The organism is Rhodoferax koreense (assembly GCF_001955695.1).
Taxonomy (GTDB): Bacteria; Pseudomonadota; Gammaproteobacteria; order Burkholderiales; family Burkholderiaceae_C; genus Rhodoferax_B; species Rhodoferax_B koreensis.
This window is the reverse complement of the sequence record NZ_CP019236.1, coordinates 731,960-1,186,592: the sequence shown is the minus strand read 5'-3', so window position 1 is coordinate 1,186,592 and position 454,633 is coordinate 731,960. Positions and strand designations below refer to the sequence as shown.

Sequence of the window (454,633 nt, the reverse complement as noted above, 5' to 3'; positions counted from 1 at the left end):
TCGCCATCCACGGCCACGGGCAGCTCGCCGATGTGGTCGAGCTGGGCCAGCAGCTCGGCGTCGTTGCGGTATTTGTCGGGCGTCTTGATGCGGCGCGCCAGGGTTTCGATGTCGCCGACCGGGCCGGTGCCGAACTCCCAGTGGTAATACACGGGCAGGTCCATCGCGCTTGGCGCGTCACGGTGCCAGGCCGGGCCGAGCCGGGCGTCGGCGGCCACCGGCAGACCCAGGCCGCGCTGCACGCCCACATCGAAGGCCGGCACCACGCAGGCGATATAGGCGGTGCGCGGCTCCAGGCGGCGCGGGCAGACCAGGCGCGAGATGTTGCGCTCGGGCGATTGGCGCAGCTCCAGCGCAAGGCCGGCCACGTCGCCCACGCCGCGGGTGGTGAGCGCCTGCGCGTGGGCCCACAGGGCCGCGTCCTGGAGGTCCGGCAGTTCGCTACCGACCTGCGCCGCCGTGAGCGACAAGGCCGGCAAAGGCGCGCCGGGCAGCAGGCGCGGCAAGGCCACCGCATCGCGCCGCAGCACCACCAGCGCGAGCCAGGGGCGCAGGCGCTGGGCCGCATCGGCACGCGCCGGCGTCATCATCCAGGGGAAGTCCGGCGGATCGAAATCGATGACCGCCAGGTAGTTGGGCTCGAAGTTGCGGACGTTGGCCGGCGGATCGGTGCGCACCACCAGGCGCGGGTCGATGCCGATCACGTCGCCCGGGCCATAGACGCTCAGGTCGATGCCGCCCGCCACGGCCGCGGCGGGCACGCCGTCCTGCCGCGCCTGCAGCGTGAGGCCGACCGTGATGCGCGCCCGCGCGGGCAGCGGCCCCGCGCCGTCGGCGGCCTGGTGCGCACGCGCGAGGCCGCGCCGGGCCCAGGGCAGGAACTGGTAGGCAATGGTCATGTTGCGCTCCCTTCAGCCGAGTTCGGCCAGCTCGACCACTTGCAGTTGTTGACCGGCGACGTTGGTCATGCCGGCAAGGCCCTGCGCCGCCTGCCACACGCTGTGCTGCACGCCGGCAGCCGTCACCGGCGCGAGGCTGCTCTTGTCGGCCACCGTGACCGGCGCCGGTTTCACCGCCAGCGGCGCCTTGAGCGCTGGTTGCGCCAGCGCCTTGTCGCGCAGCCTGGAGCGGCCGGCCGCGCCGAACTGCAGCATGGGGCCCTGGGTGCCTTCCAGGTAGCTCGCCAGGCCGCGGTGGCGCAGCTTGCGCCGCACGGGTTCGTCGGCACCGAGATCGGCCTCCTCGTACTGCAGCGGCTGGGCTACGGCGGCACCGAATGCGTAGTCGCTGTCGCGCAGCGCATAACCCGCGTCGAAGGCCTCGAACGAAGGCTTGGCCAGACGGTCCGCCTCCGACATCTCCAGGAACTGCGCCGCGGCAAAGAAGTCCTGCCGCGGCTGCACCTCCTGCCCTGCAGGCTCGGCCTCCGCGCCCTGGGACAACACCAGCGCCGGCCCGAAGTATTCGTTCGCGCCCGCGATCCGGCTGCCGCTGACCTTGGCCAGCCGCAGCTCGAGCGGTACCAGCTTCTGCTGGAACACCAGCGTGCCCAGCGGATGCGCCAGCAGGCCGGCCACGCCCTCGATCTTCGCCACCGTGACGCAGGCCTCGCCGCCCTGCGGCAGTTGCGCGCTCCAGTTGCCGGCGGCACCGATCTCGGCCGCCAGCTTTTCCGCCAACGGAATGGTGACGACGGGCGTGTTGCGGTCCGTGCCCCAGGCTTCGTCGATGTGGATGTCCACGTCGGGCAGCAGCGGCAGCTCCACCACGCCGCGGCCAGCAATGCGCCAGCGGCCCGGGCCGGCGAGCGAGCCTTCGATGCGGATCGCTGCGAAGTCCATGCCGAACACATGCACCTCAAGGTAGGCGCGCAGGTCGACTTCGAAGTAGAAACGCGGCTGCAGGTAGCAGATGGCGTCGAAGCCCCAGCCGCCCTCGATGCTGGCCACGCCGAGGTCGGCCCAGACCTTGAGTTCCGAGCCGGCCTGCACGGTGGCCGAGGTGATGGCGAAGTAACCCTTGAACGATACGCCGATGATGCCGATGTCGAAGGCCGCGCCCACGCGCTCGAAAGGCGCAGGAATGTCGGACGGCACTTCCTTGAAGCGCGGGTGGAAGCCGCCGGCGCTGATGAGGAAGGTCGGCTGGTCGCCGAAGCGCGCGCGGAACGCGAACTGCCCGGTCAGCGTGATGAACACCACGCGCGAATCGCGCAGCTTGGCGTCGAAGGCGATGGCCAGCGGACTCAGCACCACCGAGCCCACGAAGTCGAGCTGCAGCCGCAGCAGCGCCAGGCCGGCGTCGACCAGCGGCGGCAGCTGCACGATGACCTGGCCCAGGATCACGATCGCGCCTTCGGTGGGCGCGATCAACAGCCCCATGCGCACCGTGACCAGGCTCGGCGTGCCCCAGCCGAGCTCCAGCATCGGGCCGATGACGAAGCCGCCCTTCTTCACCGGGAACAGCGTGCGCAGCGTGGCAATGATCTTCGGCGCATCGCCCACCGGATTCGCCGGGAACAGGATGGCGTCGAGCGAGCCGTTGCCCAGGCCCCGCGACAAGGCCTGCGTGTCCACCGTGTGCTGCACGCCGATGAGACCGCCGACACCGGTGAGCGTGAAGCCGAACGACAGCTGGATGGCCGGGAACTGGCCGTAGATCAGCAGCAGCAGCGAGAAGCCGGCCTCGGTCTTGGTGCTGAGGATGGCGATGGCCTTGACGCCGATGGCCATGAGCTTCAGTTCGAGCACGCCCGCGTATTCGCCGCGCGCCGGGTCCACGTACAGGTAGCCGCCGCCCTGGACGATGCCCGCGTCCAGGCTCAGGCCGATGCCGCTGGGCGGCTTGAACGCGAAGGCCAGTGATGGCGCACCCGCGCTGAAGTCCAGTTCGACCAGCAGACCGAGCCGGTCGATCGCCGCCTGGAACGGCCCCAGGTCCACGCCGAACGAGGCCGAGAGTTCGGTGTTGAGGTGCAGGAAGCTGCCGCCCACCGGCTCGAGGCCGAGATTGATGAGCTGCAGCTTGAACGGCCCCGTGGGCAGCGTGGGCACGGGCAGGCTGGCACGCAGGCCTGAGCCGTTCTTCAGACGCAGCTTGCCGAACTGGTCGGCCTGGGCCTCGATGGCAAAGTCGAGCGCGATGCCTTCGCCGAGCACGAGCTTCAGGAACGCGTCTTCGGGTACGAGCTGGGCCCGGCCCTTGCGCGCGAAGAAGTTCAGGCTCGGCGCGCCGTTCTTCAGCACCAGGCCGATGCCGATCTCGCCGATCTTCAGGCTCGCACCATGGAAGGGGCCGAGCACGAGTGCACCGGCCTCCTTCTTGCGCGAGAGGTCGATGCCGAACTCGAAGTCGCCGCTGACCTGCACCCGCCCGGGTGGCAGCACCGGCAGGAAGCTGGTGACACCGGCGCTGGCCTTGAGCGCAAGCACGAAATCCTGGCCGTCGATCGACTGACTCTTGTCGAAGCCGAGTGCGAGCTGCGCCTGCACGCCGATCGGTGCGCTGGTGTTGAACGCCAGGTCGATGCCCGCGCCCGGCGGCAGGCCAGGCGCCTTGAACGGCAACACGACATGGGGCAACACAGGCAACGGCGGCAATGCGCCGACCACCATCGCCGTGGCGGTGTCGGCCGAAGGCGCGGTGAAGGAGCGGTCGATCATGCAGCCCACCAGCAGCGCGAGCCAGCCGAGCGCCGCCTGGGTGTCGTCGATGTCGGCCGCGCTGGCCGCGCCGAGCAACCGCGCGAGCTGCTCGGCCTTTTGGCCCGCGGCCGGGTTCTCCACCTGGGCATCACCACTCAGCGTGAGCAGCATCTTGCCAAGGCTGAAGGCGCTGGGGTAACGGCTGCCGGCGACGCCCTGGCTCAGCCGCTGCACCTGCTGGAACACCGGCACCACCACCGCCAGCGCGGCACCCGGGTTGCCGCCCTGCAGGCCGTCCACGGCCTTTTTCACGAGTTCGAGTGCGGCCAGCACCTCGGCCACGATCTGCGCGGCCACGGCCAGCGATTCGGCCGCGCCACCCGCGTCCTTGAAGGCTTCGAGGTCGGGGTCGTCGGGTGGCGGCTGGTCGGACTGCAACAAGCCCAGCATCTGCCAGAGCAACTGTTCGGCCTGCGCCTGCTGCGCCGCGGGCAGGCCGGCCACGGCCTTGGTCACCGCGCCACGGTACCAGTCGTAGGCCTGCCTGAAGACCTTGTCGGGTTTGGTCATGCGCTCCTCCCGGTTGCCTCGCGCATCTTTCGCTGTCTTGTTCCGGCCTGGTTCGGGCTGTCGGTCGTCCGCGAGGGGCTCGATCCTTGAGCAGCGCGCACGGCATGTCAACGCGTGGTGGCAAATTGAAACAATTTCGTGCATCGGCGACGCGGACGATCCCCCATCCTGGGGATATGCGGGATTACGCGAGGTGCAGTCTGGCACGGTGGATGCTTATCATCCGGAATGAATGCCATGACGCAAGTCCATACCGAGCTGCTGCCAGCCCCCACGGTGCTGGACGTGGAAGCATCGGGCTTCGGTCGGCACAGTTATCCGATCGAAGTGGGTTATGTGCTGCCCGACGGCAAGACCTACTGCACGCTGATCCGCCCCGAGCCCGGCTGGACCCACTGGGACCCCGAGGCCGAACACCTGCACCACATCTCGCGCGAGGCCGCCATCAACAAGGGGCGCTCGGCCAGCGAAGTCGCGCAATGGCTCAACGAACACCTGCGCGGCCAGACCGTCTACACCGATGGCTGGGCCAATGACTACAGCTGGGTCGGCGCACTGTTCGACGTCGCCGATCTCTCGCCGGGCTTCAGGCTCGAAAACCTGCATGCGCTGCTGCAGGAAGGCGAAGCCGACCGCTGGCACGACATGAAGCAGCAGGTCCGCCAGGAGATCGGCGGCCCGCGCCACCGCGCAAGCACCGACGCGCGGGTGCTCCAGCTCACGCTGATGCGGCTGCGCGGCCAGCGCGGCCCGGACGGACCGAAAGGCCCGGCCGGCGACTGCGCTTACTGAGCGCCTGTGGCAAGCCAGGCGCCGATGCGTGCCTCGTCGGTCTCGGTGCGCAGTGCGAGATAGGCCGCTTCGGCCTCCGGATAACGCCGACGCAGGAAATTGAGCCACTGCTTGAGCCGGCCCGCGCGTTGTTTGGGCTCGAGCCGCGCGCACACCAGTCGCCAGAAATCACGGACGAGTGGCAGCAGGCCGGGCCAGGCGACGACGGGCTCCGCAGGCGCCAGGCCGAGGTCGTCGTGCCGCCGGATCGCCAGGGCCAGCCCCGGGTCGGCCACCATGCCGCGGCCGATCATCAACTGGCTGCTGCCCGATGCGGCGCGGCACCGCAGCGCGTCGTCCACCGTCCAGATCTCGCCATTGGCCACCACCGGCACCGCCACGGCGGCGCGGATCTCGCGGATGCGCTCCCAATAGGCGGGCGGGCGGTAGCCGTCGGCCTTGGTGCGCGCATGCACCACCAACTCCTCGGCGCCGTTGCCGGCCATGGCCAGCGCGCATTCCACGGCCCGGCTGCCGTCGTTGAAGCCGAGCCGCATCTTGGCCGACACCGGCATGCCGGCGGGCACGGCGCGGCGCACCGCGGCGACGATGCGCGCCACGAGTTCGGGCTCGTCGAGCAAGGCCGCGCCGCCGCCGTGGCGGTTCACCACCTTGGCCGGGCAGCCGAAATTGAGGTCGATGCCGGCCGGCCCGAGCCGGGCCAGGCGCGCCGCGTTCTCCGCCAGCCAACCGGGATCGGAGCCGAGCAGTTGCGCGCGCACCGGCACGCCCGCGAAGGTGCGGCCGCCATGTTCGAGCTCGGGGATGACCCGTGTGAACACGCGGTCGGGCAGCAGCGTGTTGGTGACGCGGATGAACTCCGACACGCAGCGGTCGATGCCACCGACCCGCGTCAGGATGTCGCGCAGCACGAAGTCGAGCAGGCCCTCCATCGGGGCCAGCAAAAGACCTTTCGGCGGCAGTGCGGCGTCCGGGGGAGAAAGCATGGAGCGATCAGTAAGTGCCCACGTAGTCCTTCTTGCCGATTTCCACGCCGTTGTGGCGCAGGATGTCGTAGGCCGTGGTCACATGGAAGAAGAAATGCGGCAGGCCATAGTTCAGCAGGTAGGACTGGCCGGTGAAGATCTTTTCCTTCGGCGTGCCGGCCTGGGTCATGACCTGACGGTCGCTGGCGACGTCGATGTCGGCCGCGGCGAGGCCGCCGATGAAGGCCAGGGTCTTGGCGATGCGTGCCTGCAGGTCGGCGAACGTGAGCTCGCTGTCTTCCATCCTCGGCACGTCGACACCGGCCAGACGGGCCGACACGCTCTTGGCGAAATCGGCCGCCACCTGCACCTGTCGCAGCAGCGGGAACATGTCGGGGTAGAGCCGGGCCTGCAGCAGCGCATTCGGATCGATCTTGCGTTCGGCGGCGTGGGCTTCGGCCTTGCGCAGCACGGCGCTCAAACCGCCCAGCATCTGTTTGAAAACGGGCACCGAAGCGGCGTACATGGAAATGGTCATTGGGGGCTCCGGGGATAGGAAGAACGGACAAGCCGATGAGTTTAGGGCCTGGCGCCCATGCTAGGATTTGCATATCGGGAAAACAGCCTCCCGGCCTGCGCCACCTGCGCGCAGGTAGACGGTGTCCCGTCCAAGTGCTGGCCATTCAACCGGAATTTCCCGTGGACACCGTCACGCCCGTCAACACCACCACACCACCCCCGGCCGTTTCCTTTTCCGAGGCCTTTCTCTTCTGGCTCAAGCTGGGTTTCATCAGCTTCGGCGGCCCGGCCGGCCAGATCGCCATCATGCACACCGAACTCGTGGAGCGTCGGCGCTGGATCAGCGAAAAGCGTTTCCTGCACGCGCTCAACTACTGCATGCTGCTGCCCGGGCCGGAGGCCCAGCAGCTGGCCACCTACATCGGCTGGCTGATGCACCGCACGCGCGGTGGCATCGTCGCCGGGGCGTTGTTCGTGCTGCCTTCGCTGGCGATCCTGATCGCCCTGTCCTGGGTCTACCTGCGTTTCGGCGACGTGCCGCTGATCGCGGGCATCTTCTATGGCATCAAACCCGCGGTCACGGCGCTGGTGATCCACGCCGCGCACCGCATCGGCAGCCGGGCGCTGAAGAACCGGTGGATGTGGGGCATCGCGGCGGCGTCGTTCGTGGCCATCTTTGCGTTCGACGTGCCTTTTCCGGCGCTGGTGTTGGCCGCCGGTCTCATCGGGCACTTCGGCGCGAAATGGGCGCCGGGCGTGTTCGCGCTCGGCGGCGGGCATGGCCGCCAACAGCAACACTACGGCGCGGCCCTCATCTACGACGACACGCCGCCGCCCGCGCATGCACGCTTCTCGCGCGGCCACCTGCTGAAAGTGCTGGGCACCGGCCTGCTGCTGTGGCTGGCCGCGATGGCGGCCCTGGTGATGACCCGTGGGCTGGCCGACACGCTCACGCAGATGGGCTGGTTCTTCACCAAGGCCGCGCTGCTGACTTTCGGCGGCGCCTATGCGGTGCTGCCCTATGTGTACCAGGGCGCGGTGGAGCAGCACCACTGGCTCACGGGCGCGCAGATGATCGACGGCCTGGCGCTCGGCGAAACCACGCCCGGCCCGCTGATCATGGTGGTGGCCTTCGTGGCCTTCGTCGGCGGCTGGCTGCACCAGGTGCTCGGCCCGGCTTCGCTGCTCGCCGGCGGCGCGCTGGCGGCGGCGGTGGTGACCTGGTTCACGTTCTTGCCCTCGTTCATCTTCATCCTGGCCGGCGGCCCGCTCATCGAGGCCACGCACGGCAAGCTCGGCTTCACCGCGCCACTGTCGGCCATCACCGCCGCGGTGGTGGGCGTGATCCTGAACCTGGCGATGTTCTTCGCGTACCACACGTTCTGGCCGCAGGGCTTCGGCGGGCATTTCGATGTGGTGTCGGCACTTCTCGCCATCGGCGCGGCGATTGCGCTGTTCAGGTTCAAGCTCGGGGTGATGCCGCTGCTGGGCATTTGCGCCGTGATCGGAATCGTGGCCAAAACCTAGGGGCTGCAGGGCTTTTGAATCTATCAGCCCCTGGCCGCCGTATTGAAGGCAGCTGCCACTTTGCAGCTTTCTGATTACGCCAAGGAGCTTCATATGATCTCGATCAAGACCCCGAAATTCGCCTCGATCACCGCCGCCATCGTATTGGCAGCCGCGTCCACCGCTGCTATGGCACAGGTGATGGTCGGCGGTGCACCGATGCTGGCTTCCAAGGACATCATCGACAACGCCGTCAACTCCAAGGACCACACCACCCTGGTCGCCGCCGTCAAGGCCGCTGGCCTGGTGGAGACGCTCAAGAGCCCAGGACCGTTCACCGTGTTCGCGCCGACCAATGCCGCCTTCGCAGCGCTGCCGGCGGGCACGGTCGATACCTTGCTCAAGCCCGAAAACAAGAAGATGCTGACCACCATCCTCACCTACCACGTGGTAGCGGGCAAGTTCGATGCAGCGGCAATCAGCAAGATGATCATGGACGGCAAAGGCATGGCCACCATCAAGACCGTGAGCGGCGGTACGCTGACGGCCAAGGCCTCGGGTTCGACGGTGATGCTGACCGATGAAAAGGGTGGCACGGCCAACGTCACCATCGCCGACGTCTACCAGTCCAACGGCGTGATCCACGTCATCGACAAGGTGCTGCTGCCGAAATAAGGCGCCGCCTACGAACCCGCCTTGCGGAACGTGAGGTTGATGCGCTGGCTGCCGAGCAGCGGATGCGGCTGGTCCTTCATCGGCAACACGCCATGGAAACGCAGCCGGTCCACGCCGCCCCAGACCACCACGTCGCCATGGACCAGCGGGATGCGCGCGGCGCGGTCGCTGCGCGCCAGGCCGCCGAACAGGAACACCGCGGGCATGCCCAGCGAGACCGAAACGATGGGTGCGCCGTAGTCCCGCTCGTTGCGGTCCTGGTGCAATGAAAGCCTGCTGCCCGGCAGGTAACGGTTCACCAGGCAAGCATCGGGCCGGAAGCCCACGAAGCCGGCAGCCGCTGCGGCTTCAGTGGCCAGCCGCGCGAACGACGCGGGCAGCGCAGGCCAGGGCCGACCGCTCAGCGGGTCGATCTCGGTATAGCTGTAGCCGCGCCGGTTCGTGACCCAGCCCAAGGGGCCGAAGTTGGACATGGCCACCGACATGGTGAAGCCGCTCGGCGTTTCCATGTTCCGCCAACCGGCCTCGGCCTGCAGGGCTTCGATACCAGCCAGCAACAGCGCGACCTCCGGCAAGGCGAAGCCGCGCAACACGCAGGCCTCGGCGCCGATGGCCTCGATAGCCGGGGCCGGTTCGCCTGGAAAAAGATCGAGCGTCATGGGTTCAACGCCAGCGGCGACCAAGTCACCCCTTACTTCGCCACGGCCGACGCCGGCTCGAGTTGCTGATACACCGTCTGCGCGAGCTGCAGCAAGGCTTCACGTGGCAGCGGCCCGGCCAGCGCATAACCGAAACCCTGGTCGACCCAATAGAAGCCGGGCACCGGGCCGTCGCTCACGAAACTGAAAGCGGTTTCCTTGGCCATCGCAGATGGCGCCGCCGAGCCCGGCGTATTGATCGCACCGAGGTAAAGCGTGATGCGTTCGTTGGCAGCGTTCTGGTACATGAATTGCGCACGGGCTCCCGTGTCGCCGGGCAGCAAGCGACCGCCGACGAGTTCATAACCCTGGGCGCTGAGCTGCGGCAGCTTCAGCGGGCGGCCCAGGCGCTTGGACAACCACTGCACCAGGTGTTCCTGCTGGGCCGCGGCCACTTCCACGGGATGCCGCACCTCGGGTGCGTAGACCGCATGCGCCACCACGGCCTGGTGCGCAAAACGGCCCGCACCACCGGCCTGCACAAGCACCTGGCCGGGCCGCGCGGCAGCCGGCGCCAGGCCGCGCGAGAACCACCCCAGGCCGAAGGCGAGCAGCACGCCCGCGGCCAGGCCGCCCCAACGCCACCATTGGTCGACCTGGCGCCGCGCCGCCTGCGCGCGCTGCACGGCGTCGAGCAGGGTCTGTGGCACGGGCTCGCTGCGCAGTTGCGGATACAGCCCGCGCAGCAGGCCGCGTTGCGACTGCCAGGCCGCACGGGTGGCGGCCGCCGCCGGATCGTCGATCAGCCGCGCCTCGATGGCGGCCGCTTCCGCGGCGTTGCATCGGCCATCGACCAGCCGGTGCAGGTCGTCCTGCGCCACGGCATTCGGCGGTGATCCGGGGCGGTCCATGGTTTGCGGGGTGGCTTTCATTTGAGTCGTCTCAGGACCGGGGGTCCGTTGGTTGCCGCGGTTGGCACCGGCGCGGCGTCCGAACCGTCCATCAACTCGCGCAGACGGCTGCGCGCACGCGACAGGCGCGACATCACCGTGCCGACCGGTGCACCGGTGATCTTCGCCACCTCGGCATAGGAAAGGTCTTCGAGGCAGACCAGCAGTAGCACGGCCCGCTGGTCCTGCGGCAGGCGCAGCAGGCAGCGTTGCAGGTCGATGGCGAGCTCGAGCCCGGACTCGGGGCTGCTCGGGGCCTCGGCACCATCGTCGAGGTCGTCGATGTCCACCATCGAGGCGCCGCCAGGACGGCGCGCCTGGTAACGCACCTGGTTGGCGAACAGGTTGTGCATCAGCGTGAACAGCCAGGCACGCAGGTCGCTGCCCACCAGCCACCGCCGCCACTTGCTGCAGGCGCGCTCCAGCGTGTCCTGCACCAGATCGTCGGCCGCCCAGGCACTGCCCGTGAGCGCCCGCGCATAGCGGCGCAGGCTCGGGATGTGGTCGACCAGCGGCTGGCGGTTCACGCGGGAGCGATTACTGCTTGATGACGTGCCAGTTACCGCCGACGCCGTCGCCGGTCTTGTCCCCGGCCTTGGTGTCCTTGGCCCAGTAGTACAGCGGCTTGCCCTTCATGGCCCATTGCTTCTTGCCGTCGTCGCGGGTGATGACGGTGTAGTCGCCGGCATCCTTGTCGCTGTCGGCGGCCATCAGCGGCGGCCAGTTGGTGGCGCATTGCGCGTTGCAGACGGATTTGCCGGCCGTGTCCTTGTCGAAGGTGTACAGGGTCATGCCATTGGGGCCGACCAGGACGCCATCGGCGGCCATCGCGGGTGCGGCCGAGGCCATGGAGGCGCTGACGAGCAGGGCGGCGGAAACTGCCAGGGTGGCGAGAAATTTCATGGAATGCTCCTTCGTTGGTGGTTGGTGCAGCAAGTGCCTGCATCCCATGAACACCGCGGGAGCCCGGATTATTCCATCGCGTCGCAAATAAAAACCGAATGCCTTCAGCGACCCAGATGCTTCAGGAGACCGGGCTCGACGATCTCGATCCAGTAGCCGTCCGGGTCCTTGATGAAGGCCACGTCCTTCATCTTGCCCTGGTCGGGCCGTTTGACGAAGGCCACCTGGTTCTGGTCGAACCACCGTACCGCCGCCGCCAGGTCGGGCACCGAAAAGCAGATGTGGCCGAAACCCTGGGGTTGGGCGTTGCCATCGTGGTATTTGAAGCCGGCATCGTCTTCCGTACCCCAGTTGTGCGTGAGCTCCAGCAGTCCGCGCTGCGCGAAGGTCCAGGCGGTACGCTCGCCCACGTCCTCGGGCACCGCTTCGCCCTCCACGGACCGGTGCAGGAAATACAGCGAGAACTTCATCTCCGGAAAATCGAGCTTGCGCAGCAGCCGCATGCCCAGCACGCGGGTGTAGAAGTCGAGCGCCACCTGCGGGTCCTTGACGCGCAGCATGGCATGGTTGAGCACGAAGCCACGCGTGGCCTCGGCGACGCCAGCGCTGACGCCGGGCTGGGTTTCGGTGGTGAAGGGCATGGATGTTGATCCTTTCGAAAGCGGCAAGCCGTGCAGGGCGATCACCTGCGCACCGCGACCAAGGGTGCGACCAGGGGTTTCGGGACTTGCCCAGGCACGCCCCCCATCCGGACGACCTCTCCAGCGGGCTGGGGGAGCTGTTTCTCCAGGTTCATCAGACATCGCCTGAGGTAGCGCATGCTCGTCACCCGCAGGAAGGAGGCGAAGTTGGGCACCTCGCCACGGTGCGCCAGGATCTCGTCATGGAACTTGGCGATCAGCGCATTGGTGGTGCAGCCCTCCTCCTCGGCCATCTCGGCCAGGATGTCCCAGACCATGTTCTCCAGGCGGATGCTGGTCAATACGTTGCGGATGCGCACGGTGCGCGAGCGCTGCTCGTACTGGATCGGGTCGGCCTTGACGAAGTATTCACACATGGCGGTTCCTGGTGCGGGTTCGGTTTCAGATGGCGCGCGCCGTCATCTGCTGCGCGATGTAGTCGGCCTGGCGGATCGCCAGCGTGACGATGGTCAGCGTCGGGTTCTCGGCGCCGCCGGTGGTGAACTGGCTGCCGTCGCTGATGAACAGGTTGGCGATGTCGTGCGTCTGCCCCCACTTGTTGACCACGCCCTCCTGCGGCCGCGCGCTCATGCGGCTGGTGCCCATGTTGTGCGTGGACGGGTACGGCGGCGTGCGGAAGGTCTTGATGGCGCCGGCCGCCTGGTGCACGCGCTCGGCCTGGGTGAAGGCATGGTTGCGCATGGCGATGTCGTTGTCGTGGTCGTCGAAATGCACGTTGGGCGCATAGTTGCCCCATTGGTCCTTCACGTCGGTATTGAGCGTGACGCGGTTGGTCTCGCGGGGCATGTCTTCGCCCACCAGCCACATGCCGGCCAGGTTCGTGTAGTGGTCCATCCACCAGGCGAACTCGGGGCCCCAGCCACCGGGGTTCAGGAAAGCCGCCATGAACGGGATGCCGAGCGACAGCGTCTCCATCTCGTAGCCACCCACGAAGCCGCGGTTCGGGTTGTTCTTGGCCTCGTCGCGCACGATGCCGGCCATGGTCGTGCCCTTGTACATGTGCACCGGGTTCTTGAAGGCGGAGTAGACCGAACCCGTCATGTGGCGCATGTAGTTGCGCCCGACCTGGCCCGACGAATTGGCCAGGCCGTCCTTGTACAGGTTCGAGGCTGACAACAAGAGCAGCCGCGGCGTCTCGATCGAATTGCCGGCCACACACACGATGCGGGCCTTCTGGCGCTGCTCCTTGCCGTCCTTGTCGAAATAGATCACGCCAGTGACCTTGCCGGCGGCGTTGTGTTCGATGCGCGACACATGCGACTGCGGCCGGATCTCGAAGTTGCCGGTGGCTTCAGCCTTGGGAATCTCGGTGTAGAGCGTGGACCACTTGGCGCCGCTCTTACAGCCCTGGAAGCAGAAGCCGAGCTGCATGCAGCGCCCACGGCCGTCACGCGGCTCGCTGTTGATGGCCATGTTGCCGGTGTGCACCTCCTTGTAGCCGAGCTTGGTCGCGCCGGCATGCATCACCTTGAAGTTGTTGTTGCCCGGCAGGCCCGGGATGCCATGGGTGCGCGTCACGCCCATCTTGTTTTCGGCCTTGGCGTAATACGGCTCGAGGTCCTGCAGCGTGATCGGCCAGTCGAGCAAGTTCGCACCCTTGATCTCGCCATAGACGCTGCGGACGCGGAACTCGTGTTCCTGGAAGCGCAGCGAGGCGCCGGCCCAATGCGTGGTGGTGCCGCCCACGGTCTTGCAGATCCAGGCCGGCAGGCCAGCGAAATCCTTCGCCACGCGCCAGCTGCCCGAGGTCGTGCGTTTGTCCAGCCAGGCCAATTGGCTGAAGGACTTCCACTCGTCGTTGATGAACGTGGCGTTGGACTGCGTCGCGCCCGCCTCCAGCACCACCACCTTGATGCCCTTCTGGCACAGTTCGTTGGCCAGGGTGCCACCGCCCGCGCCGGACCCGATGACCAGCACCACCGAATCGTCCTCGAAATCGAATTGAGCCATGTCTGTCTCCGTGAGGTTTTGTATTTTTTTGAAGCAAGCGCAGTGCGTCGGTCAACCCATGTAGGGCGGTGGGCTGGCCTCCTTCGAAGGCGCCGGCAGCCACTTCAGGTCCTGGAAGCCACGCGTGATGTAGCCGCCCTTTTCCCAGGCCGAACCGGGGTAGCCGAAGACGGCGAAGGCCATGTCGTTGTCATAGAGCGAGGTGACGCACTGGCCGCGCACCGCGGCGAAGAAGGCTGTGCCTTCCATGCTGCGCACGATCTCTTCCCTGCGGGTGGCGCTGGCCTTGGCGAAGCTGCCACCGGCCGAGGTGTCGAGCCAGGCGACGCCGTCCTGCAGCAGCTTGGCCGCGCCGGCGTCGGCGGCCGCCTTGGCGTCCAGGTCCTTGGCCAGCAGCGCATACACCGCATCGGGCAGCTTCTGGTGCGGATACAGCACCCGGCCCATGGCCATCAGCGTGGTGCCGTCGGCACTGGACAGCTTCTGCAGCTCCAGCGCCCAGGCGCTCGACGGCGCCAGGCCGGCCAGCAGGCTGCCGGTGGCCAGCGTGCCGAACAACAGGCCGGAGCCCTTGAGGAATTCGCGCCGCGCCAGCGGCACGGCGAGCTTCGGAACCGGCCCGCCCTCGTCGGCGCAGTCCCCGTGCGTGGGGCTCTGCTCTGCAATGGATATGACCCGCATGTTTGTCTCCGATGTATTTGTGAAATCAGTATTTCACCGAAACATCGTTGACGGGTGATAGCAGGGTACTTACAGGGCAAACCCTCGAAAGATCGGGCTTTACACGGCGGCCTGTCCTATTTGCGCAGACGCTGGACGACGGTGACCAGCCCCAGCACAACGGCACCGGCCACGATGCCGACCACCGCGTTGGCCAGCATCGGCACCAGCCATTGCAGGGCGCCGGCCTTCGCGGCGAAACCTTCGATGGCATGGCCGACGGCCGGCACGCCATGCGTGAGGATGCCGCCGCCGACCAGGAACATGGCCGCCGTACCGGCCACCGACAGGGCCTTCATGAGCCAGGGCGCGAGCCACAGGATGCCGCGGCCCAGGCGCTGCTGCGCGGCACTCGCGCGCTGCGTGAGCCACAGGCCCGCATCGTCGAGCTTGACGATGCCGGCCACCAGGCCGTAGACGCCGATGGTCATGATCAGCGCGATGCCGGCCAGCACGGTGAGCTGCGTGGCAAACGGGCTCTGCTGCACCGTGCCGAGCGTGATGGCGATGATCTCGGCCGAAAGGATGAAGTCGGTGCGCACCGCCCCTTTGATCTTGTCCTTTTCCAGCGCCACCAGATCCACGGCCGGGTCGGCCAGCGCCTGCACCCGTTGGGCCTTCTCCGCTTCCTGTTCGGCACGACTGTGCAAGAACCTGTGCGCGACTTTCTCGAAACCCTCGAAACACAGGAAGGCGCCGCCCAACATCAGCAGCGGCGTCACGGCCCACGGCGCGAAGGCGCTGATGGCCAGTGCCGCCGGCACGAGGATGGCCTTGTTGAGCAGCGAGCCCTTGCACACGGCCCAGACCACGGGCAGTTCGCGGTCGGCCTTGACGCCGGTCACCTGCTGGGCGTTGAGCGCCAGGTCGTCGCCGAGCACGCCGGCGGTCTTCTTGGCGGCGACCTTGGTCAGCACCGACACGTCGTCGAGGATGGAGGCGATGTCGTCGAGCAAGGCAAGGAGGCTGGAGGCCATGGAGAGCGCTTTCTGTTTCAGTGGTCGAGTGTCGAGTGATGCGGTTGCCGCGAACCCGTCTTCGCTAACGAAGCGCCGAGCCGGTGATCTGGCCGAGCTGGCTCGCCAAGGCGTCCACCAGCGCCCGCCGCCCGGCAGGCTCGGCGCTGCGGTCGCCCGGTTCGCGTGCCCAGCGAGCATGGCTGCGTGCGGGCTGCACCAGCGTGACGACTTGCCGCAAGGCGGCGTCGGACGCCACGCCTTTGTCGCCCGCGCCGTGGTCGGCGCCGGCCACGATCTTCTGCGCCGCCGCGTGGCCGCGCTGCTCGAGCGCACGCTGCACGTCGAGCAGGTGCGCGGCCGCAACCAGCAGCAGTTCGTTTTCCAGGCTCAGTTCCTGCACACCGCGCAGCTTGTTCACGAGCTTGTTGCCGAACTGGCGCCAACCTTGCGTGACCAGGCCGCCGACGGCGCCGCCCACCACCGCGCCCGCGCCCAGCGAGACGCCGGCCACGGCGATGTCGGCGATCAGCCCGAGCGAGGCGCCGATCGCCGCGCCCTGCCCCAGGCGTTTGCCGGCCTGCTTCAGGGTCTCGGGGTTGAACAGGTCGTCCTGCCAGCGGCCGTCGAGCCAGGGCAGCACGGCCAGGTCGGCGTCTTCGCGGCGGAATCCGTAGACCTGTAGCACGGTGTCCATGCAGCGCCGCACGCGAGCCAACGCCAGCGCCTGGAAGTCGGCCACGAAACGATGGCGCTGCACCGGGTCGGCAAAGGACTCGGGTGCAATTTCGCGGCGCAACGCGGCCAGATCGACCAGCCCATCGGCGATGGCGCGGCAGGCCGCGGCACGGCGCTCGGCGAATTCGCGGTCCAGATGCCGCACCACGCCGGCCAGGGTTTCGCGCTGGCGCGGCAGCAGCGTGGCCAGGTCCTGGTAAAGCTGCTGCTCGGAACCGATGAACGGCGCCACCGCGTCGAAGCGCACCTGCGCATGCAGGCCACTGGCCGACAGCACGGCCTGCCATTCCGCCTCGCGGCTGGCGCGGCCATCCGCGCTCGGACGCACGAAGTTCAGCACCGGCATCACCGGCCGCGCACACGAGGCCAGGATCTCGATCTCGCAGCGAAACTTCGGCAGCACCGGTTCACGGCAGTCGATGACATACAGCGCCGCGTCCACCTCGAGCATCTGGCGCAGCACCTTGGCCTCCTGCTCGAAACTCTGCCGCGCCTCCGGTCCCTGGAGAAAGGCCTGCACCCGTTCGAGCCGCGTGGCATGGCCACCGAGCTCGCGGCCCAGGGCCTGCAGGTGGTCGAGCAGCGCCGTCGAATCCTCCAGCCCCGGCGTGTCGAAAAACAGCACCGGGCTGGCGCCGCCCACCCCATCCATGCGCAGCGCGATGCGTTCCACGTGCCGCGTGGTGCCGGGCCGGTCCGCCACCTCGCCGAAGGCCGCCTGGCGCGTGAGCGTGCGCAGGAGCGAGGTCTTGCCGGCATTGGTGTGGCCGACCACGGCGATCCGGATCGGTGGGGTGTCAGCCATGCGTCGCTCCTTCGAGCCAGGCCCTGCCGTCGGCCTCGTCGGTCAGGAGGGCGATGCCTTCGAGCCGGGCGGCACCCAGCCAGTCGGTCCAGCGCGCGGCGTCCTGCGGCGACACCGCCGCGCCGGCCAGCAGCAACGAGGCGGCCGAGGCATGCTCCGCCGCCTCGCGCACGAAGCGGGCCGTGCCGCGGTCGGGCGACGAAGCGGCATGGCACACGAGCAGCAGCCGCGCGGGCGCGAACGCTCGCAGGGCTTCGAGCACCTCGCTGCGCTCGGCGCTGGTGCCGCTGATGCGGCGTGACCACACATCGCCGGCCACCGACAACACGGCCAGTTCCGGCGGCAGTTCGAAGCCGACCACGGCAGCGCCCTTCCCCGGCACCGGCGCATGCCCGGGTCGCGCGGCCTGCCAGGGCTGCTCGGCATCGACCACGGCCGCCGGCTGCAGCGCGTCGCGCCGCGCCAGCAGGCCGCGGTAGTAGGGATCGGCCGTGTCCAGCCGCAGCGCCGCGGCGCGCCGGCGCCACCACGCCGCGCAGAAGACGGCGAGCAATGCACGTGGCAACAGGCCGTAGATGGCCACGCAGCCGATCAGCCACCAGGCCCAGGCGCGCTGATCGGCGCTGGCCGCGCCCGGGGCCAGCAGCGTGGCCGTGTCCGGCACGGGAAAGCCCAGGGCGCCCGGCAGCCAGCCGGTGGCCCGTACAAAAGTGACGAAGAAATCGGGGCTCAGGATGGTGGTCTCCCAGGTCAGCCGGTAGGCCTGGAACGAAAACGCGAAACCCAGCGCCGCCAGCATCACCACGAAGGACAGCGCCCACACCGTGTGACTGACGCAGCCGAACAGCCAGGGCGCGAGGCGTTCGCGGCGCAGCAGGTTCACACTGGCCTGCAGCAGGTTGGCGGCGTTCGCCTTGCGGCCGTTCGACAGGCGCGCCACCAGCTCGAGCCAGAGCCGACCCAACGCGCCGCCGCTGGACGGCCAGGGCGCGACCAGGCCGACCAGCCAGAGCGCGAGCGTGACGGCGTGCAGGCCGAGCAGGCTGAATAGGGCGGCCACTGCGTTCACCGTGCGGCCGCTGTGCACCACGCTGCCCGCCGCGCCGAGCGCGCCCAGCAGCACCAGGCCCACCAGCGCCAGCAAGGCCGCGCCCGCCATCGACTGCCAGCGCTGCAGCTGTTGGTCGAGACCCAGACGCCGGCCGAGTTGCCAGGCACGCGACATCAGCCAGCCCGACTGGCCGCCGTCCGCCCCCGTGGCCACGAGTGCGCGCAGCACCTGCGCGTCGTCGAGCGGGCCCTGCGACTCGACCAGCCGCACCGTCTCGGCCATCAACACCTTTTTCGCGTGTGAAACCTGGCTGCTTGCTTCTTCGTTCAATGCGGATCTTTCATGGACGGAACATGGGACATGGCGGGCAGTGGACCGGGTTGGCCGGGGATGGCATCATCCATGCCCCAGGCGCGGCCGAACGATTATCGCCACCGGCCTGCCTCACCCAGGAGCCGCTGACGATGGCCGTCGCACCGACCGATACCGCACCCGAAGACATGCCCTACACCGCGGCCCCGTTGCCGCACAACGAAGCCCAACGATTGGCCGCACTCAAGCGCTTCGAGGTGCTCGACACCGAAAGCGAACAATGCTATGACGACATGACGACCATCGCCGCGGCGATCTGCGACGTGCCGACTTCGGTGATTTCGCTGATCGACGAGCACCGCCAGTGGTTCAAGTCGCGCCACGGCTTGGAGGCGACGCAAACGCCGCGCGACCAGGCCTTCTGCGCCCACGCCATCCTGCGGCCTGACGAGGTCATGGTGGTGCCCGATTCGACCCGGGACAAACGCTTCGCCGGCAATCCACTGGTCACCGGCGGGCCGGGCATCCGCTTCTATGCGGGTGCGCCCCTGCTCACCGCCGAGGGTGCGGCCATCGGCACCATCTGTGTGCTCGACCAGAAACCGCGCGAACTCACGCCGATGCAGCGCAGTGGGTTGGCCGCGCTGTCGCGCCGCGTCGTGGAACAACTCGAACTGCGCCAACTCGTCTCCAGGCTCGAGCTGCAAAGCATGAGCGACGGCCTGACCGGCATTTGGAACCGCCGCGCCTTCGACCGGCGGCTGCGCGAGGAATGGTCGCGCCATGGCCGCCACCACCAGCCGCTGGGCCTGCTGATGTTCGACGTCGACAAGTTCAAATCCTTCAACGACACATTCGGCCACCCGCAGGGCGACCAGGCCTTGAAGCAGGTGGCAAGCACCGCGCAGGCAAGCTTGCGCGACACCGACTTCCTGGCGCGCTACGGCGGCGAGGAATTCGCGGTACTGCTGCCCAACTTGGGCAACGACGGTGCGCAGAAGGCGGCCGAGCGCCTGCGTGCCGCCGTGGAACGCGCCGACTGGCCGGCCCGCGCCGTGACGGTGAGCGTGGGCGTGGCCGCGCTGGTGCCCGAGGGCGACTTCAGCGGCAACACCCTGGTCGCGCGCGCCGACCAAGCTCTCTACGAGGCCAAGCACGCCGGCCGCAACCGCACGATGCGCTTCGTGGACTGGCCTGTCCATGCGTGAAGACCTGCGCCCCGCGCCGGGCCTGCGCGACATCTTCACGGTTTTCTCCAAGATCGGCCTCACCAGCTTCGGCGGTGGCCTCAGCGGCTGGATCCTGCGCGAGGTGGTGCAGCGCCGGGGCTGGCTCGGCGAACAGGAATTTCTGAGCGGCCTGGCCCTGGCCCAGGCGTTTCCGGGCGTGAACGTGGTCAACCTGGCGATCTGGATCGGTTACCGGCTGCGCGGCGGATGGGGCGCGTTCGCCGCGGCCGCCGGTATCGTGGTGCCGCCGATGGCGGTGGCCATCCTGCTGGCGGCGGCCTTCTCCGAGGTCGGCCATTCGCAACGTGTGCACGTCGCACTGGGCGGCATCGCCGCCGCGGCCGTCGGCCTGTCGCTGCAGACCGGCCTGCGTGCCGCACGCCATGCCGCACGCGGCCTGCCGCGCCTGCTGATCCTGGCCACCACCTTCGCCGCGATCTTCTTCTGGCGCCTGCCGCTGCTGTGGGTCGTGGGCGTGATGGCGCCGCTGTCGATCGGACTGGCCTGGCTGCGCATCCGCAACGAGGCCCCGCTGCCATGAACCTGCGGCTGCTGGGCGACCTGCTGGCGGTGTTTGCGCCGCTGTCCTTCCTGACTGTCGGTGGCGGCCAGAGCGTGGTGGCCGACATCCACCGCCAATCGGTCGGGGTGCACCGCTGGATGAGCGACGCGCAATTCCTCGACCTGTTCGCGCTCTCTCGCATCACGCCCGGGCCGGGCTCGCTCCTGGTCACGTTGGTGGGCTGGCAGGTGGCCGGGCTGTGGGGTGCGCTGGCCGCGTCCGCGGCGATCTTCCTGCCGAGTTCGGTGCTGGTGTATGGACTGGCGCGGGTCTGGTCGCGCTACAGCGGCCGGCCATTGATCCGGGCCATCGAGTCGGGCCTGGCGCCGGTGGCCGCGGGCATGATCCTCGCCGCCTCCTGCACGGTGCTGCGCGCGGCCGAGGGCGGCGTCTGGGCCTGGTCGGTCGCGGCGTTGTCGACCCTGGTGCTGATGTGGACGCGGGTCAACCCGCTGCTGATGCTGGCGCTGGGCGGCGCGGTCTTCCTGGCGGTGATCTGACCCCGGCGGCGATCAGGTCGACCAGCGCTTCTGCGGCTTCTGCGTGGTCTTGATGTCCACCGATTTCTTCACCACCGGGCGTCCGGTCTGTGGGTCGGTGTCGACCATGTCCTCGAGCCCGATGTCCTTGACGTCGTCGCCGGTTTCCTTTTCCAGGTTCTCGAGCACCGCGCCGACTTTCTTTTCCGCCTCTTTCACTTCGGATTTTTCATGGTTCATCGACAACTCCGGCTATTCTGTGGTCGACCGATTCTCCACATCGCCGGGCGGTCGGCTGTCAGGGTCGAAGACCAAGCCGGTGTCGTCAAAGACGCCGTGTCGTCGCGCTGCCGCGGGGCAGCAACCCGGCCGTTGCCCGGTTTCACATCCTCGAAGGAGCCATCATGAGAAAGACGTCCCTCGCCGGCCTGGCCGCAGCCGCGGCCATCGTGCCTGCCATGCTGTTTTTCGCCACGCCCTCGGCCAATTCGCAGGGCCCGTCGCTGCGCGCGAATCCGAGCTTTCAGGTGATCGGCGCCTCGGCCAGCGGCAACGCCAGCACGGCATGGTTCCACGATCCGTCGACCGGCCGCGCGATTGCCTGCCAGACGGTGGTCACCGCCGCGAGCGGCCTCACCGGCATGCAGTGCGTTGCAGCCAAGCTCCCTCAAGAAACACCGTGATGCTATCTTTTGAATAGCACACAACGCCGATGGAGAGCGCGCGTGCGCCCCAAAACGTTCAAACCGACATCTTGAACCGCGCCGCCAGCGCATCGGCCGCGGCCACCAGCAAGTGCAGATCGCTACCCACGCCGACCATGGTCGCGCCCTGTTCCAGGTAAGGCTCGCCCTTGCCGTCCACCGTGAGGATGCCGACCGCCTTGCCCGCGGCCTTGCCGATGGCGATGGCCTTGCTGATCGCCGCCTGCACCACCGGATGGCCGGGCTGGCCGCGGTGGCCCAGGCTGGCCGCCAGGTCCGACGGGCCGATGAACACCGCGTCCACGCCAGGCACGCGGCAGATGGCGTCGAGTTCTTCCAGCGCCTCCCTGGATTCGATCTGCAGCACGAGGGCGATCTCGTCGTTGGCACGCGCCATGTAGTCCTTGTAGCGCGTGTAACCACCGCCGCGTGTGCTGCCGGCCACGCCGCGCAGGCCTTCGGGGGCGAAACGCGTGTACGACACGGCCTCGGCCGCCTCGGCCGCGCTGCGGATGTTGGGGATCATCAGGTTCGTGGTGCCGGCGTCGAGCAGGCGCTTGACGTCCGCCATGTCGTTCGACGGCACGCGCACCACGGCGGCGCTCGGCGTGCCGCGCAGGGCCAGCAACTGGGTGCTGATGGTGTCGAGGTTGCTCTGGGTGTGCTCCATGTCGAGCAGCAGCCAGTCGAAGCCCGCATGGGCCAGCGCCTCGACAGTGGGCAGGAAGGCGAAGTTGCACCACAGGCCGATCAGCGGGCGGTTGGCGGCGAGGGCTTGTTTGAAGGTGTTGGTGGGGAGCGAGGTCATGGTGGTCTCTTTGTTCTTGGCCATTCATCAGGGCATCAACTGGCCGCCGTTGACTTCGAGAATCTGTCCGGTGACGTAACCCGCCAAGGTCTCATCCGCCAGGAACAGGTAAGCCCCGACACAGTCGTCTGGCGTACCGGTACGGCCCATCGGAATGCTCTTGCGTGCGCCTTCGAGTTGTTCGGGGCTGGAGTTGCGCACATGGAAATCGGTGAGGATCACGCCGGGCGCAACGCCGTTCACGCGCACGCCGTGCGGCGCCATCTCGCGCGCGAGGACGCGGGTCATGGTGCTGACGAAGGCCTTGGCCGAGCCGTACAGGCCCACACCTTCACCGCCGCCGGTGCGGGCCGCGATCGAGGTGGTGTTGATCATGCAGCCGGATTTGGCCGTGCGCATCACCGGCGCGGCAGCGCGGCAGATGGCGAAGGCGGCGTGCACGTTCAGGCCCATCACGCGGTCGTAGTCTTCGTCGCTGGCCTGCTCCAGCGCGCGCCGACCGAACATGTCGCCCGCGTTGTTGACCAGCACGTCGAGGCCGCCGAACGCTTCCGCGGTCTTCGCAATCAGCGGATTGGCCACGCTGCGGTCCTGCAGATCGCCGCCGAGCGTGATGGCCGTGCCGCCGGCGCTGCGGATGGCCGCGGCTACCGTCTCGGCACCGTCGCGGTTGTGGGCGTAGTGCACGGCCACCCTGGCGCCGAGGCTGCCGAAGGCCACGGCCACGGCCGCACCGATGCCCGAGCCGGCGCCCGTGACCAGCACGCGCTTGCCCTCGAACCGAAGTGTTTTTGAAAAGTCCGTCATGCCGATGTCTCCGATGTTGTGGTGGATGAATTCTTCGTGCGGCGCAGGCCTTCGACCAGCGTCATCGCGTAGTTGGCGGCGTCGACCATGCTGTCGGCGCTGGCGATGCCCTTGCCAGCGATGTCGAAGGCCGTGCCATGGTCCACCGAAGTGCGCAGGATCGGCAGGCCGAGCGTGATGTTCACGCCGCTGACCGCATTCCAGGCGCCGGTGGCCGGGTCGATGGAAAAGCCAAGCAGCTTCACCGGGATGTGGCCCTGGTCGTGGAACATGGCGATCACCGCGTCGAACTGGCCGGCGCGCAGCTTGATGAACACGGTGTCGCCGGCCCACGGCCCCGTGACCGCATGGCCGGCGGCCGCATATTCGGCGACGATGGGCGCGATGATCTCGCCGTCTTCCTTGCCGAGGATGCCGCCCTCGCCCGCATGCGGATTGAGGCCAGCCACGGCGATGCGCGGGCGCTCGATGCCGAGGGCGCGCAGGGCGTCCAGCGTCACGTCGAGCACGCGGCGCAGCCGCACCGGCGTGAGCCGCTTGGGCACTTCGGACAGCGGGCAATGCGTGGACACGTGGCTCACGCGCATGCCGCCGTGGGCCAGCATCATCACGCCATCGCGCATGCCGGTGAGGTGGGCCAGCATCTCGGTATGGCCTTCGAACGGGTAACCGGCCAGGTGCAGCGCCTCCTTGCACAGCGGCGCGGTCACGATGGCGTCGATCTGGCCGGCCTGCGTCATCTGCACGGCGCGTTCCACGGCCAGGTAGGACCACTTGCCGGCCGCGGCCGTGACCTGGCCCACGGGCATGTCGCCCTCGACCGGGCCGACGTCGATCATGGTCAGCGGCGCCGCGTCGAGCTTCAACAGCTCGGTGGCGCGTTGCAACGCCGCACCGCTGCCGAACACCTGCAGTTCGACACGGCCCTGCTGCACCAGATCGCGCATCTGGTGCGCGGCCTTGACGATGATCTCGGGGCCGATGCCGGCCGGGTCGCCCATGGTCAGGGCCAGGCGGATGGGTTGCTTCATGCGGTGTGTTCCTTCTCGGTCGAGGTGACCGTCAGCGTTGCCAGTAGTGCGGAGAGATCGTCCGGCGCGCCAAAGGCCCCCGAACGCGAATAACAGGTCACGCCATGCCACACGCCGCCCTGCAGCCGCGCCGCGCCCCAGCCGCCGCGCGGGCCGGGGCCGGCCTGCAGGCCTTGCACACCGGCGGCACGGCACAACGCGAGCAGCGTGTCGCCGCCGACCACGACCAGGTTGTCGGGACGCGGCAGGGTGGCGACCAGGCGACGCGTGTGTTCGCGCAGCGCGGCCTCGGCCGCCTCGGCGGGGAGCGGGTGTGGGCTGGCCAGGTCCTCGCAGCGCACGCCGGTGGCTTCGAGCCTCTGCAACTGGCCGCGCAGCACCGGATGTCGGCTGGCGGTGACGAGGTGGGTCAGGCCGGGGCTGGAACCGCCTCCCGCGAGCGGCGCGTGTTCCGCCTGCCGTGCGAGCGCCCAGGCCAGGCCGGCGCTGCCGCACCACAACCAGCGGTCGGCATCGATGGCGCTGGCCAAGGACGCGAGCCGGGCCAGATCGGCATCGCTGGTCACGTCCGGCATCAACACGCCGCCGGAGGGCAGGCCATCCGGCGGCTGGCAGAGGTGCACAGCAAGCCCCAGGCTGGCAAAAGCATCCGGCAGGCGAATGGCATCGGTCGGCACGCCCGGTGCGTGCGGCTGGCCCACCCAGTGGTGTCCGTTGCGCGTGAAGCGGCCCTGCGCGGGAAAAGCCGGCGCGAAGACCACACCGTCGAAGCCGCCATGGCGCAGCAGCCAGGCGACCTCGGCCAGGCTGTTGCCGCGCAACAGGCTGTCGACCTTCTTGAACGCGCGATGGCCGGGCCCGGTGAACCATGGCAGGCAGGCCTGCAGCATGGCCGCCATGCCCCCGAGCGCCAAGTCGCGCGTGCCGGTGGCCACGGCCTCGACCGGCCCGACGCCGAACACGGAAGGCGGCGCGAGGTACACCGGCACATCGCCCCGGCCACAAAAGGCGGCGGCCGTGTCGAGCGCACCGGTGAGGTCGTCGGCGAGGATGCGCCAGCGCCGATCGGAAAAGCTCATGCCACCGAGACCTGCGTGACCTGGATGCCGGCCTGCACCAGGTTTTCGAGCGCGGGCGCGGGGATGCCGCTGTCGGTGATCACCTCGCCGAATTCCCCCAGCGCACAGATCGTCATGAAGGCGCGCGGGCGGAACTTGGAAGCGTCCACCAGCAGCCGCCGCGTGGTGGCGGCCTGCATCAGCGCGCGCTTCACGGCGGCGACCTCCGGGTCGGTCTCGGACAACACGCCGTCGGTCACCGCGTGGGCGCCCATCAGCAACACGTCGGCGCGGATCTGGCGCGCGCCGCTCAGCACCTCGTCGCCCATCAGCGTATTGCTGCCCTTGCGCAGCATGCCGCCGAGCACGTGCACGCGGATCAGCGCGCTGGTGCCGAGCAACTGCGCCACGGCCAAGTCGTTCGTCACGGCCACGAGTTCGATGCGGCGTTCGAGTGCGGCGCGAGCGGCTTCCATCACCGTGCTGCCGCTGTCGAAGATCACGCTCTGCCCCGGCGCCAATCCGGCCGCGGCGGCATAGCCGATGGCGCGCTTCTCGCGCGGCGACAACTCGGCGGCCGCCGCCGGGTCGGGCTCGAAGGTGCTGTAGTGCTGCTGGCGGAGCAGCGCGCCGCCGTGGGTGCGGTCGAGCACGCCATCGGCCTCGAGCACGTCGAGGTCGCGGCGCAGCGTGGAGACCGAGGCGTCCATGGCCTGCGCGAGCTGCTGCAGCGTGACCGCACCATGCCGGCGCAGGAAGTCGACGATGCGGTCGCGGCGCTGTGCAGGCAGCAGCGACACCACGGCAAGCTGAGGTGATGGGGCAGAAACTGTCATGACGGATGGTAGATCTTGCTAGGGTATTCACGGATGAACACCCCAATCTAGCAAATATGTGTTGATTGATTTTGGTAGATTGTGGAAGAATTTGGACAAGGTTGCAAGATTCGATTTCGCAACCCCGCAACGCCGACCGTACGGGCTGGCGTCCAAAAACGAAAACACCATCAGGAGACCCGGTTCATGGCGACACATCGCACCCCTTCCCTCACAGGCCGCCGCGGCATCATCGGCGCGCTGGCTTTGGCCGCCGCCGCAGCCAGCCTGCCGGCCCTGGCGCAAGCCCCGGCCTACCCCAGCAAGCCCGTCACGCTGATCGTGCCCTACCCCGCCGGCGGCGCCAACGACGCGGTCGGCCGCCTCGTGGGGCAAAAGCTCGCCGAGACGCTGGGCCAGCCGGTGATCATCGACAACCGGCCCGGTGCCGGCACCACCATCGGCGCGGCCATGGCCGCACGCGCACCGGCCGACGGCTACACGCTGGTCCTCGGCTCGCTGGCCAGCAACGCGGTGAGCCCGCACCTGATGCCCAACCCGGGCTACGACGCGCTCAAGGATTTCGCCCCGATCGGCCTGATCGGCGTGGCGCCCATCGTGGCCACGGTGAACAAGGATTCGCCCTACACCTCGCTCAAGTCACTCGTCGATGACGCCAAGAAGCGCCCCGGCGACGTGATGTACGGCTCGGCCGGCAATGGCTCGCCGCTGCACCTGGCCGGTGAACTGTTCAACCAGGCCGCGGGCATCAACATGACGCACGTACCGTACAAGGGCGGCAACGCCCACACCATGGATTTGATCGGCGGCCGTCTGTCGGTGATCTTCGACACCACCACCGCGGCCATGCCGATGATCAAGGGTGACAAGATCCGCGCCATCGCCGTGTCCTCGCCCACGCGCCTGCCCGACCTGCCCAATGTGCCGACCTTCGCCGAAGCCGGCTTCACCACTTTCGAAGTGCAGGGCTGGTACGCGCTCTACGCGCCGGCCAAGACGCCGGCCGACATCATCGCGCGCCTGAGTGCCGACCTGGGCAAGATCATGCAGATGCCCGAGGTGGACAGCAAGCTCAAGGCGCTGGCCGTGAAGCCCTCCTACGGCACGCCGCAGGAACTGGGCGCATTCACAGTGGCGGAATTCAATAAATACGGCGCGGTGATCAAGGCAGCGAACATCAAGGCGGAGTGACGGCTACCGCTGACCCCAACCGCGCGAAAGCATGCACTGGCTAAGCGATGAGGCCGACCATCAGGACAACCGTCAAAGAGCGTGGCGTGAACAGCAAATGACGCGTGAACGGCAGGTAGCGCCAACCACCGCCTTCACACATGCTGCGCAAATGGGCCCTCATCGCCTTTGCGCGCTTGCCGTCGGCCAGCAGCGAGCACGCCGAGTCGTGCCAGAATGCGCTGCGCTTGCGCCGGATCAGGTGGCGAATGTGCTTGGGCACATCCGCCGCCATCATGCGGTTGTACAGATCAAGATACGCTTTCTCGTACGCTTTCGACTTTGACAGGGAGTCGGGCGTGTCGTGAATTCTGAAGGTCCGTAGCCGCGTTGCATGGATCGTCTTCCCTTGCTGCGCCAGCCGAAATGCAAGCCAGGTCCACTCCCCATACGGTTGGCTGTCCGAAAAGAAATCCACCCCGATCGAAGCGGTCCGATAAAGGGCGTTTGCGCTGTTGAGCCAGCCAAAGTTCATCAAGGTCTCGAAGGGGTCGAGGTCGACCCGGGTGAAGCGCCAGAAGAACAGGCTGTCCGTCCCGTCGTCGTGACGGCGATAGCCGTTGGTGACAATGACGTCTTCGCCCGACGCCTCGAGCAGGAAACGCTTTGCGTCGGTCCCGCCCGGCAGGTATTCGTCGTCATCGTCCAGAAACGAGAAGTAAGGCGTCTCGACGAGTTCGCGGCCTCGCCGTATCGCCTCGGTGAGGGATGGCGCGGGCAGACAGTCGACGATCACGTCCGGCTGCTCGAACAACCAGCGCACCGTCGCAGGGTCCTTGCGCTGCCCGTTGATCACGACAATGATGTTGACCGGCAACGCCGAAGATGTGCGTATCGACGCCACCGCGCGACGCAGCGATGCTGCCCGGTTCGGTGCCGCCATGGTGGCAATGATGACCGTGACCGCCGGCGTTTTGTCTCCGTCTTGATGGGCGAACTCCATGAGGTTCCTCTTTTTTCGGGGTTGTATCCATCGGTATATGGACGCTACTGTCCCAGAGGTCCATCGGCAGGGGAAGCGACATTACCCTTAGTCGCCGGACAAGACGGGCTTGCAACCGCTCTACTGCAGATGCGCATGCCGCGCAAACAACTCAGCCGCCCAATCCACGAAAGAGCGCACCTTCGCACTCAAATGCCGGTTCGGCGGATACACCACGTAGATCGGCACCGGCTTGGTGGTCCACTCCGGCAGCAGCTGCACCAGGGCACCGGTTTCCAGATGCGGCGCGGCCATGAAGGTGACGAGTTGCGTCACGCCGAGCCCGGCCAGCGCGGCTGCCATGTAAGCGTTGCTGTCGTTGACCGCAATGCGGTGCTGACCGTCGAGCGACACGGTCTCGTCGCCCTTCTCGAATTCGTTGGGGAACATGCGGCCCGTGCGCGGCGAGAAGAAGTTGACCATGCGGTGCTCGCCGCCTTCCAGGTCGTGCGGGTGCTGCGGCGTGCCGAAGCGGCGCAGGTAGTCGGGCGAGGCCACGGTGACGAAGGGCAGGTTGCCGATGCGCCGCGCCACGAGTGACTGGTCGGTGAGCTCGCCGCCGCGGATCACGCAGTCCACGTTGTCGCCGATCAGGTCCACCGGCCGGTCGCTCACCCCCATGTCGAGCTGGATGTCGGGGTAACGCGCGAAAAAGGTGGAAAGCGCCGGGATGATCAGCAGGCTGGCGACCGACGAGCCGACGTCCACGCGCAGCCGGCCCTGTGGGTTGGTCTGCGCGTTGCCCATGCTGGCTTCCAGCTCGTCCAGATCGGCCAGCAGCCGCGCCGTGCGTTCGTAATAGGCCGCGCCGTCGGCCGTGACCGTGACGCGCCGCGTCGTGCGGTTGAGCAACTTCACGCGCAGACGCGCTTCCAGGTGCTGGATCTGCTTGGTGACGGTGGCCTTGGGCAGGGCCAGCGAATCGGCCGCGCGCGTGAAGCTGCCTGCCTCCACCACCCTGGCGAACACACGCATGGTCAGAATCTGGTCCATGGAACTTTCCTTGTTTTCTTTCGCTCACGCCGCCCACGCGGAAGGGTCCGGGCCTCCCGCCAGGACGAAGCGAATGTTCTCATGCAAAAGCCGATCGATTGTTGGCAAATTGGAAACAGAGAACTCGCGGAGTTGCTCTTTATCGCGACGATCAGGCCCTCTACATTTCAATACACCGTAGGACCAATGGAAAACCCCATGTCACCCCGCTCCGCCTCAGCCACATCGCCCCTCGTCATCGAAGAAAAGAACGCGTGCATTGCCGTGGGCAAACGCGCGCCGATGGACGTGCGCATGTACGGCAAGAAGCTGCCTGGCGGCAACAAGCCGCTGGTGGTGCATTTCCACGGCGGCGCCTTCGTCAAGGGCGACCTGGACAGTGGCAGCACCGTGGCCCGCATGTTGGCCGACGCAGGTGCGGTGGTCGTCTCCCTGGCCTATCCACTGGCACCGAAGAACCCCTTCCCCGATGGCGTGGAAGCCGGCTACGACGTGTTGGAGTGGGCCTACAAGAACCGGGTGAAGCTCGCCGGCCAAGGCGCGCGCGTGTTCCTGGCCGGTGAGGAAGCCGGTGGCAACATCGCCGCGGCCGTGGCCGTGATGTCGCGGGACCGCGGCCATCCGCCGCTGGCCGGGCAGATCCTGCTGTCGCCGATGCTCGACCCGTGCGTGGGCACGCCCTCGTTGCGCAACGCCATGGCCGACGCCACGAGCTGCAAATGGTCCGAAGGCTGGCAGCAATACCTGCGCTGCCCGATGGACGCAGAACATCCCTACGCCGTGCCCGGCGGTTCGCGCCGCCTGGCCAACATCGCGCCGACGCTGGTCTTGAGCGGCCCCGACGATCCGCTGCGGGACGAGGCCAAGGCCTATGCCGAACGCCTGCGCGGCGCCGGCATCGACGTGACCTACAACGTGTTGTCCACCGCCCAGAACTGGCCCGAAGCACTGACCGAGCCCGTGGTCGGCGAATGCGCCTGCGGCGTGGCGGTGAAACAGCAGTTCCGCGAATTCTTCGCAGTCACAGGCCAACCAGTCGAGCCCGCAGAGCCCGACGGCCCGGCACCCGCCAGAGCGGCCCCATTCCCAGGTACAGCCCGAGACAAGGGGAAGGCCGGCAGCCGCGACCGTCCGGACGACGGCCGGCCAGGCAGCTCATAGCCGGCCCGCACGCCCTCCTCCACCGCCGCTGAAAGCCCGCCAACGCCTGTCGACTGGCCGGGCCAGGCCGCCGCATTGCCCGAATCCTTCCGTTTTATTTCTCGACCTTCAAGGAAACACCATGACCTCCCATCTTTCCATCACCTCCCGCGGCGCGCTATGGACCACCGCCGCCGCCGTCACCGCCGTTGCGGCGGCCATCACCATCGTGTTCGGCATGCAGAGCACGGCAGCCGTTGCCAGCCTGGCGCCGGCCGCACCGCCGGCGATTCCCGTCTCCGTGGCCACTGTGGCCGAGAGCCAGGTCAACGCGTGGGACGAGTTCTCGGGCCGGCTCGAAGCCGTGGAGCGTGTCGACGTGCGCTCCCGCGTGGCCGGCGCCGTGCAGGCCGTGCATTTCCGCGAAGGCGCGCTGGTGAAGAAGGGCGACCTGCTGATCACCATCGACCCAGCTCCCTATGCGGCCGACGTGGACCGCGCCGAAGCCCAACTGGCCGCCGCCCAGGCCCGCGCCACCTACTCCGCGAGCGAGCATGAGCGCGCCAAGCGCCTGTGGGACGAACGTGCGATCGCCCAGCGCGAACTCGACGACCGCGTGAACACCCTGCGCGAGGCCGAAGCCAACCTGCGCGCCGCGCAGGCCGCGCTGCAGACGACCCGGCTGAGCCTGGGCTACACGCAGGTGCGCGCACCGGTGTCGGGCCGCGTCGGCAAGCTCGAGGTCACCGTGGGCAACCTCGTATCGGCCGGCCCCGGCGCACCGGTGCTGACCACGCTGGTGTCGGTCAGCCCGATCTACGCGAGCTTCGACGCCGACGAAGGCGTGGTGGCGCGCGCATTGAAGAACACGCAAGGCAGGGATGGCAACGACATGCATGCGCTGGAAAAGATCCCGGTGCAGATGGGCACCTCGGCCAGCAGCGACACGCCATTCACCGGGAAGCTGCAGTTGGTGGACAACCAGGTCGACGCCAAGAGCGGCACGGTACGCGTGCGCGCCGTGTTCGACAACAAGGACGGCAGCCTGATGCCGGGCCAGTTCGCGCGGCTGCGCATGGGCCAGGCCAAGGCCGAACCCGCGCTGCTGGTGAGCGAACGCGCCATCGGCACCGACCAGGACAAGAAGTTCGTGATGGTGGTGGGCGCGGACAACACGGTCGCCTACCGCGAGGTGCAGCTCGGCGCCTCGGTGGGCGGGCTGCGCGTCATCAACAAGGGCCTGAAGGCGGGCGAGAAGCTGGTGGTCAACGGCCTGCAGCGCGTGCGGCCCGGTGCGTTGATCGCGCCGCAGGAAGTGCCGATGGACTTGAAGGCACAGGCGGCGACCACCGCCGTGGCGAAGTCTTGATCGGGCTTGCAACACACTGCACCCACGTCGCTCCGTTGCCCCGAATCAGCCGTTAACCCCCGTTCGCCCTGAGCCTGTCGAAGGGCCTTGTCCGGCCAGCCCGCGCTGGTCGAAGAAGGAGGCTTCGACAGGCTCAGCCCGAACGGATTTCCGGCCACCGGTTTTCGGGCCGACCAGCCGTATGGACTCCTGAGGAAACACTATGAATCTCTCCAAATTCTTCATCGACCGCCCGATCTTCGCGGGTGTGCTGTCGCTGCTGATCCTGATCTCGGGTCTGCTGGCGCTGCGCGCCCTGCCGATCTCGGAATACCCCGAAGTCGCGCCGCCGCAGGTGGTGGTGCGCGCCACCTATCCCGGTGCCAACCCCAAGGTGATCGCCGAGACGGTGGCCACGCCGCTGGAGGAACAGATCAACGGCGTCGAAGGCATGCTCTACATGGGCAGCCAGGCCACGACCGACGGCGTGATGACGCTGACCGTGACCTTCAAGCTCGGCACCGACCCCGACAAGGCGCAGCAACTGGTGCAGAACCGTGTCTCGCAGGCCGAGCCGCGCCTGCCCGAGGAAGTGCGCCGCCTGGGCATCACCACCATCAAGAGTTCGCCCGACCTGACCATGGTGGTGCACCTGGTGTCGCCCAACAACCGCTACGACATGACCTACCTGCGCAACTACGCGGTGCTCAACGTCAAGGACAGCCTGGCACGCATCCAGGGCGTGGGCCAGGTGCAGATCTTCGGCGGCGGCGACTACGCGATGCGCGTCTGGCTCGATCCGCAGAAGGTGGCGCAGCGGGGCCTCTCGGCCAGCGACGTGGTGGCGGCGATCCGCGGCCAGAACATCCAGGCCGCCGCGGGTGTGGTCGGTGCTTCGCCCGGCCTGGCTGGCGTGGACATGCAGCTTTCGATCAACGCCCAGGGCCGCCTGCAGAGCGAGGAAGAGTTCGGCGACATCATCGTCAAGACCAGCCCAGACGGCGCCGTGACCCGGCTGCGCGACATCGGCCGCCTGGAAATGGGCGCGGCCGACTACTCGCTGCGCTCGCTGCTGAACAACGACTCCGCCGTGGGCATGGGCGTGTTCCAGTCGCCCGGCTCGAACGCACTCGACATCTCCTCGAACGTGCGCAAGACCATGGCCGAACTCGGCAAGAACATGCCTGAGGGCGTGGAGTTCCGCATCGCCTACGATCCGACGCAGTTCGTGCGCGCCTCCATCGAATCCGTGGTCCACACCCTGCTCGAAGCCATCGCCCTGGTGGTGCTGGTGGTGATCCTGTTCCTGCAGACCTGGCGCGCTTCCATCATCCCGTTGTTGGCCGTGCCGGTGTCGGTGGTGGGCACCTTCGCCGTGCTGCACATCCTCGGCTTCTCGATCAACGCGCTCTCCCTGTTCGGCCTGGTGCTGGCCATCGGCATCGTGGTGGACGACGCCATCGTGGTGGTGGAGAACGTGGAGCGCAACATCGAGGCCGGGCTTTCCCCGCGCGAGGCCACCTACCGCGCCATGCGCGAGGTATCGGGCCCGATCATCGCCATCGCCCTGGTGCTGGTGGCGGTATTCGTGCCGCTGGCCTTCATCAGCGGCTTGACCGGCCAGTTCTACAAGCAGTTCGCCGTCACCATCGCCATCTCCACGGTGATCTCGGCCATCAACTCGCTGACGCTGTCGCCCGCGCTGGCCGCCCTGCTGCTGCGCGGCCACGATGCGCCCAAGGACGCACTGACGCGCTTCATGGACAAGACGCTGGGCTGGCTGTTCCGCGGCTTCAACAAGCTGTTCAGCCGCGGCTCCGAAGCCTACAGCGGCGGCGTGAAACGCGTCATCGGCCGCAAGGCGCTGATGATGGTGATCTACCTTGCGCTGATCGGCGTGACCTTCGGCCTGTTCAAGGCCGTGCCCAGCGGCTTCGTGCCGGCGCAGGACAAGCAATACCTGATCGGCTTTGCGCAGTTACCCGACGGCGCCACGCTGGACCGCACCGAGGACGTGATCAAGCGCATGGGCGACATCGTCAAGAAGAACCCGAACGTGGAAGACGCCATCGCCTTCCCCGGCCTGTCGATCAACGGCTTCACCAACAGTTCGAACTCGGGCATCGTGTTCGCCACGCTCAAGCCCTTCGCCGAGCGCAAGCGCGCCGACCAGAGCGGCGGCGCCGTGGCCGGCCAGTTGAACCAGGCCTTCGGCAGCATCCAGGACGCCTTCATCGTGATGTTCCCGCCGCCACCCGTGGCCGGCCTGGGCACGACCGGCGGCTTCAAGCTGCAACTCGAAGACCGCGGCGGCCTGGGCTACGACGAGATGGACAAGGCCGTGAAAGCCTTCATGGCCAAGGCCTACCAGACGCCCGAGCTGGCCGGCATGTTCACCAGCTGGCAGGTCAACGTGCCGCAGCTGTACGCCGACATCGACCGCACCAAGGCGCGCCAGCTCGGCGTGCCGGTGACCGACATCTTCGACACCATGCAGATCTACCTCGGCAGCCTGTACGCCAACGACTTCAACAAGTTCGGCCGGACCTACAGCGTGCGTGTGCAAGCCGACGCGCCCTACCGCGCCCGCGCCGAAGACGTGGGCCTGCTCAAGGTGCGCTCGAGCTCGGGCGAGATGGTGCCGCTGTCGGCGCTGATGAAGGTCAACGCCAGCTTCGGCCCGGAACGCGCCATGCGCTACAACGGCTACCTCGCCGCCGACATCAATGGTGGCCCGGCGCCGGGTTTCTCCTCGGGCCAGGCCCAGGACGCGATCAACCGCATCGCGGCCGAGACGCTGCCCAAGGGCATGAGCTACGAGTGGACCGAACTCACCTACCAGGAAATCCTGGCCGGCAATTCCGCGTTCCTGGTGTTCCCGCTGGCGATCCTGCTGGTGTTCCTGGTGCTGGCCGCGCAGTATGAAAGCCTGACGCTGCCGCTGGCCATCATCCTGATCGTGCCGATGGGCATCCTGGCGGCGATGACCGGTGTGTGGCTCCACGGCGGGGACAACAACGTGTTCACGCAGATCGGGCTCATCGTGCTGGTCGGGCTGAGTGCGAAGAACGCGATCCTGATCGTGGAATTCGCCCGCGAGCTCGAGTTCGCAGGTCGCACGCCGATCCAGGCGGCCATCGAGGCCAGCCGGCTGCGTTTGCGCCCGATCCTGATGACCTCGCTGGCCTTCATCATGGGGGTGCTGCCCCTGGTGCTGTCCACCGGCGCCGGCGCGGAGATGCGCTCGGCCATGGGTGTGGCGGTGTTCGCCGGGATGATCGGCGTGACGGCCTTCGGCCTGTTCCTGACACCGGTGTTCTACGTGCTGATGCGCCGCCTGGCGGGCAACCGTGCGCTGAAGCTGCACGGCACCGAGCCGCACACCGAAGAGGCTTTTGTGTCGGCGCATCCAGTCGTGCACGGCGGCGGCGGTGGTTCGACCCACCCGCTGCCCGCGGCACCGCTGAAGGCGCTGGAATAGAGCCAGCCCATCGAATCCCCCGTTCGCCCTGAGCCGGTCGAAGGGCCATGCCAACCAACCACAACCGTTCGGGCTGAGCCCGTCGAAGCCGCCTCGCCCCTCGCGCGCAGGCCCTTCGACAGGCTCAGGGCGAACGGAGATGGGGCCCGCAACCCACGGCTCAGACAACAACCGCTTCCGGAGAACCAAAATGCATCTCTTCTCGAAAATCTACCGCCCCGCGCTCGCGCCGTTGCTCGCCGCTCTGGTGCTGGCCGGCTGCGCCACGGCCCCCGCCGTCGATCCGGTGGCCATCGCCGCCGCGCCCGCCGCCTTCAAGGAAAACCCCGCGACGAACCCGGCGCAATGGGTGCAGTCAGCACCCGCCGAAGCCCGCGACCGCGGCACCTGGTGGCGCGTGTTCAACGATCCCACGCTTGACGCCCTGATCGAGCGCGCCAGCCAGCAAAACACCAGCATCGCCGAAGCCGCATCACGCCTGCGCCAGGCCCAGGCGCTGGTGAAGAACAGCGAGGCCGATCGTTCGGTGCAGCTCGGCCTCGGTGCTGGCGCACAGCGCCAGGCTGGCGCCAACACCACCAATGGCAGCACGCCGGCCAAGCTGTTCACGGCCGAAGCGCAACTGTCGTATGAAGTCGACCTGTTCGGCCGTCTCGCCAAGGCCACCGACGCCGCAAGCCTCGACGCACAAGCCAGCGCCGCGCTGCTGCAAAGCACGCGCCTGCTGGTGCAGGCCAATGTGGCGCAGACCTATCTCGCGCTACGCGCCACCGACGCCGAACGCGCGCTGGTGCGTGAAACCGTGGCCGCCTACCGTGACACGCTGAACCTCACCCAGCGCCGCTTCAACGCGGGCGACGTGGCCGAGTTCGACGTGGCGCGGGTCACCACCGAGGTCGCGTCCACCGAATCCGACGCGCTGGCGCTCGACCGACAACGTGCCACGCTGGAACACGCGCTCGCCGTGCTGGTCGGCGATTCGGCCTCGCAGTTCAGCCTGGACAACCTGGACAACGCCGAATGGCGCGCCACGCTGCCGACCATCCCGGCCGGAGTGCCGGCCACGGTGCTCACGCGCCGCCCCGACGTGGCCGCCGCGCAGAGCAGCCTGCTGGCCGCGCAGGCCCGCGTCGGCGTGGCCCAGGCCGCATGGTTCCCGAGCGTGTCCCTCACCGCGGCCGGCGGCTTCGCCTCGCCCGACATCGGCGACGTGTTCAAGTGGTCGGCCCGTGCCTGGGGCATCGGTGCGCTGCTGTCGCTGCCCATCCTCGACGGCGGCCGGCGCGAGGCCGGCGTGCAGTCGGCCAGCGCGCAGCTCGATGGCGCCACCGCCGCCTACCGCGGCCAGGTGCTCACCGCGTTCCAGGAAGTCGAAGACCAGCTCGCCTCGCTGCGCCTGCTGGCCCAGCAGACCCAGGCGCAGGACCAGGCCGTCGAATCGGCCACCCGTGCCACCCGGCTCTCGGACGCCCGCTACCGCAACGGCTACATCAGCCAGCTCGATCTGCTGGACGCGCGCAGGAGCGAGCTGCGCAACCGGCGCCAGGCGCTGGGCGTGCGGTCGGCGCAGTACCAGTCGACGGTGGTGTTGATCCGCGCGCTCGGCGGGGGTTGGGACGCGGGGATGAAGACGGGTGCGGAGACCGGGACCGGAGCGGTCGCGGTAGCTCAGACCAACACGCGGTAATAGAGCACCGTGTCGCACAAACCACCTTCCGGCCACAACGCATAGCCCGGAATGGTGCCGCAGCGCTGCCAGCCGCTGCGCTGGTACAACCGCTCGGCGTCGTCGCTGGCGGTGTCGAGCACCAGCAGGGTCTTGCCGCATTCGAGGGCGAGGCTTTCGGCGGCCTTCATCAGCCGCTCGCCCAGGCCGTGGCGGCGGGCGCGGCGGTGCACCAGCATCTTCGACAGGTCGGCGCGGTGCGGCTGGTTCTCGGGTTGGGCCAGCACCAGGTGCACGGTGCCGACGATGGCACCGCACGCGTCCTCGGCCACCAGCAGCGCGCGCGCTCCGTTGGCGGCGTCTTCGGCGACACCGCGCCAGAAGGCCACGGCCTTGGCCATCGACAGCGGCCGCATGAAGCTCACCGAGGCCCCGCCTTCGACGGCGTCGATCAGCAGCTCGGCGAGGGACTGCAGCTGAGGCTCGGTGACCATGGTCAGGCGACGGACCGTGGGATGCGGAGAAGGGTTGGACATGGCTGATGCGAAGGGCCGCTGACCGCCGTATCGTACCTGTGCCGCGGCGCGCCGAACGAGGCCCTTCGACGGGCTCAGGGCGAACGGCGTGGTATCAGAACGCTGCCGGCCGCCATTTCAGCAGGCGCTTCTCCACCCGGCTCAGCAGGTAGTCCGCGGCCAGCGCCACCACGGCCAGCACGATCATCGCGGCGAACACGCCACTGGCGTTGAACGCGCCCTGGGCCGTGGCGATCAAGAGGCCGATGCCTTCCTTCGCGCCGAGGAACTCGCCCACCACCGCGCCGACCAGGGCAAAGCCGAAGCTCACATGCAGGCTGGCCAGGATCCACGACATGGCGGACGGGATCACCACTGCGGTGGTCAGCTGGCGGGGCGAGGCGCCGAGGATCTGCGCGTTGGCGATCATGTATTTGTCGGCCTCGCGCACCCCCTGGAAAGCATTGCCGAACACCACGAAGAACACCATCACCACGGCCAGCGCGACCTTGGAGGCCATGCCCAGGCCGAGCGCGATGACGAACACCGAACCCAGCACCACGCGCGGGATCGAGTTGGCGATCTGGATGTAGAGGCTGAACACGTCCGACAGCAGCTTGTTGCGCCCCAGCAGGATGCCGCAGATCACACCGGCGATGGAGCCGATCAGGAAGCCGAGCACGGTCTCCTCCAGCGTCACCAGCACCTGCTGCCACAGCGGACCCTGCGAGGTGCCGTCCTGCACCCATTCGACGATCTGCGCCCAGATCATCGACGGCATGGAATAGAAGAACGGGTCGATGACCTTGTAGCGCGCGGCCAGCTCCCAGCCGCCGAGCACGACCACCAGCACGACGAGGCGCAGCGCGATGATCATGTGGCGGCGGCGGCGGATGGCGGCCTGCGCGATTTCGGATTCGCGGGCCAGGGCTTCGTCGCTGAGCGAGGCGGGCAAGGCGGCGTTGAGAGGGATGGTGGTGGTAGCAGTCATGCGATTCTTTCTATGAGGTGCCAAATCCCCTCCGTTCGTCCTGAGCTTGTCGAAGGACTCACTTCAGGCCCTTCGACAGGCTCAGGGCGAACGGGTAGGGAGAAATGGCAAGATGCTCAGTTTTTCAGGTCGTCCCAGATGTGCTTCGAGAGCTCGACAAAGCGCGGCTCGTAGCGCACTTCCGACATCACGCGCGGGCGCGGCATGTCGATCTCGTACACGCGTTTCAGCGTGCCGGGCCTGGCCGACAGCACGAACACCCGGTCGGCCAGGGCGATGGCTTCTTCCAGGTCGTGGGTGATGAACACCACCGAGCCGCCCGTCCCACCCCAGAGCTGCAGCAACTCGTCCTGCATGATGGTGCGGGTCTGCATGTCGAGCGCCGAGAAGGGCTCGTCCATCAGCAGGATCTCGGGCTGGTTGATGAAGGTCTGCGCCAGCCCGACGCGCTTGCGCATGCCGCCCGAGAGCTGGTGCGGGTAGTGCTTGCCGAACTTGCCCAGGCCCACGCGGTCGATCCAGTCCTGCGCCATGGCCATGGCTTCCTTCTTGGGCTTGCCGCGGAACAGCGGGCCGGCGGCCACGTTGTCTTCCACGTTGCGCCAGGGGAACACGGCGTCGGCCTGGAACACGAAGCCGATGCGCGGGTCGATGCCGGTCACGGGCTTACCCATCACCTTGACGGTGCCCACCGTCGGCTTGAGCAGGCCGGTGATCATGTTCAGCGTGGTCGACTTGCCGCAGCCCGTGGGGCCGACAATGGCGACGAACTCGCCGCGCGCCACCGCCATGCTGAAGTTGCGCAGCGCCACGGTGGCCTGGCCGTCCTGCGAGATGAAGCGCAGCGAGACATCCTGGAATTCGATGGCCGGCGTGGCCAGGGCATCGGCGGCTTCCCCGGCGCCGGCGGGCAGATCGTTTTTCATGGCTTGGCCGTCAGGAAAGCGTTGGTGTAGGTCTTGCTCAGGTCGATGTTCTTGCTCTTGACCTGCGGCTTGTAGGCGGCCAGCACCTTGAGCACGGTTTCCGGGCCGCCGGCGGGCATCTTGCCGTCGGCGGTGAACATCGGCAGCGAGGCCTTCAGCGCCTCCACATACAGCGCCTTGTCGCTGCCGTAGTAGTCGCGCGGCACGAGTTCGGTGATCTGCTCGGCACTGTGCGTCTGGATGTAGGCCATGGTGCGCGCGAAGGCGTGGGCCAGCTTGGCGGCCTGCTCCTTGTGCGCGTTGGCCCATTCGTTCTGCACGTAGAGGCTGGCCGCCGGGTACAGGCCGCCGATGGCCGCCTGCGTGCCGGATTCGGTGCGCAGGTCGACCAGCACCTTGGCGTCGCCGGTCTTGAGCATCTGCGACACGGTGGGCTCGGTGGTCATGCCGCCCTGGATGCGGTCCTGCTTCATGGCCGCGACGAAGGTGTTGCCGGCGCCCACGGGCAGCAGCGAATAGTCCTTGGAGGCGATGCCGGCGCGGTCGGCCAGGTAACGCGTGAGGAATTCGGTGGACGAGCCCAGGCCGGTCACGCCCAGCGTCATGCCCTTGGCGTTGGCCATGCTCTTGAAGGTGGCCGAGGCCTTGGTGGAGACCAGTTCCACCTCGCCCGGCACCTTGCAGAACACGGCGATGGCTTCGATCTCCTTGCCCTTGCTCTGCAGGTCGATGGTGTGGTCGTAGAAGCCCACCACGCCCTGCACGGCGCCGGCGATGAGCTGGTTCTCGGCGTCCACGCCCGCGGGCTGCGACTGCAGTTCGACGTTCAGGCCTTCGTCCTTGAAGTAACCCAGCGCCTCCGTGAGCTTGGCTGGCAGGTAGATGATCTTGTTGATGCCGCCGACCATGATGGTGATCGGGGCGTCGGCGGCCTGCGCCAGCGGTGCGGCCACGGCAAAAGCGGTGGACAGGGCGGCGGCCAGCAGGGTGCGGCGTGAAGCGAACATGAAGTCTCCTGACGGGTGAAGATGACCCGTGCGCAGGATGCGGCGGGTTGAAGGCAGTTTAGAAATCGGCATCCTTCGGCCAGCTTTCGCTGCAGTGCAACATTTCTAGAGGTAAACCCTGATCCTTAGAATCGTCCGACGCCGCACACCATGAAACTCCTGCTCATCGAAGACAACCCCGAACTCGCCCACTGGCTGGCCAGCCTGCTGCGCGAGCAGGACTTCGTGGTCGACCACGTGGAAGACGGCGATGCAGCCGACCGTCTGCTGCAGCAGGCCGGCTACGACGTGGTGCTGCTCGACCTGAACCTGCCGCAGCTCTCCGGCAAGGGCGTGCTGCGCCGGCTGCGCGAACGCGGCGACACGGTGCCGGTGATCATCCTCACCGCTTCGGCCTCGCTCGACCAGAAGGTGCTGTGCCTGGAGATCGGCGCCGACGACTACCTGGTGAAGCCCTTCGAGGCGCGCGAGCTGGTGGCGCGCATCAAGGCCCTGGTGCGCCGGCAGATGCCGGGCAAGGCCAACGATCTCGCCTGCGGCGACCTGCGCTACGACCTGCGCACGCGCCAGTTCACGCTGGCCGGCGTGCAATTGCCGCTGCCGCCGCGCGAGCGCACGCTGCTGGAGACGCTGATCCTCAAGGCCGGCAGCACGGTCTCGAAGCAGGTGCTGATCGACAGCGTGTTCGGCCTCGACGAAGAGGCCAGCGCCGATGCGGTGGACATCTATTTGCACCGGCTGCGCAAGAAGCTCGAAGCGAGCCAGGCCACCATCATCACGCTGCGCGGCGTGGGATACCTGCTGCGCACCCGCGAGGAATGAGCACAGCACCGCCCGCGAGAGGCGGCATGGCCTCCAGTCTTCGCTTGAGGCTTGCCCTGTGGCTGCTGTTGCCGCTTTCGGTGTTCGTTGCCATCTGCGGCTACCTCAGCTGGCGCAACGCTGCGGCGGTGGCCGACTACGTGCAGGACCACGACCTGCTGTCCTCGGCCAAGGTCCTGTCCGACCGGCTGATCTGGGAAGGCGACAACGTGCAGGCCAGCGTGCCGCCGTCGGCGCTGAGCCTGTTCACCTCGCCCGAGCGCGACCGCGTCTTCCTCAGCGTGACCGACGCCGCCGGCGACGTGCTGGCCGGCTCGCCCGGCTTCCCGCTGCCCAGGGAACGCCGGCCGCAGGGCACCGACCGCGCCCAGTGGTTCGACACCGTGTTCGACGGCCTGCCGCTGCGCGCGGTGCTGACCACACGCTCGATGTACGACGTGGCCGGCGCGCGCGAGATCACCATCGCCGTCGGCAAGACCACCGGCAGCCGCGACCACATGCTGCGCAGCCTGTGGTGGCCGACCATGGAATACCTGCTGATCGCGCTGCTGCTGGCCGTGGCGCTGACCACGCTGGCCCTCACGCTCGAGTTGCGCCCGGTGGTGCGGCTGAGCCGGCAACTGGCCGGGCACGATCCGCTGCATCTGGACCTGGCGCTGGACGCGCGCGGCCTGCACACCGAGCTGCGGCCCATCGCCGACACCGTGAACCGCTTCGCACAGCAGATCAAGGCGCATTCGGAAGCCCAGCGCCGCTTCATCGCCGACGCAGCGCACCAGTTGCGCACGCCGCTGGCGCTGCAGGCCTCGCAGATCGAATACGCGCGCTACACGCGGCAGCACCGCGGCGACTGGGCGACCCGGCGCGCCGACATGGACGCGATGTGGCTGGACATGCAGACCAGCAACCGCCGCCTGGTCGACGTGACCAACAAGCTGCTGCTGCTCGCGCAGGCCGAGCACAGCGACGCCCACACCGGCCTGGAGGCGGTGGACCTGGCGGCCGTGGCGTTGCGCTGCGTGGAGCAACTCGCCGCGCTGGCCGACCGCCGCCACATCGACCTGGGCCTGGACATCGCGGCCGATGCCACGCCAGCCACGGTGCAGGCGCAGCCGGCCCTGCTCGACGCACTGGTCGCCAACCTGCTCGACAACGCGCTGCGCTACACACCCGAGGGGGGCCGCGTCACCCTGGGCGTGCGGCGCGTGCGCGGCGCCATCGAGCTCACGGTGGAGGACGACGGCCCGGGCATTCCCGAAGCGGTGCGGCCCCGCGTGTTCGAGCGCTTCTACCGCGCGTCGCACGACACCGAAGGCACCGGCCTCGGCCTGGCCATCGTGCAGCAGATCGCGCGGGCTTTCGGCGCAACACTCACGCTCGGGCCGAATCCGCATGAGGCCGGCCGCGCCGATGGCCGCGAAGGCCTGCTGGTGACGGTGCGCTTCGCTGATGCCGCTGGGCATCAGTCGTAGCGGATGCGGGTGGGCTCGATCTCGTAGCGCCAGCTGCCGGCCTCTTCACGGCGCACCGTCTCGGCGACGAAATCCACGATGTCGTCGCGCCGGACCAGCGGCGTCCGGGTGGCGGATTCCCACGCGGCCTCGTCGGGCAGTTCGATGAAGAAGCGGCAGCACCGCCCGCCATGCGCGTGGCGGAAATCGATGCGCAGCGCACCTTCGACGTAGGTGATGACGCCAGCGCGGAAACTGCCGCGGTATTCGAGCCGGCAACCCGCACCCCGCGCCAGGAAATCGGATTCGAGCGAGGTGCCGCCGCGGCCGTTGGCATAGGTCGGGGCGGCCGTGCCGCCGTTCCCGCCCGGCATCAGGCGCCGGCTGGCAGGCCGGCGCGCCTGCGCATCGAGGGACGCCCACGCGGGCATGCGGAAGTGAGGCATCGACGCGGGATTTTCATCGGTCCGGAAACACGGTCGGGGCTTCGCATCTTCGTTGCGGCAGGTATCGCCCGCGTTGCGCCGGTGCGCCGGAGTTGTTTCATTTGTTGCAGCCAGACGGGTCGGGTGCCGGGTTCGCAACGATCCTGATTTGATAGCAATAAACGCATATCCAGATTGTGAAGAAGGCATTTTCGACGTGTATCATTTCCGTGGCAAAATCGCGGAAACCGGCGAGTCTGTTATGGTTTACCCACATGCAGTCCCTGCCCCGTCTCACCCAACCCGCCGCCTTGTTCCTCGATTTCGACGGGACCCTCGTCGATCTGGCCGACCAGCCCGAGCTGGTGCACGTGCCGTCGGAACTCGTGCCCTTGCTGACCGCCCTGCAGGCACGCTTCGACGGCGCGCTGGCCGTGGTGTCGGGGCGGCGCATCGTGGACATCGACACGTTTCTCGCGCCCCTGGAACTGCCGGCCGCCGGCGAACATGGCGCGCGGCGCCGCGATGCCGCCGGTACCTTGTTCGAAGCCGAGCCGCACGACCTGCAGCGTGTCATCGACGCCGTGCTGCCGCTGGCCGAAAAACACCCGGGCCTGCGGCTCGAACGCAAGGAAGCCGCGGTGGCGTTGCACTACCGACACGCCCCGTCGCTGGAAGCGCTGTGCCGCGATACGTTGGTGGAGGTGCTGCGCAACGAGCCGGCCCTGACGCTGCTGCACGGCAAGTTCGTGTTCGAGGCCAAGCCGCTGGGCGTGAGCAAGGGCAGCGCCATCGAAGCCTTCATGCGCGAGGCGCCGTTCACGGGCCGCCAGCCGGTGTTCGCCGGCGACGACGTGACCGACGAAGCCGGCTTCGAGGCCGTGCGCCGGCTGGGCGGCCTGGGCATCAAGATCGGCCTGGGTCCGACCATGGCCCAGCACCGCTGCGCCAGCCCTGCGGAGTTGCTGAGCTGGATGACGTCGCTGCTCGAAGCACACTGACCGCGCCCGGCCACCGCGCGTGCCGGCCACCGGCGCGCTGACCACTGTTGAAGAAGGAAGTCCGAATGAGCCGATTGGTCGTAGTTTCCAACCGCATTGCCGACCCACGCAAGACCGCCGCCGGCGGCCTGGCCGTGGCCCTGGGCGAAGCCCTGAAGACCACCGGCGGGATGTGGTTCGGCTGGAGCGGCACGGTGGTCGAAGCCGGCACGCCGGGCGAAGGCGAAATGCACACGCAGCAGGCAGGCAACGTGACGCTGGCCACGGTGGACCTGTGCAAGGAAGACCACGACAGCTTCTACCTGGGCTACAGCAACGGCGTGTTGTGGCCGGTGTTCCACTATCGGCTCGACCTGGCCGATTTCGACGCGGGTTATATCGCCGGCTACCGCCGCGTGAACCAGATGTTCGCCAAGAAGCTGATGCCGCTACTCAAGCCGGACGACATCATCTGGGTGCACGACTACCACCTGATCCCGCTGGCGGCCGAGCTGCGCGCCATGGGCTGCACCAACCGCATCGGCTTCTTCCTGCACATCCCGCTGCCGCCGCCGCTGATCCTGGCCGCGATCCCGCAGCACGAATGGCTGATCCGCTCGCTGTTCGCCTACGACCTCGTGGGCTTCCAGGCCGAGGCCGACGTGCAGCATTTCGCGCGCTATGTCGGCGAGGAGGCCGGGGCGGAAGCGCTCGACCCGCACCACTTCCGCGCCTTCAACCGCACCGTTCGCGCCCAGGCCTTCCCGATCGGCATCGACGTGAACGAGTTCCAGGCCCTGACGCGCGCGCGCGAATCGATGGACATGTTCGAGCGCATGCGCGAGGAATACGCCCGCCGGCGGCTGCTGGTGGGCATCGACCGGCTCGATTACTCCAAGGGCCTGCCGCACCGCATCAAGGCCTTCCGCCACCTGCTGACCAACTACCCGGAAAACCGCAACAGCGCGACGCTGATCCAGATCGCCTCGCCATCGCGCGAATCGGTGGACGCCTATGCCGACATCCGCCAGCAGCTCGAAGGCCTGTGCGGCGCGGTGAACGGCGACTTCGGCGAACTCGACTGGATGCCGGTGCGCTACATCCACCGCACAGTGGCACGCAAGCGGATTCCCGGGCTGTGCCGGGCCGCGCGCGTCGGCCTGGTGACGCCGCTGCGCGACGGCATGAACCTGGTGGCCAAGGAATTCGTGGTGGCACAGGATGCGGCCGACCCCGGGGTGCTGGTGCTGTCCCGCTTCGCGGGCGCGGCCGAACAGCTCAAGGAAGCCTTGTTGGTGAACCCGTACGACACGCATGGCACGGCCGAGGTGATTCAGCAGGCGCTGCAAATGCCATTGGAAGAACGCCAGCGCCGGCACCAGAAACTGCTGGAGCGGATTCGCGAATTCGACGTGCACTGGTGGCGCAAGGCCTTTTTGCAGGCATTATCGGAAACCGAACCTGGCGGTTGAAACCGCGAGACATGTACGGGCGGCCCCGTACCGCGACGCCCGCGAAAAGCAGAAAGCCGGCAATGCCGGCTTTCTTTTTGCTTTCAATCCCGGGATAAACCCCTGGGAAACCCGGTTTCGCCGATCAGGCGATCAGGAATTGCGCGCGGTCCTGGTCCTGAATCCAGCGCGGTGGCTTGCCACGGCCGGTCCAGGTATCGCCGGTGGCCGGATTACGGTATTTGGGCGCCACCTTGGTCTTGCCGCCGGATTTATCTGCCGCGGCCTTGGGGCCACGGGTCTTGCCAGTAGGGAATACGTCTTCCGGCGTCAATTCGAAATCGGCCACCAGGGCTCGCACCTGGGCCAGGGCTTGCGCATTTTCGCGCTGGCGAGCCTCGCTGATTTGACGTTCCAGGGCTTCGCGTTGCTGAAGGAGCTCTTTATAGGTGGTCATATTGGTTCTGATGAAAAATGGAATCGAGAACCTTGATTATATTCATCAGAACCGATTATGCGAATCGGCTCCCGCTTTCATTCACACAAAATTTACAAAGGAATCATTAATTCCAGCCGTATTCCACTCCAAAACCCTTGGCATGCCATTGGCGGGTACCGAATGGCAAGGCGAGCAGCCAATTAAGCCCCGTGCGACAGCAGGGCCAAAGCGGCGTAATCGCCCACCTTGTCCGCCAGTCCGGCTGGGACACAACGCATGCCCGCGGTTAATGAAGGCAGGCGGCCGTCAATATGCGATTGCAGGCGCGGCAGCAGTAAATCGCGGTTGTGCCAGAAAACGCTGCCGCCCAGGCTGATGGCCTGCAGGTCGAGCGTGACCACCAGGTTGTACAGCGTGCGACCCATCACGAGGCACAGGCCATCGACGATGGCCAGCGCGTCAGCATCGCCGGCACCCGCCGCCTTGAACAAAGGCGCGGCTTCCTGGCCGAAGCGGCGCGCGATGGCATTGCCCGCGATCAGGCCTTCCACGTCGCCGATGTTGCCGCAGCCGCACAGCGCGTCGTTGTTGTCCGAGACGAACATGTGGCCCGCGTGGCCGGCATTGCCGTTCTTGCCGCGCAGGATGTGGCCGTCCACGCACAGGCCCATGCCGATGCCGGTGCTCCAGGTCACGTACGCGCAGTGGTCCAGCCCCTGCAGCGCGCCCCAGCGGCGTTCGGCCTCGAGTGCGGCGATGCAGTCGTTCTCCACCCGCACCCGTTGGCCGAAGCGCGCGCGCAGCGGGGCTTCGAGCAGGGCGGAATGCCAGTCGTTGGGCAGGCCGCGCGCCGGGCCGGCCAGGCCGCCGCAGATGTTGGGCGCGGCCAATTCGACCAGGCCGTCGGTGAGCACGAACGGCCCGCAGGACGACACCCCGACCTCGTCGACCGTGGACGCCTGCACGCCGACTTCGGCGCAGGCCTCCTCGACCATGCGGATGATCTGCACGGCCAACGCGTCGTTGGCACCGGTCTTGGCCGTGGGCTCGGCGCGGCGCGCCTGCAGGCTGGGGGTGGTGCCCTGGTTGTCGGTCAGGCTGACGGCGACCTTGGTGCCGCCGATGTCTACACATGCTTTCATGGGAATAGCTCGAAAAACTAGAGGATTTTTGAAATGACGCTGGCCAAGGCGCTCAGCACGATGGTGGTGGTGAATGGCAGAAACCACTCACGCCCGAACAGTTTGAATCTCACGTCGCCCGGCAGTTTGCCGAAGCCCAATTTGCCGAGCAAGGGTGTAAACCAGCTGATGAAAATCAGCGCCACGAAAATGACAAGCAGCCAGCGGATCATGATGTCAAAGCGTGTGGCTGCGATCGCCGTTTTTGAAACCGATTGCATCCCAGGCAGTCCCCTTGGCGAAGCCGACCACCTTGAACAGTTCACCCATTTCGTGCTCCTGGATCAGCTTAATGGCCCGCGCGCGGTCCATGACGTCGCCCTGTTCCATCCGTGCGAGCAGGCCGCAGTTCATCAGGAAACGCGCCTGGTTGGCATAACCCAGCACCTCCAGCCCCGCGTCCTGGCCGGCCAGCGCGATGGCGGTGAAATTGACGTGGGCGGTGATGTCCTTCAGGCCGACGTCGGCCAGCGGATCGGGATCGGCCCGGTGCGCCCGGTGGCACATCACCGTGCCGCCGCTGCGCTGCGGATGGTAGTACTCGCCCTCGGGAAAGCCGTAGTCGAGGAAGAACGCCGCGCCGCGCTGCAGCCGTTCGGCCAGGGTGTGGATGAAGGCCACGCCCTGCGCATGGATCTCGGTGAGGTAGTCGTGCGGGCCTTCGATGTCGACCGGCGGGCGCAAATCGGTGGTACGGTCCTGCCAGGCCCATGGGGCATCGCCTTCCCCCTCGGCCACGCCGCGCTCGAACCATTCGCCGTCGACGCGCGCCAATAGCTGCACCGGCATGGCGTCGAGCACCTCGTTGCCGACGACCACGCCGTGCATGGCCTCGGGCAGTGCATCGACCCAGACGACCTTGCCTTCGAACGCCGCCAGCGCCGCCTGCTGGCGCCCGCGCAGCACGCCGGAGAGGTCGACGATGGTGTAGCGGTCGATCCGGTCGCCGAGGGCCTCGAGCAGCTGCAGCGCGAGCGCGCCCGAACCCGCGCCAAATTCCCAGACTTCACGGGTGCCGGTGGCCTCGAGCGCCTCGGCGATCTGCGCGGCCAGCGCACGGCCGAATAGCGGCGACATCTCGGGCGCGGTGACGAAATCGCTGCCGGTGACGCGCTGTCCGTCTTCCATGACGGTGGGCATGGTGCCGAACTTGAGGCTGGTGTTGGCGTAGTAGCCCAGGCCCGGCGTGTACAGCGCCATGGCCATGAAACGGTCGAAGCCGATCCAGCCGCCGGCGGTGCGGATGGCGGCGGAAATCTCGCCCTGGAGGGCGGTCGTTAAACTGTGGGGACTTGTGATCACCCCTGGATTGTCCCCGAATGCCGCCCCTGCCCGATTCCGCCTCCGAAGCCGTACCCGCCGCGCGCACCGTGCTGGTCACCGGCGCGGCCAAGCGGCTGGGCCGCGAGATCGCGCTGGCGCTGGCCTCGGCGGGCTGGCAGGTGGCGGTCCATTACCGAAGCTCCGAACAGGACGCTAGCAAAACTGTAGCTGACTGCGCCGATTTATCCAGGGACAGCGGCACTTTTCATGCGAAATTCCAGGCCGACCTGGCCGACGAGGCCGCGGTGCGCGCGCTGCTGCCGCGGGTGGTGGCGCATTTCGGCGCGGTGGACGCCGTGGTCAACAGCGCCTCGACCTTCGAGAACGACGGCGCCGAGAGTTTCAGCTTCGCATCGATGGAGCGGCACTGGCGCGCCAACACCGGCGCCCCGGTGCTGCTGGCACAGGCGTTGCATGCGCACCTGGCCGAGCGGCCCGATCGGCCAGGCACGGCCCGGGTGGCAGGGGTGGTGGTCAACCTGCTCGACCAGAAGTTATGGAACCTGAACCCGGATTTTTTCAGCTACACCCTGTCCAAGGCCGCGCTCGAGGCCGCCGGCACCATGCTGGCGCTGGCGCTGGCGCCGCGCGTGCGCGTCGTGGGCGTGGCGCCCGGGCTCACGCTCACCAGCCACCTGCTGGACGACGCGGCCTTCGCCGAGCGCCACCGGCTGGCACCGCTGGGCCGCTCGTCCACGCCGGCCGACGTGGCGGCCACGGTCAAGTTCGCGCTGGACAACCAGTCGCTCACCGGCACCACGCTGGTGGTCGACGGCGGCCAGCACCTGATGAAGTTCGACCGCGATTTTTCGCTGATGTCCTAGTGGACGAAAACCCCATGCCCAACACCGCCGGCAGCCAGACGCTGCACCTCACAGGCCTGCGTTTCGATGCCAACGTCGGCATCTTCGATTTCGAAAAGACCGATCCGCAGCCGATCCAGGTCGATGCCTCGCTGAACCTCGGCACGCAGCCGCTGCATCCGCGCGACGACGACATCCACCACGTGCTCGACTACCGCAAGGTGCGCCAGATCATCATCGACGAATGCACGGCCGAACACGTGAACCTGCTGGAGAGCCTGATCGGCAAGCTCGCCGCGCGGCTGATGTTGCTGCCCGGCGTGCTCGGCGTGCGCGTGAAGATCGCCAAGCTGGAGATCTTCGACGACTGCGAGGTCGCGATCCGCATGGAAACCGGGCAGTGGTGAGGCCATGCGCGAACCCGGCCTGCTGAGTCCCGCGCGCCGCCTGCTGCTGTGCGGCTTGCTGCTGCCCGCGCTGCCGGCCTTCGCCACCGACACGGTGAAAATCCTCACCGAGGAATATCCGCCGTACAACTACACGGACAACGGCGTCATCACCGGCCTCGGGACCGAGGTGGTGCAGGCGGTGCTCCGGGAGATCAACGTCGAGGGCCAGTTCCAGTCGATGCCCTGGGCGCGCGCCTACGAGACCGCACAGCGCGCCGACAGCGTGTTGATCTATTCGATGAACCGCTCCAAGGAACGCGAGAACCTCTTCAAATGGGTGGGCCAGATCACGCCGACCGACTTCTACCTGTTCTCGCTGAAGAGCCGCAACATCCGCATCAACGAGCTGTCCGAGGCCCGCAACCTGCAGATCGGCACCGTGAACCAGGACGTCGGCGAGCAGTTCCTCGTCCAGCAGGGCTTCGTGGTGGGACGCAACCTGCAGTCGAGCAACCGCTACGAGCTCAACTACGAGAAGCTCAAGCGCGGACGCATCGACCTGTGGATCATGAACGAACTCGGCGCGTACTACATGGCGCGCCAGGCCGGTGACGATCCCGCCGCGACGCTGCAGAAGAACCTGCGCGTCGCCGAACTCAGCGGCGGCGGCAACTACATGGCCTTCGGCCTGAAGACGCCCGACGCACTGGTCGAACGCTTCCGCAAGGGCCTGGAAGCCATCAAGAAAAACGGCACCTACGACGCCTTGCAGCGCAAGTGGCTTTGACCGTCGATCCATCTCCCTCGCCGGCGCCTACCACGACGGCGGCCCCGACGCTGCGGCGCAACTCGCTCGGCGGGCGCCTGGTGCTGGCCACGCTGGCGTTCTGCCTGCTGTTCACCGTCGTCGTGGCGGCGCTGCGGACCTGGTCGGCCTGGCAGAACAACGTGGCCGCCATGTCGGGCGAGCTCCAGCTGATCGCCCAGGTGTACCAGCGCACGCTGTCCAAGTCGATCTGGGACATGGACCGGGAATCGCTGCAGGCCCACCTGACCAGCGCGGCCAACGTGGCTTCGGTCGGCCAAGTGGTGGTCAGCCTGCAGTCGAGCAACCGTGCGCCCGAGGTGTTCCAGCGCCGGCGTGAGGGCTGGCGGCCGTCCACCCTGGCGCCCGTCCTCCACGTGAAGCTCGACTACGAGGCCTTTCCCGGCTCCAGGGAGGCGGTGGGGGAATTCTCGCTCTATGGCGACGAACGCGTCCTGTGGCAAAGGCTGCGCGCCGAGATGGTGGCCATCGTCGCCACCCAGGTGGCGCAGTCGCTGCTGCTGGCCAGCCTGATCATGCTGATGTTCAGCCGACTGGTGACGGTGCACGTGCGTCGCATCGCCCAGCACCTGAGCCAGCTCACACCGCTCAACCTGGACACCAAGCTCACGCTCGAGCGGGACCGCCGGCGACAGGACGAGCTGTCCCTGCTGGTCAGCGGCGTGAACCAGTTGCAGGGCAATTTGTCGGATTACCTCGAACGCCAGCAGCGCGACGAGAAGGAGCTCATCGCCCATCGCGACAACCTGGCCGCGCTGGTGCGCGAACGCACGCTGGAGCTCGAGAAAACCAACGACCGGCTGGAGAGCGCCAACGCCATGCTCGACGGCCTGGCCCGCACCGATCCGCTGACCGGCCTGGCCAACCGGCGGCACTTCGACGAGACCAAGGAGATCGAATTCCGCCGCGCGCAGCGCAATGGCCAGCCGTTGTCCCTGCTGGTGTGCGACATCGACGAATTCAAACGCTACAACGATGCCTATGGCCATGCCAAGGGCGACCAGTGCCTGCGCGCCGTGGCCCGTGCGATCGAGTCGACCTGCGCACGCGCCGGCGAACTCGTTTCGCGCATCGGCGGCGAGGAATTCGCCGTGCTGCTGCCCGGCACCGACGCCCAGACCGGCACGCTGCTGGCCACGCAACTGCTGCAGGCCGTGGCCGAACTCGGCATCGCGCACCGCGATTCCGGCACGGCGCCGTTCATTACCGTGAGCATCGGCCTGGCGCAATTCGACGCCGAGCGGATGCAAAGTTTCGACGCCCTGTTCGAGCAGGCCGATACCGCGCTGTACCTGGCCAAGAGCCGCGGCCGCAACCAGGTGGCGGTGGCCGAGCCGCAAAAATCCTTGGACGACAAATGGAGCTGACCATGAAATCTGCCTTGCTGATCTTGCTGACAGGCATCGCGGCGCTGTCGCCGATCGCGGCCTCGGCCGAGAGCGTTCGGGCGGTCACGGAAGCCTCGCCCTACGTCACCCTGCAGGGCAATCAGGTGGCCGGCCCGGCCACCGAGGTGCTGGAGAAGACGCTGGCCACCGCCGGCATCAAGGACTTCAAGGTCAACATCTATCCCTGGGCCCGCGCCTACGACATGGCACTGAGCGAGCCCAACGTGCTGATCTACCTGATCGCCCGCACGCCAGAGCGCGAAAAGCAGTTCCACTGGGTCGGCGAATTCATCCAGGTGCGCTACTTCCTCTACAGGCTCAAGGAGCGCGCCGACATCGCGGTGCAGAACCTGGACGCGGCGCGCAACTACGTGATCGGCGTGATGCGCGACGACACCCGCCACCAGTATCTGACCAGGCAGGGCTTCTCGCGGCTGGTCGTGTCCGCCCAGGTGGCGGAAAACTTCGCGCAGTTGCTCAACCGCAAGGTCGACATGGTGCCGCTGAGCGAAAACGGCGCGTCCACCCAGTGCCGGCAGGCCAACTTCGACTGCGCCTCGCTCGAAAAGGTATTGCCGCTCGAAGAACTCAACACCGGCCTGTACATGGCCTACAGCCTGAGCACGCCGCCCGAACTCGTGGCCCGCACGAAGGCCGCGTTCGAGCAGCTGCGGGGCAACGGCACGGTGCGCCGCATCATGGAAGCCAGGACGGTGGCGCCGAACGGGAAATAGCACCCGAAAAGCCTCGAAAACCACCGGGCTGGGATAATCGCGGTTTTCCCGGAACCGAGAACCACACCATGAGCGCCCTATGGACCGCCGACGAGGCCGCGCCCGTCACCCCCGGCTTGCCCGACTTCAGGATCGAGCGTGAAACGCACAAGCTGGAAAAGCGCTTGTGCCGCGAAACCGGCCGCGCCATCGTCGACTACAACATGATCGAGGAAGGCGACAAGGTCATGGTGTGCATGAGCGGCGGCAAGGACAGCTACGCCATGCTCGACATCCTGCTCAAGCTCAAGGCCCGCGCGCCCATCCATTTCGACCTGATCGCCGTCAACCTCGACCAGAAGCAGCCCGGCTTTCCCGAGGAAGTGCTGCCGAGCTACCTGAGCGCGCTGGGCGTGCCGTTCCACATCGAGAACCAGGACACCTACAGCATCGTCAAGCGCGTGATCCCAGAGGGCAAGACCACCTGCGGCCTGTGCAGCCGGCTGCGCCGCGGCATCCTGTACCGCGTGGCCGATGAACTCGGCGCGACCAAGATCGCGCTCGGCCATCACCGCGACGACATGCTGCAGACCTTCTTCCTCAACATGTTCTTCGGCGGCAAGCTGAAAGGCATGCCACCCAAGCTGGTGAGCGACGACGGCCGGCACATCGTGATCCGCCCGCTGGCCTACGTGGCCGAGAAGGACCTGGTCCGCTGGGCCGCGCACAAGCAGTTCCCGATCATCCCTTGCACGCTGTGCGGCAGCCAGGAAAACCTGCAGCGCAAACAGGTGGCCGAGATGCTGCGCGAATGGGAAAAGAAGTTCCCCGGACGCATCGAAAGCATGTTCGGCGCGCTGCAGAACGTCGTGCCCTCCCATCTGATGGACGGAACCCGCTACGACTTCAAGGGTCTGAAGACCACCGGCGTGCCCAGCGAAGAGGGCGACAAGGCCTTCGACGCCGAGTCGTTCCCCACGCCCGTCACCGGCTTGCCCGGCCTGCAGGTAGTGCGCCTGTAGACCGGCTGGCGCGGCGCGCCGCCCTTGGAGTCCACATGAAACTTCTGCCGTCCCTGCGTTCCTCGTTCGCCGCGGTGTGCGCGATCACCGCCGCCATCGCCCTCTCGGGCTGCGCCACGGCCTGGCGCGTCGACAGCGATGTGCAGACCTTCTCCAGCCTGCCCGCCACCGCCACCACGCCGGCCGGCGCCGCCGCGCCGAGCCCGGCCACCTTCCGGTTCGAGCGGTTGCCGCTGCAGCAGGCCACGCCCGCCCAGCAGGCCGCACAGACCCGTCTCGAAGCCATGGCGCTGCCCGCCCTGACCCAGGTCGGCATGGTGCAGGACGATGCCCACGCGCGCTACAACGTGCAAGTTTCGGCGCAACTCCAGCAGGTGCTGCCGGACTACTGGGATCGGCCGGCACCCGGCTACTGGTGGCCGCGCACCTCCATCTACTACGGCCGCGGCGGTGGTGGCGCCTGGTGGCCCTACTACGGCGGCGGCTTCGGCTACGGCTTCTATTCGGGCTGGGACGAACGCGCCTACCGGCGCGAGGTGAGCGTGGTGATGCGCGACGCCGCGACCGGCCAGGTCGTCTACGAAACCCGCGCGGCCAACCTCGGCCGCTGGCCGGTGGACCGCGACGTGTTGCCGCTGATGTTCTCGGCCGCGCTCAGCGGCTTTCCCCAGCCCCCGGCCGGCTTGCGCCGCGTCAACATCACCGTGGCGCGTTGAGATGAACACCCCCGATGCGCCTGCGGCGCTTCCCCCTCCAGGGGGCGATACCAGCGGCCTGGCAGGGCCTGTCCCGAGTTCAGTCGAAGGACCAGTTCCGCGGTATCGCTGGCATGGCTGAAGCGCGTCCCGACAGCCTGATCTGCGACGGCTGCGACGCGGTCTACCGCCGGGTGCCGCTAAGGCCGCGCGAGGTGGCGCGCTGCCCGCGCTGCGCCACCGAACTCGAGCGCCACACCGGCACGCAGCACCGCCGCATCCTGCCGCTGGCGCTGGCCAGCCTGGTGATGTTCGCCATTGCCAATCTGTTTCCCATCGCCGAGATCGAACTGCGCGGGCTGCGCAGCCAGACCACCCTTGTGGGCGCCGTGGCGGCGCTGGGCGGCGAGGGCATGTCGCTGGTGGCCTTGCTGGTGCTGGCCACCACGCTGCTGTTCCCGCTGGTGCAACTGCTCATCCTGCTGTGGCTGCTGGTGCCGCTGCAATGGCACCGGCGCCGCGTGGCAGGCTTCGCACCGCTGGTGCGGCTGATGCAGATGCTGCGGCCCTGGGGCATGGTCGAGGTGTTCATGCTCGGCGTGCTGGTGGCCATCGTCAAGCTCACCAGCCTGGCCACGGTGCTGCCCGGCCCGGCGCTGTGGGCCTTCGTCGCGCTGACGGTGCTGCTGACGGTGGTGATGTCGTTCGATCCCCGCGGATTCTGGGAAATGGCCGAAGGCGCGCTGGAAGAGGCGCCGATCGCGCCTTCGCCAGCCGTGAGGGGCCAGCGCACATGACCGAACGCGCCATCACCTCCGGCCTGATCGGCTGCCGCCATTGCGGCACGGCCTGGTCGAACGCGGCCGACGGCGAGGCCTGCGCACGCTGCGGCACGCGGCTGCACCTGCGCAAGCCCGACAGCCTGAACCGCACCTGGGCGCTGCTGATCGCGGCCTGCATCATGTACCTGCCGGCCAACCTGCTGCCGGTGATGATCACCACCACGCTGTTCGGCACGCAGCAGGACACCATCCTCAGCGGCGTGATCTACTTCTGGGTCAGCGGCGCCTACGGCCTGGCCGCCATCGTGTTCGTCGCGAGCTTCCTGGTGCCGCTGTTCAAGCTCGCCGCGCTGTTCGTGCTGGTGGTGTCCGCGCAGCGGCGCAGCCACTGGCGACGCGCCGAACGCGCCAGGCTCTACCACGTGGTCGAATTCATCGGCCGCTGGTCGATGCTCGACGTGTTCGTGGTGGCGCTGCTGGCCGGACTGGTGCGCATCCAGGGCTTCGCCGAAATCACCGCCGGCATCGGCATCGCGGCCTTCGGCTCGGTGGTGGTGCTGACCATGCTGGCCTCGCTGAGTTTCGATCCCAAACTGACCTGGGACGGTGACGACATCCCCGATCAAGGAAAACGAATTGACCACCCCTGAGAACACTGCACCGGCCTCGGCTCCGGCCCCGAAGATCGAGCGCCGCCGCGACTGGCTGCCGTCGCTGATCTGGCTGATCCCGATCGTGGCGGCCATCGTCGGCATCACCCTCGTGGTGCATGTCCTCATGGGCCGCGGCCCGCAGATCGAGCTGCGCTTCAAGACCGCCGAAGGCCTGGAGGCCCACAAGACCGCTGTGAAGTACAAGGACGTGCAGATCGGCATCGTCGAGGGCCTGCGCCTCGCACCGGACCGCAGCCACGTGCGCGTGATGGTGCAGCTCAACAAGGACGCCGAGGCCTTCACCACGCGCGACACGCGTTTCTGGGTGGTGCGGCCGCGTTTCGACATGTCCGGCGTGTCGGGCCTGGGCACGCTGCTGTCGGGCGCCTACATCGGGGCCGATGCCGGCACCGACAAGGAAACCGCCAGCGAGTTCGCCGGACTGGAGGCGCCGCCCACCGTCACGCGCGACGCCTCCGGCCGGCAGTTTGTGCTGCATGCCAACGACATCGGCTCGCTCGACGTGGGCTCGCCGATCTACTACCGGCGCATCAAGGTCGGTCAGGTGGCGGCATTCGAACTGAACCCCGACGGCAACGGCGTGACGCTGCGCATCTTCGTCAACACGCCGTACGACAAATTCATCGGCGCGAACACGCGCTTCTGGCAGGCCAGCGGGCTCGACATGCAGCTCAATGCGAGCGGCCTCACGCTGCGCACCCAGTCGCTGGCCACCATCCTGCTCGGCGGCATCACCTTCGGCGCACCGGACAACCAGGCCGGCCCGGCGGCGCAGGAGAACACCGACTTCGCGCTGGCCGCCGACGAGGCCACGGCCATGAAGCAGCCCGACGGCCCGGTGCAGAACGTGCTGGTCTACTTCAACCAGTCGCTGCGCGGGCTGGCGCCGGGCGCGCCGATCGATTTCCGCGGCGTGGTGATCGGCGAGGTGAAGTCCATCGGCATCGACTTCGACCGCAGCGCGCACGAGTTCCGCATGCCGGTGCTGCTGCAGATCTACCCCGACCGCCTGCGTCGGCGCGATGTCAACCGCGAAAAGGGCGACCAGCTCACCCAGCGGCAGGGCATCCAGTTCCTCGTCGACCAGGGCCTGCGCGCGCAGCTGCGCACCGGCAACCTGCTCACCAGTCAGCTGTATGTCGCGCTCGACTTCTTCCCCAAGGCGCCCAAGGCCAAGGTCGACTTCAGCAAGAATCCGCTGGAGCTGCCGGTGATGGCCAACAGCCTGGACGAGTTGCAGTCGCAGGTGCAGGAGATCGCGGCCAAGATCAACAAGGTGCCGTTCGAGCAGATCGGCAAGGACCTGCGCACCACGCTGGCCACGCTCGACAAGACCCTGAACGGCGCCGAACAGCTGGTGAACTCGCTGAAGAACGACGTCTCCCCGGAAATCACCGCGGCCGTGAAGGACGCGCGCAAGACCATCGACAGCGCCGGCCGCACGCTGGCCGAAGACGCGCCGCTGCAGCAAGACATGCGCCAGACGCTGCAGGAGCTCACCCGCACCGCCGCCTCGGTGCGCGTGCTCACCGACTACCTCGAGCGCCATCCCGAATCGCTGCTGCGCGGCAAACCCGACGACAAGAAATGAAACACGCCCCGCTCCGCTCTTCTCCGCTGCGCGCCAGCGCCGGCCTGTTTGGGGCCGCGGCCCTGGTCCTGGCCGGCTGCGCGAGCCAGCCCGACCGCTACTACACGCTGGCTTCGCCCACCGCCCCGGCACCGGTGGTCACCGCCGGCGCGGCGCCCGTCTTCATCGAGCTCGCACCCGTCGCCATGCCGGAGCGCCTGGCCCGGCCGCAGATGCTGGTGCGCCGCGCCGGCACGACCGGCGCCGAGGTGCAACTGCTCGAGCAACACCGCTGGACCTCATCTTTGGAGAACGAAATGCGCGACGCGCTGGCCAGCGGCATCGCGACCAGGCTGGGCGCCATCGACGTGACCAAGGGTGGCCGGCAACTGCCCACGCCCGCGTGGCGCATCGCGGTGCAGCTCCGGCAATTGGATGCCGTGGAGGACAGCCGCGTCGACGCCGCCTTCAGCTGGACCGTGCGCCGCGCCGACACCGAACGCAGCGCGGCCTGCCAATGGTCCGCCAGCACGCCCGTGGGACAGGGCATCGCGGCGCTGGCCCAGGGCGCGCAGATCGCCACGGCCGACGCGGCACAGGCCATCGCGCGCCATGTCGCGGCCTTGCAAGCCAACCCGTTGGCCGGCTGCCCCAACTCCTAGAATGGCGCCGATGCAAGCCACCCGCCTCATTGCCATCCGCCACGGCGAAACCGCCTGGAACGTCGACACCCGCATCCAGGGCCATCTCGACATCCCGCTCAACGCCATGGGCCGCTGGCAGGCGCAGCGGGCGGCCCAGGCGCTGGCCGGTGAAGCCATCACCGCCGTCTATGCCAGCGACCTGTCGCGCGCCTTCGAGACGGCCGGCGCGGTGGCTGCGGTGGCCGGGGTCGAGGTCATCCCCGAGCCCGGCCTGCGCGAACGCCACTTCGGGGTGTTCCAGGGCCGCACCTTCGCCGAGATCGAGGCCGAGTCGCCCGAACAGGCGCTGCGCTGGCGCAAGCGCGACCCCGATTACGCCTCCGAAGGCGGTGAATCGCTGAACATCTTCCGCGACCGCGTGGTCGGCACCGTGGCCCGGCTCGCGGCCCGCCACCCGGACGAATTGATCGTGCTGGTGGCGCACGGCGGCGTGATGGACGTGTTGTACCGCGCCGCCACCGGCCAGGGCCTGCAGGCGCCGCGCACCTGGCTGCTCGGCAACGCCGCGATCAACCGGCTGCTGTGGACGCCCGACGCCCTGACGCTGATCGGCTGGTCGGATACCGGTCACCTGGACAACGCGGCCATCGACGAATCGACCGCCTGATGATCGACGTCGGCGCGTCCGTGCAAGCCATCGACACGCCCGCGCTGGTGGTCGACCTCGACGCCATGGAGCGCAACATCGCGCGCATGGCGGCTTTCGCCGCCGCCCACGGCGTGCACTGGCGGCCCCACGCCAAGATGCACAAAAGCGCCGCCCTGGCCCTGCAGATGATGGCTGCGGGCGCGGTCGGCGTGTGTGTGCAGAAAACCGCCGAGGCCGAGGCCATGCTGGCCGGCGGGGTCGGCAACATCTACATCAGCAACGAAGTCGTTTCGCTATCGAAATTGCAGCGCGTCGCGCAGATGGCAGCTGCGCTGAAGGCCAAAAACACATCAGACCGACTGGCCATCGCGGTGGACAGCGCCGAGGGCGTGCAGCGCCTGGCCGAGGCCATCGGCCGGGTGGCCGGCGATACACGTGACGTGATCGACGTGTTCGTGGAGATCGACGTCGGCCAGGGCCGCTGTGGCGTGGCACCCGGCCCGGCCGCCGTGGCGCTGGCGCGGCAGGTCGCGCAACATCCCCAACTGCGCTTCAAGGGCCTGCAGGCCTACCACGGCGGCGCGCAGCACCGGCGCCGCCATGCCGAACGGCAGCAGGCCATCGCCGAGGTGCTGCGCCAGGTGCAGGCCACGCGGGCCTTGATTGAAGCCGCGGGGCTGAAGGTCGAGCTCGTCACCGGTGCCGGCACCGGCACCATGGCGCTGGAGGCCGCCAGCGGCGTCTATGGCGAGTTGCAGTCCGGCTCCTTCCTGTTCATGGACGCCGACTACGCCGCCAACGAGGCCGACCCGGCGCGGCCGGCCTTCGAACACGCGCTGTTCGTGAAGACGCAGGTCGTCAGCACCAGTGCCGCGCACGCGGTCTGCGACGCCGGCCACAAGAGCCATGCGATCGACTCCGGCCTGCCGCGGGTGTTCCGCCCGGACGGCGGCCCGGCGCTGGCCTACTTCAACGGGGGCGACGAACACGGCATCCTGCGCACCGCCGAGCCCGGCCAGCCCCTGCCCGCGCTCGGCGACGTGCTGTGGCTGATCCCCGGCCATTGCGATCCGACGGTGAACCTGCACGACCACATGGTCGGCGTGCGCGGCGGGCTGTCGGCAGGCCGGGTGGAGCGGCTGCTGCGCGTGGATGCGCGCGGCGCCCTGACCTGAGCCTGCGCGCTTACGGCGACTCCAGCACCAGCCGCATCCCCACCAGCGGATACCGCGTCTGCGCCGTGTTCCAGTTGCGGTAGGACGAGCGGGCATAGAAGGCCCAGGTGTGCCAGGAGCCGCCGCGGCGCACGTGCACGTTGGCGTCCGGCGGGCCTTGCGGATCGTCGACGGGGGAATGCGCGTAGTAGTCCTCGGCGTACCAGTCGGACACCCATTCCCAGGCATTGCCGTGCATGTCGTACAGGCCGAAGGCGTTCGGCGCGAAGCTGCCCACGGGCGCGGTGAAGGCAAAGCCGTCGCTGCCGGCCAGCGCCTGCTTCTGCCAGCGCGGCCAGTTCACGGCCGACGTGCGGTCGAAGGTGTTGGCCACTGCCACCAGGGCCTCGGGGTCGTCGCCATTCTGGTAACGCGTGCGGGTGCCGGCGCGGCAGGCGTATTCCCATTCGGCCTCGGTGGGCAGGCGGTAGCGCCGGCCCTCGGTACGGCTCAGCCAGGCGGCCAGGGCCTGGGCGTCGTTCCAACTCACGTTGACGACCGGGTGTGCGTCGGTCTGCGCGAAGCCCGGGTTCTGCCAGGAGTAACGTTTGTCGCGGCCCTCGAAGGCGTCGCCGGAGGCCGAGGTTTCACCGTCGTAGGCCGGGTTGTAGCCGTAGCCGCCGGTGCCGTCGGCCACGGATTCGGGCACGTAGCCCGAGGCCTGCAGGAAGCGGCGGAACTGCCCCACCGTCACCTCGAACCGGCCCATGTAGAACGCGCGCGTGATGCGCACCCTGTGCACCGGCGCCTCGTCGGCCAGGTCGAGGAAGCGCTGGTTCTCGAGTTGCGGGTAACTGCGCGCCAAGGCGGCCGGCGTCTCGTCGCTGCCCATCAGGAACTCCCCGGCCGGCACGCGGACGAAAGCCATGCCGAGGCTGTTCTCGACGGCCGGCGGCGGACCGAGCGAGGCGCAGCCGGCCACCAGCGCGAGACCGAAGACGAGCAGCAGCCGGGTGCAAGGCTTGAGAAGGGAGTTGAAGGTGTGATGCATGGTTCAGCGTGGGGGTATGGCATCGGCACGCCACTGCAGCGCGCTGGTGGCCAGTGGGTCGAAACCCGGATCGCGGTTGAGCCGGAGCCGGCCGCCCTTGGTGCGCCACTGCACCGCGGGTTGCGCCGCGGTTTTGGCGTCGATGGCTTCGGGCGCGCCGAGCTGGGCCATGGCCTGGCGCAGCGCGGCATGGTGCGCCCACCACGGCAGGTCGATGGCCACGTACGCCAGGCGGCCCCGGTTGAAGTACGCCGCGAACTGCATGGCGGGCACGGCATCCACCCGCGCGATGTCGGCCCAGCAGACGCGGTCGCCCAGCGTCTGCCGTTCGCGGGTTTCGCTGATGCAGCGCAGCGGCACGCCGGCCAGGTGCCTTTGCAGCGCCGCTTCGTCCATGGCCGACGACAGTTCGTCGAAACGCGGGCTGGCCGCGGGCTGCGCCTGCAGGAAATGCCGCCGGTAGGCATCGGCATCGCCCCGGTGGCGCCAGGCCAGGCCGGCGGCCAGCAACAGCAGGATCAGCAGGATGAACCCCAGCATTTGGGACAGCCGGCGCCGCGCCGAAGAAGTGGGCCCGGTGCGCATCATCGTCCCTGCGGCGCAGCGGGCGACTGGCGCGCTATGCCGTTCAGGCGCCGGGCCAGGCCGGTCATCTCGTCCGCAAGCACACGCATGCGCGCGTCGAGATCGGCCGGCGCATAGGCCCCTTCGCGCGCCTTGCGCAGCTCCAGGCCGATGGATTCGGCCATGATCTCGCACATGCGCCGGTACAACTGCACCGCCTGGCCCGTGTTGTCCCATTGCGGCACGCGCAGCTGGCGCAACCGGGCGGCGATGCGCTGGCATTGCGGCGCGGCCACCTGCTCGGCGTAAGCCAGGTACTGGCGGCGGTTGATCTGCCCCTGCTGGCGTCGCTGGCCCGCGAGCTCCAGCCCCTGGAACACCGCATGGAACTGCGGCGTGATCACGCGCAGCGATTCCTGCGCCTCGTAGATGGCACCGGGCCAGACCTGCGGCACCGGCGTCGTCATCACGCCGAAGACCACGGCCGCCGCGGTGCCCGCCATCGCCAGCCCCGCGTAGGCCGGGCGCTGGCCAGCCGCGGCGAGGTCGAAACGCCCCTTCAGCAGCAGGCCGAGCAGCAGGCCGGCGACCAGGCCACCGACATGGGCCGCGTTGTCCACGTTCGACTGGGTGAAACCGTAGGCCAGCGAATACACCACGAACAGCCCGAGCCCGGCCCACAGCCGCCGGCTGTCGTGCGGCGGCAGCCGGTGCCGGTACTGCAGGCTTGCGGCAAGCAGCGCGCCGAGCACGCCGAACACCGCACCCGAAGCGCCGACCGACACCGAGGACTGCCCCGCCGAATGCAGGCTGGCCACGCTGCCGCACAGCGCGGTGGCCAGGTAGACCAGCCCGAACTGGGCGTTGCCGAGCAGCCGGCTGAGTTGCCGGCCCGCGGCCCACAATGCCAGCATGTTGAAACCGAGATGGCTGGCCCCGCCATGCAGGAAGGGTGCGGTCAGCAGCCGCCAGTACTCGCGGTCGAGCAGCACCGCGGCCGCGGAATTGGCACCCCACTGGTGCAGTTGCGCAGGCTTGGGCGTGGTGGGGCTGATGCCGTCGGCCAACTGCAGCCCCCACACCGCCACGTTGGTGGCCACCACCAGGTACAGGGCCCAGGTGTGCGGCGTGAGCCGGTCGAGTTCGTGCTCGAACTGCGCCGTGGCCCGCGCCTGCACCAGGCTGGCGGCTTCGCCCAGGCCAGCCGCGGCGCGCAGCGGCGCCAGCCGCCGGTGGATCGCATCGAAGGCCTCATCCTGCTGCTCGGGGGTGAGCATGTGCAGGTTGATCACCGGCCGGGCCGGATTGCGCCCGCTCAGGAAATGCCGGCGGTCGGGCCGCGCGGGGTCGGGTCGCAGCACCAGGCGCAACTGGCCGCCGTGGGCCCGGTCGAGCTCCGCGTCTTCGAGCCAGTCCCAGGCCAGGGGGTTGGTGGCGGCCGGCAGCTGGGTCGAGCCAATGCCCCGCGCATCGAGGCGCAGCACGGGTTGGCGGCCGATCGCCTGATGCACGAGTCTGGCCGCCAGCCACAGCGTCACCAGCGCCGCGCAGCCGGCGGCGACGCCGAGCCACTGGCTGCCGGTGCCGCGCATGGCTTCCACCAGGGACTGGCTCAGCAGCCCGCCGAATAGGGCGGTCAGCACCGCCAGCAGCAGGCTCTGGCGCCGCAGCGTGGGCAGGAACACCACCGTGGCTGCGGCCGGACCGGACACCGGCGATGGGTTCAGCACCATGCAGGCAACATGTCGCCGGCTCAGGCGGCGCCGAACAGGTCGTTGTCGGCCTTCGGCGGTGTCACGCCGAGGTGCCGGTAGGCCGCCAGCGTGGCGATGCGGCCGCGCGGCGTGCGCTGCAGAAAGCCCTGCTGGATCAGGTACGGCTCGATCACGTCTTCGATGGTGCCTGCTTCTTCGCCGATGCTGGCGGCAATGTTGTCCAGCCCCACCGGGCCGCCGTCGAAGCGCAGGATCACCGCTTCGAGCAGCTTCCTGTCCATCACGTCGAAGCCTTGCGGGTCGACGTCGAGCAGGGCCAGCGCGCGGTTGGCGATGTCCAGCGTGATGGTGCCCGTGCCCTTCACGTCGGCGTAGTCGCGCACGCGGCGCAGCAGCCGGTTGGCGATGCGCGGCGTGCCGCGCGAACGGCGCGCGATTTCGAAGCCGCCATCCACTTCAATCGGTGCGTTCAGCAGGCCGGCGCTGCGCCGCACGATGCGCGCCAGCTCGTCGGGCGTGTAGAACTCGAGCCGGGCGACGATGCCGAAGCGGTCGCGCAGCGGGTTGGTCAGCATGCCCGCGCGCGTGGTGGCGCCCACCAGCGTGAACGGCTGCAGGTCGAGCTTGATGCTGCGCGCGGCCGGGCCTTCGCCGATCATGATGTCGATCTGGTAGTCCTCGAGCGCGGGGTACAGGATTTCCTCGACGACCGGGCTCAGCCGGTGGATCTCGTCGATGAACAGCACGTCGTTCTTCTCGAGGTTGGTCAGCAGCGCGGCCAGGTCCTTCGGCTTCTCCAGCACCGGGCCGCTGGTCTGGCGCAGGTTCACGCCGAGTTCGTGGGCGATGATGTGCGACAGCGTGGTCTTGCCCAGCCCCGGCGGGCCGAACAGCAGCACGTGGTCGAGCGCCTCGTTGCGCTTCTTGGCCGCGCCGATGAAGATCTCGAGCTGCTCGCGCGCCTTGGCCTGACCCACGTAGTCGTCGAACAGTTTGGGCCGCAGCGCGCGTTCGATGGCCTCCTCGGCGGGCGAAGCCGGTGCGGCGGACACCACGCGTTTGGACGGCGGCACGGCGAAATCGTCAGTCTGGATGGACACGGAAAGACCCGGGACTCGGAAGCAGGAAAAAAGCCGGTGGCGGCACCGGCGGGATGCTGCCACTATAGCCGCTGGCGCGCACGTCCCCGCCGCACGCCACGGCTCAAGTGCCAGGTCAGAATGCCGATAAAGCAGGGAACCACAGCGCTTGCGCACAGCCTCCCGCCCGCATGAATCTCCCACTGCCGTACCGCCCCCAACCGTCATTGCCGACCAGCCTCCGCCGCTGGTGCGGCTGGTCTTGCCTGTGGCTGGCCATCCTCGGTGCGACCGGTGCCGCCAGCGCGGCCGATGTGGCCATACCGGCCCACCCCGGCGTGCCGGCGCTGAAAATCCCGCTGCCCGGCCGGCCGGTGAACCAGTCCGCCGCACCAGCGCAGTCCAAACAGGACGAACCCGCCAAAACCGACACCACGGCCCGCGGCGAACAGCTGCGCGAGGCCATCGAAAAGGCCAACAGCAGCGAGAAGCCGGCCAGCGCGGCCCGGCCGGGCGCGGCACGCAAACCTGCCGCGGCGACACCGCAGTTCACCTTTACCGTACCCGCCGAAAAGAAGCCGGCCCAGCCCGCCACCGCGGCAGCCAAGGCCGAAGCCTTGGCACCGCGCCGCGCCGAACCGACGGCCAGCGACGACGAGGTCAACCGCCAGTACCTGCGCGCACGCGCCGCGGCCCTGGGCGCCTTCGCCGCTACGCCGCAGGCCGCCGCGGCCGTGGGCCAGCGCCCGGCGCCGCGCGGGGGCAGCGCCGCCAACAACAGCAAAACCGCACCGGGTGCGCCGCTGCCGTGGTCGTACGAAGGCGCGGCCGGGCCGTTGTCCTGGGGCCAGCTCAAGCCCGAGTTCGCCACCTGCGCCACCGGCCAGCGCCAGTCGCCGATCGCCATCGACGACAACAACGCGCTGCAAGGCCCGGCCGAACCCCTGTCCGTCGACTACAAGCCCAGCACCGGCTCGGTGACGCACACCGGCCGGCTGCTGCAGGTGGACGTGCTCGGCGAGAACACGCTCACCGTGCGCGGCACGCGGTACCGGCTGGAGCGCGTGGAGTTCCACCACCCCGCCGAGGAACGCATCAACGGCAAGGGCTTCGCCATGTCGGCCCACCTGCAGCACCGCAGCGCCGACGGCCAGTTGGCCACGGTGGCGGTGCTGCTGGAGGCCGGCGCGGCCAGCCCGGCGGTCGACCAGATCGTGACCTACCTGCCGCTGGCCGTGGACGACCGCGTCGGCCTGCCACCGGCCGGGCTCGACCTGGCCGCGTTGCTGCCGCAGGACCCGCGCTACTACCAGTTCCTCGGCTCGCTGACCACGCCGCCCTGCACCGAGGACGTGCTGTGGATCATCTTCAAGCAGCCGATGACCGTGAGCGCGGCCCAGCTCAAGCTGTTCGGCCAGCTGTTCCCGAACAATGCACGGCCGCTGCAGCCGGTCAACGGCCGCGTGGTGCGCGCCGCCCAGTAAGGGGTTGTCGGCTCACTGGTAACCGTGCAGCGCTTCGTCCGGGAAGCGCCGCGCCTTCACATCGGCCACATAGGCCTGGACCGCGGCCTGCACCGTGGGCTGTCCTTCCATGAAGTTGCGCACGAACTTCGCCAGCCGGCCCGCCGTGAGGTTGAGCATGTCGTGCAGCACCAGCACCTGGCCGCTGCAGTCCAGGCCCGCGCCGATGCCGATCACCGGGATCGGCAGGCTGGCCGTGATCTCGCGCGCCAGCACGGACGGCACCAGTTCCAGCACCAGCATCGCCGCGCCGGCTTCGGCCAGTGCCAAAGCGTGACGCTTCAGCGTCGCCGCGGCTTCGTCGCCCCGGCCCTGGATGCGGTAGCCGCCCAGCGCGTGCACCGACTGCGGCGTGAGGCCGAGGTGGCCGCACACCGGAATGCCGCGCTCGACAAGGAAGCGCACCGTCTCGGTGGTCCAGCCGCCGCCTTCGAGCTTGACCATCTGCGCGCCAGCCTGCATCAGCGCGGTGGCGCTGGCCACCGCCTGCTCCTTCGAAACCTGGTAGCTGCCGAACGGCAGGTCGCCGATGAGCCAGGCCCCGCGGTTGCCCCGCGCCACGCATTGCGTGTGATAGACCATCTGCTCCAGCGTCACCGGCACCGTGCTGGGCTGGCCCTGCAGCACCATGCCCAGCGAGTCGCCCACCAGCAGGCAGTCCACGCCGGCGGTGTCGAGCAGCGTGGCGAAGGTGGCGTCGTAACAGGTCAGCATGCTGATCTTCTCGCCGGCGGCGTGCATCTCGCGCAGCCGGTGCAGCGTGACGGGTTTGCGTTCGTTCATGGGGATGTCTCCAATTCAGCGTCGATCCAGCCGCGCAGGCTGTTGATGAAGGCCAGGCCTTCGGCCCGCCGCAAGTCGTCCAGCCGCAGCACGGCTTCGCTCAGCCGGCCTTCGCGCAGCCAGTGGTCACGGCCCACGCCGGCCAGCAGGCCGCAGTGCAACGCCGGCGTGAGCCAGCGGCCCCCCTGCAGCACGGCGATGTTACCGCGCGTGCATTCGGTGATTTCGCCATGGCGGTTCCACAGCAAGGTGTCGAACACGCCGGGCGCGGTGGGCGCCAGCGCGTCGTAATGCGCGCGCCGCGTGGTCTTGAAACGCACGAATTCGCTGTCGGCGGCCTCGAAGGCGCTGGGCGCCAGTTGCAGCCGCACACGCGCGGGCGCGGCGGGCATGGCGAAAGCCTGGGCCGTGGCCTGGCCCTGCGCCGTCAGCAACAGGCGCACGCGCCACAGGCCGGCCGGGTGCTGCCGAACCAATTGATTCAGTGTGTCGTCGATGTGCCGCTCGTCCCACGCATAACCGAAGTGGGCCGCGGCCTGCCGCATGCGCGCCCGATGCGCATCGGCATGGCGCAGCACGCCGTCGGCCAGGGCCAGCGTTTCCAGCAGTTCGAAAGGCTGGCTCGCGCGGTCGAGAAAAGCGCGTTTGTGGCGCCATTCCTGCCATTCGTCGGCGGCAGTCGCCCCCGAGGTGATGCCGCTGCCGATGCCGCAGCGCGCCGCGTGGCCGCGCAGCGTGACGGTGCGGATCGGCACGTTGAAGGTGGCCGCGCCGCCTGGCTGCAGCACGCCGACCGCGCCGCAGTAGACGCCCCGCGGCGCCGGCTCCAGTGCGCGGATGAGGCGCATCGCGCTGACCTTGGGCGCGCCGGTCACCGAACCGCACGGGAACAGCGCGGCGAATACGTCGGCCAGCGTCGTGCCTTCGCGCGTCAAGGCTTCCACGTCGGACGTCATCTGCCACACGCTGGGCAGCGATTGCAGCTGGAACAGCCGCGGCACGCGCACCGAGAAAGGCCGGGCCACGCGCGACAGGTCGTTGCGGATCAGGTCCACGATCATCACGTTTTCGGCCCGCTCCTTGGCCGAGGCGGCCAGGGCGGCGGCCAACGCCTGGTCCTGTTCCGGCGTGGCGCCCCGCGGCGCCGTGCCCTTCATCGGGCGCGTGAGCATGCGGTCATCGCGCCAGTCGAAGAACAGCTCTGGCGACACCGACAACACGTGCTCTTCACCGGTGTCGATGCACGCGGCGAAACCGCCGGGCTGCGCGCGCAGCAGGGCCAGGAAAAGATCATGGGCGCTGCCTTGCACCCTGCCCTGCAGCGGCGCCGTGTAGTTGACCTGGTAGACCTCGCCATCGGCGATCGCACGGTGGATCTCGGTCAGGCTGCGTTCGAATTCGGCCTGGGCGATGCCCGCCTGCCAATCGACGCGCACCTCCGCTTCCGGCGCCGGCTCGGGCCAGGGCAACATCTCGTGATAAACCCCGAACCAGGCCAGCGGCCCCTCCGACGCATCTGCTGCATTCGCCGCATGCACGGACAGGCTGGCATCGAAGGCCGGCGCTGCCTCGTAGCGCACGTAGCCCACGCACCAATGGCCCTGCTGCGCCAGCGCCTGCGCGGCGTCGAGCACCGGGCGCACTGCGTCCAGCGTCTGGGCAGCCAGTACCTGGCGCGGCGCGCCGAAAGCCCCGCGCAGCCGGATGGAACCCGCCGCGCCGGTGGACGCGAAATCGATCAGCGTGCGCAAGGGTTCACCGCGGAACTGCGGGGGGACGGTGTCGTTCATGTTTTTGTTCGGGCACGGATCTGGCGTAAGGGCAGCGCACGGCTTTGAAGCGGCGGGAGCCTGATGGTAAAGCGTGTCCGCGCTTGTGATGTGAGAGGCTGGACTCGGGGCAACGACCAACCGCAGTCACTTCGATCAACCGGTCCGGCCGCGCAAGGGCCAGCATCGATGTTGGCTGTACGCCTACCGGCTCACAGTCGAAGCCAGTCCCCGCGACTCACCACATGGGTCGCATTCATTTCGCCGTACCAAGTCTCGAGCCCGCGGTATCGCATGCCCAACCGGTCCATCACCCGGGCCGAGGCAAGGTTGTCGGGGTGGCGCACGGCGATGAGCTCCGGTGCAGCGAGATTGTCGAAGGCGAAGTCGGCCATGCACAGGGCCGCCTCGCTGGCAAGTCCCTGGCGCCAGAAATCGGGATGCAAGCGCCAGCCGATTTCGAGTGGGTTGCACCGCAAGCTGTCCAGATCGGCAGGAAGTTCGTCTTCCCGGCGCGCGTACTTGACACAACCCGCCCCAGCAGCACGTCCACTGGTCGGCTCGATGAAGGCCCACCAGCTGGTGCCCCATGCTGCCCAACAGCGCTGCGCGTCAGCAATCCACGCCGCGGTCTGTTCGAACGTCTCGGGCTGGCCGCCGATGTAACGCATCACCTCAGGGAGCTGGTTCATCGCGTGGATGCCGTCGAGGTGCTGGTCCGTGATGGGCTCCAGGCGCAGGCGTGGTGTGTGCAAGATGGTCAAGTCTTCTCCATTAAGTCATTTCCAAAGCTTAACGTTGGAATTCAGCAGCCGCCGGAGGTGGTCCGCTGGAATGACGGGTTAGCCATCAGTGCACCGATGAGGTCCGCGTGGTGACGCTTCAGCGTTTGAAATGTCTCTATCGCTTGCACTTCAAAATCTTCAGGCCAGTTAATCTTCGAGTGCCAGCTATACGTGACCTGCTGCTCTTTCCACCTACGATGATTGACGGCCCAGGAATTGCAATGGTCGAGGAACTTTACGTAGCTTTCTGGAAACTCCCCCCCGTAAATTAAGTGCGCTTTGGTCTTGAGGAGCGTCTTGACATATTCGTTCCTTGGAAGGAACTCGGATTCCGCCCAGAACAACCAAGTGCGAAGTTCGTCTTCTGGAAGTTCGCCATTCGGAGGGAACACGTAGTTCCGACCAAGGCTTTCAAGAAGGTCGCGGAATGTTCTCCGCCCCTCATAGAGAGCGGCGGCGAGCGGTCCGTACAGTTCTTCAATCTGTCGTTCGACGAACTTGAGTTGCGCTTCTAGCCTGCGTCGGCCTTCTTCTCTACGTACGGCGAGCCAGTGGTTGACGAACCAGCCAACTGCCGCGCCTCCCGCTGCGATGAGCGCTACCCAAACAGGCTGCATAGAAGTGACCATCTTTAGTGATCGCTAATGCCAAAGCTCAGCGGGCGGCGAAGCCATCCGCTGGAGCGAATTGTTAAGCCTCATGGAATGCCCACTCCGCGATTTGCTGCGCTCGCGAAACCGAAATGCCATGAACTTGATCTACAACCAGCGGATCGTCCTCAGGGTCTCCCCGGTGAAGCACCACTTTCGGCCGCTGACCGCCAAGCTGTACAACAACATCGGCGGCGCGTGAGCCATCGTAAGGGTAGGCAGGAATTGCGTTGCAAACCCACCCAAAGAAGCCGTCGCCTTCAACAGGGGAATCGTAGGTTTCAACGTAACGATTAAAGCTCCTTTCACTCAAGGAAACCCACACGCCCCACAGATACGGCTCTTCGACGCCATGAATCGGCACTTCTAGAACAGCACGAATGAAGTAGTCCGTACCCTCTTCATGTTTAATGGTGCAGAAGTCGCTACTTATTTTCCCCATCGATGCCCGCTGCTCTTCATTAAGGCAGGTGTATTGATCGGGCATTCGATATCCAACGCTCGGCGATCCTTCGTGGATATCACCGCAGCAAGTGCATTTGAAGGCGAAGATGGCGGCCATGGTAGCTGGTGAGGCTTAACGTGATTTCGTTTTCACTTCCGAAATATATCCGTTAAAACGTGCACGCCAGCCTCTCGCCGTCGGTGACGTATGCACCTTGCAAACACGGGCCCTGACTCGTTGTACTGTTTTTTAAATACAGCATGACCATCATTCCCACGTCGCCACCCTCTCGTTTGCTCGATCAGTTGCTCGATCAGTTGCTCGAGCGGCTACGTTACCGACATTACAGCCTGTCCACCGAGAAGTTGTATGTCTATCGGGTCCGGTTTTTCATCCGCTTCATGGGCTGCGCCACCCTCATGAAATGAGTGGGCCGGAAATTGAGGCGTTCCTGACGCACTTGGCCGTCGTGCGCAATGTATCGCCACACAAGCAGGCGCTGTCGGCACTGCTGTTTCTCTACAGAGAGGTGCCGCAGCAGGAGGTGGCTTGGATGCAAGACATCGGGCGCTCGCGCGGCCACCCCCATTTGCCCGTGATGTTTATCTTGCCCGAGGCAGCACACATTCGCGCTGCTAGATGCAAAGCAGCCGGTCTAGGGCCTGATGGGGACAGCCTGCATGCAGCCACACCCGGCGCCGGTCTGGCGCTGACCAACGTCGATGCGCTGCAGGCTTGAATCGCTAGCAACCGCTTTGCGCTACGCCTTCGACAACGCCTTCAACGCCAGCTTGATCCCCTCCGTCACGCCCACATCCGCCGGCAGCGCCTTCAGCGCCAGCGCAGCTTCCTTGTCGCTGTAACCCAGCGCGATCAGCGCCTGCAGGATGTCGGCCTGGGCGTCGCTGGTCACGCCGGTGTGCGGGCCGATGTCGGCGCCGAGTTTGCCCTTGAGTTCGAGCAGCAGGCGTTCGGCGGTCTTCTTGCCGATGCCGGGCACCTTGATCAGCCGGCCCGGCTCCTGCAGCGTGATGGCCTGGGCCAGGTCGGCCACGCCCATGCCCGAGAGCACGCTGAGCGCCGTGCGCGGGCCGACGCCCGAGATCTTGATGAGCTGGCGGAAGGCCTCGCGTTCGGCCGGCGTGGCGAAGCCGTAGAGGATCTGCGCGTCCTCGCGCACCACGAAGTGCGTGAGCAGCGTGACCTTCTCACCCAGCCCCGGCAGGTTGTAGAAGGTGCTCATCGGCACATCGACGAGATAGCCCACGCCGTGGCAGTCGATCAGCAGTTGCGGTGGGTTCTTCTCGGCCAGAAGGCCCTGGAGTCGTCCGATCATGGGATCCCTGTTCTTGCAAAACCCGGATTGTCCATGACCCGGCGGCGGCACTCACATGTCGCGCTGCCGCTCGCGGGCTGGCCGCGGGTGAAGTTGCGCCTGCACGGCCTGCAGCAGTTCGGCGCGGCGGTAGGGTTTGACCAGGTGGGCGTCGGCGCCGAGGCTCAGGCCCATTTCGGCGTCCTGCTGTTCGGCCCGGGCGGTGAGCACGATGATCGGGATGCCGGCCGTGGCCGGCTCCGCGCGCAGCAGCCGGATCAGGCCGTAGCCGTCGAGCACCGGCATCATCACGTCGGTCAGCACCAGGTCGGGCGGCTCGCGCAGCGCCTGGGCAAAGGCCTCCTGGCCGTCTGCGGCCAGTTGCACCGCATAGCCCTCCAGTTCCAGCATCAACTGCAGGTTCTCGCGCAGCGAGGGCTCGTCTTCGGCGATCAGGATCTTCATGCGGCCTCTCCGGAAGCGGCGATGTCGGGGCCAGCATGCGCGGGCGGGTGCGGCAGCAGCGGCAGCGTCACGACGAAACGGCTGCCCTTGCCGACGGCGCTCGCCACGCTGATGCGGCCGCGGTGGCTGTCCACGGCATCGCGCACGATGGACAGGCCCAGGCCGGTGCCGACGATCGGCCCGACGTTGCTGGCGCGGTAAAAACTCTTGAACAGGCTGGCCTGGTCCTGCTCGGGGATGCCGATGCCCTGGTCGGCCACGGTGATCACCAACTGATCGCCGGCCTCGGCCACGGAGAAAACCAGCTCGCCGCCGTCCGGCGAATACTTGACGGCGTTGGACAGCAGGTTGCCGACGATCTTGCGCAGCAGCGCTTCGTCGAGCCAGCAGGCCCGGCCCGCGGGCGGCAGCGTGACCGACCAGGCCACGCGGTCGCAGGCCGCGCCCATGAGGCTCTTCAGCTCCTCGAGCAGCAAGCCGCAGAACGCGGCCACGTCGACCGCGGCGGGCCGGCATTCGAGCGGCCCGCCCTCGGCGTGGCCGATTTCATGCACGTTTTCCAGCATGCGCGTCATACGGTCCACCGCGTCTTCGATCTTCTGCCAGCTCTGGCGCTTCTTGTCCAGCGGCAACCGGTCCTCGTAGTGCCGCAGCAGTTCCACCGAGCCATGGATGATGGCCAGCGGCGTGCGGAATTCGTGCGAGGTCATGGCGATGAAGCGCGATTTGGTGTCGTTGAGCTCGACCTGCTTCTGCAGCGTGACGCGCTGGGCCTGCTCGGCCTGCACGCGCGCCGAGGCATCCACCACGAACAGCAGTGTGGCGTCGGCCTCGCCCCATTCGATCTTCACCGCCGACAGGTCGAGCCAGCGCACCTCGCCCTGCTGCGTGATGACGCGGAAGCTGAAATGCGGCTCCACCGGCTCGCCGCGCAGCCGGCGCCGATGGCGCTCGATCATGGCCGGCGCGTCGTCCGGGTGCAGCGTGGCGTCGAAGGGCTGAGAGAGCAGGTAGTCGAGCGGATGGCCGACGATGCTGGCAAGCTTGGGGTTGCCGAACACCATGCGCTCGTTCTGCACCACGACGACGCCGACGCCTGCGTTCTCGATCACGGTGCGGTAGCGGTGCTCGGACTTGTGCAGCGCGTCGATGGCCTGGTAACGCTCGATGGCGCTGCTGAAGTGGTTGGCCACGAAGGCCAGCACGTCGGCATCGGACTCGGTGTAGTGCACGCCGGCCTCATAGCTCTGGATCACCAGCGCGCCGGCCACCGCGCCGCGCATCTGCATGGGCACGCCGAGCCAGGTGGTGAAGCTCAGGTCGCCCGTGGCCTCGGTGACTTCACCCAGCGCCTGCAGCCGCAGGAAGCGCCGGGCGTCGATGAGCTGCGGCCGTTCGGTGCGCAGCACGAATTCGGTGAGGCCGCGGCGCAGCGGCACGTCGTCGGTCTGCATGGTGTCGCCGTCGCGCTCGTCCACGTAATAGGGGAAGTTGAGCGTCTGCCGCTCGGCGTTGTAGAGGCAGATGTAGCAATTCCTGGCGTACAGCAATTCGCCGAGCAGGCGGTGCCCGGTCTGCAGGAAATCGTAGAACGACAGGCCGGCCGCGGCGCGTTCGGCGATGCGGTAGAACACGCGCTGCAGGGTTTCGGCCTTTTTCTGCTCGGCGGCTTCGGCTTCGAGTTCGCGCGTGCGCTGGTGCAGCCATGCCTCGGTCGACGCCTGCTGCGCCTGGTGGCGCGCCTGCAGCAGTTCGTGCTGCTGCAGCAGGGCCCGGTGCTCGCGCTGGAGATCGGCCAGTTGTGCGCGCAGGTCGAGATCGCTTTCGACGCCGTGAACGTTGTGCTGGCGGGGATTCATGCCGATGCCTGTGCTCCAAGAGATGCGGGCCACGATGCCCCGCGACGTTAACACCACCGGCGCGCGCGGCGGCCTTCCGGCGCAAAAAATCCCGCGGCGCCCAAACCACAGACAATAGGGCCATGATCGTTCGCCACACCTTCTCGCCCCCCAACAACACCCGGCTCGACCACCTGTGCGGCCCGATGGACAGCCATCTGCGCAGCATCGAGGCCGCGCTCGAGGTGAACATCGCCCACCGGCACGAGCAATTCAAGGTCGACGGCCCCAAGCCGAGGGCGCAGAAGGCGATGGAGATGCTGCAGGCGCTGTACGAGATCGCCGCCCGGCCGATCACCCCGGACACGGTGCAGCTCATGCTCGCCGGCGACGACAGCATGGTCGGCAACGACGGCGATCCGGCGCTGCAGACCCGCCGTGGCGACCTGCGCGCCCGCACGCCGAACCAGGCGGCCTACCTGGAAGCCATCCAGAACCACGACATCAGCTTCGGCATCGGCCCGGCCGGCACCGGCAAGACCTACCTGGCCGTGGCCTGCGCCGTGGACGCGCTGGAGCGCAGCGCGGTGCAGCGCATCGTGCTCACGCGGCCGGCGGTGGAAGCCGGCGAGCGGCTCGGCTTCCTGCCGGGCGACCTGAACCAGAAGATCGACCCCTACCTGCGCCCGCTGTACGACGCGCTCTACGACCTGATGGGCGCCGACAAGGTGCAGAAGGCCTTCGAACGCAATGCGCTCGAAGTCGCGCCGCTGGCCTTCATGCGCGGGCGCACGCTGAACAACGCCTTCGTCATTCTCGACGAGGCGCAGAACACCACGCCCGAGCAGATGAAGATGTTCCTCACCCGCATCGGCTTCGGCGCCAAGGCCGTGGTCACCGGCGACGTGAGCCAGATCGACCTGCCGAAAAGCCAGCTCAGCGGCCTGATCGACGCCGAACGTGTGTTGAAGCGCACCAAGGGCATCGCCATCTGCCGCTTCACCAGCGCCGACGTGGTGCGCCATCCGCTGGTGGCGCGCATCGTGGACGCCTACGACACGCGCGGCCGCTCCGACCTCGAAGGCAGCGACCGCGTGGCCGCCTTCGAAGGCGCGGTGGCGGTGGCCAGGCCGCGCGCCCGCAAGAAGGCCTAGCATATGAAAAAGATAGCAATCCACGCAGTTCAGATCTGCCTTGGAGGCCGATTTGGCGCTTAAGAATCTGCAGCTCTCCCTGCAATTCGGCCAACTGGCCGATGCCGCGCCGCACCGCGCCGCCCTGCCGCGCGCACAGGTGGCACGCTGGATTCGCCATGCGCTCGCGCTCGACGCCGAGATCACCGTGCGCATCGTCGACGCCGAAGAGGGCCGCACGCTGAACCGCGACTACCGCCAGAAAGACTACGCCACCAATGTGCTGACCTTCGACTACACGCAGGAACCGGTGGTCACGGCCGACCTGGTGTTGTGCGCGCCGGTGGTAGCCAAGGAAGCGCTGGACAACGGCAAAAGCCTGCGCGACCACTACGCCCACCTGCTGGTGCACGGCACGCTGCACGCCCAGGGCTGGGACCACGAGACCAGCGAAGCGGACGCCGACGCCATGGAGGCGCGCGAGATCGAAATCCTCGCCGGGCTCGGCTTCGCCAATCCCTACGCCTGAAAACACCGCTGCGACGAAGTTTCACCTTTTATTGCCCGGCTTACTTCCCGACGCAAGGCACCGCCTGCGAAAATGCGAGCCCATGAAGATCACCGCCCTGCCCCTCACGCTCGCCCTGTGTTTCGCCACCGCGCCGCTGGCGGGCCTGGCCGCCGATGCGTCCGCCGCGCCGCCCGCCGCCCCGGCTGAAGGCAGCGCCACGCCCGCCAAGTCGGGCACCATGAAGCAGGTCAACGGCGCGGTCAGCGTGGTCGATGCCCAGGGCGTGCGGCGCGCGCTCAAGCCCGGCGACGCCGTGGCCGTGGCCGACCAGGTCGTCACCGGCCCGAACGGCGCGGCCAGCCTGGTGCTGCGCGACGGCACCACCCTGATGCTCGGCCCGGACAGCCAGCTCGAGATCAAGGGCTTCACCTACGATGCCGCGCGCCAGGAGGGCAATGTGTTCCTGTCGATGCTGCGCGGCACGATGCGCATGATCACCGGCCTGATCGGCAAGGCCCATCCCGAAGCCGTCAAGATCAACACCCCGACCTCGCTGATCGGGGTGCTCGGCACCGATTTCATCGTGCAGGCGCAGGGCACACCATGACGGCGATTCGGCGCCTGGGCTGGAGCGTCCCGCTGTTGGCCGCTCTATTGGCCGGCTGCGCCGCGCCGCGCGTCGAAGTCGTGCTGCTGCCGCAGGAAGACGGCAGTCCCTCGGCGGTGCAGGTGTCCTCGGGCAATGCAACGGAAAAGCTGTCGCGCCCCTATGAGCGCTTCGTGGCCACGCCGGGCCGGCCGCCGCTGGTCGACCAGGCCGATCCGGCTGCGATCGCTAGGGATTTCGAATCCCTGTTCGCCATGCGCCCGGCCAAGCCGCAGCGCTTCGTGCTGTATTTCGAAGCCGGCGACGCCACGCTCAGCGACGCCTCCCAGGCCACCATCGGCCAGATCTTCGAGGCCGCCGGCCAGCGCCCCGGCGCCGACATCCTGGTCGTGGGCCACACCGACACCCGCGGCAGCACGGACGCCAACGACCAGCTGTCGCTGCAGCGCGCGCAGCAGGTGCGCACCACGCTGATGCAGCGCCAGCTTTTCGTGCTGCACCAGGTGCCCGTCGAACGCATCGAGGCCATCGGTCGCGGTGAACGCGAGCTGGCCGTTCCCACCGCGGACGAGGTCGACGAGCCGCGGAATCGGCGCGTGGAAATCTGGGTGCGCTGAAGACCGCCTGAAGGCCGGCGGCCTTGGGCCGTCAGCCGCCCGGCGGAACCGACAGCGGGATCGTCACCGGCCCGTCGTTCACCAGGTGCACCTGCATGTCGGCCCCGAACTCGCCGGTCTGCACCACGGGATGCGCGGTCCGGGCCTGGGCCACGAAGTGCGCGTAGAGCCGGCGGCCGTCGTCGGGCGCGGCGGCACCGGTGAAGCTGGGGCGGTTGCCGCCCGTGGTGTCCGCGGCCAGCGTGAACTGGCTCACGATCAGCAGGCCGCCAGCGATGTCCTGCACACTCAGGTTCATCTTGCCCGCGGCGTCGCTGAAGATGCGCAGCTTCAGCAGCTTGGCGAGCAGCTTGTCGGCCTGGGCTTCCGTGTCGCCACGCTCGGCGCAGACCAGCACCAGCAGACCGGCGCCGATTTCGCCCACGGTCCTGCCAGCGATCACCACGCGCGCCTCGGCCACGCGTTGCAGCAATGCTTTCATGGGCTGAGTATCAATCGGTGATGCCGGCGGCCACGAACAGCGGCTTGCCGACCGGGCCGGCCAGGAAACTCACGAAGGCCTGGGCCGCGTCTTTCTGCTGGCCCATGACCAGCGGCGCCGCGGCGTAGGTCGTGTAGTTCTGCACCTCTTCCGGCACCGGGCCGACGAAAGTCAGGCCCTTGCTTCTGTAGAGCAGGATCTCGGTGATGGCGCCGAAGCCGATCTCCCGGCCCTTGCCCTGGATCACGTGCTCCATCACGGCCGCGCCGTCGGGATACCGCGTCGTCTTGCCCTCGACCTGCGCGTACACGTCCATCTTCTTCAGCAGGCCTTCGAGGTACATGCCGGTGGAAGCCCGGTTGAACACCAGGGTGTCGGCCGCCAGCACCGACTGCTTGAGCGACTCGGCGCTCGCGATGTCCGGCACGGGCGCACCTTCGCGCACCGCCACACCCATGCCGACGCGGCCCACGATGGCGCGGGTCTCGGCGAGTTTGTTGGCACCCGCGAACTCGCCGATGGCCGCGCGCGGCGCGATCACCACGTCGAAGGCCTCGTTGCCGTCCATGCGCTTCTTGAGTTCGGGCGCGGTGTTGAAGGTGATGCTGACCTTGTGGCCGGTCTGCTGCTCGAAGGCGCTGGCGGCGGCCTTCAGGCCGGGCTCGATGGCGCCGGCGCTGAGCACGGCCAGTTCCGCCGCATGGACCCAGCCGCTGCCGACCAGCAGCACGGGCAGCAAACATCGGGCGACAAATGGAAAACGCATCATGGAAACTCCTATCAAGGGGGTGAATCGGGGTGAAGTGGAAGGTGTCATCCGGCCTTCGCCTCGGTGACTGGCAGGCCCGCGCCGTCGTCCAGCACGGGCTCGACATCGACCGGCAGCAGCTGGATGCTCGCCCGCAGGCCCGGCACGGCGGCGATCAGCGCCTGCTCGATGTCGCTGCGCAGCCCGGCGGCCTCGCCGAGCGTCATGTTGGCCGGCAGGTGCATGTGCAGGTCGATGAAACGCCGCTGGCCCGAGCGGCGCGTGATCACATGGTCGAAGCGCAGGATGGCGCGGTCGAAGCGCGCCAGGGTCTGCTGGATGGTTTCCTGCAGTTCGGGCTCTAGCGCCTCGTCCATCAGCCCTTGCGAGGAGCGCCACAGCAGCGCGAAGCCTTCCTTCAGGATGTTCAGCGCCACGCCGATGGCCACCAGCGGATCGAGCCAGAGCCAGCCCGTCCAGGCCACGGCGCCGATGCCGACCACCACGCCCGCCGAAGTCCACACGTCGGTGACCAGGTGCTTCGCATCCGCCTCGAGCGCGATGGAGCGGTGCGTGCGCGCCGCGCGGAACATCACCCAGGCCAGCAGGCCGTTGAGCGCGGAGCTCACGACCGACAGCGCCAGCCCCCAGCCGATGGCTTGCACCGGCCGCGGATTGAAGATGCGGTGGCTCGCCGCCCAGACGATGCCCAGCGCCGCCGCGATGATCAAGATGCCTTCGAAGCCGGAAGAAAAATACTCGGCCTTGTGGTGGCCGTAGGGGTGGTCTTCATCGGCCGGGCGCTGGGCGATGGTGACCATCACCAGGGCGAAGATGGCGCTGGCCAGGTTGACGAAGGACTCCATCGCATCGGACAGCAGGCCCACCGAATCCGTGAGCAGCCAGGCCAGGGTCTTGAGCGCGATGGTGACGACGGCCACCACGACGGAAGCCCAGAGCAGGCGTTGCGGCGTCAGCAGGTCGGCGCGCGGGGTGGGGAAAGCGGTCATCGGCCGATTGTGGCGCACCGCGAAAGCCGCAGCGGACCCATGCACAATGCGCCCCATGTGGAAAGCGCTGCGGCAACGTGGAGGATGGCTGCTGGCCTGGTGTGCACTCGCCACGCTCGGCGGCGTGGCGCTGGCCCGCCAGGAACTCACACGCCAGCGGGAAGCCTTCGAGGCCGACGCGCGCATCGCCCACCGGCTGTTGAGCCAGCGCGCCGCGCAGCAGGACGCGGTGCTGGCCACGCTGGCGCTGCTGCAGCCGGGCGGCACGCCGGGCCCGACGGCGCAGCCCGAGCAGCGGCTGTCCTCCGTCTACCCGCAGATCCTGGACGTGCAGCATCGCGGGCCGGGCGAGGCCTGGCCGGTGGACATCCCGGCCGCACGCGCCGCCCTGGCCGAAGCAGAGGCCGTGTCGCGCCGGGCCGGCCGCGTGGCGCTGGCGGTGTCGCACCTGGCCGCCGGCCGCTACCGGCTCGTCCTGGGCGCCGACCCGAACAGCTATGCGCTGCAGATCGACCTGGCCGCGATGGTGCCGTGGAACGAATGGCCGATGCCGCGCGAGACCACGCCGGTGCGGCTCACGCTGGAGCAGGACGGCCAGGTCTTCGTGGTGCAGCCGGGCCGCCTGCGCAGCACCGGACTCGACGGCTGGCGCTTCGAATTCCACAAGCACCTGGCCACCGCCAGCCAGCCGTTCGACGTGTTCGCCGTGCGCCAGGTCGGCTGGGCCGAACTGCCCTGGGCCTGGATGCTGGCCTGGGCCGCCGCCACGGCCGTGCTGCTGGCCGCGCTGCAGACCGCGCTGAGCCAGCGCGCCGCTCGCCGCCGCGCCGAGGAACTGCTGCGCCTGGGCCAGGTGGCGCGGCTCAACACCCTGGGCGAGCTGGCCGCCGGCATGGCGCATGAACTCAACCAGCCACTCACGGCCGTGCTGGCCAACGCCCAGGCCGCGCGCCGGCTGCTCGATGAAGATCCGCCCGAGATCGACACGGCCCGCGGCGCGATGACCCAGGCCGCCGAGCAGGCCCGGCGCGCGTCCAGCGTGGTCGGCCGGTTGCGCCGCGCGGTGGAGCGGCCCGATCTCGCGGGCCAGCCCGGCCCGGTGAAGCTGGAGGACGCGGTGCGCGAAGTGCTTTACCTGCTCGAGCCCGAGAGCACGCGCCGCGGTGTGCAGCCCGTGGTGCAAAGCCCGGCGCGGGACGTGACGGTGCTGGCCGACCGCGTGGCCCTCGAGCAGATCATCCACAACCTGGTGATGAATGCGCTGCAGGCACTGGAGCAGGTGCCGCCAGATCAACGCCGGCTCACGCTGACCATCGCGGCCGACCCGCAACGCGGCACCCTGACCGTGCAGGACAGCGGCCCCGGCATCCCGGCCGAGGTGCTGCCGCGCATCTTCGAGCCTTTCTTCTCCACGCGCCAAGGCGGGCTCGGCCTGGGCCTGAACCTGTGCGAAAGCCTGGCCGGCGGCATGGGCGGCGAACTTTCGGCGAGCAATGTGCCGCCGCATGGCGCGGCGCTGCGCCTGGCCCTTCCCCTGCCCCGTCCTCTGCGCCCATGAACACCACCCTGTCTCCGCTGATCCACCTCATCGACGACGACGCCGCCGTGCGCGACAGCCTCGCGCTCTTGATCGGCACCGTCGGCCTGCGCGTGATGACCTGGGAAGACCCGCAGGCCTTCCTCGCGCAGTTCGAACGCAACGGCATCGGTGCCATCGTGCTTGACGTGCGCATGCCCGGCATCAGCGGCCTCGCCGTGCTCGACACGCTGGTCGCGCAAGGCGTGGACCAGCCAGTGATCATGCTCACCGGCCACGGCACGGTGGACATGTGCCGCCGCGCGTTCAAGGCCGGCGCGGCCGAGTTCCTGGAAAAGCCGGTGGACGACGAAGCGCTGATCGAAGCGCTACAGAACGCCGTGCGCCAACACGTGCGCTCGCGCGAACGGCATCAGGCCGACCGGCAGGCGCGCGAACGGTACGCACAGTTGTCGGAGCGCGAACGCGAGGTGCTGGGGTTGATCGTCTCGGGCCTGACCAACAAGGAGATCGGCCGCGCACTGGCCGTGTCACCGCGTACGGTGGAGACGCACCGGGCTAATTTGTTTGCGAAGCTGGAGGCTGAATCGCTGGCGCAGTTGATTCGCAGCTACGCGGCTTTGGCGGATTCTGGGGGCTGAGACCAAGGGCAATGGATGGGTGTCTGGGACCGTTGCTTGCAAGGACTGAGCGAGCGACCGCTGCCGTTATTGCGGCTGATGCCGGGTAATACTTGAAGTTAGCGGCTATCGAAGGCGATCCACTGGAATGAGCTAGCCACCAACAGCTTTTATCCCAACGACTTTGAAATGACGAACATCCACCACCGAAGTCTGATCACCATCTCCAAGATATAGCGGTGTCAGTATTTGGACTGACGTTGTCGCCGGTATCAACGTCTGGATCGTCAAAGTCTTTGGAATGCCTTCTTCAATAGGCACAGCATCGGTGGCGCCAAGTAACTGCCCTTTCGACTGCACCACCAGAGCAACTGTACTCGGCACACTTATCCCCTGCGCTCGAACGGTAACCGAGAAAGTAACCTGCTCACCACCCACCAGCGCAGCGTCCTCAGCAGGAGTCACAGATTGAATTGACACGACTGGCACTGATCCAGATTTGCCACACCCCACAAAAACTGCGCTTCCCAGCGTCACGAGTAGGGCAGAAAGGATTCGCGTAGTGCGCATGGTTAAAGTTTGAGGTGACCGAAGGGTTAGGCCGCATTCTCGATATAGGTGGTGAGCCCATCGATCAAGCACTTAAGCTCGGAGGGGAAGTACTGAACTACGGCTTCGTTGTTGGGTGCGCCCAGGGCGATCCATAGCTCGCCCAGCGCCGTTTGCTCCTTCAGGCTGTAGTTCTCGTACAACTCGTAGTGATAGCGAGCGCGCTCGAAGACGAACTGAAACCAGTCCAGCTTCTCTTCGAGGTTCGTCAGGTCGGCATGTCCGGGCATTCGTTCTGATGCGACTTTCAAGACTTCCCTCCGCACGTGTCCGGGCAGGCCGAGCCACAGCTTCTTATAGTTGTGAGAGTTCTTCGGTTCTTGACCTGAGAGAAGCAGGGCGCACTTCAAGAGTATTTCGAATCCAAGGATTCGAATGATCGCCTGTGAGTCGGAACGCGTGTCGAGCGAACGCGCAAGAATGTCGGCGTCGTGTAGCCGGTCCTGGGCTTCATGAAACATGCGAACAACGCGATCGTTCATATGCGGCCTAACGCAATGTATCCCGCAACACCTGCGGGATAAGCTGGACCTTGCGGGATATTCTGGAAACGACACCCTCCTGAAAGTGGCTTGTGGCTTGGTTTTTCGGCATATGGACTGTTCAAACGACCCGGTAAAAAACCTTCATGAAACCCGGCCACCGTTATTGCATCCCGCACCGCGACTGAAAGTTCCAGCAGCGTGTGCAAGGTTTCACTATAGCCTCAACATTGGGCCGCGGCGCCTGCATCAGGCAAACCTTCAGTCGCCCACTCCGTAGTTCTACGGAGCCGCGGGCGTAGCCGTACGCATGGTCGAAACAGGCCCGGCTTTTTACAGTTCCCCCACGGTTGATCGAACCGGATTGAACTGAAAAAGCCACCTGAAGCACCGCATGAACAAGACCCTTACATTCGCCGCCATCGCCCTGACTTGCATCGCCAGCGCCGCCAACGCCCAGGCCGTGCGGACCGAGCGCAACATGTCGCTGGAACTCGCCAACCAGATCGCCGCCTCGGCCGTGGCCACCTGCGCCACCAACGGGTATGCCGTGTCGGCCACGGTGGTCGACCGCGCCGGCGGCGTGCGCGCCGTGCAGCGTGCCGACAACGCCGGCCCGCACACGCTGGACGCGAGCCGAGCCAAGGCCTTTACCTCGGCCTCGGCCAAGAACGCCACGCTGGCCATCATGGAGATCAGCCAGAAGAACCCCGGCGCGGCCAACCTGGTAAACATCCCCGGCTACCTGCTGCTGGGTGGCGGCGTGCCGGTGAAGGTGGGCAACGAGGTCATCGGCGCCGTGGGCGTGGGCGGCGCGCCGGCCGGCAACCTGGATGAGGTGTGCGCGCTGGCCGCACTGGACCACGTGAAAGACTTGCTTAAATAAGCATCAAAACTCCTGATGCGAGCTTCAAGCTCATGCAAATCCGTTCGTCCTGAGCCTGTCGAAGGACTCTGCATCAGGCCCTTCGACAGGCTCAGGGCGAACGGGTCGTAGCCGATCTCCGTTGATCTTGTCCGAGGCGGCCAACTCATCAGCTAAAACCACCTCCAGCCTAGGAAAAACATGCACATGCCGCTACGAAATTTGATGCTCACCGCCTGCCTGCTGGCCGGCGCGGCTTCGGCGCAGGTGGCGCCGAGCACCGCGCAGATGGCGCAGTACAAGGGCCTGCACGCGGCAGCGCAGCGCGGCGACCTGGCCAAGACCGAGAAGCTGATCGCGCAGAAGGCGGACCTGAACGCACGCGACGAACAGGGCCGCACGCCGCTGCACGTCGCCACCTTCGCCAGGCAGGTGCCGGTGATCCGCGCGCTGGCGCAGGCCGGCGCCGACCTGTCGCTGCTGGAAAACGACCGCTACGACGCGGTGACCATCGCCGCCGTGGCCGACGACAAGGCCACGCTGGCGGCGCTGCTCGCGGCCGGCGCCAGCGCGAAACTCACCACCAGCCGCTACGACGGCACGGCGCTGATCGCCGCGGCGCACCTGGGCCACGACGGTGTGGTGCGGCAGTTGATCGCTGCCGGCGCGCCGCTCGACCACGTGAACAACCTGCACTGGACGGCGGTGATCGAGTCCATCGTGCTCGGCGACGGCGGCCCGCGCCATCAGCGTACGCTGCGCGCGCTGATCGACGCCGGCGCCAATCTGCAGCTGACCGACCGCCACGGCAACACGCCGCTGCAGCTCGCCCGCAGCCGGGGTTATGCGGAGATGGTGGCCATGCTGGAGAAAGCCGGCCGCTGAGGGTTGATACCGGGGCGGCGCCTGGTGTGCCGGCCCTAGGATGCTCCTCCAAAACACAACGAGGAGACTCCATGAAATTGCGTCAATCCGTCACCGCCATGGCCCTTACCGGCCTGTCGATCAGCTTGTCGATCGGCCTGCTGGCCATGGGCACCAGCCCCGCCTTCGCCCAGGCTTCGGGCCTGACCCGCACCATGGTCGGCAAGGCCGATGTGTCGGTGCCGGGCCGCGAGGCCGTGGTGGCGCGCGTCGAAGTGGCCGCGGGCGCCAAGGCCGGACGCCACACGCATCCGGGCGACGAGATCAGCTACGTGATGGACGGCGAGGTGACGCTGCTGGTCGACGGCCAGGCGCCACGCATCCTCAAGGCCGGCGAGTCCTTCGTGGTGCCCGCGGGTGTGGTGCACGACGCGCACAACGACAGCGCCGCACCGGTCAAGTTGCTCGGCGTGTACGTGGTGGAAAAGGGCAAGCCGCTCGCCTCGCCCGCGCCCTGAAAACTAGCCCAGCGTGACCTTGGCGAATTTGCGTTTGCCGACCTGCACGACGTAGGTACCGGCTTCGAGCTTCAGGCCCTTGTCGCTGACCACGCTGGAGTCGACACGCACGCCGCCGCCGTCGATCAGGCGGTTGCCTTCGGAGGTGGATGCGGCCAGGCCGGCCTGCTTCAGCAATTGGGCGATGCCCAGCGGCGCACCGGCCAGGCTCACTTCGGCGATGTCGTCCGGCACGCCGCCCTTGCTGCGGTTGATGAAGTCCTGCTCGGCCGCATCGGCCTCCGCCGCCGAGTGGAAACGCGCGGTGATCTCCTTGGCGAGCGCGACCTTGGCATCCTTCGGGTTGCGGCCGGCGTCGACCTCGGCCTTGAGCGCCGCGATCTCGGCTTCGGTCTTGAACGACAGCAGCGTGTACCAGCGCCACATCAGCACGTCGGAAATGCTCAGCACCTTGGCGAACATGCTGTTGGGCGCTTCGCTGATGCCGATGTAGTTGTTCTTCGACTTGGACATCTTCTCCACGCCGTCCAGGCCTTCGAGCAGCGGCATGGTCAGGATGCACTGCGGCTCCTGGCCGTATTCGGCCTGCAGGTGGCGACCCATCAGCAGGTTGAACTTCTGGTCGGTGCCGCCGAGTTCCAGGTCGCTCTTGAGCGCCACCGAGTCGTAGCCCTGCATCAGCGGGTAAAGGAATTCATGCACCGCGATCGACTGGCCGCCATGGAAGCGGTCGTGGAAGTCGTTGCGCTCCATCATGCGGGCCACGGTGTAGCGCGAGGCCAGCTGGATCATGCCGCGCGCACCCAGCGGGTCGCTCCACTCGCTGTTGTAACGAATCTCGGTCTTGCTGGGGTCGAGCACCAGGCTGGCCTGCTTGTAATAGGTCTCGGCGTTGACCTTGATCTGCTCGGCGGTGAGCGGCGGGCGGGTGCTGTTGCGGCCGGAAGGGTCGCCGATCATGCTGGTGAAGTCGCCGATGAGGAAGATCACCGTGTGGCCGAGGTCCTGCAGCTGGCGCATCTTGTTGAGCACCACGGTATGGCCGATGTGGATGTCGGGCGCGGTCGGGTCCAGGCCGAGCTTGATGCGCAGCGGCACGCCGGTGGCCTCCGAGCGGGCCAGCTTCTTCAGCCAGTCTTCCTGGGGGATCAGTTCGTCGCACCCCCGAAGTGAAACAGCCATCGCGTTTTGTACACGATCGGTTACCGGAGAAACGAGACCGGTTTGAGCGCTATCTGATTGATTCATATGGTTTTTCGGTTGTCGGACGAGTGGTGCGTCGTTATACTCGCCGCTTCGCCTTAGGCGCTGATTTTAAGAGCCGCTGTCAGACGAGACGCCGACCCGCTGAAATCACCCGGATAGCCGGCTTCTCCTCTCTTCTCTCGTTTATTGCTGGGAAAACCATTTGAACAACGGTCTGAATACCGCCGGCGATCGTCTTGTCTCCCTTTTGCAGCGTCATCCCAAGCGCATCAGCGCCCTGGTGGCTGCATTGCTCCTCGGCGGTGGCGGCGGCGCCTACGCCGTGGCATCGCTGGGCCCTGACGTCGCCGACATGCCAGTACACGAGGTCATCGAACCCGTCGCCACCCTGCCGCTGCAGGCCCAGGCCGACGCCCTCGAAGTCCACTCCTTCAACCTCTTCCGCTCCGAGACGACGCGCTCGAGCGACACCGCCAAATCGCTGCTGACCCGCCTGGGCATCGACGATGCCGATGCCGTGGCCTTCATGCGCACCGATCCGCGCACGAGCCAGGTCATCCTGGGCCGCGCCGGCCGCATGGTCACCGCCGAAGCCAGCGACAACCACGCGCTGCTGCAACTCAGCGCGCGCTGGAGCCCGAACAACGACGGCAACTTCCAGCGCCTGGTGATCGAGAAGACGCCGCAGGGTTTTGCCTCGCGCGTTGAAGCCGCCACGCTGGTGGCGTCGAGCAAGCTGGCCAGCGGCACGATCCGCTCGTCGCTGTTCGCCGCGACGGACGAAGCCAACATCCCCGACCCCGTGGCCTCCCAGCTCGCCGAGATCTTCTCCGGCGACATCGACTTCCACCGCGCGCTGCGCAAGGGCGACCGGTTCTCCGTGGTCTACGAGACCATGGAAGCCGACGGCGAAACCCTGCGCACGGGCCGCGTGCTCAGCGCCGAATTCGTGAACGACGGCAAGACCTACCAGGCCATGTGGTTCGCCGAGCCGGGCCAGAAGGGCAGCTACTACACCCTCGACGGCCAGAGCCTGCACCGCGCCTTCCTCACCTCGCCGGTGGAGTTCTCGCGCGTGACCAGCGGCTTCACGATGCGCATGCATCCGATCCTGCAACAGTGGCGCGCCCACCTCGGCGTCGACTATGCGGCGCCGATGGGCACCTCGGTGCGCGCGGTCGGCGACGGCGTGGTCGAATTCGCCGGCGTGCAGAACGGCTTCGGCAACGTCATCATGGTGAAACACCGCAACGAGAACACCACGGTGTACGCCCACCTGAGCCGCATCGACGTGCGCAAGGGCCAGGTGGTGGCACAGGGCGACCACATCGGCAATGTCGGCATGACCGGCTGGGCCACCGGTCCGCACCTGCACTTCGAGTTCCGCGTGAACGGCGTGCACCACGACCCGGCCACCCTCGCCAAGCAGAACGACAGCCGGCCGGTCTCGACCGCCGCGCGGCCGGCGTTCAACCAGTTGGCCTCCGTGATGCGCCAGCAGCTCACGGCTGCGGCCACCATCCAGCAAGCCAGCGCCCAGTAAGGCGCAGGACCGTGATGCCCGCGCCTGAGTTGTATATCGGGCTGATGTCGGGCACGTCGCTCGACGGGGTCGACGGCGTGCTGGCCGACTTCAACGGCAGCCGCCCGCGCGTGATCTGCCATGCCGCGGCCCCGTTTCCGCGCGAGCTTCGCGCGGAACTGCTGGCGCTGAACACCGCCGGCGACAATGAATTGCACCGCGCCGCGCTGGCCGCCAATGCGCTGGTCCGCGTGTATGCCGCGGTGGTCGGCGGCCTGCTGCGCACGGCCAACCTGCCGGCGGCGCAAATCACGGCCATCGGCGCGCATGGCCAGACGGTGCGTCATCGCCCGCAGGAATTCGACGCCCAGCCCGCGCAGGGCATTGCCGGCGGCTACACGCTGCAGCTGAACAACCCGGCCTTGCTGGCCGAACTGACCGGCATCGACGTCGTCGCCGACTTTCGCACGCGTGACGTGGCGGCCGGCGGCCAAGGCGCACCGCTCGTGCCGGCGTTCCACCGTGAGGTGTTCGGCGAGTCCAAGGAAGGGATGGGCGAGGCGCTGGCGGTGCTCAACATCGGCGGCATTTCGAACCTCAGCGTGCTCGGCGCGGGTGCGGCCGACCCGCTGCTGGGCTTCGACTGTGGCCCTGGCAATGCGCTGATGGACCACTGGTGCCAGCAGCACACGGGCCAGCCGTTCGACCGCGACGGCGCCTGGGCTGCGCAAGGCCAAGTCGAGCAGGCATTGCTGGCCAGCCTGCTGGCCGACCCCTACCTTGCCAAGGCACCGCCGAAGAGCACCGGCCGCGACCTGTTCAATCCAGCCTGGCTGGCGCACCAACTCGCGCCATGGGCAGGGCTGGCGCCAGTCGACGTGCAGGCCACCTTGACCGAATTCACTGCCAGCGCTTGTGCAACCTGCGTCTCCAGCTACGGGAAAGATAGCAAATCGCTGATCGTCTGTGGTGGCGGCGCACTCAACGGCCATCTGATGCGGCGCCTGCAGGCGTTGCTGCCGGCCGTGGCCGTGCGCTCTTCGGCAGCACACGGCCTGCCGCCGCTCGAGGTGGAAGCCGCGGCCTTCGCCTGGCTCGCGCGCCAGGCCGTACTGCGGCGGCCGGGCAACCTGGCCAGCGTGACGGGCGCCAGGGGCGAGCGCGTGCTCGGCGCCATCTATCCGGCCTGACGGGCCTCAGGCGACGTCGATCGCCTCTTCCTTCGGCTTGGCGGTCACCTGGGTGCCGGGCGGCAATTGCCAGAAGATCCAGGCCGATGCGACCGTCATCAGGCCCATGGTGGCAAAGGTGGCATGGAAGGCGCGCAGCGTCTGCTCCGGCCCGGCCGGGGTGAAATAAGCGGTATAGGCCGACAACACCGCGCCCGCAGCCGCCACCCCCATGCCCATGGCCAACATCTGCACCATCGACAGCAGGCCATTGCCGCTGCTGGCGAGCGGGCCGTCGAGGTCTTTCAGCGTCACCGTATTCATCGCCGTGAACTGCAATGAATTGACCATGCCGAAACAGGCCAGCTGCACCAGCTGGAGCCACACCGGCTGGCCCACGTAGACCAGCGCGAAACTGGTCATGAGCAGGCCGACCAGCACGGTGTTGCCGACCAGCACCTGCCGGTAACCCAGGCGCTTGATCAGCGGCGTGGCGAAGGACTTGGTGAACATGCCCGCAATGGCCACCGGCAACATCATCATGCCGGCCTCGGACGGCGGGTAGCCCATGCTGACCTGCAGCAGCAGCGGCACCAGAAACGGCATGCAGCTGCTGCCCAGCCGTGAAAACAGATTGCCCAGCAGGCCGATGCTCAGCGTCGGGATCGAAAACAGGTGGGGCGAGAACAGCGGATCAGGGCGGCGCGCGGCGCGCAGCCAGTAGGCCACCAGGCTGGCCATGCCGAACACCAGCAACACCAGCACCGAGGCCTGGCGCAGCCCGAGCTCCGACAGCCCGTCGAGCGACAGCGAGATGCTGACCATGCCGAACGCGAGCAGCAGGTAGCCGCCGAGGTCGAACGGCTTCACGTCGGCAATGCGGCCCTCGGGCATGAATTTCAACGTGGCGAAGAAGCCGACCAGGCCCACCGGCAGGTTGATCAGGAAGATCCAGTGCCAGGTGGCGTACTCCACCAGCCAGCCGCCGAGGGTCGGGCCGATCAACGGACCGATCAACCCTGGAATGGCCACGAAGCTCATGGCCTGCAGGAATTGATCCTTGGGAAATGCACGCAGAACCGCGAGCCGACCGACCGGCAGCAACATCGCGCCACCCATGCCCTGCAAGACCCGCGAAGCCACGAGCTGCGGCAGGCTGTGCGACATGGCGCAGCACAAGGAGCCCAGCGTGAACAGGCCGATGGCGGCGACGAAGAGCTTTTGCGTACCGAAGCGGTCGGCCATCCAGCCCGAAGCCGGAATCAGCATGGCCATGGTCAGCGAATACGCCACCAGCACCGACTGCATGCGCAGCGGGCTTTCGCCGAGGCTCTTGGCCATGGCGGGCAGCGCGGTGTTAACGATGGTCGCGTCCAGCGTCTGCATGAAGAAGCCGATGGCCACGAGCCACAACAACAATTTGTTCGATTTTTCGTCTTGCATGGGCAATTTAGCGTTCAGCGGCTGAAATCAGGCAAAGAAAAAGCCGCCCGTGGGCGGCTTTCGGCTGGGAGCCGAGGGTTCCAATCAGGCGGAGAAGCTGGAGCCGCAACCGCAGGTGCTGGTGGCGTTCGGGTTCTTGATCACGAACTGCGCACCTTGCAGATCTTCCTTGTAGTCGATTTCGGCGCCGACCAGGTACTGGTAGCTCATGGCGTCGATCAGCAGGGACACACCGTTCTTGGTCATGGTGGTGTCGTCTTCATTGGTAATCTCGTCGAAGGTGAAGCCGTACTGGAAGCCGGAGCAGCCACCGCCCTGCACGAACACGCGCAGCTTCAGGTCGTTGTTGCCTTCCTCGGCGATCAGGTCGGCCACCTTGGCGGCAGCGCTGTCGGTGAAGACGATCGGTGCGGGCATTTCGGTCTGGATGTTTTCGGCAACTGCGCTCATGGTGGGTACTCCGTTAATAGGTTGATGCTACTGCAATTAGTCGAGCAAAGCTTGGGGCTTTAGATTTGTCGTTGCTGCAAGTGCGGTCTTTGCAGTGCGCTGCAAAGCCTGGAATGCAAAAACCGCCCGGAGGCGGTTTTTGCAACATTCCCGAAGCTTAACGCTTGGAGAACTGCTTGCGGCGGCGTGCAGAGTGCAGACCGACCTTCTTACGTTCGACCTCACGTGCATCACGTGTGACGAAACCAGCCTGGCTCAGCGCCGGCTTCAGGGTCGCGTCGTAGTCGATCAGCGCACGGGTGATGCCGTGGCGCGTTGCGCCGGCCTGGCCGGACTCACCACCACCGTGCACGTTGACCTGGATGTCGAAGGTTTCGACATGGTTGGTCAGCACCAGGGGCTGCTTGGCAATCATGATCGAGGTTTCGCGGCCAAAGAAATTCTGGATGTCCTTGCCGTTGACCGTGATCTTGCCGGTACCTTTTTTGATGAACACGCGGGCGACGCTCGATTTGCGACGGCCGGTGCCATTGTTCCATTCACCAATCATCAGAATGCTCCTTAGAGTTCCAGCACTTTAGGCTGTTGGGCGGTGTGCGGATGCTCGGCACCGCCGTAGACCTTGAGCTTCTTGATCATGGCGTAACCCAGCGGGCCCTTGGGCAGCATGCCCTTGACGGCCTTTTCCAGGGCGCGGCCTGGGTGCTTGGCTTGCATGTCACGGAAGTTGGTGGCCGTGATGCCGCCTGGGTAACCGGAGTGACGGTAGTAAATCTTGTCGAGCGGCTTGGCGCCGGTGACACGCAACTGGGCTGCGTTGATGATGACGATGAAGTCACCGGTATCGACGTGAGGCGTGTAAATGGCCTTGTGTTTGCCGCGCAAACGGAGAGCAACTTCGCTGGCTACTCGTCCGAGGACCTTGTCGGTCGCGTCAATCACAAACCACTCGTGCACCACGTCAGCGGGTTTGGCGCTGAAGGTCTTGGTCATGAGTTTCTCTTTGAAAGAAGTGGTTTGGCCAATCTATAGAGATTGGCGTCCTGGCAGCCCTTTTCCACGGTCGGTGTTTCTCTGAAGGAAACCTCTTAGGTGGGAAGTAAAATTTCGCCGCGGGGCCAGCCGAACGCTGCGAAACCACGTATTATACAATTTTCCGCTACGTCGGGAGCAAAGTTGTTCGCTTGCTCGCCCGCCACGTCCAGACGGGCGGGCTCGTCGTCAGTGATCAGAACGCATGCCGGATGCCGACACCGTACTTGGTGGTCACGGTTTCGGCCACGACATTGTTGGGATGGGTGCTGGCATCCACCATGGCCGCATAGAGGCGCGTCCTCTTCGAGATGTCGTAGGAGCCGATCACGGCAAAGCCTTTGCCGACGCTGGTCAAGGCCCCCGCCTTGCTCTTCGAGTGGGTATAGCCGAGCGATACAGCATAGGCCGGCCCGAATGGGACGATGGCGCCGATCTGGTATTCCTTGTCCTTCGTCATGTCGTTCCTCGCCGGGTTGTAGCTGGCCATGAGTTTGGCGAAACCGAAGTCGTAGAGCGCACCGAACAACTGGTATTTGTTGGCGTCGCCGTTGGCCTGCTTCTCCTGCTGGTAGGCGTACCCGACGGTGAACGGCCCGTCGACGTACTTCAGCGCCACGGCCTCGGCGTCGGTGGATTTATTGCCAACGGTCGGCAGGTTCTTGTTCTCCCCAAAGCTCTGCAGCACCTTGGCACTGAAACCACCGATGAGCGGCGTCGTGTAGGCCACCGCGTTGTTCAACCGATACGAATAGTCGGGAATGCCGTTGTTTGCGGTCAGGCTGTCGGATTCAAAGGTGAAGGCGCTGTAGTTCTGCCGGAAGTTGATGAAAAGCTCGTCATAGGGGCTGTACAGGCGGCCAGCTTGCACGCTGCCCCATGACCCCTGCAGGCCGACATAGGCTTGCCGACCGAAAAGCAGACCGCCTTGGCCCGGCACGCCCGTCGAGAGATCGAAGCCGTTTTCAAGAACGAATGATGCCAACAAACCACCACCCAAGTCCTCGACACCGCGCACCCCAAACCGGGAACCACTGATACCTGAGGTGTCCACCACGTTCTGGCGTGTACCACTTGCCCCGGTCTTGACTTGGCTTGTCCCCATCCACAAATCAGCGATGCCATAAAGCGTCAGCGTTTGCGCGGAGGCCATCCCGCAAGCCACATAGAAACCCAAAGCCGCAAGTCTGCTCTTCATTTAGATCTATCTCCAGTTGTAAATTTGAACAACATCAAGATGTTGTCACACTTTTTAACGACAATAATGTCGGCCTGGATTGTGGGATGATTTTGATGAATGTTGACAGGTAAAAACCCTAGTGGGACCCTGTCCTGAGATAGCCCCTGCCAGCCGTACCAACCTAATGGCAGCGAAGTCCGTCAACCTGGAGAATGACGGCCATGAGAAAGAGCAGATACACCGAAGAGCAGATCATCAGCTTCATCAAGCAGGCCGAGACCGGTCTGCCGATCAAGGAGGTGTGCCGCAAAGGCGGTTTCAGCGACGCCACCTTCTACAAGTGGCGAGCCAAGTACGGCGGGATGGACGTGCCCGACGCCAAACGCTTGCGTGAGCTCGAGGCCGAGAACGACAAGCTGAAGAAACTGCTGGCCGAAGCCCATCTCGACATCCATGCGCTGAACACCGCCTTCGGGGTAAAGCGCTAGCTGTGAAGTTCCAATAGGTTGTTGCGGGTGTTCACCCGGAGAGGTTCTGAGAGACTGGAAATCGCCAAACCCCCAGTCAACTCAAATTACCAAACCGAATGAACACTCATAAGAATGCCCGATTGACCTACCTGCGTCGCTTGGAGATGGTCCAAGACCTCACAAAACGTGGCATGAGCGCATCAGATGCGGGCGCCAAGCATGGCGTCAGTGCCGTGACGGCACGCAAATGGCTGGCTCGCTACCTGGCAGACAGTGCCAATGGTCTGCTGGACAAGTCCTCGCGTCCCGAGAAGTCACCGCGCGCCATCGAGCCGCATGTCGCGCTGGCCATCGTGAAGCTGCGCCGCAAGCTGTGCCTGCAAGCCTATATCGCCTCGTACATGGGCGTGTCCAAGGCGACGGTCAGCCGTGTCCTGCGCCGAGCCGGGCTGTCGCGGCTAAGCGATCTGCGGCTCAACGAGCCTGTGCAACGGTACGAGCGCGAGAACCCCGGTGAGCTGCTGCACATCGACATCAAGAAGCTGGGGCGCTTCGAGCAGGTCGGCCACCGCATCACCGGGGACCGGACCCAGCGCGCCCGCAATGTCGGCTGGGAATACATCTTCGTGGCCGTGGACGACCACAGCCGGCTGGCCTTCACGCAGGTCTACCCCGACGAGACGAAGATCAGTGCCGGGGCGTTCCTGCGGGCCGCAGTCGCCTACTTCGCCGGCTTGCGCGTACCCATCCAACGCGTGCTCACTGACAACGGCATGTCGTTCCGATCGGCGCTGTTCGCTGAGGCGTGCCTGGAACTGGGCATCACCCAGAAGTTCACACGGGCCTATCGTCCGCAGACCAACGGCAAGGCCGAGAGGTTCATCCAGTCTGCCCTGCGCGAGTGGGCCTATGGGCACACGTACGAGAACTCACAACAGCGCTGTGCGGCCTTGCCAATTTGGACTCATTTCTATAACTGGCACCGACCGCACCACGGCATTGATCTCGTGGCACCCATCTCTCGCCTCTCCATGTCTCGAAACAACCTCTTGACACTTCACAGCTAGCCCCGCCAGCCAGGCGCGCCGCAGTGCTGGTGATGATCGAACAATGCGATCTGTCCGAGCGACGCGCGTGCCGGCTGGTGGGGCTCTCCCGCGACAGCTACCGCCACCCACCCGAGGTTGACGCCATGACCCAGGCACTCAGCGGCAAGATCATCGAGATCGCCCATGCGCGTCGGCGCTTCGGTTACCGGCGCATCCACGGCTTGCTGCGCCCGGACTTCCCAGAGGTGAACCACAAGAAGGTGTACCGGCTGTACAGTGCGGCCAACCTGGCGGGCAAGCGCAAGAAGGTCAAACGGGCGGCCAGCGAACGCGTGCCGCTGCAACTAGCACAGGGCGTCAATGAGGTGTGGAGCATGGACTTTGTCAGTGACAGCCTGAGCACCGGGCGGCGCATCAAATGCTTGACCGTGGCCGACGACTTCAGCCATGAGTGTGTGAGCATTGCCGTGGACTGGGGCATCTCGGGGCAGTACGTCACCCGGCTGCTGGACCAGGCCGCGCTCTTCAGGGGCTACCCGCAGGCGGTACGCACCGACAACGGCCCGGAGTTCACCAGCCGGGCCTTCATGGCTTGGGCCAGCACGCATGGCATCCGGCACATCCTGATCGAGCCGGGCCGCCCCATGCAGAACGGCTACATCGAAAGCTTCAATGGCAAATTCAGGGACGAGTGCCTGAATGAACAGTGGTTCCAGACGCTGAACCAGGCCCGGACCACCATCGCCGCATGGCGACAGGACTACAACGAGGTCAGGCCGCACAGCAGTTGCCAGCGGATGGCGCCGGCCAAGTTCGCCGCGTTGCATCGCCAGCGCGCTGGCGATGCAACGCGATCCTGCGCCACCACCGAAATCCATTAACCTTGCAACTAGGACTTCCGCTTTATGGGTGGTACGGCGGAAGGGGGCAGGTCAATCTGGCAACCCTACGGCACCGTCGCATAGCGCCTTTGCATCACCGGAGCAAGAGCTGCACAGCGTGTGTTCGCTGTCCCCTTACTTCAGGACAGGCGTGGAGGTAGTTGATTTGCGCAAAGCAAAACGCCCAGCCTGTTGAGGGGCTGGGCGGTTTGGGCTGTAGGAGCCTGACGATGACCTACTTTCACACGGGAACCCGCACTATCATCGGCGCGGAGTCGTTTCACTGTCCTGTTCGGGATGGGAAGGAGTGGGACCAACTCGCTATGGTCATCAGGCATAACTTGGTGCTTTGTTGATTTTGTGGTCAACAAGGCGAATTCATAGAGATTTAATCAGTACCGGGGTAGCTTTTGTGGCGTACCGGTTGTTATTTTGAATGCGTCTACTTGGCATAACTAATTCTTTGAATCACGGGATGGTGATCAAAGTTATAGGGTCAAGCCGCACGAGCAATTAGTATCAGTTAGCTTAACGCATTACTGCGCTTCCACACCTGACCTATCAACGTCCTGGTCTTGAACGACTCTTTAGGGGGCTCAAGGCCCCGGCAGATCTCATCTTGAAACGAGTTTCCCGCTTAGATGCTTTCAGCGGTTATCTCTTCCACACTTAGCTACTCGGCAATGCCACTGGCGTGACAACCGATACACCAGAGGTGTGTCCACTCCGGTCCTCTCGTACTAGGAGCAGGCTTCCTCAAATCTGCAGCGCCCACGGAAGATAGGGACCAAACTGTCTCACGACGTTTTAAACCCAGCTCACGTACCTCTTTAAATGGCGAACAGCCATACCCTTGGGACCGGCTACAGCCCCAGGATGAGATGAGCCGACATCGAGGTGCCAAACACCGCCGTCGATATGAACTCTTGGGCGGTATCAGCCTGTTATCCCCAGAGTACCTTTTATCCGTTGAGCGATGGCCCTTCCATACAGAACCACCGGATCACTATGTCCTGCTTTCGCATCTGCTCGACTTGTCAGTCTCGCAGTTAAGCACGCTTATGCCATTGCACTATCGTCACGATGTCCGACCGTAACTAGCGTACCTTCGAACTCCTCCGTTACGCTTTGGGAGGAGACCGCCCCAGTCAAACTGCCTACCATGCACTGTCCCCGATCCAGATAATGGACCTAGGTTAGAACCTCAAACACACCAGGGTGGTATTTCAACGTTGGCTCCACAAGATCTAGCGACCCTGCTTCAAAGCCTCCCACCTATCCTACACAGATCTGTTCAAAGTCCAATACAAAGCTACAGTAAAGGTTCATGGGGTCTTTCCGTCTTTCCGCGGGGAGATTGCATCATCACAAACATTTCAACTTCGCTGAGTCTCAGGAGGAGACAGTGTGGCCATCGTTACGCCATTCGTGCAGGTCGGAACTTACCCGACAAGGAATTTCGCTACCTTAGGACCGTTATAGTTACGGCCGCCGTTTACTGGGACTTCAATCAAGAGCTTGCACCCCATCATTTAATCTTCCAGCACCGGGCAGGCGTCACACCCTATACGTCCACTTTCGTGTTTGCAGAGTGCTGTGTTTTTAATAAACAGTCGCAGCCACCGATTTTTTGCAACCTCATTGGGCTCCGGGAGTAAATCCCTTCACCTACTAAAGGCACACCTTCTTCCGAAGTTACGGTGTCAATTTGCCGAGTTCCTTCTCCTGAGTTCTCTCAAGCGCCTTAGAATACTCATCTCGCGCACCAGTGTCGGTTTGCGGTACGGTCGTGTGTAGCTGAAGCTTAGTGGCTTTTCCTGGAAGCAGGGTATCACTCACTTCGGCTGCAAGCAGCCTCGTTATCACCCCTCATCTAAGCCCGGCGGATTTACCTACCAGGCACGACTACAGGCTTGAACCAACATATCCAACAGTTGGCTGAGCTAACCTTCTCCGTCCCCACATCGCACTACACATCGGTACAGGAATATTGACCTGTTTCCCATCAACTACGCATCTCTGCCTCGCCTTAGGGGCCGACTCACTCTACGCCGATGAACGTTGCGTAGAAAACCTTGCGCTTACGGCGAGGGGGCTTTTCACCCCCTTTAACGCTACTCATGTCAGCATTCGCACTTCTGATACCTCCAGCACGCTTTACAACGCACCTTCACAGGCTTACAGAACGCTCTCCTACCACTTGCAATAAATTGCAAATCCGCAGCTTCGGTAACTGGCTTAGCCCCGTTACATCTTCCGCGCAGGACGACTCGATCAGTGAGCTATTACGCTTTCTTTAAATGATGGCTGCTTCTAAGCCAACATCCTGACTGTTTTAGCCTTCCCACTTCGTTTCCCACTTAGCCAATTTTAGGGACCTTAGCTGGCGGTCTGGGTTGTTTCCCTCTTGAGTCCGGACGTTAGCACCCGGTGCTCTGTCTCCCAAGCTGTACTCGTCGGTATTCGGAGTTTGCATTGGTTTGGTAAGTCGCCATGACCCCCTAGCCAAAACAGTGCTCTACCCCCGACGGTAATACTTGAGGCACTACCTAAATAGTTTTCGGAGAGAACCAGCTATTTCCAAGTTTGTTTAGCCTTTCACCCCTATCCACAGCTCATCCGCTAGTTTTGCAACACTAGTCGGTTCGGACCTCCAGTACCTGTTACGGCACCTTCATCCTGGCCATGGATAGATCACTTGGTTTCGGGTCTACACCCAGCGACTGAGACGCCCTATTCGGACTCGGTTTCCCTACGCCTTCCCTATTCGGTTAAGCTTGCCACTGAATGTAAGTCGCTGACCCATTATACAAAAGGTACGCAGTCACCCTTGCGGGCTCCTACTTTTTGTAAGCATGCGGTTTCAGGATCTATTTCACTCCCCTCCCGGGGTTCTTTTCGCCTTTCCCTCACGGTACTAGTTCACTATCGGTCAATGATGAGTATTTAGCCTTGGAGGATGGTCCCCCCATATTCAGACAGGATTTCTCGTGTCCCGCCCTACTTGTCGCAAGCTCAGTACCACACAGGTCATTTCACGTACGGGGCTATCACCCGCTATGGCCAGCCTTTCCAAGCTGTTCCGTTATGTCTTGTGCTATCACTTGCAGGCTTCTCCGATTTCGCTCGCCACTACTTTCGGAATCTCGGTTGATGTCTTTTCCTCGAGCTACTGAGATGTTTCAGTTCACCCGGTTCGCCTCGCATGACTATGTATTCATCATGCGATACCTTTCGGTGGGTTTCCCCATTCAGAAATCTCCGGATCAAAGCTAATTTGCCAGCTCCCCGAAGCTTATCGCAGGCTATCACGTCTTTCGTCGCCTATCATTGCCAAGGCATCCACCACATGCTCTTATTCACTTGACCCTATAACTTTGATTTCTCTTATCGAGATTTCTCCGTTGTTTCAAGGAATGTCTGTCAGGTCTTGCACCTGACGCGTTATGCCGTAAACGACTCTAGCTCTTTCGAGCCATCATCGTTAATTTTGAATTTCAAACCTAAGTCTGAATATTCGTTTTGACGCAATCAAAAATTTGTCGCTAACCACCACCACCAGGCACGGTCTGCACTAAACCTTTACGAATGTGCAGTTTCCCAGAGGCAGCTAAACGGTTAGCAACACTGATTAAACTCTATGAATTTTTAATGAACAGCCGATTGACCAGGAGATCCTGATCAACAACAAAGTAGCCTCGTTAAAAGCCACTTTGGTGTTGATTTTTTTGTTGTCGAGAAAGAATTGGTGGAGGTGACAGGACTCGAACCCGCTACCTACTGCTTGCAAAGCAGCCGCTCTCCCAGCTGAGCTACACCCCCAAAGCACTAGGTATTGAAGGAATGGTGGGTCTGGTTGGTCTCGAACCAACGACCCCCGCCTTATCAAGACGGTGCTCTAACCAACTGAGCTACAGACCCGAGTCGGTCACCAGCAACCAGTCTCCAGCAAAGCCAGAGCCTCAGTCGTCAGCGACTACCTTCCAACAACCGATAAGTGTGGGCGTTCAAATTTGATTGCAGTTTCCAGAAAGGAGGTGATCCAGCCGCACCTTCCGATACGGCTACCTTGTTACGACTTCACCCCAGTCACGAACCCTGCCGTGGTAATCGCCCTCCTTGCGGTTAGGCTAACTACTTCTGGCAGAACCCGCTCCCATGGTGTGACGGGCGGTGTGTACAAGACCCGGGAACGTATTCACCGTGACATTCTGATCCACGATTACTAGCGATTCCGACTTCACGCAGTCGAGTTGCAGACTGCGATCCGGACTACGACTGGTTTTATGGGATTGGCTCCCCCTCGCGGGTTGGCAACCCTTTGTACCAGCCATTGTATGACGTGTGTAGCCCCACCTATAAGGGCCATGAGGACTTGACGTCATCCCCACCTTCCTCCGGTTTGTCACCGGCAGTCTCATTAGAGTGCCCAACTGAATGTAGCAACTAATGACAAGGGTTGCGCTCGTTGCGGGACTTAACCCAACATCTCACGACACGAGCTGACGACAGCCATGCAGCACCTGTGTTACGGCTCTCTTTCGAGCACTAAGCCATCTCTGGCAAATTCCGTACATGTCAAAGGTGGGTAAGGTTTTTCGCGTTGCATCGAATTAAACCACATCATCCACCGCTTGTGCGGGTCCCCGTCAATTCCTTTGAGTTTCAACCTTGCGGCCGTACTCCCCAGGCGGTCAACTTCACGCGTTAGCTTCGTTACTGAGTCAGTGAAGACCCAACAACCAGTTGACATCGTTTAGGGCGTGGACTACCAGGGTATCTAATCCTGTTTGCTCCCCACGCTTTCGTGCATGAGCGTCAGTACAGGCCCAGGGGATTGCCTTCGCCATCGGTGTTCCTCCGCATATCTACGCATTTCACTGCTACACGCGGAATTCCATCCCCCTCTGCCGTACTCTAGCGATGCAGTCACAAATGCAGGTCCCAGGTTGAGCCCGGGGATTTCACATCTGTCTTACATCACCGCCTGCGCACGCTTTACGCCCAGTAATTCCGATTAACGCTCGCACCCTACGTATTACCGCGGCTGCTGGCACGTAGTTAGCCGGTGCTTATTCTTACGGTACCGTCATGAGCCGTCTTTATTAGAGACAACCTTTTCGTTCCGTACAAAAGCAGTTTACAACCCGAAGGCCTTCATCCTGCACGCGGCATTGCTGGATCAGGCTTGCGCCCATTGTCCAAAATTCCCCACTGCTGCCTCCCGTAGGAGTCTGGACCGTGTCTCAGTTCCAGTGTGGCTGGTCGTCCTCTCAGACCAGCTACAGATCGTCGCCTTGGTGGGCCTTTACCCCGCCAACTAGCTAATCTGATATCGGCCGCTCCAATCGCGCGAGGCCCGAAGGTCCCCCGCTTTCATCCAGAGATCGTATGCGGTATTAGCACAGCTTTCGCTGCGTTATCCCCCACGACTGGGCACGTTCCGATATATTACTCACCCGTTCGCCACTCGCCACCAGGATTGCTCCCGTGCTGCCGTTCGACTTGCATGTGTAAGGCATGCCGCCAGCGTTCAATCTGAGCCAGGATCAAACTCTATAGTTCGATCTTGATTTTTTTGCCACCGACTATTACCACCGGTGGCCACTCAAAGAATTGAAGGAAATTCACAAGTGAATCTCTCTTCTATTTCATGAGCGTTTGATAGTGACAAGCACTAGTTCCGAAGAACTTGGCAATCGCACTCAAACGCCCACGCTTATCGGCTGTATGTTTTTAAGGAACCCGAAGAACTCAACCAGCCTCGCAGCCCGTCAACCTCTTCTTTTATCAGCGCGCTGTGATCAGCGCAGCCTTGAATTATAGCATGCTTTTTAGCCTACTTAACGCTGTTGCGTTTTCTTCAGAGCTATCTTGGATAACTCTGAAGAAAACGCCCCCCTCGAATGAGGGGGGCGTTTTGCTCGCTGTAGGAGCCTGACGATGACCTACTTTCACACGGGAACCCGCACTATCATCGGCGCGGAGTCGTTTCACTGTCCTGTTCGGGATGGGAAGGAGTGGGACCAACTCGCTATGGTCATCAGGCATAACTTGGTGCTTTGTTGATTTTGTGGTCAACAAGGCGAATTCATAGAGATTTAATCAGTACCGGGGTAGCTTTTGTGGCGTACCGGTTGTTATTTTGAATGCGTCTACTTGGCATAACTAATTCTTTGAATCACGGGATGGTGATCAAAGTTATAGGGTCAAGCCGCACGAGCAATTAGTATCAGTTAGCTTAACGCATTACTGCGCTTCCACACCTGACCTATCAACGTCCTGGTCTTGAACGACTCTTTAGGGGGCTCAAGGCCCCGGCAGATCTCATCTTGAAACGAGTTTCCCGCTTAGATGCTTTCAGCGGTTATCTCTTCCACACTTAGCTACTCGGCAATGCCACTGGCGTGACAACCGATACACCAGAGGTGTGTCCACTCCGGTCCTCTCGTACTAGGAGCAGGCTTCCTCAAATCTGCAGCGCCCACGGAAGATAGGGACCAAACTGTCTCACGACGTTTTAAACCCAGCTCACGTACCTCTTTAAATGGCGAACAGCCATACCCTTGGGACCGGCTACAGCCCCAGGATGAGATGAGCCGACATCGAGGTGCCAAACACCGCCGTCGATATGAACTCTTGGGCGGTATCAGCCTGTTATCCCCAGAGTACCTTTTATCCGTTGAGCGATGGCCCTTCCATACAGAACCACCGGATCACTATGTCCTGCTTTCGCATCTGCTCGACTTGTCAGTCTCGCAGTTAAGCACGCTTATGCCATTGCACTATCGTCACGATGTCCGACCGTAACTAGCGTACCTTCGAACTCCTCCGTTACGCTTTGGGAGGAGACCGCCCCAGTCAAACTGCCTACCATGCACTGTCCCCGATCCAGATAATGGACCTAGGTTAGAACCTCAAACACACCAGGGTGGTATTTCAACGTTGGCTCCACAAGATCTAGCGACCCTGCTTCAAAGCCTCCCACCTATCCTACACAGATCTGTTCAAAGTCCAATACAAAGCTACAGTAAAGGTTCATGGGGTCTTTCCGTCTTTCCGCGGGGAGATTGCATCATCACAAACATTTCAACTTCGCTGAGTCTCAGGAGGAGACAGTGTGGCCATCGTTACGCCATTCGTGCAGGTCGGAACTTACCCGACAAGGAATTTCGCTACCTTAGGACCGTTATAGTTACGGCCGCCGTTTACTGGGACTTCAATCAAGAGCTTGCACCCCATCATTTAATCTTCCAGCACCGGGCAGGCGTCACACCCTATACGTCCACTTTCGTGTTTGCAGAGTGCTGTGTTTTTAATAAACAGTCGCAGCCACCGATTTTTTGCAACCTCATTGGGCTCCGGGAGTAAATCCCTTCACCTACTAAAGGCACACCTTCTTCCGAAGTTACGGTGTCAATTTGCCGAGTTCCTTCTCCTGAGTTCTCTCAAGCGCCTTAGAATACTCATCTCGCGCACCAGTGTCGGTTTGCGGTACGGTCGTGTGTAGCTGAAGCTTAGTGGCTTTTCCTGGAAGCAGGGTATCACTCACTTCGGCTGCAAGCAGCCTCGTTATCACCCCTCATCTAAGCCCGGCGGATTTACCTACCAGGCACGACTACAGGCTTGAACCAACATATCCAACAGTTGGCTGAGCTAACCTTCTCCGTCCCCACATCGCACTACACATCGGTACAGGAATATTGACCTGTTTCCCATCAACTACGCATCTCTGCCTCGCCTTAGGGGCCGACTCACTCTACGCCGATGAACGTTGCGTAGAAAACCTTGCGCTTACGGCGAGGGGGCTTTTCACCCCCTTTAACGCTACTCATGTCAGCATTCGCACTTCTGATACCTCCAGCACGCTTTACAACGCACCTTCACAGGCTTACAGAACGCTCTCCTACCACTTGCAATAAATTGCAAATCCGCAGCTTCGGTAACTGGCTTAGCCCCGTTACATCTTCCGCGCAGGACGACTCGATCAGTGAGCTATTACGCTTTCTTTAAATGATGGCTGCTTCTAAGCCAACATCCTGACTGTTTTAGCCTTCCCACTTCGTTTCCCACTTAGCCAATTTTAGGGACCTTAGCTGGCGGTCTGGGTTGTTTCCCTCTTGAGTCCGGACGTTAGCACCCGGTGCTCTGTCTCCCAAGCTGTACTCGTCGGTATTCGGAGTTTGCATTGGTTTGGTAAGTCGCCATGACCCCCTAGCCAAAACAGTGCTCTACCCCCGACGGTAATACTTGAGGCACTACCTAAATAGTTTTCGGAGAGAACCAGCTATTTCCAAGTTTGTTTAGCCTTTCACCCCTATCCACAGCTCATCCGCTAGTTTTGCAACACTAGTCGGTTCGGACCTCCAGTACCTGTTACGGCACCTTCATCCTGGCCATGGATAGATCACTTGGTTTCGGGTCTACACCCAGCGACTGAGACGCCCTATTCGGACTCGGTTTCCCTACGCCTTCCCTATTCGGTTAAGCTTGCCACTGAATGTAAGTCGCTGACCCATTATACAAAAGGTACGCAGTCACCCTTGCGGGCTCCTACTTTTTGTAAGCATGCGGTTTCAGGATCTATTTCACTCCCCTCCCGGGGTTCTTTTCGCCTTTCCCTCACGGTACTAGTTCACTATCGGTCAATGATGAGTATTTAGCCTTGGAGGATGGTCCCCCCATATTCAGACAGGATTTCTCGTGTCCCGCCCTACTTGTCGCAAGCTCAGTACCACACAGGTCATTTCACGTACGGGGCTATCACCCGCTATGGCCAGCCTTTCCAAGCTGTTCCGTTATGTCTTGTGCTATCACTTGCAGGCTTCTCCGATTTCGCTCGCCACTACTTTCGGAATCTCGGTTGATGTCTTTTCCTCGAGCTACTGAGATGTTTCAGTTCACCCGGTTCGCCTCGCATGACTATGTATTCATCATGCGATACCTTTCGGTGGGTTTCCCCATTCAGAAATCTCCGGATCAAAGCTAATTTGCCAGCTCCCCGAAGCTTATCGCAGGCTATCACGTCTTTCGTCGCCTATCATTGCCAAGGCATCCACCACATGCTCTTATTCACTTGACCCTATAACTTTGATTTCTCTTATCGAGATTTCTCCGTTGTTTCAAGGAATGTCTGTCAGGTCTTGCACCTGACGCGTTATGCCGTAAACGACTCTAGCTCTTTCGAGCCATCATCGTTAATTTTGAATTTCAAACCTAAGTCTGAATATTCGTTTTGACGCAATCAAAAATTTGTCGCTAACCACCACCACCAGGCACGGTCTGCACTAAACCTTTACGAATGTGCAGTTTCCCAGAGGCAGCTAAACGGTTAGCAACACTGATTAAACTCTATGAATTTTTAATGAACAGCCGATTGACCAGGAGATCCTGATCAACAACAAAGTAGCCTCGTTAAAAGCCACTTTGGTGTTGATTTTTTTGTTGTCGAGAAAGAATTGGTGGAGGTGACAGGACTCGAACCCGCTACCTACTGCTTGCAAAGCAGCCGCTCTCCCAGCTGAGCTACACCCCCAAAGCACTAGGTATTGAAGGAATGGTGGGTCTGGTTGGTCTCGAACCAACGACCCCCGCCTTATCAAGACGGTGCTCTAACCAACTGAGCTACAGACCCGAGTCGGTCACCAGCAACCAGTCTCCAGCAAAGCCAGAGCCTCAGTCGTCAGCGACTACCTTCCAACAACCGATAAGTGTGGGCGTTCAAATTTGATTGCAGTTTCCAGAAAGGAGGTGATCCAGCCGCACCTTCCGATACGGCTACCTTGTTACGACTTCACCCCAGTCACGAACCCTGCCGTGGTAATCGCCCTCCTTGCGGTTAGGCTAACTACTTCTGGCAGAACCCGCTCCCATGGTGTGACGGGCGGTGTGTACAAGACCCGGGAACGTATTCACCGTGACATTCTGATCCACGATTACTAGCGATTCCGACTTCACGCAGTCGAGTTGCAGACTGCGATCCGGACTACGACTGGTTTTATGGGATTGGCTCCCCCTCGCGGGTTGGCAACCCTTTGTACCAGCCATTGTATGACGTGTGTAGCCCCACCTATAAGGGCCATGAGGACTTGACGTCATCCCCACCTTCCTCCGGTTTGTCACCGGCAGTCTCATTAGAGTGCCCAACTGAATGTAGCAACTAATGACAAGGGTTGCGCTCGTTGCGGGACTTAACCCAACATCTCACGACACGAGCTGACGACAGCCATGCAGCACCTGTGTTACGGCTCTCTTTCGAGCACTAAGCCATCTCTGGCAAATTCCGTACATGTCAAAGGTGGGTAAGGTTTTTCGCGTTGCATCGAATTAAACCACATCATCCACCGCTTGTGCGGGTCCCCGTCAATTCCTTTGAGTTTCAACCTTGCGGCCGTACTCCCCAGGCGGTCAACTTCACGCGTTAGCTTCGTTACTGAGTCAGTGAAGACCCAACAACCAGTTGACATCGTTTAGGGCGTGGACTACCAGGGTATCTAATCCTGTTTGCTCCCCACGCTTTCGTGCATGAGCGTCAGTACAGGCCCAGGGGATTGCCTTCGCCATCGGTGTTCCTCCGCATATCTACGCATTTCACTGCTACACGCGGAATTCCATCCCCCTCTGCCGTACTCTAGCGATGCAGTCACAAATGCAGGTCCCAGGTTGAGCCCGGGGATTTCACATCTGTCTTACATCACCGCCTGCGCACGCTTTACGCCCAGTAATTCCGATTAACGCTCGCACCCTACGTATTACCGCGGCTGCTGGCACGTAGTTAGCCGGTGCTTATTCTTACGGTACCGTCATGAGCCGTCTTTATTAGAGACAACCTTTTCGTTCCGTACAAAAGCAGTTTACAACCCGAAGGCCTTCATCCTGCACGCGGCATTGCTGGATCAGGCTTGCGCCCATTGTCCAAAATTCCCCACTGCTGCCTCCCGTAGGAGTCTGGACCGTGTCTCAGTTCCAGTGTGGCTGGTCGTCCTCTCAGACCAGCTACAGATCGTCGCCTTGGTGGGCCTTTACCCCGCCAACTAGCTAATCTGATATCGGCCGCTCCAATCGCGCGAGGCCCGAAGGTCCCCCGCTTTCATCCAGAGATCGTATGCGGTATTAGCACAGCTTTCGCTGCGTTATCCCCCACGACTGGGCACGTTCCGATATATTACTCACCCGTTCGCCACTCGCCACCAGGATTGCTCCCGTGCTGCCGTTCGACTTGCATGTGTAAGGCATGCCGCCAGCGTTCAATCTGAGCCAGGATCAAACTCTATAGTTCGATCTTGATTTTTTTGCCACCGACTATTACCACCGGTGGCCACTCAAAGAATTGAAGGAAATTCACAAGTGAATCTCTCTTCTATTTCATGAGCGTTTGATAGTGACAAGCACTAGTTCCGAAGAACTTGGCAATCGCACTCAAACGCCCACGCTTATCGGCTGTATGTTTTTAAGGAACCCGAAGAACTCAACCAGCCTCGCAGCCCGTCAACCTCTTCTTTTATCAGCGCGCTGTGATCAGCGCAGCCTTGAATTATATACCGAATTTTTTGCTACTTTCAAAAGTTTCGAAAAACTTTTTTTACTTGCAACCCACTCGACCTACTCTTCGCCTCGACCGATCTGAACAAGTCCATCATCAGCCGAGCCCTCGACTATAGCACCGTTTTGACACGCTTGGCAAGACCCGTGTGAAAAAGACAGAACAACCAAAGAAAAGAAGGGACAGGGTGGCCCGGCTGACGCCGGGCCACCCTGTCCCTTCTTCCTTATAAGCGCGAGGGAAAGCGGGCAGAGCAGCCTCCGCCGGATAATCGGCAGCAAATGTCACTCATCACCCTACTCGACGCCCAACTGGCTTTTGGACACGTCGCCCTTCTCGACAAGGCCAACTTCTCTCTGGAAACCACGGAGCGTGTAGGCCTGATCGGCCGCAACGGTGCCGGCAAGTCTTCCCTGCTGAAGATTCTGGGGGGCATGGAAAAGCCCGACGACGGCTCCATGCATGTCCAGCAGAACCTGCGCATTGCGTATGTGGCGCAGGAGCCCACGCTCGACCCGGCCGCGACCGTGTTCGTCGCCGCCAGCGCGGGCCTGGCCGCTGTGATCGCCATCCGTGATCTCTATCTGTCTGGCGCGGACGGCGTGGACCTGGACAAGCTGCAGTCGCAGATCGAGGCCTATGACGCCTGGAACTGGGAGCAGCGCGTCGAGGAAACCTTGCATCGCCTGCACCTGGACCCCGACGCCATCGTCGGCAACCTGTCTGGCGGCACCAAGAAACGTGTGGCACTGGCCCAGGCGCTGGTGGCCAAGCCCGACGTTCTGCTGCTCGACGAGCCGACCAACCACTTGGACCTGGACTCCATCGAATGGCTGGAAGACCTCCTGGTGGACTTCAAGGGCAGCATCATCACCATCACCCACGATCGCAGCTTCCTGAACCGCGTCGCCACCCGTATCGTCGAGCTGGATCGCGGCAAGCTCACCTCCTACCCTGGCAACTTCGAACAATATGTGCTGCAGAAGGAAGAGCAACTGGCCCAGGAAGCCGTGATCTCCGCCAAGGCCGACAAGCTCCTCGCTCAAGAGGAAATCTGGATCCGCAAAGGCGTGGAGGCGCGCCGCACGCGCAGCCAGAGCCGCATCGGCCGGCTTGAAGCGTTGCGCGCCAGCCGCGCCGCACGCCGTGAAGCCCAGGGTAGCGTGAACCTGGATGTGGCCTCAGGCCAATCCAGCGGCAAGATCGTGGCCGAGCTCACCGACGTGAGCAAAGCGTTCGGCGACAAAATCATTGTGAAGGGCTTCAGCGACGTCATCCTGCGTGGCGACAAAGTGGGCCTGCTCGGCGCCAACGGCGCGGGCAAAACGACCCTTCTCAAACTGATCCTCGGCGAAATCCAACCCGACAGCGGCAAGGTGCGCCAGGGTGCGAACCTGCAGGTCGCGTATTTTGACCAGATGCGCAACGCGCTCGATCTCGACGCCACGCTTGAAGACTTCATCAGCCCCGGCAGCGAATGGATCGAGATCGGCAACCAGCGAAAACACGTCAAGAGCTACCTGGGCGACTTCCTGTTCTCGCCGGCCCGCGCCAACTCCCCGGTCCGCTCACTGTCGGGCGGCGAACGCAACCGCCTGCTGCTGGCGCGGCTGTTCGCACGGCCGGCCAACGTGCTGGTGCTCGACGAACCGACTAACGACCTCGACATCGATACGCTGGAATTGCTCGAAGACCTGCTGCAGAACTACGACGGCACCGTCTTCCTGGTGAGCCATGACCGCGCCTTCCTCGACAACGTGGTCACCAGCATCATCGCGCATGAGCCCGAGGAACGCCCCGGCTTCTGGCGCGAATACGAGGGCAGCGTTCAGGACTGGCTGGTCCAGAGCAAACGCGCCAAGGCGATCGCCGACGCCGCGGCCAAAACCACACCCGCGCGCATGGAGGAGAAACGCAGTGCCCCGGCTGCGCCAGTAGCCGCCGCTCCTTCTTCAGCCCCCGCGCCGAAGGCACGCAAGCTCAGCTACAAAGAGCAGCGCGAACTCGATGCCCTACCCCAGCAGATCGCGGCACTGGAACAGGAACAACAAGCCATTGCGGCGGAGATGGCCGACGGCAGCCTCTACATGCGCGATGCGGCACGAGCCGCCAGCCTGGGTCAGCGCAATGCGGAGATCGACGACCTGCTGCTGCAGGCTCTCGAACGCTGGGAAGCGCTGGGCGCCTGAGCCCGAGGCCGCCCGCCATTGCCGAAATGGTTGCGCGCCTACAGCCAGGCTCGTGGCGCTGCAGTAGAGTGGCCGCACCATGCACCCCGCCCCCCGACTGCTTCGCCGGCCCAGCGCCCTGAGCCTTCATTTTCCCACGCCGGCGTGGCTCGCCAGTCTGCTGATCGCGGCCATCATGGCCGGCCTCGGCGGCTGCGCGAGCCTGCCGAGCAATGTCGACCGACCCGTCAGTACGGCGCTTGCGCAGCCTGAAACGACGTCGCTGGGCCGGCTGGTGCAAACCCAGTCCGCCGCAGCCGGCGCGGGTCAGCGGTCCGGCTTCCGACTGCTCAGCGGTGCCGACCGGGCCTACACCAGCCGGCTCGCACTGGTGGAAGCTGCGGAGAAAACCCTCGACCTTCAGTACTACGCGATCCATGCCGACGCCAGCACCGACCTGATCGTCGCCCGCCTGCGTGAGGCGGCGAAGCGCGGCGTCCGCGTGCGGATCCTGCTCGACGACCTCCACACTGTCGGCCCGGACGCGCAGGTGCTGCAACTCGCTTTCGAGCCCAATATCGACATCCGCCTGTTCAATCCCGTGCCGGGCTCGCGCGGCTCGATGCTGGGCCGGCTGGTCGGCGCACTCGGCGACCCCGCGCAGGCACAACGACGCATGCACAACAAGCTGTTCATTGCCGACAACGCGCTCGGCATCGCCGGCGGACGCAACCTCGGGGATGCCTATTTTGGCCAGGGCCAGGACAGCAACTTCGTCGACCTTGACGTGCTGGCCGCCGGGCCGATCGTGCGGGACCTGTCCAGGAGCTTCGACAGCTACTGGAACAACCCACTTGCCTACCCGGTGCAGACCTTGCTCACATCGGAAGAAGTCGCCGCGCTGAAGAAAGTACCGACAGCTGCCGCATCCCAGGCGGCTACGGACTCGACAGAGTCCAAGGCCAACGCCGTACTGGCCAACGCGCCGTCGGCGCCCCCGCCCGGCGGCGCCACGGCCAGCACCAGTGAAGCCATGGCCGCCTCGCCGCTCGGCGCACTGGCCGTGCCATCGCTGCTCGACATGCAGCGCCTACCGCTGACCTGGGCGCCGGCCATCATGCTCGCCGACCAGCCCAGCAAGATCGAAGGCGACGAGGGCGACGCCGAACCCACGGTCGTCGATGGCCTGCTCGGCCTGATGCAACGCGCCCAGAAAGACATGCTGGTGATCTCGCCCTACTTCGTGCCGGGCGAGCGCATGCTCGACGTGATGAAGACGATGCGTGAGCGCGGCGTACGGATCCGCGTGCTGACCAACTCCCTGGCGTCCAACGATGCACCGCTGGCCCATGCGGGTTATGCACGCTACCGCGAGCGACTCCTGGACATCGGCGTGGAACTCTATGAAATGCGCACCGAGCAGGGCGGTGAACGTTCGGCGTTCGGCTCCAGCATGTCGGGCAGCGGCAACGGCGGCGGGCGCGCGTCGCTGGCCGGCTCCGGTGACGGCAGTCTGGTGGGCGGCTCGCGTGCCAGCCTGCATTCCAAGGCCCTGGTCATCGACGAGCGACTGGTGATCATCGGATCCATGAACCTGGACTTGCGCTCCAAGCTGCAGAACAGCGAAATTGCCTTGCTGATGCGCAGTCCGGATCTGGCGCAGCGGTCGATGCGCTTGATCGAACCCACGATGTTGACCGGCGCCTACCGCGTCGAGTCGAAAGATGGTCGGCTGGTTTGGCATGCGCCGCAAGGCTCTGGCCTGCCCGACAGCACGACCGAACCCGACGCCAGCCTGAGCCTGCGCCTGCTGCTCAAGATCGTTGGCCCCCTCGCGCCCGAGGAGCTGCTCTAGCCGCCGCGCTCAGATGCGGTTGTGCAGCCGGTCGCCGCTGGCTCCTAGCTTGGCCAGCAGCGCGCCAGCGATCTTGTCCAATGGCAGCACTTCGTCGGCCGCACCATGGGCGATGGCTTCTCTCGGCATGCCGAAGACCACACAGCTGGCCTCGTCCTGCACGAAGTTGTAGCTACCTTTGTCGCGCATCTCGCGCATCGCGCGGGCGCCGTCGTTGCCCATGCCGGTCAGCATGATGCCGTAGGCGTTGCGACCGACCACCGCGGCCGCGGACAGGAACAGGACCTCCACCGATGGCTTGTGGCGGTTCACCGGCTCGGTGTCCTCCACCACCGCCACATAGTTGGCGCCGCTGCGGTCCACACGGAACTGTTTGCCACCCGGAGCGATGTAGGCATGGCCCGGCAGGATGCGTTCGCCATGCGCGGCTTCCTTGACCGTGATCTGGCACAGACCGTTGAGCCGCGCGGCAAAGCTGGTGGTGAAACCGGGCGGCATGTGCTGTGTGATGACAATGGCCGGCGAGTCGGCAGGCATATGCACCAGAATTTCCTTCACGGCCTCGGTGCCGCCCGTGGAGGCGCCGATGCAGATCATCTTTTCGGTCGAGATGCGGCCGATCAGGGTGTTCGCCGGGCGCGGCGCCGTCTGCGCAATCCCGGGAGCGGCGGCGACTGGCACCGGCGGACGGCGGAACTTGGCCACGGCAGCCACTCGCACCTTATCGACAATCTGCGAAGCCAGCTCGTTCAGCCCATTGGCCAAACCGATGCGCGGCTTGGCCACGAAATCGACCGCACCGAGCTCGAGCGCGCGCATCGTGACTTCGGCGCCCTTGTCGGTCAGCGTGGAGATCATCACCACCGGCATCGGACGCAGCCGCATCAACCGACCGAGGAAATCGATGCCGTCCATGCGGGGCATCTCCACGTCAAGCGTGATCACGTCCGGATCCAGCTCGCGGATCATCTCGCGTGCCACCAGCGGGTCGTTGGCCGCGCCAACGCACACCATGTCGGGCTGCCTGTTGATGATTTCGGTGAGCAAGCTGCGCACCAGCGCAGAGTCATCCACCACCACCACCCGTATCTTCTTCGTGGCCACGCTGATTACCTTCAAACTTAAAACAGATCGACCGAGCCGCCCGACGTGGTCTGCGCCACGGCCACCGCGTTGCCGCGGCGCTCGTTGACGATTTGCTCGGGATGGGCATGGGCCAGGCGCTTGACCATGGCCTTGCCGGTGACCGGAAAGAAACACACCTTGCGCGGATAGATGTCGAGCACATCCTGCGACAGCAGCGGGATGCGCTCGGTCTGCAGGTAATCGATGACGAAGTCGGTGTTGCGCTCCCCCACGTTCATGGTGGTGAAGTTGCTCATCACCTGGGCGCCGCCGAAGATCTTGGCCTGCAGGGATTCGCGCCGCGCACCGCTCTTGAGCATCTCATTGATCAGCAACTCCATCGCATACGAACCGTAGCGACCGAAGCCACTGCCGTCATCGCCGTCGGGCAGCATGAAATGATTCATGCCCCCGATCTGCGCACGCGAATCCCACAGGCAAGCGGCGATGCAGGAGCCAAGCACGGTCATGATCACCAGGTTTTCGTCCGACACGAAATACTCCCCAGGCAACACCTTCACGGCGTTGTACTGGAAGTGATGGTCGGTGTAGAAGAACGAGGCCTCGCCGGGCTTACGCTTCTGGCTCTTCAACTCTTCGATCGAGGAAGTGTGGGCCACATGCGGCGCGCCCGGCGTGAATGAATTGATGCGAGGGCCGCTGCGGCGCTCGGGCACCGGACCGTTGGTCAGCACGCCTGCGGCCATCCGCTGTGCCAGCGTCGGTCCGGTGGTTCTTGGAATGTCCATCTTTCAGCGCCCCACGATTGGATTACCGACGCTCATAGACCGTCTTGCCGCGCAAGGTGAAGAGGTCACGCGATTCGCTGAAGTTCTCGGCATGACCGACGAACAACATGCCACCCGGCTTCATCACGCGGTGGATGCGCTCGAGCACGCCTCGCTGTGTCGGGGCGTCGAAATAGATCATCACATTGCGGCAGAACACCACGTCGAACGGCTCGCGAAACGGCCAGTCGTCACGGATCAGGTTCACACTCAGGAACTCGATGAAGCGCCGCATCTCGGGTTTGGCGCGCACCAGGCCCGCATTCGAATCCTTGCCTCGCAGGAAGAAGCGTTGCATGCGCTCCGGGCTCAGGCCCTTCAGGTTGTCCAGCTTGTAGATGCCCTGTGCGGCCGAGGCCAGCACCTTGGAATCGATGTCGCTGGCCATGAGCTTGAAGGCGGCGTTCGCCCCCAGCGATTCGAGCGCCGTCATGACGATCGAATATGGCTCCTCGCCGGTGGATGCCGCATTGCACCACACGCGCCAAGGTACACCGGCGGGCTTGGACTTGAGCAGGTCGGCAAAAATCTCGAAGTGGTGCTGCTCTCGAAAAAACGCCGTCAGGTTGGTGGTGAGCGCGTTGACGAACTCCTGCCATTCCGGACCATCGTGGTTCTCCAACCAGCCCAGGTACTCCCGAAAGCTGCTGTGGCCGGTATCGCGCAAGCGCCGCGACAGGCGGCTATAGACCATGGCGTGTTTGCCGTCGTGCAGGTTGATGCCCGCCCGCTGGTAGATCAGCTTCTGGACTCTTTCGAAGTCGGCGTCGGTCCAGACGAACTCGCGCCCCTCCATCACCGGGCCGGTGGCTTGGCCGAAAGGCTGCGTGGTGGCACCCATGACCGACCTAGCTGGCCACCAGCCCCATGTCCACGCCCGACATGAGGCGCTCGATGTCGAGCAGGATCAGCATGCGCTCGCCCACCGAGCCCAGACCCAGGATGCAGCCGGCGTCGATGATGCTCTCGATGTCCGGTGCCGCCTTGATGCTTTCGGGTGGCAACTCCAGAACGTCGCTCACCGAATCGACCACGATGCCGACGATGCGGTTGCGCAAATTCAGGATGATGACGACGGTGAAGCTGTTGTATTCCGCTTCCGAGCAGTTGAACTTCAACCGCATATCGATGATCGGCACAATGGTGCCACGCAGGTTGACCACGCCCTTGATGAACGCCGGTGAATTGGCGATGCGCGTGGGCGGCTCATAGCCGCGGATCTCCTGCACCTTCAGGATGTCGATGCCATACTCTTCCTGGCTCAGCCGGAATGTCAGGTACTCGCGGGCGGTCGTACTCAATTCACCGATTTTTTCTGCTGCTCCCATGGGGCTCTCCTTCAAATCTTGGGGTCGTTCGATGCAATGCGGCTCAGCGCTTCGACGCCCGGCTCAATGCCGGGAGCGCCGCACCAGCGCACCGATGTCGAGAATCAGGGCGACCTTGCCGTCGCCCATGATGGTGGCGCCGGACACGTTCGGCACCTTGCGGTAGTTGGATTCGAGGTTCTTCACCACGACCTGGTGCTGGCCCAGCAATTCGTTGACCAGCAGGGCCACGCGGCTGCCTTCGGACTCGACGACGACCATGATGCTGTTCGACTTCTCGAAGTCGAAACGCGGCACCTGAAAGACCTTTTCGAGCTCGATCACCGGCATGTATTCCTCGCGCACCTTCACCAGTTGCGAACCTTGCGCCACGGTGCTGACGGCCTCGTCGTTCACCTGGAAGGACTCCACCACCGAGGACAGCGGCAGGATGTAGACCTCGTCGCCGACACTGACCGACATGCCGTCCATGATGGCCAGCGTCAACGGCAGCCGCACCGACACCTTCATGCCGTAGCCTTCGGAGGAGTCGATGTCCACCGTGCCATTGAGCGCGGCGATGTTGCGCTTGACCACGTCCATGCCGACGCCACGGCCCGACACATCGGTCACGGTTTCGGCGGTGGAGAAGCCTGGCGCGAAGATCAATTGCCAGACTTCGGCGTCGCTCATGGCATTGCTGACCTCGATGCCGCGCTCGCGGGCCTTGGCGAGGATCTTCTCGCGCGACATGCCGCGGCCGTCGTCGCGCACCTCGATCACGATCGAGCCGCCCTGGTGCGAGGCCGACAAGGTGATCGTGCCGTGTTCCGACTTGCCGGCAGCCAGACGGTCCTTCGGCATTTCGATGCCGTGGTCGCAGCTGTTGCGCACCAGGTGGGTCAGCGGGTCGGTGATCTTCTCGACCAGGCCCTTGTCGAGCTCGGTGGCTTCGCCCTGGGTGACGAACTCCACCTTCTTGCCCAGCTTGTTGGCGAGGTCGCGCAGCATCCGCGGGAACCGGCTGAACACGATGGACATCGGGATCATGCGGATCGACATCACCGACTCCTGCAGGTCGCGCGTGTTGCGATCCAGGTCGGCCAGGCCGGCGAACAGTTGCTGGTGCAGCGCCGGGTCCAGGCCCTGGCTGTTCTGCGCGAGCATGGCCTGGGTGATGACGAGTTCACCGACCAGGTTGATGAGTTGATCGACCTTCTTGATGTCGACACGGATGGTGGTGGCTTCGAGCGGCGCCGGGATCGGCGCCTTTCCGGCGGCGTCGGCCTTGCCTGCCCCAGCTGGTGCCGCCGCGGCGGTGGCCGGTGTCACCGCCGCTGGCGTGGCGACCGGCGCCGGCGCTTCCTCGGGCACGCCGGGCGCACCGGCGAAAAAGCCGAAATCCTCTTCGTCCACCGTCGTGGCCACCGGCGAGTCGGCTGCGGCGGATCCCGCACCGGCGGGTTCGGCCACGCCGGCTTCTGCCAGGTCGCGGATCACCACCAGTTCTTTCGAGACATGGAAGATGAACAGGTCGAGCAGATCGCCATCGGACGAGCTGGTATGCACTTCATAGACACGGGTGTCGGTGCGGTCGCTGGGCAGCGCCGTCATGGTGCCGAGCCCGGGAATGTCGCGGAACAGTTCCTGCAGCGCATCGGCCTGCTCGGGCTTGTCCATCGGGCCGATTCGAATTTCAAGCACACGGCTGCCATCGGCTTTTTTGGGCATCTGTGCCGCAGCCGCCGCAACCGGTGCCGGCGCGGGCGCTGGGGCGACCACGGGAGCAGGGGCAGGCGCAGGGGCGGCCGGCACCTCGCCCGCGGCCAGCGCGCTGATGCGCTGAACCAGGTCGGAGGTCGACACCGCCGCCCCCTCGCCGCCAGCTTGATGCCGCGCCAACAGGCTGCGCGATGCATCTGCCGACTCCAGCAACGCATCCACCATCGGCGAGATCAACTGCAGTTCATGGCGGCGCAGCTTGTCGAGCAGCGACTCCATCTGGTGTGTGAGTTCGGCCACGTCGGAAAACCCGAACGTGGCCGCGCCGCCCTTGATCGAATGGGCGCAACGGAAGATGCCGTTGAGCTCCTCGTCGTCGGTCTTGGCCAGGTCCAGATCGAGCAGCATCTGCTCCATCTGGTCGAGGTTCTCGCCGGCCTCCTCGAAGAAAATCTGATAGAACTGGGTGAGATCGAAATCGGCCCCGCCCGATGGTTCCTGATGCATTTCAGCCATGCTGACTCCTGTTTCTTTTTCTGAACGCGCCGCCCGACGGGCTCAACGCATGACCTTCTGGATGACTTCGATCAGCCGCGCGGGATCGAAGGGCTTGACCAGCCAGCCCGTCGCCCCGGCCGTGCGCCCGGCCTGTTTCATCTGATCGCTTGACTCCGTGGTCAGCATCAGGATCGGCGTGGTCTTGAAATTGGGATGCTGGCGCAACAGCCGGGTCAGACCCAGGCCATCGAGCCGCGGCATGTTCTGGTCGGCAAGCACCAGATCGATCGCGTGGGTCTGCGCCTTCTCGTACGCATCCTGGCCGTCGACCGCCTCCACGACGTGGTAACCCGCCCCGGTCAACGTGAAAGACACCATCTTCCGCATGGAAGGAGAGTCATCGACGGCTAGTATCGAATACATGGAAAACTCCAGCTAAATAGGTGCTTGTTCTGCGAACAAAGGAATAGGTCAAAAAAGCTCGATGGAGCCGGCGTCCATCTCGCTCTGCGTCACGGGGTTCGGGCGGTCGGGCACCATCTCCACGAAAGGCGCCGCTTCCTCGCCCTCTTCCTGGCCCATCGACTCCGAGGCCAGCCGAAACGCACAGGCCTGCAACACCTTCGTGGTGTGTACGATCAACTGCGAGGCCATGTCCTGGAACTGTAGTTCCGTGACGGCCGAGCGCAGCGTGCTGCGCACCTCGTCGAGTGCGGGAAGGTCGGGCAGCGAGGCGTTGGAGAGCTCCTTGTTGGCGGCATCGAAGCGCAGCATTAAATTGTCCATGGTGTGGCTCAGCAAGCCGTCCAGGCGGCTCAGGTCGTGCATGACCACCATCAATGAGTCCTGCAATTCCGCCACAACCATCACTGGCAACTGGACTGCGGGTCCGGGAGAGGCTGAAGGCTCTGTTTGCATGTATTCTCCGTTGCAGCAGTCAAGCCATGGCTGAATTTCCAGGTACGGGCACTGATATTAAATCGATTTGACAATTTGTTACCTGCATCTTTTGTATTTTCGGCTGGAAATGGCTCTGCTTAAGACTTTCTCGCCACACGTGTTTTCCCGAGCACCTTTGTCACCCCATCGCCCAACCGCCCACTGCGCGACGCTGTCCCCATGACCCAGATGGCCTCCACACGTCCCATCCAGCTGTTACACCTCGAAGACTCCGAGGTCGACCATCAACTGGTGCGCCGTGCCCTGCGCCGCCAGGGTACGGAGTTCGAGATGGTACGCGTCGAGACCCTGGAGGAATTCCAGCAGCAGGTGCACGGTAGGCCTTTCGACCTGATCCTGGCGGACTACCACCTGCCGGGCTTCACCGCCATCGACGCCTGGCAGGCCCTTCAACGGGAAAAATGCCAGCCGCCCTTCGTGCTGCTCTCAGGTGCGATCGGCGAGGCTGCGGCGGTGGATGCCATCCACCTCGGCTTCAGCGACTACCTCCTCAAGGACGACATCAACAGGCTGGCCCATGTGATCGACCGGGCGATCGAGGTCCATCAGATCCGTCTGGCCAAAGAGCGCGCCGACGCCGAGCTCGCCGCCTCCGAACGTCGGCTGGCCGAACTCGCCGAGCACCTGCAGATCTCGATCGAGCGCGAACGCGCGGCCATCGCACGCGAAATCCACGACGACATTGGCGGCTCGCTGGCCGCAGTGAATCTCGATCTGGCCTGGCTGGCCCGCCGCCACAAGGAGGACAGCACCGCAGCCCACATTGCCGCTGCCTCCGAGATGCTGCAACACGCGCTGGGCGCCAGCCAGCGCATCATGATGAACCTGCGCCCACCCATCCTCGACCAGGGCCTGGTCGCGGCGGTGCAGTGGCTGGCCCAAAGCTTCCAGAAGCGCACCGGCATCGCCACGGCCTTTCGCACCACGCAGGAGAAGATCGACGTGAGCAAGGAAGTGCGGCTGGTGGCCTACCGCACGGCGCAGGAGGCGCTGACCAACATCTCGAAATACGCCGAATGCAGCGCGGTCAGCATCGACCTGTCCGACGGCGAAGGCGTGCTCACGCTCGAAGTGACCGACAATGGCCGCGGCCTGGACAGGACCGCGCTCGACAAACCCAAGGCCTTCGGCCTGCGCGGCCTCGCCGAACGCGCCAAGACCGTCGAAGGCTGGCTCGACATCAGCAGCCGTGGCGGCGTGGGCACGTCCATCATCCTGTCGGTGCCGCTGCAGCACGACGCCATCGACTCAACCTCCGGAACCTCGCCATGATCCATGTCGTTTTGTGTGATGACCATGCGGTGGTGCGGCGCGGCGTGCGCGACATGCTGTCCGAAGCCGGCGACATCGAAGTCACCGGCGAGGCGGCGAGCTACGCCGAGGTGCGCGACGTATTGCGCAAGGTCAAGTGCGACGTGCTGGTGCTCGACCTCAACATGCCCGGGCGTGGCGGCATGGAGGTGCTGGCCAGCCTGCGCGAAACCGCCTCGCCGATCAAGGTATTGATCGTCTCGATGTTCCCCGAGGACCAGTACGCCATCCGCTGCCTGCGCGCGGGTGCCCAGGGGTACCTCAACAAGGCCGGCAACCCCCAGGAACTGGTGTCTGCGGTGCACACGCTGATGCAGGGCCGCAAATACGTCACACCCGAAGTGGCGCAGATGCTGGTGGAAAGCCTCTCCAAACCCGAGCTCGAAGTGCCGCACGCCTCCTTGTCGGAGCGCGAGCTGCAGACCCTGCTGAAGATCGCCTCGGGCAAACGCCTGTCCGACATCGCCGAGGAACTCATGCTCAGTCCGAAGACGGTGAGCGTCTACCGCACGCGGGTACTCGAAAAACTCAAGCTGACCAACAACGCCGAACTCACCGTCTACGCGATCCGCAACAACCTCGTTTGAGGCTTGGGCACGCTAGCGCGTCGCGGCAAACAGGTCGATGGTGCGCTGCATCAGCGCCATCACGGGCTGGTCGAGCATCGGCAGCGTGGCGGTGATGCCGATCAGCCCCATGGCCAGGGTGATCGGGAAACCAATGGCGTAGATGTTCATCTGCGGCGCCACGCGCGAGATGATGCCCAGCGTCAGGTTGACGAACAGCAGCATGCCGATCATCGGCAAGGCGATCCACAAGGCGCTCGCGAACAGGTCGGCACCCAGCGCGTACAGCTTGATCTGCTGCAGCACCACGAGGAAATTGCCATCCACCGGAAAGCTGTCGAAGCTCTTGATCACCGCCATCAGCACCATCAGGTGCCCGTTGATCACCACGAACAGCAAAGTCGACATGTGGCCGAGGAAACGCGACACCGCGCTCACCTGGGCATTGCTCGAGGGATCGAAGAACGCCGCGAAGTTCAGCCCCATCTGCAGTCCGACGAGTTCACCGGCCAACTCCACCGCGGCGAACACCAGCCGTACCGCGAAGCCGATCGACATGCCCACCCCCACTTGCTGCACCACGGCACCCAGCGCCTGCGGGCTGTTGATGCTGATCACCGGCTGGTTGACCAGCGTGGCCTGCGCCGACAGCGCGATCAGGAAGGCCAGGCCGATCTTGGCCCGCAACGGAATGGCGCGCAGCGAGAACACCGGCGCCACGCTGAACAACGCAAGCACGCGCAGGAACGGCCAGAGGATCGGTGACAGCCAGGCAACCAGCTGCGCTTCGGAAAAGGTGATCACACGGCCGGCTCTAGCGGATTGCAGCGGGCTGTAGCGGGCTGTAGCGGGCTGTAGCGGCTTAAAGCACCATCGTCGGAATCGACTCGATGGTGCGCCGGATGTAGTCCACCAGCGTGCTCAGCATCCACGGGCCGGCCAGCGCGAACACCAGCATGGCGGCGATGAGTTTGGGCACGAAGGACAGCGTGGCCTCGTTGATCTGGGTGATGGCCTGGAACACGCTCACCACCAGGCCCACCACCAGCACCGTGGCCAGGATCGGGGCCGACACCATCAGCAGCAGGGTGAGCGCTTCCTGGCCCATGGTCAGCACGGTTTGCGAATTCATGGCGACTTTCCTCTGGTTGGGGTCAGGTGGCGAAACTCGCCGCCAGCGAGCCGATGAGCAGGTTCCAGCCATCGGCGAGCACGAACAGCATCAGCTTGAAGGGCAACGCCACAAGCACCGGCGACAGCATCATCATGCCTAGGGACATCAGCACACTGGCCACCACGATGTCGATCACCAGGAACGGGATGAAGATCATGAAGCCGATCTGGAAGGCCGACTTGAGCTCACTCGTCACGAACGCCGGCACCAGCACGCGGATCGGCGCAGTCTCGGCCGTGACCGACGGATCGAGCTTGGCCAGCCGCGCGAACAGCGCGAAATCGGACTGCCGCGTCTGCTTCAGCATGAACTGGCGCACCGGCGCCTCGCCGCGGCTCAACGCCTGCTCGAAGCTGATGGCATTGGTGGTGTAGGGCACATAGGCGTCCTGGTAGACGCGGTCCAGCGTCGGCCCCATCACGAAGAACGTGAGGAACAGCGACAACCCGATGACCACCTGGTTGGGCGGTGCCGACTGCGTGCCCAAGGCCTGCCGCAGCAGCGACAGCACGATCACGATGCGCGTGAAGCCGGTCATCATGAGCAGGATCGCCGGCAGGAAGGACAGCGCGGTGAAGAACAGCAGGGTCTGGATCGGCACCGAATAATTCGTGCCGCCCGCGCCCGTGCCGATCAGCACGGGCAGCGTGCCCGGCGTCGCGGCGGCGCCCCCAGTCTGTGCCCAGGCCGAGCCCTGCAGCAACAGCAGGGCCGACAACGCCGCGCCGCCGCAAAGCCAGCGCGAAACCTGGGCGGAGCGCCGTGGTTCAGCCACGTGGCGCCCCTTCGACGACAAACGCCTCGGGCAGCACACGGCTCGGTGCAGGCATGGCGCCGCCATGCGCCGCCTCCACCGGCTGGGTGAACAGGCAGTTGATGTTCTGCGCGGTGACACCGAGCACCAGCCAGGTGCGTGCGCCTTCCGGGCCGACCTCGACGGTGACCACGCGCTGCTGCGGCCCCACGGCCACGGCCGAGATCACACGCGAATTCGCACCGGCGAGGTTGTGGGCACCGGCCGCGCGACGCTGTATCCATTTGATGGCCCAGGGCACCATGGCCAGAAGGGCCACGAACGCCACCACCATCAGCAAGGTCTGGCTCAGCATGCAGGCTCAGCCCCGGCTCACCCGGCGCAGCCGTTCCGACGGCGTGACCACGTCGGTCAGCCGGATGCCGAACTTGTCGTTCACCACCACCACCTCGCCCTGCGCGATCAGATAGCCGTTGACCAGCACGTCCATCGGCTCGCCGGCCAGCGCGTCGAGTTCCACCACCGAGCCCTGCGCAAGCTGCAGGATGTATTTGATCGGCACCTTGGTGCGGCCCAGCTCCACCGACAGGGTGACCGGAATGTCCAGCACCATGTTGATGTCCTGCATGGTGCCGTCCTTGTTCGGCGTCGCGAACGGGCGAATGCCTTCGCCCGACAACGGGCCGCCCTGGTCGGGATCGACGGCGTCGGCAACCTTCTGCTCCTCCAGGGCCTCGGCCCAGGCCGCCATCGGATCGTCGACCGCATCCTTCTTGTCATCAGTTGACATTCATATCCCCTTGAAATTGCGTGTCGTTGCCACGCAGGCATTGCTCGACGCGGATCGCATATTTGGCGTTGTGGGTGCCGTACTGGCATTCGAAGATCGGCACCCCGCCGATGGACGCGGTGATGCGCGGCTCGCGCTCGAGTTCGATGAAATCGCCCGGCTTCATCGCCAGCAATTGTTCGACGGTGGCATTGGCCTGCGCCAGTTCAGCCACCAGCGTGACCTCGGCGGACTGGATCTCGCGGCTCAGCACCGTGACCCAGCGGCGGTCGACCTCGACCGAATCCCCTTGCGTGGCCGAATACAGCACGTCGCGGATCGGCTCCAGCGTCGAATACGGCATGCAGATGTGGATCGCGCCGGCAATGTCGCCGATCTCGAGCTGGAAGGAGGTCGAGACCACGATTTCGCTCGGCGTGGCGATGTTGGCGAACTGCGGCTGCATTTCTGAGCGCTGGTAGTCGAGCTCCAGCGGATAGATGCCGTGCCAGGCTTTCTTGTATTCCTCGCAGATCACCCCGACCAGCCGGTCGATCACGCGCTGTTCGGTCAGCGAGAACTCGCGGCCCTCGATGCGGGTCGGGAATTTGCCCGCACCGCCGTACAGGGTGTCGATCACGCCGAACACCAGCGCCGGCTCGCACACCACCAGGCCGCTGCCGCGCAGCGGGCGGATCGCCATGATGTTGAAGTTGGTGGGCACGGCCAGTTCGCGCAGGAAGGCGCTGTAGCGCTGCACGGCCACGGTGCCAACGGAAATCTCGGGGCTGCGGCGGATGAAGTTGAACAGGCCGATACGGAAATTGCGCGCGAAACGCTCGTTGACCACCTCCATCGTCGGCATGCGGCCACGGACGATGCGCTCCTGGCTGGAGATGTCGTAGTTGCGGATCTCGCCGGACTCGAAGACCTCTTCCGCGTCCTTCTGGCTCTCGCCGGTGACGCCCTCCAGCAGGGCATCGACCTCTTCTTGCGACAGGAATGATTCACTCATGCGGCGACTCCATGGCAGTCATCACTGGATGATGAAACTCGAGAACAGGATGCCCGTCACCGGGTTGGGCGCAGCACGCGCCTTCTTGCGCGCCGGCTTTTCGCTCTTCTTCTTGGGTGCCTCATCCACGGCGTCATCGTCTTCGACGGTGTAGCCCAGGGGCCGCGAAACCTCGCGCAGCACGTCGCGCGCGAGTTTTTCCTTGCCGTCCTTGCTGAGCAGTTCCTCGGAGGTGCGCTGCGAGATCAGCATCAGCACGCTGCTGCGGATGTTGGGCAGGTAACCCTTGACGGCGTCCGAAGTCTTCTGGTCGGTGGTCTCGATGGTGATGCCGATCTGCGCGAACTTCTCGCCGCCTGGATCGGCCAGGTTGACGACCATGTTTTCCATCGGCAGGTAGACCGGCGGGGCATTGTGTTTCTCGGCCACGTGCTCGACCGGCGCATCCTCGCCGTCTTCCGACGCCGCCTTGCGGCCGAAGACGAACCAGCCGCCGCCGGCAGCCACCAGCAACAGCACGACCGCAATGATGATCACGAGCATTTTCTTGCCCTTGGGCTTGGGCGCGGGCACGGCATCGGTTGCAGACACGTTGACTTCCTCCGGAGATGGCTTGAGGGGACGCGCGGCATGGCAGCGGCGCGTTGCCCGACTCGAGCGGACAGTTCATTATCGAACCGGGCTGTTTTGATAATAGCCAGATTAACGGGGCAAAACCGCAGCAATCGAAGAGCTTTGATCCGGCCCCGGAGGCCAGGTCGCCGACTCAAACGAAGAGATCGAGCGCGCCGGCCGGCGACGAGGCCGCGGCGGGGCGTGCCGCCGACACGGCCTGCGGCGCCAGGGAAGCTTCGCGCGCGGGGCCACGTTCCCCGCGGGGGCGGCTTTGCTGCTGCTGGCCACCTGCAAGATCGGCGCCGGCATGCCCCACCGTCACACCCGACAGCACCACGCCCTGGCCGCTGAGCAGATCCCTCAGCTGCGATGCCGTGCCCGCCAGCATTTCGCGCGTGGCCGGCTGGTCCGAGCGGAACTCCACGTGCGCCTCGTTGCCGGACATGGAAATCTTGACCTCGACGCGTTCGGCATTGGCCCCGTCCAGGGTGAGCTCGGCGCTGTGGATGCCTTGCGACACCCATTGGCTCACCTGGTCGGCCACGGCATCGCCCGCCGCCGGGCCGGACACCGTCGTCGCCGGGCCCGTCGTGCCGTCGAACTGCACCGTGGAGGTGAAGCTCTGCTGGCCCGGCGCGCCGTCGGGGGTGGTGCCGGCGCTGTCACGCGGCGCTTCGCCGCGGAACCGGTCGATCGCCTTCAGCGCCTCGCCGGCTTCCAAGGAGAGGCTGGCCAGCTTGGTCGTTTCCGAACCGACGGCCTGGCCCATGCCTGACCCGGCCTGCAGCGCATTCATGAGCTTGTCCGTGCGTGTGTTCTGCAACGCCACGCCGGATGCGGCCTTGGCGGCAGCGGCGCCCGGATCGGCGCCGGTGCCGGGCAGAGCCCTGTCGGCGCCCGACACATCGCCCTTCTCACCTTTGGCGAGCCGGCTTTGCAGTTGTTCCAGCACCGATGCGTAACTCGCCAGCTTGGCCACACCAGACTGGCCATCGGCGAGCGCCGCGCGCGCGGCATCCGCGGCGGGGCCCGCAGCCGGGGCACGACCCGTACCGTCGGCCAACCAAGCATCGGCACCGGCTGTCTGTCCATCGGCGGCGCCATCCACACCGGCCACGGCCTTGCCGTCGGCGGCTGTCTTCACCGCCGCCACGACCTTGGCCGCAGCCGGCCCGAGCAGTCCCGCAGTGGCCAGCGCCAGCGCTGCCGCGGCGGCCTGCGCGCTGGCTGCCGCGTCCTGGTCACTCGAAGCGGCATCGTCCTCGTCTTGGTCCTCGTTCGCCGATTCGGCCACTTTTTCGGACTTTTCAGACTTCTCAGTCCTTTCGCCTTCGGCGCGCCGGGCTTGCGCCGGCCGCTGCGCCTCTGGCGCCTTCGGTTTCTCCGGCGCGCGCGGCGCGGCCTCGGCCCGCATTACCGCTGCAAAGGCGCCTGGCGGCTTCTCCGCGTCGCTCGGACTTCTGTTCCTGTTCGGCTGCGGCTCACCCGCCTTCAACAACGATGGTGCCTGACTGCGCTCGACGCTCATTTAAATGCCCTCCCCGAATTGCCTATCGATCGATTTGCCGAAACGCAGCGCCGCGAACTCGTCCATCTGCTTCTGCTCCCTGCGGTTGTGCAGCCGATCGGCTTCCTTCTGCTTGTTGGTCAACACCTGCCGCAGCGTGGCCACCCGGATGTCGGCATCGAGCAACCCTTTGCGCGCCACCTCGACCCAATGCGTTTGTTCGGCCAGGATCTGCTTCTGCATCTGCACCGCCTGGTTCAGCCGCTCCATGAACTGGTAGTGGTGGCGCATCAACTCGGGCAGCGCGCAGACCTGGGCCTGCGAAGCCCAGCGGGCCTCGGTCTCGTTGGCATAGGTCTCCAGCTGGGTCAACTGGTTCTGCGCGGCGATCTGGCGTTGCTGCGCCTGGCCCAACGCCTGGCTGGCCGCGTCCCGCTTGCGGCTGGCCACGTCGATCGCAACGCCCAGGGTTCTCAGAAGGGACATGGCATCGCCCCGTATCCGTGTGAGGGATCAATCCGGTTCATCTTGCCCCCGCCGCCTTGGAGATGACGCGCGTCATCGCACGCAGGCTGTCGTCCAGCGGCGCGGCATCGAACATGCCCTGCTGCAGGAACGCGGTCATGCCGTCGTTGAGGCGGATGGCTTCGTCCAGCGCTGGGTCGGCCCCCATGGCATAGGCGCCGATCTGGATCAGGTCGCGGCCTTTCTGGTAGCGCGAGTTGATGGCCCGGAAGCGCCGCGCCACCTCGAAATGCTCGGGCGACACCACGTTGTGCATCACGCGCGAGGCCGACTGCTCGATGTCGATCGCCGGAAAATGCCCGGCCTCGGCCAGCGCGCGCGACAGCACGATGTGGCCATCGAGGATGGCCCGCGCCGCATCGGCGATAGGGTCCTGCTGGTCGTCGCCCTCGGACAGCACGGTGTAAAACGCGGTGATCGAACCCACGCCGTTCAGGCCGTTGCCGCTGCGCTCCACCAGTTGCGGCAGCTTGGCAAAGCACGATGGCGGATAGCCCTTGGTGGCCGGCGGCTCGCCGATGGCCAGCGCAATCTCGCGCTGCGCCATGGCGTAGCGCGTGAGCGAATCCATGAGCAGCAGCACATGCTGGCCATTGTCGCGGAAATGCTCGGCCACCGCGGTCGCATAGGCCGCCCCCTGCAGCCGCAGCAGCGGCGGTGCATCGGCCGGCGCGGCCACCACCACGGAGCGTGCACGGCCATCCTCGCCGAGGATGTCTTCCACGAATTCCTTGACTTCGCGGCCCCGCTCGCCGATCAGGCCGACCACCACCACGTCGGCCCGGGTGTAGCGTGCCATCATGCCGAGCAGCACGCTCTTGCCCACGCCCGAACCCGCGAACAGGCCGATGCGCTGGCCCCGGCCCACGGTCAACATGCCGTTGATGGCGCGCACGCCGGTGTCCAGCGGCTCGCGCACCGGCGATCGGTCCATGGCATTGATCGGCTGACGGTCCAGCGGCTCGGCCACCACGTCGGTGATCGGTCCGCCATGGTCCATCGGGATGCCCTGTGCATCGACGATGCGGCCGAGCAGACCGTCGCCCAGCGGCAGGCGCAGCACGCCCACGCGCGCGTCGCCCGCATCCCGCGGTGGATCGCCCAGACGCGGCACCGGCACGTAGGGGGCAGCGGGCGTCACGCTGGCGCCGCTGACCAGGCCGTGCACGTCGCCGGCCGGCATCAGGTAGGCGCGGTCGTTCGAGAAACCCACCACTTCAACCAGCACCGGCGCCTGTCCGGCCATCGCCACCTTGCACTGGGAGCCGACCGGCGCCCGGATGCCCGCGGCCTCCAGCACCAGGCCGGCGAGCCGCGTCAGCGTACCGCGCACCTCGAGCGGCGTGCCCGCGGCGGTGCGCTGCAGCGCATCGTCCATGAAACGCGTCCACTCGGTCTCGGCCGCTGGCTCCGGCCGGTCGATGGTGTCGGCGTTCATGGGGCTTCTTCCTCCCCGGGCGCCCAGGCGTCGTCCAACCCGAGCTTGGCCACGGCGCGCTCCCAGCGGCGCGCAATGCGGCCGTCGATCACGCTGCCGCCCGACTCGACCAGGCAGTCGCCGCGCGCCACGGCCGCATCCGCCACCCAATGCAGGGCAGGCGAGGGAAACTCATCGCGCAACGGCGCCTGCAGCAGGGCGAGGTCTTCCGCATGCAGCTTAACGACGGCGGGCTTGCCGTCCATCACCAGCATGCCCAGGGCTTCGCGCACCACAGGCAGCACCGCTTCCGGATCGGACGCCAGTTCGCGCCGCACCACCTGGCGCGCCAGGTCGCAGGCCAGGCGCAGGACCTGGCGGGCGATGTCCTGTTCGGCCTGCCGGAGGCGACCGTCGAGCCCGATCGCCAACGCCGCGAGATGCCTGGCGGCTTCCACCCCTTGGTTCTGCACGAAATCGTCGAGCCGTCGGTTGCCTTCCTCGGTGGCCTGGGCCTCGCCCTGGGCGAAACCCGCGGCGTAACCCTCGTCCCAGGCGCGGGCTAGGCGTGCTTCGACCGGCTCCTCGGGTTCGGGCTCGATGTCGGCGGTCAACTCCGGCACCGACGCGGCCCGCAGGGGATCGCCCACCAGACCGAACTGCCACTGCGAGACCGTGCCCACTTCTTCGCTCGGGATGAACCGGGCGAAGTTGCGCGGGTTAGACGAAACTGTCATCGCCGCCGCCTCCGATCACGATCTGGCCTTCGTCGGCCAGGCGACGCACCACCTTGAGCACTTCCTTCTGCTGGGCCTCGACTTCGGACAGCCGCATCGGGCCGCGCGATTCCAGATCTTCGCGCAGAGTTTCGGCCGCGCGGCTGGACATGTTGTTGAGGATCTTCTCCTTGAGCTCCGGCGAAGCACCCTTGAGCGCGACGATCAGCGTGTCGGACGCCACTTCCTTGAGCACCATCTGGATCGACTTGTCGTCGAGCTTGTTCACGTCGTCGAACACGAACATCTTGTCCATGATCTTCTGCGCCAGGTCGGGATCGAAGCCCTTGATCGACTCGATCACCGTGCCCTCGATGTTGGCGCCCAGCAGGTTGATGATCTCGGCCGCCGCCTTGACGCCGCCCAGCGAGGTCTTGCGGATCTTGTCGCCGCCGGCCAGCACCTTGAACAGCACCTCGTTGAGGTCCTTCAGCGCGGTCGGCTGAATGCCTTCGAGTGTGGCCACGCGCAGCAGCACTTCGTTGCGCTGGCGCTCGGTGAGCTGCTTGAGCACACCGGCGGCCTGCTCGAAGTCCAGATGCACCAGGATCGCGGCCACGATCTGCGGATGCTCGTTGCGCAGCAGCTCGGCCACCGACAGCGGGTCCATCCACTTCAGGCTTTCGATGCCCGACACGTCGCCGCCCTGCAGGATGCGGTCGATCAGCAGCGAGGCCTTGTCGTCGCCGAGCGCACGGCGCAACACGGCCTTCACGTAGTTGCTGGTGTCCGAGACCAGCAGGCTCTGCGCGGCCGCCGCATTGGTGAACTTCACCAGCACCGCGTCGACCTTGTCGCGCGTCACGGCACGCGTCTTGGCGATGGTTTCTCCCAACCGCTGCACCTCCTTGGGCGACAGGTGTTTGAACACCTCGGCGGCTTCCTCCTCACCAAGCGACATCAGAAAAATGGCGGCGTCGGTCAAACCTTGTTCATCCATGGTGGCTTATCCAGGTTGCTTGTGATGCGGTGAATGACCTGCGGTCAAGCCGCATCTTCGCCGTTGATCCAGTTTTTGACAATGTTGGCCACCGCCACCGGATTGCTGCGGGCCAGCGCGCGCGCGTCGTCGAGGCGCACCTGGTGCTCCGTCGGCGCCAGGGTTTCGACGCCGTCCGGCCCGGTAAGGGCCGGCCGCTGCGCGTCGTCGGCCACCAGCGCGTCGAGTTGGCCGCCTGCGCCGCCGGCACCGTCGGCCCCAGGCTCGACCGGCACCACCTTCGGCGCGTTCATGGCCTTGAAGCCGGGCCGGATCAGGCCGAACAAGACCAGCAGGGCCAACAGCACGGTGCCGACGGGCCAGGCCAGGCTGCGCGCCATCTCCAGGGTTTGCGGTTGCTTCCACAACGGCGTGTCGTCGACCACGGCCGCTTCCACCATGAAGGGCGTGTTCATCAGGTTCACCGAATCGCCGCGTTCCTTGTTGAAGCCGATGGATTCGCGCACCAGGGCGGTCATCTGTTCGATCTGCTGGTCGGTCAGCGCCTTGGTGATCGGCTTGCCCTTGTCGTCCACGATCGTCTGGTGGTTCACCACCACCGCCGCGCTCAGGCGTTTGATTGCGCCGGAACCGCCGCGCACCACGCGCACGGTCTTGTCGACCTCGTAGTTGGTCACCGATTCGCGCTTCACGCCGGCCGCGGCTGCGGCTGCGCTGGCGCCACCGGCGGCCTGCAGCGCCTGCGGCGTGCCGTTGACCGGTGCCGTCGAGGCCACAGGCGGCTGGTTCGAGGTGGCGCCGGGAATGCCGGACGGGCCGGCGTTGCCCGATCCGTTGGTGGTCTCGACGATCTGCTGGCTGCGCACCGCACTGGCGTCGTTGGCCAGATTGGGCCGGTGCTGCTCCGAAGTCGATTCGGTCTGGGAAAAATCGATTTCCGCCGTGACCTGGGCCTTGACGTTCTGCCGGCCGACGATCGGCGCCAGCATGTCCACGATGCGTTGCGTGTACTGCTGCTCGAGCCGCTGCGCATACTGGAGCTGCTCCGCATCCACGCCACCGGCGCCGGCCCCGCCCGCGCCGTCGGGCAACTGGGACAGCAGCTTGCCGGTGTCGTCGAGCACGGTCACGGCCGAGGGGCTCATCTCGGGCACGCTGGAGGCCACCAGGTGGATGATGCCCGCGAGCTGGGTACGGTCGAGCGTCTGGCCGCCGTGCAGACTCACCAGCACCGAGGCAGACGGCTTCTGCTGCTCGCGGAAAAAGCCGTTCTGGTTTGGCAAGGCCAGGTGCACACGCGCACTCGACACCGAGGACAGGGCCTGGATCGAACGCGTCAGCTCACCCTCCAGGCCGCGCTGGAAGGTCAGACGCTCCTGGAATTGCGTCATGCCGAAGCGGTTCGACTCCATCAGCTCGAAACCGGTGACGGAACCCTTGGGCAGCCCGAGCGAGGCCAGACGCAGGCGCACGTCGTAGACGCGGTCGGCGGGCACGAGCAAGGCGCCGCCGCCCTCGGTGTACTTGTAGGGCACGTTCATTTGCGACAGCTGGGCGATGACGGCGCCGCCGTCCTTCTCGGTCAGGTTGGCGTACAACACGCGGTATTCGGTCTGCCGGCTCAGCACCAGTGCCACGATGCCGGCCACCACCAGAATGGCAACGCCCAGCCCGAGGCGCAGGCGCTGGGCGCGGTCCAGGCTGGACAGCTTCTGGACGAGCGGGGAACTAGCGGGTATTTCGGCGACGGCTGAGGACATCATGCATTCCAGGTCGGTTGGCGGTCCAAGAATGAGGTCGATTATTCGTGGATGGGGCCAAAGCGTCGGGTCGATAAGCCCTGGCTTTGGCCATCATTTCCCCATATCGGGCCCCATGCGCGCCTTTAGCATTCACCCATCGCTTTTCCCAGGGATGAACCGTCATGGATCTCCGCTTGTCACCCGTTTCCAGCCCGATCACCAACCCTTACGCCGCCAAGATCGGCGCCGCGCTCAAAGCCAAGGCCGAGCCCAAGGCGGAAGCTGTCGAGCAGGCCGGGTTTTCGACGGCGCTGAAAGGCGCGCTGAGTTCCGTGAGCGCGGCGCAGAACCAGGCGACGGACCTGCAGCGCGAGGTGCAGATGGAGAACCCGAGCGTGAGCCTGGAAGAGACCATGGTGGCGATCCAGAAGGCGCAGATCGGCTTCCAGGCGACGATGCACGTGCGCAACCGCATGGTGCAGGCGTACAGCGACATCATGAACATGCAGGTGTGAGGGCTTGGATTCCGCCTCGACAATCACGTCCCACAATTGAAAAGGCCCTCGTTGCGAGGGCCTTTTTCGTTCAGTGCAGCAGCTGCGGCTGGCCGGCGAACTGGCTGTCGAACTGCTCGAGCCAGGGCTCGGCCAGGCAGCGGATCTGGGCGTCGTTGCGCAGGATGCGCTGCATGATGCGGGTTTTTTCGGACCGATGCTCGGGTGAGAGCTTCTCGGCACGCGCCTTGTGGCGCAGCTGTTCGATCAGCACTGCGCAGGCGCCTTCGTAGCGCACCACGCCATCCCAGTCTTCGACCTTGGCGGCTTCCAGCATCTTGTGGCTGCTGTCTTCGATGGCTTTGTAGTAGTCGATCAGGATTTGCGACATATTCTGAGTCCGGCGATGGGTGGGTTCAAGCATGGGCGACAGGGGTTGCGATGCTCTTCCAAGCCTCGAAAACGGTCTTGATCAGTTCGCTGACTTCGCCGATCAGCGCTGCGTCGTTCTTCACATTGGCCATGGTCAAGCGCGAGATGCTGTAGTTGTAGACGCCCAGCAGGTTCACCGCGAGTTCGCCGCCCTGCTCCTTGTTCAGCCCGTCCTTCAGGCCTTCTTCCAGGATGCGCACGGCCCGGCTGATTTCCTTGCCCTTGAGCTCCATGTCGTTGCGCTCCAGCGCGCCGCGGGCCTTGGCCAGCGACAGCAGCAACGCGTCGAACAGCAGGCAGATCAACTGGTGCGGGCTGGCGCCGTCGATGCTGGTTTCAACACCGACCCTTTTGTAGGCCGATGCAGACCGTGTGCTGACTGGGGTGAACATGGCGGGTTCCATTGGTTGTACTTGGTATTTGAATTATCGGCAGATGCCCCGTGAACTCAAGGCCTTTGTGAGAGCGAAAGCCGGCTCTTTTTATCTGTTCGTCCCAGCGCCCGCGCGCCGCCATTTCCTTCAACTCTTCGTGTTGTTCCAGGTGGTGACCTGCTGGTTCACATAGGTGCTGAGCGCGGTCAGGCTGGCCATCTGCGTGTCGAGCGCCGTGTACTGCGCCTTGAGCCTTTTTTCGACCAGCGCCGCGCGGGCATTCACCTTGTCCTGCTCGGCCGTATTGCGCTTGGTGGCCGCGTCGAACGAATCGGTCTTGGTGTTGAGCGTGCCATCGAGCGCGAGCAGGCCGGTCATGAAGGACTTGAGCTTCACCGCGACACCGGAGGTTTGCAGCGTGCCCGTGTCGGAGGCGAACAGCGCCTTGACGTTCTCGGGTGTCTTCAGCGCCGTGTCGAGCTTGGCGCTGTCCACCTGCAGACCACCGCCGCGCTGGATGCTGATGCCGAGGTCGGACAAGTATTTGTAGGTGCCGCCCGAAGTCGTCGAGCCGAGCATGGCACGCAGCTGGTTCTGCAGGCCCAGCGCAGTGGCGTCGCCCTGCAGCAGGCCGGCGCTCTTGGTTTCGGAATCGTACTTGGTGGCGTCGCCGAGAAACTTGCTGACCGCGTTGTACGCGTCGACGAAGTCCTGGATGTTCTTCTTCATCGTCGCCGTGTCGGTGCTGGCGGTGATGAGGGCATCCGAGGTCGTGACCTGCGACAGCTGGATCGTCAGCCCGGGAATCGTATCGGTCAGGCTGTTGGTGGGGGAAGACACGCTGACGCCGTTGATGGTGGCCTGGGCGTTCTGCCCGGCCTGCGAGCGCGTCGTCGTGGTGGCCGTGGTGCCCGGATCGAAGGCGAGTTGCGCCAGCCCCGTGCTGGCGTCGCTGCCGGCCTTGATCTGGAAGCCCGCCGCCTCGCCCGTATCCTTGGAGCGGATCATCAGGCGTTCGCCGGAAGCGTCCTTGATCACCGTGGCCGTGACGCCCGCGTTCGCATCGTTGATCCGGCTGGCCACCGCGGCCAGCGAGGTCGTGCCGGGCGTCATGGTGATCGACACCGCGGAACTCAGGCCTGGCGTGAACCCGGTCAGGCCCGAATTCCAGGTACCGAGCTGGATGGTCAGCGTGCCGCCGAGGTCCGTGCCGGTGGGCACCACAGCCGAGGCCGTGGACTGCGCCTGCGCCAGCTTCTGCACACCCACGCTGAGCGTGGAGGCGCTGGCGATGCCGGTGACCGTGGCGTTGACGGCCGAGGTGTTGGTGGAGGCGATGGTCAGGCCGTTCCAGGCACTGTCGCGGGTGAGCTTGGCGGCCGCGTCGGAAAAGGTGGAGATCAGCGATTTCACCTGCCCATAGGCCGAGACCTTGGCCTGAATGGTGGCCGCGTCCGCCTTGAGCGTGGTCAGAGGCTGCTTTTCAACGTCGGTCAGCTTCGAGATGATGCTGTTGACGTCGAGTCCGCTACCAATGCCGATGGATGAAATAGCCATTTGAACCTCCTCGGGGCCAGCCCCTGTTCAGCACATTCTCACGCGATTCCTGAAAGTCAAACGGCGGAGAAAGGCCGTACCTTTCCCCGCCCCGCTTCCATCGCCACCCTTGACGGCGGCGCCTGGCCCCTGCTTACTGCAGCAGGGACAACACGCCCTGCGGCAGCTTGTTCGCCTGGGCCACCATGGCGGTACCGGCCTGCTGCAGGATCTGGGTACGCGACAGGTTGGCGGTTTCCTTGGCGAAGTCGGCATCCACGATGCGGCCGCGGGACGCGGACAGATTCTCCACCTGGATGTCGATGTTGGCCGCCGAGTTCTCAAAGCGGCTTTGCAGCGCACCCAGGTCGGCACGGGCCGAGTTGACCTGGTCGATGGCCGAGTCGATCTTCTTCAGTGCCACCCACGAGCTGGCCTGGGTGTCGACGGTCAGGGTGTCGATGCCGAGCGCGTCGGTGGTGGTGTTGGTGGCATCGATGGTCGAAGCCAGCGCCGCACCCGCACGGCCGGAGTTGCCGGTGGTGAAGCCACTGCCGAGCGTGACGACCGCCGCGTTGCCGGCGGAATCCAGCTTGGACGACATCATGTCGATGGTGTAGGTGCCGTCATCCGCCGCCGTCAGGAAAGCCGTGAGACCGGTGTCGGCCGACTTGCGGTTGATCGCTTCGACCATCTGGCCCATGCGCTCCGTGCCGGAGCTGGCTTCCTTGATGGCGCCAAGGTCGTAACTCGTCGTGGCGCCGTTGGCAGCCACCGTGATCTGCAGCGCCGAGGTGCTGGTGATGGCGGACAGGTCGGTCACGCTGGAGGCCGCGATACCGGTGGTCTTGTCGTAGGCGTATGACACATTGGCCAAGCCCTTGGCCGTGCTGTCGGTCAACGCGCCCACGGTGATGTTGTCACCGGCGTTGGCGCCGACCTGGAACACCGCGCCGGAGAAGCTGCCGTCAAGGATCTTCTGGCCGTTGAAGCTGGTCTGCTTGGCCACGCGGTCCACTTCGTCGGCGAGCTGCTTGACTTCGGCCTGCAGCGCCTTGCGGTCGGCCGCGCTGTTGGTCGAGTTGCCGGACTGGACAGCCAGTTCACGCATGCGCTGCAGCATGTCGCCGACCTTGCCGAGCGAGCCTTCCGCCGTCTGCGCCAGGGAGATGCCGTCGTTGGCGTTGCGGGCGCCGACCGTCAGGCCGCGCACCTGGGTGTTCATGCGTTCGGAAATCGCCAGGCCGGCGGCATCGTCCTTGGCGCTGTTCACACGCAGGCCGGAAGACAGGCGTTGCATGGAAGTGGCCAGCGAGCCTTGCGACATGCCCAGGTTGCGCTGCGCGGTCAGCGAATTGATGTTGGTGTTGATGGTGGAAGCCATGGTGAAAACTCCTTGATAGCTTAAAAAAACTGGCAAAACGCCGATCACAACGCTGGCATGACACCAGCCGCCCTGACCGGTGGTTGCAGGACAAAACGCCCGTTTCCGAAGCTTTTCACCCCTGCCACTTTGCCGGCCTACAAGCCCTCAACAGGCCCTGTTGGTTAGGTTTTCGGGCCCCTGGCGGAAAACTTGAGGCCCGGCGCCAAACAAAAAAAGAAAAGGCCCTGGTTTGCGACGCTTATCCGGCCTATGGGAAACAGCGGTCTTCCCAATAATTCCTTCACACCTCACGGTATGCACGTCAGCTCGGGTGCTGACATCGCCGCCGGTGGCAACGCCGGTCCAGATTCATCAAGTTACCTAGGAGCTCCACCATGGCCTCTACCATCAACACCAACATCAATTCGCTGAATGCCCAGCGGAACCTGAATACCTCGCAGATGTCGCTTTCGACATCGATGCAGCGCCTGTCCTCCGGCCTGCGTGTCAACAGCGCCAAGGACGACGCCGCCGGTCTGGCGATTTCCGAACGCATGAACACCCAGGTGCGCGGGCTGACCGTGGGTGCGCGCAACTCCAACGACGGCATCTCCCTGGCGCAGACGGCGGAAGGCTCGCTCGGCAAGGTCGGCGACATGCTGCAGCGCATGCGTGAACTGGCCGTGCAGGCCGGCAATGCCACCAACAGCGCGGCCGACCGCAAGGCGCTGCAGGCCGAAGTCAAGCAGCTCTCGGACGAAGTCGACCGTGTGGCCAAGCAGACCACCTTCAACGGCCAGAAGATCCTCGACGGCACCTTTGCCGGCGCGGTGTTTCAGGTTGGTGCCAATTCCGGCGACAACATCACCGTGGGTGCGCTGGTGAACACCACCGCGTCCGGTCTGGCCAACATCGCCTATGCCTACGACCATGCCACCGGCATTTCCGCCGCCACCGTGACCGATCTGGCGGCCATCACCGCCAACTCGGCCCTGCAGATCAGCGACGGCACCACTTCGTGGGATCTCGGCCCCATCAAGGAGGCGAGTTCCGGCACGGAGCGCATGGGCCAGATGATGGAGGCGATCAACCGCCGCTCGGCCGACACCGGCGTCACGGCCTTCCTCTCGCCCGCCGCCGACGGCAGCTACACCATCGACCTGCAATCGGCCAAGCTGACCTCCGCCGGCGACGCCCAGCCCATGACGTTGAGCGGCTTCACCGCCACCAACTTCGGTTACGCGCCCGCCGCCATCGGTACCGGCACCTTCGGCACCACGGTGGACGCCACCAACACCACCACCGACGCGCTCGGCATCGATACCCTGACGGTGGACACCCAGGCTTCCGCCTGGGTCGCCCTGAAGAAGATCGACAGCGCGCTCGACCAGGTCAACAACGCCCGTGCCGACCTGGGCGCCCTGCAGAGCCGCTTCGAGAGTTCGGTGTCTAACATCGACATCCAGGTGGAAAATCTCGCGGCCTCGCGCGGGCGCATCGTGGACGCCGACTTCGCGAAGGAAACCGCCAACCTGTCGCGCACGCAGATCCTGCAGCAGGCCGGCACCGCCATGGTGGCCCAAGCCAACAAGCTGCCGCAGGGTGTGCTGTCGCTGCTCCAGCAGTAAGAATCTCCCGATTCAACGCAAAAAGGTCGCCTCGGCGACCTTTTTCTTTTGGAGCGGGGCCCGAGCCCCGCCCGGATCAGTCGCGCTTCAGAAAGCCTTCGGGCGCCACCGTCACCATCAGGCGCGACTCCATCGCCGGATCGACCTTGAAGTCCGGATGCGACTTCAGCCATTGGCGTGTGGCCGTCTTCGGGTTGTTGCCCACGTCCCAGGGCCGGTCGGCGAAAAACTTCGGCGGCATGTCGTCGACGAAGGTGTCGAACACCACGCAGTAGCTGCCCTTGCTGACCAGCGGCGCGTAGGCGTCGAGTTCGCCGAGCACATGGTCGTGGGTGTGCATGGAATCCAGGAACACCATCACTTTCTGGTAGCCCTTGGCGGCGTCATGCACCTGTTTCACCACCTCCGCGCCGATGGACGAGCCCTGGAACATCTGGATGCGGCTGGCCATGGGATGGGCCTCGATGGCCGCGCGGTTGTGTTCGCGGATGTCGATGTCGATGCCGATCACCTTGCGGCTGGACTGGCGCGGATCGATCGTGGTGCCGGCCTCGATGGCGTCGCACATGTCCAGCATGGCCAGCATCGAGGCGCTGAGGATCAGCGAGCCGCCGTGGGCGATGCCGGTTTCGATGATGAGGTCGGGCCGCACCGTCCACACCAGTTCCTGGATCGCGACCATGTCCTGCGGGTACTGGATGATGGGCCGGCCGAGCCAGTCGTAGTTGTAGACGTATTTCTTGTGCATCGACTGCTGCAGCCACTGGCGCGACAGGTCCTTGAACTCGGTGTCCTGGGCATAGGCGGCCAGGCGTTCCTGGCGTTCGGCGGCGAATTGTTCCTGGGGGGTCATGGAATGCTCCTCGGTTGAAATGTTGGGGTGTTCGGGGTTGGCTCTTCAAGGCTGTGCGGCGACCTGGGCGGCCAGCCCCTGGGCCAGCGTCTGCGTGGGCCGCCAACCCGTGGCCAGCAGCCGGGTGTTGTCGCCGACCAGCATGGGCGGGTCGCCCGCGCGGGCGGAGGCCAGGGCCAGCACGGGATTCGGGTCGGCATCGCACAGGCGGGCCAGGGTGCGCACCACGTCTTCGATGGACGCGGGCTGGCCCGAACAGATGTTGAAGCGGCCACTGACGCCATTCGAGCCTTCGGCCAGCAGATGGACGAAGGCCTCGGCGGCGTCGGGGACGGGCAACATGCCGCGGAAGGCGCTGGTATTGACGCCGAAAGCCGGTGCTCGGCCGCGGAACACCTCGATCAGCGACGGCAGCATGCGCTTTGGCGCCTCGCCGGGGCCGAACGGGTAGAACACATGGCCCCAGGCCAGCGACACGCCCTGCGCGGCGCACAGCGCGGTGGCCAGCCGGCGCGCGGCGTCCTTGGCCGTGCCGTACAGGCCCTGTGGCAGCAACGGGGTGTTTTCCTCGCGCAGGTAGCCGTAAGACCAGTCGTACTCGGCACAGGTGCCGGCCGCGAAGGCATGTTTGCCGCCGGTCTCGCCGAAGGCCTGCAGCAGGCGCAGCGTGGCGTCCACCCAGCGCAGGTTCAGCGGCGATGCCCAGTATTTGCCGTATTCGGCGTACCAGGCCAGGTGCAGCAGGTGGGAAGCCCCGGCCTCCTTCAGCAGCGGGGCGAAATCTTGCGTCGCCAGCAGGTCGGCCTGCACCAGTTCCAGGTCCTCGAAACCTTCCGGCAGGCGGCGGCCGAGCACCGCCACCTCGGCGCCGCGCAGCCGCAGGCGCTGCAGCACGTGCCGCCCGAGGTAGCCGCTGGCGCCGGTGACGAGCACCTTCAAGGCAGGATCTCCAGCCGGGGCACGGCAGTGACGAAACGGCCGCCCCATTCGCGGATGTAGTCCAGCTGCGCCATGACCTCGTCCTTCAGGTTCCAAGGCAGGATCAGCACGTGGCTGGGCCGGTGCGCGCGCAGATGGGCCTCGTCGACGATGGGAATGCGGCTGCCCGGCATGAACTTGCCCTGCTTGGCCGGGTTCCTGTCGACCACGTACGGCAGCAGGTGCGGGCGCACGCCGGCGAAGTTGCACAGCGTGTTGCCCTTGGCCGCGGCCCCGTAGGCGGCGACACGACCATCTTCTTCGGCCATTTTTATCAAAAAAGAGAGCAGCTCACGCGCGATCCGCTTGGGCTGCAGGTCGAATTGGCTGTAAAAATTCGTCGTCAACATGCCGGCGGCGACTTCCGCCGCCAGCACCTGCTGCACGGCCGGGGTGACGGCCTGACCGCCCGTGTCGGCACGCTGGGCGAAGACGCGCAGGCTGCCGCCGTGGGTGGAAAGCTCCTGCACGTCGAACACTTTCAGCCCATTCGCCTCGAAGATACGCTGCACCGCGGTGAGCGACAGGTAGGAGTAGTGCTCGTGGTAGGCCGTGTCGAACTGGCAGGACTGCACCATGCGCATCAGGTGCGGAAACTCGAAGGTGGCCACACCCTGCGGCTTGAGCAATGCGGTGAAGCCGCCGACGAAGTCGTTGATGTCGGGCACATGCGCCAGCACGTTGTTGGCGGCGGTGAGGTCGGCGCTCTGGCCGGCCGCTGCGAGTTCCCGGCCAAGCGCCACGCCGAAGAAGCGCTCGTCGATGGCCAAGCCCTTTTCGCGCGCGGCGGCGGCGGTGCTGGCGGTCGGCTCCACACCCAGGCAGGGAATGCCGGCCTGCTGGACGTATTGCAGCAGGTAGCCGTCGTTGGCGGCCACTTCGACCACATGGCTTTGCGCGCCCAGCTTGAAGCGCTGCACCATGTCGCCCACATAGGCCTTGGCGTGGGCGAGCCAGGAACTCGAGAACGAGCTGAAGTAAGCGTAGTCCTCGGTGAACAGGGCCTCGCGGCCCGCGTGGTCCTCGGTCTGCACCAGCCAGCAATGGCTGCAGGCCAGCACACGCAACGGGTACCAGGCTTCCGGCGCGTTCAGCGTGGTGGCGCTCAGGTAGGCGTTGCTCGGCGGGGCGCTGCCCAGGTCGAGGAACGGCAGGGTCAACTCGGTGTTGCAATGGCGGCACTTCACAGCCGTACTCCTTCAAATTGGGCATCGATCATCGGATGGCCGGCGTCGCGCGGCGAAAGGCCTTGCACGGCCAGCGGCCAGGCCACGGCCACGCGCGGGTCCTGCGGGTTCAGCCCGGCCTCGGCCGCGGGGGCGTAGAAACTCGAATGGCAGTAGAGCATTTCGACATCGTCGCTCTGCGTCTGGAAGCCGTGAGCGAAACCTTCGGGAATCAGCAAGGCCCGGTGGTTCTCGGCCGAGAGGATTTCCGCGTGCCATTGCAGGTAGGTGGGCGAGCCGGCGCGCAGGTCCACTGCGACGTCCCACACCGCGCCGCGTAGGCAGCTCACCAGTTTCATCTCGGCATGCGGCGGCAACTGGTAATGCAGGCCACGCACCGTGCCGCGGGCGGCCGTGAAGGTGTGGTTGATCTGGGCGATCGGCACACGCCAGCCGGCGGCGGACAGCTCCTCGGCGCAGAACAGGCGCGAAAGGAAGCCGCGCGCATCGCCGAGCGGATGGCGTTCGATCAGCTTCAGACCGATGCGCGGCGTGTCGGAGATGGTGAACCGGGTCATGACACCGCACTTTCAAACGCTTCGATGTCGGCCAGGCACAGGCTACGCGCATCCGCGCCGCCCCCCTGCCGACGGTACCAATCCAGCGTGCGCTGCACCGAGGTGGTCAGGCTCCAGCGCGGCGCCACGCCGAGCGCGGTGCGGGCCTTGGCCACTTCGAGCGCAAGCCAGCCGGCCTCGTGCGGGCCTTGGCTGCCGTCGCCCCAGAGGACCTCGCCCTGCGGAAAAACCGTTTGCGCCTGCTGCACCACGGTGCGCACCGTCGCCGCCTCGTGCGTGGCCGGGCCGAAGTTGTAGGCCCCGGCCAGTTCCGGCGCGCGCCACAGCCTTTCGGCCAGCACCAGGTAGGCGGCCAGCGGCTCGAGCACGTGCTGCCAGGGGCGGATCGCCTCGGGCCGGCGGATTTCCAACGGCCGGCCGGCCAACCAGGCGCGCACCGCGTCGGGGACCAGCCGGTCCTCGGCCCAATCGCCGCCGCCGATCACGTTGCCGGCGCGCGCCGTCGCCACGGCCACGCCCTGCGCTTGCAGGAAAGACGCGCGGTAGCTCGCCACGACCAGTTCCGCCGCGGCCTTGCTGGCGCTGTAGGGGTCGTGGCCGCCGAGCGCGTCGTCCTCGCGGTACGGGTAGGTCCACTCGTTGTTGCGGTAGACCTTGTCGGTGGTCACCACCACCACCGAACGCACGCTGTCCAAGCCGCGCAGCGCGTCGAGCAGGTGCGCCGTGCCCATCACGTTCGTGGCGAAAGTGTCGACCGGTTCGCGGTAACCCGCGCGCACCAGGGCCTGGGCCGCAAGGTGCAGCACCACCTCGGGCCGGGCCTCCTCGACTTGTTTCTTCAGCGCGGCGGCGTCGCGGATGTCGCAGACGCCGTGGTCGATCGAATTGCCCACCTGCGCCAGATCGAACAGGTTCGGTGCGGTGGCTGGGGGCAGCGACAGGCCCACGACCTGCGCACCCAGCCGATGCAGCCATAACGCGAGCCAGCTGCCCTTGAAGCCGGTATGGCCCGTGAGCAGCACGCGTTTGCCGCGCCAGAAGTCTTGGTCAGGCAAAACCATCACCAGACTTTCCAAGGTGCCTTGCCGGACAACCAGAGTTCTTCGAGCATGTTCTTCTCGCGCAGCGTGTCCATCGGCTGCCAGAAGCCGGTGTGTTCATACGCCATCAATTGGCCATCGGCAGCCAGGCCGGACAGAGGCTCCGACTCCCAGCTGGTGGCATCCCCGGCGATGCGTTCGAGGCAGGCCGGCGACAACACGAAGAAGCCGCCGTTGATCAGACCGCCGTCGCCGCGCGGCTTCTCGGTGAAACCCTGCACCACCTCGCCCTGCAACTGCAGCGCGCCGTAACGCCCGGGCGGCTGCACGGCCGTTACTGTGGCAAGTTTGCCGTGTTGCCGATGGAAGGCGATGGCGCGGCCGATGTCCACGTCGGAGACGCCGTCGCCGTAGGTGAAGCAGAACGCCTCTTCGCCCTGCACGTAGTCGGCCACGCGGCGCAGGCGGCCGCCGGTCATGGTGTCGTCGCCGGTGTCCACCAGGGTCACGCGCCAGGGCTCGGCGTGCTTGTGGTGCACTTCCATCTTGTTGTGGGCCATGTCGAAGGTGACGTCGGACATGTGCAGGAAGTAGTTGGCGAAGTACTCCTTGATGATGTAGCCCTTGTAGCCGCAGCAGATGACGAAGTCGTTCACGCCATGCGCCGAATACATCTTGAGGATGTGCCAGAGGATGGGCTTGCCGCCGATCTCGATCATCGGCTTGGGTTTGAGATGCGTCTCTTCGGAAATGCGGGTGCCCAGGCCCCCGGCGAGGATCACGGCTTTCATGGGTTGTCTCCACACCATTGGTTGAACATCTGCCGGTACGCGTCTTCCACGTTCCGGGTGAAGGCGGCCTCGTCCATCAGTGCGCTGGCCTGCATCGCGGGCCGCAGGCCGGCGCGGATCTGCGCCAGCCGCGCGGTGTCGCCGGCCAGGGCCGCGGCGCGGGCGATGTAGTCCTCCTCGGTCTGCGCGATCCATTCCGGATGGCCGATGCCTTGCAGGATGGAACTGCCGAGGCAGCCGACGCTCGGTCGATCGGCCAGCGTCACGTAGGGAATGCCCATGTACAAGGTCTCGAACAAGGTGGTGCCGGAATTGTGCGGGAAACAATCCAGCCCGATGTCGATGCCGCGCAGCACGTCCCACGGCGGGCTGTGGCAGCCGATCAGCAGGCGTTCGCGGGCGATACCCTGCGCCACGAAGCGCTGGGCGAGTTCTTCCTGCGTCTCGGCGTCCTGGTAGCTGCGGCTGTCGATCACCAGGCGCGAATCGGCCACCCGCTTGAGCAACTCGGCCCAGACGCGCACGGTGCGGTGGTTCACCCGCACGGCACGCGTGAGCGTGCCGAAGGTGACGAAGCCGTTGCGCAACGCTGGCAAGGCGCTGACCTCGCCCATCTGCGCGGCCCCGGCCGGCCGGTAGGCCCAGCCGACAGGCAGGCGCCACGGCCGCTCGGCAAAAAAACGCTCGCTGCCGTGCGGCGCGCTGGCTTCGTCGGTGAGGAAATAGTCGATCGCCGAGAGGCCGGTGGTGCAGCCGTAGCCCATCCAACTCAGGGACACCGGTGCCGGCTTGCGCGCAAACACGCCCAGGCGGTTGCCGCCGGTGTGGCCGGCCAGGTCGACCAGGATGTCGATGCCGTCGGCGCGGATGCGTTCGGCCAGCGCGGCGTCGCTCATGCCGCGGGTGGGCACCCAGTGGTCCACATACGACTTGTAGCGCGCCGTGGCCGCGTCCTCGCGCAGCAGCTCGGCATAGGCGTAGATGCGCACCTGGCGCTTGTCGTGCCGCGACAGCAGCGGTTCGAGGAAGTTGGCGCAGGAATGGCTGCGGAAATCGGGCGACACGTAGCCGACCCGGAGCACGCGTGCCGGGTCCTTCGTATTGGCGTGCGACCGCCACTCGGCACGGTGCTGTACGCAGAAATTCTCGTCATAGGCGCGGTACTCGGCGAAGACCTCATCGCCGGTCTTATCCGGGTGGTAGTTCAGCACGAACAGCAGGTTGCCGTGCGCGGTCGCATCGGCTGGGTTCAGCGCCAGCGCGCGGCGCATGCTGTCTTCGGCCTCGTGCAGCCGGCCCTGGTTCTGCAGCACGATGCCCAGGTTGCCGTGGGCCGGGGCGAGTTCCGGCTCCAGCGCGATGGCCTTGCGGAAGCCCTGCTCGGCCTCGACCAGGCGCTGCGTGGCGTTGAAGACTTCGGCCAGGTTGTTCCAGCCGACGGCCGAGGTCGGATCGATATCGATCGCGCGGCGGCAGCTTTGTTCAGCCTCGTCGAAGCGGCCCAGGTCCTTCAGCACCGATCCCACCTGGAAGTTCAGCGCCACGCTGTCAGGCGCGATCTCCAGCGCGCGGCGCAGGCAGGCCAGCGCTTCGCCCGCGCGTTGCTGGCGGCGCAACACCTGGCTCAGGCTCACGTAGCCGGTCAGGAAATCGGGCTTGGCCCGCAGGGCGTCGCGCCAGTAGACCTCGGCATCGATCCAGCGGCCCTGGTCCTGCAGCACGCGGTCCAGGTTCAGCATGGCCGGCATGAAGTCTGGACGCAGCTCGAGTGCCGTGCGGAAACGGTCTTCGGCCTCCTTCAACTGGCCTTGCGCCTTGAGATTCGTACCGAGGTTGTAATGGGCATTGGCCGACTCGGGCTTGAGCGCCATGGCCTGGCGGAACGCGGGCTCGGCCTCGACCAGCCGGCCCTGCTGCTGCAGCACAAGCGCCAGGTTGCTGTGGGCCTCCGCGAATTCGGGCAGCAGCGCCAGCGCCTGGCGGAAGCTGGCCTCGGCTTCAGCCAGCAGGCCCTGGTCGTGCTGCGCATTGCCCTGGTTGTAGAAGGCATGGGCCTGTTGCACCAGGGCTTCAAGCGCGTCGGGGTTGCGCTGGCGCCAGGCGTCGAACATCTGCCCGTAGGCGTTTTCGACCTGGTGCGCAAAGCCGTCTTCGTCCATCAGGATGCTGGCCTGCATCTGGCCGCGCAGGCCCTGGCGTACGGCGGCGAGCGCGGGCAGGTCGTGCGCCAGCGCGACGACCTTCTCGATGTAATCGGCTTCGGTGGCGGCGATCCACTCGGCATGGCCGGCAGCCTGCAGGATCGAGCTGCCGAGCCGGCCCACGCTGGCGCGGCCGGCCAGCGTCACATACGGCACGCCCATGTACAGCGACTCGAACAGCGTGGTGCCCGAATTGTGCGGAAAGCAGTCCAGCCCGATGTCGATGCCGCGCAGCACGTCCCACGGCGGGCTGTGGTAGCCGATGTGCAGGCGCTCGGCGTCGATCCCGTGTTCGGCGAAGCGCGCGGCCAGCGCCGCCTGCGCGGCCGGATCGACGAAACTGCTGCTGTCGACCACCAGGTGCGCACCGGGCAGGCGCTGCAGGATCTGCGACCACACCCGGATGGTGTGGTGGTTGATGCGCACGCTGCGTGTCAGCGTGCCCAGCGTGAGATGCCCCTTGCGCAGCGCTGGCAGCGGGCCTGGCTCGCCCATGCCTTCGGCCGGCCGGAAGGCCCAGCCGGCCGGCAGCCGCCAGGGCTGCTCGGCGAACAGCGCTTCGCAGCCGGCGGGAGCGCTGGCCTCGTCGGTCAGGTAGTAGTCGATGGCGGCGAGGCCGGTGGTGTAGCCGAAGCCGAGCCACGACAGCGACACCGGCGCGGGCTTGCGCGCGAACACGCCCAGGCGGTTGCCCACGGTGTGGCCGGCCACATCGACCAGGATGTCGATGCCGTCGGCGCGGATGCGTTCGGCCAGCGCGGCGTCGCTCATCCCGCGCGTGGGCACCCAGTGATCCACATAAGTCCTGTACCTCGCCGTGGCCTCGTCTTCGCGCGCCAGTTCGGCATAGGCATAGGTCTCGACCACGCCATGGTGGTGCGCGGCCAGCAGCGGCTCGAGGAAGCGGCAGCAGGCGTGGTTGCGAAAGTCGGGCGACACGTAGCCCACCTTCAGCACGCGGCCGGCCTGGCGCGGATTGGCGTGCGGCGTCCACAGCCCGCGCAGCGGCAGGCCGTAGCGGCGGTCGTATTCGCGGTAGAGCGTGAAGATGTCTTCGGCGCTGCGGTCGGGGTGGTAGTTGGCAGTGAACAGCAGGTTGCTGTAGATGTCTTCCTGCGCGGGGTCGATGGCCAGCGCGCGGTGGAAGTGGTCGAGCGATGCGTCGAGCCGGCCCTGCTTCTGGTAGGTGATGCCCAGGTTGTTGTGCGCCTCCATGTAGTCCGGCTTGAGCTTCAGCGCGCGATGCAGCGCGGCCTCGGCCTCGGCGAGGCGGCCCTGGTCCTGCAGCACATGGCCGAGATTGCAATGCGCCTCGGCGTCGTCCGGCATCAACTCGGCGGCGCGGCGCTTGGCGGCCAGCACCTCCTCGGTGCGGCCCTGCGGCTGGAGCATGACACCGAGCGCCTTCCAGGCGAAGCCGCTGGCCGGGTAGCGCGCGATCAACGTGCGGGCCAGAGCTTCGCCTTCCTGGTAGCGGCGCTGCTGGAACAGCTGCACCACGGCGTCGGCCTCCTGCTGGCTCGGGACGGCGGCGGCGGCCGGCGGCGCCACGGCCGTTTTCCGCGCGGCGGACTTCGATGCGGAAGGCCAGTGAATGCCGGGGCGCGTGGGCACGACGGGTTTCGCCATGGTCTTTTCCGGCGTGCTCGCGGCCCACAGCGCGAACATCTCGCGGTACGCGGACTCGACGCCGCGCGCGAAAGCCGCTTCGTCCATCAGCGCGCTGACCTGCATCTGCGGGCGCAGCATCATGCGCAGCAGGGCCAGGCGGGTCGGGTCCTGCGCCAGCGCCACGACCTTGTCGATGTATTCGGCCTCGGTCGCGGCAATCCACTCGGGCCGGCCGAGGCCGTGCAGGATCGCGCTACCGATGCGGCCCACGCTGGGCCGGCCGGCCAGGGTGACGACCGGCACACCCATGTAGAGTGTTTCGAAGAGCGTCGTGCCGGAATTGTGCGGAAAGCAGTCCAGCCCGATGTCGATGCCGCGCAGCACGTCCCACGGCGGCGTGTGGAAACCGATCTGCAGCCGCTCGGCGCCGACGCCGAGCGCTTCGAACCGGGCGGCGAGGTCGCGGCAGGTGGCGGGATCGGCGAAGTTGCGGCTGTCGACGACCAGCCGCGCATCGGGCAGGCGGTGCATGATCTGCGCCCACACCCGCAGCGTGTGCGCGTTGATGCGGATGCTGCGCGACAGGGTGCCGAGCGTGACGAAGCCGCGCTGCAGCACCGGCGGCGTGCCCACCTCGCCCATGTCGGGCGACGGCCGGTACACGGCGTACGGCAGGTTGGGCAGGCGCCAGGGCTTTTCCGAGAACACATGCTCGGCCCCCACGGGCACGCTGGCCTCGTCGGTCAGGTAGTAGTCGATGGCCGTCAGGCCGGTGGTGTAGCCGTAGCCCATCCACGACAACGACACCGGCGCCGGCTTGCGGGCGAACACGCCGAGCCGGTCGCCCTTGGTGTGGCCTGCCAGGTCGACCAGGATGTCGATGCCGTCGGCACGGATGCGTTCGGCCAGCGCGTCGTCGTTCAGGCCATGCGTCGGCACCCAGTGGTCGACATAGGTCTTGTAGCGTGCGGTGGCCGCGTCTTCCTGCTGGAGGTCAGCATAGGCGAACACCTCGACCACGGCCTTGTCGTGCGCGGCCAGCAGCGGCTCCAGGAAGCGGCCCACGGCGTGGTTGCAGAAGTCGGGCGACACGTAACCCACCCTGAGCACGCGCGCGGTCTGGCGCGGGTTGCCATGCGGCGCCCAGGCGGCGCGGTGCGGCAGGCCGAAGCGGCGTTCATATTCTCGGTAGGCCTCGTAGATTTCCTCGGCGCTCTGGTCGGGGTGGTAGTTCAGCAGGAACAGCAGGTTGTCGAACAGGTGCGCGGAATCCAGGCCGAGCGCGAGCGCCCGCCGGTAGCAGGCCACGGCTTCCACCAGTTCGCCGCTGTGCTGCAGCACGTTGCCCAGGTTGTGCAGCGCCAGCGCGTAATCGGGCCGGGCCGCGAGCGCGGCACGGTAGGCGGCCTCGGCCTCGGCCATGCGGCCCCGGTCCTGCAGCACCAGACCGAGGTTGCAATGGGCCTGGGCGTAGGCCGGCTGCAGGGCCAACGCCTGGCGGTAGATTGCTTCGGCCTCGTCCAGGCGGCCCTGGTCGTGCAGCTGGTTGGCCTGGTTGTAGGCCAGCTCGGCCTGCAGCGCGGCCAGGCTCATGTCGGCGGGGGGTGTTTCCGGCCCTGCGGCAGGCTGGGGATGGGCGTCGGCCCACAGCGCGAACATCTCGCGGTAGGCCTGCTCGACGCGCTCCACGAAGTTCGCCTCGTCCATCAGCGGGCTGGCCTGCATCAGCGGGCGCAGCATCTGGCGCAGCAGCGCCAGGCGGGGCAGGTCCTGCGCGAGCTCGACCACCTTGTCGACGTATTCGGCTTCGCTGCGCGCGATCCATTCCGGACGGCCCAACCCCTGCAGGATGGCGCTGCCGATGCGGCCCACGCTCGGCCGGTCGGCCAGCGTGACGAAGGGGATGCCCATGTAGAGCGTTTCGAACAGCGTGGTACCGGAGTTGTGCGGGAAGCAGTCCAGCCCGATGTCGATGCCGCGCAGCACGTCCCACGGCGGGCTGTGGCAGCCGATCTGCAGCTGTTCGGGCGCCACGCCATGGGCCAGGAAGCGCTCGGCCAGCGCCGACTGCACGGCGGTGTCTTCGAAGGATTTGCTGTCAATCACCAGCCGGACGCCGTCGATGCGCCGCAGGATCTGCGCCCAGACGCGCACGGTGCGCTCGTTGATGCGCACGCCGCGCGTGAGCGTGCCGATGGTGATGTAGCCGCGGGACAGCGCCGGCAAGGCATTGACTTCGCCCATGCCCGGGCCCGGCCGATAGACGGCGTAAGGGGTGTCGGGAAGGCGCCAGGGGGCTTCGGAAAACAGGTGTTCGCTGCCGGCCGGTGCGCTGGCCTCGTCCGTCAGGTAGTAGTCGATGGCCTTCAGGCCGGTGGTGCAGCCGAAACCCATCCACGACAGCGACACCGGCGCGGGCTTTCGGGCGAAGGTGCCCAGGCGGTTGCCCCTGGTGTGGCCGGCCAGGTCGACCAGGATGTCGATGCCGTCGGCGCGGATGCGTTCGGCCAGCGCCTCGTCGCCGAGCTCGCGCGTCGGCACCCAGTGGTCGGCATAGGCCTTGTAGCGCGCGGTGGCGGCGTCCTCGTCGCCGCGCAGCTCGGCGTAGGCGAACACTTCGAAGTTCGCCTTGTCATGCCCGCCCAGCAGCGGCTCCATGAAGAAGGTGCAGGCGTGGTGGCGAAAATCCGGCGACACATAGCCGACGCGCAGGCGGCGGCCTTCGCCGCGCGGGTTGGCGTGCACCGGCCAGGCCGCGCGCAGCGGCGCGCCGAACTGCCGTTCGTAGGCGGCATAGGCTTCGTAGATGTCCTCCGCACTCTTGGACGGGTGGTAGTTCAGCACGAACAGCAGGTTGTCGTAGGCGATGCGGTAATCGGGCTTGGTCGCGACCGCCCGGCGCAAGGCCCGCACCGCCTCGTCGATCAGGCCCTGCGCGGTATAGATGCCGCTCAGGTTGTTCCAGGCTTCGGCGAAATCGGGCTTGTGGGCCACCGCGCGTTCGAAGCAGCGGTGCGCCTCGCTCACCTGGCCCTGGGCATTGAGCGCCAGGCCGAGGTTGTTGTGCGCCTCCGCATGGTCAGGCTTCAGGGCGATAGCCGCGCGCAGCGCCGTGACGGCTTCGGCCGGACGTTCGAGCTCGAAGTAGGAACGGCCGAGGTTGCACAGGGCTTCCACGTCACACGGCAGCAATTCGGCGGCACGGATCTTCGCGGCCAGCGCCTCTTCCTTGCGGCCCTGTGGCTGCAGCATGGTGCCCAGCGCCTTCCAGAGGAAGCCGTCCTGGGGATGCCGCGCGATCAGTTCACGCGCCAGCGCCTCGCCGCGCTGGTGGTCGCCTGCGCGAAACAGTGCCACCAGGGCATGCTTGTCGGCGTCGGCCAGCGCCTGCGGGGCCACGGCCACGGCCGCGGCCGCGGGTGCGGGTGCGGGTGCGGGCGTAACGATGGCGGCCGGTGCCGGATTGTCCGGCACGCCCAGGCGGTCGGCCAGCGCGTTCGCCATCGACGGCTGCAGGCCATGGGCTTGCGCCAGCGGCAAAAGTTGCGCGGCCAGGCCGTGCTGGCCGGCGCGGATCAGCGCATCGATGTAGCTGAACCAGTGCTGTGCGCTCGCACTGTCGGCATTCAGCGCGGCCTCGAAGAAGGGCAGCGCGGTGGCCGGCTCGGCGCGCTGGATGGCGAACAGCACGCCGAGGTTGTGGTTGGCATCGGGATGGTCCGGCTGCAGCCGCAGCAGGCTGCGGTACAGGGCCTCCGCGCCGTCGAAATCCCAGTCCTGGTGGCAGGCGATGGCGCGCGCCAACAGCGCGTCCGGGTCGGACGCATCGGGATCGTTCAGGCGGCTGGCATCAAGCATTTCGTTCATGGCGGCGCGCCGGCATCAGCAGGAGGCTGAAACCGGCTCGCCGCAAGGATAAGGCGCTCCCCGCGCCGGCAAGCGCCGAATTGGCGCGGTTTGGCGCCGCAGTTCGCATATTCAGGCGCGGTGGTTCTGACTATCCTTGAACCGAACCGGAAATGTTCCGACCGGCGCATGGCGTGGTCGATGTTCGCTTTTAACGACGGTTTGGGCGTTGCCTTGCGCTTTTTGGCGACTCCACCCCGCCCCGACCGGTGTTTTGGATTTAACCTAAGCCCCGCCACATCCGATACATTTATACACAAGCCCTTAACATGCGCCGGAACCCGCCAACCTGCAACAGGCATACCCCTGACACCTTCTCATGATCGTCCTCATCGGCTATGCCGTCTCCATGGGTTGCATCTTTGGTGTGTACATCTTTCACGGTGGCAACATCAGTGTGATCCTGCACGCCCTGCCTTTCGAGTTGATCACCATCTTCGGCGGCGCACTCGGTGCCTTCGCGGTGAACAACCAGCCCAAGGTGCTGAAAGCCACCATCAAGCTGCTGCCGCAGGCGCTCAAGGGCTCCAAGTACACCAAGGCGCGGTACATGGAGTTGATGGCGCTGCTCTACGACATCCTGCAGAAGGCGCGCAAGGAAGGGCTCATGGCGATCGAGAAGGACGTGGAGACGCCGCACGACTCCGAGATCTTCAAGAAGTACCCCACCGTGGGCCACGACCACCACGTGGTCGAATTCATGACCGACTACCTGCGCATGATGGTTTCGGGCAACCTGAACGCGCATGAAATCGAGTCGCTGATGGACAGCGAGATCGACACCCACCACGCCGAGGCCCACGCGCCGATCGCGGCCATCGCGCGCCTGGCGGGTGCGCTGCCGGCCTTCGGCATCGTGGCCGCCGTGCTGGGCGTGGTCAACACCATGGGCTCGGTGGGGCAGCCCCCCTCGGTCCTCGGCGGCATGATCGCGTCCGCCCTGGTGGGTACCTTCCTCGGGATTCTGCTGGCCTACGGTGTGGTCGAGCCCTTGGGCGGCCTGCTCGAACAGAAGAACGAGGATGCCGCCAAGGAATTCCAGTGCATCAAGACCACGCTGTTGGCCAGCATGCAGGGCTACAACCCATCGACAGCCATCGAATTTGGCCGCAAAGTGCTGTTCTCGACAGAGCGCCCGAGCTTTGCAGAACTCGAGGGCCATGTCCGTGGAAAGAAGTGACTTTCCGCTAGGAAACTGAAATGGCAGGCGAAGGCAAGAAACTCCAGCCGATCATCGTCAAGAAGATCAAGAAAGGCGGCCACGCCGTGCATGGCGGCGCGTGGAAGATCGCCTACGCCGACTTCGTGACCGCCATGATGGCGTTTTTCCTGCTGATGTGGCTGCTCGGCTCGACCTCCGAGGGCGACAAGAAGGGCCTGTCCGACTACTTCAGCGCGCCGCTCAAGGTGGCGATGCAGGGGGGCAGCGGCGCGGGGGCGAGCAACAGCATCCTGTCGGGCGGCGGCACCGACCTCACCAAGAAGACCGGCCAGGCCAACCGCGGCCAGGGCGACGACCCGCTCAAAAAGAAGATGACCGAGGAGGCCGCCAAGGCCGAACTCGCCAAGCAGGACGCCAAACGCATCGCCACGCTGCGCGCGAAGATCGACGCGCTGATCACCAACAACCCCAAGCTCAACGAATATCGCTCGCAGATCCGCATGGAGACCACGCCCGACGGGCTGCAGATTCAGATCGTCGACGACCAGAACCGTCCAATGTTCGACAGCGGCAGCGCGCTGGTCAAGCCCTACATGCGCGACATCCTGCGCGAGATCGGCATGGCGCTCAATGGCGTGGAAAACCGCGTGAGCCTGGCCGGCCACACCGACCGCACACCCTACGGCAACGGCGAGCGCGGCTACAGCAACTGGGAACTCTCGGCCGACCGCGCCAACGCTTCCCGCCGCGAACTGGTGGCCTCGGGCATGCCCGACGACAAGCTCGCGCGCGTCGTGGGCCTGGCCTCCAGCAGCCTGATGGACACGCAGAACCCCCTGGCCCCGGTGAACCGGCGCATCAGCATCACGGTGATGACCCGAGAGGCCGAAGCGCGGCTGATCGGCAGCAATGCCACAATACCGGCTTCCACGGGACCTCCCGCCGAGAGCGAAACCAGGCCCGCCACGGCAGCCCCCGAACCAAAATCATGAGAATCTCGAGAAACACCCCGATGCGCCTTCCTACAGCAACCTCTTTTCGAAAGGGTCACACGTGGCAAACGACCTGCGTTTTCTGATCGTTGACGATTTCTCAACGATGCGGCGCATCGTGCGCAACCTGCTCAAGGAAAGCGGGTACACCGATGCCGAGGAAGCCGAGGACGGCGTCGTGGCGCTGAACAAGCTGCGCAACGGCCGCTTCGACTTCGTCGTGAGTGACATCAACATGCCCAACATGAACGGCTTCGAACTGCTCACGCAGATCAAGGCTGACGAAAAGCTCAAGCACCTGCCCGTGCTGATGGTGACGGCCGAGGCACGCAAGGAAGACATCGTCGCCGCGGCCCAGGGCGGCGCTGCCGGCTACATCGTGAAGCCGTTCACCAAGGCCACGCTCGAGGAAAAGGTGGCGCACATCCTGAAGAAGCTGGGAATGCTGCCGGTATGACGGCCAACCCACCGCCATCCGCCCTGGAGGCGGACGCCACGGCGCCCGACGTTCACCAGAAAATCGGGCTGTTGACGCGCCAGCTGCACGACACGCTGAATCAGCTCGGTTATGCGGACAAGCTCAAGGGCAGCGTGAGCGAACTGCCGGACGCGCAAAGCCGCCTCTCGTACATCGCACGGCTGACGGGCGAGGCGGCGGAAAAGGTGCTGAGCCGGGTGGAACTGGCCAAGACCCAGCACGACTATATCGCCGCGGAAACCCGCCGCCTGGCCGCGCTGATCGTGAAGGACCCGGTGGCTGCGGTCGCCACGGGCCAGGTCTACAACTTCGTGGCCGACGTGGAGCAGGTCACCAGGGACATCGACATTCACCTCACCGAGATCATGATGGCCCAGGATTTCCACGACCTCACCGGCCAGGTGATCGCGCGCGTGGTCAACCTGGCCGCCACGATCGAGGAACAACTGGTGCAGTTGCTGATCCAGACCGCGCCCACGGCACCGCCCGTGGTCGAAAAGCCCAAACTGGCCGGTCCAGTGGTCGATGCCAGCACGGCCGGCGACGTGGTTACCGACCAATCCCAGGTGGACGACCTGCTCGCCAGCCTGGGCTTTTAGACGGCAAATTAGCCTAGCCATGGGCGGTCTTATCGGGCTTTAGAAAAGCGGGTCGCTGCAGACAATGGGGAACCTCAATTCCCCATTGCCATGGACTCCTCCAGCCAAGACAAGAACCTCCCGGCCACCGAGCGCAAGCTGCAGCAAGCGCGCAAGGACGGCCAGGCGTCACGCTCCAGGGATCTTTCGCACCTGGCCGTGCTGGGAACCGGCATGTTCACGCTGCTGGTGCTCGGCCCCACGTTGTTCGAGCGCCTCAAGCTCGCCCTGAGCCAGCAACTCTCCTTCAACCTCTCGACACTGGCCACCAACGGCAGCATGCTCGACCGCCTGCAGGACATGGTGGCCATCGGCCTGGTCGCGGCCTCGGTGTTCGCCGCCATCGTGCTGGCCGCCGCCATCGGCAGCGCGGTGGCCGCCGGCGGCTGGATCGCCAGCCTCAAGCCCATCATGCCGGACCCGAGCCGGCTCAACCCCTTCTCCGGCGTGGGCCGGCTGTTCTCCAAGCAGCAGGTCACCGAGGTGGCCAAGCTGATCGTCATCACCACGGTGCTGATCGCCGTAGCATGGAGCTTCATGGCCGGCAGCCTGCAGTCGGTGGCCTCGCTGGTGATGCAGCCCTCCACGGCCGCGCTGCGCCACCTGGTGAGCTGGATCACCTCGGGCATGTCGCTGCTGCTGCTAGTGGTGTTTGCCGTGGCCATGATCGACGTGCCGCTGCAGGCCTTCCTGATGAAGTCGCGGCTCAAGATGTCGCACCAGGAGGTGAAGCAGGAACACAAGGAGTCCGACGGCAACCCGCAGATGAAGGGCAAGATGCGCGCCCGCGCCCGCGAGATCGCCCAGCGCAGCAGCGTGGCCAACGTGCCCAAGGCCGACTTCGTGCTGATGAACCCGACCCACTTCGCCGTGGCGATCCGGTACGACGAGAAAACCATGGCCGCGCCGCAGGTCATCTCCAAGGGCGCGGATCTGCTGGCCATGAAGATCCGCGAGATTGCCGGCCACCACAAGGTGCCGGTGTTCGAGTCGCCGAGACTGGCGCGGGCGCTGTACGCCCATGCCGAGCTCGACAAGGAAATTCCCTCGTCGCTCTACACCGCGGTGGCGCAGGTGCTGGCCTACGTTTACCGCCTGAAAGCGGCGATGCGCGGCGAAGGGCCGATGCCCGACGTGTTCCCGCAGCCCTTCGTCCCGCCTGAACTCGATCCGCTGAGCAAGACCGTACTCGCCGAGGATGCGCCATGAATCCGCAGATGAAATCCTTCCAGCGCTGGGTCACCACCAACGCGGCCCTGATGACCGGCGTGTCGGCGCCGATCCTGGTCGTCGCCATCCTGGCGATGATGGTGCTGCCGATGCCGGCCTGGCTGCTCGACACCTTCTTCACCGTCAACATCGCGGTGGCGCTGATGGTGATGATGGTGGCGGCCTACATGACCCGGCCCCTGGACTTCGCGGCCTTCCCCTCGGTGCTACTGCTGACCACGTTGATGCGGCTTTCGCTGAACGTGGCCTCCACGCGGGTGGTGCTGCTCGAAGGCCATACCGGCCCGGGCGCGGCCGGCGCGGTGATCGAGGCCTTCGGCCACTTCCTGATCGGCGGCAATTTCGCGGTCGGGCTGATCGTGTTCGCGATCCTGGTGGTGATCAACTTCGTGGTGGTGACCAAGGGTTCGGAGCGCATCGCCGAGGTCTCGGCGCGCTTCACGCTGGACGCCATGCCCGGCAAGCAGATGGCGGTGGATGCCGACCTCAACGCCGGCCTGATCGACGAGAAAGAGGCCAAGCGCCGGCGCGCCGAGGTGGCCGAGGAAGCCGACTTCTTCGGCTCCATGGACGGCGCCAGCAAGTTCGTGCGCGGTGACGCGATCGCCGGCATCCTGATCCTGATCATCAACATCGTCGGCGGCTTCACCGTCGGCGTGCTGCAGCACGACCTGACGGCCGGCAAGGCCGCCGACACCTACATCCTGCTGGCCGTCGGCGATGCGCTGGTGGCGCAGATCCCGGGCCTCCTGATCTCCATCGCCTCGGCCATGGTGGTCTCGCGCGTGGGCAAGGACGACGACATCGGCAAGCAGATCGTGCAGCAGCTGTTCACCTCGCCACGCGTGCTGGGCATCACCGCCGGCATCCTGGCCATGCTCGGCCTGGTGCCGAACATGCCGCACGTGGTGTTCCTGAGCATGGCCGCCGTGCTGGGCTACGGTGCCTGGGTGATCGCACGGCGTCCACCACCGCCGGACATGACGGCCATCGCGCCGCCGCCGCCCTCCGACGGCGAAGCCACCTGGGACGACCTGCAGCCGGTCGACCTGCTCGGCCTGGAGCTCGGCTACCGGCTCATCTCCCTGGTCGACAAGAACCGCCAGGGTGACCTGCTCACCCGCATCAAGGGCGTGCGACGCAAGTTCGCGCAGGAGGTCGGCTTCCTGCCGCCGGCCGTGCATGTGCGCGACAACCTCGAACTCAAGCCCAGCGCCTACCGCATCACGCTGCGCGGGGTGGTGGTGGGCGACGGCGAGGCCTTCCCCGGCATGTACCTGGCGATCAACCCCGGCGGCATCACCACGCCGCTGATCGGCACGGCCACCACCGACCCGGCCTTCGGCCTGCCCGCGCACTGGATCGACGAGCGCCAGAAGGAACCGGCGCAAATGGCGGGTTTTACCGTGGTTGATTCGGAAACCGTGATGGCCACGCATTTGTCACACTTGATGCAAGTCCAGGCGGCCCGGCTCTTGAGCCGCACCGAGACCCAGCAACTCGTCGAACACGTGAGCAGACAGGCCCCCAAATTGATCGAAGAAGTGGTCCCCAAGATGGTCTCGATTGCCACCTTCCAGAAAGTCCTGCAGCTGCTGCTGGAAGAGTCGGTGCACATCCGCGACATCCGCACCATCGTCGAGTCGCTGGCCGAGCATGCCGGCAGCACCACCGACCCGGTGGAGCTCGCCCGCCGCGTGCGCATCGCCCTGGCGCCGGCCATCGTGCAGCAGATCTACGGCGCCGTGCGCGAGCTCAATGTGATCGCCATCGAACCCGGCCTGGAACGCATGCTGGTGCAGGCCCTGGGCAACAACACTGGGCCGGCGCTGGATCCTGGCGTGGCCGAGATGCTGACCAAGAGCGCCGCCGACGTCGCGCTCAAGCAGGAAGAACTCGGCGTGCCGGCCTGCCTGCTGGTGCCCGACTCGATCCGCAACGCCATCGCCCGCCTGGTCAAGCGCGTGGCGCCGCGCCTGCAGGTGCTGGCGCACAGCGAAATTCCTGAAACCCACACCATCCGCATTGGCCCCATCCTCCGAGGTGCACTCACATGAACATCAAACGCTTCCACGCCGCCACGTCCCGCGAAGCCCTGGCCAAGGCCCGGATGGCATTCGGCGAAGGCACGCTGATCCTGTCGAACCGCCCCACGCCGACCGGCGTCGAGGTGGTGGCCACCGCGGAGGACAGCCTGTCCGCGCTCGACACCTCGCACGAGGCGATGCTGGCCTCGGCGCAGCCGAAGCCGCAGGCCCGGCCACAGCCACCGGCCCTGCCCCGCGCGGAAATCCGCACGCCGGCCCGCCCTGTGGCCAAGGCCGTGCCGGTCGAAGCCGATCCGGTCGAAGAAGACACGACCCAGCTCGCGATGAGCACGCTGTCGTTCCAGGACTATGTACGCGAACGCATGCTGCGCCGCCGCCACGAGGCCACCAACGGCCAGATGGACGAGACCCAGAGCGGCGCACCGCTGTTCGAAGCCCGGCCCGCCCCGGCGCCCGCCCCCGTGCCGGCCCCTCGTGCCAGCCATGCCGCGCCGTTCGCCGCGCCCGCCGCCCGCCCCCGCGCCGCTCCGTCGGCACCGGCCGCCGCGCAGGCCGCGAACAAGGGCATCGTCGACGAACTGCAGGCGATGAAGGAAATGATCGAGGAGCGCTTCAGCACCATGGCCTGGCTGGGCCAGGCCAAGCAGGACCCGATCCAGTCGAACCTGATGCTCAAGCTGATCCGCGCCGGTTATTCGCCGGCCCTGGCCCGCGCCGTGCTGGAACGCCTGCCCGAGGAACTCGGTGCGGCCGAAGCCGTGCGTTGGCTCATGGACGTGCTCGAACGCAACCTCAAGACCGACGTGCGCGCGCCGTCGCTGTTCGACCAGGGCGGCATCTACGCGCTGGTGGGGGCCACCGGCGTGGGCAAGACCACCACTGCGGCCAAGCTCGCCGCGCATTGCGTACGCGTACACGGCGCCAACAGCGTCGGCCTGATCACGCTCGACACCTACCGCGTCGCGGCCCACGAGCAGCTGCGCGCCTATGGCCGCATGCTCGGTGTGGTGGCGCATCTGGCGCACGACCGCGCCGCGCTGCAGGACCTGCTGGGCCTGCTGGGCAACAAGAAGATGGTGCTGATCGACACCACCGGCATCGCCCCGCGCGACCCGCGCAAGCGCGACATGCTCGATGTGCTCGACCTGCCCAAGGTCAACCGGATGCTGGTGCTCAACGCCGGCGGCCACGGCGACACGCTGGACGATGTGCTGACCTCGTTCAAGACCAGCGGCGTGCAGCAGGCCATCCTGTCCAAGGTGGACGAAGCCGTGAAACTCGGCCCGTCGCTGGACGCCATCATCCGCCACCAGCTGGTGCTGCGCGGCGTCTGCAACGGCCAGCGCGTGCCCGAGGACTGGGAGGCCGCCGACCCCAAGAAGCTGATCGGCACCTCGATGCGATCGAGTTCGAAGTCGGCGTTCGACCCGAAGGCGGCCGATCTGAGCTTCTTCTTCTCGCCCTCCGAGCCCATCGAATACAAGGAACGTGCCCATGCTTGACGCGGCGGCCCGTGCGACGGACGCGGCGGTGCTCGATCAGAGCGAAGGCCTGCGCCACTGGCTGCCACAGGCGCCAAGCCATGGCACGCGCGTGATCGCCATGGTCAGCCGCGGCGAGTCGCGCACCGAGCAGCCCCTGCTCTGGCAGATCTGCACCTCGCTCGAGGGGCTGGGCCACAGCGTGGCCGTGCTGGATGGCACGACCGCAGAATCGGAGCACAATCCGGGTCTGCAACAATTGCTGGACCATGCACACTGGCTGGACCACCCGCACGAGGACGCCAACTGGCAGATCGTGCCATCCAGGCTGGGGCTGGCCCGGCTGGCCTCTCGAGACATGGAGGACGACATGGGCCTTCCGCCCTTGGGAAATCTTGGAAATTTGGGACCACTGTTCAAGGATTTCAACATCGTGCTGCTGTATGCGCGCGCCGACGCATTGATGTCGCTGCTGTCCGGCACGGGCGTACGTCCGTTGCTGGCCATCGCGCCATCGAGAAACTCCATCGTCGGCGGCTACCAGACGTTGAAGCAACTGCTGCAACGGGCGCAACGCCTGCCGATCCTCGTGTCGCTGGTGACCGGCCCGCTCAAGGCCGCGGAAAACCGCGCCACGGTGGCCGCGCGCTCGCTGCGGCAGTGTGCGGCCACCTACCTCGGCTGCGACACGGAAGTGCTCAGCATCCGGTCATTCCCTCAGCAGGACCTCCCCTGCGAAGACACGCCTCGGCTGGTGCTGCGCCTCCTGGAAAGTGCCGCCACGGTTGGCGGCGGCTGGCCGAGCAGCTTCGCCCCTGCCGGTTTCGGGTCCGGCGCCGTTGTCCATCCCGTCCGGAGCCAGTGATGTACACCGCCAAAGGTCAGATGGACCGTGAACACATGATCCGCCAGTATGTGCCGCTGGTGCGGCGCCTGGCGCACCACATGATCGCCAAGCTGCCGCCCAACGTCGAACTCGACGACCTGATCCAGGTCGGCATGATCGGCCTGTCGGAGGCGTTGACGCGGTACGAGGTGAGCCAGGGCGTGCAGTTCGAGACCTTCGCCACGCAGCGCATCCGCGGCGCGATGATCGATGAACTCCGCGAGGGCGACTGGATGTCGCGCAGCTCGCGCAAGAGCCAGAAGGACATCGAACGCGCGGTGCGCAAGCTCGAGCAGAAGCTCGGTCGCAGCCCGCTCGAATCTGAAATCGCCGTGGAGCTGGAGATGACCCTGCCCGACTACCAGGAGCTGCTCGGCAAGGTGCGCGGCACCCAGCTCGTCTACCTGGAAGACATGTCCAGCGGCCCGGACGACGAGGCCGGCTTCCTCGACCACCACGTGGCCGACGACAGCGCCGACCCGATGCAGATGCTGCGCGACCACCGACTGCGCCAGGCCCTGGTCGACGCCATCAAGACGCTGCCCGAGCGCGAGCAGCACATCATGAGCATGTACTACGAGAACGACCTGAACCTCAAGGAAATCGCCGCTGTGCTCGGCGTGACCGAGTCGCGCGTGTGCCAGCTGCACAGCCAGTCGATCGCGCGGCTGCGGGCGAAGATGCGGAGCCACTGAGAACACGCGGCTTGCCGCCCATGTGTCGACCCCATGAAAAATGGCCCCGCAAGAGGGCCATTTTTCATGGAAATGAGCGTTTCAGGTCGCCGCGTTGGCGTAGATGCGCGCCGCACTGTTGCGGTAAGCCGGTGCGCCACGGCCCGCATACGTGGCGGCGTCGGACTGCGGCAGAACAGTGGCCAGCGCGCGGTTCACCACCACGGCGCGGCGGGCCAAGCCTTCGCGCTGCTGCGCCAGCCGCGTCGATACCGCGGCCACACGGTGTTGCATGGTGGGGTTGGCGAACAACACGGCCTTTTGCGAAGCGGCCATGCTGGAGAGCGCCAGCATTGCATCACGCAGCGATTGGCTATGGGCTTCCAGCGCGCGCGCGTCGCCGGCCAGCAACGATGCCGAGACCTGGTCCAGCAGTTGCTCGACTTCGGTCAGGCTGGAATCGAACTGGATCGGCTGGGCCATGGGGAGACTCCGGAAAAATCTGAAACGGTCAATAACCGCGCGTCACGTTGAGCATTTCGCTGGCGTTGGACAAGAGTTTGTCGGCAATGGCTTCGGGATTCACCTTGTAGCTGCCGTCCTCGATGGCCGAACGGATGGCCTCGACCTTCTTGCTGTCGAAGTCGCCGCCCACAGCCCGGTCGGTCGGGTCCAGTGCCCGTGCCAGCTTCGAAACCGAGACGGACGCCCCAGCGGTCGACGCGCGCACACCTTCCTTGGCCAGGCTTGCGGGCGCAGTCTGTTGCTCCGGCCCCGCCTTTTTGGGGGGCGCCGGTGTGCCGGCAACCGGCAATTCGGGGGTCTGTCCAATCTTCATCGCTCTCTCCATCCGCCCTGAAACCGGGGCATCGTAGCAATGCTTTCGACCAATTTCGTCCCAACTTTAATCCTAATTGCGGTAACAGCGTTGTTTCAATCACATTTCCAGCCGGACGGTGCGTGCATCCAACACCGTGCCCGACATCACCCGGCCGTTGTCCATGCGCACCCGCGCCGGCTGTCCGATCACACCGGCCGTCATGGCCTGGCCGTCGGAGGCGACCTGGAAACCTGGCCCTTCCGCCAGCACGCGGATCTGCGCGCCGGCCTGGAACACCGTGGCGGCCTTCACCATCGATTGGCGGATCGTCTGGCCCGGCGCCCAGTTGCGCGCGGCCATCTGCCCCACCCAGATATCGGCATTGGCCAGCACGGGTGAAGCTTCTTCGGCCCAGTCGACCTCGGCCTGCGCGGCATCGTCCGGCCCCAGCACCGCACCGGCGGCCACCGGCGCGCGCGCGACCCATGCCGGTCCGAAGGCCTTGACCGTGACCGGCAGGAACACGCTCCAGCGCGTCGCGCCGTCGACGCAGCGCAGGCCGATGCGGCTGCGGCCCCAGAGCCGCGTGCCGGGCGGCAGGAAGGGCTCGACGCGCGCACACGGCGCCAGGCGCAGGCGGGAATCCAGCGCGCCGACGCTCACCTCCATGCGCAGCGGGTTGTTGCTGCCGGCGGTGGCGTTGGCCACCGTGTCGTCCAGCCATTTCCGGGCGGAATCGGCATAGGCCTGGCTGGGATCGACCTGCGCCTGGGCGGCGCAAGCCAGCACCGCCAGGGAGACCAGGAGACGGCTAGGGGCGAATCGGATCTGCATAAAACCTCCAGGTTCGCCCAGGAAGGCCGATGGGGCACGGGCCCCGTCCTGCACGATGCCGCAACTATAGGCAGCCAGCCCGGCCGCGAACGACGGAACTGCGTGGTGATCACCCGTTTCTTCGCCACATCGCCAGGCTTCAGTTTTTTCATAATTTGCGCACCACCCGGGCCGTCCTGGCTCCCGTGGCCACTCATCGGAAAGCGAGGTGTCGCATGTTGGACAAAATGGTCGGAGGCCTGGACTTCCAGAGCAAGGCCCTGGTGCTGCGCGCCGAGCGCCAGCGCGCCATCGCCAGCAACATCGCCAACGTCGACACCCCCGGCTACGTGGCGCGCGACTTCAACTTCAAGGACGCGATGGGCGCGGCGCTCAATCGCGACGCCGGCATGGCCACGAACAAGACCGACAGCCGGCACATGGACGTGCCGAGCCCGAACCTGTCGGGCAGCGGCTCGCAGCAGCTCGGCTACAGCGTGCAGAGCCAGCCCAACCTGGACAACAACACGGTGGACCTGGACCGCGAACGCGCCAACTTCGTCGACAACGCCGTGCGTTACGAAGCCACGCTGCGCTTCATCAATGGACAAGCCAAGACGATGTTGTCCGCCATCCAAGGGCAATAAGGAATCACCATGTCCATGTTCTCCATCTTCGGCGTCTCCGGCAGCGCCATCAGCGCGCAGTCGCAGCGCCTCAACGTGGTCGCCTCCAACCTGGCCAACGTGGACGCGGTGGCCGGGCCGGACGGCAAGGCCTACAAGGCGCGCCAGGTCGTGTTCCAGACCGAACTCATGGGTGCCGAAAGCTCGGCCGGCGTGCGCGTGAAGGCCATCACCGAAAGCGACCTGCCCGGGCGCAAGGTGCTGGACCCGAACCATCCCAATGCCGACGCCGAGGGTTACGTCACGCATTCGAACGTCAACGCGGTGGATGAGATGGTCAACATGATCTCGGCCTCGCGCTCGTACCAGAACAACGTCGAGGTGATGAACACGGCCAAGACGCTGCTGCTCAAGACCCTGCAGATGGGCCAGTAAGCCCATTCCGCCTCAAGAACCGCTTTCAAGGACTACACCATGGCAATCACCGGCGTCAACGGCTCCTGGGGTGCGACCTCCGCCACGACCAACAATTCGACCTCCGACCCGGCCGCCGCGCAGGACCGCTTCCTCAAGCTGCTGGTCGCGCAGCTCAACAACCAGGACCCGATGAATCCGCTGGACAACGCCGAGATGACCTCCCAGATCGCGCAGATCAACACCGTCACCGGCATCCAGCAGCTCAACACCACGATCAAGGGCATGTCCGACCAGTTCACCTCGCTGCAGGTGATGCAGGGCGGCGCGATGGTCGGGCGCAGCGTGCTGACCGAAGGCAACACCCTGACGGTGGACAGCACCACCAAGACCGGCACCGGCTCGTTCGACCTGGCGGGCAACGCGGCCGACGTGAATGTGCAGGTGTCCACCACCGGCGGCACGGTGCTCGGCACGGTCAAGCTCGGCTCGCTCGATGCGGGCCGGCACAGCTTCGAATACGACACCACGGGCTACACCGGCACCGGTGCCTTGAACTTCAAGGTGATCGCCAACAACGCCACGGCCGCGGTCGATGCCACCGCGCTGACGCAGGACAAAGTGGTTTCCGTGGGCGCAGAAAACGGCGCGCTCAAGCTGCAGCTCGAAAAAGGCGGATCGGTGGCCTACAGCGCCATCAAGGCCATTCTCTAAACATCACCCCAGGAGTTCACATGAGTTTTCAACAAGGCCTCTCCGGCTTGAATGCATCCAGCAAGAACCTGGACGTGATCGGCCACAACATCGCCAACGCCAACACCACGGGCTTCAAGTCCTCACGCGCCGAATTCGCGGAAATGGTGGCCTCCAACCTGGGCACCTCGGGCAGCAAGAACGCCGGCATCGGCGTCGAGGTGGCCGCCATCTCCCAGCAGTTCACCCAGGCCAACTTCGCCATCACCGGCAACAGCCTGGACGTGGCCATCAACGGCAATGGTTTCTTCAAGCTGCAGCAGACCGATGGCACGCCGGCCTACACCCGCGCCGGCAACTTCAAGCTCGACAAGGACGGCGCGCTGATCACCAACAACGCCGACAGCGTGATGGGCTATCCGATCGACCCCGACACCGGCCTGCGCACCTCCACCGACCCGATTCCGCTGGTGTTCCCCACGGCCCAGCCGATCCCCGCCAAGCAGACCACCAAGATCACGGCTTCGCTGAACCTCGATGCGCGCACCACCGACGCCGCCGGCAACCCGAGCGCCACCCCGCCGGTCGCAGCCACGCCGCGCGGCACCTACGGCACCTCGCTCAACGTCTACGACAGCCAGGGCGTGGCCAAGCCGGTCAGCCTGTATTTCCAGAAGACGGCCACCGCCAACACCTGGGACGTGTACGACACGCTGGACGACCCGAACGCCGTGCCGCCCGTCGTCGCCAGCCCGATCGGCTCCCTGGCCTTCGACAACAACGGCGCGCCGGTGGCCGGATCCGCCCTCTCGCTCACGGTCAACCCCACGCCGCCCAACCCGAACAACCTGCCGGCGTTTCCGGTGACGATCGACCTGTCCAAGATCACGCAGTACGGCACCAAGTTCGCCGTCTCCGATCTCACGCAGGACGGCTACACCGCGGGCGAGCTGACAGGCATCAACATCGAAGCCAACGGGATGATCCAGACCCGTTATTCGAACGGCGTGACGCGCGCAGAAGGCCAGGTGGCGCTGGCCAATTTCCGCAACACGCAGGGCCTGGCACCGATCGGCGGCAACAACTGGATCGAGACCTTCGAGTCCGGCCAGGCCGTGCTCGGCACGCCCACCGACGGCAACTTCGGCGAACTGCGCTCGGGCGCGCTGGAGGACTCCAACGTCGACCTGACCGCCGAACTGGTGAACATGATGACCGCGCAGCGCGCCTACCAGGCGAACGCGCAGACCATCAAGACGCAAGACCAGGTGATGTCCACCCTGGTCAATCTGCGCTGATGCCCACGCGCTGACGTCAGCCCTCTAGGAACAACACGCCATGGACCACCTCATCTACACCTCGATGACCGGTGCCAACGCGGCCATGCACCGGCAGGACGTGTTGTCCAACAACCTGGCCAACGTCTCCACCAACGGCTTCCGCGCCGAGCTGGCGACGTTCCGCTCGGTGCCGCTGAACGGGCCGGGTGCGAGCACCCGTGTGTTCGCCCTCGAAGCCACGGCCGGCTACCTGGAACGCTCCGGTCCGGTGCAGCGCACCGACCGTGCGCTCGATGCCATGGCCCAGGGCAATGCCTGGTTCGCGGTGCAGGGGCTGGATGGCGTCGAGGCCTACACCCGCAACGGCAGCTTCGAGGTCTCGGCCACCGGCCAGCTGGTCAACGCCAGCGGCCTGCCGGTGCTCTCCGACGGCGGCGCGCCGATCGACGTGCCGCAGGGCGCGCAGGTGTCCTTCGGTTACGACGGCAGCGTCAACGCCACCATCGAAGGCCAGCGGCCGACGCGCCTGGGCCGGCTGAAGATGGTCACGCCGAATGCCGACCAGACGCTGAAACGCGGCGACGACGCCCTGTTTCGCAGCACCACCGGCGACGCCCTGCCGCAGGACGCCAACGCCAAGATGCTGCCCGGCGCGATCGAAGGCTCGAACGTGAACGCGGTGGAAACCATGGTCGGCATGATCCAGGTCGCACGCCAGTTCGAGACGCAGATGAAGCTGCTGCAGACCGCAGAAAGCAATGACAAGACCGCGAGCCAGTTGCTCGGCGTGCAAGGATAAAGGAAGCACATCATGATCAATTCCCTCTGGATCGCCAAGACCGGCATGGAAGCCCAGCAGACGCAGCTGGACGTCATCTCGCACAACCTGGCCAACGTATCCACCACGGGCTACAAGCGGGCCAACGCGGTGTTCGAGGACCTGATCTACCAGAACCTGCGCCAGGTGGGCGCCGACACCTCCGAACAGTCGCAACTGCCCACCGGCCTGCACCTGGGCCTGGGCGTGCGCACCGTGGCCACCAGCCGTTCGTTCGCGCAGGGCAGCCTGCAGCAGTCGGGCAATTCGCTGGACGTGGCGATCAAGGGCAACGGCTTCTTCCAGATCAACCAGCCCGACGGCAGCATCGCCTACACCCGCGACGGCTCGTTCGAGGTCGACTCGCAGGGCCGGCTGGTCACCTCCAGCGGCATGACGGTGGCCAACGGCATCACCATCCCGATCACGGCGCAGAGCGTGAGCATCAGCAGCTCGGGCGCGGTGAGCGTGGTGCTGCCGGGCAACTCGGCGCCGCAGCCGGTGGGCAACATCGCGCTGGCCAACTTCATCAACCCGGCCGGCCTGGAGCCCACCGGCCAGAACCTGTTCATCGAGACCGCTGCCTCCGGCCAGCCGCAGACCGGCACGCCCGGCACCAACGGCATGGGCACGGTGATGCAGTCCTTCCTGGAAACCTCGAACGTCAACGTGGTGCAGGAACTGGTCACCATGATCCAGACCCAGCGCGCCTACGAGATGAATTCCAAGGCTGTGCAGACTTCCGACCAGATGCTGCAGAAGCTGGCGCAGCTCTGATACCGGCGCCAGTGATTGGAGACACCATGACCGCCCTCGCCTCCGTTTACTGCCGGCTGTGTTCGGCCACGCTGCTGGCATCCGCCCTGCTGCTGACCGGCTGCGAGACGCTGCAGAAGGCGCCCCAGGTCGACTTCGCCGAGTCCACGCTGCCGCGCGCCTTGCCGATCGCGCCATCGCAAGCCGCCAGCACACCGCCCAGCGGCAGCCTGTTCGCCTCGGCCAAGTACCGGCCGGCCTTCGAAGACCGGCGTCCGCGCCTGGTCGGCGACAGCCTGACCATCCAGATCGTCGAGAACGTGAGCGCGAGCCAGAAATCGACTTCCACCATCGACCGCACGGCGGCCAACGAAGCCAACATCACCGCGTTTCCGTTCCTGTCGGCGGCACAGGTGGGCAAGGTCGGGCTGGGCGCCTCGTCGAGCAATGCGTTCTCGGGCAAGGGCGGCACGGAAAGCGCCAACACCTTCTCCGGCGCGATCACCACCACCGTGGTGGAAGTCCTGCCCAACGGGCATCTGGTGGTGGCCGGCGAGAAGCAGATCGGCGTGAACCAGAACGTGGACGTGCTGCGTTTCACCGGCACGGTGGACCCGCGCGCGATCCAGGCCAACAGCGTGGTGAGCTCGACCCAGGTGGCCAACGTGCGCGTCGAATCCAAGGGCCGCGGCGCGCAGAACGAGGCCCAGACAATTGGCTGGTTGTCGCGGTTCTTTTTGACGCTTCTGCCGTTCTGAGGCCGCGCAGAATCAAGGTCTGCCCCTGCCACTTCCAAAGCCGCCGACCATGACCGCCCACACCAATGTTTCAAGCAAAAAGGCCTGGATGCGGTTGATTCATCTGGGCGTGGCGCTCTCATTTTTGATAACCCTGCCGGCGCATGCGCTGCGCATCAAGGAAATCGCCGGCGTGCAGGGCGTGCGCAGCAACCAGTTGACCGGCTACGGCCTGGTGGTGGGCCTGGACGGCACCGGCGACCAGACCACGCAGATGCCCTACACCACGCAAAGCCTGGCCAACTACCTCCAGCAGATGGGTGTGCAGCTGCCGGCCAGCGTGGCGTCGTCGCTGCAACTGAAGAACGTGGCCGCGGTGATCGTCACCGCCCAACTCCCGGCCTTCGCCCAGCCCGGCCAGATGATCGACGTCAACGTCTCCTCGATGGGCAATGCCAAGTCGCTCAAGGGCGGCACGCTGATCGTGACGCCGCTGCGCGGCGCCGACGGCGAGATCTACGCCATGGCCCAGGGCAACATGGTGGTGGCCGGCGCGGGTGCGGCGGCTGGCGGCAGCAAGGTACAGATCAACCACCTGAGCGCCGGCCGCATTCCCGAAGGCGCGCAGGTCGAACGTGCCGTGCCCACGCCGCTGCAGGAAGGCGAATTCATCAGCCTCGGGCTCAATTCCTCCGACTACCAGACCGCGCGGCGCGTGGCCAACGTGATCAACACCAAGCTCGGCAGCGGGCTGGCCAATGCCATCGACGGCCGCACGGTGCAGGTGCGTGCGCCGCGCGATCCGAACGCGCGGGTCAACTTCCTGGCCGATCTGGAGGAACTGCCGCTCGAAGCCACGATCCCTGCGGCCAAGGTGGTGATCAATTCACGCACCGGCTCGGTGGTGCTGAACCAGGCCGTGACGCTCGGCCCCTGCGCCATCGCGCATGGCAACCTGTCGATCAGCATCAGCTCCACCCCCGTGATCAGCCAGCCGAATGCACTCTCCGGCGGGCAGACCGTGGTGGCGCAGAAGAGCGACATCGAGATCAAGAACGAGCCGGGCAAGGTCATCCAGATGCAGGCCTCGCCGCAACTGACCGACGTGGTGCGGGCGCTGAACACGCTGGGCGCGACGCCGCAGGACCTGCTGGCGATCCTGCAGGCGATCAAATCGGCAGGGGCACTCAACGCAGAACTGGAGGTGATCTAAATGGCGCTCTCTCCCGTCACCTCCAATGCACTCGCGGCCGACAGCAAGTCGCTCAATGCGCTGAAGTTCCAGGCCGGGCAGGACACGCCCGCGGCGATCAAGGAAACCGCCAAGCAACTCGAATCGTTGTTCATGCGCGAACTCATCAAGAGCATGCGCGAGGCCACGCAGAAGTCGGGCCTGCTCGACAGCAGCGCGGGCGACATGAGCACCGACCTGCTCGACCAGCAACTGTCGGTCACGATGTCGGGCCAACCCGGCGGCCTCTCCGCCGCCATCGAGCGCCAGCTGTCGCGCCAGATCACCCGGGCCGACGGCACGACCGTGGGCGGCCTCGAAGCCGGTGCGAAGAGCGCGCCGTCGTCGGCCCCGGCAGTTCCGGTGAAGCCCGGTACGCCGTCGCAGACCAGCTTCATCCAGCGCCACAACGAAGCCGCCACCAATGTCGAGAAAACCAGCGGCATCCCGGCCAGCTTCATGCTCGGCCAAGCGGGCCACGAGACCGGCTGGGGCCGGAGCGAAATCCGCAACAAGGACGGCAGCACCTCGTTCAACCTGTTCGGCATCAAGGCGGGCGCGGGCTGGACCGGCAAGACCACCACGGTCACCACCACCGAATACGTCAACGGCGAGGCGCGCAAGGTCAGCGCCAAGTTCCGCGCCTACGATTCCTACGAGGAATCGTTCCAGGACTACGCCAAGCTGATCAACGAGAACCCGCGCTACGCCGAAGCCAGCAAGAAGACCGGTTCGTCGCTGGCCTTTGCCTCCGAGCTCAAGCGCGCGGGTTACGCCACCGACCCCAATTACGCCAGCAAGCTCAGCCGCGCGATCGACCGCACCGAACAGCTGCGGCGGGCGTATGCGTAAACACCCCTGCATGACCGGGAGGGAAGCATGAGCGGCCTTCTCAACCTCGGCACGCGCGCGCTGCTGGCCAACCAGGCGGCGCTGTCCACGGCCGGCCACAACATCGCCAACGTGAACACCGTGGGCTACAGCCGCCAGTCGGTGGTGCTCGAAGCCACGCCCGGCCAGTTCAGCGGTGGCGGCTACATCGGCAAGGGTGTGGACATCGTCACCGTGCAGCGTACCTACAACCAGTTCCTGACCCGGCAGGCGGCGCTGACGCAGGCCATCCAGGCCGGCGACACGGCCCGCTCCGACAAGCTCACGCAGCTGCAGGACATCTTCCAGAGCGGCAAGACCGGCCTGGGCGCGGCGGTGAACGACATGCTCAACGCGTTCTCCGACGTGTCGAGCGCACCCACCGACCTCACCGCACGCAACGTGGTGCTGACCCGCGCCAACGAACTCACGGCGCGCTTTCGCAGCACGAGCAACCAGCTCGACGAAATCAAGTCCGGCGTGACCCAGCAACTGCAGCAGGCCACCGCCAACATCAACAGCCTGACCTCGCGCATCGCCGCGCTCAACGAGCAGATCGCGCGCGCCACCGGCACCGGCCAGGCTCCCAACGACCTGCTCGACCAGCGCGACCAGCTGATCAACGAGCTGAACAAATCCGCCCAGACCACCACCGCCGCGGCCAGCGACGGCACCCTCAGCGTGTTCATCGGCAACCAGGCGGTGGTGCTGGGCAGCAGCGCATCTTCCGTCAAGCTGGTCGCCGACGACTACGGGGTGCCGGACCGTAAACTGGCCGTGCAGCTCGGCAACACCACCAACGTGCTCGACGAAAACACCATCGGCGGCGGCGAAGTGGCCGGCCTGCTGCGCTTCCAGAACAACGACCTGGTGGAAGCCGGCAACCTGCTCGGCCGCATGGCGCTGGCCATCACCAACCAGGTCAACGACCAGCACAAGCTCGGCCTCGACCTCGACGGCCAGCAGGGCGGCAACCTGTTCACGCCCCTGGCGCTGGCCGACGGCAAGCCGCAGGCGCTCAACAGCGTGACCCACCTGCCGATCACCGCCACCGTGGGCGTGACGGTCAAGGACGCGACCAAGATGGTGGCCTCGGACTACGAGCTGCGCATGACGGGCGCGGGCACCGGCAGCATCGTGCGCCTGTCGGACGGTCAGACCACGGCCGTCACCTCGGTGCCGGTGGACATCGACGGCCTGACCTTCACCGTCGGCGCGGGTGCGGCCAATGGCGACACCTTCCTGATCCAGCCTTTCGCCAACGCAGCCTCGGGCATGAACACGGCGATCGCCTCGGCGCGCGACCTGGCCGCGGCCAGCGTCATCGAGCCGCAGATCGGCACGGCCAACAAGGGCAACGTGGCGGTGGTGAGCCTGGCCGCCAAGCCGGCGGGCTTTGTGATGCCGCCGGCCGGCGGCGTGACGCTGGACTTCACCGCGGGCAGCCCACCGACCTTCACGTTGACCGGCAACGCCAGCGCCCCCGTCGACACCGCCACCGGCAACGCCATCGCCGGCCCGCCCTACACCTACACCTCCGGCCAGACCATCACGGTGGACGGCTGGCAGCTCAAGTTGCAGGGCACGCCGGCCACCGGCGACTCGATCAAGGTGCAGGACGCCACGCCGACCAATGGCGGCACCGGCTACTTCAACCTGAACGCCGGCAACTCCGATGCGCTGATGGGCCTGCGCGACGTCGCCACCTTCGACGGCGCCAACATGGCCGACGGTTACGCGGGCCTGATCGCGCAGATCGGCGTGCGCACCCAGAGCGCGCAATACGCCTCCAGCGTGTCGCAGGCGATCGCGGCCAATGCCGAGTCGGACCGCACGGCCGTCACGGGCGTGAACCTCGACGAGGAAGCGGCCAAGCTGATCCAGTACCAGCAGGCTTACCAGGCCTCGTCGAAGATGATCCAGATCGCGCAGACGATTTTCGACACGCTGATCCAGAACATGGCGCGGTAACAGGAGAACCACATGGCCACCACCTTCGCCCGCCTGGGAAGCTACAACGCCTTCGACACCGCCACGCGCAACCTCACCACGCGGCAGAACACGCTGTCCTCGCTGCAGGAGCACATCACCGCCGGCAAGCGTGTGCTGCGCCCGAGCGATGACCCGACCGCCGCGGCCCAGGCCGAACGCGCGCAGACCCGCATCGCCCGCGTCGACACCGACCAGCGCGCCCTGGCCATGCAGAAGAACTCGATCACCGAGGCCGAGTCCACCCTGGGTGAGGCCAACGACGCCATGCAGGCCTTCCGCGAGAAGCTCGTGGCCGCGGGCAACGGCGCCTACAACGCCACCGACCGCAACTCGATCGTGCAGGAGCTGACCTCGCTGCGCGAACAGATCTTCACCTATTCGAACCGCACCGACAGCAACGGCATTCCGCTGTTCAGCGGCCTTGGCAGCGCCGCCCCCCCCTTCGTGGACGCCACCACCGGTGTGCAGTACGCGGCGATTCCGGGCCAGCGGCCCAACGGCGAAGTCTCGGTCACGCCCACGCTGGACGGCGAAGCCGCCTGGATGAGCGTGCCCACCGGCAACGGCGTGTTCGCCGTGGATTTCGGCGCGGCCAACACCGGCACGGCCTGGTCGGACCTCGGCCAGGTGACCAACCCCTCGGCGGTCACCGGCAACAACTACAGCATCCAGTTCAGCGTGAACGCGGCCGGCGTCACCACCTACGACGTCACCAACACCACCACCGGCACCGCGGTGGCGACCGGCCAGCCCTACACTTCGGGCCAGGCCATCGCCTTCGACGGCATGTCGATGGTGATCAAGGGCGCGCCCAAGACGGGCGACAGCTTTGCCGTCACGCCGAGCGTGAAGACCGACGTATTCGCCGTGCTCGACAAGGCCATCGCCGGTTTGAAGAACGCCGGCCCCAACGTCGGCACGCTGACCCACGGCATCACCCAGGCGCTCACCCAGATCGACGCCGGCATGACGCGGCTGCAGGCCTCGCGCGGCCTGGCCGGCGACCTGCTGAACCGGGTCGACCGCGTCGACGCCAGCCAGCAGACGCGCGCCGTGCAGCTCGAAGGCGACCGCTCGAGAGCGGAAGATCTCGATATGATCAAGGCCCTGTCCGATCAGGCCAACCAGCAGACCGGGTACCAGGCCGCGCTGCAGTCCTATGCCCAGATCCAGAAACTGTCGCTGTTCAACTATCTGAGTTAATCGAGCTGATTTCATGACCTCTTCCGTCCTCGGCAGCGTCACCCTCGGGTACCGCCCGCTCTGGAACCAGCGCCGCGACCTGGCCGGGGTACAGCTTTTCGTCGAGGCCGGACAGCAGGGTGCGATCGACGCGGTCCACCTGCTCGACGCGCTGGCCGAACTCGACACCCTGACCACGCCGCCGCTGCTGCTGTCGATGCAGTCGCGCCAGCTGCTGTGCGACATGCTCGACCACGCGCCGGCCAACGACGGCACGCACTGGATCGAAGTGCGCCAGGAGTGGCTCACCGACGCGGCCATGGCACAACGCGTGCGCGCCGCCCACCAGCGCGGGCTGCGCCTGGTCTGGCGCGGCCCGGCCGAACAGCCGCCCGAGGCCGACCTGGCACGCTGTTTCGTCAGGAGCCTGATCACGCTGTCGCCGCAGGGCGCGCTGGCCGCGCTGCAGGCCGGCGCGGCGCAACGCGATGTCTCCAGCCTTACTTCGGCCGCCGCCACCCGCAGCCCGGTGCTGGCCGGCCAGATCTACGAGGGCGTGGCCAGCCGCGCGCTGATGGCGCACTGCCTGGACCAGCAGAACGCCTATGCCCTGCTCGGCTGGCCCGACGAGGACATCCTGCACAGCCACCGCCACCAGGCCATCGCGCCCGAGCACCGCACCATGATGCGCGTGATCAAGGCCGTGGAGGCCGACCAGTCGATGGAGCAGATCGAAGCCGTGCTGAGCGAGGAACCGGTGCTGGCCTACCGCTTCCTGGCCTATGTGAACTCGGCCGGCGTCGGCGTGCGCACCGGCGTCGAATCGCTGCGCCACGGGCTGATGATGCTGGGCTACGCGTCGCTCGCCAAATGGCTCGTGGCCCAGTTGCCGCAGGCCTCCGAAGACAACAACCTGCACCCGGTGAAGGCCGCCATGGTGCTGCGTGCGCGGCTCATGGAACACCTGCTCGACGCCGGCACCGAAGACGCGCTGCGCCGCGACATCTACCTCTGCGGCCTGTTTTCCCAACTCGACCTGCTGCTCGGCGAGCCGCTGGGCACGGTGCTGCGCCGCATCCCGCTGTCCGACCGGATCTACGACGCCACGGTGAAGCATGCCGGCCCCTATGCCTCGTCGCTCGAGATCGCCTGCGCCCAGGCCACGGACGACACCAAGGCCATCCGCGCGCTGTGCCGCAAGCACAACCTGCCGATCGACGACGCGAACCGGGCGTTGTTGCGGACGCTGGTGACTTTGAAGGTCCAACCTGCTTCTCGGTAGGCGCTGCTGGCCGGGTCTCGCCCCGGCGGGCGACCTACTTTTCTTTGCTTCGCCAAAGAAACGTAGGCAAAAGAAAGGCGACCCTGGTGTCTGCGTCCCTTCGCTGCGCTACGGGCAACCTGCGGTGCTCAGTTCCAGCGGGGTCCCGCTCGAACTCGCCTTCGGCTCAAACAGTCGCGGGCCCTGATCCGCTGGCCCTTCCGCTCCTCGGCGCATACACAAGGGCGGGGGTCCGGGATACCGGACGCTTCGCTGCGCTCGCTACCGTCACGGCTCGCTGCGCATCGCCGGTATTTGGCTGTTTTGTCCCCGCCGAGCGCAGCGAAGGCTGAATCCGGCTTTCCCCTTGTGTATGCGCCTGCGCTGGGAGGTGGCGGCGGGATCAGGGCTTGCGACTGTTTGAGCGCAGCGAGTTCGAGCAAGACCCCCGCCGACGCCTTTCAGCGCAGGTTGCCCGCAGCGCCAGCGCAGGGTCGCAGACACCAGGGGCGCTTTCTTTTGGTACCTTTTCTTGTGCGCACAAGAAAAGGTACTCGCCCGCCGGGGCGAGACCCGGCCAGCAGCGCCAACTACATCCCCCGGCGCACCCGCTCGAACACCTTCCAGAACCCCGGCTCCTGCGTCGTCGCGAAGTTGATGCGCATCAGCGTGCTCGGCCGCCGCTGCGCGTGGAACAAGGCCCCGGGCGCAATCAAATGGCCTTCATCCAGCAGCCGCTGGCCCAGTGCATCCGTGTCCACCCCGGTCTCGACCCAGCCGAACAGCCCCGCCGGCTCCGCCGCGAAGCTGCAGCCCGCGGCCACCGCCAGTTTCACGCTGCGTGTGCGCGCCTGGTCGAGCCGGACGCGTACACGTTCCGCGTGCCGGCGCAACTGGCCCTGGTCGATGCACCAGGCCAGCGCCTTTTCCAGCAGCGCGGGCGTGGACAGCGTGGCCACGAGCTTGGTGTCGAGCAGCCGCTCCACCAGTGCCGGCGGCGCGGCCAGGTAGCCGATGCGCCAACCCGGCGCGAGGATCTTGGAGAAGCCGCTGGCGTAGATGGTGCGCTGCAGGCCGTCGAGCACACACAGGCGCGTGGCGTGTTCGGGCGCGAGGTGGGCATAGGTGTCGTCCTCGACGATGTGGAAGTCGTGCTGGTTGGCCAGCGTCAGCACCCGGTGCGCGCTGCCGGGCGTGAGGCAGTAACCCGTCGGGTTGTGGAACACGCTCACGCTCACGAACAGCTTGGGTTTGTGCAATTCGCAGTAGCGCGCCATCACCGCCAGGTCGGGCCCGTCGGCGCGGCGCGGCACCGGCAGGATGCGCATGCCCAGCGCGTCGAGCCGTGCGAATTCCACGGCCCAGCCCGGCTCCTCGACCATCACGTAGTCGCCCGCGCGCAGCAGGCTGCGGCTCACCACATCGAGCGCATGCGTGGCGCCGACGGTGGTGATGATGTGCTCCGGCGCGGCGTGGATGTTCAGCCCCACCAATTTCTTCGACAACGTCTGGCGCAGGCCGAGGTCGCCGGCCGGTTCGCCGTATTGCAAGGAGAACTCGGCCTTGCCCGCAGCGATGCGCCGCACAGCCGCCGGCATAAAGCTGTTGGCCAGCCAATCGGCAGGAAACACGCCCACGCCGGGATGGGGCTTGCTGCTCATGCCGTGGAACATGCCGCGCATCAGCGCCGCGGCGTTGATCGGCGGATGGATCAGCGGCGCCGCCTCCGCTCTTGAATCGATAGCACCTCTCGCAGAATGGTCCTGTGCCGAGGCCACTTCTCGTACAAAAAATCCGCGGTTCTTGCGCGCCTCCACCAGGCCCTGCGCCAGCAGCCGGTCGTAGGCCGCCACCACGGTCGATGGGCTGACCTGGTGCTGCTCGGCACATTGCCGCACCGAAGGCAGACGCGCCCCGCCGGCCAGCAGGTAGTTGCGGATGCGGTCGGCGAAATGCGCGGCGAGCTGCTCGGCCAGGGTCTGCGAATTGGCCTTCATCAACATGACGGAACTCCTCTGCTTGGAACGGTGTATCGGCAGGTCAGCCGATACAGATCGGCGAGTGACGCGATCAAGTGTATTGGTCGTGTGCTGGTCCCGAGAATAAAGTGTGCCTTGCCATCTGGCAAGCCCTCCCCCGTCCACCGCATGAACCCCACCGAATTCACGGCCCTGCTGGCGCTGGCCACCGCGATGAGTTTTTCGCCCGGCCCGAACACCACGCTGTCCACCGCGCTCGCGGCCAACCACGGCCTGCGCCGGGCCATGCCCTTCGTCTGCGCGGTGCCGTTCGGCTGGGGTGTGGTACTCGGCCTGTGCGCGCTCGGCCTGGGGGCGCTGCTGGTGGCGGTGCCGCTGCTCGGGCTGATGGTGAAGATCGTCGGCGTGGCCTACCTGCTGTGGCTGGCCTGGAAACTCGCGCGCTCGTCGCGGCTGGCCGAGGCCGACGCCTCGCGGCTGTCCGTCGGCTTCTGGCAGGGCGCGGCGCTGCAGTTCGTCAACATCAAGGCGTGGATGCTGGCGCTGGCCATCGTGGCCGGCTGGATCGCCGGGCGCGAGGACGCACTGCAACGTTTTGCCACCGTTCTGCCGGTGATGCTGGCCTATGCTTTCTTCAGCAACCTCGCCTATGCGCTGCTCGGCTCGCTGCTGCGCGCGTGGCTGGCCCAGGGCAACCGGTTGTTGTGGTTCAACCGCGCCATGGCGCTGGTGCTCTTCGTCACCGCCTTGTGGATCATGAAGCTATGAGCGCCCATCCCGCCCTGCCCCTGCCACCGTCCGCCATGCAGAGCCGCAACGAAAGCCTGGGCCTGTGGCTCGGCCTGCTCGGCGTGGTGATCTTCGCGCTGACCCTGCCGATGACGCGCCTGGCCGTGGGCACACCAGCCGATCCGCAGATGTCTGGGCTGTTCATCGCGCTCGGCCGCGCCGCGGCGGCGGGCGGGTTGTCGGTGCTGTTCCTGCTGTCCACCCGAGCGCCGCTGCCCAAGCGTGCAGACTGGCTGCCGCTGGCGCTCACCGCCGCTGGTGTGGTGTTCGGTTTTCCGCTGTTGACTTCGGTGGCGATGCGCCATGTCGAGGCGGTGCACGCGAGCGTGATCGTCGGCGTGTTGCCGCTGGCCACGGCCGGTGTAGGCGCGCTGCTGCACCGGCAGCGGCCGTCCACGGGCTTCTGGCTGTGCGCCGCGCTCGGCAGCGCACTGGTGGTGGCCTTCGCCATGCTGCGGTCGGGTGACGGGCTGCGCATTTCCGCGGCCGACGGGTTGCTGCTGTTGGCCATGCTGTTCGGCGCCATGGGGTATGGCTACGGCGGTCGGCTGTCGCAGCACATGCGCGCGGAACACGTGATCTGCTGGGCGCTGGTGATTTCGCTGCCGGCCACGCTGCCCGCGGCCTGGTTCAGCTGGCCCACCGTGCCGGTGCGCACCACGGCCTGGTGGGGCTTTGCCTATGTGGCGGTGTTCTCGATGTGGCTGGGCTTTTTCGCCTGGTACCGCGGCCTGGCGCTGGGCGGCACGGTGCGGGTGAGCCAGGTGCAGCTGGTGCAGCCGTTCCTCAGCATGCTGTTCGCCGTGCCGCTGCTCGGCGAATCGCTGGACCTGGTCACCGTGGGCTTCGGCCTGGCGGTGATCGCCATCGTGTTCGTCGGCAAATCGCAGGCCACCACGGCGACGGCCGTCCAGCAAAAGGCGAAGCCATGAGCGCCGAGAACTGGCTGGCTTTCTGCCTCTTCGCCCTGGTCAGCTCGATCACGCCCGGCCCCAACAACACCATGATGCTGGCCTCGGGGGTGAACTTCGGCTGGATCCGCTCGCTGCGCCACATGGTCGGCATCACCTCGGGTTTCTGTTTCATGGTGCTGCTCATGGGCCTGGGGCTCGGCCAGCTGTTCCTGCAGCTGCCCTGGCTGTACACCGTGCTGCGTTACCTCGGCGGCGCCTACATGCTGTTCCTGGCGTGGAAGATCCTGCACAGCGGCGCGCCGGCAGCACAGGCGGGCGGCACCGCAGGCGTCGGTGCCAGGCCCATGGGCTTCTTCGCCGCGGCCGCGTTCCAGTGGGTCAATCCCAAGGCCTGGGTGATGGCGCTGGGCGCGGTCACCACCTACCTGCCGGCCGACCACTCGGTGTGGCAGTTGCTGCTGCTCACGCTGGTGATGGGCCTGATCAACCTGCCCAGCACCGGCTCCTGGGCCGTGTTCGGCAGCGCCATGCGCCGCTATCTGCGCGAGCCGCGGTTTCTGCGCGTTTTCAACACCGTGGCGGCACTGGCGCTGGTCGCCTCGCTGATCCCGTTGTTCAAGGCCTGAGACAATCCATGACCGAACGATTTTTAACAAGGGCCTCGCTGGCCGCTATCGGAGAAAAAGCATGAGTACGACGACCCCGTGGAAGCTGGCCGGCCGCGCCGAGAAGATGAACCCTTCCGTGATCCGCGAAATCCTGAAGGTCACGGAAAAGCCCGGCATCATCAGCTTTGCCGGCGGCCTGCCATCGCCCAAGACCTTCCCGATCGAGCCGTTCCGCACCGCCTGCGACAAGGTGCTGCGCGAAGACGGCCAGGCTGCGCTGCAGTACGCCGCGAGCGAAGGCTACGCGCCGCTGCGCCAGGCCGTGGCCGACCTGCTGCCCTGGGAAGTCGATCCGGCGCAAGTGCTGATCACCACCGGTTCGCAGCAGGCGCTCGACCTGATCGGCAAGGTGCTGATCGACAAGGACAGCAAGATCCTGGTGGAGACCCCGACCTACCTCGGCGCGATCCAGGCCTTTGCGCCGATGGAGCCGAACGTGGTGGGCGTGGCCTGCGACGACGAAGGCGTGGACATCGACGACCTCGTCCGCAAAGCCGAGGGCGCGCGTTTCCTCTACGTGTTGCCCAACTTCCAGAACCCGACCGGCCGCACCATGAGCGAAGCCCGCCGCGCCGCCTTGTCCCAACGCGCGGCGGAGCTGAATCTGCCGCTGGTCGAAGACAACCCCTACGGCGACCTGTGGTTCGACACGCCGCCCGCGCCGTCGCTGACCTCGCGCAACCCCGAGGGCTGCCTCTACATGGGTTCGTTCTCCAAGGTGCTGGCCCCGGGCCTGCGCCTGGGCTACATCGTCGCGCCCAAGGCCATCATGCCCAAACTGCTGCAGGCCAAGCAGGCGGCCGACCTGCACACGCCGGGCTTCAACCAGCGCATCGTCGCCGAAGTCATGAAGGGCCATTTCCTGGACCGCCACGTGCCGACCATCCGTTCGCTGTACAAGACCCAGCGCGACGCCATGCTGGCCGCACTCAAGCGCGAAATGCCCGAAGGCACCGCCTGGAACTCGCCCGACGGCGGCATGTTCATCTGGGCGCGTCTGCCCGAAGGCCTGGAAGCCATCAGCCTGCTACCCAAGGCCGTGGAAAAGAACGTGGCCTTCGTGCCCGGTGCGGCGTTTTATGCCGACAACGCCGATCAGCGCACGCTGCGCCTGTCCTTCGTCACGGCCAGCGTCGAGCAGATCAACACCGGCATCAAGGCGCTGGCCGAAGCCATCCGTGAACACCAGCCGGCGAAGGAAATCGCCCCGCTGGAAATCTAAGGAATGTCGGAAATGTTGCATCTCTGGGGGCGCATGAGCTCCATCAATGTCCGCAAAGTGGTCTGGACCGTGCAGGAGCTCGGCCTGACCATGCAGCGCACCGACGCGGGTGGTCATTTCGGCATCGTGCTCGAGCCCGAATTCATGGCCAAGAACCCGAACGCCATGGTGCCGCTGCTCGAGGACGGCGAGGTCACGCTGTGGGAATCGAACGTGATCGTGCGTTACCTGTGCGCGAAATATTCGCCAGGCAACTTCTACCCTGAGTCGCTGGGCGAGCGCTTCGTGGCCGAGCAATGGATGGATTGGCAGCAGACCACGCTCAACCCCGCCGGCCGGCACGCCTTCGTGCAGCTGGTGCGGGTCGCCCCCGAACAGCGCCACCAGGACTGGATCGACGCCTCGAACGCCGAGACCGAACCGCTGATGGCCATCCTGGACGCCCACCTCGGCCGCCAGGCCTACCTCGCCGGCGACCGTTTCACCATGGCCGACATCCCTGTCGCCTGCGAAATCCACCGCTGGACCAACCTGCCCCAGCCCCAGGTGCCGCGCCCGAACATCGCGCGCTGGTACGCCGAGATCCTGGCGCGCCCCGGCGCGCTGGGTGTGCTGGACCAAGCGTTGAGCTGATCCCTATCCACTCCCGTTCGCGCTGAGCTTGTCGAAGCGCAAATTGACACAATGGACTCCTCCACCCCACCCCGCCAACGTCCCTTCAAGCAGGTCGACGTTTTCTCCGGCCAAGCCTACTTCGGCAATCCGCTGGCGGTGGTGCTCGACGGCGAGGGCCTGAGCGATGCGCAGATGCTGCGCTTCGCCAACTGGACCAACCTGTCGGAAACCACCTTCCTGCTGCCGCCCACGCCCGAGGGCCGGGCCGGCGGCGCCGACTACCGCGTGCGCATCTTCACGCCCGGCGGCGAGATGCGCTTCGCCGGCCATCCCACGCTCGGCAGTTGCCACGCCTGGCTGCAGGCCGGCGGCCGGCCGCGGGCAACGCAACGGGTGGTGCAGGAATGTGCGGTGGGGCTGGTGGCGGTTCGGCGCAACGACACCCGGCTTTCGTTCGCCGCACCGCCCCTGAAACGTACGGCCCCGGGTGCCATGCAACTGGCGCAGATCGCGGCGGCGCTGGGCTTGAAATCGCAGCAGATCATCGCCGCGCAGATGCTCGACAACGGCACGGCCTGGCTCGGCCTGCTGCTCGACGATCCACACACCGTGCTGCAGCTCAAGCCGAACCAGCTCGAACTGAAGAGCCTTGGCCTGAAAGTCGGCGTCGCAGCGTTCTACGCGGATGAGCAGGGCTCGGCGCTGATCAGCCGGTCGAACCGCGAGGCTCGCGCGTTCGGCAACAGCCCCTCGCCAGCGCCCGCCGCCGATGACGAAGCCGCGCCGAACCTCGAAGTGCGCGCTTTCGCCGCGCCGGTGGGCATCCTCGAAGACCCGGTGACCGGCAGCCTCAACGCCAGCCTGGCCCAGTGGTTGATCGCAGAGGGCCACGCGCCGGCGAACTACCTCGCCGCGCAGGGCACCTGCCTGGAACGCGCCGGCCGGGTGTTCGTCACCACCGACGCACAAGGCCAGGTGTGGGTGGGCGGCGAATCCGTCACCTGCATCGACGGCACGGTGCTGCTGTAGCCAGCCCGGCCATGCCCGCGTCGCAGCACCTGCCGCGCCGATTTCAGCAGGTCGACGTGTTTGCCAGCGCCGCCTACCGCGGCAATCCGCTGGCGGTGGTGCTCGACGGCGAAGGGCTGAGCCAGGCGCAGATGCAGCGCTTCGCCAACTGGACCCATCTTTCAGAAACCACCTTCGTTCTGCCTCCGAGCGAGGCCGGGCGGGAGGCCGGTGCCGATTACCGGGTGCGCATCTTCGACCCTTTGAGCGAACTGCGCTTTGCCGGCCATCCCACCCTGGGCAGCTGCCACGCCTGGCTGCGAGCCGGCGGCCAGCCCCGGACACCGGGCGTCGTGGTGCAGGAATGCGAGGTAGGCCTGGTGAAGGTCCGGCAGACCGGCGGGCGGCTGTTTTTTGCGGCACCGCCCCTGCAGCGCAATACCCCCGATGGGGGCGTGCTGGCCCAGGTAGCCGAAGCCTTGGGGCTCGAAGCCCGGCACCTCGTCGCCGCGCAAACCCTGGACAACGGCCTGCCCTGGCTCGGCCTGCTGCTGGACAGCGCCGAGACCGTGCTGCGCATCGAGCCGGATCATGCGGCGCTGAAACGCATCGGCGTCACCGTCGGTGTGGCCGGCCCGCATGGCGCCAGCCCGGCGCCGGACGCACCGCAGTTCGAAGTGCGCGCCTTCGCCGCGGCCGTGGACGTGCCCGAAGACCCGGTGACGGGCAGCCTGAACGCGAGCCTTGCGCAGTGGCTCATCCATGACGGCCATGCGCCCGCCCACTATCTCGCCGCACAGGGCACGCGCCTGGGCCGGTCGGGCCGCGTCTTCATCAGCAGCGACGCCACGGGCCAGGTCTGGGTGGGCGGCGAGTCGGTCACCTGCATCGACGGCACCGTGCTGCTGTAGCGGCCGACGCGCAGGCCAGGGCGCCGCCGCCGTGTCGGCCAGACCCGCAAGCCGGGCATCCGGGCTTCGGTCGAACATCGGGCCTCTTGCAATGTGCATTCACCGCCCTCATGCCTAGTGCATGAACGGAAGAACGCGGCACACATCCTGCTTCGGTTCAAAGCATCACGTCAGGCGGTGCCGGGGGCGTCCCGCGGCACCGCCTGACGGTGTGGTTTCGCCGCACAACCTGGAAGCGTCAACATGCCCAATGTACCGAATACGGCCTCGAAGCTCGACCATCTGGTGATCCTCGCCGCGAGCCTGGACGAAGGCGTGGCCTGGTGCGAAGCCACGCTCGGCATCATTCCCGGCCCCGGCGGCGCGCACGCGCTGATGGGCACGCACAACCGGCTGGTCAAGGTCGCCAGCCCGGCCTTCCCGCGCGCCTATGTCGAAATAATTGCCATCGACCCTGCGGCGACGCCGAGCCGGGGGCGCGGCCTGCGCCGCTGGTTCGACATGGACGATCCCGCGCTGCGTGAGAAAGTCACACAAAACGGCCCGCAGTTGGTCCATTGGGTGGCAAGCGTGCCCGACGCCTCGAACGCCAGCGCCGCCTGGCGCATGCTCGGCCTGGACCGCGGCCCGGTGCTCACGGCCTCGCGCCTGACGCAGGACGGCCTTCTGCAGTGGCAGATCACGGTGCGCGACGACGGCCAGCGCCTGCTCGACGGCACGCTGCCGACGCTGATCCAGTGGGGCGAGATCCATCCCGCCGACAACATGCCCGACAGCGGGGTAAGCCTGCAGGCCTTCCAGTTGCAACACCCGCAGGGCGCGTTGCTGCAGGCCGCGCTGCAGGGTGTGGGCCTGTCGCGCTTCGAGGTGCACACCGGGCCGGCGCAACTCGTCGCGGTGCTGCAGACGCCGAAAGGCCGCGTCACGCTGTGCTCTTCACCTTGCGCTCAACGCCCCGACCACCAGTAGACCAACCCCACCGCGCCGGCCAGCCAGGCCGCCATGACCAGCCATAGGCCCGCCCGGCTGGCGGGTTGGCCGTGCCGCTGCGCCAGCCAGGCCTCGGCTTCGGCCCGGCTGCGCGTGACCACGGCGGCCGGCAGCATGCGCAGCGCCAGCCAGATCAGCCCGGGCAACAACAAGGCGTCGTCCACGAAACCCAGCACCGGGATGAAATCCGGGATCAGGTCGATCGGGCTCAGCGCATAGGCCACGACGAACCAGCACAGCGCCTTCGGCAGCCATGGCGTGGCCGGGTCGCGGTAGGCGAACCACAGCGTCACCGCGTCGCGCTTGATGCGGCGGGCCCAGCTTTTGATTTTTTGCAGCATGGGATGGATTAGAGCGGAAGTCCCGGTCACCCAAGAGACCGCATCGCCGCGCGCGCGCGCCCAGAATCGGCCCCATGGGAACCCTCTACCTCGTGCGCCACGGCCAGGCCTCGTTTGGCGCGGAAGCCTACGACCAGTTGAGCGAGCAGGGCCTGCGGCAGAGCCGGCGGCTCGGCGAGTACCTCGCGCACAAGGGCATCGTGTTCGAAGCCGCGCTGGCCGGTACGCTGCGCCGCCACGCCCAGACACATGCGGGCATCTGCGATGGCATGGGCATCGACCTGCCGGCGCTGGCCTGGCCCGGGCTCAACGAATACGACAGTGCGGCGGTGATCGCCACCGTGCATCCCGAACCGCTGGCCAAGCCCGATACACCCGAGCTGTACCGCCACCATTTCCGGCTGTTGCGCGACGGGCTGACGCAGTGGATGAACGGCGTGGTGAGCCCGCGCGGCATGCCGAGCTACACGGACTTCCGCGAGGGCGTGGTGGCCGCGCTGGACCATGTGCGCACGCGCCACACGGGCAATGTGCTGCTGGTGTCCAGCGGCGGGCCGATCGCCACCGCGGTGGGCCATGTCCTCGGCACGACGCCCGAGACGACGATCGAGCTCAACCTGCGCATCCGCAACAGCGCGGTGACCGAATTCGCGTTCACGCCGAAGCGGCACATGCTCGAGACCTTCAACACGCTGCCCCATCTGGACCACCCGGACCACGCCGGCTGGATCACCTACGCCTGAGGTTTACTTGCCAGTCAACTGCCGGCGCAGGTCCACGCCCACGCCCTTGTTGACGAACTGCGTGGTGATGGCTTGCGTGGGGTCGATCTCGCCGGCCTTGTAGAGCCCGGCCTTGACCATCTTGTCGAAGAAGTCCTTCACGCGCGCCGGGTTCATCGCGCCGATGCCCTGGGTCTGCGCCTCGCCGCTGTCGACGATGCCCATCTGCTTCATCAGCGCGATCGAGCCGGCGATGTTGGCGTCGCTCATGTCCGGGTTGGCCTTCTTGATGAGTTCGTTGGCCGCCTGGTTGTTGCCGTACAGGTAGTTGTTCCAGCCGATGATGCTGGCATCGACGAATTTCTGCACCAGTTCCGGTTTGTTGCGAACCATGTCGGCGCGCGTTTCCACGGTGGTGCTGTAGGTGGAAAAGCCGTTGTCGGCCAGCAGGAACACCAGCGGATCGAATCCGGCCTTGGCCTTGATGGTGAGCGGCTCCTCGATCGCGTAGCCCTGCTGCACCGACTTCTTGTCGGCGAGGAAGGGGCCGATGTTGTAGGTGTAGGGTTTGAGCTGCTCGTCGCGGAAGCCGTATTCCGATTTCATCCACTGCCAGAAGCTGAACTGCCCGTCCTTGCCGATCAGGGCCACCGGCGCCTTGGCCAGGTCCTTGAAGCTCGCATAACCCTGGCCCGGATGCGCAAAGATGGCCTGCGGGTCTTTCTGGAAGGCCGACATCACCGCCACCGTCGGCACCTTGTTCTTGAGGTTGTCGAAGGAATGCAGCAGGTTGCCGGTCATGAGGAAATCGATCTTGCCGGCAGGCAGCAGCGGCCGGTTGTTGACCATCGGCCCGCCCTGCACGATCTCCACGTCGAGGCCGTATTTCTTGTAGGTGCCGTCGGCCAGCGCCTGGTAGAAGCCGCCTTGCGCGGCCTGGGCTTTCCAGTTGGTGGCGAACACCACTTTTTCCTGACCAAAAACCCCTGTAGCGCACACCAGCATTGCGGTGGCAGCTATCCATTTGGAAGCAAAGGAAGTGGACTGAACTGAACGCGCCGGATCAAACATCGCAAATCATCCCTGTGAGAATTGCAGCAATCTTTGCACAAATCCAGCGGCGCGCGGCGCTGTTTGCTCCGGAAAATTTCGCACGCGGTTGCACGCGCCGGCCAACCTGGCAACTCAGCGCTCGCGCCGCGCTTCCGACTCATGCCAGCGGCCCAGCGCCAGCCGCGCCACGAGGTTGAACGCCAGGTGGATGGCGATGCCGGTCAACGACACCAGCAGCAGCGCGGCGAACATCTTCGGGATCTCGGTGCGGAAGCTCGCCTCCAGGATCCGCGACGCCAGCCCGGTTTCCTTGCCGGCCGCGCCGGCGGTGAACTCCGCCACCACGGCGCCGATCAGGCTCAGGCCGCCGGCCACCTTCAGCCCGGCGATGAAATACGGCATGGCCGAGGGCACGAGCAGCAGGCGCAGCGTCTGCCAGGGGCTGGCGCGGTACAGGCGGAACAGGTCGCGCAGGTTCAGGTCGGCGCTGCGCAGACCGGTCACGGTGTTCGACAGGATGGGGAAGAACGCCACGATCCAGGCGCACAGCAGCAACGCCGCCGTGGTGCTGTCGATGAAGATGAGGATCAGCGGGGCGATTGCCACGATGGGCGTGACCTGCAGCACCACGGCCAGCGGGAACAGGCTCAGCTCCACCCACTTCGACACCGCGAACAGCACCGCCAGCAACACACCGCCGACCGCGGCCAGCAGCAGCGCGCCGAAGGTGATCTTCATGGTGAACAGCCAGCTCTGCATCAGCGAGCCGAGGTTGTCCCACAGCGTCTGCAAGATGAGCGAGGGCGCAGGCAGGATGTAGCTCGGCACGGCATAGGCGCGCACCGTCACCTCCCAGGCGAGCAGCAGCGCGGCGAAGACCAGCACCGGCACCCCGGTGCGCAGCCAGCGGCGCTCCACCAGCGGCAATTCGGCCGGCTCAGCCATGCGGATCATCCGCCGCGTGCAGCGCCGCCGACACCTCGGCACACCAGGCGCCAAACCGCGCGCTGTGGCGAAAAGCCTCGGGGCGTGGATAGGGCTCGTCGATGGCGATCTCGGCCAGCACACGGCCGGGCCGCGCGGCCATGACCACGATGCGCCGGCTCAGGAACACCGCTTCGAACACGCTGTGCGTCACGAAGAGGGTGGTGAAGCCATGCTGCTGCCAGAGCTGCAGCGTGTCGTGGTTGAGCCTGGAGCGCGTGATCTCGTCGAGCGCGCCGAAGGGTTCGTCCATCAGCAGCAGCTTCGGCCGGGTGATGAGTGCGCGCGCGATCGACACCCGCATCTTCATGCCGCCCGAGAGTTCGCGCGGCAACGCCGCGGCGAATTCGTGCAGCCCCACGGCTTGCAGCGCTTCCTCGACGCGCGCCTGCGCCGACGCACGGCTCACCCCCCGCAGGCGCAGCGGCAGCCAGACGTTGTCGAACACGCTGGCCCAGGGCATCAGCGTCGGTTCCTGGAACACGAAGCCGATATCCTGCGCGGATGCGGCGGTGCCCGCCTGCCAGGTGATGCGACCCGACGTGACCGGCAGCAGACCGGCCACCATCTTCAGCACCGTGCTCTTGCCGCAGCCCGAGGGCCCGAGCAGGCTCACGAAATCGTGGGCGCCGACCTCGAGCGACATGTCCTGCAGCGCGAGCGTGCCACGACCGCCGCCATACCGTTTCTCGAGATGGGCCAGGCTCAGCAAGGCCGTGTTCAGCCGGGAAGATCGTTCGGGAAGGCCGGCCCGTCCACGAGCGTGGACAAGGGCAGGTCGGCAATCTCCTGCAGCATCAACGCCAGCTGCTCGCCCGCGGCCCGCAGCACAGCCTGGCCTTTCTCGGCGGTGGCTGCGGCGGCGTTGCCGGCAGCGCCCATCGGGTTGTAGTCCTGCATCTGCCAGCCGAGCTTGGCGCTCTTGCCGTTGCCGAGGATGCGGTACTTGGCCGCACGTTCCTGCGAAGTGGACTTGAAGTCGCGCGCCTGCGCCATCTCGACGAATTGCGGCCGCAGGGCCAGCATCATCGAGGTTTCGATGTCGCCTGCGTGGATGCCGAAGCGGTGTTCCTCGGGCGGAAACAGCCCGTCCACCGCCTCGCCCAGCGGCAGCGTGAACCAGTTGCAGCCGAACACGATGAGCTCGCAACGCGTGCGCAGGTCGCGCGCCACGATGTCCATCAGGCTGACCTGGCCACCGTGGGAATTGAACAACACGAGTTTCTTGACGCCGGCACGCGCCACCGATTCGCCGATCTCGGTCCAGACGCGGATCAGGGTCTCGGCCGAAAGGGTCAGCGTGCCGGGAAAGCGTTGGTGCTCGTTGCTCTTGCCGACCTGCTGCGTGGGCAGGAACAGCACCGGCAGGTCGGCGGGCAACAGCGGCAGCGCCACGGCGATGACACCATCAACCAGGGAAGTGTCCACGCTCAGCGGCAGGTGCGGGCCGTGCTGCTCGATCGCCGCCACTGGCAGCACCGCGACGGTGCCGGCCGCCGCCCCCGACTGCTGGAGGTGGGCGAAGTCGAGGGTGGTGAGGTCGGCCCAGAAGCGGGACTTGCCCTGCGGACTGGCTTGGTAACGGGATTGCATCGGCCTATCTTAGGGCCTCGCAAGCCACTTTGCCGGGATCGTGGCTTCAGTCGTCTCGACCGCCGTGGCGGCCACGATCGCGGTCGTGTTTGTCGTGGCCACGGCCGTGCTTGTCCTTGTCGTGACCATAGGCATGGCCAGGAGGGCCCCGGCGATCGTCCCAGCGGTCGTTGCGCCCGCCCGGACGCCAGCCCGGATGGGCCTGCACGTACCGGTCACGCACCCACTGTTCCTGCACGAAATACACCGGCTGGTTGCAGGCGCTGTAGTTGTTGCAGTAACGGCCCCAGTTCTGCTGCTGCGCCGGCGGCACATAAAGGTAAATCGGCTGGCGCGGCAGGCGCTGCGGCGGCTGCTGGATGATGACGGGCTGCGGGTACACCAGCATCGGCGGCGGCGCATTGCCGATGTCGATGCGGCCATACACGCCGGGCTGGTTCACGCCGATGGAGATGCCGACGTTCTGCGCCAGCGCGGGCACCGCTGCGGCCGCCGCCAACGCGGCACCGACGATGATTTTGTTCAAGTTCTTCATTTCTTCTCCTGGGATGGGCTTTGGACCCGATGCCGCCTTCAACGTTCGGGCATCCATACCCGACGACCGCGGTGACCTTTTATTACCCCTCTTCACGGGCGCGACCACTGTAGGCGGGCGGCGCGATCGCCGGTGGGCGGCCCTCGGAATGGTCCCGATCGGCCAGATTCCCGAGCCGTTCGGCGATGAAATCCACGAACGCCCGTACCCGGCCGGGCACGAAGCGGTTGCTCGGCAGCACCGCGTACAGCGGATAGGACTCGCCCGTCCACTGCGGCAGAAGGCGTACCAGCGCGCCAGACAACAGGTCGCATCGCAGGTCGAGTTCGGCCTTGTAGGTAATGCCCACGCCGGCCAGCGCCCACTGGTGCGCAATGGCGGCATCGTTGGCGCCACGGTCGCTCGGCATGGCCACCTCGACCCATTCGCCTTCCCGGCCGAAGCGCCAAGTGGCGTAGGCCTTGCCCGCGATGTGGAAGGTGACGCCGTTGTGCCGAGCCAGGTCGGCCGGTGTTTCGGGGGTGCCGTGCCGCGCGAGGTAACTCGGCGCCGCACACAGCACCCGCCGCGTGTGGCACAGGAGCCGTGCGACCAGGCCCGCCCCGGCCTTGGCGTCGCTGATGTCGCCGTAGCGCAGCGCCACGTCCACCTGGTCGCGCAGCACATCCTGCACCCGGTCGCTCACCGACAGCGCCAGCCGGATGCCGGGATGCGTCACCAGGAATTCGTCGAACCACGGCAGCAGCAGGCTGCGCGTGAGGTCCGAAGGCGCGGCCACCCGCAGCGTGCCCACCAGCGCCCGGTTGGCCGGGACGACCTGCGCTTCGCCCTCCTCCAGCAATTCGAGCGCGCGCACCGCGTAGTCGAGCAGGGTCTGGCCCGCGTCGGTGAGGCGCATGGCGCGCGTCGACCGTTCGAACAGCCGCACACCGAGCTGCACCTCGAGCCGCTTGAGCATGGCGCTGGCCGCGGCGGGCGTGATGCCCAGCACTCTGGACGCCGCGGTGAGGCTGCCGCCGCGCGAAGTCTCCACCAGCACCCGCAGGTCTTCGATATTTTCAATTTTCATTTGAAAGAAATTCTTGAATTGGCGGTCTTATCAAATTTCCTTTGACATCTTAAAGTCTGCGCATGTTCAACTTCTCGAAGTCTTGCCCATGAAAGCCGTTGCCTATTTCAATCCTCTGCCCATCACCGACGAAGCCTCGCTCCAGGACGTGGACCTGCCGACGCCCACGGTCGGCGCACGCGACCTGCTCGTGCGCGTGGCCGCTGTGTCGGTGAACCCGGTGGACACCAAGGTCCGCGCCAGCGCCAGGCCCGAGGCCGGCCAGGCCAAGGTGCTGGGTTGGGACGCGGTGGGCACGGTCGAGGCGGTGGGTGCCGCGGTGTCGTTCTTCAAACCCGGCGACCGCGTGTACTACGCGGGCTCGATCACCCGGCCCGGCACCAATGCCGAATTACACGCGGTGGACGAACGCATCGTCGGCCTCGCCCCCACGCGCCTGAGCGACACCGAGGCCGCCGCCCTGCCGCTCACCGCCATCACGGCCTGGGAGCTGTTGTTCGACCGGCTGCAGGTGCCGCAGCGCGCGCCGGATGCCGCGCACGGCAGCGGCCAGACGCTGCTGGTGATCGGCGGCGCCGGCGGCGTGGGCTCGATCCTGCTGCAGCTGGCGCGCCAGCGCACCGACCTGAAGATCATCGCCACCGCCTCCCGACCGGAAACCCGCCAGTGGTGCCTGGACCTGGGCGCGCACCTTGTGATCGACCACAGCCAGCCTTTGGCCGCGCAGTTGCTGGCGCTGGGCATCCCGGCGGTGGACATGGTGGCCAGCCTCACCCAGACCGACCAGCATTTCGCCGCCGCGGTGGAGGTGCTGCGGCCGCAGGGGCGCCTGGCCCTGATCGACGATCCGAAACACCTCGACGTCACCCTGCTCAAGCGCAAGTGCATCTCGCTGCACTGGGAATTCATGTTTGCGCGCGCCATGTTCGAGACCCCCGACATGGGCCGGCAGCGCGAGCTGCTGAACGCCGTGGCGGCGCTCGTGGATGCCGGCGTGCTCAAGACCACGGTGCAGGCCGACCTGGGCACCATCAACGCGGCCAACCTGCGCCGCGCGCATGCGCTCATTGAAAGCGGACGGACGCAGGGCAAGCTGGTGCTCAAGGGCTTCTGATTTGACACTGGCCGCTGTCCTACAGCACGGCGTTGGCACGGCCGACACCCCTGCCGCGCGCGCCGGCTTATCGTTGCGGCAGACAGGTACCGGCCTGCGCTTCCCTGGTTGAGGCACATCCGGAAAGCCGAGTCGGAATAACGCAGTCCCCACCTGTGCACCAACCTCAAGGAACCACCATGACCACCAATCCTCCCAGCTTTGGCCAGACCCCCCTGTCCGACGTCCAGACCCTGCGCGCCCGCGCCCGCCAGCACATCGAAGAAGGTGCCGTGACCGAAGGTTATGCCGCCGACCGCGACAAGGTGGTGGAGATGCTGAATGAGGCGCTCGCCACCGAGCTGGTGTGCGTGCTGCGCTACAAGCGCCACTATTTCATGGCTTCGGGCATCCACTCGGCCGCGGTCGCCGCGGAATTCCTCGAACACGCCGAGCAGGAAATGGAACACGCCGACCAATTGGCCAAGCGCATCGTCGAGTTGAAGGGCGAACCCAACTTCTCGCCGACCGGACTGGCCGAGCGCAGCCATGCCGAATACGTGGAAGGCAAGACGCTGCACGAAATGATCAAGGAAGACCTGGTGGCGGAACGTGTCGCCATTGAGAGTTACCGCGAAATGATTGCCTACCTCGGCACCAGCGACCCGACCACCCAGATGCTGCTCAAGGGCATCCTGGCGGTGGAAGAAGAGCACGCCGACGACCTGTCGTCCTTCCTGGAAAGCATGAAGGACTGACGACGGTATCCGCCGCCCTCGGGTGGCGCGAATCCAACATGCGGCCTCATCGGCCGCTTTTTTTTGGGCGATTTTCGGGCATGTGCGCCTGTTCAGGTGCACAGTTTGGTGTACAGTTTTGGTTTCATGCTACGCTCCGCGTCTGCATCAAAGTGTTACTTCGCCCTACAGGAGCCCGACCATGCCATCCTTCCTCTCCAACCTATCGGTCGCCAAACGCCTGGGGTTGGGCTTCGCTCTCCTGCTCGCGTTGTCGATGGCTGTGATCCTGGTCGGCATCTCTCGCCTGAACGACGTGGCCGCGCGGGCCCAGGAAATGGTCGCCAGCCCCATCAAGACCGAGCGACTGGTCAGCGACTGGTACCGCAACATCTACACCGGCGTGCGCCGCACCGGCGCCATCGCCAAGAGCAACGACCCGAGCCTGGTGCAATTCTTCGCGGAAGACCAGGCCGCATCGACCAAGGCCTCGAGCGAATACCAGAAGGCCGTCGAGCCGATGATGGAAACCGAAAAAGAGAAAGCCCTCTTCGCGCAGATCGGCGAAGAACGCAAGAACTACATCCTGGTGCGCGATGCCGTGGTGGCCACCCGGGCGCAGGGCAAGGCCGAGGAAGCCAACCAGATGCTGGACCAGAAATTCGTGCCGGCCTCCAAGACCTACATGGGCAAGATGGAAGAGTTGCTGAACTTCCAGCGCCAGGAAATCGACGACTCGGCGCGGCGCATCGAAGCCAGCTACGCGGCCAGCCGCAACCTGATGATCCTGCTCGGGATCGTCAGCCTGTTGCTCAGCGCCGTGATCGCCTGGCTGCTGTCGGGCAGCATCACCCGGCCGCTGGCCGAAGCCAGCGCCATGGCCAAGCGCGTCGCGGCGGGCGACCTGACCGGCCGCATCGAGAACAATCGCACCGACGAACTGGGCCAGTTGCTCACGAGCCTGCAGGACATGCAGGCCAGCCTGGTCGGCGTGGTCTCCAACGTGCGCTCGGGCTCCGAGTCGGTAGCCACCGCCAGCGCGCAGATATCTCAGGGCAACAACGACCTCTCCGCCCGCACCGAAAGCCAGGCCAGTGCACTGCAGCAGACGGCCGCCTCGATGGAGGAGCTCAGTTCGACCGTGCGCCAGAACGCCGACAACGCGCGCCAGGCGAACCAGCTCGCGATGAGCGCTTCCACCGTGGCGATCCAGGGCGGTGAAGTGGTGGGCCAGGTGGTGGAGACCATGAAGGGCATCAACGACAGTTCGAAGAAGATTTCCGACATCATCAGCGTGATCGACGGCATCGCCTTCCAGACCAACATCCTGGCGCTGAACGCGGCGGTGGAAGCGGCCCGCGCGGGCGAGCAGGGCCGCGGCTTCGCCGTGGTGGCCAGCGAGGTGCGCAGCCTGGCCGGGCGGTCGGCGGACGCCGCCAAGGAAATCAAGAATCTGATCAACGCCAGCGTGGAACGCGTCGGCCAGGGCACGGCGCTGGTGGACCGCGCCGGCACCACCATGACCGAGGTGGTGAACTCCATCCGCCGCGTGACCGACATCATGGGCGAGATCAGCGCGGCCAGCACCGAGCAGAGCCAGGGCGTGGCCCAGGTCGGCGAAGCGGTCACGCAGATGGACCAGGCCACGCAGCAGAACGCTGCGCTGGTCGAAGAGATGGCCGCCGCCGCCAGCAGCCTGCGCACCCAGGCGCAGGACCTGGTGCAGGTGGTGGCGGTGTTCAAGCTGGGGCAGGGCGAGGGCCGCGGCCTTTCTCTTTCTTCTTCTGGTGTGTTGGCAATACGCTAGCCCGCACCCGCCGGCCCGGCAGGGGGGCCGTGTTTCTCAGACTTGCGAAAGAACTGCGGATGACCCCGTGCCGACGCCGTCGGCCCAGTACAGCAGCGTATTGGCTTGACTGCCCCTTTGCCATTTGCTGAACCACTCTTCCCACAATTTCTGGATATCGCCAGTGATCAGGTTATGGCCACGCCCGTAGCATTGCCCCCAGACAAACAGCGGCAGGCCGTTTCTGGTCCACGTGTAGGTTCTGTAGCGGTTGGCCGTTGCGGTAGGTTTGAGAATGAGGTTGATCGAGGTGTTCTGGGGAACCAGACTGGCCGAAATGCCGTCCCTCAACGCATAGGTGGGCAAGGCCAACTCCTGGGTCAATGTCTTGCCGATCAAGCGGTTCAACCAGTAATCCTGGGCGTTTGCCGATAACGCATATTGCCCACCCTGCGAGCCGCGGAAATCTCCGGCGGCCAGCGGGCCGAACTTCATCGGCCAATAGTCGTATTCACCGTAGATGGCATAGAAGGGCAGAAGCTTCGTGGAGGAGCCCGCAGGTGCGGTGCTGAAGGTTCCCGAAGTGATGCCGAAGGCCGCAAACGTGCCCACCAGCGTCTCATCCCGCGCAAAACCGGTGGTCGCGCCGCCGCCGGCCGACTGGCCGTAGACATAGAGGCGGCTGGCGTCCGCCGCCACCCCGAGGCTCAGACAGTCCTGCTTGACCAGCGCCACCAGGTCCGTCAGGTAGGCGGTGGTGGTCGTGTCGTAGGTCACCGCAATAAAGCCGTATTTGTTGGCCAGCTCCTTGACGTCGGTGGCTTCCATGAACACAAAGGCCGTCTGTCCGGCGCCGTGGGTGCAGAACACGACCGGCGCGGGCTTGCTCGCGCTGTAATTCTTTTTGACGCTGTCCGGCACATAGACGATATAGGTCTGCTGGGTGGTGCTGCCGCTCCACATGTGATCCTTGTAGACCATGTTGCCGGCTGCAATGGCCTTTTTGTAGTCCAGCCGTTTGGTGATGAAGTGGCCGTAGACCGAGTTGTTGTCGTAACCGCTGTACTGGGTCAGGAAGCCGTAGATGTTCTTCGTGACCGCCGGGTTGTCGAACCTGCCGATGCTCGCGTCTGTCGCGACCTGCGATTTGACATCACTGCCGGCTGTGGCAATGGCATTCGAAATCTCTTTTTCCTGCCAGAAAATTTGTCCGAAATTGGTATCGGCGATGGACACGACGCTGCAATCATTGACACCCGCCCAATAGGAGAGCAGCGAAGGCGCGGTATTTCCCACAAACCAGGTGGGAATGGGAACGTCCCTGTAATATTGGGCGGCAAACGTGCGCTGCTGGGTCACCGGATTGCCATTGATGTCCACATAACCCACGAAATCCATATGGTTCGGCTGCAAGGTCGCGCCGACTTGCGTATTGCCCGCGGCCGTCAGCAGCGCGTTATAAGTGGCATTCGTGCTCGCCTCCAGATAAACCTGGCTGATCATCGACAACGGCGTATTCGCCGCATAAAGCTGGAGCGGTGCGGCGCCCGCGCCATAACCGACCACATAATGGTAGGTCATCGCCGAATAATGCGTGCCGCTGCTCACCAACGTGGCCATCGCCGCGCTGACATAGGCGAGTTCCGCCGTCACATCGCCCCAGGTGCCACCGCTGCCCGGCTTCATGATCAGCAGGCATGCCAGGTTCTGGTCGGCAATGTCGAACCAGCCGGCATCGCCCAGGAACTTGTTGCTCTGCACGCCGTCCGGCAGGGTGATGCCAATCCAGTATTCGCGCTGCCGCGCGCCCTTGGGGATATAGATTTCCACTTCACGGCTGGCGCCGCTTGCGGTGACCGACCAGGTGAAATAACCTGTCTTGCGCTGATAGCTGCCGATCGTGGCGGGCTGTGCGGCGGTGTTATCAATCGGTGTCGCAACCGGATAAACCTTGGGCGGATCACTGTCCCCGCCTCCGCCGCCACATGCGGCCAGCGGCAGGGTGGATAACAGCAGCATGTGCGAGCCCAGCAATTTTCCGAAATCGCGGCGCGGAAGGCTGCCGCTCAATAACCCGCCTTTCTTTGCGGTTTTCATTTCTTTTCGCGATTCCATATTTCCCTCGAATTTCTCCGTCATGGCTTCCTCTGCTTTTAATTTGTCAAACAAAAGATGTCTCCCCCACCGGGGTTTTTCGTCGTTCCGCCGTTTCAATTAACACAGTTGTTAAATTCATTTTAGGAATGCATGAGGGTCGGTTCTTTAGGACAAACACCTAGAAATTTCATTCATTTGTTTTTGAAATGCGCCTTCGCATTCACTCTTGCGCGTGCGATCATCGCGCGTCGGGCACATTCGAGCCCGTAATCCAGCGGACAGCGCCACGCGCAAGCACGTGCACCGCAACAGCACTGAATGTCGATGTCAGAAAAGAAGGCTTTGGTGGCACCTCAACCCGGCAGTCCAGCGGGCACGGACGCCGAACGTATTCGTGCCGCCTTGTTGGCCATCGCCGCGGCCGAGTTCGCCAGCCATGGCTACGCCGGTGCAAGGCTGGAGTCGATCGCCGCGGAAGCGGGGATCACGCGGGCGATGATTTACTACTATTTCGGCGGTCGCGAGGGTTTGTACGTGGCCGTTCTCGAGGACGCCTACAACGCCATCTGGCAGGCGGAACAGTGTTTGATCGTCGATTCGCTTTCGCCCGAGGAAGCCCTGCGGCGACTGGTCGAGTTCCGGGTGAATTACTACATCCAGAATCCGGTCTTCGTGGCCCTGGTCTCCATCGAGAACCAGCAGCAGGCGCAGCACTTGAAACGCTCCGAGACGGTGACCTCCTCCGCGGCGCCATCGCTGGCGCACACGGCCTCCGTCCTGAAGAAGGGGCAGGCTTCCGGGGTGTTCCGCGAGGACATCAATGTCGTCGATCTCTACCAGGTCATCGTTTCGCTCGGCTTCTTCAACGTCGCGAACCGGCACACCTTCGGCGCCATCTTTCGCCGTGATGCTTCAGATGCTTCACACGTCTGCGAATTCGTCACCGACGTGGTGCTTCGGTATGTCGCCCGGCATCCCAAGCCGTAGGCATGCGGGGCCGGCTTTGCGCCCGGCTGATCAGCGCAACGCGTGCCGCACGGCCTGCACGATGCTGGCCGCGTCCACGCCGAAGAAGCTGCGTAGCGCGGCACGCGTATCGCTGCGGCCGAAGCCGTCGGTGCCGAGTGTGAGGTAGTCGCGGCCACGGGGCAGGTAGGCGCGGATGCTTTCGGGCACGGCGCGCACATAGTCGGTGGCCGCAATGATCGGGCCGGCACTTTCGGCCAGCTGGCGCGCGACGAAGCTCGGCTCGCCAGGCAGCAACGCGCCGACTTCGCCAAGCGCCACGCGTTGGCCGTCACGCGCGAGTTCGCTCCAGCTGGTGACGCTGAACACGTCGACCTCCACGCCTTCATCAACCAGCAGTTCGGCGGCCTGGATGACTTCGGTGAGGATGGCACCCGAGCCCAGCAGCGTCACTTTTTCAAGCTTTTCATGGCTCTGGCGCTCATCCTTTCTGCGCGAGTAGCTCCCAAATTTATAGCAACCTCGAATCACGTCCTCGGCCACGCCATCGGGCAGGCTGGGCTGGGCGTAGTTCTCGTTCATCAGCGTGACGTAGTAGAAAACGTCCTGCTGCTCGACCACCATCTCGCGCATGCCGCGGTCGATGATGACGGCCATCTCGCCGGCGAAGGCCGGGTCGTAGGCCTTGCAGTTGGGGATGGTCGCGGCCACGAGATGGCTGCTGCCGTCCTGGTGCTGCAGGCCTTCGCCGCCGAGTGTGGTGCGGCCCGAGGTGGCGCCGAGCAGGAAACCGCGCGCGCGTTGGTCGGCCGCGGCCCAGATGGCGTCGCCCACGCGCTGGAAGCCGAACATCGAGTAATAGATGTAGAACGGCAGCATGGCCAGGCCGTGCACGCTGTAGCTGGTGGCGGCGGCGGTCCAGCTGGCGATGGCGCCGGCCTCGCTGATGCCTTCCTCCAGGATCTGGCCTTCGAGTGCCTCGCGGTAGCTGAGCACCGAGCCGATGTCTTCCGGTGCGTATTTCTGGCCCACGCTGGAATAGATGCCGACCTGCTTGAACAGGTTGGCCATGCCGAACGTGCGCGCCTCGTCGGCCACGATGGGCACGATGCGCGGGCCGAGTTCGGCGTGTTTCAGCAGGTTGCCGAGCAGGCGCACGAAGGCCATGGTGGTGCTCATCTCCTTGCCTTCGGCGGCCAGCGCGAACTGCGCATACGACGCAATTTCGGGCACGGGCAAGACCTCGCAGGCCGTCTCGCGTTTCGGCAGGTAGCCGCCCAAGGCCTGCCGCCTGGCGTGCAGGTACTGCATCTCGGGGCTGTCTTCAGCCGGCTTGTAGAAAGTGAGCGAAGTCACCTGTTCGTCGGTCAGCGGCAGGTTGAAGCGGTTGCGGAACGCGATGAGGTCGGTCTCGTCGAACTTCTTGTGGCTGTGCGTGGTCATCTTGCCCTGGCCGGCCGCGCCCATGCCGTAACCCTTCTTGGTGTGGGCGAGGATCACCGTCGGCTGGCCGCGGTGTCGCGCCGCGGCGGCATAGGCGGCGTGGATCTTCACCACGTCGTGGCCGCCGCGCTTGAGCCGGTCGATCTGCTCGTCGGTCATGCCCTGGGCCAGGCGCTGCAGTTCCTCGTTCTGGCCGAAGAAGTGTTCGCGGTTGTAGCGGCCGTCCTTGGCGGCGAAGGTCTGCATCTGGCCGTCCACGGTCTGCGCGAAGGCGCGCGTCAGGGCGCCGGTGGTGTCGCGTGCGAACAGGCCGTCCCAGTCCGAGCCCCAGACGAGCTTGATCACGTTCCAGCCCGCGCCGGCGAAGAGTTTTTCGAGCTCGTCGATGATGCGGCCGTTGCCGCGCACCGGGCCGTCCAGGCGCTGCAGGTTGCAGTTGACGACCCACACCAGGTTGTCCAGCCCTTCGCGCGCGGCGAGCGTCAGCGCACTCATGGATTCGGGCTCGTCCATCTCGCCATCGCCGAACACGCCCCAGACCTTGCGGCCCGCGCAGTCGAGGAGTCGGCGGTCGCTGAGGTAGCGCATGAAACGCGCGTGGTAGATCGAGCTGATCGGCCCGATGCCCATCGAGCCCGTGGGGAACTGCCAGAAGTCGGGCATCAGGTAGGGATGCGGATAACTCGACAGGCCACGAGCCCCCTGCGCCGGCGCACTCAGTTCCTGGCGGTAGAAGGTCAGGTCGCGCTCCTCGAGCCGGCCTTCGAGGAAGGCGCGCGCATACACACCGGGCGCGCTGTGCGGCTGGAAGAACACCAGATCGCCCTTGCTCTGTTCACTGCGTGCGTTGAAGAAATGGTTGAAGCCGACTTCGAACAGATCGGCCGCACTCGCATAACTCGCAATGTGCCCGCCGAGTTCACCATAGGCCTCGTTGGCCCGCACCACCATGGCCAGGGCGTTCCAGCGCATCAGCGAGCCGAGCCGTTCCTCGATGGCCAGGTCGCCCGGAAACACCGGCTGCTGCTCGACGCGGATGGTGTTGAAGTACGGCGTGCTCAGTTCCGGTTGCCAGCCGATGCGCTGCGCGCGTGCGACGCGGGCTAGCTCGTCGAGGATCTGGCGCGCGCGCGCCGGGCCCTGGGTGGCCACCAGCGCGGCGAAGGCATCGTGCCATTCCGCGGTTTCCTGGGGATCGATGTCGGTTTCATCGCGGGAAGTCAGCAGCGCGTGGGGCGTGGAAGCGTTCATGGGTCTCGGGCCTTTGGATCGATGAAGCATCGTAGATCGAAGCCCGGCGCAGGTGTTGCCATAGACGGCCGATGCGGCCGTCAACAGCAGCATAATCTGCTGCATTCTCAAAAATTCCCGGCAGAAAAATGAAACTTGACGCGGTCGACCTGCGCATCCTCGCCGAACTTCAACACGACGGCAGCCTTTCCAACGTGGAACTCGCCCGCCGCGTCCACCTGTCGCCCTCGCCCTGCCTGGCGCGTGTGAAGGCGCTCGAGGCCAGTGGGGTGATCGACCGCTACGTGGCGCTGGCCAGCGCCAAGGCGCTCGGGCTGGGGCTGAATGTGTTCATCTCGATCAGCCTCAAGACGCAGAGCAAGGAAGCGCTGGCCCTGTTCGAGCACCGCATCGCGCTGCACGACGAGGTGATGGAGTGCTATTTGATGACCGGCGACTCCGACTACCTGATCCGCGTGGCCGTGGCCGACATGGCGGCGCTGGAGAAATTCATCGTGGAGCAGCTCACGCCGATCCCGGGCATCGAGAAGATCCGGTCGAGTTTTGCGTTGAAGCAGGTGCGGTACAAGACGGCGCTGCCGTTGCCGCAATAGGCGGCTGCATGTCGTGCTTCGACGGGCTCGGCACGCACGGCGGTGGTTACCGTTCGCCCCGAGCTTGTCGAAGGGCCTGCTTCAAATCCCCGGCTCCGCCTCCAGCATCCGGATGCGCGCGTTCTCCACATGCCCGCGCATGCGCCGCCGCGCGGCTTCGGCGTCCTGGCTCTTGATCAGCTCGAAGATCGCCCGGTGCTCGTCCAGCGCATCCTGCGTGCGGCGCCAGGGTTTCATGTGCGCCAGGTGACGCCACAGGTTGACGGCGTGGCTCACGTCGTATTCCAGGGTCTTCAGCACCTGGACCATGCGCGGGTTGCCCGTCGCCTGGGCGATGGTCTCGTGGAAGCCGTAGTCGAAGTGGTGGGCCACGTCGCCGCTGGCTGCGGCGCGCTCGAAACCGTCGAGCATCTCCTTCATGCGCGCCAGGTCCTTCGGCTTGCGGCGCAACGCGGCCAGGTAGGCGCATTCGGGCTCGATCACCAGGCGCAGTTCCAGGCCGTGGAAGATGTGGCTCATGTCGGCCGGTGACCGCGCCTGCGGCACGGCGGGCGCCGGGCTCGGGTCGGCCGAGACATAGGTGCCCGAACCGCGGATCGATTCGACGAGCCGGTCGTTGCGCAGCCGGTCCAGCGCCTGCCGCACCACCGGGCGCGACACGGCAAACATCGCCGCGAGTTCGACTTCGGACGGCAGCCGCGCGCGCGGGGCGAGCTTGCCGGTCATGATCGAATGGAACAGGTGGTCGTACACGCGCTCGGCGAAGCGTTCGTGGCGCACCGGCTCCAATCCCTGGTGCAAGGGCTCGGCGGCGGTTTTCGGTACGGCGTGCAAGTTGCGCATCTCGGAATTATCTGCGCGGTGGCTTCATCGCCGGTCAGGGTTTGGCAGGATAGGTTTACAACTTTCTCACCACCTGATCCCTACAGTTATCTACGGAATGCCATCGGCGCACCGACTACAAGTAAACCTTGTTGACAACTTTTGAACCACGTCCCATGATGCCCCACACACACGCTGCCAGGTTTCGGGGGACAAGCGCCCCGCCTCGCAGCGCCAAAAACGGAGACAACGTGAAGCAACATTTCATCGCCAACCGCTGGGTGGCCGGCGCCTCGGGCGAAGCCATTCCCGTCATCGACCCCTCCACCGGCGAGACCTTCGACGCCCTGGCGCGCGGCAACAACGCGGACATCGACGCCGCCGTGCAGGCCGCCCGCACGGCCTATGAGGGCGACTGGGGCCGGCTCACCGCCGCCGAGCGTGGCCGGTTGCTGTACAAGCTCGGGCAGAAGATGCAGGACAAGGCGGAAGAGCTGGCACAGATCGAAGCCCGCGACTGCGGCAAGCCGCTGAAGCAGGCGCGCGCCGACGCCGCCGCCGTGGTCCGCTACTTCGAGTTCTATGCCGGCGCAGCCGACAAGCTGCACGGCGACACCATCCCCTACCAGAACGGCTACACCGTGCTGTCGGTGCGCGAGCCGCATGGCGTGACCGGCCACATCATTCCCTGGAACTACCCGCTGCAGATCTTCGGCCGCAGCGTGGGCGGCGCACTGGCCGCGGGCAACGCCTGCGTGGTCAAGCCGGCCGAGGACGCCTGCCTGTCGCTGCTGCGCGTGGCCGAACTCGCGGCCGAGGTCGGCTTTCCGCCGGGCGCGCTCAACATCGTCACCGGCTACGGCCATGAAGTGGGCGACGCGCTGGTGAAGCACCGCGGCATCGACCATGTTTCGTTCACCGGCTCGCCGGCCATCGGCAAGGTGGTGGTGCGCGCCGCCGCCGAAAACCACACCCCGGTGACGCTGGAGCTCGGCGGCAAGTCGCCGCAGATCGTGTTCGCCGACGCCGACTTCGACGCCATGCTGCCGGTGGTGGTGAACGCCATCGTGCAGAACGCGGGCCAGACCTGTTCGGCCGGCAGCCGGCTGCTGGTGGAACGCAGCGCCTACGAGAAGGTGATCGACCGGCTCTCCACCGCGTTCAGTCAGCTGCGTGTCGGCCCCTCGCAGATGGATCTGGACTGCGGCCCGTTGATTCGCCACACGCAACTGCAACGTGTCAGCGCGTTCCTCGACGAAGTGCGGCGCGACGGCCTGGGCATCGCCGCGCAGAGCCAGATCGTGCCCGAGGCGCCGAAGGGCGGCTTCTACCAGGCGCCGACGCTGGTGCGCGATGTGCCGGCCCGGCACCGGCTGGCGCAGGAAGAAGTCTTCGGACCCGTGATCGCCGCGATGCCGTTCGATGACGAGGCCGATGCGGTGCGGCTGGCCAACGGCACGGACTACGGCCTGGTGGCGAGCGTCTGGACACGCGACGGCGGCCGGCAGATGCGCATCGCGAAGAAGGTGCGCTCTGGCCAGGTGTTCATCAACAACTACGGGGCCGGTGGCGGCATCGAGTTGCCGTTCGGTGGAGTGAAGGCCAGCGGGTATGGGCGCGAAAAAGGATTCGAAGCGCTGTATGGCTTCACCGTTTTGAAGACCATTTCGATCAAACACGATTAAGGCACGGCTCATCCGCACCAGGCCCTTCGACAGGCTCAGGGCGAACGGTTACCAACATCCGTTCGCGCTGAGCACGTCGAAGCACCTTGTCCGAACCAGCCCCGTCGACAAGCGCAGGGCGAACAGGGAAACGGATACACCCATTCGAATCAGTCCACCCCGTTCGTGCTGAGTCCACCCCGTTCGTGCTGAGCCTGTCGAAGCACTTGGTCAGAACCAGGTCCTGCGAAAGGCTCAGGGCGAACGGTCACCAACATCCGTTCGTGCTGAGCCCGTCGAAGCACCCCGAGCACCTTTTCAATCATCATCAGGAGACATTCCCATGCGCCTCGCAAACAAAGTCATCATCGTCACCGGCGCCGGTGGCGGCATCGGCGAAGGCATCGCCAAGCGGCTCGCGGCCGAGGGCGCCAAGGTCGTGGTCAACGACATCCACACCGCGCACGGCGAGAAGGTCGTCGGCGAGATCGTCGCGGCCGGCGGTACGGCCTCCTTCTTCGCCGCCGACGTCACCAAGACGGACGACGTGAAGGGCTTGGTCGATACGGCCCTTAAACGTTACGGCCGGCTCGACGTGATGGTCAACAACGCCGGCTGGACGCACCGCAACCGGCCTGCGCTCGAAGTGCCCGAGGCCGAATTCGACAAGTGTTTCGACGTCAACGTGAAGAGCATCTACCTGGCCACGATCCACGCCGTGCCGGTGTTCCGCGCGGCCGGCGGCGGCAGCTTCATCAACATCGCCTCCACCGCCGGCCTGCGCCCGCGCCCGGGCCTGACCTGGTACAACGCCTCCAAGGGCGCGGCCATCACGGTCAGCAAGTCGCTGGCCGCCGAACTCGGGCCGGACAACATCCGCGTGAACTGCCTGAACCCGGTGTTCAACCCCGACACCGGCCTGTCGGCCGAGTTCGCCGGCGGCCCGGTGGACGAGGCACGGCGCGCCAAGTTCCTGGCGACGATCCCGCTGGGGCGTTTCTCGACGGCGCTGGACGTGGCGAATGCCGCGCTGTACCTCGCCAGCGACGAAGCCGCGTTCATCAGCGGCGTGTGCATCGAAGTGGACGGCGCCAGGTGTGTCTGAGCGCCGCCTGCAACAGAGGCTGAAGCGCTAAAGCGGCAGATCCGCCTTCTTCAAGGTGCGCAGCACGAAGCTCGACTTGCTGTGCCGGATGCCCTTGATCTTGTACAGCCGCTCGCGCAGCAGCCGCTCGTAGTCCTTGGTGTCCTTCACCGCCACGCGCAGCAGGTAGTCGTAGTCGCCGGAGACGAGGTAGGCCTCGATCACCTCCGGAATGCCGGCCAGCGTCTCGCCGAATTTCTCCAGCGTGTTGTCGGAATGGCTGTCGAGCGTGACCTGCACCAGCACCGTGTCGCCGAGATCGAGCGCCTGCGCATTCAGGCGGATGGTGTAGCCCTCGATCACGCCGGACTCTTCCATCTTCTTGATGCGGCCCCAGCATGGCGTGGCGCTCAGGCCGACCGCCTGGCTGATCTCCTGCAGGCTGGCGCGTGCGTTGGCCTGCAGAACTTGAAGGATTTTTCTGTCGATCTTATCCATGAAGATAAATTATCTACCCAAACCCATAAATAAGAAATTTTGTCTTAATTTTCTTGAATTCATCGAATAACAAGAAAGACTTTCCGGCGCTGCCGCGAGACACTTGTCTCCACTGCCAGCGCACTTACCGGTGTACCTGGCATGACAAGCCACCAGCGGGTTACCGCCCGCTGGGGAGCTTGGCCCCGCTGGCCCCACGAGATCCACCAGCGACCGGGCAAGCCATGCGGCCGGAGCGCGGACAATCGGCGGTTTACCGCCACAGCACGCCGTCGCCATGACCCAAGACCTCTTCCGCCAGGACGCCTACCTCACCGAGACCGCCGCCACCGTCACCGCCGTCACCGAGCAGGGCGTGGTGCTCGACCGCACCGTGTTCTACCCCCTCGGCGGTGGCCAGGCCGGCGACAGCGGCGTGCTGGCGCTGGCCGATGGCTCGGTGCTGGCCATCGCCGACACCCGCAAGGGCAAGGACGCCGAGGGCCAACCGACGGCCGACATCGTGCATGTGCCGGCCAACGACCAGGGGGAAGTGCTGGCGCGAATCCAGCCGGGCGACGCCGTCATCGCCCGCATCGACTGGCAGCGCCGGCATCGGCTCATGCGCTTTCACACCACCACCCACCTGCTGTGCCACCTGGTGCCGCAACTGGTGAACGGCTGCTCGATCACGCCCGACTACGCACGGCTCGACTTCAGCATGACCGACCCGCTGGACAAGGACGCCCTGACTGCCGGCATCGCCCGCCTGGTGGCGGCGGCGCATCCGCTCACCGTGGGCGAGATTTCCGACGAAGAACTCGACGCGAACCCGGCCCTGGTCAAGAGCATGTCGGTGCAGCCACCGCGCGGCAGCGGGCGCATCCGCACCATCCGCATCGGCGGCGACGCATTGATCGACCTGCAGCCCTGCGGCGGCACGCATGTGGCCAACACCTCGGAGATCGGCGCCGTCGTCGTCACCAAGATCGAGAAGAAATCCGCCACGACACGCCGCGTCGTGCTCGGCTTCGCACCGGCCTGAGCCGGGCAGGAACTTCGCCCTCGCGTCCGTGCTCCGACAAGCTTCCATGATCCATCGCTCCTCCTCCCACCTGCGGTTACTGTTTGCTATTTTTTTGATAGCTATCGGCGCGCTTTCCACCAGCGCCGAAGCCCAAAACAGTCTCAAAAACACGGTGACCACGCCGCAGGTGCGGGCCGAGTTGATGGCCCACGCGCCGAATGGCATCGCACCGCGCGAACCGGTCTGGGTCGGGTTGCAGCTCACGCACCAGCCCGAGTGGCACACTTACTGGAAGAATTCGGGCGACTCCGGCCTGCCGACGCAGCTCGAATGGACCTTGCCGCCGGGCGTGATGGCCGGCGACATCGCCTGGCCGATCCCGAAAAAGATCCCGATCGGCAACTTGGCCAACTACGGTTATGAACACACGGTGCTGCTGCCGGTGCCGCTGACCATCACGCCCGACTTCAAGCCTTCGCTGCTGGCCAGCGAACTCGAGGTCCGGCTCAAGGCCGTCTGGCTGGTGTGCCGCAAGGAATGCATTCCCGAGGAAGGCGAGTTCGCATTAAAAATCCCGGTGCGGGGCTCCACCGGCATCAACGGCGCGGCGTTCGAAGCGGCGCAGAAGGCCCAGCCGCAAGACCTGCCGCCGGGCAGCAGCTTGGCTGTGGACGGCCAGACGCTACAGGTCAGCGTGCCGGGTCTGCCGGCGGCGCTGCGCGGCAGAACGCTGGAGTTCTTCCCCGAGACCGGCGAAGTCATCGAGACCGCGGCGCCGTACAGCCAGGCCTGGGTGGGCGATGTGTGGACGGCCCGCGTGCCGCTGTCGGCGCAGCGCAGCCAGGGCCCGGCGTCGATGCCCGTCGTGCTGGTCGGCGGCGAGGAAGGGGCGCGCCAGGGGTATCGCGCCGAAGCCCGGGTGACCACGCCCTGGCCCCCCGCAGCGGCCCGCGCCGAGGTGTCGCCGGCCTTGCAGGCGGCCTTGGCCGGCAATGCGGCCAACACAGCAGACACAGCAACCGGGCCGAACCTGTCGCTGATCGCGGCGCTCCTCGGTGCCCTGCTCGGCGGGCTGATCCTGAACCTGATGCCCTGCGTGTTTCCCATTCTCGCCATCAAGGTCGTGGGCTTCGCGCGGCACGCGCAAGACCGGCAAGCGCGCCGGGTCGGCGGCCTGGCGTATGCCGCCGGCGTTATCGTCTCGTTCCTCGCGCTCGGCGCGCTGATGCTGGCGCTGCGCGCGGCCGGCGCGCAGCTGGGCTGGGGCTTCCAGTTGCAGTCGCCGGCCATGGTCGCGGCGCTGGCCCTGCTGTTCACGGTGATCGGGCTGAACCTGGCGGGGCTGTTCGAATTCGGCCAGTTCCTGCCGGGTCGGCTTGCCGCCATGGAGGCGCGCCACCCGGCGGCGAACGCGTTTCTCTCCGGCATGCTCGCCGTGGCCGTTGCCTCGCCCTGCACCGCGCCGTTCATGGGGGCCTCGCTGGGGCTGGCCGTGGCGCTGCCCACGGCGCAGGCGCTGGCGGTGTTCGCGGCCATCGGCCTGGGCATGGCCCTGCCCTACCTGCTGGCGAGCTGGCTGCCGGCCGTGGCCCGCTGGCTACCCCGGCCCGGCGCCTGGATGGACACGCTGCGCCGTTTCATGGCTTTTCCGATGTTCGCCACCGTGGCCTGGCTGGTCTGGGTGCTGGGCCAGCAAAGCGGCATCGACGGCGCGGGCGCGCTACTGGCGCTGCTGGTGGCGGTGAGCGCGGTGCTGTGGTCGCTCACGCTGGCCGGCCGCACGCGGCTGGTGGTGGCGGCCTTGTCGATCGCGGCGCTGGCACTGCTGGCCGGCACCATCGGCGGTACCGTGGTGGCCGCCGCCCCCGCCGGCACCACGGCGGCGGCGGCGGGCGAACGCTGGCAGGCCTGGGCACCCGAACGCGTGGACCAGGCCCTGGCGGCCGGCCAGCCGGTGATGGTGGACTTCACCGCCGCCTGGTGCGTCACCTGCCAGTACAACAAGAAGACCACGCTCGCCAACGCCTCGGTGCTGGCCGACCTCGCCGCCAAGAACGTGCAGTTGCTGCGGGCGGACTGGACCCGGCGCGACCCGGCCATCACCGCGGCGCTGGCCCGGCTCGGCCGCAGCGGCGTGCCGGTGTATGTGCTCTACAAGAGCGGGCGCGCACCCGTGGTGTTGTCCGAGGTGCTGGGCGTGGACGAGTTGCGCTCGGCGATCGCCCGTCTGTAGGGCGCTGCCGGGCTGCCCGCGGTGGACGGTGGAAAAGCGGCTCTCGAACAGTTTTCACGATTTTGGCGCTTGCGAAATTCGCAAGTGCGCATGAAATGCCTTTCTTTATAAGGATAAGCATGCGTTCATATCAGGAAATAATGGTGTATACCTTTTTCACCGAGTATTTCAAGAAATGGACGTCATCCACCGGCTCCTCTCTGGCGTGGGCGATTCGCCCCTGCGGTTCCAGGCCGGTCACGATTTCTGGCTGGCCGCTGTCGCGCTGGTCGTGGCACTGCTGGCGTCCACCCTCGCCCTGCATCTGGCTGCCCGCGCGCAAGCCGGCGAACTGCGCCTGCCACGGCTGATCACCATCCTGGCGGGCGCACTGGCATTGGCCGGTGCGATCTGGTCCACCTCGTTCATCGGACTGCTGTCGCTCCTGCTGCATCAGCCGCTGCAGTTCTGGCACCCGGCCACGCTGCTGTCGCTGCTGCCCGGTTTCTTCGGTGCCGCCGCCGCACTCTGGATGTTCATGCGGACCGAAGTCACGGCCTTGTGGCAGGCGCTGGCCGGGCTGCTGCTCGGCGCAGGCATCGTAGGCACCCACTACGTCGGGATGATGGCCGTGCCCGCGCCTTACGCGGCGCGGAGCGCGCCCTGGTCGGTGGCCGCCGCACTGTGTGTCAGCGTGGTGCTGGCCACCATGGCCCTGCGCCTGCGCTTTGGCGGCGACCGCAAGCTGCCCGGCGCAGCGACGCGTGCCGTGACGGCATCGGACGCGCCAGCTGGCAATCCCTCGCCGTTGCAGACCATGTGGTTCAGCGGCGCGGTGCTGGGACTGGCCATCGCCATCGCGCACCATCTCGCGCTGGCCGGAACGACTTGGACCGCCGCGCCGCGCCTGGCGCTCGACCTCATGGCACAGCGATCCGAGGGGGGCGCCACGGCCACGGTGCTCGCCGTGAGCCTGGGCACGCTGCTGCTGTTGATCCTGATGGCGAGCGCCAACGGCGTGCTGCACTACCGCCATCTCCTGCAGCAAGGCAAGGCCGCCGAGGCACGTTTGCTCGCCATCGTCGACACCGTGGCCGACGGCCTGTTGATGCTCGACGAGGCCGGCCTGATCCAGCGGGCCAACCCGGCCGCGGAGCGGCTGTTCGGCTGGTCCGCCGCCGAATTGTCGGGCCGCCATGCCAGCCTGCTGTTGCCGGAGATCCATGGGCCCAACCCCGACACTTCCGAACGCGGCGTCGAGAGCGCCCCCGAACAAGATTTCGCAGACCGCTTGCGCGCCGACGCCGCCGAGGGCATCGGCCGCGAGATGCTGGCCCGGCACCGCGACGGCAGCCTGCGCCCGGTACGGCTGGCCCTGGGCACGGCACGCTCGGGCCGGCGGCCGTGGTACGTGGCGCTGGTCACCGACGTGAGCGAACGCCGCGCCATGGAGCAGGCGCTGCACGACAGCGAGGCGCAATACCGCTCGCTGCTGCACAACAGCCCCGGCATGGCCTACCGCCGGCTGCTCGACGACGACCGGCCGGTGTTCGTGAGCGAAGGCGCGAAGGCGCTGACCGGCTGGCCCGCCGCCGAGTTCCTCGAAGGCCGCCAACAGGTCATCCACCTCGTGCATCCCGCCGATCGCGCGCTCTTCGAACGCGACACGCTGCAGGCGCTGCGCGAAGGCGGCCACTACGAGACCGAGTTCCGGCTTCTGCACCGGCATCGGCACACCGTCTGGGTGTTGTCGCGCGGCGGCGTGGTGCGCGACGCCGAGGGCCAGCCGCTGTGGCTCGACGGCCTGCTGATCGACATCAGCGAACGCAAGGCCGCCGAGCAGGCGCTGCGCGACGGCGAGGAGCAGTTCCGCTCGTTGATCGCCAACCTGCCCGGCATCGCCTTTCGCAGCGAGCCCGGCCGTGCGATCCGTTTCGTCTTCCTCAACGACGCCATGCGCACCGTGACCGGCTGGCCGGCGCACCTGTTCACGCAGCGGGCCAAGGAGTACGCCGACCTGATCCATCCGGACGACCTGGAGCGCACGCTCTCCGAGCGCATGCAGGCCATCGCCGCCGGGCACCCCTTCTCGATCGAATACCGCATCCGGCACCGCGACGGCCACTGGCTCTGGGTCTGGGCCCGCGGCGGCGCGGTCTACGGCGAAGACGGCGCACCGCGCTGGATCGACGGCGTGATCATCGACATCAGCGAGCGCAAGGCCATGGAGCAGGCCCTGCGCGACAGCGAACACGCCTACCGCTCGTTGATCGCCAACGTCCCCGGCGTGACCTTCCGGCTGAAGATCGCCGACTGGAGCACGCTTTTCGTGAGCGCCGCCATTGAGTCCATCACCGGCTGGACCGCCGAGGATTTCCTGCGGCACGGCCGCCACCTGCGCGGGCACGTGCATCGCTCCGACGAACTGCGCGTGGTGGCGGAAGTCGAGCTGGCCATCAAGGAACGCCGCAACTTCGTCGTCGAGCTGCGCATGGTGCACCGCGACCGGCGTGTCTTCTGGATGTCGGCCCGCTGCAGCATCACCTATGACGAGGCCGGCCTGCCGGTGTGGGTCGAAGGCGTGATGTTCGACACCACCGACCGCAGGACCGCGGAACAGGCGCTGCGCGCGAGCGAGCAGCTCACCCGCTCGCTGATGAACAACGCGCCCGGCGCCGTGATCCGTTTCCTGCCGAACTGGGCCACGGTCTTCGTCAGCGACGCCATCGAAAACATCCTCGGCTGGACCCCTGCGGACTTCAGCGAAGGACGGGTCGACTTCGAGAAGATCTTCCACCCGGACGATCTGCCGCAGACACTGAAGGTGGCCAACGATGCGGTGGCGACCAGGCAAAACTGCTCCATCGAAGGCCGCGTGGTGCACCGCGACGGCCGTGTCGTGTGGATCTGGTTCCAGGGCTCGCCCCTGCTGGACGACCAGGGCCAGGTGCAATGGGTGGACGGCATGCTGATCGACGTCACCGAGCGCCACGAAATGGAGCGCGCACTGCGGGAGCGCGAGGCGCAGATCAGCTCGCTCGTCGACAACCTGCCCGGCGTCGCGTTCCGCTCGCTGGTGGACGAGCACTGGACCACGGAATTCGTCAGCGCCGCCATCGAGACTTTCACCGGCTGGGAGGCCGACGAATTCATGCACAAGGGCCGCAGGATGAGCCAGCATGTGCATCCGGACGACCGGGCGTCGCTGTACGCGGAGATCCGATCGGCGCTGACCGAGCACAGGGGCTATGTGTGCGAGTTCCGGCTCCTGCACCGCAACGGCGATGTGCACTGGGTCTCGGTGCGCGGGCGCGCCACGCGCAACGCGCAAGGGGTTCCGATGTGGGTCGACGGCGTGCTGCTGGACATCAGCGACCGCAAGGCCGTCGAGGAAGCCCTCCTGGACAGCGAGCGCTTCACGCGGTCGCTGATCAGCAACATGCCTGGCACCACGTTGCGTGTCACCCCCGATTGGGCACCCCTGTTCGTGAGTGACGGGGTCCATCGCATGCTGGGCTGGAGTGCAGACGACTTCATGGCCGGGCGCGTCGACTTCAAGGACCTGCTGCATCCGGACGACGTAGCCAAGGCCGTGGCCGTGGCCAACGCGGCGATCGCCGAGCGGCGCAGCTACACCAACGACCATCGCATGTTCCACCGTGACGGCCGCGTCGTGCACACGATGTTCCACGGCACGCCGATCGTCGGGGACGACGACGTGGTGATCTCAGTCGACGGCATCCTCATCGACATCACCGAACGCAAGGCCATCGAACTGGCGCTGCGCGAGAGCGAGCAACTCACGCGTTCGCTCATCGGCAACACGCCCGGCGCCTCGATCCGCACGCTACTGGACTGGCGCACGGCGTTCATCAGCGATGCGATCCATGCCATCGTCGGCTGGAGCGCCGAAGACTTCATGCAGGGCCGCATCCACCTCCATGCCTTGCTGGCGCCCGATGACCTGGCGGACGTGCAGAAGATGGTGCGCCAGTCGATTGCGCAGCGCAGCGGCTACTCGGTCGAAAAGCCGATGCGGCACCGCGACGGCGGCACCGTCTGGGTGTGGTATCAGGGTGCGCCGGTCCTCGACGAGAACCGGCGCGTGAAGTGGTTCGACGGCATCCTCATGGACATCACCGCCCGCAAGACCATGGAGGAGGCGCTGCGCACCGCCAAGGACCAGGCCGAACAGGCGGCCGCAGCCAAGACCACCTTCCTGGCCAACATGAGCCACGAGATACGCACGCCGATGAACGCCGTCATCGGCTTCAGCGAGCTGCTGCTGGGCACCGCCCTCGACACCCAGCAGCGCCGACACGTCGGCACCGTGCGCAACAGCGCGCGTTCGCTGCTGGGCCTGCTGAACAACATCCTCGACACGGCCAAGCTCGAGCGCGGCGCCTTCGAGTTGGAGCAGCGCGACTTCTCGCTGCGAGAGCTGAGCCAGCAGGTGGTCGATTCGCTCGAACTCGGCGCGGCCAGCAAGGGCCTGTCCCTGTGGCTGGACTACGCCGAGGATGTGCCCGAGTACTTCAACGGTGACGCGCTGCGCATCCAGCAGGTGCTGACGAATCTCGTCGGCAATGCCGTCAAGTTCACGCTGCAGGGCGAGGTGCGGCTCGAGGTGGGCCCAGCCACCGACCCGACGCGCAACATCCGGCTGGTCGTGCGCGACACCGGCATCGGCATCGCCCCGGAACGGCTGGACGGCATCTTCGACCCGTTCGCCCAGGCCGACGCGTCGATGAGCCGCCGCTTCGGCGGCACCGGGCTGGGCACCACCATCGCGCGCCAGCTCGTCGAACTCATGGGCGGACGGCTCTCGGTGCAGAGTGCGCTGGGTGTGGGCAGCGTCTTCTGCGTCGAACTGCCGCTGGCCGAGGGCCGGCCGGTGAGCGCCGACACCGATGTGCTGCTGTATGAGTTCGCGTCGCTGCACATCCTGGCCGCGGACGACGTGCCGCAGAACCTGGAACTGCTCTCGCTGATCCTGGCCGAGGCTGGCCACCACGTCACCACCGCCACCGACGGCGAGACCGCGGTCACCGCCTACCTGTCCGGCGAGTTCGACCTGGTGCTGATGGACGTCCAGATGCCCGGCACCGACGGCCTGGAAGCCGCGCGCCGCATCCGCGCCGCGGAGCAGGCCGGCGGGCGGCGCCACACGCCGATCATCGCGCTCACCGCCAGCGTGCTGATCGCCGACCGGCAGGCCGCCGTCGACGCCGGCATGGACGGTTTCGCCACCAAGCCCATCGACCGCGCGGCGCTGATGAACGAGATGGCGCGGGTGCTCAAGCTGCCCAGCCTCGCACCACCGCCGGAGCCCGCCGCCAGATCCGCACCATCTGCTCCGGCGCTCGCGCCCGGAGCGCTGGCGCCACCCACCATCGATTGGACGGCCGCCCGCTTGCTGTGGGGCGGCAGCCGGGCCCACGCCAACGCAATCACACGCTTTCTGCAGGAACACGCCACGTTCTGCGATGCGCTCGCCAGCCTGCTCGCGCAGGGGAGTGTCGAAGCCGCGCGGCAGGCCGTGCACCGCGTGCGCGGTGCGGCCGCCAACCTGTGCCTGGCCGCCCTGGCCCAGGCGGCCGCGGCCATGGAAAAGGTACTGCAGGTCGAACCGGTGGACCTGTTGCGCGCCGCCGCGATGCTGCCCGCGCTGCGCCAGGCCTGGCGCGCCATCGAACTGCAGCGCGGCCAGATCGACGCACACGCCGCGCACGCTGACAACCCGGACCCGCCGTCCACGGTGCACCAGCGCGCTGGTGCGACCGCAGCCACCGAACCTGGACCGCCTTCAGCGGCCACGCCGGTGCCCACGGAAACGCTGGCGCTGGCGCGCGGTGCCATCACCAGCCTGCAGCGCGGCGAGCTCGATGAAGCCAGCCTGCAGGCCGTCGGCGCGGCCATGCGTGGCGGCGGCGACGCCGCCGTGGCCGACATGTTCGAAGCGGCGCTGGGCGATTTCGAACTCACCCGTGCCGAGCAGCTGCTGCGCGCCTGGCGCGACCAATTCCCACCCCTTGCCGATGAAAGGCCCTCCCATGCTTCCCGCTGATTCGCGCCCCCGCATCCTGATTGCCGACGACGAGCCCACCAACCTCCAGGTGCTGCGGCACATGCTGCAGGACGACTACCGCCTGCTGTTCGCCAAGGACGGCGAACGCGCACTGGAACTGGCCCGCACCGAACAACCCGACCTGGTACTCCTGGACGTCATGATGCCGGGCATGACCGGCTTCGCCACCTGCATCGCGCTCAAGAAGGACGGCCGCACCAGCAGCATTCCCGTGATCTTCGTGACCACCCTCAGCGACACCGAGGACGAGGCGCGAGGCTTCGAGGTCGGCGGCGTGGATTACCTGACCAAGCCGGTGAACCCGAGCATCGCCCGCGCCCGCATCCGCACCCACCTGTCGCTGGTCCAGGTCGATGAACTGCGCCAGACCCGGCTGGAGATCATCCAGCGCCTGGGCATGGCCGCGGAGTACAAGGACAACGAAACCGGCCTGCACGTGATCCGCATGAGCCACTACGCGCGCATCCTGGCGCTGGCCATCGGCTACAGCCCGGCCCAGGCCGACGAGTTGTTCAACGCCGCGCCGATGCACGACGTGGGCAAGATCGGCACGCCCGACGCGATCCTGCAGAAAAAGGGGCCGCTCACACCCGAGGAATGGGTGGTGATGCGCAGCCACGCCCGGATCGGCGCCGAGATCCTGGGCGAACATCCGCCCGGCATGCTGCGCCTGGCCAGCAGCGTGGCGCTGACCCACCACGAGAAATGGGACGGCAGCGGCTACCCGCGCGGACTCAAGGGCACGCAGATTCCGATCGAAGGCCGCATCATCGCCATCGCCGACGTGTTCGACGCCCTCACCAGCGAGCGCCCGTACAAGAAGGCCTGGACGGTGGAGGCCGCGGTGGAACTGCTGCAGCGCGAGAGCGGCAAGCACTTCGATCCGGAGCTGGTCACGGCGTTCCTGGCCCGGATGCCTGCACTGCTGGAAGTCAAGGAGCGCTGGGCCGAAACGGAAGCCTCGCTCGCGGCCATCGCGCCGGCGGCCTGAGCACCGCGTGACCGTGGGCCCGTATCGAGGCCCCGTTCCCTCTCTACAATCCCGGAGCCGAGCTTTCGCGGCATGCCCGCCTCCATCCGTTGTCCACTCCCGCCACCGTCACCTCCATGCGCGCGCCCCATGTCCATGGCTGGTGTCCGGGCGCCCTGCGCCCCATGGCGTCGGGCGACGGACTGGTGGTGCGCGTCCGCCCGCCGGGCGGGCGCCTGACCCGGGACCAGGCGCAGGGCCTGGCGGCCCTGGCCACCCGACACGCCTGGCCCGTCATCGAGCTGACCAGCCGCGCCAACCTGCAATTGCGCGGCGTGGCCGAAGCCGACCACCCTTCACTCCTGTCCGGTCTGCAGTCGCTGGGCCTGCTGGACGCCGATAGCGCCGCGGAATCGCGCCGCAACCTGCTGGTCACACCGTTCTGGCAGCCGGGGGATGGCACCAGCGCGCTGGCCCACCGCCTGAGCGAAGCCCTGGCCTCGCCACGGGCGCCCGACCTGCCCGGCAAGTTCGGCTTCGCGCTGGACTGCGCCGAGCGGCCGGTGCTGCGCCAGGCCTCGGCCGACGTCCGCATCGAGCGCGGCGAGCGCGGCTACCTGGTCTGCGCCGATGGCAGCCCCACGGGCGCGCCGGCCACGCTCGACGAAGTGGTCCCGATGGCACTGGCGCTCGCGCAATGGTTCGCGGACGCAGGCCGATCGGCAGGCGGGGCGGCTTCAGCGTCGAGGCCAACGCGCATGGCGGCGCTGCTGGCCACGACGAAGCTGCCGGCGCCGTTTGAGGCTGCGACCCGAGTCAGCTTCGCGCCTTCACCCGCGCCAGCCCTGCTGGGCCTGGTGCCGCAGGGGTGCATGGTCGGCTTCGAATTCGGCCAGCTGTCCGCCGACAACCTGGCCGCGCTGGGCACACTCGGGCCCTTGCGCGTCACGCCGTGGCGCCGCCTGCTGGTGGAGGGCCTGCACGCGCCGCCGGCCCTCGAAGGCCTGATCGACCGGAGCGACGACATTCGCCTGCGCGTGGCCGCCTGCACCGGCGCGCCGGGCTGTCCGCAGGCCTTCGCGGCCACGCGCGACCTGGCCCGCCAGTTGGCGCCGCTGGTGCCGGCAGACCGTTTGCTGCATGTCTCCGGCTGCGCCAAGGGCTGTGCCCACCCCGCCGCCACGCTGACGCTGGTGGCCACGGCCGCCGGCTTCGACCTGATCCATCACGGCACTGCCGCCTCCGTGCCCGACCGCGTGGCCCTGGACGCGACGGCGGTCGCCTCCCACCTGCAGAAACTGTTGCATGCGCCACACCTATGAAACCGATGGCGCCGCCATCTACCGCCAGTCGTTTGCGACCATCCGCGCCGAGGCCGACCTGGCGCGCTTCGGCGCCGCCGAGGAGATGGCGGTGGTGCGCATGATCCACGCCACCGGCATGGTCGGGCTCGAGGCCCAGGTGTTCTTCACGCCGGGCATGGCCGAGGCGACGCGCGCGGCGCTGGAAGCCGGCGCGCCCATCCTGTGCGACGCGAGCATGGTCAGCGAAGGCATCACCCGTTCGCGCCTGCCGGCGGGCAATGCGGTGGTCTGCACCCTGAAACACGCCAGCGTGCCGCAGCTTGCGCAGGCGCTCGGCACGACCCGCAGCGCCGCCGCGCTCGAACTGTGGCGGCCGCATCTGGCCGGTGCCGTGGTGGCCATCGGCAATGCGCCGACCGCGCTGTTCCATCTGCTGAACATGCTGCAGGAGCCGGACTGCCCCCGCCCGGCGGCCATCATCGGCTGCCCGGTGGGCTTCGTCGGGGCGGCCGAATCCAAGGCCGCGCTGTGGGCCGCGCCGCCGGCGCCCTCCATGGTGGTGCAGGGCCGGCTGGGTGGCTCGGCCATGACGGTGGCCGCCGTCAATGCGCTGGCCAGCCGGAGGGAGATCTGATGGGCCGCATCCTCTGCGCGGGCCTCGGCCCGGGCGACCCTGACCTCATGAGCGTGCGCGCCGACCGCGCGATCCGCAGCGCCCGCCACGTGGCCTACTTCCGCAAGAAGGGCCGGCCCGGCCAGGCGCGGCGCATCGTCGAACACCTGCTCGCGCCCGGCGTGGCCGAATACGCGATGGAGTACCCGGTGACGACCGAACTGGCCTTCGACAGCCCCGCCTACATCCAGCAGCTGGCGGCGTTCTACGACGACTGGGCCGCGCGGCTGGCCGCGCTCGCGCGCGAAGCGGATGTCGTGGTGCTGTGCGAAGGCGATCCGTTTTTCTACGGCTCTTTCATGCATCTGCACACGCGGCTGCAGGGCCGGCCGGGCGTCGAGGTGGAGGTAATCCCGGGCATGCCCGGCATGGTGGGCTGCTGGTCCGCCACGCAAACGCCCTTCACCTGGGGCGACGACGTGCTGGTGGTGCTGATGGGCACGCTGCCCGAGGCTGACCTCGTGCGCCACATGCGCACCGCCGACGCCCTGGTGATCATGAAGACCGGGCGCAACCTGCCGCGCGTGCGCAGCGCGCTCAGCGCCACCGGCCGGCTGGGCCAGGCCTGGCTTGTCGAGCGCGGCACCATGCCCGGCCAACGCGTGGTGCCGCTGGCCGAGGTGGACGGCAGCGACTGCCCCTACTTCGCCATCGTGCTGGTGCATGGCCAGGGCCGCCGGCCGGAGGTGCCGGCGTGACGGAAGCACACGGCTGGCTCTGCGTCGCGGGCCTGGGCCCGGGGGACGCCCGGCTCATCACGCCCGAAGCCGGCGAAGCCCTGGCGCAGGCCACCGACGTGGTCGGCTACCAGCCCTACGTGGCCCGCATCGCTGCGCGCAACGGCCTCACGCTGCATGCGTCGGACAACCGCGTCGAACTCGACCGCGCGCGCACGGCGCTGGCGATGGCCGCCTCGGGGCGCCGCGTGGTCATCGTGTCCTCCGGCGACCCGGGGGTGTTCGCCATGGCCGCGGCGGTGATGGAAGCGCTGGAAGGCGCGCCGCTGTGGCAGCGGCTGGACATCCGCATCCTGCCCGGCATCACCGCCATGCTGGCCGCCGCGGCGAAGGCCGGCGCGCCGCTGGGCCACGACTTCTGCGCCATCAACCTGAGCGACAACCTCAAGCCCGCGAGCCTCATCGAGGCGCGGGTGCGCGCCGCCGCTGGCGCCGACTTCGCCATGGCGTTCTACAACCCCCGCTCGGCCAGCCGGCCCGACACCTTCGGCCGCGTGCTCGCGCTGCTGCGCGAAGTCTGCGGCCCGCAGCGGCTGATCATCTTTGCGCGCGCCGTGTCCACACCCGATGAGCGCATCCACACGCTGACGCTGGCCGAGGCCACGGCCGTGATGGCCGACATGCGCACGTTGGTGATCGTGGGCAGCTCGGCGACACGCCGCGTGGGTCCGTTCGTCTACACACCGAGGTCGGCCCCATGCGCCGAATGATCGCAGCCGAGCCACCGCATCACCTCGGCCACGCTGCCCACCGTGTGCCGCGCGGGCAAGGCGGGCCGGTCGATCAGGATCACCGGCAGGCCCAGCGCGCGCGCGGCCTGCAGCTTGGCTTCGGCCCCCGTTCCGCCGGCGTTCTTAGCGACCACCTGGGTGATGCCATGGGCCTGCATCAGCGCCTGGTCGCCCGCCGCGGTGAACGGCCCGCGCGCCAGCAGGATCTCGCCATGGAGTCCCGCCAGCTCGGGCGCCGGATCCACCAGCCGCAACAGATACCAGTGCTGGCCGCGCGCCAGGAACGGCGCGACCTGCTGGCGCCCGATGGCCAGGAAGACACGGGCAGGCTGCGTCGGCAAGGCCGCCACCGCGGCATCGGTATCGGCCACGTGCCGCCACCGGTCACCGGGCTGTGCCGCCCAGGCGGGCCGTTCGAGCGCGAGCAATGCAACCCCTGCGGCGGCACAGGCGTCCACCGCGTTGCGGCTCATCCCGGCCGCGAAGGGATGCGTGGCGTCCACCACGTGGGTGATGCGTTCGGCCTCGAGCCAGGCCCGCAGGCCCGCCGGGCCGCCGAAACCGCCGACCCGCGTGGGAATCGGTTGCGGCAAAGGCGAGGCGACCCGCCCCGCATAGGAAAACACCGCGGCCACGCCGGCCTCGGCCAGCGCATGCGCGAGCTGGCTGGCCTCGCTGGTGCCGCCCAACACGAGCACACGCGGCATGGTTGAACCCTGGTTGTCGATCATCGGTATCGGAGAAGACGGTCTGGCCGGTCTCTCCGATGGTAGCCGCCACGCGCTGGCCCGCGCGCAACACGTGTTCGGTGCGCCGCGCCATCTGGCGCTGGCCGAGGCGGGGGAACGCGGCCGGTGCTGGCCCGTGCCTTTCGACGTGACGCCGGTGCTGGCCCTGCGCGGCACCCCGGGGCAAGCCGTGGCCGTGCTGGCCTCGGGCGATCCGTTCTGGTTCGGCGCGGGCGGCAGCCTGTGTGCGCAGTTGTCGCCGGGCGAATGGACGGCCTGGCCCGCGCCCTCCACGTTTGCGCTGGCCGCTGCGCGCCTGGGCTGGCGGCTGGAGGCCACGCAGTGCTTCGGCCTGCATGCCACGGCGTTTGCGCACAGCCGCGCGGCGCTGCATCCCGGCCAGCGGCTGATCTGCCTGTTGCGCGACAGTGCGGCCGTGGGCGACTACGCGCGCTGGCTCGCGGCGCTGGGTTTCGGCCCGAGCAGGCTCTGGGTGCTGGAGGCGCTGGGCGGCCCGAAAGAACGCGTCCGCGCGACCACGGCGCAGGGCTGCGCATGGACCGACGTGCAGGCCCCGGTCGCCGTCGCCGTGGAGGTGGACGGCGCGCCGGGCCTGCCGCGCAGCGCGGGCCTGCCCGATGCGGACTTCGCCCATGATGGCCAGATCACCAAATCGCCGGTGCGTGCGCTCGCGCTGTCGGCGCTGGCGCCACGGCCGGGCGAGCGGCTGTGGGACATCGGCGCGGGCTCGGGCTCGGTCTCGGTGGAGTGGTGCCTGGCCGGCGGCCTGTCGACCGCCATCGAGCAGCAGCCGCAACGCGTGGCCAACATCCAGGCCAACGTGCAGGGATTCGGCCTGTCGCATGCGCTGACGGTGGTGCACGGCCACGCGCCCGAGGCCCTGGCAGGCCTGCCGCCGCCGCAGGCCATCTTCGTGGGCGGTGGCTTCGACATGGCGCTGGCCGCCGTGTTGCCCGGCCTCGCACCGCGCGGCTGCCGCCTGGTCGTCAACGCGGTCACGCTGGAGACCGAGGCGGCGCTGCTGCAATGCCACGCCGTGCACGGCGGCGAACTGCTGCGCATCGAACTGGCCCATGCCGCGCCGCTGGGCCGCATGCGCGGCTGGCAGCCGAGCCGGCCGGTGGTGCAGTGGCGCACGGTGCTGTGAAGGCCCCGCCGCGCCGTGTCGCCGGCCTGGGGTTTCGCGGCGCAGCGACGGCGGCGTCGCTGCGTTCGGCCCTGGACAAGGCTTTGCAGGTGGCCTCGTGCCAGTGCGGCGAACCCGTGCCGCTGGCGGCGCTGGCCACGGCCTGCGACAAGGCCGCTGCGCCTGCCTTCACGGAATTGGCAGCCATGTTGAAGCTGCCGGTGCTGGCCGTCGCCTTGGACAGGCTGCAGTTGCAGGACGCCGCCGCCAGCGCCGCCGTGCCTGCGCGCTACGGCCGGCGCAGCCTCGCCGAGGCCGCCGCGCTCGCGGGCGCCGGGCCGGGCGCGCAGTTGCTGGCCGCACGCTGCGTGGGCGACGATGGCTTGGCGACCTGCGCCATCGCCGCCATCGCGGAAAATGCCGGGCCATGACCGTCCACTTCATCGGCGCCGGCCCCGGCGCCCCCGATCTCCTGACCCTGCGCGGCCGCGACCTGATCGCCGCCAGCCCCGTCTGCCTGTATGCGGGCTCCCTCGTGCCAGAAGGTGTGCTCGCGCACTGTCCCGCCGGCGCCCGCAAGGTCAACACGGCTTCTCTGTCGCTGGCGCAGATCATGGCCGAGATGGCGGCCGCCCATGGGCGGGGCCAGGACGTGGCGCGGCTGCATTCGGGTGACCTGTCGGTGTGGTCGGCCATGGGCGAGCAACTGCGCGGCCTGCGCGAGGCCGGCATCCCGTACACCGTGACGCCGGGCGTGCCTTCCTTTGCCGCAGCGGCCGCCACGCTCGGCGCCGAACTCACCCTGCCGGGGCTCGCGCAATCGGTGGTGCTCACGCGCACCTCGGGCCGCGCCTCGGCCATGCCCGCCGCGGAATCACTGGCCAACTTCGCGGCCACGGGTGCGGTGCTGGCCATCCACCTGTCGATCCACGTGCTGCCGCGCGTGGTGGCCGAACTCGGCCCGCACTACGGCATGGACTGCCCGGTCGCCGTGGTCTGGCGCGCAAGCTGGCCCGACGAACGGGTGGTGCGCGCCAAGCTGGCCACCATCGAGGCGGCGGTCGGCGACAGCATGGAGCGCACGGCGCTGATCCTCGTCGGCCACACGCTCGGGGCGGAGGACTTCGCCAAAAGCCGCCTGTATGCGGAGGACTACGACCGGCGCTACCGCCCGGTCGGCACGGCGCCGCGCTTCCCCGAGGAACGGGAAGGCCCCGCGGCGTGATTGCGTTGAGCCTGGTCGGCATCGGCACCGGCAACCCGGACCACCTGACGCGCCAGGGCGAGGCCGCGCTGAATGCGGCCGACCTGATCCTGATCCCGCGCAAGCGCGGCGACAAGGCCGACCTGGCCGAACTGCGCCAGGCCCTGTGCGCGGCCGTGGTCACCAACCCGGGCACGCGCGTGGTGGCGTTCGACATGCCACAGCGCGACAGCGCCGACCCCGACTACCTCGGCGGTGTGCACCGCTGGCACGACGCCATCGCCGCCGTCTGGCATGCCCACATCGCCAAGCACCTGCCGGCCGGCGGGCGGCTCGCCCTGCTGGTCTGGGGCGATCCCTCGCTCTACGACAGCACGCTGCGCATCGCCGATCGCCTGGCGCGGCGGCTGCCGCTGCGTGTGTCCGTCGTGCCCGGCATCACCGCGCTCCAGGCCCTCACCGCCGCCCATGCGATCCCGCTGAACGAACTCAACGCGCCGGTGATCATCACCACCGGCCGACGGCTGCGCGAACACGGCTGGCCGGATGGCGTGGACACGCTGGCCGTGATGCTCGACGGCGACTGCGCGTTCGCCACGCTCGATCCGGCCGGCATCTCGATCTGGTGGGGCGCCTACCTCGGCATGCCCGGGCAGCTGTGCATCGCCGGCCCGCTGGCCGAGGTCGGCGCGCAAATCATCCAGCAACGTGCAGCGGCACGTGCCGCCCACGGCTGGATCATGGACACCTACCTGCTGCGCCGGGGCGGCTGACGCCCACGGCCCGGCCGGGCCGGGTCAGCGCGCCGGCATGCGGACGGTGAAACGCGTGCCGCCGCGCGCCGAAACGTCGGCGGCGATGCTGCCGCCCTGGCGCACCACCAGCGCGGAGACGATCGACAGGCCCAGGCCGGACCCGCTTTTCGGGCTGGGCATGCCATTGGCGGTGCGCGCGCGAGAGAAGCGCTGGAACAAGGTCTTGCGCACATCCTCGGGCAGGCCCGGGCCGGCATCGCTCACGGTCAGCACGACGCTGTCGTCGGCCTCATCGAGCGCCACGCCGATCTCCAGCCAGCCGCCCTCGCTCGCGTGGCGCAGCGCGTTGTCGATCAGGTTCGACACCACCTGGCGCATGCGGTCCGGGTCGGCGTGGATCCGGGCTGCCTCGGTGTGCAGCCGCAACTCGGGATTGATGCCGCATTGCGCCAGCAGGTCGGCATGGCGTGCCAATGCGTCGGCCACCAGTGGCACCAGGTCCAGCTCGACGCTTTGCAGCGAAAGCCGGCCGGCATCGGCCATCGACAGGGTGTGCAGGTCGTCGACCAGCCGGCCCATGTGCTCCACCTGGTCCAGCAGGGTGCGGAACTCGGCCGGATCGGGCGCGATCACGCCGTCGCACACCGCATGCAGCCGCGCGCGCAGCACGGCCAGCGGCGTGCGCAACTCGTGCGAGACGGCCGCCGCTGTCGCCTTGCGTTCGCTCTCCAGCTGCTGCAGCGCATCGGTCATGTGGTTGAAATCGCGCACCATGTCGGCCATCTCGCCGCGCTTGCGGCCGGGCTCGGCGCGCACGGTGAAGTCGCCCAGCGCGATGCGCTTGGCGGCTTCGGCCATCGAGTACAGCGGCTGGGTCACCAGGCGCGACACCCAGAAGCCGGTGGCCAGGCCGAACGGCAGGCACACCAGCAGGCCGATGAGCAAGGCCCAGCGCTCGCTTTCGCCGAACAGCAGGTCGCCGTCCCAGTACTCCGAATAGATTTCGACGGCGCGCGGGCTCTCGTCCTGGTCTTCCATGCGCAACAGGTCGATTTCCCGGCGCACCTTGTCGGGCAGGCTGTTGTAGAAACTCTTGTACTGGTAATGGGCGAAGACCGCCACACTCGCGCCGAGGATGCCGATGGTGACCAGCACCGTGGCCGCGATCCACAGCCCGAAGCGGACCCAGATGCGATTCAGCAGACGATTCATGCGCCAGGCCAGAGCCTGTAGCCGATGCTGCGCACGGTTTCGATGAGTTCGCCGTGGCCGGCGTTCTGCAGCTTGCGGCGGAGCTTGCTCAGGTGCGAATCGATCACGCGGTCGAGCGCGTCGCTTTCGGGCAGGCAGGTCTCGATCAGGTGGCTGCGCGAGAAACAGCGGCGCGGCTGCGCCGCCAGGCAGGCCAGCAGGCGGAACTCGGTCAGCGTCAGCGGCAGCGGCTGCAGTTGGCCGTCTTCGTCCACGGTGGAAGCGCCATGGGCCTCCATGTCCACCACCAGGCGGCCGACCCGAATCGGCGCACTGCGCGAGGCTGCGGGCTTGGAGCCAGTGCGGCGCAGCACGGCGCGCACCCGGGCCACCACCTCGGCAGGGCTGAACGGCTTGACGACATAGTCGTCCGCCCCCAGCCGCAGGCTCAGCAGCTTGTCCACATCGTCGGCCAGTGCGGTGACCATGATCACCGGGGTCTCGCTGCCACTGCGGATGTTCTTCAGCACGTCCACGCCGTCCATGCCGGGCAGGTGGATGTCCAGCAGCACCAGGTCCGGACGCAACTGATTGAACAGCCGCAGCGCGGTCTGGCCGTCGCCCGCCAGTTGCGCCCGCATGCCGTCGCGCTGGAGGTAAGCGACCAGGATGTCGGCGATGCCGGGCTCGTCCTCGACCACCAGCACCAGCGGGCCGGGCTCGGCGGATGCACTGCGGTCTGAAACGGCGGACATGTTCACGGGATGGCGGCGATGCGGGGGTGGAACGGGATGGCCATTATCCACAGCGCCGGTGAGCCTCGCGGGCGCAAGGGTTTGCGGCCCGCCAGCCCTCCCCGTCTCCACGCGTTCTCCACACAAGCTGCAAAGCCGCGCAAAGTTGACGCGGTCCAATGCGGGGCCCTCTCCACCAATCGTCCGCCTTGCCCCGCGCCCCCTTCTTCCGTTCTGCCTCCCGAGGTTTCATCGCCACGCTGCTGCCGGCCATCGTCGCCGGCTGCGCTGCGCCGGCCTTGCCGACCTTGCCGGTGGCCGCGCCCGCGCAATGGCGTCAGGCGCCCGGACAGACCGTGGCGGCCCCCGCACCCGATCTGCAGAGCTGGTGGAAGGCACTTGGCGACCCGCAGCTCGATGCGCTGGTGGAGCAGGCCCTGGCGCAGAACCTGACGCTCGCCCAGGCCAGGAGCCGCCTGCGCCAGGCCCGCATCCTCGCCGGACGCGACAACATGGCGTACCGGCCCTCCGTTTCCGCCGGCGCCCGCACCCTGCAGGACGTCTCGGCCACCGACACCTATTTCCAGGCCAGCCTGGACGCCGTGTGGGAACTGGGCCTGTTCGGTGCGCGCGAATCGATCCAGCGCGCAGGCCAGGCCCGGCTCGACACGGCGGCCGCGAGTACCCAGGCCGCGCGTGTCTCGCTGGTCGCCGAGGTGGTGCGCAGCTATGCCGATCTGCGCGCGGCGCAGGTGCAGCAGGACCTGCTGCAACACATGGCCGATCTCGACGCCCAGAGCCTTGCCCTGTTCAGCGTGCAGCGCCAGCAGCGCCTGGGCGCGCCCGAAGAAAGAGCCCAGGCCGAAATCCGCATCGCCCAGACCCGCGCGCAACAAAGCCAGCCGCGGCAGATCGCCGAGCACGCGGCGCAGGGCCTGGCCGTGCTGCTCGGCCAGGCCACGCCGGACGCCGCCTGGCGCACGGCGTCGAGCTGGCCACCGCGGTCGCAGCCCGGCCTGCGCGACTTCCGTCTGCAACAGGTGCCCACCGACCTGCTGCGCTACCGCCCCGAGATCCGCAGCGCCGAAGCCGATGTGCTGAAGTCCGCCGCCGAACTCGGCAGTGCCACCTCCGAGCTATATCCGCGCATCACGCTCGGCGCCTCGCTGCTGTACGCGCACAACATCACCCAGAACCGGCGCACCAACACCGACAACGTGCCCGCGCTCGGCCCGCTGATCGACATTCCGCTGTTCGACTGGGGCCGCCGGCGCGCCGCGGTGGATGCGCAGAAGGAAGCGCTCGACGCTTCGCTGCTGGCCTACCGCCAGGCGGTGCTCGAAGGCGTATCCGAAACCGAGTCGGCGCTCAGCGCGCTGCAACTGAGCGGCGAACGGCGCCAGCAGCTACAGACCGCGCGCGACCTGCTCGCACGCCGCGTGGACGACCAGGCCACGCTGGCACGCCTGGGCCTGGCAAGCCGGCTCGACGGCCTGGGTGCCGAACGCGCGGCGCTGCAGGCGTCCATGGAAGTCGCCGCGGCCGAGGCCGCCCACACCCAGGCCTTCGTGGCGCTGTACAAGGCCCTCGGCGGGGCCCCCATCCCGGCGGACGAGGCCGACGGCCTGGCGTCCCGAACGGCCCAGGCGGCCCCATGATCGCGCTGGCCCGCAAGACCATGGTCCACGAATGGCGGCGCTTCGTGCCCGCCGTGTTCGCCGTGGGTTTCTCGGGCGTGCTGCTGGCGGTGCAGGCCGGCCTGGTGCTGGGCATCTTCGGCAGTGCCGCGGTCTACGTGACGGCATCCTCGGCCGACCTCTGGGCGGGCTACCCCGGCACCCAGAGCGTCAACTTCGGCCGCGACGTCGGCCCCGACGTGGAGATGCGGCTGCGCATGGACCCGGCCGTGGCCGACGTCGAGCCCTACCTCTGGGTCGAAGGCGACTGGCGCAACAACGAACGCACCGGCGGCGGCGTGCCGGTGTTCGTCTCGGGCATCCGCACCGGCACCGATGCCATGATGTTCTCCCGGCTGCTGCCGCCGCGCACGCGCCAGCTGCTGCGCGAACCCGGCGCGGTGATCGTGGACCGCTCCGACCTCGCCCAACTGGGCACGGCCGTGGGCAGCGGCGCCTGGGTCAACGGCCAGCGCGTCAACGTGGTGGCCGCGCTCGGCGGGCTGCGGGCGCTCGGCGGCGTCAACGTGCTGGCCTCGCAGGACACGGCGCGCCGGCTGCAGGCCGGCGAAGCCACCGACGGCGCACCCGGCTCGACCTATTTCGTGGCCCGGCTGCGCGACCCGGCGCAGGCGGCGGCGGCGCAGTCGCGGCTGGCCGCCGAAACGCGCTCGTTCGGCCCGTTCTCGGTCTGGCGTGCCGGCGAATTCGCGCGGCGTTCCCAGCTGTACTGGATGTTCGACACCGGCGCCGGCATCGCGGTGCTGTTCATGGCGGCCATCGTCTGCCTGGTCGGCGCGGTGGTCACCAGCCAGTCGCTGATGGCCGTGGTGGCGGCATCGGCGCGCGAATACGCCATGCTCAACGCCCTGGGCGCCAGCCTGCTGTCGCTGAGCCGCGTGGTGCTGGAACAAGCCTGCTGGATCGGCGGGCTGGGCCTCGTGGTCGGCGGCCTGGCCAGTGCCTTGCTGCTGCGCCTGGCAGCGTGGTACGACGTGCCCGTCGACATGAACCTGCCGGTGGCGCTGGCCTGCGCCGCGCTGGTGGTGGGCCTGGCGCTGGCCTCGGGCCTGATCGCGGTGCGGGGCCTGTCGCGCGCCGAACCCGCCATGCTGCTCCGATGAAGACACCGGACATCCATGCTTCGGACGCCAGCCTGGAGGCGCGCCAGGTCAGCAAGTCCTTCATGTCCGGCGCGGTGCGGGTGCACGTGCTGCAGGGCCTGTCGATCGCCATCTACCGGGGCGAACTCACGCTGATCTCCGGCCCGTCGGGCTGCGGCAAGAGCACGCTGCTGTCGCTGCTCAGCGGACTGCAGTCGCCCGACCAGGGCCAGGCCTGGGCGCTCGGCGAAGACCTGGGCCGCATGAACAAGCGCCAACTCGAACGCTTCCGGCTGCAGCACACCGGCTTCGTGTTCCAGGGCTTCAACCTGTTCCCGGCGCTGACCGCGCGCGAGCAGGTTCAACTGCCGCTGGGCTACCTCGGCCTGTCGAACCGCGACACGGGTGAACGCGCTTTGCGCGCCCTCGACGAGGTCGGCATGGCGCACCGGGCCGACGCCCGACCAGCCCAACTCTCGGGCGGCGAGAAACAACGCGTGGCCATTGCGCGGGCACTGGCCAAGGAACCGCAACTGCTGTTCGCCGACGAGCCGACCAGCGCGCTGGACGCCGACAACGGCCAGAAGATCATCGACATCCTGCATCGCATTGCACGCTCGCACGGCACCACGGTGCTGTGCGTCAGCCACGACCCGCGCCTGGTGCGCCACGCCGACCGCGTATTGACCATGGAAGACGGCCTGATCAAGAACGACTGGCAGCCTCAAGCTCTGGAAATCCCCGCATGACGACGAATCCGACCTGGCCGGCATGGCCTTTCAAGCTGGCAGCCCTCGGCCTGGCAGGGCTGCTCGGCGCCTGCTCCGGCCACGACACCCCCGGCATGGCGAAAGCCAACGCCGCTACGCCGGCCAGCGCCCCGAACGCCCCGGCCGGCCCGCGCGAACTGGCCATGGCGCGCGGCAAGATCGAGGTGCAGGGCGGCCTGCTCGAGGTGATGGCCCCGCTGGACGGCACCGTCGAAAGCCTGGCTGTGAAGGAAGGCGACAGCGTGCGGCGCGGCCAGGTGCTGCTCAAGCTCGCCCCGGAGCAGGCGCGCTTGGACGTGGCGCTGGCCCAGGCCGAGCTCAAGCTGGTGCAGGCCCGCCAGCGGGCCCAGGCTGCGCGGCTGCCGGCGGCGCGCCAGTTCGCGCAACGCACTGGCGAGGCCGCACGGGCCGGGGCGCTCGATCCGCAACGCGCCGAAGAGGCGTTGCAGGCGCAGCGCGACATCGAATCCGCCGCCGCGGTCTTCGAGGCCGAAGCCGCGGTGTCGCGGCAGAAGCTGGCGCAGGCCCAGTTGGCGGTACAACGTCAGACACTCAGCGCCGCCGTCGATGCCAGCGTGCTGCGGCTCAACGTGCAGCCCGGCACCCGCGTCTCGACCCAGGCCGCGAAGCCGGTGATGGTGCTGTTGCCCCGCCGGCCACTGATCGTGCGCGCCGAGCTCAACGAAAGCTACCTGGCGGCCATCAGGCCCGGCACGCGTGCCAGCGTGAGCGTCGACATCGATGGCGCGAACGGCAAGCCGCCCGCGCCGCTGGAAGCCCACGTCGTACGGCTGGCCGAAGCCTACGGCGCGAGCCGGCTCGACGACGACGTGGCCGCGCGCGGCAATCTCCGCGTCGTCGATTGCTTCCTCGAATTCGACGCGGCACCGGCAGGCATACGCCTGAGCCAGAACGTGAGGGTCAGTTTCCATGAATAGCCACAAGGGTGATGCCATGCACGCTTCCAGACCAAAGGTCTTCGCCATCCGCCCCGCCGCCGCGCCGTCGCGCCCACCGGGCTGGATGGTGCAATGCGATTTCGACGGCACCATCAGCATCGACGACGTGACCGACACGCTGTTGCAGCGGTTCGGCCGCCCCGGCTGGCAGGCGCTCGAGAACGCCTGGGAGGCCGGTGAGATCGGCTCGCGCGAATGCATGAAGGGCCAGGTCGCGCTGCTCGACATGAGTGCGGCCGAACTCGACGCCCACCTCGACAGCCTGCCGATCGACCCCCATTTCGCTGCCTTCGCCGCCGCCGCGCAGCGCCAGGGCATGCCGGTGCAGGTGGTCAGCGATGGCATCGACCATGCCATCCGCCGGGTGCTTGGCCGACACGGCCTGGGCCACCTGCCGGTGCTGGCCAACCACTTGGTGCAGACCGGCGAACGCGGCTGGCAACTGCAGTCGCCACATGCCAGCGCCGCCTGCGTGCGTGCCAGCGGCAACTGCAAATGCGAACGCCTGGCCGAGCAGCAGGCCCAGCACGGCAAGGTGCTTTTCGTGGGCGATGGCAGTTCGGACTTCTGCGTCTCGGGCAAGGCCGATTTCGTACTGGCCAAGGCCAGGCTGATCGGCTACTGCGAAGACAGGCAGATCGCGCATGCGCCATTCGTCGATTTTCGCGATGCCTTGGCGCTGATGGCAGAGATCACCGCGCCGATGCCGATGCTGGCGGGTCTGTCGGCATGATCTGCAGGACCATGCCATGAGCCTCGAAGTCTGCGTCACCCGCAATGAGTTCCTGCTGCCCGGCCACGGCCCGCATGCGCGCACCGGCGTGTTGCTGTTGCACGGCCTCACCGGCACGCCCAATGAGATGCGCCTGCTCGGCAAGGGCCTGCAGCGCGCGGGCTTCACCGTCTACGCGGTACAGCTCGCCGGCCACTGCGGCAGCCAAGACGACCTGCTGGACACCCGCTGGCAGGACTGGGCCGAGACGGTGCACGCCGGCGCCCAGCGGCTGCGCGGCGAGGTCGACCGGATGCTGGTGATGGGCCTGTCGATGGGCGCGGTGCTGGCCCTGGAGCTGGCCATCGCGCGGCCCGATCTCGTCGACGGTGTGGGCGCCCTGTCCACCATGTTCCGCTACGACGGCTGGAGCATGCCGTTCTACACCCGGCTGTCTTTTCTGCTGCGGCCGTTCCGCTGGCTCGGCATCGGCCGGCGCAGGCTGTTCCTGGAGCAGCCGCCCTACGGCATCAAGGACGAAGCGTTGCGCAAGCGGGTCGTGGCGCAGATGCTGTCGGGCGACAGCGCGGCCGCCGGCCTGCCGGGCAATCCCTGGTATGCCGTGATCGAGATGCGTGCGCTGGCCGACCATGTGATGCGCCGGCTGGATCGGATCACCGCGCCCTGCCTGGTGGTGCATGCGAGCGAAGACGACGTGTCGAGCCCGGCCAATGCGGAACTGGTGGCGCGCCGGGTGAGCGGGCCGGTGGAGATGGTCTTGCTGCACGACAGCTACCACATGATCACCATCGATCGCGAGCGCCGGGTGGTGACTTCGCGTGCCGTCGAATTCGCCGCGCGGATCGCCGATTCGGCGGACGCCGTCGCACCGCGCGCCAACGCCATCCACACCGCAAGAGCCACGGCACCGAATGCCCGGCCTTCGACCGACTCCCTCATGGCATGACCGGCAGCGAACTCACGCCCCTGGTGGCCACCCTGTGGGTGCTGAATGTGCTCGTCGACAGCGGTGGCCAGCTCGCGTTCAAGGCCGCGGCCGGCGACCCGCGCGCCGGCGACGGCCTGGCGCGCTGGGTGTGGATGGCGCGCCGGCCATGGTTGTGGATCGGCGTGGGTTGCTACGTGGCCGAGTTCCTGCTGTGGTTGGCGTTCCTGTCGCTGGTGCCGCTGTCCGAAGGCGTGCTGCTCGGCTCGATCAACATCGTGGCCATCATGCTCGCTGGTCGCTACCTGTTCGCCGAAAGGCTCTCGCCGCTGCGTGTCGCCGGCATCCTGCTGATCTCGGTCGGCGTGGCCATCGTGGGCTGGCAGGGATGAAGCGTTTCTATGCAATCGGCTTCCTGTTGCTGATGGCCTTCGACACACTGGCCCAGCTGAGCTTCAAGTTCGCGGGCGCGCAGGCGCTGCCGCTCGAATTCAGCCCGGCCTGGCTATTGCGGGTGTTCGGCCAGCCCTGGATCTACGGCGCCTTCGTGGGTTACATGGGCGCGTTCTTCACCTGGATGACGCTGCTCAAGCACGCACCGATCGGCCCGGCGTTCGCGGCCTCGCACCTGGAAATCATCTCGGTGCTGCTGCTGTCGTCCTGGCTGTTCGGCGAACACATCGGCTGGGCGCAGGCGCTGGGCGGCCTGTTCATCCTCGCCGGCATCGTCTGCCTGGCCTTCAGCGAGGAAGAGGCGCCCGGCGCCGCGGAACCCACGCTGCGCACGGCGGCAATGGCCGATGAGCCGGCCCGGTAGGCACCGCTTCGAGGTGCCGCCGACCGCCGGCCTGCCGCTGCGGCTGGCCGACCTGGCTTGGCCACGTGGAGCGGCCGATGCGGACCTCGGCGCGGCGCTGGCGCAATTCATCGGTGTGGAAGCGGTGCAGATCGAGTGTTCGGGCACGGCTGCGTTGACGGTGGCACTGACGGCCCTCCAGCGCCTCGCACCCGAACGTACCGAAGTCGTGGTGCCGGCCTACACCTGCCCGCTGGTGGCCCTGGCCGTGGCGCGCTGCGGACTGCAGTTGCGCCTGTGCGACCTGATGCCGGAGGCTCTGGACCTTGATACGGGTCATCTCGCCCGGCTGTGCCATGCGCGAACGCTGGCCGTCATGCCCACCCATCTCGGTGGCCGGGTCGTGGATGTCACCGGGCCCCAGGCCTGTGCCCGCGCCGTCGGCGCCTGGACCATCGAGGATGCGGCCCAGGCGCTGGGCGCACGCACCGGCGCGGGCGCTGCCGCCGTCAGCGTGGGCACCCGCGCCGACATCGGTTTCTTCAGCCTGGCCGCGGGCAAGGGACTGAGCATCTTCGAAGGCGGCGCGCTGCTGGTGCGCGATGCGGCACTGCGCGAAGCCTGCCGCGCGGCCAGTGCCAAAGTGGCGCCCAGGCACATCGGCTGGGAACTGCGGCGCTCAGCCGAACTGCTGGGTTACGCCCTGTTCTATCGGCGTGGTGGCCTGGGCCTGGTCTACGGACGGCCCCTGCGGCAGGCCTTGCGCCGTGGTGACCTGGTGGCTGCGGCCGGCGACGATTTCGCACGGCCGTATCCCCTGCACCGCCCTGGCCGATGGCGCCAGGCGGTGGGCGTGAAGGCCTTGGCGCGGTTGCCGGATTTTCTGGCCGAGGGCAATACACGTGCAGCACAGCGGCGTGTACGGCTGGCCGGCATCCCAGGTCTTCAGGTGCTGACCGACAGCGTGGCGGTGCCGGGTGCCGACGGTACTTGGCCTGTGTTGATGGTGCTGATGCCGACCGCCGCGCAACGCGATGCCGCCTTGCAGGCCCTATGGGGTGCAGGGCTGGGCGTCAGCCTGCCATTCGTGCAGTCATTGCCCGACTACCCGCAATATGCCGACGTCGTCCCCAGCGCCGCGCCGCAGACCCTGCCGAACGCGCGATCGCTGGCCAGCCGTGTGCTGGCGGTGAGCAACAGCCCGTGGCTGGAAGACGAACGGTTCGAGGAAATTCTCCGTGTGCTCGCCGCCCGTTGAGGCTTCGAGGCTTCAAGCCCCTCGTTGGGGCTGAGCCCGTCGAAGCCCTTGGCTACCTCCGCAGACACTCCAACAAACTCAGTGCGAACGGGAGGCGTTGCCGCAGCCTGCGTAAAACGACCCGTTCAGTGCGGATGAAGATGCAGACCATCAAGAGGACTGCTGCGTGGCCAGGAAGACCAGCGTGGATCGCCCCGTCACCAGGTAGGTGTCCTCGCAGGAGAACACCGGCGCTTGCGCTTCTTCCTGGTCATCCCAGTCGGCCGTGTCGACCAACCGGGTCCAGGCCATCCCTTCGTCGCACTTGGGCAAGGCGAATTCCACGGCGTCGTGGTAGGCATTGAACACGAGCAGCACGGTGGCGTCGGAGCCGCGGCGCACGATGCCCGAAGTCTGCGCACGGCCGTCCAGCAGCACGCCGAAACACAGGGTACGCGGATCGTCCCAGTGTTCGGGCATCATCTCGCCGCCGCCGGGGTTGAGCCAGCTCACGTCCTTCACCCCGAGTTCCTCGTTCCAGGCGCCGATGAGGAAGCGGTGGCGGCGCAGGATCGGCTGCTGCTTGCGCAAGCTGGTGAGCTTCTGCACGAAACGCGTCAGCGACCGGCCGGCCTCGTCGATCTGGTCCCAGTTCACCCAGGAGATCTCGTTGTCCTGGCAATAGGCGTTGTTGTTGCCGTGTTGCGTGCGGCCGAATTCGTCGCCGGCAAGCAGCATCGGCGTGCCCTGCGACAGCAGCAGCGTGGCCAGCAGATTGCGCTGCTGCCGGGCGCGCAGCGCCAGGATCTCCGGGTCGTCGGTCGGGCCCTCGACACCGCAGTTCCACGACCGGTTGTGCGAATGGCCGTCACGGTTGTCCTCTCCGTTGGCGGCATTGCTCTTCTCGTTGTAACTCACCAGGTCGGCCAGGCAGAAGCCGTCGTGCGCGGTGATGAAGTTGACACTGGCCCAGGGCCTGCGGCCGCGGTGGTTGAACTTGTCGCCGCTACCGGTAAGACGTTGTGCCAGTGACGCGGCCGTGCCTTCTTCACCCTTCCAGAAGTCGCGCACGTCGTCGCGGAAGCGGTCGTTCCACTCGGCCCAGCCCGGCGGAAAGCCGCCGACCTGGTAGCCACCTGGGCCGATGTCCCAGGGCTCGGCGATGAGCTTCACGCTGGACAGCAGCGGGTCCTGCCGGCAGCTGTCGAGGAAGCCGCCACCTTCGTCGAAGCCATGCGCCTCGCGTGCAAGGATGGTGGCCAGGTCGAAGCGGAAGCCGTCGACGTGCATCTCCGCCACCCAGTAGCGCAGGCTGTCGGTCACCATCTGCAGCACCCGTGGATGGCTCAGGTTCAGGGTGTTGCCAGTACCGGTGTCGTTGATGTAGTAGCGCTTGTCGTCCGGCATGAGCCGGTAGTAGCTCGCGTTGTCGATGCCCTTGAAGGACAGCGTCGGCCCCATCTCGTTGCCTTCGGGCGTGTGGTTGTAGACCACGTCGAGGATCACCTCCAAGCCCGCATCGTGGAAGCTGTCCACCATGGACTTGAACTCGTCGATGTTCGGCTCCGCGAAATAGCGCGGGTCGGCCGCGAAGAAGCCGATGGTGTCGTAGCCCCAGTAGTTGGTCAGGCCTTTCTCGGTGAGGAAAGGCTGGTTCAGAAAGGTCTGGATCGGCAGCAGTTCGACACTGCTCACGCCCAGGGCCTTGATGTGCTGGATCACCTCCGGATGCGCCAGGCCGGCGAAGGTGCCACGCTGGTTTTCCGGCACCGCGGGGTGCTTCTTGGTGAACCCGCGCACATGGGTTTCATAGAACACCGTCTGGTCCCAGGGCACACGCACACCGAGAGGTTGCTTCCATTCGAAGCGGGAATCCACGACGACGCATTTGGGCACGAAGGCCGCGCTGTCGCGTTCGTCGAAGCTCAGGTCGCCATCCTCATGCCCCACGGTGTAGCCGAAGATCTCGTCGCACCACACGAGTTCGCCGACGTGAGCCTTGGCGTAGGGGTCGAGCAGCAGCTTGTTGGGGTTGAAGCGATGGCCCTGCGCGGGCTCGTACGGTCCGTGCGCACGGTAGCCGTAACGCGTGCCCGGCTTCAGGTCGGGCAGGAAACCGTGCCAGACCTCGTCGGTGTATTCGGGCAAGGCCACGCGGCCGATTTCCGTCTTGCCCTCTTCGTCGAACAGGCAGACTTCGATCTTGGTGGCATGCGCCGAAAAAATGGCGAAGTTGATGCCGCGGCCGGTGTAGGTGGCGCCTCTCGGATAGGGCGTGCCCTCCTCGATGCGGCTTGTGTCGATGGTGGTGCTGGTCATGGCTGCCGTTCTTTAGATGGAAAGGGGGACGTCAATCGGTCTTGACGGGAGCGGCTTCAATGGTCTGCACGGGCTGGGCGGCCGGCGCAGAAGGCGCGGAGGATTGCGACTGCGACTGCGACTGAGATTGCGACGGCGCGGGTGCGGCCTGCGTCGGTGCCTCGGGCACCACGCCGGTGCTGGCCGAGCGGATAACCTCGTGGATGAAATGCAGCTTGCCGATGGCCTCACGCGGCAGCACGAAGGGGTAGTAATCAGGCTGGCCCATGCTGCGCGTCAACTCGTTGAGCACCGAGGTCAGCAACACCCACGAGTTCAGGAACCGCAGGAAGTGCTCGGCGTTCGGATCGTCCGGCTTCCACAGGTCATCGAGCGTGTAGGGGTCGCTCTCGATGTCCACGCTGTTCGCGTCCAGGCCGAAACTCACGGCGGTGTCCACGGTGTCGGCCATATGCAGGTAATGGGCCCAGGTCTCCGCCCAGTCCTCCCAAGGGTGGGTGGTGGCGTAGGACGTCACATAGTGCAGCGGCCAGTCCGCCGGCGGGCCTTCCTTGTAGTGGCGCTGCAGCGACTCGGCATAGTCCACCGTTTCGTCGCCGAACAATTCGCGGCAGGGCGCCAGCCAAGCCGTGTCCTTCACCAGCCGGTCCCAGTAGTAGTGGCCGATCTCGTGGCGGTAGTGACCCAGCAGCGTGCGGTAGGACTCGTGCATGGCGGCGCGGATCTTCTCGCGCTCGGCATCGTCGGCCTCGGCGATGTTGAGCGTGATCAGGCCTTCGTCGTGGCCGGTCAGCACCGCAGGACCGCCCGGCACGTTCTCCAGCAGATCGAAAGCCAGGCCGTTGGGCCGCTCCAGCCGGGTCTCCACCGGCAGGGCCAGCGACAGCAGCTGCGAGAGCAGCCGGCGCTTGGCGATCTCCAGCTTGCGCCACAGTTCCTGGTTGACGGGGCTGCTCATGTCCGGAATGGTGCGAGTCAGCGTGCACGCCAGGCAGAACCCGGGTGTGAGATTCTCGGGCGCGTGCGGGTGTTCGGCCGTGCCCGCGGGGATGAGCCAATTGCAATTGGACGCCGTGGCGAAATTGGCGCAACGCTGGAACAGCGGCGTGGTCGGCTCGGCGGCGACAGCGGCGTCGCGTGCGAGCACCCAACGTTCAGGCTGGGGCGCGGGTTCGATGGCCAGCATCGTCCGGCCCTCGACGTGATAGCCCAGTTGGCGGGCGCAATTCAGGCACTGCGTGTTGCGCAGGAAGATGGCTTTGTTGCAGGCGCAACGGTAAGAGCGGCTCGTGGTGGGGCCGAGGGCGGTGGCCAGTTCGTCGTTCATGTTGGGGTCAGCGCAAAATGAACGAAGTATGTTGGTGGACCGTGGATGGCGCCGTCAGCCGCCGAGCGCAGCACGCGTAAGACATGGCCGATAGGTGCCGCCCATCCGCAGCTTGGGCACTTTTCAGCCAACGGCGTGGAGGAACTCCATCTCGAAATACGCGCCCCTGTCTTCGTCCAGCGCCACCCGGGCCGCACCGACATGGGCGAGGCGCTCCATGGTCAGCAGCCGCGCCATGCTGGCAGCCTCGCGCCAGCGCCTGCCGGCCTCGGACCGGGGCGCGTCGACCCATGCGCAATGGTGGCGAAACAGCGCGTCGGCACCGCCGAGCCGTTGCCGCATGGCTTCGCCGAAGATGTCCTCGGCCAGGCTGCGTTCGCGGGCACTCAATTGCGGCGCATCGCGCAGCACGGCCCGGCAGACCACGCCGGCGCGTGCGGTGTCGACGGCGGCCGCGGCACCGAACATGCGGGCAATGTCGGCGTAACGTTCGTCGGCCGAGACAGGGCGGTGCAGCACGTCCAGGCATCGGCTGGCCACCAGCTGCATGAAGCCGACCATCTGCGGCGTGGCGTGGCCGAAGCTGCTGATCAGCCCTGCTCGCCTGGCCAGATCATCGGCGAGCGCCTGGATGGAGGGCTTTGGCATGGAATGCATGGAAACTCCCTCATCGTGTTGTGTTGGAGGTCTGCGCGCTCGGCGCGCTCTGCCCGTTTTTCGCCAATATGCCTCAAAGCCGAAGATCGGAAAAGTAGGCGAGGGCCGCGCCTGGGCGTGGGCCTGGCCCGTGCACCTGGCGCTGGGCGTTCAGGAGTGCGCCGAGTCCAGCCGGCGAAGCAGCCGCAGGTTCAAAGCGTGCTGGCCATCCTGCCAGAGCGCGAGTTGCGCCGGGTCAATCGCCGTGTCCTGCCCGTCCTGTGCGCTGAGCCAGCGTTTCCAGGCCGTGTGGTAGCGGTAGGCAGACACCTCGCCCGTCACATCGCTGCCGACCAGTTGGCCGCGCAGCGCGTCGATCACCGCCATGGCCTGGGCCTCCAACAGGCCGCCCTGGTCCCAATTGGTGCGCACCACCTCGGGCGCGAACACATCCTTGTCGATCGACAGGTAGGTGGCCTGCCTCTCGCGCTGAAGCAGCGCCACCAGGGCATCGGTGAGCGACTGTGCGTCGGCGAAGTTGCGGAATGCGCGCGCGAGCCCGAGCCAGCGCGCCCAGCCTGTGTCGACGCCCACGCTCCAGTAGCTGAGCTTGCCCGCAAGGAGCGGTGCGAGCTGGTTCTCCCAGGCGTGCCGCCAGCCGATGTCGCCCGAACAGATGCCGGCGACGATCACCTCGCGAACCTCGGGCATCAGCGCCACGCGGCGCACCCAGGAGCCGCAATGCACACCGAACGGGAAGCGCATGTTGTCGGGATGGTTGTCGAGCACCACCACCCGCAAGGGCAGGTCCGACGCGCGAGCGCGCACATGGTGGGCGATCAGCGGCCAGCTCAGGTGGTGAAAGTCGCCACTGCCCATGAACACCGTGCCGTGTTGCGCAGGGAGATGCAGGTCGAGCCAGTCCTTCAGCGACTGGATCGCACCCAGGCCGCAGCCGAAGCGCAGCGCCTCCTGCCGGTCCTGCAGGGCCAGGCGTTGGGCACCGGGCAGTGCCCCCACGGCGCCATCGAGGTCGAGCACGACAGGTGTGTTCACACCGAGGCTTCCTGCCAGGCCCGGTCGCCCTCGAAATGGCCGGCAAAGCGCCTGGCCAGTCGGCGCAAAACGGGGTTGCGCACATACACGGCATGCCGCGTGAAGGTGAAACTCGCGCCGAGCTGGGCCTTGACCTCGGGATCGGTCCAGCCGGCCACGTAGTGCGTTAGCCGGCGTTCGATCGCGTATTCGAGGTTGACCATCCAGCTCACGAAATACAGGTTGCAGGCGCGCGCCTCGGGGTAGCGAAAGCCGATGTATTTGTCGACGAGCTTGCCGCCGGCTTCGAAACAAAGGTTCCATCCCACGAGCACGCCGGCCTGCCGGTATTCGAAGACCACGCCGCCGCTGGCGCCATCGCGCAGCACGGCGGCGAAGAAATCGCGCGTGAGCTGGTCGAAATGGATGTCGCTCTGTGCGAAGACCGCGCCGTACAACGCGTAATAGGCATCGACCACGGCATCGTCGGCGAAGCAGGCACTGCCCGTGGGCAGCCGGGTGATCTGCAGAGCGGCACGGCTGCGTAGCTTGCGCCGCAGGTTCTGCCGGCGGCTCGCGGACAGGCGGCGCAGGTAGGTGTCGACGTCTTCGAAGTCGATGGCCACATAGGCCAGCGCCTGGCCTTCGACCAGCACGAAGCCCGCGTCCATGCAGGCCCGCAGCAGGGCCTCGGCGCGCGCGTTGTCGGCCGCGCCCAGCAGCGGCGACACGCCAGGCAGATCCTTCACGATCAGCAGGCGGAAGTCACCGCCCCAGCGGCGCAGCAGGCTCTGCACCTGGGCCGTGGCCGAACCGGTGTGCGGCAACAGCGCGTATTCCGACACCGTGGTGCCGACGAAGGCGGTCCGGATGCGCAGCCAGCGCGACCAGTAGCGAAACAGCGGCAGCGCCGCCGCACGCCGCTTCAACGCCGGCTCGGCCGTGGTCAGCAGGTCGAAGGCGGCGCTGAATGCCGGCGCCGCGGCACCGGCCGGTCCTCCGCCTTCGAGCAGGGCGAAGCCCTCGGGCGGATGCACGGCGAAGGCCTTGATCAGCCCGTCCGGCTCAAGCTGGCATGCGAACAGCACCGCCGTCTGACGGCTTAGCTGCGCTTGGCTCGCGTGATGAGCTGGTCCAGCAGGACCATGGCTTCATCGATCTCGGGGCGCGAGATTTCGAGCGACGGCGCGAAGGTGATGACGTTCTTGTAGTAGCCACCCACGTCGAGCACCAGGCCGGCCTTGTGGCCCTTGTATTCGAGGTCGCCGGACAGGCCGATGTCGACCATCTTGTCCAGCAGCGCGCGGTTCGGTGTGAAGCCGTCTTCCGTGCAGATCTCCGCGCGCAGCGCGAGGCCCATGCCGTCGACGTCGCCGATTTCCTTGTGGCGCTTCTGCAGCTCCTTGAGGCCTTCAAGGAAGTAGGCGCCGCTGTTGCGCACCTTGGCGCCGTAGTCGATCTCGGCCGTCATCTTCAGCACCTCGAGGCCCAGCGCCGTGCCCAGCGGGTTGGCCGCAAAGGTCGAATGCGTGGAACCCGGCGGGAAGATCTGCGGGTTGATCAACTCTTCGCGCGCCCACAGGCCGCTCAGCGCGTTCAGGCCGTTGGTCAGCGCCTTGGCGAACACCAGCACGTCCGGCTGCACGCCGAAGTTCTCGATGGCCCAAAGCTTGCCGGTGCGCCAGAAACCCATCTGGATCTCGTCGACCACGAGCAGGATGCCGTGTTCGTCCAGCACCTTCTTCAAGCCCTTGTAGAAGTTGGCCGGCGGTACGACATAGCCGCCCGTGCCCTGGATCGGCTCCACGTAGAAGGCCGCGTATTCGCACTGGCCGGTCTTCGGGTCCCAGACGGCGTGGTATTCGTTTTCGAACTTGCGCGCGAATTCCCGCACGATGGAATCGGAATATTCCTCGGCCGTCATGCCCTTCGGGCGGCGGAAGGGATAAGGAAAGGGGATGAACTGCGCGCGGTCGCCGAAGTGGCCGAAGCGGCGGCGGTACCGGTAGCTCGAGGTGATGCTCGAAGCACCCAGCGTGCGGCCGTGGTAGCCGCCTTCGAAGGCGAACATCAGGCTCTTGCCGTTGCTGGCGTTGCGCACCACCTTCAGCGAATCCTCGATGGCCTGCGCGCCGCCCACGTTGAAGTGCACCCGCCCCGGCCGGCCCCACTTGGCCTCGGCGTCCTGCGCGATCCACTTGGCGAGTTCGATCTTGGTCGGGTGCAGGTACTGGCTGGCGATCTGGGGCAGGGTCTCGAGCTGGCGTTTCATCACGTCTTCGAGACGCTTGTTCTTGTAGCCGAAGTTGACCGCCGAATACCACATCTGCAGATCGAGATAAGGCGTGCCTTCGGCATCGAACATGTAGCTGCCATCGCAGCCGGCAAAGATCTTGGGCGGGTTCACATAGTGCACCGTATCGCCAAAGGAACAATATTTCGCCTCGTCGGCCAGCAGCTCAGCAGTCATGGAAGGACAACTCCAAATTTCAAGACTTCGGAGTGTGCGCCGGCAACCTTGATCGCGTGTCGAGCGTTTGTGTGGGCTTCGTGGAGAGACGCCGACCCGGCCGATCGGCCGGCACCGAAAGGCGCCTGCTGCACCGCTTAGAAAAGCGGCTGCCCGTTGTCCAGTTGCACCCAGGCGGTGAGCGACTTGGTCGACAGGCCGGCATAGTTGGAGATGAAAGCGACATCGGCCGCGTCCCGGCCATAGGCCACGACGATGCGCCCGCCCCTGGGCTGGTCCTGCGTCGCGTCAAAGGTGTACCAGCGGCCATCGATGTACGCCTCGAACCAGGCGTGCAGGTCCATGGGGTCGAGTTGGTACAGGTAGCCCACCACCATGCGCGCGGGTATGTGCAGCGCCCTGCAGAAGGAAATGCCGATATGGGAAAAATCGCGGCACACGCCCGCGCCTGCCTCCAGCGTGTCCATGGCATCGGTCGTGGCCTCGCTCACGCCGTAGCGGTACGCGATGTGCTGGTGCACCCAGGCCCGGATCGCCTCGACCTGGGCGTAGCCCGCAGGCAGGTGACCGGCGATCTGCTGAGCCTGCTCGCTCATCTTGTCGCTGGGGCAGTAGCGGCTTTGCAGCAGGAACTGCAGTACGTCCGACGGCATGTCGCTGACAGGCGTGGCCGGCGCATTCGGCTCGACGGCGATGAATTCGTCGGTCTCGACGATGGCACTCCAGCGAATGCGCATCGGCCCCGGCGCGATCTCGAACCGCTGGCACAGGTTGCCGTAGGTGTCCACATACTCGGTGGGCCGCACGGGCGGGTCAAATTGGTAGCTCTCACTGGCCAACCACTGCGCCAGGCCGCTGCGGGGGCGCAGCATGGCCACGGTGGGGCAAGGCTCGGAGGCTTCCAGGGTGAGGTCGCAGCCGGCAAATAAACGCATGGATTTTTCCTGGAAAGAAGAAGGATGGCAGGTCGGGACCGGGCCCTTGGCCTGCATTGTGTTGGCCGCCCCCGGACAGCCATGTAGGCGAAGGCCCCGTCCGGGGCTCTTTAGAATTCGCAGGATTTGCACCGACCACTGCCCACCATGTTCAATGTTGCTCTCCAGTCCCCGCGCCAACCCTTTCAGGCGGCCATCGTCGATCTGGACGGCACCATGGTCGACACGCTCGGCGACTTCTCGGCGGCGCTGAACCTCATGCTGCAGGATCTGTCGCTGCCGCCGGTGGCCGCGTCCAAGGTCGAGACCATGGTCGGCAAAGGGTCCGAACACCTGATCCGCGCCGTGCTGCACCACGTGCAGGCCATCGCGCCACAGAGGCAGGCACCGGCAGGCTCGGAAAGCCTGTACGACGCAGCGTGGGCCAGTTACCAGCGGCACTACCTGGCCATCAACGGCCAGTTCTCCAGTGTCTACCCGGGCGTGACCGAGGGTCTGGAAGCCCTGCAGGCGCGCGGCTGGCGCCTCGCCTGCCTGACCAACAAGCCGAGCGATTTCGCCCGTCCCCTGCTGGCCGCCAAGGGCCTGGCCGGCTACTTCAGCCAGGTCTTCGGTGGCGATGCCTTCGAGCGCAAGAAGCCCGATCCGCTGCCGCTGCTCAAGACCTGCGCGGCGCTGGGCGTGGCGCCGCCGCAGACGCTGATGGTCGGTGATTCGGCCAACGACGCGCAGGCCGCGCGCGCGGCGGGCTGCCCGGTGGTGCTGGTGACCTATGGCTACAACCATGGCGAGCCGGTGCGCGGGGTGGATGCCGACGCCTATCTGGACAGCCTGGCCATGCTCGCCGACCTGCCCTGAGCACCCACGGCGCTCGACGGCGCGCACGGCGTCAGCATCATCCTACCGGCATCCCCTGGCCTGTCCCACAGACTGCGGCATCGTCGGGCTACGTGGCCTCTGCCCGCCCCCTCCTACGCTTGGCGAAAGCCGTGAATCGACCGCGGCGCATTCAATTTCGCAACTGAGGGGAAAACCATGGACTGGATCGTGTGGATGGTGGCGGGTGGCGTGGGTGTGACGGCCCTGGTGATGGTGGTCAACGCCATCGAATGCTGCGTCGACGTGTCCTGACCGCATCGCGAAGGAACTTCATGCCCCTCCCGAAAAATGGCCGCGGCGGCAATGGCGCGCGCGGCAAGGCCACCGACGGTGCACTCGACAAGGAGAAGCAGATGGCCGCTTCGTCGGCCGACGCCGCCACCGTGCTGACGACCAACCAGGGCCTGCAGATCCCTGACAACCACAATTCACTGAAGGCAGGTCCGCGCGGGCCGACGCTGCTCGAAGACTTCATCCTGCGCGAGAAGATCACGCATTTCGACCACGAGCGCATTCCCGAGCGTGTGGTGCATGCGCGCGGCTCGGCGGCGCACGGCGTGTTCCAGGTCTACAAGTCGCTCTCGCGCTACACGCGCGCCGATTTCCTGCAGAACCCGGATGCGCGCACCCCCGTCTTCGTGCGCTTCTCCACCGTGGCCGGTGCACGCGGCTCGGCCGACACCGTGCGCGACGTGCGCGGCTTCGCCGTCAAGTTCTACACGCAGGAAGGCAATTACGACCTGGTGGGCAACAACATGCCGGTGTTCTTCGTGCAGGACGCGATGAAGTTCCCCGACCTGATCCACGCCGTCAAGCCCGAGCCGCACCACGAGATGCCTCAGGCCGCCAGCGCACACGACAGCTTCTGGGACTTCGCCTCGCTGATGCCCGAGACCACCCACATGCTGATGTGGGCCATGAGCGACCGCGCCATCCCGCGCAGCCTGCGCATGATGGAAGGCTTCGGTGTGCACACCTTCCGCCTGATCAACGCGCGCGGCGAAGCGCACTTCGTCAAGTTCCACTGGAAACCCAAGCTCGGCCTGCACAGCCTGGTGTGGGACGAGGCGCAGAAGATCGCCGGCAAGGACGCAGACTTCCACCGCCGCGACCTGTGGGAAGCGATCGAGGCGGGCAACTTCCCCGAATGGGAACTCGGCATGCAGGTCATCGAGGAAGGCAAGGAACAGAGCCTGGGCTTCGACATCCTCGACGCAACCAAACTCATCCCCGAGGAGATGGTGCCGGTGGAGATCGTCGGCAAGCTCACGCTCAACCGCAACCCCGACAACTTCTTTGCCGAAACTGAGCAGGTGGCCTTCCACCCGGGCCACCTGGTGCCCGGCATCGATTTCAGCAACGACCCGCTGCTGCAGGGCCGGCTGTTCTCGTACACCGACACGCAGATCTCGCGCCTGGGTGGTGCGAACTTCCACGAGATTCCCATCAACAAGGCGGTCTGCCCGTTCCACAACTTCCAGCGCGACGGCATGCACCGCCAGACCGTGGACCGTGGACGCGCGAACTACGAGCCGAATACGCTGGGCGCGGGCGGCGCGGAGTTCCGCGTGGACGGCGGCAGCAACGGCTTCCAGGTGCATCCGGAACCGATGGAATCCCCGAAGTTCCGCGGACGCAGCCCTTCGTTCGACGACCACTTTTCGCAGGCCGCCCTGTTCTGGCACAGCCAGAGCGCGGCCGAGAAGGAACACATCGTGGCGGCGTTCCGCTTCGAGTTGTCCAAGGTGGACACCCCGGCCATCCGCCAGCGCGTGGTGGACAACCTCGCGCACGTGGACGCCATGCTGGCCAAGAAAGTGGCCGCGCCACTGGGTATCGATGCGCCCGACGCACGCGCCGCGGCGGGCCGCGCCGGCTTTCGCGATGTCCGCATCCAGCTGCCCATCGAGGAATCGTCCGCACTGGCGATGGCGCGGCCTCCGGGAAAGGGCATCCCGACGCGCAAGGTGGCGGTGCTGGTGGCCGACGGCGTGGAGATGCTGGGCCTGCGGCCCCTTCTTCAATCGCTCAAGGACGCGGGTGCCATCGTCAAGACCGTGGCGCCGCAACTGGGTCAGGTGGCCACGGCCACGGGACGGCAATTGCCCGTGGACTTCACGCTGGCCAATGCGCCTTCGATCATGTTCGACGCGGTGCTGGTTGCGGGCGGGCCCGACAGCGTGGCCACCCTGGCTGGCATGGGTGACGCCGTGCACTACGTGCTGGAGGCCTACAAGCACTTCAAGCCCGTGTGTGCCCTCGGCGACGGCGTGCGGCTACTGCAGGGCCTGGGCATTGCCGCGGGCGCCGACGCCAAGGCGCTGGCCGTGCATCCGGGCGTGGTGCTGGGCGCCGGCTCGGCCGACAGTGCGCCAGAGACCGCCCAGGCGTTCATTCAGGCCATCGCCGCCCACCGGCATTGGGATCGGCCCGGTGCGGCCGCAGTCCCTGCCTGAGCCGATTCAGTTCAGGAAACTCAATCTGCGAACGCCAGCGCCGCCACCGGTGCCAGGTCGTTGGACACGCAATGCCAGTGCTCGCCCGCGTCGCCGCTGAGCCAGAGCCCACCGGTGGTCGATGCCATCGCCAGGGTCCGGCCGTCTGCGGCGACCTCAAGGGCATGGCGGTAGACCAGCTGGAACGCGTGTTGTTGCGGCAGGCCAGCGCCGAACGCCCTGAAAGTTTTGCCGCCATCGTCCGTGCGTGTGACCACCATGCGGCCATCGACCGGAATACGGCAGGCGTCGACCTTGGCCGGCACGAACCAGGCCCGGTCCGGATCGCGGGGGTCGCAGGCCACCGCGAAGCCGAAGCCCGAGGGTACGGGTGCGGCAATGGCCTGCCAGCTGCGTGCGCCGTCGGTGGATCGGTAGATGCCGCAATGGTGCTGCACCCAGAGGTGGTCGGGTGCGGCGGCGCACTGCACCATGCGGTGCGGGTCCTGCGCGTTCTGGTCGTCCGCGCTGTCGGCAGGCATGTAGTCGGCGCGCATGCCGGCGGCGCTGAGCACCCAGCTCGCGCCACCGTCGCGGGTCTGCCACACGCCGCCGCAGGAGATCGCCACCGTGATGTGCCGCGCATCGCGTGGATCCACCACCACGCTGTGCATGCCCGCCTGGTCGTAGCCGCCGCCCATCCACTGGCGCCGGCCGGGCTGCTGCCACAAGGCTTCGTTCAGCACCCAGCTCGTGCCACCATCCTCCGACTTGAACAGCCCGGCGGGCAGGCAGCCGGCCCACAGTGTGCCGGGCTCGTCCGCGCCACCGGCGGCCAGCGACCAGACCATGTCCACGCTCCAGGGCGTGGGATCGTCGGCCAGCGGGCCGCTATCGGGTTTTGGCGGGAAAGCGGGCGCGGCGATCTCCGTCCAACTCGCACCCCGGTCCAGGCTCTTGTGCAGCTTTACGCCGAAATGACCGAGCCGCAACGCGGCATACCAGGCGCCGTCGCGCGGATCGGCGAGTACCTGGCTGACCGGCTCACCCGGGAAGAACAGCGCATCGATGGACCAGGCATTCCCGTCCTGCCGGACGGTCAACAAACCCTTGCGGGTGGCGACGAGTAAGGTGGTCATGGCAAGCTCCTTGAGAGTCGGCAAAGCATCGCCCCCGCGGGGGCAGCGATACGCGAAGCGTTGGGCATGGGGGCCGCATCCTAGCCGCCGGTGAGCGCCTGGATCACCAGCACCCGGTCGCCGGGCACCAGCGGCTGATCGAGCCGGACACGGTCGCGCAACATCTCGCGGTTGACGAAAACCGCCACGTGCTGGCGGATGTGACGCTGGTCGTCGAAGACATAGGCGCCCAGCTGGGGTGCGGCCTGCAGCGCGGTCTCGAGCACGGCGCGCAGCGGGCCGGCCGCCACCTGCTGCGGCGCGCAGTCCACGTGCCGGCGCAGGCTGGCGGCGAATTCCACGGTGACGGTGGCCTCGCCCATCATGGTTCTTCCCCATCGCCCAGCGCTTGCGCGCGCGCCAGCATCAGCTCGCGCTCACGTGTGTTATGGGCCAGTGCGGCAGCCCGCTCGAACGCGGCACGCGCCTCCCCCACGCGGCCGAGGCGGGCCAGCAGATCGCCGTGTACCGCGGCAAGCCACTGGTAGGACTGCAGCGACTTGTCGCCACGCAGCGCGTCGACGATGTCCAGCGCCGCTGCCGGTCCCTGCGCCATGCCGACGGCCACGGCCCGATTGAGTTCGACCACCGGGGATGGCGCCAGCCGCGCCAGCCGTTCGTACAGGCCGACGATGCGCGGCCAGTCGGTGTCGGCGGCCACGCGTGCGCGCGCGTGGCAGGCGGCAATGGCGGCCTGCAGCGCATAGCTGCCGTCGCCATGGCCCAGCGCCTCGGCACGCGCGAGTGCGGCCAGGCCGCGGCGGATCAGCAAAGGGTCCCAACGGTTACGGTCCTGCTCGAGCAGAAGCACCGGCCGTCCCGCGGTGTCGGTGCGGGCCGCGGCGCGCGAGGCCTGCAGCTCCATCAGTGCCACCAGGCCGTGCACCTCGCTGGCCTCGGGCGCCAGTTCGGCCAGCATGCGCCCCAGGCGCAGCGCCTCCTGAGTCAGCTCGGGCCGCATCCAGTCGTCACCCGCGGTGGCGGTGTAGCCCTCGTTGAAGATCAGGTAGACGACTTCCAGCACCGAGCCCAGCCTTTCGCCCAGCGCATCGCCGCGCGGGAGTTCGAACGGCACGCCGGCCTCGCCGAGCGTGCGTTTGGCGCGCACGATGCGCTGCGCCACGGTCGGCTCCGCCACCAGGAAGGCGCGTGCGATCTCGTGGGTGCTCAGTCCGCCGAGCAGCTTGAGCGTGAGCGCCACGCGCGCCTCGGTGGACAGCACCGGATGGCAGGCGGTGAAGATCAGCCGCAGCAGGTCGTCGCCGATCTCGTCGGCACGCGCGGCATCGAGGGCATCGACGAAATCGGGCACGGTGAGCGCCTCCTGGGCTTCGAGGTCCTGGCCGATCTGCGCGAGCTTGCCCTGCAGCACCTTCTGGCGACGCAGGTGGTCGAGTGCGCGGTTCTTCGCCGTGGCCATCAGCCAGGCGCCGGCGTTGTCGGGTACACCCCGCGTGGGCCAGTATTCGAGTGCCGCCACCAGCGCATCCTGCGCCAGCTCTTCGGCCAGGCCGATGTCTCGCACGAGGTGGGCCACGCCGGCCACGATGCGCGCGGACTCGATGCGCCAGACCGCGTTGATCGCCTGGTGGGTGGCCGAAGTCATGACGCGTCGTCTGGCGCTTCGACAGGCTCGGCGCGAACGGGTTCGCGGGCAATCAGAACGCGGACGCCCATCATCAGGGCGTCGGCGGAACCGCCGCCATATCCATGTAGGCCAGTTCCCAGACGTGGCCGTCGAGATCCTCGAAACCATGGCCGTACATGAAGCCGTGGTCCTGCGGATCGTTCGGCACCGTGCCGCCCGCGGCCCGCGCCTTGGCCACGAGTTCGTCGACCTCGGCGCGGCTTTCGCACGACAGGCAGACCAGCACCTCGGTGGCCTTGGTCGCGTCGGAGATCGGCTTCTTGATGAAGGTCTGGAAGAAAGGTTCGACCAGCAGCATCACGAAGATGTCGTCGCTGACGACCATGCAGGCGCCCTGGTCGTTGGTGAACTGCGGGTTGAAGCCGAAGCCCAGGCTGGTGAAGAAGGCCTTGGACTTGGCCATGTCCTTGATGGGCAGGTTGACGAAGATCTTGCGTGGCATGGGGGCTCCTCAGGAACGGGCGGGTTGGTCGGGGGAATCGGTTGTCACGGTGGTCCGGGCTGGCGGAAAGTCTTCCATCTCGTAGAGCTGGCGCACCTCGATTTCGGCCGGGCGGCCTTCGCCCACGGGGTTGGGGTAACGGCGGCTCCATTCCAGCGCCTCCTCGCGCGAGCGCACCTGGATCAAGGTGTAGCCGGCGATGAGTTCCTTGCTCTCGGCATAAGGGCCGTCGGTCACGCTGCGGCCGCGCGCGTCATAGCGGATGCGCCAGCCCTTGCGGCTGGGCTGCAGGCCCGCGGCGTCGAGCAATACGCCCGCCTTGGCCAGGGCCTCGTGGTAGGCGGCCATCTCGGCCAGCAGCTTTTCGTCGGGCACGGGCGTCGGCTCGGCCTCGAATTCGGGCACGGACCGCACGATGATCATGAAACGCATGGGTGCTTCTCCTGGGTCTTCGGGTTGCCAAGCCGAAGTTGCTTCAGCTTGTACTTCCACGACGAAGAAGATCCGGCGAAATCGACAGCCGGTCCGAAAAAAATTGGCGCTAGGCGAAACAGGGGCCGAGGGAGCGCACCTCGACCGTGGCCCACTGCGCCGCCGGGCATTCGCGCGCGATGGCAATGGCCTCTTCGCGGGTCACGCCGTCGAGCAGGAAGAAGCCGCCGATCATTTCCTTGGCTTCGGTGAAGGGGCCGTCGAGCATCTGGCTGCGGCCGGCGCCGGTGCGTACACGCACGGCATCGGTATCGGCACGCAGCGATTCGGCCGCCTTCAACAGGCCTCGCGCCTTGAGGCCGGCGGCGAATGCCAGCATGCTGTCATAGGCGGCACGGCCCTCGGCCTCGGTGCGGGCCGCACGCTGGCCATGGGGTTCGAGGATCAACAGCATGTGCGACATGGGGTCTCCTGAAAAGCGTCGGCCGCATCATACGCAGCCCGAGGCGGCTGCCTGTAACTCAAAGCTTCGAGAAATCCGGCCGACGTTTTTCCATGAACGCGCCGAAGGCTTCCTTGGCCGCTGGCGCCTGCAGCATGCGGCCGAAGCTCGCGGCCTCCTCGGCGATCTGCTGCGCGACCTGCGCGGCCTGGCCCTTCTTCATGAGGCGCTTGGTCTCGATGAGGGAAGTGAGCGGCTTGGCCGCGAGCTTGCGCGCCTGCGCCAGCGCCAGGCCGTTGGCCTCGGTCGGCGGCACGATGCGGTTGACCAGGCCGACTTCGAGCGCGGCCTCGGCCATGAAGGGTTCGCCCATCAGCAGCGCCTCGGCCGCGCGGTGGTAGCCCATCATCTGCGGCACGAGCAGGCTGGACGCGGCCTCGGGGCACAGGCCGAGGTTCACGAAAGGCATGGAGAACGCCGCGTTGTCGCCCGCATAGACCAGGTCGCAATGCAGCAGCATGGTGGTGCCGATGCCCACGGCCGGCCCGCAGACGGCCGCGATCATCGGCTTCGGGAAGGTGCTGATGGCGGCCAGGAAACGCATCACCGGCGTGTCCAGCGCGGCCGAGCTGTTGCTCAGGAAATCACCGATGTCGTTGCCGGCGCTGAAGATGGTTTCATGGCCCTGGAACACCACCACGCGCACGCCGGCATCGGCCGAGGCGTGGTCGAGCGCGTCGGACAGCTCGGTGTACATGGCGCCGGTGATGGAGTTCTTCTTGTCCAGGCGGTTGAAGGTGATGGTCATCACACCGGCTTCGGTGTGGGTGAGGATGTCGCTCATGGTGAGTCTCCGCTGCGCTGAGGATGAAGTTCGGAATCGTCGATTGTGGAGGAATGCCGGTCATTCCTTGTAGTAGACGATCTGGTGCGATGTCGCCAGCAGCGCACCCGCCTGGTTCCACAGCTGCGCCGACTGGTCGAAGAAGCCGTTGCGGAATGCCTGGGCCCGCGCCTGCGCCAGCAAGTGACCGTCGCCCGTGGCGTCGAGCAAGGCGCTGTCGGCATGGAAATACACGGTGAACGACACCGTGCCCGCCGGCACGAGCTTGGGGCGGCGCAGCCAGGCGCGCGGGTAGAACACATCGGCCATGGCGGCAAGCGCGGGGAAATCGATGGGCCGCGGGGGCTCGTCGCGCACCCACAGACGGGTGAGGCTGGCCTCGGCTGGATCGGCCTGGCTTTCGGTCTCGTTCCATTGCGTGGGCACGTCGCCCAGAATGGCGCGCATGTCGTAGCGCCGCGGCCACTCGACGCGAAAGTCGAGCTTGCTCGATTCGACCTCGTGCGGCAGCGGCGCGGACGGCATCGGCATGTCGCTCACGCCCCAGGTGTCGCGTCGCGCGGCGGTGACGGCCGTGGCGGTAGTGACGAGTTGCGGCGCACCCTCGGCATCGGCCTGGCTGAGGTCGATGCGCCAGTGTTGCGTCGAGCGGTTGGTGCGCACGGCGCGCGCCGTCACCGTGAACGCGCCCGGACCCAGCGCCGCGCCGTAGTTCACCGTGAGCGCGATCGGCTCGCCCAGGCGCTTGGGGTGCTGCATCACCGCCTGCAGCACGGTGGCGGCCGTGGTGCCGCCGAAAGGGCCGACCATGTTCCAGTAGGCCGGGCTGGCCGTGCCGGTGTAGTGGTCTGCGTCGGCTGGCGCCGCCTCGAGCTTGAGCGCCTGGTCCAGGAAATGCGTGGTGCCCATGGCCGCCCGCCTAGACGCGTTCGAAGATGCCTGCGGCGCCCTGCCCCATGCCGACGCACATGGTGACCATGCCGTACTTCAGGTTCTTGCGCTGCAGTGCGTGCACCACCGTCGCGGCGCGGATCGCGCCGGTGGCGCCCAGCGGATGGCCCAGCGCGATGGCGCCGCCCATGGGGTTGACCTTGGCCGGATCCAGGCCCAACGTGCGCATCACGGCCAACGATTGCGCGGCGAAGGCTTCGTTGAGTTCGATCCAGTCGATGTCGTCCTGCTTCAGTCCGGCGTAGCGCAGCGCGGCCGGGATGGCCTCCACCGGGCCGATGCCCATGATCTGCGGCGGCACGCCACGCGCCGCATAACTCACGAAACGCGCCAAAGGCTTCAGGCCGAAACGCTTCACCGCGGCTTCGCTGGCCAGGATCAGCGCACCCGCGCCGTCTGAAGTCTGCGAGCTGTTGCCCGCCGTGACCGAGCCGCGTGCGGAGAACACCGTGCGGAGCTTGCCCAGGCCTTCGACACTGGTGTCGGGCCGCGCGCCTTCGTCCAGGCGCACGGTGCGCGTCTGGATGCCGACCTCGGCCGAGTCCAGATCGAGCGAGCGCTCCTCCACGTCGACCGGTGTGATCTCATCGCCGAACTCGCCGGCCTTCATCGCCGCCAGGGCCTTCATGTGCGACTGGTAGGCGAACGCGTCCTGGTCGTCGCGGCTGACCTTCCACTGCTGCGCCACCTTCTCGGCCGTCAGGCCCATGCCGTAGGCGATGCCGTAGCTTTCGATGTCGTCGGGATTGGCGAAGATGGCCGGCGACAGCGACGGCGAATTGCCCATCATCGGCACCATGCTCATGCTCTCGGTGCCGGCGGCGATCATCACCTCGGCCTCACCGACGCCGATGCGGTCGGCCGCCATCTGAACCGCCGACAGGCCCGAGGCGCAGAAACGGTTCACCGTGATGCCGCCCACGCTCTTGGGCAGCCCGGCCAGCACCGCGCCGATGCGCGCCACGTTCAGGCCCTGCGCACCCTCGGGAATGGCGCAGCCGCAGATGATGTCCTCGATGGCCGCCGGATCGAGCCCCGGCACCTGGGCGACGGCGGCGCGCAGCACCGTGGCGAGCAGGTCGTCCGGCCGGGTGTTGCGGAAGAAACCGCGGTGCGAACGACCGATGGGCGTGCGTGTGGCGGCGACGATGTAGGCGTCTTGAATTTGCTTGCTCATGATTAGTTCCTCAGCGGCTTGCCGGTGGACAACATGCCCATGATGCGTTCCTGGGTCTTCGGGTGCGTGAGCAGCGCGCAGAACGCACGCCGCTCCAGCGTCATCAGGTATTCCTCGGTCACCAGGGTGTTCGCGTCCACGTCGCCGCCCGTCACCACGCCGGCGATCAGGCTGGCAATGTGGAAATCGTGCTGGCTGATGAAGCCACCGTCGCGCATGTTGACCAGTTGCCCCTGGATCGTGGCCTTGGCCGAGCGTCCCGCCACCGGGAAGGGGCGGCGCAGCGGCGCGCGGTAGCCGGCGGTGAACATGGCGCGGGCCTCGTTCAGCGCAACGAACAGCAACTCGTCCTTGTTCGGGACAACGATGTCACTGTCCAGCAGGTAGCCGAGCTGGCGCGACTCGAGCGCACTCGTGCCGACCTTGGCCATGGCCGCGGCGGTGAAGCCTTCGGTGAGGAATTTCAGGATGTCCTTGTCGGTCGAGCTGGCCGCATTCTCGGCGGCACGGCGCGCGATGTAGGCCAGGCCACCGGCACCGGGCACGAGGCCCACGCCGACTTCCACCAGGCCGATGTAGCTCTCCATCGCCACCACGCGGCGCGCCGAATGCACGGCCATCTCGCAGCCCCCGCCCAGGGCCAGGCCACGGATGGCGGAGATCACCGGCACGCTGGCATAGCGCAGCTTGAGCATGGTCTGCTGCAAGTGGTGTTCGGCCTCGTCGATGGCGGAGACGCCCACGGCCATGAATGCTGGCAGCATGGCCTGCAGGTCGGCGCCGGCGCTGAAGGGTTCGTCGCCCGACCAGATCACCAGCCCCTGGTAGCTTTGCTCGGCGAGGTCCACGGCTTGCTGGAGGCCTTCGGCGACTTCAGGGCTGATGGCGTGCATCTTGGTCTTGAGGCTGGCGATGAGCACGTCGCCATCCAGGCTCCACAGGCGGATGCCCTTGTCCTCGTACACCGTCTTGCCCGCGGTCTCGAAACCCTGCGCCTGGCTGCCGAGCACGGCCTCGGGGAACAGTTGCCGCGCATGCACGGGCAGGACGCGGCGCGGCTCGAAGGCCTGGGTCGTCGGGTTGAACGAACCCTCGGCCGTGTGCACGCCGCCCGCGCCCACGACCTTGCCGCTGAACACCCAGTCGGGCAGCGGCGCGTCGGAAATCGTCTTGCCGGCGGCGATGTCGGCCTTGATCCATTCGGCCACCTGCAGCCAACCGGCTTCCTGCCACAACTCGAACGGGCCCTGCTTCATGCCGAAGCCCCAGCGCATCGCGAAATCCACGTCGCGCGCGGTGTCGGCGATGTCGGCCAGGTGCACGGCCGCATAGTGGAAGCTGTTGCGCAGAATGGCCCACAGGAATTGGCCTTGCGGGCCTTCGCTCTCGCGCAACAGCTGGAGGCGCTCCGCCGCGGGCTTCCTGAGCATGCGCGCGTAGACCTCGTCGGACTTCTGGCCGCCTGCCACGTAGTCCTTGCTGGCCAGATCGAACCGCAGCACGTCGCGCCCGACCTTCTTGTAGAAGCCGGCCTTGCTCTTCTGGCCCAGGTTCTTCATCTCCAGCAGGGTCTTCAATACCTCGGGCGTGCCGTAGCTGGCGTAGAACGGGTCGGTGTCTGCACTCAGGTTGTCCTGCAGCGTCTTCACCACGTGGGCCATGGTGTCCAGCCCCACCACGTCGGCGGTGCGGAAGGTGCCCGAACTCGCCCGGCCGAGCTTCTTGCCGGTGAGGTCGTCGACCACGTCGTAGGTCAGGCCGAAGTTTTCCGCCTCCTGCATCGTGGCCAGCATGCCGGCGATGCCGACGCGGTTGGCGATGAAGTTCGGCGTGTCCTTGGCGCGCACCACGCCCTTGCCCAGGCCGCTGGTGACGAAGGTTTCCAGGTCGTCGAGGATCTTCGGCTGTGTCGTGGGCGTGGCGATCAACTCCACCAAATACATATAGCGCGGCGGGTTGAAGAAATGGATGCCGCAGAAACGCGGTTGGATGTCTTCGGGCAGGGCCTCGCTGAGCTTGGTGATGCTCAGGCCGGACGTGTTCGAGGCCACGATCGCATGGGCTGCAACGAAAGGTGCGATCTTCTTGTACAGATCGAGCTTCCAGTCCATGCGTTCGGCGATGGCTTCGATCACCAGGTCGCAGTCCTTCAGCAGGTCGAGGTGTTCCTCGTAGTTGGCGGCCTGGATCAGCGCCGCATCATCGGCCACGGCCAACGGCGCGGGTTTGAGTTTCTTCAATCCATCGATGGCTCTGGTCACGATGCCGTTCTTCGGGCCTTCCTTCGCCGGGAGGTCGAACAGGATCACCGGCACCTTGACGTTCACGAGGTGCGCCGCGATCTGCGCGCCCATCACGCCTGCGCCGAGCACGGCGACTTTCTTGACTTGGAATCGAGACATGTCTGTTCCTGAAAATTAAGGGACGCGGGTCCAGGTCTGGTTACGGAAGAACGGACCGATATAGCCGCGCACTTCGAGCTTCTTGCCGCCTTCGATCGGCGTGAGACGCAGCGTGTAGGTCTTGCCGTTTTCGGGATCGAGGATCTTGCCGTCTTCCCACACGTCCTTCCCCTCGGCCTTCTTCGCGCCGCGGATGATCTCGAGCCCGAGCATCGGCTTGTCCTTGCGGTCGTCGCTGCATTCCACACAGACCGCGTCCTGCTTCGCCTCCTTGCGCAACAGCTTGTCGATGCGGCCGGTCAATACGCCGCCGGCCTCGGCAATGTGGATCTGCGACTTGAGCTCGCCGGTTTTCTCGTCGGTGGTCTGCCAGTCGCCCACGGGCGACATCTGGGCCTGGCTCGCCGCCGAAGTCGCTCCCAAAATAATAGCTATCAGCGCTTTATGCATCTGCGTCTCCATGTGTTTTTATCTCAAGGCTCAGGCCAGCGCAGCATCGGTGTTCATCAGCGCGGCGCTGCCGGCACGCGCGGTGCGCATCAGCGTGGCGGTCTCGGGGAACAGCTTGGCGAAGTAGAACCGCGCGGTCTGCACCTTGGCCTGGTAGAACGGGTCGGTGTTGCCATTGGCGATTTCGCGCAGCGCCACCTGGGCCATGCGCGCCCAGAAGTAGCCGAACACCAGGTGGCCGGCCACGCGCAGGTAGTCCACGGCCGCGGCGCCGACTTCGTCGGGATTCTGGAAGCCCTTGAAGCCGAGCTCCGTGGTGAACTTCGTCATCTGGTCGCCCAGGTAGGCCAGCGGGTTGATGAACTCGGCCATCTTCTCGTTCACGCCTTCTTCTTCCACCAGCGCGCCGACGAGTTTGCCGAACTTCTTCAGCGTGGCGCCGTTGTTGCCCAGCACCTTGCGGCCCAGCAGGTCGAGCGACTGGATGGTGTTGGTGCCCTCGTAGATCATGTTGATGCGGTTGTCGCGCACGAACTGCTCCATGCCCCATTCCTTGATGAAGCCGTGGCCGCCGAAGACCTGCATGCAGGCGTTGGTGGCGATGTGGCCGTTGTCGGTGATGAAGGCCTTCACGATCGGCGTGAGCAGCGCGACCATTTCCTCGGCGTCCTTGCGCACCTTGGCGTCGGGGTGGTGCAGTTCGCGGTCGATCAGCATCGCGCAGTACAGGCTCAGCGCGCGGCCGCCTTCGGCATACGCCTTGGCGGTGAGCAGCATCTTGCGCACGTCGGGGTGGTGGATGATGCTGTCAGCCGGCTTGGTCTTGTCCTTCGGCCCGGTGAGCGAACGCCCCTGGATGCGGTCCTTGGCATAGGCCAGCGCGTTCTGGTAGGCGACTTCGGTCAGGCCGAGCGACTGCATGCCCACGCCGATGCGCGCGGCGTTCATCATCACGAACATCGCCTGCAGGCCCTTGTTGGGCTGGCCGACCATGGTGCCGATGGCGCCGTCGAGCACGATCTGCGCCGTGGCATTGCCGTGGATGCCCATCTTGTGCTCCAGCCCGCCGCAGTACACGCCGTTGCGCTCGCCCAGCGAGCCATCGGCCTTGACGCTGAACTTGGGCACGATGAACAGGCTGATGCCCTTGCTACCCTGGGGCGCATCCGGCAGGCGGGCCAGCACCAGGTGCACGATGTTGCTCACCAGGTCGTGTTCGCCCGCGCTGATGAAGATCTTGTTGCCGGTGATCTTGTAGCTGCCGTCGGCCTGGGGTTCGGCCTTGGTGCGCAGCAGGCCCAGGTCGGTGCCGCAGTGCGGCTCGGTCAGGCACATGGTGCCGGTCCATTCGCCACTGGTGAGCTTGGGCAAATAGGTCTTCTTCTGCGCTTCGGTGCCGTGCGCATGCAGGGCCTCGTAGGCGCCGTGAGTCAGGCCGGGGTACATGGTCCAGGCCTGGTTGGCCGAGTTCAGCATCTCGTAGAAGCACTGGTTCACCACGATCGGCAGGCCCTGGCCGCCGTATTCCGGATCGCACGCCAGCGCCGGCCAGCCGCCTTCGGCGTATTGCTTGAACGCCTGCTTGAAGCCATTGGGCGTGGTGACTTCGTGCGTGGTCTTGTCGAGCACGCAGCCTTCTTCATCGCCGCTGATGTTGAGCGGGAAGATCACGTCCACCGCGAACTTGCTGCCCTCCTCGAGCACGGCATTGATGGTGTCCACGTCGACTTCCGCATGGCGCGGCATGGCCTTGAATTCGTCGGTGACGTGCAGCACCTCGTGCATCACGAATTGCATGTCGCGCAGGGGCGGCGTGTAGGTCGGCATGGTCTTACTCCTTGGGGCTCGATGGGGTTGGAATGGATTTGCTAACACGGCGCGGGGCCGTCTTCTTCGGAATGGATGGCACGGGGGACAACGCCTCTTCGGACGCGCCATGGCGCGCCAGGATGCTGGCGAAGCCCACGTTCGCGCGTTCGACCGCACCGGGGTGCTTCAGGAAGCGGGCTTCGTAGTGCAGCGCCAGGATCAGGCCGTGGATCTCGAAGGCAATCTGCCGCTCGTCGGCATCGGCGCGCAGTTCGCCGAGTTCCTGGGCCTGCACGACGGCGCGGTTCATCGCCGCCAGCCAGGTGCTGACCGAGCCCACCAGCGCATCGCGCACGATGCCGGGCCGGTCGTCGAACTCCACCGCGCCGCTGATGAAGATGCAGCCCGACTGCAGCTCGATGGCCACCTGCTTCATCCAGTTGGCGAACAGCGCGCGCACGCGCGGCAGGCCACGCCGGGCACGCATGGCCGGGTAGAACACCTCGGCCTCGAAACGGCGGAAATACTCGCGGATGACGGAGATCTGCAGCTCCTCGCGCGAACCGAAATGCGCGAAGACGCCGGATTTGCTCATCTGCGTGACCTCGGCCAGCGCGCCGATGCTCAGGCCCTCGAGCCCGATGTGGCTGGCCAGGGCGAGCGCCGCGTCGATGATCGCCGCCTTGGTCTGCCGGCCCTTGAGCAGGGCGCGGTTGTCCACGCCGCCGGCCTCGGCACGGGGCGGCTTGGCGGGGGATGCGGACAAGGCGGAGGCAGACATGGGAGGGTTAGCAAAATAAAACGAACGGTCGTGCTATTTTGCAGCAAATCCGCTTGCGTGGGTGAATGTGGCGCACGCCAGAAGCGAGAAAGCCTTCGGAATCAGTGAAAACCCTGATGCCGACGCGCGCCAGAGGCCCTGCCTCAGGCCGCGTTGGCGGCGTCCTGGATCCAGCTCGCCGAGCGGCCGATGCTGCCGATCAGGTGCTGCGTGAACGCCCGCGTTCTCGAGTTCGCGCGCGGCGCGGCGCGCAGGAGGTAGATGCCCGACTCGGGCTGGGGCGGTGCGCCCGCGAGGTCGAGCGCCACCAGCCGGCCGGCCGCCAGGTCTTCGCCGATCGCCCAGTTCGGCATCAGCGCGATGCCCAGCCCCTGCGCGGCCGACAGCCGGCGCGCATCGCAGTCGTCGCATTCGAGCGCGAACTGGGACGGCTGCCAGGCGCCGTCGCCTTCGATCTCGCGCCAGCCACGCATGCTGGTGCTGTGCTGCCGATCGATGAGCCGGTGGCGCGACAGTTCATGGAAATGGGTCGGCCGGCCGTACCGCTCGAGGTAGGCCGGCGAAGCGCCGATGATGTAGCGCTGGCTGCCGATGCGCCGGCTCACCAGGCTGCTGTCGGGCTGCTCGCCAACACGGATGACGACGTCGAAGCGCTCCACCACGGCATCGACCGCACGCTCGGTCAACTCGAGCTCGACGCTCAGGCCGGGATGTTTGGCGAACAGGCTGCCCAGGTGCGGCACCACGTGGCGCCGCCCAAAAGCCGGCACGCAGGCGACGCGCAGCAGGCCCTGCACGCTGCGGTCGAGCGACGCCACTTCGCTGCGCACATCGCTCATGGCGTGCAGGATCTTCACGGCGCGGGCCAACAGCAGCTCGCCGGCGTCGGTCGTCACCAGCGCGCGCGTCGAGCGGGTGAACAGCACCACCTTGAGATCGGACTCCAGCGCGTCGATCTGGCGCGCCACCGAAGACGCCACCAGGCCCTTGCGCCGCGCCACGGCGGAGAAGCTGCCGGCCTGCGCCACGTCGACGAACATGGCAAGGTTTTCGGCAAATTTGATCGATTCCATTTGTGCATCCCATGCAAAAGCATTTGGCAGGCGCCAGCGTCTCCAGGCCGGCGCGCAGCGCATAGTATCGGCCTCTCAGCGAACCACATGGATCCGACGATGCATCCACAGGACACAATACCAAGCCCACGCGCACCCTTCCATCGGGCCCTGGCACCGCTGCTGCGTCGGCTGGCGCTGGGTGCGGTGTCGGGCGCGGGGCTGCTGGCGGCCGCGCTGGCGCAGACCCATCCGTCCAAAGCCGTCACGCTGGTGGTGCCGTGCGCCGCCGGCCGCACGGTCGACAAGGTGGCCCGGCAGATCCAGGAGCCGCTGATCATCGACAACCGGGGCGGTGCGGGCGGCACCATCGGCATGGCGTCGGTGGTCCGCAGCTCGCCCGACGGCTACACGCTGGCGATGGTGTTCGATTCGTATGCCACCGAGCAGCACATCTACCCCAAGCTGCCCGCCGTGACGCTGCGCGAGGCGGGTTGACCACCATGCACGCCTTCACCTTCGAAAGCCAGCCGCAGCGTGTGCTGTTCGGCGCCGGCACGCTGCACAAGACCGCCGCCGAGCTCGATGCGATGGGCGTTCGCAACGCCATCGTGCTGTGCACGCCGCACCAGCGCCCCCAGGCGGAACAGGTGGCCGGCCTGCTGGGCCACCGGGCGGCGGGCATCTTCGACGCCGCAGTGATGCACGTGCCCATCGAGACCGCCCGGGCCGCGCGCCGCTTCGCCGCCCAGTACGGCGCCGACTGCGCGGTGGCCATCGGCGGCGGCTCCACCATCGGCCTGGGCAAGGCCATCGCCTTCGATTCGGGTCTGCCGATCCTGGCCATACCCACCACCTACGCCGGCTCGGAGATGACGCCGATCTACGGCTTCACCGAAGACGGCATCAAGCGCACCGGGCGCGACCCGCGCGTGTTGCCACGCACCGTGGTCTACGACCCCCTGCTCTCGCTGGGCCTGCCGGTGGGGCTGTCGGTGGTCAGCGGCATCAATGCGATCGCCCATGCGGCCGAAGGCCTGTACGCGCCGAACGGCAACCCGGTGGCCAGCCTGCTGGCCGAGGAAGGCATCGCGGCGCTGGGCCGCGCGCTGCCGGCCATCCGGCGGGCACCCGGCGACCTGCAGGCGCGTGCCGACGCGCTCTACGGCACTTGGCTGTGCGGCAAGGTGCTGGGCAGCGTCGGCATGGGGCTGCACCACAAGCTGTGCCACACGCTGGGCGGCAGCTTCAACCTGCCGCACGCCGAGACCCACACCATCGTGCTGCCGCATGTGCTGGCCTACAACGCCGCAGCGGCAGACGGGGCCATGCAGCGCATCGCGCGTGCCCTGGGCGGCACGGACGCCGCGCAGGCCGTTTTTGCGCTGGCCCGCGACAACGGCGCGCCGCTGGCCTTGAAGGACATTGGCCTGCGCGCCGAGGACCTCGACCGGGCCTGCGCCATCGCGGTCGAGAACGAGTACCCGAATCCGCGCCCCGTGGAGGCCCGGGCACTGCGGCAGCTGCTGCAGAACGCTTACGACGGCGTGGCGCCAACCACCTGAGCCCGTCATCCATGCGACACAAGCACCAATGAAAACCGCCCCGCACTCTCGCGAGTGCGGGGCGGTCTGGCTTGTGCGCGAGGACCGGCTTACAGCTTGAACGGCACGACGGTCTGCGACTGGTCGCCCAGGCCCTGGATGCCGAGCGTCATCACGTCGCCCTTCTTCAGGTACAGCGGCGGCTTCATGCCCAGGCCCACGCCGGGTGGCGTGCCGGTGGTGATCACGTCACCGGGCATCAGCGTCATGAACTGGCTGACATAGCTCACGATCTTGGCCACGCTGAAGATCATGGTCCTGGTGTTGCCGGTCTGCACGCGCTTGCCGTTCAGGTCGAGCCACATGTCGAGCTTCTGCGGATTCGGCACTTCGTCGCGCGTGACCAGCCACGGGCCGATCGGGCCGAAGGTGTCGCAACCCTTGCCCTTGTCCCAGGTGCCGCCGCGTTCGATCTGGTATTCGCGCTCGCTCACGTCGTTGATGGTGCAGTAGCCGGCGACGAAGTTCAGCGCCTCCTTCTGCGACACATAACGCGCCTTGGTGCCGATGACCACGCCGAGCTCGACTTCCCAGTCGCTCTTGACCGAGCCCTTGGGCAGCATGACCGGGTCGTTCGGGCCCTGGATGCAGGTGGTGGCCTTCATGAACACGATGGGCTCGGGCGGGATCGGCAGGCCGGACTCGGCCGCATGGTCGGCGTAGTTCAGGCCGATGGCGATGAACTTGCCCACACCCGTCAGCGGGCAACCCATGCGGGGCTTGCCGCGCACCAGCGGCAGCTTGTCGGTCTTGACCTTGGCGATCTTGGCCAACGCCGCGTCGCTCAGCTGCTCGGGGCCGATGTCCTTGACGATGGCGCTCAAGTCGCGCAGCTTGCCTTCGGCATCGATCAGGCCGGGCTTTTCCTTGCCGGGGTTGCCATAACGCACGAGTTTCATCAGTTTCCTTTCGGTTGGGGGATCAGAATTCCGTTATCAATTAGAACATTGGCGCTCAATACGTCGAGCGGCCGCCGGAGAGGTCGAAAACCGCGCCGGTGGAGAACGAGCAGTCCTCGGTGCTGAGCCAGCCCACCATCGCCGCCACTTCCTCGGTCGCGCCGAAGCGGCCCATCGGGATCTTGGACAACATGAAGGCAATGTGCTCGGGCGACATCTGGTCGAAGATCGGCGTCTTCACCGCGGCCGGCGTCACGCAGTTCACGCGGATGCCGGTGTCGGCCAATTCCTTGCCGAGCGACTTGGTCAGGCCGATCACGCCGGCCTTGCTGGCGCTGTAGGCGCTGGCGTTCGGGTTGCCGTCCTTGCCGGCCACCGAGGCGATGTTGACGATGCGGCCGTAGTTGCGCGAGCGCATCAGCGGCACGATCTCGCGGCAGCAGAAGAACAGGCCGTTCAGGTTGACCTGCTGCACTTGCATCCAGGCTTCGGGCGGGTAGTCCCAGAGCTTGACGTTGGGGCCGGTGATGCCGGCGGAGTTGACGAGGATGTCAACCGCCGGGTTGGCCGCCACGGTCTGTCGCACGGCCTCGACCACGCTGGCGTGCTGGCTCACATCGACCACCACGGTGTTCACTTTGTCACCGAGCGCCGACTTGGCCTTTTCCAGTGCCTGCGGATTCATGTCCCACAACGTGACGCTGCCGCCCGAGGCCAGCATGCGCTGGGCGATGGCGTAGCCCAGGCCGACCGCGCCACCGGTGATGACCGCGTGGCGGCCCTGCAGGTCGAGCTGGTTCATATGGTCATGCCGCCGTCGACGGAATAGACCTGGCCCGTGGCGAACGCGGATTCGTCGCCGGCCAGATAGACCACGATGGGCACGATCTCGTGCGCCTGCGCCAGGCGCCCCATGGGCTGGCGTGCGACGAAGGCGGCACGCGCGGCGACCGGGTCGGCGTTGGCGTTGATGCGGTCGTGCAGCGAAGGCGTGTCCACGGTGCCGGGTGCGATGGCGTTGCAGCGGATGCCGCGGGCCACGTAGTCGGCGGCCACGCTCTTGGTGAGGCCGACCACGGCCGCCTTGGTCGTGCCGTAGACGCAGCGGTTCGGCAGGCCCTTGAGGCTGCCACAGACGCTGGCCATGTTGATGATGCTGCCCCAGCCCTGGCTGCCGGTCGGGCTGGTGTTGGTCAGCATGCGCGGCAGCGCGGCCTGGATGGCCCAGAACTGCGCGCGCACGTTGAGGTTGAAGGCGAAATCGAGGTCGTCGTCGGTGGCGGCCTCGATGCTGCCGTTGTGCACCACGCCCGCGCAGTTGAACAACACGTCGATCTGCGGCATGCCGGCGATCAACGCCTGGATGGCGGCCTTGTCGAGCACGTTCAGCGGCAAGGCCTTGACGTTGGCCACACCCTCATAGGCCGCCAGCAGTTTTTCGTTCACGTCGGTGGCCCAGACCTGGGCCCCCTCGGCCGCCAGCGCCATCACGGCGGCTTGGCCGATCCCCTGTCCAGCCGCCGTGACCAGCGCGGTTTTACCTTTAAGCCTCATAACACTCCAAAGTGGTTGTGGCCCATCCGGAATGGGGCCCGTGATTCAGGGTTTTGCCGGATGTTGCCGTGATGGGAATGTGGGATTATGAATTGGCCTTACCACTTGGCCAATTAAGGCTTACCCTTAATGGCCGCACACGTCACAAGGCGCCACGCCACCCATGCCCCTGCAGACCCTCGAACCCCAACGCCTGTACCGCCAGATCGCCGAGCAATTGCGCGCGCTGATCGAGGCCGGCGAGTTCGCCGTGGGCGCCCGCCTGCCCGCCGAGCGCGAACTGGCGCAGCAACTCGGCGTGAGCCGCCCCTCGGTGCGCGAGGCGCTGATCGCCATGGAAGTCGAAGGCTGGGTCGAGGTGCGCACCGGCTCGGGCGTGTATGTGCTCGACCGCAGCACCCGGGCCGGCGATGCCGGCGCGAGCCGCGACGTGCAGGTGCCGCCGACCGAATGGGGGCCGCTCGAATTGATCCGCGCCCGCCGCGTGGTCGAAGGCGAGATCGCCGCACTCGCCGCCGTGCAGGCGCGCCCGCGCGACCTCAAGGCCATGGACCAGGCCATGGCCTCGATGCGCCGCGACACGGCGCTCGGCGTGCTGCCGCTGGAGGGCGACCGCGCCTTCCACCTGGCCGTCGTGCAAGCCTGCGGCAACACGGTGCTGACCGAGACCGTGCAGACCTTCTGGGATTCACGCCGCGGCCCGCTGTTCACGCGGCTCGGCGGCTACTTCGAGACCGTGGAATCCTGGCGCGCGGCGATCGACGAACACGAGGCCATCGTCGCCGCCGTGCGCGCGCACGACGGCCCCGCAGCACGCACCGCGATGCAGGCCCACATGGACAAATCGCACATCCGCTTCAGCGTGAGCTGGCGGCGTGTCAAACCCAGCTGAAATTCCCCTCACACCACCAGACACCAACCACGATGACCACCACCACCGCCACCCCTCCTTTCATCCGGCTCCACCCCCAGGACGACGTGCTGATCTCGCGCCAGCAACTGCTCGGCGGTGCGGTGGTCGAAGGCATCGCCGTGCGCGGCATCATTCCGCCGGGCCACAAGATCGCCACCCACGCCATCGCCACCGGCGAGCCGGTGCGGCGCTACAACCAGATCATCGGCTTCGCCTCGCGCCCGATCGGCCCGGGTGAACACGTGCACACGCACAACCTGAACATGGGACCGGACAAGGGTGACTTTGCACGCGACTACGCCTTCGGCGCCGACGTGAAGCCAGACGCGCCCCGCCTGGAGGCCACGTTCATGGGCATCAAGCGGCCCGACGGCCGCGTGGCCACGCGCAACTACATCGGCATCCTCTCCAGCGTGAACTGCTCGGCCACCGCGGCCAAGGCCATCGCGGCGCACTTCTCGCGCCAGACCAATCCGTCGGCACTGGCCGACTTCCCCAACATCGACGGCGTGGTGGCACTGACCCACGGCACGGGCTGCGGCATGGACACCGAAGGCCTGGGCATGCAGCTGCTGGAGCGCACCCTCACCGGTTACGCCACGCATGCCAACTTTGGCGGCGTGATCGCGATCGGCCTGGGTTGCGAGGCCGCGCAGATCACCGCCTGGCTGGCCCATGCCTCGCTGAAGGAGGGCGAGAACTTCCGCACCTTCAACATCCAGGACACCGGCGGCACGCAGAAGACCGTGAAGAAAGGCATCGAGCTGATCACCGAGATGCTGCCGCGCGTGAACGACGTAAAGCGCGAGCCCTGCAGCGCGTCCCACATCACCATCGGCCTGCAATGCGGCGGCTCGGACGGGTATTCGGGCATCAGCGCGAACCCGGCGCTCGGCGCGGCGGTGGACCTGCTGGTGGCGCATGGCGGCACGGCCATCCTCAGCGAAACGCCCGAGGTGTATGGCGCCGAGCATCTGCTCACGCGCCGCGCCGTCAAGCCCGAGATCGCCGAGAAGCTGGTGAACCGCATCAAGTGGTGGGAGCACTACACCGAGATCAACGGCGGCGAGATGAACAACAACCCATCGCCGGGCAACAAGGCCGGCGGGCTAACCACCATCCTCGAGAAATCGCTCGGCGCCGTGGCCAAGGGCGGCACGACCAACCTGGAGGGCGTGTACGAATACGCCGAGCCGGTAACGGCGCATGGCTTCGTCTTCATGGACACCCCCGGCTACGACCCGGTGAGCGCCACGGGCCAGGTGGCCGGCGGCGCCAACGTGATCTGCTTCACCACCGGCCGCGGCAGCGCCTACGGCTGCGCGCCATCGCCTTCGCTCAAGCTGGCCACCAACTCCGCACTGTGGCAGCGGCAGGAGGAGGACATGGACATCAACTGCGGCGAGATCATCGACGGCGGCAGCTCGGTGCAGGAGATGGGCCGGCGCATCTTCGAGCTGGTGCTGGCGACCGCCTCGGGCGAGCGCAGCAAGAGCGAGAAGCATGGCTATGGGCAGAACGAGTTCGTGCCATGGCAGGTCGGCGCCGTCATGTGATCCTCACCCCCCGATCATCCTGAGCCTGTCGAAGGACTTCACCCTCCCCCGTTCGGGCTGAGCCCGTCGAAGCCTCTGCAACAGGCCCTTCGACAAGCTCAGCGCGAACGGTAACCCTGACCCTGAATCCCAACAAAGCCTCTTTTCACATGTCAAAAACCATTCCAGCGCACGACCTACAAGCGCAAGTAGCTACGATTCTGATAGCAGCCGGCAGCAGCCGCGAAGAGGCCGACCAAGTCGCGGCCAACCTGGTGCTGGCCAACCTCAGCGGCCACGATTCACACGGCGTGGGCATGGTGCCGCGCTACGTCGACGCCGTGCTCGAGAAAGGCCTGAGCCCCAACGCGGCGGTCAAGGTCAACCTCGACATCGGCACCATGCTGTCGCTCGACGGACAACGCGGCTACGGCCAGATCGTGGGCGTGCAGGCGATGGAGCTCGGCATGGCGCGCGCCAAGCAGCACGGCAGCTGCATCATGACCCTGGGCAACGCGCACCACCTGGGCCGCATCGGCCACTTCGCCGAGATGGCGGTGGCGCAGGGCCTGGTGTCCATCCACTTCGTCAATGTGATGTCGCGGCCGGTGGTGGCGCCCTGGGGCGGCGCGGACGGCCGCTTTGGCACCAACCCTTGCTGCATCGGCGTGCCGCTGGAAGGCCGCGAGCCCTTCGTGCTCGACTTCGCCACCAGCCGCGTGGCCCAGGGCAAGATGCGGGTGGCGCACAACAAGGGCATCCAGGTCGAGGCGGGCACCCTGATCGACGAGAAAGGCAACCCGACCACCGATCCCGGCGTGGTGGTGGTGCCGCAGAGCAACGGTCTGTTCGGCGCGCTCATGACCTTCGGCGAACACAAGGGCTACGGCATGGCGGTGGCGTGTGAACTGCTCGGCGGCGCGCTCAGCGGCGGCGGCACCTGGCACCACCCCACCACGGCGGCGCGCGCCGTGGTCAACGGCATGCTGACCATCCTCATCGACCCGGCCAAGCTCGGCACCCAGGCCAGCTTCGCGCGGGAGGCCGATGCCTTCGTGGACTGGCTCAAGAAGGGTCCGGTGGCGCCAGGCTTCGACGCGGTGAAGATTGCCGGCGACCCCGAACGCGCCACCCGCGTGGCCCGGCGCGAGGAAGGCATCACCGTGGACGACCAGACCTGGCAGGAGATTCTGGATGCGGGGGCGAAGGTGGGCGTGGCGGTTTGAGCGGCAAACCCCCTCTCCGTTCAACTGATCTCGGCCGCTAGGCCAGCAAGCGCGCCAGGCTGGCTTCCAGGTATTCCGACGGCAGCCGCTTGAACCCCGAGCGGGCGAAACGCTGCAGCCGCCCGACCACGAAGGCGGTCAGCAGCGAGGCCTGCACCTGGGCGTCCACCGTTGGCGTGGCGCCATCGGAAGGGCGCAGGCACTGCCGCAAGGTGGCCTCGATCTTGTCGAAGAACAGGTTCATGCGTTGCTGCAGCCGTTCGTTCTCGAACACCAGCGCGTCGCCGACCATGACACGCGTCATGCCAGGGTTTTTTTCCGCAAACTGGAGCAGCATCACCACCAACCGACCCGCCTGGCGCGGACCGGCGGTGGCATCGGGCACGGCTGCAGCTTCCACGGCCAGGGCGTGGCGCGCGACGATCTGGTTGATCAGCGAGAACACCGATTGCTCGATGAACTCGATCAGCCCCTCGAACATCTGTGCCTTGCTGGCGAAGTGCCGGTACAGCGCGGCCTCGCTCACCTCGAGCCTGGCGGCCAGCGCCGCCGTGGTGATGCGCTCGGCACCGGGTTGCTCCAGCATCGCGGCCAGGGCCTGCAGGATCTGCACGCGGCGCTCGCCGGGCTTGGGGCGCTTGCGGACGACCGGCGGGGCCGCCACCGGCGCCAGCGCTGGGGCGGATTCGAGGGCGTCGGCGTCAGGCATGGCGGAAGGCGCCCTGTCCGACTAGTGCGACCGGATCATCGTGCCATACGCCTGATCGGTCAGGATCTCCAGCAGCATGGCGTGCGGCACGCGGCCGTCGATGATGTGCACGGCGTTCACGCCGCTCTTGGCCGCATCCAGCGCGCCAGCGATCTTGGGCAGCATGCCGCCGGAGATCGTGCCGTCGGCGAACAGCTCGTCGATCTCGCGCGCGGTCAGGTCGGTCAAGAGCTTGCCAGCCTTGTCGAGCACGCCGGGCGTGTTGGTCAGCAGCACGAGCTTCTCAGCCTTGAGCACCGTGGCCAGCTTGCCGGCGACCACGTCGGCATTGATGTTGTAGCTTTCGTTCTGCTCGCCGAAGCCGATCGGGCTGATGACGGGAATGAACGCGTCGTCCTGCAGCGCCTTGACCACGCTCGGGTCGATCGCAACGATGTCGCCGACCGAGCCCACGTCGTGTTCCTTGGTGGGATCGGTGTTGTCGACCATCTTGAGCTTCTGCGCGCGGATCAGCCCGCCGTCACGGCCCGTCAGGCCCACGGCCTTGCCACCGGCCTGGTTGATCAGGCCCACGATGTCCTGCTGCACCTCGCCGGCCAGCACCCATTCGACCACTTCCATGGTCTCTTCGTCGGTGACGCGCATGCCCTGGATGAAATGCCCGGTCTTGCCCAGCCGCTTGAGCGCTGTCTCGATCTGCGGCCCGCCGCCATGCACCACCACCGGGTTCATGCCCACCAGCTTCAGCAGCACCACGTCTTCGGCGAAGTCGGCCTGCAGCGCAGGATCGGTCATGGCGTTGCCGCCGTACTTGATGACCAGCGTCTTGCCGTGGAACTTGCGGATGTACGGCAAGGCCTGCGCCAGGATTTCGGCTTTCTCGCGCGGGGCGATTTTGGACAGGTCAGGATCGGCAGGGTTGGACATGGTGCGGTTCCAGAAGAAAGAAAACTGCCGGATTGTAGGAGAGGACTGTGAAAGGGCGCATGCGCCCTTCGGCCTCTACCGCCGCAGCCAGCGCGGCACCTTGAAGCGGATGATCATCATGTAGGCCGCTACGTAGGTGACGACGAACAGCGCGGTAAAACCCATCAGCACGGCGGTATTGCGCCAGAAGAGCACGGCCGGCACCACGGTCAGCAAGGTGAAGGCCCACAGGTACGGCGAGGTGCGGTTGTTGCGCATCAGCACCCGGCGGGACTCGTCGTCATGGAAGACGCCGTGCACGATGCGGCGGTAGATGAGCTGGTGAAAGTGCAAGGCATCGGCCACGCCCGGCGACACGCCCCGCGTGAGCTTGCGGTAGATGGAGAAGAAAGTCTCCCATACCGGGTAGATCAACAGCAGCATCGGAAACCAGGGCGAGACCATGTTGTGCCGCTGCACCAGCACGACGCTGCCCAGCGCGATCACCACGCCCCAGAGGTAGGCCCCGCCATCCCCGGCGAACAGCATGCCGCGGGGATAGTTCCAGATCAGGAAGCCAGCTGTGGCGCCGGTGAGGCAGATGAGCATGCCGGCGAGTTGGCGGTCGCCCACTTGCAAAGACACGTAGATGAGCGCCAAGGAGACGATCAACGCGACCATGCCCGAGAGGCCGTTGTAGCCGTCAATGATGTTGAAGGCGTGGGGGAGGCCCATGATGGCGATGAGGGCGAGGACCATGCCGAGCCAGGGGGCGCTGAATAGGAGCATGTCCACCAAAGGAATACCAAGCCGAGGTACCGAGGCCCCAACGAGCCATATAGCGAATAAGCCGGATAAACCAGTCAGCGTCAAGCGATAACGCACACTCAGCCGCTGCGTGAGATCCTCCGCGATGCCTCCGACCAAGGCCGGCAGCACGGCCAAAGTCCAGCCACAGACCAACGACGCCGGGACGCCCAGATTCCCGTAGTTTTCGACGAAAAACAGCGCAATCGCAGCACCCCAGGCGACCAATAGCCCGACAAAGACCGCCAAGCCACCTAAGCGAGGCACATCCCCCACGTGAAACCGCTGGGGCATGGCGTCACCGTAACGCTTCGCATGGCCGCGCGCTCGGCGCACAACCAACATCCCGGTAAACATACTCACCCAGAAGCTCAGAAATAACAGAAATAACATTCAAACTAACGAATCAGGGGACTAGGAATGGACACGTGCTCCATGGGCGGAGCCGAGAACTCTTCATGGCATTGTGCCCGAGGGGACGACAGATGCGGGGGTCAGCCGTCATCCATCGTGCATACGCACATCTAGAATGGTCTACCTCTCGATATCATGCAAAGATCAGCCACATCCCGCCTATCCGTCACGGTTTCGATTGTCAGCCACGGACATTTGGAACTCGCACTTCCGCTGCTGCAGCAGCTTGATACATACAGCCACACCGTGATCGACAGGGTGCTGCTGACAATCAACATTCCAGAGAAAAGTGATTTAGCGGATTTAGCCTTGCGATTTCCCGTCGACGTCATCAATAACAGACAGCCCAAAGGCTTCGGGGCGAACCATAACCATGCCTTCTTGGCATGCAAAGCGCCATGGTTTCTTATTCTCAATCCCGATATACGCCTGACGGCCGATGTGCTCGGGCCGCTCGTCACTCGAGCAGACGCAAAGAGCGGGCTGTTGGCTCCGCGCATCATCGAGCCGGGAAAAATGGCGCCGGAAAATCATCGCGCACTTATCACGCCAAAGGAAATATTGAGTCGGCACTCCAGACATTACCAAAGCCCCGCCGTACCGGTTTGGATTCCAGGCATGTTCATGCTGTTCCGAAGCAAGACCTTCGCAGAAATCAATGGCTTTGACGAGCGGTTCTTCATGTATGGGGAAGATTTCGACATCTGTGCGCGAGCACGATTGGCTGGCTGGCAATTACAAGTTGATGAGAACTTGCGAGCCATCCACGATGCTCGGCGTGCCAGTCACAAAAGCCACCGCCATCTCTATTGGCATGTCGCAAGCCTGCTGAAAGTATGGATGTCTGCGGCTTTCTGGCGGTATCGGAAGCTCTGTCGATATTCAGCAAGCATCTAAATTTGCCTGTCGAACATAGGCTTGCTCCATTCTTAGTACGCTTCCGGCCTCAGGAACGCGGCGCCGCGATCGCTGGCTGGGGAGCCGCTGATCGGCGCAACACAATCAGCCCCGCACCGAGAATCTCCCGCTCCACGGCGAAACCTTGCCGAATTGCTCGCTCCAGCAAGCAAGCGTTCACCTGCGCGACCTGCTCCGCATTGCCTGGATAAGGCAAGCCGGTCACGAACGCTGCCTTACCGTCAACCAGCGCGCCAGAGATAACCAACACGTCCGCGTGGTCGAGGCCTGAGGGGTACAGTGCCAACGCGTGCGAATGGTACAGCACCGGCATTGCGCCTTCGACCGCACTAACTCTTGCACCGGCAGAGACGGCATCCGGAAGCTGCTGGATCCAAAACAACATAGCTCGCTCCGGCGATTGATCGCGGTGTACATAGAAGCGATAAACCGCCCGCAGGATCCCGCCCTGCGTCCGATCGGCCGCAGGTGCGGTGAAGGTAGCTTCGAAGGGCTGATAGGTGGCAGCCAGAACTAATGAAGCACTGGCGCTGGCTATCGCCACCAGTACGCGCGCGCCGCCCTGTGGCAGCCAGTCCATAAATCGGGCGAAACCGATCGAGGCGGCGAACACCAGGAAGGGAATGTACATGGCGTGGTAGTGCGTGACCCAGCCGTTCAGCTCGGCGCCGCCGGTGGTCACGATCAGGTTCGGCAGCAGCGCCCCCAGGGCGAGCAGCAGATAACGCCAGCCCGCCAGACAGGCCATCCAGCCCAGGAACAGCAGATTGGTTAGCGCAAACACCACCATGCGCGGATCATGGAATCGCTCGACCAGCGCGCGCGCGGTCAAGTAGGCGTTGGCGCGCAGGCTGCCGCCCCCCTCAAAGCCGTGAAACATAACGCTGAAGTACCAGGCGAGGTAGGCCACCAGCAGCAGAGGGAGGCCCAGCCAGAACCCTGCCTGCGCGCGCACGCGGCGCCATGGCAGCGCCAACACGACGAAGAATAGCAGCGCGGCCAGCACCATGATGGTGGCGCGCTCGGTCGTCATGGCCGCGAGCAACGCGACGCACGCGATGCCCGCCAGTCTGCCGCGTGTGAGCGCCCCTTCCTGCAAGGCCCCCCGATGCAGCAGGTACAGCAACCCGAGCATGAGCGGCATGTAGAGCCGGTCGAGGTAGTAGTCGCCCATGGCCGAGAGCGACCAAGCCGGCCAAGCCGCAACGGCAATGGCGAACGCGGCGACCGCCAGCACGGGCAGGCCGGAGCGACGCAGGAACACCCAGGGCATCAGCACCAGGGCCAGGTGCGCTGCGGCATTGAGCCAGGCGAAAGCATCGTGCGTCCCTATAAGCCGCGCCAGCACCGCGATCGGGTACAACAGGAAGTACGCGTGGTTGTCCAGCACGTTGTAGCCATCGCCCTCCAGGAACGGCAAGGCAGCGGCACAGATACGCGCGACCGGCCAGTCCAGCATAGGCGCGACCACGGGCCACGACAGGACCGTGTGCGACAGCGGCAGGCCGTGCGCCAGGATGGAATCCACCGACTCGAACAGAAACACGCTGTCCAGGTGCCGCAGCGGCGTAATGCGACGGAAATAGTTGGCTAGGAGCGCCAGCAGCACCAGTCCGACCAGCGAGAACAGCACAATACGAAGGCTCCGCAGGATGCTGCCTCCCCTGATGGCTGCAACGTTCATGGCCGCGTCGCTCACTGCGAGGTATTCGCGGCTGGTGCATTCTGATCGGCGGAAAGCGAACCGGCGACACGCACATCGGCGAGGGGCGCGTGAGCGAGCGACGTGTCGGAGATCACAGCCTTCTCGACAATGTACAGCGGGCGCTGCTTCACGTCGTCGTAGATGCGCCAGAGGTACTCGCCGACGACGCCTAGCATCATCATAATCAGTCCGCCGACGATCAATTGGGTAATCATGATGGGCGCGTAGCCTGGAAACGGTGTCTCGTTATGAAACCAAGCGAACACGATCACCAGGGCGTACACCAGACCGGCGATGGCCGTAACAAAACCCAGGCAGGACATCAGCCGGATCGGAAAGTACGAGGAGTCAAGCAGCAAGTCGGTGAAGTACTTGAACTTCTTCGCGAACGACCACCCAGAGCGGCCCACCGGCCGCTTCTGGCGCACATAGGGCAGGAAGGTCGTGGGAAAGCCGAGCCACAGCACGTCGCCCTGAAAGAAGCGATGCCGCCCCTTGAACGACAACAGCAGCCGCGCGGCACGGTGGCTCAGAAGCAAGTAGTCGAAACCGCCTCGCGGAATACGCGGGTTTGCGCGCCGGGCGATCCCGTAGGCCAGGCGCGAAAACAGTGTGGCGGCGACGTCGTCGTCGCGCGCCTCACGATGGGCGATCACCACTTCTGAACCCTCGCGCCAACATGCCACCATCTGGGCGATGAGCCCGGGCGGGTCCTGCAGATCGGCCGAGAGGGTGACGACGGCGTCACCGCGTGCAGCCTCGCAACCGGCCAGGATGGCACTCACCTGGCCGAAATTGCGCGATAGCTTAAGCAGGCGAACATGCGCGGGATAAGCCGCGTACAGGCCCTGCATCGCCTGCCAGGAGTCGTCGTCCGAGCCGTCGTCGACCAGCACCATCTCGAAGTCGAGGTCGGGAAAGTTCTGATCTCGCACGGCGAGCACTCCCTCGAAGGTGGGCAGCAGCGTCGGTGCGTTGCGAAAAACAGGCACGACCACGGAAATAAGAGGAGGAGAAGACATGGGTCGAGGAGGCGAAAGGATCTTAGGTCACGTCCGAGTCGAACACTATGTACCGTGACGAGACGAAGTTGAACGTGGCGACCACCGGGATGACGAGGAACTGGGCCGTGACGGCATTGAACAGCCCCGACTCCACCAGGGCTGCAAGCAGTCCAGTGCTGAGCAGGAAGCTCACGATGTAAACACCGGTAAAGGTTAAGAACTGTTTCCTACTGCGATGAACCGGCACCGCCCGGTCGCGAAATACGTAGAGTTTGCCCAGCAGGTAGCCGCAAATCAAGCCGAGCATCCACGCGAAGCCATTGGCGAGCGGATAAGCAACACCGGAGCGGACCAGCCCCGCATAGACCAGGAAAGTGACGGCCGTGTTGGCGCCGCCGGCCAGCCCGAAGCGCAGCACGCGCCCCAGGCCGGCGAGGCGTTCAGGGCTGGGCGTCTGCATGGGCGCGCTGGGCAAGGAACTGCCTCTCGAGGTCCAACAGAGTTTTCTTGCGCGTGCCGACGCGACGGGCCGGCGAGCCGGCGTAGATACCGAATGCCTCGCAGTCCGACTTGACCAGTGATAGCGCACCGACTGCTGCCCCCTCCCCCAGATGCACGCCCGGGAGTAAGACAGAACCGGCGCCGATAATGGCATGCCGACCAACATGTACTGGCGCGCTATCGACGCGCGTCCACTCGGTGGGCACCGTGGGGTTGGTCATGGCTTCACCGGAATAGTCGTCGCTGCTCGAATAGATGCTCACGCGCGATGAGATGTTGGAGAAATCGTCGAGCTGGACCCGCCCCGCGCCGATGATCGAGGAGAACACAGCAACGTGGATATGGTTGCCGATGGCGATGCCGCCCGCGCCGGCCGACAAGACGCAGAAGTCATCAATGCGCACGTGGTCGCCCAGAGCGATGCGGCTGGCGCCGTGGACCGAGGCCTTACGCGACAAACGCACCGCGTTGCCGACGGACAGAAACCCCATCTGCGCCAGTTCGGCCGGGCTGTAGAAAAGCGCCATCACGCGCCGCGCACCAGTTCGATGATGCGCGACTGGTCGCTCTCCGACAAGTCCGAAAAAATCGGCAGGCACAGCACCTGCTGCGCCACGCGCTGGGCGACGGGCAGGTTTTCCCGCGTGGCCGAAGGCAGGCCGCGGTACATCGGCATGTCGCTGATGAGCGGATAGAAATACCGGCGCGCCAGAATCCCATGGGTTTTGAGCTTATCGTAGAGCGCATCACGGCTAAGCGGGTAGCCGGGCCCGACCAGCACCGGGAAGTACGAGCCGTTGTGCGAGACGTCTTCCAGTGGCTGCGGAATCTCGATGCCCGACACGCCGCTTAGGCCTTCGCGGTAGCGGGCGTCGATGCGTAGACGGTGGGCGATAGCCTCGTCGACGTAACGCAGTTGCAGCAGGCCGAAGGCCGACTGAACCTCGTTCATCTTGCCGTTGATGCCGGGCGCGACCACGGTCACCTCGTCGGCAAAGCCGAAATTCTTGAGATAGTCGACCCGCTGCTTGGTCTTGGCGTCAGGGCAGATGATGGCGCCGCCCTCGAAGGTGTTGAAGACCTTGGTGGCATGGAAGCTCAGCACAGACAGGTCACCATACTCCAAGATGGAGACGCCTTTGCGGCGCACGGCGAAGGCGTGCGCCGCGTCATAGATCACGCGCAATCCGTAGATGTCGGCGATGCGCTGGATGGCGTCCACATCGCAGGGTGTGCCATAGCAGTGCACAGGCATGATGGCCGTAGTGGCTGGCGTGATGGCGGGCTCGATGCGCGCGGGGTCGAGGTTGAAGGTGCGCGGATCGATGTCGACGAACACTGGCCGCAGGTTGTTCCACAGAACGGAGTGCGCGGTGGCCACAAACGAATACGGTGTGGTAACGACTTCGCCCGTGATACGCAGGCACTGCAGCGCCGTCACCAGCGCGACGGTGCCGTTATTGAACAGGCACAGGTGCTTGACGCCCAGGTACTCGGCCAGTGCGGCCTCGAGCTCCTGGTGGAAACGGCCGCCGTTGGTCAGCCAACGCGAATCCCAGATCTGCTGCAGATAGGGGATGAATTCCTCGAGCGGTGGGAGAAATGGCTGAGTAACCGGAAGCGGCTTGTTCACGGGCAGATGCTATCAGATGAAGGTTGAAGGGCAGAAGAGAAACGGGCGGCCCAGCTGTTGCGACTGCGAAAGATCTCGATGGAAACGGCCGCATCGCGCTGCTCCGCGGCGTGGTCGAGTGCGAGCGCCCAGTCTGCCAAGGTGGCAAGCCGCACTCCAGGGTCTGCGGCGGCATGCAGGGGCATTTCACCGAAAGCGCTGCTGACCACGGGCACGCCCAAGGCACGGTACTCGTAGTATTTCACCGGGTCGACACATGCGGTGAGCGCATTGAGCCGGAATGGGATCAGCCCGACGGAAAAACGCGACATCTCGCGGATGGCTTGGTCGTGGCTGCAAGCAGGGCGCAACTCGATGTTCGCGGGCAGCGACGACGGCACTGCGCCGTGCACAGGGCCGATGAGCCGGAACGCACGGTCAGGGCACGCGGTAGCGAGGCCGACGACCATATCCCAGTCGAACCAGGACGCGATGGTACCCACGTAGCCCACCAACCCCGGCTCGCGCAGGCTGGCGAGTACGTCGACTGGCGGCAGCGTCGCCGGATCGCAGGCATTGCGGGCTAGCACCACATGCCGCGACAGGGAGGCAAACTTGTCGGCCAGCCGGCTCGAGGACACCAGGGTAACTTCGACGGTGCGGGCCATAGCGCGCTCGGTTTCGCGCACCGACGCCTTGGACAACCCGCGATGAAAGAATGGGAAGTCGTCCATGGCATCGTAGACGGTACGCGTGAAACTATGCGCCGGGAAGCCGGACTTCAACAGCTCGCAAGCCAGTTGTGAGGGCTTGCCGATCACCAGCTCGCAGTGTGGCTGGGCGCGGGCGAAGCGCTTGACTTCGTCGATCACGCCACGCCAGAGCAATCGGTTCAGGAACACACCACCCGGCAGTGGCTCGACCGGCGCAGCGGGCACGCGCAGCACGCGAAGCCAGTCCGGCTGCGGATGGGCCGGCTCGCGCGCGGTGTTGCGCAGGCGCGCGAAGTCCTGTGCCTGCGGCAGGCGGGTGGGATAGGGATCAAGCCAGAGCACCTGCCCGCCATGCATAGCATGGAACCACTCAGCGAACTTGTGCGGACGCTGGGCGAAACTAGCCCATGGCACAGCTGAAAGATAAACGAGCGCCCTCAAGCGAAATGTTTCAGCAACGTCTGTACGATACGGCCAGCCGCCATGCCGTCGCCATACGGCGAAATGCCGCGCGCCATGGCACGGTAGGCTTCGGGGTCGTCGAGCAGGTGCTGGGCCTCGGAAACAATGGCGTCCTCGTGCGGGCCGACCAGCTTGACCACGCCCTGCTCCACCGCCTCGGGCCGCTCGGTCTCGTCGCGCAGGACCAGCACCGGTTTGCCGAGCGCGGGCGCCTCCTCCTGAACACCGCCGGAGTCGCTGATGATGATGTACGCACGCTTCATCGCCGCGACGAAAGGCGCATACTCCAACGGCTCGCACAACGTGAAATTGGACAGGCCGGCCAAGTGGGCGTGGGCGACGTCCTTGACATTGGGGTTGGGGTGCACCGGGTAGACAAACTGCACGTCTGGGTTGCGCAGGGCCAGCGTGCGCAGGGCGCGGCAGACTTCCAGGAAGGGCGCGCCGAAGTTCTCGCGGCGGTGCGCAGTGACCAGCACCATGCGCGAATCGGCCGGGAAGTCGAAGCCGAAGTCGAGCTCGCGGCTCGCCGTCATCAGTAACGCGTCAATCACCGTGTTGCCGGTGACCACGATGTCGGCGTCGTCCACGCCTTCCTTGAGCAGGTTGCGACGCGAGCCCTCGGTGGGCGCGAAGTGCCACCGAGTCAGCCGGCCGGCGATGACGCGGTTGGCCTCCTCGGGAAACGGATTCTGCAGGTCCCAGGTGCGCAGGCCAGCCTCGACGTGACCGAATGGGATGCGGCGATAGAAGCAGGCCAGTGCCACCGTCATCACGGTAGTGGTGTCACCCTGCGCGAGCACCGCGTCGGGCTGCTCGCGCTCCAGCACCTGGTCGATCTCGACCAACAGGCGCGCAGTGAGCTGCGCCAGGGCCTGGTTGGGCCGCATGATATCCAGGTCGATGTCGGGCGTTGTACCGAAGAAGGTCAGCACTTGGTCCAGTATGTGGCGATGTTGCGCGGTGGCCAGCACGCGGCAATCGATCTCCGGAGTCCCGCGAAGGGCCAAGATGACGGGGGCCATCTTAACGGCCTCAGGGCGGGTGCCCACAGCGCAGATAATTTTCGGCTTCGTTTTCATCATATAAGTGTAGGGGCGATCAGCCGACCGATCCGGTCAGCATTGGCCATCAGGGTAAGGGTGTGTGATTTCTCTGGCAGCGCGGGCAAGCATGCGCCGTCGACCACGTGCACATGGCGCAGCCCACGCACTTCGCCTTGCACCGAGGTCTGCCCGGCGCCAGGATCGGCCGCCATCGGCAGCGTGCCAGCATAGTGGATGTCGCTGCCCGGCCGCCCGGGCGTGAAGCTGCCGGGCAACATCCAGGCGTTCATCTTGCGGTAGGCGCCGGCTAACTTACGCCGGGCTTCGCGCAGCAGGTCCTCGACATCGGCTTGCCGCCAGCCTCCCTCAATGCGCAGCGTATCGCGGTCGTCCAGACGCGCCCGTGCGTCGGACAGCTCGCCGGGGAGGAACAGGTTGCCCACCACGCAAGATCCGAGCAGGTCGCGGAGCACCTGCAAGGCGGTGCTGCGGCCGAGCGGCAAGTGGCGGGCCAGCTCCCACATTGGGATGCCGGTGGTGGCAAAGGTGGAGCCGAACGCCGTGCGACCGCCAGTCAGTTGCAAGGCGTAGGACAGCTGACCCAGCCCGAAGCCACGTTCGCGGGGCTGGCCCAGAAGGCCGGGTAGCCAGAGAAGGAAGGCTGCTGTGGGACAGGACAGCAGCGGTACCGGCTCGCGCCGCTGCAGGGCCTGCAGCACCAGGCGGGTGCTCGCCAGCGTGCCAGCGGCCACGAACAGCCTGCGCGCGGCGAGCCTGGCGCACGTGCCGCTAGGTTCGCGCAGTTGCACTACGGTTCGTTCGCCGTCCACCACGATGGAGTCGACCAGATGCCCGGGCAGCCAGTGGAAATTCGGGAAGGCACGCAGTCGCTCCACGTCGGCAGAGGCCGAATACATCGCCTGGCGGCTGCAGCCGAACAGGCAATTGCCGGCTAGGTCGCAGGCCTGCCGGTCCTCGCGCGGGCGCGAGAGCACAGCGACGCGCGAGCGCCCCAGCCGAAAACCGCCCTTGCACAGCGACGTGCGGGCCTTCGTGTACCGCCGCCACATCGCTTCATGCGCGCGGTCCATAGGCACCGGAGGATCGCAGTCCTCGTCCAGGCCGAAGTAGTCGCTTAGGTCATCGCCCCCCCCGCCGCTCAGGCCCATGCGCCGGGCGACCTCGCGGTACGAGGGACCCAGATCGGCGACGGGAAACGGCATCCGCGCTTCGGCGTCGCTAAAGCGCGCCACGCCGCAGCCCCAGGCATTGGACAGCCCGCCGGTAGCCAGCGAGCCCACAGCGACGAAGGGCGTGGCGGCGATACGATTCGCCAACTGGAAGCCTTCGAAAGCAAAGGCTTGAGTCGGCACGCGCAGCTTGGGCGAAACGGCGTCCATGGCCCTAAGCGCGTGGAAATCGCGGCCGATCATCCAAGCCCATTGATGCGGGTCGGTCGCGCGCGCTGTCAGGAAATCGGCCCGGGGCGGCGCGACCGCCTGCGTCCGGCCGCCATCGAGCATCGCCACGCGCAACCCCGCCTGCACCAGCGGAAACGCGGCCGAGACGCCGGCCGGACCACTTCCGATGACGATGACGTCGAAGTCGGCGCTCATAGGCGACCCCTCGGCGTGCGTGCGTTCCGAGTCTGCCGCGCGCTACGGGGCAGCACCGTCCGGACGCAGAGCCAGAACACTTCGGTCAAGACCGCACTCGACAGGCCAAGCACGGCGCGAGCAGGGCCGGTCGGCTGGCCCACGCGCAGGAAAAGCGCGGCGCCTTGCGGCGTCGCCTCGGCCAGGGCTGTGGCGCTGTCCAGCCGCCATGCGAGTTCGAGGTCAGACGGGCTTTCCAACAGTCGCAGCCAAGCTGGCCGGCGCAGCGCCCAGTCAGGCAGGCCCAAGGGTTCGGCCTCGCGCACCGCCTCGACAGCACGTGCATGGCGCATCACCAGGTCGCGGCGTGGCGAAGTGCCTAACACATAGCGCAGAACCGCCCGAGATTCAGCCAGCAGGGTTCGCCGTGGACGATGCGTGCGCTGCATTCCCTCAGCCAGTGGGCGCAGGCACAGACCCAGCATATCGAGCGAAGCACGCGTGTCCATGGGCTGTAACGCAAGCAGCGAGCCAAGCCGCTCCAGCGCGTCCACGCGGTGAAAGCTGGCACGGCGCGCAAGTTCAATTAGCACGACCGGCACGGGAACGAAAAGGCGCCAGCGACGGAGGCGATGCTGCGCAATCGCGCGCAAAAATTCGGTAAAGGAAACCGGCTCGGGCTCACCCACCTGGAAGACCGTCGCGCCCGCCATCGCCGCACCAGCAGCCACAATGGCCTGCGCCAAGTCGTCCACGTGCACAGGCTGCACGCTGGGTGCCGGCAGCAGCGCAGGCAGCAGTGGCAGGCGACGCACCAGCCCCACCAGCGTGCCGAACAGGCCGGTAGCAGCACCGCCATACACCTGGCCCGGCCGCACCACGACGCCCGCCCCTTCCAACACGATGCGCTCGATGCGCCACTTGGTGCGGCCATAATCGGTCGGCGCGTCCTCGCGCGCCGTCTGGCTGGAGACAAACACCAGGCGGGCGTCGGCCGCCTTCGATTGGTCGGCCAGGGCCTGCGCGCTGGCAATCTCGCTGGCGGGCGACAGCATGCCGCGCCCGGAGGTGTCGGCCGCCAAGTGGATGACGAGCTGGGTGCCGGCAGGCAGGGTGATGTCCGATGGGCGGCCGAGGTCGAACGGATACCACGACCACCCAGCGACCGGCCGGCGCGCTGCGGCGATCACATCGTCGCCGCGCGCCTCGAGCGCTGCGACGACGCGCCGGCCGATGTAGCCGCCTGCTCCGGTCACCATCACCTTCATTTCAGCGGTCCGTCCTGTGGCTTACGAGGCTGCTCGAAAACCAGCTTCTTGCTGACCCAGTAGGTGAACACCAGGATCAGGACGTCGGCCATGAACTTCGCCACTGCGGGATGCGAAAACCACCGCAGCAGTAACGCCAGCAAACCGGTGGTCAGCGGAATGTTTAGCCCCAGCAGCGCGAAGTAGCGAACGCCCTGCCCCAGCGAACTGCCAGCGTCACCCACGCGGAAGGTGAAGCGCCGGTGCGCCGCGAAGGCGAACACGCCGGCAGCAAACTTGCACACTAGGTTGGCCGTCAACGGCGCCAGGCCAGCGACCGACATCAGCAGCAGAAAGCCGCCGAAATCGATACCGTAGGCAAACAACTGGACCAGGCCATACCGCAGGAAAGTCACGCCGCTACCCGCTTGCGAATCACCACCACATGGTGCAGGCTCAGCCACCGGTTCATGGGCGAGAGACAGCGTTGCGCGAATTCCACCAGGCCAGTGGCGCCGTCGGGCAACAGCTGGCGGAAATTCAGGCCACCGGACAACAGGTACTTGAGGTAATTGGGCAGCACCTCATGGTGCACGATCTCCAGGCCCGGATGGCGTCGCAGGAAGGCCTCGCGGTCACGCACAAACACCAAGTAACTCAAGGCCTGGTTGGCGCCGTTCATTGGGCCGCTGGCATCGGTCTGCCAACCGGGCGCGGATTTGTCGAAACCCTCGGTGCGGAACAGGCGCTTGAACAGCATCCCCGCGAATGGGCCGTAATAGGGCTCGAGGATCACCGCGCCGCCCCCGGGCGTGAGCACGCGCTGCAGTTCGTCGAAGAAGCGGTCAGGGTCGGGGAAGTGGTGGAAACAGTTCTGCCCGAAGAAGACTCGCACCGAGTGGTCTGGCAGGTCCATGGCCAGGGCGTCGAGCACCCGGTCCAGGTGCGGACCGGCAACCACGTCGGTTGAAATGACATCAGGATAGCTTTCGCGCATTGGCGCCACGCCGGCCCCCAGTTCGATGCGCAGGCCTGTACCGCTTAGAAAGCGCCGGTCCAACCGCTCGAACAGGTGGTGGAATTCGGTGAATACCTCGCGCAGCATGCGCTTGCGTTGCAGCATCGCACCGTGCATAGACAGACGGTCGGTGCTGTCCACGTTCATTCCCCGCAAACTCGGGTCGGCGAGCCTGTCTAGCAGCCACCTCATGGCAGCCTCCTGGCGCGCAAGCGGGGTCCGGTCGAGTGGCGGACACGGCGCGGCACGGAGCCGATGTCCTGGCCGAAGAACGCGAGGACCAGTTGCAGGCCGGTGAGCACGGGCAAACCGGCCAGCATCACGGTGCCGGCCGTGGTCACGATGCCGAGACGCGCCGATTCGATCCAATGCCAAGTACCGTACACCGCCCCGAAGAAAAACAGGAACAACCCCAGAGGAAGCTCAAGCGATGCAAGGGACATGTCGCGCAGGTAGTAGTTGTAAAAGATGCGCTTGCCGAAATTGCGGGCATGCTTGAAAAGGAAGTCACCGACGATGCGCGAGATTTTCAGGTTGCTCACCTCATCGGCATAGCGCGCAGCCATGGGCACGTCCACAGCCACCGCACGTGCAACGTTGAGACGGAACAGGATGTCGGTCTCAAAGAAGTAACGCCGGCTGATCTTGTCCAACGGCAGGTGCGAAAGCACGTCCACGTGGATCGCAGTGTAGCCGTTGGTTGGGTCGAACAGGTCCCAGTAGCCGGTGGAAAACTTGGCCAGCAGCGAAAGCGCGGCGTTGCCGAACACGCGCATGCGCGGCATGGATTGCAACTGATCAAGATCGAAGAACCGATTGCCCTTGGTGTAGTCGGCCTCACCGGCAAGAATCGGGAAGACGAAGTCGTCGATCAGCCCCGGGTCCATCTGGCCATCGCCATCGATCTTCACAATCACCCGCGCCCCATCGGCCGCGGCTCGCAGATAGCCTGCAATCACCGCGCCGCCCACGCCTTGGTTCTCGAGATTGAACAGCACATGCACACGTGGGTCACGGCTGTCGCGCTCGACCAGGCGTCCCGATCCCTCAGGACATGCGTCGTCGACCACATAGATGCGCCACACGCGCGCGGGAATGGATTCAATCACACCCAGTACATGGCGTGTCACCCGAAAGCTGGGGATGACGACAGCGATCCGATCATCGGCGGACACAGGGAGGGACGGCACTTTGCTCATTGACGAAAGGAGTTCCTTTTGAAAGTCACCGGCCGAGCCGTGTGCGCGCTCGCATAGACCAGCGCCTGCGCCGCCGACTGCGGCGCAGTCACTTCCATGGATTCGGTCGAGGGGAGATTGGTGCATTCGATTACTTGAATGTCGGCCTTTATGAAAGCGCCTTGAGCATCGACCCAGTTAATCTGGATGCGAGCTGGCGCAGGCTCATCGCAAGCGATCTCGATGGTATTGAGGTAGCGTCGGCCAGGATGGACCGGCACGGCTTGTACCGACGGCGCTGTCACAGTGACTGTCATGGCGCCCGCAGTCCCGCGGCTGCCCTCCGGTAAGGACCACGCACCTGCCGATTCGAAGCCGGGGTCCTTCAATAACTCTTCATTAAAGCGGTAGCGCAGTGCTAGCCGCCGTATGGCGAGCCCGCCGTGCCGGGACACAGGTTCGGTGATGGAGTTGAGCGCATCACGCCCTGCTCGTGGCCATCCTCCATCGAGGATGACGTACTCCACTTGCGAAGCATGCAGCACACCCGCCAGGGCCTGTGGATGGTTAGCCGCGTCTAGGATCGCCTTCGTGAACTTCAGATTGAACCAATAGTTAACCGTCAGAGCGTCGGCATCTAGCGGGCCACCCACGCCGCTCACCGCTCCGGGCGGCGCGAGCAGCGCGACCGGAAGGCGCCTGATATTAAGCGTGTTCACCGTATCGACTGCCTCGCGGATCGGCGCGCGTTCGCGCAGCCACTGCTGCCGCGCCGTCCGATCAAATACGGTATGCAGCGCAAGGTCGCGGTAGGGAGATCCGGAACCGAAGAACAGCAGATTCAATACAACCGCTGCGAACGCACCGATCATCAGGGCCTGGGGTACGAGTCGCGGCAGCCCTTCTTGCGGTGACAGCGCAACGCCGGCAACGGCCGCAAACAGGACAAAGGTTGGGAACACATAGCGCAAGTAACTCACCGACTGAAACGCCAGCACCAGCGCAGCGAAACCGAAGGCGGCCAGCGCTAAGGCCCGACCGCGGCGGGCGAACGTGAGGGCCAGCACCGCCGGCACGATCAACAGCAGCCACTGGAAGCCGCCGGCCCCAACAGTCGCTTCAAGAAATCGCTCAACATGGAACACCACGCGGTACGGCAGGTCCCAGCTCACGCCCTTACCAAAAAGCGACGCACTCTCGAAGTTACGGGGCGGGAAAAGGGGTGAACGGAACACCCCGTTAAAGAACGGGAAAACAGGATTGTCTGTGACACGCCAGGCCTTAAGGTAGGGAATACCACCCACCACAATGACCACCAGCACGCCCAAGCCCAGCAAGCGCAAAGCGCGCCGCTTAAGCCAACTCCGACCGCCGAGTAGCAAGCCCAAACCGAGCAAGGGCAGCAGCGTCAGCGTGATGGCCTTGGCTGCCAGGGCAAAACCAACAAACAAAGCGCATGGCAGAAGCTCGCGGGCACCCTCCTCCGATTCGGTGTATGCACGTGCTAGGCTAGCCACGGCGGCGACCGTGAAGGCGGCCCATACTGATTCGATGAACAGGCTGCTGCCTTCGGTGAACGTGAGAGGCGTGCTCAGAAAGACCAGCACGGCCCATCGCGTGCCGCGCTCATTACCACCGGCCCATAACACCAGCACGCGGATCATGGCCGCGATGCCGAACAGGAAACCCACGTTCGCCAGACGTGCGGCCGTCTCTCCGCCCAACATGTAGGGCATGGCGAAGACCCAGTCGCCCAGCATGGGCATCACGGCCCAGATGTAGGTCTGCGCATCAAAGCTCCAGGCATGGCGGGTCTCGAGCTGATGGATCGCGAACAAGTGCATTGCCAACGCGTCGTAGCCAATCTCGGGTAGATAGGCTACGGCAACATAAATCGTAGCGACAGCAGCGATCGCCGCGTCCAGCCAGCCTGCGCGCTGCGCGAGCGGCCTGCGCGCGGCATCGAATGCTTCGCGTAACTCGGCCAGTACAGCGCTTGTCTCGCGCCGGGCCACCACCACGGGCAGAAGCAGTACGATCAGCCAGGTCCAGGGTTGGTGCCACGGGCGCGCCGCCAGCACTTCGACCAGCGTGGCGAAGAAGCCGGCGCCCGCGAGGAGGGCCTGCCAGCCCTCGGGCGGGCGGCGAAGACCCAGCAGCCGCAACACCAACCGGCCGGTGACCGCCCAGGACAGCGACACCACCATTAATGCTGGAATAGCCGCGCCATGGCCGCTGGCGAGGGCGCAGGCCACGGCGAACAGCGTGACCACCACCCATGCAGGAATGCGCAAGACGGTCGTCACCAGGCGTGCGATCACCACCGCCGCCAAGAAGACTTTGATCTGCAGCGGCAGGTTCAGGCCGCCATTCGGCAGGTCGGCCGGCCATTGCAACGCCTTCAGGCCGGTGAGCATCCACGCCGCACCAGCGGCCAGGAGCGCGAGCACGGCCAGCGTGCTTAGGCAAGCCCATCGATGCGAAGGGAGGTTCACGCTCCGACCCTCCGGAACTGGAGCAGGTCGATGCCTTGCACGGCCGCTTGGGGCAAATCGTCCGCGGCATGCAAGAGGTCGATGTCGGCGATCTCTTCACCCGTTCGCGCGAGCGAAGCCGCGACCTCGCGCGGCGCGGCGACCAGCAGTGTGCCGCCGGCACGCAAGGATCGCACCGTGGAGGCAAGGGTCTGGGGCGGTGGCGTAATGCCGATCGCTAGGTCTAGTACGCCCGGCGGCGTATCGGTGGACGTGCGCTCGACCCATGAGATGCGCGAGAGCGCATCGATCAAGGACGGCGCGTGCACCGCTGTGCCGTCGACGAGGCCAATCTTGACGCGCTGACCGAGGGCTGCCGCTGGCAACCGCGTCAAGGCCTGCGCATGCACCCCGATGGATTCGCCCAGCCATTGAAGGAGTGCAGAGGCAAGCCGGCGCTCCAGCGCGCTAGCGCGGCAGTACTCGCAGACCCATGCGCCATCGGGTCCGCCCTCGCCCGCCACCTGAAAAAAGCGGCTGTTGCGGTCGCACACGCTGCATTGCCCGTTGGTCCAAGCACAGCCAATGAACTCGGCCGGCACCTCGGCATGCACGCGCCGCGCCGCGTTCTGAGGCATGGGCGCGCGATCACGCCGGTAAGCATGCGGCTTCCACGATCCCCACTTGGCCTCGTAGACGACGCGGTTCTGGTCGAACAGCGCCTGCCGGTCGGTCTGCTTGAGCTTGTTGAATGAGGCCGACAGATGATGGTGAATAAAAACGTCCTCGGCACAGACGATACGCAAGCCCTGCTGCTCGACGCGACGGCAGTAGTCGTCATCCTCGAAAAAGCCACGGCCGAAGGCCTCGTCCAGCGGACCGACCTTCTCGTAGACACCGCGCGGCATAGCCACGCAGAAGAAAGCCACCGTGTGCACCCCGAAGTTCACACCCAGGTGGCGGCGCGTGAACGCGGCCGAGCGCTCCAGCATCTGCGTCATGTCATCGTAGGCGATCTCGAGCTTCGCCTCGTTGCCAATGTTGTTGGTGACCGGCCCGATTAGGCCGATGGTCGCGTCGCGCCGCATGTGCGCGATCAACGTGCGCATCCAGCCCGGCGTGACGTGCGTGTCGTTGTTCAACAGGATCAGGTACTCACCGCGCGCGATCTCCAGCCCCACGTTGTTGCCAGCGGCAAAACCCAGGTTATCTGCGTTAAGCACTAGCTTGCGATTGGGTGCGCCCTCGGCCCACTCGCACAGGAACTCCGGGGAGCCGTCGACCGACGCGTTGTCGACGACGATGATCTCCATCGCCGGATAGTCCGTGTAGGTGTCCAGGCTGGCAAGGCAGGCTTTGGTGAGGGCGAGATTGTTGTAGGTGACGACGATCACGCTAACCAGCGGCTCGTCGGCCGGCGCCTCGACCAGCGAGACGATGTCGTGCGCGCGATGGCGCCAGGTCTGTTCACGAGCAAACGCCTGGCGCGCCTCGCGGCCCATAGCCGGGTCGGCCGCAAGCGCGCGCGCGACCGCATCGAGATACGCGTCGTGGGTGGCGGCCGTCTCGATCAGATCGCCGAACTGCTGCGTCTCGGGCAAGGTCGTGGCGACCACGGGCTTGCCGGTGCCGAGGTACTCGTACACCTTGACCGGGTTGGTCGCCAGCGTCAGCGGGATAATGCGGAAAGGTAGCAGGCAGACGTCGAAGCCGTGCACGTAGAAAGGCAGCTCCTTGTAGGAAAGCTCGCCGGTAAACTGCACATTCGGAACGTTGCTCAGGTGCGCCGCGGCGCCGGCGGAATCGTTGCCCACCAGCAGCACCAGGCAGTCGGCGAAACGCCGGGCTATCTTTTCGACCAGCTCGAGGTCGAACCACTCAGCGATGGCGCCGATGTAGCCGATCACCTTACGGCCGCCCGGGTCGCGGAACATCGTGTCGGGAATACGCGCGAAGTGCTGGTAGTCGCCAGCGTTGCGCACGATGTGGCAATGCGCGGTACGCGGCGTCAGCACCTCGGCCAGCCAGGCCGAGGTCGCGATGGTCACGTCGGCGTCGCGCAGCAATTGCTGCTCGAGCGCGAGGATGCCCGCGTCGTTATTACCGAAGCCCTCGTGGTGGTCCATGCAGTCGTAAACCAGCCGACTGTTCGGCAGCACGCTGGCCACGCCGTGCCAGAAGGAGTGCTGCACGAGCGAGATGACGCGCCCGCAGTCGGCCCATTCCAGAAGCTCTCCGACGCTGGCGCGCAGCTGCGCCATTACTGCGGCGTCGGGCGCCCGGTGGTAGATAGGCGGCGCACCGCGTACGTACAGGCGGATCTGGAACAGTCGCCCCGCCTCGTCCAGCGGCTCAGCGGTGAAGCCCGGCCCGGCGTTGTCCGCCAGGTGCGCCGATACATAAAACACCCGTCGGCCAGTGGCGGCGATGGCCTGCGCCAGGTGCTGCGGTCGCTGATGGCGGAAATGCCAGTCGATCACACCCCAGAAGATGTAGTCAGCGTGCCCGGCAACGCGCGGGGCCGGCCTCGCCGATTCGAGGACGACGAGGCCCGGCGCGGCCGGTTGCGTAACGCGCACGCTGCGCCGTATACCGTGGTAGGCACTGCGCAGTTGGTTGCGCACCGGCGCCGGCAGAGGAAGGCGCGCAACCCTTGTCTTGAGCGCATTCTCCAGCTTGCGCAGATCAGCGGAATCGACACCATAGCGCGCCCATCGCATCGCGACCCGCATGGGCCGCGTCAGGCGCCACGACTTGGACGCCAGCACGCCTTGCAAGGCAGCCTGGTTGGCATCGAGCGTTGATTGCACCTGATTTCGCGCGGCGAGCGCGGTATCCCGGTCGGCGAGCGCGGTATCCCGATCGGCGAGCGCAATATCCCGGTCGGCGAGCGAAGTGTCTCGTTGGGCAAGCGCGGCATCCCGATGGGCAAGCGCGGCATCCCGGTCGGCAAGCGCCGCGTCGTGCGCGGCTTGGACCCGCTCGACCTTCGCCTGCTTCTCTTCCAGCAGGTGCAACGACTTCGTCAACAGGCTTCGATGCGCCTCATCCATCAATTCATGAAAGCGAGCTTCGCCGTCGCCGTCTTCGGCGCAGGCAAAGTGCTGCGCCAGCGGAGGCAGCGGTTGGCGGGTGGCGACGATGAACTGGCGATAGAACGGCGCCTTGAAATCGTGCCGATACAGGTCGCGATTGAAGATGCGGCTGACATGCAAGGCCAGCTCGCGCAACGATGGGGTCTCCCAGGTGTTGATGACAAAGGTCAACAGCGTCTGCAGCCAGGGCGCGTGGCCGTGTCCGACGACTTGGCAATGCCATCCCGCCGTCTCCAGCCGCGTCACCGTACGGGCCAGCGAAGGCAGTCCGTAGGTTTGGTGTTCCTCCAGCCAAGAGTAGTCGCGCCCGTAGGTCTCGCGGTAAGCCTTCTCGATGTGGTCATCGACCTGGACCGCGTCCGTGGCGTCGTTGCACGGGAAGCCGATCACCAGCCCCCGCCCGCACAGACTGGAGAGGCGATCGATAAAAGGGTCGCGTTGAGCCGGGGCGATGTGCTCGAACACATCGACGGCCGTGACGTAGTCGAACTGACGGCCGTCCAACATCGGTGAAAAGACGTCGTTCGCGAGGCAGGCGGGCTCGGTACCGGTCGGAATCAGCGGATCGACAAAATACATCTGCGAACCGGGGATAAAGCGCTTGAACAGACACTCCGGACCGCTGCCGATGTCCAGCACGGTGTTCTCGTCGCCGACTCCGCCCAGCTTCAGCAGATCGGCGCACGCCTGGTACCGGCTGTACTGGTCGAACAGCATGGTGTTCGCGGGATTAGAGATGGCCAGCAGGCCTTTGGCGAGCAACGCGCTGCGATGGTCCTGCACATATCGCGGCAGCTGCGTGTCGGGCACGATCTGGAAGGTCAGGCTACGCCCGAGTAGGTCGCGGCCGCTGTCTATCGCGTCCTCGATCGCGTCGAGGTCCTTGAACTGTGGCGCGTTGAACTCGTCGTGCGCGAAGGCTTCAATCTTGGCCACGGCGTCCTGCGCGCTGCCGAGGTAGCTGAAGTGCCAGCCACCGTCTTCAATGATCCGGAACGGACCAGTGGCCGCCGCAGCTGCCACACCTTGCGCAAGCATCACCGAGTGAGAGGCGACGATGCGCCTTCGAAGCGTCGCAGGTGATTCGAGGTCGCGACGTTGCACCACAGCCGAACATGGCAAGTGGCTCATCTCCACGCAACCCATGTTTAGGCGGTAGTAGAAAAGCCGCTGATTCAGCAATGCGACCATGCCAGCTTCCAGTTCACTCGGAATGGCTTCTGGCCGCGGAATCTCGTCCGCGTCAGAAATGATGACGAGATCTTCTGCGGCGCAGTCGCCCAGGCCGCGCATGATGGCATCGCGCTGGAAGTGCTCGCGATCCCAGGCCGACGCGCCTTCGGGAAAGTCGTCGACCACCACGTGCTCGATCTTGCCCAGAAAGGCCGCGAACCTCTGCCGGTTATCGGCGAAGTGCAGAGGCTTGGGTTGCCCCTGGAACGAACGCGTGGCTTCCACTAACACGAATCGATCGACATGCGGCGCGAGCAGGTTGAGCCGAATCTCCAGGAGATCCAACTCGTTGAAGAAAATGAAGGAATCGAAAATGCGAGTCATCAGGATACGTCCGCCGAAGAATGCGAGGTGCTTTCCTCGAGTGAAAAACGGGCATCGATGCCCAGAAGCGTGTAGACCTTTACACGTTCATCGACATCGAAGACGATGCAATCGGGCATCAGCACCTCCGTGGTCGCCTTGTCGGCGTCCGACTTGGAATCGATCGAGAACGTCAGCGAATAGCGGCCACCTGCCAGCAAGGGCAGTTGAAACTCCATGCACACGGCCACCGACCCGCCGGTCGGGGGAACAGGCACCGTGAGCGGCGCGATGTCCGTGTTGGAACCGGCAATCTCGATCGCACGGTTGTTCCGCAGCGAGAACCCGACGCGGAACGTCTGGCCGGCCGGCACCGCGCGGTTGCGAATCTCTATGCGAACAGCCACGTGATCGCCGTGGGTGAAGCTGGAAACTTCCTGGCCGCTGAGGTTCATCAGCACCGGTTGCGGCACCTCGATGCGAAGCGCGCGGTGGCTCGACATCTCAGGCCTGCTCGCGATGACCTCCGCCCCGATGTCGTCCGACCAGTTCCGGTAGGCGTCGACGACGGCGGGCGCATTGCCCATCTCGCGCACCTTGCCGCTGTCCAGCCAGATGGCGCGATCGCACAGCATCTTAATGGCGGTGGTGTCGTGCGACACGAGGAGAATGCTCGCGCCAGATTCCTTCAGCGCGTTGAGCCGACGGAAGCACTTCTGCACGAAGCGGTGGTCGCCGACCGCCATCGCCTCGTCCACGAGGAAGATCTCCGGATCGGTGTGCACGTGCAACGAGAACGCCAGCCGCACGAACATGCCGCTCGAGTATGTTTTCACCGGCTGATCGATAAATTCGCCGATGTCGGCGAAGGCCGCGATGTCGTCGAAGCGCTCGGCGATCTGCGCTTCGGTCATCCCGTAGACCGACGCGCCCAGCATCACGTTTTCACGGCCGGTGAACTCGGGATTGAAGCCGGCGCCGAGTTCAAGCAACGCAGCTAAGCGGCCACTGAGCCGCACGTCGCCGTGCGTAGGACGCAGGGTTCCCGAGAGAATCTGCAGCAGGGTCGACTTGCCCGAGCCATTGCGGCCGATGATGCCCAGGGTTTCGCCGCGCTTCACCTGGAACGATACGTTATCGAGCGCACGGAACTCCCGCACGTTACGCGTGCGGCCCAGCAGCAGGTGCGCAAGCTGATCCCGCGGATTGCGATACAGGGAATAAGTTTTGCCGAGGTTGCTGGCCTGAATCACCAGATCATCAGAGGACATCGGCAAACCCCTTGCGCGTCTTCTGAAACAGTGCAAAACCGCAGGCCGCGAACGCCAGCGAGGCGGCTGCATAAATCGCCAGCCCCGTCCAGTCGGGCAGATGGCCCATGATGGCCACGCGCCGCGCCTGCTCAATCACGAACGTCAGGGGATTGAGCATCAGCACGCGCTGAAACCCAGGAGGCACCGCGCTGACCGGATAGAACACCGGAGACAGGAACATGAGAACCGCAGCAACCATGCCCATGAGCGGCGCCAAACCACGCAGATATACGCCCAAGGCCGCCAGGCTCCATGCGACTCCTAGACTGAGCACGAACAGTGGCAGCAGCACTACCGGGAACAGCACTGCCGTCCAGGGTACGGAACCTGTAAGGAGCAACTGAACGAACAGCAGCACACAGCCACTCGCGACAGCGTTGACCGCGGACACGACCACCGAGACCACGGGAAGAATCTCCAGCGGGAAGACGACCTTCTTGACGAAGTTCGCGTTTTGGATGATGGCGTGGGGCGCACGCGCGAGCACCTCGTTGAAGAACTGCAGGACGATGGTTCCGGCGAACAGGATGATGGCGAACTGCCCTTTGGATTCGGTAGCCGAACCCGCATCCCAGCGCGCCTTAAACACCTCCGAAAACACGAAGGTGTACACAACGAGCATGAACATCGGAACCACGAAGGTCCAGGCAAATCCCAGCACAGAACCCTTGTAGCGGGCCGTCAACTCGCGCAGTGAGAGCTGTCCGAGTAGCCGGCGGCTAGCCCACAGGCTGCGCGCCGCGAGCCACAGCGACACCGATTGGGAGGCATGCGGATTCCTCCAGGCGCCCCCCGAGTATTCTTGGTTTTTCGCGATCAATCGGCACTCCCTAGCGAAGCCCTTTCAAAAGCTTCTGTCTCGACGAGCAACTTGCCCGCACCGTCCTTGCTGGAGAGTAGTGGCGCGGAGACACCCACCCGCTCTAGCGGCCATTCGATGCCCACCGTCGCATCATTCCATATGATCGACCGCTCATGGCTCGCCGCGTAATAGTTGGTCGTCTTGTACAAGAAATCCGCCGTCTCGCTCAGCACCAGGAACCCATGCGCGAAGCCCGGCGGAATCCACAGCTGCTTGTGGTTCTCTTCACTCAGCTCCTCACCCACCCACTGCCCGAATGTCGGCGACGACTTCCGGATGTCCACCGCCACGTCGAACACCGCACCACGCGTGCAGCGCACGAGTTTGCCCTGCGCATGCGGCGGCAGTTGGTAATGCAGGCCTCTGAGGACGCCTTTGCTGCTGCGACTGTGGTTGTCCTGGACGAACTCCACGTGGTGGCCCACGGCTTCGTCGAAGGCCTTGCCGTTGAAACTCTCGTAGAAGAAACCGCGCGCATCACCGAACACCTTGGGCTCGATCAGGATCACGTCGGGGATGGCCAGTCGGGTCGCCTGCATCAGTACACCTTCTCTTTCAGAATCCGTTGCAGGTATTGGCCGTAGCCGTTCTTGGCGAGCGGCTTGGCCAGCTTTTCCAGCTGGGCGGCGTCGATCCAGCCCTGGCGGTAAGCGATCTCCTCGGGGCAAGCCACCTTCAGGCCCTGGCGGTGCTCCAGCGTGGCGATGAACTGGCCGGCTTCGAGCAGGCTCTCGTGCGTGCCGGTGTCCAGCCAGGCGTAGCCGCGGCCCATGATCTCGACGTTGAGCTGGCCTTGCTCGAGGTAGAGGCGGTTCAGGTCGGTGATCTCGAGTTCGCCGCGCGGCGAGGGCTTCAGGCTCTTGGCCAGTTCGACGACCTGGCCGTCGTAGAAGTACAGGCCGGTGACGGCGTAGTTGGACTTCGGCGCCGTGGGTTTTTCTTCGAGGGAGAGCACCTTGCCCTCGGTGTTGAACTCGGCCACGCCGTAGCGTTCAGGGTCGTGCACGTGGTAGGCGAAGACGCTGGCGCCGGCCGTGCGGGCATGGGCGCTGGCCAGCAGGTCCTGGAAGTCGTGGCCGTGATAGATGTTGTCGCCCAGCACCAGGGCGCTGGGGGCACCGGCCAGGAACTGCTCGCCGATGACGAAGGCCTGGGCCAGGCCGTCCGGGCTGGGCTGCACGGCGTACTCCAGGCGGATGCCCCACTGGCGGCCGTCGCCCAGCAGTTGCTCGAAGCGCGGCGTGTCCTGCGGCGTGCTGATGATCAGGATCTCGCGGATGCCGGCCAACAGCAGGGTGGCGAGCGGGTAGTAGATCATCGGCTTGTCGTAGACCGGCAGCAGTTGTTTGCTGATGGCCAGCGTGGCCGGGTGCAGCCGGGTGCCCGAGCCGCCGGCGAGGATGATGCCTTTGCGTGGTGTCATGGTCTGGTCTTCTTCTGGGTTCAAAGGATTTCGCGCAGCATGCGGGCCACGCCGGTCTGCCAGGGCGGCAGCACCAGGCCGAAGCTGGCCTGCAGCTTGTCGGTGTTCAGCCGCGAGTTCTGCGGGCGTTGGGCCGGCGTGGGGAAGGCGCTGGTGGGCACGGGGGCGATGGCGTCGGGGGCGACCTTGATGTCCACGCCGGCCGCACGCGCCTGCTCGATGACGAACTGGGCGTAGCCGTGCCAGCTGGTTTCACCGCCGGCGACGGCGTGGTACAGGCCGAACTTGGCCGAGTCGGCCTGGGCGGCGCGGATGGCGTGCGCGGTGACGTCGGCCAGCAGTTCGGCGCCGGTGGGTGCACCGAATTGGTCGTCGATGACGGTCAGGCGGTCGCGTTCCTTGGCCAGGCGCAGCATGGTCTTGGCGAAGTTGCCGCCGCGCGCGGCATAGACCCAGCTGGTGCGGAAGATCAGGTGACGGCTGCAGTGGGCCGCGACCAGTTGCTCGCCTTCGAGCTTGGTGCGGCCGTACACGCTCAAGGGGCCGGTGGCGGCGTCTTCGCGCCAGGGGGTGCTGCCGCTGCCGTCGAAGACGTAGTCGGTGGAGTAATGCACCATCAAGGCACCGATTTCTTCGGCGGCCTGGGCCACGACGCCGGGCGAGGTGGCGTTGAGCTTGCGCGCGAACTCGGGCTCGCTTTCGGCCTTGTCGACGGCGGTGTGGGCCGCGGCATTGACGATGACGTCGGGGCGGATGGCGAGGACCGTCTCGGCCAGCGCTTCAGGCCGACTGAAGTCGGCGGCGTAGTCCGTGCTGTCGAAGTCGAGGGCGACGAGTTCACCCAGCGGTGCCAGGCTGCGCTGCAGTTCCCAGCCGACCTGGCCGCCTTGGCCGAAGAGCAGGATTTTCATGCGAGGACCTTCATGCGGAGGCCTGGACGGCTTCGGGCTTGGCGTATTGCTGCTCGACCCATGCGCGGTAGGCGCCGCTTTGCACGTTCTGCACCCAGTCGCCGTTGGCCAGGTACCACGCCACCGTCTTGCGGATGCCGGTGTCGAAGGTTTCGGCGGGCTTCCAGCCGAGTTCGGCCTCGAGCTTCCGGGCGTCGATGGCGTAGCGCCGGTCGTGGCCGGGGCGGTCGGTCACATAAGTGATCTGCGTGCTGTAGCTCGTGCCGTCGGCCTTGGGGCGCAGTTCGTCGAGCAGCGCGCAGACGGTCTTGACGATCTCGATGTTGGGTTTTTCGTTCCAGCCGCCGACGTTGTAGGTCTCGCCCAGGCGGCCGGCTTCGAGCACGCGGCGGATGGCGCTGCAGTGGTCCTTGACGTACAGCCAGTCGCGAACCTGCATGCCGTCGCCGTACACGGGCAGGTTTTTGCCGGCCAGGGCGTTGACGATCATCAGCGGGATGAGTTTCTCGGGGAAGTGGTACGGGCCGTAGTTGTTGGAGCAGTTGGTGGTCAAGACCGGCAGCCCGTAGGTATGGTGCCAGGCGCGCACCAGGTGGTCGCTGGCGGCCTTGCTGGCCGAGTACGGGCTGTTGGGCTCGTATTTGTTGTCTTCGGTGAAGGCCGGGTCGGTGGCCGACAGGCTGCCGTAGACCTCGTCGGTGGAGACGTGCAGGAAGCGGAAGGCGGCCTTCTCGTCGGCGGGCAGGCCGCTCCAGTAGCCGCGCACGGCCTCCAGCAGTCGGAAGCTGCCCAGCACGTTGGTCTGCACGAAGTCTTCCGGGCCGTGGATCGAACGGTCCACATGGGATTCGGCGGCGAAGTTGACGACCGCGCGCGGGCGGTGTTCGGCCAGCAGCCGGGCCACCAGGGCGCTGTCGGCGATGTCGCCCTGCACGAAGTGGTGCCGGGCGTCACCCTGCAGGCTGGCCAGCGTCTGCAGGTTGCCTGCGTAGGTGAGCTTGTCCAGGTTGACCACCGGCTCGGCACCACATGCCAGCCAGTCGAGGACGAAGTTTGCGCCGATGAAGCCTGCGCCGCCGGTTACTAGGATCATGGGTGTTTAGTGTTTTTACGGAAAAACTTCCATTATCACACCGGGTTTTCCCGCTCTCGTAACCGGGAACCCAGGCACTTTTACATCTGCACTCTGGCGAAAGCCTGCCATCACCCCCTGTTCCCGGGGATTTCTTCAGGCGCCATCTGGGCAGCCGACGCCTTGCAAACGGATCGATTAGGACGCCACATCTAAACGACAAACGGTACAACCCTTAAAGTAGTCAAATGCAGGCGGCCATTAATGCCGAAATGTGAATCTGACCCAACTGGAGAATGCCATGGCCAAGCCATCGAACCCCACCGACGAGACGTCGGAACCACCCGCCGGCAAGGCCGGCACGGTCAAGGATTCCGCCCAGCAGATCTGGCTGGCCGGGCTGGGCGCATTTGCCAAGGCGCAGGAAGAAGGCAGCAAGGTCTTCGAGGCACTGGTGAAGGAAGGCATCGGCATGCAGCGCAAGACCCAGGCCGCGGCGACGGAAGCCACGAGCAAGATGGCGAGCATGGCCAATCTCGCCAGCGGCCTTGCGGCGCGGCCAGCCGGCCCGTGGGACAAGCTGGAAAACATCTTCGAGGACCGCGTGGCCAAGGCCATGTCCAAGCTGGGCGCGCCGTCCGCGCAGGATTTCGAAGCCTTGACGGCGCGCATCGACGAACTGAGCCGCCAGGTCCAGACGCTGCAGGCCCAGCCGCGTCCCGCCGCGAGCAAGGCCGCACCGCGTGGGCGTGCCTCGACCGAAGGCGCCGCCCCGGCGCCGGCCAAGCGCACACGCAAAGCGGCATCGGGAACCTAGCGCCTTCCCTAGGTTCCCACCGCCCGGGTGTGGGTTAGAGTGGTCCCTACTCTACGAAGGCCCTCCATGGCGAAGAAGCCGCCACGCCGTACCGCGGAACGCATCCTGGAAGTCACGCTCGAGCTGTTCAACCGGTTCGGCGAACCCAATGTCTCGACCACGCTGATCTCGGCCGAGCTCAACATCAGCCCGGGCAACCTGTATTACCACTATCCGGCGAAGGAAGAGCTGATCAATGCGCTGTTCGGCCGCTTCGAGACCCACCTGACCGAGCTGCTCGGCGCCAGCGAAGGCGTGCAGGATGTGGAAGACGCATGGTTCTTCATGCACAGCCTGTTCGAGCTCATCTGGCAATACCGCTTCCTGTACCGCGACCTCAACGACCTGCTGAGCAACAACCGCCGGCTGGAGACGCATTTCCAGTTCGTGCTGAAAAACAAGACCCAGGCAGTACGCACCCTGCTCGACGGCATGAATCGCTCCGGCGCGCTGCACATCGACGCGCGCGAGGCCGAAGCCACCGCGACCAGCATGGTGGTGGTGCTCACCTACTGGCTCAGCTTCGAATACGTGCGCGATCCGCGGCGTGCGCTCGAGCCCGAAAGCGCCCAGCTTGCGCTGCTGCGCGGCGCCCACCACGTGCTGCACCTGCTCGTCCCCTACCTGGAGCCACACCAGCGCGAACATCTGCTGGGTCTGGTTTCTGCCTATACGACGCAGCCCGTATTGCAGTCCAATCCGATGGAACCCACCTCGGCGAAAGAAACAGCCTGAACACACACCGCCACGGAACACCCGCCTCCCAGGAGACAGCCATGCCCCAATGGAGCCCCTTCCCCCATGCCGGGGACTATGCGTTCAGCCCCGCCAGTGTCCGCAAGAGCTGGGCACGGCTGCACCTCGGTGACACCGAGCCGCTGCCCAAGGACGCCCGCGTGCTCGAAGCCTGGACGCTGTTCCACAACGGCGATTTCGAGCGGGCGGCCGTCGCCGGGGTGAAAGCCGGCGGCGCCGGCATCACCGCGGCCAACAAGGCCACCGCCATCTACGCCACCTACCTCGAGCCCAAGGAGAAAACCAAACTCGACCTGTTCATGGAAGTCGCGGCACGCGCCGAAGCCCAGGCCAAGGCCGAGCCGGACAATGCCAACGCCTGGTACTGGCATGCCTATGCGCTGGGCCGTTACAGCCAGGGCATCAGCGTGGCCAAGGCGCTGGCGCAAGGCCTGGGCAGCCGGGTCAAGGATTCGCTGGAGCGCACCATCAAGCTCGCGCCCAAACACATCGACGCCCACATCGCGCTGGGCGCCTTCCATGCCGAAGTCATCGACAAGGTCGGGGCGCTGATCGGCAGCATGACCTATGGCGCGAAGAAGGACGTGGGCCTGAAGCTGTTTCAGGAAGCGCTGCGGCTGAACCCCGGCTCGGTGATCGGCATGATCGAATACGCCAATGCGCTGGTCATGCTCGAAGGCGACAAGAAGATGGCCGAAGCCACCAAGCTCTACGAGCAGGCCGCCGCCAGCCAGGCGCTCGACGCCACCGAGCGGCTGGACGTGGAGATGGCGCGCAGCGAACTCGCGAGCTGATCCACAGCGGCCAGGCCCTAAGATGGGCGGTCATTCCACCCTGATCCGAAAGCCCCCATGCCCGATCTCCAAACCGCGTTCGAAGCGGCGGTCGCCGACTCGCAGAACCTCAGCGAGCGGCCCGACAACGCCACACTGCTCAAACTCTATGCCTTGTACAAGCAGGGCAGCCTGGGCGACGTCGCTGGCACCAAGCCCGGTTTCGGCGACATGGTGGGCCGCGCCAAGTGGGACGCGTGGCACACGCTCAAGGGCACGCCGCGCGAGACGGCGATGCAGCAATACATCGACCTGATCGAATCCCTGGGCTGACCGCCCGTCCTCAGGCCGGCTTTTCGGCCAGCAGGGCGTCGAGGTTCTTCGCGATCTCGGCTTCGATGCGGTCCTTGAAGCTGCCCAGCAGGAAGCCGAGCTTGGCATCGAGCACGAAGCTCTCGCCGGTCACGCTGAGCGTGCCGCTCACGCCAGCGCGTTTGAAGCTCAATTCGTCCGCCCCACCCGCCTCGCCCTCTTCGCAAGGTTCGTAGCGGCACTCCATGTCGAACTTCCGTTCGGCCTGGGCGGCCCATTCGGTGGCCAGGGCGCGGGCGGCCGGCAGGCCGAGGCCATGGTCGCGTTGGATATGGATGTCAGGCACCGGGGGGCTCCAGAGGTGAGAGTTGTTGCAGGGCGCGGGTGCGTTCCGCCTTGGGCAGGGCGGCCAGGCGCTTCACCGCATCATAGAACTTCGGCCAGTCGCCGCCCTCGCGCGCGAACAGGGCCTCGAACGCCGGCACCAGGCCATCGTAGGCGGCCTGTACGCCGAACATCGCATTGTTGGCGCGCTGCACGAAACCGTCGTAGCCGGCAAAGCCGTGCCACGATGCCTTCAACGCCGCATAGTCGGCCCTGAACTGCACCATTGCTTCATTTTTGAGAGCGGCCTGCGCAGGAACAGTCTGCGTCTTGGCATCATTTTCCTTGTAGATCGCGGCCAACCGCTGCCTTGTTGCCAGCATCAGCGCGCGGAACTGGCGGCGCCGGCCGTCGAACTCGGCGTATTCGCGCCGCGCCGCCTCCGAACCGCGCTCGGCCAGCCAGCGCGCGCCGCCGAGCCGCTCCACCGCCGTGGCAAAGGATTCGTTGAACGGCGTGTCGTCCTGCACGTAGACCACCTGGTGCGCGAGTTCATGGAACAGCATGCGCGAGAGTTCGCCTTCGGGGTAGCGGATGAAGGTGTTGAGCAGCGGATCACCGCCGGCCCAGTTCATCCAGCCCAGGGTGGAATAGGCCGGCACACCGTAGACGCCGGTTTCCAGGCCTTCGGCGTCGAGCTGCGTGGCCAGCGTTTTCGCGTCCGCCTCGTCGAAGTAGCCACGGTAGCCGATGCAGCCGGTCACCGGGAAACACCAGGTCTTGAGCTTGAGCGAATACGGCGGCGCGGCCACCACGTTCCAGACCACGGCACGGCGGTGCAGGTCGGCATAACGGTGGTAGCTGGCGTTGTCGGGCAAACGCAGTTCGCTGACGGCGAAGCTGCGCATCTGCCGCGCGAGCACCAGCCGCTGCTTCAGGTCGGCCGGTGTTTCGGCGTCGGCCAGCCAGGCGTCGATCGGTCGGGCGGCGCGCAGCATCTGCAGATGACCTCGCGCCGACTGCAGCAGGTAGGCCGTGTCGGCGCAACCGGCGAGCAGCGCGACACAAAGACCGGCGATGGCGACCCGGAGGAATGGAGACACGGGGTGGGGCTGGCGATGGCCGTCAAGAACGAAGCCCAACAGTTTACTCAGCGAGCTAAAAACCAGCCTTGGCGGTCGGTAAAGGCGGCTTTGTCCTACAGGGTTAAACCGGGGGTCAATTGACGACGATTCCTGGATTTGGCAAAACCGTGGGTATGCAGAATCTGATACAAAAAATCGAGAACCAGCTGCAGCGCCTGCCGGTGCCGGTGGCACTGCAATTGCCGGCCGGGCAGCGCGTCGGGCCCAGTGCCGCCTCGGTGACACTGGCCTTCAAGGACTGGTCGAGCCTGGCGACCATGGCCGCGGGCCAGATCGGCCGGCTCGCCGAGGACTTCGTGGAAGCCCGCGTACAGATGCAGGGCCAGATGCGCGACGTCATGGCCGTGGCCGCGGGTCTGCTGCCCGGCAGCCCCACGGGTGGCGCCAGCACTGGCTGGTGGACCAACATCCTGCGCCGCGCGCGTTCGCTGGCGGCCCACTCGCCCCACAAGGACGCCGAGCAGATCCAGTTCCACTACGACGTCTCCGACGCGTTCTACGCGCTGTGGCTCGACCCGCGCCGCGTCTATTCCTGCGCCTACTACCGCGACGCCGACATGACGCTGGCGCAGGCGCAGGAGGCCAAGCTCGACCACATCTGCAAGAAGCTGATGCTGCAGCGCGGCGAACGTTTCCTCGACATCGGCGCGGGCTGGGGCGGCCTGCTGCTGTGGGCCGCCGAACGTTACGGCGTGCGCGGCACCGGCATCACGCTGTCGAAGAACCAGCATGCCCATGTGCTGGCCGAAATCGCCCGGCGCGGGCTGCAGGGCCAGGTGGAAATGCACCTGCTCGATTACCGCGACCTGCCCGAGGACCAGCCCTTCGACAAGATCGCCTCGGTGGGCATGTTCGAACACGTGGGCAGCGCCAACATGCCGGCCTATTTCGGCAAGATCCACCGCCTGCTGCGCCCCGGCGGCCTGGTGCTGAACCACGGCATCACGGCCGGCGCGCCGGGCCACGACCAGCTCGGCGCGGGCATGGGCGATTTCATCGAGAAATACATCTTCCCTGGCGGCGAGTTGCTGCACGTGAGCCAGATCCTGCGCGAGACGGCCTTGGCCGGGCTGGAGATGGTGGACACCGAAAGCCTGCGGCCGCATTACGCCAAGACGCTGTGGGCCTGGTCGGACGCGCTCGAATCCCGGCTCGACGAGGCCCTGGTGACACTGCAGGGCGCAGGCAGTGAGGCCGAGAAGATCCTGCGCGCCTACCGGCTCTACCTGGCCGGCAGCGCCATGAGTTTCGAGCAGGGCTGGATCTCGCTGCACCAGATGTTGTCGACCCGACCCGACGGCGACCTGCACAGCGGCAGCATGGTCGGCGCGCAGTCGGTGTATCCGTTCAACCGCGTGGGCATGTACAGCAACTGACTCCGTTCGCGCTGGGCCTGTCGACGGCGCTGGCGCCGGTCCGCAGGCACTTCGACAAGCTCAGTGCGAACGGCCGCGGGGGCGAGATAGCGGCTCCGTCCTGCAAACATGGCACGGGGCCGCATGCACAATGAACGCCTCTGAAACCATGCCCATGCGGGGAGACGCCATGTTGTACAAATTCAAATCGAAGAACGCCGCCGACGTGATCATGCTCGAGCCCAATGGCCGGCAGGTGCTGCAGTTGATCGGCAAGCAGACCGGGCCGCAAGGCATCATCCAACCCGCCGAGATGACGGCCGCCATCAGCGCGCTCGAAGCCGCCATCCAGCAGGATGAAGCCGCGCAGCGCGCCGCCGCGGCCGAGGCGAAGGCCGGCCAGGACGGCGACGAAAAGCCTGGCGAGGCCATCTCCCTGCGCCAGCGCGCCGCGCCCTTCATCGATCTGCTGCGGCGCAACGCCCGCGACGGCACCGAGATCACCTGGGGCGCCTGAGCCCGCCGGCGGCGGAAAGATCAGTCGACCTTGGCGCCCGAAACCTTCACCACGGGCGCCCACTTCTTCAATTCGGCATCGATCAACTTCGCGAACTCCTGCGGCGTGTTGCCGCTGGGGATCGCTCCTTGGGCCAGCAGGCTTTCCTTCACGGCTGGCGCGCTCAAGGCCTTGGCCACCTCGCGCTGGATGCTGTTGACGATTTCGGGCGGCGTGCCCGCGGGCGCGAGCAAGCCGAACCAGGAACTCGCCTCGAAGCCCTTGAGCGCCGGCCCGCCGGCCTGCTCCACCGTCGGCACGCCGGGCAGCGCGGCCGACGGCGTGGCGCTGGTGACCGCGAGCGCCACGAGCTTGCCGGCCTTGATCTGCTGCATGGCCGAGGGCAGGTTATCGAACATCACGTCCATGCTGCCGCCGACCATGTCCATCAGCGCCGGGCCCGAGCCGCGGTACGGAAAATGCACCATGTAGGCGCCGGTCATCACCTTGAACAGTTCACCCGCCATGTGGATCGAGGTGCCGTTGCCGCTGGAGGCCATGTTGAGCTTGCCCGGATGCGCCTTGGCATAGGTGATGAAATCGGCCACGTTGCGGATACCCATGGCCTTGGCCTTCTCGGTGTTCATCACCATCACGTTGGGCACGCCGGCCACCAGCGTGATCGGCGCGAAGTCCTTCACCGGATCGAACGGCAATTTGTCGTACAGCGCCTTGTTGATGCCGTGCGTGCCGACCGTGCCCATGAGCAGCGTATAGCCGTCGGGAGCGGCCTTGGCCACGATGTCGGAGCCGATGTTGCCGCCCGCACCGGCGCGGTTGTCGACGATGAAGGGTTGGCCGAACGACTTGGTGAGTTCGTTGGCCACCACGCGGGCCAGGATGTCGGTGGTGCCGCCGGGCGCAAACGGCACCACGATCCGCACCGGTTTCGTGGGATAGGCGCCCTGCGCTTTCGCCGGGGCGGAGAAGCCGCCGAGCCAGGCGATGGCGATGGCGCCGCAGACCAGCGTGCGGCGGAGGCGGGAGATGAGGACGGCGTCGTTCAAGGTTTGGCTTTCTGATGTGGTGTGGTGCCGGCGAAAAGATGACACGTGCTCGGTCGCCTCACGGTTTTACCGGCGTTCCATCCGCTGCCACAGCAGGGAAACCCGAAGCAGCGAGGGAATACCGCGACCCCAAGGCAAAAAGCCCCGGACCTTTCGGTACCGGGGCTTGTTCTGGATGGCAACCAACAGGGGTTGTCGGATCAGTCGGCGTAGACGCCGGCGGCCTTGATGATCGGGCTCCACTTGGCGATTTCATCGGCCACGAATTTCTTGTGGCCGGCGGGCTCGATGCGGTCGTCGGTGGCGACCACGGCGCCCAGGGCTTCTTCCTTCTTGATGAATTCCGGGTCCTTGAGTGCCACCTTCAGCGCGTCGTTCAACTGCTTGAGGATGGCCGGCGGCGTGCCCTTGGGCGCGTACAGGCCATGCCAGATCGCCACGGTGAAGCCCTTCAGGCCGGATTCGTCGAGCGTGGGCAGGTCTTTCAGCAACGGCGTGCTGAGACGCTTCTGCGTGGTCACGGCATAGGCCTTCACCTTCTTGGCTTCGATCTGCGGCGAAGTGTTGGTGGTCTGGTCGCACAACAGGTCGATCTGGCCGCCGATCAGGTCGGTGATGGCGGGTGCCGTGCCCTTGTAGGGCACGGGCGTCATTTCGGTCTTCATCGCGCTCTGGTACAGCAGGCCGCACAGGTGCGATGCCGAGCCGACGCCGGCGTTGCCCAGGTTGATCTTGCCCTTGTTGGCGCCGATCCAGGTGACGAGTTCCTTGTAGTTGTTGGCCGGCATGCTGGGCTTGGCGATCAGCGTCATCGGCACATCGTTGACGATGCCCAGGTATTCGAAGTCGGTCTCGACCTTGAACGGCACGTTGCGCACCAGCGTGGGAATCGTCGACATGCCGATGTGGTTGAGCAGCAGCGTGTAGCCGTCGGGCGTGGCACGGGCCACCTTGGCGGCGCCGATCGAGCTGCCGGCGCCCGGGACGTTGTCGATCACCACGCTCACGTTGCCCAGGGCCTTGCGCATCGCCTCGGCCAGATCGCGGGCCACGCGGTCGGTGGGGCCGCCGGCCGAGAACGGCACGACGATGGTGACGGGCTTGTTCGGGTAGTCCGCCGCATGAACACCCGTGGCGCTGACAGCCGCTGCGGCCAGCAAGGTCAAAGTCAAAACTCGCTTCATTGTCTTTATCTCCTGAACAAATCGGGCGATGGTACCGGTGTATCGGGCGTCACCCATCGATGAAATTACCTACGGAGAATCCACATTTTTTGTGCGGCCATCTCAAGCAAAAAAGGCCTGCAACGAAATCTCCACTTGCGACGACAGCTACAAAATTAGTAGCAATGCCGCTATTTTATTTGTAGCTTCGCGCGTCCTCGATCACGCGGCCGTCGTTGGGCAGGCTGCCACGGGGCACCAGCACGATTTCTCCGCGCAGCTTGGTCAGCTCGCGCACCGCATCGCCGATGCGCTCGGCCAGTCCTTCCGAGGCTTCGTCGACTTCGACGTGTAGCTGCATCTGGTCGTTGGCCATTTCGCCACTCACCACCAGCCGCGCCCTGGCCGCCTGCGGGAATCGCCGCAGCACTTCGGCGATCTGGCCGGGGTGCACGAACATGCCGCGCACCTTGGTGGTCTGGTCCGCGCGGCCCAGCCAGCCGCGGATGCGGGTGTTGGTGCGCCCCGTGGGGCACTGGCCCGGCATGATGGCCGAGAGATCGCCGGTGCCGAAGCGGATCAGTGGATAGTCCGGGTTCAGGGTGGTCACCACCAATTCGCCGACCTCGCCGTCGGGCACCGGGTCGCCCGTGCCGGGCCGCACGATCTCCACGATCACGCCTTCGTCGAGCACCAGGCCCTCGCGCGCCGAAGTCTCGTAGGCGATCAGCCCCAGGTCCGCCGACGCGTAGCACTGGTAGGCGGTGACCCCGCGCGCGGCGAACCAGTCGCGCAGCGATGGTGGGCAGGCTTCGCCCGAGACCAACGCCTTGGTGACCGTGGGCAGCGGCACCTGCATCTCGCCGGCCTTGTCGAGGATGATGCGCAGGAAACTCGGCGTGCCGATGTAGCCCGCCGGCCGCAGCTCGGCCATGGCCTGCACCTGCTGCTCGGTCTGGCCCGTGCCCCCGGCGAACACCGTGCAGCCCAGCGCATGGGCACCGGTCTCCATGATCGAGCCGGCCGGCACGAAGTGGTAGCTGAAGCAGTTGTGGATCAGCTCGCCCGGCCGGAAGCCCGCGGCGTACAGGGCGCGCGCGAGCCGCCAGTAGTCCCTGGCCGTGCCTTCGGGCTCGTAGATCGTGCCGGGGCTGGCGAAGATGCGCGGCATGCGCGCGCCATAGTGGATCGCGCTGAAGCCGCCGAACGGGTCTTTGGCGCCGCCGGCGCCTTCTGCACGTTGGGCCTGCTGCCGCGCCAGCAGTTCGCTCTTGCGTGTCACCGGCAGGCGCGCCAGGGCCTCGCGCGAGGTGACAGCCGATGCGTCCACGCCCTGCAAGACCTCGGCGAACGCCGGCGCATGCCGCTGCGCATGCGCTATCTGTTGCACCAACGCGCCGAACAGCGCGGCCTCGCGTTCCGCAGGCGAACGCCCTTCCAGGGTGTCGTACAGCGCACTCATGCGAGCCACCGCTTTCTGCGCTTGTAGCTTTTCACATCTTTAAAACTTTTGCGTTCGCCGCCACCCACGCCGAGGTAGAACTCCTTCACGTCCTCGTTGGTGGCGAGATCGCTGGCGGCGCCGTCCATCACGATGCGGCCGCTCTCCATGATGTAGCCGTAGTCGGCGTACTTCAGCGCCATGAAGGTGTTCTGCTCGGCCAGCAGGAAGGTCACCTTCTCCTTGTGGTTCAGGTCCTGCACGATGTTGAACACTTCTTCCACGATCTGCGGCGCCAGGCCCATCGACGGCTCGTCGAGCAGCACCATGCTGGGGTTGGCCATCAGCGCGCGGCCGATGGCGCACATCTGCTGCTCGCCGCCCGAGGTGTAGGCCGCCTGCGAGGTGCGCCGCGTCTTGAGCCGCGGGAAATACGCGTAGACCTTCTCCAGGTTGGCCGCGATCTCGCCCTTGCTGCTGCGCGTGTAGGCGCCGGTCATCAGGTTCTCCTCGATGGTGAGGTGGGCGAAGCAGTGCCGGCCCTCCATCACCTGCACCACGCCGCGCTGCACCAGGTCGGCCGGGGTGAGGTTCTCGATGCGTTCGCCACGCAGCCGAATGCCGCCCTTGGTGACCACGCCGCGTTCGCCCGCCAGCAGGTTGGAGATGGCGCGCAGCGTGGTCGTCTTGCCCGCGCCGTTGCCACCGAGCAGCGCCACGATCTTGCCCTCGGGCACGTTCAGCGACACGCCGCGCAGCACCAGGATGACGTGGTTGTAGATGACCTCGATGCCGTTGACGTCGAGCAGGGGCGGAGGGGAATTGGATAGCGGTTCGGTCATGAGGATGATTACCGGGTAGGCCGTTCGCCCTGCGCCTGTCGAAGGGCCGGTTGCAGGTACTTCGACAAGCTCAGCACGAACGGAGGTGGGCTCAGCACGAACGGAGGTGGGCTCGAACGGACCTCCAATACCCGTTCGCCCTGAGCCTGTCGAAGGGCTCGGTGGCTGTGCTTCGACCGGCTCAGCACGAACGGAGTGGGCTCAGCACGAACGGGATGGCACTTAGCCGCAAGTCCGTGGCTTGACGTTCTTGTCCTTGGCATACTTCGCCGAGAACTCCTTCACCAGTGGATCGATGTGCGTCTTGTCGGCCTGGTACCAGTCGGACTTGATCTCCCACTTGCCGCCGTCCCACTGCACGATGCGCGCCCAGTCGGTGCCCATGTGGTTGCTGCACGAAGTCTTCACCGGCCGCATCACTTCGCCGAAGCCGAGCGCCTTGAGCTTGTCGGCCGTGAGGTCGAGGTTTTCATAACCCCAGCGCACCTGCTCCGAGGTCAGCGCCTTGCCCTTGCCGTATTTCTCCTGCGCGGCGCGGATGGCTTCGACCTGCAGCATCGAGATCATCATGCCGCGCGTGTGCGCCAGCGTGCCGACGCTGGTCGCCGGGCCGCTGCCCTGGCCCTTGTCGTAGACGAACTTCTTCAGGTCGTCGTGCACCTTGTCCTGTGCGGCGCTGTTGTGGATGGTGATGGCGTTGTAGCCCTTGGCGCCGGCGCCGATGTCCTTCACGTCGTGGTCGGAGCCGGCCCACCAGATGGCGTACATCTTCTCGCGCGGGTAGCCGCTGGCCTGGGCTTCGCGGATGCCGGCGGGCGTCATCACGCCGGCCGACCAGAACAGCACGTAGTCGGGCTTTTGCTGGCGGATCTGCAGCCAGGTGGACTTCTGCTCCACGCCGGGCGGCGTGACCGGGAACAGGCTGACCTCGAAGCCTTCGGCCGCGGCGCGCTTTTGCAGCAGCGGAATCGGCTCCTTGCCGTAGGGGCTGTCGTGGTAGACGAGCGCGATCTTCTTGCCCTTCAGGCTGCCGCCTTCCTTCTTGGCGATGTCCTGCAGCATCACGTCGGCCGCCGTCCAGTAGGTGCCGAGCAGCGGGAAGTTCCATTCGAACACCGTGCCGTCGACCGACTGCGACAGGCCGTAGCCCGGGGTCTCGATGGCGACCTTGTCGTTGTAGGCCTTGTCGGTCACGGCGAAGGTGATGCCGGTGGACTGCGGGTCGAAGCCGGAGGCGCCGGTGCCCTTGGTCTTCAGGCGCTCATAACACTCCACGCCCTTGGCCGCATCGTAGGCGGTCTCGCATTCCTCGAACGTGAGCTTCACGCCGTTGACACCGCCGTCGCGCGCGTTCACCAGCTTCAGATAGTCCTGCTTGCCGTCGGCCCATGGGATGCCGAGCGGCGCGAACTGGCCCGTGCGGTAGACCAGCAAAGGCACGAACTGCTCGGCCGCCTGCGCCTGGGCCAGCGTGGCCGTGGCGAGCGCCGAAAGCCCGGTGGCCGCCGCCACGGCGTACAGCGCGAATTTTCTGAATTGCATGCTTGTCTCCTTTGATAAAGCACTCATCGGTGCGGGTTTGAAACTCGGTGGGGGTCAATGAGGGAAGGGCCAGAGCCGCAGCTTCTGCCGCGCGGTGGACCACAGCCGCGCCAGGCCATGGGGCTCGACGATCAGGAAGAAAACGATCAGCGCACCGAAGATCATGTGCTCCAGGTGCGACGCGGTGGCGGTGGAGATCGACAGGCCGAGCCAGTGCGGCACGTAGTTCAGGAACAGCGGCAGCAGCACGATGAAGGCCGCGCCGAAGAAGCTGCCGGCGATCGAACCCAGGCCGCCGATGATGACCATGAACAGCAGCTGGAAGGACTTGTCGATCCCGAAGGCGGCCGGCTCCCAGGCGCCGAGGTGCACGAAGCCCCACAGGGCGCCGGCCAGGCCGACGATGAAGCTGCTGACCGCGAACGCCGTGAGCTTGGCATACACCGGCCGGATGCCGATCACCGCCGCCGCCACGTCCATGTCGCGCATGGCCATCCATTCGCGGCCGATGGCGCCACGCACCAGGTTCTTGGCCAGCAGCGCGAACAGGGCCACGATGCTCAGGCACAGCAAATACTTCTGCACCGGCGTCTCGAAGGCATAACCGCCGATCTGCAGGTTGGCCACGCTCACCGAACCCGAGGACGAATCGTTGGTCACCCACTTCATGCGGTTGGTGAACCAGTCGACGAAGAACTGTGCGGCGAGTGTGGCCACCGCCAGGTACAAGCCGCGGATGCGCAGGCTCGGGATGCCGAACAACACGCCCGCCGCCGTGGCGCACAGCCCGCCGCCGAGCAGCGACAGCAGCAGCGGCATGCCCTCGATGCGCACCTGTAGGTTGTAGGCTGCGTAGGCACCCACCGCCATGAAGGCGCCCGTGCCGAGCGAGATCTGCCCGCAATAGCCGACGAGGATGTTCAGGCCGATGGCCGCGAGCGACAGGATCAGGAAGGGCGTGATCACCGCGCGGAACACGTAATCGCTGGCCACGAAGGGCACGACCACGAAACATACCGCCAGCAGCCCCCACATGGCCCAGCGGTCCTGCGCGACCGGGAACAGGGCCAGGTCGGCGCTGTAGCTGCTCTTGAACTGGCCGTTTTCTCTATAGAACATGCTCAGACCCGATCGATGATTTTGTCGCCGAACAAACCTTGCGGACGAACTAGCAAGAAACCCAAGGCGAGTACATAAGCAAACCAGTTTTCGATGCCGCCACCAACGAATGGGCCGAGATAAATCTCGGAAAGTTTCTCACCCACACCGATGATCAGCCCGCCCAGAATCGCCCCCGGCACCGAAGTCAACCCGCCCAGGATCACCACCGGAAACGCCTTCAGCGCCACCAGCGAGATCGAGAACTGCACCCCGAGCTTGCTGCCCCAGATGATGCCGGCTACCAGGGCCACGATGCCGCCCACCGACCAGACGATGACCCAGATGCGCGCCAGAGGAATGCCGATGGACTGCGCGGCCTGGTGGTCGTCGGCCACGGCACGCAGCGCGCGGCCGGTGCGCGTCTTCTGGAAGAACAGCGTGAGCAGCGCCACCAGCATGGCGGCGATCATTGCGGCGTACAGGTCTTCCTTGCTCAGCAGCAGGCCGCCCTGGAAGGTGTTTTCCAGCACCATCATCGGGTCCTTGGGCATGCCCACGTCGATCTTGTAGGTGGCGCTGCCGAACAGGAGTTGCCCCGCGCCGTCGAGGAAATAGCTGATGCCCAGCGTGGCCATCAGCAGCGTGATGCCCTCCTGGTTCACCAGCCGGCGCAGCGCCAGCCGCTCGATGAGCCAGGCCACGACGACCATCGTCGCCACCGCCGCGGCGAAGGCCAGCAGGTTCGCCAGCAGCAGGCTCTGGAAGCCGAACCACTGCGGGAACCATTCCGCATAACGCGCCATGGCCAGCGCCGCGAACAGCACCATCGCGCCCTGCGCGAAGTTGAACACGCCGGAGGCCTTGAAGATCAGCACGAAGCCGAGCGCCACCAGCGCGTACAGCATGCCGGCCATCAGGCCGCCGAAAACCGTCTCGAGGAAGAACCCCATGTCAATGTCCTTGCGGTGGGTTGGACGAGGCTTCCGCACCGAGGTAGGCGCGGATCACGTCGGGGTTGTTGCGCACTTCCTGCGGCGTGCCGTCGCCGATCTTCTTGCCGTAGTCGAGCACCACCACGCGGTCGCTGATGTCCATCACCACGCCCATGTCGTGTTCGATCAGCACGACGGTGGTGCCGAACTCCTGGTTCACGTCGAGCACGAAGCGGCACATGTCCTGTTTCTCTTCCACGTTCATGCCGGCCATGGGCTCGTCGAGCAGCAGCATCTGCGGCTCCATGGCCAGCGCACGCCCCAGGTCCACGCGTTTCTGCAGGCCGTAGGGCAGCTGGCCGACGGGTGTCTTGCGGTAGGCCTGGATCTCGAGGAAGTCGATGATGCGTTCCACCGCTTCGCGGTGCTGGATCTCCTCGCGCACCGCGGGGCCGATGCGCAGCGCCTGCCACAGCAGGTTGCTTTTGATCTTGAGGTTGCGCCCGGACATGATGTTGTCCAGCACGCTCATGCCCTTGAACAGCGCGAGGTTCTGGAAGGTGCGCGCCACGCCCATCTCGGCCACCTGGCGCGAGTTCATGTGCTTGAAGGTCTGGCCGCGAAAGGTGATGGCGCCCTGCTGCGGCGCGTAGACGCCGTTGATGCAGTTCAGCATCGAACTCTTGCCCGCGCCGTTCGGGCCGATGATGGCGCGGATCTCGTGCTCGCGCACGTTGAACGAGATGTCGGTCAGCGCGTTCACGCCGCCGAAGCGCAGCGAGATGTTGGCGACGTCCAGGAGGACCTCGCCCGTCCGCTGGCCTGCCTGGCCCTCCCCCGCGAGCGGTTCGGGGCCATGCGTCTGCAAATTCCGAGCTTCAGCCATATCCATCATGCCGCCGCCTTCACAGGGTTGAATGTCTTCGCATCGCCGATCGCGAGCGTGGCGCTCACGCTGCCGCTGCGGCCGTCTTCGAACTTCACCGTGGTCTCGATGAACTGCTCCTTTTTGCCGCCGTACAGGGCGTCGATCAGCGGCTGGTACTTCTCGGCGATGAAGCCGCGGCGGACCTTGTTGGTGCGCGTGAGCTCGCCGTCGTCGGCGTCCAGTTCCTTGTGCAGCACGAGGAAGCGGCTGATCTGCGAGCCGGCCAGCAGGCTGTCGGCGGCCAGGTCGGCGTTGACCTTTTCCACGCACGCCTGCATGAGCTGGTAGACCTCGGGCTTCTGCGCGAGATCGGTGTAGCCCGCATAGGGCAGGTTGCGCCGTTCGGCCCAGTTGCCCACGGCGTCGAAGTCGATGTTGAGCATCACGCAGACGCGTTCGCGGCCGTCGCCGTAGGCCACGGCTTCCTTGATGTGCGGGAAGAACTTGAGCTTGTTCTCCACGTACTTGGGCGCGAACATGGCGCCGTCGTTCGGCCCGCCCTGGATGCGGCCCACGTCCTTCACGCGGTCGATGATCTTCAGGTGGCCGCTGGCGTCGAGGAAGCCGGCGTCGCTGGTGTGGTACCAGCCATCGGCCGTGAGCACCTCGGCCGTGGCCGTGGGATTCTTGTAATAGCCCTTGAGCAGGCCGGCGGACTTGACGAGGATCTCGCCGTTCTCGGCCACCTTGATCTCCACGCCGCTGATCGGGACGCCCACGGTGTCGGCGCGTGCCTGGTGGTCTGGCTGCAGGCAGACGAACACCGCGGTCTCGGTGGAGCCGTAGAGCTGCTTCAGGTTGATGCCGATCGAGCGGTAGAAGGTGAACAGGTCCGGCCCGATGGCCTCGCCCGCCGTGTAGGCCACGCGCACGCGGTTGAAGCCCAGGCTGTTGCGCAAGGGGCCGTAGACGAACAGGTTGCCCAGGGCATACAGCAGCCGGTCGCCGAGCCCGACCGGCTTGCCGTCCATCAGCGCCGGGCCGACCTTGCGCGCCACGACCATGAAATGGTGGAACATGCCGCGCTTCACCGCGCCCGCGTCCTCCATGCGGATCATCACGCTGGTCAGCAGGCCTTCGAAGATGCGCGGCGGCGCGAAGTAGTAGGTCGGGCCGATCTCCTTCAGGTCGATGGTCACGGTGCCCGCGCTCTCGGGGCAGTTCACCACGTAGCCGCAGCACAGCCACTGCGCGTAGCTGAAGATGTTCTGGCCGATCCAGGCCAGCGGCATGTAGGCCAGCACTTCTTCGCGGTTCGTGAGCTTGTCGAAATCGGCGCCGGCCTGTGCGCGGTCGAGCAGGGTGCGGTGCGTGTGCACCACGCCCTTGGGATGGCCGGTCGTGCCCGAGGTGAAGAACATCGCGGCCACGTCGTCGGGTTCAGCCGCCTCGACCGCCGCCTTGAAGAAGCCGGGGTGCGCGGCCGCATGCGCACGGCCGCTTTCGATGAGGCTGTCCATTGCCATCAGGCCGGGTTCGTCGTACTGGCGCAAGCCCCGCGGGTCGTCGAAGACGATGGTCTGCAGCTGAGGACATTGGTCGCGTATCTCCAGCAGCTTGTCGACCTGTTCCTGGTCTTCGACCATGGCGAAACGCACCTCGGCGTTGTTGATCGGGAAAACACATTCGGCGGCGACCGCGTCCTGGTACAGCGGGATCGGGATCGCACCCAGCGCCTGCGCGGCCAGCATCGTGGCGTAGAGCCGCGGCCGGTTGGCGCCGACCACCACCATGTGCTCTCCCGCGCGCAGCCCGGCCGCGGCCAGGCCACCGGCCACCTGCTCCACCAGCGCGGCCATCTGCGCCCAGCTGTGGGTCTGCCAGATGCCGTATTCCTTCTCGCGCATGGCGGGCGCCTGCGGGCGCTCGGCGGCATGCTTCAACAGGAGTCGGGGAAACGTCGTCTGCATAAACGGGGTCCTTATGCTGGTTTGCCGCGATACTAGGGTTCACTTTGACGCCAGGTTGTCGTTTGGACGACAATCCAAGGGACTCCCCTCCCCCGGACTTACCCTCACATGTCTGCATTTTTATCGCGCCGCTCGACAGGCATTCACCATGACGCCTGATCTGCCGCTGCACCAGCGGCGGCGCGCGCCCACCGCCGCCGAGCTGGAAGGCATTCCCTGGCTGCGGCATCTGAGCCAGGGCGAACGCGAAAGCGTCCTGCCGCAGCTGCTCGTCGGCGACGCGCAGCCGGGTGATTATGTGTGCCGCATGGGCCGCCCGGTGACGTATTGGTTCGGCGTGGTGGAAGGCCTGCTGAAGATGAGCACGGAAAGCGCGCAGGGCCAGACCGTGACCTACGCCGGTCTGCCACCGGGCGGCTGGTTCGGCGAAGGCACGGTGCTCAAGCGCGAGCCCTACCGCTACAACGTGCAGGCCCTGCGGAAGGGCGTGGTGGCCGGGTTGCCGGTGGAAACCTTCCATTGGCTGATCGACCACTCGCTCGGCTTCAACCGCTTCGTGATGAACCAGCTCAATGAACGGCTGGGCCAGTTCATCGCCGCGCGTGCCATCGACCGCATGAACAACCCCGACGTGCGCGTGGCGCGCAGCTTGGCGGCGCTGTTCAACCCAATTCTCTACCCGGGCGTGGGCGAGACGCTGCGCATCACGCAGCAGGAACTGGCCTATCTGGTGGGCCTGTCGCGCCAGCGCGTGAACGAGGCGCTGAATGCGCTCGAGGCCCAGGGAAGTATTCGCGTGGAATACGGCGGCTTGCGTGTGCTGGACCTGGAGGCACTGAATTCGGCGGATTGAGTCGGGCCAAAACCCGTTCGCGCTGATATTCCCGTCCGTGCTCAAATTCCCGTTCGTGCTGAGCCTGTCGAAGCACTCGCACCACACCCTTCGACAAACTCAGGGCAAACGGTCATGGACCCAGCCCCGTTCGCGCTGAAACTCCCGTTCGTGCTGCGCCTGAAATTCCCGTTCGTGCTGAGCCTGACGAAGCACCCGCACCAGGCCCTTCGACAAGCTCCGGGCGAACGGGGCGCAGTCAGGATCGGGCGAACGGCATGCCTAGCCCTTGACGCCGGACAGTTCCGCCCGCATCCCCGCGATCACCGCCGCATAGTTCGGCTTGCCGAAGATCGCGCTGCCGGCCACGAAGGTGTCCGCACCGGCCGAGGCCACGCGCGCGATGTTGTCGGTCTTGATGCCGCCGTCCACTTCGAGGCGGATGTCGCGGCCCGTGGCGTCGATGCGTTTGCGCACGGCCTCGATCTTGCGCAGCGCCGAGTCGATGAAGCTCTGGCCGCCAAAGCCGGGGTTGACGCTCATGATCAGCACCAGGTCGATCTCGTCGATCATCCAGTCGAGCACGTCCAGGCTGGCCGATGGGTTGAACACCAGGCCGGCCTTGCAGCCCTTGGCCTTGATGGCCTGCACGCTGCGGTGCACGTGCGGCGTGGCGTCGGCATGGAAGCTGATGAAGTCGGCGCCTGCGTCGGCGAAGGCCGCGGCCAGCGCGTCCACGGGCTGCACCATCAGGTGCACGTCGATCGGGATCGGCGTGCCGTCGGCGCGCTGCGCGTGCGGCTTCAAGGCGCTGCAGATCATCGGGCCGAAAGTCAGGTTGGGCACGTAGTGGTTGTCCATCACGTCGAAATGGATCCAGTCGGCACCGGCCTGGATGACGTTTTTCACCTCGTCGCCGAGGCGCGCGAAGTCGGCGGAGAGGATGGACGGGGCGATGCGGTAGGTGTTTGACATGGGCGCGTGGGGCATTCGGGAAAATGCCGAAAAAAATTCGAAACAAGGGAATTTACCGCTTGCATTTTCGCAGGAGCCATTCCAGTTAGGATGCCGCCATGCCCAAATACCAGTTCACGGTGGAAGCGCATCCGCAATACCTGGCCGAACAATCGGCGCCGGAGCAGTCCATCTACAGTTTCGCCTACACCATCACCGTCCACAACACCGGCGAGGTGCCGGCGCAGCTCATCAGCCGCTACTGGACCATCAGCGACAGCCGTGGCCACACCGAGGAGGTGAAGGGCCTGGGCGTCGTCGGCCAGCAGCCGCTGCTCAAGCCCGGCGAGTCGTTCCAGTACACCAGCGGCTGCCGCCTGCGCACGGCCAGCGGCGCGATGCGCGGGTTCTATTTCTGCGTGGCCGAGGACGGAGAGCGCTTCGAAGCGGAGATTCCGGCCTTCATCCTCGACGCCGACCACGGCCATGGCAGCGCCGCCAAGACGGCGCGCGTGCTGCATTGATTTCCTGCCTATGACCGATCTGAACAGTCTTCTGGCCACGCTCGATCCGGAGGCCGTGCTGGCGCAGCGCCACCTCTGGTTGATCCGGGCGGTTTCATGGGTGAGGGGCGACGGCAAGACGCCCCAGGCCGCCGTCAGCCGCCTGCAGTTGTTCATGGACGCGGTGGAAGCCCGGCCGGAACTGCAGGCGCGGCTGCAGCTGTGGTGGCTCAAGCTGGTGCGTTCGGTGGATGTGACCACGCTGCTGGCCGACTTCGGCTTTGCGCCGCGCACCGCGTTCCTCAGCGAACTGGGCGAAAGGCTGCGGCGCAAGCTGCTGCCGGGCACACCCGAGACGGTCGACGCGTCGGCCCTGTTCTCCATGGTGTTCCCGAGCGCGGGCGACGCGCGTTGGCTCATGGCGCTCGACGATGCGCAGTCGGCACGGCTGGCCTGGCTGCTCACCGGCGGCAAGCGACTGGACGGCACCAGCACCGCCGAGGAAGGCAGAGATCCACTGCATGCCGATTGGCAGGGCATCGTGCTCGACGCCATCGTCTACTGCACGACCCAGATGCAGGCCGCCGGCTTCTCGCCCGAACTGCGGCTGCGCATGAGCCCCAAGGTGCTGGAAGGCCGGCCGTTCCATTCGCTGGACACCGACGTGCAGGCCCTGCGCGAGGAACTGGCGCAGCGGCCCCACCGCACCGTGCCGCTGGAGGCGGCGCTGCAGCGGTTCCGCGACCGGCTGGACGCCTGCCGCCAGGCTGCGGCCAGCGTGTACACGCACCTCGAGGAAAACGGCATCTCGGTCGGCATGGTGTTCCGGCTGCGCCAGATGCGCGAACGCGTGCTGCGCATTCGCGAACTGCTCGACCTGCTGCTGCCGGCCAACCCCGGCGCGGCCGCGGTGCGCTTCACGGCGCGCATGGCCCTGCTCAGCCGGGAACGCAACAGCGTGCGCGCCCTCATTGCGGCGAACTCGACGCTGCTGGCGGCCAAGGTCACCGAGCGCAGCGCCGAAACCGGCGAACACTACATCACGCGCGAACCGGGCGAATACGCCAGCATGCTGCGCAAGGCCGCCGGCGGCGGCGCGCTCACCGGCATGACCACGATGCTGAAGTTCATGGTGGTGTCGCTCGGCCTGTCGGCGTTCTGGGGCGGTTTCTGGTCGAGCGTGGTGTACGCCGGCAGCTTCGTGCTGATCCAGTTGCTGCACTGCACGCTGGCCACCAAGCAGCCCGCGATGACGGCGCCGGCCATGGCCGCCAAGCTCAAGAACCTGGACACGCCGGACGCGGTGACGGCCTTCGTCGACGAGGTCACGCACCTGGTGCGTTCGCAGGTGGCGGCGGTGCTGGGCAACGTGGTCGTGGTGTTCCCGGTGGTGCTCGGCATCAGCGCGCTGTCGCAGCTCACGCTGGGCCATCCGATGATCGACGCCAAGAGCGCGCAGCACGTGTTCGACACGCTGCACCTGCTGAGCCCGGCGCTGCTGTTCGCGGCCTTCACCGGCCTGCTGCTGTTTGCCGCCAGCATCATTGCCGGCTGGGCGGAGAACTGGTTCGTGCTGCACCAGCTGGATTCGGCCATGCGCTACAACCCGCGCATCACACGCGTGCTCGGCGCCGACCGGGCGCTGCGCTGGTCGGTCTTCATGCGCGACCACATCTCGGGCTTTGCGTCCAACATCTCGCTGGGTTTCATGCTCGGACTGATCCCCGCGTTCGCTGGCTTCTTCGGCATCGGCATCGACGTGCGCCATGTCACGCTGTCCACCGGGCAGCTCGCCGCGGCCTGCGCCTCGCTCGGCTGGGGCGTGGTGCACAACCCGGTGCTGTGGTGGTGCGTGGCGTCGATTCCGCTGATCGGCGCGCTGAACCTGGGCGTGAGCTTCTACTTCGCGTTCCGCGTGGCCCTGCAGGCGCACAACGTGAGCGGCGTGGACCGCGCGCGCATCCGCTCGGCGATCTGGGCGCGCTGGCGCAGCCAGCCGTTGAGCTTCTTCGTCCCCGCCCGGCGCTGAGCCGGTGCCGATCCTGTACCAGGCGCGGGCAGGCGCGAACTGTCGGCCTTGTCCTGCAAGTCGGGCGCGGGAACGCGTTTAAAATGATAAACGAGCGCAAAACAGTTTTACATAATTAAAATAATTTCGATGCCAGTTTCGATGCCGCTTTCAGACCTGACGCCTCTCGCCTGCCCCGTCGCCCCCGGCAGCGAAGGGCCATCCACCGAAGACCGCCGCCCGGCCGATGAGGCCCGTGCCCTGCGTGCCCTGCGCAGCCTGTTCTGGGCGGCGCAGGAAGACTACCGGCAGCTCGAGGAGATCACCGGGCTGTCGCCGGCCGAGGTGCGCGCGCTGACGCTGGTGGCGCAGCAGCCCGGTCAAACCGTGTCGGCCCTGGCCGCGCGCATGCGGCTGAGCCTGCCGTCGGTGAGCAACATGCTGCGCCGCCTCGTGGCCGACGGCCTGATCACGCGCACCCGGCTCGAACAGGACCAGCGCACCGTGCTGCTGCACATCACGGCGCAGGCGCAGGCGCAACTTTCACAGAGCCGCGGCGGCGGCAGCGGGCTGCTGCAGACGTTGATCGGGGAACTCGATGCCCAGGGACTGGACCAGCTCAACCAGGGCTTGCAGTCGATGCTGCAGCGCCTGGGTGGCCACCGCATCGAAGCCGACCCATTGCCGGTGACGGCGCTGCGTGAAGGCGACGCCGTGCTCCAGGGGCAAACAAAAGAACCACCAGACGGAGACAAGAACCATGCATGAACTGATGGCCTTCTGGGCCGAATGGGCGCGGCCCACGGCCGGCTCTCCCACCGTCGCCTGGTCGCTGCTGCTGGCTGTGGCCGCGGCCGTGGGCTACCTGGTGCAGCGCTACACCGGCCTGCCCAAGGTGGCCGGTTATTCCATCGTCGGCGCCTTCGCCGGCTTCGCGGGTTTCACCGGCGTGGTCTGGCCGCTGCAGGGCACCGGGCTGTTCCTGCTCGAGCTCGGCATCGCCGTGGTGCTGTTCGAGGCTGGGGCGCGCATTCCGCTGCGCTGGTTCCGCCACAACCCCATGGTGCTGGTGCAGAGCCTGTTCGAATCGGCCGTGACCTTCGCCGCCGTGTACGCGGTGCTGCGCTGGTTCGAGATCGACCGCAGCATCGCCGAACCGCTGGCCATCGTGGCCGTGGTGGCCTCCCCGGCCGTGCTCACGCGGGTGGTGATGGACGCCCACGCCTCGGGCCCGGTGACCGAACGCGCCATCGTGCTGTCCACGCTCAACACGCTGTACGCACTCACGCTGGGCACCGCCATGGCCGGCGTGATGGATGCGCCGCGCACCGCGCTGTTCGAGGCCGTCTATCCCGTGGCAACGCTGCTCGGCCTGTCCTTCGTCGTGGCGGCCCTGCTGGCGCTGGCCATGCGCACGGCGCTGCGCGTGATGAGCCCGACCAGCGAAAACACCTCCATGCTGCTGCTGGCGCTGATTGCCGCGGGCACGGCGGTGGCCGGTCTGTTCGGCGCCTCGGCGGCGCTGGCCGCCTTGATGGCCGGCATGCTGCTCAAGCAACTCAACCCGCGCCCCTGGGTGTGGCCGCGCCAGCTCGGCACGGCGGCGGCGATGCTGACCATGCTGATGTTCGTGCTGGTCTCCACCGTGGCCGCGCAGGCACCCTGGAGCCATGCCGTGGCGGGCGTGGTACTGGCCCTGGTCGCCACGCGCGCGCTGGCCAAGATCGCCGGACTCACCGTCGCGAGCTTCGGCAGCGGCCTGCGCCTGCGGCAGGCGCTGTGGGTCGGCTGCGCGATGTCGCCGATGTCTTCGGTGGCGCTGCTGCTGGCCTCGCAGTTCGCCACCGCTTCGCCCACGCTCGGGCCCGAGATCACCAGCGTGGCCCTGCCCGCGATCCTGCTGATGGAAGTGCTGGGCGGCCTGATCGCCACCATGGCGCTGCACCGTGCGGGCGAGACTTCGAAGCCCTGGATGCCGGACTCCACCAACGGCAACGGCACGCCCCTGCCGCGCGGGGAAGCGGCATGACGCTGGAAGCCTTCCAACGATCGGCCGCCCTGTCCCTGGGCGTCGAACTCGAACTTCAGCTCGTCAACACGCACGACTACGACCTCGCGCCCTATGCCGAGGACATGCTGCGCCTGATGGCCAAGTACGAGCTGCCTGGCAGCGTGGTGCCCGAGATGACCTCGAGCATGATCGAGATCTCCACCGGCGTGTGCCAGTCGTCGGTGCAGGTGCTCGACGAGCTCACGCAGTTGCGCAATGCGCTGGTGCAAAGCGCCGACAAGCTCAACATCGCCGTGGTCGGCGGCGGCACCCATCCCTTCCAGCAGTGGCACGAACGCCGCATCTACGACAAGCCGCGGTTTCGCGAGTTGTCGGACCTGTACGGCTACCTCTCCAAGCAGTTCACCATCTTCGGCCAGCACGTGCACGTGGGCTGTCCGGATGCCGACACCGCGCTGCTGAGCCTGCACCGCATGTCGCGCTACATCCCGCACTTCATCGCACTGTCGGCCTCCAGCCCCTACGTGCAGGGGCAGGACACGGCCTTCGACTCGGCGCGGCTGAACTCGGTGTTCGCGTTCCCGCTGTCGGGTCGCGCGCCGTTCGCCCTCACCTGGGACGAGTTCTCGGCCTACTACGACAAGATGACGCGCACCGGCGTGGTCAAGAGCATGAAGGATTTCTACTGGGACATCCGGCCCAAGCCCGAATACGGCACCATCGAGATCCGCGTGTTCGACACCCCGCTGACGGTGGAGCGCGCGGCCGCGCTGTCGGCCTACGTGCAGTCGCTGGCCGCCTGGTTCATGCAAGACGATCCCTTCATGCCCGCCGAGGACGACTACCTGGTCTACACCTACAACCGCTTCCAGGCCTGCCGCTTCGGCCTCGATGCCGTGTACGTGGACCCGGCCACCGGCGAACACATGGCACTGCGCGAACACATCCTGATGACGCTGCAGCAGGTCGGCAAACATGCGCACGCCCTCGGCGGCGGCGCGGGCCTGCAGATGCTGCGCGACGACGTGAACCGCGACCAGAACGACGCGCGCTGGCTGCGCGAGCGCCAGGGCCAGGAACGGTTGCTGGCCGAGGTCATCCGCCAGGCCGGGCTCAAGTTCCGCGGCGAGAGGGCTTGACGAGGGTGCTCAATGCCGTTCGTGCTGAGCCTGTCGTCCTTCGACGGGCTCAGAATGACCGGGCATGAAGGCACTTCGACAAGCTCAGTGCGAACGGTAGCTTGATGCCGGCGACTTTCGCCGGAACGCCTCCGGCGTCACACCCATGCGCCGCTGGAACATGGCGATGAAGGCCGAGGCGCTGCTGTAGCCCAGGTCGAGCGCGATCGCGTGTACGCTGCGGCGGCCCTGCAACAGGCTCAGCGCACGCAGCAGCCGCAGCCGTTGCGTCCATTCGCTGAACGACATGCCCAGATCGCGCTGGCAGCGGCGCGACAAGGTGCGCTCCGTGCTGTGCACCACCTCCGCCCACTGCTGCAGCGAGCGTTCGATGGCCGGGTCCTGCTGCAGCGCCCGCAGCACCGGGCCGAGCTGCGCGTCCTCGGACATCGGCAGGTAACTCTCCTGCGGCTGGCTCTGCCGCAACTCGTCGACCAGCACCTGGAACAGCCGCAACTCGGCCGCGTCGCGCGGGTAGTCGGCGTGGCGCTGGTGCAGCGTCTCCAGCAGCTGACGTGGCAGCGGCGCGATGGCCAGCGTGCAGGGCTCGGCCGGCATGGCTTCGCTGTAGCCGGCGTCCAGGCATAAGGCACTGAAAGAGACCTCGTCGCGCGATGCACCCACATGGTCCACGCCCGGCGGAATCCACACGCCGTGGTGCGGCGGCGCGAGGAAATGCCGCGCGCCCACGGTGATCTCGATCACCCCGCTAAAGGAATAGACGAGTTCACCGTACTGGTGGCGCAGCAGCGGGTAGAAGCTGTGCGCATCAATGGTGGCGCCGCGCAGGTGCAGTGGCTGGGGTGCCAGGCCGTCGAACAGCGCGGGCAGCTCGCGCCGCACGGCGGCCTGCCTGGCGGACTTCGGTTGTCGGGCTGACGGCATGTGTTGTCTGCAATTCGGTATGTGTCTACGGGTCGCCAATCTTAGACTCGCGTCTCCGTTCACGAAAGCCCTCGAAAGCCCCCTGCCATGCTGCGCAAATCGCTCGACGCCTCCGCCATCGGCCTCATGGTGCTGCTGTGCGCCTGCTGGGGCCTGCAGCAGGTCGCCATCAAATCGGCGGCATCCGCATTGCACCCCGTGACGCAGATCGGCATCCGCTCCCTCGTCGCCGCGCTGATGCTGGGTGCGCTCATGGCCTGGCGGCGCGAGGGCTTTTCCCTGCGCGACGGCCGCCTGAAGCCCGGCCTGCTCGCCGGCCTGCTGTTCGCCGGCGAATTCCTGCTGGCCGCCATCGGCCTGCTCTACACCAGCGCCTCGCACATGGTGGTGTTCCTCTACACCGCGCCGATCTTCACCGCGCTCGCGCTGCATTGGCGCGTGGCCGGCGAACGGCTGGTGCCGCGCCAATGGTTGGGCGTGCTGATGGCGTTCGCCGGCGTCGCGGTGGTGTTCTCCACGGGCCTGTTCGGCGGCGAGGCCACCACGCGCATGCTGATCGGCGATGCGCTCGGCATTGGCGCCGGCATGCTCTGGGCCGCGACCACGCTGGTGATCCGCGCCAGCAGCCTGTCGGAGGCGCCGGCTTCGCAGACGCTGATGTACCAGCTCGGCGTGGCCGCCGTGTCGATGCTCGTGGCCGGCCCGCTGCTGCAGGGCGCGCGGCCAATGGCCCACATGGCGCCGATGGACGGCCTGGTCTGGGCCAACCTGGCCTTCCAGTCGCTGGTGGTGGCCTTCGCGAGTTTCCTGGCCTGGTTCTGGCTGCTGCGGCGTTATCTCGCCTCGCGGCTGTCCGCGTTTTCCTTCCTCACGCCACTGTTCGGCGTGAGCTTCGGCGTGTTGTTCCTCGGCGAACGGCTGGAGCCGCAGTTCGTCGCCGGTGCGGTGCTGGTGCTCGCCGGCATCGTGCTCGTCAACCTGCGGCGCTGAACGACCGCGGCGGTCACTACACTTCGCCCCTTCAACGGAAGGAAAACCAGGATGGGCGAGTTCGATCTGATCGCGCGGTATTTCACACGCAAACCGCAGCGCGCCGCACTCGGCGTGGGCGACGACTGCGCGTTGCTGCAGCCGCGGCCCGGCACGCAGCTTGCCATCTCGAGCGACATGCTGGTCGAGGGCCGGCATTTCCTGTCCACCGTGAACCCGGCCTTCCTCGGCCACAAGGCGCTGGCCGTGAACCTCAGCGACCTGGCCGCCTGCGGTGCCGAGCCGCTGGCCTTCACGCTGGCGCTGTCCTTGCCGCAGGCCGACCCCGCCTGGCTCGAACCGTTCTCGCGCGGCCTGCTGGCGCTGGCCGATGCCCACGGCTGCGAACTCGTGGGCGGCGATACCACGCGCGGGCCGCTCAACATCTGCATCACCGTGTTCGGCGAAGTCCCGGTCGTGGCCGGCCGCAGCCAGGCGCTGCTGCGTTCCGGCGCGCGCGCGGGCGACGACCTCTACGCGAGCGGCACGCTGGGCGACGCGCGGCTCGCGCTCGAGGTGTTCCGCGGCAACCTGTCGGTGCCCGAAGCCGTATTCGCCCAGGCCCGGCAGCGCATGGAACAACCCACGCCGCGCGTCGCGCTGGGCCAGGCGCTGCGCGGCATCGCCACGGCGGCGGTGGATGTGAGCGACGGCCTGCTCGGTGACCTCGGCCATGTGCTCGCGGCGTCCGGCGTGGGTGCGTGCATCGACACCTCGATTGCTATTGATCTCATAGCATCCTGCGCAGATTCCTTGGGCGCGCCAGGCACTTTTTCCTTGAATCAACGCCTGGCCTTCGTGCTGGCCGGCGGCGACGACTACGAACTGGCCTTCACCGCCCCGCCTTCTGCCCGCGAAGCGGTGATGGCCGCCGCCAGGCTCACGCAGACCGCGGTGACGCGCATCGGCCGGATCGAGCCCGAGCCGGGCTTGCGGCTCGTCGATGCGCGAGGCCGATTGCTCGATGAAACTTACGCCTCGTTCGATCATTTCGCCTGAGACAACGCCCGCAAAGGTGAATAAGCCCATCCCGGCGCGAGCGGGCGTTACAAGACTTTTCCCGGGCTTTTTCGCGCCGATCTGAACCTAAACTCCGGCCCATGAACGAAGCCGACGCCATCCGCCAGATCCTGACCCATGCGCGCAACATCGCCGTGGTCGGCCTGTCGCCCGACCCGAACCGCGACAGCCATGCCGTGGCGCGCGCCCTGCAGTCCTACGGTTACCGCATCCTGCCGGTGAACCCTGAGGCGGGCGTGCCGGAAATCCTCGGCGAAACGGTGTTCCCTTCGCTGACCGAGGCGGCGCGCGAACACCGGGTCGAGGTGGTCGACTGCTTCCGTCAGAGCGCCAACATGCCGGCCCTCGTCGACGAGGCCATCGCCATCGGCGCCAAGGCCGTGTGGATGCAGCTGGGGGTGAGCCATGCCGCGGCGGCGCGCAAGGCCAGCGCGGCCGGCCTGCGCGTGGTGCAGAACAAGTGCATGAAGATCGAACACGGCGTGCTGACCGCCCGCGGTCTGCTGGCGCCGCGTTGAATCCCGTGAACGGCCCGATGCGGCGGACCGCGGCCCGGGCCGCCATGCTCGGCGTGGCCGGCCTGCTGGCCGCCTGCTCCGCCTTCGAACCCACACCCGCGCCGCACGGGGAGGCGAAATCGGCGCCGGTGACTTCCGGCGAACTGGCGCAGTCCGACGTGAACCGCATGGCCACCATCGGCATGAAGGAAAACCTCGACGCGCTGCTGCGCCTGGCCGACAAGCTGTACCGGCGCAATCCCGCCGAATGGCGCAAGACCGGCAACACCAGCCGCGAGGACGCGGTGGGCCAGGTGCGCACGGCCATCGAATCGCGCACGCCCTGGCCGGGCCTGCAGGGCCAGCGCGACATCAAGGCCCTGTCGCTCGCGCTCAGCCCCGACTTCAAGGGCGACCGCGTGGCCGCCTTCGTGATCGCCAATGCCGACATGCTGATCGCCGCGCATGGCGACAAGACGGTGTTCTACCTGATCGACGGCCTGGACGCGCAGCACCTCTACAACGCGGCGCGCAACGTCGAGGCCGCCGTGTGGCTGCTCGGCACGCGCCGCGCGGCGAACGGCCAGCCGCTGCTGCTGGCCGACGAGATCAACCCCAGCGAGCGCAACCTGAGCTACGAGCGCGAATTCGGCAAGATCATCGGCCGGCTCGACCTGCTGTCGGCGGTGGTCACCGAGAAGTACCGCCGTGCCGCCATCAGTTACGTGCAGAATCTGGTCGGCGGCACCTTCTTCCAGTTCCTTCCGGTGCGCTGACCCACCTCTTTTCCCATCCCCCATGCCAGACAACTACCTGCCCCAGGTGCGCGAACAGTACGAAGCCCTGCCCTATCCGCCGCGCGACCCGCAGGACGACCGCAAACGCCTGGTGCAGACCTGGCTCGAAGACCTGCCGATGATCAACCACTACGGCTATGCCGGACGGCAGTCCTTCCGGCATGGCTTCAAGGCCCTGGTGGCCGGTGGCGGCACGGGTGACGCCACGATCTTCCTGGCCGAGCAATTGCGCGCGATCGGGGCCGACGACGCACGCGTGGTGCACCTGGACATGAGCGCGGCCAGCATCGCCATCGCGAAGGAGCGCGCCGCCATCCGCGGCCTGGCCAACATCGAATGGGTGCACGATTCGCTGCTGAACCTGCCCGCCCTCGCGCCCGCGCTGGGCCGTTTCGACTACATCAACTGCAGCGGTGTGCTGCACCATCTGGCCGATCCGGACGAAGGTTTCAAAGCCCTGCTGAGCGTGCTGAAGGACGATGGCGTGATCGGCCTGATGGTCTATGCCAGCATCGGCCGCACCGGCGTCTACCAGATGCAGCAGCTGATGCGCCTGGTGAACGGCGACACGGCCGCAACGCCGCGCAAGATCGCCAACACCAAGGACATTCTCGCCAGCCTGCCGCCGGGCAACTGGTTCGCACGCGGCGGCGAACTGCACCACGACCACAAGATGGGCGACGCCGGCATCTACGACCTGCTGCTGCATTCCCAGGACCGCGCCTACAGCGTCGGCGAACTGTTCGATTGGCTCGGCGAAGGCCCGGGCGGCCACGGCTTCCACCTGGCTTTCTCCGATGTGCAGCGCGGCCGCTCGCCCTACCTGCCGCACATGGTGCTCGGCGCCAGGCCGCCGGCCGTGCTGGCCGAGCTGCGCCAGCGTCCGCTGCGCCAGCAGTACGAGATGGCCGAACTCCTGGGCGGCAACATCATCACCCATTCGCTGTACCTCACACGCAGCGCCGCCTGCACCGCGGTGTACGGCGATGCCGAGATGGTGCCGTTCTACTTCCACGAGCCGCTGACCGGCCCCGTGGTCGAAAAGGTGTTCGGCGCCAGCCGCGGCCAGCCGTTCCGCCTGAACCACCAGCATTCGGGCGTGTCGATGATGGTGAATCCGGGCCGGTACGGCGCCAAGCTGCTGGGACTGATCGACGGGCAACGCTCGTTCGGCGAAATCTTCGACCTGTTTCGCGCCGGCTGGCACGGCCAGGCGGCGGCGCCGGACAACGCGGCGCTGTTCGCGGACCTGGCGGAATCGTACGAGACGCTGAATGCGCTGGACCGGATGTTGTTGCGGCATCCGGCGGCGACATCGGCTTCGTAAGTCCGATTTGACGGGGAACCTCGTCGGGCGGCACCCGCCTGCGACAATCCCCCCATGTTCGCCCCACTCCAAAACGACACGTTCATCCGCGCCTGCCTGCGCCAATCCACCGACCACACGCCCGTCTGGCTGATGCGCCAGGCCGGGCGCTACCTGCCCGAATACGTGGCCACGCGCGCCAAGGCGGGCAGTTTCATGGGTCTGGCGACCAACACCGACTACGCCACGGAAGTCACGCTCCAGCCCCTGGCCCGTTACAAGCTCGACGCGGCGATCCTGTTCTCCGACATCCTCACCGTGCCCGACGCCATGGGCCTGGGCCTGAGCTTCGCGCAAGGCGAAGGGCCGCGCTTCGCCTCGCCGGTGCGCGACGAAGCCGCCGTGGCGGCGTTGCGCGTGCCCGACCTGGACAAGTTGCGCTACGTGTTCGACGCCGTCACGTCCATCCGCCGTGCGCTGAACGGCCGCGTGCCGCTGATCGGCTTCTCGGGCAGCCCGTGGACGCTGGCCTGCTACATGGTCGAAGGCAAGGGCTCGGACGACTACCGCCTGGTGAAAAGCATGCTCTACAGCCGGCCGGACCTGATGCACCGGATGCTGCAGGTCAACGCCGACGCGGTGGCGGCCTACCTGAATGCGCAGATCGAGGCCGGCGCGCAGGCCGTGATGATCTTCGACAGCTGGGGCGGCGTGCTGGCCGATGGCGCTTTCCAGGCCTTCAGCATGGCCTATACGCAGCAGGTGCTGCGCCAGCTCAAGACCGAACACAACGGCCAGCGCATTCCGCGCCTGGTGTTCACCAAAGGCGGCGGCCTGTGGCTCGAAGAAATGGCCGGGCTCGACTGCGAGGTGCTGGGCCTGGACTGGACGGTGAACCTGGCGCGCGCGCGCGCACAGGTCGGCGGCGCGGTCGATCCTTTGGGTATGGCGCCGGGCAAGGCGCTGCAGGGCAACATCGATCCGAACGTGCTGTTCGCGCCGCCCGCGCAGATCGTGGCCGAGGTGGACAAGGTGGTGCAGAGCTTCGGCAAGCCGCACCAGGGCGCAGGCGTGGGGCCGACGCACATCTTCAACCTGGGCCACGGCATCAGCCAGTACACCCCGCCGGAGCACGTGTCGGCGCTGGTCGAGGCGGTGCATGCGGCCTCCAGGCGCATCAGGGCCTGAATCAACGGGGCAGGCGGTGCCCGAGAGGTCATACAACCTCGCTTACAGCGGCCGTATACCACCTTTCGGGCCAAAAACCGCGTCGCACCGTCTTACTTATGCACAAAATCCAGGGGGCCACGGCGTCTTGGGGAGTTGGCGCCATGAGTGTTGCTACAAAACCAATAGCGATCGCAAGTCGTTGATTCATAAGGGATTGCAAATTTGCTTTTTTTGCAGGCATTCCAAGCAAACCCTTGATTTACAAGGCTTCGGCGATGCTCCGGCCCTGATATCAACAAAGTTATCCACAGAAACTCTGGATGCCAACTATTTCACATTCAAATCAATGACTTAAGGGCGGTTTCGCAAGTTCACATCAACAAAACCGGCCAACTGACGGTCAGATTCGGAACAGGCGTCTGACCTCTGCGCACCCACGCCGCCACATCCCGTCCCTCCTGAACCCTCCATGTCCCACACGGTTTCCATCATGGTCCAGACCCCGGCGCACAGCGCGGTGGCCGGGCCGCTCACCTACCTGAGCGACACGCCGCTGGCGCCCGGCAGCCTGGTGCGGGTGCCGCTGGGCAAGCGGGAGACGCTGGGGGTGGTCTGGGACCCGGCGAACGCCAGGCCGGAGATCGCGGCCCATACCGGCGAGTTACGCGCCGTGGCCGGCGTGCTCGACGGCATCGCACCTCTGAGCGCGGCCTGGCGCCGGCTGGTGCAGTTCGCGGCGGCGTACTACCAGCGCGCGGTCGGCGAGGTGGCGCTGGCCGCACTGCCGCCGCAATTGCGCGACCTGAGCGCCATGCAGCTGGGCCGCCGGCTCAAGCGTGCCGTGCCCCCGTCGCAGGCCGACGCCAACTCCGCGATCAACGCCGCGACACTGAGCGCCGAACAGGCGGGCGTGCTCGCCGCACTCCATGCCCAGGCCGGCCCGTTCCTGCTGTTCGGTGCCACCGGCAGCGGCAAGACCGAGGTCTACCTGCAGGCGGCGCAGCGCCTGCTGGAAGCCGACCCTGCCGCGCAGGCCCTGGTCATGGTGCCGGAGATCAACCTCACGCCGCAGCTCGAAGCACGCTTTCGCGCGCGTTTCGAACCCCGTTTCGGCGCCGCAGCGGTGGTGGCGATGCACAGCGGCATGACGCCGCCGCAACGGCTCAGGAGCTGGCTCTCGGCCCACCACGGACCGCTGCAGGGCGGCGCACGCATCGTGCTCGGCACGCGCATGGCGGTTTTCGCCTCGCTGCCGCGCCTCAGGCTGATCGTGGTCGACGAGGAACACGACCCGAGCTACAAGCAGCAAGAAGGCGCACGCTACTCGGCGCGCGACCTCGCGGTGTACCGCAGCCAGCTCGAAAACAGCCTGGCCGGGCCCGGCGCAGCGGTGGACCAGGTGCATTGCCGCGTGCTGCTGGGTTCGGCCACGCCGTCCCTGGAGAGCTGGCACCACAGCCGCCCGGCGGCCGAGGGTGGGCGTTACGTGCGGCTGGCCATGCCCTCGCGTATCGGCGCCGGTGCGCTGCCTCGGGTGCGGCTGGTCGACATGAACCTGCAGCAGCGCAAGACGGTGTTTTCACCGCAGCTCGTCGACGCCATCCGGCAACGCATCGCACGCGGCGAGCAAAGCATGGTGTTCCTGAACCGGCGTGGCTACGCGCCGGTGCTGTCGTGCAGCAGTTGCGACTGGAAGAGCGAATGCCCGAACTGCAGCGCGTTCCGGGTGTTCCACAAGATCGACCGCAGCCTGCGCTGCCACCACTGCGGCTTTGCCGAACGCGTGCCGCGCGCCTGCCCGAATTGCGGCGACCCCGACATCGCACCGATCGGCCGTGGCACCGAACGGCTGGAGGAGCACCTGGCCGAACTGCTGGCCGGCGTGGAGCGGCCCGGCGGCGGCGCGGTGCGCATCGCGCGCATCGACGCGGACAGCACCAAGCTCAAGGGCGCACTCGAATCGCAGCTGGCGCAGGTGCACAGCGGCGAGGTGGACGTGCTGGTCGGTACCCAGATGATCGCCAAGGGGCACGACTTCCGCCGCATCACGCTGGTGGCCGCGATCAACCCCGACGGCGCGCTGTTCTCCAGCGACTTCCGCGCGCCGGAGCGGCTGTTCAGCCTGTTGATGCAGGCCGGAGGCCGGGCCGGGCGCGACGCGGCCCACAGCGCGGCCAGCGAGATGTGGGTGCAGACCTCGCACCCGCAGCATCCGCTGTTCGCCGCGCTGCAGCGCCACGATTACCCGAGGTTCGCCGAGGGCCAGATCGCCGAGCGCCTCACCGCCGGCATGCCGCCGTTCAGCTTCCAGGCGCTGGTGCGCGCCGAGGCCCGCACGCAGGAAGCCGCCCAGGCCTTCCTCACGCTGGCCAGCGCCGCCGCCGAACCCCTGCCCGGCGCCGAACACGTCACCCTTTACCCGGCCGTGCCGATGACCATCCAGCGCGTGGCCAACATCGAGCGTGCGCAGATGCTGCTGGAGAGCCCCTCGCGCGGCGCGCTGCAGAAGTTCCTGGCGGCGTGGCAGGACGTGCTGCGCGCGACACGGTCGGCACCGGAGGCCAAGGGCATGGTGCGCTGGGCGGTGGACGTGGACCCGCAGACCATCTGAGCCGCCGACCGCCACCGCCTCCTCGGCGCGCGCTCCCGTAAAATCCCACCCCTTGCTTGATAAACACAAGCCCCGAGGCCCCATGATCCGCATCTCCGAACTCAAGCTCCCCCTCGAGCACGCCGACGCCGCGCTGCCCGAACTTGCCGCCCAGACGCTCGGCGTGACGGCCGCGCAGTTCCAGTCCTTCCAGATCTTCAAGCGCAGCTTCGACGCGCGCAAGGCCGATCTGCTGCAGGTCTACATCGTCGACGTGGCGCTCGATGCGGCGCTGGAGGCCGAACTGCTCGCCAGGCACGCCGGCCACCCGCACATCCGCCCCGCGCCGGACATGACGTACAACGCCCCGGCGCAAGCCCCGGCGCTGCTGCCCCTGCGGCCGGTGGTCGTCGGCTTCGGCCCGTGCGGCATCTTCGCAGCGCTGATGCTGGCCAAGATGGGCTTCCGGCCGATCGTGCTCGAGCGCGGCAAGACGGTGCGCGAGCGCACCAAGGACACCTGGGGCCTGTGGCGAAAGAGCGAGCTGCATCCCGAATCGAACGTGCAGTTCGGCGAAGGCGGCGCGGGCACGTTTTCCGACGGCAAGCTCTACAGCCAGATCAAGGATCCGCGCCACCTGGGCCGCACGGTGATGACCGAATTCGTGAAGGCCGGCGCGCCCGAGGAGATCCTCGTGGCCGCCCATCCGCACATCGGCACCTTCAAGCTGGTCAAGGTGGTGGAGCACATGCGCGAGCAGATCATTGCGCTCGGTGGCGAGATCCGCTTCCAGCAGCGCGTGACCGACCTGGCGATCGAAGACGGCCAGTTGCGGGGCGCGACCGTCCTCGACCAGGCCACGGGGCAGAGCTACACGATCCCGGTGACGCACCTGGTGCTGGCGCTGGGCCACAGTTCGCGCGACACCTTCGCCATGCTGCACGCGCGCGGCGTGTACCTCGAAGCCAAGCCGTTCTCCATCGGCTTTCGCATCGAACACCCGCAGGGCCTGATCGACCGCGCGCGCTGGGGCCGGCATGCGGGCCATCCGCTGCTGGGCGCCGCCGACTACAAGCTGGTGCACCATGCGCAACATGGTGAGGGACGCGGCCGTTCGGTCTACAGCTTCTGCATGTGCCCCGGCGGCACGGTGGTCGCTGCCACCAGCGAGCCGGGCCGCGTGGTGACCAACGGCATGAGCCAGTATTCACGCAACGAGCGCAACGCCAATGCGGGCATCGTGGTCGGCATCACGCCCGAAGACTTTCCCAAGGACGCCGCTGCGCTGCGCGCCGCCATCGGTGACGACGTCGGCACCGCGCTGCCGCCGGGCCAGGGCTACCATCCGCTGGCCGGCATCGCACTGCAGCGCCAGCTCGAATCCAACGCCTATGTGCTCGGCGGCAGCACCTACGAGGCGCCGGGCCAGCTCGTGGGCGACTTCATCGCGAACCGCGCCTCCACCACGCTCGGCGCGGTGGAGCCGTCCTACAAACCCGGCGTGCGCCTGGGCGACCTGTCGACCGCGTTGCCGGCCTATGCCATCGCCGCGATCCGCGAAGCCCTGCCGGTGTTCGGCCGCAAGATCAAAGGCTTCGACCTGGCCGATGCGGTGCTGACCGGCGTGGAAACCCGCACTTCTTCGCCGCTGAAAATCAGCCGCGGCGACGACTTCCAGAGCCTCAACACGCGCGGCCTGTATCCCGCGGGTGAAGGCGCGAGCTACGCCGGTGGCATCCTGTCGGCCGGCGTGGACGGCATCAAGGTCGCCGAGGCCGTGGCCTTGAGCCTGGCGGCGGCCGTTTGAGCGTTCCGCCGCGGCCGGCGGAAATGAAACACCCCCCACGCCCATCGCTTCGCTCCATGCTTGGAATGGTGCTGCCCCCCCGAGGGTGCGCGTCGGTGCCTACGGGCGGCCGGGCGCCACTGACATGGCCCGAAGTTTGCAATCCATGTCACAACCGGCGCGCCAGCAGCCTGTATAGACAAATCGTCGCGAATGCGCTGCATGATTTGCACCATTTTGCGCAACCATTAGCCCCAGCTTGGTGATTTGGCACCATTTCAACCGCTAAGGCCAGGGTTATCCTGTATATACATGTACATATTCGCCGGCCAAAAATGGCCGCTTGCACAGATTTTTTGCTGGGCATGGCGTCCGAATTTCCCTCATTTTTTCCGAACACTTGGAGTTGGCAATGGGTAATACCGTCAAAAGATTGGCTGCGCTGATGGCGCTGGGTGCGTGCGTGGCAAGCCTGTCCACGGGCGCGCACGCGCAGGACACGAAGGTCGTGCTGGGCATCTCGGGCTGGACCGGCTTCGCGCCGCTGTCCCTCGCCGACAAGGCCGGCATCTTCAAGAAGAACGGGCTCGACGTCGAGATCAAGTTCATCCCGCAGAAAGACCGCCACCTGGCGCTGGCCGCGGGCGCCATCCAGTGCGCGGCCACCACGGTGGAGACCCACGTGGCCTGGAACGCCAACGGCGTGCCCATCGTGCAGATCTTCCAGATGGACAAGTCGTACGGCGCCGACGGCATCGTGGTGCGCGGCGACATCAAGGGCTTCGCCGACCTCAAGGGCAAGACCATCGGCGTGGACGCGCCCGGCACGTCGCCCTACTTCGCGCTGGCCTGGATGCTCAACAAGAACGGCATGACGCTCAAGGACGTGAAGCTCACCACGCTGGCCCCGCAGGCCGCGGCACAAGCCTTCGTCGCCGGCCAGAACGAAGCGGCGATGACCTACGAGCCCTACCTCTCCACGGTACGCGACAACCCGGCCGCCGGCAAGATCCTGGCCACGACCATCGACTATCCGATGGTGATGGACACCGTGGGCTGCGCACCCACCTGGCTCAAGGCCAATGCCAAGGCCGCCAAGGCGCTGGCCGATTCCTACTTCCAGGCACTGGACATGATCAAGGCCGACCCCGCCAAGTCCAACGAGCTGATGGGCTCGGCCGTGAAGCAGACCGGCGAGCAGTTCGCGAAGTCCGCCGCCTACCTGCGCTGGCAGGACAAGGCCGCGAACCAGAAGTTCTTCGCCGGCGAGCTCACCGCGTTCATGAAGGAATCCGAGAAGATCCTGCTCGAGTCGGGCGTGATCCGCAAGGCGCCGGAGAACCTGGCCGTCACCTTCGACGACAGCTTCATCAAGTAAGCCCCACCCTCGGCACCACCCTCTGGATCACCTGGTCATGGACACCGTACAAGTACCGCCCCACCTCGCCGAAGCCCCCCAGCGCCGGCGCAGCCGCCACCTGGCGCCGCTGCAGCCCGTGGCCGCCAACACCCGCTGGCTGCTGGGCCTCGGCTTCTTCGTTCTGTTCGTGCTGGTCTGGGCGATCTTCACGCTCGGCGGCTTCGTCTCCCCCACCTTCCTGGCCAGCCCGCTGACCATGGCGCGCGAGGGTTGGCTGCTGTTCACCGAGTACAACTTCATCCACGACATCGGCATGACGGTGTGGCGTGTGCTCGGCGGCTTCGTGCTGGCCAGCGTGATCGCGGTGCCGCTGGGCATCGCGATGGGCGCGTACAAGGGGGTCGAGGCCTTCTTCGAGCCCTTCGTTTCCTTCTGCCGCTACCTGCCGGCCTCGGCCTTCATTCCGCTGTTGATCCTGTGGGCCGGCATCGGCGAGATGCAGAAGATCCTGGTGATCTTCATCGGCTCGTTCTTCCAGGTGACGCTGATGGTCGCGGTGACGGTGGGCAGCGCGCGGCGCGACCTGGTGGAGGCCGCCTACACCCTGGGCGCGAGCGACCAGGGCATCATCCGCCGCGTGCTGATTCCCGGCGCGGCCCCCGGCATCGCCGAGACGCTGCGCCTCGTGCTCGGCTGGGCCTGGACCTACGTGATCGTGGCCGAGCTGATCGGATCAAGCAGCGGCATCGGCCACATGATCACCGACAGCCAGGCGCTGCTCAACACCGGGCAGATCATCTTCGGCATCATCGTCATCGGCCTGATCGGCCTGGTCTCGGACCTCGCGTTCAAGGCCCTCAACCGCAAACTCTTCGCCTGGAGTTCCATCTGATGAGCCAACTGTCCATTCAGGGCGTGTCCCGCGTTTTCGAAACCGCCAAGGGCCAGCGCACCCAGGCGCTGCTGCCGGTGGATTTCAACGTCAACGACAACGATTTCGTCACCATCCTCGGCCCCTCGGGCTGCGGCAAGTCCACGCTGCTGCGCATCGTCGCCGGGCTGGAGCACACCAGCACCGGGCGCGTGCTCCTGGACGGCCGCCCCGTCGACGGCCCGGGCGCCGACCGCGGCATGGTGTTCCAGAGCTACACGCTGTTTCCCTGGCTCACCATCGCGCAGAACATCCGCTTCGGCCTGCGCGAGCGCGGCATGGGCGAGGCGCAGCAGAAGGAACGCAGCGACTACTTCATGGCCAAGGTCGGGCTGCGCGGCTTCGAGAACCACTTTCCGAAACAGCTCTCCGGCGGCATGCAGCAGCGCACGGCCATCGCCCGCGCGCTGGCCAACGACCCGAAGATCCTGTTGCTTGACGAGCCCTTCGGCGCGCTGGACAACCAGACCCGCGTGCTGATGCAGGAGCTGCTGCTCGGCATCTGGGAATTGGCGCGCAAGACCGTGCTGTTCGTCACGCACGACATCGACGAAGCCATCTTCATGGCCAACCGCGTGGCCGTGTTCAGCGCGCGGCCGGGGCGCATCAAGTCCGACATCGCGGTGAACCTGCCGCACCCGCGGCACTATACGATCAAGACTTCGCCGGAATTCATGGACCTCAAGGCACGGCTGACGGAAGAAATCCGCGCCGAGTCCATGGCCGCGGCGGAACACTGACCCGCTTCACCGACCGCCCTCCCTTCCACCGGAAACCCGCCCCCATGCCTTCACGCCTGCAAATCGTACGCACCGCCGCCCGTGCCGGGACGGCCGCCGTGGAGACGGCGCCGCCGTCCAACGTCGCGCTGTACCAGCAGATCAAGGACTTCATCGCGGGCAAGATCCAGGACGGCACCTGGAAGGCCGGCGACCGCCTGCCGTCGGAAAACGACCTGGTGGTGCAGTTCGGCATGTCGCGCATGACGGTGAACCGCGCGCTGCGCGAACTTGTGGAGCAGGGCCGCATCAGGCGCATCGCCGGCGTGGGCAGCTTCGTGGCCGACGAGAAACCGCAGGCCAACCTGCTGCAGATCGTGAGCTTGGCCGAGGACATCCGCCGCCGTGGCCACGACTACCAGTGCAAGGTGATCACGGTGGAGCGCATCTCGGCCTCGCTCGACGTGGCCACCGCGTTGGGCCTGGACACCGGGGAGTCGGTCTTCCACTCGGTGTGCGTGCACCTCGAGGACGGCGTGCCGATGCAACTCGAGGACCGCTACGTCAGCCCGCGCATGGTGCCGACTTTCGCGCAACAGGACTTCTTGAAGGAACAGCCCACGGACTTCCTGATCCGCACCGTGCTGCTCGACCAGATGGAGCATGTGGTCGACGCCGTGCTGCCCACGCGCGAGCAGGCCGAACTGCTGCAGATGGACCCGACCCAGCCCTGCCTGCTGCTCACGCGCCGCACCTGGGCGCGCGAAACCCCGATCACCATCGTCCGCTGCCTGCACCCCGGCATGCGCTACCGGTTGGGCAGTCGGTTCCGCACCGACGGCAACACCGTCGCGGGTTGACGACCCGACACTGTTGACCCGGCCGAAAAGCTCTTCTATCATCTCGACAAGACAACTTGTATATACAGGACTAGACATGATCACAACCACCCAGACCCTGCACCCCGGCCACGTCAACCTGGCCCTCCTGCGCCGCGTCCATGCCGGCGGCATCACGCTGGCCCTGGACCCCGCCACCGCGCCCGCCATGGACGCCGCCCGCGCCACGGTGCAGCACATCGTCGACAACGACGAGGTGGTCTACGGCATCAACACCGGCTTCGGCAAGCTGGCCAGCACGCGCATCGGCAACGACCACCTGGCCGACCTGCAGCGCAACCTGGTGCTGTCGCACAGCGTGGGCACCGGGGAGCCGCTGGACGCGGCCGTGGTGCGCCTGGTGCTGGCGACCAAGGCCGTGAGCCTGGCGCGCGGCCATTCGGGTGTGCGGCCGGCGCTGGTCGATGCACTGCTGGCGCTGTTCAATGCCGGCGTCACGCCGCGCATCCCGTGCAAGGGCTCGGTCGGTGCCTCGGGCGACCTGGCGCCGCTGGCCCACATGGCCTGCGTGCTGATCGGCGAGGGCCAGGCCACCCTGGCCGACGGCCGGACGGTGAGCGGCGCCGAGGCCATGCGCGCCGTGGGCCTGGAACCCTTCGTACTTGGTCCCAAGGAAGGCCTGGCCCTGCTGAACGGCACGCAGGTGTCGACCGCACTTGCGCTGGCCGGCCTGTTCGGTGCCGAGAACGTGTTCGCGTCGGCGCTGATGTCGGGCGCGCTGTCGCTCGAAGCGATCCAGGGCTCCATCAAGCCCTTCGATGCGCGCATCCATGCCGCGCGCGGCCAGCCGGGCCAGATCGCCGTGGCCGCCGCCGTGCGCGCCCTGCTGGACGGCAGCCAGATCGTGCCCTCGCATGCCGACTGCGGCCGGGTCCAGGACCCGTACTCGGTGCGCTGCATTCCCCAGGTCATGGGCGCCTGCCTGGACAACCTGGTGCACGCCGCGCGCGTGCTGGTGACCGAGGCCAACGCCGCGTCGGACAACCCGCTGGTCTTCACCGACACGGGCGAGGTGATCTCTGGCGGCAACTTCCATGCCGAGCCGGTGGCGTTCGCGGCCGACATCATCGCGCTGGCGGTCTCGGAGATCGGCGCCATCGCCGAGCGTCGCATCGCGCTGCTGCTGGACACCGGGCTGTCGGGCCTGCCGCCGTTCCTGGTGCACGATGGTGGCCTCAATTCCGGCTTCATGATCGCGCAGGTCACGGCCGCGGCGCTGGCGTCGGAGAACAAGTCGCTCGCGCACCCGGCCAGCGTGGACAGCCTGCCGACCTCGGCCAACCAGGAAGACCACGTGTCCATGGCGACCTACGCCGCGCGCCGGCTCGGCGCCATGGTCGACAACACGGCCGTGGTGATCGGCATCGAGGCCATGTGCGCGGCCCAGGGCATCGAGCTCAAGCGCGGCGCAGGGGGCCAGACCCTGCTGTCCTCGCCGTTGGTCGAGGCCGAGTTCGCACGCATCCGCAGCCAGGTCGCCTACCTGGAACGCGACCGCTACCTTGCGCCCGACATCGAAGCCATGCGCCAGTGGGCACTGGGCGCGGCCTTGCCGGCCGCACTGCAGACGCTGCTGCCCAGCCACGCCGGCTGAGCGCTGCCGCTCAGAAGCTGCCCGTGAACTGGTAACGGGAAGCCGGATGCCACAACGCCGACACCGATGCCACCTGGCCCTGCGACAGCGTGCGCCGGCGCAGCACCAGCGCGGGCTCCATGGGCGCCATGTGCAGCAGCTCGGCGGTTTCGGGCGGCGCCATGCAGGCCTCGATCGAGAAGTGCACACCCTGCAGCGGCGCCACACGCATCAGGTAGGCGTTCGGCGTCTGGCTCGCGAAGTCCTGCGCCAGATAGTCGGGCGCCACGGCCGGATTCACGTAGCGGTCTTCGAGCTGGATCGGCAGGCCGTTCTCGAAATGCACAACCACCGAGTGGAACAGCGGCTGCTGGGCCGGCAGCGCGAACTGACTGGCCAGCACCGCGTCGGCCCGGCAGCGCTCCAGCCGCTGCAGCTCGCCGCGGTGTACGTGGCCGCGCGCCGCGATCTCGTCGGCGATGTTGCGCAGCTGCACCAGCGTAGCCTGGTACTTCCGCTGGGCCACGAAGGTGCCCGAGCCCTGCACACGCACCAGCGTCTGCTCGGCCGTCAGCTCGCGCAACGCCCGGTTCACCGTCATGCGCGACACGTCGAACTGCAGCGCCAGCGCCGCTTCACTCGGAATGGCCTCGCCCTCCTGCCATTTTCCCGACTGGATCTGTTGCAGCACATGGTCCTTGATGCGCTGGAACGCCGGCACGGCAGCCATGGGGGAAGCGGGATGGACCATAGGGTTTGTACGAAGGGATCGCGTTGTTTGAGCGGTTGACGTTATCTCAAGTGTTACCCATAATTGGTATATACAACTTATAAAAAATGCCAGGATGTTGTATGGTCAACCTCGACATGTCCCCCATGAAAAACCGCACCCCCAGGGTCGGAAGGGAAACCGGTCTGGGCGACTTGGCGTGAAACGACATGGAGTGAGACAACACCTATGAACACCGATCCAAACACGTCCCAGGGGGTTCTGGAAACCCGGACCATCGACATGGTTCCCGAGCGCGAGCGCCACGGCACGCCGGGCAGCCAGTTCACGCTCTGGTTCGGCGCGAACATGCAGATCACGGCCGTGGTCGATGGCGCTCTCGCCATCGTGTTCGGGGCCGAAGCCCTGACGGCCATCATCGGCCTCCTGATCGGCAACCTGCTCGGCGGCATCGTGATGGCGCTGCATTCGGCGCAAGGCCCGCGCCTGGGCCTGCCGCAGATGATTTCCAGCCGTGTGCAGTTCGGCGTCAAGGGGGCATCGGTGCCGCTGTTGATGGTGGTGCTGATGTACCTGGGTTTCGCCGCCACCGGCACGGTGCTGTCGGGCCAGGCCATCAACCGCATGCTGGGTGCCAGCGCGCCCGAAGTCGGCATGGTGATCTTCGGTGCGATGACCGCCATCGTGGCCGTCGTTGGCTACCGGTTGATCCACGTCATGGGCCGCGTCTCGACGGTGATCGGCATGCTGGGCTTCCTGTATCTCGCGGTGCAGCTGTTCTCGCAATACGACGTGGCCGGCGCGTTCGGCCAGAAGCCGTTCTCGGTGTCCTCGCTGCTGCTGACCATCGCGCTGTCGGCAGGCTGGCAGATGACCTATGCCCCCTATGTGGCCGACTACTCGCGCTACCTTCCATCGCGGACCTCCACCGCCGCCACTTTCTGGTCGACCTTCCTGGGTACCGTCTCCGGCGCCCAGATCGCCATGACCCTGGGGGTGCTGGTGGCGGCCGTCGGCGGCAACTTCATCAAGAACCAGGTCGGCTTCATGGGCGACCTGGCCGGCCCGAACCTGGCCGTGGTGATCTACCTCGTGATCGTGACCGGCAAGCTCACGGTGAACTGCCTCAACGCCTACGGCGGCTTCATGACCATTCTGACCACGGTCAGCGCGTTCAATCAGAAGACGAAGATTTCCCCCATGGCACGCGTGCTGTACATCGTGGGATTCGTCGCACTCTCCGTGCTGTTCGCCTGGCTGGCCAGTGCCGACTTCCTGAACAACTTCAAGAACTTCGTGCTGCTGCTGCTCGCGGTCTTCGTGCCGTGGAGCGCGGTGAACCTGGTGGACTACTACCTCATCTCGAAGGAGAAGGTCGACATCCCCGCCCTGTACGACTGTAATGGCCGTTATGGTGCCTACAACTGGGTGGCGCTGGGCTGCTATTGCCTGGGGGTGGTGGTGCAGATTCCGTTCTTGAACCAGGCCATCTACCAGGGCCCGATCGCCATCATGCTGGGCGGTGCCGATGTGTCATGGATCGTGAGCCTGGCGGTGACCTGCCTTGCCTACTACCCTCTGGCCAAGAAAACCATGAAAGTGCCTGCCACCATGATTTTTCCCGCGGACCACCCCTCGCACGAAGCGCCCCACGCCGCCCGCATCGCGCCCACGGCCTCCGCGCGCCGGCAACCGGGCTGAGCCCCTCTTTCCCAACCCTCTTCACTGAAGGACGCCACCATGAACGCACCCGAGAAGTTTCTGAACGCCCCCTCCGCCGATCCGCGCATCGACACCACCCGAGTGATCCGCGCGCCGCGCGGCACGGACCTGCACTGCAAGAGCTGGCTCACTGAAGCCGCCTACCGCATGATCCAGAACAATCTCGACCCCGAGGTGGCAGAGAACCCGCAGGCGCTGGTGGTCTACGGCGGCATCGGGCGCGCGGCGCGCGACTGGGCCTGCTTCGACCAGATCCTGGCCAGCCTGCGCGAGCTCGAAGACGACGAATCCCTGCTGGTGCAATCGGGCAAGCCGGTCGGCGTGTTCAAGACCCACGCCAACGCGCCGCGCGTGCTGATCGCCAATTCCAACCTCGTGCCGAAATGGGCCAACTGGGAGCACTTCAACGAACTCGACCGCAAGGGCCTGTTCATGTACGGCCAGATGACGGCCGGCAGCTGGATCTACATCGGCAGCCAGGGCATCGTGCAGGGCACGTTCGAGACCTTCGTCGAGGCCGGCCGCCAGCATTACAACAACAGCCTCGCGGGCAAGTGGATCCTGACCGCCGGCCTCGGCGGCATGGGTGGCGCGCAGCCGCTGGCCGCCACGCTGGCCGGCGCGGTGTCGCTGAACATCGAATGCCAGCAGAGCAGCATCGACTTCCGCCTGCGCACGCGCTACGTCGACAAGCAGGCGCGCGACATCGACCACGCACTGGAGCTGATCGCGCAGCACTGCGCCGCGAAGGAAGCCGTCTCCATCGCCCTGCTCGGCAACGCGGCCGAGATCGTGCCCGAGCTGGTGCGCCGCGTGAAATCGGGTGGGGCTGGCGCCATCAAGCCCGACCTGGTGACCGACCAGACCTCGGCCCACGACCTGATCAACGGCTACCTGCCCGCCGGCTGGAGCGTGGCGCAATGGAAGGCCGCGCAGCAGGACCCGGCGCAACACGCCGCCCTGACCAAGGCCGCGGCCCAAAGCTGCGCCGTGCACGTGCAGGCCATGCTCGACTTCCAGGCCATGGGCATCCCCACGGTGGACTACGGCAACAACATCCGCCAGGTGGCGTTCGACGAAGGCGTGGCGAACGCGTTCGACTTCCCCGGCTTCGTGCCGGCCTACATCCGCCCGCTGTTCTGCGAAGGCAAGGGCCCGTTCCGCTGGGTAGCCTTGTCGGGCGACCCGGAAGACATCTACAAGACCGACGCCAAGATCAAGGAACTGTTCCCCGAGAACAAGCACACCCACCGCTGGCTGGACATGGCGCGTGACCGCATCGCCTTCCAGGGCCTGCCGGCGCGCATCTGCTGGCTCGGTCTAGGCGAGCGCCACATCGCCGGCCTGGCCTTCAACGAGATGGTGAAGAACGGCGAACTCAAGGCGCCGATCGTCATTGGCCGCGACCACCTGGACACCGGCTCGGTGGCCAGCCCCAACCGCGAGACCGAATCCATGAAGGACGGCACTGACGCCGTCTCCGACTGGCCGCTGCTCAACGCGCTGATCAACACCGCCGGCGGCGCCACCTGGGTCAGCCTGCACCACGGTGGCGGCGTCGGCATGGGCTACTCGCAGCACGCGGGCATGGTCATCGTGGCCGACGGCACCGACGCCGCCGCCGAGCGCCTGGCGCGGGTGTTGGTGAACGACAGCGGCTCGGGCGTGATGCGCCATGCGGACGCGGGCTACGACATCGCCATCGCCACGGCGAAGAAGCAAGGGCTGAAGCTGCCGATGGTGAAGTGAAGTAGGCCGAACGACCATGCTGCACCGCTTCGCCATCGCCGACCTGCCCGCCACGCCGTGGAAGAACGGCGGTGGCACCACGCGCGAGATCGTCTGCCAGCCGCCCGGCGCGGGCATGGACGGCTTCGACTGGCGGGTGAGCATCGCCACCATCGCGGCGGCCGGGCCGTTCTCGGCCTTTCCCGGCGTGGACCGGGTGATCATGCTGCTCGACGGCGACGGCGTACGGCTGCACACCCCGCAAGGGCTCGACCACCGGCTGGACACGCCCCTGGTGCCGTTTCCCTTCGCGGGCGACATGGCACTGGACTGCGACCTGCTCGGCGGCCCCTCGACCGACTTCAACGTGATGACGCGGCGCGGCCGGCTGCGGGCCGACGTCCAGGTGCTGCGCGGCGCGGCCGATGTGGTGCCCGCCGAACACGGGCTGGTGCTGGCCTGGGGCGGTGCATGGCAGCTGCAGGCCGACGGCGCCGCGCTGTCCTGCGCGGCCGGCACCGGTGCCTGGTGGGCCTGGTGGCACGGCATGCCGCAGCGGTGGCGCGCCACACCGCAGCAGGCAGGGGCCCTGCTGGTGGTGGTGAAAATTCATGAATAAAAAGTGCCTCTGACGCAATGGATACCTGCGCAAGCAGCTACACATTCAATAGCAAACGACGATTGTTCGCGGCAACCAACCCACGGGTGAACCGATGACCACAGCCTCCACCGCCTCCATGGTTTCCACCGCCGGCCCCAGCGCCGACGGCCTCTGGGAGCACCTTCGCTTCATACCCGGCGCCCTGGCCTCCGGCGTGGACCTGCCCGCCGGCGCCCACGCCGCCATCGCCGTCACGCAAGGCCGGATCCGCTGGATCGGGGAACGCGGCGCCCTGCCCGCCGACCTGCAGGCGCTCCCGCGCTTCGACGGCGGCGGTGCCCTGGTCACGCCGGGCCTGGTCGATTGCCACACCCACCTGGTCTACGGCGGCCAGCGTGCCAACGAGTTCGCCATGCGGCTGGCCGGCGCCAGCTACGAAGAGGTGGCCCAGGCCGGTGGCGGCATCGTGGCCAGCGTGCGCGCCACCCGCGAGGCCAGCGAGGACGAACTCTTCGCCAGCGCCAGCCGGCGGCTCGAGAATCTGCTGGCCGAAGGCGTGTGCGCCATCGAGATCAAGTCCGGCTACGGCCTGGCCCTGGCGCACGAACGCAAGCAGCTGCGCGTGGCGCGGCGCCTGGGCGAGGCCCATGGCGTGACGGTGCGCACCACCTTCCTCGGCGCGCACGCGCTGCCGCCCGAATACACCGGCCGCAGCCAGGCCTACATCGACCTCGTCTGCCAGGAGATGCTGCCCGCGCTCGCCGCCGAAGGCCTGGTCGATGCGGTGGACGTTTTCTGCGAACGCATCGCTTTTTCGCTCGCCGAGACCGAGCAGGTCTTCCGGGCCGCGCAGGCGCTGGGCCTGCCGGTGAAGCTGCACGCCGAACAGCTCAGCGACATGGGCGGCGCGGCGCTGGCGGCGCGTTACGGCGCGCTGTCGTGCGACCACATCGAACACCTGTCGCCCGCCGGCATCGAGGCCATGCGCGCCGCCGGCACCGTGGCGGTGCTGCTACCCGGCGCCTACTACACGCTGCGCGACACGCACCTGCCGCCTATTCAAGAGCTGCGGGCCGCCGGCGTGCCGATGGCCGTCTCCACCGACCACAACCCCGGCACCTCGCCGGCCCTGTCCTTGCTCCTGATGGTCAACATGGCCTGTACGCTGTTCAGGCTGACGGTGCCCGAGGCGCTGGCGGGCGTGACGCGGCATGCGGCGCGGGCGCTGGGGCTGCAGGACACGCATGGCGCGCTCGGCGTGGACCGCCCGGCGAACTTCGTGCTGTGGGACTTGCAGGAGGCCGCGGAACTCGCCTACTGGTTCGGCCAGCGGCCGGTGCGCGCCATCGTGCGCCAGGGCCGGATCGCCTCTGCCAGTGCGCCCAGCGCCTGCGGCGCATCCGTTTGAACAGGCCGCGCCACATGCCCGCGACCCAAACCCTTCCCGCCTTCCGTGGCTGGACCATGGTGGCCGCCACCCATGTGCTGTTCGCGCTGATCTTCGGCGCCACGTACGCATACGGCGCGTTCTTCGAAGCATTGCAGCAGACCTTCCAGGCCGACCGGTTTTCCGTCTCCGCGGTGTTCTCGGGCACGGCCTTCGTCTACTACCTCATGGGCCTGGTCTCGGGCGCGCTGGCCGACCGCTTCTCCGCGCGCCGGATCGTCGGCGCCGGCATCGCCCTGCTGTCACTCGGCCTGGCGCTGGCCAGCCTGGCGACCAGCCTGCCAGCGTTGATGGCCCTGTTCTGCGCCTTCGTCGGCCTGGGCGTGGGGCTGGTCTACATCCCGGCCATCACCGTGGTGCAGCGCTGGTTCGTGCGCCAGCGCAGCCGCGCCTCCGGCCTGGCGCTGGCGGGCACGGGCCTCGGCACGCTCGTCGGCCCCGTGCTGGCCGGCGCGCTGCTGCAGCACTACGACTGGCGCGCCACCCTGCAGTGGTTCGCCCTGGGCGTGGCGGTGCTCGGCCTCGGCGCCGCGTCGCAGTTGCTCGGGCAGCCTGCCGATGCGGGCCAGCGGCCCGACGGCGACGCACTGGACGCCCCTGCGGCCGCGCAGGTGGCGGCTGTCGGCCTGACGCGTCCGCAGGCTTTGCGCAGCGCCCGCTTCTGGTGGTATTTCGCGTCGATCTTCCTGGCGTCCATCGGCCTGTTCGTGGCCATGGTGCACATCAGCCCGCAGGCCCGCGCCCTGGGCGTGGCGCCGGCACAGAGCCCGGTGCTGATCGGGCTCATCGGCGTGGGCAACGTGCTCGGCCGGCTCTTGCTGGGCGGGCTGGGCGACCGGCTCGGGCCACGGCGCCTGCTGTTCTGGCTCACCGTGGCCCTGGCCCTTTCGAGCCTGCTGTGGTTCTGCGCCGCCGGCTTCTGGGGTCTGGCCTTGTTCGCGCTGCTGTTCGGCGCGGCCAACGGCGGCTGCATCGCGCTGTATCCCGCGGTGGCGGCCGGATGGTTCGGCACGCGCCACCTCGGGGCGGTGCTGGGTGCACTCTACGTGGGCGTCGGCATCGCGGCCTTGCTCGGCGCGAGCGCCGCGGGCTGGCTGCTCGACTTCACGCAGAGCTACACCGCACCGATCCTGGGCAGCGGCGGCGCGGCCCTGCTGGCAGCGGCCTGCCTGGCGGTGGCGGCCCGGCAAGGCACGCAGGCCAAGGCCCTGAATCCGAGGCCGGCATGAGCCCGCACGCAGCCCCATCCACCAGCATCCCACTTTGCATCGTACGACCATGACCACCACCCTGTTTGCCAAGGACGCCCTTCTTCCCACAGGCTGGGCGCGCGACGTCCTGCTCGCCTGGGACGACTCGGGCCAGCTCACCCGAATTCAGGCCGACGCGCCTTGCCCCCAAGGCATTGCCACCGCACAGGGCCCGGTCGTCCCCGGCCTGCCCAACCTCCATTCCCACGCCTTCCAGCGCGCCTTCGCCGGCCTCACCGAATACCGCGGCGAGGCGCAGGACAGCTTCTGGAGCTGGCGCAGCCTGATGTACCGCTTCGCTGCCAGGCTCGGCCCCGAGCAGGTCGAAGCCATCGCCACCTGGCTCTACGTCGAGATGCTCGAAGCCGGCTACACCAGCGTCTGCGAATTCCACTACGTGCACCACGATACCGACGGCCGGCCCTATGCGGACGACGCCGAACTCGCGCTCGGCCTGCTGCGCGCCGCCAGGGCCGCGGGCATCGGCCTCACGCTGCTGCCCGTGCTCTACCAGGCCAGCGGCTTCGGTGGCCTGCCGCCCAGCGTTGGCCAGCGCCGCTTCATCCGCAGCACCGATTCGATGCTGAAGCTGCTGCAGCGCCTCAAGCCCATGTGCGACGCCCAGGGCTTTCGCCTCGGCTTGGCACCGCATTCGCTGCGCGCCGTGCCGCCCGAGGGCCTGCGTGAAGCCCTGGCCGGGCTCGACGCCATCGACCCCACCGCACCCATCCACATCCACATCGCCGAGCAGACCGGCGAGGTCGATGCCTGCCTGGCCTGGAGCGGCCAGCGTCCCGTGGAATGGTTAATGGACCACGCGGCCGTCGACCGCCGCTGGTGCCTGGTGCATGCCACCCACATGAACGAGGCCGAGTACCGGCGCGCGGCCGCCAGCGGCGCGGTGGCCGGCATCTGCCCGAGCACCGAGGCCAACCTAGGCGACGGCCTGTTCGACATGCCGCGCTGGCTCGCGGCTGGCGGCGCCTGGGGCGTGGGTTCGGACAGCCACGCCACCGTGAACGCCGCCGAGGAATTGATGCTGCTCGAATACGGCCAACGGCTGCAGCGCCGCGAGCGCAACGTGCTGGCCAGCGCCGCCGAGTCCCAGGTGGCCACGGCCATGACGCTGCAGGCCGTGGCCGGCGGCGCACAGGCCGCCGGACGCGCGGTCGGCGGCCTTGCGGTCGGGCAGCAGGCCGACTTCTGCGTGCTGAACGCACGGCACGTCGCGCTGGCCGGCCTGCCCGCGCCCGAGATGCTGTCGTCCCACGTGTTCGCCAGCCACCGCACCTCGGCCATCGCCTCGGTGTGGGCCGGCGGCATCGAACGCGTGGCCGCCGGCCGCCATGCGCTGCACGACAGCGCCGCGGCGGCCTTCGTCGCTGCGCGCAGCCAATTGCTCTCTCATTCCTGAAAGCGCCCGCCATGACACATGCCATCACCGACCAGCCCGCGTTCCGCTTCCACCAGGGCAGCGCGCCGCTGCTGATTTCCATGCCGCACGTCGGCACCCATGTGCCGCCGGCCATCGCGGCGCGCTTCACCGACGAAGCGCGGCAGGTGCCCGACACCGACTGGCACCTCGAACGCCTCTACGATTTCGCGCGCGATCTCGGCGCCTCGCTCCTGATTGCCACGCATTCGCGCTACGTGATCGACCTGAACCGCGCCCCCGATGGCGCCAGCCTGTATCCCGGCCAGAGCGTCACCGGCCTGTGCCCCGTCGACACCTTCGACGACACACCGATCTACGCCGCCGGCGACGTGCCGACGGACGCCGAGATCGCCGCGCGCCGCGCCGCCATCTGGCAGCCCTACCACGCCAAGCTGGCCGAGGAACTGGCACGCCTCAAGGCCACCCACGGCGTGGCCGCGTTGTGGGATGCGCATTCGATCCGTTCGGTGCTGCCGCGCTTCTTCGAAGGCAAACTGCCCGACCTGAACCTCGGCACCGCCCAGGGCGCCAGCTGCGACCCGGCGCTCGCCGAGACGCTGCTCGGTATCGCCAAGCGCGCCAAGGGCTACACCGGCGTGCTCAACGGCCGCTTCACCGGCGGCTACATCACGCGCCACCACGGCCAGCCCGCCCACGACGTGCACGCCGTGCAGCTGGAGATGACGCAGAGCAGCTACATGCAGGAGGCCCTGCCGTTCGACTACCTGCCCGAGGTGGCGGCCGGCGTGCAGCCGCATGTGCGCCGCATGATCGAGGCCGTGCTGCAGTTCGTCGAGACCCGGCGCACGCGGGTGAGCGCATGAGCACCAGCGCCAAGCCATTCCTGCAGGCGCTGGTCGATGCCGTCGGTGCCGACGCCGTGGTGCCCGGGGCCGAAGTCGCGCCACGCCATCTCAGCGACTGGAGCGGCGCGCCGCCGGTCGTGCCGTTGGCCCTGGTGCGCCCGCGCAGCACGGCCGAAGTGGCGGCGGTGCTGCGCCTGTGCCATGCGCACCGCGTGCCGGTGGTGCCGCAGGGCGGGCTCACCGGCCTGGCGGGCGCGGCGGTGCCGGCGGCCGACGGCATCGCGCTGTCGCTGGACCGCATGAACGCCATCGAGTCGCTCGACACCGCCGCTGCCACCCTCACCGTGCAGGCCGGCGCCACGCTGCAGGCGGTGCAGGAAGCCGCCGCCGCGCAAGGCCTGTTGTTCGGCGTGGACCTGGGCGCGCGCGGCTCGTGCCAGATCGGCGGCAACCTGGCCACCAATGCCGGCGGCAACGGCGTGTTGCAGTTCGGCATGATGCGCGAGCAGACGCTCGGCCTCGAGGTGGTGCTGGCCGATGGCAGCGTGCTGCCGATGCTGCGGCCGATGGTGAAGAACAACACCGGCTACGACCTCAAGCAGTTTTTCATCGGCGCCGAAGGCACGCTGGGCGTGATCACCCGCGCCATCCTCCGGCTGCAGCCGGCGCCGCGTGCGCGGGCCACGGTGCTGGTGGCCCTGGCCGGGCCGGACGACTTCCAGGCCGCGCTGGCACTGCTGCGCCGACTGCAGGCGCGCTTTCCAGGTGCGGTGGCGGCGTTCGAGCTGATGTGGCGCGACTTCGTCGAAGCCTCGCTGCGCTGGCAGGCCTTGCGCGAACCCTTCGAAGCCCCGCATCCGCTGACGGCGCTGGTCGACGTGACCGGTGCCACCGAGGACGCGTTGCACACCGCGCTGGAATCCGTGCTCGGCGAGGCCATGGAGGCCGGCGAGGTGGCCGACGCCGTGGTGGCGCAGTCGCAGGCGCAGGCGCAGGCACTGTGGAAGATCCGCGAGGCCACGGCCGAACTGCCCACCCACATGCGCCCGCCGATCAACTTCGACGTGAGCCTGCCGATGGCCGACATCGGCCGCTTCGCCGAGGCCTGCCGCGACGCGCTGACGGCCCGCTGGCCGGCCCACCTCACGATCTTCTTCGGCCACGTGGGCGACGGCAACCTCCACCTCTCGACCGACGCGCGCACGGTCGGCGGCGACGAGGCCGGCGTCGAGCAGATGGTGTACGGCCTGGTGGCGGAATTCGGCGGCAGCGTGTCGGCCGAACACGGCATCGGCCTGCACAAGAAGCCTTATCTCGGCGCCAGCCGCAGCCCGGCCGAACTGGCCGCCATGCGCGCCATCAAGCAGGCCCTGGATCCGCTGGGCCTGCTCAACCCCGGCAAGATTTTCGACCCACATCCCGCACCCGCACACCAGGACACACCATGACTTCCACACTCGCCCCCGCCCAGCCCTCCACCGCATCGTCCATCTCGGCCCTGGCCCGCCCCGAAGTGCGCGGCCTGCCGGCCTACAACGCCGGCCTGTCCTCTGCGGCGGTGCGCGCGCGCTACGGCGTGGCCCACATCGCGCGCCTGGGCAGCAACGAGAACCCCTATGGCGCCAGCCCGGCCGTGGCGCAGGCGTTGGCCGGCCTGGCCGCGCAGGCCGGCACCTACCCCGACGCCAACGCTGGCGCGCTGCGCGAGGGCATCGCCCGGTGGACCGGCGCGCCCGCCGAGCGCATCGTAGTGGGCAACGGCTCCGAGAACCTGCTCGAGGTGCTGTGCCAGGTGTTCCTCACGCCCGGGGACCGGGTGGTGACCCTGCTGCCCTCGTTCGGCCTGCACGAGATCTATCCGCGCATGATGGGCGCGCAGGTGACCATGGTGCCGGTCACCTCGGCGCTCGAATTCGACGTGGACGCCTGGTGCGCCGCACTCGCCGGCGGCGCCAAGCTGGTGTTCCTGGCCAATCCGTCGAACCCGGTCGGCTGCATGCTCGATACCGCCGCGTTCCGCCGCATCGTCGCCGCCGCCCCCGAGGACGCGGTGCTGGTCGTCGACGAAGCCTATGTGGAATACGCATTGCACAGCCCCGGCTTTCCCGACGCCGTGGCCGAACTCTCGGCCCAGCCCCGCCCTTGGATCGTGTTGCGCACCTTCTCCAAGGCCTGGGGCCTGGCCGGCCTGCGCGTGGGCTACGGCATCGCCAGCAGCGCCGAATTCGCCGGCCTGCTGCACCGCGTGCGCACGCCCTTCAACGTGAACATGGCCGCGCAGATGGCGGCGCTGGCGGCGCTGTCGGACCCGGCCCACATGCAGGCCAGCGTCGCCCGCACGGTGGCCGCACGCGAGGTGCTGGTGAGGCAACTGCGCGGGCTCGATGTGGCCGGCCTGCGCATCGCCCCGTCGGCCACCAACTTCCTGTTCATCGACCTCGGCCGGCCCAACGCCCCGGTGCACGAAGCGTTGCTGGCACGCGGCGTGATCACCAAGGCCTGGAAGGAGCGCGGGTTCGAGAACTACCTGCGCGTGTCGGTGGGCACGGCGGAGGACAACCAGCGCTTCGTGGATGCGCTGGCGGAGATCCTGGGCTGATCAGGGCCGCAGCATCTCGATGTGCTCGATGCCGTCTTCGAGATAGACCCCGGACACCGGCACGAAGCCGAAGCTCTGGTAGAACCTCAGCAGGTAGTGCTGCGCACTGATCCGGTTGGAACGGCCGAGCCAGACTTCGTCGCAGCGCTTCAGCGCTTCGGCGATCAGCCGCCGCCCCACGCCCTGCCCGCGGAAGGCGGAGGAGCTCGCCACGCGGCCGAGCGAGGGCTCGGGGTATTTGGTGCCCGGGTCCGTCACCCGCAGGCAAGCCGCGAGCGTCTCGCCCGACCAGGCCAGCAGGTGCCAGCAGCGCAGGTCGTAAGGGTCGGCATCCTGGTAGGCGCAGTTCTGCTCGACCACGAAAACCGATTCGCGCAGGGCGATGGCGGCATGGAAGGCGCGGGCGCTCAGATCGTCGATCCGCGCCCATTCGAAACGAAGGCTAGGCATTTTTGATGTCTTGTCTGGAAAAGAGGCTTCGACAGGCTCAGCCCGAACGGACCGGGGCACCTGTCCGTGTCGAACCCAACCGGACTTCAAGACGCCGTCGTGTCGAGCCCGAACACCCGTTCGCCCTAAGCCCCGTCGAAGTGCCCGCAAGTATCAACCCTGGGCGTTCTGCAGGGCGGCGATGCGCTCCTCGATCGGCGGATGCGTGGAGAACAGCTTGCCGATGCCGCCGGCGATGCCCAGCGAAGCCACGCTCTTGGGCAGTTCGGCCGTGTGCATGCCGCCCAGGCGGGCCAGGGCGTTGATCATCGGCTGGCGGCGGCCCATGAGCTGGGCGGCACCGGCGTCTGCGCGGAACTCGCGGTGGCGCGAGAACCAGGCCACGACGATGGCGGCGGCGAAGCCGAGCACGATGTCGAGCACGATGGTGGTCACGTAGTAGCCGATGCCGGGGCCGGCATTGCGGTCGTCGCCCTTGCGCAGGAAGCTGTCCACGGCGTAGCCGATCACGCGGCTCAGGAACACCACGAAGGTGTTCATCACGCCCTGGATCAGGGTCATGGTCACCATGTCGCCGTTGGCCACGTGCGCCACCTCGTGGCCGAGCACGGCCTCGATCTCTTCGCGCGTCATGCCCTGCAAGAGGCCGGTGGACACGGCCACCAACGCGGAGTTCTTGAAGGCACCGGTGGCGAAGGCGTTCGGGTCGCCTTCGAACACGCCGACTTCGGGCATGCCGATCTGGGCCTTGTCGGCCAGGCGCCGCACGGTGTCGACGAGCCAGGCTTCGTCGGCATTCTGCGGCTGTTCGATGACGCGCACGCCCGACGACCACTTGGCCATGGGCTTGCTGATCAGCAGCGAGATGATGGCGCCGCCGAAGCCCATCACCAGCGCGAAGCCGAGCAGCGCGCCCAGGTTCAGGCCGTTGGCCGTGAGGTAGCGGTTCACACCGAGCAGGCTGGCGACGATGCCCAGCACCGCCACGATGGCGACGTTGGTCAACACGAATAAGACGATGCGTTTCATGGATTCTCCGTAGGGTCGAGTTGGTTTGGCCCTGACGCCCAAGATGAGGGCAGGCGAGCCCACATCAAGCGGTTGTCATGCCGCGTCGTTGGTTGTGTTGGTTATGGAGACGCGGGCGGGCCGAAAGACAAACGGGTCATCATAGAAGGAAAAATCCTCGTTTCCGGTCCACCAGCCGGGTACGCCCAGAACTGGCAAGGGCAAGAAGGGCTTGCGGGCCAGCGTCGGCGCGGCAAGGCTCGCGGCGACGGTGCGGTCCAGGTCGTCGCCGTCCGCCGCCGCTGGCGTCACGCCGGTATAGACGTGCGCGGTGATCGCCTTGCGCGGCGCGGCCAGCTTCTCGAGCAGCGCATGGCCGAACAGCACCAGCTGCGCGTGGGCCCACAGCGGACGCAAGCCAACAAACAACCGGTGCCAGTCGCGTGCGGCCAGCGCCTGCCACAGCGGCGGCGGCGCGATCAGGAAGGCGGCGTTCTCGTCGAACAGCGTGAGCGCATCGCGCACCGGGCCGCGTTGCGGCCGGATGCCCTGCGCCCTGATCTCCGCCGCCTGCAACTGGTTGATCCGCGTCTTGGTGGCGGGGAAGCGCTGCCAGCACAGGCCGTTGAAGAAATCGTGCAGGTTGTCGCGCGTGGGCACGGTGCGGGTGCGGAAGATGTATTCCTCGTAGGCGACACCCGCAGGCAGCGCGGCCTGCGGCACGAAACGCACCGGCGCCGCGGCCATGCGGCCCAGGGCTTCGGCCACCGGCAGGCCGCGCGCGACTTCCGTCAGTGCCGACTCGCCGTGTGTGCGCCAGGCGCCCAGCCAGGGGCGCGCCCAGTCCACCGCCATCGAAGACATCGGCCCACCAGTTGTTTCTTGCATACCGAACCTTACGCGCAATAAAAACCTACAATGCTCCCAGCCCGCTTCAGTGGCCGAAGAAGGAAACCCATGGCCCAAAAATTCGAGATCGAGATGCCGAAGTCGCTGACGGACATCGTCGCGCAACGCGTGCGGCAGGCGATTATTGATGGCGAGTTCGCGCTCGGGCAGATGATCTCCGAGGAAACGCTGGCCGCCTCCTTCGGCGTGAGCCGCACGCCGGTGCGCGACGCGCTCACGCTGCTGCAGACCACCGGCCTGGTCGAGATCCGATCCAAGCGCGGCAGCTACGTGTTCCAGCCCGACGAGGACGACGTGCGTGCGATCTGCGACTTCCGCGCCATGCTCGAACTGCACGGCGCGGCCTTGTCACGCCAGGTGGCGCGCGAGGCCACGCTGGCCGATCTGCGCGCCATCTTCCGCGACATGGAAGCCGCCGACGCGGCCGACGACGAAGTGGCCTATGGGCACTGCGACTCGGCCTTCCACGAGGCGCTGTTCACCCACAGCGGCAATGCCTACGTGGTCAACGCCTATGCGCTGGTCTCGGGCAAGATCGCCGCGCTGCGCACCAACATGGCCAAGCAGTTCGCCAACGCGCGCGACGTCTCGCTGGAGGAACACCGCCAGATGATCCGCTGCGTCGACGAGGGCGCGTTCGACGAACTCGCCACCATCGTCAACGGGCACGTCGGTCGCACGGTCGATGCCTTCCGCCTGGCCAGCGACGCGGCGCGCGAGGCCGCCAAGGCCGTGACGCCACCCCTCCGCCTGCGCACGCCGGCGGCCTGAACCCGCAACAAGGAACCGAAATGAAACCCCCACGCTCATCGCTTCGCGTATCGCTGTCCCCCGAGGGGGCGCGTCAGTGCCTACGGGCGGAAGGGCGGCACTGATATGCACCCTGCCCTCCAGCTCAAGCAACTGCTCCAGTCCGGCCGCATCGTGATGGCGCCCGGCGCGCCCGACGCCATCACCGCACGCCTGGTGCAGAAGGCCGGCTTCCCGGCCATCTACATGACCGGCTTCGGCGCCACGGCCAGCCGGCTCGGCACGCCCGACATCGGCCTCCTGAGCCAGACCGAGATGACCACCCATGCGCGCGACATGGCCCGCGTGGTGGACATCCCCATCATCGCCGACGCCGACACCGGCTACGGCGGCCCCTCGAACATCCACCGCACGGTGCGCGAGTACATCCAGGCCGGCGTGGCCGCGATCCACCTGGAAGACCAGGTGGCGCCCAAGCGTTGCGGCCAGATGGCCGGCATCCGCCTCATGGACGCCGAAGAAAACGTGCGGCGCCTGCAGTGCGCCATCGCGGCGCGGGGCGCGGATGACTTGCTCATCATCGGCCGCACCGATGCGCTGCCCGCCATGGGCATCGAGGAAGCGATCCGTCGCGCGCACCTGTACCAGGATGCGGGCGTGGACCTGGTGTTCGTCGACGGCATCAAGAAGATCGCCGAGGTGGAGGCCGTGGCCAAAGCCGTGAAGGGGCCGAAGATCGTCTCCATCGTCGACGGCAACGAAACCACCGCGCTTACCGCCAACAACCTGCAGGAAATGGGTTTCTCCGTGGTGTTCTACGCGGTCACGGCGCTGTTCACCGCCGCCAAGGCGGTATCGGACGCGCTGGCCGAACTGCAGCGCGCGGGCACGCCCAAGGGCAGCGCCGGCGGCATGGTGAGCTACGCCGAATTCAGTGCGCTGGTCGACCTGGATTTCCACAAGGACCTGGACGACCGTTATGGCAGTTGAGGCCGTGGCGGCTTGCCGCTATTGCACGGCCACGAACGAGGAACTCGCGCCGGTGATGGCCCACATCGCCGACCTGGACTGGACGCGTGTATTTCTCTATGGCGACCAGACGCACCGAGGCCGGTGCGTGGTGCTGTTCAAGCGCCATGCGCGCGAGTTGTTCGAACTGAGCGAGGAAGAACGCGCCGGCTTCATCCGCGAGGTGGCGCTGGTGGCCGCCGCCATCGCAAAGGCCGTGCCCTGCGACAAGCTGAACTATGCGGGCTATGGCGATCGGGCCGACCACCTGCATTTCCACGTGGTGCCGAAAACCCAGGACGGGCCGGCCTGGGGCCAGCCGTTCATTCTGAATGCGGAGACGCCAGTGTTGCTCGATGCCCCCGATCAGCAGGAAATGCTATTGAAATTGAAACAGTTCCTGCAGAGCACATAAGCGCTGGCAGCCTTTTTACCTCCCCATTCGCCCTGAGCCAATCGAAGGGCCTGGTCAAAGTGCTTCGACAAGCTCAGCACGAACGGAGGTGGAGGTTCGGCACGAACGGCCGCGGGGGCAACGGGACGAACAATCCATCCCCCGTTCGCCCTGAGCCCGTCGAAGGGCCCTGTCGAGGTGCTTCGACAGGCTCAGCACGAACGGAGGTGGAGGTCGGCACGAACGGCCGCGGGGGCAACAGGACGAACAACCCATCCCCGTTCGCCCTGAGCCCGTCGAAGGGCCCTGTCGAGGTGCTTCGACAGGCTCAGCACGAACGGAGGTGGAGGTTCGGCACGACCGGCCTCGGGGGCGACAGGATGAACAAGCCATCCCCCGTTCGCCCTGAGCCTGCCGAAGGGCCCTGTCGAGGTGCTTCGACAGGCTCAGCACGAACGGACGTGGAGGTTCGGCACGAACGACGGCGGGGGCAAGGGGACGAACAACCCATCCCCCGTTCGCCCTGAGCCTGTCGAAGGGTCCAATCAAGGTGCTTCGACAGGCTCAGCACGAACGGAGGTGGAGGTTCGGCACGAACGGCCGCGGGGGCAACAGGATGAACAACCCATCCCCCGTTCGCCCTGAGCCTGTCGAAGGGCCCTGTCGAGGTGCTTCGACAGGCTCAGCACGAACGGAGGTGGAGGTTCGGCACGAACGACGGCGGGGGCAAGGGGACGAACAACCCATCCCCCGTTCGCCCTGAGCCTGTCGAAGGGCCTGTCGAGGTGCTTCGACAGGCTCAGCACGAACGGGGGTGGAGGTTCGGCACGAACGACGGCGGGGGCCGCGCGAACGGCTTAAAGCTTGCCCAGCGGCGGCAGGATTTCCTTCACCACCGGCTTGCCGCCCTTGATCTCGATCAGGAAGCTGTCGCGGTCGATGTCGCCCTTGTCGTCGAAGGTCACGTCCATCAGGATGCCGGGCTGCTCGGACGCCTTGATGGTCATGCCGTGCAGGGCCTTGGCCACGGCCACGCGGTCGAACTTGCCGACCTTCTCGATGCCGGCCTTGAGCATGTAGACGCCCTGGTAGCCCTTGATGCCGTTGTGGTCGGGCACGAAGTTGTATTCCTTGACGAACTTGTCGCGCACGGCCTTGATGGCGGGAATCGGCGCGTCGGCCGACATCTCCGAATGGCCGACCACGCCGTTGGCCGCATCGCCGGCCAGGTCGATGACCTTCTGGCCGAGCAGGGTCACGTCGCCGACGATGGGCTTGTCCCAGCCCTGCTTGCGCAGCTCGCGCACCGCACGTGCCGATTCCTCTTCGTTCAGGTAGACGAACACGCCTTCGGCGCCGGCCTGCTTCACCTTGACGATGGGCGCGGAGAAGTCGACCTGGCCGGCCTCGGTGGACACGTCGGCCACCACTTCCACGCCGAAGGTCTTGAACGCCGTGACCACGGCGTCGCGCCCGCCCTTGCCGAAGTCGTTGTTCACGTAGAGCAGCGCGATCTTCTTGATCTTCAGGTTCTGTGCGATGTAGCGCGCGGCCTTGGGCATGGTGTTGCCCTGGGTCAGGCCGGTGCGGAAGATGTAGGGGCTGCCCTGCTGCGTGACGAGTGCGCCGGCGGCGGCGGTGAAGTTGGGGATCTCGGCGCGGCGGGTTTCGGTCTGGCTGATCAGGATGGAGCCGGTGAACACCGGCCCGTAGATGGCGAACACGCCCTCGTCGATGGCCTTGACCACCAGCGCCTTGGCCACGCCGGGGTTGGTCTGCGTGTCCATGTTCATCACCTCGATCTTGCGGCCAAGGATGCCGCCGGCGGCGTTGATGTCCTTCACGGCCAGCTCGATGCCCGACTTGAACATGGTGCCGGCCGTGGCGCCCGCGCCCGACAGCTCGACCACGTTGGCGATCTTGAGGGTCTGCGCCTGGGCCCATGCGGGCAGGTTGACACAGGTGGCGGCCAGCACGGCGGCGGCGATCAGGCTACGGCGGGGAAAGTTCATGGAGGTCTCCGTTGGAATGGTTTCGGTCGTCTCGCGCGGCTGATGTAACAAACCCAACCGCGTCGGTGCAATTAGTGTACAGTACTCCGTACCTTACATACATCAAATTTTTGATGCCACGTCCGAACTCGCCATGACCACTTCCACATCCGATTCCGCCCTCCCGGCAATACAGGCACTGCAGGCCGAACTCGGCCCCGGCGCCGTCTTCATCGCCGCCGACGTGCCCGCACGCAACCGCAACGACTACAGCGGCATCGGTCCCACCGCGCCGCTGGCCATGGTGCGCCCGGCGGATACCGCCGGCGTGGCCGTGGCGCTGCGCATCTGCCACACGCATGGCGTGGCCGTGGTGCCGCAGGGCGGGCTCACCGGGCTGTGCGGCGGTGGCCGCGCGGGTGCGCACGAGGTGGCGCTGTCGCTGGAGCGCCTGGTCGGCATCCAGGAGATCGACACCGCCTCAGCCACCATGACCGTGCTGGCCGGCACGCCGCTCGAGGTTGTGCAGAAAGCGGCGGCCGAGGCCGGCTTCTTCTGCCCGCTGGATCTGGGCGCGCGCGGCTCCTGCGCCATCGGCGGCAACTTGTCGACGAATGCCGGCGGCAACCGCGTGATCCGCTACGGCATGGCGCGCGACATGGTGCTGGGCCTGGAGGCCGTGCTGGCCGACGGCACGGTGATGACCAGCCTGAACAAGATGATCAAGAACAACGCCGGCTTCGACCTGAAGCACCTGTTCATCGGCAGCGAAGGCACGCTGGGCATCATCACGCGTATCGTGCTGCGGCTGTTTCCCAAGCCGGCCTCGACCATGGTGGCGATGTTCGCCGCCGACGACTACGCCACAGTGCTGAAGCTGCTGAGCGCCGCGCGCAACGGCCTCGGCCCCACGCTGTCGGCCTTCGAGGTCATGTGGCCCGACTACTGGGCCATGGCGACGCGGCGCGTGCGCGGCGTGCGCAACCCGTTCGCGGGTGATCCGCGCAGCGAGAAGGACGACGCCGATGCCTACGGCGCCTATGTGCTGGTCGAGGCGCTCGGCACCGACGCAGCGCAGGACGCACCGCGTTTCCAGGCCTGGCTCGAAGGCCTGCTCGAGGACGGCACGGTGCCCAACGCCGTCGTCTCGCAGTCGCTGGCCGATGAAAAGGCGTTCTGGGGCGTGCGCGACGCCTGTGCCGAATTCCACCAGTTGTGGCCCGGCCACCTGGCCTTCGACATCGGCCTGCCGGTCACGGCGATGGACGACTATGCGCGCCGCTGCAAGGCCGCCATCACGGCGCAGCTGCCGGGCTGCGAGGCCGTGTTCTACGGCCACATCGGCGACGGCAACGTGCACATCGTCACCTACCAATCGGGCGTGCCGGCCCAGCCGAAGGACGCGGTGGAGGAGATCGTCTACGGCCTGGTGCGCGAATACGGCGGCACGGTGTCGGCCGAACACGGCATCGGCACCTTGAAGCGCCGCTGGCTCGCGCATGCGCGTTCGCCCGAGCAGATCGCGCTGATGCGCACGCTCAAGGCGGCGATGGACCCGAAGAACATCCTGAATCCGGGCAAGGTGATCTGAGCCCGGTTGCTACACAAAAAGTAGCACCTCGCGCAGATACTGTCTGCGCTGGAGATCGATTTTCCTTGAAACTCAGGATGTGAAGCGCAGGCGCGTCGGCTGCACGTCCGGGGTCAGCTCGAAATGCGCGGCATGTTTCTTGAAAAACTTGACGGAAGACGCGTTCTTGCCCAGCAGCTTGGCATCGTGCAGCAAACGCACGGCTTCGTTGAGCGCCACCGATTGGCCGTCCTGCAAACCGGGCACGGCCAGCAGGATGGCCTGGATGTCTTCCGCATGCCCTTGCGCATGTCCTTCCGCCTTGGCCGACGCAGCCGGTGGCTCCGCGGCGATGGTCGGCACGGCTTCAGCGCGCGTGGGGAACATGCGGGATGGCGGTGCGGGCTCGGCGGACGGCTCTGCCTGGACCACGGACTCCGCCTTGGTGACGGACTTCGCGCCCGCCTTGGGTGTCACGGCCTTGGCGCGGCTTGCGGCCTTCTTGGCGGGTGCGGCCCGCCGTGCCGGTGCAGGCGCCGCCGCTGGCGCAGGCTGCGGTGCCGGCGCGCCGATGCGCGGCTGCGGCGCGACGGCCTGCAAAGGCGTTGCGAAACTGTCGCCGGCACTCTTGGCACGCACGATCAGCACCTGCTCGTAGTAGGACCGGATGTCGGGCGAAAGCTTGGTCTTCTGCGAGAAGCAGATCAGGCGCACGCCGCGTTCGCGCAGGCGCAGCACCAGCGGCGCGAAGTCGGCGTCGCCGGTGCCAATGGCCATCACCGACGGCGCGCACTGGTACCAGAGGTCGAGGGCATCGACGGCCAGCAGGATGTCGGTGGTGTTCTTGCTCAGCGGGTCGTTGATGATGGGGCGGATCGCCAGCTCGCGCATCACACCGGCCAGGCCCTTGAGGTTGTCGGCGCTGCCGTAGGCGCGGCGGATGGCCACCGGGCCGCAGAGTTCGGTGAGCTTCCTCAGCGCCTCCTCCACCGCCTCGGGCGAAGACAGGTTGTCGGCGTCGATGAGCAGCGCGACACCGCCACGGCCCTGCATGGAGAGGGAATCGGTCATTCTTGGGTTCTCGGTTGTTGGGGTCAGTCGACCAGTTTCCAGGGGAGCGACTCACCGGAACGAAGGGGTTTGAGCTCGGCTTCACCGAAGGCGAAGCTTGCGGGCGGTGTCCAGCTCTCGCGGCGCAGCACGATCTTGTCGGCATTGCGCGGCAAGTTGTAGAAGTCGGGCCCGTTGAAGCTGGTGAAGGCTTCGAGCTGGTCGAGCGCGCCCGCGTTGTCGAAGGCTTCGGCGTACATCTCGATGGCCGCATGGGCCGTGTAGCAGCCGGCGCAGCCCGTGGCGTGTTCCTTCAGGTGCGCGGCATGCGGCGCGCTGTCGGTGCCGAGGAAGAAGCGGCCCGGGCCGCTGGTGGCGGCCTGCACCAGCGCCAGGCGGTGGGTTTCGCGCTTGAGCACCGGCAGGCAGTAGTAGTGCGGGCGGATGCCGCCGGTGAAGATGGCGTTGCGGTTGAACAGCAGGTGGTGCGCGGTGATGGTGGCACCGACGAAGCGGTCGGCCTCGGCCACGTACTGCGCGCCTTCCTTGGTGGTGATGTGCTCCATCACGATCTTGAGTTCGGGGAAGTCGCGGCGCAGCGGGATGAGTTGCTGGTCGATGAAGGCCGCCTCGCGGTCGAACAGGTCGATCGCCGGATCGGTGACTTCGCCGTGCACCAGCAGCAGCACGCCTTCGCGCTGCATGGCTTCGAGCGTCCTGTAGGTCTTGCGGATGTCGGTCACGCCGGCGTCGCTGTTGGTGGTGGCGCCAGCCGGGTACAGCTTCAGCGCGACCACGCCGGCCGCCTTGGCGCGCGCGATTTCCTCGGGCGGCAGGTTGTCGGTGAGATACAGCGTCATCAACGGTTGAAAAGACGCTCCCGCGGCGGACTCGGGAAGGGCGGCCAGGATGCGTTCGCGGTAGGCCACGGCGAGTTCGGTGGTGGTGACCGGCGGGCGCAGGTTGGGCATGATCAGCGCGCGGCCGAACTGCGCCGCGGCATGCGGCACCGTGGTGCGCAGGGCCTCGCCATCGCGCAGGTGCAGGTGCCAGTCGTCGGGGCGGGTGATGCTGAGGCTGGTGACGGCGGGGAGTTGGATTTCGGATGCGGTGCTCATGCGCGAATTGTCGCATTGCCGCCCGGTCGCGGCGCACGCGAACGCCGCGCCTAGGACAATCCCCATGCGGTGCATGCGGGTTCAAAGATATGATGTTTGGCTGCCCCGCGGCGCTTGGCCGCGGGTGTCCACCTCTCACCCCGCTGCCGAAATGTCCTCCTCTCCCCTTTCCGGCGAATTGCCGGAAACCCAGCCGCCCGGCGCCGCCGAGGCCGATCCCGCCACCCGCATCCCGCTCAAGATCGAAGACTGGCTCACCGTGCTGATCATGGGAGCGCTGGCGCTGATCACCTTCGCCAACGTGCTGGTGCGCTATTTCACCAACAGCTCGTTCGCCTGGACCGAAGAATTTTCGGTGTTCCTGATGATCCTCTTGAGCATGGTCGCCGGCTCGGCCGCCGTGGCGCGCGACCGGCACATCCGCATCGAATATTTTTCCGAAAGCGGCTCGATGGCGCGACGCAAACGCCTGTCGCAGTTCGGCGCGGTGATGGTGGCGGCGCTGTTCTTCCTGATCGCGGGCCTGAGCCTGCGCATGGTGTTCGACGACTACCGCTTCGAGGAAACCTCGCCCGGCATCGGTGTGCCGCAGTGGTGGTATTCGGTGTGGCTGCCGATCGTGTCGACGGCGATTGCTTTGCGCGCGGTGGGTCTGTTTGTCCGCCGCGGCAAACAGGTCGACGAAGAAGAGACGCCGTCATGATCGCGACACTGTTGTTCGTGGCCTTCGTGCTGATGATGCTGGTCGGCGTGCCGATCGGCGCGGCGCTCGGCCTGGCCGGCGCGGCCTGTATCGCGCTGGCGAATTCGGACGCGCAATGGTTCGGCCTCTTGGCCGTGCCGCAGAATTTCTACGCCGGCCTGGGCAAGTACCCGCTATTGGCGATCCCGATGTTCGTGCTGGTCGGCTCGATCTTCGACCGTTCCGGCGTGGCGCTGCGCCTGGTGAACTTCGCCGTGGCCATGGTCGGCCGCGGGCCGGGCATGTTGCCGATGGTGGCGATCCTGGTGGCGATGTTCCTCGGCGGCATCTCGGGCTCGGGCCCGGCCAATGCCGCGGCGGTGGGCGCGGTGATGATCGCCGCCATGTCGCGCGCCGGCTACCCGGCCGCGTATTCGGCGAGCGTGGTGGGTGCGGCGGCGGCCACCGACATCCTGATTCCGCCCTCGGTGGCCTTCATCGTGTATTCGGTGCTGGTGCCGGGCGCGTCGGTGCCGGCGCTGTTCGCCGCAGGCATGATCCCCGGCATCCTGGCCGGCCTGGCGCTGATCGTGCCGGCCGTATGGATGGCCCGCAAACACAAGATGGGCGCACTCGAAGCGAGCATGCCCAGGCCCGAATTCTGGAAGAGCTTCCGCGAGGCCACCTGGGGCCTGGCCGCGCCGATCCTGATCCTCGGCGGCATGCGCGCGGGTTGGTTCACGCCGACCGAGGCGGCCGTGGTGGCGGTGTTCTACGGCCTCTTCGTCGGCATGGTGATCTACCGCACGATCCAGGTGCGCGACCTCTACGTCATCCTGCGCGAATCGGGCGAGCTCTCGGCGGTGATCCTGCTGGTGGTGTCGCTGGCCGGCATCTTCGCGTATTCGCTGTCCACGCTCGGCGTGATCGACCCGGTCGCCAAGGCCATCGTGAACTCGGGACTGGGTGAATACGGCGTGCTGGCGCTCCTGATCGTGATGCTGATCACGGTGGGTATGTTCCTCGACGGCGTGTCGATCTTCCTGATCTTCGTGCCGCTGCTCTGGCCCATCGTGCAGTTCTACAAATGGGACCCGGTGTGGTTCGGCGTGATCCTTACCTTGAAGGTGGCGCTGGGCCAGTTCACGCCGCCGCTGGCCGTGAACCTGATGGTGTCGTGCCGCATCGCCAACGTGCGCATGGAGGACACGGTGCGCTGGGTCGGCTGGATGCTGTTCGCCATGTTCCTGGTGATGGTGGCGGTGATCGCCTGGCCGCAGCTGGCGCTGTGGCTGCCGAACAAGCTGGGTTACTGACTTTTCAACAACTTCGAAGGAGACACACCATGAGATTTCGCCGCACCCTGCTCGGCCTTGCCGCCGCGGCCACCGCCCTTGGCTTTTTCTCGTCGAACGCGGTCGCGCAGACGGCCTACAAGCCCGAGTACAAGCTCTCCATCGTGCTCGCACCGCCGACGCCCTGGGGCCAGGCCGCGCAGATCTGGGCCAACCTGGTGAAGGAACGCACCCAGGGCCGCATCAACATCAAGCTCTACCCGGGCGTGTCGCTGATCCAGGGCGACCAGACGCGTGAATTCAGCGCGCTGCGCCAGGGCGTGATCGACCTGGCCGTGGGCTCGACCATCAACTGGTCGCCGCAGGTCAAGCAGCTGAACATTTTCTCGATGCCTTTCCTGATGCCCGACTACGCCGCCATCGACGCGCTGACGCAGGGCGAGGTCGGCGCCGAGTTGTTCAAGACCATCGACAAGGCCGGCGTGCTGCCGTTGGCCTGGGGCGAGAACGGCTACCGCGAGATCACCAATTCCAAGCGTGCCATCAAGTCGCCCGAAGATTTGAAAGGCATGAAGATCCGCGTGGTCGGCTCGCCGCTGTTTGCCGACCTGTTCACCGCGCTGGGTGCCAACCCGACGCAGATGAGCTGGGCCGATGCGCAGCCCGCGCTGGCCAGCGGCGCGGTGGACGGGCAGGAGAACCCGCTGTTCCTGTTCACCGTGCTGAAGATGCAGAATGTCGGCCAGAAGTTCATGACGGCCTGGGGCTACGTGGCCGACCCGCTGATCTTCGTGGTCAACAAGGAAATCTGGGCCTCGTGGACGCCGGCCGACCAGGCCATCGTGAAGCAGGCCGCGACCGACGCCGGCAAGCAGGAAATCGCCATCGCCCGCAAGGGCCTGGTCGAGGCCGACAAACCTGTGTTCAAGGAGATCGCCGCCATGGGTGTGACGGTGACCCAACTCACGCCGGCCGAACGCGAAGTGTTCGTCAAGGCCACGCGGCCGGTCTACGAGAAATGGAAACCGGTGGTGGGCAACGACCTGGTGAACAAGGCCGAAAAGGCCATCGCCGCGCGCGCCAAGTAAGCGGCGGACCGGCCCGCCGCCTTGCCTGGCGAGACGCCTGCTAGGCCGGCAGACGCGCGAGCCGATCCAGCTTGAAGGTGCTCACCGCCGCGGTCAGCTGCATGGCATGGCCGTTCAGGCTTTCGGCGGCGGCCGCGCTTTCTTCGACCAGCGCCGAGTTCTGCTGCGTCATCTGGTCGAGCGCGGCAATGGCGCTGTTGATCTGGCCGATGCCCTGGTTCTGCGCCGACGCAGCGGCGGTGATTTCGCTGATGGTGTCGGTGACGCGCTGTACCGAGGTGACGATCTCGCCCATCGTCGCACCGGCGTCGGCCACGAGCTGGCTGCCACGCTCGACACGGTTCACGCTCGCGCCGATCAGGTCCTTGATCTCGCGCGCCGCCGTGGCCGAACGCCCCGCCAGGCTGCGCACTTCGGACGCCACCACCGCGAAGCCTCGGCCCTGTTCGCCTGCGCGTGCGGCTTCCACGGCCGCATTCAGCGCCAGGATGTTGGTCTGAAAAGCGATGCCGTCGATCACAGAGATAATGTCGGCGATCTTTTTCGAACTGGCGTTGATCTCGCCCATGGTGGACACCACCTCGGCCACGACGGCGCCGCCGCGCGCCGCCACCTGCGCGGCCGAGCCGGCCAGCTGATTCGCCTGCACCGCGGCGCTGCTGCTCTGCAGGACGGTACTGGTCAGCTCATCCATCGACTGCGCCGTCTGCTGCAGGTTGCTCGCCGCCTGCTCGGTGCGGTGGCTCAGGTCCTGGTTGCCGGCGGCGACTTCGCTGCTCGACACCTGGATCGCGTCGGCCGCCAGCCGGATGCCGCCAACCAGCGACTTGAGTTTTTCCTGCATGGCGTCGATGGCCTGCAGCAACCGGCCGGTCTCGTCGAAGATGCGCACCTCGACCTGGGACGACAGGTCGCCGGTGGCGATGCGCTCGGCCAGCACGACGGCCCGGCCGATCGGCGCCGTGACCGACACCGTGATGCGCCAGGCCATAAGGCCGCCGGTCACCAGGGCGATCACCACCAGCAGGCTTTCGATGGCGAACGCCCGCTTTTCCAGCGTCGCAGCCTGCTGGTAGGCGGCCTCGGTCTGGGCGCGCTGCAGCGCGATGAGTTCATTGACCTTGCCGCGCAGCACGGCCTCCGTGGGCCGCACGCGGTTCATCAGGGCCAGCACCGCGCCGACGTTGTCGCCGTCCATGGCACTCGTCATTGATTCGTCGATGGCGGGGAACACCTTCTTGCCGTTCTCGGAGATCGCCGAGAGCAGTTGTCGCTCGACAGAGTCCGCATCCTGCGTCGCCAGCAAGGCGGTGAGTTCTTTCTCGGTGGCCAGGTACTGCTGCTCCGCGGTCTTGGCCGCCTTGAACTCGATGTCGAGCTGCTTCGGGTCGAGTTCGGTGAACAGCGCCACGGAACGCGCCTGGATCGCCAGGCTGCTGATCGAGCCCATGAGGTTGTTGGCGAGTTCGGTCTTGCGGTTGTCGGTGTGAACGATGCGATCGACCTGCTTTCCAAGCAGATGGATCGAATACAGGCCGGTGACGGCTACCGCCAGCAGCAATGCGAGCACGCTGACGAAGCCCAGCGACAGACGACGGGCCAGGGAACGGTAACGAGGGGAAGGCAAAGGCATCGGATTTTCCGGTCGCAAAGGAATACAAAAAAACAAACGCAAGGTGCAAAAGACAACGGGCCCCGCAGGGCCCGCTTCATCGCGCGATGGGTCGACGGAGAGGTGTCAGTGCTGCAGGATCTTGTTCAGGAAGTCCTTGGTGCGTGGCTGGCGGTTCTCGGGATGGCTGAAGAACTCGTCCTTGGAGCAGTCTTCCAGGATCCGGCCGCCGACGTCGATGAAGATCACGCGGCTGGCCACCTTGCGCGCGAAACCCATTTCGTGGGTCACGCACATCATGGTCATGCCTTCCTTGGCCAGGGTGACCATCACGTCCAGCACTTCGCCGACCATTTCGGGGTCGAGCGCCGAGGTGGGCTCGTCGAACAGCATGACCATCGGGTCCATGCTCAGCGCGCGGGCGATGGCCACGCGTTGCTGCTGGCCGCCGGAGAGCTGGCCGGGGAACTTGTCCTTGTGCGCCATCAGGCCCACACGGTCCAGCATCTTGAGGCCACGGGTCTTGGCGTCATCGGCGCTGCGGCCGAGCACCTTGATCTGGGCGATGGTCAGGTTCTCGGTGACGGACAGGTGCGGGAACAGCTCGAAGTGCTGGAACACCATGCCCACGCGGCTGCGCAGCTTGGGCAGGTCGGTCTTCGGGTCATGCAGCGGGATGCCGTCGACGAAGATTTCGCCCTTCTGGAAGGGCTCGAGCGCGTTCACGGTCTTGATCAGCGTGGACTTGCCCGAACCCGACGGGCCGCAGACCACGACCACGTCGCCCTTCTTGATGCTGACGTTGCAGTTGTTGAGCACCTGTACAGGGCCATACCATTTGGAAACGTTCTTGATTTCGATCATTTTGAGGTCCTCTTTGTTGGTGCATCAGCGGATGATGGCAATCTTGAGCTGCAGCTTCTTCACGACGTAGGAAAGGCTGAAGCACAGGGCGAAATAGACGATGGCGGCCAGCAGGTAGGCTTCCTCGGGCCGGCCGTAGATCTTGCCGGCGGTGGAAAAGCCCTTGAGCAGGTCATAGGCGCCGATGGCATAGACCAGGGAGGTATCCTGGAACAGGATGATGGTCTGCGTGAGCAGCACCGGCAGCATGTTGCGGAAAGCCTGCGGCAGGATCACCAGCTTCATGTTCTGCGCATAGGTCATGCCCATCGCCTGGCCTGCGTAGACCTGGCCGCGCGGAATCGACTGGATGCCCGCGCGCATGATCTCGCTGAAGTAGGCGGCCTCGAAGGCGATGAAGGTGATCACCGCCGACAGTTCGGCGCCGATGGGCCGGCCGATGATGGTCGGCATCAGCAGGAAGAACCACAGGATCACCATCACCAGCGGGATGGAGCGCATGCCGTTCACGTAGAACGTGGCCGGGTACATGAGGATCTTCTTGCCGGACAGCCGCATGAGCGCCAGCAGCGTGCCGAAGATGATGCCGCCGATGGTGGCCACCGCGGTGAGCTGGATGCTGAAGAAAAAGCCCTTGAGGACGAACTTGCTCAGCACGTCCCAGTTGAAAAAGCTCAGGTCGAGTCCGCCCATGTCAGTGTCCTCCGCCCGTGCCAGTGGCCACGATGAAACCTGGAATCTGCATCTTCTTCTCCACGAAAGCCATCACGCGGTTGACCGCGAAAGCCGACACCGCATAGAGCGCGGTCACGGCCAGGTAGACCTCGACGCCGCGCGAGGTTTCCTCCTGCGCCTGCATCGCGAACATGGTGAGCTCCGAAATCGACACGGCGAAGGCCACCGAGGAATTCTTCAGCAGGTTCATGGATTCGCTGGTCAGCGGCGGGAAGATGATGCGAAACGCCATCGGCAGGATCACGTAGCGGTAGGTCTGCATCGTGGTGAAGCCCACGGCCATGCCCGCATAACGCTGGCCCTTGGGAAGCGCCTGGATGCCGGCGCGCACCTGCTCGGCGATCCGCGACGAGGTGAAGAAGCCGAGCGCGAAGACCACCAGCGTGAAGCCGGGCACGGCCTGCATGGCCGGGAAGATCTTGGGCAGCACGAAGTACCAGAGGAAGATTTGGACCAGCAGCGGGATGTTGCGGAACAACTCCACCCAGGCGTTGGCCAGCCTCACCAGCCAGGGGCTGTTGGGCAGGGTGCGCAGCACGCCCATGAGCGAACCGACGACCATCGCGACGACCCAGGAGCAGCCGGCCACGGCCAGCGTCCACCCCCATGCATCGAACATCCATTGAAGATAGGTCCGGCCGCTGCCGTCATCGTTGAGAAATACCTGCCAATCCATAACTTCTCCATCCTCTGTTGTTTTGACCCTGCGGATCGGGGCGATCGCTGCAGTGGTTGCCACCTTAAGCAAAAACCCCGCCCACGCAATCGCTGGACGGGGTTTTCGTGCACCGGGTCGCGGGCTTACTTCTTCAGGTAGTCTTCGGCGGGCTTGTCGTTCAGGTTCGCCCAGGCCGCCTTGGTGGCTTCGCTGGCCGGCAGGCCGACCTTGGTGTTCTTCGGCGGGATCGGCTGCATGAACCACTTGTCGTACAGCTTGGCCATCTCGCCGGACTTGACCATCGCGGCAATGGTGTCGTTGGCCAGCTTCTTGAAGGCGGGATCATCCTTGCGGAACATGATGGCGATCGGCTCCACGCTCAGCGGCTCACCGACGATCTTGAAATCGGCCGGGTTCTTGGCGGTGGCGATGTTGCCGGCCAGGATCTGGCCGTCCATCACGAAGGCGTCGGCACGGCCGGATTCGAGCAGCAGGAAGCTCTCGGCGTGGTCCTTGCCGAAGACCTCCTTGAAATCGATGCCCTTGGCGCGTTCGTTTTTGCGCAGCAGTTGAACGGAGGTGGTACCCGTGGTGGTGGCCACGTTCTTGCCATTCAGGTCGGCCACGCTGTTGATGCCTGAAGCGGCCTTCGTGGCGATGCGCACTTCCTCCACGTACACGGTGTTGGCGAAGGCCACGTCCTTCTGGCGCGTCGCGTTGTTGGTGGTCGAGCCACATTCGATGTCGACCGTGCCGTTCTGCACCAGCGGCACGCGGTTTTGCGAAGTCACCAGTTGGTACTTGATGTCGAGTTTCTTGCCGACGACCTTTTCCAGGTCGGCGATGATGTGCTGGCACACGTCGTAGTGGAAGCCCGTGTACTTGCCGTCACCCAGGGTGTAGGCCAGGGCGCCGGACGAATCGCGCACACCCATCGTGATGACGCCGGAGGCCTTGACTTTGGCAATCGTGTCGTTGGCTTGAGCGTAGGCGCCACCCGCGGCGATCAGGGAAATGGCCAGGGCCAGGAGCTGCTTCTTCATCAAAAATCCTTAAAGTGAATCGTATAAATACAACGTTGATTTTAGAGAATGGGACTTTGGGGATTACCCGGATGCCCATTCATGGTGCATGCGAACGATTGTGTGTCACACAACCCCCGCTGAAAGCACCCTTTGTGCCTGCCCTAGCCCAAGGCGAGCAACTATTTCACGGTGACGCGTGTTTTCGCCAGCTTATGTTCCTCCGTTCGCATCACTCCGGCTTCTGAAGCAAGGATTGGAAAATCGTGGTCAATTGCGGACTCATGGGCAGGTTGATGCTGATACCCGAAGGCAGTCTGCGCAGGAACCAGCGTTCGTAGGCGCGCTCCAGATCGCGGTCCTCGGCCATGCGGCGGAAGCTGGCGTCGACCAGGCTCGCCAATGGCGCGTCGCCCTTGCGGAACATGATGCCGTAAGGGTCGTAGGACAGGAATTCGCCGACCACGGCGTAGCTGCCCTGCGCCTTGTTTTCGGCAAGCAGGCCGTAGAGCAAGACGTCATCGGTTGCGAAGGCCACGGCCTGGTCGGCCGCGAGTTGGGCAAACGCGTCGGCATGGTCGCGCGCAACCACCAGGGTGAGGTTCAACCTGAACTTCTCCGACAGCTCGCGCATGGTTTTTTCGTTCGTCGTGCCAGCGGTCACCAGCACGCGTTTGCCCAGCAGATCGCGAAACGAGGCGATGGAGGAGTCCTTCTTCACCATCAGCTTGGTGCCCGAGACGAAGGTCGTGGGCGAGAACGCCACGCGCTTCTGCCGTTCGAGGTTGCTGGTGGTGGAGCCGCATTCCAGATCGACCTTGCCCGACTCCACCGCGTCGAGGCGTGACTCCGCCGTGACCGGGACCCAGTCGATGCGCAGGGTGCGGCCGACTTCTTCGCCCATGGCGTCCACCAGCGCGCGGCAGATCTCGATGGCGTAGCCAATCGGTTCGCCACGTGTTGACAAATAGGAGAAAGGGATCGATGAGGCGCGGTAGCCGATGGCCACGGCGCCGCTGTCGCGGGCCTTCTTCAGGGTGCCGGTCAACAGCACCTGGGCGCCGGCCTGCACCGCGAAACCCAGGGACAGGACAACGGCCGCGAGGTACCGAACAGAGAGGATGCGCATTGGGCGGCTCCGTCCCTGCGCTCAGGCGTGCGCCGGCGTCAGGTTCGACGTGTCCAGCGTGCGGGCATTGGCCTCGGCCTCGGCTTCGGGCAGCAGCTCGCCTTCCCATTTGGCGACGACGGCGGTGGCGATGGAGTTGCCCACGGCATTGGTCGCCGAGCGGCCCATGTCGAGGAAGGTGTCCACGCCCAGGATCAGCAACAGGCCGGCTTCGGGGATGTTGAACTGGTTCAGCGTGGCGGCGATCACCACCAGCGAGGCACGCGGCACGCCGGCCATGCCCTTGGAGGTCATCATCAGGATCAGCAGCATGGTGATCTGCGTGCCGATCGGCAGGTGGATGCCGTAGGCCTGGGCGATGAACAACACGGCGAAGGTGCAATACATCATCGAGCCGTCGAGATTGAACGAGTAGCCCATGGGCATGACGAAGGCCGAAATCTTGCGCTTCACACCGAAGCGGTCGAGTGCGTCGAGGATCTTCGGATAGGCGGCCTCGGAACTGGCCGTGGCGAAGGACAGCAGGAAAGCTTCCTTGATCAACACCAGCAGCTTGAACACCCGCGGGCCGAGGAAGGTGAAGCCGGCCAGGATCAACACGGCCCACAGCAGGAACAGGCCGAGGTAAAAGTCGCCCATGAACACCGCGAACTTGAGCAGGATCGCCAGGCCGTTGGTGGCCACCGTGGCGGCCATGGCGGCGAGCACGGCCAGCGGCGCCAGCTTCATCACGTAGCCGGTGATCTTGAGCATCACGTGCGAGAGCTCGTCGATCGCGGCCACCAGCGTCTTGCCCTTTTCGCCGAGTGCGGCCAGCGCCACGCCGAAGAACATCGAGAACACCACGATCTGCAGGATTTCGTTGTTGGCCATGGCCTCGGCGAACGACTTCGGCACCAGATGGCTCACGAAGTCCTTGAGGGTGAACTTGGAGGTGGCCAGGTTGGCCGAGGCGCCGATGTCGGGCAGCGGCAGGCCGAGGTTCACACCGGGCTGCAAAAGATTGGCCATCACCAGGCCGAGAACCAGGGAGATCAGTGACGCCGTGACGAACCAGCCCAGCGCCTTGCCGAAGACGCGGCCGACCGAAGCCGCGTCACCCATGTGCGCAATACCGACCACCAGCGTGGAGAACACCAGCGGCCCGATCAGCATCTTGATCAGCCGCAGGAACACGTCGGACATGATCGAGATGTAACCCGCGATCTGCGCCGCCGCCGCCTTATCCGGGAAGTTGATGAAGATCATGTAGCCGATGACGATGCCCAGCACCATCGAGATCAGTATCCACACCGCGGCCGGCAGTTTCTTTTTCATGGTTCGTCCTGTTGGTAGGTTGAGTTGGAGGTCGAAATCAATTCATGAAGGCGATGCAACACGCTCGGTTTTGCATTCAATGTCTCTTTGTTTTCAGATGGTGTGCATTTTGCATGCCACCTCAGGCAGAGGGTGCGCGCACCAGGGCCATCGGCTGGGTCAGCTTCTCGGGTACCAGCAACGCCTCGAGTTCGACACGGGTCATGATGCCGAGCGACTCCGCCACCTCGCCGATGGAGGCGCCCGTCGCCATCGCCGTCTTGGCGATCAGGGCCGATTTTTCGTAGCCAACCAACGGGTTGAGCGCGGTCACCAGCGTGACCGACTCGCGCACCCGCTTGGCCAGCAGTTCATGGTTGGCCTCGATGCCGGCCACGCAATTGGTCTGCAGCGTCATGCAGGCCGTCCCCAGGTGGGTGATGCTCTTGAACAGGCTCCAGCCCATGACCGGCTCGAACGCGTTGAGCTGCAGCTGGCCGGCCTCGGAGGCCATGGTCACGGTCATGTCGTTGCCGATGACCTCGAAGGCCACCTGGTTCATGACCTCGGGGATCACCGGATTCACCTTGCCCGGCATGATGCTCGAGCCGGCCTGGCGCGCAGGCAGCTTGATGTCGCCGAAACCGGCCTGCGGGCCGCTGGACAGCAGGCGCAGGTCGTTGCAGATCTTGCTGAGCTTGGTGGCCACGCGCTTGAGCACGCCCGACAGTTGCACGAAGGCGCCGGTGTCCTGCGTGGCTTCGATCAGGTTGGCCGCCTTCTCCACCGGAATGCCGCTGATCTCGGCCAGCCGCACGCAGACCTTGTCCGAATAACCCGCGGGTGCGTTGATGCCGGTGCCGATGGCGGTCGCGCCGAGGTTGATCTCCTGGATCAGCGCCCGGGCCTCGCGCAGGCGCGCCTCGTCTTCGCCCATCATCACCGCATAGGTCAGGAATTCCTGGCCGAGCGTCATCGGCACGGCGTCCTGCAACTGGGTGCGCCCGATCTTCAGCACGTCCTTGAATTCCAGCGCCTTGGCTTCGAAGCCCTTGCGCAGGAAGGCCATGGCTTCGAGCAGCCGTTCGATGCCCGACCACAGCGCCAGCCGCACCGCCGTCGGGTAGACGTCATTGGTGCTCTGCGAAGCGTTCACATGGTCGTTCGGATGCAGCACGTCGTAGCGCCCCTTCTCGAAACCGAGCTTCTCCAGCGCGCGGTTGGCGATGACCTCGTTGGCGTTCATGTTGGTCGAGGTGCCGGCGCCGCCCTGGATCACGTCGACGACGAACTGGGCATGCAACTGGTCGGCCAGCAGGTCGTCGCAGGCCAGGATGATCGCGCCCGCGAGCTTCGGGTCCAGCACCCCCAGTTCGGCATTGACCTGGGCCGCGGCCTTCTTCACGTGGGCCAGCGCGCGGATCAGGTCGGGCATGGCCGAGATCTGCGTGCCCGAGATCGGAAAGTTCTCTACCGCACGCGCGGTGTGAACACCCCAGTAGGCCTCCAGAGGAATCTGCTTTTCACCAAGAAAGTCGTGTTCGACGCGAAAATTGGAGGTCATGCCAGTCTCTGAAGTGGAGGTGGCGCGAACTGTAAATGTCGCTTCGATGAAACACCAATGCCGTTTACAGACGGCGTTATGCGCGGAACTTATAGATATAGGACGCGCCCGAATAAGGCCCCAAAGGGGGCTCCTTCCCGCCCCGAAGTGGGCATGGCACGGTCCCTATTTGCCCGCTTTTGGTGCCGTGAGATAGGCCCACAGGGCCTGGGCCGTGCTCTTGGGCACGGCGTGCCCCGACGGCTTTTCGCGGTAGGCGCGCACATCGAGCACCATCTCGAGCCCGGCCAGTCCGGGCGGCGCCGCACTCACCAGCCGCTTGGTGCGCAACTCCCGCTTGACCGCGCTGTAGGGAAGAAACGCGATGCCATGGCCTTCGAGCGCCATCGCCTTCAGGCCTTCCGACATGTCGGTTTCGTACACCCGGTCGAGATGGATCGGCGTGGAAGACTGTTTGAGGATCATGTCCACCGTCTGACCGAGGTAGGCGCCCGGCGCATAGCCCAGGTAAGGCAGCAGCTGGCCGGGGCGACCAGGCAGGGTAAACAGCGGCTCGCCATCGGAATCGGCCCGCACATACGGCGCGATCACTTCTTGGCCCAGGCTCACCATCTCGTACCGGTCGGCGGCGAGCTGGAACGGCAGCGAACTGTGGTGGTAGGCGATCAACACGTCGCAGCTGCCCTCGACCAGGCGCATGACGGCGTCGTGCACGTTGAGCGCGATCAGCCGGCTACGCAGCGGGCCGAACTTCTCGCGCAGGCTCGACACCCAGGCCGGGAAAAACGTGAAGGCCAGCGTATGCGGCACCGCGAACTCGATCACGTCCTGCCCTGCGGCATGGTGGCCGCGCAACATGGCGCGTGTGCTCTGCAGGGCCTGCAGCATCTCCAGCGACTGGGCATACAGCGTTTCGCCGGCCGGTGTGAGCCGCGTCGGGTAGGAACTGCGGTCCACCAGATCGGTGCCGGCCCAGCCTTCGAGCGCCTGGATGCGCCGCGAGAAAGCCGGCTGGGTCACATGCCGCAACTGGGCCGAACGGCTGAAACTGCGGGTTTCAGCCAGACTGACAAAATCTTCGAGCCACTTGGTTTCCATGCGGCCGATTATGCGGGTGCCAGGCTCTTCTTCAGAGGGGGGAAATCATGGGTTCGCCCGCGAAATGGCGCGTCGCGTTGTCGACGAACCGCTGCACCGAGGCCTGCATGGCTTCCGGCGACCACCCGCCCAGGTGCGGCGTGAGCACCACGTTGTCGAAGTCCATCAGCGCGGCCGGCGGCTTGGGTTCGCTCTCGTACACGTCCAGCCCCGCGCCGGCCACGCGGCCTTCGCGCAGCGCATCGGCCAGCGCCGCGGTGTCGACCACGCTGCCGCGCGCGATGTTGACCAGAAAGCCGCGCGGCCCGAGCGCCGTCAGCACCTCGGCATTCACCAGGTGGCGCGTCGCCGCGCCGCCGGGCGTGGCCACCACCAAAAAGTCGGCCCAGGTGGCCAGCGACTTCACATCCGCAAAGTAGGTGTAGGGCACGTCCTTCTTGCTGCGGCCGTGGTAACCGACCTCCATCTCGAAGCCCAGGCCGCGCCTGGCGACCTTGCGGCCGATGTCACCCAGGCCGATGATGCCGAGGCGGCGGTGCGACACGTTGGGCGGCATCGGCACGGCATCGCGCCAGACGCCGGCGCGGCATTGCTGGTCGAGCCAACGCACGTTGCGCACCGCGGCCAGCAGCAGCGCCATCGCATGGTCGGCCACACAGTCGTCGTTGGTACCGGCGCCATTGGCCACGGCGATGCCGCGGCGCTTGCAATGCGCCACGTCGATGTTCTCGAAACCCACGCCGAGTGCACAGGCCACTTCGAGTGCCGGCATGGCGTCGATCTCGGCCGCGGTCAGGCCCGTCGTCCCGTTCGTCAGCACCGCTCGCACGGCAGCGCCATCGGCGGCGATGTGTTTCGCGCGCAGTTCCGCGTTGGGCGCGTAGATGAAGTCGAAATGGCTGCCGACCAGCGCCTGGTGCGGATCGGAGAGGTAGATGAGGACGAGGAGCTTGGGTTTCATCCGGCTATTGTGGCGTAGCCCAACTACTCTTGCTGCAGGTTCCACATGGCAGCGTAACGCTCGCCCAAGGTCAACAACTCGGCGTGTGTTCCGCGCTCGACGATGCGGCCGGCGTCCATTACCAGGATCTCGTGCGCATCGACCACGGTGGACAGCCGGTGCGCGATCACCAGCGTGGTCTTGTTGTGCGCAGCGGTCTGCAACTCGGCCTGGATGGCGCGTTCGTTGGCCGAATCGAGCGCAGAAGTGGCCTCGTCGAAGATCAGGATCGGCGGGTCCTTCAGCAGCGTGCGGGCGATGGCCACGCGCTGCTTCTCGCCGCCCGACAGCTTGAGCCCCCGCTCGCCGACCATGGTGCCGTAGCCCAGCGGCGTGACGCTGATGAAGCCGTGGATGCGGGCCGCCTTGGCCGCCTGCTCCACCTCGGCGCGGCTGGCGCCGGGGCGGCCATAGGCGATGTTGTATTCCACCGTGTCGTTGAACAGCACCGTGTCCTGCGGCACGATGCCGATGGCCTGGCGCACGCTGGCCTGGGTGACCGTGCGGATGTCCTGCCCGGCGATGCGGATCTGCCCGCCCTGCACATCGTAGAAGCGGTACAGCAGCCGCGCCAGCGTCGACTTGCCCGAGCCAGACGGGCCGACCACGGCCACCGTCTTGCCGGCCGGGATGTGGAAGCTGATGTCGCGCAGGATCGGCCGCGCCGGATCGTAGGCGAAGTCCACGTGGTCGAACGTCACGTCGGCATGGCTGGCCGCATGCACCAGACCGGGCAGCAGGGCGTCCTGCCGGCTGTCTCCTGGGCGCTGCGGCAATACCAGCGGCTGCGCGCCCGGGGTATCGGCGATCTCGCGCTCCTTTTCGAGCAGCGCGAACATTTTTTCCAGGTCGGTCAGGCTCTGCTTGATCTCACGGTAGATCACACCCAGGAAGCCCAGCGGAATGTAGAGCTGGATCATGAAGGCGTTGACCATCACCAGGTCGCCCAGGGTCATGGTGCCGGCGGCCACGCCGTGCGCAGCGCGCCACAACATGGCGACCAGGCCGGTGGCGATGATCAGCTGCTGCCCGGTGTTGAGCAGGCTCAGCGTGGTCTGGCTCTTCACCGAGGCGCGGCGGTAGCGCTCCAGGTTCTCGTCGTAGCGCCGGGCCTCGAAGGCCTCATTGTTGAAGTACTTGACGGTTTCGAAGTTCAGCAGCGAGTCGATGGCCCGGCTCTGCGCCGAGGAATCGAGGTCGTTCATGGTCTTCCTGAACTGCGTGCGCCATTCCGTCACCGTGACGGTGAAGGCGATGTAGACCACCAGCGCGATCAGCGTGATCCAGGCGAACCACGCGTCGAACTTGACCGCCAGGAAACCCAGCACCAGGCCAACCTCGATCAGCGTCGGGATGATGCTGTAGAGCGAATACGAGATCAACGAGTTGACGGCGCGCGTGCCGCGCTCGATGTCGCGCGACATGCCTCCGGTCTGGCGTTCGAGGTGAAAGCGCAGGCTCAGCCCGTGCAGGTGCTGGAACACCTCGAGCGAGATGCGCCGCGAGGCGCCGGCCGTGGCCTTGGCGAACACCAGTTCGCGCAGTTCGGTGAACAGCGAGGTCGACAGCCGCAGCAGCCCGTAGGCCACCAGCAACGCGACCGGCACCACGACGAGTGCGGGCACCCCGCCGGCGGCCGCGCCGTGCGGCGTCATGGCATCGACCAGGTTCTTCAGCAGCACCGGCACGCCGACGTTGGCCACCTTGGCGCCGACCATGAAGCTCAGCGCCGCGACCACGCGCCACTTGTATTGCCAGAGATAAGGAAACAGGCGGCGCAGGGTCTGCCAGTCGGAAGATGGCGGCGCGGACGGCTGCCCGGTCGGGGCCGTCGATGGGACGTGGGGAATGCGGGCAAGTTCGCCGGAGCGGCGCATGGGGGAGAATCCGGTGGAGTTGGTTATTGTGTTTCTTCAGGAAGATTGTCCCCCATGTCCACGAATTCAAGCGCCCACGTCGAATTGCCCACCGACATGGAACTGGTGCTCAAGGTGATCCCGATGCCGGCCGACTGCAATGCCAGCGGCGATATCTTCGGCGGCTGGGTCATGGCCCAGGTGGACCTGGCCGGCGCGGTGATCCCGATGCAGCACGCCATGGGGCGCGTGGCCACGGTGGCTGTCAACGAATTCGTGTTCAAGCAGCCGGTCCGGCTGGGCGACATCCTGTCGTTCTACGCCTCGTTGACCCGGGTCGGCCGCACCTCCATCACCGTCAAGGTCGAGGTGTATGCCGAACGTTTCGGCACCAAGGGCAAGTACACGAAGGTGACGGAAGCCTCGCTGACCTACGTGGCCATCGACGAGCAGGGCAAGCCGCGCCCCGTGCCCGGGCTGGCGGCCTGACGCGCGAAGGGGTTTACGCGCAGGCGCTAAGCTCGGCGGTTTAGACCGTTCCACCATCCGACCATGTTGATGTCCGCCACCGAATCCACAGCACTTGGCCTTGAATGGACCACGCTGCAACACAACCACGAAGCCTGCGAACGCAACGCGCTGCTGATCAAGCTCTGCGCCGTGGTCCTGTTCGTGGCCTGCCTGGCGCTGTCGTTCAGCACCGCGGTGGCGATGCTCGTCACGGCGGTGCTGTGGGTGCAGGAGGCCATGACGCGCACCACGCAGTCGCGCATCGGCACGCGGCTGCTGCATGTGGAGCACATGATCAAGCTGGATCCGAGCGATGACGACGGTGCCTTCCAGCTGCACAGCGACTGGAAAGCCAGCCGCGCCGGCTTCAGCGGCCTGCTCGGCGAATACGCCAGCAATGCCGTCCGGCCTACCGTGGCCTTCCCCTATGTCGCCCTGCTGCTGCTGCAATGGTGGCTCGACACCGCGCCCGCCTGAGCCCCCGCTTCAGTTCCAGCTCAGCGGATCGACACGGTAGAACGCCGTGAACTGCGCGTACAGCGCCGGATAAGCCTCGGCCAGTTGCGCCGGCTGCTCGAAGAAGACCTCGGACGCGACCGCAAAGAATTCGGCCGGATTGGTGGCGCCGTAATGGCTCAGCAGCGAAGGCTCGCCGGCCCGCTGCAGCGCCTGCAGATGCGCGAACGCCTCGGCCAGCACCGCCGCCCAGCGTGCGCCGGCCATGCCGGGCGCCAGGCTCGGCGCGCCGTTGGCAGGGCCGTTGTCCTGGTCGAGCTGGTGCGCGAATTCGTGGATCACCACATTGCGGCCATCGCCTGGCACGGCCGCGCCCTCGAGCGCATCCTCCCACGACAACACCACCTGGCCCTGCGACCAGGATTCGCCGGCCAGCACATGGCGCTCGTCGCGCAGCACGCCACCGCTGCCGGTGGCCACTCGGTTCACGATGAAGGCATTCGGGTAGAGCAGGACCTGCCGCAGGTTCGGGTAGCCACCCGCGGGCCGGTTCAGCAACAGCAGGCAGGCCTGGGCGGCGATGGTCACGCGCATCTCGTCGGTCACCACCAAGCCGGCACAGCCGATGAAGGGTTTTTCGGCGATGAAGATCTGGATGCGCCGGCGCAGTTGCATCTGCAGGTCGGCCGGCAAGCGCCGCAGATACGGCACGCGCCGGCGCAGGATGCGGCGCCAGGCGGCGGGAAAAGGCGCTTCGGCGACACGGCGGCGGCGGAAATCGGCCAGCCACGGACCACCCAGCCACCAGGCGAGCAGCAACGCAACCACCACGAAAGCGAGAACGATCGGCACACCCCTCAACTGGGGCTGGAACGGCCCGATCTCAAGGCGGGTTCAGCTTTTCTTCGCCTTGTGTTCGTCCAGCACGCGCCGGATGGTCGCGGCCAGCTCGGCCGCCACGAACTTGCCGACGTAGGCATCCGCACCCACGCCGCTCACATGCACCTCGTTGGCGGCACCCGAGAGCGAGGAATGGATGATCACCGGCAGCGACTTGAAACGCGGGTCCTGCTTGATCTTGCGCGTCAGGGTGAAGCCGTCCATCTCCGGCATCTCCAGGTCGGTGAGCACCAGGGCCACCTTGTCCTGGATGGTCTTGCCCTCGGCCAAGGCGGCATCGGACAGACTCTCCAGCCGGTTCCAGGCTTCCTTGCCGGTCTTGGTCATGATGAAGGGCGCGTTCATCGCCACCAGCCCCTGTTCGATCAGCGTGCGTGCCAGCGCCGAATCGTCGGCCGCCAGCACCACGGTACCGGCCGGCAGCATGACGCTGGGGCCGATGCTGGCGGCATCCACGTCCGGCCCCTTGGGCGGCACCACGTTGCGCAGGATCTGCTCCACGTCGAGCACCTGGGCCAGCCGGGTGTTGTCCACATCGCCGTCGAGCCGGGCAATGCTGGTGATCATGCCGCCGGCCGTGCTGGATTCGGCCGACAGCACCTGGCTCCAGTCGAGGCGCACGATCCGGTCGACCTCTTCCACGGCGAAGCCCTGCGTGGAGCGCGCGTATTCGGTCACCATCAGGATGTTCAGGCCCTTCTTCGGCAGGCAACCCACGGCGCTGGCCAGATCGATCACCGGGATCACCTGGCCTCGGATGTTGGTCATGCCCAGCAGATGCGGCGGAGAACCGGCCACGGCCGTGACAGTGGGCATGACCATGATCTCGCGCACCTTGAACACATTGATGCCGAACAGCTCGCGCTGGGCGGAATTCGGTGCCTCGCCCAGGCGGAACAGCAACAATTCGAACTTGTTGCTGCTGGTGAGGTTGGTGCGTTCGTCGACTTCCTGTTGTACGGTGCTCATTGGGTTTCCTCGGGATGGGGGCCAACACGATTACAACCGTGTTTTATTTTTTTACAAGCCTTGCAGCCAACAATAAATGGGGCGATGGGTTCAAACGGCGCAGATCGCCGTCAGAAACTGGTCCAGTCGTCGTCGCCACCGGCAGGCACTGCCGGCCTGGACGCATGGCTGAGTGCGGGTGGTTTGCTGCGCGCCGCGGCGGAGGCGCGCTCGACCGAGCTGCCAACCCGGGGCGCGGGCGGGACGGCCTTCACTCCAGCGGCTGCCGCGGGCCGCGGTGCCGGCTTCGGAGACGGCTTCACAGGCGGCGTGACGGCTGGCGCCACCCGGTGGGGCGCCGGCGCAGGCCTGGCCGCGCCGAACGCCATGGACGCGGCACCGGCGGAGAGCTTGAACACCGACACCGCCTGCACCAGTTGCTCGGCCTGGGTCTGCAGGCTGCCGGCGGCCGCGGCGGACTCCTCCACCAGCGCGGCGTTCTGCTGCGTGGCCTGGTCCATCTGCGTGACCGCCTCGCCGACCTGGGCCACGCCCTGGCTCTGCTCGGTGCTGGCCGCGCTGATCTCGCCCATGATGTCGGTCACGCGGCGGATCGACTGCACCACTTCGCTCATGGTGCTGCCGGCCTGGTCCACCAGTTGCGTGCCGTGCTCGACACGGCCCACGCTGTCGGAGATCAGCAACTTGATTTCCTTGGCCGCATCGGCGCTGCGCTGCGCCAGGCTGCGCACTTCGCTGGCCACCACGGCAAAACCGCGGCCCTGCTCGCCCGCACGGGCCGCTTCGACCGCCGCGTTCAGCGCCAGGATGTTGGTCTGGAACGCGATGCCATCGATCACGCTGATGATGTCGGAAATCTTCTTCGAGCTGTCGTTGATGCCCTTCATGGTCTCGACCACGCGGCCGACCACCTCGCCGCCCTGCACGGCCACGTTGGAAGCGCTCTGCGCGAGCTGGTTCGCCTGGCGCGCGTTGTCGGCGTTCTGGCGCACGGTGGAACTCAGCTGCTCCATCGACGCGGCGGTCTGCTGCAGGGCCGACGCCTGCTGTTCGGTGCGTGCGGAGAGGTCGTTGTTGCCCTGGGCGATCTGGGCGCTCGCCGTGGCCACGCCCTCCGCGCCGCTGCGCACGCCGGCCACCACGCGAGAAAGGTTGGCCTGCATGTCCTTCAGAGCGTTGAGCAGTTCGGCGGCTTCGTCCTTGCCGTCGATGGCGACGTTCTCGGTCAGGTCGCCATCGGCGATCAGGCGGGCGCTGGTCGAGGCCTGATCGATCGGGCGGACGATGGAACGCGTGAGCAGGTAGGCGAAGAACATGCCCAGCAACACGGCCATCACGCCACCCCCGATCAGGATCGACCGGCCCTGCGCGGCGTTGGCTTCGGCGGCGGACAAGGCGTCGTCGTACATTTTCTGTTGACGCTGCTCCAGCACGCCAATGCTGCCGCTGTAGGCGACGGCCAGCGGCTGCAGCACGCGATCGAGATCTTCGCGCACCACGTCGCCGTCCACCTTGCGCTTGAACAGGGCCGCGCGCGGCGTGCGGTAGGCCTCGCGCGCGGCGTCGATGTCGGCGATCAGCTTCTTGCCGGCGTCGGCCACCACCAGTTCCAGCAGGCGCTTGCGCGACGCGACGGTGATCTCGGACGTCTTGTCCATGTCGGCCTGCCACATCGGAATGCGGCTGGTGTCGGCGTCCAGCAGCGCGGCGCGGGTGCGCACCCAGTTCAGGTCGATCGTCTGGCGCCACTGCACGGCCAGCTTGAGCTTTTCATTCTCGGTGGTGGCCAGGTTTCGGGTGGTGGCGGCCAGTTCCTGCAGTCGCCAGACGCCGGCGGCCGCGCAGGCGGCCAGGATCAGCAGGATCACGCCGAAGGCCAATGCCAGCCGCTTGCCGATGCGGATGTTTCTCAACGAATTCATGGTCAGGAATACCTTTTGGGATGGTGGAGCAGCCCGCCGGCCGTCATGGGTGAGCGCCGGCCGTCGACGCTGGAATCGAAAGGCATGGTAACCGAATGTTTCTCTCTTCGATTTATCGACCGATTCGATCCACCGCTTGAGCCCTGGGCGCAAATTCGTTTGCTACACTCTTCCACCATGTTCATTCAATGCACGATCAACGCAGGCACAGGCCGGGGAGCCTGGCTGTGGCGCAAGCCAACATCTGCGCGCACCTGATCCGCACGGCCGAGCCCGTGCCCCCGTGCCTCCCACCGTGAACTGGCGAGGCTTTGGTTTGAATGACAACAACGCCCCCGTGTTGTTGGCCCGGCACCCCAACTGATTTCGCCGGGCTCTCCTGAAAAGGTTCCCCGTGATCACCGAACTCGAATTCAAAAGCCTGGCCCAGGATGGGTACAACCGCATTCCGCTGATGGCCGAGGCCTTTGCGGACCTCGAAACGCCGCTGTCGCTCTACCTCAAGCTGGCCCATACCAAGGGCGGCGGCAAATACAGCTTCCTGCTCGAATCCGTGGTCGGCGGCGAGCGCTTCGGCCGCTACAGCTTCATCGGCCTGCCGGCCCGCACCGTGGTGCGCGCCAGCGGCTTCGGTGCCGAGGCGAAGACGGAAGTCGTGCGCGACGGCAGCGTCGTCGAGACGGCCGCCGGCAATCCGCTGGACTTCATCGCCGAATACCAGAAACGCTTCAAGGTGGCGCTGCGGCCCGGCCTGCCCCGCTTCTGCGGCGGCCTGGCCGGCTACTTCGGCTATGACGCGGTGCGCTACATCGAGAAGAAGCTCGAAGCCACCTGCCCGCCCGACACGCTGGGCTGCCCCGACATCATGATGCTGCAGTGCGAAGAGCTGGCCGTGATCGACAACCTCTCGGGCAAGCTCTATCTCATCGTCTACGCCGACCCGGCCCAGCCCGAGGCCTACGCCAACGCCAAGAAGCGGCTGCGCGAACTGAAGGAGCAGCTCAAGTACTCGGTGAGCGCGCCCATCGTCAAGCCGACGCAGAGCCACCCCACCGAACGCGAATTCGCCAAGGCCGACTACATCGCCGCCGTGGAGCGCGCCAAGGAACTGATCGCCGCGGGCGACTTCATGCAGGTGCAGGTCGGCCAGCGCATCAAGAAGCGCTACACCGAGTCGCCGCTCTCCCTGTACCGCGCGCTCAGGGCGCTGAACCCATCGCCCTACATGTTCTATTACCACATGGGCGACTTCCACATCGTCGCGGCCTCGCCCGAGATCCTGGTGCGCCAGGAATCGACGGCCGAAGGCCCGAAGGTCACCATCCGCCCGCTGGCCGGCACACGGCCCCGCGCGGCCGACCCGAAGCGCGACCTGGAAGTCGAGCAGGAACTGGTCAACGACCCGAAGGAACGCGCCGAACACGTGATGCTGATCGACCTGGCGCGCAACGACATCGGCCGCATCGCGAAGACCGGCAGCGTCAAGGTGACCGAGGCCTTCGCCGTGGAGCGCTACAGCCACGTGATGCACATCGTGAGCAACGTCGAAGGCCTGCTCAACGACGGCATGACCAGCATCGACGTGCTGAAAGCCACCTTCCCCGCCGGCACGCTGACCGGTGCGCCCAAGGTGCACGCGATGGAACTCATCGACCAATTGGAGCCGACCAAGCGCGGCCTGTACGGCGGCGCCTGCGGCTACCTGAGTTATGCCGGCGACATGGACGTGGCCATCACCATCCGCGCCGGCGTCATCAAGGACCAGACGCTCTACGTGCAGGCGGCGGCCGGCGTGGTCGCCGACTCGGTGCCCGAGCTTGAATGGAAGGAAACCGAGGCCAAGGCGCGGGCGCTGCTGCGCGCGTCCGAACTCGTCGAGGAGGGGCTGGAATGACATCGCCGGCACACCCCGCCGTCCAGCATTGCGAGACCATGGCCGATGTGCGCGCGCACATCGACGCGCTCGACGCGCGCATCGTGCCGCTGCTGGCCGAACGCAGCGGCTACGTGGCCCAGGCCGCGCGCATCAAGCAAAGCGCCGACCAGGTGCACGACCAGGCGCGCATCGACTTCATCGTCGACCGCGTCACGGCCATGGCCCGAGCCCAAGGCGCGCCGGAAGCCGTGGTCGAAGCCACCTACCGCGCCATGATCGACGCTTTCATCACCTTCGAACACGCCCAGTTCCAGCAACTGCGGCAGGGAGCCTGAGCCATGAAACTCTTGATGGTCGACAACTACGACAGCTTCACCTTCAACATCGTCCAGTACTTCGGTGAACTCGGCGCCGAGGTGGAGGTGTTCCGCAACGACGAGATCACGCTTGAGGGCATCGCCGCGCGTGCACCCGACCGGCTGGTGATTTCGCCCGGCCCGTGTTCGCCGGCCGAGGCCGGCATCTCGGTGGCAGCGATCCAGCATTTCGCGGGCAAGCTACCCATCCTCGGCGTGTGCCTCGGCCACCAGGCCATCGGCGCGGCCTTCGGCGGGCGCATCGTGCGTGCGCAGCAGTTGATGCACGGCAAGACCAGCGTCATCACCACCACGCAGCAAGGCGTGTTCGCCGGCCTGCCCGAACAGTTCACCGTGAACCGCTACCACTCGCTGGCCATCGAGAAAGAGACCTGCCCCGAGGTGCTGGCCGTGACCGCCCGCACCGACGACGGCGAGATCATGGGCGTGCGCCACAAGACGCTGGACATCGAGGGCGTGCAGTTCCACCCCGAGTCCATCCTGACCGAACACGGCCATGCGATGCTGAAGAACTTCCTGGTGCGCTGATCGCTTCTTTTTTCGTAGCAGCTTGCGCAGATAAAACCAACGCTGGAGGCCAATTTGGCATCAAACCCTGAAACTTCCCTGGTCGATCTGCGCAGCGACACCGTGACCCAGCCCACGCTGGCCATGCGCGACGCCATGAGCGCCGCGCCGCTCGGCGACGACGTGTTCGGCGACGACCCCACGGTCAATGCCCTGCAGACCACGCTGGCCGGACAGCTCGGCTTCGAGGCCGCGCTGTTCGTGCCCACGGGCACGCAGAGCAACCTCTGCGCGATCATGGCGCACTGCCAACGAGGCGACGAATACATCGTGGGCCAGATGCAGCACGCCTACCGCTGGGAAGGCGGCGGCGCGGCGGTGCTGGGCAGCGTGCAGCCGCAGCCGCTCGAACACCAGGCCGACGGCATGCTCGCACTCGCCGACATCGAGGCCGCGATCAAGCCCGACGACCCGCACTTCGCGCGCACCCGGCTGCTGGCGCTGGAGAACACGCTCGGCGGCAAACTGCTGCCGTTCGACCAGGTGCTGGCCGCCACCCAACTCGCGCAGCGGCGCGGCCTGGCGCGGCACCTGGACGGCGCGCGGCTGTTCAACGCGGCCACGGCACAGGCTGCGGCCAGCGGCGACGAAGTGTTGCACGAGGCACGCCGCATTGCCGGCTGCTTCGACAGCGTCTCCGTGTGCTTCAGCAAGGGCCTGGGCGCGCCCGTCGGCTCGGTGCTGTGCGGCCCGCGCGACTTCATCCAGCGCGCGCACCGCATCCGCAAGATGGTCGGCGGCGGCATGCGCCAGGCCGGCGTGCTGGCGGCGGCGGCCTTGTTCGCGCTCGAAAACCACGTGGACCGGCTCGCCGAGGACCACGCGCATGCACGACGGCTGGCCGACGGCCTGGCCGGCATCGAAGGCCTGAATGTGCAGACGCCGCAGACCAACATCCTGTTCGTCGAACTCACCGGCGCCGCGCGCGAACGCTCCGCCGAACTGCTGGCGCACCTGAAGGCGCATGGCGTGCTGGCGCTCGGCCTGTACCAGTTGCGTTTCGTGACCCACCTCGACGTGGACGCCGCCGGCATCGACCGCGCGATCGCCGCCGTGCGTTCGTTCTTCAAGCCCTGAGCGGAACCACCGCCATGCCGGACCTGCACCACCTGCTGCTGTTCGTCGCCGCCGGCCTGCTGCTGAACCTCACGCCCGGCCCCGACGTGCTCTACATCGTGACGCATGCCTTGCGCTCCGGCGTGCGGGCGGGCATCGTCGCCGGCTTCGGCATCACCGCGGGCTGCTTCGTGCACATCTTCGCCGCCGCCGTGGGTGTGAGCGCGCTGATGGCGGCGTCGAGCACGGCCTTCACGGTTTTGAAATGGGCCGGCGCGGCCTACCTCTTGTGGATCGGCCTGCGCATGTTGTTCGCGCGCCCTTCGCCCGGCGCCTCAAAAACTCCTGATTTGATAGCATCCTCCGCCGATGGATCAAGCGCCAGCGGCCTGAAAGGCGTATTTTTCGGTGGCTTCTGGACCAATGTGCTGAACCCGAAGGTGGCGCTGTTCTTCCTGGCCTTCTTGCCGCAATTCATCGCGCCAGGCACGGCCAACACGCCATTGGCCTTCCTGCTGCTGGGCAGCCTGTTCAACTTCAACGCCATCTTCGTCAACGTCGGCTGGGCCGTGCTCGCCGCCTGGATGGCCCGACGCATGGGCACCGTGCAGCGCGCCATGCGCTGGCTCGACCGCTTTGCCGGCGCCATGTTCATTGCCTTCGGCGTCAAGCTCGCGCTGACCGACGCCCCCACACGCTAAACCCGAGGAGACCGCCATGCCCGACAGCCACAAGATCACGCCGCAGGAAGCCCTGCAGCGCACCATCGAACACCGTGAGATCTTCCACGACGAGATGCTGCACATCATGCGGCTGATCATGAGCGGCGAGATGTCGCCGGTGATGATGGCCGCGCTGATCACCGGCCTGCGCGTGAAGAAGGAAACCATCGGCGAGATCACGGCCGCGGCGCAGGTGATGCGCGAATATTCGACCAAGGTGCATGTGGCCGACGCGACCCACCTGGTCGACATCGTGGGCACCGGCGGCGACGGCTCGCACACCTTCAACATCAGCACCTGCAGCATGTTCGTGGCCGCCGCCGCGGGCGCCAAGGTCAGCAAACACGGCGGGCGCAGCGTGAGCAGCAGCAGCGGCAGCGCCGACGTGCTGGAGAGCCTGGGCGTGAACATCAACCTCACGCCCGCGCGCATCGCCGACTGCATCGCCGAGGTCGGCATCGGCTTCATGTTCGCGCCCAACCACCACCCGGCCATGAAAAACGTGGCGCCGGTGCGCAAGGAGCTCGGCGTGCGCACCATCTTCAACATCCTCGGCCCGCTGACCAACCCGGCCGGTGCGCCGAACATCCTGATGGGCGTGTTCCATTCCGACCTGGTCGGCATCCAGGTGCGCGCGCTGCAGCGCCTGGGCGCCGAACACGCCATCGTGGTCTACGGCAAGGACGGCATGGACGAGGTCAGCCTCGGCGCAGCCACCGTGGTCGGCGAACTCAGGAACGGCGAGATCACCGAATACGAGATCCACCCCGAAGACTTCGGCATGACCATGGCCAGCCACCGCTCCCTGCGTGTGGACACCCCCGCCGAATCGCGCGCGATGCTGCTCGGCGTGCTCGACGACAAACGCGGCCCGGCGCGCGACATCGTGATCCTGAACGCGGGTGCGGCGCTGTATGCGGCGAACGTGGCGGCATCAATGCCGGAAGGGTTTGCACTGGCGCGCCAGGCGATCGAATCGGGGGCGGCGCGGGCGAAGTTGCAGGCGCTGGTGGAGGCTAGCCAGCGCTGAGCCGCCAGGTGCGCACGGCCTTGCCGGCGCCCTCCAAAAAGCTGGTTTCGGATCGCTTGGCTATCATGCCTCGCATGTCCGAGAAAATCATCTACCTGCTGCAGCGGATCCTGCGGAAGACTTGGTGGCGCTGCGCACTGTTCTCGCTGTTCGCCGTGCTGGCCGTTGTGCTGTCCACCGTGCTCGGGCCGTACATCGCACAGGACGTGGCACTGAAGCTCGGTTCGGACTCGATCGACAGCCTGCTGAACATCCTGGCCTCCAGCATGTTGACGGTGGCCATCTTTTCGGCGAGCACCATGGTGTCCGCATTCGGCGCGGTGGCCAACAGCGCCACGCCGCGGGCCTCGCAACTCCTGATCGAAGACACCACGATCCAGAACACGCTGGCAGCCTTCATCGGTGCGTTCCTGTACAGCGTCATCGCACTCGTCGGCCTGCACGCGCACATCTACGGCGATGGCGGGCGGCTGGTGCTGTTCGGTTTCACGGTGGCGATGCTGTTGCTGGTGGTGATCGTGCTGCTGCGCTGGATCGACTACCTCTCGGTCCTGGGCCGGCTCGGGGAAACCATTCGCCGCGTCGAAGCCGCCACCATCAAGGCCATGAACCAGCGCCTCGAGAAGCCGTTCCTCGGCGGCCAGCGCCAGCCCCCCGGCGCACGCGGCGCCAACGAGGTGATGGCCACCACCACCGGCTTCGTGCAGCATGTGTCGATGGACCTGCTGCAGACCCGAGCAAAGCAGCTGGGTGCGCCGCTGCACCTGCATGTGTTGCCCGGTGCCTTCGTCGAGCCCACGATGGCCCTGGCCAGCAGCGACGGGCCCCTGGACGATGACGCGCGCAAGGCCGTCCAGGACGCCGTGCTGATGGGGCCCGGCCGCACCTTCGACCACGACCCGCGCTTCGGCCTGGTGGTGATGGGCGAAATCGCCGCAAGGGCGCTGTCGGCGGCCGTCAACGACCCGGGCACCTCGTTCGACGTGCTCGCCACGGGCGTCAAGGTCCTCGGTCACTGGTCGGCGGAGAGACAACGCCATGACGCCGCCGGCCAGCCCGTGGTGGCGTTCGAAGACGTGACCGTGCCGGGCCTGCGCGAGGCCGGCATGCTCGAGGATGTGTTCACGCCGATCGCGCGCTACGGCGCGGAGGCGGTCGAGGTCGGCATCACGCTGCAGCGCGCCCTGCGCTCGGTGAGCCGTTTGGGCGGCGATCTCCCCGAAGCGGCACGCGTGCTGTCACGCTACGCGCTGGAGCGTGCAGCCCACGGCGGCCTCGGTGAAGGCGACCTGGCCCTGCTGCGAGCCGCCGCCGAAGGTCATTAGCGACGGTGTTGGCAGCCTTGGCAGCCAGACACCTAGCGACTGGTTACCCGCGCATCCGCTGGCGCAAAATGCACCCCCACCTGCTGCCCCGGCCCGGCCACCGGCTGCAGCGCGTCGCTGAACACCAGCAACTCGCCCAGCGGCGTGGCCACCAGGCTTTCCATGCGGCTGCCGAGATAGGCCTGCCGCAGCACCTGCCCCGGCAGCACACTGCCCTCCACCTCGCCCAGCCGGATGCGGTGCGGACGGATGGCGAGTGCCACCGGCCCTTCCGCCATGCCCTTCGGCGGCAGCACCGGCACGTCGACCCCTGCGGCGCGGAAGAAGTGCTGGCCTCCCACCTGCACCAGGTCGCCGTTGATCAGGTTCGCGTCGCCGATGAAATCGGCGATGAACCGCGTGGCCGGTGCTTCGTAGAGTTCGTGGGGCGCGCCCATGGCGGCGATGCGACCCTTCTCCATGACCACGATGCGGTCGCTCACGGCCAGGGCTTCTTCCTGGTCGTGCGTGACGTAGACCACGGTGAGGTTCAGGCTTTGCTGCAGGTCGCGGATGTCCTGGCGCACCTTGCGGCGCAGCTTGGCGTCGAGGTTGGACAGGGGCTCGTCGAACATCAGCACCGCCGGCTCCAGCACCAGTGAGCGTGCCACGGCCACGCGCTGCTGCTGGCCGCCGGAGAGCTGCGACGAGAGCCGGTCGCCAAGGTCGGCGATGCCCAGCAGTTCCATCTTGGCACGCGCCATCTCGACGGCCTGCGGCTTCTTCACGCCGGACGCGGTCAGGCCGTAGCAGACGTTGTCGAGCACCGTCATGTGCGGGAACAGCGCATACGACTGGAACACCAGGCTCACGTCGCGCTGGTTGGCCGACATGCCGGTCACATCGCGGCCGTCGATGCGGATCGTGCCCTCCGAGGGCAGCTCCAGCCCCGCGATCAGGCGCAGCAGCGTGGTCTTGCCGCAGCCCGAAGGGCCGAGCAGCGTGACCAGTTCCCCCTTGCCGATGCGCAGGTCCAGCGGATGCAGCACCACGACCGGGCCGAAACGTTTGACCACCTGCTTGAACTCCACTGCCACCGTGGTCTGCGCCATATTGCTTTCTCCCGTGTTCCGATTCGAATCCATCATGTGCCCACCGCGGCGCGCCGCCCCAGATCGGCCGTGCCGACCAGCCGCTGGATCATCAGCACGCAGAACAGCATGATCACGATCAGCACCGACGAATAGGCGATGGCCAGCGCGTATTCACCCGCATCTACGCGGCCGGCGATGTAGACCGTGGCCAGGTTGTGCCGCGCGGTGGCCAGGAAGATCACCGCGCTCACCGCGGTGATGGCATGCGTGAAGCCGAACACCGTGCTGGCGATGATGGCCGGGCGCAGCAGCGGCAGCACCACCTTGATGAAGGTGCGCGAGGTGCTGGCGCGCAACGTGGCCGAAGCCTCGTCCAGTGACTTGTCGAGCTGCGACAGCGAGGCGATGGTGGAGCGCACGCCCACCGGCATGTTGCGGAAGGTCAGGCACAGGACGATGATGGCGAAGCTGCCGGTGAACTCGAGCGGCGGCACGTTGAAGGCCACGATGTAGGCCACGCCGAGTACCGTGCCCGGCACGGCGAAGTTGACCATGGTCAGGAACTCGAAGCTGCGCCGCCCGACGAACACGTGGCGGCTCACCACATAGCCGGCCAGCACGCCGAAGGCCGTGGTCAGCGGCGCCGCCACCGCGGCCACGCCGAGGGTGGTGAACAGGCTGTCCCAGGCCGAGCCGGTGAGGTGCAGGCCACCGTCGAAATTGAAGCCGAAGCCCGTGCCGAAATGGGCCAGCGTGGGCGTGAGGTCGAAGCGGCCGATGTCCTTGACGAAGCCACCCACCAGGATCACGCCGTAGGCGATCACGGTCAGCAGCACCCACGGCGTGACAAGCGCGATCGCGCCCCACTTCACACCCTGTGGCAAGGGCGCGGGCACGCCGTTGTCGCCCTTGCCGCCCACCGAGGTGTACGACGCATTGCCCAGCCATTTCTGCTGCAGCGCGAAGACGCCCACGGTCAGCAGCAGCAGCGTCAAGGCCAGGATGGCGGCGCGGGACGCATCCTGCTGGGCACCGGCGATGGCGAAGAAGATCTTGGTCGAGAGCACCTCGAAGTTGCCCGACAGCACCAGCGGGTTGGCGAAGTCGGCCAGGCTTTCCACGAAGCCGAGCAGGAAGGCGTTGGCGATGGCCGGGCGCACCAGCGGCCAGGTCACGGTGCGGAACACATGCCAGGGCGTGCCGCGCAGCACCTGGCCGGCTTCCTCGAGCGTGGGGCTGACCAACCGCAGCGCCCCGCCGATCAGCAGGAAGGCCAGCGGCGTGAAGCTGATGGTCTGCGCCAGCAACACCCCGGGCAGCCCGTAGATCCAGCGCGAGCGCGGGATGCCGAACCATTCGCTGGCCAGTTGCGTGGCGATGCCGGTGCGGCCGAACAGGATGACGATGGCCAGGCCGATGACAAACGGCGGCGTGACCACCGGCAGGATCGACAGGATGCGCAGCCAGACCTTGTTGCGCCGCGCACCGCGCTCGGCCAGCAGCGCCAGCGCGAAGCCAAACAGGGTGCTCAGCCCGCCCGCGAGCACGGCCAGCGTCATGGAGTTGATGGCCACACCGCAGCGCACGTTGCCGGTGATGCAACCCGTGCCCCAGACGTCGGCGTTGAAGAAGCGGTCGGCCGCATTGCCCAGGCCCCAGGCACCGTTCTGGTCGATGAAGGCCGCAAGCAGCATGCGGCCGATCGGGTAGGCCACGAAGACCAGCAGCAGCAGCGACACCACGCAAACCACGCCGGAGATGGTCGCATCGTTCTTGAAGGCGCCGGCCCGCGCCGCGAACCAGCTGCCGATGCCGACCACGGCGCAGGCCACGCCGATGTTCAGCGAAGCCGAGGTCCATGGCATCAGCAGCACGCCGACGACCACCGCCGCGATGGTGAGCAGCCAGCCGTAGGGGTCGGCATGCGTGGCGGGACTGATCCGCGTGGTCATGGTGTTATTCACGCTGTTCGCTCAGGGTTGTGCACTGCCCCGGTCGGGGCAGGCCATTGAAGGAAAAAGGAAGCGAGAGTTCGGGCGACTTACTTGGGCAGTGCGCCGACTTCCTTGTCCCACTTGGCGAGCAGGCGCGAACGCTCGGCGGTCGATCCGTATTTCACAAAGTCGTAGTCGATGAGCTTGATTTCCGCGAACTTCGGCGCCTGGGCGGGCGTGGGCGCGGCCTTGTTGCTCGGCACCTGGTAGGCCTTGGCACCCACGGCAATACCCTGGGCCTCAGGCGTGAGCGCCCATTCATACCACTTCTTCGCATTGGCCATGTTCTTCGCACCCTTGACGATGCTCATGCTGCCGATCTCGTAACCCGTGCCTTCGCATGGCGCCACCACCTTGACCGGCGCGCCTTCGACGACCTGTGTCACCGCGTCATGCATGAAGGTGATGCCGACCATGCTTTCGCCGGTGGCCACCGCACGCGCCGGCGCGGCACCGGCCTTGGTGTACTGGTTGACGTTCTTGTGCAGCGCCTTGAGGTAGTCGAAGGCCTTGTCCTCGCCCATCACCTGCACCAGCGTGGCCAACATGTTGTAGGAGGTGCCCGAAGCGTTGGGATTGGCCACCTGCACCTCGCCCTTGAAGTCGGCCTTGGTCAGGTCGGCCCAGCACTTGGGCGCGGCCAGCTTGCGCTTGGCCAGCTCCTCGGTGTTGTAGCTGAAGCCCAGCGCACCCGCATAGACACCGACGGTACGGTATTTCGCGGCCTCGGCCTGCTTCACGGCCCAGGGCTGCAGTTCGGCCAGCTTGGGCGACTTGTAGGGTTCGGTCAGGCCTTCCTCGGCGGCCTGCAGGTGCGGATCGCCGGTGCCGCCCCACCAGATGTCGGCCTTGGGGTTGGCGGCTTCGGCCTTGATCTGCGCATAGGTCTCGCCCACGCTCTTGCGGGTCATCAGCACCTTGATGCCGGTGGCCTTCTCGAAGGCGGTGACCATCGGCCGGCACCATTCCTCCTGCACGTTGCAATACACCACCAGCTCTTCCGCGGCGCGCGCGGGAAAGCTCGCGAATGCGCCGGCGGCCATCACCGCCAGCGTCACCGATTTGAGGTTTGTCATCTTCATGTTTGTCTCCTGTCTTGTTGCCAACCTGCCCGCAACCCATTCTTGTTATGGCGGACCTTCAGACTAACCAGCTCTACTTCAAAGCGATACCCGTTAAAACGCCTATCTGCTCGGCCAGCGCCGCGTTCGTGGCCAGCACGGCATTCCCGCGGCGAAGTCCGCCGTCGGCCCAGAAGTCGTTGACGCGGCCGCCGGCTTCCTCCACCAGCAGCAGGCCCGCCGCCACGTCCCAGGCGTTGATGTGGGCCTCGGCATAAGCCTCGCTGCGGCCGGCGGCCACATAGGCCAGGCCGAGCGCGCCCGAACCCGCACGCCGCACGGAGCAGCCGGCCTCCATGCTGCGCTGGATGAGGCCGAGGTAGGTGGCGGTCGGCTCACGCGTTGACCAGCCGATCTCCACCGAAGCGGCCGGCAATTCCGTCTGGCTGCTAACCCTCATGCGCGCTCCGTTGCACCAGGCGCCCTGCCCGCGTTCGGCGATGAACAGTTCGTTGTGCATCGGCTCGAAGATGGCGCCGGCCTCCAGGCGGCCGTTCACCATCAGCCCCAGCGAGATGCAGAAATGCGGGATCTGCCGCGCGAAGTTGGCCGTGCCGTCGATGGGGTCGACGATCCACAGCCGCGCGCCGTCCACCGCGCCGCCGTCTTCCTCGCCGAGCACGCCGTCGCCAGGGAAGCGGCGCTCCACTTCGCCGCGCACGAAACGCTCGACGGCACCGTCGGTCACGGTCAGGTAGTCCTGCCGACCCTTGAGCGAATACGCGGGTTTGCGCGGGTCGTTGAAGGCTTCGCGCATCATCGTACCGGCGGCGCGCACGATCTCTTCGATGGCTTTGGTCACATCGCTCATGGTCAGGACGCCTTAGAAGGCGCGTAAGGGGTGGGTGGATTGGCCAGCATCCATTCGTGCGCCGGATCGTTCCTGAAGACCCAGAAGCGGTTCGGGCCGGCCATCACGTTGAGGTAGTACAGGTCGTAGCCGTGCGGCGCCACCACCGGGTGGTAGCCACGCGGCACCATGACCACGTCGTGGTCCTCCACGGCGCAGGCCTCGTCGAGGCTGCGGTCGTCGGTGTAGACGCGCTGGAAGGCGAAGCCCTGGGGCGGGTTCAGCCGGTGGTAGTAGGTTTCCTCGAGCTGCGTCTCGGTCGGCGGCGTCTCTCGGTCGTGCTTGTGCGGCGGGTAGCTGGACGAATGGCCGGCCGGCGTGATGACTTCCACCACCAGCAGGTGGTCGGCCGTGGGGTCGTCGTGCGGCAGGATATCGCACACGTAGCGCGTGTTGCTGCCCGCGCCGCGCACGCTGCGGCGCATGCTGGCCGGATCGATCACGCGCACCGCGCGCGGCGCTTCTCTCGCGTCCTTCCCCGCCGGCGCGGTGCACAGGGCGACTTCGGCATCACGGCTGGCGGTGATGCCCACGGCCTGGCCGCTTGGCACGAACACCGCCGCCGGCGCCACGGGTTCGAACACGCTGTTGCGCGTGCCCAGATGCGCAAACGTTTCGCCGTCCACCGTCACATCCACCGTGCCGGTGAGGACCACCAGGCATAACTCGTTGGTGCCGGTGTTCAGGCTTTCCTTTTCACCCGTTTTCAAGCGGATCGCGCGAAACCCAACGTAGCGCCATCCCGCGCGCGCGGGCGTGACGTTGACGATCTCGCGGCCCTCCGGCGCGGCCTTGGCAAGCAGTGGACTGACCATCTCAGGCCCCCTTCGCACCGAGGCGATCCACGAGGCTGCGCAGCGTCTCGTAGCCCTTCTTGGCATAGGCGTAACTCGGCGCCACGGCCGGGTCCTGCTCGGCCTCCACCACCAGCCAGCCCTGGTAGCCGGCGTCGCGCAGCGTGGTCAGCACGGCCTCGTAGTCGATCACGCCGTCGCCGGGTACGGTGAAGGTGCCGAAGAGCACGCCGTTGAGAAAGCTCCAGCCGTCGTTGCGCGCCTGGGCGATGACCTTGGGCCGCACGTCCTTGCAATGCACGTGCACCACGCGGGAGACGTGTTTCCTCAGCAGCGCGGCCGGATCGGCGGCGCCGCCGAAATAGGCATGGCCGGTATCGAACAGCAGGCCGACCTTGGCCGGATCGGTGAGGGCCATGAGCTGGTCCACGTCCTCGGGCGACTCGACATAGGCCCCCATGTGGTGGTGATACGCCAGGCGGATGCCATAGGTGGCGATCAGGTGGGCGCCGAAGGCATTCAGCCGCTCGGCATAGGCCTGCCAGGCCGCTTCGTTCGCAAAGCGCGGGCGCTTGGCCAGCGGCGTGTCGATCTGGCCCTGGATGGTGCCCGCACATTCGCCGTAGACGACGACCTTGACGTCGTTGTATTGCAGCTTGGCCATGTGGGCCTGGCAGCGTTCGATCTCGGCCTGTAATGCGTTGCCATCGCTGTCCTCGCCGAGAAAGCCCGAGTACCAGCCCGACACGCAGGCCAGGCCGAAGGCGTCGAGCTTGGCCTTGAGGCCGGGACCGTCCTTCGGGAACTTGTTGCCGAGCTCGAATCCCTCGTAGCCGATCTCCTTGCCTTCGGACAAGGCCGTCTCCAGCGCGGTCTCACCGCCGAGCGATGGCAGGTCGTCGTTCATCCAGCTCAGCGGATTCACGCCGATACGTACGTTCCAGTTCATGGATGCTGTCCTTGTTTTTCTTGCAGATATTGCGCGTGGGCGGCCTGCACCTCCAGGCGTTCCGATACCTCGGGAATCGCCACCTCCCACCAGCAGCCGCCGTCGTCGGTGGTGCGCGTGTGCGTGGTGTCGATGACGATGACCTGGGTGCGGCTGGCCGCGCGCGCGCGGGCCATCGCGGCCTTGAGCTCACCGATGCCGGCCACGTGCACCGCCTCGGCACCGAGGCTTCTCGCATGCATCGCGAAGTCGATCTCGGGCAGGCTGCCGGCCTCGTCGGCGCAGTCTTCGAGCATGTTGTTGAAGCGCGGGCTGCCGGAGGCGATCTGCAGCCGCTGAATACAGCCGTAGCCGCGGTTGTCGAGCACCACGATGATGAGCTTTCTGCCGAGCATCACCGAGGTGGCGATCTCGGAGTTCAGCATCAGGTACGAGCCGTCGCCGACCATCACGACGACTTCCTGCTCGGGCCGCGCCATCTTCACCCCCAGGCCGCCGGCGATCTCATAGCCCATGCACGAATAGCCGTATTCCATGTGGTAGTTGCCGGGGCGCGCCGCACGCCAGAGTTTGTGCAGTTCGGCTGGCAGGGTGCCGGCGGCACAGACCACCACGTCGCGGCTGTCGCTGTCCGCGGCCGAATCGCGCACGGCGCCGATCACCTCGGCGTCGTAGGGCACGGCCCCGGCGCTCTGCGGGTCGAAGGTGGTGACGGCGTCGACGCGTTCGGTCCAGCCCTGGGCGAAGTGTTCGGCGCGGGTGGTCCAGGCGGCGTCGGCGCGCCAGTCGCCCAACTGGTCCAGCATCAGCTGCGCCAGCGCGGTACGCGCATCGGCCACCAGTGTGGTGCTGTGCCATTTGCCGGCATCGGCCACCTGCACGTTCAGGCCGAGGATCGGCGTGCCCGCAAACAGGCTGTGCGATCCGGTGGTGAAATCCTGCAGGCGCGTGCCGATGGCGCACACCAGATCGGCCTCGCGCGCCAGGGTGTTGGCCGCAGGCGAACCGGTCACGCCGATGGCGCCGACGTTGAGCGTGTCGTTCCAGGCCAGGCTGCTCTTGCCGGCCTGCGTCTCCGCCACCGGAATGCCGCAACTGTGGGCGAACACCCGCAGCATCTCGCCCGCCTGGCTGTACAACACGCCGCCGCCGGCCACGATCAGCGGGCGGCGCGCGTTGCGCAGCAGGCTGGCGGCGCGGGCCAGCTCGCCCGCGTCGGCCGGTGCGCGGCGCACGCGCAGCACGGCCGGCCGCAGGAAGTCTTCCGGGCAGTCGAAGGCCTGGGCCTGCACGTCCTGCGGCAGGGCCAGGCAGACCGGGCCGCACTGGGCCGGATCGGTCATGACCTGGATCGCCCGCGGCAGCGCGGTGAGGATCTGTTCCGGCCGGCTGATACGGTCGAAGAAGCGCGTGAGCGGGCGAAACGCGTCGTTCACGCTCACGTCGCCATGGCCGAAGTCCTCGAGCTGCTGCAGCACCGGGTCGGGCGCGCGCGAGGCGAAGGTGTCGCCGGGCAACAGCAGCACCGGCAGGCGGTTCACATGGGCCAGCGCCGCGGCCGTCAGCAGGTTGGTGGCACCCGGGCCGATGGAGGTGGTGACGGCCATCATGCGCTGGCGGAAATACGCTTTGCCATAGGCGATGGCGGCGTGGGCCATGCCCTGTTCGTTGTGCGCGCGGTAGGTCCTGAGGCTGGCCCGCTCGGCCCACAGGGCCTCGCCAAGGCCAGCCACATTGCCGTGGCCGAAGATGGAAAACACGCCGCCGCAATACGGCAGCACGCTGCCATCGTCCATCTCGATGCGCAACGCGGCCAGGTGCTTGACCAGCGCCTGCGTCATGGTGAGACGCTGGGTCTTGACGACGGTCTTCATGCCGGTCTTCCTTCCGTGGTTGCCTTGCGGCCACGCCAGGCGTCGACCAGCCGCGCGAAGTTGAGCGCCACTTCGTCGACCAGCCCCTGATCGCCCAGGCTGCCGCCAAGCCAGCGCTGCGCGGCCGAGGCCCACAGCGAACGCCCGACCATGAAGCCCTTGACGAGGGGATTGGTGGCCATGCGGAAGCTGTCGGCCAGCTCGGCCAGCGGCTGGTTCAGGCCGAGGATGACCGCGCCGCGGCATTGCGGATCGCGCGCGGCCACCAGTTCAGCGAGGGCCGACCACCCGGCCACCCCCATCGGCGCGAGCTTCCACCATTCGGGCCGGATGCCGAGGTTGTAGATGCGCTGCACCGCGCGCAGCACGGCGGCATCCACCGTGCCCGCCGGCGTCAATGCCGGCGGGCAGATGATCTCGAGCAGCAGCTCATGGCCGCTTTCGCGCGTGGCCTCCCACAGCTCCATGAGCTTGAGCTCCTGGGCCAGCCGCAGTTCGCATGCATCGTCCGGGTGGTAGTGCACCAGGCACTTCACGACTTGCTCGGCCGGCCAGGTGCGCAGCGCGCTGCCGATCGACAAGGTGCCGTCGAAGCGCAGCGGGCGCGAACCCGGCAACTCGACCGGACGGCCCACCCACCAGCCGCGGCCGGTGGCGTCGGCCAGCGCGTCGAAGCCGTAGTCGCCGCCATCGATCAGCACCCCGCCGCGACCCTGCAGGCCATGACTCTGCTCGACCTGGGCGAAGGCCTGCTGCAGCAGCTTCTTCAGTGCGGGAATGCGTTTTTCGCTGGCGCCTGCAGCCCGTGCCATCTCGAAGAACTGGCTGCGGTGGTCGAAGGCCATCACGTTGAGCTCGGGCCAGTCCCGGCGCGCAGCGGTGGTGCGGTGCAGGTGGGCCAATTGCCGGTCGGCATCGACCTTGGGGTTGCGGCTGCCGCCAAACCAGTGTGCGAGCTCGGCCGGCGTGGGCATGGCCGGCGCACAGGCGTGGCGCGAGACGACGATGGCACCGCAGGCGTTGGCCAGGCGCGCGGCGGACTCGAACCCCTCGCCGCGCAGGAAACCCGTCATCAGGCCGGCCGCGAATGCGTCGCCCGCACCGAGCACGTTCATGACCTCGATGCGTTCGCCCTGGACCGTCACCGCATCCTGGATCCGCGCCGGCACTTCGGCGGGAATGAAGCAACACCCCTGGGCACCCAGCTTGACGACCAGCGCAGCCTTGGACACGGCCCGCACCGCCCGCAGCGAGGCCAGCAGATCGCCGGGCACGCCACCGGCGATGAGGAACTCTTCCTCGGTGCCGATCAGCAGGTCGAATTCGGGCAACACGGCCTGCAGCTGCGCGGTGACGCTGGCATCGGCCACGAAGCGGTTCGCACCTTCGCCGCGCTTGGTCAGGCCCCAGAGCACGGGGCGGTAGTCGATGTCCAACACCCGCAGCAGCCCGTGCTTCCTGGCGTGGCCGAGTGCGGCGATGGATGCGGCGCGCACCGTGGGCGCACTCAGGTGCGTGCCGGTGATCAGCAGCGCGCGGCATTGCGCCAGGAAATCCTCGCGGATGGCCGTGGCGTCGATGGCCATGTCGGCGCAATTCTCGCGGTAGAACAGCAGCGGAAAGGTGTCGCGGTCCTTCAGGCCGAGCAACACCAGGCCGGTGAGGCGCTGCGGATCCAGCTGAACCTGGGAGGTATCGCAGCCTTCGCGCTGCAGGGTCTCGGTGAGGAAACGCCCCATCTGCTCGTCGCCCACCCGCGACACCATGGCCGCGCGCAGGCCGAGCCGGGCCACGCCGAAAGCGATGTTGGCGGAACTGCCGCCGAGGTATTTGGCGAAGGAGGAAACGTCCTCCAGCCGCGCACCGACCTGCTGCGCGTAAAGATCGACCGCCAGGCGGCCCAGGCAGGCCAGGTCGAACCGACGGCCGGAGGGGATGGACAGGGGTGCGGTCATGGGCGGCGAAGGAAATGAGGGGTGGGCACGGCTTGGCGACAGCTTACCAAATTCGGCTGAATTTTTTCATCGTGTTTTCCATTAGAAAATATATTCCATTTTTGGAAGACACCGATCGTTCGCTATTTCCAGCCGGCGGACAATGCTCAGTCGCGGGCGGTCGCCGACTTCAGCGGCGCGTCGAACACACACGCCCAGTCAGCGATCGGCGTGTGCTTGGAAGACAGGCAGACCGACAGGTGGTCGAACACCAGACGCCGGCCCCTGAAGCGCGCGCGCAGTGCCTCGACCAGCGCGCCTTGCCCCGGCTGCACCTGGCCGTAGGCCAGGCTCAGGTGCGGATAGGGCGACAAGCCTTCGGCCGTTCCGGTCGAGGCCTGCGCCTGGCGCTGCAGGCCGTCGAAAGCGGCATGGACGGCAAAGCGCAGGTACAGGCAACGAAAGAAGAAATCGCTGCGCTCCACCTCGCCGACCGGCCAGGTCTGGACCGGCCATGCGGCCGCCAGACCGCGCACGTGCCCGACCAGGACATCGAGCGGCAAGTCCAGGTCGCCCTGGATGGTGACGTGCGGCACGAAGGCGGGCTGGCCGAACTGCGGCGCGAGTTCGTCGACGAGCGCCTGCAGCTCGGCCGCGTCTGGCGCGGCGGGCATGAGCCAGATCGAATACTGGGGTTTCATTTGCCGACACCCGACAGCACATCGGCCTTGAGGAAGCGTTCCACGAACAGCATGAACAGCACCGAGGGCACGAGCAGCAGCAGCGCCGTGATGGAGGCAATCTGGTAGTTGCCCTCGAGGGCGGCGTTGAGCATGGTCAGCGGCAGCGTGCGCACGTTGGGCACACCGACGAAGAACGTGCCGGAGAACTCGTCGAGCGAGATCAGGAACACGAAGATGGCGCTGGCCATCAGCCCCGGCGCGGCCAGCGGCAGCGAGATCGTCAAGAACGCGCGCAGCGGCGAGGCCCCGAGGTTGCGCGCGGCCTCGACCTGTTCGCTGCCGATGGCGGCGAAGGTGGCCGAGGCGATCCACACGGCGAACACCAGCCCCTGGATGGCGTGCACCAGCATCACGCCGGCGATGGTGCCGGTCAGGCCCAGGCCGTAGAAGATGCGCGCGATGTTCAGGTGCACTGCGATCGTCGGGAACGCCTGCGGCAGCAGGAAGAACAGCAGGAACAGGCTGCGCAGCGGCAGGTCGCGCTTGGACAGGGCGTAACCGGCCGGAATGGCGATGGCCAGGCTGAGCAACACCGTGAGCACGGCGATCACCAGGCTGGTCCACAGCGCCTGCATGGCGCCAGCCTCGGGGCGGAACACCTTGGTCCAGAAGGCGAAGCCCCAGCGCACGGGCAGCTTGGCCGGGAAGTACCAGGCTTCGGTGACGGTCCAGATCAGCATGTTCAGCAGCGGGCCGAAGATGGCCACGGCCAACAGACCGATGAGCAGGCCGCGCACGATACCGCCGACGGCCGCCGGCATGCGGAACGCGCGTGGATGCAAGGGCGGAAGCGACGAAAGGGAAACGGGCTGGTTCATCGCGGCTTGCCTCCTTCGCGCAGGCCTTGCCTCAGGTAGAACCAGGCTGCCACGCCGCTCATGGCGAACGACACGAAACCGAGCGCATTGGCCACGCCGTAGTCGCCGTAGGAGTTGACGCGCCAGGCCATGTCCACCGTCAGCAAGGTGGGCGAGCCGGCCACGATCATCATCGGCACCGACAGGGCGGACAGCATGGTCACGAAGGACAGGATCAGCGCCACGAACACCGTGGACATCACCTGCGGCACGACGATCTCCAGCAGGATGCGAAAGCGCCCGGCCCCCAGGCCGCGGGCCGATTCGATCATGGAACGGTCCATCGAGGCCATGGCGCCGCTGATCAGCAGGGCCGCGAACGGCAACTGTTTCCACACGAAGGTGATGACCACGCCGCGCCAGTCGAGCAGGCTGATGGCATGCAGGGGATCGACCACGCCGAGCGACATCAGCGCATTGTTGAGCATGCCGTTCTTGGCCAGGAAAGTGCGCATCAGCTGCGCCGCCACCACGAACGGGATGAACAGCGGCCAGCGGTAGAGCCAGCGCAGGACGAACACGGCCCGCGGGTTCTCGCCGAGTGTGAGGTAGCCGGCGATGGCGATGGCCAACACGCCGACCAGCGCCGTCGCCAGCACCGTGACACCGGCCGTGAGCGCGATGTCGTTGCCGTAGAGCGAGAAAGCCTTCTGGAAATTGGCCAAGTCCCAGGCGCCGGTCGATTCATTACGGAATGCAAAGGCCAAGGACACCAGCAAGGGATAGACGAACAGCAGGCCGACCATGACCACGGCCGGCGCCATCAGCAACAAGGCTGGACCGAGCCGGCCGAGGCCGGAAGTACTGCTAAGCCGTGCCACGCTCAGTTCTGCACCTGAGCTTCGTATTGCTCGCGCAGGTCCTTGAAATAAGGCGCGAGCGGGAACGGCTTGCCGTTCTTGGCCAGGTCGGCGGGCGTGATGTCGACGAACAGCGAGTTCCACACCTTCGGATCGAGCGCGGGCTTGACGACGTTGGCGTCAATACCGGGATACCAGTTGAAACGCTTGACGATGCCCTCGGCCTGCACCTCGGGGCTGGTGGCCAGCGCGATGAACTTCTTGGCGAGATCGACGTTCTTGGCCTTGGCCGGAATCGCGTAGTAATACGGCTGGCCAGGCATGCCGGGCGACAGGATCTTCAGGCGCAGATTGGGTGCGAGCCGGCCTTCGGCCTTCCAGCTCTGGAACATGTCGACCCAGACCGGGCCCATGGCGATCTCGCCGCGGTTGAGCATGTCGAGCGTGCCGGCGTTGCCCGGCGTGAACACGACCTGCTGGTTGAAGGCCTTGAGGTCGGCGAAGGCCTTCTTCCAGCCGGCCGAGTTCTTCGCGTCGTACGGGCCCTGCTGCACGGCCTCGGGGTTGCCACCGTAGGCATACATCCAGCCGACCACGAAGGCCACGCCGGACATACCGTTCTTCAGGCCGTTGTAGCCGAAGGCCTTGGGGTTCTTGGCGACGAAAGCGCGCATCTCGTCGTACGAGCCGGGCGGGTTCTTCACCAGGTCGGGGTTGTAGGCGATGGCGGTCTGGCTTTCGAACATCGGCATCACGTAGCCGTCCACGTTCACACCCAGCGCCTGCTTGGCCGACTGGCTGACCGCGTATTTGCCGGTGGGAATGCTGTCGCGGTATTTCATGAGCAGGCCGTCCTGCACCATCTCGCCGGTCTTTTGCTGGTTGGGGATGACCACATCGGTGTCCCAGGCGGCGACACCGGCGCTTTTCTGCGCCTGCAGCTTCTCCAGCATCTTCTGCGAGCCGGCGTCGTCCGGGCCGGTGCCGACGACGCTGACCTTGACGCCGGGGTTCTGCTTCTCGAACAGCGGGCCGAGGTAATCGGTGATGTAGTCGACCATGTTCTGCGAGCCGCCGCTGATCACGTTCAGCGTGGTCTGGGCCTGGGCCAGCCCGCCATGGGCCCCCAGGGCGATGGCGATCGAGATCGCGAGGGAACGGTGCATGTTCTTCATGACGAAAACTCCTTCGATGATTAGAGAAACGAACTTATGCGTGCACGGCTGGCGCACGCTGCGGATCACGCGGGTAGACGTGCAGGTCGCCCGCAGGCACACAGACGGTGACATCGGCCCCATGGGGCACGGCGCTCGGGTGGTCGATGAAGAAGCTGCCGCTGGGCGTGGCCACCTCGCAGCGGTAGCCGCCGCCGAGGTAGCTCACCTGGCTGATGCGGCCGGGCAGTTGCAGCGCACCGTCGGGCGACGGACTCTCCAGCAGGAGCGACGCGCGTTCGCTGCGGAAATGCACTTGCACGGCGCCGTTTGCGCTATCGGTCATTTGGGCGCCACGCACGGCGGCGGCGGGTGCGCTCGGCACGCGCAGCGACACGCCGTCGCCCTGTCGGGTGGCCTCGCAATCGATGATGTTTTCCGCCCCCATGAAGGACGCCACATAGGGCGAGGCCGGCCGCTGGAACACGTCCTCCGGCGAGCCGATCTGCGCGATCCGGCCCTGGTCGAGCACCACCACCCGGTCGGCCATGACCATGGCCTCCTCGCGGTCGTGCGTGACGAGGATGGCCGTGAGGCCAAGCCGGCGCTGGATGGAACGGATCTCGTGGCGCATCTGCAGGCGGATGCGCGCATCGAGGTTGGACAGGGGCTCGTCGAGCAGCAGGATCTCGGGCTCGACCGCCAGCGCCCGGCCGAGCGCCACGCGCTGGCGCTGGCCGCCGGAGAGTGCGGTCACCGGCCGGTCTTCATAACCGGCCAGGCCCAGCATCTCGAGCAGCGCCGCCACACGGCGGCGGATCTCTGCCGGGGCCACCTTGCGCAGCTTGAGCCCATAACCCATGTTCTGCGCCACGTCCATGTGCGACCACAGGGCGTACGACTGGAACACCATGGCCATGCCGCGGCGCTCCGGCGGCTCGGCGAGGATGTCGCGCCCGTTCACCAGGATGCTGCCCCCGCTGGCCGGGTTGAAGCCCGACAGGGTGCGCAGCAACGTGGTCTTGCCGCAACCCGAGGCACCGAGCAACGCCATGAAGCTGCCGGGCTCGATGTCGAGGTCGATGCCCTTGAGCACCTCGTTGGCACCGTAGGCCACGCGCAGGCCGCGCACGGAAATTTTGGCTGGGGTCGGCATGGGCTGGACGTGTTCTTCCGGAGCTCGGTGTGTGTGAAACAGGATTGCAACGAAGCTGACACGGGCGGGTGCTGAAATTTCGCAATGTGGCAGCTTGGCGTGCGTCGGCATCGTCGCGGAAAATAATGTCCAAATCGTGACAGAACCGAAAATAGTTGCATTAGAAAAAACACTTAGAATATTTTTTCTGTTTTCTATTCAGCAGGAGCCGGACCTTTGAGCAAGAACAAGCCCCCAGGCGCCCGGCCTGCCAAGCCCTCTAGAGCCGCGGCCCCCACCCCGTCCTTCAGCCCGTCCTCCAGCCCGCGCCCCCGGCAGCCCGCCGTGACGCCACGGCCGATGCCCGCGCATTCCGCGGCCGAGCAACTGCTCAAGGCCATCCGCGACGAGTTCGAAGCCTTGAGTCGCCAGCTCAAGCTGATCGCGCGCTACGTCGAGCAGAACCGCGACCACATCGGCCTGGACCGCATCCAGGATGTAGCCGAACGCTGCGGCGTGCAGCCTTCCGCCGTGATCCGTTTCGCCAAGCATTTCGGCTTCTCGGGCTACAGCGGCATGCAGAAGATCTTCCGCGACGGGATCGCCAAGCAGATCGCGCCCAACCGCGACTACCAGGCGCGCATCCGCAGCCTGATCGAAGCGGCGCAGGGCCAACTGTCGAGCGCCGACATCGCGCACGAATTCATCGGCGGCAGCATCGCCGGCATGCAGGAGTTGCAGCGCGACCTGCACAGCACGGTGTTCGATGAAGCCGTGGCCTTGCTGGCCGAGGCCCCGACGATCTGGGTCGCCGGCTCGCGCCGCTCGTTCCCGGTGGCCGCCTATCTCGTCTACGCACTGCAGCACACCGACAAGCGCATCGAGCTGCTCTCGGGCCTGGGCGGCATGAGCGATGGGCAGATGCGCAGCATGGCACGTGGCGACGTGATGGTGGTCGTGAGTTTCCTGCCCTATGCCGAGGAATCGATGCATTGCGCACGCGCGGCGGTGGCCGCCGGCGCCAAACTCATCGCCATCACCGACAGCCGGATGAGCCCGCTGGCCGACCTGTCCTCGGCCACGCTGGTGGTGCCCGAAAGCGCCACCTTCGGCTTTCGTGCGCTGACCAACACCATGTGCCTGGCGCAGAGCCTGTTCATCGCGCTGGCCTACCAGACCGAGCTGGCGTACTCGCCGATCTCACCGACTTCCACCGCTGCGGGTGGTTCCATCCGCGAACTTTAAAAACCTTCAGAAATTAACCACAACACCGGAGACAACATGAAAACCGTCGCTTTATTCGGCGCAGGCCGCATCGGCCGCATCCACGCGGGCAACCTCGCCGCCCTGCCGGGCGTGCAACTCAAATACGTGTGCGACCCGATGGGCACGGCGGCGGCCGACCTGGCGCGACAGCATGGCGCCCAGGCTTCGGACATCGAGGCCGCCTTTGCCGACCCGACCGTGGACGTGGTGGCCATCGCCTCGTCCACCGATACGCACAGCGACCTGATCACACGCGCGGCCAGGGCCGGCAAACACATCTTCTGCGAAAAGCCGGTGGACCTGTCCGTGCCGCGCGCCCAGGCCTGTGCCGACGCGGTCAAGGCCGCGGGCGTGGCCTGCATGATCGGCTTCCAGCGCCGCTTCGACCCGACCTTCAACGAGGCCCGCAGCCGCATGGACCGCGGTGAGATCGGCAACCCGGAAATGCTGGTCGTGACCAGCCGCGACCCGGGCGCACCCCCGGCCGAATACTTGAAAGCCTCGGGCGGCATCTTCCGCGACATGCTGATCCACGACTTCGACATCTTCCGCTGGATCCTGTGCGCCGACGGCGACGAGGCCGACACGCTGCACGCCACGGGCTCCTGCTTGATCGACCCGGCCATCGCGCTCATCGGCGACATCGACTGCGCCGCCGTCACGATCCGCACGAAGAAGGGCCGCCTGGCGCAGATCAACACCTCGCGCCGCGCGGCCTACGGCTACGACCAACGCTTCGAAGTGCTGGGCTCCACCGGCATGCTGCAGTGCGGCAACCTGCGGCCGAGCGAGGTCGTGCAGTCGGACGCGAAGGGTGTCCGCGCCGACACGCCGGAGAACTTCTTCCTGCAGCGTTACCGTGAGGCCTATCGCCTCGAGATCACGCATTTCTTCGAGAACCTGCAGTCGGGTGCGGCGTTCCGTACCAGCATTTCGGACGGCGTGGCCGCGCAGAAGCTGGCCGACGCGGCGGCTCAGTCGCTGCAGAGTGGCCAGGTGGTGAAGCTGGGTTAGCCGCCGGTGTTTTAATCGGGGCATGTCCGACATCCTGAACCAAATCGTCGAGGTCAAGCGCGCCGAGCTCGCCGCCGCCCTCAAGCGCAAACCCCTGGCCGCCGTGCGCGAAGATGCCGAATCACGCGTGCTCACGCGGGACTTCGTCGGCGCCCTGCGCGGCAAGATCGCCGCCGGCCAGGCCGCGGTGATCGCCGAGATCAAGAAGGCCAGCCCGTCCAAGGGCGTGCTGCGCGGCGGCGAATTCATTCCCGCCGACATCGCCCAGAGTTACGCCGAAGGCGGCGCGGCCTGCCTGTCGGTGCTGACGGACAAGCAGTTCTTCCAGGGCGAAGTCGATTACCTGAAACAGGCACGCGCCTCCTGCCAGCTGCCGGTGCTGCGCAAGGATTTCATGATCGACCCGTACCAGATCTACGAATCGCGGGCCATGGGCGCCGACTGCGTACTGCTGATCGCCGCGATCCTCGACGACGCGCAGATGGCCGAAATGGAGGCCATCGCGCGCACGCTCGACATGGCCGTGCTGGTCGAGGTGCACGACGGCGCCGAACTCGACCGGGCGCTCCAGCTCAAGACGCCGCTCATCGGCATCAACAACCGCAACCTGAGGACCTTCGAGGTCACGCTGGACACCACACTGGCGCTGCAGAAAAACGTGCCGGCGGACCGCATCCTGGTCACCGAAAGCGGCATCCTGGCCGCGGCCGACGTGAAACGCATGCGTGACGCGAACGTGAATGCTTTCCTGGTCGGCGAGGCTTTCATGCGCGCAGACGAACCCGGCGAAGCGCTGGCGAAGCTGTTCGGCCAGCCCTGAGCCGGTCATGCCGCGCATGCAACAGGCCGATCTGGCTTTCGATTCCGCGCCCACTGAAGAAGGGCCCGCCCGCCTCACCGCCTGGCAGCCCGCCGCCTGGACGGTGGCGCCCGGCTGGCGGGACGTGGTGCAGACCTTCCTCGACAGCCCAGCGGGGCAACGGATCGCGCAGTTCGTGACGCAGCGGCTCGCGGCCGGCGCCGTGGTCTATCCGCCCGAGCCTTTGCGCGCGCTGGCCTTCACGCCACTCGACAGGATCCGCGTGGTCATCCTCGGCCAAGACCCCTACCATGGTGCGGGCCAGGCCGAAGGACTGGCTTTTTCCGTGGCACCGGGCGTGAAGATACCGCCGTCGCTGCGCAACATCTTCAAGGAACTGGTGCGCGACGGCTGCCTGCAGCAAGCGCCGGTCAGCGGATCGCTGAGCGCCTGGGCCGAACGCGGCGTACTGCTGCTCAACAGCAGCCTCACCGTAGAGGAAGGCCTGCCTGCCAGCCATGCGAAACAGGGCTGGGAAGGGCTGACCGACGCCGTGCTCGTCGCCGTGGCAGCCCATGCGCCCGCTTGTGTGTACTTGCTGTGGGGCGCCCATGCACAAGCCAAGGCGCCCCTGATCGAGAACACAGCTGCGGCCCACGGGCGCCAGGCCCTGGTGTTGACAGCCAATCACCCTTCCCCGCTGTCGGCTTTGCGCCCGCCCGTCCCGTTCCTCGGCTGCGGCCATTTTTCCGCCGCGCAGCATTGGTTGACCGAGCGGGACTGCCCCATCGACTGGACGCTGGCTGCGGGAAAGCACTGAATTCCTCGTCGCCCGGCCAGAACCAGGCCTTAAATCGCCTAGAATGACGCCACCGAATTAGCACCGCTTGGTATTCGTCATCAAACCGTGCTATATTTCGAGGTTCGCTGGAGAGGTGGCCGAGTGGTTAATGGCAGCAGACTGTAAATCTGCCCTCTTACGAGTACGCTGGTTCGAATCCAGCCCTCTCCACCATCGGCTTGGTCGATGGGTTCACGAGAAGTGAATGACGAAGTCAGTCGAGTTTTTTGAGATATCTGTATCGGCGGCGTGTTGGGATGCGACGCTTGGAAGTGACTCACTTGAGCAACTTCTTCGCGGGAGTAGTTCAATGGTAGAACCCTAGCCTTCCAAGCTAATGACGCGGGTTCGATTCCCGTCTCCCGCTCCAGAGCGCAGGCAGGTACGAGATGTCGAAGTTTTCGGAATGTTGTCCGCCCGGACGGTGTTCCAGATGCCCATTTGGCTCAGTGGCAGAGCACTCCCTTGGTAAGGGAGAGGTCCCGGGTCCGATTCCCGGAATGGGCACCAGTGTTACAGCGCCGTAACCCAGCGGTCGCGTGAGAACGCGAACCATCGACTGGACGGCGCAGGCCTTTTGATCGGTTTGTTTTTTCGGAGCTCCTTGGAGAGTTGAAAAATGGGAAAAGAAAAGTTCACGCGCACCAAGCCCCACGTCAACGTGGGCACGATCGGCCACGTCGACCATGGCAAGACCACGCTGACGGCCGCCATCACGACCGTGCTGGCCGCCAAGTTCGGTGGTTCGGCCAAGGCCTATGACCAGATCGACGCAGCGCCCGAAGAAAAGGCCCGCGGCATCACCATCAACACCGCCCACGTGGAATACGAAACGGCCAACCGCCACTACGCCCACGTCGACTGCCCTGGCCACGCCGACTATGTGAAGAACATGATCACCGGCGCCGCCCAGATGGACGGCGCGATCCTGGTGTGTTCCGCAGCCGACGGCCCGATGCCCCAGACCCGCGAGCACATCCTGCTGGCCCGTCAGGTCGGCGTGCCCTACATCATCGTGTTCCTGAACAAGTGCGACATGGTCGACGACGCCGAACTGCTCGAACTCGTTGAAATGGAAGTGCGCGAGCTGCTCGACAAATACGATTTCCCCGGCGACGACACCCCGATCATCCACGGCAGCGCCAAGCTGGCCATGGAAGGCGACAAGGGCGAACTCGGCGAAGGCGCGATCATGAAGCTGGCCGATGCCCTGGACACCTACATCCCCCTGCCGGAACGTGCCGTGGACGGCGCCTTCCTGATGCCCGTGGAAGACGTGTTCTCCATCTCCGGCCGCGGTACCGTGGTGACCGGTCGCGTCGAGCGCGGCATCATCAAGGTCGGTGAAGAAATCGAGATCGTCGGTATCGCCGACACGCAAAAGACCACCTGCACCGGCGTGGAAATGTTCCGCAAGCTGCTCGACCAAGGCCAGGCCGGCGACAACGTCGGTATCCTGCTGCGCGGCACCAAGCGCGAAGACGTGCAGCGCGGCCAAGTGCTGTGCAAGCCCGGCTCGATCAAGCCGCACACGCACTTCACGTCGGAAATCTACGTGCTGAGCAAGGACGAAGGCGGCCGTCACACGCCGTTCTTCAACAACTACCGCCCGCAGTTCTACTTCCGCACGACGGACGTGACCGGCGCCATTGAACTGCCAGAAGGCAAGGAAATGGTCATGCCTGGCGACAACGTGACCATCACCGTGAAGCTGATCAACCCGATCGCCATGGAAGAAGGCCTGCGCTTCGCCATCCGTGAAGGCGGCAAGACCGTCGGCGCCGGCGTGGTTGCCAAGATCATTGCTTAACCAGCGAAGTCTCTAGGGGTATAGCTCAATTGGCAGAGCGTCGGTCTCCAAAACCGAAGGTTGTAGGTTCGATTCCTACTGCCCCTGCCACCTAAACCGATGTCGATTTGACAGATTAGGTGGCAAAACAAGCCCGTCATGACCTGACGGGCTTCTGTGTCTCAAGGGACACCATGCATAAGATTCAGGAAATAGCCAAAAATGGCCACTTCGCAAGTTGAAACTGTCAGTACTGGCGCCGACAAGGCCAAGCTCGCTGTCGCGGCTGCCTTGGTGCTGGCGGCGCTGGCAGCGTTTTATCTGCTTGGCAAACAAGGCCAGGTGGCGCAGTGGGGCGCGCTGATCGTGGGCCTGGCTGCTGCGGTCGGCGTGTTCGTCGTTTCCGAGCCCGGCAAGCAGCTGATCGCCTTCGGCCGCGATTCCTGGCGCGAAGTCAAGAAGGTCGTCTGGCCCACCCGCAAGGAAGCGGTGCAGATGACGCTGTATGTGTTCGGCTTCGTGGTGATCATGGCCTTGTTTCTCTGGCTGACCGACAAAACACTCGAGTGGGTGTTTTATGACCTGATTCTGGGCTGGAGAAAATAATGACCGATATCGTGGAAACCTCCGCGGCTGAAACGCCCGAAACCCCTGAAACGCAAGCTGCGCCAGCCGCCCCGGTGAACCCGGACATGCGCTGGTACATCGTCCATGCCTATTCGGGCATGGAAAAGGCGGTGGAACGCAACATCACCGAACGCATTGCGCAGTCGGGCATGCAGAGCAAGTTCGCGCGCATCCTGGTGCCGACGGAAGAAGTGGTCGAGATCAAGAACGGCCAGCGCAAGACCACCGAGCGTCGCCTGTTCCCAGGCTACGTTTTCGTGGAAATGATCATGGACGACGAATCCTGGCATTTGGTGAAACACACCAACAAGGTCACCGGTTTCGTCGGTGGCGCCAAGAATCGCCCGGCACCGATCTCGGAAGCCGAAGTCCAGAAGATCGTCAGCCAGATGCAGGAAGGCAGCGACAAGCCTCGCCACAAGATCGAATTCCTGCCGGGTGAACTGGTCCGCGTCAAGGAAGGTCCGTTTACCGACTTCAATGGTTCGGTGGAAGAAGTCAACTACGAAAAGAGCAAGGTCCGCGTGTCGGTCACCATCTTCGGCCGGGCCACTCCGGTGGAGTTGGAGTTCAGTCAGATCGAGAAGACCTGACCCGCATTTTCCGGACAAGGCCCCTCTTGGGGCCGTCATCGATTGGATTCCATGCTTTTCGACTCGGCATGGATGTTTGAAGCGAGTCGCAACCCCCGGGGAGCCAGAACGGTCGATGTTGACGGTTCCAGGCGTTAAAACCCGCAAGGAGTAAAGAAATGGCGAAAAAAATCGTCGGTTTCATCAAGCTGCAAGTGCCAGCTGGTAAGGCCAACCCATCCCCACCGATCGGCCCCGCATTGGGTCAGCGCGGTCTGAACATCATGGAATTCTGCAAGGCATTCAATGCGCAGACCCAGGGTGTCGAGCCGGGTCTGCCACTGCCGGTGGTGATCACCGCTTTTGCCGACAAGAGCTTCACCTTCATCATCAAGACGCCGCCTGCGACCGTCCTGATCAAGAAGTCCATCAAGCTGGACAAGGGTTCCGCCCGTCCGCACAGCGACAAGGTCGGCAAGATCACGCGTGCCCAGCTCGAAGAAATTGCAAAAACCAAGATGAAGGACATGACGGCTGCCGATCTGAACGCCGCTGTTCGCACCATCGCCGGTACCGCCCGTTCCATGGGCGTGAATGTGGAGGGCGTCTAAATGTCCAAGCTGACCAAGAAACAAAAGGCCTTCGTTGGCAAAGTGGACAGCGGCAAGCTGTACCCCCTGGGCGATGCCCTGGTGCTGATCAAGGAATGCGCCAACGCGAAGTTCGACGAGTCGATCGACGTGGCTGTGCAACTCGGCGTCGATGCCAAGAAGTCGGACCAAGTGGTGCGCGGCGCCGTCGTGTTGCCCAACGGCACCGGCAAGACCAAGCGTGTCGCTGTGTTCGCCCAAGGCGCCAAGGCTGAAGAAGCCAAGGCCGCCGGCGCCGACATCGTCGGCATGGATGACCTGGCTGCCCGCATCAAGGCAGGCGACATGCCTTTCGACGTGGTCATCGCCGCGCCGGACGCCATGCGCATCGTCGGTACGCTGGGCCAGATCCTGGGCCCACGCGGCCTGATGCCCAACCCCAAGGTCGGCACGGTCACACCGGACGTGGCGCAAGCCGTCCGCAACGCCAAGGCAGGTCAGGTGCAGTTCCGCGTCGACAAGGCCGGTATCGTGCACGGCACCATCGGCCGTCGTTCGTTTGACTCCGACAAGCTGCGGGGCAACCTGGCCGCATTGATCGATGCGCTGAACAAGGCCAAGCCGGCCACCAGCAAGGGTGTGTATCTGAAGAAAGTCGCGATTTCGTCGACGATGGGTGTGGGCGTCCGCGTGGACACCCAAACCATCGCAGCGTAATCGCAAGAATTCGGTGTCTTCGCAAGAAGGTGCCGAGGTGGTGGGTCGTGCGGCAGAGAAGGAATTTTTCGCCGTGCGGGTCATCCAAGACCGTTGGTGTGCAGTTCAGCTGCGCTTAATCAGTGAGAGCCAACGCAGATGGCGATCCCGCTGCAGATGGATTTGATTCCTGAACAGTTGGTCGCTGCAGAGTGGTGTGTTGAATGGCTTTTTGCCAGACGACACTTTTAAGGAGTAGACCTTGAGTCTGAATCGCAGTGAGAAAGAAGCGGTCATCAGTGATGTGACCAGCCTCGCCGCTAAAGCTCAAACGCTCGTGATGGCGGAATACCGTGGCATCACGGTCGCTGACATGACCAAATTGCGCTCGACCGCGCGCAGCAACGGCGTAACGCTCAGCGTGTTGAAAAACACGCTGGCCCGCCGTGCTGTCGCAGGCAGCTCGTTTGAAGTCGTGTCCGACCAGATGACCGGCCCGTTGATCTATGGCTTTTCCGAAGATGCCGTGGCTGCCGCGAAAGTGGTGGCCGAATTCTCGAAGACCAACGACAAGTTGGTGATTCGGGGTGGCGCCTACGGTGGAAAAGTCCTGGACGTCGCAGGCGTGAAGCAGTTGGCCAGCATTCCTTCGAAGGAAGTGCTGTTGGCGCAATTGTTGGGCTTGATGCAATCGCCAATTTCGCGTACGGCCCGTGTGCTGTCCGCTTTGGCCGAGAAAAAAGGCGCGGGCGCGCCAGCAGCCGAAACGGCTGCCGATGCAGCACCCGAGGCAGCCGCAGCCTGATGGCCCGGCGCAGTTTTAACCAATATTTAGGAAATCAAAATGGCATTCGATAAAGACGCATTTTTGACCGCGCTGGACAGCATGTCGGTCATGGAACTCAACGACCTGGTGAAAGCCATCGAAGAGAAGTTTGGCGTGAGCGCAGCAGCCATGGCTGCTCCTGCTGCTGGCGGCGGCGCTGCTGCTCCTGCTGCGGAAGAAAAGACCGAGTTCAACGTTGTGCTGCTCGAAGCCGGCGCGAACAAGGTGTCGGTCATCAAGGCCGTGCGCGAAATCACCGGCCTGGGCCTCAAGGAAGCCAAGGATCTGGTCGACGGCGCACCGAAGGCTGTCAAGGAAGGCATTGCCAAGGCTGACGCCGATGCTGCCAAGAAGAAGCTGGAAGATGCCGGCGCCAAGGTCGAACTGAAGTAATCGACTTTGCCGACAGGGCTGGGGACTCCGAAAGGGGCCCCAGCCTTTCGTGCTTGTAGAGAACATACTGAAAAGCCCGCCAGTGGCGTGTTTTTCAGTGTCTTCTGGCCCCGACTGCAGAAGATGCCTTGGTTCGGATTGCGTGCAACGCGCAATCGTCCGCCATGGTTGGTAGTGGCCAACCGCCAAGAATGTTGGGTGTGATGCCCGACGCGACAGTTCGACAGGACCCCTAGGATTCCCAAGTCCTTGCCCCGGAGATCTCATGGCTTATACGTACACCGAACGCAAACGCATTCGTAAAAATTTCGGCAGCCGCGACAGCGTGCTCGAAGTCCCCTACCTCCTGCAAATGCAAAAAGACGCGTACACCGCGTTTTTGCAGGCTGACGCCGCGCCGCAGAAGCGCACCGCCGAAGGTTTGCAAGCCGCTTTTGAAGCCGCATTCCCGATCGTCTCGCACAACGGTTTCGTCGAGATGAAGTATGTGGAATACAACCTCGCCAAACCGGCGTTCGACGTGCGCGAATGCCAGACGCGCGGCCTGACCTTCGCCTCGGCCGTGCGCGCCAAGGTGCAGCTCATCATTTACGACCGCGAGTCCTCCACCTCCCAGTCGAAGGTCGTGAAGGAAGTGAAGGAACAAGAGGTCTACATGGGCGAAGTGCCGCTCATGACCGAAAAGGGTTCGTTCATCATCAACGGCACGGAACGCGTGATCGTGTCCCAGCTGCACCGTTCGCCCGGCGTGTTCTTCGAACACGACAAGGGCAAGACGCACAGCTCGGGCAAGCTGCTGTTCTCCGCACGCATCATCCCCTACCGCGGTTCCTGGCTCGACTTCGAATTCGATCCGAAGGACGTGCTGTACTTCCGCGTCGACCGCCGCCGCAAGATGCCGGTCACGATCCTGCTCAAGGCCATCGGCCTGACGCCGGAATCGATCCTGGCCAACTTCTTCGTCAACGACAACTTCCGTCTCATGGACAGCGGTGCGCAGATGGAGTTCGTCTCCGAGCGCCTGCGCGGTGAAGTCGCGCGTTTCGACATCACCGACAAGTCCGGCAAGGTCATCGTGGCCAAGGACAAGCGCGTCACGGCCCGCCACACGCGCGACCTGGAGCAGTCCGGCACCACGCACATCAGCGTGCCCGAAGACTTCCTGGTCGGCCGCGTGGTGGCCCGCAACATCGTCGACGGCGACACCGGCGAGATCATCGCCAAGGCCAACGACGAGCTGACCGAAGCGCTGCTGAAGAAGCTGCGCAGCGCCGGCGTGCAAGACCTGCAATGCATCTACACCAACGAACTCGACCAGGGCGCCTACATCTCGCAGACCCTGCGCGGTGACGAAACCGTGGACGAGTTCGCCGCCCGCGTGGCCATCTACCGCATGATGCGTCCCGGCGAACCACCGACGGAAGACGCGGTGCAGGCCCTGTTCCAGCGCTTGTTCTACAACCCGGACACCTACGACCTGTCGCGCGTCGGCCGCATGAAGTTCAACGCCAAGATGGGCCGCGACGAGCCCACCGGCCCGATGGTGCTGACCAACGAAGACATCCTGGCCGTGGTCAAGATCCTCGTGGACCTGCGCAATGGCCGCGGCGAAGTCGATGACATCGATCACCTGGGCAACCGCCGCGTGCGCTGCGTCGGCGAACTGGCCGAGAACCAGTACCGCGCCGGCCTGGCCCGGATCGAAAAGGCCGTGAAGGAACGTCTCGGCCAGGCCGAGCAAGAGCCCTTGATGCCGCACGACCTGATCAACAGCAAGCCGATCTCGGCCGCGTTGAAGGAATTCTTCGGCGCCTCGCAGCTGTCGCAGTTCATGGACCAGACCAACCCGCTGGCCGAAATCACCCACAAGCGCCGTGTTTCGGCACTTGGCCCGGGCGGTTTGACCCGCGAACGCGCCGGCTTCGAAGTGCGCGACGTGCACGTGACCCATTACGGCCGCGTCTGCCCGATCGAAACGCCGGAAGGTCCGAACATCGGCCTGATCAACTCGCTGGCGCTGTACGCGCGCCTGAACGAATACGGCTTCATCGAGACGCCGTACCGCCGCGTGGCCAACAGCCAGGTCACCAACGAGATCGACTACCTGTCGGCCATCGAAGAAGGCAAGTACGTAATCGCCCAGGCCAATGCGGCGCTGGACAAGGACAACAAGCTCACCGGCGACCTGGTCTCCGCACGTGAAAAGGGTGAATCCATCCTGGTCAGCGCCGAACGCGTGCAGTACATGGACGTGTCGCCCGCGCAGATCGTCTCCGTGGCGGCCTCGCTGGTGCCGTTCCTCGAGCACGATGACGCGAACCGCGCGCTGATGGGTGCCAACATGTCGCGCCAGGCCGTGCCCGTGTTGCGCCCGGAAAAGCCGATGGTCGGCACCGGGATCGAACGCGTCGCCGCGGTCGACTCCGGCACCGTGGTCACCGCCACGCGCGGCGGCATCGTCGACTACGTGGACGCGACCCGCATCGTGATCCGCGTGAACGACGCCGAAGCGGCCGCTGGCGAAGTGGGCGTGGACATCTACAACCTGATCAAGTACCAGCGTTCCAACCAGAACACCAACATCCACCAGCGTCCCATCGTGAAGAAGGGCGACAAGCTGGCCAAGGGTGACGTGATCGCCGACGGCGCTTCCACCGACCTCGGCGAAATCGCCATCGGCCAGAACATGCTGATCGCGTTCATGCCATGGAACGGCTACAACTTCGAAGATTCGATCCTGATCAGCGAACGCGTCGTGGCCGATGACCGTTACACCTCGATCCACATCGAGGAACTGGTGGTGATGGCACGCGACACCAAGCTCGGTGCCGAAGAAATCACGCGCGACATCCCTAACCTGTCCGAGCAGCAACTCAACCGCCTGGACGAGTCCGGCATCATCTACGTGGGCGCCGAAGTCATGCCCGGCGACACGCTGGTCGGCAAGGTCACGCCGAAGGGCGAGACCACGCTGACGCCGGAAGAAAAGCTGCTGCGTGCGATCTTCGGCGAGAAGGCTTCCGACGTGAAGGACACCTCGCTGCGCGTGGACCAGGGCTCGCAAGGCACGGTCATCGACGTGCAGGTGTTCACCCGCGAAGGCATCCAGCGCGACAAGCGCGCCCAGCAGATCATCGACGATGAACTCAAGCGCTTCCGCCTCGACCTGAACGACCAGCTGCGCATCGTCGAGGCCGACGCCTTCGACCGGATCGAGAAGCTGCTGATCGGGAAGGTCGCCAACGGCGGCCCGCAGAAGCTGGCCAAGGGCACCAAACTCGACAAGGCCTACCTGTCGTCGGTGGAGAAATTCCACTGGTTCGACATCCGTCCGGCCGACGAGGAAGTGGCGTCCCAGCTCGAGTCGATCAAGAACTCGCTCGAGCAGACGCGCCACAGCTTCGACCTGGGCTTCGAAGAAAAGCGCAAGAAGCTCACGCAGGGCGACGAACTGCCTGCCGGCGTGCTGAAGATGGTCAAGGTCTACCTGGCCGTCAAGCGCCGCCTGCAGCCCGGCGACAAGATGGCCGGCCGCCACGGTAACAAGGGTGTCGTGTCCAAGATCGTTCCGGTTGAAGACATGCCCTACATGGCCGACGGCACGCCGTGCGACATCTGCCTGAACCCGCTGGGCGTGCCCTCGCGGATGAACGTCGGCCAGGTGCTCGAGGTTCACCTCGGCTGGGCCGCCAAGGGCATCGGCCAACGCATCGGCGACATGCTGCAGGCCGAGGCCAAGGTCTCGGAACTGCGCACGTTCATGGACGAGCTGTACAACAAGTCGGGCCGCAAGGAAGACCTGTCCCAGCTCAGCGATACCGATGTGCTGGAGATGGCGGCCAACCTGTCGCACGGCGTGCCGTTCGCGACGCCGGTGTTCGACGGTGCTTCCGAGGAAGACATCCGCACCATGCTCAAGCTGGCCTATCCGGACGACATCGCCAAGCTCAAGGGCTTGACCGAAGCGCGTACCCAGGCGCAGCTCTACGACGGCCGCACCGGCGATCCATTCGAGCGCACGACCACCGTCGGCTACATGCACTTCTTGAAGCTGCACCATCTGGTGGACGACAAGATGCACGCCCGCTCGACCGGCCCGTACTCGCTCGTCACGCAGCAACCGCTGGGCGGCAAGGCACAGTTCGGCGGCCAGCGTTTCGGGGAAATGGAAGTGTGGGCACTGGAAGCCTACGGCGCTTCCTACACCCTGCAGGAAATGCTGACGGTGAAGTCCGACGACGTGGTCGGCCGCACCAAGGTGTACGAATCCATCGTCAAGGGCGAACACGCGATCGAAGCCGGCATGCCGGAATCGTTCAACGTGCTGGTCAAGGAAATCCGCTCGTTGGGTATCGACATCGAACTCGAACGCAGCTAATTCACAGGAAAGAAAAGGATTTAACTCATGAAATCATTACTCGACCTGTTCAAGCAATTCACGCCCGATCAGCATTTCGATGCGATTCGCATCGGCATGGCTTCGCCTGAAAAAATCCGCTCGTGGTCTTTCGGCGAAGTGAAGAAGCCGGAAACCATCAACTACCGCACGTTCAAGCCAGAACGCGACGGCCTGTTCTGCGCCAAGATCTTCGGGCCCATCAAGGACTACGAATGCCTGTGCGGCAAATACAAGCGCCTGAAGCACCGCGGCGTGATCTGCGAGAAGTGCGGCGTGGAAGTGACGCAGACCAAGGTGCGCCGCGAGCGCATGGGCCACATCGATCTGGCCGCACCCTGCGCGCACATCTGGTTCCTGAAGTCGCTGCCGTCGCGTCTGGGCCTGGTGCTCGACATGACGCTGCGCGACATCGAACGCGTGCTGTATTTCGAAGCGTACGTGGTCACCGACCCCGGCATGACCCCGCTGAAGAAGTATTCGATCATGTCGGAAGACGACTATGACGCGAAGACCAAGGAATACGGCGACGAGTTCGTGGCCAAGATGGGCGCCGAAGGCATCAAGGACCTGCTCGAAGGCATCGAGATCGACGCGTCGATCGAGAAGCTGCGCAACGACCTGACCGGCTCCGAAGTCAAGATCAAGAAGAACGCCAAGCGCCTGAAGCTGCTCGAAGCCTTCAAGAAGTCGGGCATCAAGCCCGAGTGGATGGTGCTGGAAGTACTGCCCGTGCTGCCGCCGGACCTGCGTCCGCTGGTGCCGCTGGACGGCGGCCGCTTCGCGACCTCCGACCTGAACGACCTGTACCGCCGCGTCATCAACCGCAACAGCCGGCTGCGCCGCCTGCTCGAGTTGAAGGCACCGGAAATCATTGCGCGCAACGAAAAGCGCATGCTGCAGGAAGCCGTGGACTCGTTGCTCGACAACGGCCGCCGCGGCAAGGCCATGACCGGCGCCAACAAGCGTGCGCTCAAGTCGCTGGCCGACATGATCAAGGGCAAGAGCGGTCGTTTCCGCCAGAACTTGCTGGGCAAGCGCGTCGACTACTCGGGCCGTTCGGTCATCGTGGTCGGCCCGACGCTCAAGCTGCACCAGTGCGGCCTGCCCAAGCTGATGGCGCTCGAACTGTTTAAGCCCTTCATCTTCTCGCGCCTGGAAGCCATGGGCATCGCGACCACCATCAAGGCCGCGAAGAAGGAAGTCGAATCCGGCACGCCGGTGGTCTGGGACATTCTTGAAGAAGTCATCAAGGAACACCCGGTCATGCTGAACCGTGCGCCGACGCTGCACCGTTTGGGCATCCAGGCTTTCGAGCCGATCCTGATCGAAGGCAAGGCCATCCAGCTGCATCCGCTCGTCTGCTCGGCCTTCAACGCCGACTTCGACGGTGACCAGATGGCCGTCCACGTCCCGCTGTCCGTCGAAGCGCAGATGGAAGCCCGCACGCTGATGCTGGCCTCCAACAACATCCTGTTCCCGGCCAATGGCGAACCCTCCATCGTGCCGTCGCAAGACGTGGTGCTGGGCCTGTACTACACGACGCGTGACCGCGTCAACGGCAAGGGCGAAGGCCTGGTGTTCTCCGACACCGGCGAAGTGCGCCGCGCGTTCGACGCGGGTGAACTCGACCTGAACGCACGCATCAACGTGCGCCTGACCGAGTACACCAAGGACAAGGCCACCGGCGAATTCGTGCCGTCGACCAAGCTGTGGGAAACCACCGGCGGCCGTGCGTTGCTGTCCGAGATCCTGCCCAAGGGCCTGCCCTTCTCCAACATCAACAAGGCGTTGAAGAAGAAGGAAATCTCGAAGCTGATCAACGTCTCCTTCCGCAAGTGCGGCTTGAAGGAAACCGTGGTGTTCGCCGACAAGCTGCTGCAGTCGGGCTTCCGCCTGGCGACCAAGGCCGGCATCTCGATTTGCATCGACGACATGCTCGTGCCCAAGGAAAAGCACGGCATCATCGAGCGCGCCCAGAAGGAAGTCAAAGAGATCGAGCAGCAGTATGTCTCGGGTCTGGTGACCTCCGGCGAGCGTTACAACAAGGTGGTGGACATCTGGGGCAAGTCGGGCGACGAAGTGTCCAAGGTGATGATGGCCCAGCTGTCCAAGCAGAAGGTCCTGGACCGCAACGGCAAGGAAGTGGACCAGGAATCCTTCAACTCCATCTACATGATGGCCGACTCCGGTGCGCGTGGTTCCGCCGCGCAGATCCGCCAGGTGGCCGGCATGCGGGGCCTGATGGCCAAGCCGGACGGCTCGATCATCGAGACGCCGATCACCGCGAACTTCCGCGAAGGTCTGAACGTGCTGGAGTACTTCATCTCCACCCACGGTGCGCGTAAGGGTCTGGCCGATACGGCGTTGAAGACGGCCAACTCCGGCTACCTGACGCGCCGCCTGGTCGACGTGACGCAGGATCTGGTCGTCACCGAAGACGACTGCGGCACGCACGAAGGTTCGCTGATGCGCGCCATCGTCGAAGGTGGTGAAGTCATCGAATCGCTGCGCGACCGCGTGCTCGGCCGCACCGCAGCCGACGACGTGCTGCACCCGGAAAACCGCTCGGTGGTGCTGAAGGCCGGCGAGATGTTCGACGAAGACAACATCGAAGAACTCGAAGCCCAGGGCGTGGACGAAGTGAAGGTGCGTACCGCCCTGACCTGCGCCACCCGCTTCGGTATCTGCGCCAAGTGCTATGGCCGCGATCTGGGCCGTGGCGGCCTGATCAACATCGGCGAAGCCGTCGGCGTGATCGCCGCGCAGTCCATCGGTGAACCCGGCACGCAGCTGACCATGCGCACGTTCCACATCGGTGGCGCCGCATCGCGCGCCGCCGTGGCCTCGAGCGTCGAAGCCAAGTCCAACGGCAGCATCGGCTTCAACGCCACGATGCGCTACGTGACCAACAGCAAGAACGAACTGGTCGTGATTGCTCGTTCGGGCGAGATCATCATCTCCGAACACGGCCGCGAGCGCGAACGCCACAAGGTGCCTTACGGCGCGGTGCTGGCCGTCAAGGCCGACCAGGTCATCAAGGCCGGCACGCCGCTGGCTTCGTGGGATCCGCTGACGCGTCCGATCATCACCGAGTTCGCCGGTACGACCAAGTTCGAGAACGTCGAAGAAGGTCTGACCGTCGCGAAGCAGGTCGATGAAGTGACCGGTCTGTCGACCATGGTGGTCATCGATCCGAAGCGCCGCGGCGCGGCCAAGGTCGTGCGCCCGCAGGTCAAGCTGATCGACGGCACGGGCAACGAAGTGAAGATCCCGGGCACCGACCACTCGGTGACCATCGGCTTCCCGATCGGCGCCCTGGTGCAGGTGCGCGACGGCCAGGAAGTGGGCCCCGGCGAAGTGCTGGCGCGGATTCCGGTCGAAGGCCAGAAGACGCGGGACATTACCGGCGGTCTGCCACGTGTGGCCGAGCTGTTCGAAGCCCGTACGCCGAAGGACAAGGGCATGCTGGCCGAAATGACCGGTACCGTGTCGTTCGGCAAGGAAACCAAGGGCAAGGTCCGCCTGCAGATCACCGATCCCGAAGGCAAGATCTGGGACGAACTCATTCCCAAGGAAAAGAACATCCTGGTGCACGAAGGCCAGGTGGTCAACAAGGGCGAGTCGATCGTGGACGGCCCGGCCGATCCGCAGGACATCCTGCGCCTCTTGGGCATGGAAGAACTGGCGCGCTACATCGTCGACGAAGTGCAGGACGTCTACCGCCTGCAGGGCGTGAAGATCAACGACAAGCACATCGAAGTGATCGTGCGCCAGATGCTGCGCCGTGTGGTCGTCGAGAACGTCGGCGACTCCGGCTACATCGCCGGCGAACAGGTCGAGCGCAGCGAAATGCTGGACACCAACGACGCGTTGCGCGGCGAGGACAAGATCCCCGCCACGTACACCAACCTGTTGCTCGGTATCACCAAGGCATCGCTGTCGACCGACTCGTTCATCTCCGCCGCTTCCTTCCAGGAAACCACGCGGGTGCTGACCGAAGCCGCCATCATGGGCAAACGCGACGAGTTGCGCGGCCTGAAGGAAAACGTGATCGTGGGCCGGCTGATCCCCGCCGGCACCGGCATGGCTTACCACCAGGCACGCAAGGCCAAGGACCTGATGGACGACGCCGAGCGCCGCGCCATTGCCGAGTCCGAAGCCGCCGAACTGGCCAGCGCCCAGGAAGAAACCGCCGTCTCCGAGGCGGGTGAAGGCAGCGCGGCCGACTAAGGGCGCATAAAGCCCCGTCGCCTCCCCGACCGCCTTTTGGCGTGACGACACCTCGAATTCATGCCCATGGATTCGAGGTGTTTTTTTATGAGCCTGCCGCCATGTTGAAACCACTGCCCGTGATCCGGCGCCCAGCCAGGGGCGATGCATGATTTCCGGCCATCTGCTCGGCTGGAGCATTGCCGCCGTGTTGCTGTTCTGGGGCGTGGGCGCCTACAACCGGTTGGTGCGGCTGCGCTCGGAAGCGCTGCGCGCCTTCACCTTGCTCGAACCGAAGCTGCAGCGCTTCACCGAACATGTGGTGGCCGCGGCGCCGCTGCCGGCCGATGTGCAGGGTGCGGCCACGCAGTTCGCCGCCTCGCTGGCCGTGGCACGCATCAAGCCGCTGGACGCCGAGGCGATGGCGGCGCTCGGTGCCGCCTGCGCGGTGCTGCAGATGGCTTGGCGACGCGCGGCCGAGGCCGCCGATACCGCCGATACCGTCTCCGGGCCGCAGCCTTGGGCGGACATCTACCGCGAAGCCGGGATGGCCGCGCGGGAATTCACGGCCTCGGTCCTGGCCTACAACGCCGCCGTCACCCAATTCCCGGCCGCCCTGCTGGCCTGGCTGTTCGGCTTTCGCAAGGCCCAGCCGCTGGCCCTGCCGCCCGCCTGAGCGCCAAACGACGAAGGCCATCGCTTGACACACACCTGCTACATTTCGCCGACCCTGGGCCGCAGGCACTCACCCGCCGCCCATTCACAACGCCTTTTTGCTTTCCACAGGGCCCGCGCCGCGCGGGTCGCCACCACCGTTTGAACAAATCCATTCCACCCGCCGCTCACACCCCTGCTGTTGCCCCTGCTGTTGCCCCTTCTCACGCGGCTTTGACCCCGCTGTGGCGCCAGTTGCAGGCTGCGGCCAGCGTGCTGCAGGCCATCCGCGAAGGCACCTCGGCCACGCCGGCCCTGGCCGCCGTCGATGCCCCCCTCCGCCCCGGTGTGCAGGCCCTGGTGTTCCACGCGCTGCGCCATCTCGGCCGGGCCGAGGTGCTGCGCAGCCTGCTGGCCAACCGCACGCCGCCGCCCAAGGCCGACGCCTTGTTGTGCCTGGCGCTGGCCCTGGCGTGGCGCGCGGAAGACGCGCCCTACGAGCCGTTCACCCTGGTCAACCAGGCCGTGGAAGCCGCCAACCGCGGCCCGGCCAAGGCGCAGGCCTCTTTTCTGAACGCCTGCCTGCGCCGTTTCCTGCGCGAACGCGAGGAGTTGGTGGCGATCAGCGAACGTGACCCGGTGGCGGTCTGGAACCATCCGCGTTGGTGGATCCAGCGGCTGAAGAAGGAACAGCCCGAACGCTGGCAGGCCGTCTTGGCCGCGAACAACCGCCACGCGCCGATGACCTTGCGGATCAACCAAAGAAAATCCACCGTAGCGCATTTCATTGCTGCGTTGACCGCTACTAATATCGGAGCGGAAGCCGTCGGTGCTTCCGGCGTGCAACTCAACGCGCCGCATCCGGTCCAGGCCATTCCCGGCTTCGAAAGTGGCACGTTTTCCGTGCAGGACGCGGCCGCGCAACTGGCCGCACCATTGCTGCTGCGCGAGCTCGACACCCGCCAGCCGCTGCGCCTGCTCGACGCCTGCGCCGCGCCCGGCGGCAAGACCGCGCACCTGCTGGAGCTGGCCGATGCCCACGTGACCGCGCTGGACATCGACGCCCAGCGCTGCGAGCGCATCCACCAGAACCTGCAGCGCCTGGGCCTGCGGGCCGAGGTGGTGGCCGCCGACGCCGCCAACCCCGACGCCTGGTGGAACGGCCTGCCGTTCGACGGCATCCTGCTCGACGCCCCGTGCACCGCCTCGGGCATCGTGCGCCGCCATCCGGACGTGCGTTGGCTGCGCCGCGAGAGCGACATCGCGCAGCTGGCGGGCATCCAGGCCCAGCTGCTGCACCGGCTCTGGCCCCTGCTGCGGCCCGGCGGGCGCATGCTGTACTGCACCTGCTCGGTGTTCCAGGCCGAAGGCCGGGAACAGATCGAAACGTTTCTAACACGCCACACCGATGCCGTATTCAGGCCTTCTCCCGGCCATTTGATGCCCCAAAACGGGGTGGATGGGCAGACCTTCTCGGACAATGGATTGGGTGACAACGACGGTTTCTTCTACGCCCTGCTGGAAAAACGTGTGGTCTAAAAAGGCCGCGTGGCTGGCCTGCGCCTGGCTCATGGCCACGGCGATGCTGCTGGCGGCGGTCCCGGCGCGCGCGCAGGGCACGCAGATCGATGTGCAGCAGATGCAGCTCGACTGGACCGAAGGCGGCGTTTTCCTCTCGGCCAACCTCAAGTTCGACCTCAGTGCACCCGTGGAGGATGCCCTGCGCAAGGGCATTCCGATGTATTTCGTGGCCGAGGCGGAACTCTTCCGCGACCGCTGGTACTGGGCCGACCAGAAACTCAGCACCGAAGCCCGCCACATGCGGCTGTCGTTCCAGCCGTTGACGCGCCGCTGGCGGCTCAACGTGGCGCCGACACCGATCGGCAATTCCGGCCTGGGCGTCACGCTCAACCAGAGTTTCGATTCGCTTTCCGACGCGATGGCCGCGGTGCAGCGTTTCGCGCGCTGGAAGATCGCCGACGTGGCCGAGGTCGAGCCCGATTCCCGGCTGCATGTCGAATTCAGCTTCCGGCTGGACGTGTCTCAGCTGCCGCGTCCTTTCCAGATCGGCGCCGTCGGCCAATCCGACTGGAACCTGTCGGTCAACCGCAGCTTCCGCCTGGTCTTCGAAGGCGGCACCAAGTGAGCCCCGCATCCGGCTCACCGGCCGGCACGCCGCCACACGAACCGGGTTCGCGCCGCAGCCTGCAGAATTCGCGCGCGCTGCGCTGGGCCATGGGCATCGGCGCGGCGGCGGTGATTGGGGTCGGCCTGGTGCTGCTGTTCCTGCTCACGCTGTCCACCAACAACCGCGAACTCTACGAGCGCAATTACGCCCGGCTGTTCGTCATCAACATGGTCGTGGCCGGCGTGTTGCTGGCGGTGATCGCGTGGATCGCGGCGCGCCTGCTGGTCCGCCTGCGCCGTGGCAAGTTCGGCAGCCGGCTGCTGGTCAAGCTGGCGATGATCTTTGCGCTGGTGGGCCTGGCGCCCGGGCTGCTGATCTACGTGGTGTCCTACCAGTTCGTGGCGCGCTCGATCGAAAGCTGGTTCGACGTGAAGGTCGAAGGCGCACTCGATGCCGGCGTGAACCTCGGCCGCACCACGCTCGACGTGTTGTCCAACGACCTGGCCAGCAAGGCCCGCGGCGCCAGCGCCCTGCTCACCGAAACCCCCGACGCCGCGGCCGGCCTCACGCTGGAGCGCATCCGCGACCAGCTCGGCGTGAACGACGTCGTGCTGTGGAGCAACGCCGGCCAGATGATCGCCAGCGTGGGCCAGTCCAAGTTCCTGCTCAACCCCGAGCGGCCGAGCGCCCAGCAACTGCGGCAGGTGCGCGCGCAACGCGCCACTTCCGTCGTCGAGGGCTTCGACGAGACGGGCGGCACCGACGGATCATCCGCACCCAAGGCGCACATCAAGGCCATCGTGCTGGTGCCGACGTCGAACGTCGGATTGCTGGCCGAGCCGCGTTTCCTGCAGGTGGTGCAGAGCCTGCCGCCACAACTGGTGAACGACGCCCTGGCCGTGCAGGCGGCCAACCGCGAATACCAGGAACGCGCGCTGGCGCGCAACGGCTTGAAGCGCATGTACATCGGCACCCTCACGCTGAGCCTGTTCCTGGCCGTCTTCGGCGCGGTGCTGCTGGCCGTGCTGCTGGGCAACCAACTCGCACGGCCCCTGCTGCTGCTGGCCGACGGCGTGCGCCAGGTGGCCGCCGGCGACCTCACGCCCAAGGCCGTGCTGCAGGGCAAGGACGAACTCGGCGGCCTCACGCGGTCGTTCGCCGACATGACCCAGCAACTCGCCGACGCGCGCAACGCCGTCGACCTCAGCATGGCCCAGGTGGTGGCCGCGCGGGCCAACCTGCAGACCATCCTGGACAACCTCACGGCCGGCGTGATCGTGCTCGACGCCCAGGGTCGGATCGAATCGGCCAACCCCGGCGCCACCCGCATCCTGCGTGTGCCGCTGGCCGCGCACGAAGGCCGGCCGCTGGCCGGCGTGCCCGGCCTCGAAGCCTTTGCCGAACGGGTGCAGGCGCAGTTCGAGATGTTCCTCAGCGAACGCGGGCAGCATGGGTTGGACCACTGGCAGCAATCTTTCGAGCTGCATGCCACGCAGTCGCCATTTTCCCAGGATGCTATTACTTTGGTAGCTAGAGGCGCAGAACTGCCGGACGCGACAAGGCTTTTGGTGTTCGACGATATTTCCGAGATCGTGTCCGCGCAACGCTCCCAGGCCTGGGGCGAGGTGGCACGCCGGCTGGCCCATGAAATCAAGAACCCGCTCACGCCGATCCAGCTCTCGGCCGAACGGCTGGAGATGAAACTCGCCAGCAAGGTCGAAGGCACGGACCAGGCTTTGCTGAAGAAATCCGTGAAGACCATCGTCGACCAGGTCGACGCGATGAAACGGCTGGTCAACGAATTCCGCGACTATGCGCGCCTGCCCGCGGCCGAACTGAAGCCCGTGGATTTGAATGCGCTCGTATTGGACATCCTGCAGCTCTATGACGCCGACAACGCCACCGTGGCCGTGCAGACCGACCTCGCCCCGGACTGCCCGCTGATCCTGGGTGACGCCCAGCAACTGCGCCAGGTGATCCACAACCTGCTGCAGAACGCGCAGGATGCCACCGAGTCCGCACAGAAGGCCCACCCCGAAGCCGACACGCCCGCCGTGCTGCTGCGCACGCAATGGATTCCATCGGTGCAGCGCGTGCGCCTGGTGGTGCTGGACCACGGCACCGGCTTCCCCGAGCACATCCTCAAGCGCGCCTTCGAGCCGTACGTCACCACCAAGGCGCGCGGCACCGGGCTGGGCCTGGCGGTGGTGAAGAAGATCGCCGACGAACACGGCGCGCGCATCGACCTGACCAACAGAGTTACCGACGGGATCATTGAAGGCGCCCAAGTGTCGTTATCATTCGCCACCAGCCCCAATGTGGCGATCTAGCAACAAAATGCTACAGGCTACCGGCTTTCACGCTTCATTTTTCTATCGGGATCCGATTTCACATGGCAAACATATTGGTGGTCGACGACGAACTGGGGATCCGGGACCTGCTCTCGGAAATCCTGAACGACGAAGGCCATACCATCGAACTGGCTGAAAACGCTGCCCAGGCCCGCGCCGCGCGCCTGCGTGGCCGCCCCGACCTGGTCCTGCTCGACATCTGGATGCCGGACACCGACGGCGTCTCCCTGCTCAAGGAATGGTCGTCCTCCGGCGCGCTGACCATGCCCGTGATCATGATGAGCGGCCACGCCACCATCGACACCGCCGTCGAAGCCACCAAGATCGGCGCCCACTCGTTCCTCGAAAAGCCGATCACGCTGCAAAAGCTGCTCAAGGCCGTGGAACAGGCCCTGGCCCGCACGCCGGCCCGTCTGCCCGCCGCCGCGCTGGGCCGCGGCCCGGGCGCCATCGACGACCGCCAGGAAGTCGCCGACATGGCCATCGGCCAGAACAACCCGGCCATGCTCGCCATGGCCGACCTCGGCCCGCAGGCCCGCCAGGCCTTCGACCTCAACAAACCCCTGCGCGAAGCCCGCGACGGCTTCGAAAAAGCCTACTTCGAGTTCCACCTCGCCCAGGAAGGCGGCTCGATGACCCGCGTGGCCGAACAGACCGGCCTGGAACGCACCCATCTCTACCGCAAATTAAAACAGCTCGGTGTGGACCTCGGACGTGGAAAACGCGGTCTGGTTTGATATATAATTGAAGGCTCAGGCCCGGTAGCTCAGTCGGTAGAGCAGAGGATTGAAAATCCTTGTGTCGGTGGTTCGATTCCGCCCCAGGCCACCATCTTTCTTTCTCAGTAGATCCCAAGTCAGCTCACAAGTCCTTGTAAATCAAGGGCTTAGCCTGAAAAGGCGGCTCAAGCGGTGTCACTGAATCCCAGAACGTCCCGTTCTTGCGTGTACCCCTAGGTGTACCCCAGACTGATTTTTAACTTCAGTCTCTCCGGGGGTACACCATGGGACAGCTCACCGAACTCCAGATCAAAGCGGCCAATCCGCGCGGCAACGAATACCTGCTTTCTGACGGCGAAGGGCTCTACCTTCGCGTCAGGCCGAACGGCAAGGTGTGGATCTACCGGTACAAGCAGGCAGGCAAACAGGCAAAGCTCAGCTTGGGCGCCTATCCGGTAGTAGGCCTAGCCCTGGCGCGAAAGAAGGCCCGGGAAGAGGGCGAGAAACGAGCAGGCGGGATTGACCCGCGGGAGTCCCGCCGGGATCAAGCTGAGCGCGATAGGGCGGCGAAGCTCAATACATTTGAGTTGATGGCGCGAGCTTGGCACGCGCAAGCCCAGAAAGACCGTGAATGGTCCCTGAACTACGCCGAAAAGGTCATGCGGCATCTGGAGCTGCACATCTTTCCGTGGCTTGGCTCTTTGACTATGGAGGCTATCAAGCCAACCGAACTCGTGCGCTGCCTGCACCGTATCAAGGAGCGGGGCAATCTTGAGACCGCGCAACGCGTGCGAGAGGTCGTCCAGCACGCCTTCCAGTACGCAGTGGACGTCGGGGCATTGGAGCCAGCAAAGAATTTTGTGAATAGCCGGACCGGCGGCCTGCCGCCACCACGCGCGCGTCACTATCCCGCCATCACAGATCCAGGGAAACTGGGTCAACTGCTACGCGACATCCGCGGCTACAACGGCCACGTCATAACGCGCGCCGCGCTTCAGCTGTCCCCAATGCTGTTTCAGCGCCCAGGGCAATTGCGCCTCGCAGACTGGGAGGACATCGATTTCGAGAAGGCCCTGTGGCGATGCCCTCCCGAAAAGATGAAGCTACGCGAATGGATGAAGCGGGACATTCGGACGCCTGCCCACGTGGTCCCGTTGCCTACGCAAGCGATCGACATTCTCCGCGACATCTTTCCGCTTACAGGACCGGCCGGTCCCATCTTCAAAAGCATGGCGAAGCGCTCGGAGGCAAGCCGATATATGAGCGACAACACCCTAAACAGTGCTTTACGAACACTCGGCTACGACACGAGGGAGCAAATTACGGGGCACGGCTTCCGCGCCACGGCGCGAACCCTTATCCGAGAGCTGCTGGGATGGGACCGTGACGTGATTGAACGCCACCTTGCCCATGTATCAGACGAGGAACTAGGCGGCAGCTACGACCGCGCCACCTTCCTGGCCCAACGTCGTGAAATGGTTCAGCTATGGGCCAATTTGCTCGACGACCTGGCAGAAGAAAAATCAGTAACCCCGTGGATTGAGCTGCGCGGCCTCACTCCAAAACCGAGGCATGAGCCCCTAGGGGGACCGGCTGAAGCGCCCAGGCTTGCCGCGTAAGCACGCCATAGTTCTCTGGGTCATCGATCCACTGTTGCAAAGTGGCGCTAGACCACGCCGAGGCGCGACCGCCAAGATGGACGGGCGCTGGAAATCGGCCCTCGGCAACGCGGCGATAGATGGTGGACCTGCTCAGAGCCGTGATCCGCATGACATCGCGTAACCGGTAGAACGCGGGGGGAGCCTTGGAAATGCTGGGTTTGGGCAGCGACTGATGAAAGTGCATGTCGATCTCGATATGGTCCAAATGCCCAAGAATGCGTCCCATAGCGTTCCAGGCAAACTCACGGCAGCAACCCGCAGCGCAGCAGGTACAAGCTAGCGGTTCCCTTGGGTTCAGGCGTGTTCAAGTCCGCTCGAGAAACGATAGCTGCCTGCCTCAGAATCTGTTTACACTGTTACAAAATGAACAGATAGGCATGCCCGGCGTGGGAAATGCCGATTCCACGGAGGCATTTTGGTCATCACACCTCGTCATGAGAGCATTGCAGGACTGTTCGGTCCCACGAGAATCTTCAGGGTGCCGAAGTACCAGCGCCACTATGCGTGGACCGCCGAAGAGATCGATGACCTCAAGGCAGATCTTGCCGGCAGCCTGAAGGCGCGAAAGGCATCGCAGGAGCGCCCACATTTTTTCGGCGGCCTGGTGACAGTAGCCAGACCGCATGCCGGAAGCGCGACCAAGCTTGAAGTTATAGATGGACAGCAGCGCCTCGCGACGTTTGTGATCTTGGTCGCGCAAGTCATAAACGTAATGTTGGAGCTTTCTACAAAGCTTGTCGCGGATGCAGATGGCTCTTTGCGCAAATTTCTCGAAGACCGTGCAGGCACGCTGCGCGCCCAGTTCTTGCGACTGGACGACACGGTTTCCCTCAAGGTTGAGGACGTCGCCCGTCTGGAGCTCTCAAAGCCAGACTACCTATTCTTTGTGCAATTGATTCAAGGGAACAATCCCGACGACGCCGAGCGAACGTCCCACAAGCTCCTCAAGGCGGCCTACGTATCGCTTGGCAAGTACATCGCCGACCTTGTTGCCCAGGAATCAATTGATCATCAAAAAGTCACTCAGCTTGCCAATATTGCGAAAGTCTTGGAGGTCGACTGGACGGTGATCCACATGGAAACAACCACTGTCCAACATGCATACAACCTTTTCCAAGTCCTCAACGATCGCGGTGTTGGACTCACGGAAGGCGAGCTATTGCGTGCGAAGACGATGGAGGTCTTGGATGCCGTCGCAACTCAAGAGCAGCTGGATCGAATCGAAAAATGTTGGGACGACATCCTAAGTGAGGCTCCAGGCCGGGTCGAAGAAGTCTTGCGATGGATATTCGCGTCACACACTGGGAAACGGCCGGGCAAGACGACGCTCTATGATGAATTTCTTCAGCATCTCATCCCTAGCCACCCCGCTGTTCTTACGGCAAGTCAAGCTGCTAGCCTGGTAACCGCTGTCGAAAACCTCGGAAAGGACTTCAAGAAGATCGCCTTGATGTTGGACGGACAATGGCCACTGCCAGGTCATTCAACTGTCACTGCTTGGGACCGAGACCGGTTGGGGCTGCTGCTCCGCGAGTTGAAACACACGAACTGCATCCCGCTGCTGATCGCCGCCACTGCGCTGAAGCAGAAAACGTTCTCCGATATCGTTCAGATGTTGGAGCGGTTCGTCTTTCGCTATAAAAGTGTTTCGAATGCTCATATCGGACCTGCGACCAACGTTTATAACAAGCATGCGGTGGCAATTAGGGCTGCCCCATCGACATATAAAGTGACGACGCTAAGGGCAGATTTGCAACCGCTCTTGCTTACCCACGCCAGCGACAGTCGGTTCACGACCGCCCTTGGCGAATTGGAGTACTCAACCCTTGCAAGTAACAAAACGATCAAGTACTTCCTGATGACCATCGAGCACTATGCCCGCTGGTATCAGGACGGTGCGAACGGGGCTCCGGTGTGCAAAGACAAGTCTCGGGTTCTCGACTTTGCCAATACAACTCTCGAGCACATTTACCCACAAAACAGCTCGCCGAGCGATCCCCACTTAACACCGGTCGTACAGTCACTAGGCAATCTCACCATTCTCGGGCCAACAGACAATGATGCAGTAGGCAACAAGCCATTTCTACAGAAGAAGGCGGTATTTGCCAAGTCAACCATCTCACTCAATGTCCAGATTTCATCCCTAGCGGTTTGGAACGTGGCGGCCGTCAATGCCTGGAAAGAAGGACTCAAGACGATGGCTCTGAAGATATTTGTGGTCTGAACCGTCATGAAGTACGGCCATGACCAACGGATCCACGGTATCGGGCTCACCAGCGTAGAAGCTGCAGGGCTTGGCTAGTCATGAGCCTCCAGAGCATCAAGCCAAAGATCTCCTATCGATCAGACGCGGGGAACGTCGTCGATGACTTCTATGTGCCGTGCATGACCAATGCGGTGCTGTACCGTCGTGCGGTTGGATACTTCACCAGCGGGTCGTTGAGCCTCGCCGCGCGCGGCGCCGCACGGTTGATCAAGTCGGGAGGGAAAATTCAGCTGATTACCTCGCCGCAGCTGTCTGCCGAGGACACCGAAGCCATCGAGAAGGGCTACGAAAGTCGAGGTCAGCGAATTCGCAAGCTTTTCGAAACTGAGCTTGAGCAACTCCAGGATGAACTCGAACGAGAGCGATTGAATGCACTGGCCTGGCTGATTTCGATCAACGCGCTTGAGATCAAGCTGGCCCTGCGCGTCGACCCCCGCACCGGGAAGCTAGGCCGGGGCATCTATCACGAGAAAATTGGTGTCTTCGAAGACTCGTCTGGCGCGATGATCGCATTCACGGGTTCACAGAACGAAACCACTGGCGGGTTGGTCTCAAACTTTGAATCGATCGACGTGTATTGGTCATGGGATGACCCACATGGCCGTACGAGGGCGAAGGCTGCTGACTTCGATGACTTGTGGGCCGGCGCACCTGGTAATCCGGCCCTCTTGGTGGAGGACTTCACCGAGATCGCGAAAGAGGTATTGGCGAAATTTCGCCGGGACCAGCCTCCAGAATTCGATCCTGACGAAGAGCAGGTACGTCGTACCAAGCGCGGACCGCGCAGCCCGCAAATTCCCGAGACTATCCGATTGCAGGATCATCAGTTGCTCGGAATTCGCAACTGGGTAGCAGCAGGGGGAAAGGGTGTCCTGCAAATGGCCACCGGCGCGGGCAAAACAATCACCGCCCTCGCCGCGGCTGTGCGGCTTTATGAACAAATGGGGCTGCAAGCCCTTATCGTTGTCTGCCCATACAGACATCTTGTTCAGCAGTGGTGCAGGGAGGCAGAGAGCTTTGGCTTTGACCCTCTGCTGGCATTCGAGTCCATCAATCGATGGGCCGAGCGATTGACCGCACAGCTGAACGACGTGCATAGTGGAACGCGCAAATTCATGTGCGTGCTGACAACCAACAGCACCTTCTCTTCTGATTCCTTTCAAAGCCGGCTGCGGTACTTCCCTGCCACGACCTTCATTGTTGGTGATGAAGTGCATAACCTGGGTTCAGAGAACCTCGCTTCGGCTCTTCCCGAAAAAATTACTTTGAGACTGGGGCTTTCGGCCACGCCCGAACGGTGGTTCGATCTTGAGGGAACTGCTCGAATATTCAACTATTTTGGTCCGGTCATAGAGCCGAAGTTCACGCTCAAGATGGCGCTGAATAAAGGCGTACTGGTGCCTTACAGGTACGTTCCAATTCTCATTGAGCTGGACGACGACGAGCGCAAGCGGTATCTGGAGATCAGCGCCAAGATCGCGAAACTGTGGAATGCCGACGCGGAGTCAACTTCGTTGAAGTTCCAACTGCTTGAGCGAGGAAGACTGGTTGCATCTGCCCGCAACAAACTGGTGGCACTCACGCAGTTGTTCTCGTCGACCCTCCAAGGGCAAAGTCATTTTCTCGTTTACTGCGGCGACGGAACGGTGGAAACGGAAACTGACTTAGGAGTTGCGCGGCAAGTTGACGAAGCGATGCGCTTGCTGGGAAGCGATTTGGGGATGCGCGTGTCGAAGTACACGGCCGATGAGAATCTCGACCAACGCGAAGTTCTGCGCAAGGGAATCGATGATGGGACCCTGCAGGGCCTTGTCGCAATCCGTTGCCTCGATGAAGGCGTCGATATTCCCTCTATTCAGACTGCAATTATCTTGGCCAGTAGCAGCAATCCCCGGCAGTTCATCCAACGGCGGGGGCGCGTTCTTCGACGCGCCCCAGGCAAAGACGCTGCAGTCGTTTATGACATGGTCGTTGTCCCGCCCGAAGAGGGCGTCGTCGGCGAATCGGAGCGTAGCCTGCTTCGCAAAGAGCTAGTCCGATTCGTGGAGTTTGCAGATCTCGCGATCAATTCCGGTGAGGCACGCGCGAAAATCTTGCCTCTCCAAAAGAAGTTCAACCTGATGGATCTCTAAAGAGGAAAGTATGGAAGAAGAAAAAGCAATCGATCCGATGGAGCCACTGCGGCGTGACCCTGCGGAGGTGCGAGGAATAATTACCAGAGTTTTGAAGCTTGAGGCCGAGCGCCTCTATCTGGAACGTCCGCATATCAATGACGACATTCTCAGAATTATCAAGGAGGTGGTGAATGATTCTCCTAGAACTTCAGCTTAACAACTTTCGCCAGTTCTACGGACAAACGCCACCAGTCAAGTTTGCGACTGGCCAGGGTAATGTCACAGTCCTGTATGGGTCGAACGGAGCCGGTAAAACCGCTGTGCTCAACTCGTTCACATGGGCAATGTACGACTCAGTCAGCAAGGGCTTTCTCTTCGAAGACCAGATCATCAATAAGAGAGCAATTCGCGAGTCTGCGCCTGGTGCGACGATAGACGCGTGGGTGCAGATCAAGTTCGAACACTTGGGACGCCAGTACTTGTTGAAAAAGTTGGTGCAAGCGGTAAAGGGGGATGACGGGGACTTGGTATCCAAAGGCCCACCCCTTACCACCCTTATGTGGGCTGCAGAGGATGGTAAGTGGAAAGTGGAAACCAACACTGCGGATGTGATCGGAAGAGTACTTCCAAGAGACTTACACACATACTTCTTTTTTGACGGCGAACGTATCGAGCGGATCGTGCAACCCTCGGGAGAAGAACAGAACGACATCGCCAATGCGACGAAGAAGTTGCTCGGATTGGAGGTGATTGAGCGTGCGGTGCGGCATCTCGGTGCTGCGAGGAAGACGCTTGAAAAGGAGCTTGAGCAAGTGGGTGACGCCGCGACAAAGGAGATTCTCCAGCGCAAGGCCGGCATCGAAGAACAGTTGGCGAGGGTAGAGGCGCGCTCAGATCAGGCCACCAAGAACCTCGTTGGGCAACGTGAGCGACAGAAGGAACTCAAACAGCGCTTATCAAAGCTTGATGAGGTCAAGGTCGACCAACAGCGGCGCGAGCAGCTCGAGACAGACTTGGAGCGCGCAACGGACACCATGACCGCCGCAAAAAGCCAGCTGAGCGCTCTTCTGAATGCAGATGCCTACAAGGCGTTTCTGTCCGGGCCAAGTCAGAATTTCTTAGATCTGATTGAGAGTCTGCGCGCGAAGGGCGAACTACCCGCCGGGATCAAAAGGCAGTTCGTTGATGATCTGCTTGGCAAGTACACATGCATTTGTGAGCGTTCGCTAGACATGAATGAGTCGCGCAGTGCACGTGAAGCTGTGGAACGCTGGAAAGACAAAGCGGGTCTGGCGCAAGTTGAGGAAAAGGCGATCCGTATGGGGGGAGAGGTTAGACAGCTGCGAACGCAACAAGAAAACTTCTGGGATCAAAGTGATGCGCAGCAGCGAAGGATTGCGGCTGATCGCGAAGAGATCAGTCGCATTCAGACAGAGCTGGAAGACATTGGACAAAGGCTGCGGCTAAGCCCGCAGGAGGGCGTCAAGGATCTCGAAGCTCAGTTTGAGGCCACCGTAGAAGCTATTGAGCAGGCGAATCAGGAAATCGGCAGCGCGAAGAACGACCGCCGTCGCCACGAAGAAGACCTCCGTCTTATCTTGCTTGAACTGCGTAAGAGTGAGCAAAGCGAGGGTAAGCAGCAGTTGGCGCAAAGGCGCCTGCAGGCGACCTTGGACGCGATCTCGCGCCTTCAGGAATCGAGAGGCCTCTTCGAGAGCACGTTCAGGCGCACCTTGACAGAGAAGGTACGAAGCCTGTTCGCAAAGATTTCGTATACACCCTATGTCCCCGAGGTCACCGAGACCTACGCCCTTCGACTACTGGAATCCGCCGGCGGAACCGCGCTACCGGTCGCTGCCTCTCAAGGCGAGAATCAAATCCTGAGCCTCGCGTTCATCGGAGCCGTCATTGACGTCGCGAGAGATTTCACCCGTAACAAAGAGAAGTTGCCCGGACCTGAGGCGAGTACCTATCCAATTGTGATGGACTCTCCGTTTGGGAGCTTGGGATCCGCTTATCGCACCCAAGTTGCAGACAAGATCACAGCACTTGCAGATCAGGTAATCCTGATGGTCACGCCAACCCAGTGGAACGGAGAAGTTGCCAACGCTTTGGCGAGTCGAGCTGGCAAGGCATACGTAATTGAATACTGTACGACGAAGAGCGATATCCCATCAGAACTGATCGATATACGCGGTCATTCTTACCCGTTGGTCGTGAAGAGCGCCAACGAATTTGAGTATTCGATCATCCGGGAGATCAGCAATGGTTGAACGACGCATCCGCTTTGCAAGAGACAAGCAGGAGCTCATCCGAAAATTTCTTTCCGTGGACGACGGGACTGGGCCGTTCAAATTGCAGGCCGACGTAATTGCCTTCTCGGCAGCTCTGGGAGCTGCGAGAGGACGGCGGGAGCCGCTTCCGGATTCGCTTGCGGAGCCGATCCGACAGGATGTCTTTGATCGCCAGGGCTATGACACATTGATCAACCTGCTAGCTGTTCAAGCGGAGCAGTCAGCGACGATTCTGGAAGACTCCGATGAGATGATTGCCAAGCGCTCACTGGTGTTTGAAGAGTTTGCCAATGGCGGACTTTCAATCCTTGCGGAAGAAACCAAGGGGCAGGTCGACTTCAGTCAGGCCATCCTGCTCATGGTGAGCGACACAAGAAAACGAGATAGCGTTGACACGCCAACATTCGACCTCTCGAAGCTAAAAATCTGACCACTGCACGCGCGTCAGTTCGCGATGGCTTCCAGCGATTTCGCGAGCTCGACAAGCAAGTCGTCCTCCCGCCTACTAACGAGGTATGAAAGCCCCCGGTGCACATGCTGGATGAACGTCTGCCGAACAACCTCTTCGCTCACCTTTTTGCCCTCGGACAAGATTCGAACGGCCAAGAGGTTCAGGTAAAGCGCGTCTTGGCCGCCGGTTAGGGTGCGCCAATCTATTTCGATGCCTCCGCCAAAGGAGAAGGACTCGAGCGGCGGCACAGACGGGTTGGCCAGCGAGATGCATAACGCGTGTCGGCATAACGCGTTGTTGTGTTCGATTCCCGTCCGTCGCTTCAAAGTCGCCAACTGATTCTTTGCGGACGCATTTAGTCTGATTCGATCCATTACGCGAAGTTCTCGGCCGTGGTCTTGTTGATGGTGGTGGACCCGACACCATCGTCGTAATCCAGCGAATACTCAGAATTGGTGTATGGCTTCAAGGTGTCGTAAGCAATGCCGTCGACCTCCTGGTCAGTCGACAGCACGACGACTTGATGCGACACGGTCGCAAAAAAACGCTTGATCAAGGATGAACGATGCTCTTGGTCGAGCCTCGCAAGCGGGGTATCGACCACGACGGGAAATCTTCCGCCCTTTCTTTCCTTGATGAGCGCGCTGAGGACCGAGATAGCAAGGAGTTGTCGTTCTCCAGCCGAAAGCCTGTCCATCGAAAGCTCCTGGCCTTTCCCATCCTCTATGGATACCTGATAGGACACTGGATCGACCAAGACCTTTGAAACAAGATTGCGCTTCCGAAGAAGATTGCGAAACTCGTTCGTGATCATCTCCGACAGCCACTGGGCCTTGGAGGCTAGCAACTTATCCTTAAAAAGAAGCAGCGCCTTTCGGGCGCGTATGGAGGCTTCGAGTCCCTTCGCTTCCAAGGAACGATCGCGAAACTCGGTCGTGAGGCGCTCCTGTGCTCCACCCAGTCGCGCTCGCACATGGATGAGATTTGTCTGTAGTTCCTCAATGCGCGTGGTGATCGCGGCAAGCTGGGCTTCTGCAGCAGTAGCTTCCTTGGTTCGCTCCTGCAAGGATTTGAGGATAGTCGCAATCTGTTCCTCAGCCGGAATCTGCCCGATCTGCTGCTCCGCCCGATCGAGGTCTTCCCGCGTTGCAGCCAATCGATCAAGTGCTTGCCGGAGTCGCTTCTTTCCATCTTCCATCTGGCGTTCTGCCTCTTTGGGTGGAGCGTCCTGGAGTGTCGGTTGGTTGCTTGGCCGTTTTGAAGAGAATTGCTGTAGGTCCTCCGCTAGTGCTTGGCGGAAGGCATCCGTCGCATTTTTCGGGAGCTTCTGGGCCATTGCGGCAACGAGGCGCTGATCCCGTTTCTTAAATTCTTGGGCCAATAACTTGGAGTGGCGCGAATGTTGATCGGCTTCCCAGCTCTCGATATAGCGTTGCCAAAGGCTCGGCAACCACACCATGGGAAGGACAGGGTCCGAAAGTACTTCGGCCAGGGCGCTTCGAGCGGCTTCTGATTCCTTCTGGCTCACAACTACTGTGTGTCGAATGCTGGCAGCTTGCTCATAGGCGGCAAGCCCTCGCCGCTGCGCTTCGGCTGTGTACTTGCTCAGGGCACGCTGAGCCTGTTCGACTACGTTCTTCGCGGACGCCTGCGCCTGGATTGAGTTTCCAAGCTCGTTCGCGAGCGATTGCTCTTGATCTTCCCAAGAGGCAACGTTTGCTCTGGCAGATTCGAACTCGGCAGACGAGTCCTTGTTCTTCAGCATGGAGCGACGCTCCAGTGCTTTCAGATCACCCCCGAGGGCTTCAATGCCGCCGATACCCAGGAACACCTCAGTCGCCCGTCTTAGCAGATCAGGGAGTCGTTCTGGATTGGCGAGAGCCTCAATTTTTTCCCCGTCGAAGAGAAAAAGCTGGACCAGCTCGGCCGGAAGAATTGATCCGATAAATTCATCCCAGGTGTCGGAGAAAATCAGATCCTTGCTGCCGTCCTCAAAGATGCTCAAGCTCTCGATGAGGTCAGATCCCTTTCGACGCCACTCCCGGCGAACGGTCAAGGTGCGCGGCGCGCCGCCGATCTCCACCAAAACCAAAACCTCTACGGAACTGTTCCCAACGGCGTCCTTGCGTTGCATCCCAAGCATCAGCTGCTCGTACTCGGTGCGCTTCATCCCGCTGATTGCTTTATGGCCATACAGCCCGACCTGAAGCGCTGTAAGCAAGGTTGTCTTGCCACTACCGTTGAGTGCCTTCACCAGAATGACTGGACGACGGCCGGTGACACGGAGCTCGAGGGTCTGCCGCTCCTTGAAAGGACCGAGATTCTCGACCGAAATGCTTAAGATTGTTAGCTTTGCCATCGTCTACGCAACCAGTCCGTTTGTGTCTGCATCGTTGGCACCGCCAGCTTCACCCTTCTGACTTGCCAACGCGAATTGGAGTGCTTCGCCCTCATTGCGAAAGGCATAGTGATGCAGCACCTCTTCAAGGCGATCAAGATGCTTTGACCGTTTGTGGGATTCGATCGTCTGGAACTGTGTGGCAAGAAGAGATCGCGTCAGTTTGTAGAGCTCTGACGATGCATCCGGATCCACTTCCGATGCGACATCTTCCAGAAGCTTCAGGTCGTGCGCGTCTAGTGGCGATTGCTCAAGGTCCTTGCCGGGATAGGGGATGCCGAAGACACCTGCGTAGATGCTGGGGACGAAGTCTTCAATCTCCCCTTTTTCCTCTACCCACAGTCGTCTGATTTCCTCAAGCTCCTCAATTGAGATCAGCTCGATGAGATTTGACCCCTGTGCTTCGTCCGCTTTCTGGACAAGTTTCTGCGTTTCCAGCAGTTGCGTCAGAAGCAACTTGCGATGGTCTTGTGTATAAGGTCCGTGTACAAGCTCGCCGTGAAAAACAGTGAGCCTGCCATTCATCCTGCGGAAGTCGCGCAACGATCGATCCTCAATGGCGAGATGCTTGTTCCGGAAATCCAGGATGGGCTGCATCCATTGCTTTTGCTCGTCGTTCTGAATCATGGCCTGCATTGACTTGTCTTGCGTGACCATCGTGCAAACATAGCATCCGAAACGGCTGTCACCGCAGCTTGGAGTCGACGTGTCAACGACGATTGGGCACTCCGCATCTGGTGTGGCACCGCGATAAATGGCGAAGAGTTCCTGATTGTCGATACCCCAAGGATTCGGCTGCGTGATCAGATATTCCCAAACGTCATCGCTGGTCCAACTTTCGATAGGAGGATAGACCCACACCCGGGAGAGCCTCGGGTCCTTGTTTTTGCTTAGGCGAGCACGCGTGCTGCTTTTGTACTGGTCCATCACTTTGTCGCGCGCTTGGCTCTCGCCCCGCCGCTGCCCCAGAACCAAGATGGCCTCGCCATTGTTTTCGGACAACTCCTGGATGAATGTCGTCGATGCGCTGATCTTGAGTCGGTCCGTGCACCAGCGAAACTTGGGTCGCGGCGCTGGATAGCCCTTGCCGATCAGGTTGACCCAAAAGCGGTTTTCGAGGGATGGAGTGAGCTTGTGGGCAGTGATGTTCAGGCCTTGCTGCTGCGCGGAGATGTTGATCCGCTGCAACGACAAGTGCACCCAGGCTGCAATCACTGGATTCTCGACCAAAGTGTCAGTGCTGATCACGTGGATCGGCTTAACGCGCTTCTCCTGCGGCAGCGAGGCGACAGCAGACCACACCAACTGCAATGACGCAGTCGAATCCTTACCGCCGCTGTAGCCAATGATCCAGGGGATCGAGTCCGATAAATACAGTTCGCGTATCTCCGCGACGATCTCTTCAAAAGAAGTACTCATTTACTTACGTCCAGTGTTTCGACGCGGACGTCGCGAGGAGGCCCATGCCTCCTCCGCCGCGCTCTCTTCAGGTGTCAACTTGAGGCCAAGCACTCGCTTGATCTCATTGCATGTCAATGTGATGTTCTGGCCGGACTTGGCCATCGCCCCGCCGACCATCGCCCGGCCTTCCCAAGTGGTTGCATTTTTCCGGGACCAGTCGACTTCGCGCAATCGTTTGAGGCGCTTCGCCCGTTCAGTCGCCGACAACTGGTAGAGAGCGCGTCCGGCACGTCCCAATGCCTGCAGCACGATGGCGTGCGAGTGAATGAAATCGCGGCGAAGGTCGCCCGAGGTCATCTTCGATTGACGCACATACGTCCACTCCGGAATCTGTTCTCCGACCGCTTCCCAGAACTCAAGACACTTCTTGCTGGCAGACTCGAAGTCGTCGAGTTCCTTATCCGAAAGCAGTTCAGATGTTGCGAAGTTCAAAGCGCTTAGCGTGAAGAGCTTGCGAGCGCGAGGCGCAAGAGACGAGCTTTCCATCTCGATGAGATTCTTAAAGACGGGCGAAGCCAGGCTAAGGTGCCGCACCAGACTCGCAGCTGTACTCCGGTGGTCATAGAGCACGCCTAGCGAGGCCGATGGCTTGACGGCATAACGGTTGAGGTCCGCGAACATCTGCTGGCAGCGTTTCAGTCCGCGGTCCAGAAAAAACACGACAGCAATCGTTTCTTCGCCAAGCTCCGGAGCCGTTTCCAGCGCGTGAACAATCGCAGCGCGACGATGCTGACCATCGTTCACGATAAATTTTGCGTCCATCGACACGGTCAACGCACCCATGCGAAACGACGCGGGGCCTTTGTTGGCTACAGGATCGAATTGGATGGATCCGTCAATGGAAACGGTAATGGCCGAAAACGTATAGCTATCCTTGTTTTCTACGATGTAACGCGCGATGTCTGGCACGCGGGCCTTGTTGAGCGTCCGCTGCGCGCGCAACTCCGGAACAAGTTCTTCCTCGCCGAAAGAAAAGAGGCGCGGGAGCAACCGCAGAGGGCACATCGACACGTAGTACTCGCGTCCGGCCTGCACCCCCCGTATCGCGGGGAAAACATATGAGAAATTTTCTGCCATGTTTGTCGATTTTAGCAGGTTTGTTTGTGTATTTATGAACAAACGTACCGCGCCGCCGATTGTCATGCAGCTCGTTGTCGCGACGTTTGGGTCAGTCAATTACGTCGTGCGCTGAGTCACCAAGAAAGCGATCGTTTTTCATAGCCCGCCAAGCTTGAGCTCCGTCGAGCCGGCGATGCTTGATGTCATGTGCAAAGGACTGGAGCATTGAGCGCGATCGGTCATCTTCGCTTGACTGTATTGAACGTCCCTCCAGGGGACTGGCGACGCCAATCCCCGCCGCGCAAGCTTGGCGCCCCTCGATGCCGCCGAACAGGCGGCGCCTGATCGGCCAGCGCACATTGCCGAAGCGCGCTACGCGCTTGTTCACCTCCAGCTAGGCGTGCCCACGACACGCGGTGGCGCTCGCCGCGCGGCCGTGGGTCCGTCGCTTCCCTGGCCGTTGGCCGGGCATCCGTCTTTCCCTTCCCTCATCGCTGATCCCGCGACCGTAGCCGCCGAGGCCTGGCCGTCAAGGCGCGCAGGGCCGTGTCCTCGCCTTCGGCTGCGGGCCGCCCCAACCCTGCGCTTGTTTCCTTGACGGCCAGTCCCCGCCGGCCCGGTTTTTCGCGGGCGATGAACTCAGGAAAGACGGCGGCAACGGCGACCAGCCCAGGTCACTGCGCCGAACCCACCGAAGCCAACACCGGGCTCCGAATCTTGGAATCCGGCTGGGGTGGGAAACCACAGGAGAGCCGCGCATGCAGACACCGACATCTTGAACCCCCTTCCGCTTTTTTTTCTTCATTTTCAAGGTCCCGACACGGGACAGGAGTTTTCAAATATGAACACCGCTACCCTTCACGAAACCACTGCCATCGCCGCTGCTGTCGCAGCCGTCACGGCTGCGCAGGAACTGCTGCTAATTCCGCTGTCCAAGCTGCGGCCTTCCAGCCGCAACGTGCGCAAGATCGGCGGCACGTCGATTCCCGAACTGGCCGCGAGCATCACCCGTGTGGGCTTGCTGCAAAACCTCAATGTGGTGCTGGCCGCTGATGGCGAGCACTACGAGGTTGTGGCCGGTCGCCGTCGCCTCGCCGCTCTTAAGCTGCTGGTCAAGCGGCGCAAGCTCGCCAAGGACTTCGAGGTGGCCTGCCTGCTGGGGTCTGATGCAGCGGCACGCACGGTGAGCCTGACCGAGAACGTGCAGCGCGAGGCCATGCACCCGGCCGACCAGTTCGAGGCTTTCGCCGATCTGGTGGCCGAGGGACGGCCCATCGAGGACATTGCCGCCGACTTCGGCGTGACCCCGTTGGTTGTGCAGCGGCGGTTGAAGCTCGCCAACGTCTCGCCGCGCCTGCTGGCCGACTACCGGATTGATGCAGTGACGCTGGAGCAGCTGATGGCGCTTGCCATCACCGACGACCATGCGGCACAGGAAGCGGCGTTCTATGCGTCCCCGCAGTGGCAGCGCAGTCCGGAGGCGCTGCGCGATCACCTCACGCACGAGGAAATCGATGCGAACCGCGATGCGCTGGCGAAGTTCGTAGGGGTTCCGGTCTACGAGCAGGCTGGCGGCGCTGTACGGCGTGACTTGTTCGCGGATGAACAGAACGGCATCTTTCTCACGGACGCGGCCCTGCTTGAGTCGTTGGCGAAAGACCGGCTCGCGCCGATGGCCGAGCAGGTACAGGCAGAGGGCTGGGGTTGGGTGGACGTGGCCCCGCGTGCCACCTACGCCGACCTGCACCAGTTCCAGCGCATGCGCAGCAAGCGGCGCGAGCCGAGCAAGGCCGAGACCAAGCGCATCGCCAAGCTCGAAGCGCTGCAACGTAAGCTGCAAGACCGCCTCGACGACGAGAACGAGGACATGACGGACGAGCAGGCGCAGGCTGCGCAGGACGAGATGGACGGTCTGGGCAACGAACTCGAAGCCATCGAACGCACACTGGTGGTCTATCCGCCACGCACGATGGCGGCGGCGGGGGCTGTGGTGTCGCTCGACCACATGGGCGGTGTGATCGTGCATCGTGGGCTGCTGCGCGAGGAACAGGCCAAGGCGTTGCGGGAGCAGGAACGCGATGGGCACGGTACGGGTGATGCAGCCGAAAGGGGCGGCGAACAGCAGGAAGCCAAACTCACCATTTCTGAGAGGCTGGTCAAGCGTCTGAGTGCCCATCGCACCGCCGCCCTTCAGGCGGAAGTTGCTCGGCACCCGCAGGTGGCCTTGGTCGCCGTGGTGCATCGGCTTGCATTGCGCGTCATCCATGACGCGCACTACGGTTCGCCCATCAACATCACCGCCAATCCGCAGGACAGGCTGGAACGGTACGCCCCGGACCTGGCCGAGGCACCGGCTGCGGTGGGCATGCGGCAGGTGCGGGAGGCTTGGACTGAACGCCTGCCCAGCGACCCGGATGCGCTGTTCGCCGAGTTGCTGGCAATGCCACAGCAGGAACTGCTGTCGCTGCTGTCTGTGTGCGTGGGCTTCACGGTAACGGCCATCGCTTCGCGTGAGGACGAAGCCCCGGCTGCTGCGCTGGCGCAGGCAGTGGGGCTGGACATGCATGCGTGGTGGGCACCGACCGCCGCAGGCTACTTCGATCACGTTTCCAAGGCCAAGGCACTGGAAGGAGTGCAGGCCTTCGCGTCCAGCGAGGTGAACCGGCTCGGCAAGCTCAAGAAGGCGCAGATCGCCAGCGAGGCCGAGCGGCTGGCGGCGGGTACAGGCTGGCTGCCCGCGATGTTCCGCGCCCAGGAGGCAGTGGCAGTTGACGTTGCAGGCGCTGAACCGCTTGCTGAGGGGCAGGCTGATGCGGAAGCCCAAGAGGACGCGCACGCAACGGTGTGATCCTCATGAATCCCCGGCCGCGAGGCCGGGGATCGAGTAATCGGCGCGACGCGCGCGGCAGACCTGCCGCGCGCGTTTTGACTTCCGGAACGCACAAGCCCAACGCTCCCTGCGTGCCGCCCTACGCCAGCGCTCGCTGCGGTGGGTTGGGGATGCCTGCTGGTCACGGGAGCATCGAACAGCACCGATCGCCTGCAATCCAGCGCGCTGATCGAGCCTTCGACAACCCCACCCGGATACCCCATGAACCACCAAGGCGTCAGCGAGATATTCTTTGAAGAGTCATACACCGTGCCGGCCGACCAGACTGCGAAGTCGCTTTTCTCGCGGCTTCCGCACGGAAGCGGGTATGCAGAGCGACTGATCGAATGTCTTGCCACCGGGTACCTGGTTGCGGTGGTCGAATCCATTTGCATTCGTGAGATGCAGCAGCACGTCGATGCCGCAATTGAAGTGGTGGTCGGCCGTTCGATCCGTATCGAGCATCGAGGACCAATTCCGCCAGGATCGCCGCTGCGACTGCGCGGATGGCTTGAACGGCTGGGGGACCGGAGCGCGACATTCCGCGTTCAGGCCCACGATGCGCACGAGGTCGTCTGCGAAGCCACTGTCACGCTGGTGGCTGTCCAGCGGGCACAGATGGAGTCGCGCATCGCGACAAAGGTTTTGGCACTCCAATGCCCTGGAACCTAGAAATGCGCGCCCCGCCAGTGGTGGAGCGCGGACACGACGCAACTTGCTGCGCTCGAATGTCGTGCGAGCCGTCCTGAAGGAAGCGGACTAACAGTCCGCCAGACGACGGTGGCTCACAGAGAGCGTTCCGATGCGCAGCTCCTTCCGCGCCACAAATGCCGGATCCACTGGCAGCGCGGATGCGGTGGGATCGTTCCTCCTTTTCGTTGCGCGGCTGACATGGACTGGGATCGCTTCGGGGGCCGTGCCGGAAACACTGTTGCGGCGGAGACGGTGCTGGGGCCATGCGTCCTTTCGCGACAGGATCACACCCACAGCGGCCTTGTATTTGTCGTGAATCCTGGCGAGGGCACGGAGGCGCTGCACTTTGTTTCGCGCCGCCTCGGGCTTGTTCGCCGCAACCGTCCGGCCCGACAAATTTCCCCGACCTGCGGTCTTCCTCGCGAGGCAAATTTCTCGGGCCTCCCGGTCCTTCACTGCGTTGCGGCCCCTCCGCTTCGCTATGGGATGCGGCGCGCCCGGACCCTCACCCATCGGATCACGCCAAGGCCGCGATGGGCGCGACCTGGTCAACTTCAAGAGGACTTCATCATGGCCAACATCGGCACCTTCACCGCACAGAACGACAGCTACACCGGCACGGTTCGCACCCTGACGCTCAACGTCAAGGTCAAGATCGTTCCCAACGACAAGGAGAGCGAGAACGCTCCTGACTACCGAATCGTCGCCGGCAACTTCGAGATCGGCGCGGCGTGGAAGAAGCTCAGCCGGGCGGAGCGCCCCTACCTGTCGGTGACCCTGGATGATCCGTCGTTCCCGGCGACCATCTACGCCCGCCTGGTCGAAGGCGAGGACGGCGCGCACAACCTGATCTGGTCGCGCAGCAAGGGCGACTGAGCGTCGCTCTCGGCGCCCCGCCACCGGCGGGGCGCTTTTCCCCTGCGAGGCCGCTACTTCAACAGGTCGGGCAGGCAATCGGCGAAGGCGGGTTGGATCTTGCTCATGGGCTTGGCGACGGATTCGTCCCAGGTCAGGACCGCCAGTGCCATGGCGGTCATAGTGAGCAGGCCATTGGAATTGCGCAGGATCTGCAGGGCCAGGTGGACCGGGAAGCCCTCGGACTGTCGGCGCAGCGGGTGGATGCCGCCGTGCACGAACGAGTTCAGGGAATGCCAGGAGACGTCCTTGAAATGCGTCAGCATCTGATGCGCGGCCGCGGGCACGTTGGGTCCGACGCGCTTGCCGATCTGCTCGATCATCTCGCTGGCCGAGGGGAGATTCTTCGCGGCCTGTTCGCTCTGCAGGGTCAGCGGTGCGCTGAGCTTCTCGATGGCCAGATCGCTGGCTGCATATTGCAGCCACATGGCGCGGGTCAGGGCCTCGAACTGAAGTCGCACCAGGCCGACTGCCGACGTGGCCAATCCCATCGCCATCAAGGCGCGCAGGCTGAGCCCATGCTCGAGCGCCACGGAGCACATGCCGAAGGCAGCCTCGCCACGAGGTGAGGGATCGAAATCGGCGCCGTCGAGCAGGTGCAGCAGGGCTTCGTGCAGCTGGTCGGAACGACGGAGCATGATTTCCAGGGGATCGTCCGAGGTTCCTTGTTGAGCAGCTTCCATGCTGACATCGTATTCGCTCGGTGCTGCTGTTGAGCGACAGCAGATCTGCGCAGGCAGGCAACTGCCTAGCGGCTTTGCGGATGTTCCCAAATGAGTAAACCCGTATCTGCGTCTACTCGCCGATCCGCTTTCCTGGCTTTGCGGTTCCACGGTTCAACGGCGATTCGTGAAGGCGGCTTTGCGCTTCAGAGGGTTTGTTGAATGCCGGATCGCTGGCTCTACGACTCTCCACATATCCGTCATCCAGCCCAAGCGTTCTTGTGCGTCTCCGGCGATGCCGGCCGCGCTGTCGTGCTGCGCATCGAGCCGCCGGTGGCGTCTCGCCCCTTCGGGCTTTCATCGCTGACGCCTTCGCGCCTGTCGGCGCTGCGCACTGCGTTTGCAGGAGCAGGGGCGAGGGGAGGGCTGGCTTGCTGTTCCCTGTACCGTATCACGCCGTTCTCACCGTCAAGGTCTGCGCGTGCTGTGCACGCTGGCGGCCTTGCGGCCGTCTGTCGAACCCTGACGGCTGCGCTGCGCCGTGCTGCTTCCGGTCTCGGGCAATCCCGCCCTGAATCCTTCCAAGGAGAAGACCATGACTAAGCTCATTACCGATGAACAACGCGCGCTGCTGCTGGCCAACGGCCGGCAGTCCCTCGAACAGGAAAACTTCGATCCCGCCCCGGTGGTCAAGCTGTTTACCCCGGACGCCGGGGCGACCTGGCTGCTGACCGAGATCGACCCGGACGACCACGACCATGCGTTCGGGCTTTGCGACCTCGGACTGGGGTTTCCCGAACTGGGGTGGGTGAGTCTTGCAGAGGTCACCACCGTGCGCGGCCGGTTGGGCCTGCCCGTTGAACGGGACCTGCATTTCGAGGCACAGAAACGCTTGAGCGCGTATGCGCGAGAGGCGCGTGTCGCCGGGCGCATCGTGGTCTAGCCGCGGTTCATTGGCCGCCGGCGACGGTCGGCGGCCAATCTCGTCCTAACCCTCTTTCTTGGGCAGACGTGCTTCGGTCTCCAGCATCAATTCGCCAGCGCTGCGTTCGAGCGCTCGCGCGATCTTCAGGATCATCGCCAAGGTCGGCATGTGCTCGCCGCGCTCGATCTTGCCCATGTGCGAACGCTCGATGCCGGCCCGGTGCGCCAGGGTTTCCTGGGCAACGCCATCCTCGGTACGCATGGCGCGCACGGCATCACCAAAGGCCCGTGCCGGGCCTGCCTCGAATGTCGTCGCGCCGGTCGGCCGCCCGCGCTGTATTCCCTGCTTCTGCATACACAGAAGCGTTACGTTTTAAAGCAATTAAAACCACGTTATCTTTAACTCATAAAATAGCTTGCCAGCAGCGTTTTCGGTTTGGCGTGCTGAAAAAGACGAATTCCTACCGGCCGGTAGGAAGCGTCTGGGCGTCGCTTCTGGGACTTGCTTTATGCCACCTGCGAATTAGTATTTAACGGCCTCACGCGAGAACCATGACTTTCCTGACCGAAGAACAGCGAATCCGGCTGCTGGCCAATGGCGCAGCGCGGGCGCATGGCGAAACCGTCGACCCGCTGCCCGTGGTCAAGCTCTACACCCTGGACGCCGGTGCGGCGTGGCTGCTCACTGAGCTTGACGCCGAGGGGGACAAGGCGTTCGGCCTGTGCGACGCCGGCACGGGCAGCCCAGAGCTGGGGCAAGTCAGCCTCTCGGCCCTCGAAGGCGTCCGCGGCCCGCGCGGCATGCGCATCGTGGCCGATCCGCACTTCAAGCCGCGTCAGCCGCTCTCGGGCTACCTGGCAGACGCCCAGCGAGACGGATCAATCAACGACTGACGCGATCGCCGGCCGGGTCGCCGTTTGCGCGATCCAGCGTCGCCTCGAAAGCGACCTTGCGCCTCATTCCCTGTGGCAGCGTTCCTCTTCCAAAGGAGGACTCTGTGACCAACCCTAATCTCGAAGATCTGCCCGGCGCGCCATGGGGCATCTCTGCCGCCTACCTCTACGTGCTCGACCTCGACAACCCAGCACTCGCCTGGGAATACTTGCGCCGCAATCCAGGCTACCGCACGGATTGGACATGCCGCGAGCGCGTAGTGTCTTTCGCACGCTGGGGGTTGCGACAGCGCCGAAGATCCGGACATGGATGGTCGCAACGCACAGCCACTCTGGCTGTCGTCCTCTGACGGCTTGCTGCATGTGCGTGCTGCGCACGCCAACAATGCAGTAGCTCGCCGATTCGACCTGTGGCGCATCCCCGGCCGCAAGCGCCTAGCGCTTGATGGCCCCGACTTGGCGCTGACTGCCGACCTCAGCGCCCAGCGCATGCGCTTGTCGCTGTCAGGGGCCCTCGCAGACGGCGCGGTGTACACGGGTGCCGCGCCGCTGACGCCGCGCCTGCGCGGCCAGCTCGACGCCTTCTATGCGCAGGCGCAGGCCCTGGAAGGCCATGCGCCTCGGGTCGATCCTGCACGGGCGGCCACCCGCACCGCGCTGCTGCACCTGCGCGCCCTGCAGGCGCTCGATGCCTCGCAAGCGGGCGCGTCGCATCGCGACATCGCCCAGGCCCTATTCGGCCTCGAAGCCGTCGTCCTGCGCTGGCACGAGGATGGCGAACTGCGCGCGCAGGTGCGCCATCTTCTGCGGCGTGCACAGGCGTACATGACTGGCGGCTATCTGGCCCTGGCCGGTGCATCGAACACCGCCGCGAAGCACCCCGGAGACGAACCGGTGCGCTGAATCTCTCCCTGCCCTGATCGGGCCTGGTTCCCGAGACTGCCTCCATCGGGCCGCGAACGGTTTGCGGCCCATCGACAGCGATGGAGTCCGTCATGGCAGTTGGCAGTTCTTTCCCTTCCCGCACCGCTGCAGCGGCTGCGCCGCAGCCTGCTGCGGCTCCGGCTGCGCCGGCCAATCCCGAGTTTCTGACCACAGACGAAGCGGGTGCGTTCCTTCGGCTGTCGCCGCGCACCCTGGAGAAGCAGCGTGTGCTCGGCGGCGGTCCGCGCTTTCGCAAATTCGGGGCGCGCGTGGTCTACGCCGCCGCCGATCTGCGCGCTTGGGCGGACAGCCACACCTACGGCATGACCTCGGATCCGGGCTACGTGCAGCGCGACTCCGTCCGTTGACATACCTGGGCAACGCCGCATGTCCAAGCGCATGAGCGAACGCGAACAGCTCTCGCTGTTCCGCGCGCTGCCGCACGACGGCATGGCGCTGCGTGATGCGCAGGACCTGATGGCCTACCCCTTCTTTTCGCTCGCCAAGTCGCCGCGCATCGTGCCGATTCGCTTCGAGTCCGGTGGCATTTCGCTCACCGTAGAGGGCGTGCCCGAGCACGGCATCGCCACCATCTGGGACGCCGACGTGCTGATCTGGGCAGCCAGCCAGGTCATCCAGGCCAAGAAAGAAGGCATCCCGCCTTCGCGGCTGATGGTGGCCACGCCCTACGAGATCCTGCGCTTTGCGCAGCGGGGCACCGGTCGCAGCGACTACCTCGCGCTGCGCGCCGCGCTGGACCGCCTGCAGTCCACCACCGTCGCCACCACGCTGCGCCAGCGCGAGCGCCCAAACGGCGGCAAACGGGTGCACCGCTTCTCCTGGATCAACGAGTGGAAGGAGTACATCCGGCCGGATGGACGCTCCGACGGCATCGAGCTGATCCTGGCCGACTGGTTCTTCACCGGCGTGATGGAAGAAGCGCTCGTGCTCACGCTTGATCCCACATATTTCCGGCTTTCAGGCGGCATTGAACGCTGGCTGTACCGGCTCGTGCGGAAGCACGGCGGGCGGCAGCCCAATGGCTGGCGCTTCGAGATGCGGCACCTGTACTTGAAGTCCGGCGCGCTCCAGCGCTCCCGCGACTTCGCCGCCCACGTGCGCGGTCTCGCACTGCGCCAGGCGCTGCCCGGTTACCGCCTGTCCATCGAACGCAGCGGCGGAATCGAATGGCTGGCCTTTCACCCTTGCGTCGACAACTCCCAGAAAAACGACTTATCCACTCCTCGCGTCGACCGGGACTTATCCACAGCTTCTGTTGAAGAACCTGTGGATTTCATGGGGACGGGCTCGGTGGATCACCGGCGCGGGACTCGGGTGATCACCGGCGCAACCATCGGTGGATCAGCGGCGCAAAACAGCCTGAAGGCCGCGCCCAGCAACGGTTTCGGGCCTCCCTAAACATCTAAAGGGATACATAAATGGAATTCACGCGCGCGCGAACCGAAGCTGCCCAAACACCGGGCAACGCCTCGCAGGAGGCAGTCCGAACACCAGAAAACCGCTTGCCAGGAAGACAGGGGCGGCCTGGCAAGGTGATCGCATTGCTCAACCAGAAAGGCGGTGCGGGCAAGACGACGCTCGCCACGCACCTGGCCGGCGAACTGGCGATGGCAGGGAGCCGCGTGACGCTGCTGGATGCCGATCCGCAGGGGTCCGCCCTTGACTGGGCGCAACGGCGTCTTCAGAACGGCCAGGGAAGGCTATACGGCGTGTTCGGGCTGGCCCGGGACTCGCTCCACCAGGAGGCGCCTCAGATTGCCCTGGAGGCTGATTATGTGGTGATTGACGGGCCGCCCCGCGTGGCGGCCCTTGCGCGCTCCGCACTGCTGGCGGCCGACCTGGTGCTGATCCCCGTCCAGCCCAGCGCCTATGACGTGTGGGCCAGCCACGAGATGGTGACACTCATCGCCGAAGCCCGGGTGTTCAGGCCGCAGCTTCGCGCGGCCTTCGTGATCAACCGGCGCGTGGTCGGCACGGTAATCGGCCGCGAAGCGCGCGCCGCCCTGGCCGATCAGCCCTTTGCCGCGCTGCAGACCGAAGTCTCGCAGCGCATCGTGTTCGCCGACAGCGTGGCCGCCGGCCGGCTCGCATGCGAAGCCGCGCCGAAGTGCGCCGCCGCGCGCGAGATCGCGGCGCTGGCGCAGGCAGTGCAGGAGGCGCTGCGATGACGGCTTCAGTGTCATCCTCAACGCCGAAGCGGGCATCCATTGGCCGCAAACCTGCCGCCGACCCGGCATCGACCTGGGTACGCCAGGCCGATGCACCGGAGTACGTCGCGAAGGCGTCCATTTACACCGCGCGCCTCACCATCGACGTGACGCCGGCGCTGCGGGGCCGCATCAAGGTGATCGCCTTCGAACGTGGCGTCACTGCGGCCGAGATGCTGCGCGAGTTGCTGGAGCGCGAATACGGTGGAGGCCAGTCATGACGCAGCCGTCGCCCAATACCGTTCAGACCTGGCCTCACGCAGCATTGCCGCCACGGCCCGACCCTATGCGCGTCTCGCTCGCCTTCGTCGAACATCGCGTGAACGTCTGGCTGCGCTTCGGCCAGCCGGTGCGCGAGACGGTGCTCGACCGCTGGCGGCGCGTGGCGACCTTCGAGCCCAACGCGGTGTGCTGTCGCGTCAAATGGATCGGCAACGACTACGGCACGGCGCTCTGGCAGCTCATGGTCCTGCAAGCACCGATGCCATTCGATGGTGCGCAGCGCATCGCCGGCGTGGTGCCGCGCGCGCGCATCCTGCTGCGCGCCGATGGCGAGCAGCAGGTCAAGGCGGTGCTCGAAAAGATCGACGCCATCGATGCGCTGGGCATCGAACCGGCCGCGGCTGCTGCCACATACTGGCAGACCGTCGGCAACCGGCTGGCTGCGTGCCAGCCGCTGCCGGACTACACCAGCGAGCGTCATGCGGTGCATCTTGCGCGCGGGGCGTTGCGATGAGCCGGCGGGTACTTCTTGCCGCCATGGGCATCGGCCTGGCTGTGCTGTGCGCGCCGACTTTCATGCCGATGTCGGTGCGTGAACGTGTGTTCGTGGTCTACAACCCCACGGACAGCGTGCCACGCGGCTGGTACCGAGTCGGCAGCATCGACAGCGCGGCTGCGCTGCACGTCGGCAGCATCGTGCTCGCCCGGCTTCCTGTCGACGTGGCAGCCTTCGCAGGACAACGCCACTACCTGCCGAACGGTGTGCCGATCCTCAAGCGTATCGGCGCCATTGCACCGCAGTCCGTGTGCGTTCGAGAACAGGTCGTGCTGATTGATGGCGCAGTGGCGACGACCGCACTCACCCATGACGGCGCGCGCCGGCCACTGCACTCTTGGCAGCATTGCCGCCCCCTCGCCAGCGGCGAACTGTTCCTGCTCAGCGACACTAACCCGGCGTCGTTCGACAGCCGCTACTTTGGCCCCATCTCCGTCTTCGCCGTGCTCGGCATCGCGCGGCCGCTGTGGACCTGGAGCGCGCCATGAAGTCTGCCTTATCGCATCACGCAACATGCCACTGGAATGCAGCCGAGCATGCGCCCGCGCTTCATTCCATCGTGCAGGGAGCCCGCCGCCAGCGTGCAGCTCGCGCTGCATCGCTGCTGCCCCTCGAGCAGCGCTGCGCACCCGGTGCGCGGCTGGCGGCAGGTCGGAGCCGGGAGCGGATGCGGAAGGCGGAGACGGAGGGCCAGATAAAAGGGGTGGCACGTCGCGCCCCTCCAGGCCAGTCTGCACGTGGGTTTGCGGCGGCACCGCAAGGGGTCTTGCGCGTGCCGCGCAGAGACTGGAATCCGCATGGCAGCGGCGTCTGCCGCGTGCCGTTTCCGATGCGCTGCGCCACTGTGCGCTGGAGTCTTCATGGCTGGCAATGACGAGGATCGCTTTCGGGTCAAGCCCGCGGCACCGAAGTCGCGGGGCGGGCCGCGCTCGCAGCGCTTCGTTTCACAGGTTCTCAAGCAGATGTCGAAGACCGGTGCAAAGCCCTCCGGCAAGGGCCTTGGCCGATCCGCCAACACGTTCGGCCGAGGCCGCGTCGCGGCCTCCCTGGCCGGCCAGCGTCTGGGGCCGAATGCGCGGCGTGTGGTCATTAAGTCCCGCTTCGTCGTGCTGCGGCGTGCCAGCCCGAACTCTGTGGCCGTACACCTGCGCTACATCGAGCGCGACGGCGTTACACGCAATGGACAGAAGGGCCAGGCCTACGGCGCCGACACTGATGCGGCCGACCTCAAGGCCTTTCAGGAACGCGGGCAGAGCGACCGCCACCAGTTCCGCTTCATCGTCTCGGCCGAGGACGGCCTGGAGCTGGAAGACCTGAAGGGCTTCACTCGTCAGCTCATGCGCCGCATGGAGATCGACCTCGAGACCCGACTTGACTGGGTGGCCGTGGACCATTGGGACACAGACAACCCGCACACGCACATCGTGCTGAACGGCCACACGGGCGGGCCTGCCAGCGGCCGGGAAGATCTTGTGATCGCCCCTGACTACATGGCGCACGGCATGCGCTTGCGCGCCAGCGAGATCGCGACCGAACGGCTGGGGCCGCGCACCGAGGCGGAAATCCGTCAGAGCCTGCTGCGGGAGGTCGACCAGCAGCGACTCACCAGCTTGGATCGGGCGCTGATCCGGCAAGCTGGCGCCGATGGCATCGACCTGACGGCTACCCCGCAAGACCAGCAGCGCCAGAGCGTACTCCGGGCACGGCTGCAGCGTCTCGAAGGCATGGGCCTGGTCGAGAGGATTGACGCGAACCACTGGAAGCTCCAGCCCGGGATGGCGGCCACACTTAACGCCATGGGCCAGCGCGAGGATGCGCTGGAGACGGTACGCCGTGCGCTCAAGGGCCAGCGGCGGGAATGTGTGATCGATGATCGTCCAACCTCCTCTGTCATCGGTCGGATCGCGGGCAAGGGGCTGGCCGACGAACTGCACGACCGCAGCTACTTGGTGGTCGATGGCATTGACGGACGGGCGCACTACCTGAAGCTGCCACCCGGTGCCGACCTGGCAGAACTGCCTATGAATGGCATCGTGGAGGCTAGAGTCCCCGATCAGGAGAAGCCGGTGGACCGCCACATCGCAACCATCGCCAGAGACGGCCTCTACAAGGCAGCCGACCACGTGGTGAAACTGAAGCAAGCTCGCGATTCCGACCCGCAGGCCACTGTCGATGCACACGTGCGCCGGCTCGAAGCGCTGCGCCGCGCCGGCATTGTTGAGCGCATCGCTGATGGCGTCTGGAAAGTGCCGCCGGACCTTCTGGAGAAAGCTCGAACGCATGACATACAGAAAAATAATGGGCTGGTGATCGAGCTGCGGTCGCATCTCTCCATTGAACAGCAAGTGCGCACCATGGGCGCCACCTGGCTGGATAGGCAGTTGTTGGGCGGCGACTCCGCCGTGGGCGGACAAGGCTTTGGGGTTGAAGCACGCGATGCAATGCGCGACCGTGTCGATTTCCTTGCGGAGCGGGGCTTGGCCGAACGGCATGACCAGCGAGTAGTTTTCGCGCGAAACCTGCTGGCCACCTTGAAACATCGTGAGCTGGCTGCAGTTGGCAAGGCGCTCCACCAGCAAACCGGACTAGCTTACCGGCCGCTACGTGATGGCCATTCTGTGAGCGGCGTTTACAGTCGTTCGATTCAGTTGGCTAGCGGCCGCTTTGCCATATTGAATGAGGGGCTGGGCTTTAGCTTGGTGCCGTGGCGACCGGTGGTCGAACAGCGGCTAGGTCAGACCGCGTCCGCTGTGGTTCGAGGATCATCCGTCACCTGGCAGTTCAGTACACAGAGAGGCATCTCTATCTAATCCGCCGCCCGAACTTTCCAGCGCAACCTGCCTTTGACAGAAACTGGCAGTCTACCTACCGCATGAGCTGCCGAGCAAATTCGACAGATGCGATTTGGCATACATTCGTGGGAAGAAGCACATCATCGCCCGCCGTCAAAATCCAAGATTGACCACGGTGATTGCCGCCTGGCCACTGGGTCCTCGCAGGCAATGACGGCCACCTTCAAGCGTGCACAGACGTTGCTCGAGGGTATCTGTCGTGGGTGTACCGTAAAGGCCATAGCTGTAGCCGTCGCGGTGGCCAAATGCACGGAGACGCTGGCGGACGTCCGCCACGCTTGGGGATAGCACGGTCGACCCCTTGGAAACCCCCGGGGGAACGGCCTCGTATCCACTGGGGACCTGGAAATCGTGGTGAATTAATTTGGTGCTGATGTCTTTGGACATAGCGTCCCATGTTGGTCCGCCGGGTATGGCCGCTTTGATTTGGGCACTTCGACTTCTACCGTACGGAAGGTGTCCGCGAAAAGGGGGCAACTTCACGGATGAGCGCTAGGCGTTCAATGGAGTGAAGTCAGGCGGAGCCAGTACCTGCACGCTTCCGTGCGGAGATCACATTCAAAGCCGTTTCCCCAAGATCCCACCAGAGGCCCGCCATCAGCGCCAGCGATTCGCGGGCAACGGAGCCCAGGAAATGCTCATTGGGCGCGTGCTGCGAACACGCCGGGTAGGAATGTGGAACCCAAACCGTGGGAAGGCCGAGCGTGTTCGCGAAGATTTCGTTGGGCACGGTGCCGCCGAGGTTCGGCAGCAGTGCAGGCTTCTTGCCCGTGGTCTTACGAATCGAATCGAGCGTCCACTTGACCCAAGGGTCGTCAAGGTCCAGGCGGGTCGCCGTGACCGCAGGCTTGACAATGACATTCACATGCTTGATGCCGTTCCTGGCGAGGTGCTCATCGAGATAGTTCTGGGCGTTCTCCCAGTCGGTTCCCACTACAAAGCGCAACTGACAATGCGCACGCGCTGTCGGAGGAATCGCGTTGACGGGCGCGTCAGGATTGCCCGATTTGAATGCCAGCACTTCCAGCGCGTTCCAGCCCAGCACTCTTTCAGCAGGTGTCAGGCCGGGCTCACCCCAGTCGATGTCCACTTCGGGAGCGCTACTGTCCCGGCCGAGTTCGATGTCCGACAACGCCTCACGGACAGCTGCAGAAATTGGAGGCGGCATGAGCCCCTTGACGAGGATGCGGCCGTTGACGTCCACCATGCTGGCAATCGCGTGCGATAGGACAACTGCGGGGTTGCGCAGCGCGCCGCCCCAGTTCCCGGAGTGGTGCCCACCACTTCGCAGATCAAGCTCCAGATCGAAATTCAGCTCGCCGCGCGACCCAAGAAAAACTGTGGGTCGCTCAGCCGACACTCGAGGTCCGTCCGAGGCCAGGAAGACGTCGCCACTTAGAAAGTCGCGTTCTGCTCCGCAGATTTGGTTCAGTCCGGGGGAGTCCACTTCTTCGCCGGTCTCCATGATGATCTTGAGGTTGAATCCGAGCTTGCCACCTCGCGCGTTCATGACAGCCTCGAGCGCGGCCAAATTCACGGAGTGCTGCCCCTTGTTGTCAGCAATGCCGCGGCCGTACCAGCGATCGCCATCGACCACGATCTTCCACGGCTCCAGGCCTTTGTGCCACTGGTCGTCGTAACCGCGGACCACGTCGCCGTGCCCGTAGGTGACGACCGTCGGGAGGTTTATGTCCTCAATGCGACTGGCAAGGAGAACCGGCGCGTCGATGTCGCTCGGGTTGGGCACAAGCTTCGTCTCGAATCCCAGCCGATGGAGCAGTGGCGAAATTTCCTTTTCGAGATAGGCGTGAAGGTGTTTCGCCTGGGACGGTTCCTGGCTCTCGGTCCGATAGGCGACACGGCGGTCAAGGTCCGTCAGGAATCGGCCTGAGTCGTAGGTTTCGACGGCGCTGGCGATTGCGGCTTCACGTGTGGCGGTGCTGGTGTTCATGTTTACTTTTATGTTGAAACCGGTTACGCGTAATGGCTCGCTCTGCGATCGAGAAACTCTTTTTGCCGCGCCAGCACGCCCAAGCCGGATTCGCCCACCAGTTGCTCATAAACCGCCGGTGCGGTTGCACCTTCTGTGCTAATCAGCAGCACCGTGGACGAGTGGTCCAGTCCAGCTTGCCGTGCGAGCTTGGGATCGCGCATCAGCTGGATCAGGCCGGCCAGACCAGCGGCGCCAGATTCCCCGGAAACGATGGGGAGGTCACTTTCATTGCCCTTGGCCAGCACCTGCATGGCCTGAACCGCATCCTCATCCTTCACGGTCATGAAGTAGTCAACACTTGATACCAGGAAGCGCCAGGCCAGTGGCGAGGTTTCACCGCAAGCCAGGCCCGCCATCACGGAGTCCACGGAACCGGTGGCCTTTGCTGCAACACCGCTGAGGGCGCTCTGGAAAAGACAGTCCGCCTGCTCGGGTTCAACGATGATTGCCGTCGGACGGCGGGTGCCGTAGGTTTCCCAGAAATAGCTGACGATGCCGGCGGCGAGTCCGCCCACACCACCTTGCAGAAAGACATGGGTCACGGGCGATTTCGACCGTGCCGACCCTTCAACGATTTCGGCTGCGATGGTGCCGTATCCCTGCATCACATCACGCGGGATCTCTTCATAGCCGTCATATGACGTATCCGAGACGACATGCCAGGCATTCTCACGAGCCAGGCGCGCGGCCTCCTCCACCGACTCGTCGTAATTGCCCTGGATGCGAACGATATTTGCGCCATAGGCCGCGATAGCCGCTTCCCGCTCGGCGCTGACGTTGGCATGCAGCACGATCACGCAGCGGCAACCTGCACTCTGCGCTGCCGCAGCCAAGCCTTTGCCGTGATTCCCATCCGTCGCACTGATCACCGTGAAGTCGCTGAATTTTGTCTTGTAGGCGCCGGAAAGTAGCGCCTGCGGATCCAGGCCGTCGTTTGGCCACAGGCGGAGAATTAACCTAACCAATGCGATCGGCGCACCGAGTGCCTTGAAGCTGCCAAGTTCGGAACGAACCGATTCATCCTTCACGAGAATCTGTCCCACGCCCAGTGCAGTAGCGAGTCCGTCCAGCGCGTAGAGCGGTGTTGACCCTGGATAGATGCCGCCCCATGTCGAGAGCCACTTCCTGCTTTGCTCAGCCTTGGCGACAGACATGATTGAACGCAGATCATTGGGATACGTTTCGCGCGTAGCACGCGTGTTGGTAATGAGCATTTGGTTGTTCCGTGTGTGATGCTGCAATCCTAAGATTTGAAGCTGTGTTGCTTGGCGCAATTTGAGGTTGGAAAACACAACATCTGTGCGATGTGCAGGACCACTGTGGCTGCACGTTGTGTTCGCACGATCGCAACGCTCAGGTCTCACGTGGAGCACGCTTTTTTCCTTGAGGTAGCTAGGCGCCGGGTCGATCGACCAGTGCAAGCCTGACCCCAAAGACGATGAACATCGAGCCAGCAAGCTTGTCGAGCCAGTGCATTCCGCGTTGAACGACAGGTCTTCTGGCCATCCACGCAGCCGCGATCGCCCAGCCCGCGTTGACCGGGATGCTGTTCACATTGAAAAGTACACCAAGAGCAAGAAACACACTGGTCTTTCCTGTCGTTTCCGGGCTGATGAACTGGGGCAGGAAAGCCAGGAAGAACAGCACGACCTTCGGATTGAGGACGTTGGTCCAGAAGCCGCCGAGAAAAATCTCTTTTGAACTGGGAAGAGGCCGCGATAGAGCAGCCGCTTGAAGGTCTGTTGTCGCCGGTGCTGCACGCGCAAGCAAGATCTTCCCGCCGATCCACAACAGGTACGCAGCGCCGATCCATTTCAAGACAGTGAAGGCAGTCTCAGAGTCCGCCAGAAGTGCGCCCATTCCCAACGCAGCAGCAAAGATGTGCACAAAGCAGCCAGCTGTGATGCCAAGACCAGCGACAACGCCAGACTTCCAGCCGCCTCGTAGCGAGTTCGTGACGATGTACAGGACGTCAGGCCCTGGGGTGACGTTCAGCAGCCAGCCGGCCAGCACGAATAGGAGGAGGTGATAAGCGTCTGGCATCGCAGCGTGATCGATTATTGATTGCGCAGGACTTGACCGAGGAAAGTCCGCAGGCGGTCCGACTTCGGGGTGCTGAACATTTCGTCAGGACTTCCGGACTCGACGATCTCGCCGCGGTCCATGAAGACTACGCGGTCTGCTACTTCGCGAGCGAAGCCCATTTCGTGCGTTACGCAGATCATCGTCATGCCGTCCTTCGCGAGGGAAACCATCGTGTCGAGTACTTCCTTAACCATCTCGGGATCGAGCGCGGAGGTCGGCTCGTCGAAAAGCATGATCTTCGGTTTCATGCACAAGGCTCGTGCGATCGCAACACGCTGCTGTTGGCCACCGGAGAGTTGCCCCGGATACTTGCTGGCCTGGTCTGGAATCCGCACGCGCTCCAGGTATGACCTTGCCAGCGATTCAGCTTCCCGGCGGGGCACATGCCGGACCAGCATGGGCGCTAAAGTACAGTTCTCCAGCACCGTCAAGTGCGGGAAGAGGTTGAAGCTCTGGAAGACCATCCCTACTTCGCAGCGAACGGCATCAAGGTTCTTTGCGTCGCTGTCGAGGCTGATGCCGTCCACGACGATCTGGCCTTCGTGATGCTCTTCAAGCTGGTTGATGCACCGGATAAGGGTCGATTTCCCCGAACCGGACGGACCGCAAACCACGACGCGTTCGCCAGTCGCCACTTCAAGGTTGACGTCGCGCAGCACGTGCATCGCGCCGTACCATTTGTTGATCTTCTGCATCGAGACTGCGACGCCTTGTTGGCGAGCGGCCGGTGCTACTGTCGTTGCGATAGTCATAGGTTTAGCGCTTTCTATGCTGATTGAGGTGGACTTCAAGCTTCTGGCTGTACTTGGACATGGCAAAGCAGAACGCGAAGTAGATGAAGCCTACGAATATGTACGTTTCGACCGCAAAGCCCTGCCAAGCGGGCTCTCCGATCGCAGCGCGCGAGGCCGCGAGCAGGTCATAGAGACCGATGACGAGCACCAGCGACGTGTCCTTGAAGAAGCCAATGAAGTTGTTGACGAGCGGCGGAATGACGAGCTGCAACGCTTGTGGGAGGATGATCTTGCGGTTCGTCGACCAGTAGGAGAGACCCAACGCATGCGCCGCTTCGTACTGTCCCTTCGGCAGCGCCTGCAAGCCGCCGCGGATGACCTCGGCGAGATAGGCGCCAAAAAAGAGAATGATGGCAACCTGAGCGCGCAAGAGCTTGTCCAGGTTGACGCCTTCTGGCATCAGGAGCGGGAACATCACACTCGCCATGAACAGCAGCGTGATCAGTGGAACGCCGCGAATCATCTCGACATATGCGACGCAGATCCATCGGATAAACGGCAGCTTCGAACGGCGTCCCAGAGCCACCAGAATCGCCAGCGGGAAAGCCACTGCAACGCCAACCGTCGCCAGAATCAGAGTCAATGCCAAGCCGCCCCATTGCGTCTGCGGCACGAACTGCAGGCCGAAAACTCCGCCCCACATGAGTAAGCCAATGGCCACAAGCGCCAGTGTCCACACACCGGCCAAGGCGGGTCGCCAAAAGCGCTTCATTCCGGACACGACGTAGAGACCAATGAACAGCAAGACGACGATCAAGGCTCTCCACTGTTCCTCGAAGGGGTACATGCCGAAGAGCATGAAGCGATACTTGTCCGTGATGACGGCCCAGCATGCGCCGCTGCCTTGAACGGCCTTGCAGGCGTCGCTGTTAGGCCCCTGGGGACCTGTTGGGACACTCCAGATCGCGTTGACGACTCCCCACTGGAAAACGAATGCAGAGAACTTCGCCAGCACAACCAGAAGGACGATCGTCGTCAGCGTCGATATCCACGAATAGAAGAGGTTTTGGCGCAGCCACGCAATCGGGCCGCTGCGTTCCTGCACCGGGGGTGTACGCATGACGGTGGTGCTGGAATGGACAGAGTGTTTCACGGATAGGATGGTCACGTTAGCGCTCCACTAGTGCAATACGGGCGTTGTAGTGGTTCATCAGCGCGCTGATCGAGAGACTGATCGTGAGGTAGACGCCCATGATGATTGCCACAAGTTCCACCGCTTGACCGTTCTGGTTCATCGCCGTGGTGGCAATGGAGACGATGTCCTGATAGCCAATGGCAACGGCCAGGGAGGATTGCTTGGCCAGGTTGAGGTACTGGCTCGTTAGCGGCGGAA

416 protein-coding genes, 9 tRNA genes, 6 rRNA genes and 3 pseudogenes (2 of these 434 cut by a window edge) are annotated in these 454,633 nt (G+C 65.8%); 211 read left to right on the top strand and 223 right to left on the bottom strand.

Annotation, left to right across the window (positions count from 1 at the left end; genetic code table 11):
- Positions 1–899, bottom strand: the start of a protein-coding gene (locus RD110_RS05705; protein WP_076197512.1) for a hypothetical protein. Its footprint begins 2,566 nt before the window's first position; 899 of the gene's 3,465 nt are visible here — the first part of the coding sequence; it begins with the start codon at positions 897–899; the stop codon falls past the left edge of the window.
- A gap of 12 nt (positions 900–911) precedes the next feature.
- Positions 912–4,214: a DUF6603 domain-containing protein gene (locus tag RD110_RS05700; protein WP_076197510.1), complete on the bottom strand. Its 3,303-nt coding sequence runs from the start codon at positions 4,212–4,214 to the stop codon at positions 912–914.
- Positions 4,215–4,451: 237 nt separating this feature from the next.
- Here RD110_RS05700 and RD110_RS05695 point away from each other — a divergent pair, with 237 nt between their 5' ends.
- Positions 4,452–5,006: a 3'-5' exonuclease gene (locus tag RD110_RS05695; RefSeq protein ID WP_076204442.1), complete on the top strand. Its 555-nt coding sequence runs from the start codon at positions 4,452–4,454 to the stop codon at positions 5,004–5,006.
- On the opposite strand, the gene RD110_RS05690 is transcribed toward RD110_RS05695, so the two are convergent.
- A complete protein-coding gene (locus tag RD110_RS05690; RefSeq protein ID WP_076197508.1) occupies positions 5,000–5,992 on the bottom strand; it encodes a tRNA dihydrouridine synthase in 993 nt (330 codons plus the stop codon). The genes RD110_RS05695 and RD110_RS05690 overlap by 7 nt on opposite strands.
- A 7-nt stretch (positions 5,993–5,999) precedes the next feature.
- Positions 6,000–6,509: a DUF1993 domain-containing protein gene (locus RD110_RS05685; protein WP_076197506.1), complete on the bottom strand. Its 510-nt coding sequence runs from the start codon at positions 6,507–6,509 to the stop codon at positions 6,000–6,002.
- A 161-nt stretch (positions 6,510–6,670) separates the two neighbouring features.
- Between RD110_RS05685 and chrA the strand changes: the two genes are divergently transcribed.
- Positions 6,671–8,017 carry a chromate efflux transporter gene (chrA, locus tag RD110_RS05680; RefSeq protein WP_076197504.1) on the top strand — a complete coding sequence of 449 codons (1,347 nt, stop codon included), beginning with the start codon at positions 6,671–6,673 and terminating at the stop codon, positions 8,015–8,017.
- 93 nt (positions 8,018–8,110) lie between these two features.
- Entirely contained in the window at positions 8,111–8,671 is a 561-nt protein-coding gene (locus RD110_RS05675) for a fasciclin domain-containing protein (protein WP_076197502.1), read from the top strand.
- Between the two features lie 8 nt (positions 8,672–8,679).
- On the opposite strand, the gene alkB is transcribed toward RD110_RS05675, so the two are convergent.
- The 11 genes from alkB to RD110_RS05620 all read right to left on the bottom strand — a co-directional run bounded on the left by alkB (position 8,680) and on the right by RD110_RS05620 (position 18,413).
- Positions 8,680–9,330, bottom strand: coding sequence for a DNA oxidative demethylase AlkB (alkB, locus tag RD110_RS05670; RefSeq protein WP_076197500.1), 651 nt, complete (start codon positions 9,328–9,330; stop codon positions 8,680–8,682).
- A gap of 32 nt (positions 9,331–9,362) precedes the next feature.
- Entirely contained in the window at positions 9,363–10,220 is an 858-nt protein-coding gene (locus RD110_RS05665) for an anti-sigma factor family protein (RefSeq protein ID WP_076197498.1), read from the bottom strand.
- Positions 10,221–10,237: 17 nt separating this feature from the next.
- The gene (locus RD110_RS05660) at positions 10,238–10,786 is read right to left on the bottom strand and encodes an RNA polymerase sigma factor (RefSeq protein WP_076197496.1); all 549 of its coding nucleotides are present in this window, start codon (positions 10,784–10,786) and stop codon (positions 10,238–10,240) included.
- A gap of 10 nt (positions 10,787–10,796) precedes the next feature.
- Positions 10,797–11,162 carry a COG4315 family predicted lipoprotein gene (locus RD110_RS05655; RefSeq protein ID WP_076197494.1) on the bottom strand — a complete coding sequence of 122 codons (366 nt, stop codon included), beginning with the start codon at positions 11,160–11,162 and terminating at the stop codon, positions 10,797–10,799.
- 104 nt (positions 11,163–11,266) lie between these two features.
- Positions 11,267–11,803: a lactoylglutathione lyase gene (gloA, locus tag RD110_RS05650; RefSeq protein WP_076197492.1), complete on the bottom strand. Its 537-nt coding sequence runs from the start codon at positions 11,801–11,803 to the stop codon at positions 11,267–11,269.
- A gap of 41 nt (positions 11,804–11,844) precedes the next feature.
- Positions 11,845–12,219 (bottom strand): ribbon-helix-helix domain-containing protein, encoded by a 375-nt coding sequence (locus RD110_RS05645; RefSeq protein ID WP_076197490.1) that lies wholly within the window; start codon positions 12,217–12,219, stop codon positions 11,845–11,847.
- A 25-nt stretch (positions 12,220–12,244) separates the two neighbouring features.
- Positions 12,245–13,813, bottom strand: coding sequence for a GMC family oxidoreductase (locus tag RD110_RS05640; protein WP_076197488.1), 1,569 nt, complete (start codon positions 13,811–13,813; stop codon positions 12,245–12,247).
- A gap of 51 nt (positions 13,814–13,864) precedes the next feature.
- Complete coding sequence (locus RD110_RS05635) at positions 13,865–14,494, bottom strand: twin-arginine translocation signal domain-containing protein (protein WP_076197486.1); 630 nt, start codon at positions 14,492–14,494, stop codon at positions 13,865–13,867.
- Between the two features lie 116 nt (positions 14,495–14,610).
- Entirely contained in the window at positions 14,611–15,510 is a 900-nt protein-coding gene (locus tag RD110_RS05630) for a DUF808 domain-containing protein (protein WP_076197484.1), read from the bottom strand.
- Between the two features lie 64 nt (positions 15,511–15,574).
- The gene (locus RD110_RS05625; RefSeq protein ID WP_076197482.1) at positions 15,575–17,032 is read right to left on the bottom strand and encodes a GTPase/DUF3482 domain-containing protein; all 1,458 of its coding nucleotides are present in this window, start codon (positions 17,030–17,032) and stop codon (positions 15,575–15,577) included.
- Positions 17,025–18,413 carry a DUF2868 domain-containing protein gene (locus RD110_RS05620; RefSeq protein ID WP_083686112.1) on the bottom strand — a complete coding sequence of 463 codons (1,389 nt, stop codon included), beginning with the start codon at positions 18,411–18,413 and terminating at the stop codon, positions 17,025–17,027. Before RD110_RS05620 ends, RD110_RS05625 begins: the two co-directional genes overlap by 8 nt.
- 134 nt (positions 18,414–18,547) lie before the next feature.
- On the opposite strand from RD110_RS05620, the gene RD110_RS05615 reads away from it, so the two are divergent.
- The 3 genes from RD110_RS05615 to RD110_RS05605 are packed head-to-tail and all read left to right on the top strand — an operon-like array spanning position 18,548 to position 20,686.
- Complete coding sequence (locus RD110_RS05615) at positions 18,548–19,603, top strand: sensor domain-containing diguanylate cyclase (protein ID WP_239467177.1); 1,056 nt, start codon at positions 18,548–18,550, stop codon at positions 19,601–19,603.
- Complete coding sequence (locus RD110_RS05610) at positions 19,596–20,165, top strand: chromate transporter (protein ID WP_076197480.1); 570 nt, start codon at positions 19,596–19,598, stop codon at positions 20,163–20,165. Before RD110_RS05615 ends, RD110_RS05610 begins: the two co-directional genes overlap by 8 nt.
- Positions 20,162–20,686, top strand: a complete 525-nt coding sequence (locus RD110_RS05605; protein ID WP_076197478.1) for a chromate transporter — start codon at positions 20,162–20,164, stop codon at positions 20,684–20,686. Before RD110_RS05610 ends, RD110_RS05605 begins: the two co-directional genes overlap by 4 nt.
- 12 nt (positions 20,687–20,698) lie before the next feature.
- On the opposite strand, the gene RD110_RS05600 is transcribed toward RD110_RS05605, so the two are convergent.
- Positions 20,699–20,905 (bottom strand): hypothetical protein, encoded by a 207-nt coding sequence (locus tag RD110_RS05600; RefSeq protein WP_076197476.1) that lies wholly within the window; start codon positions 20,903–20,905, stop codon positions 20,699–20,701.
- 164 nt (positions 20,906–21,069) lie between these two features.
- Between RD110_RS05600 and RD110_RS05595 the strand changes: the two genes are divergently transcribed.
- Positions 21,070–21,348 (top strand): hypothetical protein, encoded by a 279-nt coding sequence (locus RD110_RS05595; protein WP_076197468.1) that lies wholly within the window; start codon positions 21,070–21,072, stop codon positions 21,346–21,348.
- 58 nt (positions 21,349–21,406) lie between these two features.
- Here the strand turns inward: RD110_RS05595 and RD110_RS05590 are convergent, their stop codons facing one another.
- From RD110_RS05590 to RD110_RS05570, 5 genes are read right to left on the bottom strand one after another with little or no spacing between them, the layout of a single operon-like run.
- Positions 21,407–22,177 carry an HpcH/HpaI aldolase family protein gene (locus RD110_RS05590; protein ID WP_076204435.1) on the bottom strand — a complete coding sequence of 257 codons (771 nt, stop codon included), beginning with the start codon at positions 22,175–22,177 and terminating at the stop codon, positions 21,407–21,409.
- Between the two features lie 27 nt (positions 22,178–22,204).
- A complete protein-coding gene (locus RD110_RS05585; protein WP_076197467.1) occupies positions 22,205–22,984 on the bottom strand; it encodes an SDR family NAD(P)-dependent oxidoreductase in 780 nt (259 codons plus the stop codon).
- On the bottom strand, positions 22,981–24,015 hold the full coding sequence (gene pdxA / locus RD110_RS05580) for a 4-hydroxythreonine-4-phosphate dehydrogenase PdxA (protein ID WP_076197466.1): 1,035 nt from the start codon (positions 24,013–24,015) through the stop codon (positions 22,981–22,983). Before pdxA ends, RD110_RS05585 begins: the two co-directional genes overlap by 4 nt.
- Complete coding sequence (locus tag RD110_RS05575) at positions 24,012–25,094, bottom strand: four-carbon acid sugar kinase family protein (RefSeq protein WP_076197465.1); 1,083 nt, start codon at positions 25,092–25,094, stop codon at positions 24,012–24,014. Before RD110_RS05575 ends, pdxA begins: the two co-directional genes overlap by 4 nt.
- Positions 25,091–25,909 carry a DeoR/GlpR family DNA-binding transcription regulator gene (locus RD110_RS05570; RefSeq protein ID WP_076197464.1) on the bottom strand — a complete coding sequence of 273 codons (819 nt, stop codon included), beginning with the start codon at positions 25,907–25,909 and terminating at the stop codon, positions 25,091–25,093. Before RD110_RS05570 ends, RD110_RS05575 begins: the two co-directional genes overlap by 4 nt.
- 186 nt (positions 25,910–26,095) lie before the next feature.
- On the opposite strand from RD110_RS05570, the gene RD110_RS05565 reads away from it, so the two are divergent.
- Positions 26,096–27,100: a Bug family tripartite tricarboxylate transporter substrate binding protein gene (locus RD110_RS05565; protein ID WP_076197463.1), complete on the top strand. Its 1,005-nt coding sequence runs from the start codon at positions 26,096–26,098 to the stop codon at positions 27,098–27,100.
- Between the two features lie 40 nt (positions 27,101–27,140).
- Here the strand turns inward: RD110_RS05565 and RD110_RS05560 are convergent, their stop codons facing one another.
- On the bottom strand, positions 27,141–28,082 hold the full coding sequence (locus RD110_RS05560; protein ID WP_076197462.1) for a glycosyltransferase family 2 protein: 942 nt from the start codon (positions 28,080–28,082) through the stop codon (positions 27,141–27,143).
- A gap of 120 nt (positions 28,083–28,202) precedes the next feature.
- On the bottom strand, positions 28,203–29,114 hold the full coding sequence (locus RD110_RS05555; protein WP_076197460.1) for a LysR family transcriptional regulator: 912 nt from the start codon (positions 29,112–29,114) through the stop codon (positions 28,203–28,205).
- 198 nt (positions 29,115–29,312) lie between these two features.
- On the opposite strand from RD110_RS05555, the gene RD110_RS05550 reads away from it, so the two are divergent.
- The 4 genes from RD110_RS05550 to RD110_RS05535 all read left to right on the top strand — a co-directional run bounded on the left by RD110_RS05550 (position 29,313) and on the right by RD110_RS05535 (position 36,770).
- Entirely contained in the window at positions 29,313–30,275 is a 963-nt protein-coding gene (locus RD110_RS05550; RefSeq protein WP_083686635.1) for an alpha/beta hydrolase, read from the top strand.
- Positions 30,276–30,396: 121 nt separating this feature from the next.
- The gene (locus RD110_RS05545; protein WP_076197455.1) at positions 30,397–31,623 is read left to right on the top strand and encodes an efflux RND transporter periplasmic adaptor subunit; all 1,227 of its coding nucleotides are present in this window, start codon (positions 30,397–30,399) and stop codon (positions 31,621–31,623) included.
- A gap of 202 nt (positions 31,624–31,825) precedes the next feature.
- Positions 31,826–35,083 (top strand): efflux RND transporter permease subunit, encoded by a 3,258-nt coding sequence (locus RD110_RS05540; RefSeq protein ID WP_076197453.1) that lies wholly within the window; start codon positions 31,826–31,828, stop codon positions 35,081–35,083.
- Positions 35,084–35,273: 190 nt separating this feature from the next.
- The gene (locus RD110_RS05535) at positions 35,274–36,770 is read left to right on the top strand and encodes an efflux transporter outer membrane subunit (RefSeq protein WP_083686111.1); all 1,497 of its coding nucleotides are present in this window, start codon (positions 35,274–35,276) and stop codon (positions 36,768–36,770) included.
- On the opposite strand, the gene RD110_RS05530 is transcribed toward RD110_RS05535, so the two are convergent.
- From RD110_RS05530 to RD110_RS05515, 4 genes are all read right to left on the bottom strand, one after another.
- Entirely contained in the window at positions 36,752–37,285 is a 534-nt protein-coding gene (locus tag RD110_RS05530; RefSeq protein WP_076197448.1) for a GNAT family N-acetyltransferase, read from the bottom strand. The genes RD110_RS05535 and RD110_RS05530 overlap by 19 nt on opposite strands.
- Before the next feature lie 94 nt (positions 37,286–37,379).
- The gene (locus RD110_RS05525; RefSeq protein ID WP_076197446.1) at positions 37,380–38,255 is read right to left on the bottom strand and encodes an ABC transporter permease; all 876 of its coding nucleotides are present in this window, start codon (positions 38,253–38,255) and stop codon (positions 37,380–37,382) included.
- A gap of 116 nt (positions 38,256–38,371) precedes the next feature.
- Entirely contained in the window at positions 38,372–39,181 is an 810-nt protein-coding gene (locus tag RD110_RS05520) for an ABC transporter ATP-binding protein (RefSeq protein ID WP_076197444.1), read from the bottom strand.
- Positions 39,178–40,188 carry an ABC transporter substrate-binding protein gene (locus tag RD110_RS05515; RefSeq protein WP_076197442.1) on the bottom strand — a complete coding sequence of 337 codons (1,011 nt, stop codon included), beginning with the start codon at positions 40,186–40,188 and terminating at the stop codon, positions 39,178–39,180. Before RD110_RS05515 ends, RD110_RS05520 begins: the two co-directional genes overlap by 4 nt.
- A gap of 150 nt (positions 40,189–40,338) precedes the next feature.
- Between RD110_RS05515 and RD110_RS05510 the strand changes: the two genes are divergently transcribed.
- Together RD110_RS05510 and RD110_RS05505 are read left to right on the top strand one after the other, a co-directional pair.
- On the top strand, positions 40,339–41,010 hold the full coding sequence (locus RD110_RS05510) for a response regulator transcription factor (RefSeq protein ID WP_076197438.1): 672 nt from the start codon (positions 40,339–40,341) through the stop codon (positions 41,008–41,010).
- Positions 41,011–41,036: 26 nt separating this feature from the next.
- Positions 41,037–42,482: a sensor histidine kinase gene (locus tag RD110_RS05505; RefSeq protein WP_076197436.1), complete on the top strand. Its 1,446-nt coding sequence runs from the start codon at positions 41,037–41,039 to the stop codon at positions 42,480–42,482.
- Here the strand turns inward: RD110_RS05505 and RD110_RS05500 are convergent.
- The gene (locus tag RD110_RS05500) at positions 42,473–42,892 is read right to left on the bottom strand and encodes a hypothetical protein (protein WP_076197434.1); all 420 of its coding nucleotides are present in this window, start codon (positions 42,890–42,892) and stop codon (positions 42,473–42,475) included. The two genes, RD110_RS05505 and RD110_RS05500, sit on opposite strands and share 10 nt — an antisense overlap.
- Before the next feature lie 269 nt (positions 42,893–43,161).
- Between RD110_RS05500 and otsB the strand changes: the two genes are divergently transcribed.
- Positions 43,162–43,887: a trehalose-phosphatase gene (gene otsB, locus RD110_RS05495; protein ID WP_076197432.1), complete on the top strand. Its 726-nt coding sequence runs from the start codon at positions 43,162–43,164 to the stop codon at positions 43,885–43,887.
- A 65-nt stretch (positions 43,888–43,952) separates the two neighbouring features.
- Positions 43,953–45,338, top strand: a complete 1,386-nt coding sequence (gene otsA, locus RD110_RS05490) for an alpha,alpha-trehalose-phosphate synthase (UDP-forming) (RefSeq protein ID WP_076197430.1) — start codon at positions 43,953–43,955, stop codon at positions 45,336–45,338.
- 124 nt (positions 45,339–45,462) lie between these two features.
- Here the strand turns inward: otsA and RD110_RS05485 are convergent, their stop codons facing one another.
- The 4 genes from RD110_RS05485 to RD110_RS05470 all read right to left on the bottom strand — a co-directional run bounded on the left by RD110_RS05485 (position 45,463) and on the right by RD110_RS05470 (position 48,239).
- Positions 45,463–45,774, bottom strand: a complete 312-nt coding sequence (locus RD110_RS05485; protein WP_076197428.1) for an H-NS histone family protein — start codon at positions 45,772–45,774, stop codon at positions 45,463–45,465.
- Between the two features lie 182 nt (positions 45,775–45,956).
- Complete coding sequence (locus RD110_RS05480; protein WP_076197417.1) at positions 45,957–46,898, bottom strand: ROK family protein; 942 nt, start codon at positions 46,896–46,898, stop codon at positions 45,957–45,959.
- A 17-nt stretch (positions 46,899–46,915) separates the two neighbouring features.
- Positions 46,916–47,110: a DUF2905 domain-containing protein gene (locus RD110_RS05475; RefSeq protein ID WP_076197415.1), complete on the bottom strand. Its 195-nt coding sequence runs from the start codon at positions 47,108–47,110 to the stop codon at positions 46,916–46,918.
- Positions 47,111–47,114: 4 nt separating this feature from the next.
- Complete coding sequence (locus RD110_RS05470; protein WP_076197413.1) at positions 47,115–48,239, bottom strand: class I SAM-dependent methyltransferase; 1,125 nt, start codon at positions 48,237–48,239, stop codon at positions 47,115–47,117.
- Between the two features lie 17 nt (positions 48,240–48,256).
- Between RD110_RS05470 and RD110_RS05465 the strand changes: the two genes are divergently transcribed.
- The 13 genes from RD110_RS05465 to RD110_RS05405 all read left to right on the top strand — a co-directional run bounded on the left by RD110_RS05465 (position 48,257) and on the right by RD110_RS05405 (position 59,590).
- The gene (locus RD110_RS05465) at positions 48,257–49,084 is read left to right on the top strand and encodes an SDR family oxidoreductase (protein ID WP_076197411.1); all 828 of its coding nucleotides are present in this window, start codon (positions 48,257–48,259) and stop codon (positions 49,082–49,084) included.
- A gap of 14 nt (positions 49,085–49,098) precedes the next feature.
- Positions 49,099–49,470, top strand: coding sequence for a dihydroneopterin aldolase (locus RD110_RS05460; protein ID WP_076204432.1), 372 nt, complete (start codon positions 49,099–49,101; stop codon positions 49,468–49,470).
- Between the two features lie 4 nt (positions 49,471–49,474).
- Complete coding sequence (locus RD110_RS05455; RefSeq protein WP_076197409.1) at positions 49,475–50,239, top strand: substrate-binding periplasmic protein; 765 nt, start codon at positions 49,475–49,477, stop codon at positions 50,237–50,239.
- Complete coding sequence (locus RD110_RS05450) at positions 50,230–51,645, top strand: GGDEF domain-containing protein (RefSeq protein ID WP_204250027.1); 1,416 nt, start codon at positions 50,230–50,232, stop codon at positions 51,643–51,645. The genes RD110_RS05455 and RD110_RS05450 overlap by 10 nt, the downstream gene beginning before the upstream one ends.
- Before the next feature lie 2 nt (positions 51,646–51,647).
- Positions 51,648–52,400, top strand: a complete 753-nt coding sequence (locus RD110_RS05445) for a substrate-binding periplasmic protein (protein WP_076204426.1) — start codon at positions 51,648–51,650, stop codon at positions 52,398–52,400.
- Positions 52,401–52,468: 68 nt separating this feature from the next.
- Positions 52,469–53,401, top strand: coding sequence for a tRNA 2-thiocytidine(32) synthetase TtcA (gene ttcA, locus RD110_RS05440; RefSeq protein WP_076197407.1), 933 nt, complete (start codon positions 52,469–52,471; stop codon positions 53,399–53,401).
- Positions 53,402–53,436: 35 nt separating this feature from the next.
- A complete protein-coding gene (locus RD110_RS05435) occupies positions 53,437–54,117 on the top strand; it encodes a DUF4136 domain-containing protein (protein ID WP_239467176.1) in 681 nt (226 codons plus the stop codon).
- 113 nt (positions 54,118–54,230) lie between these two features.
- On the top strand, positions 54,231–54,893 hold the full coding sequence (locus RD110_RS05430; RefSeq protein ID WP_076197405.1) for a paraquat-inducible protein A: 663 nt from the start codon (positions 54,231–54,233) through the stop codon (positions 54,891–54,893).
- Positions 54,890–55,528, top strand: a complete 639-nt coding sequence (locus RD110_RS05425) for a paraquat-inducible protein A (RefSeq protein WP_076197403.1) — start codon at positions 54,890–54,892, stop codon at positions 55,526–55,528. The genes RD110_RS05430 and RD110_RS05425 overlap by 4 nt, the downstream gene beginning before the upstream one ends.
- Entirely contained in the window at positions 55,515–57,143 is a 1,629-nt protein-coding gene (locus RD110_RS05420; RefSeq protein ID WP_076197401.1) for a PqiB family protein, read from the top strand. The genes RD110_RS05425 and RD110_RS05420 overlap by 14 nt, the downstream gene beginning before the upstream one ends.
- Positions 57,140–57,784 (top strand): PqiC family protein, encoded by a 645-nt coding sequence (locus RD110_RS05415; protein ID WP_076197399.1) that lies wholly within the window; start codon positions 57,140–57,142, stop codon positions 57,782–57,784. The genes RD110_RS05420 and RD110_RS05415 overlap by 4 nt, the downstream gene beginning before the upstream one ends.
- Before the next feature lie 10 nt (positions 57,785–57,794).
- Entirely contained in the window at positions 57,795–58,433 is a 639-nt protein-coding gene (locus RD110_RS05410; RefSeq protein ID WP_076204420.1) for a histidine phosphatase family protein, read from the top strand.
- Entirely contained in the window at positions 58,433–59,590 is a 1,158-nt protein-coding gene (locus RD110_RS05405) for a DSD1 family PLP-dependent enzyme (RefSeq protein ID WP_076197397.1), read from the top strand. Before RD110_RS05410 ends, RD110_RS05405 begins: the two co-directional genes overlap by 1 nt.
- Positions 59,591–59,600: 10 nt before the next feature.
- On the opposite strand, the gene RD110_RS05400 is transcribed toward RD110_RS05405, so the two are convergent.
- From RD110_RS05400 to ruvB, 4 genes are read right to left on the bottom strand one after another with little or no spacing between them, the layout of a single operon-like run.
- A complete protein-coding gene (locus tag RD110_RS05400) occupies positions 59,601–60,620 on the bottom strand; it encodes a formylglycine-generating enzyme family protein (protein WP_083686109.1) in 1,020 nt (339 codons plus the stop codon).
- Between the two features lie 3 nt (positions 60,621–60,623).
- The gene (locus RD110_RS05395) at positions 60,624–61,160 is read right to left on the bottom strand and encodes a hypothetical protein (protein ID WP_076197395.1); all 537 of its coding nucleotides are present in this window, start codon (positions 61,158–61,160) and stop codon (positions 60,624–60,626) included.
- 44 nt (positions 61,161–61,204) lie between these two features.
- Positions 61,205–62,917 carry a rhomboid family protein gene (locus tag RD110_RS05390; RefSeq protein ID WP_076197393.1) on the bottom strand — a complete coding sequence of 571 codons (1,713 nt, stop codon included), beginning with the start codon at positions 62,915–62,917 and terminating at the stop codon, positions 61,205–61,207.
- Between the two features lie 20 nt (positions 62,918–62,937).
- On the bottom strand, positions 62,938–63,999 hold the full coding sequence (gene ruvB / locus RD110_RS05385; protein ID WP_076197391.1) for a Holliday junction branch migration DNA helicase RuvB: 1,062 nt from the start codon (positions 63,997–63,999) through the stop codon (positions 62,938–62,940).
- Between the two features lie 170 nt (positions 64,000–64,169).
- Between ruvB and RD110_RS05380 the strand changes: the two genes are divergently transcribed.
- Positions 64,170–65,462: a carbonic anhydrase family protein gene (locus RD110_RS05380; RefSeq protein WP_157900062.1), complete on the top strand. Its 1,293-nt coding sequence runs from the start codon at positions 64,170–64,172 to the stop codon at positions 65,460–65,462.
- A gap of 12 nt (positions 65,463–65,474) precedes the next feature.
- Here the strand turns inward: RD110_RS05380 and panB are convergent, their stop codons facing one another.
- From panB to RD110_RS05355, 5 genes are all read right to left on the bottom strand, one after another.
- Positions 65,475–66,284, bottom strand: a complete 810-nt coding sequence (gene panB / locus RD110_RS05375) for a 3-methyl-2-oxobutanoate hydroxymethyltransferase (RefSeq protein ID WP_076197389.1) — start codon at positions 66,282–66,284, stop codon at positions 65,475–65,477.
- The gene (gene pabB / locus RD110_RS05370; protein WP_076197387.1) at positions 66,281–68,074 is read right to left on the bottom strand and encodes an aminodeoxychorismate synthase component I; all 1,794 of its coding nucleotides are present in this window, start codon (positions 68,072–68,074) and stop codon (positions 66,281–66,283) included. The genes panB and pabB overlap by 4 nt, the downstream gene beginning before the upstream one ends.
- A 191-nt stretch (positions 68,075–68,265) precedes the next feature.
- A complete protein-coding gene (locus tag RD110_RS05365; protein WP_076197385.1) occupies positions 68,266–68,817 on the bottom strand; it encodes a GNAT family N-acetyltransferase in 552 nt (183 codons plus the stop codon).
- Between the two features lie 41 nt (positions 68,818–68,858).
- A complete protein-coding gene (locus RD110_RS05360; RefSeq protein WP_204250026.1) occupies positions 68,859–69,455 on the bottom strand; it encodes a hypothetical protein in 597 nt (198 codons plus the stop codon).
- Between the two features lie 73 nt (positions 69,456–69,528).
- Positions 69,529–70,050, bottom strand: a complete 522-nt coding sequence (locus tag RD110_RS05355; RefSeq protein WP_076197381.1) for a DUF2199 domain-containing protein — start codon at positions 70,048–70,050, stop codon at positions 69,529–69,531.
- A 143-nt stretch (positions 70,051–70,193) separates the two neighbouring features.
- Here RD110_RS05355 and RD110_RS28995 point away from each other — a divergent pair, with 143 nt between their 5' ends.
- Positions 70,194–70,361 carry a phage integrase N-terminal SAM-like domain-containing protein gene (locus RD110_RS28995; RefSeq protein ID WP_239467175.1) on the top strand — a complete coding sequence of 56 codons (168 nt, stop codon included), beginning with the start codon at positions 70,194–70,196 and terminating at the stop codon, positions 70,359–70,361.
- Positions 70,358–70,672, top strand: a complete 315-nt coding sequence (locus RD110_RS05350) for a phage integrase N-terminal SAM-like domain-containing protein (protein WP_076197379.1) — start codon at positions 70,358–70,360, stop codon at positions 70,670–70,672. Before RD110_RS28995 ends, RD110_RS05350 begins: the two co-directional genes overlap by 4 nt.
- 21 nt (positions 70,673–70,693) lie before the next feature.
- Here the strand turns inward: RD110_RS05350 and ruvA are convergent, their stop codons facing one another.
- Genes ruvA through RD110_RS05335 form a run of 3 tightly spaced genes read right to left on the bottom strand, consistent with a single transcriptional unit; the run spans position 70,694 to position 73,572 of the window.
- Positions 70,694–71,269, bottom strand: a complete 576-nt coding sequence (gene ruvA / locus RD110_RS05345; RefSeq protein WP_076197377.1) for a Holliday junction branch migration protein RuvA — start codon at positions 71,267–71,269, stop codon at positions 70,694–70,696.
- Positions 71,270–71,320: 51 nt separating this feature from the next.
- Positions 71,321–71,713, bottom strand: coding sequence for a response regulator transcription factor (locus RD110_RS05340; protein WP_076197374.1), 393 nt, complete (start codon positions 71,711–71,713; stop codon positions 71,321–71,323).
- On the bottom strand, positions 71,710–73,572 hold the full coding sequence (locus tag RD110_RS05335) for a sensor histidine kinase (protein ID WP_076197372.1): 1,863 nt from the start codon (positions 73,570–73,572) through the stop codon (positions 71,710–71,712). Before RD110_RS05335 ends, RD110_RS05340 begins: the two co-directional genes overlap by 4 nt.
- 122 nt (positions 73,573–73,694) lie before the next feature.
- Between RD110_RS05335 and RD110_RS05330 the strand changes: the two genes are divergently transcribed.
- The 4 genes from RD110_RS05330 (at position 73,695) to RD110_RS05315 (ending at position 76,419) form a co-directional block, all read left to right on the top strand.
- Positions 73,695–74,705 carry a PhoH family protein gene (locus RD110_RS05330; RefSeq protein ID WP_083686107.1) on the top strand — a complete coding sequence of 337 codons (1,011 nt, stop codon included), beginning with the start codon at positions 73,695–73,697 and terminating at the stop codon, positions 74,703–74,705.
- Positions 74,706–74,757: 52 nt separating this feature from the next.
- Positions 74,758–75,213, top strand: coding sequence for an rRNA maturation RNase YbeY (gene ybeY, locus RD110_RS05325; RefSeq protein WP_076204412.1), 456 nt, complete (start codon positions 74,758–74,760; stop codon positions 75,211–75,213).
- A gap of 82 nt (positions 75,214–75,295) precedes the next feature.
- A complete protein-coding gene (locus RD110_RS05320; RefSeq protein WP_076197370.1) occupies positions 75,296–75,802 on the top strand; it encodes a FecR family protein in 507 nt (168 codons plus the stop codon).
- Positions 75,799–76,419 carry an OmpA family protein gene (locus RD110_RS05315; protein ID WP_076197368.1) on the top strand — a complete coding sequence of 207 codons (621 nt, stop codon included), beginning with the start codon at positions 75,799–75,801 and terminating at the stop codon, positions 76,417–76,419. The genes RD110_RS05320 and RD110_RS05315 overlap by 4 nt, the downstream gene beginning before the upstream one ends.
- A gap of 31 nt (positions 76,420–76,450) precedes the next feature.
- Here the strand turns inward: RD110_RS05315 and dtd are convergent, their stop codons facing one another.
- From dtd to RD110_RS05300, 3 genes are read right to left on the bottom strand one after another with little or no spacing between them, the layout of a single operon-like run.
- Positions 76,451–76,900, bottom strand: coding sequence for a D-aminoacyl-tRNA deacylase (gene dtd, locus RD110_RS05310; RefSeq protein ID WP_076197366.1), 450 nt, complete (start codon positions 76,898–76,900; stop codon positions 76,451–76,453).
- Positions 76,901–76,910: 10 nt separating this feature from the next.
- Entirely contained in the window at positions 76,911–77,669 is a 759-nt protein-coding gene (locus RD110_RS05305; RefSeq protein WP_157900061.1) for a substrate-binding domain-containing protein, read from the bottom strand.
- Between the two features lie 44 nt (positions 77,670–77,713).
- Positions 77,714–78,658 (bottom strand): cation diffusion facilitator family transporter, encoded by a 945-nt coding sequence (locus RD110_RS05300; RefSeq protein WP_076197362.1) that lies wholly within the window; start codon positions 78,656–78,658, stop codon positions 77,714–77,716.
- A 46-nt stretch (positions 78,659–78,704) separates the two neighbouring features.
- On the opposite strand from RD110_RS05300, the gene RD110_RS05295 reads away from it, so the two are divergent.
- Positions 78,705–80,216: a sensor histidine kinase gene (locus tag RD110_RS05295; RefSeq protein WP_394329442.1), complete on the top strand. Its 1,512-nt coding sequence runs from the start codon at positions 78,705–78,707 to the stop codon at positions 80,214–80,216.
- Entirely contained in the window at positions 80,213–80,836 is a 624-nt protein-coding gene (locus tag RD110_RS05290; protein WP_076197358.1) for a response regulator transcription factor, read from the top strand. Before RD110_RS05295 ends, RD110_RS05290 begins: the two co-directional genes overlap by 4 nt.
- 132 nt (positions 80,837–80,968) lie before the next feature.
- Here the strand turns inward: RD110_RS05290 and RD110_RS27755 are convergent, their stop codons facing one another.
- From RD110_RS27755 to RD110_RS28315, 3 genes are read right to left on the bottom strand one after another with little or no spacing between them, the layout of a single operon-like run.
- Positions 80,969–81,385 (bottom strand): hypothetical protein, encoded by a 417-nt coding sequence (locus RD110_RS27755; protein ID WP_157900060.1) that lies wholly within the window; start codon positions 81,383–81,385, stop codon positions 80,969–80,971.
- A 26-nt stretch (positions 81,386–81,411) separates the two neighbouring features.
- Entirely contained in the window at positions 81,412–81,906 is a 495-nt protein-coding gene (locus RD110_RS05285; protein ID WP_076197356.1) for a hypothetical protein, read from the bottom strand.
- Complete coding sequence (locus RD110_RS28315) at positions 81,903–82,115, bottom strand: hypothetical protein (RefSeq protein WP_157900059.1); 213 nt, start codon at positions 82,113–82,115, stop codon at positions 81,903–81,905. The genes RD110_RS05285 and RD110_RS28315 overlap by 4 nt, the downstream gene beginning before the upstream one ends.
- 185 nt (positions 82,116–82,300) lie before the next feature.
- Between RD110_RS28315 and RD110_RS05280 the strand changes: the two genes are divergently transcribed.
- From RD110_RS05280 to RD110_RS05270, 3 genes are all read left to right on the top strand, one after another.
- Positions 82,301–82,792: a GlcG/HbpS family heme-binding protein gene (locus RD110_RS05280; protein ID WP_076197343.1), complete on the top strand. Its 492-nt coding sequence runs from the start codon at positions 82,301–82,303 to the stop codon at positions 82,790–82,792.
- Positions 82,793–82,972: 180 nt separating this feature from the next.
- On the top strand, positions 82,973–83,656 hold the full coding sequence (locus RD110_RS05275; RefSeq protein ID WP_394329441.1) for an ankyrin repeat domain-containing protein: 684 nt from the start codon (positions 82,973–82,975) through the stop codon (positions 83,654–83,656).
- A 146-nt stretch (positions 83,657–83,802) separates the two neighbouring features.
- On the top strand, positions 83,803–84,153 hold the full coding sequence (locus tag RD110_RS05270; RefSeq protein ID WP_239467258.1) for a cupin domain-containing protein: 351 nt from the start codon (positions 83,803–83,805) through the stop codon (positions 84,151–84,153).
- A 3-nt stretch (positions 84,154–84,156) separates the two neighbouring features.
- On the opposite strand, the gene tyrS is transcribed toward RD110_RS05270, so the two are convergent.
- A complete protein-coding gene (tyrS, locus tag RD110_RS05265) occupies positions 84,157–85,335 on the bottom strand; it encodes a tyrosine--tRNA ligase (protein WP_394329440.1) in 1,179 nt (392 codons plus the stop codon).
- Between the two features lie 226 nt (positions 85,336–85,561).
- Between tyrS and RD110_RS05260 the strand changes: the two genes are divergently transcribed.
- Entirely contained in the window at positions 85,562–86,902 is a 1,341-nt protein-coding gene (locus tag RD110_RS05260; protein ID WP_076197337.1) for a M23 family metallopeptidase, read from the top strand.
- A gap of 14 nt (positions 86,903–86,916) precedes the next feature.
- Entirely contained in the window at positions 86,917–88,071 is a 1,155-nt protein-coding gene (locus tag RD110_RS05255; protein ID WP_076197335.1) for an anhydro-N-acetylmuramic acid kinase, read from the top strand.
- Between the two features lie 6 nt (positions 88,072–88,077).
- Here RD110_RS05255 and mdtD read toward each other — a convergent pair whose 3' ends face one another.
- The 5 genes from mdtD to RD110_RS05230 all read right to left on the bottom strand — a co-directional run bounded on the left by mdtD (position 88,078) and on the right by RD110_RS05230 (position 92,173).
- Positions 88,078–89,493: a multidrug transporter subunit MdtD gene (mdtD, locus tag RD110_RS05250; RefSeq protein WP_076197333.1), complete on the bottom strand. Its 1,416-nt coding sequence runs from the start codon at positions 89,491–89,493 to the stop codon at positions 88,078–88,080.
- A gap of 84 nt (positions 89,494–89,577) precedes the next feature.
- Complete coding sequence (gene erpA, locus RD110_RS05245) at positions 89,578–89,943, bottom strand: iron-sulfur cluster insertion protein ErpA (RefSeq protein ID WP_076197331.1); 366 nt, start codon at positions 89,941–89,943, stop codon at positions 89,578–89,580.
- Between the two features lie 157 nt (positions 89,944–90,100).
- A complete protein-coding gene (gene rpsI / locus RD110_RS05240) occupies positions 90,101–90,493 on the bottom strand; it encodes a 30S ribosomal protein S9 (RefSeq protein WP_076197329.1) in 393 nt (130 codons plus the stop codon).
- 11 nt (positions 90,494–90,504) lie between these two features.
- Positions 90,505–90,936: a 50S ribosomal protein L13 gene (rplM, locus tag RD110_RS05235; RefSeq protein ID WP_076197327.1), complete on the bottom strand. Its 432-nt coding sequence runs from the start codon at positions 90,934–90,936 to the stop codon at positions 90,505–90,507.
- A gap of 235 nt (positions 90,937–91,171) precedes the next feature.
- Positions 91,172–92,173, bottom strand: coding sequence for a porin (locus RD110_RS05230; RefSeq protein ID WP_083686105.1), 1,002 nt, complete (start codon positions 92,171–92,173; stop codon positions 91,172–91,174).
- Positions 92,174–92,376: 203 nt separating this feature from the next.
- Between RD110_RS05230 and RD110_RS05225 the strand changes: the two are divergent.
- From RD110_RS05225 to RD110_RS05215, 3 genes and pseudogenes are all read left to right on the top strand, one after another.
- Positions 92,377–92,637: pseudogene (locus tag RD110_RS05225) on the top strand (transposase); the annotation flags it as partial.
- A gap of 104 nt (positions 92,638–92,741) precedes the next feature.
- Complete coding sequence (locus RD110_RS05220; protein ID WP_076197323.1) at positions 92,742–93,692, top strand: IS481 family transposase; 951 nt, start codon at positions 92,742–92,744, stop codon at positions 93,690–93,692.
- Positions 93,689–94,555: pseudogene (locus RD110_RS05215) on the top strand (IS3 family transposase); the annotation flags it as partial. The gene RD110_RS05220 and the pseudogene RD110_RS05215, both read left to right, overlap by 4 nt.
- A gap of 222 nt (positions 94,556–94,777) precedes the next feature.
- On the opposite strand, the gene rrf (RD110_RS05210) reads toward RD110_RS05215, so the two are convergent.
- The 10 genes from rrf (RD110_RS05210) to RD110_RS05165 form a co-directional block, all read right to left on the bottom strand.
- Positions 94,778–94,890, bottom strand: a 5S ribosomal RNA gene (gene rrf / locus RD110_RS05210).
- Positions 94,891–95,047: 157 nt separating this feature from the next.
- Positions 95,048–97,924, bottom strand: a 23S ribosomal RNA gene (locus tag RD110_RS05205).
- Positions 97,925–98,301: 377 nt separating this feature from the next.
- A tRNA-Ala gene (locus RD110_RS05200) sits at positions 98,302–98,377 on the bottom strand.
- A gap of 22 nt (positions 98,378–98,399) precedes the next feature.
- Positions 98,400–98,476, bottom strand: a tRNA-Ile gene (locus tag RD110_RS05195).
- Between the two features lie 109 nt (positions 98,477–98,585).
- A 16S ribosomal RNA gene (locus tag RD110_RS05190) occupies positions 98,586–100,120 on the bottom strand.
- Between the two features lie 370 nt (positions 100,121–100,490).
- Positions 100,491–100,603: ribosomal RNA gene (rrf, locus tag RD110_RS05185) — 5S ribosomal RNA — on the bottom strand.
- Positions 100,604–100,760: 157 nt separating this feature from the next.
- A 23S ribosomal RNA gene (locus RD110_RS05180) occupies positions 100,761–103,637 on the bottom strand.
- Positions 103,638–104,014: 377 nt separating this feature from the next.
- Positions 104,015–104,090, bottom strand: a tRNA-Ala gene (locus tag RD110_RS05175).
- 22 nt (positions 104,091–104,112) lie between these two features.
- A tRNA-Ile gene (locus RD110_RS05170) sits at positions 104,113–104,189 on the bottom strand.
- Between the two features lie 109 nt (positions 104,190–104,298).
- Positions 104,299–105,833: ribosomal RNA gene (locus RD110_RS05165) — 16S ribosomal RNA — on the bottom strand.
- The 16S, 23S and 5S rRNA genes sit together here with 4 tRNA genes alongside, the layout of an rRNA operon.
- Before the next feature lie 545 nt (positions 105,834–106,378).
- On the opposite strand from RD110_RS05165, the gene RD110_RS05160 reads away from it, so the two are divergent.
- Both RD110_RS05160 and RD110_RS05155 read left to right on the top strand, forming a co-directional pair.
- Positions 106,379–108,286, top strand: coding sequence for an ATP-binding cassette domain-containing protein (locus RD110_RS05160; RefSeq protein WP_076197321.1), 1,908 nt, complete (start codon positions 106,379–106,381; stop codon positions 108,284–108,286).
- A gap of 79 nt (positions 108,287–108,365) precedes the next feature.
- On the top strand, positions 108,366–110,120 hold the full coding sequence (locus tag RD110_RS05155; protein ID WP_076197319.1) for a phospholipase D family protein: 1,755 nt from the start codon (positions 108,366–108,368) through the stop codon (positions 110,118–110,120).
- A 9-nt stretch (positions 110,121–110,129) separates the two neighbouring features.
- On the opposite strand, the gene RD110_RS05150 is transcribed toward RD110_RS05155, so the two are convergent.
- The 7 genes from RD110_RS05150 to RD110_RS05120 all read right to left on the bottom strand — a co-directional run bounded on the left by RD110_RS05150 (position 110,130) and on the right by RD110_RS05120 (position 116,478).
- Positions 110,130–111,224, bottom strand: coding sequence for a protein-glutamate methylesterase/protein-glutamine glutaminase (locus RD110_RS05150; protein WP_076204401.1), 1,095 nt, complete (start codon positions 111,222–111,224; stop codon positions 110,130–110,132).
- A 17-nt stretch (positions 111,225–111,241) separates the two neighbouring features.
- On the bottom strand, positions 111,242–111,952 hold the full coding sequence (gene cheD / locus RD110_RS05145) for a chemoreceptor glutamine deamidase CheD (protein ID WP_076197317.1): 711 nt from the start codon (positions 111,950–111,952) through the stop codon (positions 111,242–111,244).
- 64 nt (positions 111,953–112,016) lie between these two features.
- Positions 112,017–112,874, bottom strand: coding sequence for a CheR family methyltransferase (locus RD110_RS05140; RefSeq protein WP_076197315.1), 858 nt, complete (start codon positions 112,872–112,874; stop codon positions 112,017–112,019).
- A gap of 7 nt (positions 112,875–112,881) precedes the next feature.
- Positions 112,882–113,361 (bottom strand): chemotaxis protein CheW, encoded by a 480-nt coding sequence (locus RD110_RS05135; protein WP_076197313.1) that lies wholly within the window; start codon positions 113,359–113,361, stop codon positions 112,882–112,884.
- A gap of 63 nt (positions 113,362–113,424) precedes the next feature.
- Positions 113,425–115,578 carry a chemotaxis protein CheW gene (locus RD110_RS05130; protein ID WP_076197311.1) on the bottom strand — a complete coding sequence of 718 codons (2,154 nt, stop codon included), beginning with the start codon at positions 115,576–115,578 and terminating at the stop codon, positions 113,425–113,427.
- A gap of 42 nt (positions 115,579–115,620) precedes the next feature.
- Positions 115,621–115,983 carry a response regulator gene (locus RD110_RS05125; protein WP_076197309.1) on the bottom strand — a complete coding sequence of 121 codons (363 nt, stop codon included), beginning with the start codon at positions 115,981–115,983 and terminating at the stop codon, positions 115,621–115,623.
- A gap of 48 nt (positions 115,984–116,031) precedes the next feature.
- Entirely contained in the window at positions 116,032–116,478 is a 447-nt protein-coding gene (locus RD110_RS05120) for a hypothetical protein (protein WP_076197307.1), read from the bottom strand.
- A 201-nt stretch (positions 116,479–116,679) separates the two neighbouring features.
- Here RD110_RS05120 and RD110_RS05115 point away from each other — a divergent pair, with 201 nt between their 5' ends.
- Both RD110_RS05115 and RD110_RS05110 read left to right on the top strand, forming a co-directional pair.
- Positions 116,680–117,792 (top strand): hybrid sensor histidine kinase/response regulator, encoded by a 1,113-nt coding sequence (locus RD110_RS05115; protein ID WP_076197305.1) that lies wholly within the window; start codon positions 116,680–116,682, stop codon positions 117,790–117,792.
- Positions 117,789–118,418, top strand: a complete 630-nt coding sequence (locus tag RD110_RS05110) for a response regulator (RefSeq protein WP_076197303.1) — start codon at positions 117,789–117,791, stop codon at positions 118,416–118,418. The genes RD110_RS05115 and RD110_RS05110 overlap by 4 nt, the downstream gene beginning before the upstream one ends.
- Positions 118,419–118,430: 12 nt before the next feature.
- Here the strand turns inward: RD110_RS05110 and fliR are convergent, their stop codons facing one another.
- The 13 genes from fliR to fliF all read right to left on the bottom strand — a co-directional run bounded on the left by fliR (position 118,431) and on the right by fliF (position 129,649).
- Positions 118,431–119,201: a flagellar biosynthetic protein FliR gene (gene fliR / locus RD110_RS05105; protein WP_076197301.1), complete on the bottom strand. Its 771-nt coding sequence runs from the start codon at positions 119,199–119,201 to the stop codon at positions 118,431–118,433.
- Between the two features lie 58 nt (positions 119,202–119,259).
- Entirely contained in the window at positions 119,260–119,529 is a 270-nt protein-coding gene (fliQ, locus tag RD110_RS05100; RefSeq protein ID WP_076197299.1) for a flagellar biosynthesis protein FliQ, read from the bottom strand.
- A 22-nt stretch (positions 119,530–119,551) separates the two neighbouring features.
- Positions 119,552–120,346, bottom strand: coding sequence for a flagellar type III secretion system pore protein FliP (gene fliP / locus RD110_RS05095; RefSeq protein WP_076197297.1), 795 nt, complete (start codon positions 120,344–120,346; stop codon positions 119,552–119,554).
- Positions 120,339–120,680, bottom strand: a complete 342-nt coding sequence (locus tag RD110_RS05090; protein WP_076197295.1) for a FliO/MopB family protein — start codon at positions 120,678–120,680, stop codon at positions 120,339–120,341. Before RD110_RS05090 ends, fliP begins: the two co-directional genes overlap by 8 nt.
- 6 nt (positions 120,681–120,686) lie before the next feature.
- Complete coding sequence (gene fliN / locus RD110_RS05085) at positions 120,687–121,115, bottom strand: flagellar motor switch protein FliN (RefSeq protein WP_076197293.1); 429 nt, start codon at positions 121,113–121,115, stop codon at positions 120,687–120,689.
- The gene (fliM, locus tag RD110_RS05080; RefSeq protein WP_076197291.1) at positions 121,105–122,109 is read right to left on the bottom strand and encodes a flagellar motor switch protein FliM; all 1,005 of its coding nucleotides are present in this window, start codon (positions 122,107–122,109) and stop codon (positions 121,105–121,107) included. Before fliM ends, fliN begins: the two co-directional genes overlap by 11 nt.
- A gap of 21 nt (positions 122,110–122,130) precedes the next feature.
- On the bottom strand, positions 122,131–122,700 hold the full coding sequence (locus RD110_RS05075; RefSeq protein ID WP_076197289.1) for a flagellar basal body-associated FliL family protein: 570 nt from the start codon (positions 122,698–122,700) through the stop codon (positions 122,131–122,133).
- A 175-nt stretch (positions 122,701–122,875) separates the two neighbouring features.
- Positions 122,876–124,138 (bottom strand): flagellar hook-length control protein FliK, encoded by a 1,263-nt coding sequence (locus tag RD110_RS05070; protein WP_076197287.1) that lies wholly within the window; start codon positions 124,136–124,138, stop codon positions 122,876–122,878.
- A gap of 114 nt (positions 124,139–124,252) precedes the next feature.
- Positions 124,253–124,717, bottom strand: a complete 465-nt coding sequence (fliJ, locus tag RD110_RS05065) for a flagellar export protein FliJ (protein WP_076197285.1) — start codon at positions 124,715–124,717, stop codon at positions 124,253–124,255.
- 37 nt (positions 124,718–124,754) lie between these two features.
- Positions 124,755–126,134: a flagellar protein export ATPase FliI gene (fliI, locus tag RD110_RS05060; protein WP_157900356.1), complete on the bottom strand. Its 1,380-nt coding sequence runs from the start codon at positions 126,132–126,134 to the stop codon at positions 124,755–124,757.
- 56 nt (positions 126,135–126,190) lie between these two features.
- On the bottom strand, positions 126,191–126,910 hold the full coding sequence (locus RD110_RS05055; RefSeq protein WP_076197281.1) for a FliH/SctL family protein: 720 nt from the start codon (positions 126,908–126,910) through the stop codon (positions 126,191–126,193).
- Positions 126,894–127,889, bottom strand: a complete 996-nt coding sequence (fliG, locus tag RD110_RS05050; RefSeq protein ID WP_076197279.1) for a flagellar motor switch protein FliG — start codon at positions 127,887–127,889, stop codon at positions 126,894–126,896. The genes RD110_RS05055 and fliG overlap by 17 nt, the downstream gene beginning before the upstream one ends.
- Positions 127,890–127,933: 44 nt before the next feature.
- A complete protein-coding gene (gene fliF, locus RD110_RS05045) occupies positions 127,934–129,649 on the bottom strand; it encodes a flagellar basal-body MS-ring/collar protein FliF (RefSeq protein ID WP_076204398.1) in 1,716 nt (571 codons plus the stop codon).
- A 164-nt stretch (positions 129,650–129,813) separates the two neighbouring features.
- Between fliF and fliE the strand changes: the two genes are divergently transcribed.
- The gene (fliE, locus tag RD110_RS05040) at positions 129,814–130,146 is read left to right on the top strand and encodes a flagellar hook-basal body complex protein FliE (RefSeq protein WP_076197277.1); all 333 of its coding nucleotides are present in this window, start codon (positions 129,814–129,816) and stop codon (positions 130,144–130,146) included.
- A 70-nt stretch (positions 130,147–130,216) separates the two neighbouring features.
- Here the strand turns inward: fliE and RD110_RS05035 are convergent, their stop codons facing one another.
- From RD110_RS05035 to RD110_RS05020, 4 genes are all read right to left on the bottom strand, one after another.
- Positions 130,217–130,516 carry a flagellar protein FliT gene (locus tag RD110_RS05035; protein ID WP_076197275.1) on the bottom strand — a complete coding sequence of 100 codons (300 nt, stop codon included), beginning with the start codon at positions 130,514–130,516 and terminating at the stop codon, positions 130,217–130,219.
- 25 nt (positions 130,517–130,541) lie between these two features.
- Positions 130,542–130,949: a flagellar export chaperone FliS gene (fliS, locus tag RD110_RS05030; protein WP_076204395.1), complete on the bottom strand. Its 408-nt coding sequence runs from the start codon at positions 130,947–130,949 to the stop codon at positions 130,542–130,544.
- A 129-nt stretch (positions 130,950–131,078) separates the two neighbouring features.
- Positions 131,079–132,488: a flagellar filament capping protein FliD gene (gene fliD, locus RD110_RS05025; protein WP_076197273.1), complete on the bottom strand. Its 1,410-nt coding sequence runs from the start codon at positions 132,486–132,488 to the stop codon at positions 131,079–131,081.
- 133 nt (positions 132,489–132,621) lie between these two features.
- Entirely contained in the window at positions 132,622–133,851 is a 1,230-nt protein-coding gene (locus RD110_RS05020) for a flagellin N-terminal helical domain-containing protein (protein ID WP_076197271.1), read from the bottom strand.
- Between the two features lie 377 nt (positions 133,852–134,228).
- Here RD110_RS05020 and RD110_RS05015 point away from each other — a divergent pair, with 377 nt between their 5' ends.
- Complete coding sequence (locus tag RD110_RS05015; RefSeq protein WP_076197269.1) at positions 134,229–135,461, top strand: flagellin N-terminal helical domain-containing protein; 1,233 nt, start codon at positions 134,229–134,231, stop codon at positions 135,459–135,461.
- Positions 135,462–135,537: 76 nt separating this feature from the next.
- Here the strand turns inward: RD110_RS05015 and RD110_RS05010 are convergent, their stop codons facing one another.
- The 7 genes from RD110_RS05010 to RD110_RS28310 are packed head-to-tail and all read right to left on the bottom strand — an operon-like array spanning position 135,538 to position 148,546.
- Positions 135,538–136,314: a cephalosporin hydroxylase family protein gene (locus RD110_RS05010; protein ID WP_157900057.1), complete on the bottom strand. Its 777-nt coding sequence runs from the start codon at positions 136,312–136,314 to the stop codon at positions 135,538–135,540.
- Positions 136,315–136,359: 45 nt separating this feature from the next.
- Positions 136,360–137,247, bottom strand: coding sequence for an NAD-dependent epimerase/dehydratase family protein (locus RD110_RS05005; protein ID WP_239467256.1), 888 nt, complete (start codon positions 137,245–137,247; stop codon positions 136,360–136,362).
- A gap of 2 nt (positions 137,248–137,249) precedes the next feature.
- Positions 137,250–138,479, bottom strand: a complete 1,230-nt coding sequence (locus RD110_RS05000) for a class I SAM-dependent methyltransferase (RefSeq protein ID WP_076197265.1) — start codon at positions 138,477–138,479, stop codon at positions 137,250–137,252.
- The gene (locus RD110_RS04995; RefSeq protein WP_076197263.1) at positions 138,476–139,036 is read right to left on the bottom strand and encodes a dTDP-4-dehydrorhamnose 3,5-epimerase family protein; all 561 of its coding nucleotides are present in this window, start codon (positions 139,034–139,036) and stop codon (positions 138,476–138,478) included. Before RD110_RS04995 ends, RD110_RS05000 begins: the two co-directional genes overlap by 4 nt.
- On the bottom strand, positions 139,033–140,097 hold the full coding sequence (gene rfbG / locus RD110_RS04990; RefSeq protein WP_076197261.1) for a CDP-glucose 4,6-dehydratase: 1,065 nt from the start codon (positions 140,095–140,097) through the stop codon (positions 139,033–139,035). Before rfbG ends, RD110_RS04995 begins: the two co-directional genes overlap by 4 nt.
- On the bottom strand, positions 140,097–140,867 hold the full coding sequence (rfbF, locus tag RD110_RS04985; RefSeq protein WP_076197260.1) for a glucose-1-phosphate cytidylyltransferase: 771 nt from the start codon (positions 140,865–140,867) through the stop codon (positions 140,097–140,099). Before rfbF ends, rfbG begins: the two co-directional genes overlap by 1 nt.
- Positions 140,864–148,546 (bottom strand): tetratricopeptide repeat protein, encoded by a 7,683-nt coding sequence (locus RD110_RS28310; RefSeq protein WP_204250025.1) that lies wholly within the window; start codon positions 148,544–148,546, stop codon positions 140,864–140,866. Before RD110_RS28310 ends, rfbF begins: the two co-directional genes overlap by 4 nt.
- A gap of 358 nt (positions 148,547–148,904) precedes the next feature.
- On the opposite strand from RD110_RS28310, the gene motA reads away from it, so the two are divergent.
- From motA to RD110_RS04885, 9 genes are all read left to right on the top strand, one after another.
- Complete coding sequence (gene motA, locus RD110_RS04925; protein ID WP_076197258.1) at positions 148,905–149,765, top strand: flagellar motor stator protein MotA; 861 nt, start codon at positions 148,905–148,907, stop codon at positions 149,763–149,765.
- Positions 149,766–149,785: 20 nt separating this feature from the next.
- Positions 149,786–150,739: a flagellar motor protein MotB gene (gene motB / locus RD110_RS04920; RefSeq protein ID WP_076197256.1), complete on the top strand. Its 954-nt coding sequence runs from the start codon at positions 149,786–149,788 to the stop codon at positions 150,737–150,739.
- A gap of 61 nt (positions 150,740–150,800) precedes the next feature.
- On the top strand, positions 150,801–151,196 hold the full coding sequence (gene cheY, locus RD110_RS04915) for a chemotaxis response regulator CheY (RefSeq protein ID WP_076197254.1): 396 nt from the start codon (positions 150,801–150,803) through the stop codon (positions 151,194–151,196).
- The gene (locus tag RD110_RS04910) at positions 151,193–151,816 is read left to right on the top strand and encodes a protein phosphatase CheZ (protein WP_076197252.1); all 624 of its coding nucleotides are present in this window, start codon (positions 151,193–151,195) and stop codon (positions 151,814–151,816) included. The genes cheY and RD110_RS04910 overlap by 4 nt, the downstream gene beginning before the upstream one ends.
- A gap of 90 nt (positions 151,817–151,906) precedes the next feature.
- Positions 151,907–153,064, top strand: coding sequence for an EscU/YscU/HrcU family type III secretion system export apparatus switch protein (locus RD110_RS04905; protein WP_076197250.1), 1,158 nt, complete (start codon positions 151,907–151,909; stop codon positions 153,062–153,064).
- Positions 153,061–155,142, top strand: a complete 2,082-nt coding sequence (flhA, locus tag RD110_RS04900; RefSeq protein ID WP_076197248.1) for a flagellar biosynthesis protein FlhA — start codon at positions 153,061–153,063, stop codon at positions 155,140–155,142. The genes RD110_RS04905 and flhA overlap by 4 nt, the downstream gene beginning before the upstream one ends.
- Positions 155,139–156,635 carry a flagellar biosynthesis GTPase FlhF gene (gene flhF / locus RD110_RS04895; RefSeq protein WP_076197246.1) on the top strand — a complete coding sequence of 499 codons (1,497 nt, stop codon included), beginning with the start codon at positions 155,139–155,141 and terminating at the stop codon, positions 156,633–156,635. Before flhA ends, flhF begins: the two co-directional genes overlap by 4 nt.
- Positions 156,628–157,479 (top strand): hypothetical protein, encoded by an 852-nt coding sequence (locus RD110_RS04890; protein ID WP_076197244.1) that lies wholly within the window; start codon positions 156,628–156,630, stop codon positions 157,477–157,479. Before flhF ends, RD110_RS04890 begins: the two co-directional genes overlap by 8 nt.
- Complete coding sequence (locus tag RD110_RS04885) at positions 157,479–158,195, top strand: RNA polymerase sigma factor FliA (protein WP_076197242.1); 717 nt, start codon at positions 157,479–157,481, stop codon at positions 158,193–158,195. Before RD110_RS04890 ends, RD110_RS04885 begins: the two co-directional genes overlap by 1 nt.
- 81 nt (positions 158,196–158,276) lie before the next feature.
- Here the strand turns inward: RD110_RS04885 and RD110_RS04880 are convergent, their stop codons facing one another.
- The 3 genes from RD110_RS04880 to flgA form a co-directional block, all read right to left on the bottom strand.
- The gene (locus tag RD110_RS04880; protein ID WP_076197240.1) at positions 158,277–158,657 is read right to left on the bottom strand and encodes a hypothetical protein; all 381 of its coding nucleotides are present in this window, start codon (positions 158,655–158,657) and stop codon (positions 158,277–158,279) included.
- Between the two features lie 28 nt (positions 158,658–158,685).
- Positions 158,686–159,012, bottom strand: coding sequence for a flagellar biosynthesis anti-sigma factor FlgM (gene flgM, locus RD110_RS04875; RefSeq protein ID WP_076197238.1), 327 nt, complete (start codon positions 159,010–159,012; stop codon positions 158,686–158,688).
- A 99-nt stretch (positions 159,013–159,111) separates the two neighbouring features.
- Positions 159,112–159,828, bottom strand: coding sequence for a flagellar basal body P-ring formation chaperone FlgA (gene flgA, locus RD110_RS04870; protein ID WP_076197236.1), 717 nt, complete (start codon positions 159,826–159,828; stop codon positions 159,112–159,114).
- A gap of 215 nt (positions 159,829–160,043) precedes the next feature.
- Here flgA and flgB point away from each other — a divergent pair, with 215 nt between their 5' ends.
- The 12 genes from flgB to RD110_RS04810 all read left to right on the top strand — a co-directional run bounded on the left by flgB (position 160,044) and on the right by RD110_RS04810 (position 171,687).
- Complete coding sequence (flgB, locus tag RD110_RS04865) at positions 160,044–160,454, top strand: flagellar basal body rod protein FlgB (RefSeq protein WP_076197234.1); 411 nt, start codon at positions 160,044–160,046, stop codon at positions 160,452–160,454.
- A gap of 9 nt (positions 160,455–160,463) precedes the next feature.
- Entirely contained in the window at positions 160,464–160,868 is a 405-nt protein-coding gene (gene flgC / locus RD110_RS04860) for a flagellar basal body rod protein FlgC (RefSeq protein ID WP_076197232.1), read from the top strand.
- A 39-nt stretch (positions 160,869–160,907) separates the two neighbouring features.
- A complete protein-coding gene (locus tag RD110_RS04855; protein WP_076197230.1) occupies positions 160,908–161,561 on the top strand; it encodes a flagellar hook assembly protein FlgD in 654 nt (217 codons plus the stop codon).
- Positions 161,562–161,581: 20 nt separating this feature from the next.
- On the top strand, positions 161,582–162,838 hold the full coding sequence (gene flgE / locus RD110_RS04850; RefSeq protein ID WP_076197228.1) for a flagellar hook protein FlgE: 1,257 nt from the start codon (positions 161,582–161,584) through the stop codon (positions 162,836–162,838).
- A gap of 40 nt (positions 162,839–162,878) precedes the next feature.
- Entirely contained in the window at positions 162,879–163,619 is a 741-nt protein-coding gene (gene flgF, locus RD110_RS04845) for a flagellar basal-body rod protein FlgF (protein WP_076197226.1), read from the top strand.
- A 12-nt stretch (positions 163,620–163,631) separates the two neighbouring features.
- A complete protein-coding gene (flgG, locus tag RD110_RS04840) occupies positions 163,632–164,414 on the top strand; it encodes a flagellar basal-body rod protein FlgG (RefSeq protein ID WP_076197224.1) in 783 nt (260 codons plus the stop codon).
- 26 nt (positions 164,415–164,440) lie between these two features.
- The gene (locus tag RD110_RS04835; protein WP_076197222.1) at positions 164,441–165,151 is read left to right on the top strand and encodes a flagellar basal body L-ring protein FlgH; all 711 of its coding nucleotides are present in this window, start codon (positions 164,441–164,443) and stop codon (positions 165,149–165,151) included.
- 88 nt (positions 165,152–165,239) lie between these two features.
- Entirely contained in the window at positions 165,240–166,343 is a 1,104-nt protein-coding gene (locus tag RD110_RS04830) for a flagellar basal body P-ring protein FlgI (RefSeq protein WP_239467254.1), read from the top strand.
- Positions 166,344–167,213 carry a flagellar assembly peptidoglycan hydrolase FlgJ gene (gene flgJ / locus RD110_RS04825; RefSeq protein ID WP_076197218.1) on the top strand — a complete coding sequence of 290 codons (870 nt, stop codon included), beginning with the start codon at positions 166,344–166,346 and terminating at the stop codon, positions 167,211–167,213. It begins immediately after the preceding gene.
- A gap of 27 nt (positions 167,214–167,240) precedes the next feature.
- The gene (flgK, locus tag RD110_RS04820) at positions 167,241–169,202 is read left to right on the top strand and encodes a flagellar hook-associated protein FlgK (protein WP_076197216.1); all 1,962 of its coding nucleotides are present in this window, start codon (positions 167,241–167,243) and stop codon (positions 169,200–169,202) included.
- Positions 169,203–169,214: 12 nt separating this feature from the next.
- On the top strand, positions 169,215–170,426 hold the full coding sequence (flgL, locus tag RD110_RS04815; RefSeq protein WP_076197214.1) for a flagellar hook-associated protein FlgL: 1,212 nt from the start codon (positions 169,215–169,217) through the stop codon (positions 170,424–170,426).
- 13 nt (positions 170,427–170,439) lie between these two features.
- A complete protein-coding gene (locus RD110_RS04810; protein ID WP_076197212.1) occupies positions 170,440–171,687 on the top strand; it encodes an HDOD domain-containing protein in 1,248 nt (415 codons plus the stop codon).
- 569 nt (positions 171,688–172,256) lie between these two features.
- Here the strand turns inward: RD110_RS04810 and RD110_RS04800 are convergent.
- Complete coding sequence (locus RD110_RS04800) at positions 172,257–173,669, bottom strand: aminotransferase-like domain-containing protein (RefSeq protein ID WP_076197210.1); 1,413 nt, start codon at positions 173,667–173,669, stop codon at positions 172,257–172,259.
- 144 nt (positions 173,670–173,813) lie between these two features.
- Between RD110_RS04800 and RD110_RS04795 the strand changes: the two genes are divergently transcribed.
- From RD110_RS04795 to RD110_RS04760, 8 genes are all read left to right on the top strand, one after another.
- Complete coding sequence (locus RD110_RS04795) at positions 173,814–174,413, top strand: LysE family translocator (RefSeq protein WP_076197208.1); 600 nt, start codon at positions 173,814–173,816, stop codon at positions 174,411–174,413.
- Positions 174,414–174,448: 35 nt separating this feature from the next.
- A complete protein-coding gene (locus RD110_RS04790; RefSeq protein WP_083686630.1) occupies positions 174,449–175,366 on the top strand; it encodes a DMT family transporter in 918 nt (305 codons plus the stop codon).
- Positions 175,363–175,974 (top strand): LysE family translocator, encoded by a 612-nt coding sequence (locus RD110_RS04785; RefSeq protein WP_076197203.1) that lies wholly within the window; start codon positions 175,363–175,365, stop codon positions 175,972–175,974. The genes RD110_RS04790 and RD110_RS04785 overlap by 4 nt, the downstream gene beginning before the upstream one ends.
- Positions 175,975–176,035: 61 nt before the next feature.
- Entirely contained in the window at positions 176,036–177,238 is a 1,203-nt protein-coding gene (locus tag RD110_RS04780; RefSeq protein ID WP_076197201.1) for an aminotransferase-like domain-containing protein, read from the top strand.
- 12 nt (positions 177,239–177,250) lie between these two features.
- The gene (locus RD110_RS04775; protein WP_076204389.1) at positions 177,251–177,871 is read left to right on the top strand and encodes a glutathione S-transferase family protein; all 621 of its coding nucleotides are present in this window, start codon (positions 177,251–177,253) and stop codon (positions 177,869–177,871) included.
- A gap of 51 nt (positions 177,872–177,922) precedes the next feature.
- Positions 177,923–178,882, top strand: coding sequence for a PhzF family phenazine biosynthesis protein (locus RD110_RS04770; protein ID WP_076197199.1), 960 nt, complete (start codon positions 177,923–177,925; stop codon positions 178,880–178,882).
- 11 nt (positions 178,883–178,893) lie between these two features.
- Positions 178,894–179,772, top strand: a complete 879-nt coding sequence (locus RD110_RS04765) for a PhzF family phenazine biosynthesis protein (RefSeq protein WP_076197197.1) — start codon at positions 178,894–178,896, stop codon at positions 179,770–179,772.
- Between the two features lie 243 nt (positions 179,773–180,015).
- Positions 180,016–180,741, top strand: coding sequence for a VOC family protein (locus RD110_RS04760; RefSeq protein WP_076197196.1), 726 nt, complete (start codon positions 180,016–180,018; stop codon positions 180,739–180,741).
- Here RD110_RS04760 and RD110_RS04755 read toward each other — a convergent pair.
- Positions 180,720–181,103 carry a YkvA family protein gene (locus RD110_RS04755; RefSeq protein ID WP_076197194.1) on the bottom strand — a complete coding sequence of 128 codons (384 nt, stop codon included), beginning with the start codon at positions 181,101–181,103 and terminating at the stop codon, positions 180,720–180,722. The genes RD110_RS04760 and RD110_RS04755 overlap by 22 nt on opposite strands.
- A gap of 74 nt (positions 181,104–181,177) precedes the next feature.
- Between RD110_RS04755 and RD110_RS04750 the strand changes: the two genes are divergently transcribed.
- Positions 181,178–181,846, top strand: coding sequence for a histidine phosphatase family protein (locus tag RD110_RS04750; RefSeq protein WP_076197192.1), 669 nt, complete (start codon positions 181,178–181,180; stop codon positions 181,844–181,846).
- Positions 181,847–181,849: 3 nt separating this feature from the next.
- On the opposite strand, the gene RD110_RS04745 is transcribed toward RD110_RS04750, so the two are convergent.
- From RD110_RS04745 to RD110_RS04720, 6 genes are all read right to left on the bottom strand, one after another.
- Positions 181,850–182,788, bottom strand: coding sequence for an ABC transporter substrate-binding protein (locus RD110_RS04745; protein WP_239467173.1), 939 nt, complete (start codon positions 182,786–182,788; stop codon positions 181,850–181,852).
- 222 nt (positions 182,789–183,010) lie between these two features.
- Positions 183,011–183,823, bottom strand: a complete 813-nt coding sequence (locus RD110_RS04740; RefSeq protein ID WP_239467172.1) for an ABC transporter permease — start codon at positions 183,821–183,823, stop codon at positions 183,011–183,013.
- Positions 183,816–184,574, bottom strand: coding sequence for an ABC transporter ATP-binding protein (locus RD110_RS04735; RefSeq protein ID WP_239467171.1), 759 nt, complete (start codon positions 184,572–184,574; stop codon positions 183,816–183,818). Before RD110_RS04735 ends, RD110_RS04740 begins: the two co-directional genes overlap by 8 nt.
- An 8-nt stretch (positions 184,575–184,582) precedes the next feature.
- Positions 184,583–185,455 carry a creatininase family protein gene (locus RD110_RS04730; protein ID WP_076197186.1) on the bottom strand — a complete coding sequence of 291 codons (873 nt, stop codon included), beginning with the start codon at positions 185,453–185,455 and terminating at the stop codon, positions 184,583–184,585.
- A gap of 46 nt (positions 185,456–185,501) precedes the next feature.
- Positions 185,502–185,990, bottom strand: coding sequence for a hypothetical protein (locus tag RD110_RS04725; RefSeq protein ID WP_076197184.1), 489 nt, complete (start codon positions 185,988–185,990; stop codon positions 185,502–185,504).
- Between the two features lie 82 nt (positions 185,991–186,072).
- Positions 186,073–187,059 (bottom strand): LysR family transcriptional regulator, encoded by a 987-nt coding sequence (locus RD110_RS04720; protein WP_076197182.1) that lies wholly within the window; start codon positions 187,057–187,059, stop codon positions 186,073–186,075.
- 88 nt (positions 187,060–187,147) lie between these two features.
- Between RD110_RS04720 and RD110_RS04715 the strand changes: the two genes are divergently transcribed.
- The 3 genes from RD110_RS04715 (at position 187,148) to RD110_RS04705 (ending at position 190,696) form a co-directional block, all read left to right on the top strand.
- Positions 187,148–188,173 (top strand): zinc-binding alcohol dehydrogenase family protein, encoded by a 1,026-nt coding sequence (locus tag RD110_RS04715; protein WP_076197180.1) that lies wholly within the window; start codon positions 187,148–187,150, stop codon positions 188,171–188,173.
- Between the two features lie 179 nt (positions 188,174–188,352).
- Positions 188,353–188,910, top strand: a complete 558-nt coding sequence (locus RD110_RS04710) for a ferritin-like domain-containing protein (RefSeq protein WP_076197178.1) — start codon at positions 188,353–188,355, stop codon at positions 188,908–188,910.
- Between the two features lie 181 nt (positions 188,911–189,091).
- Complete coding sequence (locus RD110_RS04705; RefSeq protein ID WP_076197176.1) at positions 189,092–190,696, top strand: methyl-accepting chemotaxis protein; 1,605 nt, start codon at positions 189,092–189,094, stop codon at positions 190,694–190,696.
- Between the two features lie 36 nt (positions 190,697–190,732).
- Here RD110_RS04705 and RD110_RS04700 read toward each other — a convergent pair whose 3' ends face one another.
- Positions 190,733–192,814: an alpha/beta hydrolase family protein gene (locus RD110_RS04700; protein ID WP_157900056.1), complete on the bottom strand. Its 2,082-nt coding sequence runs from the start codon at positions 192,812–192,814 to the stop codon at positions 190,733–190,735.
- A 303-nt stretch (positions 192,815–193,117) separates the two neighbouring features.
- Between RD110_RS04700 and RD110_RS04695 the strand changes: the two genes are divergently transcribed.
- On the top strand, positions 193,118–193,759 hold the full coding sequence (locus RD110_RS04695) for a TetR/AcrR family transcriptional regulator (protein ID WP_162277344.1): 642 nt from the start codon (positions 193,118–193,120) through the stop codon (positions 193,757–193,759).
- A 30-nt stretch (positions 193,760–193,789) separates the two neighbouring features.
- On the opposite strand, the gene mdeB is transcribed toward RD110_RS04695, so the two are convergent.
- The gene (gene mdeB, locus RD110_RS04690) at positions 193,790–196,432 is read right to left on the bottom strand and encodes an alpha-ketoglutarate dehydrogenase (protein ID WP_076197170.1); all 2,643 of its coding nucleotides are present in this window, start codon (positions 196,430–196,432) and stop codon (positions 193,790–193,792) included.
- Between the two features lie 128 nt (positions 196,433–196,560).
- Here mdeB and RD110_RS04685 point away from each other — a divergent pair, with 128 nt between their 5' ends.
- Positions 196,561–197,025: an Lrp/AsnC family transcriptional regulator gene (locus tag RD110_RS04685; RefSeq protein WP_076197168.1), complete on the top strand. Its 465-nt coding sequence runs from the start codon at positions 196,561–196,563 to the stop codon at positions 197,023–197,025.
- 81 nt (positions 197,026–197,106) lie between these two features.
- On the opposite strand, the gene RD110_RS04680 is transcribed toward RD110_RS04685, so the two are convergent.
- On the bottom strand, positions 197,107–197,868 hold the full coding sequence (locus tag RD110_RS04680) for a FadR/GntR family transcriptional regulator (protein WP_076197166.1): 762 nt from the start codon (positions 197,866–197,868) through the stop codon (positions 197,107–197,109).
- 230 nt (positions 197,869–198,098) lie between these two features.
- On the opposite strand from RD110_RS04680, the gene RD110_RS04675 reads away from it, so the two are divergent.
- Positions 198,099–199,532 carry an aldehyde dehydrogenase family protein gene (locus tag RD110_RS04675; RefSeq protein ID WP_076197164.1) on the top strand — a complete coding sequence of 478 codons (1,434 nt, stop codon included), beginning with the start codon at positions 198,099–198,101 and terminating at the stop codon, positions 199,530–199,532.
- 322 nt (positions 199,533–199,854) lie between these two features.
- Positions 199,855–200,616, top strand: a complete 762-nt coding sequence (locus tag RD110_RS04670) for an SDR family oxidoreductase (protein ID WP_076197162.1) — start codon at positions 199,855–199,857, stop codon at positions 200,614–200,616.
- 27 nt (positions 200,617–200,643) lie between these two features.
- Here the strand turns inward: RD110_RS04670 and RD110_RS04665 are convergent, their stop codons facing one another.
- The gene (locus RD110_RS04665) at positions 200,644–201,093 is read right to left on the bottom strand and encodes an Lrp/AsnC family transcriptional regulator (RefSeq protein ID WP_076197160.1); all 450 of its coding nucleotides are present in this window, start codon (positions 201,091–201,093) and stop codon (positions 200,644–200,646) included.
- A 277-nt stretch (positions 201,094–201,370) separates the two neighbouring features.
- Between RD110_RS04665 and RD110_RS04660 the strand changes: the two genes are divergently transcribed.
- The 8 genes from RD110_RS04660 (at position 201,371) to cobJ (ending at position 214,793) form a co-directional block, all read left to right on the top strand.
- On the top strand, positions 201,371–202,117 hold the full coding sequence (locus RD110_RS04660) for an alanyl-tRNA editing protein (protein ID WP_076197158.1): 747 nt from the start codon (positions 201,371–201,373) through the stop codon (positions 202,115–202,117).
- Between the two features lie 46 nt (positions 202,118–202,163).
- A complete protein-coding gene (locus RD110_RS04655; RefSeq protein WP_083686101.1) occupies positions 202,164–204,332 on the top strand; it encodes a protein-disulfide reductase DsbD family protein in 2,169 nt (722 codons plus the stop codon).
- A gap of 175 nt (positions 204,333–204,507) precedes the next feature.
- Positions 204,508–210,378 carry a PAS domain-containing protein gene (locus tag RD110_RS04650; protein ID WP_076197156.1) on the top strand — a complete coding sequence of 1,957 codons (5,871 nt, stop codon included), beginning with the start codon at positions 204,508–204,510 and terminating at the stop codon, positions 210,376–210,378.
- The gene (locus RD110_RS04645) at positions 210,365–211,390 is read left to right on the top strand and encodes a response regulator (RefSeq protein ID WP_076197154.1); all 1,026 of its coding nucleotides are present in this window, start codon (positions 210,365–210,367) and stop codon (positions 211,388–211,390) included. The genes RD110_RS04650 and RD110_RS04645 overlap by 14 nt, the downstream gene beginning before the upstream one ends.
- An 89-nt stretch (positions 211,391–211,479) precedes the next feature.
- The gene (gene cobG, locus RD110_RS04640) at positions 211,480–212,691 is read left to right on the top strand and encodes a precorrin-3B synthase (RefSeq protein ID WP_204250024.1); all 1,212 of its coding nucleotides are present in this window, start codon (positions 211,480–211,482) and stop codon (positions 212,689–212,691) included.
- Positions 212,675–213,307: a precorrin-8X methylmutase gene (locus RD110_RS04635; protein ID WP_076197150.1), complete on the top strand. Its 633-nt coding sequence runs from the start codon at positions 212,675–212,677 to the stop codon at positions 213,305–213,307. The genes cobG and RD110_RS04635 overlap by 17 nt, the downstream gene beginning before the upstream one ends.
- A complete protein-coding gene (locus tag RD110_RS04630) occupies positions 213,307–214,044 on the top strand; it encodes a precorrin-2 C(20)-methyltransferase (protein WP_076197148.1) in 738 nt (245 codons plus the stop codon). Before RD110_RS04635 ends, RD110_RS04630 begins: the two co-directional genes overlap by 1 nt.
- Positions 214,041–214,793 carry a precorrin-3B C(17)-methyltransferase gene (gene cobJ / locus RD110_RS04625; RefSeq protein ID WP_076197146.1) on the top strand — a complete coding sequence of 251 codons (753 nt, stop codon included), beginning with the start codon at positions 214,041–214,043 and terminating at the stop codon, positions 214,791–214,793. Before RD110_RS04630 ends, cobJ begins: the two co-directional genes overlap by 4 nt.
- Here the strand turns inward: cobJ and RD110_RS04620 are convergent.
- Positions 214,760–215,521 carry a cobalt-precorrin-6A reductase gene (locus RD110_RS04620; protein ID WP_076197144.1) on the bottom strand — a complete coding sequence of 254 codons (762 nt, stop codon included), beginning with the start codon at positions 215,519–215,521 and terminating at the stop codon, positions 214,760–214,762. The genes cobJ and RD110_RS04620 overlap by 34 nt on opposite strands.
- Here RD110_RS04620 and cbiE point away from each other — a divergent pair.
- Genes cbiE through cobF form a run of 4 tightly spaced genes read left to right on the top strand, consistent with a single transcriptional unit; the run spans position 215,520 to position 218,666 of the window.
- Positions 215,520–216,710 (top strand): precorrin-6y C5,15-methyltransferase (decarboxylating) subunit CbiE, encoded by a 1,191-nt coding sequence (cbiE, locus tag RD110_RS04615; RefSeq protein WP_076197142.1) that lies wholly within the window; start codon positions 215,520–215,522, stop codon positions 216,708–216,710. The two genes, RD110_RS04620 and cbiE, sit on opposite strands and share 2 nt — an antisense overlap.
- The gene (locus RD110_RS04610; RefSeq protein WP_076204382.1) at positions 216,707–217,120 is read left to right on the top strand and encodes a cobalamin biosynthesis protein; all 414 of its coding nucleotides are present in this window, start codon (positions 216,707–216,709) and stop codon (positions 217,118–217,120) included. The genes cbiE and RD110_RS04610 overlap by 4 nt, the downstream gene beginning before the upstream one ends.
- On the top strand, positions 217,117–217,914 hold the full coding sequence (gene cobM / locus RD110_RS04605) for a precorrin-4 C(11)-methyltransferase (RefSeq protein ID WP_076197140.1): 798 nt from the start codon (positions 217,117–217,119) through the stop codon (positions 217,912–217,914). Before RD110_RS04610 ends, cobM begins: the two co-directional genes overlap by 4 nt.
- Positions 217,911–218,666 (top strand): precorrin-6A synthase (deacetylating), encoded by a 756-nt coding sequence (gene cobF / locus RD110_RS04600; RefSeq protein WP_076197138.1) that lies wholly within the window; start codon positions 217,911–217,913, stop codon positions 218,664–218,666. The genes cobM and cobF overlap by 4 nt, the downstream gene beginning before the upstream one ends.
- 24 nt (positions 218,667–218,690) lie before the next feature.
- Here cobF and RD110_RS04595 read toward each other — a convergent pair whose 3' ends face one another.
- Positions 218,691–219,860, bottom strand: coding sequence for a sensor histidine kinase (locus tag RD110_RS04595; protein WP_076197136.1), 1,170 nt, complete (start codon positions 219,858–219,860; stop codon positions 218,691–218,693).
- Entirely contained in the window at positions 219,857–220,594 is a 738-nt protein-coding gene (locus tag RD110_RS04590) for a response regulator (protein WP_076204379.1), read from the bottom strand. The genes RD110_RS04595 and RD110_RS04590 overlap by 4 nt, the downstream gene beginning before the upstream one ends.
- Positions 220,595–220,782: 188 nt before the next feature.
- On the opposite strand from RD110_RS04590, the gene RD110_RS04585 reads away from it, so the two are divergent.
- From RD110_RS04585 to RD110_RS04545, 9 genes are read left to right on the top strand one after another with little or no spacing between them, the layout of a single operon-like run.
- Entirely contained in the window at positions 220,783–222,231 is a 1,449-nt protein-coding gene (locus RD110_RS04585; protein WP_239467170.1) for an efflux transporter outer membrane subunit, read from the top strand.
- Positions 222,228–223,373, top strand: a complete 1,146-nt coding sequence (locus RD110_RS04580; protein WP_076197134.1) for an FtsX-like permease family protein — start codon at positions 222,228–222,230, stop codon at positions 223,371–223,373. The genes RD110_RS04585 and RD110_RS04580 overlap by 4 nt, the downstream gene beginning before the upstream one ends.
- On the top strand, positions 223,370–224,101 hold the full coding sequence (locus RD110_RS04575; protein ID WP_076197132.1) for an ABC transporter ATP-binding protein: 732 nt from the start codon (positions 223,370–223,372) through the stop codon (positions 224,099–224,101). Before RD110_RS04580 ends, RD110_RS04575 begins: the two co-directional genes overlap by 4 nt.
- Positions 224,098–225,060 (top strand): HlyD family secretion protein, encoded by a 963-nt coding sequence (locus RD110_RS04570; protein ID WP_076197130.1) that lies wholly within the window; start codon positions 224,098–224,100, stop codon positions 225,058–225,060. Before RD110_RS04575 ends, RD110_RS04570 begins: the two co-directional genes overlap by 4 nt.
- A gap of 16 nt (positions 225,061–225,076) precedes the next feature.
- The gene (locus RD110_RS04565; RefSeq protein ID WP_076204374.1) at positions 225,077–225,814 is read left to right on the top strand and encodes an MtnX-like HAD-IB family phosphatase; all 738 of its coding nucleotides are present in this window, start codon (positions 225,077–225,079) and stop codon (positions 225,812–225,814) included.
- A 16-nt stretch (positions 225,815–225,830) separates the two neighbouring features.
- The gene (locus RD110_RS04560) at positions 225,831–226,760 is read left to right on the top strand and encodes an alpha/beta hydrolase (protein ID WP_083686098.1); all 930 of its coding nucleotides are present in this window, start codon (positions 225,831–225,833) and stop codon (positions 226,758–226,760) included.
- Positions 226,757–227,131 (top strand): DMT family transporter, encoded by a 375-nt coding sequence (locus RD110_RS04555; protein ID WP_076197128.1) that lies wholly within the window; start codon positions 226,757–226,759, stop codon positions 227,129–227,131. Before RD110_RS04560 ends, RD110_RS04555 begins: the two co-directional genes overlap by 4 nt.
- On the top strand, positions 227,128–227,556 hold the full coding sequence (locus RD110_RS04550; protein ID WP_076197126.1) for a DMT family transporter: 429 nt from the start codon (positions 227,128–227,130) through the stop codon (positions 227,554–227,556). Before RD110_RS04555 ends, RD110_RS04550 begins: the two co-directional genes overlap by 4 nt.
- Positions 227,540–228,793, top strand: a complete 1,254-nt coding sequence (locus RD110_RS04545; protein WP_076197124.1) for a DegT/DnrJ/EryC1/StrS family aminotransferase — start codon at positions 227,540–227,542, stop codon at positions 228,791–228,793. The genes RD110_RS04550 and RD110_RS04545 overlap by 17 nt, the downstream gene beginning before the upstream one ends.
- Positions 228,794–228,943: 150 nt before the next feature.
- Here the strand turns inward: RD110_RS04545 and glgX are convergent, their stop codons facing one another.
- The 7 genes from glgX to RD110_RS04510 form a co-directional block, all read right to left on the bottom strand.
- A complete protein-coding gene (gene glgX / locus RD110_RS04540; RefSeq protein ID WP_076197122.1) occupies positions 228,944–231,091 on the bottom strand; it encodes a glycogen debranching protein GlgX in 2,148 nt (715 codons plus the stop codon).
- Between the two features lie 31 nt (positions 231,092–231,122).
- Positions 231,123–232,418 carry a zinc-binding metallopeptidase family protein gene (locus tag RD110_RS04535; RefSeq protein WP_076197120.1) on the bottom strand — a complete coding sequence of 432 codons (1,296 nt, stop codon included), beginning with the start codon at positions 232,416–232,418 and terminating at the stop codon, positions 231,123–231,125.
- A 123-nt stretch (positions 232,419–232,541) separates the two neighbouring features.
- Positions 232,542–233,075: a hypothetical protein gene (locus RD110_RS04530; RefSeq protein WP_076197118.1), complete on the bottom strand. Its 534-nt coding sequence runs from the start codon at positions 233,073–233,075 to the stop codon at positions 232,542–232,544.
- Between the two features lie 150 nt (positions 233,076–233,225).
- The gene (locus RD110_RS04525; protein ID WP_239467169.1) at positions 233,226–234,110 is read right to left on the bottom strand and encodes an arginase family protein; all 885 of its coding nucleotides are present in this window, start codon (positions 234,108–234,110) and stop codon (positions 233,226–233,228) included.
- Positions 234,107–235,177 carry a GNAT family N-acetyltransferase gene (locus tag RD110_RS04520; RefSeq protein ID WP_076197116.1) on the bottom strand — a complete coding sequence of 357 codons (1,071 nt, stop codon included), beginning with the start codon at positions 235,175–235,177 and terminating at the stop codon, positions 234,107–234,109. Before RD110_RS04520 ends, RD110_RS04525 begins: the two co-directional genes overlap by 4 nt.
- A 14-nt stretch (positions 235,178–235,191) precedes the next feature.
- Complete coding sequence (locus tag RD110_RS04515) at positions 235,192–236,559, bottom strand: aspartate aminotransferase family protein (RefSeq protein ID WP_076197114.1); 1,368 nt, start codon at positions 236,557–236,559, stop codon at positions 235,192–235,194.
- A gap of 137 nt (positions 236,560–236,696) precedes the next feature.
- Entirely contained in the window at positions 236,697–237,494 is a 798-nt protein-coding gene (locus RD110_RS04510) for a transglutaminase-like domain-containing protein (RefSeq protein WP_076204370.1), read from the bottom strand.
- 147 nt (positions 237,495–237,641) lie between these two features.
- On the opposite strand from RD110_RS04510, the gene RD110_RS04505 reads away from it, so the two are divergent.
- Together RD110_RS04505 and RD110_RS04500 are read left to right on the top strand one after the other, a co-directional pair.
- The gene (locus RD110_RS04505) at positions 237,642–238,352 is read left to right on the top strand and encodes a phosphoglycolate phosphatase (RefSeq protein WP_076197112.1); all 711 of its coding nucleotides are present in this window, start codon (positions 237,642–237,644) and stop codon (positions 238,350–238,352) included.
- Between the two features lie 293 nt (positions 238,353–238,645).
- Positions 238,646–240,829 (top strand): catalase, encoded by a 2,184-nt coding sequence (locus RD110_RS04500; RefSeq protein WP_076197110.1) that lies wholly within the window; start codon positions 238,646–238,648, stop codon positions 240,827–240,829.
- A 20-nt stretch (positions 240,830–240,849) separates the two neighbouring features.
- On the opposite strand, the gene RD110_RS04495 is transcribed toward RD110_RS04500, so the two are convergent.
- The 14 genes from RD110_RS04495 to RD110_RS04430 all read right to left on the bottom strand — a co-directional run bounded on the left by RD110_RS04495 (position 240,850) and on the right by RD110_RS04430 (position 254,437).
- Entirely contained in the window at positions 240,850–241,947 is a 1,098-nt protein-coding gene (locus RD110_RS04495; protein WP_076197108.1) for a WD40/YVTN/BNR-like repeat-containing protein, read from the bottom strand.
- A gap of 80 nt (positions 241,948–242,027) precedes the next feature.
- A complete protein-coding gene (locus RD110_RS04490) occupies positions 242,028–242,312 on the bottom strand; it encodes a MoaD/ThiS family protein (RefSeq protein WP_239467168.1) in 285 nt (94 codons plus the stop codon).
- On the bottom strand, positions 242,309–243,592 hold the full coding sequence (locus RD110_RS04485) for an RNA polymerase sigma factor (protein ID WP_076197104.1): 1,284 nt from the start codon (positions 243,590–243,592) through the stop codon (positions 242,309–242,311). The genes RD110_RS04490 and RD110_RS04485 overlap by 4 nt, the downstream gene beginning before the upstream one ends.
- Positions 243,593–243,665: 73 nt before the next feature.
- Complete coding sequence (locus RD110_RS04480; RefSeq protein ID WP_076197102.1) at positions 243,666–244,076, bottom strand: VOC family protein; 411 nt, start codon at positions 244,074–244,076, stop codon at positions 243,666–243,668.
- A 9-nt stretch (positions 244,077–244,085) separates the two neighbouring features.
- Positions 244,086–244,508 carry a YciI family protein gene (locus RD110_RS04475; RefSeq protein WP_076197100.1) on the bottom strand — a complete coding sequence of 141 codons (423 nt, stop codon included), beginning with the start codon at positions 244,506–244,508 and terminating at the stop codon, positions 244,086–244,088.
- A 109-nt stretch (positions 244,509–244,617) separates the two neighbouring features.
- On the bottom strand, positions 244,618–244,971 hold the full coding sequence (locus RD110_RS04470) for a YciI family protein (RefSeq protein WP_076197098.1): 354 nt from the start codon (positions 244,969–244,971) through the stop codon (positions 244,618–244,620).
- Positions 244,972–245,029: 58 nt separating this feature from the next.
- Entirely contained in the window at positions 245,030–245,794 is a 765-nt protein-coding gene (locus RD110_RS04465; RefSeq protein ID WP_076197096.1) for an enoyl-CoA hydratase, read from the bottom strand.
- 60 nt (positions 245,795–245,854) lie between these two features.
- Complete coding sequence (locus RD110_RS04460; RefSeq protein WP_076197083.1) at positions 245,855–246,703, bottom strand: acyl-CoA thioesterase; 849 nt, start codon at positions 246,701–246,703, stop codon at positions 245,855–245,857.
- Positions 246,704–246,713: 10 nt separating this feature from the next.
- Positions 246,714–247,922, bottom strand: a complete 1,209-nt coding sequence (locus RD110_RS04455) for an acetyl-CoA C-acyltransferase (protein WP_076197081.1) — start codon at positions 247,920–247,922, stop codon at positions 246,714–246,716.
- A gap of 2 nt (positions 247,923–247,924) precedes the next feature.
- Positions 247,925–250,324 carry a 3-hydroxyacyl-CoA dehydrogenase/enoyl-CoA hydratase family protein gene (locus RD110_RS04450; RefSeq protein WP_076197079.1) on the bottom strand — a complete coding sequence of 800 codons (2,400 nt, stop codon included), beginning with the start codon at positions 250,322–250,324 and terminating at the stop codon, positions 247,925–247,927.
- A 15-nt stretch (positions 250,325–250,339) separates the two neighbouring features.
- A complete protein-coding gene (locus RD110_RS04445) occupies positions 250,340–250,774 on the bottom strand; it encodes a DUF2147 domain-containing protein (protein WP_076204367.1) in 435 nt (144 codons plus the stop codon).
- A gap of 30 nt (positions 250,775–250,804) precedes the next feature.
- Entirely contained in the window at positions 250,805–252,601 is a 1,797-nt protein-coding gene (locus RD110_RS04440) for an acyl-CoA dehydrogenase C-terminal domain-containing protein (RefSeq protein WP_076197077.1), read from the bottom strand.
- A gap of 4 nt (positions 252,602–252,605) precedes the next feature.
- Positions 252,606–253,364: a TetR/AcrR family transcriptional regulator gene (locus RD110_RS04435; protein ID WP_076197075.1), complete on the bottom strand. Its 759-nt coding sequence runs from the start codon at positions 253,362–253,364 to the stop codon at positions 252,606–252,608.
- A gap of 143 nt (positions 253,365–253,507) precedes the next feature.
- Positions 253,508–254,437, bottom strand: coding sequence for a LysR family transcriptional regulator (locus RD110_RS04430; RefSeq protein WP_076197073.1), 930 nt, complete (start codon positions 254,435–254,437; stop codon positions 253,508–253,510).
- 99 nt (positions 254,438–254,536) lie between these two features.
- Here RD110_RS04430 and RD110_RS04425 point away from each other — a divergent pair, with 99 nt between their 5' ends.
- The gene (locus tag RD110_RS04425) at positions 254,537–254,914 is read left to right on the top strand and encodes a tripartite tricarboxylate transporter substrate-binding protein (protein WP_083686628.1); all 378 of its coding nucleotides are present in this window, start codon (positions 254,537–254,539) and stop codon (positions 254,912–254,914) included.
- Positions 254,915–254,919: 5 nt separating this feature from the next.
- On the top strand, positions 254,920–255,981 hold the full coding sequence (locus RD110_RS04420) for a maleylacetate reductase (protein ID WP_076204366.1): 1,062 nt from the start codon (positions 254,920–254,922) through the stop codon (positions 255,979–255,981).
- A gap of 89 nt (positions 255,982–256,070) precedes the next feature.
- On the opposite strand, the gene RD110_RS04415 is transcribed toward RD110_RS04420, so the two are convergent.
- From RD110_RS04415 to RD110_RS04405, 3 genes are read right to left on the bottom strand one after another with little or no spacing between them, the layout of a single operon-like run.
- Entirely contained in the window at positions 256,071–256,919 is an 849-nt protein-coding gene (locus RD110_RS04415) for a fumarylacetoacetate hydrolase family protein (protein ID WP_076197069.1), read from the bottom strand.
- Between the two features lie 55 nt (positions 256,920–256,974).
- On the bottom strand, positions 256,975–257,721 hold the full coding sequence (locus RD110_RS04410; RefSeq protein WP_076197067.1) for an SDR family NAD(P)-dependent oxidoreductase: 747 nt from the start codon (positions 257,719–257,721) through the stop codon (positions 256,975–256,977).
- Positions 257,718–258,473 (bottom strand): SDR family oxidoreductase, encoded by a 756-nt coding sequence (locus RD110_RS04405; RefSeq protein ID WP_076197065.1) that lies wholly within the window; start codon positions 258,471–258,473, stop codon positions 257,718–257,720. The genes RD110_RS04410 and RD110_RS04405 overlap by 4 nt, the downstream gene beginning before the upstream one ends.
- Positions 258,474–258,636: 163 nt before the next feature.
- Between RD110_RS04405 and RD110_RS04400 the strand changes: the two genes are divergently transcribed.
- The 3 genes from RD110_RS04400 (at position 258,637) to RD110_RS04390 (ending at position 262,147) form a co-directional block, all read left to right on the top strand.
- The gene (locus tag RD110_RS04400) at positions 258,637–259,365 is read left to right on the top strand and encodes a FadR/GntR family transcriptional regulator (RefSeq protein WP_076197063.1); all 729 of its coding nucleotides are present in this window, start codon (positions 258,637–258,639) and stop codon (positions 259,363–259,365) included.
- A 32-nt stretch (positions 259,366–259,397) separates the two neighbouring features.
- Positions 259,398–260,942, top strand: a complete 1,545-nt coding sequence (locus RD110_RS04395; RefSeq protein ID WP_076197061.1) for a UxaA family hydrolase — start codon at positions 259,398–259,400, stop codon at positions 260,940–260,942.
- A gap of 149 nt (positions 260,943–261,091) precedes the next feature.
- Positions 261,092–262,147 carry a malate/lactate/ureidoglycolate dehydrogenase gene (locus tag RD110_RS04390; protein ID WP_076197059.1) on the top strand — a complete coding sequence of 352 codons (1,056 nt, stop codon included), beginning with the start codon at positions 261,092–261,094 and terminating at the stop codon, positions 262,145–262,147.
- Between the two features lie 37 nt (positions 262,148–262,184).
- Here the strand turns inward: RD110_RS04390 and slmA are convergent, their stop codons facing one another.
- The 3 genes from slmA to RD110_RS04375 all read right to left on the bottom strand — a co-directional run bounded on the left by slmA (position 262,185) and on the right by RD110_RS04375 (position 264,962).
- Positions 262,185–262,856: a nucleoid occlusion factor SlmA gene (gene slmA / locus RD110_RS04385; protein ID WP_076197057.1), complete on the bottom strand. Its 672-nt coding sequence runs from the start codon at positions 262,854–262,856 to the stop codon at positions 262,185–262,187.
- A gap of 21 nt (positions 262,857–262,877) precedes the next feature.
- On the bottom strand, positions 262,878–263,783 hold the full coding sequence (argB, locus tag RD110_RS04380) for an acetylglutamate kinase (RefSeq protein WP_076197055.1): 906 nt from the start codon (positions 263,781–263,783) through the stop codon (positions 262,878–262,880).
- Positions 263,784–263,858: 75 nt separating this feature from the next.
- Positions 263,859–264,962 carry an MraY family glycosyltransferase gene (locus tag RD110_RS04375; RefSeq protein ID WP_076197053.1) on the bottom strand — a complete coding sequence of 368 codons (1,104 nt, stop codon included), beginning with the start codon at positions 264,960–264,962 and terminating at the stop codon, positions 263,859–263,861.
- 156 nt (positions 264,963–265,118) lie between these two features.
- Between RD110_RS04375 and RD110_RS04370 the strand changes: the two genes are divergently transcribed.
- The gene (locus RD110_RS04370; protein WP_076197051.1) at positions 265,119–265,880 is read left to right on the top strand and encodes a glycosyltransferase; all 762 of its coding nucleotides are present in this window, start codon (positions 265,119–265,121) and stop codon (positions 265,878–265,880) included.
- Positions 265,881–265,929: 49 nt separating this feature from the next.
- Here RD110_RS04370 and RD110_RS04365 read toward each other — a convergent pair whose 3' ends face one another.
- The 20 genes from RD110_RS04365 to rfbB are packed head-to-tail and all read right to left on the bottom strand — an operon-like array spanning position 265,930 to position 290,689.
- Complete coding sequence (locus tag RD110_RS04365; RefSeq protein ID WP_157900053.1) at positions 265,930–267,585, bottom strand: DUF2079 domain-containing protein; 1,656 nt, start codon at positions 267,583–267,585, stop codon at positions 265,930–265,932.
- Positions 267,586–267,596: 11 nt separating this feature from the next.
- Complete coding sequence (locus tag RD110_RS04360; protein WP_083686097.1) at positions 267,597–268,628, bottom strand: glycosyltransferase family 2 protein; 1,032 nt, start codon at positions 268,626–268,628, stop codon at positions 267,597–267,599.
- Between the two features lie 22 nt (positions 268,629–268,650).
- Entirely contained in the window at positions 268,651–269,070 is a 420-nt protein-coding gene (locus RD110_RS04355; protein WP_076197045.1) for a GtrA family protein, read from the bottom strand.
- Positions 269,051–269,638: an acyltransferase gene (locus RD110_RS04350; protein ID WP_076197043.1), complete on the bottom strand. Its 588-nt coding sequence runs from the start codon at positions 269,636–269,638 to the stop codon at positions 269,051–269,053. The genes RD110_RS04355 and RD110_RS04350 overlap by 20 nt, the downstream gene beginning before the upstream one ends.
- Entirely contained in the window at positions 269,638–270,750 is a 1,113-nt protein-coding gene (locus tag RD110_RS04345; RefSeq protein WP_275425876.1) for a DegT/DnrJ/EryC1/StrS family aminotransferase, read from the bottom strand. Before RD110_RS04345 ends, RD110_RS04350 begins: the two co-directional genes overlap by 1 nt.
- Positions 270,741–271,877: a glycosyltransferase family protein gene (locus RD110_RS04340; RefSeq protein ID WP_076197039.1), complete on the bottom strand. Its 1,137-nt coding sequence runs from the start codon at positions 271,875–271,877 to the stop codon at positions 270,741–270,743. Before RD110_RS04340 ends, RD110_RS04345 begins: the two co-directional genes overlap by 10 nt.
- Entirely contained in the window at positions 271,874–272,923 is a 1,050-nt protein-coding gene (gene wecB / locus RD110_RS04335) for a non-hydrolyzing UDP-N-acetylglucosamine 2-epimerase (RefSeq protein ID WP_394329439.1), read from the bottom strand. Before wecB ends, RD110_RS04340 begins: the two co-directional genes overlap by 4 nt.
- 56 nt (positions 272,924–272,979) lie before the next feature.
- Positions 272,980–274,560: an FAD-dependent oxidoreductase gene (locus RD110_RS04330; protein ID WP_076197037.1), complete on the bottom strand. Its 1,581-nt coding sequence runs from the start codon at positions 274,558–274,560 to the stop codon at positions 272,980–272,982.
- Complete coding sequence (locus RD110_RS04325; protein WP_076197035.1) at positions 274,557–275,807, bottom strand: NAD-dependent epimerase/dehydratase family protein; 1,251 nt, start codon at positions 275,805–275,807, stop codon at positions 274,557–274,559. Before RD110_RS04325 ends, RD110_RS04330 begins: the two co-directional genes overlap by 4 nt.
- On the bottom strand, positions 275,804–276,202 hold the full coding sequence (locus RD110_RS04320) for a GtrA family protein (RefSeq protein ID WP_076197033.1): 399 nt from the start codon (positions 276,200–276,202) through the stop codon (positions 275,804–275,806). Before RD110_RS04320 ends, RD110_RS04325 begins: the two co-directional genes overlap by 4 nt.
- On the bottom strand, positions 276,199–276,996 hold the full coding sequence (locus RD110_RS04315; protein WP_204250023.1) for a class I SAM-dependent methyltransferase: 798 nt from the start codon (positions 276,994–276,996) through the stop codon (positions 276,199–276,201). The genes RD110_RS04320 and RD110_RS04315 overlap by 4 nt, the downstream gene beginning before the upstream one ends.
- Positions 276,993–278,003: a glycosyltransferase family 2 protein gene (locus RD110_RS04310; RefSeq protein ID WP_076197029.1), complete on the bottom strand. Its 1,011-nt coding sequence runs from the start codon at positions 278,001–278,003 to the stop codon at positions 276,993–276,995. Before RD110_RS04310 ends, RD110_RS04315 begins: the two co-directional genes overlap by 4 nt.
- On the bottom strand, positions 278,000–280,477 hold the full coding sequence (locus RD110_RS04305) for a glycosyl transferase (RefSeq protein WP_157900052.1): 2,478 nt from the start codon (positions 280,475–280,477) through the stop codon (positions 278,000–278,002). The genes RD110_RS04310 and RD110_RS04305 overlap by 4 nt, the downstream gene beginning before the upstream one ends.
- Complete coding sequence (locus RD110_RS04300; RefSeq protein ID WP_076197025.1) at positions 280,474–285,108, bottom strand: glycosyltransferase; 4,635 nt, start codon at positions 285,106–285,108, stop codon at positions 280,474–280,476. Before RD110_RS04300 ends, RD110_RS04305 begins: the two co-directional genes overlap by 4 nt.
- The gene (locus RD110_RS27730; protein WP_076197023.1) at positions 285,108–286,358 is read right to left on the bottom strand and encodes an ABC transporter ATP-binding protein; all 1,251 of its coding nucleotides are present in this window, start codon (positions 286,356–286,358) and stop codon (positions 285,108–285,110) included. Before RD110_RS27730 ends, RD110_RS04300 begins: the two co-directional genes overlap by 1 nt.
- Positions 286,348–287,220 (bottom strand): ABC transporter permease, encoded by an 873-nt coding sequence (locus RD110_RS04290; RefSeq protein WP_239467167.1) that lies wholly within the window; start codon positions 287,218–287,220, stop codon positions 286,348–286,350. The genes RD110_RS27730 and RD110_RS04290 overlap by 11 nt, the downstream gene beginning before the upstream one ends.
- Complete coding sequence (rfbC, locus tag RD110_RS04285) at positions 287,217–287,801, bottom strand: dTDP-4-dehydrorhamnose 3,5-epimerase (protein ID WP_076197021.1); 585 nt, start codon at positions 287,799–287,801, stop codon at positions 287,217–287,219. Before rfbC ends, RD110_RS04290 begins: the two co-directional genes overlap by 4 nt.
- Positions 287,801–288,685: a glucose-1-phosphate thymidylyltransferase RfbA gene (gene rfbA / locus RD110_RS04280; protein WP_076199094.1), complete on the bottom strand. Its 885-nt coding sequence runs from the start codon at positions 288,683–288,685 to the stop codon at positions 287,801–287,803. The genes rfbC and rfbA overlap by 1 nt, the downstream gene beginning before the upstream one ends.
- Before the next feature lie 20 nt (positions 288,686–288,705).
- Positions 288,706–289,596: a dTDP-4-dehydrorhamnose reductase gene (gene rfbD, locus RD110_RS04275; RefSeq protein WP_076197019.1), complete on the bottom strand. Its 891-nt coding sequence runs from the start codon at positions 289,594–289,596 to the stop codon at positions 288,706–288,708.
- 10 nt (positions 289,597–289,606) lie between these two features.
- Positions 289,607–290,689: a dTDP-glucose 4,6-dehydratase gene (gene rfbB, locus RD110_RS04270; RefSeq protein WP_076197017.1), complete on the bottom strand. Its 1,083-nt coding sequence runs from the start codon at positions 290,687–290,689 to the stop codon at positions 289,607–289,609.
- 280 nt (positions 290,690–290,969) lie between these two features.
- Here rfbB and RD110_RS04265 point away from each other — a divergent pair, with 280 nt between their 5' ends.
- From RD110_RS04265 to RD110_RS04250, 4 genes are all read left to right on the top strand, one after another.
- Entirely contained in the window at positions 290,970–291,485 is a 516-nt protein-coding gene (locus RD110_RS04265) for a phasin family protein (protein ID WP_076204357.1), read from the top strand.
- Between the two features lie 66 nt (positions 291,486–291,551).
- Complete coding sequence (locus tag RD110_RS04260) at positions 291,552–292,259, top strand: TetR/AcrR family transcriptional regulator (RefSeq protein ID WP_076197015.1); 708 nt, start codon at positions 291,552–291,554, stop codon at positions 292,257–292,259.
- Positions 292,260–292,300: 41 nt separating this feature from the next.
- Positions 292,301–293,074 carry a tetratricopeptide repeat protein gene (locus RD110_RS04255; protein ID WP_076197013.1) on the top strand — a complete coding sequence of 258 codons (774 nt, stop codon included), beginning with the start codon at positions 292,301–292,303 and terminating at the stop codon, positions 293,072–293,074.
- 57 nt (positions 293,075–293,131) lie between these two features.
- Entirely contained in the window at positions 293,132–293,386 is a 255-nt protein-coding gene (locus tag RD110_RS04250) for an acyl-CoA-binding protein (protein WP_076197011.1), read from the top strand.
- Positions 293,387–293,396: 10 nt separating this feature from the next.
- Here the strand turns inward: RD110_RS04250 and RD110_RS04245 are convergent, their stop codons facing one another.
- On the bottom strand, positions 293,397–293,711 hold the full coding sequence (locus RD110_RS04245; RefSeq protein WP_076197009.1) for a polyhydroxyalkanoic acid system family protein: 315 nt from the start codon (positions 293,709–293,711) through the stop codon (positions 293,397–293,399).
- Positions 293,704–294,792 (bottom strand): aminopeptidase, encoded by a 1,089-nt coding sequence (locus RD110_RS04240; RefSeq protein WP_076197007.1) that lies wholly within the window; start codon positions 294,790–294,792, stop codon positions 293,704–293,706. Before RD110_RS04240 ends, RD110_RS04245 begins: the two co-directional genes overlap by 8 nt.
- 155 nt (positions 294,793–294,947) lie before the next feature.
- On the opposite strand from RD110_RS04240, the gene RD110_RS04235 reads away from it, so the two are divergent.
- Entirely contained in the window at positions 294,948–296,210 is a 1,263-nt protein-coding gene (locus RD110_RS04235; protein ID WP_076197005.1) for a class I SAM-dependent methyltransferase, read from the top strand.
- A gap of 169 nt (positions 296,211–296,379) precedes the next feature.
- On the top strand, positions 296,380–296,706 hold the full coding sequence (locus RD110_RS04230; RefSeq protein ID WP_076204354.1) for a DUF1840 domain-containing protein: 327 nt from the start codon (positions 296,380–296,382) through the stop codon (positions 296,704–296,706).
- A 20-nt stretch (positions 296,707–296,726) separates the two neighbouring features.
- Here RD110_RS04230 and RD110_RS04225 read toward each other — a convergent pair whose 3' ends face one another.
- The 9 genes from RD110_RS04225 to RD110_RS04185 all read right to left on the bottom strand — a co-directional run bounded on the left by RD110_RS04225 (position 296,727) and on the right by RD110_RS04185 (position 307,611).
- Positions 296,727–297,713, bottom strand: a complete 987-nt coding sequence (locus RD110_RS04225; RefSeq protein ID WP_394329451.1) for a tripartite tricarboxylate transporter substrate binding protein — start codon at positions 297,711–297,713, stop codon at positions 296,727–296,729.
- Between the two features lie 239 nt (positions 297,714–297,952).
- Positions 297,953–298,936 (bottom strand): tripartite tricarboxylate transporter substrate-binding protein, encoded by a 984-nt coding sequence (locus RD110_RS04220; protein WP_076197001.1) that lies wholly within the window; start codon positions 298,934–298,936, stop codon positions 297,953–297,955.
- 175 nt (positions 298,937–299,111) lie between these two features.
- Positions 299,112–300,377: a phenylacetate--CoA ligase family protein gene (locus RD110_RS04215; RefSeq protein WP_076196999.1), complete on the bottom strand. Its 1,266-nt coding sequence runs from the start codon at positions 300,375–300,377 to the stop codon at positions 299,112–299,114.
- Complete coding sequence (locus RD110_RS04210) at positions 300,374–301,198, bottom strand: ABC transporter ATP-binding protein (protein WP_076196997.1); 825 nt, start codon at positions 301,196–301,198, stop codon at positions 300,374–300,376. The genes RD110_RS04215 and RD110_RS04210 overlap by 4 nt, the downstream gene beginning before the upstream one ends.
- A 222-nt stretch (positions 301,199–301,420) precedes the next feature.
- A complete protein-coding gene (locus RD110_RS04205; protein WP_076196995.1) occupies positions 301,421–302,740 on the bottom strand; it encodes an ABC transporter substrate-binding protein in 1,320 nt (439 codons plus the stop codon).
- A gap of 54 nt (positions 302,741–302,794) precedes the next feature.
- A complete protein-coding gene (locus RD110_RS04200) occupies positions 302,795–303,859 on the bottom strand; it encodes a branched-chain amino acid ABC transporter permease (RefSeq protein ID WP_076196993.1) in 1,065 nt (354 codons plus the stop codon).
- Positions 303,860–303,861: 2 nt separating this feature from the next.
- Complete coding sequence (locus RD110_RS04195) at positions 303,862–304,791, bottom strand: branched-chain amino acid ABC transporter permease (protein ID WP_076196991.1); 930 nt, start codon at positions 304,789–304,791, stop codon at positions 303,862–303,864.
- Position 304,792: 1 nt separating this feature from the next.
- Positions 304,793–305,668 (bottom strand): ABC transporter ATP-binding protein, encoded by an 876-nt coding sequence (locus RD110_RS04190; RefSeq protein ID WP_239467166.1) that lies wholly within the window; start codon positions 305,666–305,668, stop codon positions 304,793–304,795.
- Positions 305,665–307,611 carry an AMP-dependent synthetase/ligase gene (locus tag RD110_RS04185; RefSeq protein ID WP_076196989.1) on the bottom strand — a complete coding sequence of 649 codons (1,947 nt, stop codon included), beginning with the start codon at positions 307,609–307,611 and terminating at the stop codon, positions 305,665–305,667. The genes RD110_RS04190 and RD110_RS04185 overlap by 4 nt, the downstream gene beginning before the upstream one ends.
- 148 nt (positions 307,612–307,759) lie before the next feature.
- Between RD110_RS04185 and RD110_RS04180 the strand changes: the two genes are divergently transcribed.
- Positions 307,760–308,464 carry a Crp/Fnr family transcriptional regulator gene (locus RD110_RS04180; protein ID WP_076196987.1) on the top strand — a complete coding sequence of 235 codons (705 nt, stop codon included), beginning with the start codon at positions 307,760–307,762 and terminating at the stop codon, positions 308,462–308,464.
- Positions 308,465–308,725: 261 nt separating this feature from the next.
- Here the strand turns inward: RD110_RS04180 and rpe are convergent, their stop codons facing one another.
- The gene (rpe, locus tag RD110_RS04175; protein ID WP_076196986.1) at positions 308,726–309,418 is read right to left on the bottom strand and encodes a ribulose-phosphate 3-epimerase; all 693 of its coding nucleotides are present in this window, start codon (positions 309,416–309,418) and stop codon (positions 308,726–308,728) included.
- Between the two features lie 98 nt (positions 309,419–309,516).
- Between rpe and apaG the strand changes: the two genes are divergently transcribed.
- The 5 genes from apaG (at position 309,517) to RD110_RS04150 (ending at position 315,058) form a co-directional block, all read left to right on the top strand.
- Positions 309,517–309,921 (top strand): Co2+/Mg2+ efflux protein ApaG, encoded by a 405-nt coding sequence (gene apaG / locus RD110_RS04170; protein WP_076196984.1) that lies wholly within the window; start codon positions 309,517–309,519, stop codon positions 309,919–309,921.
- Between the two features lie 10 nt (positions 309,922–309,931).
- Complete coding sequence (locus tag RD110_RS04165; RefSeq protein WP_076196982.1) at positions 309,932–311,929, top strand: site-specific recombinase; 1,998 nt, start codon at positions 309,932–309,934, stop codon at positions 311,927–311,929.
- Positions 311,930–312,070: 141 nt separating this feature from the next.
- Entirely contained in the window at positions 312,071–312,676 is a 606-nt protein-coding gene (locus tag RD110_RS04160; RefSeq protein WP_076196980.1) for a MarR family winged helix-turn-helix transcriptional regulator, read from the top strand.
- Complete coding sequence (locus RD110_RS04155) at positions 312,669–313,937, top strand: cation:proton antiporter (protein ID WP_076196978.1); 1,269 nt, start codon at positions 312,669–312,671, stop codon at positions 313,935–313,937. The genes RD110_RS04160 and RD110_RS04155 overlap by 8 nt, the downstream gene beginning before the upstream one ends.
- Positions 313,934–315,058 (top strand): YbdK family carboxylate-amine ligase, encoded by a 1,125-nt coding sequence (locus tag RD110_RS04150; RefSeq protein ID WP_076196976.1) that lies wholly within the window; start codon positions 313,934–313,936, stop codon positions 315,056–315,058. The genes RD110_RS04155 and RD110_RS04150 overlap by 4 nt, the downstream gene beginning before the upstream one ends.
- Positions 315,059–315,142: 84 nt before the next feature.
- On the opposite strand, the gene RD110_RS04145 is transcribed toward RD110_RS04150, so the two are convergent.
- Positions 315,143–315,982, bottom strand: coding sequence for an AraC family transcriptional regulator (locus RD110_RS04145; protein WP_076196974.1), 840 nt, complete (start codon positions 315,980–315,982; stop codon positions 315,143–315,145).
- 87 nt (positions 315,983–316,069) lie between these two features.
- On the opposite strand from RD110_RS04145, the gene RD110_RS04140 reads away from it, so the two are divergent.
- From RD110_RS04140 to hutH, 13 genes are all read left to right on the top strand, one after another.
- Complete coding sequence (locus tag RD110_RS04140) at positions 316,070–316,972, top strand: DMT family transporter (RefSeq protein ID WP_076196972.1); 903 nt, start codon at positions 316,070–316,072, stop codon at positions 316,970–316,972.
- A gap of 51 nt (positions 316,973–317,023) precedes the next feature.
- Complete coding sequence (gene thiL / locus RD110_RS04135; RefSeq protein ID WP_076196970.1) at positions 317,024–318,010, top strand: thiamine-phosphate kinase; 987 nt, start codon at positions 317,024–317,026, stop codon at positions 318,008–318,010.
- Between the two features lie 101 nt (positions 318,011–318,111).
- Entirely contained in the window at positions 318,112–318,549 is a 438-nt protein-coding gene (locus tag RD110_RS04130) for a CoA-binding protein (RefSeq protein ID WP_076196968.1), read from the top strand.
- Positions 318,550–318,566: 17 nt separating this feature from the next.
- Entirely contained in the window at positions 318,567–319,304 is a 738-nt protein-coding gene (locus RD110_RS04125) for a hypothetical protein (protein WP_076196966.1), read from the top strand.
- 22 nt (positions 319,305–319,326) lie between these two features.
- Positions 319,327–320,652, top strand: a complete 1,326-nt coding sequence (locus RD110_RS04120; protein WP_076196964.1) for a class I SAM-dependent methyltransferase — start codon at positions 319,327–319,329, stop codon at positions 320,650–320,652.
- Between the two features lie 54 nt (positions 320,653–320,706).
- Positions 320,707–321,819 carry a uroporphyrinogen decarboxylase gene (gene hemE / locus RD110_RS04115; RefSeq protein ID WP_076196962.1) on the top strand — a complete coding sequence of 371 codons (1,113 nt, stop codon included), beginning with the start codon at positions 320,707–320,709 and terminating at the stop codon, positions 321,817–321,819.
- 451 nt (positions 321,820–322,270) lie between these two features.
- Positions 322,271–324,412, top strand: a complete 2,142-nt coding sequence (gene priA / locus RD110_RS04110; RefSeq protein WP_076196960.1) for a replication restart helicase PriA — start codon at positions 322,271–322,273, stop codon at positions 324,410–324,412.
- An 82-nt stretch (positions 324,413–324,494) separates the two neighbouring features.
- Entirely contained in the window at positions 324,495–326,198 is a 1,704-nt protein-coding gene (locus tag RD110_RS04105; protein WP_076196958.1) for an NAD(P)/FAD-dependent oxidoreductase, read from the top strand.
- 391 nt (positions 326,199–326,589) lie between these two features.
- Positions 326,590–327,555 carry an ABC transporter substrate-binding protein gene (locus RD110_RS04100; protein ID WP_076196956.1) on the top strand — a complete coding sequence of 322 codons (966 nt, stop codon included), beginning with the start codon at positions 326,590–326,592 and terminating at the stop codon, positions 327,553–327,555.
- A 37-nt stretch (positions 327,556–327,592) separates the two neighbouring features.
- Positions 327,593–328,429: an ABC transporter permease gene (locus RD110_RS04095; protein ID WP_076196954.1), complete on the top strand. Its 837-nt coding sequence runs from the start codon at positions 327,593–327,595 to the stop codon at positions 328,427–328,429.
- The gene (locus tag RD110_RS04090; protein WP_076196952.1) at positions 328,429–329,208 is read left to right on the top strand and encodes an ABC transporter ATP-binding protein; all 780 of its coding nucleotides are present in this window, start codon (positions 328,429–328,431) and stop codon (positions 329,206–329,208) included. Before RD110_RS04095 ends, RD110_RS04090 begins: the two co-directional genes overlap by 1 nt.
- Before the next feature lie 44 nt (positions 329,209–329,252).
- A complete protein-coding gene (gene hutC, locus RD110_RS04085; RefSeq protein WP_076196950.1) occupies positions 329,253–330,047 on the top strand; it encodes a histidine utilization repressor in 795 nt (264 codons plus the stop codon).
- Positions 330,048–330,123: 76 nt separating this feature from the next.
- Complete coding sequence (gene hutH / locus RD110_RS04080; RefSeq protein ID WP_076196948.1) at positions 330,124–331,680, top strand: histidine ammonia-lyase; 1,557 nt, start codon at positions 330,124–330,126, stop codon at positions 331,678–331,680.
- Between the two features lie 10 nt (positions 331,681–331,690).
- Here the strand turns inward: hutH and hutC (RD110_RS04075) are convergent, their stop codons facing one another.
- On the bottom strand, positions 331,691–332,389 hold the full coding sequence (gene hutC / locus RD110_RS04075) for a histidine utilization repressor (RefSeq protein ID WP_394329438.1): 699 nt from the start codon (positions 332,387–332,389) through the stop codon (positions 331,691–331,693).
- Between the two features lie 228 nt (positions 332,390–332,617).
- Here hutC (RD110_RS04075) and RD110_RS04070 point away from each other — a divergent pair, with 228 nt between their 5' ends.
- The 9 genes from RD110_RS04070 to RD110_RS04030 all read left to right on the top strand — a co-directional run bounded on the left by RD110_RS04070 (position 332,618) and on the right by RD110_RS04030 (position 343,977).
- Positions 332,618–334,090 (top strand): purine-cytosine permease family protein, encoded by a 1,473-nt coding sequence (locus RD110_RS04070; RefSeq protein ID WP_076196944.1) that lies wholly within the window; start codon positions 332,618–332,620, stop codon positions 334,088–334,090.
- Positions 334,091–334,129: 39 nt separating this feature from the next.
- Positions 334,130–335,860, top strand: a complete 1,731-nt coding sequence (gene hutU, locus RD110_RS04065) for a urocanate hydratase (RefSeq protein WP_076196942.1) — start codon at positions 334,130–334,132, stop codon at positions 335,858–335,860.
- Positions 335,861–335,876: 16 nt separating this feature from the next.
- Positions 335,877–336,458 carry a HutD/Ves family protein gene (locus RD110_RS04060; RefSeq protein WP_076196940.1) on the top strand — a complete coding sequence of 194 codons (582 nt, stop codon included), beginning with the start codon at positions 335,877–335,879 and terminating at the stop codon, positions 336,456–336,458.
- Positions 336,459–336,552: 94 nt separating this feature from the next.
- Positions 336,553–337,848, top strand: a complete 1,296-nt coding sequence (gene hutI, locus RD110_RS04055; RefSeq protein WP_076196938.1) for an imidazolonepropionase — start codon at positions 336,553–336,555, stop codon at positions 337,846–337,848.
- 14 nt (positions 337,849–337,862) lie between these two features.
- Positions 337,863–339,116 carry an MFS transporter gene (locus RD110_RS04050; RefSeq protein WP_076196936.1) on the top strand — a complete coding sequence of 418 codons (1,254 nt, stop codon included), beginning with the start codon at positions 337,863–337,865 and terminating at the stop codon, positions 339,114–339,116.
- 49 nt (positions 339,117–339,165) lie between these two features.
- Positions 339,166–340,551, top strand: coding sequence for a formimidoylglutamate deiminase (locus RD110_RS04045; protein ID WP_076196934.1), 1,386 nt, complete (start codon positions 339,166–339,168; stop codon positions 340,549–340,551).
- An 11-nt stretch (positions 340,552–340,562) separates the two neighbouring features.
- Positions 340,563–341,396, top strand: coding sequence for an N-formylglutamate deformylase (hutG, locus tag RD110_RS04040; RefSeq protein WP_076196932.1), 834 nt, complete (start codon positions 340,563–340,565; stop codon positions 341,394–341,396).
- On the top strand, positions 341,393–342,826 hold the full coding sequence (locus RD110_RS04035) for an FAD-binding oxidoreductase (protein WP_076196930.1): 1,434 nt from the start codon (positions 341,393–341,395) through the stop codon (positions 342,824–342,826). Before hutG ends, RD110_RS04035 begins: the two co-directional genes overlap by 4 nt.
- On the top strand, positions 342,823–343,977 hold the full coding sequence (locus RD110_RS04030; RefSeq protein WP_076196928.1) for a histidinol-phosphate transaminase: 1,155 nt from the start codon (positions 342,823–342,825) through the stop codon (positions 343,975–343,977). The genes RD110_RS04035 and RD110_RS04030 overlap by 4 nt, the downstream gene beginning before the upstream one ends.
- Here the strand turns inward: RD110_RS04030 and RD110_RS04025 are convergent, their stop codons facing one another.
- The 3 genes from RD110_RS04025 to RD110_RS04015 form a co-directional block, all read right to left on the bottom strand.
- The gene (locus RD110_RS04025) at positions 343,978–344,427 is read right to left on the bottom strand and encodes a GNAT family N-acetyltransferase (protein ID WP_076196926.1); all 450 of its coding nucleotides are present in this window, start codon (positions 344,425–344,427) and stop codon (positions 343,978–343,980) included.
- 153 nt (positions 344,428–344,580) lie between these two features.
- The gene (gene htpX / locus RD110_RS04020; RefSeq protein ID WP_076196924.1) at positions 344,581–345,456 is read right to left on the bottom strand and encodes a protease HtpX; all 876 of its coding nucleotides are present in this window, start codon (positions 345,454–345,456) and stop codon (positions 344,581–344,583) included.
- Between the two features lie 75 nt (positions 345,457–345,531).
- The gene (locus RD110_RS04015) at positions 345,532–346,299 is read right to left on the bottom strand and encodes a DUF3025 domain-containing protein (protein WP_083686092.1); all 768 of its coding nucleotides are present in this window, start codon (positions 346,297–346,299) and stop codon (positions 345,532–345,534) included.
- A gap of 93 nt (positions 346,300–346,392) precedes the next feature.
- Between RD110_RS04015 and RD110_RS04010 the strand changes: the two genes are divergently transcribed.
- The 3 genes from RD110_RS04010 (at position 346,393) to RD110_RS04000 (ending at position 348,517) form a co-directional block, all read left to right on the top strand.
- Entirely contained in the window at positions 346,393–347,115 is a 723-nt protein-coding gene (locus RD110_RS04010) for a GntR family transcriptional regulator (protein ID WP_076196920.1), read from the top strand.
- A gap of 105 nt (positions 347,116–347,220) precedes the next feature.
- On the top strand, positions 347,221–348,084 hold the full coding sequence (locus RD110_RS04005; protein ID WP_076196918.1) for an isocitrate lyase/PEP mutase family protein: 864 nt from the start codon (positions 347,221–347,223) through the stop codon (positions 348,082–348,084).
- Positions 348,074–348,517, top strand: coding sequence for an HIT family protein (locus RD110_RS04000; RefSeq protein WP_076196916.1), 444 nt, complete (start codon positions 348,074–348,076; stop codon positions 348,515–348,517). The genes RD110_RS04005 and RD110_RS04000 overlap by 11 nt, the downstream gene beginning before the upstream one ends.
- Positions 348,518–349,353: 836 nt before the next feature.
- On the opposite strand, the gene RD110_RS03995 is transcribed toward RD110_RS04000, so the two are convergent.
- Positions 349,354–350,508 (bottom strand): ABC transporter substrate-binding protein, encoded by a 1,155-nt coding sequence (locus RD110_RS03995; protein ID WP_076196914.1) that lies wholly within the window; start codon positions 350,506–350,508, stop codon positions 349,354–349,356.
- A gap of 133 nt (positions 350,509–350,641) precedes the next feature.
- Between RD110_RS03995 and RD110_RS03990 the strand changes: the two genes are divergently transcribed.
- Positions 350,642–352,078, top strand: coding sequence for an FAD-binding oxidoreductase (locus tag RD110_RS03990; protein ID WP_076196912.1), 1,437 nt, complete (start codon positions 350,642–350,644; stop codon positions 352,076–352,078).
- 72 nt (positions 352,079–352,150) lie between these two features.
- Here the strand turns inward: RD110_RS03990 and RD110_RS03985 are convergent, their stop codons facing one another.
- Positions 352,151–353,128, bottom strand: coding sequence for an NYN domain-containing protein (locus tag RD110_RS03985; protein ID WP_083686091.1), 978 nt, complete (start codon positions 353,126–353,128; stop codon positions 352,151–352,153).
- 23 nt (positions 353,129–353,151) lie between these two features.
- On the bottom strand, positions 353,152–354,225 hold the full coding sequence (gene pyrC, locus RD110_RS03980; protein ID WP_076196908.1) for a dihydroorotase: 1,074 nt from the start codon (positions 354,223–354,225) through the stop codon (positions 353,152–353,154).
- Between the two features lie 151 nt (positions 354,226–354,376).
- Here pyrC and RD110_RS03975 point away from each other — a divergent pair, with 151 nt between their 5' ends.
- From RD110_RS03975 to RD110_RS03965, 3 genes are read left to right on the top strand one after another with little or no spacing between them, the layout of a single operon-like run.
- Entirely contained in the window at positions 354,377–354,928 is a 552-nt protein-coding gene (locus tag RD110_RS03975; RefSeq protein WP_076196906.1) for a TRAP transporter small permease, read from the top strand.
- On the top strand, positions 354,925–356,223 hold the full coding sequence (locus RD110_RS03970) for a TRAP transporter large permease (protein ID WP_076196893.1): 1,299 nt from the start codon (positions 354,925–354,927) through the stop codon (positions 356,221–356,223). The genes RD110_RS03975 and RD110_RS03970 overlap by 4 nt, the downstream gene beginning before the upstream one ends.
- A 29-nt stretch (positions 356,224–356,252) precedes the next feature.
- Entirely contained in the window at positions 356,253–357,290 is a 1,038-nt protein-coding gene (locus RD110_RS03965; RefSeq protein ID WP_076196891.1) for a DctP family TRAP transporter solute-binding subunit, read from the top strand.
- Between the two features lie 40 nt (positions 357,291–357,330).
- Here RD110_RS03965 and RD110_RS28800 read toward each other — a convergent pair whose 3' ends face one another.
- The 11 genes from RD110_RS28800 to RD110_RS03910 form a co-directional block, all read right to left on the bottom strand.
- A complete protein-coding gene (locus RD110_RS28800) occupies positions 357,331–358,923 on the bottom strand; it encodes a methyl-accepting chemotaxis protein (RefSeq protein WP_076196889.1) in 1,593 nt (530 codons plus the stop codon).
- 105 nt (positions 358,924–359,028) lie between these two features.
- Positions 359,029–359,766: an amino acid ABC transporter ATP-binding protein gene (locus RD110_RS03955; protein WP_076196887.1), complete on the bottom strand. Its 738-nt coding sequence runs from the start codon at positions 359,764–359,766 to the stop codon at positions 359,029–359,031.
- A gap of 24 nt (positions 359,767–359,790) precedes the next feature.
- Positions 359,791–360,459: an amino acid ABC transporter permease gene (locus tag RD110_RS03950; RefSeq protein ID WP_076196885.1), complete on the bottom strand. Its 669-nt coding sequence runs from the start codon at positions 360,457–360,459 to the stop codon at positions 359,791–359,793.
- Between the two features lies 1 nt (position 360,460).
- Positions 360,461–361,177 carry an amino acid ABC transporter permease gene (locus RD110_RS03945; RefSeq protein WP_076196883.1) on the bottom strand — a complete coding sequence of 239 codons (717 nt, stop codon included), beginning with the start codon at positions 361,175–361,177 and terminating at the stop codon, positions 360,461–360,463.
- Between the two features lie 125 nt (positions 361,178–361,302).
- Positions 361,303–362,202 carry a transporter substrate-binding domain-containing protein gene (locus RD110_RS03940; RefSeq protein ID WP_076196881.1) on the bottom strand — a complete coding sequence of 300 codons (900 nt, stop codon included), beginning with the start codon at positions 362,200–362,202 and terminating at the stop codon, positions 361,303–361,305.
- A 211-nt stretch (positions 362,203–362,413) separates the two neighbouring features.
- Positions 362,414–363,310 carry an amino acid ABC transporter substrate-binding protein gene (locus RD110_RS03935; protein WP_076196879.1) on the bottom strand — a complete coding sequence of 299 codons (897 nt, stop codon included), beginning with the start codon at positions 363,308–363,310 and terminating at the stop codon, positions 362,414–362,416.
- A 21-nt stretch (positions 363,311–363,331) separates the two neighbouring features.
- Positions 363,332–364,627: a dicarboxylate/amino acid:cation symporter gene (locus RD110_RS03930; RefSeq protein ID WP_076196877.1), complete on the bottom strand. Its 1,296-nt coding sequence runs from the start codon at positions 364,625–364,627 to the stop codon at positions 363,332–363,334.
- Positions 364,628–364,748: 121 nt separating this feature from the next.
- Positions 364,749–366,170: an aspartate ammonia-lyase gene (locus RD110_RS03925; RefSeq protein ID WP_076196875.1), complete on the bottom strand. Its 1,422-nt coding sequence runs from the start codon at positions 366,168–366,170 to the stop codon at positions 364,749–364,751.
- Positions 366,171–366,335: 165 nt separating this feature from the next.
- On the bottom strand, positions 366,336–367,268 hold the full coding sequence (locus tag RD110_RS03920) for a LysR substrate-binding domain-containing protein (RefSeq protein WP_076196873.1): 933 nt from the start codon (positions 367,266–367,268) through the stop codon (positions 366,336–366,338).
- Positions 367,269–367,299: 31 nt separating this feature from the next.
- Positions 367,300–368,229 carry a 2-hydroxyacid dehydrogenase gene (locus RD110_RS03915; protein WP_076196871.1) on the bottom strand — a complete coding sequence of 310 codons (930 nt, stop codon included), beginning with the start codon at positions 368,227–368,229 and terminating at the stop codon, positions 367,300–367,302.
- A gap of 23 nt (positions 368,230–368,252) precedes the next feature.
- Positions 368,253–370,145, bottom strand: coding sequence for an ABCB family ABC transporter ATP-binding protein/permease (locus RD110_RS03910; protein ID WP_076196869.1), 1,893 nt, complete (start codon positions 370,143–370,145; stop codon positions 368,253–368,255).
- A gap of 54 nt (positions 370,146–370,199) precedes the next feature.
- On the opposite strand from RD110_RS03910, the gene RD110_RS03905 reads away from it, so the two are divergent.
- Positions 370,200–370,613 carry an acyl-CoA thioesterase gene (locus tag RD110_RS03905; protein WP_076196867.1) on the top strand — a complete coding sequence of 138 codons (414 nt, stop codon included), beginning with the start codon at positions 370,200–370,202 and terminating at the stop codon, positions 370,611–370,613.
- A 63-nt stretch (positions 370,614–370,676) separates the two neighbouring features.
- Positions 370,677–371,111 (top strand): hypothetical protein, encoded by a 435-nt coding sequence (locus tag RD110_RS03900; RefSeq protein ID WP_204250022.1) that lies wholly within the window; start codon positions 370,677–370,679, stop codon positions 371,109–371,111.
- Between the two features lie 9 nt (positions 371,112–371,120).
- On the opposite strand, the gene RD110_RS03895 is transcribed toward RD110_RS03900, so the two are convergent.
- The 3 genes from RD110_RS03895 to RD110_RS03885 all read right to left on the bottom strand — a co-directional run bounded on the left by RD110_RS03895 (position 371,121) and on the right by RD110_RS03885 (position 374,881).
- The gene (locus tag RD110_RS03895) at positions 371,121–371,942 is read right to left on the bottom strand and encodes a M90 family metallopeptidase (protein ID WP_076196865.1); all 822 of its coding nucleotides are present in this window, start codon (positions 371,940–371,942) and stop codon (positions 371,121–371,123) included.
- A gap of 42 nt (positions 371,943–371,984) precedes the next feature.
- Positions 371,985–372,959, bottom strand: coding sequence for a chemotaxis protein (locus tag RD110_RS03890; protein WP_076196863.1), 975 nt, complete (start codon positions 372,957–372,959; stop codon positions 371,985–371,987).
- 110 nt (positions 372,960–373,069) lie between these two features.
- Positions 373,070–374,881 carry a methyl-accepting chemotaxis protein gene (locus tag RD110_RS03885; protein ID WP_076196861.1) on the bottom strand — a complete coding sequence of 604 codons (1,812 nt, stop codon included), beginning with the start codon at positions 374,879–374,881 and terminating at the stop codon, positions 373,070–373,072.
- 394 nt (positions 374,882–375,275) lie between these two features.
- Between RD110_RS03885 and trpE the strand changes: the two genes are divergently transcribed.
- The 7 genes from trpE to RD110_RS03850 all read left to right on the top strand — a co-directional run bounded on the left by trpE (position 375,276) and on the right by RD110_RS03850 (position 381,834).
- The gene (gene trpE / locus RD110_RS03880; RefSeq protein WP_076196859.1) at positions 375,276–376,775 is read left to right on the top strand and encodes an anthranilate synthase component I; all 1,500 of its coding nucleotides are present in this window, start codon (positions 375,276–375,278) and stop codon (positions 376,773–376,775) included.
- A complete protein-coding gene (locus RD110_RS03875; protein WP_076196857.1) occupies positions 376,772–377,092 on the top strand; it encodes a chorismate mutase in 321 nt (106 codons plus the stop codon). Before trpE ends, RD110_RS03875 begins: the two co-directional genes overlap by 4 nt.
- 3 nt (positions 377,093–377,095) lie before the next feature.
- A complete protein-coding gene (locus RD110_RS03870) occupies positions 377,096–377,662 on the top strand; it encodes an aminodeoxychorismate/anthranilate synthase component II (protein WP_076196855.1) in 567 nt (188 codons plus the stop codon).
- 123 nt (positions 377,663–377,785) lie between these two features.
- Positions 377,786–378,778: a low-specificity L-threonine aldolase gene (gene ltaE, locus RD110_RS03865; protein ID WP_083686626.1), complete on the top strand. Its 993-nt coding sequence runs from the start codon at positions 377,786–377,788 to the stop codon at positions 378,776–378,778.
- 14 nt (positions 378,779–378,792) lie between these two features.
- A complete protein-coding gene (locus RD110_RS03860; RefSeq protein WP_076196851.1) occupies positions 378,793–379,458 on the top strand; it encodes a LysE family translocator in 666 nt (221 codons plus the stop codon).
- 16 nt (positions 379,459–379,474) lie between these two features.
- Positions 379,475–380,509: an anthranilate phosphoribosyltransferase gene (gene trpD, locus RD110_RS03855; RefSeq protein ID WP_076196849.1), complete on the top strand. Its 1,035-nt coding sequence runs from the start codon at positions 379,475–379,477 to the stop codon at positions 380,507–380,509.
- A 74-nt stretch (positions 380,510–380,583) separates the two neighbouring features.
- Positions 380,584–381,834: a DUF2254 domain-containing protein gene (locus RD110_RS03850; protein ID WP_076196847.1), complete on the top strand. Its 1,251-nt coding sequence runs from the start codon at positions 380,584–380,586 to the stop codon at positions 381,832–381,834.
- A 32-nt stretch (positions 381,835–381,866) separates the two neighbouring features.
- Here the strand turns inward: RD110_RS03850 and RD110_RS03845 are convergent, their stop codons facing one another.
- The 13 genes from RD110_RS03845 to RD110_RS03785 form a co-directional block, all read right to left on the bottom strand.
- A complete protein-coding gene (locus RD110_RS03845) occupies positions 381,867–382,925 on the bottom strand; it encodes an ABC transporter ATP-binding protein (protein ID WP_076196845.1) in 1,059 nt (352 codons plus the stop codon).
- Positions 382,926–382,957: 32 nt separating this feature from the next.
- On the bottom strand, positions 382,958–384,859 hold the full coding sequence (locus tag RD110_RS03840) for an ABC transporter permease (protein WP_239467165.1): 1,902 nt from the start codon (positions 384,857–384,859) through the stop codon (positions 382,958–382,960).
- Between the two features lie 89 nt (positions 384,860–384,948).
- The gene (locus RD110_RS03835; RefSeq protein WP_204250021.1) at positions 384,949–385,983 is read right to left on the bottom strand and encodes an ABC transporter substrate-binding protein; all 1,035 of its coding nucleotides are present in this window, start codon (positions 385,981–385,983) and stop codon (positions 384,949–384,951) included.
- Between the two features lie 73 nt (positions 385,984–386,056).
- Positions 386,057–386,833 carry an inositol monophosphatase family protein gene (locus RD110_RS03830; protein WP_076196843.1) on the bottom strand — a complete coding sequence of 259 codons (777 nt, stop codon included), beginning with the start codon at positions 386,831–386,833 and terminating at the stop codon, positions 386,057–386,059.
- A gap of 2 nt (positions 386,834–386,835) precedes the next feature.
- Positions 386,836–387,687, bottom strand: a complete 852-nt coding sequence (gene iolB, locus RD110_RS03825; protein WP_076196841.1) for a 5-deoxy-glucuronate isomerase — start codon at positions 387,685–387,687, stop codon at positions 386,836–386,838.
- Between the two features lies 1 nt (position 387,688).
- Entirely contained in the window at positions 387,689–388,615 is a 927-nt protein-coding gene (iolE, locus tag RD110_RS03820) for a myo-inosose-2 dehydratase (protein ID WP_076196839.1), read from the bottom strand.
- Positions 388,612–390,489: a 3D-(3,5/4)-trihydroxycyclohexane-1,2-dione acylhydrolase (decyclizing) gene (gene iolD, locus RD110_RS03815; protein WP_076196837.1), complete on the bottom strand. Its 1,878-nt coding sequence runs from the start codon at positions 390,487–390,489 to the stop codon at positions 388,612–388,614. Before iolD ends, iolE begins: the two co-directional genes overlap by 4 nt.
- Positions 390,486–392,444, bottom strand: coding sequence for a bifunctional 5-dehydro-2-deoxygluconokinase/5-dehydro-2-deoxyphosphogluconate aldolase (locus RD110_RS03810; protein WP_076196835.1), 1,959 nt, complete (start codon positions 392,442–392,444; stop codon positions 390,486–390,488). Before RD110_RS03810 ends, iolD begins: the two co-directional genes overlap by 4 nt.
- Before the next feature lie 146 nt (positions 392,445–392,590).
- The gene (locus tag RD110_RS03805; protein WP_076196833.1) at positions 392,591–393,124 is read right to left on the bottom strand and encodes a hypothetical protein; all 534 of its coding nucleotides are present in this window, start codon (positions 393,122–393,124) and stop codon (positions 392,591–392,593) included.
- On the bottom strand, positions 393,121–393,984 hold the full coding sequence (locus RD110_RS03800; RefSeq protein ID WP_157900051.1) for an ABC transporter permease: 864 nt from the start codon (positions 393,982–393,984) through the stop codon (positions 393,121–393,123). Before RD110_RS03800 ends, RD110_RS03805 begins: the two co-directional genes overlap by 4 nt.
- The gene (locus RD110_RS03795; protein ID WP_204250020.1) at positions 393,981–394,844 is read right to left on the bottom strand and encodes an ABC transporter permease; all 864 of its coding nucleotides are present in this window, start codon (positions 394,842–394,844) and stop codon (positions 393,981–393,983) included. The genes RD110_RS03800 and RD110_RS03795 overlap by 4 nt, the downstream gene beginning before the upstream one ends.
- Positions 394,845–394,846: 2 nt before the next feature.
- Positions 394,847–395,998, bottom strand: coding sequence for an ABC transporter substrate-binding protein (locus RD110_RS03790; RefSeq protein ID WP_083686090.1), 1,152 nt, complete (start codon positions 395,996–395,998; stop codon positions 394,847–394,849).
- A gap of 34 nt (positions 395,999–396,032) precedes the next feature.
- Positions 396,033–397,133, bottom strand: a complete 1,101-nt coding sequence (locus RD110_RS03785; RefSeq protein ID WP_076196829.1) for an ABC transporter ATP-binding protein — start codon at positions 397,131–397,133, stop codon at positions 396,033–396,035.
- A 339-nt stretch (positions 397,134–397,472) separates the two neighbouring features.
- Here RD110_RS03785 and RD110_RS03780 point away from each other — a divergent pair, with 339 nt between their 5' ends.
- The 24 genes from RD110_RS03780 (at position 397,473) to RD110_RS03665 (ending at position 422,604) form a co-directional block, all read left to right on the top strand.
- Positions 397,473–398,357 carry a MurR/RpiR family transcriptional regulator gene (locus RD110_RS03780; protein WP_076196827.1) on the top strand — a complete coding sequence of 295 codons (885 nt, stop codon included), beginning with the start codon at positions 397,473–397,475 and terminating at the stop codon, positions 398,355–398,357.
- Positions 398,358–398,393: 36 nt separating this feature from the next.
- Positions 398,394–399,392 carry an inositol 2-dehydrogenase gene (gene iolG, locus RD110_RS03775; RefSeq protein ID WP_076196825.1) on the top strand — a complete coding sequence of 333 codons (999 nt, stop codon included), beginning with the start codon at positions 398,394–398,396 and terminating at the stop codon, positions 399,390–399,392.
- Between the two features lie 22 nt (positions 399,393–399,414).
- Entirely contained in the window at positions 399,415–400,212 is a 798-nt protein-coding gene (gene trpC, locus RD110_RS03770; protein WP_076196823.1) for an indole-3-glycerol phosphate synthase TrpC, read from the top strand.
- A 16-nt stretch (positions 400,213–400,228) separates the two neighbouring features.
- The gene (locus tag RD110_RS03765; RefSeq protein ID WP_076204337.1) at positions 400,229–401,011 is read left to right on the top strand and encodes a uracil-DNA glycosylase; all 783 of its coding nucleotides are present in this window, start codon (positions 400,229–400,231) and stop codon (positions 401,009–401,011) included.
- A 109-nt stretch (positions 401,012–401,120) separates the two neighbouring features.
- Positions 401,121–401,206, top strand: a tRNA-Tyr gene (locus RD110_RS03760).
- Between the two features lie 122 nt (positions 401,207–401,328).
- Positions 401,329–401,402, top strand: a tRNA-Gly gene (locus tag RD110_RS03755).
- A 65-nt stretch (positions 401,403–401,467) separates the two neighbouring features.
- A tRNA-Thr gene (locus RD110_RS03750) sits at positions 401,468–401,542 on the top strand.
- Between the two features lie 109 nt (positions 401,543–401,651).
- A complete protein-coding gene (tuf, locus tag RD110_RS03745) occupies positions 401,652–402,842 on the top strand; it encodes an elongation factor Tu (protein WP_076196153.1) in 1,191 nt (396 codons plus the stop codon).
- Positions 402,843–402,856: 14 nt separating this feature from the next.
- Positions 402,857–402,932 (top strand) — tRNA-Trp (locus RD110_RS03740).
- 111 nt (positions 402,933–403,043) lie between these two features.
- The gene (secE, locus tag RD110_RS03735; protein ID WP_076196821.1) at positions 403,044–403,427 is read left to right on the top strand and encodes a preprotein translocase subunit SecE; all 384 of its coding nucleotides are present in this window, start codon (positions 403,044–403,046) and stop codon (positions 403,425–403,427) included.
- Positions 403,427–404,041 carry a transcription termination/antitermination protein NusG gene (gene nusG / locus RD110_RS03730; protein ID WP_076196819.1) on the top strand — a complete coding sequence of 205 codons (615 nt, stop codon included), beginning with the start codon at positions 403,427–403,429 and terminating at the stop codon, positions 404,039–404,041. The genes secE and nusG overlap by 1 nt, the downstream gene beginning before the upstream one ends.
- 158 nt (positions 404,042–404,199) lie before the next feature.
- Positions 404,200–404,631 (top strand): 50S ribosomal protein L11, encoded by a 432-nt coding sequence (gene rplK, locus RD110_RS03725; protein ID WP_076196817.1) that lies wholly within the window; start codon positions 404,200–404,202, stop codon positions 404,629–404,631.
- Positions 404,632–405,327 carry a 50S ribosomal protein L1 gene (gene rplA / locus RD110_RS03720; RefSeq protein WP_076196815.1) on the top strand — a complete coding sequence of 232 codons (696 nt, stop codon included), beginning with the start codon at positions 404,632–404,634 and terminating at the stop codon, positions 405,325–405,327.
- A gap of 241 nt (positions 405,328–405,568) precedes the next feature.
- Positions 405,569–406,111: a 50S ribosomal protein L10 gene (gene rplJ / locus RD110_RS03715; protein ID WP_076196813.1), complete on the top strand. Its 543-nt coding sequence runs from the start codon at positions 405,569–405,571 to the stop codon at positions 406,109–406,111.
- Between the two features lie 39 nt (positions 406,112–406,150).
- A complete protein-coding gene (gene rplL / locus RD110_RS03710; protein WP_076196811.1) occupies positions 406,151–406,525 on the top strand; it encodes a 50S ribosomal protein L7/L12 in 375 nt (124 codons plus the stop codon).
- A gap of 265 nt (positions 406,526–406,790) precedes the next feature.
- A complete protein-coding gene (gene rpoB / locus RD110_RS03705; protein ID WP_076196809.1) occupies positions 406,791–410,903 on the top strand; it encodes a DNA-directed RNA polymerase subunit beta in 4,113 nt (1,370 codons plus the stop codon).
- Between the two features lie 27 nt (positions 410,904–410,930).
- Positions 410,931–415,154 (top strand): DNA-directed RNA polymerase subunit beta', encoded by a 4,224-nt coding sequence (gene rpoC / locus RD110_RS03700; RefSeq protein ID WP_076196807.1) that lies wholly within the window; start codon positions 410,931–410,933, stop codon positions 415,152–415,154.
- 148 nt (positions 415,155–415,302) lie between these two features.
- A complete protein-coding gene (locus RD110_RS03695) occupies positions 415,303–415,809 on the top strand; it encodes a LemA family protein (protein WP_076196805.1) in 507 nt (168 codons plus the stop codon).
- A 212-nt stretch (positions 415,810–416,021) separates the two neighbouring features.
- Positions 416,022–417,326, top strand: coding sequence for a 16S rRNA (cytosine(967)-C(5))-methyltransferase RsmB (gene rsmB / locus RD110_RS03690; protein ID WP_076196803.1), 1,305 nt, complete (start codon positions 416,022–416,024; stop codon positions 417,324–417,326).
- Positions 417,316–417,933 carry a DUF4390 domain-containing protein gene (locus RD110_RS03685; protein WP_239467164.1) on the top strand — a complete coding sequence of 206 codons (618 nt, stop codon included), beginning with the start codon at positions 417,316–417,318 and terminating at the stop codon, positions 417,931–417,933. Before rsmB ends, RD110_RS03685 begins: the two co-directional genes overlap by 11 nt.
- Positions 417,930–420,245, top strand: a complete 2,316-nt coding sequence (locus RD110_RS03680; RefSeq protein WP_076196799.1) for a sensor histidine kinase — start codon at positions 417,930–417,932, stop codon at positions 420,243–420,245. Before RD110_RS03685 ends, RD110_RS03680 begins: the two co-directional genes overlap by 4 nt.
- Positions 420,246–420,307: 62 nt before the next feature.
- Positions 420,308–421,003, top strand: a complete 696-nt coding sequence (locus tag RD110_RS03675; RefSeq protein WP_076196797.1) for a response regulator — start codon at positions 420,308–420,310, stop codon at positions 421,001–421,003.
- A gap of 18 nt (positions 421,004–421,021) precedes the next feature.
- Positions 421,022–421,097, top strand: a tRNA-Phe gene (locus RD110_RS03670).
- Between the two features lie 172 nt (positions 421,098–421,269).
- Positions 421,270–422,604, top strand: a complete 1,335-nt coding sequence (locus RD110_RS03665; RefSeq protein ID WP_076196795.1) for a tyrosine-type recombinase/integrase — start codon at positions 421,270–421,272, stop codon at positions 422,602–422,604.
- On the opposite strand, the gene RD110_RS03660 is transcribed toward RD110_RS03665, so the two are convergent.
- A complete protein-coding gene (locus tag RD110_RS03660; RefSeq protein WP_239467249.1) occupies positions 422,540–422,755 on the bottom strand; it encodes a helix-turn-helix transcriptional regulator in 216 nt (71 codons plus the stop codon). The two genes, RD110_RS03665 and RD110_RS03660, sit on opposite strands and share 65 nt — an antisense overlap.
- Positions 422,756–423,124: 369 nt before the next feature.
- On the opposite strand from RD110_RS03660, the gene RD110_RS03655 reads away from it, so the two are divergent.
- From RD110_RS03655 to RD110_RS03635, 5 genes are all read left to right on the top strand, one after another.
- Positions 423,125–424,870, top strand: a complete 1,746-nt coding sequence (locus tag RD110_RS03655; protein WP_157900050.1) for a DUF262 domain-containing protein — start codon at positions 423,125–423,127, stop codon at positions 424,868–424,870.
- Between the two features lie 80 nt (positions 424,871–424,950).
- Positions 424,951–427,044 (top strand): DEAD/DEAH box helicase family protein, encoded by a 2,094-nt coding sequence (locus RD110_RS03650; protein WP_076196793.1) that lies wholly within the window; start codon positions 424,951–424,953, stop codon positions 427,042–427,044.
- A 10-nt stretch (positions 427,045–427,054) separates the two neighbouring features.
- On the top strand, positions 427,055–427,243 hold the full coding sequence (locus tag RD110_RS03645) for a hypothetical protein (protein ID WP_076196791.1): 189 nt from the start codon (positions 427,055–427,057) through the stop codon (positions 427,241–427,243).
- On the top strand, positions 427,218–429,299 hold the full coding sequence (locus RD110_RS03640) for an AAA family ATPase (protein WP_076196789.1): 2,082 nt from the start codon (positions 427,218–427,220) through the stop codon (positions 429,297–429,299). The genes RD110_RS03645 and RD110_RS03640 overlap by 26 nt, the downstream gene beginning before the upstream one ends.
- Positions 429,292–429,750, top strand: coding sequence for a DNA phosphorothioation-associated protein 4 (locus RD110_RS03635; RefSeq protein WP_076196787.1), 459 nt, complete (start codon positions 429,292–429,294; stop codon positions 429,748–429,750). Before RD110_RS03640 ends, RD110_RS03635 begins: the two co-directional genes overlap by 8 nt.
- Positions 429,751–429,764: 14 nt before the next feature.
- Here RD110_RS03635 and dndE read toward each other — a convergent pair whose 3' ends face one another.
- Genes dndE through dndB form a run of 4 tightly spaced genes read right to left on the bottom strand, consistent with a single transcriptional unit; the run spans position 429,765 to position 434,707 of the window.
- A complete protein-coding gene (gene dndE / locus RD110_RS03630; protein ID WP_076196785.1) occupies positions 429,765–430,145 on the bottom strand; it encodes a DNA sulfur modification protein DndE in 381 nt (126 codons plus the stop codon).
- Positions 430,145–432,130 (bottom strand): DNA sulfur modification protein DndD, encoded by a 1,986-nt coding sequence (gene dndD, locus RD110_RS03625; RefSeq protein ID WP_076196783.1) that lies wholly within the window; start codon positions 432,128–432,130, stop codon positions 430,145–430,147. The genes dndE and dndD overlap by 1 nt, the downstream gene beginning before the upstream one ends.
- A gap of 3 nt (positions 432,131–432,133) precedes the next feature.
- Positions 432,134–433,588 (bottom strand): DNA phosphorothioation system sulfurtransferase DndC, encoded by a 1,455-nt coding sequence (dndC, locus tag RD110_RS03620; RefSeq protein ID WP_076196781.1) that lies wholly within the window; start codon positions 433,586–433,588, stop codon positions 432,134–432,136.
- On the bottom strand, positions 433,589–434,707 hold the full coding sequence (dndB, locus tag RD110_RS03615; RefSeq protein WP_076196779.1) for a DNA sulfur modification protein DndB: 1,119 nt from the start codon (positions 434,705–434,707) through the stop codon (positions 433,589–433,591).
- An 823-nt stretch (positions 434,708–435,530) separates the two neighbouring features.
- Here dndB and RD110_RS03610 point away from each other — a divergent pair.
- The 3 genes from RD110_RS03610 (at position 435,531) to RD110_RS03600 (ending at position 439,127) form a co-directional block, all read left to right on the top strand.
- The gene (locus RD110_RS03610) at positions 435,531–437,537 is read left to right on the top strand and encodes a ParB/RepB/Spo0J family partition protein (RefSeq protein WP_076196777.1); all 2,007 of its coding nucleotides are present in this window, start codon (positions 435,531–435,533) and stop codon (positions 437,535–437,537) included.
- A 243-nt stretch (positions 437,538–437,780) separates the two neighbouring features.
- Positions 437,781–438,230, top strand: a complete 450-nt coding sequence (locus RD110_RS03605) for a thioesterase family protein (protein ID WP_076196775.1) — start codon at positions 437,781–437,783, stop codon at positions 438,228–438,230.
- A gap of 591 nt (positions 438,231–438,821) precedes the next feature.
- Positions 438,822–439,127 carry a DUF736 domain-containing protein gene (locus RD110_RS03600; RefSeq protein WP_076196773.1) on the top strand — a complete coding sequence of 102 codons (306 nt, stop codon included), beginning with the start codon at positions 438,822–438,824 and terminating at the stop codon, positions 439,125–439,127.
- Between the two features lie 53 nt (positions 439,128–439,180).
- On the opposite strand, the gene RD110_RS03595 is transcribed toward RD110_RS03600, so the two are convergent.
- The gene (locus RD110_RS03595; protein WP_239467163.1) at positions 439,181–439,804 is read right to left on the bottom strand and encodes a DUF6988 family protein; all 624 of its coding nucleotides are present in this window, start codon (positions 439,802–439,804) and stop codon (positions 439,181–439,183) included.
- A gap of 619 nt (positions 439,805–440,423) precedes the next feature.
- On the opposite strand from RD110_RS03595, the gene RD110_RS03590 reads away from it, so the two are divergent.
- Positions 440,424–440,771, top strand: coding sequence for a DUF2958 domain-containing protein (locus RD110_RS03590; RefSeq protein ID WP_076196769.1), 348 nt, complete (start codon positions 440,424–440,426; stop codon positions 440,769–440,771).
- 45 nt (positions 440,772–440,816) lie between these two features.
- Here the strand turns inward: RD110_RS03590 and RD110_RS03585 are convergent, their stop codons facing one another.
- Positions 440,817–441,107 (bottom strand): helix-turn-helix domain-containing protein, encoded by a 291-nt coding sequence (locus tag RD110_RS03585; protein WP_076196767.1) that lies wholly within the window; start codon positions 441,105–441,107, stop codon positions 440,817–440,819.
- Between the two features lie 197 nt (positions 441,108–441,304).
- Here RD110_RS03585 and RD110_RS03580 point away from each other — a divergent pair, with 197 nt between their 5' ends.
- The 10 genes and pseudogenes from RD110_RS03580 to RD110_RS03540 all read left to right on the top strand — a co-directional run bounded on the left by RD110_RS03580 (position 441,305) and on the right by RD110_RS03540 (position 448,386).
- Positions 441,305–441,646: a DUF2958 domain-containing protein gene (locus tag RD110_RS03580; RefSeq protein WP_076196765.1), complete on the top strand. Its 342-nt coding sequence runs from the start codon at positions 441,305–441,307 to the stop codon at positions 441,644–441,646.
- A 104-nt stretch (positions 441,647–441,750) separates the two neighbouring features.
- Positions 441,751–441,996: a transcriptional regulator domain-containing protein gene (locus RD110_RS28470; RefSeq protein ID WP_338053085.1), complete on the top strand. Its 246-nt coding sequence runs from the start codon at positions 441,751–441,753 to the stop codon at positions 441,994–441,996.
- Positions 441,953–442,549, top strand: a complete 597-nt coding sequence (locus tag RD110_RS03575) for a DUF2285 domain-containing protein (RefSeq protein ID WP_083686087.1) — start codon at positions 441,953–441,955, stop codon at positions 442,547–442,549. The genes RD110_RS28470 and RD110_RS03575 overlap by 44 nt, the downstream gene beginning before the upstream one ends.
- A gap of 92 nt (positions 442,550–442,641) precedes the next feature.
- Positions 442,642–442,938, top strand: a complete 297-nt coding sequence (locus RD110_RS03570) for a helix-turn-helix transcriptional regulator (protein WP_076204332.1) — start codon at positions 442,642–442,644, stop codon at positions 442,936–442,938.
- A 19-nt stretch (positions 442,939–442,957) separates the two neighbouring features.
- Positions 442,958–443,776 (top strand): annotated as a pseudogene (locus RD110_RS03565) (replication initiator protein A); the annotation flags it as partial.
- A 233-nt stretch (positions 443,777–444,009) separates the two neighbouring features.
- Positions 444,010–444,759: a ParA family partition ATPase gene (gene parA, locus RD110_RS03560; RefSeq protein WP_083686086.1), complete on the top strand. Its 750-nt coding sequence runs from the start codon at positions 444,010–444,012 to the stop codon at positions 444,757–444,759.
- Positions 444,756–445,019 carry a ribbon-helix-helix protein gene (locus RD110_RS03555; protein ID WP_076196759.1) on the top strand — a complete coding sequence of 88 codons (264 nt, stop codon included), beginning with the start codon at positions 444,756–444,758 and terminating at the stop codon, positions 445,017–445,019. The genes parA and RD110_RS03555 overlap by 4 nt, the downstream gene beginning before the upstream one ends.
- 65 nt (positions 445,020–445,084) lie before the next feature.
- The gene (locus tag RD110_RS03550; RefSeq protein ID WP_239467162.1) at positions 445,085–445,534 is read left to right on the top strand and encodes a DUF2840 domain-containing protein; all 450 of its coding nucleotides are present in this window, start codon (positions 445,085–445,087) and stop codon (positions 445,532–445,534) included.
- A 23-nt stretch (positions 445,535–445,557) separates the two neighbouring features.
- Entirely contained in the window at positions 445,558–446,064 is a 507-nt protein-coding gene (locus RD110_RS03545) for a S26 family signal peptidase (protein WP_239467161.1), read from the top strand.
- A 372-nt stretch (positions 446,065–446,436) separates the two neighbouring features.
- The gene (locus RD110_RS03540) at positions 446,437–448,386 is read left to right on the top strand and encodes a DUF3363 domain-containing protein (RefSeq protein ID WP_076196753.1); all 1,950 of its coding nucleotides are present in this window, start codon (positions 446,437–446,439) and stop codon (positions 448,384–448,386) included.
- A 135-nt stretch (positions 448,387–448,521) separates the two neighbouring features.
- Here RD110_RS03540 and RD110_RS28945 read toward each other — a convergent pair whose 3' ends face one another.
- The 7 genes from RD110_RS28945 to RD110_RS03505 form a co-directional block, all read right to left on the bottom strand.
- The gene (locus RD110_RS28945) at positions 448,522–448,815 is read right to left on the bottom strand and encodes a PLP-dependent transferase (RefSeq protein ID WP_076196751.1); all 294 of its coding nucleotides are present in this window, start codon (positions 448,813–448,815) and stop codon (positions 448,522–448,524) included.
- Positions 448,816–448,942: 127 nt separating this feature from the next.
- A complete protein-coding gene (locus tag RD110_RS03530) occupies positions 448,943–450,379 on the bottom strand; it encodes a M20 family metallopeptidase (RefSeq protein ID WP_076196749.1) in 1,437 nt (478 codons plus the stop codon).
- A gap of 23 nt (positions 450,380–450,402) precedes the next feature.
- The gene (locus tag RD110_RS03525; RefSeq protein WP_076196748.1) at positions 450,403–451,635 is read right to left on the bottom strand and encodes a diaminopropionate ammonia-lyase; all 1,233 of its coding nucleotides are present in this window, start codon (positions 451,633–451,635) and stop codon (positions 450,403–450,405) included.
- Between the two features lie 178 nt (positions 451,636–451,813).
- Positions 451,814–452,464: a LysE family translocator gene (locus RD110_RS03520; protein WP_076196746.1), complete on the bottom strand. Its 651-nt coding sequence runs from the start codon at positions 452,462–452,464 to the stop codon at positions 451,814–451,816.
- A 14-nt stretch (positions 452,465–452,478) separates the two neighbouring features.
- Positions 452,479–453,201 (bottom strand): amino acid ABC transporter ATP-binding protein, encoded by a 723-nt coding sequence (locus RD110_RS03515; RefSeq protein WP_239467160.1) that lies wholly within the window; start codon positions 453,199–453,201, stop codon positions 452,479–452,481.
- 61 nt (positions 453,202–453,262) lie between these two features.
- Complete coding sequence (locus RD110_RS03510; RefSeq protein ID WP_083686085.1) at positions 453,263–454,360, bottom strand: amino acid ABC transporter permease; 1,098 nt, start codon at positions 454,358–454,360, stop codon at positions 453,263–453,265.
- Between the two features lie 49 nt (positions 454,361–454,409).
- Positions 454,410–454,633: the final stretch of an amino acid ABC transporter permease gene (locus tag RD110_RS03505; RefSeq protein WP_083686622.1), read on the bottom strand. The gene runs 898 nt beyond the window's last position; the window shows 224 of its 1,122 coding nt (coding positions 899–1,122); the start codon falls outside the window, past its right edge; its stop codon occupies positions 454,410–454,412.

Excerpts from the sequence above, each read along its gene's own strand:
- RD110_RS04855 (WP_076197230.1), top strand. The coding sequence starts at position 160,908 with ATGGCAATCACCGGCGTCAACGGCTCCTGGGGTGCGACCTCCGCCACG.
- RD110_RS04310 (WP_076197029.1), bottom strand. The coding sequence starts at position 278,003 with ATGAGCAAAGTGCCGTCCCTCCCTGTGTCCGCCGATGATCGGATCGCT.
- rfbF (WP_076197260.1), bottom strand. The coding sequence starts at position 140,867 with ATGAAAGCCGTGATCCTCGCCGGGGGCCTGGGCACCCGCATTTCCGAA.
- RD110_RS03845 (WP_076196845.1), bottom strand. The coding sequence starts at position 382,925 with ATGGCGCAGACCACGGTGGCAGTGGAGTTCAAGCAGGTGGTCAAACGT.
- RD110_RS04650 (WP_076197156.1), top strand. The coding sequence starts at position 204,508 with ATGGACGTCATCCACCGGCTCCTCTCTGGCGTGGGCGATTCGCCCCTG.
- thiL (WP_076196970.1), top strand. The coding sequence starts at position 317,024 with ATGGGCGAGTTCGATCTGATCGCGCGGTATTTCACACGCAAACCGCAG.
- RD110_RS04050 (WP_076196936.1), top strand. The coding sequence starts at position 337,863 with ATGCCCGCGACCCAAACCCTTCCCGCCTTCCGTGGCTGGACCATGGTG.
- iolG (WP_076196825.1), top strand. The coding sequence starts at position 398,394 with ATGAAAACCGTCGCTTTATTCGGCGCAGGCCGCATCGGCCGCATCCAC.
- RD110_RS03830 (WP_076196843.1), bottom strand. The coding sequence starts at position 386,833 with ATGAGCGATGTGACCAAAGCCATCGAAGAGATCGTGCGCGCCGCCGGT.
- RD110_RS03950 (WP_076196885.1), bottom strand. The coding sequence starts at position 360,459 with ATGGGCGGACTCGACCTGAGCTTTTTCAACTGGGACGTGCTGAGCAAG.
- tuf (WP_076196153.1), top strand. The coding sequence starts at position 401,652 with ATGGGAAAAGAAAAGTTCACGCGCACCAAGCCCCACGTCAACGTGGGC.
- RD110_RS05115 (WP_076197305.1), top strand. The coding sequence starts at position 116,680 with ATGACCCAGATGGCCTCCACACGTCCCATCCAGCTGTTACACCTCGAA.
- rfbB (WP_076197017.1), bottom strand. The coding sequence starts at position 290,689 with ATGATCCTAGTAACCGGCGGCGCAGGCTTCATCGGCGCAAACTTCGTC.
- rpoB (WP_076196809.1), top strand. The coding sequence starts at position 406,791 with ATGGCTTATACGTACACCGAACGCAAACGCATTCGTAAAAATTTCGGC.
- RD110_RS05380 (WP_157900062.1), top strand. The coding sequence starts at position 64,170 with ATGAATCTCCCACTGCCGTACCGCCCCCAACCGTCATTGCCGACCAGC.
- RD110_RS05230 (WP_083686105.1), bottom strand. The coding sequence starts at position 92,173 with ATGAAGAGCAGACTTGCGGCTTTGGGTTTCTATGTGGCTTGCGGGATG.
- RD110_RS03870 (WP_076196855.1), top strand. The coding sequence starts at position 377,096 with ATGAAACTCTTGATGGTCGACAACTACGACAGCTTCACCTTCAACATC.
- RD110_RS05675 (WP_076197502.1), top strand. The coding sequence starts at position 8,111 with ATGATCTCGATCAAGACCCCGAAATTCGCCTCGATCACCGCCGCCATC.
- flgF (WP_076197226.1), top strand. The coding sequence starts at position 162,879 with ATGGACCACCTCATCTACACCTCGATGACCGGTGCCAACGCGGCCATG.
- RD110_RS04905 (WP_076197250.1), top strand. The coding sequence starts at position 151,907 with ATGGACTCCTCCAGCCAAGACAAGAACCTCCCGGCCACCGAGCGCAAG.
- RD110_RS05665 (WP_076197498.1), bottom strand. The coding sequence starts at position 10,220 with ATGGACCGCCCCGGATCACCGCCGAATGCCGTGGCGCAGGACGACCTG.
- RD110_RS04160 (WP_076196980.1), top strand. The coding sequence starts at position 312,071 with ATGCCGCTTTCAGACCTGACGCCTCTCGCCTGCCCCGTCGCCCCCGGC.
- RD110_RS04130 (WP_076196968.1), top strand. The coding sequence starts at position 318,112 with ATGAACGAAGCCGACGCCATCCGCCAGATCCTGACCCATGCGCGCAAC.
- RD110_RS04405 (WP_076197065.1), bottom strand. The coding sequence starts at position 258,473 with ATGAGGCTTAAAGGTAAAACCGCGCTGGTCACGGCGGCTGGACAGGGG.
- hutG (WP_076196932.1), top strand. The coding sequence starts at position 340,563 with ATGACACATGCCATCACCGACCAGCCCGCGTTCCGCTTCCACCAGGGC.
- apaG (WP_076196984.1), top strand. The coding sequence starts at position 309,517 with ATGCCCAAATACCAGTTCACGGTGGAAGCGCATCCGCAATACCTGGCC.
- RD110_RS04060 (WP_076196940.1), top strand. The coding sequence starts at position 335,877 with ATGCTGCACCGCTTCGCCATCGCCGACCTGCCCGCCACGCCGTGGAAG.
- RD110_RS05340 (WP_076197374.1), bottom strand. The coding sequence starts at position 71,713 with ATGAAGATCCTGATCGCCGAAGACGAGCCCTCGCTGCGCGAGAACCTG.
- RD110_RS04090 (WP_076196952.1), top strand. The coding sequence starts at position 328,429 with ATGAGCCAACTGTCCATTCAGGGCGTGTCCCGCGTTTTCGAAACCGCC.
- fliN (WP_076197293.1), bottom strand. The coding sequence starts at position 121,115 with ATGTCAACTGATGACAAGAAGGATGCGGTCGACGATCCGATGGCGGCC.
- RD110_RS05600 (WP_076197476.1), bottom strand. The coding sequence starts at position 20,905 with ATGAACCATGAAAAATCCGAAGTGAAAGAGGCGGAAAAGAAAGTCGGC.
- parA (WP_083686086.1), top strand. The coding sequence starts at position 444,010 with ATGGAATTCACGCGCGCGCGAACCGAAGCTGCCCAAACACCGGGCAAC.
- RD110_RS04535 (WP_076197120.1), bottom strand. The coding sequence starts at position 232,418 with ATGAACGACGAACTGGCCACCGCCCTCGGCCCCACCACGAGCCGCTCT.
- glgX (WP_076197122.1), bottom strand. The coding sequence starts at position 231,091 with ATGACCAGCACCACCATCGACACAAGCCGCATCGAGGAGGGCACGCCC.
- RD110_RS05560 (WP_076197462.1), bottom strand. The coding sequence starts at position 28,082 with ATGGAGTTCGCCCATCAAGACGGAGACAAAACGCCGGCGGTCACGGTC.
- RD110_RS04620 (WP_076197144.1), bottom strand. The coding sequence starts at position 215,521 with ATGCCGCGTGTGCTCGTGTTGGGCGGCACCAGCGAGGCCAGCCAGCTC.
- RD110_RS04435 (WP_076197075.1), bottom strand. The coding sequence starts at position 253,364 with ATGTCTGCCTCCGCCTTGTCCGCATCCCCCGCCAAGCCGCCCCGTGCC.
- RD110_RS03635 (WP_076196787.1), top strand. The coding sequence starts at position 429,292 with ATGGTTGAACGACGCATCCGCTTTGCAAGAGACAAGCAGGAGCTCATC.
- nusG (WP_076196819.1), top strand. The coding sequence starts at position 403,427 with ATGACCGATATCGTGGAAACCTCCGCGGCTGAAACGCCCGAAACCCCT.
- RD110_RS03915 (WP_076196871.1), bottom strand. The coding sequence starts at position 368,229 with ATGAAACCCAAGCTCCTCGTCCTCATCTACCTCTCCGATCCGCACCAG.
- RD110_RS05550 (WP_083686635.1), top strand. The coding sequence starts at position 29,313 with ATGTCACCCCGCTCCGCCTCAGCCACATCGCCCCTCGTCATCGAAGAA.
- RD110_RS04460 (WP_076197083.1), bottom strand. The coding sequence starts at position 246,703 with ATGGGCACCACGCATTTCCTGGACCAGGCGCTCAAGCTCGAGGCGGCG.
- RD110_RS03585 (WP_076196767.1), bottom strand. The coding sequence starts at position 441,107 with ATGCAGAAGCAGGGAATACAGCGCGGGCGGCCGACCGGCGCGACGACA.
- RD110_RS04800 (WP_076197210.1), bottom strand. The coding sequence starts at position 173,669 with ATGTTGATGAAGGCCAATTCGCAGACCCTGGCCGAGCAGCTCGCCGCG.
- RD110_RS03955 (WP_076196887.1), bottom strand. The coding sequence starts at position 359,766 with ATGATCGAAATCAAGAACGTTTCCAAATGGTATGGCCCTGTACAGGTG.
- RD110_RS04025 (WP_076196926.1), bottom strand. The coding sequence starts at position 344,427 with ATGCCTAGCCTTCGTTTCGAATGGGCGCGGATCGACGATCTGAGCGCC.
- RD110_RS04760 (WP_076197196.1), top strand. The coding sequence starts at position 180,016 with ATGCCCAATGTACCGAATACGGCCTCGAAGCTCGACCATCTGGTGATC.
- RD110_RS04395 (WP_076197061.1), top strand. The coding sequence starts at position 259,398 with ATGACCACCACCACCGCCACCCCTCCTTTCATCCGGCTCCACCCCCAG.
- RD110_RS04715 (WP_076197180.1), top strand. The coding sequence starts at position 187,148 with ATGAAAGCCGTTGCCTATTTCAATCCTCTGCCCATCACCGACGAAGCC.
- RD110_RS04430 (WP_076197073.1), bottom strand. The coding sequence starts at position 254,437 with ATGGAATCGATCAAATTTGCCGAAAACCTTGCCATGTTCGTCGACGTG.
- RD110_RS05595 (WP_076197468.1), top strand. The coding sequence starts at position 21,070 with ATGAGAAAGACGTCCCTCGCCGGCCTGGCCGCAGCCGCGGCCATCGTG.
- rplA (WP_076196815.1), top strand. The coding sequence starts at position 404,632 with ATGTCCAAGCTGACCAAGAAACAAAAGGCCTTCGTTGGCAAAGTGGAC.
- RD110_RS04330 (WP_076197037.1), bottom strand. The coding sequence starts at position 274,560 with ATGAGCGCCGACTTCGACGTCATCGTCATCGGAAGTGGTCCGGCCGGC.
- RD110_RS03985 (WP_083686091.1), bottom strand. The coding sequence starts at position 353,128 with ATGACCGATTCCCTCTCCATGCAGGGCCGTGGCGGTGTCGCGCTGCTC.
- RD110_RS04375 (WP_076197053.1), bottom strand. The coding sequence starts at position 264,962 with ATGTTATTTCTGTTATTTCTGAGCTTCTGGGTGAGTATGTTTACCGGG.
- RD110_RS04510 (WP_076204370.1), bottom strand. The coding sequence starts at position 237,494 with ATGCGTTTATTTGCCGGCTGCGACCTCACCCTGGAAGCCTCCGAGCCT.
- RD110_RS05295 (WP_394329442.1), top strand. The coding sequence starts at position 78,705 with ATGCGCCCCATGTGGAAAGCGCTGCGGCAACGTGGAGGATGGCTGCTG.
- RD110_RS04700 (WP_157900056.1), bottom strand. The coding sequence starts at position 192,814 with ATGACGGAGAAATTCGAGGGAAATATGGAATCGCGAAAAGAAATGAAA.
- RD110_RS03650 (WP_076196793.1), top strand. The coding sequence starts at position 424,951 with ATGAGCCTCCAGAGCATCAAGCCAAAGATCTCCTATCGATCAGACGCG.
- RD110_RS03605 (WP_076196775.1), top strand. The coding sequence starts at position 437,781 with ATGAACCACCAAGGCGTCAGCGAGATATTCTTTGAAGAGTCATACACC.
- RD110_RS05630 (WP_076197484.1), bottom strand. The coding sequence starts at position 15,510 with ATGGCCTCCAGCCTCCTTGCCTTGCTCGACGACATCGCCTCCATCCTC.
- RD110_RS03995 (WP_076196914.1), bottom strand. The coding sequence starts at position 350,508 with ATGAACTTTCCCCGCCGTAGCCTGATCGCCGCCGCCGTGCTGGCCGCC.
- fliS (WP_076204395.1), bottom strand. The coding sequence starts at position 130,949 with ATGTTCACCCCAGTCAGCACACGGTCTGCATCGGCCTACAAAAGGGTC.
- RD110_RS04795 (WP_076197208.1), top strand. The coding sequence starts at position 173,814 with ATGAACCCCACCGAATTCACGGCCCTGCTGGCGCTGGCCACCGCGATG.
- RD110_RS04125 (WP_076196966.1), top strand. The coding sequence starts at position 318,567 with ATGCGGCGGACCGCGGCCCGGGCCGCCATGCTCGGCGTGGCCGGCCTG.
- RD110_RS03935 (WP_076196879.1), bottom strand. The coding sequence starts at position 363,310 with ATGCGCATCCTCTCTGTTCGGTACCTCGCGGCCGTTGTCCTGTCCCTG.
- RD110_RS05140 (WP_076197315.1), bottom strand. The coding sequence starts at position 112,874 with ATGGGTGCCACCACGCAGCCTTTCGGCCAAGCCACCGGCCCGGTGATG.
- motA (WP_076197258.1), top strand. The coding sequence starts at position 148,905 with ATGATCGTCCTCATCGGCTATGCCGTCTCCATGGGTTGCATCTTTGGT.
- RD110_RS04420 (WP_076204366.1), top strand. The coding sequence starts at position 254,920 with ATGCACGCCTTCACCTTCGAAAGCCAGCCGCAGCGTGTGCTGTTCGGC.
- dndC (WP_076196781.1), bottom strand. The coding sequence starts at position 433,588 with ATGAGTACTTCTTTTGAAGAGATCGTCGCGGAGATACGCGAACTGTAT.
- erpA (WP_076197331.1), bottom strand. The coding sequence starts at position 89,943 with ATGAGCGCAGTTGCCGAAAACATCCAGACCGAAATGCCCGCACCGATC.
- RD110_RS04185 (WP_076196989.1), bottom strand. The coding sequence starts at position 307,611 with ATGCAGACGACGTTTCCCCGACTCCTGTTGAAGCATGCCGCCGAGCGC.
- gloA (WP_076197492.1), bottom strand. The coding sequence starts at position 11,803 with ATGCCCTTCACCACCGAAACCCAGCCCGGCGTCAGCGCTGGCGTCGCC.
- rplM (WP_076197327.1), bottom strand. The coding sequence starts at position 90,936 with ATGACCAAGACCTTCAGCGCCAAACCCGCTGACGTGGTGCACGAGTGG.
- RD110_RS04790 (WP_083686630.1), top strand. The coding sequence starts at position 174,449 with ATGCAGAGCCGCAACGAAAGCCTGGGCCTGTGGCTCGGCCTGCTCGGC.
- RD110_RS04205 (WP_076196995.1), bottom strand. The coding sequence starts at position 302,740 with ATGCAATTCAGAAAATTCGCGCTGTACGCCGTGGCGGCGGCCACCGGG.
- RD110_RS05220 (WP_076197323.1), top strand. The coding sequence starts at position 92,742 with ATGAACACTCATAAGAATGCCCGATTGACCTACCTGCGTCGCTTGGAG.
- RD110_RS03975 (WP_076196906.1), top strand. The coding sequence starts at position 354,377 with ATGTCCTCCTCTCCCCTTTCCGGCGAATTGCCGGAAACCCAGCCGCCC.
- RD110_RS05120 (WP_076197307.1), bottom strand. The coding sequence starts at position 116,478 with ATGCAAACAGAGCCTTCAGCCTCTCCCGGACCCGCAGTCCAGTTGCCA.
- fliE (WP_076197277.1), top strand. The coding sequence starts at position 129,814 with ATGGATCTCCGCTTGTCACCCGTTTCCAGCCCGATCACCAACCCTTAC.
- flgM (WP_076197238.1), bottom strand. The coding sequence starts at position 159,012 with ATGAAGATTGGACAGACCCCCGAATTGCCGGTTGCCGGCACACCGGCG.
- trpD (WP_076196849.1), top strand. The coding sequence starts at position 379,475 with ATGCCCGACAGCCACAAGATCACGCCGCAGGAAGCCCTGCAGCGCACC.
- RD110_RS03530 (WP_076196749.1), bottom strand. The coding sequence starts at position 450,379 with ATGAACACCAGCACCGCCACACGTGAAGCCGCAATCGCCAGCGCCGTC.
- RD110_RS04630 (WP_076197148.1), top strand. The coding sequence starts at position 213,307 with ATGGGCCGCATCCTCTGCGCGGGCCTCGGCCCGGGCGACCCTGACCTC.
- RD110_RS04575 (WP_076197132.1), top strand. The coding sequence starts at position 223,370 with ATGAAGACACCGGACATCCATGCTTCGGACGCCAGCCTGGAGGCGCGC.
- flgB (WP_076197234.1), top strand. The coding sequence starts at position 160,044 with ATGTTGGACAAAATGGTCGGAGGCCTGGACTTCCAGAGCAAGGCCCTG.
- RD110_RS04515 (WP_076197114.1), bottom strand. The coding sequence starts at position 236,559 with ATGACTGCTGAGCTGCTGGCCGACGAGGCGAAATATTGTTCCTTTGGC.
- RD110_RS03765 (WP_076204337.1), top strand. The coding sequence starts at position 400,229 with ATGCAACAGGCCGATCTGGCTTTCGATTCCGCGCCCACTGAAGAAGGG.
- RD110_RS04255 (WP_076197013.1), top strand. The coding sequence starts at position 292,301 with ATGCCCCAATGGAGCCCCTTCCCCCATGCCGGGGACTATGCGTTCAGC.
- RD110_RS04300 (WP_076197025.1), bottom strand. The coding sequence starts at position 285,108 with ATGACTCGCATTTTCGATTCCTTCATTTTCTTCAACGAGTTGGATCTC.
- RD110_RS03545 (WP_239467161.1), top strand. The coding sequence starts at position 445,558 with ATGGGCATCGGCCTGGCTGTGCTGTGCGCGCCGACTTTCATGCCGATG.
- otsB (WP_076197432.1), top strand. The coding sequence starts at position 43,162 with ATGCAGTCCCTGCCCCGTCTCACCCAACCCGCCGCCTTGTTCCTCGAT.
- RD110_RS04480 (WP_076197102.1), bottom strand. The coding sequence starts at position 244,076 with ATGCCACGCAAGATCTTCGTCAACCTGCCCATCAAGGACATGGCCAAG.
- RD110_RS03525 (WP_076196748.1), bottom strand. The coding sequence starts at position 451,635 with ATGCTCATTACCAACACGCGTGCTACGCGCGAAACGTATCCCAATGAT.
- RD110_RS05255 (WP_076197335.1), top strand. The coding sequence starts at position 86,917 with ATGCCCGCGCCTGAGTTGTATATCGGGCTGATGTCGGGCACGTCGCTC.
- RD110_RS04505 (WP_076197112.1), top strand. The coding sequence starts at position 237,642 with ATGTTCAATGTTGCTCTCCAGTCCCCGCGCCAACCCTTTCAGGCGGCC.
- RD110_RS04445 (WP_076204367.1), bottom strand. The coding sequence starts at position 250,774 with ATGCATAAAGCGCTGATAGCTATTATTTTGGGAGCGACTTCGGCGGCG.
- RD110_RS03555 (WP_076196759.1), top strand. The coding sequence starts at position 444,756 with ATGACGGCTTCAGTGTCATCCTCAACGCCGAAGCGGGCATCCATTGGC.
- RD110_RS04190 (WP_239467166.1), bottom strand. The coding sequence starts at position 305,668 with ATGATGGATATGGCTGAAGCTCGGAATTTGCAGACGCATGGCCCCGAA.
- RD110_RS04145 (WP_076196974.1), bottom strand. The coding sequence starts at position 315,982 with ATGCCGTCAGCCCGACAACCGAAGTCCGCCAGGCAGGCCGCCGTGCGG.
- RD110_RS03860 (WP_076196851.1), top strand. The coding sequence starts at position 378,793 with ATGCCGGACCTGCACCACCTGCTGCTGTTCGTCGCCGCCGGCCTGCTG.
- RD110_RS03570 (WP_076204332.1), top strand. The coding sequence starts at position 442,642 with ATGGCAGTTGGCAGTTCTTTCCCTTCCCGCACCGCTGCAGCGGCTGCG.
- RD110_RS04070 (WP_076196944.1), top strand. The coding sequence starts at position 332,618 with ATGAACACCGATCCAAACACGTCCCAGGGGGTTCTGGAAACCCGGACC.
- RD110_RS05700 (WP_076197510.1), bottom strand. The coding sequence starts at position 4,214 with ATGACCAAACCCGACAAGGTCTTCAGGCAGGCCTACGACTGGTACCGT.
- RD110_RS05055 (WP_076197281.1), bottom strand. The coding sequence starts at position 126,910 with ATGACAGTTTCGTCTAACCCGCGCAACTTCGCCCGGTTCATCCCGAGC.
- RD110_RS04390 (WP_076197059.1), top strand. The coding sequence starts at position 261,092 with ATGTCAAAAACCATTCCAGCGCACGACCTACAAGCGCAAGTAGCTACG.
- RD110_RS04030 (WP_076196928.1), top strand. The coding sequence starts at position 342,823 with ATGACTTCCACACTCGCCCCCGCCCAGCCCTCCACCGCATCGTCCATC.
- RD110_RS04265 (WP_076204357.1), top strand. The coding sequence starts at position 290,970 with ATGGCCAAGCCATCGAACCCCACCGACGAGACGTCGGAACCACCCGCC.
- RD110_RS03695 (WP_076196805.1), top strand. The coding sequence starts at position 415,303 with ATGATTTCCGGCCATCTGCTCGGCTGGAGCATTGCCGCCGTGTTGCTG.
- RD110_RS05510 (WP_076197438.1), top strand. The coding sequence starts at position 40,339 with ATGAAACTCCTGCTCATCGAAGACAACCCCGAACTCGCCCACTGGCTG.
- RD110_RS05010 (WP_157900057.1), bottom strand. The coding sequence starts at position 136,314 with ATGACCCCCCAGGAACAATTCGCCGCCGAACGCCAGGAACGCCTGGCC.
- rplK (WP_076196817.1), top strand. The coding sequence starts at position 404,200 with ATGGCGAAAAAAATCGTCGGTTTCATCAAGCTGCAAGTGCCAGCTGGT.
- RD110_RS04645 (WP_076197154.1), top strand. The coding sequence starts at position 210,365 with ATGCTTCCCGCTGATTCGCGCCCCCGCATCCTGATTGCCGACGACGAG.
- RD110_RS05590 (WP_076204435.1), bottom strand. The coding sequence starts at position 22,177 with ATGACCTCGCTCCCCACCAACACCTTCAAACAAGCCCTCGCCGCCAAC.
- RD110_RS03550 (WP_239467162.1), top strand. The coding sequence starts at position 445,085 with ATGCGCGTCTCGCTCGCCTTCGTCGAACATCGCGTGAACGTCTGGCTG.
- RD110_RS04400 (WP_076197063.1), top strand. The coding sequence starts at position 258,637 with ATGCCCCTGCAGACCCTCGAACCCCAACGCCTGTACCGCCAGATCGCC.
- RD110_RS04890 (WP_076197244.1), top strand. The coding sequence starts at position 156,628 with ATGCTTGACGCGGCGGCCCGTGCGACGGACGCGGCGGTGCTCGATCAG.
- RD110_RS05110 (WP_076197303.1), top strand. The coding sequence starts at position 117,789 with ATGATCCATGTCGTTTTGTGTGATGACCATGCGGTGGTGCGGCGCGGC.
- RD110_RS03540 (WP_076196753.1), top strand. The coding sequence starts at position 446,437 with ATGGCTGGCAATGACGAGGATCGCTTTCGGGTCAAGCCCGCGGCACCG.
- RD110_RS04770 (WP_076197199.1), top strand. The coding sequence starts at position 177,923 with ATGGACTCCTCCACCCCACCCCGCCAACGTCCCTTCAAGCAGGTCGAC.
- RD110_RS04565 (WP_076204374.1), top strand. The coding sequence starts at position 225,077 with ATGCACGCTTCCAGACCAAAGGTCTTCGCCATCCGCCCCGCCGCCGCG.
- hutC (WP_394329438.1), bottom strand. The coding sequence starts at position 332,389 with ATGGCTGCCGTGCCGGCGTTCCAGCGCATCAAGGACCATGTGCTGCAA.
- ltaE (WP_083686626.1), top strand. The coding sequence starts at position 377,786 with ATGCGCGACGCCATGAGCGCCGCGCCGCTCGGCGACGACGTGTTCGGC.
- RD110_RS05625 (WP_076197482.1), bottom strand. The coding sequence starts at position 17,032 with ATGGCTGACACCCCACCGATCCGGATCGCCGTGGTCGGCCACACCAAT.
- RD110_RS05530 (WP_076197448.1), bottom strand. The coding sequence starts at position 37,285 with ATGTCCAACCCTTCTCCGCATCCCACGGTCCGTCGCCTGACCATGGTC.
- RD110_RS28945 (WP_076196751.1), bottom strand. The coding sequence starts at position 448,815 with ATGTCCAAAGACATCAGCACCAAATTAATTCACCACGATTTCCAGGTC.
- RD110_RS05070 (WP_076197287.1), bottom strand. The coding sequence starts at position 124,138 with ATGCGGGCCGAGGCCGCGCCGCGCGCGCCGGAGAAACCGAAGGCGCCA.
- RD110_RS04560 (WP_083686098.1), top strand. The coding sequence starts at position 225,831 with ATGAGCCTCGAAGTCTGCGTCACCCGCAATGAGTTCCTGCTGCCCGGC.
- RD110_RS03640 (WP_076196789.1), top strand. The coding sequence starts at position 427,218 with ATGATTCTCCTAGAACTTCAGCTTAACAACTTTCGCCAGTTCTACGGA.
- RD110_RS04210 (WP_076196997.1), bottom strand. The coding sequence starts at position 301,198 with ATGACCGAACCGCTATCCAATTCCCCTCCGCCCCTGCTCGACGTCAAC.
- RD110_RS05275 (WP_394329441.1), top strand. The coding sequence starts at position 82,973 with ATGCACATGCCGCTACGAAATTTGATGCTCACCGCCTGCCTGCTGGCC.
- RD110_RS05555 (WP_076197460.1), bottom strand. The coding sequence starts at position 29,114 with ATGGACCAGATTCTGACCATGCGTGTGTTCGCCAGGGTGGTGGAGGCA.
- RD110_RS05515 (WP_076197442.1), bottom strand. The coding sequence starts at position 40,188 with ATGTTCGCTTCACGCCGCACCCTGCTGGCCGCCGCCCTGTCCACCGCT.
- RD110_RS04470 (WP_076197098.1), bottom strand. The coding sequence starts at position 244,971 with ATGTCGCACATGCTGTTGATCCTCGAACCCCATGGCCAGCGTGCGGCC.
- RD110_RS05615 (WP_239467177.1), top strand. The coding sequence starts at position 18,548 with ATGGCCGTCGCACCGACCGATACCGCACCCGAAGACATGCCCTACACC.
- rfbC (WP_076197021.1), bottom strand. The coding sequence starts at position 287,801 with ATGCAGGCGACCCGACTGGCCATCCCCGACGTGATCCTGATCGAGCCC.
- cheD (WP_076197317.1), bottom strand. The coding sequence starts at position 111,952 with ATGGCCGCAGGCGTGCTGACCAACGGTCCGGTGCCCGAGCGCCGCAGC.
- RD110_RS04555 (WP_076197128.1), top strand. The coding sequence starts at position 226,757 with ATGACCGGCAGCGAACTCACGCCCCTGGTGGCCACCCTGTGGGTGCTG.
- RD110_RS05535 (WP_083686111.1), top strand. The coding sequence starts at position 35,274 with ATGCATCTCTTCTCGAAAATCTACCGCCCCGCGCTCGCGCCGTTGCTC.
- dndB (WP_076196779.1), bottom strand. The coding sequence starts at position 434,707 with ATGGCAGAAAATTTCTCATATGTTTTCCCCGCGATACGGGGGGTGCAG.
- RD110_RS05505 (WP_076197436.1), top strand. The coding sequence starts at position 41,037 with ATGGCCTCCAGTCTTCGCTTGAGGCTTGCCCTGTGGCTGCTGTTGCCG.
- RD110_RS04595 (WP_076197136.1), bottom strand. The coding sequence starts at position 219,860 with ATGAATCGTCTGCTGAATCGCATCTGGGTCCGCTTCGGGCTGTGGATC.
- pabB (WP_076197387.1), bottom strand. The coding sequence starts at position 68,074 with ATGAACGACACCGTCCCCCCGCAGTTCCGCGGTGAACCCTTGCGCACG.
- RD110_RS03940 (WP_076196881.1), bottom strand. The coding sequence starts at position 362,202 with ATGAAGAAGCAGCTCCTGGCCCTGGCCATTTCCCTGATCGCCGCGGGT.
- RD110_RS04660 (WP_076197158.1), top strand. The coding sequence starts at position 201,371 with ATGACCCAAGACCTCTTCCGCCAGGACGCCTACCTCACCGAGACCGCC.
- RD110_RS04180 (WP_076196987.1), top strand. The coding sequence starts at position 307,760 with ATGACGCCTGATCTGCCGCTGCACCAGCGGCGGCGCGCGCCCACCGCC.
- rpoC (WP_076196807.1), top strand. The coding sequence starts at position 410,931 with ATGAAATCATTACTCGACCTGTTCAAGCAATTCACGCCCGATCAGCAT.
- iolB (WP_076196841.1), bottom strand. The coding sequence starts at position 387,687 with ATGGTCAGTCCACTGCTTGCCAAGGCCGCGCCGGAGGGCCGCGAGATC.
- hutH (WP_076196948.1), top strand. The coding sequence starts at position 330,124 with ATGATCACAACCACCCAGACCCTGCACCCCGGCCACGTCAACCTGGCC.
- RD110_RS05460 (WP_076204432.1), top strand. The coding sequence starts at position 49,099 with ATGCCCAACACCGCCGGCAGCCAGACGCTGCACCTCACAGGCCTGCGT.
- argB (WP_076197055.1), bottom strand. The coding sequence starts at position 263,783 with ATGTCCAACCCTGCCGATCCTGACCTGTCCAAAATCGCCCCGCGCGAG.
- RD110_RS05305 (WP_157900061.1), bottom strand. The coding sequence starts at position 77,669 with ATGATGCGTTTTCCATTTGTCGCCCGATGTTTGCTGCCCGTGCTGCTG.
- mdeB (WP_076197170.1), bottom strand. The coding sequence starts at position 196,432 with ATGAACGCTTCCACGCCCCACGCGCTGCTGACTTCCCGCGATGAAACC.
- ttcA (WP_076197407.1), top strand. The coding sequence starts at position 52,469 with ATGAGCGCCCTATGGACCGCCGACGAGGCCGCGCCCGTCACCCCCGGC.
- RD110_RS04455 (WP_076197081.1), bottom strand. The coding sequence starts at position 247,922 with ATGAGCAAGCAAATTCAAGACGCCTACATCGTCGCCGCCACACGCACG.
- pdxA (WP_076197466.1), bottom strand. The coding sequence starts at position 24,015 with ATGAAGCAACCCATCCGCCTGGCCCTGACCATGGGCGACCCGGCCGGC.
- dtd (WP_076197366.1), bottom strand. The coding sequence starts at position 76,900 with ATGAAAGCATTGCTGCAACGCGTGGCCGAGGCGCGCGTGGTGATCGCT.
- RD110_RS05015 (WP_076197269.1), top strand. The coding sequence starts at position 134,229 with ATGGCCTCTACCATCAACACCAACATCAATTCGCTGAATGCCCAGCGG.
- RD110_RS05020 (WP_076197271.1), bottom strand. The coding sequence starts at position 133,851 with ATGGCTTCCACCATCAACACCAACATCAATTCGCTGACCGCGCAGCGC.
- RD110_RS03790 (WP_083686090.1), bottom strand. The coding sequence starts at position 395,998 with ATGAAGAACATGCACCGTTCCCTCGCGATCTCGATCGCCATCGCCCTG.
- RD110_RS03800 (WP_157900051.1), bottom strand. The coding sequence starts at position 393,984 with ATGAACCAGCCCGTTTCCCTTTCGTCGCTTCCGCCCTTGCATCCACGC.
- RD110_RS04010 (WP_076196920.1), top strand. The coding sequence starts at position 346,393 with ATGGCCCAAAAATTCGAGATCGAGATGCCGAAGTCGCTGACGGACATC.
- RD110_RS04095 (WP_076196954.1), top strand. The coding sequence starts at position 327,593 with ATGGACACCGTACAAGTACCGCCCCACCTCGCCGAAGCCCCCCAGCGC.
- RD110_RS05685 (WP_076197506.1), bottom strand. The coding sequence starts at position 6,509 with ATGACCATTTCCATGTACGCCGCTTCGGTGCCCGTTTTCAAACAGATG.
- pyrC (WP_076196908.1), bottom strand. The coding sequence starts at position 354,225 with ATGAGCACCGCATCCGAAATCCAACTCCCCGCCGTCACCAGCCTCAGC.
- RD110_RS04830 (WP_239467254.1), top strand. The coding sequence starts at position 165,240 with ATGCGGTTGATTCATCTGGGCGTGGCGCTCTCATTTTTGATAACCCTG.
- RD110_RS04120 (WP_076196964.1), top strand. The coding sequence starts at position 319,327 with ATGCCAGACAACTACCTGCCCCAGGTGCGCGAACAGTACGAAGCCCTG.
- RD110_RS03665 (WP_076196795.1), top strand. The coding sequence starts at position 421,270 with ATGGGACAGCTCACCGAACTCCAGATCAAAGCGGCCAATCCGCGCGGC.
- flgK (WP_076197216.1), top strand. The coding sequence starts at position 167,241 with ATGAGCGGCCTTCTCAACCTCGGCACGCGCGCGCTGCTGGCCAACCAG.
- RD110_RS05520 (WP_076197444.1), bottom strand. The coding sequence starts at position 39,181 with ATGAAAAACGATCTGCCCGCCGGCGCCGGGGAAGCCGCCGATGCCCTG.
- hutU (WP_076196942.1), top strand. The coding sequence starts at position 334,130 with ATGAACGCACCCGAGAAGTTTCTGAACGCCCCCTCCGCCGATCCGCGC.
- RD110_RS03885 (WP_076196861.1), bottom strand. The coding sequence starts at position 374,881 with ATGAATTCGTTGAGAAACATCCGCATCGGCAAGCGGCTGGCATTGGCC.
- RD110_RS05405 (WP_076197397.1), top strand. The coding sequence starts at position 58,433 with ATGATCGACGTCGGCGCGTCCGTGCAAGCCATCGACACGCCCGCGCTG.
- flhF (WP_076197246.1), top strand. The coding sequence starts at position 155,139 with ATGAACATCAAACGCTTCCACGCCGCCACGTCCCGCGAAGCCCTGGCC.
- rfbA (WP_076199094.1), bottom strand. The coding sequence starts at position 288,685 with ATGACACCACGCAAAGGCATCATCCTCGCCGGCGGCTCGGGCACCCGG.
- RD110_RS03600 (WP_076196773.1), top strand. The coding sequence starts at position 438,822 with ATGGCCAACATCGGCACCTTCACCGCACAGAACGACAGCTACACCGGC.
- fliD (WP_076197273.1), bottom strand. The coding sequence starts at position 132,488 with ATGGCTATTTCATCCATCGGCATTGGTAGCGGACTCGACGTCAACAGC.
- RD110_RS05415 (WP_076197399.1), top strand. The coding sequence starts at position 57,140 with ATGAAACACGCCCCGCTCCGCTCTTCTCCGCTGCGCGCCAGCGCCGGC.
- secE (WP_076196821.1), top strand. The coding sequence starts at position 403,044 with ATGGCCACTTCGCAAGTTGAAACTGTCAGTACTGGCGCCGACAAGGCC.
- RD110_RS04885 (WP_076197242.1), top strand. The coding sequence starts at position 157,479 with ATGTACACCGCCAAAGGTCAGATGGACCGTGAACACATGATCCGCCAG.
- RD110_RS05425 (WP_076197403.1), top strand. The coding sequence starts at position 54,890 with ATGACCGAACGCGCCATCACCTCCGGCCTGATCGGCTGCCGCCATTGC.
- RD110_RS04450 (WP_076197079.1), bottom strand. The coding sequence starts at position 250,324 with ATGTCTCGATTCCAAGTCAAGAAAGTCGCCGTGCTCGGCGCAGGCGTG.
- RD110_RS04495 (WP_076197108.1), bottom strand. The coding sequence starts at position 241,947 with ATGACCACCTTACTCGTCGCCACCCGCAAGGGTTTGTTGACCGTCCGG.
- RD110_RS05160 (WP_076197321.1), top strand. The coding sequence starts at position 106,379 with ATGTCACTCATCACCCTACTCGACGCCCAACTGGCTTTTGGACACGTC.
- rpe (WP_076196986.1), bottom strand. The coding sequence starts at position 309,418 with ATGTCAAACACCTACCGCATCGCCCCGTCCATCCTCTCCGCCGACTTC.
- RD110_RS27755 (WP_157900060.1), bottom strand. The coding sequence starts at position 81,385 with ATGCGCACTACGCGAATCCTTTCTGCCCTACTCGTGACGCTGGGAAGC.
- flgJ (WP_076197218.1), top strand. The coding sequence starts at position 166,344 with ATGGCGCTCTCTCCCGTCACCTCCAATGCACTCGCGGCCGACAGCAAG.
- RD110_RS04015 (WP_083686092.1), bottom strand. The coding sequence starts at position 346,299 with ATGTCTTCGATGGCGGTGGACTGGGCGCGCCCCTGGCTGGGCGCCTGG.
- RD110_RS04315 (WP_204250023.1), bottom strand. The coding sequence starts at position 276,996 with ATGAGGTGGCTGCTAGACAGGCTCGCCGACCCGAGTTTGCGGGGAATG.
- hutI (WP_076196938.1), top strand. The coding sequence starts at position 336,553 with ATGACCACAGCCTCCACCGCCTCCATGGTTTCCACCGCCGGCCCCAGC.
- RD110_RS04995 (WP_076197263.1), bottom strand. The coding sequence starts at position 139,036 with ATGACCCGGTTCACCATCTCCGACACGCCGCGCATCGGTCTGAAGCTG.
- RD110_RS28310 (WP_204250025.1), bottom strand. The coding sequence starts at position 148,546 with ATGAACGAAATGCTTGATGCCAGCCGCCTGAACGATCCCGATGCGTCC.
- RD110_RS04765 (WP_076197197.1), top strand. The coding sequence starts at position 178,894 with ATGCCCGCGTCGCAGCACCTGCCGCGCCGATTTCAGCAGGTCGACGTG.
- RD110_RS04155 (WP_076196978.1), top strand. The coding sequence starts at position 312,669 with ATGCATGAACTGATGGCCTTCTGGGCCGAATGGGCGCGGCCCACGGCC.
- RD110_RS04550 (WP_076197126.1), top strand. The coding sequence starts at position 227,128 with ATGAAGCGTTTCTATGCAATCGGCTTCCTGTTGCTGATGGCCTTCGAC.
- iolD (WP_076196837.1), bottom strand. The coding sequence starts at position 390,489 with ATGAAGACCGTCGTCAAGACCCAGCGTCTCACCATGACGCAGGCGCTG.
- RD110_RS05330 (WP_083686107.1), top strand. The coding sequence starts at position 73,695 with ATGATCGTTCGCCACACCTTCTCGCCCCCCAACAACACCCGGCTCGAC.
- RD110_RS05475 (WP_076197415.1), bottom strand. The coding sequence starts at position 47,110 with ATGATCCGCTGGCTGCTTGTCATTTTCGTGGCGCTGATTTTCATCAGC.
- RD110_RS04230 (WP_076204354.1), top strand. The coding sequence starts at position 296,380 with ATGTTGTACAAATTCAAATCGAAGAACGCCGCCGACGTGATCATGCTC.
- fliG (WP_076197279.1), bottom strand. The coding sequence starts at position 127,889 with ATGGATGAACAAGGTTTGACCGACGCCGCCATTTTTCTGATGTCGCTT.
- RD110_RS28800 (WP_076196889.1), bottom strand. The coding sequence starts at position 358,923 with ATGCCTTTGCCTTCCCCTCGTTACCGTTCCCTGGCCCGTCGTCTGTCG.
- RD110_RS03875 (WP_076196857.1), top strand. The coding sequence starts at position 376,772 with ATGACATCGCCGGCACACCCCGCCGTCCAGCATTGCGAGACCATGGCC.
- RD110_RS05360 (WP_204250026.1), bottom strand. The coding sequence starts at position 69,455 with ATGCAGCCTGTTTGGGTAGCGCTCATCGCAGCGGGAGGCGCGGCAGTT.
- RD110_RS05610 (WP_076197480.1), top strand. The coding sequence starts at position 19,596 with ATGCGTGAAGACCTGCGCCCCGCGCCGGGCCTGCGCGACATCTTCACG.
- RD110_RS04680 (WP_076197166.1), bottom strand. The coding sequence starts at position 197,868 with ATGCGCAACTTGCACGCCGTACCGAAAACCGCCGCCGAGCCCTTGCAC.
- RD110_RS04140 (WP_076196972.1), top strand. The coding sequence starts at position 316,070 with ATGCTGCGCAAATCGCTCGACGCCTCCGCCATCGGCCTCATGGTGCTG.
- RD110_RS04465 (WP_076197096.1), bottom strand. The coding sequence starts at position 245,794 with ATGAGCGACATCCTCACCCACACCGAAGCCGGTGTGATGACCATCACC.
- flgE (WP_076197228.1), top strand. The coding sequence starts at position 161,582 with ATGAGTTTTCAACAAGGCCTCTCCGGCTTGAATGCATCCAGCAAGAAC.
- RD110_RS05575 (WP_076197465.1), bottom strand. The coding sequence starts at position 25,094 with ATGAGCTTTTCCGATCGGCGCTGGCGCATCCTCGCCGACGACCTCACC.
- RD110_RS05500 (WP_076197434.1), bottom strand. The coding sequence starts at position 42,892 with ATGCCCGCGTGGGCGTCCCTCGATGCGCAGGCGCGCCGGCCTGCCAGC.
- RD110_RS03910 (WP_076196869.1), bottom strand. The coding sequence starts at position 370,145 with ATGCGCCGCTCCGGCGAACTTGCCCGCATTCCCCACGTCCCATCGACG.
- rfbG (WP_076197261.1), bottom strand. The coding sequence starts at position 140,097 with ATGGTTTTGCCTGACCAAGACTTCTGGCGCGGCAAACGCGTGCTGCTC.
- RD110_RS05355 (WP_076197381.1), bottom strand. The coding sequence starts at position 70,050 with ATGGCCGCCATCTTCGCCTTCAAATGCACTTGCTGCGGTGATATCCAC.
- RD110_RS03660 (WP_239467249.1), bottom strand. The coding sequence starts at position 422,755 with ATGCGGATCACGGCTCTGAGCAGGTCCACCATCTATCGCCGCGTTGCC.
- RD110_RS05395 (WP_076197395.1), bottom strand. The coding sequence starts at position 61,160 with ATGCTGGGGTTCATCCTGCTGATCCTGCTGTTGCTGGCCGCCGGCCTG.
- RD110_RS04260 (WP_076197015.1), top strand. The coding sequence starts at position 291,552 with ATGGCGAAGAAGCCGCCACGCCGTACCGCGGAACGCATCCTGGAAGTC.
- RD110_RS04000 (WP_076196916.1), top strand. The coding sequence starts at position 348,074 with ATGGCAGTTGAGGCCGTGGCGGCTTGCCGCTATTGCACGGCCACGAAC.
- RD110_RS04325 (WP_076197035.1), bottom strand. The coding sequence starts at position 275,807 with ATGAAGGTGATGGTGACCGGAGCAGGCGGCTACATCGGCCGGCGCGTC.
- RD110_RS05545 (WP_076197455.1), top strand. The coding sequence starts at position 30,397 with ATGACCTCCCATCTTTCCATCACCTCCCGCGGCGCGCTATGGACCACC.
- RD110_RS04755 (WP_076197194.1), bottom strand. The coding sequence starts at position 181,103 with ATGCTGCAAAAAATCAAAAGCTGGGCCCGCCGCATCAAGCGCGACGCG.
- flgA (WP_076197236.1), bottom strand. The coding sequence starts at position 159,828 with ATGCAGATCCGATTCGCCCCTAGCCGTCTCCTGGTCTCCCTGGCGGTG.
- RD110_RS05285 (WP_076197356.1), bottom strand. The coding sequence starts at position 81,906 with ATGAACGATCGCGTTGTTCGCATGTTTCATGAAGCCCAGGACCGGCTA.
- RD110_RS05290 (WP_076197358.1), top strand. The coding sequence starts at position 80,213 with ATGAACACCACCCTGTCTCCGCTGATCCACCTCATCGACGACGACGCC.
- RD110_RS04635 (WP_076197150.1), top strand. The coding sequence starts at position 212,675 with ATGCGCCACACCTATGAAACCGATGGCGCCGCCATCTACCGCCAGTCG.
- RD110_RS04475 (WP_076197100.1), bottom strand. The coding sequence starts at position 244,508 with ATGCGTTTCATGATCATCGTGCGGTCCGTGCCCGAATTCGAGGCCGAG.
- RD110_RS03840 (WP_239467165.1), bottom strand. The coding sequence starts at position 384,859 with ATGACCACGCGGATCAGTCCCGCCACGCATGCCGACCCCTACGGCTGG.
- RD110_RS05435 (WP_239467176.1), top strand. The coding sequence starts at position 53,437 with ATGAAACTTCTGCCGTCCCTGCGTTCCTCGTTCGCCGCGGTGTGCGCG.
- RD110_RS03990 (WP_076196912.1), top strand. The coding sequence starts at position 350,642 with ATGACCACTTCCACATCCGATTCCGCCCTCCCGGCAATACAGGCACTG.
- RD110_RS04775 (WP_076204389.1), top strand. The coding sequence starts at position 177,251 with ATGTTGCATCTCTGGGGGCGCATGAGCTCCATCAATGTCCGCAAAGTG.
- hemE (WP_076196962.1), top strand. The coding sequence starts at position 320,707 with ATGTTCGCCCCACTCCAAAACGACACGTTCATCCGCGCCTGCCTGCGC.
- RD110_RS04200 (WP_076196993.1), bottom strand. The coding sequence starts at position 303,859 with ATGTTCTATAGAGAAAACGGCCAGTTCAAGAGCAGCTACAGCGCCGAC.
- RD110_RS04725 (WP_076197184.1), bottom strand. The coding sequence starts at position 185,990 with ATGAAGAACTTGAACAAAATCATCGTCGGTGCCGCGTTGGCGGCGGCC.
- RD110_RS03945 (WP_076196883.1), bottom strand. The coding sequence starts at position 361,177 with ATGGATTGGCAGGTATTTCTCAACGATGACGGCAGCGGCCGGACCTAT.
- RD110_RS05690 (WP_076197508.1), bottom strand. The coding sequence starts at position 5,992 with ATGCTTTCTCCCCCGGACGCCGCACTGCCGCCGAAAGGTCTTTTGCTG.
- RD110_RS04220 (WP_076197001.1), bottom strand. The coding sequence starts at position 298,936 with ATGAAGCGAGTTTTGACTTTGACCTTGCTGGCCGCAGCGGCTGTCAGC.
- RD110_RS05645 (WP_076197490.1), bottom strand. The coding sequence starts at position 12,219 with ATGTGTGAATACTTCGTCAAGGCCGACCCGATCCAGTACGAGCAGCGC.
- rfbD (WP_076197019.1), bottom strand. The coding sequence starts at position 289,596 with ATGAAAATCCTGCTCTTCGGCCAAGGCGGCCAGGTCGGCTGGGAACTG.
- RD110_RS03645 (WP_076196791.1), top strand. The coding sequence starts at position 427,055 with ATGGAAGAAGAAAAAGCAATCGATCCGATGGAGCCACTGCGGCGTGAC.
- flgL (WP_076197214.1), top strand. The coding sequence starts at position 169,215 with ATGGCCACCACCTTCGCCCGCCTGGGAAGCTACAACGCCTTCGACACC.
- RD110_RS04100 (WP_076196956.1), top strand. The coding sequence starts at position 326,590 with ATGGGTAATACCGTCAAAAGATTGGCTGCGCTGATGGCGCTGGGTGCG.
- RD110_RS04665 (WP_076197160.1), bottom strand. The coding sequence starts at position 201,093 with ATGGATAAGATCGACAGAAAAATCCTTCAAGTTCTGCAGGCCAACGCA.
- RD110_RS04710 (WP_076197178.1), top strand. The coding sequence starts at position 188,353 with ATGACCACCAATCCTCCCAGCTTTGGCCAGACCCCCCTGTCCGACGTC.
- RD110_RS03900 (WP_204250022.1), top strand. The coding sequence starts at position 370,677 with ATGTTGATGTCCGCCACCGAATCCACAGCACTTGGCCTTGAATGGACC.
- trpC (WP_076196823.1), top strand. The coding sequence starts at position 399,415 with ATGTCCGACATCCTGAACCAAATCGTCGAGGTCAAGCGCGCCGAGCTC.
- RD110_RS04570 (WP_076197130.1), top strand. The coding sequence starts at position 224,098 with ATGACGACGAATCCGACCTGGCCGGCATGGCCTTTCAAGCTGGCAGCC.
- RD110_RS05315 (WP_076197368.1), top strand. The coding sequence starts at position 75,799 with ATGACGGCGATTCGGCGCCTGGGCTGGAGCGTCCCGCTGTTGGCCGCT.
- RD110_RS05465 (WP_076197411.1), top strand. The coding sequence starts at position 48,257 with ATGCCGCCCCTGCCCGATTCCGCCTCCGAAGCCGTACCCGCCGCGCGC.
- cbiE (WP_076197142.1), top strand. The coding sequence starts at position 215,520 with ATGGTTGAACCCTGGTTGTCGATCATCGGTATCGGAGAAGACGGTCTG.
- RD110_RS04545 (WP_076197124.1), top strand. The coding sequence starts at position 227,540 with ATGAGCCGGCCCGGTAGGCACCGCTTCGAGGTGCCGCCGACCGCCGGC.
- RD110_RS04195 (WP_076196991.1), bottom strand. The coding sequence starts at position 304,791 with ATGGGGTTCTTCCTCGAGACGGTTTTCGGCGGCCTGATGGCCGGCATG.
- RD110_RS03965 (WP_076196891.1), top strand. The coding sequence starts at position 356,253 with ATGAGATTTCGCCGCACCCTGCTCGGCCTTGCCGCCGCGGCCACCGCC.
- RD110_RS03780 (WP_076196827.1), top strand. The coding sequence starts at position 397,473 with ATGCCCGCGCATTCCGCGGCCGAGCAACTGCTCAAGGCCATCCGCGAC.
- RD110_RS05335 (WP_076197372.1), bottom strand. The coding sequence starts at position 73,572 with ATGAATCCCCGCCAGCACAACGTTCACGGCGTCGAAAGCGATCTCGAC.
- RD110_RS04485 (WP_076197104.1), bottom strand. The coding sequence starts at position 243,592 with ATGACTTCGGCCACCCACCAGGCGATCAACGCGGTCTGGCGCATCGAG.
- RD110_RS03905 (WP_076196867.1), top strand. The coding sequence starts at position 370,200 with ATGTCCACGAATTCAAGCGCCCACGTCGAATTGCCCACCGACATGGAA.
- wecB (WP_394329439.1), bottom strand. The coding sequence starts at position 272,923 with ATGGCCCCCGTCATCTTGGCCCTTCGCGGGACTCCGGAGATCGATTGC.
- RD110_RS03835 (WP_204250021.1), bottom strand. The coding sequence starts at position 385,983 with ATGAAGATGACAAACCTCAAATCGGTGACGCTGGCGGTGATGGCCGCC.
- RD110_RS05540 (WP_076197453.1), top strand. The coding sequence starts at position 31,826 with ATGAATCTCTCCAAATTCTTCATCGACCGCCCGATCTTCGCGGGTGTG.
- ruvA (WP_076197377.1), bottom strand. The coding sequence starts at position 71,269 with ATGATCGGACGACTCCAGGGCCTTCTGGCCGAGAAGAACCCACCGCAA.
- flhA (WP_076197248.1), top strand. The coding sequence starts at position 153,061 with ATGAATCCGCAGATGAAATCCTTCCAGCGCTGGGTCACCACCAACGCG.
- RD110_RS04740 (WP_239467172.1), bottom strand. The coding sequence starts at position 183,823 with ATGGCTGAGCCGGCCGAATTGCCGCTGGTGGAGCGCCGCTGGCTGCGC.
- RD110_RS05280 (WP_076197343.1), top strand. The coding sequence starts at position 82,301 with ATGAACAAGACCCTTACATTCGCCGCCATCGCCCTGACTTGCATCGCC.
- RD110_RS04705 (WP_076197176.1), top strand. The coding sequence starts at position 189,092 with ATGCCATCCTTCCTCTCCAACCTATCGGTCGCCAAACGCCTGGGGTTG.
- RD110_RS04410 (WP_076197067.1), bottom strand. The coding sequence starts at position 257,721 with ATGAACCAGCTCGACCTGCAGGGCCGCCACGCGGTCATCACCGGTGGC.
- RD110_RS04370 (WP_076197051.1), top strand. The coding sequence starts at position 265,119 with ATGCAAAGATCAGCCACATCCCGCCTATCCGTCACGGTTTCGATTGTC.
- RD110_RS03580 (WP_076196765.1), top strand. The coding sequence starts at position 441,305 with ATGACTTTCCTGACCGAAGAACAGCGAATCCGGCTGCTGGCCAATGGC.
- RD110_RS05410 (WP_076204420.1), top strand. The coding sequence starts at position 57,795 with ATGCAAGCCACCCGCCTCATTGCCATCCGCCACGGCGAAACCGCCTGG.
- RD110_RS05455 (WP_076197409.1), top strand. The coding sequence starts at position 49,475 with ATGCGCGAACCCGGCCTGCTGAGTCCCGCGCGCCGCCTGCTGCTGTGC.
- iolE (WP_076196839.1), bottom strand. The coding sequence starts at position 388,615 with ATGAACTGGAACGTACGTATCGGCGTGAATCCGCTGAGCTGGATGAAC.
- RD110_RS05400 (WP_083686109.1), bottom strand. The coding sequence starts at position 60,620 with ATGCATCACACCTTCAACTCCCTTCTCAAGCCTTGCACCCGGCTGCTG.
- fliI (WP_157900356.1), bottom strand. The coding sequence starts at position 126,134 with ATGGACGATGCGCTGCAGCGCACCGCCGCGGGCACGCCGCTCGAGGTG.
- RD110_RS05430 (WP_076197405.1), top strand. The coding sequence starts at position 54,231 with ATGGCTGAAGCGCGTCCCGACAGCCTGATCTGCGACGGCTGCGACGCG.
- RD110_RS04415 (WP_076197069.1), bottom strand. The coding sequence starts at position 256,919 with ATGAAACTCGTGCGTTATGGCAACCCCGGCAAGGAAAAGCCCGGCCTG.
- RD110_RS03675 (WP_076196797.1), top strand. The coding sequence starts at position 420,308 with ATGGCAAACATATTGGTGGTCGACGACGAACTGGGGATCCGGGACCTG.
- RD110_RS03610 (WP_076196777.1), top strand. The coding sequence starts at position 435,531 with ATGAACACCGCTACCCTTCACGAAACCACTGCCATCGCCGCTGCTGTC.
- RD110_RS05640 (WP_076197488.1), bottom strand. The coding sequence starts at position 13,813 with ATGGCTCAATTCGATTTCGAGGACGATTCGGTGGTGCTGGTCATCGGG.
- RD110_RS04350 (WP_076197043.1), bottom strand. The coding sequence starts at position 269,638 with ATGGCGCTTTTCTACAGCCCGGCCGAACTGGCGCAGATGGGGTTTCTG.
- RD110_RS05695 (WP_076204442.1), top strand. The coding sequence starts at position 4,452 with ATGACGCAAGTCCATACCGAGCTGCTGCCAGCCCCCACGGTGCTGGAC.
- slmA (WP_076197057.1), bottom strand. The coding sequence starts at position 262,856 with ATGCCTGACGCCGACGCCCTCGAATCCGCCCCAGCGCTGGCGCCGGTG.
- RD110_RS05155 (WP_076197319.1), top strand. The coding sequence starts at position 108,366 with ATGCACCCCGCCCCCCGACTGCTTCGCCGGCCCAGCGCCCTGAGCCTT.
- RD110_RS03810 (WP_076196835.1), bottom strand. The coding sequence starts at position 392,444 with ATGACCGCACCCCTGTCCATCCCCTCCGGCCGTCGGTTCGACCTGGCC.
- dndE (WP_076196785.1), bottom strand. The coding sequence starts at position 430,145 with ATGGATCGAATCAGACTAAATGCGTCCGCAAAGAATCAGTTGGCGACT.
- cobM (WP_076197140.1), top strand. The coding sequence starts at position 217,117 with ATGACCGTCCACTTCATCGGCGCCGGCCCCGGCGCCCCCGATCTCCTG.
- RD110_RS03850 (WP_076196847.1), top strand. The coding sequence starts at position 380,584 with ATGTCCGAGAAAATCATCTACCTGCTGCAGCGGATCCTGCGGAAGACT.
- RD110_RS04835 (WP_076197222.1), top strand. The coding sequence starts at position 164,441 with ATGACCGCCCTCGCCTCCGTTTACTGCCGGCTGTGTTCGGCCACGCTG.
- RD110_RS04355 (WP_076197045.1), bottom strand. The coding sequence starts at position 269,070 with ATGCAGACGCCCAGCCCTGAACGCCTCGCCGGCCTGGGGCGCGTGCTG.
- RD110_RS03930 (WP_076196877.1), bottom strand. The coding sequence starts at position 364,627 with ATGAAAAAGAAACTGCCGGCCGCGGTGTGGATACTGATCTCGATGGTG.
- priA (WP_076196960.1), top strand. The coding sequence starts at position 322,271 with ATGTCCCACACGGTTTCCATCATGGTCCAGACCCCGGCGCACAGCGCG.
- RD110_RS04530 (WP_076197118.1), bottom strand. The coding sequence starts at position 233,075 with ATGCATTCCATGCCAAAGCCCTCCATCCAGGCGCTCGCCGATGATCTG.
- RD110_RS04360 (WP_083686097.1), bottom strand. The coding sequence starts at position 268,628 with ATGTCTTCTCCTCCTCTTATTTCCGTGGTCGTGCCTGTTTTTCGCAAC.
- RD110_RS05125 (WP_076197309.1), bottom strand. The coding sequence starts at position 115,983 with ATGTATTCGATACTAGCCGTCGATGACTCTCCTTCCATGCGGAAGATG.
- RD110_RS04045 (WP_076196934.1), top strand. The coding sequence starts at position 339,166 with ATGACCACCACCCTGTTTGCCAAGGACGCCCTTCTTCCCACAGGCTGG.
- RD110_RS04250 (WP_076197011.1), top strand. The coding sequence starts at position 293,132 with ATGCCCGATCTCCAAACCGCGTTCGAAGCGGCGGTCGCCGACTCGCAG.
- RD110_RS28995 (WP_239467175.1), top strand. The coding sequence starts at position 70,194 with ATGACCATCATTCCCACGTCGCCACCCTCTCGTTTGCTCGATCAGTTG.
- fliM (WP_076197291.1), bottom strand. The coding sequence starts at position 122,109 with ATGAGTGAATCATTCCTGTCGCAAGAAGAGGTCGATGCCCTGCTGGAG.
- RD110_RS04005 (WP_076196918.1), top strand. The coding sequence starts at position 347,221 with ATGCACCCTGCCCTCCAGCTCAAGCAACTGCTCCAGTCCGGCCGCATC.
- RD110_RS27730 (WP_076197023.1), bottom strand. The coding sequence starts at position 286,358 with ATGTCCTCTGATGATCTGGTGATTCAGGCCAGCAACCTCGGCAAAACT.
- flgC (WP_076197232.1), top strand. The coding sequence starts at position 160,464 with ATGTCCATGTTCTCCATCTTCGGCGTCTCCGGCAGCGCCATCAGCGCG.
- alkB (WP_076197500.1), bottom strand. The coding sequence starts at position 9,330 with ATGACGCTCGATCTTTTTCCAGGCGAACCGGCCCCGGCTATCGAGGCC.
- RD110_RS03595 (WP_239467163.1), bottom strand. The coding sequence starts at position 439,804 with ATGCTCCGTCGTTCCGACCAGCTGCACGAAGCCCTGCTGCACCTGCTC.
- RD110_RS04720 (WP_076197182.1), bottom strand. The coding sequence starts at position 187,059 with ATGAAAATTGAAAATATCGAAGACCTGCGGGTGCTGGTGGAGACTTCG.
- RD110_RS03970 (WP_076196893.1), top strand. The coding sequence starts at position 354,925 with ATGATCGCGACACTGTTGTTCGTGGCCTTCGTGCTGATGATGCTGGTC.
- dndD (WP_076196783.1), bottom strand. The coding sequence starts at position 432,130 with ATGGCAAAGCTAACAATCTTAAGCATTTCGGTCGAGAATCTCGGTCCT.
- RD110_RS05130 (WP_076197311.1), bottom strand. The coding sequence starts at position 115,578 with ATGGCTGAAATGCATCAGGAACCATCGGGCGGGGCCGATTTCGATCTC.
- RD110_RS04490 (WP_239467168.1), bottom strand. The coding sequence starts at position 242,312 with ATGATGGGCGAGGCCACCGTCACCGTGGAATTCGCCGCCAGCCTGCGC.
- RD110_RS04235 (WP_076197005.1), top strand. The coding sequence starts at position 294,948 with ATGCAGAATCTGATACAAAAAATCGAGAACCAGCTGCAGCGCCTGCCG.
- RD110_RS05485 (WP_076197428.1), bottom strand. The coding sequence starts at position 45,774 with ATGACCACCTATAAAGAGCTCCTTCAGCAACGCGAAGCCCTGGAACGT.
- RD110_RS05605 (WP_076197478.1), top strand. The coding sequence starts at position 20,162 with ATGAACCTGCGGCTGCTGGGCGACCTGCTGGCGGTGTTTGCGCCGCTG.
- RD110_RS03805 (WP_076196833.1), bottom strand. The coding sequence starts at position 393,124 with ATGAAACCCCAGTATTCGATCTGGCTCATGCCCGCCGCGCCAGACGCG.
- RD110_RS04365 (WP_157900053.1), bottom strand. The coding sequence starts at position 267,585 with ATGAACGTTGCAGCCATCAGGGGAGGCAGCATCCTGCGGAGCCTTCGT.
- RD110_RS04910 (WP_076197252.1), top strand. The coding sequence starts at position 151,193 with ATGACGGCCAACCCACCGCCATCCGCCCTGGAGGCGGACGCCACGGCG.
- RD110_RS03520 (WP_076196746.1), bottom strand. The coding sequence starts at position 452,464 with ATGCCAGACGCTTATCACCTCCTCCTATTCGTGCTGGCCGGCTGGCTG.
- RD110_RS05270 (WP_239467258.1), top strand. The coding sequence starts at position 83,803 with ATGGGCACCAGCCCCGCCTTCGCCCAGGCTTCGGGCCTGACCCGCACC.
- RD110_RS03575 (WP_083686087.1), top strand. The coding sequence starts at position 441,953 with ATGGATGGTCGCAACGCACAGCCACTCTGGCTGTCGTCCTCTGACGGC.
- RD110_RS05135 (WP_076197313.1), bottom strand. The coding sequence starts at position 113,361 with ATGGGAGCAGCAGAAAAAATCGGTGAATTGAGTACGACCGCCCGCGAG.
- RD110_RS04590 (WP_076204379.1), bottom strand. The coding sequence starts at position 220,594 with ATGTCCGCCGTTTCAGACCGCAGTGCATCCGCCGAGCCCGGCCCGCTG.
- RD110_RS05350 (WP_076197379.1), top strand. The coding sequence starts at position 70,358 with ATGAGTGGGCCGGAAATTGAGGCGTTCCTGACGCACTTGGCCGTCGTG.
- RD110_RS04655 (WP_083686101.1), top strand. The coding sequence starts at position 202,164 with ATGATCCATCGCTCCTCCTCCCACCTGCGGTTACTGTTTGCTATTTTT.
- hutC (WP_076196950.1), top strand. The coding sequence starts at position 329,253 with ATGCCTTCACGCCTGCAAATCGTACGCACCGCCGCCCGTGCCGGGACG.
- RD110_RS03920 (WP_076196873.1), bottom strand. The coding sequence starts at position 367,268 with ATGGAAACCAAGTGGCTCGAAGATTTTGTCAGTCTGGCTGAAACCCGC.
- RD110_RS03890 (WP_076196863.1), bottom strand. The coding sequence starts at position 372,959 with ATGAGCACCGTACAACAGGAAGTCGACGAACGCACCAACCTCACCAGC.
- RD110_RS05525 (WP_076197446.1), bottom strand. The coding sequence starts at position 38,255 with ATGACTGCTACCACCACCATCCCTCTCAACGCCGCCTTGCCCGCCTCG.
- rplL (WP_076196811.1), top strand. The coding sequence starts at position 406,151 with ATGGCATTCGATAAAGACGCATTTTTGACCGCGCTGGACAGCATGTCG.
- RD110_RS05570 (WP_076197464.1), bottom strand. The coding sequence starts at position 25,909 with ATGACAGTTTCTGCCCCATCACCTCAGCTTGCCGTGGTGTCGCTGCTG.
- RD110_RS04780 (WP_076197201.1), top strand. The coding sequence starts at position 176,036 with ATGAGTACGACGACCCCGTGGAAGCTGGCCGGCCGCGCCGAGAAGATG.
- RD110_RS05635 (WP_076197486.1), bottom strand. The coding sequence starts at position 14,494 with ATGCGGGTCATATCCATTGCAGAGCAGAGCCCCACGCACGGGGACTGC.
- htpX (WP_076196924.1), bottom strand. The coding sequence starts at position 345,456 with ATGAAACGCATCGTCTTATTCGTGTTGACCAACGTCGCCATCGTGGCG.
- motB (WP_076197256.1), top strand. The coding sequence starts at position 149,786 with ATGGCAGGCGAAGGCAAGAAACTCCAGCCGATCATCGTCAAGAAGATC.
- RD110_RS04880 (WP_076197240.1), bottom strand. The coding sequence starts at position 158,657 with ATGGCCCAGCCGATCCAGTTCGATTCCAGCCTGACCGAAGTCGAGCAA.
- otsA (WP_076197430.1), top strand. The coding sequence starts at position 43,953 with ATGAGCCGATTGGTCGTAGTTTCCAACCGCATTGCCGACCCACGCAAG.
- RD110_RS04150 (WP_076196976.1), top strand. The coding sequence starts at position 313,934 with ATGACGCTGGAAGCCTTCCAACGATCGGCCGCCCTGTCCCTGGGCGTC.
- RD110_RS05565 (WP_076197463.1), top strand. The coding sequence starts at position 26,096 with ATGGCGACACATCGCACCCCTTCCCTCACAGGCCGCCGCGGCATCATC.
- RD110_RS04035 (WP_076196930.1), top strand. The coding sequence starts at position 341,393 with ATGAGCACCAGCGCCAAGCCATTCCTGCAGGCGCTGGTCGATGCCGTC.
- RD110_RS04810 (WP_076197212.1), top strand. The coding sequence starts at position 170,440 with ATGACCTCTTCCGTCCTCGGCAGCGTCACCCTCGGGTACCGCCCGCTC.
- RD110_RS03925 (WP_076196875.1), bottom strand. The coding sequence starts at position 366,170 with ATGACCTCCAATTTTCGCGTCGAACACGACTTTCTTGGTGAAAAGCAG.
- RD110_RS04165 (WP_076196982.1), top strand. The coding sequence starts at position 309,932 with ATGACCGATCTGAACAGTCTTCTGGCCACGCTCGATCCGGAGGCCGTG.
- RD110_RS04580 (WP_076197134.1), top strand. The coding sequence starts at position 222,228 with ATGATCGCGCTGGCCCGCAAGACCATGGTCCACGAATGGCGGCGCTTC.
- RD110_RS04105 (WP_076196958.1), top strand. The coding sequence starts at position 324,495 with ATGATCCGCATCTCCGAACTCAAGCTCCCCCTCGAGCACGCCGACGCC.
- panB (WP_076197389.1), bottom strand. The coding sequence starts at position 66,284 with ATGAACGAACGCAAACCCGTCACGCTGCACCGGCTGCGCGAGATGCAC.
- flgG (WP_076197224.1), top strand. The coding sequence starts at position 163,632 with ATGATCAATTCCCTCTGGATCGCCAAGACCGGCATGGAAGCCCAGCAG.
- RD110_RS03785 (WP_076196829.1), bottom strand. The coding sequence starts at position 397,133 with ATGCCGACCCCAGCCAAAATTTCCGTGCGCGGCCTGCGCGTGGCCTAC.
- fliJ (WP_076197285.1), bottom strand. The coding sequence starts at position 124,717 with ATGTCCCTTCTGAGAACCCTGGGCGTTGCGATCGACGTGGCCAGCCGC.
- RD110_RS04750 (WP_076197192.1), top strand. The coding sequence starts at position 181,178 with ATGGGAACCCTCTACCTCGTGCGCCACGGCCAGGCCTCGTTTGGCGCG.
- RD110_RS04440 (WP_076197077.1), bottom strand. The coding sequence starts at position 252,601 with ATGCCGACCTACACGCCGCCCCTGCGCGACATGCAATTCGTGATGCAC.
- RD110_RS03510 (WP_083686085.1), bottom strand. The coding sequence starts at position 454,360 with ATGCGTACACCCCCGGTGCAGGAACGCAGCGGCCCGATTGCGTGGCTG.
- RD110_RS05480 (WP_076197417.1), bottom strand. The coding sequence starts at position 46,898 with ATGAAAGCATGTGTAGACATCGGCGGCACCAAGGTCGCCGTCAGCCTG.
- RD110_RS03515 (WP_239467160.1), bottom strand. The coding sequence starts at position 453,201 with ATGCAGAAGATCAACAAATGGTACGGCGCGATGCACGTGCTGCGCGAC.
- RD110_RS05300 (WP_076197362.1), bottom strand. The coding sequence starts at position 78,658 with ATGACCGCTTTCCCCACCCCGCGCGCCGACCTGCTGACGCCGCAACGC.
- RD110_RS05445 (WP_076204426.1), top strand. The coding sequence starts at position 51,648 with ATGAAATCTGCCTTGCTGATCTTGCTGACAGGCATCGCGGCGCTGTCG.
- RD110_RS04500 (WP_076197110.1), top strand. The coding sequence starts at position 238,646 with ATGCCCCTCCCGAAAAATGGCCGCGGCGGCAATGGCGCGCGCGGCAAG.
- RD110_RS05035 (WP_076197275.1), bottom strand. The coding sequence starts at position 130,516 with ATGTCGCAAATCCTGATCGACTACTACAAAGCCATCGAAGACAGCAGC.
- tyrS (WP_394329440.1), bottom strand. The coding sequence starts at position 85,335 with ATGGCTGTTTCACTTCGGGGGTGCGACGAACTGATCCCCCAGGAAGAC.
- RD110_RS04785 (WP_076197203.1), top strand. The coding sequence starts at position 175,363 with ATGAGCGCCGAGAACTGGCTGGCTTTCTGCCTCTTCGCCCTGGTCAGC.
- RD110_RS04670 (WP_076197162.1), top strand. The coding sequence starts at position 199,855 with ATGCGCCTCGCAAACAAAGTCATCATCGTCACCGGCGCCGGTGGCGGC.
- RD110_RS04685 (WP_076197168.1), top strand. The coding sequence starts at position 196,561 with ATGAAACTTGACGCGGTCGACCTGCGCATCCTCGCCGAACTTCAACAC.
- fliF (WP_076204398.1), bottom strand. The coding sequence starts at position 129,649 with ATGTCCTCAGCCGTCGCCGAAATACCCGCTAGTTCCCCGCTCGTCCAG.
- RD110_RS05390 (WP_076197393.1), bottom strand. The coding sequence starts at position 62,917 with ATGGTGCTGAACCCATCGCCGGTGTCCGGTCCGGCCGCAGCCACGGTG.
- RD110_RS05090 (WP_076197295.1), bottom strand. The coding sequence starts at position 120,680 with ATGCTGAGCCAGACCTTGCTGATGGTGGTGGCGTTCGTGGCCCTTCTG.
- RD110_RS05655 (WP_076197494.1), bottom strand. The coding sequence starts at position 11,162 with ATGAAATTTCTCGCCACCCTGGCAGTTTCCGCCGCCCTGCTCGTCAGC.
- mdtD (WP_076197333.1), bottom strand. The coding sequence starts at position 89,493 with ATGCAAGACGAAAAATCGAACAAATTGTTGTTGTGGCTCGTGGCCATC.
- fliQ (WP_076197299.1), bottom strand. The coding sequence starts at position 119,529 with ATGAATTCGCAAACCGTGCTGACCATGGGCCAGGAAGCGCTCACCCTG.
- RD110_RS04215 (WP_076196999.1), bottom strand. The coding sequence starts at position 300,377 with ATGAGTGCGCTGTACGACACCCTGGAAGGGCGTTCGCCTGCGGAACGC.
- rpsI (WP_076197329.1), bottom strand. The coding sequence starts at position 90,493 with ATGATTGGTGAATGGAACAATGGCACCGGCCGTCGCAAATCGAGCGTC.
- RD110_RS04730 (WP_076197186.1), bottom strand. The coding sequence starts at position 185,455 with ATGCAATCCCGTTACCAAGCCAGTCCGCAGGGCAAGTCCCGCTTCTGG.
- RD110_RS04425 (WP_083686628.1), top strand. The coding sequence starts at position 254,537 with ATGCATCCACAGGACACAATACCAAGCCCACGCGCACCCTTCCATCGG.
- RD110_RS03590 (WP_076196769.1), top strand. The coding sequence starts at position 440,424 with ATGACTAAGCTCATTACCGATGAACAACGCGCGCTGCTGCTGGCCAAC.
- RD110_RS05585 (WP_076197467.1), bottom strand. The coding sequence starts at position 22,984 with ATGACGGACTTTTCAAAAACACTTCGGTTCGAGGGCAAGCGCGTGCTG.
- RD110_RS05320 (WP_076197370.1), top strand. The coding sequence starts at position 75,296 with ATGAAGATCACCGCCCTGCCCCTCACGCTCGCCCTGTGTTTCGCCACC.